Consider the following 461,373-nt stretch of genomic DNA (forward strand, 5'->3'; position numbering starts at 1 on the left):
GTCGTGACCCGCCCAGGCGGACGGGGAACCGACTCGCTGGAGTAACCGACTCGATGACAGACCACAACAGCCCTGCTGGCGCGGTCGGCGGAGGCCAGCCTTCCGGGCAGCCCGGGTCCTTCGGTCCTCCCCCACAAACCCAACAGCCGCAGCAGCCGCAGCAGCAGGCGTGGCAGGGGCAGGGGCAGAACGCCCCGGCGCCGCACCAGGCGCAGCCCGCGGCTCCCCAGGCCTCCCACCCCAGCCGCAGCAGCTCCTCCGACGCGGCCCGCGCGGGTCGCCGCCGCCTGGGTGCGCAACACGCCCCAGGCCGGTCAGGCCGCCGTACCGGCGCTGCCGCCGCGCGAGACGCGTCCCGCGAGCGAGTCGAAGAAGGAGAAGCGCGAGCGCGAGCGGGCGGCCCGCAAGGCCGCGTACGAGCAGAAGAAGGCGGCGAAGGAGCAGCGCAAGAAGGGTGGTTCGGCACCGGCCCCGCCGCTGCCTCGGCCGCCCGGCCCGCCTCGCCGACCGCCCCCACGCCGCCGGGGTTCGCCCGCGCACCAGGCGAACGTCCCGGCCAACGCCACGCTCACCCTCAGGGCCGGCGCCGCCTCGGCGACCGGGGCCGCCGCGGGGAGCACAGACGCCGGGCCCTTCGCCACAGGTCCGGCCGCCGGCGCTTCCGCCCAGCCCGCCGCCAAGGCCACCCCCGCCGGCGACTTCGTGGTTCCCAAGCCCGGTGGCCGTATCCCCGCAGGTGGCCGCCGTACGCATGTCGCCCTCCGGGCCACCCTGCTGATCACCACCTGTGTGTTCGCGCTGGGCTCGTGCGGGGTGATGGGGTTGGTGATCGGCAAGTCGTCGACGCCCGCGACCGCCGGGCTCGACCCCGCCGACGCGGCCAAGTACCGCCTCAGCGAGTTCCCGACCCGGCAGGCGGCGACCTTCGCCGAGCAGTACGCGCTGCTGTGCATGACGTACTCCCCCGAGACCGCGTCCACGCGCCGTGACGACCTCGCCCGCTACATCTCCTCCGGCGTCGACGGCGAGTGCGGCTGGGACGGCAAGGGAACGAGCAAGGCCGTCGCCGCCACCTGGGACGGCACCGCCGAGACGCTGCCCGAGTACGGCGACCACGGCCGCTACCTGGGCGTGCAGGTCCGTAGCGAGGGCGGCAAGCTGACCACGCTCACCGTGCCCGTCTATGTGAAGGACCTCGCGACCGGCGAGGGCATGCGCATCGCGGGCGACGTCGGCCAGATGCCGCTGCCGCCCCGCGCGGACGTGCCGCCGGTCGACCAGGACGCCGAGGTCGTGGACGACACCCTGTCCGACCAGCTGCGGGAGCAGGTGCTGCCCGGCTACTTCGAGGCATGGGGCGCGTCCGACACCACGGCCATGGCCCGTTTCACCACGTCCGACGCCACGCAGACCGCGACCACCGGGCTCTCCGGCGAACTGTCCGAGCCCACCGTCAGCGAAGTCGACGCACTGGTACCGAGGAATGTCCAAGGCACCGACCCGTACACCTACGCCGACGGCCAGGCCGTCCAGCTCCGGGTGGTCGTCGCCTGGACCGACCCGGCCGGCGGGGCCGTGAACCGCTCGTACCGGATGACCGTGGTGAACACGGCCCAGGGCTGGTTCATCAAGGACGTCCGTGGCGGTGTGCCGGACGCGGAGGGCGGCCGGGCCGACGTGGACGAGGAGACCGCCGCGCCCGACGACGAGACCGGGTCCGACGAGGACACGGCGCCCGATGAGGACGGCGCCGCCTCCCCGTCGGAGTCACCGTCCGCCTCCAAGTCCCCCCAGTCCTCGAAGGACAAGCAGTCCGACAAGTCCTGAGCGGGGCCACGTCCCCCTCTTCACCACGCTTTTCACCGTCTGATCGAGAGGAACCACCCGTGTACCTGGCAGCCACCCTGGATTCGATGTTCGGAGAGATCCAGGACATCCTCACCAACGCCGGCACGATGGTCGCCGTCATCGCCCTCCTCGTCCTCGGCATCCGCATGCTGCTGTCGATGAAGCGCGGTGACGGCATGCGCGAGGCATTCCAGGGCTTCGGCATGATCGCGCTCGCCGCCCTGATCATCGGCGGCGCCAGCGGCCTCGCCGGTGTGCTGATCGACCTCGGCAGCCAGATCGGCGGCGGCGAGGGCGGCCAGGGCAACAACTGACGTCCGTCCGACGGAACGTCAGCCACCCTAGGAACGAGGGGAGTCAGCCGCGATGGCCCAGGAGGCACCGGAGCCGCTGGTCGCGTACGACCACACCGATCTGGTCAACCGTCCCAAGCGGATCTGGAACTGGGGCAACATCCCGCTGCCCGGCCTGCTGCTGCCCGCGCTGGGCGCGGCCTTCGGCTTCGGCCTGGTCTGGCTCATCGCGCTGTTCACCCTGTCCGCGTTCCTGCCGTTCCTCGCCATGTCGATGTGGACGTCGATCCTCTACTTCGGACCGCCGTTCGCCGTCTACTTCGTCTGGGGGCGGCCCCTGCCTTCGGCGCTCACCCTGAGCCAGCAGCTGGTGGTGTGGACCGACTGGTGGTTCCAGCCCAAGCGTCTCCAGGGGCTCTCCGCCGACCAGGAACCGGAGGAACTGCACTGGCAGGTCATCCTCTGGACCCCCGGTTCACCACGCTGGCAGGCGCGTTACGACGACGCACGCCGGGCGGCCGCCGAACGCGGCACCGCGTTCGCGGCGCACCGCTGAGCCACTACCGCGCACCGATTGGTCTCGCACCGACCCCCGGTTCCGCACCGACCCACCGCCAACCGACCTCGATCCACCGCAGGTGACTCCTCCATGTTCATGATGATCCTTCTGGGCGGGGCGGCCGCCTTCTTCGTGGTCGCCATGATCATGGCCGCCTCGTCGGGCAAGAAGCAGGGCCAGGGCGGAGGCGGCAGAAGCTCGTCCTCCTCCCGCTCCAGGTCCTCCGGTTCCTCGGCCTCCGCGCGCCGCGAGGACCTCCGCCTCCCCTACCGCTACGCCGACGACATGATCTTCGTCCACGGCGACTCGGTGTGGACGGGTCTCGTCCTGCCCACCGCCATCGACGAGTACCTCAACGCCGGCGAACTGCAGGCGATGGCCGAGGGCCCGCCGCGCGGTCTGCTCAACCTCGCCCGCGGTGACCGCAACGTCGAGTGCCACTACCGCAAGGTGTACCAGCCGATCACCGCGCTGACCTGGGCGGAGGACCTCAACGCGGTCGCCTGGGACCCGACCGACAACTACAAGGCGTACAACCTGCGCAAGGCCGAGTACCAGGAGCGCATCGGCGCCAAGCGCGAGCGCAACATCCTGCTGGTGAAGCTGGGTTCGGTGAAGCGCACCGGCGGCGGGACGGGCGTGCTGTCGCAGGACGACGAGCCGCACGACGACCCCGGCCTGCTCAAGGGCGTGAGCGGGGCCGCCGACCAGGTCACCGCCGCCGCGACCGGTGTCGCGGACGAGTACCTGTCCCCGTCCGTGGTCGCGGAGTGGACCCAGGTCGCAGCCGAGGTCCACGAGAGCCTGGAGAACCTCCGCGGGACCCCCCTCACCCGCGAGGAGCTGGTCTGGCTCATCCGCAAGCCGCTCCACGGCGACCTGCCGGTCCCGCCCGAGCCGGTGCTCGGCTCGCGCGCCTGGGGCCCCAACGCCTTCGACCTCGTCGTCGACTTCTCCGGTGAGAACCGCAAGACGCACATCGTCCTGAACCAGTACGACGAGATCACCGGCGAGCAGCAGACCAGCTACACCACCACCCTGGTCGCCGCCAACTGGCCCGCGGAGACCCGCTTCCGCCAGTCGACGGCGTGGGCCCGGTACGCCGCGCAGCACGTGGACTTCCCGGTCGAGATCGACATGCGGTTCACGCTCATCCCGTACCTGAAGTTCAAGGACCGCGCCGACAAGATCCGCGGCAACCTCGTCGACGAGATGAACGACATGGCCAACTCCGGCCGCAGCCCCGACACCAAGCTGGCCACCCAGGTGACCCGCGCCCAGGAGCTCGTCGACGACATCGAGGAGCACAAGATGCCGGGGATGGAGGCGCAGATCCGCTTCACGATCTCGGCCCCGGACGTCAAGGAGCTGGAGCGCCGCCGCCGGGTGCTGGAGATGCAGTTCAAGCAGGACCTGAAGGTCACGCTGCTGCGCCCGACCCGCCAGCAGTGGCGCCTGCTGCAGTCCCAACTCCCGGGCGACGCGCCGAAGCTCCCCATCGCCCCCTACCTCCGCCTCCAGGAGGTGGAGCAGCTGGGCGCCGGACTGCCCACCGCCGGCACGGAGTTGGGCGACAACCCCGAGCAGCGCTCCGGCAAGCGGCTCGGCTGGGTCGGCAACCTGGTCGGCTGGGCGGGCAAGATGCCGGTCCACTACTCCCTGCACGTCGGCCCGGCCCGCAACGACGGCGGTGGTCTCGCCATCGTCGGGGCCTCCGGTGGTGGTAAGTCCTCCCTGGCCCTGCAGAAGTTCTACGAGGAGTCCGAGTCGGGCGTCCGCTGCCTGGTCATCGACCCCAAGACCGACTTCGCCCAGCTCTGCTACTACCTCGCCTTCGGTTCCCAGGTGAACGACCCGGACTTCGCCGGCGACGCGGAGACGGGCCTGCTGGGCACCCCGGCCAGCAAGTTCCAGCCGGTCAACCCGGAGTTCTGGGCGGAGACCGAGGTCGTCGACCTCCTCAAGGGCCAAGCGGGCGTACTGGACCCGTGGGTGATCGCCCGTGACGTCCCGGCCGGTCGTCTCCTCGCGGAGTCCATGCTGCGCGGCTTCCTCGGCGACGAGGACTACCAGCGCGTACGCCTCCCCGTCATCGAGGCGATGGCCACGGTCATCGGCCGCTACAACTCCGCGATCCGGCAGGCGGTGGACCAGGGCCTGACCGCCCGCGACGCCGACCAGCAGGTGCCCCGCCCGACGTTGTGGCAGGTCGTCGACGAGGTCGTGGCGGCGTACGACCACGCGATCGCGACGAACGACCGCGAGGCGGCGAAGGACCTGAAGCTCGCGCAGATGCTCCTCACCGAGCTGCGCACCCTCCCCTACGCCCGGCTCGCCTTCGCCGAGCGCCCGCAGCCGCTGTCCGCGATGCGCAAGCGCCGTACGGTCATCACCCTGCGAGGCTTCCAGTCACCCGCCGCCTCGGACCCGCGCAGCTGGAACCCGGCGGAACGGCTCGCGGCGACGGCCCTCATGGCGGTCGTGGAACTCGGCAGCCAGATGCTCGACGTCGGCTACGAGAAGAACCCGGTGACGGGCGAGATCGGCCTGCGCCCCAAGGCGCTGTTCGTGGACGAGGCGTACGTCGTCACGGCCACGGAGTCGGGCCGCGACCTGATGCGCCGCGCCCTGAAGCAGGGCCGCTCCTACCTTGCGGTCACCGTCCTGATCACCCAGCAGGCCATCGACCTGGTGCAGATCGAGGACTCCGAGGCCCGCAGCGGTGGCGCCAACCAGATCCACACGGTCTTCGCCTTCAAGCAGAAGTCCGCGCAGGAGGCGTCCCTGGTCGCCCCGCTGCTCGGCCGCCCCGAGGACGACCCGAAGGTCATCGCGGCCCTCCAGGAACTCCGCACCGGTGTCTGCCTGCAGCGCGACGCCGACAAGCGCGTCGGCACGGTCGCCGTCGACCTGGTCTTCAAGGAGATCCTCGCGGCCACGGACACCAACGGCACGACCCGCCCGGCCCGCCAGGGGGTCAACCCGCCGCTGAGCGTGTGGGACTGGACGTTCCTGCAGGAGATGGCGGAGGACCCGGCCCGACCCACGGCCCCGGAGACGACTGCCTCGGAGACGGCCACCGTGTGACCTCCCACCATCCGAGCCGCCGCTCCCCTCACCCGAAGCACCCAGCCGAAGAAGGACCATGCGAATCAAACGAGCACTCACCATCGGCGCCCTCCTGCTCATGTCGACGTCCCTGACGGCATGCGGCGGGGACGACAAGGACCAGCCCTCCGAGAAAACGAGCACCGAGGCGGGCAAGCCGGGCTCGGAGGCGGGCGGCGAAGAGAAGAGCGGCGGACTGCCCTCGGCCTCGGACATCGCGTCCATCGAGTACTTCCTGAACAAGTCCGTCGGCTGTTTGGACCTGATGACAGGAAGGGACTACGACAAGTCCTCCCTGGCGGAGAGGGAGCCCGCTTGGGGTGACTCGGACATGCTCGACAACCCCGCGTGGGGCATCAAGGAACGCGCTGTCTGCAAGGACAAGTACGACGACATCGTCACCCTGCTCCTGACACCGGACATGAAGCAGTTCCAGACCACCCTGAAGGAAAAGGGCTACAGCGGCATTCTGGTCGGCAAGGACTTCGCCTTGGACCCGGACGATTCCCAGACCACCCACGAGCTCAAGAGCTCCGGCCTGATGTACCTGTCGTGCGATCCGGAGGCCGAGATCCCCAGTGGTTACCAGCAGGAGCCCGCACTCGTCGACGGGTGTCTTCTGACCGACTACTTCCCCTCCTGATCGGCCCGAAGGATTCTCATGCTGACCCTCAGCCGGCCCCGCGCCGACCGCCCGGCACGGCGCCGGCCGAGGCGCTCCCTCCTCAAAACACTGGTCAGCGCCGGTGTCGCCGCACGCGCCGCGCTGTTCGTTGCGCTCGGGGTGGTTGCCCTCTCGCTCTCCACGCCACAGTCGGCGAAGGCCCTCTTCGACACCTGTGACTGGACGTCCGACAGCATCAACCAAATGGCCGACATGCCGGGCGCCGCGGAGAACATCTTCCCTTCGGTACAGCAGTGGAGCGGCAAGCGGGAACTCGTCTCCGGCGCCGTACGCCTGCCAGGTGATCCCGGCGACTACACCGTCTACGAACTCGGCGCCATGCGGGGTCTCAACTGGTCCTCGACCCAGCAAAGCCGGGATCAGGCGCAACAGGGCGACCGTGGAGAGAAAGCCGACGACGACGACTGCAGCATCCAGAACGAGATCTACAACTCCATCGCCCAGATGGTGTTCGACCTCAGCAAGTTCATCACCCGCGCCTCCATCAGCATCAAGGAGATCTCCTCCAACCCCAGCCCGCTCGCAGCGCTGTACGAGGGCACGGTCGAGGGCGACAACAGCGTCGTCGACCGTCTGAACGACAACGTGTTCAAACTGGCCGTCCCCACCATGATCCTGCTCACCGGGCTCTGGGTGTTCGGCAAGTGGCGCAAGGGCGACGTACGCGAGGTCTGGGCCGGAGTGGGCTGGGCGGCGTTCGTCGTGATCGCGGTGTCGGCGTTCCTCGTCGACAACAACTACACGCGAGTGGTCGAGACGGCCGACTCCGGAATCGCCCAGGGCAACGCCGCACTGACCGAGGCGGTACTGGGTGGCGCGGTGGACGACATCGAACCGCCCTGCGACCTGGCCACCAACGCGCCGCAGCGCGGTATGCGGATTTCCAGCTGCGCCATGTACGACACACTGGCGTTCCGCCCGTGGGCCATCGGCCAGTTCGGCGATCCGGGTAAGAAGCGCATGGAGTACAAGGGTTCCGAAACATGTGATTTCGGAAACAAGGCACGGTGCACCGATCTGCGAGCCAAGCAGGTCAACGTCCAGTCGGTGACCAACTTCGACTACTACAAGGACTGGTCGGAGGTGGACGGCGGTGTCATCAAGCACAAGGAGAACCAGTACGGGGAACTGCGCAACTACATCGCCAAGAACGAGAAGTCCCGCGTGTACGAGCAGTGGAGCGGCCACAAACCCGGCAACCGCATCACCATGGGGATCTACGCGCTCATCGCCTCACTGATCGTCGGCATCATGGTGGTCGTGCTCAGCGCGCTGACGCTGCTGTGGCACTCGGTCACCCTCATCATGATCATCCTGTTGCCGCTGGTCGCGATCATCTCGATCCACCCGACCCAGCAGAAGCTGCTCAGGGGTTGGTGGCAGACGTTCGTTCACAGCTTCGTCCTGCGCGCCGGCTTCGGCGTGATCCTGACCATCCTGCTGCTCTTCTACCAGCTGATCCTGCCGCTGTCGGTCCCGCTGGGCATGCAGCTGCTGATGCTGCTGCTGGTCACCATCTCCGTCATCATGCTGCTGAAGAACCTGCTGTCCGGGAAGTTCTCCCCGCAGGTCGCGGGTGCGGAGGACGCCCTGGGTGTCGGGGACGCCGCGAACGCCACGTTCAACAAGGCCGCCGCCGTGGCCCCGGGCCTCGCCGTCTCCACGGCGGGCACCACCGCCCGCCAGACGGGCCGGGTCGCGGGCACCGCGGCCAGGGGAATGGGCCGGGCGGCCGGCAGCACGGCACGCAACGGCGCCTGGGCGGTGGACAAGCTCGCCTTCAAGGGCAAGTACCGGGACAAGATGCAGCGTAGGGGCTGGCTGGGCCAGTCCAAGCATGAGCAGCGCAAGGACGCCTATCTGGCGAGGGAGGACGCGCGCGAACTCCGCGAGCAGCGGCACGGCGAGGGCGCACAGCCGGAGCCGGAGGGGCAGACGCCCACCGCGCCCAGGCGCAGCGGACGCGTCAGCGGATCGAGCGGCACGCAGACCCCGCAGCCGTCGCCCACGCCCTCGCCCACGCCGAGTCCCGCACCCACGGCCCCGCGCCGAGACCCCAGCCCACACCGGCGTCTCCTCGGACCACACCGGCCGATCCGACGCCGCCCGCGATCCCGGCCCCTGCCCCACGGGACCCCGTGGTCCGAGCGGCCGCGTCCAGCCGACCGCGGCCGTCCACCTGACCCCGCCCCGCACCGAGGAGCCGCCCCGTGCCCGCCCCGAACGACGAGCGTGACCCCGACCGGATGGTCGGGGACACGGAGCGGCTCTCCGGTGCGGCCCGGCCGATGGTGCGGGCGGGTGTCCGAAGCGGCGCGCCGCACAGCCACGGGAGAGTGACCGCCCCATGAGCCGCACCCCGCGCACGACGACCGACGCTTCGAACGGCACTGCCGCCACTGCCGCTGGTTCGGCCGGTGGCAGCCCCGCGCCGTCCCGCCTCGTCCGCCTCCTCCACCAGGACAAATCCGACCCCTGGGCCGTCCGCCTCCTCCCCCGCATCGTCTTCGGTCTGGCCGCCGCCTACACCCTCTTCGCCATCGCCTCCCAGAGCGGCTCATCCTTCGTGATGGTCTGCGCCACGCTGCTCCTCGGTGGAACCGTCTGGCTCCTCCGCCGCCGCACCCAACTCCTCCTCGCCCTCGCCTCGACCATCCTCACCACCGCCTTCACCGGCTACTTCTCCGCGGTGGGCGACTCGGCCCGGATGACCACCAGCGCGGCCGTCACCGGAACCGCCGCGTTCGGCTACTGGGCCCTCACCGGCATGGCCCTGCTCGGCGCCTGGATGGTGAAGGAGCACCCGGGCCGGCGCGGCGTCACGGTCGTGCTCGCCGATGTGATCCTGGTCATCGGCTCCGTCGTCGGCATGTTCGTGCCGGAGGCGGGCGTGCCGATCGGTTTCGTGGGTGTGCTCGGGGTGCTAGCCGTGCGCGGCGCATCCGCGAAGGCCATGACGGCCCGGGGCAGAAGGGTGGGCAGGGCGATACGTCGGCCGCGTCCTCGTGACACCCGGAAAACGGCGGACAGTTGAGGCTCCTGTGAATGGTTCGTCGCGGCACTGTTCGTTTCCAGCCAGCACTTTGCACATGCGTTGCATGAGTTTGACAATTTGTTCTAGAGTCCCCCGCGATCACAGATCACCACGGGGGCTCTTACTCATGCGTATGGCAAGCCATACGACGCTGGCCAGGCTGCCTGTCCGACCTGCCCGCCGGGCGGTCGACCGGGAGGCCCACATACCCGACGCGGCTCTGCCGTGCCGGCGTCGGCCGGACGTCTTCCAACACCCGCTGCTGGACAACTCGGAGAATCCGCAAGGCCCGCACTCCTCGCTCGCCGCGGCTCCGGCACATCCGGGCGTATCACCCGATCAGCGCCGCCAACACCTCGTCCTCCTTCGCACCGCGCGCGACCTGTGCGCCTCCTGCCCGCTCTGGGCGGAATGCCTGCAGGACGCCGTCGCGTACGCCGAGCCGTACGGCTACACCGCGGCCACCACACGGGAGGACCGGCGCGCGCTGCGCCGCATGCTCGGCCTCGGCGACGAGAACGGCGACCTGCCGGCCCACGCCGCCGTCCGCTTCGACTCCGGCTCGCAGCCCCGACGACTCACCCGCCTCAGGTCCCGCGCGGACGAGTCGTCGGCAACCCACTCCGCAAGCCGTCGGTCGACCGCCCCGGACCTTCCCGAACTGGAGCGGATCCTCGACGCGTTCGACCAGCTCCAGCAGCTTCAGGGTCAACTGACCCATGATCAACGCATGTTGAGGGAACGCCCACCGCGCGCCGCTCTGACATCGCTGTTGCAATCGCACACCACCACACAGCCAACGCACAGACAGACGCCCTCTCCGGACGGGTCGCCCCACACGTCCGGACCGTCGAACGGCAGGAGCGAGGAACCCATGGCAGCGGCCGAGGCCGGGCAACGGATCACCTTCTCGTACGAGGATCCCGCCCTGGCCGTACGGCAGGCCGTGCTCGGCCCTCTGGTGCGCTCCGCCCTCCCCGCGCTGACGAGCCTCGAACAGCTCGTCGCGATGCTGACGTGCATGCCCGGCGGCGCCGACCCGGCCACCGAAGCCCCGCGGGACCTGCCGACGGTACGGAAGGCCGTCGAGTCGCTGCTGCCCGACGGCGCCGACACCCCCGAGGGCACCGCCAGCACGCCCCTTCCTCCCGGGCGCCCCCTCACCGGCTCCGTCTCCATCGAACTCGCCACCACCGACCCGGTGGCCGCGCTCCGCCGCGACTTCCTGGAACCGCTGCTGCGCGAACTCGCCGCCACGCTCGCGAACATAGAGAAGGTCGCGACGATGCTGGCGGCCACCGGCGACGCGACCGGCGGCGCCTCCCTGGAGACGATCCGCACAGCCGTACGCGAGATCCACGACCGCCTCCCGCGATCGGTCCCTCCCGCACCGCACCCCACGCACACCGGGCACCCTGCCCCGGCTGCGGCAGGACCCGCCGCCCGCCGCGCCCCTCCACGCCCAGCATCCGCGCCGCCGTCGAGAAGGCCGTCGCCGGTTTCCCCGGCGCCTTCTCCGCCCGCGACGTGCTCCGCGCGCTCCCCGCCGGCGTCTACGGCGACCCGTCGAAGACCATCAGCAACGTCCTCTCCACACTGGTCAAGTCGGGCCGCCTGCAACGCCTCTCACGCGGCACGTACGCTCGCGTCCTGGAAGCCCTGAACGTCGAGGACCTCGACGAGACCCTCCTCCCCGAGCGGGGAGAGGCGAAGAGCGCCTGAGCCGAGCCGGAAGGAACCCCGACCCGAGATGACCGAACCCACCCCGTCTCCGATCCCACCCGCCGCGAACCCCGGCGCGGCGGACGCCCAGGTGCACGTCTTCTCCCCCAACGCAGGCCTCATCGACGGCGTCCCGGTCACCGCCCCGCCCTACGGCGACATCCAGGACGTCGTCCTGTCGATCCTCCAGCAACGCGCCCAGCAACTCGGCGCCCCGACCCCGGCCACGATCACGGACAACCGCTACGGCGGCGCGATCCGCCTCCTCATCCACCCGGACGGGACGACAGAACAGCTCGGCTAGGGTGCGTATCGAGTTGTGATCAAACTGCCTACTTCACCCCGCCTATGCGGCTCGCGTGAGAGCATCCGTCCATGAGTAGCGACCTGGAAGTGAGTGCTCTGGCGATCAACGTCATGATCCCGCAGGCGCTCCGCTGGACGGACACTCGACGTGGTGAAGAGTTCCAACTGACCACACTGAACATCCGGCTTCTTCCGGACGGTCACCTCGCCGCGAAAGCCTACGGCCGACCAGTCGGCGGTGGCCGGGGCGCATATGTCTCGTTCCCGGTCCCCGACGAACCAGAACTGGCGGCTCTGGTTGTCGACGCGGCCAGCCGCGCCGGGACGTTGTGGGCCGCTCACCGCGGTCTCGGCTGAGCCTAGTCCGGCTCGAGAGCAGACAGGGGCAGTTCCGGACTCCGCTCTCGCGGCAGGGTCTGGTCCGGTAGATCTTCTTGTGTGACGCGAGTGCAACTGACGGACGCAAAGTGGAAGTTCATCGGGCCGTACCTGCCGATCGGAGAGTACGGTCCGTACCCCGAGCGGCTGCGGCATCAGTTCGAGTGTGTGATCTGGCGGTTCAGGACCGGCGGGCAGTAGCAGTAGATGCAGGGGGAGTTCGGCGCCTGGTCGACCGTGCACAACCGCTTCCGGCAGTGGCGTGACGCCGGCGTCTTCGAGGCCCTTGTGGAGGGCCTGACCGCGGAAGCGGGGCGAGGTGGACCTGTCCCAGGTCGGTATCGACTCCACCACCGTGCGGGCGCACAATCATGGCCACGTCATCCACAACGATCGAGGCTGCTACCGGAGGGCACCCTGCCGACCCCTGAGCACCCACCACCACCCCACCCCACCACCGCTACGTCCCTATGGCTGGCGTCCGTCCCCCGTCACTACCCTTCCCGGTCACCGCCCCTCCGCCATGACGCCAACGCATTCCTCAAGCGCCGCGCACAACGCCGGTACGAAGGCCGCGAGCTCGGCGTCCGACGCCTTCCCCGTGTCCAGGACGGCACCCACGACCGTCACCAGCACCGCGGCGGTTCAGCGCGTGCACGTCGGCCAGTGCTTCGAGGAGGCCGCCGGGGCACGTGTCCGCGAGGGCCTCCTTGCCGCTCGCAGGGTCCACGCCGAGACTGCGCAGGCGCGACGGGCTCATACGGCGGCCTCCCACGGGCCGTGGCCCTGCCCCAGCGCCGGCCAGGACGGCAGCCCGACGCCGCGCCCGCTGAAGCCGCCGCCGATCGAGTTCGTCCCGCTCGCACTCCCACACGACGACGTAGGGCCGGACCAGGGGCAGCCCGTCGACCCTGATGACGTCGCCAAGGAACGGGGGTGCGGGCCGGAACGCGGGAGCTGGAGGACTGGCGGGGACTGAAGTCAGGGGCGGCGCGACAGCGCGGTGCGCCCCGCGAGCAGGCAGGAAGAGGTTCAGAATCGCGGCCAGTAGGCTGCGCATAGGTCGACTCCTGTCAGTCGGCTCAGCCCTGGCTGGAAGCTCTCACCCTCCCGGCCAGGGCGTTTCATTGCCTCATGATAGCGCCTCGCATCGACTTGTATCGCTTCGTCTCGACACATATCTCCTAGTGCGTCTATCAGTGCGCTTGCCTAGCGTCGACTCCATGAGCCCTGACGCTGAGATCGACCACGGCGCGCCACTGACCCCGTACCGGCAGCTGGCCGAGATCCTCCGCGCGCAGATCCTGCGCGGCGACTGGCAGCCCGGGCGGATGCTGCCGAGTGAGGCCCAGCTCGTGCAGCGGTACGGGATCGCTCGCACGACTGTGCGCCGAGGGCTCGGCCTGCTGGCCGATGAAGGCTGGGTATACGCCGTACCGCAGCGGGGCTGGTTCGTCAGCGACCCCGTGCCACCCGCTCCCGAGACATCGAACGGGAACGGGTGATCAGCCGCCGGAGGTGGTGTCTTCGCCCCTGGCGCTGACCTCGTCGATGTCGTCGAGGACCGCGCGCGCGTCACGGACGTTCATCTCCAGGATGCCGCGCTCGTAATTTCGGGGATCACGCTGATATCGAGCCCTCCCCACCTCAGACACGAACGCACTGGAGGGAATGGCGTCCTGGTCCGGCGGAAGGAACTTGAGCATCTCCTCGTACGCCGCGACGACGTAGGCCATGGCTCCCCGAAATCTGTGGTGCTCGGATTCGGGCATGTTGAGGAGCTGAATTCCCGTGGATTCGGCGAGCCGACCCGCGACCGCCTCGAACTCTCCTGGATCGATGATCTGAGATGGCTCGGCACCACCGAACGCTGGCGGGGGCGGCGGAGTCTCTTCCGTCATACGGAACTCGAAACGGCGGGTTCGTCCGCACTGCGCGCAAACACCCTCGTACACCGCGACCAGGACATCGCCGCGCAGCTCCAGCCGGTGTTGACGGTCGAAGTCGCCGGACCCGCACTCACATCGATGCAGGTCCATGTACAGATGTGCTTCGACGGATGAGCGCGCTGTCAACATGACATGATCCTAGGCGCTGTTCGGCTCATCCGTCGGCGCGTATACGGGGGAGGAACGTCACGTGGACACGACGACCACCGGGACGGGGACGCGTGCCCAACAGGCAACGCTGATCGCGACGGTGAGACGTGAGCTGCGTACGGTGACGACCGTCGTACTCGGGGAGCGATTCGCGTCGTTCGAGGAGAAGGTGTCCGCGGACGGCAGAGAGTACTTCTCCCTGGAGGACACCCAAGGCGGCTCGGCTGACCTCTGGGTGGACGCCATTCCCATGGTGTCGGGAATGATCGCCAACACGATGACGAACACGACGACGGATCAGTACGTCGTGCAGATTTCCGACCGTCTCCCCAGTGAATTCCTGACTCGCGTCCTCGCCCACGAAGTGGGTGAACTCATCGCCGTACGCGACCGGTCGAACGATGGCCTGGCCCCGGTGCGCGAGAGTCTCCTCACCCAGGAGGCCGAGATCGGCGAGCGGCACGAGTTGTCGAGCCGGGACCACGGACGCATCGCGGAACTGAACTGGCTGGCCGCCCGTGCCTCCGACGCGGAGATTCCAGGCCCGCAGCAGGCCCAGGCACGGGCTGACCTATCGGCCCTGATCGACCGGTGCGGTATGCGGCCGGTGGCCGCCATGGCGGACGTGGAGACGTTCGCGGCCGAGTCCCGTGCCGCACGTATTCGGCGCGTTGCGTCGAAGGACTTGCTCTCCTACGACGCGAGGCATCTGATCGCCACCCTCGCCCACCCCATAGAACACCTCAACCCCGCCGACGCCACCGCTCTCCAAGCCTCCCGTGACGCCGCCCTGCGCGCCGAGCGGCAGGTCGAGGCATTCATCGGTCGGCGTGATGTCACCATGCCCATGCCGGGCTACGACCAGAACGGACTGCCCCTCCCCCGGGGCCAGTTGAAATCGGCGTCCCTGCAATGGGCCGAGTACCGCGCCCAGATCAGCGCACGCACCGAGCAGGCGATCGAAGGGCAGTTGGCCAAGGGCGAGTTCCCGACCCGCCGTGTGGTGATCGGCGGCGGTGCGAGCCTCACCGGACGGGACACGGACGCGCTGCTGATCGACGGGGCGGGCCGGTGGCACCTGGACCCCGGCCGGGGCATCGTGCAGTCGGCGGACCAGGACCGGGACCTCGCCCAGTGGATGGGAGTCGATCCGCACTCCACGGTCGAGCACCCCGGGCAGCGCCTGCCCATCGAGGCCGTACGGATCTGGGAGGACCAACTCGCCACCCGGGGAGACGTGGTGAACGGCCACGCCCGCCTGCGGCTCGGCCGGAACGGCGAACTCCTCGCCGAGATCCAGCGACCGGCTGTGGAGGGCAAGGAGGCCCCACCCCCGCTGTGGGTGGCCTGCGACGGCGTCCCGAGCATCGCCACCGGTCTGACCCCCGAGGTCGTACCCGGCATGCCCCGCGGGGACGACGGCGTGGAGAGTCGCGGCGAGGCCGTACGGCTGATCGGTGACCGGCTGCGGGAGTTGGAGGACGAGGGCCTGCCCCACGCGGGCGACCTGCGGGCCTGGCTGACCCAGGCCGAGCGGGGCGGCGCGGACGCCCGTACGGTGCTCGACGTCCTGAAATCGTCACCGCTGATGGAGGCCCTCACCGCCGGTCTCGGACCCGGCAAGGCCCGCATCGACAACTGCTTCGGTGCCCTCGCCGCGACGGGGAGGTGGGAGACGGCACGGGAGGAGGCACCGGGCCGGGCGCTGCTCGGCGACGAGGTCGCAGAGAACCGCTTCGACGCGCGGAAGGCGAAGGGCTGGGTCGTCGCGGGTTCCGGCGGCACCGGAGTCGCCAACGCCGAGATCATCCTCACGCAGAACCCGGACGCCCACGTCACGATCATCGGCGCGCCTCCACCGCCCGCCCTGCGGCACCAGGTCCAGTTCCCGGCGATGGAGAAGGCGTACGGCGGGCCCGACGAGAAACGGCTGACCTTCATCAGGGCGCGGCTGGGCGCCGTCGAGACGTATTGGGACGAGGAGGCCGAGGAGACCCGCTTCCAGATCCCCTACGAGGAAGGGGAGGGGGAGAACAGACAGCGGAAGGTGGTGCAGGCCGGCGGCTACGTCACCAGCCTCGGCCGTACCAACCCGCTCCCACCCGCCCTCCAGGTTCTCGCGAACGAGGTCCGGGACCGGGGCGGGGAGATCTCCGGTGACCTGCAGTTCGACAAGGACGACCAGTACATCGGCTACGGCCTCACCTTCGCCGTCGGTGGCAAGAAGCACCGGGTCGACGTGGACGGTGCGGCTTCCTGGCAGTTGCCGCGCGAGATCTTCGCCCCGGAGTCGGGCCTCCAGCAGCAGCTGAACGAGATGGGCGCCCGAGGCCTCCCCGCCGAGACCGGCAACGCCGCCCCCGGCTTCGCCCCCGTCGCCCGCCAGAGCGCCCTGCGCGCACGGGTCGTGGCGGCACTGCAGGCGGGTGACGAGGGCGCCGTACAACGAAGGTCGACGATCCCTGAACGCTGGCGCCGCCCGGGCCTGACCCGGAAACGGCCGCCGAGACGGAGACTGGGGCGGGCATACCGGGCGGGGGCCCTCGAACACCGCCCCACCCCAGAAGGAGACCGAGCCGCACCAACAGGCCCCACCGCCGAGCGGAACCCGGACCTTCCCTCTCCGACCCGACCCGCCCGCGACACCCCTCTGGGAAGTCGGCATGCCCCAACGCCGCACCCCGGCACACCACGCCCAGCCACCCGACAGCCCCAGCAATCGCCGCCCGGCCACGAGCGCCCCGGTCCAGGACTCGGCATCGGCGACTGACCCGGCCGACCAAGGACGTCAGAGGGAGCGGGAGTGAGAATCAGCCCCGCCCCGCCCCCGTGATCGCCTCGTCGATAGCGAAACCCTTGGCAGGCCCTTCAGGGATGACGACCTCCCTGCCGTAGGCAAACCGCCGGATGTCCCCCCAATCGGCCGCCTCCGGGCGTGGTTCGGTGAAGAGCGTGACGGCGCCCTCCCCGTCGTAGTCGTCGATGACGACGTACACCAGAATGCCGGCCCGGGCGTACTCGCGCCGCTTCTTCACCCGGTCCCGGTCCTGGTTCCGCTTCCCCGGGGAGACGACCTCGACGATGAGCTGCACGGAGTCGGCACGCACACCCATGTCGTCCTCGTCGTGGCACAGCTCCGTGTCCTCCGGAGCGACGAACGCATCCGGGATCCACGCCCTACGGTTGTGGATCACATTCATGTCCTGGTAGCAGGCGTAGTCGCCACCGTCCAGGAACCGGTCCAGGGCCCGACGGACACGATTGGCGATCAGGCCGTGCGAACGGCGGGCGGTGGGCGACAACTCGATGGCTCCCTCAATGATCTCAGCGCGGTAGCCCTCGGGTGGGTCCATGGCCTTCCACACCTGCCACAAGGCCTCGTCCGGGCTGGGTCCGTTCGCGAATTCAGTCCCTGCCTCGGACATGGTCTCGGGCCTCTCATGTGCAAGAGCGGTCAAGGTGGCACCTCCTCCTCAAGTGTGGGCTTGGCGTGCACGGGGCACAAGCAACGCCGCCACGCTATGCGTCCACACACTCTCACCTGCGGAAACACCCTCGCTTCACTCGAACTGGTGACGCAGAAACTATTCACCCCGCGAGTGTCGGCCCACGCTTACAGCGCACCCCAGGCCACCTCACACACCCCAAGCCCCCACGCGCCCCACCCACCCCGTACAACCATCCCCCACCCCAAACGTCTGATCGTCACCGGAGGCGTAGCCGCCTCCGGTGACGATCGCCCTCACGCCCTGAAGGACCCCAGGACCCCATGACCTCAGCCAGACGCTCGACGGCGGCCGCCGCCACCGCCGTCGTGCTCGCCACCGCCGGCGGTCTGCTCGTCGCGACCGCCACCACGGCGAACGCGGCCGTCACCTGCTCCTCCCCCGTCTTCAAACGCCAGCTCTTCGCCAACACCACCTTCTCCGGCACCCCGAAGAAGACGGACTGCGACAGCGCGATCGACCAGAACTGGGGCACCGGCGCCCCCGCCACCGGGCTGCCGTCCAACAACTTCGGCGTCCGCTGGACCGTGACCCGCGACTTCGGCTCCGGCGGCCCCTTCACCCTCTCCGTCTCCGGCCTCGACGGCATCCGCGTCCATCTGGACCCGGGCACGACCGACGCCCGCAAGATCAGCCTCTGGAAGAACGGCTCGACGACCGTCTCCAAGACCCTCAACCTCACCATCCCCTCCGGCAAGCACACCCTGCGCGTCGACTACGTCAACTGGACCGGCGCCGCCAAGGTCAAGTTCACGTACACGCCCCGCACCTCCGCCGACGTCGACAAGGTCAGGCCGCTCGTCCCGACGGGGGCCGCGGTCGCGTACGACGAGGCCACCGGCAGGGCCAAGGTCACCTGGGCGAAGAACAAGGAGAGGGACCTCGCCGGGTACAAGGTCTACCGGCGGCTCAAGGGCACGTCGTTCGGCAGCACGCCGCTCGCGACGACCACCTCCACCTCGTACACCGACACCGGGCTGCCGAAGTCGGGCGCGGCGTACTACTACGAGGTCCGCGCCTACGACAAGGCGGGCAACAGGTCGGCGGGCACGGCCGATCAGCTGGTCACCACGGTGGACCGGATCCCGCCGACCGTCCGGGATCTGAAGGTCAGCGGTGAGTCCTCCCTCGACGGGGTGTCCCTCTGGTGGATGTCCGAGGGGGCCGAGACGAACCGGCTGCTGAGGGCCGCCTCGCCCGACGGGCCGTTCGAGGAGGTCAAGGGCCCCTGGGGCAACTCGGCGACCGATGCCACCGCCCCGTACGGGGAGACCTCGTACTACAAGGTCGCGGTGTCGGACGCGGCGGGCAACACCGCGTACTCGTCGGTGGTGTCGATCGCCAGGCCGCTCGCGGTGCCGTACCTCTGGAAGACGGAGAACCGGCCGGAGGACGGCGGCGGCGTCGATCTGCGCTGGGACGTGTCGCCGTACGCGCCGACCGAGTTCCGGGTTCACCGCGAGGAGCGCCGCTTCGACGAGGCGACCGGGACCTTCGACGTCGTCGACTCCCAGGTGGTGCCCTGCGAACCGAAGCTCACCGACACCGCCTACGGCACCAAGTACGGCTACACCTGCACCGACACCACGGTCGTGCCGAGCCCCGACGACGGGTTCTACGTGTACTGGGTGACGACCGTCGACGCGCTCGGCCGGGAGTCGACCCCCTCGCAGACCATCTCCCACGGCTACGGCGACGGCACCGCCCCGCCGCTCGTCACCGGGTTCACGGCCACCGCCACCGAGTACGGCACGGTCCTGGACTGGGACGACAGCCCGGTCGCCGACCTCGCCGAGTACAACGTGTTCCGGCTCAGCACGGTGGACGACGGGACCGGGTACACGCATGTGGGCACGGTCGAGGCGGGCACCAGCCGGCTCGTCGACTCGGCGAACCTCCAGGACGGCGAGCACCACACGTACTTCGTGGACGCGGTGGACACCTCGGGCAACTCCACCTACACGTCGGCCGACAAGATGGTGTCCACGACCGTCACCGAGCTCGACCTGCGGCCCACCGTGGAGACCCCCGCGGACTGGCTGGTCAGCGTGAACGCACGGGCCGCCGACGGCGTGGCCGCGGTCGATCTCACGTGGGAGCTGTCCAGCTCGTACAACGGGACGGACATCACCGGTTACCGGGTGTACCGGTGGAACCCGGCCACCGCCGCCCACGAGCCCCTGACCGCCGACCCGGTCACCGGCACGTCGTACACCGACACCACGGCCGCCGCCGGCACCACCCACTTCTACTGGGTGACCGCCCTCCACTCCGGCGGCACCGAATCGCCCCCCGGCGACGCCTGGGTGGCTCTGGCCCCCTGAGCACACCTACAAGGACACGGCAGGGGCCCGGGAGTTCAGCCGAACAGCTGAATCTCCTGGCCCCTGACCACACTTGACGTACCGTCAGTCTGCGGACGTCTGCCGCCCCTTCGGCCGCCACACCACCAACGCGCTGCTCTGCTGCACTTCCTGGTACGGCACCAGATCGCGACGGTACGACGCGTGGACCGCCGCCTCGCGCTGGCGCATGGCCGCGGCGGCGCCGTCGAGCGCGGCCTCCATCTCGGCCACCCGGGACTGGAGCGCGGCGACCTGGTTCTCCAGCTCGATGATGCGCTTGATGCCGGCCAGGTTGATGCCCTCGTCCTGCGACAACTGCTGGACGGTGCGCAGCAGTTCGATGTCACGGGCCGAGTAGCGACGGCCCCGCCCGGCGGTGCGGTCCGGGGAGACCAGGCCGAGACGGTCGTACTGGCGCAGGGTCTGCGGGTGCAGACCGGAGAGCTGGGCGGCCACCGAGATGACGTACACCGGTGTCTCTTCCGTCAGCTCATAAGCCCGGTTGCCAAATGAATTCTGCCTACGGCGGCCGTCCATCACATTCATGCTCCCTTCGCGGCCTGGAACAGCTCCGCTCGCGGGTCCTCGCCCGCGGTCGCCTCGCGATACGCCTCCAGCGCGTCACGAGCCTTCCCCGACAGGTCCTTCGGGACACTCACCTCGACCGTGATCAGCAGGTCCCCGCGGGTGCCGTCCTTGCGGAAGGCGCCCTTGCCCCGGGCCCGCATCGTACGTCCGTTCGGGGTGCCCGGAGGCAGTTTCAGGGTGACCGGCGGACCGCCCAGGGTCGGGACCCGGACCTCTCCGCCGAGCGCCGCCTCGGGGTACGTCACCGGGACGGTCACCGTGAGGTTGTCGTCCTTGCGGCCGAACACCGGGTGCGGGTCGACGTGCACGACGACGTACAAGTCGCCCGCCGGGCCGCCCCGTTCACCGGGGGCGCCCTTGCCGCGCAGCCGGATCCGCTGGCCGTCGGAGACGCCCGCCGGGATCCGGACCTGCATGGTGCGGGAGGACTTGGCGCGCCCCGAGCCGTGGCAGATGTCGCAGGGGTGCTCGGCGATCAGGCCGCGGCCCTTGCAGTCCGGGCAGGGGTCCGTCAGGGAGAAACCGCCGCCGGAGCCCCGCGCGACCTGGCCGGTGCCGACGCACGTCGGGCACACCCGGGGGGTGCCGTTGGCGTCGCCGGTGCCCGAACAGGCCTTGCAGGGCGACTGCGAGGACATGCGCAGCGGTACGGTCGCGCCCTCGATCGCCTCGGTGAAGCTCAGCGTGACCTCGGACTCGATGTCCTGGCCGCGCCGGGGCTGCACCCGCGTGGTGCCGGAGCTGCCCCGGTTGAACAGGCCGCCGAAGACATCGCCGATGCCCCCGCCGAAACCGCCCGCGCCCTGGCCGCCGCCCTGCGCGCCACCTCCGAAGAGGTCGCCCAGGTCGAAGTTGAACGAGCCGCCGCCGGCGCCGGGTCCGGGGCGGAAGCCGCCGTTGCCGAAGAGGGTGCGGGCCTCGTCGTACTCCTTGCGCTTCTTGGGGTCACCGAGGATGTCGTTGGCCTCGGAGATCTCCTTGAAGCGCTCCTCGGCCTTGATGTTCCCCTTGTTGGCGTCCGGGTGGTACTCGCGGGCGAGCTTGCGGTACGCCTTCTTGATCTCGGCCTCGGTGGCGTCCTTGGGGACGCCGAGGACCTTGTAGTAGTCCTTCTCGATGAAGTCCTTGGTACTCATCCTCGACGTCCCTCCTTCCACTCACCCTGCATGCCGCGTCGGCCTGTGGCGTCAGCCCTCGTCCGGGCCACCGCTCTCCTTGTCGTCGGCACCGGAGGCACCCTCGGCCTCCTCGGCCTTGGCGGTCTGCGCGCCGGGCTGCGGCTCGGCCACGGCCACCCGCGCGGGGCGGATGGTGCGCTCGCCGATGCGATACCCCGGCTGGAGAATCGCCACGCACGTCGTCTCGGTGACGTCGGGCGCGTAGCTGTGCATCAGGGCCTCGTGGATCGTCGGGTCGAAGGGCTCGCCCTCCTTGCCGAACTGCATGAGGCCCATCTTCGCGGCGACGGTCTCGAGCGACTCCGCGACGGACTTGAAGCCGCCGACGAGTTCGCCGTGCTCGCGCGCGCGGCCGATGTCGTCGAGTACGGGCAGGAGTTCGGTCAGGAGGTTCGCGATGGCGATCTCCTTGACCGTGATCCGGTCGCGCTCGACCCGGCGACGGTAGTTCTGGTACTCGGCCTGGAGGCGCTGGAGGTCCGCCGTGCGCTCACCGAGCGCCGTACGCACCTGGTCCAGCTGCGCCGTCAGACCGGCCACCTGGGCCGTCGCTGCCGCGGCCCCGGCCGGGGCCGCCCCCTCCTGGGGGGCGGCCTTCGGCTCGGCGTCCTCGGAGCCGGAGGGGACATCAGGCTGCTGCGGCTGAGCCGACTGCGGCTGCTGCTCGTCGAAGCCCGGGGTCTCCTCCGTCACGCGGCACCGTCCTTGCGGTCACGCGGCTCGTCGACGATCTCGGCGTCGACGACGTCATCGTCGGCCTTGGCGTCACCGGCGCCGGCGCCGGCCTCGCCGCCCGCGGCCTGCGTGGCCTGGGCGTCGGCGTAGAGGGCCTGGCCGAGCTTCTGCGAGACGGCCGCGACCTTCTCGGTGGCCGTGCGGATCTCGGCGGTGTCCTCGCCCTTGAGCACTTCCTTCAGCTCGGCGACGGACGCCTCGACCTCGGTCTTGATGTCACCGGGGACCTTGTCCTCGTTGTCCTTGAGGAACTTCTCGGTCTGGTAGACGAGCTGCTCGCCCTGGTTGCGGGACTCGGCGGCCTCGCGGCGGGCGTGGTCCTCCTCCGCGTACTTCTCGGCCTCCTGGCGCATCCGGTCGACCTCGTCCTTCGGCAGCGAGGAGCCGCCGGTGACGGTCATCTTCTGCTCCTTGCCCGTGCCGAGGTCCTTCGCGGTCACGTGCATGATGCCGTTGGCGTCGATGTCGAAGGACACCTCGATCTGCGGCACGCCACGGGGCGCCGGCGGCAGACCGGTCAGCTCGAACATCCCGAGCTTCTTGTTGTACGCCGCGATCTCGCGCTCGCCCTGGTAGACCTGGATCTGCACGGACGGCTGGTTGTCCTCGGCGGTGGTGAAGATCTCGGACCGCTTGGTCGGGATCGTCGTGTTCCGCTCGATGAGCTTGGTCATGATGCCGCCCTTGGTCTCGATACCGAGGGACAGCGGGGTGACGTCGAGGAGCAGGACGTCCTTGACCTCACCCTTGAGGACACCGGCCTGGAGCGAGGCGCCGATGGCGACGACCTCGTCCGGGTTCACACCCTTGTTGGCCTCCTTGCCGCCGGTCAGCTCCTTGACGAGCTCGGCGACGGCGGGCATACGGGTGGAGCCACCGACGAGAACGACGTGGTCGATCTCGGAGAGGGCGATCCCGGCGTCCTTGATGACGTTGTGGAACGGCGTCTTGCAGCGCTCCAGCAGGTCCGCGGTCAGCTGCTGGAACTGGGCGCGGGTGAGCTTCTCGTCGAGGTGCAGGGGGCCCTCGGCGGAGGCGGTGATGTAGGGCAGGTTGATCGAGGTCTCGGTGGACGAGGACAGCTCGATCTTGGCCTTCTCGGCGGCCTCGCGGAGGCGCTGGAGGGCCATCTTGTCCTTGGCGAGGTCCACGCCGTGGCCGGCGCGGAACTGCTGCACCAGGTAGTCGACGACGCGCTGGTCCCAGTCGTCACCACCGAGGTGGTTGTCACCGTTGGTGGCCTTCACCTCGACGACGCCGTCACCGATCTCCAGGAGCGACACGTCGAAGGTGCCGCCGCCGAGGTCGAAGACGAGGATCGTCTGGTCGTCCTTGTCGAGGCCGTAGGCGAGGGCGGCGGCGGTGGGCTCGTTGACGATACGGAGCACGTTCAGCCCCGCGATCTCACCGGCCTCCTTCGTCGCCTGGCGCTCGGAGTCGTTGAAGTACGCCGGGACGGTGATGACCGCGTCCGCGACCTTCTCGCCCAGGTAGGCCTCGGCGTCGCGCTTCAGCTTCTGCAGGATGAAGGCGCTCATCTGCTGCGGGTTGAAGTGCTTCCCGTCGAGCTCGATCTTCCAGTCCGTGCCCATGTGACGCTTGACGGACCGGATCGTCCGGTCCACGTTCGTGACCGCCTGACGCTTGGCGACCTCGCCGACGAGCACCTCACCGTTCTTGGCGAAGGCGACGACGGACGGCGTGGTCCTGGCGCCCTCGGCGTTGGTGATGACGGTGGGCTCGCCGCCCTCCAGAACGCTGACGACGGAGTTAGTCGTGCCCAGGTCGATGCCGACCGCACGTGCCATTTCAATTCCTCCAACAATGACTTGAGTGGAACGGACTCAAGTGTGCATGACGCCCACCGATGGGTCAACAGAGCTGAGTCGAGGAGGCTCAACTCTTATGTTTTCCTTATACGCAACTGGCGGCTGACCTGCGGGGATGCATCTCGCGGGGGCGGGCGGGAGGGGTGACGGCCGGCCGTGGCGCGGGGCGGTGAGCGCCGGGGAGGTGCTGAGGGCAGGACGCCCGATGGCCTGGGGCGTGGCAGAGGGTCAGCAGCAAGCGGCCGACGGCCGCCGCACCGCCGTCGGGGTGAGGATCGGGGCCGGTCCGACTTCGGGTGCGGGCGCGGTGGGGCTTCCCGCGCAGTTCCCCGCGCCCCTGAAAAGCAGGGGCTGCGCCCCGTGCTTTTCATCGCGGACCGGCGCCCGGTCCGCAGGGTGAGGACCGGGCGCCGGTCCTCACCCTGCGAGGGACACCGTGACCTCGCGCAGAGCCCGGCGTCGGCACACCCCTCCAACCGGCCGCCGGAGAGCCGCCGCAGCCCGGCCCTCTGCGGTCCCACGCCTCCCGACCTGCCCCCTACTCCCCTACCCCACCCACCCCTCCGCCCCAGCTCCGCCGCCTCCTGTTCCTGGAAGCGTGGGGAGCGGGGTCGGGGCCGGGGCACGGCCTCCCGGGATGGGGCGAGCCGGGGCGGGGCGCGGTGGCCCCCGTGGGAGCCGGACGAGGGCGGTGGATTCCCGTGGAGGCGGGTGCGCTGCCGTGGGGACGGTCGGGGCGGGCCGGGTGGGACGAAGAGCATGGCCAGCACCACCAGGGCGGTCGCCCCGCCACCCACCACGCCGAACGCGGCTGCGTCCACAGCATGTGGATGGCGAGCCCCACGCCCGTGGACCCCGCGGCCGCGACCCCATCACGACCACCACCCCCGGCGGCGTCAGCCTGACCCGCCGCAGCCGGTGCGCGAGATGGTCCGGCCCACCCGCCACAGCTCCGCCCCGCCCGCTTCCGCGAGACCAGGACGAGCACCACGTCGGCGGTCGCCACGGCCGTCAGGGCGAAGGGCGCACCCACACCCGCCCGTACCCGACGGCGTACACATGCAGCGCGCCCCCCGCGAGCAGGAAGCCCACGAACAGCGCCCCGCACGTGCCGATCGCGACGCGCGCGGGCGGCCAGTTGTGCATCAGGAACCCGGTGAGCGCGGCGGCCAGCACGCTGAACAGCGTGGTCAGACCGTCCATCACCTCCGCCGCCGCACACCCGCCCAACGCGAACGCGGTGACCGCGCCCACCACCCCGAGCACCCCGTCGGAACGCCCCATCCCCTTGAACCCGTGCACCACGAGGGCGATCCAGACAAGCCCCGCCATCCCGCCCAGCACCCCGAGTTCGCGGTACGGCACGACCAGCGCGGCACCGACGACCACCCCGCCGCCCGCACCACGGCCGGCAGCCGCCACACGTCCCCGACCAGCCCGAACACCCCGAGCCCCGCCCCGACCACGATCAGCCATCCGGCCTCCGCCCGAGTGGAGCGACCCCGCCCACTCCCCACCCAGGCCACGGCCCCCACCCCGCCCATCAGCGCGACGCCCCCGAGCACCGGCACCCGCCGCCCGCGCCGGCGCTCCACGATCCCCAGCCGCAGCGCGGGCACGCGGACGGCCGCCGAGAGCACGGCGGTCAGCAACAGGGCGGAGGCGGCGGCGAGGATTCCGTACAGCACGGATCCAAGTTAGGCGCGAATGTCACAATTTCTGATGAATAACACGATCGTTTTGAAATAGCACGCTCGCCCGATGCCGCCAAGGGGTCGTCGCACAGTCGCCACGGCGCCGCACTCAGGCAACCCTCAGCGACGCAGATCACCGCCCCCCTGGCTACAGTGCGGCAGAAGAACTGGGTAGTCTCAGACGGACTGCATAAGTTACCGCTTAGTAATGATCTCCAGTGATCTTCGAGCTGCCCGACGGGCACCCCGGAGAACTCCCCGGAGAAAACCCCCTCGCAGGCCCGAGGAGCCCCGAAATGCAACTCGCCGCGATCATCGTGTCGCTGGTCCTGACCGTGGTCGGCGTTGCGCTCATCGCCCGAGCCGTGGCGCAGATCTACCGGTTCGTGAAGCTCGGTCAGCCGGTGCCGGCGGGCAGCCGTACCGACGACCCGAAGGCGCGCACGATCACCCTGGCCCGGGAGTTCCTCGGCCACACCCGGATGAACCGGTGGGGGATCGTCGGCTTCGCCCACTGGTTCGTCGCGATCGGCTTCCTGACGCTGCCGCCGACCCTCGCCCAGGCGTACGGCCAGCTGTTCGAGGCCGACTGGACGCTGCCGGTCATCGGCGGCTTCCTGCCGTTCGAGATGTACATCGAGTTCATCGGTGTGATGACGATCCTCGGCATTCTCGTGCTGATCGCCATCCGGCTGCTCAGCCTGCCCTCCCGGGCCGGCCGCAAGTCGCGCTTCGCGGGCTCGAAGGCCTGGCAGGCGTACTTCGTCGAGTACGTCATCCTCACCATCGGCCTGGCGATCTACACCCTGCGCGGTCTTGAGGGCGCCATCCACCACGTGGACCACTACGAGGCCGGGTACTTCGCCTCGTACCCGCTGGTCGTGGCCTTCCGGGACCTGGACCCGAGCACCCTCCAGAACCTGATCTACCTCACCGCGATGATCAAGATCGGCACCTCGCTGATCTGGATGATCGTCGTCTCGCTGAACACCAACATGGGTGTCGCCTGGCACCGCTTCCTCGGCTTCCCGAACATCTGGTTCAAGCGCAACGCCGACGGCGCCACCGCGCTGGGCGGTCTGCAGCCGATGACCTCCGGCGGCAAGCCGATCGACTTCACCGACCCCGGTGACGACGACGTCTTCGGTGTCTCCCAGGTCGAGCAGTTCTCCTGGAAGGGCATCCTCGACTTCTCCACCTGCACCGAGTGCGGCCGCTGCCAGTCGCAGTGCCCGGCCTGGAACACCGGCAAGCCGCTCTCGCCGAAGCTGCTGATCATGTCGCTGCGCGACCACGCCCACGCCAAGGCGCCCTACCTGCTCGCGGGTGGCGGCAAGACCATGGAGGGCGAGGAGAAGGCGAGCGAGGAGCAGCTGAAGGACGTGCCCGCCGCGGCCCTGGCCGAGGCCGAGCGCCCGCTGATCGGGACCGTCGAGGAGAACGGCGTCATCGACCCGGACGTCCTGTGGTCCTGCACCACCTGCGGCGCCTGCGTCGAGCAGTGCCCGGTCGACATCGAGCACGTCGACCACATCGTCGACATGCGCCGCTACCAGGTGATGATCGAGTCCGCGTTCCCGTCCGAGGCGGGCACGATGCTCAAGAACCTGGAGAAGAAGGGCAACCCCTGGGGCCTGGCGAAGAAGCAGCGCCTGGAGTGGCTCAAGGAGGTCGAGTTCGAGGTCCCGGTCGTCGGCAAGGACATCGAGGACCTGTCCGAGGTCGAGTACCTGTACTGGGTCGGCTGCGCCGGCGCCCTGGAGGACCGCGCCAAGAAGACCACCAAGGCCTTCGCGGAGCTGCTCCACATGGCGGGCGTCACGTTCGCCATCATGGGCGGCGACGAGAAGTGCACCGGCGACTCCGCCCGCCGCCTCGGCAACGAGCCCCTGTTCCAGGAGCTCGGCATGGAGAACGTGGCCGCGCTCAACATGGCCTTCGGCGAGGAGACCGACGACGAGGGCAACGTCACGCCCGAGTCGAAGAAGCCGAAGTCGGCCAAGAAGATCGTCGCCACCTGCCCGCACTGCCTCAACACCCTCGGCAACGAGTACCCGCAGCTCGGCGGCGACTACGAGGTCATCCACCACACCCAGCTGCTCCAGCACCTCGTCGACGAGGGCAAGCTGATCCCGGTGACCCCGGTCGAGGGCATCATCACCTACCACGACCCCTGCTACCTGGGCCGCCACAACAAGATCTACACGCCGCCGCGCGAGATCATGACGGCCGTCCCGGGCCTGCGCCAGCAGGAGATGCACCGCCACAAGGAACGCGGCTTCTGCTGCGGCGCCGGTGGCGCGCGGATGTGGATGGAGGAGCGGATCGGCAAGCGCATCAACAACGAGCGCGTCGACGAGGCCCTCTCCCTCAACCCCGACATCGTCTCCACGGCCTGCCCGTTCTGCCTCGTCATGCTGACCGACTCGGTCAACGGCAAGAAGAACGAGGGCAAGGCCAAGGAGTCCGTCACGGTCGTCGACGTCGCCCAACTGCTGCTGGAGTCCGTCAAGACCCCGGTCCCGGACGACGAGCCCCCGGCGGGCACGGCGGAGACGGAGAGCGAGCCGGAGCCGCAGCCGGTGAAGTAGCCGCCACCACACGGCAGTCGGTACGACGACGCCCCCGGTCCCGCCCCCTCGGACCGGGGGCGTCGTCGTGTCACTCGCGCGGGCCTCCGCGTCGGCGGCCCGCGCGGCTCACAGCTCGTCGACCGGGTCCGTCGACGCGGGCGCGGTGACGGTCCTGCACTGCGCGCCCTCCGGCCTGGACACCGACTCCGGCTTCCAGCACTTCACCCGGTCCACGGCCGGGGTCCCCGGTGCGAGCGGGACGTACGACCACTTCGGCTCCGAGACCACTGTGCCCGGCCGCGCCCACCGGCCGGTACGCCCCACGCCCACCGACCGGAACGCCCCACGCCCACCCCTGCCGCGCAGCTCACAAAAATTGCTCGAACTTCCGTGCAACCCTCCCGCCACTCCACCGGTCTCCTGTTCGCCAACTTTCCCGTGAACCCCTGGAGAACTCCCGGCGAACGCGGACAGAAAGGGCACCCCATTGACTGCGGACGTCGGCCAGGCGTCCGCATGCAGCAGGAGATTCCCGCATGCACAAGCATCTGCGACTCGCCCTCGCGACGGCCTCCGCGGCCGCGCTGACCGGCGGTCTGCTCACGTTCTCGGCCGTGACGGCGACGGCGGCCGACTCCGTCCACCACCCCGTGGCGGACTTCAACAACGACGGCTTCGGCGATGTCGCGTACGCGGCCGGAACCGCCACCGTCGGCGGCAAGAAGGGCGCCGGACAGATCGTCGCCCTGTACGGCTCCGCGAGCGGTGTGACGTCCACGAAGCGCACCACGATCAGCCAGAACACGACCGGTGTACCCGGCAGCGCCGAGACGAACGACGCGTTCGGCTGGGTCAGCGCGTACGGCGACTTCAACGGCGACGGTTACGACGACCTCGCCGTCTCGGCGTTCCTGGAGGACGTGTCCGGCGACACGGACGGCGGCACGGTCGCGATCGTGTGGGGCTCCTCGAAGGGCCTGTCCGGCGCCACGACGATCAAGGACCCGACGCCCTCCTCCCACGACAAGTGGGGCAAGTCCCTGGCGGCCGGCGACTTCGACGGCGACGGGACGGAGGACCTCGCGGTCGGGGCCACGTCGAGCACGATCCACGTCTTCAAGGCCGGCATCAGCAAGTCCGGCACCGCGGGCGGCCGCTACACCGTCAAACCGCCCATCATGTCGGGCAACGGCACCGGCCCGCTCAACCTCACCGCGGGCGACGTCAACGGCGACAAGCGGACCGACCTGATCGTCGACGGCTTCGAGACGGACAGCGCGTACAACTGGAACGCGAACTACTACGTTCCCGGCACCGCCACCGGCCTGAAGGCGGCGTCCGCGCAGAAGCTGAAGCCCGGCATCATCACCGGCATCGGTGACGTCAACGGCGACGGGTACGGCGACATCGTGACCGGCTCCGAGTGGGACCCGTCGAAGGACGGCAGCGAGCCCTCCGTGCCCGAGTCCGCCACCGGTGGCAAGGTCCACATCGTCTACGGCTCGGCCGACGGGCCCGCCGGGGCCACCTCGATCACCCAGAACTCCGGCAACGTCCCCGGTTCCTCCGAGCGTGGCGACTTCTTCGGCAACGAGATCTCGCTCGGCGACATCAACGGCGACGGCTTCCAGGACCTGGTGGTGGGCGCGGCCGGCGAGAACCTGAACGGCGTCGTCAACACGGGCGCGGTGACGGTCCTCTACGGCTCGGCCTCCGGCGTCAACACCACTTCCGGGTACCAGTACTTCGCCCAGTCCACGGCGGGCGTCCCCGGCTCGGACGAGAAGGACGACTTCTTCGGCTCCGAGGTCAAGCTCACCGACGTCACGGGCGACGGCCGGGCGGACCTGACGGTCGGCGCGTACGGCGAGAACGGCGGCAACGGCTCGGTCGTCTACCTGCCCTCCAACGGCTCGAAGATCACCGCGACCGGCTCGCGCTCCCTGTCGACGTCCTCGGTCGGCGTCTCGACGGACGCGGCCCCGCTGTTCGGCGGCAACGCGGCCAACTGACGCGGACGACCGCACAGGCACCACCGGACTCGGGCCCGCATCCACCTCGGATGCGGGCCCTCCCTCCTCGCTCCTCCTGACGACCACTCTCACCACAGCCCTCGCCACCGCCGTCCTGACGACCCTCCCGATGGCCTCCGCGACGGCAGCCCCCGCCAAGTACGCCGACGACTTCGACGGTGACGGGTATCGCGACCACGCGGCCTTCTCGTACGGCACCGACACCCGCTTCAGCAAGGGCGGCGGCATCCTGGTCACCTTCGGCACGGCGGCCGACGGCCCCGGTACGAAGACGCAGTTCATCGACCAGGCGAGCGCGGGCGTCCCCGGCACCGACGAGAGCGACGACCTCTTCGGCGACGTCCGGGTGGCCGCCGACCTCAACAAGGACGGGTACGGCGACCTCGCGGTCTCCGCCAACGGTGAGGACGTCGGCAAGGCCAAGGACAACGGCACCGTCACCGTCCTCTGGGGCGGCAAGAACGGCCTGTCCGGCGGCACGACCGTCCCGTTCAAGGGCCCGAAGGGCGTCTCCGGCAGGGCGGCCGACTTCGCCACCGGCGACTTCGACGGCGACGGCCACCAGGACCTGGCCCTGGTGCGCGACAGCAAGACGTACGTCCACCGGGGCGCGATCACGAAGTCGGGGGTCAAGGGCTCGGTGACGGTCCTGGACAAGGACACGTCGAGCTTCTACGCCACGGCCCTCGTCTCCGGCAAGGTCGACAAGGACGGCAAGACCGACCTGGCCGTCATCGGCGACGTGGTGTACCCGGAGTACATCGCCTCCGACGCCTGGTTCGTCAAGGGCGGCAGGACGAAGCTGTACCCCGGCAAGACGCTGCGCCTGGAGCGCCGGAACGGCAACAGCGGCCAGGCGGAGCGCGGCGGCGACGGCGTCATCGCCGACTTCGACAAGGACGGCTACGGCGACATCGCCATCGGCACCCAGATCCACGACCGGGACACGGGCCGCGTGTCGGTCTGGTACGGCGCCTCGTCCGGCCCGTCGACGAGCGCCCGTTTCACCCAGAACACCGCCGGGATCGCGGGCGGCGCGGAGCGCGGCGACCGGTTCGGCGCCTCGGTCTCCGCCGGTGACGTGAACGGCGACGGTTACCGCGACCTGGCGATCGGCGTACCCGGCGAGACCAACGACGGCGCTGACGAGGCGGGCGGGGTGCACGTCCTGTACGGCGCCAAGTCGGGCCTGCGGGCACAGGGTTCGCAGTGGTTCGCCCGCAACTCACCGGGCGTCCCGGGCACCCTGGCCACCGGCGACTACGTCGGCCACACGCTCCGCCTCCGTGACACCGACCGCGACGGCAGGGCGGACCTGTACGTCATGGGCGACAACAGCTCGCTGCGCCTGCCGGGCACCTCGAAGGGTGTGACGACGACGGGTGTGCAGCGGGTGAACGGTGACGTCGTCGCGGGGATGCTTCAGTAACGCGGCGTACGTGGCGCACGTATCGCACTAGCACAGCAGCCCCCGGGCCCCTCGGGCACTGTCCGTGCTGGACGAGACGGTCGCGCTCCCCACTTCAATGCGCGACCGGCGGTCTTTCCCCACGCGCCGACCGTGCCCCCAACCAGCTCCTCCTCCTGGCCCGCACCCAGCCTTAGCCTGCGAAGCACCCCATCAGTGGCGATAATCATACAAAAGGAGCACAACAGGCAGGCATCCGGAAAGCAGGCGATCCCCATGGCCGAACACCCGAACGCAGCGCTCGTCCGCAAGGGCTACGACGCCTTCACCCGGGGCGACATGGACACCCTCCGCTCCCTGATGGCCGCGGACTGTACGCACCACGTCCCCGGCAGCCACCTGCTGTCGGGCGACCACAAGGGGCAGGACTCGATCATCGGCATGTACCAGCGCCTCTTCGAGGAGACCGGCGGGACGTTCGACGTCACCCTCAGCCATGTGTGCGTGGACGGCCGGGGCCACGCCGTCTCCGTGCACCGCTACACCGCCGAGCGCGGCGGCAAGCGGATCGAGCAGAACGGCTGCCTCGTCTTCCGGATCGTCGGAGAGAAGTTCACGGACATCGACGAGTGCCAGGAGGACATGGACAAGGAGGCGGACTTCTGGTCCTAGGGCGTGTTTCGGAAGTCCCTTCGTCGCCCGAAGGGCGGCTCTGCGGCGTCCGGTGCGTGCTCTCGGCGCGCCGGACGAAGGGCCTCGTACTGGGTGTACTTGGCCTTTCGTCCGGTGCGGCGGTGGGGGTACCTCCCGGTCGAGCGCCAGCCGAGACTGGGGGAGCGTGCCGGGCGTCGCAGAGCAGAAGGGACTTCCGAAACACGCCCTAGCCCCTCCCGGCTCCCGGCTCCCGGCTCCGGTACTACAACCCCGCACGGCCTCCAGGTGTCACACAGGTGAACCAGCCGAACCAGGCCAGCACCCCACCCCGATATCAGGCCATTCCGCCACCTGGAGCCCCCCGTGCACAGACGGACATACGCCCTGGCCGCCGCCACCGTGGCGACCGCCACCACGGCGGCCCTCGCCCTCACCCTGGCGCTGCCGCCACCGCCGCCCCCTCCGCCGCCGTGACCAGCGACTTCAACGGTGACGGCTACGCGGACCTCGCCGTCGGCGTCCCCGACGCGACCGTGAACGGCAAGGCCAGGGCCGGCTATGTGAACCTCGTCTGGGGCGGCGCCAAGGGCCTGGGCGGGCACGGCAGCATCCGGGTCAGCCAGGCCACCGCCGAGGTCCCCGGCACCCCCGAGGCCGGCGACCGCTTCGGCGCCTCCGTACTGCTCGCGGACCTGAGCGGCGACGGCCTCGCCGAGCTGATCGTCGGCGCGCCCGGCGAGGACGTCACCGGCCGGGGCGCGGACGCGGGCACGGTCACCGTCGTCGGCGGCGCGCGGACCGGAACGGGCCCGGCGTCCAACGCCCTCACCGGCACGTCGGGGAACGCGGCGTACGGCTGGTCGGTCGCGGCGGCGGACCTGACCGGCGACGGCGGCCGGGACCTCGTGGTCGGCGGCCGGGACAAGGTCGTCGTGCGGGCCGCCGTCGACAACGGCGAGGACCTGGTCGTCACCACCGTCCTCGCCACGCCCATGGGCGGCCGCGCCCCGGTCCTCGCCACCGGCGACTTCACCGCCGACGGCACGGACGACCTCGCCCTCGCCTACTACACGATCGACGCCCCCTTCACCCAGTCCCACGTACGGCTGTGGTCCTGGGACGAGACCGAGCGCCGCATGGCCAACGTCTGGAACTCCGACAACGGCGCCGCCTCCGCGCTCGCCGTCGGCGACTTCGACGGCGACGGACTGGACGACCTGGCCCTCGGCGAGTGCCGCGAGATCGCCGACGAGAACATCGACGACCCGTGCGGCCCCGAGTCGTACGCCAAGGGCGGCGGCATCCACCTCCTCTACGGCGACAAGAACTCCTTCGGCCTGCGCACCCAGACCCTCAACCAGGACACCGTCGGCGTCCACGGCGTCGCCGAGGACGGCGACCGCTTCGGCGCCTCCCTCGCCGTACTGGACTGGAACCACGACGGCCGAGACGACCTGGTCGTGGGCGCCCCGGGCGAGGCCATCGGCGCCCGCGCGGCGGCCGGCGCGATGACGTTCCTGCTGAGCCACGAGGGCGGCATCATCGACCGCTTCGGCGAGGCCACCTCCGTCCCGTACCACCAGGACCGGCCCAAGGTGCCCGGCGCGGCGGAGACGAACGACGCCTTCGGCACCGCCGTCGCCACCGGCGACTACGACAAGGACGGCACCCCGGACACGGCCGTCGGCGCCCCGGGCGAGAACGCGAGGTCCGGCGGCGTCTGGGTCTTCCCGAAGACCTCGGTCAACGGCTCCTACGCCCTCACTCCGAAGAGCCTGGGCCTGCCGTCCCCGGCGTCGGCCCTGTCGTACGGCAGGTACGTCAGCAGCCGTTGAGCGCGCGCCGACACGGCCGCCGACCTGCGCCGCCGACCTGCGCGGAGGCCGTGACCGGCCCACCACCCAACCGACCACCGGACCGTCCCCGCCCCACCCCTCACACATCCCTGACGATCCCTTAGGGGATGTCACAGCTCGGCCGCAAAGCCGGGCCGGTTGGCCCCGGCCCGGCACGCGGCCGTCCGGGACCAGGTACGTTCGATGACGTGGCTGGATTCAGGATCGGACGCGGCCGGGACAACGGCGCTCCTCAAGCGCGACCGCACAACCCTCCGTACGGACAGCAGGCCCCGCAGGCCGGCGGCCCGTCGTACGGCTACCCCCAGACGCCCCCGGGACCGCCGTACGGCGGCGGGCGCGGCGGTCAGGGCGGCTGGCCCCAGACGCACGGCGGTGGACGCCCCGGCGGTTACGGGCCCCAGGGCAACCACGGAGGCCATGGGGGCCATGGCGGGCACGGGAACCACGGCGAGCCGGAGTACTTCGGCGACGACGGCGGGCACCCCCAGGGCGGCGGCCCGGACCCGTACGCGGCCAACAACCCGGGCCACACCCAGATGTTCTCCGTCGGCGAGGACCCGTACCAGCAGGGCGACACCTACCGCGCGGGCAACGCCCCGGCGGCGCCGCTCGGCCCGCGGCTGCCCTGGAAGGCGCTCCTCAAGGGCATCATCACCAACCCGAACCAGACGTTCCTGGTGATGCGCGACCACGCGGTGTGGGGCCCCGCCCTCATCGTGACGTTCCTGTACGGCCTGCTGGCCGTCTTCGGCTTCGACGCCGCACGCGAAGAGGCGATCAAGGCGACGCTCTCGGCGGCCGTGCCGATCGTGCTCGTCACCGGCGTGACGATGGTGGTCAGCATCTTCGTCCTGGGCGTGGTCACCCACACCCTCGCCCGGCAGCTCGGCGGCGACGGCGCCTGGCAGCCGACCGTCGGCCTCTCCATGCTGATCATGACCCTCACGGACGCGCCGCGCCTGGTCGTCGCGATGTTCGCGGGCGGCGACGCCTCCTTCGTCCAGATCCTCGGCTGGATCACCTGGGTCGCCGCGGGCGCCCTGCTGACCATGATGGTCGCCAAGTCCCACGACCTCCCGTGGCCGAAGGCCCTGGGCGCCTCCGCGATCCAACTGGTGGCGATCCTGTCCCTGATCAAGCTGGGTACGTTTTAGGCGGGACACTTCCGTACGACGGGGCCCCGGCGCAGCGACTGCGCCGGGGCCCCGGCCGTATGCCCATGCGCGCGGGCAAGTACGCCCCATCCGCTAATGGCCGAACTCTTCATGCGTGACACGGTTCGTCACGATTAGGCTCCATATCATCACATGAAGTGATCCTGACCTGAACCTCGAAACCCTCCACAAGGAGTGCGCGTGAAAGCTCGCTTTGGCCTCAGCCGGGGATCGGTGCTCCTGGCCACACTGCTCGCCGCCATGTCCGCCGCGGTCCTCCCCACAGCCGCGTCCGCCGACGGAACCGAGAACGGGGACAAGGGCGGCCACAAGGCCCGCTCGGACCATTGGGGTGTGATCACCCGCAACACGATCGGCTCCCCCGTGGCCCAACTCCGCAACGGCCCGTTCGGCTCGTTCGGTGTAGTGGGCCCGGAAGGGAGACCGCCGTACGGCCGGGGCAGCCTCGGCATCGAGGTGGCGAACAGCTCCACCACCCTCAGCCCCCCCCAGCGAGAAGGTCGACTTCGGTAACGAGGTCGACTTCTTCGGCAATCCGGTGTCGGGCCTGACGCAGGCCGGCTTCCATGTGTTCCAGACCGGCGAGAACGTAACCTACGGCGGCACCTCGACGAACATGCCGAACATCAGATTCGAGATCGACCCGAACCTGGACGCGGCGCCGGGCTCCAACTACTCCACGCTGGTGTGGTTGCCGCCCAACTCCCCGGTGACGAACCGCTGGAGCCCGTATCTCGACGCCACCCAGACCGGCACCTGGTTCCTCACGGGCGCCGCGGGCACCGCGACCGGCTGCGCCCAGGCAACTCCGTGCACCTTCGCCGCCGTCAAGACCGCGCTCGACCAGGACGGCGGAGACCCGGCGACCATCTACACCGCCGCTGTCGGCAAGGGCCGCGACTTCATGTGGATCGGCGCCGTCGACGGCTTCCGCGTCAACGGGACCATCTACGACTTCGAGGCGGGAGGCGTCGTGCCCCGCCGGGCCACCTGACCACCCGCCCTCTGCCCCACCCCGTACACCACTGACGAGGAGTTGCCACTTCGCAGCACTCGGTCCCGCCGAGCCGAAGCTCAGCGGGACCGAGCAAAGCCAGCCCCCGAACCCACGGTGACGGTTTCACGTCACTACGGTTTTCAAGATCGGTGGCGGTATGAGTCCTGGTCGCAACGAACCACGTCAGAGCGCTTCCTTGGATGGAGTCACAGGCTCCCCCGACTTACGTACCACAGGCAAAACACTCCAGGGAAAGTTGATCCAGTCGTCCGTCCGCTTCCACACGTACTCGCACTTCACGAGGGAGTGGGACTTCTCATAGATCACGGCGGACCGGACCTCGGCGACGGCGTCGAGGCAGAAGTCGTGGACCAGCTTGAGCGTCTTGCCCGTGTCGGCGACGTCGTCCGTGATCAGGACCTTCTTGTCGGAGAAGTCGATCGCGTTCGGGACGGGGGCGAGCATGACGGGCATGTCGAGGGTCGTGCCGACGCCGGTGTAGAACTCGACGTTCACGAGGTGGATGTTCTTGCAGTCCAGGGCGTACGCCAGCCCGCCGGCCACGAAGACCCCGCCGCGGGCGATGCTGAGCACGATGTCGGGCTCGTACCCGTCGTCGGCGATCGTCTGCGCGAGTTCGCGTACGGCGGTGCCGAACGCCTCGTAGGCGAGGTTCTCCCGGGGCTGGGACACGCTCACACCTGCGTCCGGTGGAAGTTGAGGAAGGACCGGGAGGCGGTCGGACCGCGCTGCCCCTGGTAGCGGGAGCCGTAGCGCTCGCTGCCGTACGGGAACTCGGCCGGCGAGCTGAGCCGGAACATGCACAGCTGCCCGATCTTCATGCCCGGCCAGAGCTTGATGGGGAGCGTGGCGAGGTTCGACAGTTCGAGGGTGACGTGCCCGGAGAAGCCGGGGTCGATGAACCCGGCGGTGGAGTGGGTGACGAGCCCGAGCCGGCCCAGGGAGCTCTTCCCCTCCAGCCGTGAGGCGAGATCGTCCGGGAGCGAGATCACCTCGTAGGTGCTGGCGAGCACGAACTCGCCGGGGTGGAGGATGAACGGCTCGTCCCCCTCGGGCTCGACGAGCCGCGTGAGGTCCGACTGCTCGGTGGACGGGTCGATGTGCGGGTAGCGGTGGTTCTCGAACACCCGGAAGAAGCGGTCGAGACGCACGTCGATGCTCGACGGCTGCACCATGGTTTCGTCGTACGGATCGATCCGCACCCGACCGGCGTCGATCTCGGCCCGGATGTCCTTGTCTGAGAGAAGCACGCCCCGAGGATACGCAAGACGCGCGGGCCGCCCACCATCAGGACGGACTCCGCGCGCCTCGACGACTGCCGGCCGCAGGTAGCTCTACCAGCCCGACCTGTGGCGACCGTTGTGGCTACCGCTTCTGCAACGCCACCGGCACGACGCTGCGCAGGCGCGCGCAGCGTGGGCAGCGCATGAGCCGACCGGGGCCGAGGCGCTCGGCCTGCTGCATCGGGAACGAAGCGGTGCTGAACACGTGCCCATCGGCACAACGGACGACGGTGCGCTCCATCAAGTCCAAGAGTCCCTTCCCCAAGAGCCGCGTCTGGCTGTCGACCTACGTCGACCTGACGACGAAGCGCCACATTACGGGATGAACGGGACGCCCCTCCAGGCGGCACTCCGATCCGTTCCACGACCCTCTCGGACCCTCTTCCGCGCCTCCACCGTACGCCCCAACTCCCGCGCCCCGCAGCCCCATCCCCGCCCCTGAAACGCAACCGGGCCCCACGCCTTCAGCGCGCGGGGCCCGACATGAGGTAAAGTAACGATGCGTTCCGACACCGGCACCAACCGGCGTCTTACGCGGGTGTAGTTTAATGGTAGAACATCAGCTTCCCAAGCTGAGAGCGCGAGTTCGATTCTCGTCACCCGCTCCATGATGAAACCCCAGGTCAGCAGCCTGGGGTTTACTTGTTGCCTAGACCATTTTTGGGGCTCCGTGCCCTCCGCGTGCCCTTAAGTCGCGCGAATGTGCCCACCAGAGGGCCACTAGAGGGTAGTTTCTGACAACACGTCAGCCGATTGACTCGAATAACGAGACGCATCTTCAGTGACCTGCACCACTTGCAGGCGTCGGGGTGGTGAAGTCGCATACGCAAAGCGACAGTTCGTGCTGCCGTCGGCTGCGGTGTCGTGCTGCTGACTGCCGGCCATCGCTCACGATGCGGCGGGTGCGTCGTCCTCGCGCTTGTCGAGGGGGAGCAGGCTTGGGATGAGCCGGACGTAGGCGACCATCCCCAGAACCTCGACCAGCGTCTGGGTGACCACGGCGACCGCTGCGACCGCGAGGGCGTCGGGCAGTGCCAGGGCCAAGGGCAGGACGCCCAGGGAGTTGCGGGTCGCGCCGGTGAAGACGATGGCCCGTCCGGCGCCGGTGTCGAGCCGGAACAGCCGGGCTATCACCTTCCCGGCGAAGGCCATCACCAGCAGGAACAGGACATGGATGGCGACCGAGGCTGCGCCACCGGGACACCTTCCCCGTACTCAGGACGGAGGCCGGACGCGTCGCACAGCTCATCGTCATCACCGAGTTGCTCCAGTCCGCATCACGCGGGGAATACCCCGAACTCGTGCCCGCCCTCAGAAAGCTGGCCACGGATGTGCGTGGTGGGCGCACCTCCGGAGTCTGAGCCTCACGTGCTTCGGTTGGCGGATCCCGCAGCCAAGGCGCTCGCCAGCAGGGACACCGCGGCGAGCAGCGCGAAGAGCTGCGGGTAGCCGCCGACCTCGGTCGCCAGTGCAGCCCCGGCGAAGGGAGCCAGGGCACTGGCGATGGTGACGGGGGCCCCGAGGATCCCGGAGAGTCGGCCGTAGTGAGCGGTGCCCCAGCGGTCGGAGACCGCAGTGGCGTGGAGGAGAGTGAGGTTGCCTCGCACCATGCCGGCCGTGATCGCCAGGAAGAGCAGAAGCGGGTACGGCCCTGTGGTGATGGACAGGAGTGCGGTGGTCGCGCCGCCTGCGGCGATCAGGACGACCGTGCGGGTGGTGACGCCGGTACGGCGGGCGAGGCCGGCGTAGAGGGTGCGGCCCAGAGTCTGTCCCGCGCCGCCGAGGCCGAGGGCCCAGGCAGCGGCGGTGGGGCTCGCGCCGCGTTCGGTCAGCAGTGGTACGAGGGCGATGACGACCGCGTACATCGCGAAGCCGTTGAGGGTGAGGGCTGCGGCGAGCAGGAGGAACGGCCGACTGCGGGCAATCGGCCTGGACCCGTTGGGTTGTCGGGTGGGGTCCCGTGGGGCTGGCGGCCAGGGTGCCCGTAGGGCGAGCGCGTGGGCCGGGATGGTGATCACGGCGAGGATCACGGCGAGGACGGCGTACGTGGTACGCCAGCTGAAGTGTTCGGCGAGCGCGGCTGTCAGGGGTGCGAAGGCGGTGGACGCCAGGCCGCCCGCGAGGGTCACGATCGTGAGGGCGCGGACGCGGTCCTCGCCCCACCAGCGGGTGAGGGCGGCGAAGGCGGGCGGGTAGAAGGTGGCCGCCATGGACAGCCCCGCCAGAAGCCATGCTCCGGTGAAGACTGCGAGGTTGGGGGCGTACGCGAGGGCCAGCACAGCCGCGACGCCGAGCAGCGAGCCGAGGGTCATCACGGCGCGCGGGCCTCGTTCGTCGAGGATGCGGCCGACCGGGATGCCCACGAGGGCTGAGACCAGGAGGGCCCCGGAGAAGGCCGCCGTCGTGGCGGTCGTGGACCAGCCCGTGTCGGCGGTGATGCGGGTGTTCAGGACCGGGAAGGCGTAGTAGACGACGCCCCAGCTGGTGATCTGCGTCGCGCACAGGGCGGGCAGCGCGGCGCGGGGCCGTGACCGGTCCCCCGCCCCGGTCACGGCCTCGCTGGTGTCGAGGTCGGTCATCGGCGGATCAGCAGCAGCCGCCCGCGGCGACCGGTTCCTTCGCGCCCGTGCCGGCGTCGGCGTCGGAGTCGGCCGTGCCGGTGCAGCAGGTGCTGCCCTGCTGCTTGGCCAGGGAGTCTGCGTCGGCCTTGACCACGTACACCTCCCAGGGTTCCCGGCCGGGGCCGTGGACCCAGACCTTGTCCTGGAGGGCGTAGCAACAGGTGGTGTCGTTCTCCACGTCGGTGGCCAGGCCGGCTTCGCCCAAGCGGGCGGTGGCGGCATGGACGGCCTCGGTGCTGTCGACCTCGACGCCGAGGTGGTCCATGCGGGTCACCTCGCCCGCGGCGCCTTCGATGAGGACGAGCTTGAGCGGGGGCTCGGTGATGGCGAAGTTGGCGTAGCCGTCGCGGAGTTTGGCGGGCTCGGCGCCGAAGAGCTTCGTGTAGAAGGCCACGGACGCGTCGAGGTCGGGGACGCGGAGGGCGAGCTGTACGCGGGATGTCATGGCGAACCTCCTTGGGTGGGTGGGGAGTTCAGCAACCGCCGGAGCCGGAGGTGGCGGCCGGGGCGCCGATGCCGATCTGGAGCGTGGCGGGGGCGGCGCAGCAACCGCCGCCCTCGCCGGACTGTGCGGCGCCGGGGTCGTCGAAGAGGCCGGCTCCGCCGCAGACCCCCGTCTCCGGGAGGGTCAGCTCGACGCGCTCGGCCGCTTCCTGGTCGCCCGCGAGCGCGGCGGCGATGGAACGGACCTGCTCGTAGCCGGTCATGGCGAGGAACGTCGGAGCGCGGCCGTAGGACTTCATGCCGACCAGGTAGACGCCCTGTTCGGGGTGGGAGAGCTCGTTCACACCGTGCGGGTAGACCGTGCCGCAGGAGTGCACGTTCGGGTCGATCAGCGGGGCGAGGGCGGTCGGGGCCTGGAGCCGTTCGTCGAGGCCGAGGCGGAGTTCGGAGAGGAAGGACAGGTCGGGGCGGAGGCCGGTGAGGACGATGACCTCGTCGACCGGGTCGAGGCGGCGGCCGTCTTCCGCAACCAGGACGAGCCCGTCATCGCCGTCGCGCTCCACAGCCTGTGTGCGGAAGCCGGTGGCGGCGGACGCGTGGCCGGCCTCGACGGCTGCCTTGGCCCGCAGGCCCAGCGCGCCTCGGGCGGGCAGTTCGTCGGCCTCGCCGCCTCCGTAGGTGCCGGCGCCGATGCCACGGCGCAGGATCCATACCGCGTGCGTGCCGTCCTCCTCCTTCGCAAGGTCGGCGAGGAGAGCGAGGGCGGTGAAGGCGGAAGCGCCGGAACCGATGACGGCGGTGCGCTTGCCCGCGTACCGGGCGCGTACGGCCGGGTCGTCGAGGTCGGGGACGCGGTAGGAGATGCGGTCGGCGGCCGTCCTCTCGCCGAGGGCGGGCAGGCCGTCGGCGCCCATCGGGCTCGGGACGGACCAGGTGCCGGAGGCGTCGATGACGGCGCGGGCGGTGATCCGCTCCTCTCGGCCGTCCGTGGTCCGGAGGTGCACGGTGAAAGGCTGCTCGTCACGGCCGGAGTCGACGATGCGGTCCCGGCCGGCGCGGGCGACACCCGTCACCGTGGCGCCGTAGCGGACCTGGTCGCCCAGGACATCGGCGAGGGGCTGGAGGTACCGCTCGGCCCAGTCGCCGCCGGTGGGGTACGTGGCGCCGTCCGGGCGGACCCAGCCCGTGGGGGCCAGCAGCTTCTCGGCGGCCGGGTCGACCAGCTCCGCCCACGTGGAGAACAGCCGCACGTGCGACCAGTCGCGTACGGCGGCGCCCGCGGCCGGGCCCGCTTCCAGGACCAGCGGTTCGATGCCGCGCTCGACGAGGTGGGCGGCGGCTGCCAGGCCGACCGGGCCGGCGCCGATGACCACGACGGGCAGCTGGTCGGGGGCGGTGGTGGAGGCGCTCACGGGGACTCCCCTTTGTTTCGACATCTGTCAATCTCTTGCGATGCCAGCATGCCACCTGATTCGATGAACTTCAACATAGACATTCGTCGAATCCGGAACGGATCTGAAAGAGGTCGAGCGTGGAGCACATCGATGTCGCGGTGATCGGGGGCGGCCAGTCCGGGCCGGCCACGGCGTACGCCTTGCGCCGACAAGGACTTCGGCCGGTGACCCTGGAGGCGTCGCAGCAAGCGGCCGGATCATGGCCGCGCTACCACGACAGCCTCACCCTCTTCTCGCCCGCCAGGTACAGCTCCCTGCCCGGGATGCCCTTCGACGGCGCACCGGACCGCTATCCACACCGGGACGAGGTCGTCGCCTACCTGCCGCGCTACGCCAAGCACGTCGACGCCGACGTTCGCACCGGGATCCGCGTACGGGAGGTCCGGGCGGACAACGGCGGCTTCACTCTCACCCTGGAGGGCGGTGGACGCCTGTCCGCGCGGGGCGTGGTGGCGGCGTCCGGAACGTTCGGCCACCCCTACCGTCCGGCGTTGCCGGGACTGGCGAGTTTCACCGGCACTGTCCTGCACGCGGCCGACTACCGGACACCCGAGCCGTTCGCCGGGCAGCGGCTGGTGGTGGTCGGCGCCGGGAACTCCGCCGTACAGATAGCCGCCGAACTGGCCGCGCACGCGCGGGTCACCCTCGCGACACGGCAGCCGGTCCGCTTCGCCCGGCAGCGCACGCTGGGCCGCGACCTGCACTGGTGGCTCACCCGGACGGGGCTCGACACCCTCCCCGTCGGCCGGTTCCTGCGGACCCCGCCGACCCAGCTGGTCATCGACGACAGCCGCTACCGCGCCGCCGTCACCTCCGGCGCCCCTGACCGGCGCCCGGTCTTCAGCGGCGCCGACGGCACGAAGGTCACCTGGGCGGACGGCGGCACGGAGGAGGTCGACTCGATCGTCCTGGCCACCGGCTACCGGCCCGACCTGGGCTACCTCACCCCGCTGGGCGCCCTCGACGAACACGGCCACCCCCGCCACCGCGAGGGGCTGTCGCGGACCCACCCGGGACTGGCGTACGTCGGACTGGAATGGCAGCGCAGCCTGTCGTCGAACTCCCTGCGCGGGGTCGGCCGGGACGCGGCCCGGGTCGCCCGGCATCTCGCCGCCCGCCTCCGCCAAGTCTGAGGCCGACACCAACACCAGCACCCCTGAACCCTGGGCCGCTGGTTCGACATGTGTCAACATAGACGCATGTCGAATGTCAAGGTACTGCCGCTGCTGGAGCCCGAGGCCCCGGAGGCCGTGGTGCCCTGCTGCCCTCCGCTGACCGAGCGCCCCTTCACCGCCGAGGAGGCCGAGCGGACCGCCCGCATGTTCAAGGCCCTCGGCGACCCCGTCCGCCTGCGCCTCTTCTCGCTGGTCGCCTCGCACGAGGGCGGCGAGGCGTGCGTCTGCGACATCTCCGACGTGGGCGTCTCCCAGCCGACGGTCTCCCACCACCTCAAGAAGCTCAGGGAAGCCGGACTCCTGACCTCCCAGCGGCGCGGCACCTGGGTGTACTACAAGGTCGAGCCGTCCGTGGTGGCCGCACTCGGCGGGATCCTCGGCAGCAAGGGCTGAGAAGCCCGCACGCCCGCACCCTCCCACGCCGCAACAACAAGGACACCCTGCCCGCGCTCAAGTCCTTCCTGAGCTATACCGCCGGCGACGAGGGACAGAAGGTCCTGCCGGGCATCCACTACGCGCCCCTGCCGGAGTCCGTCGCCACCGAGGTGCGCAAGGTCGTAGGCGAGTTGTCGTGATGTGCGGCTCGTCGCCCGTCTTGATCACCGTACGGTGGCGAGCAGTTCGGTGATCTCGCGGGCGGCGTCGCGGGCCGGGCGGCCGACTCCGATGAGGGTGGCGGAGGCCGGGCCGGTCCAGTCGCCGTAGCCGAGGAGGTGCAGTCGCGGTTCGCCCACGGCGCGCGTCCCGGCGGTCGCGACGTGGCCACGCGGGCCGCGTAGACCCAGGGGCGCCAGGTGCGAGAGTGCCGGGCGGAAGCCGGTGCACCAGATGACCGCGTCCACGTCCGCCCGCGTGCCGTCGGCCCATACGACGCCGTCGCGATCGAGGCGTACGAACATCGGCGCGGCCTTCAGCCGCCCCGCGTCACGGGCCTCCCGCACCGGCGGTACGGCGACGATGTCTCCCAGTGACGCCACTCCCCCGCCGTCGGTGCGGCCCTCGTCCAGCGCACGGCGCCGCGCGGTGGCCACGTCGAACAGGACCTGGCCGTCGATGTCGTCGGCCAGGTAGCGCGGAGGACGCTTGGTCACCCAGGTCAGCTCGGTGTCGTACGCCAGGTCGGCGGCGATCTGCGCGCCGGAGTTGCCGCCGCCGACCACCACGACACGGCGGCCGGCGAAGTCCTGGGGGCGGCGGTACTCGACGGTGTGCAGTTGCTCGCCGCGGAAGTCCGCGCGGCCGGGTACCGCCGGAAGGAAGGGCCTCCACCAGGTACCGGTCGCACTGACCACCGCCCGTGTCCGCCAGTCACCCTTGTCGGTCTCCACTCTCAGGAACGCGCCGTCGTGGTGCACTCCCGCCACGCGCACCGGACGCCGTACCGGGAGTTCGTAACGCTGCTCGTAGTCACGCAGGTACGACACGACGTGCGCGGAATCCGGATACTCAGCGCCCTGCTGGACCGGCATGAGCCGTCCCGGAAGGGAGGAGTACGCGGCCGGGGAGAACAGGCGCAGCGAGTCCCAGGCGTGCTGCCAGGCGCCGCCCGGCGTGGACCCGGCGTCCAGGACGACGAAGTCCACGCCCAGGCGGCGCAGGTGGTAACCGGCGGCGAGCCCGGCCTGGCCGCCGCCGACCACCACGACATCCGTCTGCTCGCTCATCACGCCCGGTCGGCCGTGTCGGCCGCGTACGTGAAACAACGCACGGTACGGGCCGGGGGCTCGTACGGGGCACTCAGCATCGACCCGCCCCCGAGGCTCCGGACAGTGACGCGGGCGTGGTTCTCGCGGACGCCGGCACCACACTCACGGCACACGCCCGCGGCTTCGCTCGTCGCTTCGCGTGCACGGCAGTCCAAGCAGTGCATCAGCGAGTGGCTTCCTCGGTCACCTGCTCGGACGAGCCGAACTTCTTGCGCCAGGCCAGCGACACGTACACCAGCGCCACCAGGACCGGGACCTCGATCAGCGGGCCGACGACGCCCGACAGAGCCTGGCCGGAGGTCACCCCGAAGGTGGCGATGGCGACCGCGATGGCCAGTTCGAAGTTGTTGCCGGCGGCCGTGAAGGCGAGGGTCGCGGTGCGGTCGTAGGCGAGGCCGATGACCTTGCCGAGGGCGAAGGTGCCGAACCACATGACCGCGAAGTACACGAGCAGCGGGAGCGCGATGCGGGCCACGTCCAACGGCTGCGAGGTGATGGTCTTCCCCTGCAGGGCGAAGAGGATGACGATCGTGAAGAGCAGGCCGTACAGGGCCCAAGGGCCGATCCTGGGCAGGAAGTCGGACTCGTACTTCTCGCGGCCCAGCTTCTTCTCGCCGATGCGGCGGGTGAGGAAGCCGGCCAGCAGTGGGATGCCGAGGAAAATGACGACGTTGAGAGCGATCTTCCACATGGAGATGTCGAGCGTCTCGCCGTCGCCGAGGCCCAGCCAGCCGGGCAGCAGGTCGAGGTAGAACCAGCCGAGCAGGCCGAAGGCCAGGACCTGGAAGACGGAGTTGAGAGCCACCAGGACGGCTGCCGCCTCGCGGTCGCCGCAGGCCAGGTCGTTCCAGATGATGACCATGGCGATACAGCGGGCGAGACCGACGATGATCAGTCCGGTGCGGTACTCGGGCAGGTCCGACAGGAAGATCCAGGCCAGGGCGAACATGACCGCCGGGCCGACGATCCAGTTGATGACCAGCGAGGAAATCATGAGCGGCTTGTCGCCGGTGACGGCGTCGAGCTTGTCGTAGCGGACCTTGGCCAGGACCGGGTACATCATGATCAGCAGGCCGACGGCGATCGGCAGGGAGATGCCGCCGATCTCGACCTTGGCGAGGGCGTCGTTCAGGCCGGGGATGGCGCGGCCGAGGCCGAGGCCGAGGGCCATGGCGATCAGGATCCACACGGCGAGGAAGCGGTCCAGTGTGGAGAGCTTCGCGACGACCGAGGACTCCTCCACGGTCGCGGGTGTTTCGGCGCGGGTCACGGGCAGGCCCTCTTGTTCTCGTTTGCGGTACGGGCGGACTCGGCCAGGTCGGCGAACTGTCCGGCGAGCTTGGCGATGACGTCCGGGAGCAGCTTGTAGTACGTGTACCGGCCGCACGGCTCGGTCTCGACGACCCCGGCCTCGCGCAGCACTCTCAGGTGGTTGGAGAGGTTGGTCTGCCGGGCACCGGTCTCCTCCACCAAGTGGCTGGTGCACAGCGTTTCGCGAGCGAGCAGGGTCACGATTTGGAGCCTGAGCGGGTCGGCCAGAACCCGGATCAGGTCAGTGTCGACTGACGTCATCATGGGCTGATACTCTCACATCAGTGGTAGCTGACACCACCGGGTACTGAAGTCATTCACGCCTGATGCCGTCGCGAGACAAGAGAGACACACCTGATGCCCGACAAGCCCTCCGTGCTGTTCGTCTGTGTCCACAACGCCGGCCGTTCCCAGATGGCCGCCGCGTGGCTGACCCACCTGGCCGGGGACCGCGTCGAGGTCCGCTCCGCAGGCTCCAACCCGGGCGCGGGCGTCAACCCGGCCGCCGTCGAGGCGATGGCCGAGGTCGGCATCGACATCTCCGCCGAGGTGCCGAAGATGCTCACCGTGGACGCGGTGAAGGAGTCCGACGTCTGCATCACCATGGGCTGCGGCGACACCTGCCCGGTCTTCCCCGGCAAGCGGTACCTGGACTGGCAGCTGGAGGACCCGGCGGGCCAGGGCGTCGAGGCGGTCCGTCCGATCCGCGACGAGATCAAGGTGCTGGTCGAGGGCCTGATCAAGGAGATCGCGCCGGAGCCCCAGGCATGAGCACGTCCGCGAGCACGACCACGACCACGTCCACGGACATCCGCGACGTCATCGTCATCGGCTCCGGCCCCGCCGGATACACCGCCGCCCTCTACACCGCCCGTGCCTCGCTGAAGCCGCTGGTCTTCGAGGGCGCGGTCACGGCCGGCGGCGCGCTGGTGCAGACGACCGAGGTGGAGAACTTCCCCGGCTTCCGCGACGGCATCATGGGCCCGGAGCTGATGGACGACATGCGGGCCCAGGCCGAACGCTTCGGCGCCGAACTCGTCCCCGACGACATCGTCGAGGTCGACCTCACCGGCGCCATCAAGACCGTCACCGACACCGCCGGGACGGTCCACCGGGCGAAGGCCGTCATCGTGGCGACCGGCTCACAGCACCGCAAGCTCGGCCTGCCGGGCGAGGACGCGCTCTCCGGCCGCGGGGTGTCGTACTGCGCGACCTGCGACGGCTTCTTCTTCCGCGAGCACGACATCGTCGTGGTCGGCGGCGGCGACACCGCGATGGAGGAAGCCACCTTCCTCTCCCGCTTCGCCAAGTCCGTCACCATCGTCCACCGCCGCGACACCCTGCGCGCGTCCAAGACGATGCAGGACCGGGCCTTCGCGGACCCGAAGATCTCCTTCGCCTGGAACAGCGAGGTGGCCGAGATCCACGAGGACGGCGGCAAGCTCGCCGGGCTCACCCTGCGCGACACCGTCACCGGCGAGACCTCCCGCCTCCCGGCAACCGGACTCTTCGTCGCCATCGGCCACGACCCGCGCACCGACCTGGTCACCGGCCAACTCGACCTGGACGACGAGGGCTACCTCAAGGTCGCGTCCCCGTCGACGCGTACGAACATCGCGGGCGTCTTCGGCGCGGGTGACGTGGTCGACCACACCTACCGCCAGGCGATCACCGCCGCGGGCTCCGGCTGCGCGGCGGCCCTCGACGCCGAGCGGTACCTCGCCGCCCTGGCCGACACCGAGCAGACAGCCGAGCCGGACAAGATCACGGCCGGAGTCTGAGCGACACCCGCAAGCATTCGTAGGAGAAGGTCCCCATGGCCCTCAAGAACGTCACCGAAGACTCCTTCGAGCAGGACGTCCTCGCCGGCGACAAGCCCGTACTCGTCGACTTCTGGGCTGCCTGGTGCGGCCCGTGCCGCCGGCTCGCCCCCTCACTGGAGGCGATCGCCGCCGAGCACGGCGACAAGATCGAGATCGTCAAGCTCAACATCGACGAGAACCCGGCCATCGCCATGCGGTACGGCGTGATGTCGATCCCGACGATGAACCTCTACAAGGGCGGCGAGGTCGTACAGACCATCGTCGGTGCCAAGCCGAAGGCCGCCCTGGAACGCGAACTCGCCGAGCACCTGGGCTGACTCCTCGGCGCCCCTGCCCCCGGCGAACGTCAGCGGGGCAGGGGTTCGAGGATCTCGCGCACCCGGCGCAAGCCGTCCAGGTTCACGGAATACCAGGACCAGGTGCCGCGACGCTCGCGGTTCAGCAGGCCCGCCTCGGTCATGACCTTCAGGTGGTGACTGATCGTCGGCTGCCGGAAGCCCAGGCAGTCGGCGAGGTCGCATACGCACGCCTCACCCGAGGGCGCACGCTCGACGAGCCGGAGAATCTGCAGCCGGGTGGGGTCGGCGATGGCCTTGAGCATGGACGCGAGGCGCTCGGCCTCGTCGCGGTCGATGAGAAGACACGCCAGAGCCGGGGTGCACGTCTCCGCTTCCGCGTCGTCCGTCACCGCCTCCGCAGCGTCGAATGCAGTGATAGCCATCTATGCACCATAAGCGGCGCTCAGGGCCCCACCATGTGTTCGAAGGCCCCCTGGACGGCATGTTCACCTACCGTTCACTTTCGCCGCCGCCTACCCAATAGATAGACAAGCACCCATGCTGCACGGCAGGGAGGAGTCTCTGGACCTCCCGGCGAGGAGCCGCCCCATGGACGAGGCCAGGGCGCCGCTACCTCGACTGGAACCTGCCGGATCTGGGCGGCCTCGACATCGAGACCGCGCGGGCGGTACGGGACGCGCTGGCCGCGCGGGTCGACGTACTGGCACGCGAGTTGCTGCCTACTGCGGCACCGGTGAGTGAGTGACTCCTCGGCGCCTCTGAGCGCGAAGTGAACCGGTCGGCGGGGCACCGCCATGCAGCCCGCCGACCGGAGTTCTGTGAACGCGTGCCCTCGTGAGGGTTGGCGTTGTCCGGGTCCTACGCGGTCGGAGCCGGGGCCGACGAAGCCCCCTGTGGCCCCGAGGAGCACGACGCACCGCACTCCAGCCGGTACCCCATCACAGCCGCCGTCAGGGCCAGGGGAGCCTTGGCCCGGCGCAACGAAGTGGAAATGTTCACGACTCTCGACCCTCGTGTCTGCCGGGTCCCCCGGCCTCTGGATCCGGGGCGCGGTGCGCTCCGCTTCGGACACTTGGATCGAAGCCAGTCTATGTGAACAGCGGGTGCACGTGAGGCACATCACGCATGAATGATAGCTTGTCATCTATATAGATCGATCGTGTTCCAAGGTGGCGGGGAAGCACAGGGAAGGATCTGCACCTCATCAACCACGGACGCACCACCGCGAACGGGCACCCGTTCGAGCCGCCGAGAGTCAGCCATCGCGACCGAGTAGCCGCCGCGACCAAGTCACGCCATTTCGCGGGCAGTTGACGTGTCGCACGTCCCCGGAATGACGGCGGCGGAGGTGTGCGTCTTCACGCGCCTGGCCGCCGACAAGGTGGGCGCCACGAAGATGGACCGCCCCGAGGACGTCGAGCCCCACCCGCACACGGGCCGCGTCTACGTCGCCCTGACCAACAACAGCAACCGCGGCGCCGCGGGCCGGGCAGCCGCCGACGAGGCCAATCCCCGCAACGCCAACAAGCACGGCCACGTCCTGGAACTGGAGGAGAAGCGGGGCGACGCCGCCGCGAAGTCCTTCAGCTGGCGCCTGATGCTGGTCTGCGGCGACCCCGACGACCCGTCCACCTACTTCGCGGGCTTCGACAAGAACAAGGTCAGCCCCATCTCCTGCCCCGACAACGTCGCCTTCGACCCCCACGGCAACCTGTGGATCGCCACCGACGGCAACGCCCTCGGCACGAACGACGGCCTCTTCGCGGTACCGGTCAAGGGCGCCGAGCGCGGCCATGTGAAGCAGTTCCTCACCGTCCCGGTCGGCGGCGAGACCTGCGGGCCGATCATCACCGAGGAACGGATCCTGATCGCCGCGCAGCACCCGGGCGAGAGGGACGGCGCGACCGCCGAGAAGCCGGCGTCCGTATGGCCGGACGGGCCGGGAAGCATTCCCCGGCCGTCGGTCGTGACGGTGTGGAAGGAGCGGCGCCGGTAACCCGCACGTCCCCTTCCGCTCATCCACCTGCCCGGGCAGTCTTCGACCGCCCGGGCAGCGTTGTCTCTCCCCCGTGGGCCATACGGCCCAGGAAACCGGGGCCGGACAGCCTTGTGCCAGGCCCCTGGCGGCACTCCTCTCTCGCCTCGGGCCGAGGGAGCATCGAAGTGTCACTTCGACGGTCGTTGAAATGGCCCGGGGGTGTCCGGTGGACGGTGCCGTGCTCGCCGTGGTGGGCGGACTGCTCGTGCTGTCCATGGCCTCCGGGTTGTTCGGCCTGGGCGTCGCGTCCGGTCTTCGCCCGCGGCGGTCTGATCGACTGGCGCCGCGCGCTCGGCCCGGCCGCGGTCACCACCGCCTTCGTGCCCCCTCGGAGCGTTGCCGGCGCGCGTGATCGGCCCCGGCGCGATCTGGGCGGTGTACCCGGCACGTCGGCACCGGCTCAACTGCGAAGAAGGAAAGAAGGGTCAACCGTGAACTGCTACGACTGCGCCCAAGAAAGCCAGACCACCGTGGCGACAGCAGTGTGCCGACACTGCGGAGCCGCCGTGTGCACCGAGCACGCCCACGTCACCGCCGAACTCGTCCACCGCACGGTCGGCATGGGCCCCTCGGTCCGGCCGCTGGCCGCGCGCCACATCACCTGCACCATCTGCTACGACGCCGAGCACAGCGGGAACCCCACCGCTGCGGCCGCCGCCCCACCCCCACCGCCACCTGACCGACCTGCTCGAGGTAGGCGATGACCACCAGCAGCACCGATGCGCCGGGCCCCTCGACCTCGTGGTGGCCGCCGATGCCGAGCGTCAGGGCCTGACCCTCCTGCACCGCGACCGGGACTTCGAGCGCATCGCCGTCGTCACTGGACAGCATCGCCCGCTGGAGGCGGGGCCGGCGGGCGTCGGGACGGAGTCGGCTCGTCCCCGGAAAAGCCTGGCGGTGCGGCTCGGGGTTCCCCCCTCCCTGCCGCTTCCTCTCCCCGAGGAGCGGCATCGAGGCGACGCGGACCGGGATCCGGTCGTCAGGGCATTCTCCCGGGCCAGGCCCGCACGCGGAAAGACCGCCCTTCCCCGCTGTGTCCGTCGTCGGGGAAGAGCGGCGGTCCGGTCAGTGGCTGCCGGTCAGCTGGCCGGCGAGGCGCCCGTGCATGTCGGCGCTGGGCTTGTTCAGGCCGATGATCGTGACCTTCTTGCCGCGCTGGGCGTACTTGGTCTCGATGGCGTCCAGGGCGGCGACGGTGGAGGCGTCCCAGATGTGGGCCCCGGAGAGGTCTATGACGACGTCGTCCGGGTCGTCCTTGTAGTTGAACTGGTAGACGAGGTCGTTGGAGGAGGCGAAGAACAGCTCGCCGGTGACCGCGTAGACGACCTGGTTGCCGTCGGGGTCGACGACGCCGGAGACGTCGACCATGTGGGCGACGCGCTTGGCGAAGATCACCATGGCGGTGATGCAGCCCACGACGACGCCGATGGCGAGGTTGTGCGTGGCGACCACGCACGCGACCGTGATGACCATGACGGTCATCTCGCCGAGCGGCATCCGCTTGACGGTCTTCGGCGCGATGGAGTGCCAGTCGAAGGTGGCCACCGACACCATGATCATGACGGCCACCAGGGCGGCCATCGGGATGTCGGAGACGATCGGCCCGAAGGCGATGCACAGGAGCATAAGGAACACGCCGGACAGGAACGTCGACAGTCGCGTGCGCGCTCCGGAGACCCGCACGTTGATCATCGTCTGGCCGATCATGGCGCAACCGCCCATGCCGCCGAAGAAGCCGGTGACGATGTTGGCGACACCCTGGCCGATCGACTCGCGGGTCTTGCCCGAGTGGGTGTCGGTGATGTCGTCGACGAGCTTGGCGGTCATCAGCGACTCCATCAGGCCCACCAGCGCCATGGCGAACGCGTACGGGGCGATGGTGGTCAGGGTGTCCATCGTGAAGGGCACGTCGGGCAGGCCGGGCACGGGGAGGGAGGACGGCAGGTCGCCCTTGTCGCCGACGGTCGGCACGGCGATCGCGGCCGCCACGGTGATCACGGTCAGGATGACGATGGAGACCAGCGGGGCCGGGACCACCGTGCTGACCCTGGGGAAGAACACCATCAGCGCCAGGCCACCGATGACCAGCGGGTAGACCATCCACGGCACGTCGCGCAGTTCGGGCACCTGCGCCATGAAGATGAGGATGGCGAGGGCGTTGACGAAGCCGACCATGACGCTGCGCGGCACGAACCGCATGAGCTTGGCCACACCGACCGCGCCCAGGATCACCTGGAAGACGCCGGCGAGGATGACGGCCGCGACGAGGTAGCCGAGTCCGTGCTCCCGGTTGAGCGGGGCGATGACCAGGGCGATCGCGCCGGTCGCGGCGGAGATCATCGCCTTGCGGCCGCCCACTATCGAGATGACGACGGCCATGGTGAAGGAGGCGAACAGGCCGACCGCCGGGTCGACCCCGGCGATGATGGAGAAGGAGATCGCCTCGGGGATCAGGGCCAGGGCGACGACCAGGCCGGCCAGCACCTCGGTGCGCAGAACCTTGGGAGAGTCGAGCCAGTCGGGTTTGGACAGGCGGAACTTCGGGGCTGCGGGCAGCAGTGAGGACATGCGACCGTTTCTGTTCAGGCGCACGCGTCACCGGCGGGGACACGTCCGCGTCGTCTACGAAGTAATGCCGTAGGCACACACGACTCCGCGCTCAGGAGGAGCGGAGTCCCTCGGCGGCCCGGCCACGTCAGCGGGGCCCAGCCGATCTGTGTGACAGCCGTCCGGCTGCCGGTCGGGCATCATGGCCCGGAAGTCTTCGGATGCCATCGGGGCCCGGTCCGGGCCCGCGCCATGGCGGTTCAGGGTGCCGTCGCTCTCGACGGCAGCGGCGAACACGTGGAGACTCTACCCTGACGTGAGGGCAGAGTGCGACTTACGGCATGTGAAGCGCAGGTAAACGCCCACCGAGATCCTGTGATTCATCTCACGTAAGCTGTAGTGCTTTACGGATTCGAAAATCGAAAGAAACGACGAAGGGGATCCTGGGGCAATGACGGAGCAGCGGCAGATGCAGATCGGCGAAGTGGCCGAGCGGACTGGCTTGTCGCTGCGCACCATCCGCCACTACGAAGAAGTCGGCCTCGTCATCCCCTCGGCCCGCAGCAAGGGCGGCTTCCGGCTTTACACCGAGTCCGACGTCGAGCGGCTGATGGTGATCCGCAGGATGAAGCCGCTGGACTTCTCCCTGGAGGAGATGCGCGACCTGCTGGACATCACCGACCGGCTCGCCGCCGTCGACAACCCGCCGCTCGGCGAGGAGTTGGAGCGCCTGCGGGAGCGGTTGGACTCCTACCGGAAGGTGGCCGACGCCCGCTGCGAGACCCTGCGGGCCCGCCTGGAGATGGCCGAGGACTTCGCCACCACGCTCCGTTGCCGCTTGCAGGCGGATGTCCACTCGGGCACCTGAGCCGCTCCGGTCGCCGTACGAATCGCCGTACGAGAGGAGGGGCACGGTCCGTGGCGCGCCCGTACCCCTCTGTTCGACTCGGTCGCGTGACGGTCAGCCGCCGACGGCCCTTGGCACCTCTTCGGTGACACCGTTCAGCGGCGAGTCGGGATCACTGCCGTACGGGCGGGCGATGACCTCCAGGCCGTGGCCGGCCGGACCCGTGAAGTACGCCCCGGCAGAGCCCTCACCCGAACTTCGCCCGGGGCGTCGGCGCTCACCTCACGGGTGCAGCAGGTGCAGGCGGCTGGGCTCGGCCTCCAGCCGCAGTGGGGCGCGCACATCGCGGGCGGGTACGCCGTCCACGTCCAACCGGTAGGTGCCCCAGGCCCGTTCGAACCGCAGGCGCCGGATGCGGCGTATCCCGAAGGAGTCGCCTCGCGCTTCCAGCAGACCCTGGTCGGTCACGCCGACACGCAGAGGTTGACCGCCAGGAGCGGTGATCTTCTCGTTGTCGAGGATGAGGCGGGCGTTGCCCGGGTGCGGCTGCAACGACACCAGGGCGGCCTCGTGCACGGCGACGGTGAAGCCGCCTTCGGCGGGATGGATGCCGACCACAGCCCTGCGGTGCGCTCCGAAGGCGTTCAGTTCACCGCCCGCCTGTCCTTCCGGGCGCTCGACGAGCAGCGGCAGTCGCCACAGGGCCGCGGCACGCATGGCTTGTTGGGCCTGAGGACCTCCGGCGTGTACGAGCAGATCGACCGCCGGGCCGCGGACGCCGCGGTGCGCGCCCTCGCGCTCGCCCGCCTCCGGAATGGGACTCAACTCCGTACTGCGGACGCCCTGTTCGGCCAGGCGTGCGCACAGCAACCCCGCCCGCTCACGATCGCCTCGATTCCAGCCGCGCACGACACCCAGTACGGGGCGCGCCGCCGGAAGGCTTGCGGCGAGCCGTACGGCAGCGTCGAGGAGGCGCTCCACGTCCGGCGCGTCCCTGGCGGATCCGGCATCGGGGGACGAGGTCGAGGGCGGCATGCGGGCTCCTTGCTCGCTCAGGGCGGGCCAAGCGGGCGGCGGCGAGGTGCGGGCCTGAGGCCGCAGCCGGAGAAGTACGAGCCCGCGAGACCGGCACGTCGGGTCGGAACGTGGCGCGGGTCATGGCCGACGGCCGCCTGGGCGGCGCCGCACCAGGAGGAGACGCCTCCGAGGTCCCGCCTCTGTGGCCCGAGTCGGGACGCACGGCAGCCTTCCGGCCGTTCATCTCTAACGTAACGCGAGAGTATGACCGATGGGAAGTAGGACTCTTACTGGATGAACGGCCGCCAAGGTTGACGTACAGGTAGAGTCATGGACGCCGTTGGACTCACTGGACAAGTCCTCTCGGCACGGCGGCCCCGGGTAAGTCCTCCATGCACTCATGGCCCGGGGCCGCATCAGCGTGCCCGGTCTCAGCGTGCCGTTCAGCGCAGGCGCGCGGCCGGGTCGGAGGCCAGCCAGCCGCGGGCACCCCAGAAGTCGACGGCTCGGCAGATCGTGCCCAGCGCGCGCTGCGACCGGTCACCGCCGTCACCCCAGTGCCCGTGACACCAGTCGGCGAGCCGGTCGGCGGCACCGTCCTCCTCCAGCACGCCGAGCCGGTTGTGGGAGCCGAGGTGGGTACCCAGCAGCAGCATCGCGGTGGCATCGGCCTGGCCGGAGGCTTCACCCATGAAGGCGGCGATGGCCTGCCGGACGGTGGGCACCATGGGCGGCGACGGGGCGGCCTTCGATCGGCTCGGCCGGGGAGGCGGAGCAGCTCGACGCTCCGATGCGGTCTTCGCACCTTCGGCCGGCTTCTCCCCGCCCGCCGGAGCGGACTTCTCGACGGGCACGGACTCGGGCACAGGCACGGACTTCGGCACAGGTGCGGACTTCGGCGCGGACACGGGCGGCGACACCCGAGGTGAGACGGCCGGTGCGGCCACCGGGCCCTGGGCGACACCGAGGCAGGCGGCCACGTAGTCGCTGGGCACGGGGACGTTCTGGGAGATCGAGGTCTCCAGCGCGTCGACGTCGCAGATCCGGCACAGCGGCAGTTCGCGCCAGCCGATGATGGACAGTTGAGTGCCGCGCGAGTGCCGGGTCATCGCCTGCGGGCGGTGGACGATGTCCTGGCCGCCGCGACTCGCACAGCGCACTCCACCGCGCAGCCACCGCGTGCCACACGTCAGGCAGGTCACCTCGATGTCGCCCGCGGCCTGCTCGCCGCGCAGTTCCTCGCTCTCCCCGCACGACGGGCACACCATCGCCGCCGCCATGCTCCTCCGCCTTCCTGCCGCAGGGTCGGTCGCAGGGTCAAGTCTACTGTCACGTAAGGGTCGACTCCATGAGGTCTTGCGGCCCTGCGACACGGTTCAGTCGTGGGCGGCGATGAGGTGGCCGAGCCGGGCGTCGGGGAACTCCCGCTCGAAGGAGCCCGCCTGCCAGCGGTCGGGGAAGAGGGCGAGCTGCGCCTTGTCCCTGACCCGGGTGAGGGCCTCGCCCTTGACGATGCGGGAGCGGTTGAGTGCCTCCGCGCCGGACGTGTCGGTGGCGCGGGCCAGGTGATACGGCAGCGTCTCCAGTCTCACAGCGGCGGAGAACTCCCCGGCCATGCGGGCGCTGACGACGTCGAACCGCATCGGCCCCACGGCGGCGAGCACAGGCGCCTGATCTCCTCGCCGATCGGAGACGAGGACCTGGACCACGCCCTCCTCGTCGAGCTGCGCGATGCCGCGCCGGAACTGCTTGGAGCGGACAGGTCGACCGGGCGGACGACGGCGAAGTGCTCCGGTGCGAAGGTCGGCATCGGCGGGAAGACGGCCGCCTGGTCGGCGTAGAGGGTGTCACCCACCCGCAGTGCGGTGGCGTTGACCAGGCTGATCACCGCTGCCTTCGATGTAGACGGACCCGAACGGCAGCGCTCCTTCACCGACGCCGTGATCGCCGCCCAGCCGAAGGAGGGCGGCCACCCCGGCGCGATCTCGGCCCACTTCCTGCACAGCGCCGACGGCGGCCGCGTCCTGCTCTACACCGAGTGGACCAGCATCGAGGCACACCAGGAAGCCGCCGAGGCCGGTCATCACGACAAGGGACACGAGATCTTCGCCGCCACACCCGGGGTACGGCCCACCGGCGGCGGGCGCTACCACCTGCACCGCTCCCTGCCTCTCCCCCGGCCATGACAGTGGGCCGAGCGGCGCACCGCACCTCGTATCCACCCGGCGGGCAGTGGATCACCCTGGCGCACTCTCCGGTAACGTGAGGGTATGAGCCATCCGCACCCAGAACTCAAAGCCGCCCCGCCGCTGCCGGACGGAGGACTCAGGGTCACCGCCCTGGGCGGCCTGGGCGAAATCGGCCGGAACATGACCGTCTTCGAACATGCAGGCAAACTGCTGATCGTGGACTGCGGTGTGCTGTTCCCGGAGGAGAACCAGCCCGGCGTGGACGTGATCCTGCCCGACTTCACCTCCATCAGGGACCGCCTCGACGACATCGTGGCCGTCGTCCTCACCCACGGCCACGAGGACCACATCGGCGGCGTGCCCTATCTGCTGCGGGAGCGGGCGGACATCCCCCTCGTCGGCTCGAAGCTCACCCTCGCCTTCATCGAGGCCAAGCTCAAGGAGCACGGGATCAGGCCCCGCACGGTGCGTGTGCGCGAGGGCGACCGGCGCGGCTTCGGCCCCTTCGACTGCGAGTTCGTAGCGGTCAACCACTCCATCCCGGACAGCCTCGCGGTGGCCCTGCGCACCGGAGCCGGGATGGTGCTGCACACCGGTGACTTCAAGATGGACCAGTTCCCCCTGGACGACCGCATCACCGACCTGCGCGCCTTCGCCCGCCTCGGCGAGGAGGGCGTGGACCTGTTCCTCACCGACTCCACCAATGCCGAGGTCCCCGGCTTCACCACCTCCGAACGCGAACTGAACCCCGCGATCGAACAGGTGATGCGCACCGCACCGCGGCGGGTCATCGTCTCCAGCTTCGCCAGCCATGTGCACCGCATCCAGCAGGTCCTGGACGCCGCCCACCAGCACGGCCGCAAGGTGGCCTTCGTGGGCCGCTCCATGGTCCGCAACATGGGCATCGCCCGCGACCTGGGCTACCTCAAGGTTCCGCCCAACCTGATCGTGAACACCAAGGAGTTGGAGAAGCTCCCCGCCCACCAGGTCACCCTGGTGTGCACCGGGTCCCAGGGTGAACCGATGGCCGCCCTGTCCCGGATGGCCAACCGCGACCACCAGATCCGCATCGGCAAGGGCGACACCGTCCTGCTCGCCAGTTCCCTCATCCCCGGCAACGAGAACGCCATCTACCGGGTGATCAACGGCCTGACCCGGTGGGGCGCCAACGTCGTCCACAAGGGCAACGCGAAGGTGCACGTCTCCGGCCACGCCAGCGCCGGCGAACTCGTCTACTGCTACAACATCGTCCGCCCCCGCAACGTCATGCCCGTACACGGCGAGTTCCGTCACCTGCGGGCCAACGCCGACCTCGCCATCCGCACCGGCGTGGACCCCGACCGGGTCGTCATCGCCGAGGACGGGGTCGTCGTCGACCTCGTCGACGGCCGCGCCTCCATCACCGGCAAGGTGCCCGCGGGCAACGTCTACGTGGACGGCATGGAAGTCGGCGGCGCCACCGAGGCGTCCCTCAAGGACCGGGTCACCCTCGCCCAGGAGGGCGTCATCACGGTCGTGGCCATCGTCGACGCCGACACCGGCGCCCTGGCCGAGGCCCCCGACTTCCTGGCGCGCGGCTTCGTCCACGACGACACCACCTTCGAGCCGGTGATCCCCGTCATCGAGAAGACGCTGGCCACCGCCGCCGAGGAAGGCGTCGGCGACGCCCACCAGCTCGAACAGCTCATCGCCCGCGCCGTGGCCAACTGGGCCTTCCGCACCCACCGCCGCAGGCCGCTGATCATCCCCGTCATCATCGACGCCTGAGGGAAGCTGCTGGGTCGTAGAGGCCCGATGCCGATGCCGAACCGCCACCCAGCGCTCCGCTCCCCACGCCAGCAACAGCCCCCGTGCATCCACGAACGTCAGAAAGGTGAACGGATGAGCCTGCGCCTGGAGGAGATCGACTGGCAACCGACACCGATCGGCGAGATCAGTCTCCGCAGACGCCGCGACCCGGTCTCGGGAGACGACGTCTACGAGGTGAAACTCGGCGACGAGTACCTGATGTCCAGCCTCTTCACCACCGGCGAGATCGCGCTCGCCGAACTCGCCCTGGCGACACTGCCGGGCACCGGACTGGACGTGGCCGTCGGCGGACTCGGACTCGGCTACACCGCCCAGGCCGCCCTGGACGATCCCCGGGTGCGCTCGCTGACCGTGATCGACGCGCTCGCCGAAGTCATCGACTGGCACCGGCGGCACCTGGTGCCCCTCGGAGCCCGGCTCACATCCGACGACCGCTGCCGCCTGGTCCACGGCGACTTCTTCGCGCTGGCCGCCGCCCCCCAAGGTCTGGACCCCCAGGAGCCGGGCCGTCGCTTCCACGCCGTCCTGCTGGACGTCGACCATTCACCGCGCCATGTGCTCCACCCACGCCACGCGGCGCTCTACCAGCCCGCCGGGCTCCGCGCTCTCGCCGCTCACCTCCACCCAGGCGGAGTGTTCGCCCTGTGGTCCAACGACCCGCCCGACGAGCAGTTCACCTCCGCGCTCACCGAAGTCTTCGCACGAGCGGCGGCCCATGTCGTCGCCTTCGACAACCCCCTGCAAGGCGGCACCTTGAACCGCCCCGGGTTCGGTGGAGATCTCAGTTGGTGGCTGTGAGCTGGGTTTTCGTGGTTGCTCGGTAGTAGTTGGCTTCGTATTCGACGGGCGGAATGTGCCCTATCTCACCGTGGAGCCGGCGGTGGTTGTACCAGTCGACCCACTCGGCGGTGGCGAGCTCGACGTGCGAGAGCGTCTTCCACGGCCGCTGCGGTTTGATGACCTCGGTCTTGAACAGACCGATCGTCGACTCCATGAGCGCGTTGTCGTACGCGTCGCCGACCGAGCCGATTGAGGCCGCGATGCGGGCCGCGTCGAGGTGTTCGGCGAGGCGAAATGAGGTGTATTGCGACCCGGCGTCGGAGTGGTGGACCAACTCGCCAGGGGCCGGCGGACGGCCGTCGCGGTCGCGCTGCCACAGCCCCATGTCCAGGGCGTCCAGGACGAGTTGGGTCTCCTTCGACAACGACGCGGACCAGCCGACAATGCGACGCGAGAAGGTGTCCACGACGAACGCGACATAGACGACGCCCGCCCAGGCCGCGACGTGTGTGAAGTCGGCGACCCAGGTGCGGTTCGGAGCCGGGGCGACGAACTCGCGGTCGAGCAGGTCCGGGGCCCGGGCGGCGGCCGGATCCGGCATGGTGGTGATGACCTTCTTGCCGCGGACGGCGCCGGCGATGCCGAGCTCGCGCATGAGGCGCTCGATCGTGCAGCGGGCCACCTCGTGGCCCTGGCGGTTGAGCTGTCGCCAGACCTTCCTGGCGCCGTAGACCCGGTAGTTGGACTGGTAGACCTCCTGGATCAGCTCCTTGAGTTCCTCGTCTCGCACCGCTCGCGGAGAGGGGCTTTCGAGGCGTTTCTTGCAGGCGTAGTAGGTGGAGGGGGCGATCTTGCAGCTGTGCTGGGTCAGTACGCGGCAGATCGGCTCGACGCCGCCGAAGCGGTCCCGGTGCTCGTCGATGAACGTTACGAGCGAGGAAGTGGCCGGTCGAGCTCGGCCGCGAAGAAACTCGCCGCGGCCTTCAAGATCTCGTTCGCGCGCTTGAGTTCGGCGATCTCCTTCTTCATCGCCTTGATCTGCGCGGACTCCTCGCTCGTCGTCCCCGGCAGGGTCCCGGAATCGATCTGGTCCTGGCGGACCCACTTGCGCAACGTCTCGCGCGAGCCGATGCCGAGCTTCGCCATCACCGCGTTGATCGCGGCGGACTCGGTCGGGTAGTCACCGCGGACCTCGGCGACCATGCGCACCGCGCGCTTGCGCAGCTCAGGGGGATAGGAGGAGGGACGTGCCATGACTCTGATCCTTACACGGAATCGAGTCTCCATTCGAACCGGGGCGGTTCAGTCGAGGGTGACCGAGCCGTTGATGGCCAGAGCCTGTCCCTGGATGGTTACGCCGGCGTTCACGGTGATGGATGTCAGGGCCAGGATCCTTCCCGCGAAGGCGGTGTCGGTGCCGAGAGTGGCTGAGCTTCCGATTTGCCAGATCACGTTCCTGGCCGTGGCGCCGTTGATGAGGAGCACGCGGCTGGCCGTTGCCGTGGTCAACGTGGATCCGATTTGGAAGACCCATTCGGCGTTGCGGTCGCCCTGGGCGTCCAGGGTGAGCGTGCCGGTGAGAGCGAGGGACGTGGGGGCGTTGTAGACGCCGGGAGTCAGCGTCAGGCCGCCGAGGTCTCCGGAAAGGCCGGCGTCCGGGAGCTGGGCGACGGCAGTGTCGTAGGTGGCGATGACATCGACGTGAGCCTGAAGGGCGTCAGCGTCAGTGATGTGGATGGAACCGTGAACCTGACCGGGCGGGAATCCGGTGACGGACGTTCCCGGACTCACCCCGAGATCCCCGGTGACTTCGGAGGGACCGGTGTTGGTGACCGACTCGCCGCCCAGCACCGCGAAGCGTCCCAGATAGGTGTACGCGTCCGAAGCGGTCACGGTGCCGCCGAGAGTGATGACGGAGACGTCGACCGGGCCGAGTTCTCCCGCTGGGAGCAGGGCGTGGATCTCCGTGTCGGAGGCGATCCGCCAGGACAGGGCGGGCGTGCCACCGAAGGTGACGCCAGTGGTGTAGGAGAACGCGGTTCCGGTGATGACGACGAGATTGCCCCCGTCCACCGGCCCTTTGTCCGGGGTGACGGCAGTGATGGACGGCGAGTCGAGATAGGTGTAGACGACCCCACCGGCGGTTCCACCCCTGGTTCGTACCGTGATCGTGACCGGACCTGCGGAGGCAGCCGCAGGGACGGTGACGGTGAGTTGACCGTCGGAGTCGACGGTGAAGGCGGCGGCCTGCGCACCGAAGAGGACCTCGTACGTGGTGTAGAGGCCGAGTCCTGTGAGGGTCGCCGTGTTGCCGCCGGTCAAGGGGCCGGCGGGTGGCGGAAGGAGACGGAAGGAGGGTGGCGGCAGGTAGTAGAAGCTTCCGACGACGCCCGTTCCGCCGGGGGTGGTGACCGAGACCGGAACGGCGCCGTGGCCGGAGGGGGTGACGGTGGCGGTGGTGGAGTCGCTGAGGACCGTGAAACTCGCAGCCCGGCGGGAGTCGTAGAGCACGCTGGTGGTGCCGGTGAAGTGGCTGCCGGTGAGCGTCACCGCGTCGCCCCCACCCGTGGATCCCTGGTTCGGTATGACCGCCATGGGGCGCTCCCTGAGTCTGTCGGCCGGTCGGCGGGCTGCGTCGTCGGCCGGTCCCTGCACCGATGACCGCAGTGGTTCCCCTCCTCGGAGTAGCCCACTGGCCCACGCATCTGACAAGGGTTGAGGGCATATGTCACCCGAATGAGGTACGTGTTCGCAGGCGCGCATCCAACCGACACCGCGTACCGCGCGGCGACTGCTTCCGTGGCAGAGTGCGACGTTCCCCGGGCCCGCGGCCTCGCCACCGCAACGATCTCGGATGCCGCAACGAATTGGCATATAAGCAGATCGTCAGCAATACGCCGCCGATGTGCCCCGTTTTCACGCCGTGGCGCTCACCTGAACGGCTGATTCTGCGACGAAAGCCTTGTCGGCCTGTCACTCTGCTGGGTTGATTCTCGTGTCAGTATCAGCGGCATTCGACTCCGCAAACGGACACGGGCAAGCCCCCTGATCGGGCGGCAACTGACGCCTGCCGGGCTGTACTTCTCGACAGGCCCTGCGCACAGCGCCGACGGCTGCAGACCGTCGACCGGGCATCGGCGCAAGGCCATCGAGATGCCACTTGGCCAGTGGACACGAGAGCAGGCTCGCCCTCATCCGGGACGTAAGCGGACCGAACGCCCCATCACTGCTCGGCAATGTACCGCATTCCGAGCAAGGAGGAACACTCATGCCCATCAGCCCGAACCAGGGATCCAGCGGCGGCGGCACACTCGTCACGATCACCGGCAGCAACCTCACCGGCACCACAGCCGTACGCTTCGGTACGCGACTCGCCACCTCCGTCACCAACGTCTCGCCCACCCAGGTCACCGCCGTCTCCCCCTCCGGCACCGGAGCGGTCGGCGTCACCGTGACCACCCCGGGAGGAACGAGCAACCCCATCCCGTTCTACTACGTCGGGGCGCCGTTCAAGCAGTCCCTCAGCCCGTCCTTCGGGTCGACCGCGGGCGGCGACACCATCACCATCAACGGCACCGGATTCTCCAGTGCCACCAGCGTCTCCTTCGGTGCCAACACCGCGGTGCCGACGGTGGTGTCCGACAGCCAGCTCACGGTCGTCGCACCGGCCGGCGCGGCCGGCTCGGTCGGCGTCAGCGTCACCACGGCCGGCGGCACCAACAACGGGCTCTCGTACACCTATGTCGCCGCCCCGACGGTGACGTCGGTCGTCCCGACGGAGGGACCGGAGTCCGGCGGCACCGCGGTGACCCTGACCGGCACCGGCTTCACCAGCACCAACCAGGTCACCTTCGACGGTAACCCGGCACCCTTCACCGTGATCTCCGACACCTCGCTGTCGGCCGTCACGCCTCCCGGCACCGCCGGTCCCGTCGACGTCGTCGTGACCAACGACGCGGGCAGCGCGACCCTCCTGGCCGCGTTCACCTACATCGCCGGCCCCGGCATCTGACCGCCCCTCAGCGGCCGGCCCGTCCGGAGCGGACGCCATAGCCCATCAGGGCCCGTCCGCCCCAAGCCCCCGGCCCGAAACCCCACCCGGGCCGGGGGCCCCGCCCGCCCGCCAAGAGGCAGGGGCAGGCAGGCCCGTCAGCTCTCTTCTCTCCTCGGCCCTCCCGGGCCCGCCCGACACTGTACGGAGACACCGTGAAAGACAGCGCCCCCGCGGCGGAAGCGGTCCGGCCCACCGCCGTCATCGCCGCCGTACCCGTTCTCACCTCGGTCGTACCCAGCACGGGCCCTGCGGCAGGCAGCAACAACGTCGTCCTGAATGGCAGCGGCTTCGTCGGAATCACCGGCGTCATGTTCGGCACCAAAGCGGCCCTCGGCTACACGGTCAACTCCCCCACGCAGATCACCGCGGTAGCCCCGTCCGGAACCGGCACCGTCGCCGTGACCGTCAAAACGCCCGGCGGAAGCAGCAACTCGGTCCCCTACACCTACGCGGCACAACCCTCCCTGACCGCAGCCTCGCCGAGCCAGGGACCGTCCTCGGGCGGCACCACCGTCATCCTCACCGGGACCGGCCTCACCGGGGCCACGGCAGTCACCTTCGGCAGCACACCCGCCACCAGCTACACCGTCAACTCACCCACCCAGATCACCGTCATCGCCCCCGCAGGGACAAGCGCCGTACCCATCACCGTCACCACGCCCGGCGGTACGACCGGTCCCGTCTACTTCTTCTACCTCAACGCGCCCACCGTCACCACCGTGTCGCCGAGCCAGGGACCGTCCTCGGGCGGCACCACCGTCATCCTCACCGGGGCCGACCTCACCGGGGCCACGACAGTCACCTTCGGCAGCACACCCGCCACCAGCTACACCGTCAACTCACCCACCCAGATCACCGCCGTCGCCCCCGCAGGAGCGGGCTCCGTAGCCGTGACCGTCACCGGCCCGGGCGGCATCAGCAACTCCGTCATCTACACCTACGTGACTCCACCGGTCCTCGGCTCCCTCACCCCCACACAGGGGCCCACCGACGCCGGAGCCGGCGTCACTCTCACCGGCAGCGGTCTGACCACCACGACCGCCGTCCACTTCGGTGCCGCACCCGCGGCCTTCAACGTGCTGTCCGACACCACGGTTGCGGCGACCGCCCCAGCGGGGGCACCCGGCCCTGTTTCCGTCAACGTGACCACGATCGGCGGCACCAGCAACTCCCTCACCTACACACGTGTCGCCTCTCCCTCGATCTAGATCGGCACTCCAGACCGCTTGGACGACACGGGTGCCGACCCTTTTCCCGGAGGCTCTTTGCCGGTTTTGTTTCTGGTTCGGGCGCGAATGCTTCGACGCCGGGCGGAGTCTGCCGACAGACACAGGGACCGTTGCGCAGCACCGTCCGTGAATCTGTGAAACCGTGCTCCCCGCCCCGCCATGCCTCTGGCCCAAGCGGGTTGACTAGGCCCAAGCCTCCCAGGAATGCGAGAACCTGCGGCGTAGCGTGACGCTCCCCGACCAGTCATGGCGGACCTCCGCCCGAATCGATCAAGGAGCCGAAACCGTGAGACGTTGGCAAGGCCGAAGAATGTGGAAGACCGGCACCATCCTGGCGCTGGCCGCCGTAGTGGGCCTCGCTTCACCGGCAGCGGCAGCTGTCAACTCGACGACGACGGTCACAGCGTCGCCCCCAGCAGCAAACGTCGGGGTACCCGTGACACTGACCGCGACCGTCACCTGTGCGGCCGACCCCACTGGAGGTCTCGGCGTGACGTTCTTCGACGGCGGCGACATCCTGAACACCGTGCCCGTCGGCGCGGACGGACAAGCGGAGCACACGACCTCCTTCACGACCACCGGCACCCACACAATCACGGCCGCATACAACGGGAACGAAAACTGCTTCGCTTCGAGCAACACGACCGCCGTCGTGGTCTCAGCGGCGCCCGCACCCGTCCCCCCCACGCCACCTGCGAACGGGTTCTGCCTACTCGCCTGCGGCGGCCTGATCAATTTCACGGTCGGTGACATCAACAACAACATCGAAGTGCACTGACTTCCCTGACGACTCAGCGGCACTGGCCCGGCACGCTCACGCGTTCTCTCCTGCTGCGCAGGACGCTACGCCGGACACCTTCCCACCTGCAGCGAGCACAGCAACATGACGTCCACCTCACGGTCACCGCAGGCAAGGGCCAACCTCGCGCGTTCACGTGCGCCCATGCCTTGATCAAATAAACGGAGAGTGCTTCTGACCTGCAACGACGGGGCTTGTCTAGGGTCCCGTTGGCTGCACGGAAAGAAGCACTCTCCAGGTCAGCAAGCGTCTCGGGTTGTACCCGCGTGTCCGCGTCGAGGGCGGTGGCAGCAGGGCAGTCTCACAGGCCGGGGCGGTGCTGCTGGTCGAGACGCTCCGCAAGTCCGGGCTGGACACCGCGATGTCGGTGGCAATGACACCGTGGCGCAAGCCAGGACGGTGCACGACCCGGGCAAGGTCCTGCTGGATGTCGCGCTCGCGACTCCTCTGGGCGGGGACTGCCGGGAAGCGGCTGGGCTGCGTGAACGTGGCGTTCAAGTAGGGGTTCGCGTGGCTGAGCCGATCGGACACGGGCCAGAGCCCGGGGACGGCGCAGGCGGCACTGACCGTGGTGGCGCCGAGCCGAGACCCGCGGCTCGGCCGGGTGTCGGGCGAAGATCGAGGACCTGGGCGGAGCAGCCGTCATCCACGTCGCTCCCATCACGTCGGCGTCGGCGTCGGCGTCGGCGTCGGCGTCGGCGTCGGCGTCGGCGTCGGCCACGATGATCGCGGCCTGCGGTGTGGTCCGCGATCATCGTGAACCTGATGGTGGACGCGATGGCCGCGGGCCCGGAGTTCGGCCCGCTCGCTTCGGCCACGCCCCGGACCGGCTCCTTCGTCGTGGCTGTGCCGGCCCGAGCCGCCGAGAACGCTCTCCCTCCCGGCCGTGAAGTCGGGAGCCCTGGCCGGCACCTGCTCCTGCTGACCCGGCAATGGCTCCGGAAGCAACGACAGAATCGTTCGCGGACACACCGCGGTCACCCGGTGCGGGACCCGTACCGGTCCAGGACCCGGCAAGCCCGGTCGGTGCCGTTCTCGGCTTTCAGGTCCTGGCCGAGCCTGCGCGCGGCCACGGCGTAGGGACCGTGCCGGGTGAGAGCATGCAGGCGTTGGGCGAGGGCGGGAACGGTGAGATCACCGGCCGGCAGTGGTGCGGGCCCCGCGCCGAGCTCGCGCACTCGTTCGGCCCAGTACGGCTGGTCTCCGAAGAACGGGCAGACCAGTGAGGGTCTTCCTGCACGTAGGGCCGAGGCCGTCGTACCGGCCCCGCCGTGGTGGACGACAGCGGCCATCCTGGGAAACAGCCAGTCGTGGGGGGTGTCGCCGACCACGAGGATGTCCTTCTCGCTGGTGGCGGGATCTCCGGCCAGTACTCCGCGCAGCTTCGCGCGTCGCAGCGCCGCCCGTACGAGGGTGTCGGTCGCCTTGGGGTCGCCGGTTCTCATGCTGCCGAATCCGACGTAGACGGGCGGGGGCTCGTCGGCCAGGAAGGCGAGCAGGCGCCTGGGGGGTTTCCACAGCCTCTGGTCGTGGTGCCAGAAACCGGTCACGTGGACGTTCGGTCCCCAGTCGGACGGCCGCGGCACGACCGCGTGGCTGAACGCGCAGAGCACGGGGGCCTGGCGAACCTGCCGCAAAGGGGCCGACAGGGGCAGCTCGGGGAGACCGAGGCTCTCCCGGCGCCACGCGTTGATGAACTTCCGGCACACCATCCAGGACCCGAGGTCGACCGCGTCGAAACTCAGCCGGTTGCCCAAGGCCCCCAGCCTGCCGGCAGTCGGTGCGAGCGGGTGTGCGAAGGCCCTCGTGGGCTGGCTGGGCTGGAAGTGTATGACCGCGTGCGGGACGTGGAGGTACTGGCTCAGGTGAAGACCGAGGAAGCCGAAGGTGGGTGCCAGAACCAGGTCGGCTCCTTTCGCGCCGGCCTGTGTCTCTTCCAGCATCGGCATGATGTGGGGTCGCAGGACGCGGTCGAGACGGCGGACGAACGCCACGGGGTTGCTCCGTCCGGCGAGGAGATCCTGCCCCTCGGCGGACTCGATGATCTCCGCGGGGTCGGCCGGAAGAGGATGAAGATCCAGTCCCGCCTCGGCGACCAGATGCTGGTAGCGCATGCTGGCGAGGACCCTCACCACGTCGCCCCGACGGGCCAGTGACCGGCCCAGCGCCAGGCAGGGCTGGACGTCGCCTCGGGATCCCGCAGCGAAGATCGCCACTGTTCGGCCCATGCCGACGCCTCTCTCGAATCACGCGTTGCGTCCCGCGCACCTGCTACCGGATTGACCTCATGACCGTGGGCCAAATGGCGTGCAACTCGTTCTGCCAGTAAGGCCAGGAATGCGTCCCCGGCGTATACAGATGCGTCGTGGTCTTGACACCCACCGAGCGAAGCGCCGACGCGAATCTCTTGTTCTGCTCCGGAAGTCCTGCCTCACCCACCACGCTCGCCAGTACCACATCGAGTGAGCGACCCTGGTCCAGCGGTCCGGGCGCACCACTACCCACGGACAGATGGACCCGCGTTCCGCGAAAGGATCTCGGCATGGCGGCAGGGTTATGGGCTTGCCACACGTCGTAGTCCTTCACCGGGTCGCCCCAGACCTTTCCGATGTCGACGCCGTCCCTGTCGGAACCGAATCCGATGGCCAGGCGCACACCCGGGTCGTTGAGGTCCACGTAAGAACTCATTGCCGCCGCGTACCGGAACATCCCCCGGTGGCGTGCGGCGTAGTTGAGTGCGCCGAAGCCTCCCATGGACAGTCCCACGACGGCTCGTGAGGGTCGGGCGCGGTACTTCTTCTCCATGAGCCGCACGAGTTCGGTGGTGTGAAAGGTTTCCCAGCGGGGCCCGCCAGCGTGCCAATCACTGTAGTAGCCGGCCTTTCCGGCGTCGGGCATGACGATGAGCACGTCTGATTTCCTCGACAGCGCTTCCACATCTGTTTCGCGTGTCCAGGACGTGTAGTCGTCATCTCCTCCGTGGAGCATGTACAGAACCGGAAAGGTGGCTTTTGGCTTCTCCTTCCAGCTCTTGGGAAGAATGACGCGGACCGGAATGGGCATGCCCATGGCAGGCGAACCGACCGTGAGGTCGAGCATTCGGGCATCGATCTTTTTCACGGCGACGATACGGGCCTCTGCAGCACCAGACCCGGACATGCCGCCCGGACTCCGCTCAGCCGCATGCGCCTCGGTCGAAAGCATGGCGGCGACGAGCCAGAGGCACACCAGCAGGAACTTCATGGGCTGCGGCACTCCTCGAAAAGAACAAGCTCGAAACGAATGTGAATCATGTGAATGACGAGGAACCGAGCATGCCGAAATGCGCTTTTCATTACCAGCGGACACACCGTTCATGGCACTTTGATGTCACGGCGTCAGCTCCCCCGATCCGGCGGCAACCGCGGCGATCGCCCATACAGCAGAGCAGCAGTTGCGGGGCCCCAGGCCCGCGGTTCTCCTTGAACAGTCGTCAGACGTGAGCCAGATTGGATCCGAAAATGACATCACTCCTGTCCGAAGCAGTCATCGCGGGTGCGGACGCAGTGGATCTCGAGTCGCTTCCACTTCCCGATCACTTCCCGGCAGCCTCGGTGCGCGCCTGCGACATCGGCATGTTCGAAGGTGTCGAGGACAAGGACGTACGCAAGTCCCTGTTCGTCGGGGACGTGCCGATGCCCGAGCTCGCTCCGGACGAGGCTCTGATCGCCGTCATGGCGAGTGCGATCAACTACAACACGGTCTGGACGGCCATGTTCGAGCCGTTGCCCACCTTCCAGTTCCTCAAGGAGATGGGCAAGGCCGGGGGGTGGGAGGCGCGGCACGACCTGCCGTACCACACCGTCGGGTCCGACGCTGCGGGTGTGATCGTCCGTACGGGGTCGTCCGTGCGGAAGTGGAAGGTCGGTGACCACGTCTCGATCTCGCCGGCCTATGTCGACGAGCAGGACCCCGACACGCACCGCGACGGCATGCTCGGGCTCGGGCAGAAGGCGTGGGGGTTCGAGACGAACTTCGGCGGTCTGGCTCACTACGCTGTCGTTCGGGCGAGTCAGCTGATGCCGAAGCCTCCCGCTCTGACCTGGGAGGAAGCGGCGGTCAACCCCCTGTGTGCCAGTACGGCGTACCGCATGCTGGTCAGCGACCGCGGTGCCCAGATGAAGCAGGGCGACATCGTGCTGGTCTGGGGCGCGACCGGCGGGTTGGGCTCCTACGCCGTCCAACTGGTGCGCAACGGGGGCGGTATCCCGGTCGGCGTGGTGAATTCCGAGGAGAAGGCGCGACTGCTCAGGTCGCTGGGGTGCGACGCCGTCATCAACCGTCAGGAAGTTCTGGACGGCGACGACACGCTCCTGCAGCGTGCCGAGGGGTGGAAGAAGATGGGGAGGGCGATCCGCGAGGCGGTCGGCGAGGACCCGCACATCGTTTTCGAGCACGTCGGCGCGAGCACCTTCCCGGCGTCCGTGTTCCTGGTCAGGCGGGGCGGGACGGTAGTCACCTGCGGATCCAGTTCCGGCTTCCAGCACACGTACGACAACCGGTACCTGTGGATGCGGCTGAAGCGGATCATCGGCAGTCACGGAGCGAACCTGCACGAGCAGTGCGAGGTCAACCGGCTCATCACGATGGGCCGTGTGGTTCCCGCCCTGTCGACGACGTATCCCCTGGCGGAGGTCGGGGATGCGGCCCGCTCCGTCCAGACCAACCAGCACATCGGCAAGGTCGGTGTGCTGTGTCTGGCTCCGCGTCCCGGGCTCGGCGTCACCGACCCGCAGGCCCGGGCCCGGGTGGGTGAGGAGCGGCTGCGCCTGTTCCGCAGGTGAGCCCCACGGAACAGGCACGGCGCGGGCCGATCAGCGGGGTGGCCACCCCAGGGCACGGGTGACGTGCCGCGCGATGGTCTCGACGTGGGGCGGATCGATGACGGACAGGTGGTCGCCCTCGACCGGGACGATCTCGAGCGACGGGCACAGGGGCGCCCATCCCAGGTCGGCGTTCTGCCGGAGGTAGCGCGGGTCCAGCGCGGTGGTGAGCTGCTGCGGCTGCTGGGCACGGTAGAGCACCACGTGGCCGTCGTAGGGACGGGGCACGTATCGCTCGCCGACGCGGGCATCGACGTACGAGGTCCGTTGGTGCTCCATGATCCCCGGGCTCATGTCGAGGCCGGCGTCGGCGACCAGACGCATGATCACGTCGATCTGCTGGTCCTCCGGGGTGGCCGCCAGCTCCTCGTGGGGCAGGTCGAGGCGGTGGCCGTACATCTCCTCGATGTACTCGGCGAAACGGCCGAACCGTTCGAGCAGGAACTCCGGTGTCTCCCGGTGCGCCAGAGCGGCGGGCAGGATGGTGTCGACGAGCCCGACGAAGCCGACGCCCTGTCCTTCTTGCCTCAGTTGACGAGCCACTTCGTAGGCGAGACATCCTCCGAAGGACCAGCCGAGCAGGTGGTAGGGCCCTTCCGGCCGGATATCCCGGATGAGCGTGCGGTAGTGGGCCGCCTTGTCCTCCATGGTGCTCAGTGCGTCGACGCGCTCCAGCCCGTACACGGGCTGTTCGGCCGGCAGCAGTCCCGTCAGCGGCAGGTAGACCGAGGTCGGCCCGCCGGCGGGGTGGAAGGTGAAGAGCGGGGGCCGCGGCGACCCTGCGGGGGCAGGGCGCAGGGTGGTGACTGCGGACGGGCCGGTTCGGTTGACCACCGGCCGGATCAGTTCGGCGACGCCGACGACCGTGCGGTGTGCGAGGACGGCGTCGGCCGTCAGGACCGGCGGCTCGGTGTCGTCGCCAAGGCGCCGGCGGATGGCGTCCGCCAGGGCTGCGGCGGCGGGACGGTCCCCTCCGGCGGCGGTGAAGTCCTCACGGATGTCCTCGGGTCCGTGCCGCAGGACTTCGGCCCAGGCGCTCGCGACCAGTCTCTCCGAGGCGTCCCTGGGACCGAGGGAACTCGGCAGCGAGGGGGAGGGCTGTGCCTTCGACGTGCTGCCGGGCGCCGCCGCCTCGGAGCCGGCCTCCGGCCCTGCGGAGTCGAGGCCGAGTTGGTCCAGCACTGCGCTGCCGAGTTCGCGCAGGCAGGCACCCCGCAGCAGGAGGGGGGCGGACAGGTCGATGCCGAAGTCCTGGCGGATGGCGTTGCGGATCCGCACCGCCATCAGGGAGTCCAGTCCCAGTTCGGGCAGCGGCGTCGTCTCGCTGAGTTCGTGGGCGCCGAACCCCATGATGGCTGCCGTTCTGGCGACCAGACGCGCATACACGGTGTCCGGGGCGGAGCTGCCGAGTGATGCGATGCCGGCCGGACCGACCCAGTCGTCGGCGCCGAGTGCGCTGTCACCGAGAACCTCGGAGAAGAAGGGGATGGCGGACAGGCCGGGGAACGCGGCCAGCACGCGGTCCGCGTCGAGGGGGACGACACCGACGTGCGAGCGGTTGAAGGTCACGAGTTCCTGCAGGGCGTCCATACCCTCGCTCAGCCGGATGGGCTCCAGGGCCGACGCCGGGTTCCCGACCGCCGCACCGACGTTCTCCCAGGGGCCCCAGGCGATGGAGGTCGCCGGCAGGCCGGTGGCTCTGCGCTGGTGGGCGATGGCGTCGAGCCAGGCATTGGCAGCCGCGTAGGCGGACTGCCCCGGTGAGCCGACAAGTGCTGCGGCGGAGCTGTAGATCACCCACCAGTCCAGATCGTGGTCGGCGATGGCCGCCTCCAGGTTCCGGGCTCCGACGGTCTTCGGACGCAGCACCGTGTCGACGTCCGCCGGCTCCAGATCCGTGATCATGCGGTCGTGCAGGACACCGGCACAATGGGCGACACCACGCAGGGTGTGTCCCTCGGCGAGGGCGGCACGCACCAGACTCGGGGACACGTCCGGTTCCGCGATGTCTCCTTGGACGACGGCGACCGAGGTCCCCCGGGCCCGCAGGTCGGCCAGGACGGCCTGGGCCTCGTGTCCGGGAGCACGACGTCCGTTGAGGACGATGCGCCCGGCGCCCTGCTCGGCGAGTCGGCTCGCGGTCGCCAGGCCCAGCCCGGTCAGGCCACCGGTGATGATGTACGCGCCGTCGGGACGGGTGAAGGCCACCTCGGCGTTGCGCTGTGGGCTGAGGTCGGCGCGGGCGAGACGGGCGGTGAGGCGAGTGCCGGACCTCCAGGCGATCTCGTCGGCGTCGCCGCCCGCGAGGATTTCCTGGACGAGGCCGTCGACCGCGCCGGGCTGCTGGTCGATGTCCACCAGGGAGGCCCGCAGATGGGGGTGCTCGAGCGCCAGCACCCGGACGAGTCCACGCAGGCAGGCAAGATGCGGCGTACCGGGTTCCCCGGCCCCTGCCGCCTGTGCCAGCACGGTCGCCATCCACAGGCGCGGCGGGTGCCGGTGCGTGCCGCCGGCCAGACGGCGGGCCAGCCGTGCCGCCCCCCGCAGTGGCCGCATGTCGTCGTCGCGTTCGTGCTGCGGGAGGAACAGGACGACGGCGCTCGGGCCGTCCTGCGGACTCCCCAGCCAGGCGTCGAGTTCGGCGTCACAGGCGTCGTCCTGGGCATCGGTCGGCGTGACGTCGACACCCTCTGCTTCCAGGGCCGACTCGATCGAGGCCATGACGCTGCCCGCGGCGTCCGGTTCGTCGCTGATGAGCAGGACACGCTGCGGGCGGCCCGTCGGCAGGGGAGCGGTGGACTTCTCCCACTGGATGTCGTAGGTGAACGTGTCGAGGGACCGGGGCACGTCGCGCTGCTCGACGCGACGCGACCGGACGAACCGGGCGACGACCTCGCTCGTGGCGCCCAGGGCGCAGACATGCCACTGGCTGTCGTCCGTGTCCGCCGCCCCGGCGCCGTCGACGGCCGTGCAATGGATGTCGTAACCGGTGTCGAGGACACCCGGCCCTTTGATGCGCAGGGCCCGTACGCCGACTGGGACGATACGCGTGGTGACCCGGCCGGTTCGGTCGCCGCCCGGTGGCGTGTCCGCGGCCCCCAGCTCATCCAGCATGGCGGTCAGCAGGCGTGCGTAGGACGGACGGTGCGGGTGGAGCGGGTTCTCGGGAGCGAAACGTCGCACGAGGGCCGGGGCCCGTGCCGCGTCGTGAGGCTCGCCCCGGGGTTCGGGATCGCGGGTGATGCGGGCCGAGGCGTAGCAGCGCCAGGTGGTGCCTGCGCCGCGGGCGTGGAGGGTGACGGTTCCGTGGGTGCCCGAGACCGGTTCGTACACCGTGGTCAGGGGGGTACTGCTGGAGATGGCGAGCCAGTGGTGGATCTGCAGGTCCTCGATGCCGAGGTCGGTGATTCCTTCTCGGGCCCACAGGTCCAGGCCGGCTTCGATCACCAGCTCCGCGGCCTCGACGAGGGTCAGCACCGCTCTGCCGTGGACCGTGCTCCGGGTGCCGTGCCGACGCGTGCCGACGTCTCCCCGCCACAGCACGGCGCCGGTCCTCGGATCGTCGACGCGCACGCCCAGCAGGAGGTGGCCGTCGGCTCCGGTCGAGGGCGCGGGGCGGGGGAACCAGAACCGTTCGTGACGCCAGGCGGGGGTCGGCAGTGCGGTGCGCGCACCGGCGGGCCACAGCCCGGGGTCCACCGTGACGCCGGCAAGGTGCAGCCTGGCCAGCGCGGCACGTACCTGGACGGTGTCGTCGGCGTTCTTGTGCAGGGTCGGGACGACCAGGGCCCGGTCACCCGCCGCGGTCGCGTCGAGGGTCTCGGTGAGCGGGACGACGGCGATGGGGTGGGGGGAGATCTCCAGGAACAGGGTGTGGCCGTCCTCGGCCGCCGCGGTCACCGCCTGTTGCAGGCGCACCGGGCAGCGAACGTTGGCGCACCAGTAGTCGGCGTCGGCTGCCGTGACCGCGCGGGGATCGTCGAGGACCGTGCTGTACCAGGGCGTGGTGGGTGTGCGCGGGCGCAGGGCAGCAAGATCTTCGCGCAGTGGCGCCAGGACCGGGTCGACCGCAGCCGAGTGCCCGGCTCCGCCGACCTCCAGCAGCCGGGCGAGATGGCCCTGCTCGGTCAGCTCGTCCACCAGGTCGCGCACCACCTGCGTCGGTCCGGCCACCGTGCAGCGCTGGGGCGAGGAGTGGACGGCGACCTCGACCCCGGGAAAGCGGCCGAGTACGTCCGCCCGGGACTGTGCGGGCATCTCGATCGCGGCCATCGCACCTGCGTGTGCGGCGTCGATGGTCAAGAGGTGGGCCGATCGGCGGACGATGACGCGCAGTCCGTCGTCGGCATCGAGAGCGCCGGCGACCACGGCGGCCGTGACCTCGCCCATCGAGTGGCCGACGACGGCGGCGGGCTCCACGCCGTAAGCCTGCATGGTGCGTGCCAGGGCCAGCTGGATTCCGAAGAGCAGCGGCTGGATCCGGTCCACTGTCCAGCCGGAATCGGACGTGAGCATGTCGGTCAGCGACGAGCCGGCTTCCGCGAGGAAGACCGGATCGAGTGCGGACACCTGGGCGGCGAAATGGGGGTCGCCGGTCAGCAGGCGCCGCCCCATGCCCTCCCACTGCGAGCCGTAACCGGAGAAGACGAAGACCGGTCGGCTCGCGGTGAACGACTGTGCCGCCGTGGCGTCGGTGCACGCTGGGACCACGCCGGGAACTGTCTCCCCGCGGGCCAGCGCGGCGAGTCCGGCAGCCGCCTCGGGGCGGGTCCGCGCGACGACGGCGGCGCAGGACGGACCACGGCGGTACGAGGCGAGGGTGTGGGCGATGTCGGTGAGCGCGGGCGCGTCGTCGGCGCCCACCCACCGCGACAGACTCGCGGCCACGTCCGCGAGCCGGTCGGAGGAACGGGCGGACACCACCAGGATGTGCGGGTGGTCGCCCTCTTCGCCGTCGGTCGCCGGAGGCCGCCCGGGACCCGGGGCGGTCGGTGGCGCCTGTTCGAGGACGGCGTGGGCGTTCGTACCGCCGAACCCGAAGGCGGACACCCCGGCGCGTCCGGGACGGTGCCCGGAGGTGGGCCATGCCGTCGGTTCGGTGACCACGCGCAGGCCCAGCTCGGTGAAGTCGATGTGGGGGTTGGGGCTGTGGAAGTGCAGGCTGGCCGGGATACGGCCGTGGTGCAGGGCCAGTGCGGTCTTGATCAGGCCGATGATGCCGGCTGCGCCTTCGAGGTGGCCCAGGTTGCTCTTGACCGATCCGACGAGCAGCGGCCGGCCGAGCTCTCTGCCGCGGCCGACGACCGCTCCGAGGGCTGCTGCCTCGATGGGGTCTCCCAGCAGGGTGCCCGTCCCGTGCGCTTCGACATAGTCGACGTCGGCCGCGTCGATCCGTGCGTCGCGCAGGGCGTCGCGGAGCAGCGCTTCCTGCGCCGCCGGGTTGGGTGCCATGAGGCCCGCCGACCGGCCGTCCTGGTTCACGGCGGTGCCCTTGATGACGGCGAGCACCCTGTCGCCGTCACGCTGGGCGTCGGCGAGCCGCTTGAGCACGACGACGCCACAGCCCTCACCCCGGGTGATTCCGTCCGCCGCGGCGTCGAAGGGCTTGCACCTGCCGTCCACGGCCAGCGCGCCAGCCTGTTCGAACGAGGACGTGACCGCCGGGGACAGGAGCACGTTGACTCCCGCCGCCAGTGCCGTGTCGCACTCCCCGCTGCGCAGGCTGCGGCAGGCCAGGTGCACGGCCACGAGGGACGACGAGCAGGCCGAGTCGGTGGTGAAGCTGGGCCCGTGGAGGTCGAGCAGATAGGACACGCGGTTGGCGGCGATGCTGCCAGCGGCTCCGGTGCTGGTCCACGGTGTCAGGCGTGAAGGGTCCGAGGTGGTCAGATGCCCGTACTCGAGCGAGCTCAGGCCGACGAAGACGCCGGTGGGGGTGGACCGGAGGGCATGGGCGGGTACTCCCGCGTGGTCCAGCGCCTCGCAAGTGACTTCGAGCAGCAGCCGCTGCTGGGGGTCCATGCCTTCGGCCTCGTGGGGCGTGATGCCGAAGAACTTCGCGTCGAATCCCTCGATGTCGTCGAGGAAGGCGCCCCACCGTGTGGTGGACTCCATCAGGGCGGTGACGTCGGGCGCCGTGCCGACGAAGTTGGGCCAGCGCACTTCGGGCACCTGGCCGACCGCGTCCGTTCCTGCCAGGAGCTGCTCCCAGAACGCGTCCGGCCCGTGCACGTTTCCCGGCAGGCGGCAGCCGATGCCGACGACGGCGACGGCTGTCGCTTCGCCGGACGTACGAGGCTGCTCGTCCGACTCCGCGGTGTCGGCGTCGTCGGCACCCGCCAGGGCGCTGGCCAGTTGTCCGATGGTGGGATGCTCCCACAGCAACGTGGCGGACAGTGGCCGGTCGAGCATCTTCTCCAGCTCGCCGGTCAGTCCGACGGCGTCGCGGGAGGTGAGGCCATACTCCGCCAGCGGGCGGGCGTCGTCGAGGTCTTCCGGGGAGATGCCGCTGATGTTCGAGACCAGTTGCACCAGCGCGTTCCGCAGTTCGGCCGCGCTCGACCCGGAGCGGCTGTCCGTAGTGAAGGTGACCGTCCGGCTGTCCTCGACCGGCTCCTGGTGTCCGCCTGACTGCCTCATGCGTTGCCGGTCTCCCTCTGTGCTTGCGTGTCGGAGCTCCAGGCACCCTGGAGGTACTGCTCACGGCAGGCGCCGCGGGAGACCTTCCCGCTGGTGGTGTGGGGCACGGTGCCCGGCGGGGAAAGGACGAAGTCATGGAGGGCGACGGCGTGACCGGCGGACACCGCGGCGCGGACGGCGCGGGCCGCCTCGTCCCGGACACCGTGGGGTTCCGCGAGGTCACGGGCGTGCTCGGCGACGACGACCAGGCGTTCTCCGTCGTCGGTGAGGACGGAGAACGCCGCGGTGTGATGGCGGCGGATCGCCGGGTGGGCGTTCTCGACGGTGTGCTCGATGTCCTGCGGATAGTGATTGGTGCCGTCGATGATCACGAGATCCTTGATGCGGCCGCTGATGTAGAGGTGTTCGCCGTACCGCAGTCCCAGATCGCCTGTGCGCAGCCAGTGACACGCCCGGTCGCCCGATTCGTCGCCGTGGAGGGTGGCTCGGAAGGTGGCTTCGCTCTGTTCCGGGCGTCCCCAGTAACCGCGCCCGACATTGGGTCCGCGCAGCCAGATCTCACCGACGCACCCGTCCTCCAGACGAACGCGGGTGACCGGGTCGACGATGGCCGCCTCCTGGCCGGTGGGCTGTCCGCAGCCGACCAGGCGGGTCACGGCCTGTGCCCCGGTGCCCTCGGCCGCACGGGCGGTACCGGCCGCCAGCGCGTCCCGGTCGAAGCAGGTGACAGTCGGTGCCTCCCCGGCCGGAGAGGCAGAGACGAACACGGTCGCCTCGGCCAACCCGTAGGACGGGCGCATGGCTGTGCGGACCGCGCCGATCGGGGCGAAGGCCTGCTGGAACCGTCGGAGCGTCTGCTCGGCAATGGGTTCGCTGCCGTTGACCATGGCAGCGACCGATCCCAGCGACAGCTCGCCGCGCTCCTCGTCGGTGACGCGGCGCGCACAGTAGTCGTAGGCGAAGTTGGGGGCGGCGGTGAGCGCTCCCGGGTACTGAGTCAGCAGCCGCAGCCACCTGACGGGCTGCTGGACGAAGGCCAGCGGGTCCATGAGCACGGAGTGGACGTGGCCGACGACAGGCAGCACGATCGCCAGGACGAGCCCCATGTCGTGGTACAGCGGAAGCCAGCCGACAGTGCAGTTGCGCCCGGAGCGGATGCCGTACGCCTCCAGGGCCTGGCGTGCGTTGGCGCACACGTTGGCGTGGGTGATCTCCACGCCGGACGGCATGCGGGTTGAGCCCGAGGTGTACTGCAGGTAGGCGCAGTCCTCGGGGCGCGGATGAGCGGTCTCCCCGCCCGTCGGTACGCCCCCTGGCACCGGCCCCGCGAGCAGGTCCCGCTCGGTGACCACGCGTACGCGGAGGCCGTCCTGGTTGGCGCAGAACTTCTCCGCCGTCTGAAGCGCATCGGGGCTGGTGAGGGCGAGCACCGGGTCGGCGTCGGCGAGCGCGGCGGCGAGCTTCTCCGCATGGCCGGGCAGGGACGGGGGAAAGAGGGGCACGGCGATCGCGCCGGCGCACGTGGCTGCGAGAAAGCCGACGACGTAGTCCAGGTTCTGCGGCCCCACGACGGCCACGCGCTCGCCCGCCGCTCCGGCGTGGCGCAGGGCCGTGGCGAAAGTACGTACCCGCTTCTCCAGCTGGCGCCACGTCAGACGGGACGGAACTCCGGCGCGGTCGGTACTGAAGTCCACGAAAGTAAAAGCTGTTTCATCGGGGGTTTGTGCTACGGCCTGAGCGAGATGGTCGCTGATCGTTTCTCTCACGGTTTTCAGCACTGAGTCACCGAACCTTCGTACCGGGCAAGGAATGGACTCTGCGGCCGTCAGCCCGTCAGGCGGATATGGAGACAGCCGTCGCCGCCCATCAACGCATCCAATGAATAGTGGCAGTGGTGAGAAAACAGCCAAACACAACGGCTTGCCGGGCTTCCAGCGACACGCCGAAGTCGCTGCCCGACCGGAGGAAGAGGGCTGATCCAGCGCGTCCTGACAGCGCGCCGAATACCGTCATCAGGTCCTCCGCGAGTCGCGCTCGATACGCCTGGAGGACAGCGTATGCAGGAAGGGTTTGAAACGTTACTGCCCATCAATACGCTCCCCCTCTGTTCAAGGCAGGCACCGTGAGTCGACTACGCGTCCTCGCCATTCTCATGGCCGTTATCCTGCCGTCATTCATGACGGCCCTGGACAATACCGTCGTCACTGTGGCACTGCCTCAGATCCGCGCCGAACTTGCTTTGGGTGACGCGGACTTGAAATGGGTGGCGGCCATTTACCCCCTGGCTCTCGCAAGCCTTCTCTTGCTGGGCGGGCATCTGGCCGACACCATCGGGCGGCGTTCGACGCTGATGCTCGGTGTCGCCTTCTTCACCGTCTCCTCGATCGGGTGCAGCCTGGCGACCTCAGGGGTGGCGCTGATCGCCTTCCGAGGACTCCAGGGAGCGGGCGGGTCGCTGATCCTGCCGGCCTCGCTGGCGGTCCTGTCACACGATCTTCCGCCGCGCGCACGCAGTGCCGCCTTCAGCGCCACCACTGCCGCACTGGCTTCGGCGCTGGCCTGCGGACCAGTTGTCTCCGGCGTCATGACACAGCACCTGGGCTGGGAGTCGGTGTTCGCCATGAACGCGCCGCTGGGATGCGCGAGTCTCCTCATCGGTTTCGTCGTCCCCCGGCACGCCCCCGCGGCCCGTTCTGCGCCGAAGTCATCGGCCACCCTCTCCCTCCGCGTCGTGGCGTTGGCCTGTTGCTTGCTGGCGGGCCTCGCCTACTGCCTGATCGAAGGACCCGAAAGGGGCGTTCTCAGCGTTCCCGTGGCCATGTCGGGTGCCATTGCCGTGGTCTCCGCCGTCGGCCTGTGGTACGAGCTGACACTGCGCCGGAATGCCGCGCTGCGGCTCCTCTTTCGGCAACGTCCCTTCATCGGCGGCATCATCACTCAACTGCTGTGGGGTCTGAGCGTGAGCGGAGTCTATTTCTTCACGTCCCAGTTTCTTCAGGACGGCCTTGGCCTTACCCCGACGTCAGCCGGACTGACGTTCATCCCCGTGGCGCTTTCCCTGCTCGTCGCCGCCCCTTTCATTGCCCGGACGGCACGCCGATGGGGGGACGGTCGGGTCTCCGCCGCGGGCCTGCTCCTGGTCGGCCTGGGGTTGTTGATGGTCGCTCTGGGAAGCGTTGGAGGGAGCCTCGTTCATATTCTGCCCGGACTCTCGATCATCGGCTTCGGCTCCGCACTGGCCGTTCCGCTGACCTCCCGTGCCCTGGAGTCTTCGCCCGACCGTTCTTCCGGCATTGCCGCCGGGCTGTTCAGCGCCGTCCGCGAGGCATCCGGGGTCGTCGGGATCGCCTTCGTAGGCGTGATGGTGTCGTACACGGAGCACGCCGCGGCCGCTGCTGGAGCCAAGGAGTCGGATGCCTTCCTCTCCGGCTACCAGGCCGGCCTGTGTCTGGCCTCCGCGCTGGTCGGGGCCGGGGCACCCGTCGCGTTGTGGGCGCTGCGACGCCGCAGGGACACGCCGAACGGCAGCAGGGAGCCGGCACCCTTTCCCGTGGACGCCTCGAAGCCCGAACCGTGAGTGGTCCCTCTCCCCAGGCCCGGGTTCTGCCGATATACGGCTCCGCCAGATGGGGCGCGGCCGACCACGACCCACCCGCACCCAGCCCACCGACCGTGCCCACTGGCAGTTTGAGGTTCCACCGCTGTGCGGGGTGGCTGACTAGCCTCGATCATTCGCGCGCCCAGCAGACTCGGAGGTCTTCGTGATGTAGCTGGCCTTGAGTCGTAAGCTCGTTGTCGCCCGCCGGTGGAAGTCCGGTCCGGGTAGCTGCCAGGAGGCCCGGTAGCAGACTGGCGGTGTCGGGGGGGGAAACGCCCGGCGTCGACCCCAGTGCCGAAAGCCCTGCAAGGGGGAGGTAGGTTCCCGCTCCGATGAACGGGTTCCTGTGGCCCACGGGCTGATCCTCCGTGTGCCCCGAAGCGGGTGCCGGACTCGATGGCCTGGGCGAGGACGGTGTGCGAGAGCCAGAAGCCGAACAGGGCGATCACGGCGGCGACCCACAGGCGGATGCCGAGGAACTTGATCGCGGCCCAGGCGATGACGCCCAGGACGAAGACGAGCGGCAGCTGCCGCTGGCGGCGGGTGTGGCACTGCTGCTCGTGTTCTACGCCGTCGAGCGCAAGGTGTCCGCGCCGCTGGTCCCTCTCAACGTGCTCGACAAGCGCTCCGTGGCCTGGGGCAACGTCGCCGGTCTGATCGCGTTCGTCACCGAGGACCTCGCTGGTCCTACTGCTGCCCCTCTACCTCCAGGAAGTGCTCGGCTTCTCCCCGCTGGCCGCCGGCCTGTCCTTCGGCGTGCTGGGCATCGGCACCGTTGTAGCTCCACGGCCCCGCGGGTCATCGGGAAGATCGGCAGCAAGCAAACGCTGGTCGTGGGCGGCCTCCTGCAGACCGTGTTCACCGTGGCCCTGCTCGGCCTCGGCGACGACCGCTCGTGGATGTGGCTGCTGCTGGTCGCCACCTTCGCCGGTGGAGTCGGAAAGACGGCTGGCCCGTGCGGCGGGCCGCGGAACGCTTCCAGGTCAGCCACACCACCGCCGCCCGCTGGGCCGGCCGCTACCGCTACTACGGCGCCCAGGCCATGCCCGACCGCTCCAGCCGCCCCCACCACAGCCCGCGCAAGACCCGCATCGACATCGAAGCCCAGGTCGTGCGGCTACGGCAGAAGCACCGCGTCGGCCCTGTGCGGCTGGCGGCCCGCACCGGCATCGCCGCCTCCACCGCCCACCGCATCCTGACCCGCCATGGTCTGCCCGCGCCGGCCGCCTGCGACCGGGCCACCGGCGAGCCCGTGCGCCGCTACGAACACGCCCGGCCCGGCGAACTGATCCACATCGACGTCAAGAAGCTCGGCCGCATCCCCGACGGCGGCGGCCACAAGGCCCTGGGCCGCGCGGCCGGCCGCAAGAACCAGACCCGCACCGGCCGCGGCTACCTCTACCTGCACACCGCCCTGGACGATCACTCCCGGCTGGCCCACACCGAAGACCTGCCCGACGAGAGAGCGGCCACCTGCGCCGGCTTCCTGGCCCGCGCCACCGCATGGTTCGCCGCCCAAGGCGTCACCGTCGCACGAGTGCTGACCGACAACGCCTGGGCCTACACCAAGAGCATCTGGCGCGACACCTGTCGTGACCTGGGCATCAGTCCTCGCTGGACCCGTCCCTGGCGGCCCCAGACCAACGGTAAGGTCGAACGCTTCCACCTCACTCTGCTCGACGAATGGGCCTACCACCGGCCCTACACCTCAGAGGCCGAACGCCAGGCAGCGTTTCCCGACTGGCTGGACTGGTACAACCACCACCGACCCCACACCGGCATCCGTGGCCAAACACCAGCCAGTCGCGTCACCAACCTGTCCGGACAACACATCGCGCCGGGAGCGCTGGTGTTCCGGCCCTTCGTCCTGATCGCGACATCGCATTCACGGAGAACCGGTTGCCGGTGCGGCGCACGAGGGGGCGGCCCTTCTCGCCCCCTCGTGCGGCCGGTGACCTGATCGGAACGGATGCCGACCTGGTCGGCGAACAGCACCTCACCGTTCTCGGCCTTCGCCGTCGCCCGGATCGGCGGCCATGTCTCCTCCAGCCAGGTCCGCACCGCCTCCGGGTTCCGCTCGACCGCACGCTTGTCGGGCCACTGGAACGCCTGCTCGCCCCCTGACAGCACCTGGTGCTCACGCACGCGCCGCCCACGTGGACGCCCGGTCAGTGCCTCACGCCCACCGGCCCTCCACCAGTGCGGCCACTGCCCGCAGCCGCAACGCTTCCTGCGCCGACGGCGACAACTACCGCGCGTCTCCCACCAGTTCACTCACGCAGCGTTCAACGACTCAGAACGCTCACCATTTCGGATCAATAGCGAACCCCGGAAATCACCCGCGAAGCAGAAAAATCAATTCCCGAACCCGCACCCTGGCCGGGCCACAGGGCCATTCGGCTCATTAATCATTTGTACAGCCATCACAGAGGGTTCTTCCATTTCGGCGATATCGCCCGGAGGCGCAACAAACCGGACTGCTTTTCTGCGTAATATGCCAGCCGCGGAATCAGGCGATTTTGCGCGGCCGAGAATCGCCAAGATCATCCCCTCAAAGGAGTTGTCCCCTCGATGACGCTGAATATCCATGACGCTCCCACGCGGCGCACGATGTCGGTGTGGATCACGGCGGTGACGGCTGTGGTGGTCGCTGCCGTCGTCCTCGCCCTGACGCCCACACGCGCGCACGCCATTGCCACCCCCGTGCCGATCGGTACGACGCTGGCCACTTACGGAGTACTGGGTGGTGCGACGGTCACCAACACCGGCCCCACGGTGGTCAATGGTCTCAACGTCGGTGTGAGCCCCGGTACGGCCATCACCGGGTTCCCGCCCGGCATTGTGACCCCGCCCGGGACTCTGCACGCTGCCGATGCCCACGCCGGCCAGGCCAAGGTCGAGCTGACCACGGCGTACAACCAGGCCGCCGGACAGTCGCTGGACCCCGTGGTGTACAACGACGCTCCCCACGAGTTCGGCGGCCAGGTGCTGACGCCGGGCCTCTACAGGGCGAACAGCAGCGCACAGATCACCGGCACACTCACCCTGGACGCCCAGGGCGACCCCAATGCCGTCTGGGTGTTCCAGATCGGTTCGACCCTGACGACGGCAGCCGAGAACAGCACGGTGAGCCTCGTCAACGGCGCCTCGCCGTGCAATGTGTTCTGGCAGGTGGGCAGTTCGGCCACGCTCGGTACCAACACCTCGTTCGTGGGCACCATCCTGGCCAACACCTCGATCAGCGCCACCACGGGGGCGACCATCAACGGCCGACTGCTTGCCGATGCGGGCGGTACCGGTGACGGCGCCGTGACGCTGGACACGAACAGGATCTTCCTGGGGCCGTGCGCTACCGGCGGGACCACGGGCGGGCTGGTCAGCGGCGGTCTGATCGCCGGGGCCACGACCGGTGACACGACCACGGGCACCACCACGGGCACGACGGGCAGCACCACCGTCGGCGCCATCGCCGGCGTCCCGACGGGCGGCGGAACCGGCGGCACCCCGGGTGGCCTCCTCGGCGGCGTCCTGACGTCGGGCGGCACCACGGGCGGATTGCTCGGCGGCCTTGTCGCCGGCACCACGACAAGCGGGACCACGGGCGCCACCATCGGAGGCGTCAACGGGGGCGGGAACGGCGGGCCCGGACACGACCACGGCGGGCAGCCGGGCAGGCCCGGTGGCCATGGGCACGGCGGGAACCCCGAGGAGCACGGCGGACACGACGAACACGGCGGGAAGCCCGACGAGCACGGCGGACACGACGAACACGGCGGGAAACCCGACGAGCATGGCGGACACGACGAACACGGCGGGAAGCCCGACGAAGGCGACCGCCACGTCGGCGCTCGTCGCTGAGTCGTACAGGCGTCCCTGAGGGGACGGACGGCGCCCGGCGTGCGGCGGATCGTTGTCGATTCCGCCGCACGCCGCCGCCGAAAGCTCGGGAGAAGCAGTGAGAGAAGCCGGGATCGAAAGGCCGGGTGAGGCCGTGCCGGATGGCGCTGCGTCGACGGATGCGGGCGTATCCGCGGACGAATTCACGCGGGAATCCACGCGGCAACCGACGGAAGAATCCCAGGAGAGACCCACGGAACAACCGAAGCCTCCGCCGGTCCTCCTGAGAGCGGCGACAAGTGCTGGCGTGTTCCTCTGCCTGACGACAGTCCTGGTCCATGTGCTCCTGGTGTTTCTGCACGTGGCGCCCCCGAATCCGCTCTCCCAGCAGTACAGCCGGCAGGTCAACGCGTGGGTCTTCCCGCTGTTCGAGCAGAACTGGCGACTCTTCGCCCCGGACCCGGAGTCCGTCAACCGGCAGATCTCAGCGAGGACCATGCACACCGCGCCGGACGGCACCGTGCAGATGAGCGGTTGGTTCGATCTGACCGCCGTGGACAGTTCCGCGGTGAAGCACAACGTCTTCCCGAGTCATACGGCGCAGAACATGCTGCGACGGGCCTGGAGTTCCTACCTCGAATACCACGGCGGCGACGACCGGCCGCGCTCGCAGCGGGCGTTGATGATTCAGCGGTACCTGACCAACATCGCCTCGGAGCGCGTCGCCGGGCGCCGTGGCGGGAGCTTCGAAGCCATCCAGCTACGGGTGGTCACCGTGCCCATCGCCGCGCCCGCCCCCGTGGGCGGCACGGGCGTGGCTGCAGTCGCGCCAGGAACGGCCGACACGCGATATCTGCCCTGGTGGAAGGTGAAGGCGGGCGCCCATGGAAACTGAGCTGGTACCCGCACGGCCCCCTCGTACCTCCGAGGGGGCCGGGGCGGGCGCGCCGCACCGCGCACCCGACCGTGTTCATACGGCCCTCGGCGTCCTGACCGAGGTGCCGGTCTCCCTGTACGCCGCGGCGGTCCTGCGCATCGGATACGGGCTGCTCTACCTCACATTCCTGTTGCGCGAGTTTCCGCACCGCGACGAGATCTGGGGTCCTGGATCACCGTGGACGCCGGAGCTGGCAAGGCAGCTGTTCGACCAGACGGGATGGGTCAGCATCCTCACCCTGTCCGACAGCCGGGCCTACTTCGAGGCCTGTTACGCGCTGGCCCTCGCCGCGTCGGCACTGTTCGCCCTCGGCTGGCGGACCCGAGCGGTGTCCGTGCTGTTCGCGGTCGTGGTCGCGTCGTTCCACGGCAGGGCGATCTTCATGACCGACGGCGGAGACAACCTCATCCTCCTCATGGCCGTCTACCTCGTCCTCACCGCATGCGGCCGTCGGTGGTCCCTGGACGCACGCAGAACCCGGCTTCGGGCGTGCGCGCGTGCTGAGGCGCGCCTGCCTGTGGACCGGGTGGCGGGCGGGCTCGGGCATCACCTCCGCGCTTCCCGGCGGACCCTGACCGCCGTGCTGCACAACTGCGGGATGTTCGTCATCGCGGCCCAGGTGTGCTTCCTCTACGGATCCGCGGGTCTGTACAAGGTGCAGGGCGGATCCTGGGGCAACGGGACCGCCCTCCACTACGTCCTGAACCTCGACCTGTTCCGGCCCTGGCCCGAACTCTCCCTCATGGCGGACGAGCACGACCTGCTGATCGCCCTCGCCTGCTACCTGACAGTACTGTTGCAGGTCGCCTTCCCGTTCGTCCTGTTCGGGCGCCTCAAGTACCCGGTCCTGACCATGCTGTTGGGCATGCACCTGGGTATCGCGGTACTCATGGGACTGCCCCTCTTCTCCGGCGCGATGATCATCGCCGACGCCGTCTTCCTGCCGGACCGCTTCTACCGGGCTCTGGGGCGGCTGTGGCGACGCACCGCGCGAGGGCCAGGTTCCGGAAGAACGGCGGACGCGCCACGGACACCCCGCGCACGGGTACCCGCGCAGAGCGAACCGGTTGGCTGAGGGCCACGCCCTACCGCGTCCCGGCCAAGGGCGAGGAGGGCCTCCCGGACGGTGGCGACTCCCTGTCCGGGCCGGCTCTCCTCCGTGTGCTCCTGCAGTGGCGCCCTTCCGGCCCGCGCCTGCTTCCAGGGCTCGGCAGTTCCTGGCCACTGAGCATGGCTCCCGACGCCTCCGATCGGACGCGGTGCCCACAGCGTGCCCGTAAGACCGGTCAACCACGGTCGACAGCGGTGCGACCCTGCACCTCGGGGCACCACACCAGGAGATGTATGCCCAGGTCAGGAGCCATCCAGCCGTCCAAGCGCCGTCGCTTCCCAAGCTGAGAGCGCGACTTCGATTCTCGTCACCCGCTCCATGATGAAACACCAGGTCAGCGGCCTGGGGTTTGTTTGCCGTCTAGACCATTTCAGGCTTTCCGCGCCCTCCGCGTGCCCTAACTCGCGCGAATGCGCTCATCGAACGACCATTGGGGCCATTCACTGACAACCCATCAGCGATTTGTCTCGAATATCGAGACACCTTTTCCGTGACCTGCGCCGTCTATTTCGCCGGGGTCATGAAATCGCATGCGCAAAGCGGCAGTTCACGCGGAACAGCAACCGCAGTCGTTCTGCGCCGGCGATACGGCAGCGGCATCGCCGAAGCGGGGCGGGGCCACAGGGGCGCAACAGCCCCTTCCCTGCCAAGCGTCGCGGCCTTCCTTCGCGGCGATGGCAGCGATGACGAGCGCGGCGATGGGGTCGGCCCAGGACCAGCCGAGGGCGGCGTTGAGGAGCAGGCCGATCAGGAGCACGGCCGAGAGGTAGGTGCACAGCAGGGTCTGCTTGGAGTCGGCGACCGCGCTGGCGGAGCCGAGTTCGCGGCCCGAGCGGCGCTGGGCAGCGGACAGGAAGGGCATGACCGCGAGGGAGAGTGCGGCGAGCACGATGCCGGGGACGGAGCGCTCCGCCTCGCCGGTGCCGGTCAGCGCGCGGACGGCGTCGGCGGTGACGTAGGCGGCGAGCACGAAGAAGGACAGCGCGATGATCCGCAGGGTGGTCTTCTCCCGGGCCTCCCGTACGGCGTGCTCGCGGGCGGAGAACTGCCAGGCGACCGCGGCGGCCGAGGAGACCTCGATGATCGAGTCCAGGCCGAAGCCGATCAGGGCGGTGGAGGAGGCGAGCGTGCCGGCGGCGAGGGCCGCGACCGCCTCGACGACGTTGTAGGTGATGGTCACGGCGACCAGCAGGCGTATCCGGCGGGCGAGTGCCTCGCGGCGGGCCGGGGACGGGCCGAGGGATATCGCCGTCATCAGCAGCAGCCCTTCTCGTCGGCGTCCTCGCAGATACGGTCGGCGGCCACGGCCACCACGGCGGCACGCAGGTCGTCCAGGGCGTGCCCGAGGCGTTCATCGGCCAGCTCGTAGCGGGTGCGGCGGCCGTCGGGCACGGTGACGACCAGGCCGCAGTCGCGCAGGCAGGCGAGGTGGTTGGAGAGTCGGGTGCGGGAGACGCCGAGGGTGTCGGCAAGGTCGGCGGGGTAGGCCGGGGCCTCGCGCAGGGCGAGCAGGATGCGGCAGCGAATCGGATCGGCCAGCGCGCGGCCGAATCGGGCGAGTACGTCGATGTCCGTGGCAACAGTCAGCACGCGAATGACCATACATAGAATCCTGAATTCAAGGAATCGTGGATCGTGGTACGCGGGAGGGCTACAGCCGGGCCAGGGTCTGTCCAGCCAACGGCTCTGGCCGCCGGGGCGGGGCGGGTGATTGGACATGGCACCGCCACGTCCCGGGTCCGGGCCGAGACCACCACCGCGTCGCCGCCATCCGCCACGTCCTCGACGACCAGCGCCGAAAGTCCCGAAAACACCGCCCCTACAAGGGAGTTGATATCCACCACAAGATCATGATCAAGGGCGGCTACTCGGCGTCACCACCGACTACGGGCCAGAGCCGAAGACACGACCACCGTACAGACCCGCACCTGTATCGGCGGCTGACCCACCAGGGGCCGGGCGACATCCGACGCGCCCGGCCCGGCGTCCGGGTCGCGCCGGTGGTTGCGCTCGATGTCGGCCCCACTCGCGGATCGGCAAGCCGGTCGCCATCACGGTCGCCGCCGTCGCCAAGCTGTGCCCCGGTGAGGTCGAGCCAATCCTGGGCATCGGACTTGGTCACGAACGTCTCCGGGGCGGTGTACCGCTGTCCGTCCGCGCCGATACAGCATGCAGGATGGAAGCTTGCGCGTCGTGCCGAACTCTCAGGGCAGCCGAGTTTGGCGTGCCGGACGCGGCGCTCCGCGATCAGTCAGCGGACGAAACGCTCGCCCACTGGAGCGGCAGGAGGGGCTGCGCCTCCGCCCGCCCACGGGCACGGCCCCCCGGATCGAAGAAGCCGTCGCACACGTCACCAGAACCCTCGGCGGCGCTCTGTCGTGCGGCGTGGCCGTCCGGTGGCGGCCCTCCCCGTACGAGCCGGAAGCGATCGCCGCGAAACGCCGAATGCCCGAAATGCGCACCAGATGTAGCATGAAAGCGGGTCGGCACAACTCACGTGCGACCGGCCCGGAAGGGCGACCCCGGTGTGCATACGCCGGGGTCGTTGGCGCTTCATGGCCGAGCGGGACTTCGTGGTCGTCGCACCGTTCGAGGTCCGCCATGACGTGCCGAGCGGGTCGGGCCCGGACTGGTCCTGGGCGGCCGGGGACCGGAGCCGGTCAGCGCGCCGTATGCCGGGGGGAGCGCCGGATGGAGCGGGCCACCAGGTAGACCAGATCGGCGACGAGAAGCAGTACGCCGACGGACATCAGGTAGAGCGCACCGTCGATGGTCGCGCCGATGACGACCAGAGCGATTCCGGCGATGAGCAGGGTCGGGAAGAGGACCATGACGGGACGCCTCCTGGGCGGAATCACGGGATCTGCGCGGTCTCCCGGCTCCGGAGGGACCTGAGAACCCTGGGTTCGGTGGGGCACATCGGTGATGGTCACGACGAAAGATGGCCGGCGCCCCGCGAGCACGCCGATCGCGAGGCGGGTGCGCCAGGCAGCGTGCGATTCGTTCGGTCCGCCGCATGCCAGGGCGTTCGGCTCCGGGAGTCCTGGACGCCTCGCCGCCGACGGCCCCGTGCGACTTTAGGCCCAGGGGGCGGTACTCAGGCGGTACGTCGGGCGCGGTGGCGGACTTCCCGGAGTCGGACCTTCGAGGGGAGGCGGTCCAGGCCGGCCGAGTCCCGTGCGTCTGCGAGCGTTTCCCGGCTCAGTCGCCCCAGGGTCAGCGCTGGATCGGCGTGGGACTCCAGCATCAGCCGTACGCGTGCGGTGGGAGCGGTACGTCGGCCCGCCAGCCGTACATGGGCCCGTGAGACCCCGTCCAGGGCTTGCGCCTCCTCCTCGATGACGTCCTCCAGGGTGCGGCCGTTGAGCCGGGACGCCTCGCCGTCCTCGCTGTCGACGAGGACCTGGCCCAGGCGGTGTCCGCGTTGTGCGAGGAGCCACCACAGCAGCAGGACCAGCAGCACGGCGAGCGCCGCGATGACGGTCGGCCACCACCAGCCCTCCTCCCGCCACCGGGTGCGCCCCTCGACGCCCAGCACCACGTCGCCCGGCCCGCGGAAGGGCCACCAGCCCGGCGTTCCGAAGTCCCAGTGGCGCTGCAGGTCAAGCCCGCCCAGCAGTACGCCGCCGCCCAGGGCGAACAGTCCGAGGCCGAGAAGCCCCAGCAGCACCCGGTTCACCGTCTTGAGCATCAGGATCGCCTCAGTCCTTCTTCGGGCGCCGAACGCGCACGGTCAGCATGGGGCGCCGGGCGAGACGCAAGGACGTCATGGTTTCCCCGAGGGTGGCTTCCAGGTCTCTGCGGACCTCCCCGAGTTCACGGAAATGTGCCCGCGCCCGGGCCTTGACCTTGCGGCGGCCGACAGCGACCTGCACCGACCGGACACCGGGTACCCGCATGGCCCGGTCACGCAGAATCAGGGCGGCCGCGCGTCGGTCGAGTCCGGCGCGGACCTCCTCCGTCCGAGGGATACCGGTGGGCCTGCGCATGGGCAGCAGCCTGCGCAGCCCCGGCGTCACCGCCAGGAGGAAGAGCCACAGGCCGAGGGCCATCGCCACGGCGGCCCCGACGATCATCCAGGTGTCGTCCAGGGGCCGTGTGGCCAGTTCGTCGGCGAGGCGCCGTCGCCAGCTCATCGCGGTCCGGCCCGCCCGCACCGCGACCACGTCGTACAGGAGCAGCCCGACGGCCGCGGCGGACACCAGGGCCACCAGGGCGGCGGGCAGCCGCCGCGTCGACCAGAAGCGGCGCGGCGGCCGGCGGCCTGCTCCGTCCCCCGCAGCCGTCCCATCCGCGACTGCTCCGTCCCCCGCAGCCGTCACGTCCGCGCCCGTCTTCTCGTCCGGCCCCGGACTGCCGTCGGCGGACGGAGCCGTCGATCCGTCGGCAGGCGGAGCGGGCGGTCCGGAATCGGAGGGAGGGCCGCTGTCGCCGGTCGGCTGCCGCCAGGTGTTCGCGCTCATCTCACCCTCTCCAGGCCCGAGTGCCGCGCATGCACCGAGTGCAGCCTCTCGACCGACACCACCAGGTCGGACACCTCCATGCCGGCCCAGGTCCTGAGCCGCTCGGTGACCTCCCGGCGCACCGCGGCGCACTGTGCGCCGATGTCGGACGGATAGCCGAGTTCGACGGTGATGTGCACCTGTGCCCCGCCGAGCACCGCCTGCCGTCCGGCAGCGGGTTCCATGTCCCGCCCCTCGGTGTCCCGTCCCCGGGTGTCCCGTCCCCGGGTGTCCCGCTCCGGGGCCCGTCGCACGTATGCGGTCACGTGCGGTGTCCGGCGGTCGGATGGTACGTGGCCGGTCGACTCGGTGAACCGGCTCAGCGCCTCGCGCGCGACCCGGGCAGCGGTCTTCGCCACGACCCGGTCGGCGACGGTGATCGCGCCGCGCTCCCTGCGGGGGACGCCTGGACGCGGGCCTGCCTCACCGGTCACCGTCGCCAGTCTTCCCGAGCCCGTCGCCGGTCATCGCTGATCCGCTCCTGGCGGTCCCGGCGGCGGACGAAGTCGCCCGGTTCTAGATCACCTTCCATGAACCGCCCGACCACGAGACCGACGACGCCCAGCCCCAGGACCAGCAGGAAAGCCCAGAAATCGCCGAAATACGCGGCGAAACCAAGCGCCATACCGGCAATCAAGCCCACCACGGCCCTGCTCATCACGCGCTCCTTCATTCAAGCGGGCTACGCCGCCCCGGTGCGGGCTCCGCTCCGGCTACTGGACCCGCTGCCGCTCTGCTTCTTCGTCCTCCTCGTCCGGCAGCTTCACGTCGCTGACCGTGATGTTGACTTCCACGACTTCCCGACCCGCCATCCGCTCCACCGCGGAGATCACGTTCTCCCGCACGTCACCGGCGACATCCGTGATCGAGACGCCGTAGTCGACGACGATCTCCAGGTCGACGGCCGCCTGTTGCTCGCCGACCTCGACCTCGACCCCGCGGGTGACGGACTTGCCACTGCCGGCGCCAGGCATCCGCTCCCGCATGGACCCCATCGAGCGCGCGAAGCCGCTGCCCAGGGCATGGACACCGAGCACGTCCCGTGCCGCCATTCCGGCGATCTTCTCCACGACCACGTCGGCGATGGATGTCCGACCGCGAGAACCGGGCGCACCACCGTGTCCTACGCCGGTGTTCTCAGTCATCGGGATATTCCTCCCTCGTGAGGCTCACACAGCACTCATAGATACAAGTATATTCGCTTTAGTAGTACTTGCCATTGTTTGCGAATCATATGGCGAAATGACGGACGAGCGGACGAGCGGCCCGGGCAAGCCGGAAATGAGCAGTGGCCCCGGAAGAAGAAGGAGGGTGAGACAACGGTGAGAACCGACGCGTGGACGCAGGCAGTACGGAACCAGCTCGCCCTGGGCCGGCTCCTGCCGCTCGGCGGGCGCGAGGACGGGGCGTGGATCACCGAGCAGGCCGCCGTACGGGCCCTCGGGCGCGCGGCCGCTGAGATTCCCGGTGTCCGGCTGGGGACCCTGCGCATCGGGCCGGTACCGCTGGAGTCCGTGTCCGAACCGGCCGTCCCTGCGCCTGCCAGCGCGCTACCGCCTGGCCCGCTCAGGATCGAGGCCGCCTTCACGGCATCCCTCGGACAGCCACTGCCCGAGGCCGCCGACCAGTTGCGGAGCGCCCTGCTTCACGCGGCCGCCGAACGGCTCGGCCTGGCCACCGCGACAGCCGACCTGCGGATTTCGGATCTCCATGAGGGCCCGGACGAAGGCCCGGACGAAAGCCCGGACGAAAGCCCGAACACTGAAGTGACATCGCGGGCCGCGACGAGGGACATGAGGCCGGCGCCGGAAGGCACAGCCGCTCGCTCCTCGCACCCGGTGGCAGGAAAGGGGTCCGGGCAGGGGCCCGTCGGGGAGATCGCGGATGTCGCGGCGGGGGTTCCCGGCGTCGCCCGCCTCACCGCCGTGCTGGGAAGCCGTCCGGTCAGGCTGCATGACCAGGTCGATCCGCCCGGCCGGCACGTCGAGATCCACTTCGCGGTCGCCCCCGGACACCATCCCCTGCACGTCGCCCGCGCCGTCCGGAAGGCCGTGGCCGCCGCGGCCGCCGGTGACACGACGGGCCCGGTCACCGTCGCCGTCCTCATCACGGAGACATGAGTCCAGGTCGACCGGAGGACGTCCCGCACGGGCTCCATGGCGCGCGCCACCGGTCGCCGTCGTCCGCCGCGGAAGCGCGCGGATCGCTCCAGGTGCCCTGCCCTGGCACGGTGTGAGACCTGCCTGGCAGGGAACCCGCGTTCGGACAGGAGGTCTGCGCGGCTGCGGCCGGCGAAGCAGACGTCGTCCTCTCTCCGCGGTCGCGCGACGCGCGTCCCGCCGTGGAGAAGCGCCTTCCTCCCAGCGGCCCGGTCTCAGCGGCTCCCAAGGCGGCACCGAGCCATCTGCCTCCTTCGGAGAAGAGCTTCATCATCATGAGCAGCAATACGACGGCCGGCCTCCCGCCCCCGAGGACGTCCGGCAGTGACTTCGCCCGATTGTCGCGAAAGATCGCCGATGCCGGCCTGATGGAACGCCGCCCCGGCTACTACGCGCTGCGGATCACCGCGGTGGCCGCGCTCTACGTCATGGGGTGGGCCGCCGTCGCACTCGTCGGCGACAGTTGGTGGACCCTGGCGGTCGCCGCATTCCTGGCCGTGGTCTTCGGCCAGGTCGCCCTGCTCGCCCATGACGCGGCCCATCGCCAGGTGTTCCGCCGACGCAGGGCCAGCGAGGTGTCCGGACGGATCGCCGGTACCGGAATCGGCATGGGCTACGGATGGTGGCAGGACAAGCACACCCGCCACCACGCGAACCCCAACCACGAGGAACTCGACCCCGACCTCGACCCCGACCTGCTGGTCTGGTCCCAGGACCAGGCCAGGGCCGCCAAAGGACTCCCCCGTCTGATCGGCCGCTGGCAGGCGTTCCTGTTCTTCCCTCTGCTCACACTGGAGGGCTTCAACCTGCACGTGTCGAGCGTGCGGGCGCTGGCCAATCGCTCGCTCAGGCACCGAACCCTCGACGGCGCCCTGCTGTTCGTACACTTCGCGGTCTATGTGACCGTCCTGCTCTGGCTGCTGCCGCCCACCATGGCGATCGCCTTCATCGCCGTGCACCAGGCCCTGTTCGGCGTCTACCTGGGCTCCCTCTTCGCACCCAACCACAAGGGCATGCCGATACTGACCGGCCAGGACCGCCCGGACTTCCTCCGCCGCCAGGTCCTCACCTCACGCAACGTGCGCGGCGGCCTGTTCACCGACATCGCCCTGGGCGGGCTGAACCATCAGATCGAGCACCACCTGTTCCCCAGCATGCCCAGCCCCAACCTGCGCCAGGCCCGGGCCATCGTGCGCCGCCACTGCCGGGAACTGGACGTCGACTACGTGGAGACCGGGCTGCTCACCTCCTACCGACTGGCCCTCGCCAGTCTCCACCGGGCGGGAGCACCGCTCCGGCACGCACGCGTCCCTGCCTAGGGCTAGGGCGTGTTTCGGAAGTCCCTTCGTCGCCCGAAGGGCGGCTCTGCGGCGTCCGGTGCGTGCTCTCGGCGCGCCGGACGAAAGGCCTCGTACTGGGTGTACTTGGCCTTTCGTCCGGTGCGGCGGTGGGGGTACCTCCCGGTCGAGCGCCAGCCGAGGCCGGGGGAGCGTGCCGGGCGTCGCAGAGCAGAAGGGACTTCCGAAACACGCCCTAGTGCACGGAACCCACGTCCCTGATACGGGACGCGCATCCCGCACAAGCCACCGCTGCCGCTGTACGCGATCCCCAGGCCGATGGCCTGGGGACCGTGCTGTGTCCGTCCGGATCGTCCTGACGTCATCGCCCGCCGTGGCGCACCACCCACGGCCGCGGCCGGGCCGAGCGGCGGTCGTCAGTCGGGGCGTTGGGTGCGGTTCTCGTGGGTGAGGCCGTCCGGGTGGGTGGTTGAGCGGGGTCCGAGGGGAAGCACCAGGGCCCTCAGCAGCACAGGGGCCGAGGGTCGGTGGACGGTGGGATCCGATGGCCTACGTACCGCCCCGATGTCCTGCCATCCCCACGACAGGAAGGCGTCGCGGGCCGGAGCGTCGGCCGGGTCGACCAGTGTCGCCCCGAGCGAGGCGTGGTGGTCGCCGAGCAGGCGTCGCTGAAGACGGCGGGCGAGGTCCTCGTCGCCGCTGTGAGGGTGCACCACGATCTCGGTGATCGCGAAGACGTGTCCGGACGCGGTGAGTTGTTCGACGCCCTGGGGGAGCTTCCCGTGGAACCCCCTCCACCAGGTCCCTTCGCGCGGCACGGGAAATCCGTAGGCGCATCCGGCGAAGGCCGTGTCCTCCGCGATCAGCAGGGCGAATCCGGGCCGCCTGATGTCGCCGGTGAGACGCCGCAGAAAGGCCTCCCGGCCCCGGTACCGGCGGCCCGCCCCCGCGCGGAACGACTCCACGGACAGATCCGCCAGGTCCTCCCGCAGAGTCTCTGCCTGCCAGCGGTTCAGCCGGCGCAGACGTACCGCGTGCGCGGGAGCCGCCGTTCCCGCCGGACCCTGCTGCGGCTCCCGGCGGTCCGGGGCGGTCACAGCGCGCCGCCCGCGACGGTCGGCACCTGGGGTCGGGCCGACCGGTCCGTGTGGTGTTCGTCGAGGAGAAAGCCGGAGCCGGTCAACTCGATGACGCGGGCCATGGCCGGAGGCGGATAGTGCAGTTGGAGGATCGTTCCGGCACCGGCGCCGAGCCGGAATGTGGTGAGGAATGCGTTGAGTCCGCTGGCGTCGCAGAAGGTGACCGCCATGAGATCGACGTCGATGGTACGCATGCCGTCGCGCAGACATCCGGCCAGTTCGGCGTACACGAGCGGGGCGGTGGCCAGGTCGATCTCTCCCGAGAGGGTGACGAGCGCGCGGGTGGTGCGGTCGTGCCGGTGGACGGTCAACTGGGGCAGGGGCATGGTTCCCTCGGTTCTCGACATCTGTCGGTGGTTCCGCGCGGCAGGATCAGGGGCCCGGCCACTCGCGGTGTGCCGCCGATATGGGCGATGGGTACGGTGACGCGCGAATGACCGGTCCGTTCAGGCCGGTTGGCGGGCGCGCCGACGCATCGGACGGCGCGGGATGCCCGTGGAACGGCCGAACCGGGGGGTGTGCTCCCGGTGGGCATCGTGACCTGGAGGGGTTCCGTCCCTGGCACACGGACAGTGGTGACGAACCTTTCGTCGTCCCCCGCCCCCGGTCGGCTCTGCCCCGGCCGAAGCCGACCCCCGGCCATCGGGGCCGGGCACCTCGGGACACGGGAAGCCGTCGGCTTGTCAACCGCGGTGCCATGCCGGGGAGTCCGGGGGCACGCACCACGACGGCCACGTCGGCCGGTTCGGCCACATCGGCCACATCGGCCGGTTCGGCCGGTTCGGCCAGTTCGGCCAGTTCGGCCAGTTCGGCCAGTTCGGATGCGGCCCTGCGGCCTATGGGCGCACCCTGTCCGAGCGGGTGCTCACAGCGCCCTCACGGGTGCGGCGCCGGAGGCGGAGGCGTCCACCTCCGGCGTCACGCCGACGGCCCGTGCCGGTCGTCCCCGCCCGGACACGGGCCTTGCGCGGAGCAGACGGTCGCGGTCCCGCGTCAGGCGTCCTGGAGTGACCGTAGTGGAAGGCGGCGATACGGTCGCCGTGCTGCGAGTTGAGCCGATGGATGAGGAGCGCGCCGAAGACGATCACCGCGATGATCACGATCAGGGTCAGGAATGTCTCCACGGTTCTCACCTCCCCGTCAGGTGATGCGGCATCGCTGCGGTCATGGCGGTGGTGGTCGGGATGCCCGGCCGTACGGTCCGGGCGCCGGCCTCACGTCCCCCTTCGGAGGCCCAGACCGCCTCACCGGCCCGGTCGGTCTCCGCCACGGTCCGCAGGCGCGCCTCCTCCTCCATCAACCGGCTCGCGGTCGACGTGCCCAGGGGGTCGCTCGCGGCGGCCATCAGCCGGGCTGCCGATGCGGCGGGCGTCTGCGGTGGTATCACCAGGAGGTTCCACCGGCCCGCATGGTAGGAGAGCAACAACAGTTCGTGCGGGTCCTGCTCCCACCGGAACCAGCCCACTTTCACCACGTGTCCCGCGACGGGCACCTTGCGCGGAACGACCGGCCAGTGGACGGGATTCACCGTCACGCGGGTGATCCGGCCCCACAGCGGGTCCAGTACGGCCGTCAGGGAAAGTAGTTCCGCCGCGAGATCGCGGGAGCGGGGCCACCAGGCACCGTCCAGCAGAGCCGGCGCGGGGCCGACGGGAGCCAGCGACAGACGGAGTGAGGACGAGGAGAAACGGTCAGCCGCTTCGGCTGCCGACGGGTGGGGAATGGTCACGGTCATGACGCGAACCCTGCCCCGGGCCAACCACGACCGGCCCGGTGTATTCGTTCGCCGAAAACGACACGAGCCTGAAAGCCGGTGTGCGAGATATCCTCGGTGTCTTCGAGCGTACTCCTCGAACGGGCCCCGCGGACCACCGCTCGACTCAGGCCCGGTCCCGTACGGGAGACCCGGTCCCGTAGGCCACCCCCCGAATCCCCCGAACGACTGTCCCTGGGGCCACGAACACGACGAAGATCACCTCGCGAGCGGCTGGCGGCACCTGCCCGGCTATTCACCGCCGGGCTGTTCACCCGGAGACGGTTCACCGGGGCTCTTCATCACGCCCCCGTGGGCCTGTGCGGTGCTCGGGTCCGTTCGTCCGGTGCCCGTGTCGATGAGGATCTGCTCGGCCCGCCTCCCGCTGCCTGCGCGGACGGCCTCGGCCATGGCGGCGCGCGCGGCGTCGGGCGTCGCGTGCGGCGGGACCACGAGGAGGGAGAAGAGATCCTGCTCGCCCCGGGTGATGAGAACCGTGTCGTCGCCGACCGGAAAGGAGTCGATGCGGACGACACGGTCGTCGACGGTCATCCGCGTCGGCAGTTCGTCCCACGCCCCGGTGTCGAGACCGACGCGTGTGATGGGCCCGAGGTGCTCGGTCAGTGCGCCGATCAGGCTGGGGAGTTCGGCGGCGATGTCGCGGGAGCGAGGCCACCACACCCCGTCGAGCACGCCCTGCCGGTCATGCGTCGTCTCCAGCCGCACGAGAGCCGTCCCGGGCCGCACGGCCCGGTGCACGGCGTCCGGCAGGAGTCTCGTCATCCGGGGGGAGTCGGAGCCGGAGTCGACCATGGCACTCGCCTGCCTACCTGGACCGAGGAGACCGGGTGGCTTCCTCGTTCTCACGGTACTCCGCGTTCCGACAGCAGGCCGGGAGGGCGCAGGTCGCCCTCGGGAGCTGCGGCGACTGCCGGAGTAAGGTGGTGAACCCGGCCCGTCCCGTACGGGCACGTCGAACTCCGAGGTCGCCATGCGGTCCATGGAAACCCCCTCGGCCGGCCACGCCGAGGTCCGTGTCGTCGCCCCCTCGCCCGAAGTCGCCCGTCGGGTCGCGGAGGTTCTCCGCCGTTGCTTCGACGCCACCGAGCAGCGCAGCTACCCCGCGGGCCCCGACGGAGGAACCCGCCTCGACCTCACCGTGGACACCGCCCACGCGGCGGAACCCGCTCGGTCGTGGCTGGAGACCAGCCGGTCCACGGGAGACAGCCACCGGCGGTAGCGTTCAGCGACCTGCCGAGCGCACTCGCCCCCCCTGGCCGATCCGTCAGGAACCGTCGTCAACAGCGCGCTCAGCCGCACATGCGCTGCCGGATCCGCCCGTCGCGACCACGCGCACGGTCCGGCTGTGCGACGTACCGCACGCGGACGCATCGCCCGGCATGGCCTCGCCGCACCACCACCTCGCACCACCGCGCCACCCGTGCGCTGCCCTGCAAAACCGCTGGCCGTGGGCCGGTACCGGCGTACGGCCCGGAGTAGAGTGAACACGGAGAGCCGGTTCGGAGCCCAGACGAGTGGCGGCGACCATGGCAACACTGCACCAGCGGAAAACCCACCGCGAAGCGATCATGAAGACCCTCTACGAAGACATGGAAGGAAGTGGCCTTCCAGACGTCTCCGGGGCCAGGCTGCGTGACGAGTTGGAGATCCCGGAGCACGATCTGGCCGCGGCCTGCACCTATCTGGTGGGTGAGGGACTGGTCACGGTCCGCTGGGCCCACGGAGAGGTGCCCGCGACGGTCGTGCTGACGCATCAGGGGATACGGCTCATGGAGGCCGACGAGGAGAAGCGCGGCTGACCCCGCGAGGGTGCCTTGGGACACGGAGGCCGGGGTATTCGTACATACCCACCCGGCAGAGCGTGCAGACAGGGAGCAGGCCATGATCCGTCCAGCCGACATCCGCGAGTGGCGCAACCAGGACGTGGTCGACGAGAAGCAGCGCAGGATCGGCATGCTCGAAGCGGTCTATGTCGACACCGCCACCGACGAGCCTGCCATGGCCACCGTCCGGACCGGACTGCCCACCCGCCACCGGCTGGTCTTCGTCCCGCTCGACGGCGCGGTCCTCGGACCGGACTACGTCCGGGTCTCCTACACCAAGGGGCAAGTACGGAAGGCCCCGTCGATCGGGACGGACGACGTCCTGCCGGCCGAGCGGGAGGAGGAGGTCTTCCAGCACTACGGCATGACGTACCGGCCGGGGGCGGCCGGCGAACGTCAGCTCGCACGCCGGTGATCACGCACGCACGGCACGGCACGGCACGGCACAGAGGAGATGGTCCGCGGTGATGGCGCTCTTCCTTCTGCTGCTCCTGGTGGCCGTCGTACTGGGGATCATCGGTGTGGTGGCGGAGGGCCTCGGCTTTCTCCTGGCCATCGGCATCGTGGTCTTCGCCGCAGCCGTGATCTCCTTCACGGTGCTGGTGTCCCGGCGTGCCAGGCGACGTCCCGTCCGCTGACGCCGGGGCCGACACCGTGTACGGCGTCGTGCTGGAGCGGTTGGCGGGCGCTCGGGCAGGGCGGTGGGCGACGAAACGTCTTGTCGGGCGTGCGCGCGGGTGTCCGCCGGGGGACCATCGGTAGCGGGGCCATCGGTAGCCGGGGGACCATCGGTAGCGGGGGACCATCGGTAGCGGGGGACCCGGATCATCGGTGGCTCGGTCCCTGCCCGGAATGTGGTTCCCGACGCGCCCGCGGTCCTCGGTCGAGGCCCCCATGACAGGAGTGCGGCATGGTGGAGGGTGCGGCACCCGGCGCGGGAGAAGAGGGACGGTCGTGGCCGGCGGCCGAGCCGGACCTCTGGCGGCAGGTGGTCGAGCAGCTGGGCACCGCCCTGATGGTGGTCGATCCGGCCGCACGGATCCTCGCTGTCAACCCGGCCGCCGAGCGGCTGCTGGGCCGTACCGCCGACGCGATGCGCGGAAGGGACGCGCACGAACTGCTGCACCGGGACGCGGGCGGCGGCGCTCTGGTCCGCGAGCGTTGCCCGCTGCTCCGGGCGCTGTCCGAGAGGACCGCGGCAGGCGGGGACGGCGACAGTTACCTGCGCGGTGACGGCCGCCTGCTCACCATCGCCTGGTCCGCCTCTCCCCTGACGGACCCCGGCACCTTCAAGGGCATGGCCGTGCTGTTCACCGACGCCACGGGCGACCACGGCACGCGCCGGGAGCGGGCGGAACGGGCTGCCTACACGAGTGCTCTGGAAGACCTCACCGAGCGACTGACGCTGGTCGCGGACATCACCGACGTACTGGGCCAGACCCTGGACGCCGACGAGGCCCTCGCCCGGCTGGGCCGCCTGCTGGTACCCCGCCTCGCCGACTGGACCGCGGTGGACCTCCGGACAGGTTCCGGGCAGGTCCACCGAGTGGCTGTGACAGGTCCCGCGGGCCGCCACACGGCGCTGGAGGGCGGGCACGAGCGCCTCCCCGAGGCGGGAGAGGCGGACCCGTCGCCCCTCGTCCGGGTGCTGAACGGCGGTGATCCCGTGCTGTGGGACGGGGTGGGGGCGGCCGTACCACCCGGCTCCCCCCTGGCCGCCCGCCACAGCGACTTCCTGCGCACGGTGGGCGCGACATCCGTCGTCACGGTGCCGCTGGCCTCGGGACCGCAGATCACCGGCGCCCTGACGCTGGTCCGCACCGACCCCGCACACCCCTTCGACGCCGCCGACCTGGAGGTGGTGGGCGACATCGGCCGCCGGGTCGGTCTGGTCGTCGACAACGCGCGGCGGTACGGCCGCCAGCGTGCCGTCGCCGAGGCCATGCAGCGCAACCTGCTCGGCCCGCTGCCCCAGCCTGGCCGGCTTCGACTGGCCGCCCGCTACCAGCCCGCCCCCGTCGGGTCCCAGGTCGGCGGTGACTGGTACGACGCGTTCGAACTGAAGGACGGCACGCTCGCGCTGGTCATCGGCGACGTCGTGGGCCACGACCTGACCGCGGCGGCCGGCATGTCCCAACTGCACGGCATCCTCCGCTCCCTGGCCTGGGACCACGTCGGGATGCCGGGGGGCGTCGTCGACCGCCTCGACGACGCCATGCCCGCGATCACCACCGTCCCCATGGCCACCCTCGTCCTCGCCCGGATCGAAGGCCATCCGGACGACGGCCCATGGACCCTGCGGTGGACCAGCGCCGGACATCCGCCGCCGCTCCTCCTCACCCCCGGCGGGCACGCGCGGTACCTCGAAGCCGGGCAGGGACTGCTCCTCGGCGCCCACCTGAGCGACGGCGGCAGCCGGCCGAACGCCACGGAACCCCTGCCGCCGGGTTCCACGCTGCTGCTCTACACCGACGGCCTGATCGAGATCCCCGGCAGTGACCTCGGCACCGGCCTGACCCGCCTGCGCCGCCACGCCCTGGGGCTCGCGCACGCCTCCCTGGACACGCTGTGCGACCAGTTGCTCGCCCGTATGCCACCCGGCAGCACCGACGACGTGGCCCTCCTCGCCCTGCGGCTGCCGTCGGAGTGAGCGCGGACGGGCGACGTTCCAGACCCGACCCGGACGGTGCGCCGGATACGCGTCAGCGAACACGGGGGCGAAGGGTGCCCGGCACGCAGTGCCGATAAGCGGGCGGAGAGCCACCACCCTGCCCGCGCCGTTGATCCGGCACGGGTCGCGACTGATGAGGTCGTCATCGGGCCGTTTCCATGGTGCCTTTGAGCAGGCGGTATGCCTTGGCGACGGTTGTCTTGGCGCTCGTCGCCCGCAGCCGCTCCGCCCGCCGTTCACGGACGGGCGGTGCGGTATCTCGTCCAGGTCGAGCGTGCCGAAGGTCGGGAGGATGTAGAGGCAAGAAGGTGTTGGTACAGGTCCACCGTCCGTACGGCCAACTCCCGCTTCTCGACCCACTTCTGCGCGTACTCACGGAAGTTCACGGCGCCCGTGTCGGGAGCGTCGCCCCCGGCTGAGATCCGCCTCGACCTGGGAGAGCCAGATCTCAGCGTCCTTCTTCGTCTCAAAATTCTCGGGTGCACGCATCCGCTCGTTGTCGGAAGCAAGGTAGGACGCCGTCCACTGCCCGGACCGGTACTGGCCGCACGGCCCCGAAACGGCGACGTCTGCCGTTCTTGTCGGCCGGCCCTTCTTGGGCGACGACCGAACCCTTGAGGCTGTCGCGGAGTTCCAAGTGAGTGAGGCCCACGCGGGAGGCGAGTTGCTGCCGCAGGTGAGTGGTGAAGCGAGCCCACAGAGCTCCCGCGTGCACATTCCAGAGGGCAGCGGCGCGGTAGTCGTAGCGGTCGGGATACAGAGGTGTACCGAGCGCGGGGTCATCGTCGGGGTGGAGTCGGCCGCAGCGGCACCGGCCGCCGCCCGAGCGGTTGTGGCGGGGCCGAAGGTGAAGGTGGCGAAGGTGGTGGTGCGGCCAACGACGACTGATGACAACCGCTCAGGCGCCCGGGGAAGCTGCCCTGACCTGCCCTGACCAGCGAAGAACCCAGCTCGCCACAGCCCGGTCGCAGGAGCCGGGCGAACGGGTCAGTGGCCGGCCTGAGTGTCACCAATTACGGCTCGTGTCCTGCTGCGGAGGGTGATCGCCCGGCGGGCAGCGTGAATCGCCATGAGTGCGAGCCAGGTTCCCCCCAGGCACGGCCCGAGAAGGCCCCACCAGTCCACCACCGGCTTCGCAAGCACCTCCACGGCCCACCAGACGTCGTAGGCCACGATGCCGGTCAGCACCACAGCCAGGAGAGCCGTGGTCCACCAGCGCTCTGGCCACCCCTTGTCCACGTTGCCCCCTGCCGGAATCACGCGCCGCTGCCGACATCGCCCAGTGTGCCGTACCCGTTGCGTGCCCGTTCAGGCGGGAGGCCGGGGCCACGGTGCGTCACGACCAAAGCCGCGTTCCCTCAGCAGGCACGTGGCAGGTTGGCAGGACCCACGTTCACGATCTTCCGAACTGGCGGTCTGTCCACCGACCGCAACACCACGGGCTGGTCGACCGGGTCATTGAGACTCCATCGACGTCTGTGCAGGCGGGCGCCCTTGCCGAGGTCGACGCGGCCGGGACGGTACTGCAGAGGGGCCTCCAGCGTGCCCGCGGGGAAGAAACGTCACTGGCGTGTCAGCTCTCGCTGTCCGCGGAGGTGCCGCGGAAGTACCCGGTGACGCTGCCCTCGTCCTGCAGGCTCACGAGTTCCCTTTCGCACCCGGCCGTCACCGGGCGCGAAAGGGAGTCCCGATCAGCGGGAGGCGACGGCGGCGATGAGACGTTGTTCGGCGTCCTCGCCCGCCGCGACCTTGGGCAGCCGCCACATGAAGAACGCGCCGACCAGCCACCACACGCCGACGATCGCCCACTCCGAGGGCCAGATGAGGGCCGCGGGCATACCGGGCAGGTAGAGCACGCCGAGCCCCAGACTGAGCACCAGCGCGGCGACACCGACAGCCGGTCCGGCCGGAGTACGGAACGGGCGCTCCATGCCAGGCTCCCGGCGGCGCAGCACCAGGAAGGACAACACCACGACGACGTAGGCGATGACGATGTTGATGCCGCCCGCGTCGACCAGCCACACCAGCATCGGCCGTCCGAAGAACGGGGCCAGCACCGAGAGGGCACCGATGAAGACCACCGCGTTGGCAGGGGTGCGGTACTTCGGGTGCATCGTGCCGAACCAGGCGGGGATCATGCGGGACTCGGCCATGGCGTACAGCAGTCGGCTGCCGCCGATGAGGAAGGCGTTCCAGCTCGTCAGGATGCCCGCGATGCCACCGATGACCAGGACGTTGCCCATGGCCTGGCTGTTCCACAGGGCGGTCATGGCGTCGGCTGCGGCGAGGTTGGACTCGGCGAGGGCCGAGGCGCTGAGACCGGAGCCCACGGTCAGCATGATCATGACGTACCACGCGGTCGCGCAGAGCACGGAGATCACCAGGAGCTTGCCCACCTGGCGGTACGGGAGCTTGATCTCACCGGCCGACTGCGGAATCACGTCGAAACCCACGAAGAGGAACGGCACGGCGACCAGCACCGTGAAGATCCCGTCCATGCCCCCGCTGACCATCGGCTCCATGTTGTCGGCGGAACCACCCTTGAGGGCTCCGACGAGCAGCGCGGCGCCCGCGCAGAGCAGGAACAGCACCGCGATGGTCTGGAACACCGCCGCGGGACGTATACCGATGTAGTTCACAGCCGTGATCGCGATCGCGGCGATCACGCCGACGGCGACCCAGCTCGCGTAGACGTCGTAGTCCGCGATCGTCCACATGTGGCCCACGAGCATGTCGGGGAAGAGGTTGACCATGCTGTGCGGCAGCGCGACGGCCTCGAACGCGGCGACCGACACATAGCCGAGAACCATGGCCCAGGAGGCCAGGAAGGCACCCCGGCCACCGAGTGCCCGCAACGCGTAGTGGTGCTCGCCGCCCGCATGCGGCATCGCCGAGACCAGCTCCGCGTACGTCAGCCCGACGAGCGTGACGACCACGCCGCCGATGGTGATGGCGATCGCCGCGCCCACCGGCCCCGCGTCACTGATGAAACCTGAGGTGAGAACGATCCACCCGAAACCGATCATGGCCCCGAAGGCCAATGCCAGAACGTCTCCTCTGCCGAGCACTCTGAGGAATCCGCCGTTGTTGTCCGTCATCCGCCGATCCTGCCTATCCGGGGGGTTCGAGCGCCAAGGTGGAGAGAAGTGGACCGGACTTCAGGACATGAACACCAGGATCAGGATGTACAACTTGCACCGTATACCTATCCAGAACGATGAAATCCCTGGTCAACCACTTGATCCAGCAGCCGAGCCGCGCACCGGTAACCCAGTGGACCAAGTTCCGTAACACGCGCGGCACTCGGCGAATCGGGCTTCACGACGTACCCCGATCCGGCAGTGTCGCGGGCCGGAAAGCTGCCGCACAAGCGGGTGCGGCCCGGCCGATGGCACGATTCCGCGCATGACCAACGGCCGGGAAGTGACCTGCCGCGCTCCGCTCCAGAAGCGCGCCCTGTGGTGCCTCGTCGGACTTGGGGCGGCGGGGGCGACCCTGACCGCGGTACGCATGGTCTTCTGTGCGACGACCTCCGACGCCGTCCAAGTCCAGTTCGGCCCGGCGTTCCCAGGTCCGGACGAAGGCCTCCTGGACCACATCCTGCGCCTCGGCGAGGTCGCCTGTCATCGCATACAGCCGGCCGATGAGTCGGCCGACGCTCGCGGCGTGAAAGGCGTCGACCTCGTCCGAGGGCCTGACGCTAGGGCGTGTTTCGGAAGTCCCTTCGTCGCCCGAAGGGCGGCTCTGCGGCGTCCGGTGCGTGCTCTCGGCGCGCCGGACGAAAGGCCTCGTACTGGGTGTACTTGGCCTTTCGTCCGGTGCGGCGGTGGGGGTACCTCCCGGTCGAGCGCCAGCCGAGACCGGGGGAGCGTGCCGGGCGTCGCAGAGCAGAAGGGACTTCCGAAACACGCCTAGTCGCGAGAGCCTGACGCCACTGGACGTGAGGGCAGCGGGGTCGTGGTGGCTGCCCCGCCCAAGCGGGCCTCGAAGCACTCCCGTTCGCCGTCGGCCGACGCGGGCCGGAAGCAGGCCCGGACGGTGCTGCCGGGACGGACCTCGGTCATCTCCGTGTAGATGAAGGTTGCCGCGTCGTCCTTGTTCTCGATGCGCACGCCGTGGGTCGGGCCGCCTGCCGTGACTTCCAGCCGGTCTCCGATCTCGGTCCCCCAGGTCCGGGCCCAGCTTGCACCGCACTTCTTGCTGTAACGCAGCTCGACGTGGGCGCCGGTGGCCGTGCGGTGCGAGGCGAGGGTGTCGGGGCCGAGGCCGCAGATCAGGCGCATCGGGTCCCGGCCCTCGCAGGCGGCTCCGTGGCATTGGGGAGCGAGGGAGAACGGGATGGAGGCCGGTGGCGGTTCGTCCTCCTGTGCCTCCGAGTCCGGCAGCAGGAGGAACAGCAGGGCCGCGGCACCGCCGACGATCACGGTGTACGCCGACACCAGCGCCAGCAGGAGCCTGCCTCTGCCAAGTCGCCGCCGCTCGGTCCCGGCGGGCGTCGGCGACTGCTGAGGTTGTGGCTGCGGCGACTCGTCCGCGGGAGGGTCGGGTGCGGGGGCCACCGCGCGTCCGCTCCAGTGCGACTCGGCGATCTCCCACAGGGCCAGCAGCCGCCCGTCCGGTTCGTTCGCGAGCCGGCACAGTTCCTTGACGGCCTGGCGAGGAGGCAGGCTCTTGCCGTTGAGGTAACGCTCCCACGAGGACTTGCTGTACGCAGTCCGCTCCGCCAGCGCCGCCAGGCTCAGCCCCGCACCGGCCCGCAGCTCCCGCAGCGCCGCGGCCAACCGGGCGTGTTCCGCGGTCACTTCGGATCCGCCTCCCGCAGGGCCTGCCAGGTGGGCGGGTCGATGACTCCGTTCACGATCAGCCCGTTCTGCTTCTGCATGCGCTCGACCGCTCGCCGCGTCTTCGGTCCGAAGACGCCGTCGATGTCCCCTGGCCCGGTGCCCGCCCGGTGCAGCAGGCACTGCGCCTCGGCCACTTCGAGCCCGATGTGGGTGTTGGACAGAAGGATGTTGGTGGTCCGGCTCAGGCCCGCGTACCAACGGCCGTCACGCTGCTCCAGCTTGCAGGTGTAGATGACCGGCACCGTGGACTCCGACACGGTGGCCAGGGCCGTCGCGACAGCATCGCTGCGCTCGTGCGCGAGCTGGGCACGGGCCTCGGTGAGCCGCACGGCCAGCAGGAGCGCCGCGGTGACGGACAGCGCCGTGACCACGGCTGCCGCCGTGACCGCGGCGCGCAGGTGACGCCCGTATGGCTGCTGCTCGGTGGGGGTGTGTTCCGGCGTCGCGGAGGAGTCCTCGGGGGTGTTGGTGGTGAGCGCCCTACCCTCCGCCCACCGTTGGGCGGCGATCTCGTGCATCACCAGCAGCCGGTGCGGATCGTCACCGCCGACGCGGGCCATCGCCTCGACGGCCTCCCGGGGCGGCAGAGACCTGCCGTTCAGATATCGCTGCCACGACTTCGCGCTGTACCCGGTCCTCGCGGCGAGTTGACGGGTGCTCAGGTCGCTGTGGTCCTTCAGTCTGCGCAGTCGCACGATCAACTGGTGGACGTGTGGATGCAGTTCTGCGGGCAGCTCTTTCCAGCGCGACACGCTTCCCCCCCCAACTCGCGTTCGGGACCGCAGGCCCAGCCCTCCGTGTCCCGGGCTCATTCTGCATCAGCTGTCACGGGGATCACGCAGCGGCCACGCCGCCCTGGCGCGACTCAACCCTGGCGCGGAACCAGCCGTTCCCTCTCGCCGCAGTCTCGCCGCAGGGACACGGCGGGTGACATCTCTGCAGGTCAGTGGGCGGGACGTCCCGGGATGAGGTCACTTCTGTGTCAGCTGTGGCCGAGCACCGCGCCGAACCCGCAGTCTCGTTGCGGAGCCGGCCGGTGCGGTCGGCTCCGGCCAACGCACGTCAACGGAGGGAAACAGCATGCGAGCTCTCACCAAGGCACTCGTCAGTGTCACCACCGCGGTCGGGATCGCCGCCGGCGGCCTGGCGACCGCGGGAACGGCCATGGCGGCTCCCGCGCAGGTCAAGGAGCAGACGGTGAGTGCCGAGGCCGCCGCGCCGCTCGCGGTGGTCAATCTCGGCCTGAGCGAAGCGCAGGCCAAGGACGTCCAGCGTGCGCTGAAGGCTCGCTGGAGGTACACCGGCGCGATCGACGGGCAGCTCGGCACCAACAGTTGGAAGGCGATGCAGCGCTTCCTCGAGGAGCACTACAGCTACACGGACAGCATCGACGGAATCGTCGGACCCAACACGGTGAAGGCGTTGCAGCGCTACCTCAAGAGGTTCTACGGCTACGCCGGTCCGATCGACGGAATCGCCGGATCCGGGACCAAGGCCGCATTCAAGCGCGCGGCCGATGTCTGCCCCGGCGGCTGCTTGCTGACCTGACCGACAGCGCGGACGTGTCGCGGCCCGTCCTCCTTTGGGGGAGAGGACGGGCCGCGTGCGTCCCCTCCGGTCCACCCGGTGATCCGGACTAGACCCGCCTGGCTGGCCCCGTCCTTCACAACAACGCAGGGGCCCGGGCAGCAATCCTTGCCGTCGTGATGACCCGTCAAGGGCCGCAGGCGGCACTCGGTGAACGACAAGCATTCCAAGCCCTGGTCGGCCCGCCGGGCTCGGCATGCCACAACAAAGAAACGGGATACGGGGAATCATGTCTCTTCGCAGCCGACTCGCGCGCCGCGCGCAGGTCACGCTCATAGGCGTCGCCGCCGGAGGTGTCGCGGCCGCAATCGCCGTCACACCGTCGCTCGCCGACACCGACTCCTCGAAGCTGGCGACGGTCGCCGCCCAGAAGGAGACCGGCTACGGGCCCGAGCCCGAGGCCGGCAGCAAGCTCGTCACCCAGGTCGGCTCGCCGTCGACCATGGCCACAGCCACGCTCTCGCCCGACACGATGATCAACCGGGCCCGTACCTGGCTCACGGCCGACAACGGAGCCCCGGTCCCCTACAGCATGGAGCGCACTTGGAAGGACGGCTACCGCCAGGACTGCTCCGGCTATGTCTCCATGGCACTTGGACTGGGGAAGCCGGGTCTGAACACCGTCGGGCTGGCCGACTCGCGAAGCGGCGTCACCACGCGGCTCAGCAGCATGAGTCAGCTCAAGAAGGGAGACCTGCTGATCGACTACAGCACCACTGACGGCGATTTCCGTCACGTAGTGATCTTCGAGAAGTGGGCCAACGCGTCGCACAGCGCCTACTGGGCGTACGAACAGCGCGGTACGTACGGCACGACCCACCGGCAGCTCAGTTACGGGATCGGCAGTGACAACTACGACCCCTTCCGCCCGGTCAAACTGGGTGATGGCGGTGGCGGCGGGGAGCTCCCGTCCCCGGGTGTCTCCTGGCCGATCCTCCAGAGCGGTTCCAAGGGCGCGGACGTGCGGTCCGCCCAACAGCTGCTGACCGCGCGGGGCCACACGCTCGAGGCCGACGGCATCTTCGGCCCGAACACCCGCTCGGCGGTGATCCAGTTCCAGAAGTCCCAGTCCCTGGCCGCTGACGGCGTCATCGGCCCGGACACTTGGTCAAAGTTGATCAAGACACTGCAGTACGGCTCGTCCGGCCAGGCGGTGAAGGCAGCGCAGACGCAGCTGAACGTCTACGGCTACGGCCTCACGGCCGACGGCGAGTTCGGCTCGAAGACGAAGTCGGCGGCGGTCGCCTTCCAGCAGAACCACCACTTGCAGGTCGACGGCATCATCGGCCCGGAGACCTGGCGCGCCCTGCTCGGCACCCGCTGACGCGAGCGGCCCCGGCGGCCGACCGACGGCTCCTTCCCACTGCGCCCGCAGCGGGAAGGAGCCGTCGCTGTGCATCCTCCTCCCCTTCGAAGGAGAGCCTGCCGGACCGCTGAACTGCCAATGGCGACTGGAGTGTTACCTCGTCCTCGACAACGATCCGGGCAGGGCCGGCGACGCCTGGGCAGGGGCACTCGGCGACGGCCGGTGGACCAGCACGCAGACTTGGTTCCCCGCCCATGAGGACTCCGCCCCCGAACGCCACGAGTACCGCGACGCCAGGACGCACGACCGTCTCGTCGTCACGCTGATCCGGGACCTTGAGGCGTTGGACCTTCTGGATGCCGCGCCCCGTTTCGAGGGCGCCGAGACCTACGAGCGGGAGCGGCGGAGCTTCGCGGGCCACAAGGCCGCGGGACACGCAGTGGCAGAAGGCCGCACCGTCGCCCGAATCTCGTTGGTCCGCGCCTACTACAGCGAGCGCGGCAGCGCTCCGTACGAGCCTCAGTATTGGTGACGGGCCAGTGCCCCAGAAGGCACCCGCCCCGGTCCGGCTTCGGACCGCTCACGGGACAGCTCAGCCGGCATCGACTCGGAGAGGACGAGTTTCCCAGAAGTCCTGTGCACACGCTGAGACACTCTCCAACCAGCCGACCGAACAGAGCCCACACCAGCACCATGTCGTCCTCGCTTCCGCTCTGCGCACCGGTCCTCTCGCTCCGTGCCCAATCCGTGCCCGCAGGAACGGCAAACCACGGTCAACAGCGGTACGAACCAGCCCGCCACAGCCACCCCGTGAGAAAGCACCTTCCCAGGTCAGAGCCGTAGAGCCTGCCCAAGCGCCGTCGCTTCCCAAGCTGAGAGCGCGAGTTCGATTCTCGTCACCAGCTCTTCTAGCCCCGGGTCAGCGGCATGGGGCTTGTGCGTTGGCGGGGATCTTTCCGCAGGATCCGTCCTCCGGGCGCACGAAGATGGGGCACGTGGAGGGCACGAGTTCTCGACGGCCGTAGCAGGCTTCCCGACCCTGACCTCGAACGGTGCATGTGACCTGCGGTTTCGCTGCATCAAGCACGTGGGTCACACGTGTGAGCCCTCAGCCTGCCCGTCCCGTCGGAGAGACATTGGCGTTTGCGGGCGCCGCAGGACTATTGGTTGCCCAACTCCTGCCGAGGAGACATGACTTCAACGAGTGCGCCGCGGTGGGCACGGACGGACCCGCGGCACCGAGGTGATGCTCCGCCATCTCCAGCACGGTAGTCGGCATCGTCATGGAGGACAGTCAGGCCATGCATGCGTCACCCGCGCGCATCACCCGCTGGTGGTGCCCGTGCCCACGGCGTGCCCGTAAGAGCGGAAAGCCTTGGCCACCAGCGGTGCGACTGCCACAACCACCTCGGCAACGAGCGCCTGTGCACGGCAGAGACATACGGACCACCCAAGCGCCGTCGCTTCCCGAGCGGAGAGCGCGTCGGTGCCGCACCCCTACCGCCCCCGTTCCCCGACCGGTGGGAACACCTCCATCAAGTGCGTGAAGGCGGCAGCGCCCGAACACGCCGGACTGGGCTCAACCGCGAGAGGACTACCCCTTGACCGGTCGGTCAAGGGGGCTTACGGTTGACCGATCAGTCAAGTGGAGGGTCGATGACGGACGACACCCGCACCCGCCTCGTACGGACAGCGCGCGCGCTGATCCACGGCTCGTCGTTCGCCGAGGTCGGCATCGGGGACCTCTGCCGTGAGGCGGGAGTACACCGCGGCAGTCTGTACCACTTCTTTCCCTCCAAGGAGGCCGTCGGCCTCGCCGTGATCGACGCGAACTGGGAACTCCTCAAGGCGGTCCTGGACGAGTCGTTCGACAGCGAGGCGCCACCGCTGGAGCGCATCGACGCCTTCATCGGCGGATTCGCCGGCATGCTGACCGCGGCCCGGGACCGGATGGGCGCCGTGCCGGGCTGCCCCATCGGCAACCTCGCCCTCGAACTCGCCGGACGCCCCGGAGAGGCATCGGTCAGGATCACCGAGATCCTGACCGCATGGCAGCGGTACTTCCGCGACGCCGTCGCCGAGGCCGTGCTCAGAGGGCACGTCCCGGCGGGAGTCGAACCCGACACGGCAGCCCTGCGCGCTCTGGCCTACCTCCAGGGCATCACCCTCATGGCCAAGGCGTACGACAGGCCGACGCTCGTCACCGAGGCCAGGACGGCGATCCGGATGCTGATCCAGGCCCCCGCCTCCTGACCCCGCCCCCGGTCGGCCGGTTCGCGATCCGGCCGGACGGCGGCCGTCCCCGCGCGGGGCGCCGCGCCGGTTCCCCTGTCCGTTGACTTGACCGAACGGTCAAGTCAACGGACGTCCCTCCCAAGGAGCACACATGGACTCGCACCTTCCCGCACGCCCCTCCGGTTCGGACTACCGCTTCGAACGCTTCCGGACACGGCTCCTGATCGACGACATGACGTTCGGCCGCAACGCCCTCGGCCCAGGCAGCCGTCTGCCGGAGTTCGACCTGCCCACCCTCGACGGCGGCCGTTTCACCTCCCACACACTCGGCCGACGGCCGGTGCTCATGGTCTTCGGATCCCGGACCTGCCCCGTCACCGAGAGCGCCGTGCCCGTACTCAAGCGACTCCACACGCGATTCGGCGAGCGGATCCGCTTCGTGCTGGTCAACACCCGGGAGGCGCACCCGGGTCAGACGATCGGCCAGCCGACCACCGCCGCGGAAAAGTACCGGCACGCAGAGCGGTTGCGCCATCATCACGACATCCCGTTCGAGGTCGCGGTCGACGACATCGACGGCACCCTGCACCGCGCCTTCACCCCCAAACCGAACTCCGCCTACCTCATCGACACGACCGGCACCATCACCTTCCGCTCGCACTGGGCCAACGACGAAGCGGCCCTGCGTCGGGCCCTGGAGCAGGCGGCATCCGGGAACACCGTCCACGGACGCAGCCGGGCCATGGCAGGGCCGCTGCTCCGCGCCGTCGGACACCTCCCGGGCATCGTCACCGCCGCCGGTAGCAGGACCGGTCACGACGTCTGGCGCGCCGCACCCCCACTCGCGATCCTCGGCGCGCTCTCGCGGCTCTTCCCCCGCCTTCCCGCCGACCTACGAGGCCCAGCCGCCGCGGCCGCCGCCCTGATCATCGGCGCAGCGACTGCCGGTCTGCTCGTCGCACTGACCTGACGCAGGCTCCACGTCTCCGTCTTCCCGGGGTAGGGCCTGCTCCGCCTGTCCCGCGGCCGCATCACCGTCCTCGACCGCGAACGGCTCGGGAACGCCGCATACTGACGTCACCGATCCGTAGGGCTCCGCTCCGCTGCCTGCCTGAGCCGTCGCCACTACTCTGACAGGCGGTCGCTCCCCGTGCACCAGGCCTCCATGGCCGCTCAGCCGGCCGACGGCGTCCCTCGGCCGGGGTCGGCACGGCGGAAGAGCACATGGCCGCAGTGGCTCCCTGGATGCTCGGTTTCGAATCTCGTCGCCCTCTCGTGAGGATCGGCCGACACAGAACCGGCGACGGCGGAAATCGACACCGTCCCAGACTCGCCCCCACTCGGGCGTCTGCCTCGGAACCGGCGCGACCGGGTCCGGCACCCTCGCGACCTCAGGCACAGCTGTCGCACCCCGGCCGGCAGCGGCTCGCGGCCCGTTCCTCGCCCGACAGGCGCCCTTGGGCACCGTCACATCATCGGCCGGTCAGGCACACCTCGGAGAGATGGTCGCATCGCCGAACCATCTGGTTGTAGCGTCGAACCATGTCGGAGGATGGTGGAGCAGCGGACCCCGCTCTGTTGCAGGACGCACTGCGGAGTTTCGTCCGTGCTTTCGGGCTGCACCAGCCCGAAAGCACTCCGTGCGGTCAGGCGATCCCGGTCTCCGAGGCTCACGCCCTCGGCGAGCTTGCGCAGGAGGGCGAACTGCGGCAGGTGGAACTGGCCCGCCGGCTGCGCCTGCAGAAGAGCACCGTCAGCCGGCTCGTCGGGCAGTTGACCGCCCGCGGTTGGGTAGAACGCGCTCCCGCCCCCGAAGACGGTCGCGGCGTCACCCTGCGCCTCACGCCCTCCGGACAGACGGCCGCGCACCACCTCGCCGACGCGCGGCGGGAGAAGTTCGCCCGGCTGCTCGATGCGATCCCGCCCGACGAGCGAGCAGGCGTACTGCACGCCCTCGGAGTCCTGACGGAGGCACTGGATGAATAACGGCAGGCGCCGACTCTTGACGGCGGGCATCACTGCAGGGGGGTGTCGGCGCGGCGCTGGCCGCTCTCCTGCTGATCGGCGACCCACAGCATGAGAGCGGCGACCGGCGGACCGGTCGGCAGGAGGCGGTCGCCGAACGCGGCCGGACCGTGATGCCCTTCGACCTCGAAGCGACCACTCACCACTTCACCGTTCCCGAAAACTGAGCAGGAGTGAACCTGACTCAGCCGCACGCCCCGAACGGTCTTGAGCGCACTGGTCCCTGGCGTACTCAACCCCGAGGCAGCGACACGCATCCTGTGCGTGGTCCGATCCCGGGAGGCCGGTTCCCTGTGCGACCTGGCCAAGTGGATACGGCCAGTGGCGACGGGCAGGCCCCGAACCATCTCTCCGGTGAAGCAGGGGCCCCGCACGCTGGCGCCATATCCGGCGTCCCAGATCGCGCGATCACGTCAACCCGGACCGCCCAGGGCGCCGCAAGCCAGGAAACCGACCATCACACGATCGAGTCAAAGCGGCCTTATGCGCGCTCCTAGGCCAGCAGTTGCCAACCCCCAGCGAGACGGGCGGCGTCCAGGACGTCGTCGCCGACCAACCCGACGACGCCGAGCAGGTCAACCTCATCCGCACTCACCTCCAGCAGGAGGCCGAAGCGTTCGGCCAGGGAGACTTCGGCGACCCGTCCCAGATCCACGGCGACAGCATGCCGGGCCTGGCGGAACTGGAAGACGGCTACGAGCGCGTCGAGGTGCGCTACCGGGAACGGCCCGACGGCGCCACCCTCACCTACACCACCGACGAGCCCGCCCTGGTCGATGCCCTGCACGACTGGTTCGAAGCACAGCTCAGCGACCACGGCGACCACGCCGAAGCGGGACACTGACCGACGCGACGAGCACCTGAGCAGACCCACCGCCGCACACATCGCACGATCTGAAGTGGACCGTTTTGACGATCCGTACGAGTTGAGCGTGGGTGTGCCCTCCGTCGAGGTCTCGCGCCGTCTGCGGGAGAAGGGCCGTACGGTCACGGCGACCCTGCGGGGTGGCCGCGACTCCATGGCCGCCGAGTTGTTCGGTCATATGCCCGCCGCGCACCTGGAGGTGCTCCAGGGCGGGCTGGAGGTTGCGATCGAGCGATTGCGGGCGATGGGGTGAGTGTGCCGGACGTCGTCGCCGCGCTCAGCCTTTGGTCCCGTTCTGCCGACCGCCCGGGTGCCACGGCGCGTCGGGCCGGGTGGGCAGAGCATCGGCCGTCAGGCGGAGCGCGTACACATCCCGGTCTGGGTCGGGGACGGGTCCGAGGTAGGTGTGGCCGGTCATGTGGCACCAGGCGGGCAGGTCGAGCGGGGCGGCCGGGTCGGGGGCAATGACGTGGACGACCGAGCCGGGCTCGGCGTCGGCGATATAGGCACGCGGCTTCAGCAGGAGGGTGACGCGGAGCAGGCCGGTGCCGTCGACCGTGATGTCGGCCGCGGAGGCGGTGGGGATGGTCATCGGCGGCTCGCGGTGGCGGCGATGGCGGGCAGGACGGCGAGGGCGAGGATTCCGCCGGTGAGGGCGAGGACGGGGTAGCCGGAGGCGGCCACGACGAGACCGGAGGCCAGGCCGCCGGTGGCGCCTGCGATGGCGATGGAGACGTCGACCATGCCCTGGGTCTTGGCGCGGGTGGCCAGGGGCACGGTGTCGGTGATGATCGCGGTGCCGGCCACGAGGCCGAGGTTCCAGCCCAGGCCGAGCAGGGCGAGGGCCACGGCGAGCGGGGCGACGGAGTCGGTGGGTGCGGTGGCGGCGAGGATACCCGCGGCCAGAAGGGTGATGCCGGAGGCGACGGCGACCTTGATGCGGCCGTAGCGGTCGGCGAGCCGTCCGGTCAGGGGTGAGGGCAGGAACATCGCGGCCACGTGGACGGCGATGACGAAGCCCGAGGCAGTGGTGGTGTGGCCGTGGTCGTGCATGTGGACGGGCGTCATCGTCATGATCGCGACCATGACGAGCTGAGTGAGGACCATGATCAGCGCGCCCAGGACGACACCGGCGCTGCGGCCCCGGGCCGAAGCCGTCTCCTCCGCACTGGTGGTGCCGTTGCCGAGGGACTGCTCGGTGTCGAGGGTCCGGGCGAGGAGCAGGGGGTCGGGGCGCAGCCAGATCGCCAGGACGAGGGCGGCGGCCACGTAGGCGACGGTGGCCAGGAGGAACGGCCCGGCCAGGCGGGGGATGCCGAGGGCGTGGGCGAGGTCGCCGGTGAGTGAGGTGAGGTTGGGGCCGACGACGCCGCCCAGGGTCGTGGCGACCAGGACGGTGGAGACCGCGCGTCCTCGGCGGTCGGGGGCGGCGAGATCGGCGCCCGCATAGCGCGCTTGGAGGTTGGTGGCGCTGCCGGCGCCGTAGACGAACAGCGCGATGAAGAGCAGGACGGGGTTGTCAGCGACGGCTGCGGCGACGACACCAGCGCCGCCGACCGCTCCCACGAGGTACCCGGCGGCGAGGCCGGAGCGGCGGCCCCGGGCCTGGGACATGCGGCCGACGGTGACGGCGGCGAGGGCGGAACCCGCGGTGAACAAGGCACTGGGCAGGCCGGCCAGGCCGGTGGAGCCGAGCATGTCCTGGGCCAGCAGCGCGCCGACGGTGATGCCGGCGGCGAGGCCGGCGCCACTGAGGACCTGGGCGGTGACCAGGACGGTCAGGACGCGTCGCTGCGCCTGGGAGCGCGGGGATATCTCGGTCGCGGCGGAGTCGGTGCTCGTCAAGAGGGCTCTTTCGCTGGGGCGGCGGGGACGGGGAAGCAGGCCCGCCGCTGCGAGGAGCGTGCGGACGACCGGGGCGTGTTGGTCAGTGAGTGTCAAAGGCCGGGGCACGCGGATGGCCCGACTCGCTCCGCGGCCTCAGACGCGCGGGGATCACGCGGCTTCGCCGATGGCTACCGGCATCTCGGCGAGGCGCCACTCCAGCATGCCGTCGGACAGCCGCACGGCTCGCCGCCCGCGGGCGTTGAGCAGCCGTACGGCGTCGTGGGCCATGACGCAGTACTCGCCGCGGCAGTAGGCGACGACCTCGGTGTCGGCGGGCAACTCGGCGATGCGGTCGGCGAGTTCCTCGACCGGGATGGAGAGGGCGCCGGGGATGTGCCCGGCGGCGTATTCCTCGGCCGGACGCACGTCCAGGACGACGACCTCGCCCGCCTGCGCGCGGGCCAGCAGTTCCTCGCGCCCGACGCCCTCCGGCTGGTCGTCGCCGAGGTAGGCGGTGCGGGCGGCCTCGACGCCTGCCTGGTGGGTCTGGGCGACCCGGCGCAGCAGGGCGTACAGGGCGGAGACGTCGTCGCCGGCCAGCCGGTAGTGGATGCGTACGCCGTCGCGGCGGGTGGACACCAGCCCCGCCTGCTTGAGGGTCTGCAGATGCGCGGAGGCGGTGGTCAGGTTCAGCCCGGCCGCCTTGGCGAGGGCGTCGACGGTGCGCTCGCCCTGGGCCAGCAGGTCGAGCAGCTCCAGACGCTTCCCGCTGCTCAGCGCCTTGCCGGTATGGGCGAAGGCGTCGTACAGCGCCGACTTGCGCGCGGGGTCTCTCATGACGTCCTCCATAAATCCATGGAATATTATATCCGTGGCCGGGCGCCCTGACCACCCGCCGCCTACCGTGACGCCAGGAGGACGCGATGGGCTTCGCCGACGATCACCTGATACCGCTGGTCGACGAGGGGCTGGGCAACAGCGCCTACCTCGTCGACCTCGGCGACCGACGGGCCCTGGCGGTGGACGCGAGCCGTGATCTGCGCGCCCTGCGCACCGCCGCCGCACGGCGCGGACTGAGCGTCGCCTACGCCGCCGACACCCACCTGCACGCCGACTTCCTCACCAGCGCCCTCCAGCTCGCCGCCGACGACGGCGCGACCGTCCTGGCCTCCGCCGCCGGACACCGCGCCTTCCCCCACACCGCGCTCACCGACGGCGACGAGACAGACCTGGGCGGCCTGACACTGCGGGCCCTGGCCACCCCCGGCCACACCGACGAGCACCTGTCCTTCCTCCTCCTGGACGGCACCCATGAGCTGGGCGTCTTCACCGGCGGCTCCCTCATCGTCGGCTCCGCCGCCCGCACCGACCTGCTCGGCGCCGACCGCGCGGACGAACTCGCCCGAGCCCAGTACCACTCCCTGCGGCGCCTGACCCAGCTACCGGACACGACCGCTGTGTGGCCCACGCACGGCGCCGGCTCCTTCTGCTCCGCTCCGCCCGGCGCCGAACGCACCACCACCATCGGCGCCCAGAAGCAGGCCAACGCCCTGCTCGCCGCGCCGGACGAGGACAGGCCTTCGGCGCCACCAAGGCCATCACCAACTTCTTCGCCGGCACCCTCTCCGACCGCTACGGCCGCAAGCCGGTCCTGATCGCCGGCTGGCGGATCGCCCTGCCCGTGCCCGCCATGCTCGCCTGGGGCCCGACCTGGGGCTGGATCATCGCCGCCAACGTCCTGCTCGGCATGAACCAGGGCCTGACCTGGTCCACCACCGTCATCATGAAGATCGACCTGGTCGGCCCGGAACGCCGCGGCCTGGCCATGGGCTTCAACGAGGCAGCCGGATACGTCGCGGTCGCCGCCACCGCCATGGCCACCGGCGCCATCGCCGAACACGCCGGGCTGCGCCCCGAGCCCTTCCTCCTCGGCGCCGCCTATGTCGTCCTGGCCCTGGGCCTGTCCACCCTCGCCGTCCGCGAGACCCGCGACCACGCCCGCGCCGAGGCCGCCCACCACCCCCGACAAACAGGCTCCGATGCCGAGTTGACCACCAGCCAGATCGCCCGCCTCACCAGCCTGAGCGACAAGGCCCTGTCCGCCGCCAGCCAGGCCGGCATGGTCAACAACCTCAACGACGCCCTCGCCTGGGGCATCTTCCCCCTGCTCTTCGCCACGCACGGCCTGTCCATCGCCCAGATCGGCGTCCTCGCCGCCCTCTACCCCGCCGTGTGGGGCGCGGGCCAGATGCTCACCGGCTGGTGGTCCGACCACATCGGCCGCAAACACCTCATCACCGCGGGCATGCTGCTCCAGGCCGCCGCCATCGCCCTCGTCGCCGCCGGCACCACCTTCTCCGTCTGGGCCACCGCCCAGGTCCTGCTCGGCATGGGCACCGCGCTGGTCTACCCGACCCTCCTCGCCGTCATCGGCGACGTCGCCCACCCTGCCTGGCGCGCCCGCTCCGTCGGCGTCTACCGCCTGTGGCGCGACGGCGGCTTCGCCGTCGGCGCCCTCCTCGCCGGAATCCTCGCCGACGCCTACGGCCTCACCACCGCCATCTGGGCCGTCGCCGCCCTGACCGCCGTCTCCGGCCTCGTCGTCGCGATGCGCATGTACGAGACCCATCCGCGCACCTGACCACCCTCGGACGTCACCGTGCCAGAACCCCGTCCCGACCCAACGCCTGGGTGGAACGCCTCTTCGAGTTCCGGACGGCCCCCGCTCCCCCGTTCCGCATGTACCGCGCGGCAGGACCCGCGAGCGATCACCCCGTCGAGACGTGACACACATCACGCCACCTGATGCAATTTTTCCTCTGCGCAATGATTCACCCGGCGCGCTCGTCCGTACCTCCTGGCGACCGAGATTCACTCCCCGGCGGATCCCTCGCGCTCGCGCCCCGAACGGGGTCCCGCGTCCGCACGCCAGGAGGAACCATGCGCATCCCACGTACCGCAGGAGCCATCTTCATGAGCGGCGGCCTCCTGATGACGGTCGTCGCCCTCGCCTACCCCGCCATCCTGGGAGTCGAGAAAACGGCCACCTCGACCGAGCGCGTCATCGCCACCACGCCGTTCGGTCCGTTGACGGAGGCCGACCGGGACTTCGTCATCAAGGTGCGCTCGGCGGGGCTCTGGGAGTATCCGCTGGGCGAGATGGCCATGGAGCGCGGTACGACCCCGGAGATGAAGGAGGCGGGCGAGCATCTGGTCGTCGGGCACGCCGGTCTCGACGAGATGTGCCGCAGGATCGCCCCGGAGCTGGGCATCACGCTCAACAACCAGGCGAGCCCGCAACAGCAGCAGTTCGTGGCCACCGTGGACGCGGCCACCGGCAAGGAGTTCGACTCCACCGCCGTGCAGATCATGCGCGTCACGCACGGCCAGATCTTCCCGGCCATCGCCAAGATCCGCGCCAGTACCCGCAACACCCTGGTGCGCCAGCTCGCCGACCTCGCCAACGACACCGTGCTCGACCACATCACCGTGCTGGAGAAGACCGGCCTGGTCAATCACGAGAACGTCAACTACCAGCAGACCAACCCCCCGAAGGTGCCCGAGGAGCAGGCCACCCCGCCCGTGCCCCAGCCGGGCGCTCCCATGGTCGTCCTGACCCCGCGCCCGGACCTGGACGTCAACACCGCCGCACCGACCGCTCCCCCGAGCCCTTCGGCGTCGCCGTCCACCGGGGAGGAGTGACACCGGCGTCCACCGCACCGGGTCGCCTCGGCCTCACGCCTGGCGACCGAACAGGCGGCGAGGAGAGGGGCACTCCGGCCCGGCTCGTCACAGAGCACAGATACCGACCGCCCTCGGTGCCGGTCCCTGGCCCGCCTTCGACCAGGGTCACCACCACCGGCCGCACCTCACCCCGCTGGGTCAGCACCAGCCAGCCGATTCTGACTGGGGCTTTCCCGATCCGGCCGACTGCCGACGCGACCTGTGCGACCTGCGGGACCTGCGGGACCTGTGCAGCCACCGTGACGGACACACCCGAATATCGCTCATGTGTACGCCCACAGAAAGGAGTTGTACGCTGCAAAGGTGAAGGGGGACAAGTATCGCTTCGGAGAGTTCGAGCTGGACCTCTCTCGGCGGCAGCTCCGTCGGACCGGCGAGCCGGTCCACGTCGAGCCCCGGGCCCTGGACCTGCTGTGTCACCTGGTCCAGCACCGGGACCGGGTGGTTCCGAAGAGCGAGTTGCTCGACGAGGTGTGGGGTGACCGCTTCGTCAGCGAGGCGGCCCTCACCACGGCGCTGCGGACCGCGCGTCTGGCCGTGGGCGACACCGGCAGCCGCCAGCAGCTGATCCGTACCGTGCACCGGCGGGGCTGTCAGTTCGTGGCGCCGGTGACAGCCGTCGGTGACGCCACGTCCGCGAGCACCGACCAGGGAACCGAAGTCGTCGGGACGACAGCCGACGGGCCGAGCGGCGCCGACCGTCAGACCATCCGGTTCTGCAGGGCCGGTGACGGCACGCGCATCGCCTATGCCGCCGTCGGCTCGGGCCCGCCCCTGCTCAAGGCGGCCAACTGGATGTCCCACCTCGACCTGGAGTGGACGACCCCGGTGTGGTCGCACTGGCTGCGCGGGCTCGCCCGCAACCACCGGCTGATCCGCTACGACGAGCGCGGGTGCGGCCTCTCCGACTGGGTGGTGCCGCGCTTCACGTTCGAGGACTGGGTCGACGATCTGGAGACCGTGGTCGAGGCCGTGGGGCTCGACAGGTTCCCTCTGCTCGGGGTGTCGCAGGGCGGTGCGGTGGCGGTGGCCTATGCCGTGCGCCATCCGGAGCGGGTCAGCCGGCTGATCCTCGCCGGGGCCTACGCCCGGGGGCGGCAGGTCCGGGCCCGAAGCGAGACCGAGGGCGCCGAGGCGGCCCTCGACCTGGATGTGGCCCGGGTGGGATGGATCCATCAGGACCCCAGATTCCTGCGGGTCTTCGCCTCCCAGTTCCTGCCCGACGGCACACCGGAGGACTGGGACGAGTTCAGCGCTTTTCAGCGGCGCACGACCTCGCCGTCCAACGGGGTGCGATTCCTTGAGGAGTTCGCCCGGATCGACGTGTCCGACATCGCCCACAGGGTGGCCTGTCCGACGCTGATCCTCCATTCCCGCGACGACGAGCGGGTGCCGGTCTCCCAGGCCAATGAACTGGCCGCGCTCATTCCCGACAGCCGGCTGGTCCTGCTCAAGAGCCGCAGTCACCTGCTCACCGAGTACGAACCGGCCTGGGACGAGTTCCTGTCGCACGTCGACGCCTTCCTGACCGAGTGAGCCACCACTCCTCAGCAGCCGAGAGCTGAGGAGCCGCCAGGCCGGGGGGCGGCCCGGCCGGCTGCGGGCCGAGGGATCGGTGGGCAGCTGTCCGGACCCGGGACGGCCGTGGCCAGGTCGTCAGCGACTCGGGCCGGCGAAGTCGGTCCTGGCGGCCTCGGCGCGCTGGGCGGAGAAGCCGACGGCCGTGTTCCTCCCCGATGACGGCGTCTTCCGAGTCTGCCCGCCCCGTACGTGGGCCTCCCGAAGTTGCCCGGCTCGATTTCCCGGGCAGGCTGTCGGCAGCCTACGGACGGCTGCGGCACCAGGTGCCGACCAGCCCGTGGGCCTCATCTCGCCGGCCTCGCACGCCGCCGTCGGCGTCCGGTCCGCCGGTCCCGGTGCGCACCCGCTCCCCGTCAACCCGGCTCACCGACTGAGCGCCACACCCTCAGCCCCTCCTCAGCCCGCCCTCAGGCGAGCCTCAGACGTCCACCAAGTCTTGGCCGCCGACGAGCCCGATGCTTGAAGTGTGCCGGGCGGAGGGGCAGTCGTGAAGGCATCTCCCCCAGGCCGGCACTCACCTCAGACGCAGGACAACGCGAGAGAAGGACACGAAGATGCGACTCGACAACACCAGGACGTCCGGTCAGGCCCGGACTCGCCGGGGGCTGGCGCTGCTGATCGCGACCGGGGCCGGGCTGGGCTCCCTGCTGCTGGGAACGGTTCCCGCGCACGCCAACGCCACCACCAAGCACGTCGCGGCGGACGGCATGTCCGTCCAGTTCAAGACGAGCGACAGCAGTCGCAACGTGCGGGGCAACATCACGTTCACCGTGAACGCGGACGGCAACTGGAGGATCGACGCGAACGCGACCAACCCGCGGCCCGCGGGCCGCAACGTCCACTGGGTCTGTGACCTGTCGTGGGACGCGTCGGACGTCAGGCACTCGACGGGCACGAAGTGGGTGCCCCGCAAGTCGACCCGCACCCTCACCGCGGCGGCGTACGACCCCTTCGTCCAGGCGGACTTCGCCACCATCGCCGCCCGCGGGACGGCCGACTGCGACATCGTCATCGGCTAGTCGTACACCGTTTCCGCAGGCCGGCGGATAGGCGGGTTGGCGGGTCGGCCCGAGGAGACCATCGACGTGCGTGAAGTCGGCTGACGACTTCACGGACGTCCGGTCAGAACATCGCGGGGGAACGCGGACACACGAGGAGCATCTACTCCTGCCGGCCGTCACGGGCCCACCGGCCGAGGCTGTGCCGGTGGGCCCTCGCCCGTCGCTCACGTCCTCCATGTCCTCCCGGTGCCGCCACGGTCAAGCCGAACCGCCTGCGGCAGTGCCGGTGCGTTCGCCCGGCCGCCACGGCTGTGCACCGCGCCCCGCAGCGCCCTCCCGTCGTCGCAGTCGTTCCGTCTGCCGGGCGGGCTACTCGGAGAGGAAGTTGTGGAGGTGGGTGAGGAAGGTGGGCCAGGCCGGGTCGTCGGCCGTGAACAGGTGGTTGCGGCCTTCGAGCAGAACCAGCCGACTGTCGGGGACGAGCGTGGCCAGTTCCAGGGCCTGCGCGACGGGGACACGCGCGTCGTCGCGGGAGTGGATGATCAGCGTGGGGCAGGTCACCTCGTGTGCGACGCCCGAGACGTCGATGCGGGTGAACTCCTCCAGGAAGCGCAGGCCGTTGGCGGGCGAGGTCGTCTGCCGCTGGTACGCGGCGAACGCGTCCCACTCCGCGGGAGTGGCGTCGGCGAGGAACTGGGAGGCGAAGTAGCGCAGGAAGCTGCTGCTGTCCTGCGAACGCCATCCGGCGCGGGCGATGTCGAGGTCGACCTCGGCTGCATCACGCTCGGCCTGGCTGCCCGCACGGATCAACTGCCCACGGGCATAGGCGGAGGTGAGGACCAGATGGCTGACCCGCTCGGGGCGAAGCGCGGCGTAGGCGACCGCCACCGCGCCGCCCTGCGACACCCCGAGCAGAGGGAAGCGGTCGAGGCCGACGGCATCGGCCACGGCATCGAGGTCGGCGACCAGGTCGTCGAGCGTGAAGCTGCCCATGTCCCATGAGGAGAGGCCGCAGCCCCGCTCGTCGTAGCGGACGAGCTGCCGGCCGCGGGTGAGACCGTCGAACCAGTGGGCCCACATCGGGGAGGTCCGGTCGAGGTCGAGGTGGGTCAGCCAGTTGGCGGTCTTCACCAGGGGCGGACCCTCGCCGGTGAGCGCGTAGGCGATGCGGGTGCCGTCGGCGGACCGGCAGAAACGGATGACCTCGCGGTCCGCGTCCGCCCCTGCCGGCCCCCCGGAGGCCGGGGGCGGGGCGGCCGGAGCGGTGGAAGCCACCGTGGTGTGCGCCACGAACCGGTAGCCGTGCGGACGTATGGTGCGAATCAGCTGCTGTCGTGTGTCACTGTCACCGATCGCGAGACGGGCCGTGCGCAGCAAGGCGGCGAGTGCGGCCTCGCTGACCGCGTGGCCGCGCCCCATCCTGTCGCGCAGCTCGTCTTCGGACACGACGCGACCACGGTGCTCGACCAGGTGGCACAGGAGGTCCAGTGCCCGGGGCTCGACGTCGACCCACTGTCCGTCATGACTGAGTCGGCGGCGGTCCGCGTCCAACGCGTACTGCCCGAACCGGTACACCGAGCTGTCCACGCGAAAACTTTACAACGTCTTTTCATTCTGCGGGAGTTGGGGGCCTACCCCTGTCCCCCGAGCGCCGGACCCGCGAACTCGGACACCGCTCAGGAACGCGCCCGTTCCCGTTCCCGCAGTCGGCGCCGCAGGATCTTGCCGGAGGCCGCCTTCGGTACGGCCTCGATGAACTCGACCCGGCGGATCCGCTTGTACGGGGCGACCTGGCCCGCGACGTGGGCCTTCACCTCGGCGGCGGATATCGGCACCCCGGTCATGGGCACCACGAACGCCTTCGGTATCTCGTTGCCCTCCTCGTCGTCGACTCCGATCACGGCCGCGTCGGCGATGCCGGGATGCCGTACCAGGATGGCTTCGAGCTCGGCCGGCGCCACCTGGTAGCCCTTGTACTTGATGAGTTCCTTGACCCGGTCGACGATGAACCAGTTCCCGTCCTCGTCGACCCGGCCGATGTCACCGGTGTGCAGCCAGCCGTCGGCGTCGACGGTCGCGTCGGTGTCCTCCGGCCGTCCGAAGTAGCCCTTCATGACCTGCGGCCCTCGGATCCACACCTCGCCCGGCTCGCCCTCCGCCACGTCCTGACCGGTGTCGGGATCGACCAGACGTGCCTGCGTCGACGGGAGCAGATGACCCACGCACGCGACGGGCTCGTCCCGGTTGCCGTCGGCATGGATGTGCGAGGCGGGGGACAGCTCGGTCATGCCGTACGCCTGCCCGACCTCCACGCCCAGCCGGTCGGCCACCGCCGCCTGCAGTCCCGCGTCGAGCGGCGCCGCCGCGCAGATGACGCGCCGCAGGTGCGACAGGTCCAGTTTCCCGACCGCGGGGTGCTTGGCCAGCGCGAGCATCACCGGCGGGGCGACGTAGGCGTGGGTGATGCGGTCGCGCTCCAGGCTGGTCAGGAACGCGTCGAGATCGAACCGGGGGTGGACGTACACGGTCGCGCCACGGCGCAGCGCGTTGTTGACCAGCGCGGTCAGACCGAAGATGTGGAAGAAGGGCAGGATCGCGATGACACGGTCGTTCTCGTCGACCCGATGCAGCCCGTTCAGCTGTTCGAGATTGGTGCACAGGTTACGGTGGGTCAGCATCACGCCCTTGGGTACGCCCGTGGTTCCACTCGAATAGGGCAGCACGGCGACGTCCACGGCCGGATCGGTCGAGATCGCCGGCACGGGTCCGTCGTTCAGCAACGCGAGCACCGATCGATGACCGTCCGCACTGTCACAGAGCAGGATCTCCATGTCCCGGCCCGTCTGCCGCCGGACCAGCTCGACCGCGGCCCGCGCCGTCTCGACCAGCGGCGACACGCTCACCATCAGCCGCGCTTCGGCATCGATCAGCTGCTTGGCGATCTCGGCGGGCGTGGCCAGCGGCGACAGTGTGGTCACCGTCCCGCCCGCGGCGGTGACCGCGTAGAGGACCACGGGGAACAGAACGGTGTTCGGCGAGTGCAGCGCGACCACGTCCCCCTTGGCGATTCCCTCGGCGGCAAGGCCCGCCGCGAGCCCGCGGACCAGCGCGGCCAGCTCGCCGTACGTCACCGTTCGTCCACTGGACACGTCCACCATGGCCGGCCAGGTTCCGCGCCCCGAGGCTTCACCGAGCACCCACTCGTGGACGGGACGATCGACGACGGCGACATCCGGGTACTTGCTCCTGAAGATCATGACGACTCCGTATCTCGGTATCTCTGTCTGCTGCGCCGATCGGTACAGCCGGTGGCACCGAGCGGAGCGACAACGGTCTGATGTCGGCACCGGACCTGCCGACGCGTGTCGCTCCCACTCGGCCCCAGGGCCGGACGGACCGGGACCGCTTGATCGTCGCGCCCTCCTCCGCATCGTGGCTTGGTGGAACTCTGAGGCTTTTCTGAGGAGAGGCCGAGGGCGGACTCGACGGCGCCACGGTCACCGCGGCGAACATCGGCCGCCTCGCCTGGAGGCCCTCCAGGCGAGGCGGTCCGCAACCGGCTTGAGCGGTCCGTGGCAGTAGACCGATCTCGGGGTCCACCTGATGCAACGCCAGGCGCTGGGCCCCGGCAACCAGTGCGGCATGCCGCTTGATCAGCCGGAGCCTGAAGATCGCAGGGTCCAGCGGTGTCCCGGGGCCGTGGCTCAGGTCTACCCTGCCGACCGTGCCCTCCATCTACCGCGGCCCGGCGGACCGACGACGTGTACGGGACTGGTGTCTCGAACGGCTCGACAGCTGGGACGTGCCGCACCGACGCGGTGAGATCAGGACGGAGGCCGGCGTCACCAGCGTGCTCCTCGTCGGCGCGGAGCCGGTGGCATCCTCGTCGACGGTGGTGCTGGTGCCGGGAACCAACACCAACGGGGCCGTCTGCCGTCACCTGGCCGGGGCGCTCGCGGCCCGCTGGCCGACCGTCGTGCTCGACGTGCCCGGCCAGCCCGGTCTGAGCGCGGACGTCCGCCCGCGCCGGGGACGGTCCGCGTGGTACGGGCGTTGGCTCACCGAGGCATTGGAACAGGCGGTGCCGGGGCCGGCCCTGCTCGTCGGGCATTCGCTGGGCGGCGCCGTCGTGCTCGCCTCCGACTCCCCGCGCATCGCCGGGCGGTTGCTGCTCTCCAGTGCCGGGCTGGTGCGGCTGCGGGTCCCGTTGGGCGTGGTGGCGGCCACCGTGCCGTGGCTCGCCCGGCCGACTCTGCCGAGGACCGCCCGACTGCTGCGTCGGATGACGGCCTTCGACGAGCGGGTGCCGGACGAGCTCACGGAGTGGATGACGCTGGTCGCCCGCAGCTGCCGCAGCAGTCTCGCCCCTCCCCCGCTGCCGCCCGGGTTGCTGGCGCGACGCCGGTCGGTGCCGTGCGTCGTGGCCACGGGTCGCCATGACGTCTTCCTGCCGCCCCAGCACATCGGACCGGCCGCCCAGCGGCACCTCGGCGCCCGGTTGCACGTCATGGACGACTCGGGTCACCTGCTGCTGGACGAGTCTCCCGACGAGGTCGTCGCCCTGGTGGCACGGGCCCTGGCTTCCGCGTACGGGGACGGCGCGTGACAGGAGACGGACGGCACAGCTCGGCTCGGCTCGGCTCGGTTCAGCTCAGCTCGGCGAAGGTCTCCACCGCGTGGGTCTTGCCGGTGACCACGATGACGTCGCCCTGCTGGACGACCGTGTCGGCGGTGGCGTACGTGAAGTCCTCACCGGGGCGCTTGATGCCGACGACCGTGACGCCGTACCGGCTGCGGACGTGGCTCTGGCCGAGGGGGACGCCGGTGGCGATGTCCGGGGCGACGGTCTTCACCAGGGCGTAGTCGTCGTCGAACTCGATGAAGTCCAGCATCCGGCCGGTGACCAGGTGGGCCACCCGTTCGCCCATCTCGTGCTCGGGCAGGACGACATGGTGGACGCCGAGGCGTTCGAGGATCTGGCCGTGCTGGCGGCTGATGGCCTTGGCCCAGATGTTGGGCACCTCGGCATCCAGCAGGTTGGAGCTGACCAGGATGGACGCCTCGACGTCGGTGCCGATGCCGACGACGGCGCTGGTGAAGTCGTGTACGCCGAGCTGGCGGAGCACCTCGGGATCGGTGCAGTCGGCGACCGCCGAGTGCGTCAGTCCGTCGCTGTACTTCTGCACGAGCCGGGTGTCGGTGTCGATGCCGAGGACGTCCCAGCCGCGGTGCATCAGCTCGTTCGCCAGGGAGCTGCCGAAACGGCCGAGGCCGATGACCGCGACCCGCTGCTCCCCGGCCTGCTGGGCTTGCTGGTGGGCCAGGCGCTTGCGGCGGCGTCGGCGCAGGGAGTTCAGGTAGTTAACCAATGACGGGTCGCTCCTCGGGCAGTTCGTAGCGGCGGACGCGTTCGCGCAGGGCCAGCGCCGAGACCAGGGTGACCGGGCCGAGGCGGCCGATGAACATCAGCAGGACGAGGATCAGCTGTCCGGCGTCGGGGAAGTCGGCGGTGATGCCGGTGGACAGCCCGACCGTGGCGAAGGCGGAGACGACCTCGAACAGCACTCCGTCCAGCGGCAGCGAGGTCATGCTGAGCAGGGCCAGCGTGGCGGCCATGACCAGGCCGACGCCGAGCAGCACCACGGTCAGCGCCTGGCGCAGGCTGTGCGGGGCGAGTCTGCGGCCCAGGACCGTGGAGTTGGGTTCGCCGCGCACCTCGGCGATGATCGCGACGGCCAGGACCGCGAACGTGGTGACCTTGATGCCGCCCGCGGTACCCGCGCTGCCACCGCCGACGAACATCAGCATGCAGGTCATCAGGAGTGTGGAGGCGTGCATGGCCCCGATGTCGAGGGAGTTGAAGCCGGCGGTGCGGGTCATCGCGGAGTGGAAGAACCCGTTCAGCAGCTTCGCGGGCCAGTCGTGCGATCCGAGAGTGGCCGGGTTGGTCCACTCCAGCAGACAGGTGAGCAGGGTGCCGAGGGCGAGCAGCACGACGGTGGTGACGAGCGTCAGCCTGGTGTGCAGGGTCCAGTTGCGGCGTCCGGTGGTGCGGTGGCGGTTGCGGTGGCGGAGCAGTTCCAGGAGGACGGGGAAGCCGAGCCCGCCGAGGATCACGGCGACGGCGATCGGCAGGGTGACCCACGGGTCCTGGGCATAGCGGGTCAGGCTGTCGGCGTGCAGGCCGAAGCCGGCGTTGTTGAAGGCCGACACGGCGTGGAAGTAGCCCAGGTACACGGCCTCGCCGATGGAGTCGCCGTAGCCGAAGCGGAAGCGCAGGGAGAGGACCGCGCCGACCGCGAGTTCCACGATCAGCGTCGTGCCCGCGACGCCGAGCAGCACCCGCCGCACGTCACCGATGTCCAGGCTCTTGGTCTCCGCCTGCGCGGTGAGCTGCAGTCGCAGCCGCAGCTTCCCCGAGACCAGCAGCGCGAGCAGGGAGGCCATGGTCATGATGCCGAAGCCGCCGATCTGGATCAGCGCGAGGATCACGCCCTCGCCGAAGCCGCTCCAGTACGTGCCGGTGTCCACCACGGCCAGGCCCGTCACGCACACGGCCGAGGTGGACGTGAACAGCGCGGTCACCAGCCCCGTGGCCGTACCGTCCTCGGCGGCGAGCGGCAGCGCGAGCAGCCCGGTCCCGAGGGCGATCGCGGCGGCGAAGGCCAGCACGACCGTACGGGCCGGGTGCGCGGTCAACAGCGACCTGCGCGGATGCGCGGAACGTCTCGCCACGGCTCCCCCTCTGCGTATGCACGGTCCGTCAAGGATGGGTAGGGACTTCGTACGGGGTCCGTCCAACCCGCGCGGCCGTCACCCTATCCGGCGACGGCCGGCGAACACGCAGCACTCACGAACCGCTCCGGGGCGGTCCCGGCGGATCCGGTGCGGGCGAGGCCGTGGATTCCGTGCAGGCCGTGGAGGCCGAGTACGCCCCTTCCGCCTGCCACCGTCTCTCCGGCTCACGCCTCCGGCATCTCAGCCCGTGCCCTCGGCACCGTCGCGGCCGAGGGCGGCGCGCTGGTAGATGTCGGGGATGCCGTCGGCGTCCTCGTCCCGGTTCTCGGCCTCCCACAGGCGGCGGTAGACGCCGTTGCGGCGTTTGATCAGCAGGGCCGCGACGGCGGCGGCGATCAGGGAGCCGAGCAGCACGGCCACCTTGACGTGCTCGACGTCGGCCGGATCGGTGAAGGCCAGTTCGCCGATGAGCAGGGCCACGGTGAAGCCGATGCCCGCCAGTACCGCGAGGGCGAACACGTCCGCCCAGGCCAGGTCGGGGTTGAGGCGGGCCCGGGTGAAGCGGGCGGCGAGGTAGGTGCCGGCGAAGATGCCCACCGTCTTGCCCAGCACCAGTCCGAGGACGACGCCCAGGGGCTCCGGTTGCGTGAACACCGCGCCCAGGGCGGCGCCCGACACGCTCACCCCGGCGGCGAACAGTGCGAACAGCGGCACCGCCACGCCGGCCGAGACCGGCCGCAGCAGGTGTTCGGTCCGCTCCCCGGGGGAGGCGTCCTCGTCCTCGTCGCGGACCGTGCGCAGGATCAGGCCCATGGCCACACCGGCCACGGTGGCGTGCACGCCGCCGTTGTACATCAGCGCCCAGATCACCAGGCCCAGCGGCACGTACCACCACCAGCCGCGTACGCGGAACCGCTGCAGCAGGTAGAAGACCACCAGGCCCGCGGCGGCCCCGGCGAGCGCGGCCGGGTTCAGGTCACTGGTGAAGAAGACCGCGATGACCAGGATCGCGCCGAGGTCGTCGACCACGGCCAAGGTCAGCAGGAAGGCCCGCAGCGCGGACGGCAGGTGGGTGGAGAGCACCGCGAGGACGGCGAGTGCGAAGGCGATGTCGGTGGCCATGGGCACCGCCCAGCCCTGTGCGCTGCCGCCGCCGAGTCCGACGGTGGCCAGGTAGACGCCGGCGGGGATCACCATGCCGCACAGGGCGGCGACCACCGGGAGGGCGGCCGTGGCCGGGGTCCGCAGCTCGCCGACCACCAGCTCACGCTTCAGCTCGATCCCGGCGACCAGGAAGAACACGGTCAGCAGCCCGTCCGCCGTCCAGTGCCCCACGGACAGGTCAAGGCCGAGAGCCGCTATCCCGAAGTGTGCGTCGCGCAGGTCCTCGTACGACCCGCTCCACGGGGTGTTCGCCCAGACCAGTGCCACCACGGCCGCCGCCAGCAGCACGAGCCCGCCCACCGTCTCCGTACGCAGGGCGCGGGCCACCCGCGCCTGCTCCGGCCAGGGCAGCAGGCCGAGGAAGACGGAACGCTCACGACGGGGGGCACGCATCCGGGAAGACCTCCACAGGCATCGATTTCCGGGCATACGTGCCCCTTCGACGCCGACCAGACTTCCCGGCACACCCCGCGCCTTTGACGCGTTCTTTACACACTAACCGCCACGGCGCGGGGCATGCGGCCCGAGCGTGTCCGATGCGGGCGGACCGCTGCGATCATCATCACGTTTGGGTGCCCTGCCGGGGCGGGTCAGAGGGGTTTCGGCGGCCAGTCGAGCAGTCGGGCGCCGATCACCGCGGTCTGGAGGGTGTAGCGGTGGACCGGGTCGGACGGGTCGGCGCCGGTCAGTTTGTGGATGCGTTCGAGGCGGTAGGTGAAGGCGCGCACGCTCAGCGACAGTCGCCGGGCGGCCTCGGCGGAGACGCAGCCGGAGTCGAAGTAGGCGGTGAGGGTGTCGAGGAGTGGCTGGGCTCCGCCGCGGGCCTGGCGCAGGGGGCCGAGGGCGTTCTCCACCAAATCGGCCATGGCCTGTCGGTCGCGAGTGAGGACGGGATAGACGAGGAGGTCGGCAGCGCGCAGCACGGGATCGTCGAGTTCCAGGCGTTCGGCCAGGTCGAGGGCGTTGAGGGCCTCCTCGTAGGACTGGACGACGCCCGCCGGGCCGGTGTGCGGGCGGCCGAGCGCCACCTGTCCGCCCCCGGTCGCGGCGAACGCCTGCTTGGCGAAGTACGCGAGGACGTCGTCCTGGTCGCCCGGGGCGACGCAGACGAGTCGGCCGTCCTTGGTGGTGAGCAGGATGCTGCGGTCGCCGAACCGGCCTCTCAGCGCGCGCTCCACCTCCCGGAGCACCGGGTCGCCCTCCTCGTAGGCGGCCGGGCCGCGGGCCACGGCGACCGCGTGTTCGTACGAGAGCCGCAGCCCGTAGCGTTCCGCGCGCTGGGCCAGTCGGCCCAGGTCGCTGCGGCCGTACAGCAGGTCGTCGATGAACTCCCGGCGGGCGGCCTCCTCCTGGCGCACGGCGTGGCGCTGGGCCCGTTCGTAGCCCTCGGTGAACGCGTCGAGAGCCTGCGCGGCGACGGACAGCACGTCGTCCACGATCGGTTCGCTGCCGGTGGGCCAGTGCGCCCGGGTGGCTGTCATGTGGGCGCCGACCAGGGCACGCAGCCCGATCCCGGCCTCGGCCGCCTGTTCACCCAGGGCACGGCGCGAGGCCAGTTCGTCCCGGGAGAGCCTGCGGCCGGTGGCCGAGGCATCGGCGAGGATCTCGGCGTATCCCTCCAGGTACGCCTCGTGTCCCGCTGACCCGCGCCCCTCGGACACGTCCCGTCCCGCCATGTCGGCCCCCCGATCGAATCCGCCCTTGTCGTCGTCTTGACGCACGGTCGCAGGAGCGTACTCCCGCCCGTGCCTGGAGCGGTGCCTGCCCCCGGCAAGGAGATACCGGTTCGGGCGGTTTCCGCAGTGCCCCTGCCACGGGCCGACGCCTCCGCGGCCTGATCGGCGGGGGCCGGAGGTCGTGGAGGTGGACATGACGGAGGTGGGCCATCTCGGCCCTGAAGGGTGTGCGGCGCTCTTCGCGGCTCTGCGGGCCGCCCACAAGCACGGCACACGACTGATCATCACTCACCCCAACGATCAGGCACGGTCGGTCATGCGGAAGATCGGCCTGAACACGGGCGCTCACTCATCCTCTTCCCGACGGAGATCCCGCCGCGCTCTGAAGCTCGCCCCGGACAGCGCACGATGCCGGAACCCGGCAAGAAAGCGGGTCCGTGGCTGCGCGCCAGGAACCTGTCAGCGCCGCGTAAAGAACATGTATGGTGCCCCCGGTGTGCCGGGAAGTCTGGTCGGCGGTCTTGGGAGAGCTCTTTTCGCCGATTCGGGGGTCCTGTTCATGGTGCTCGTCGTGGTCTTCGGGGTGGCGCTGCTGATCGCGGTGCTGCTGTCAGGTCTCGCCGCCCGCACGGTGCTGTCGACATCGCTGCTCTTCCTGGTCGGCGGCGCGCTCGTCAGCGACGGTTTCCTGGGCTGGATCCACATCACGCCGGACAGCGAGATCGTGTCGGTGACCGCGGACCTGGCGCTGTTCGCGGTGCTGTTCACCGACGGCATGCACGTCTCCTTCCCCAAGCTGCGCCAGAACTGGCGCAACCCGGCCCGCGCCCTGGGGCTCGGCATGCCGCTGGCGTTCATCGGCATGGCGCTGATCACGCACTACCTGGTGGGCCTGGACTGGACGACGTCCTTCCTGGTCGGCGCCGTGCTCGCGCCGACCGACCCGGTGTTCGCCTCCGCGATCGTCGGCCGCAAGGAAGTCCCGTCGAAGCTGCGGCAGCTGCTGAACGTGGAGAGCGGCATCAACGACGGCCTCGCCCTGCCCGTCGTCCTCGTCCTGATCGCGGCGGCCGGGCCGACCTCCGGCCACGCCGAGTCGTCCCTGGGGAAGATCGCCCTGGAGCTGGTCCTCGGGCTGCTCTTCGGCATCGTCCTGCCCTACGTCGTCGTCGAACTCGTACGGTTCCGGCTGCTGGGCGCCGAGCCCAAGCTCCAGCCGCTGCTGCCGCTGGCGATCGGCGTGATCCTGTACGCGGTCTGCCACCTCACGCACGCCAACCCCTACCTCGCCGCGTTCTCCGCGGGGGCCGTGCTCACCGCACGCTCGTTGGAGGCGAAGGAGGCGTTCGAGCCGCTCGGTGAGGCGCTGGCGGAGCTGGCCAAGTTCGCGGCCCTGCTGGTCTTCGGCGCACTGCTGACACCGTCGCTCTTCGGTGACCTGTCCTTCGGCGGATACGCGGCGGTCGTCCTGGCGATCGTGCTGATCCGCCCGGCGTCGCTGCTGTTGTCGCTGCTCGGCACGCGGTTCACCCGGCAGGAGAAGCTGGTCGCGGCCTGGTTCGGGCCGAAGGGCTTCGCCTCGGTGGTGTACGGACTGCTGGTGCTCCAGGCCGGGATCCCGCAGGGCGAGGAGGCGTTCACCCTCATCGCCGTCTGCATCGCCTTCTCGATCATCGCGCACAGCTCCACCGACGTACCGATCGCCCGTCTCTTCCACGTCGACGACCTCGCGGGTACGTCCTCCGGTGCCGGCACGCCGTCCGCCACCGAGGAGGCCGACCGTGTGGGCGCGTGACCTCGCCGAGCCCTACCCGTACGTCACCACCGACGAGGACGCCGCCCACGCGGTCCGGCTGCTGGCCCTGCACCGGTTGCCCGCACTCCTGGTCGTCGACACCGATGCCGCGCCGTACGCCCTCGTGCCCTGCGCCCAGCTCGTCGGACGACTCGTGTCCGACGTCCGGGACCACGACGAACCGGCGGGGATCGCCGGTCGCAACGTCGCGGACTGGCTGCCTCCCGGCAGTCCCAGCCCGCCCACGGTCGAGGAGAACGACGACCTCACGCGGGTCGCGGACCTCATCGCGCGGACCCGCAGCCCGTTGGTCGCCGTCGTCGAACGCGACGGCGACCAAAGGTGGTTGGCGGGCGTGGTGACAGCCGCCCGGCTGCTGGAACGACTCGCCGGAGGAGGAGCGTGAAGGGCCGGAAGGCCAGAAGAAGCCGGATGGCCGTCGCCGACGACAGGACCGAGTGGGGTCCGGTCCGCGCCTCCGACGTCGCCGGTGTCCTGGACCGTCGGGGACGTGTACCGGTACGCATTCGTCCTGTCGGGCGGGGAGCGCCCGTATGACGGTGTTCTCGCAATCCGCACGGCGCGTGCCCCTGTCGGGCCACATGATCGTGTGCGGTGACGACGCGCTCGCCGAGCGGCTGGCCGGCGAACTCACCACGGTGTACCGGGAACGGGTCATCCTCGTCGTACCGCCGACGCCCCGGTCCGGCACCGTCGCGCGAGTGCACGCCTCCGCTCTGTTGGGCCGGATGCAGTCCGTGATCGGGCGGACGGACACCGGTCAGGACACGCCGCGCGTGATCGAGGCGCCCGATCCGGACGAAAGCGTGCTGGCCGAAGCCGGCGTGCGCGAGGCGGCGGCGCTGGCTCTGGTCCACGAGGACGACGAGACCAACATCCGCGCCGCGCTCGCCGCCCGTCGGCTCAACCCCCGGCTGCGCCTGGTCATCCGTCTCTACAACCGCAAGCTCGGGCAGCACCTGGAGGAACTCCTCGACCAGGCAGCCGTCCTGGCCGTCCCCGGCCTCGACCCGGCAGCGCTGGACACCTCCACCACCGTCCTGTCGGACGCGGACACCGTGGCTCCCGCGCTCGCGGCCACCGCCGTCGCCGGCACGAGCAAGGTCGTCCAGGCCGACGGGTTGTTGCTGCGCGCGGTGGAACGCACGCCACCGGCCGCGGGCGCAGTGGCCGACCCCGGCCTGTGCACGCTCGCCCTGCTGTCGTCGACCATCGCCGACCCTGCCGGCGCGGAGGGTTCGGACGCCAGCGGCCGGGAGGGGCCGACGCTGCTGCCCGACGACGAGACGGTGGCCGCCGCCACCGGACGCGGCACGGTCGTCCTGGAGACCGTCACCCACACCGGCACCGCTCCCCCACCGGGCCGCCTGGCCGGACGAGGTGTACCGCTCGCCACCCTGTTCCCGGCCCGGCTGCGCTGGTCACTTGCCGGACTGGTGACCTGTGTGCTGGCTCTCGCCGTCGCCACCGCCCTGACCAGCGGCGGTCACCCGCTGCACGCCGCCTACCTCACGCTGCTCGACCTCTTCGCCATCAACGACCCCGCCCTCGACGAGGCCACGAGCCGTCAGGTGCTCCAACTTCTCGCCGGCCTGGCCGGGCTGCTGTTCCTGCCCGTGCTGCTCGCCGCCGCCCTGGAGGCGTTCGGCACCTTCCGCACCGCCTCCGCGCTGCGCCGTCCGCCCCGCTCCCTGTCCGGCCACGTCGTCCTGCTCGGCCTCGGCAAGATCGGCACCCGTGTCCTGTCCCGGCTGCACGAACTCGGGATCCCCGTGGTGTGCGTCGAGGAGGACCCCGAGGCTCGCGGCATCCCGCTCGCCCGCCGCCTGCGCGTGCCCACCGTCCTCGGCGACGTCACCCAGGAAGGCGTCCTGGAAGCCGCCAGGGTCGACCGGGCCCACGCCCTGCTCGCCCTCACCAGCATCGACACCACCAACCTCGAAGCCGCCCTGTACGCCCGCTCGCTCGCGGCCCATCTGCGCGTGGCCCTGCGCCTGTACGACGACGACTTCGCCACCGCCGTCCACCGCACCCTGCGCGCCGCCCACCCCCACGCCCTCACCCGCAGCCGCAGCGTCTCCACCCTCGCCGCGCCCGCCTTCGCCGGAGCCATGATGGGCCGCCAGATCCTCGGCGCCATCCCCGTCGAACGCCGTGTCCTGCTCTTCGCGGCCCTGGACGTCGCCGGGCACCCCCAACTGCAAGGCCGCACCGTCGCCGAGTCCTTCCGCCCCGGCGCCTGGCGCGTCCTCGCCCTGGACACCGCCGCCCCCGACGACCGCCTCCCCGACCTCGCCACCACTCCGGCCCACGACGACACCGAACGACCCACCGGCCTCGTATGGGAGCCGCACCCCGGGTACGTCCTGCGCCCCCAGGACCGGGTGGTCCTCGCCACCACCCGCCAGGGCCTCGCGGAACTCCTCGGACGGCAGCCGCAGCTCCGATCACGTGCCCCCGGCCTCTGACGTGGACACCGACCAGCACCCGGCAACCGCCTGCCTCGGAGGCACCCCGTGAACATCCCCGGCCTCACCGCGTACACCCGGACGCGGCGCACCGCGCGCAGAGACAGCAGACGGCAGCGTCGGGAGGTCCGTGAACAGCGGCTCGGCCTGCTGGCCCGGGAGTCGGCCCCACCGGCCGCGCCGCCGAGCTGGCGGGCCGGCCGGGGAGGACGGGCCCTCGCCGTGCTGTGGTGTGCCCAGTTCCTGTGGTTCGTGGTCCGCCCCGGCGTGGAGGAAAGGACCGGCACCACTCCGGGGGACTGGATCTCCCTGGGCTGGGCCACCATGTTCGCCACGTGGATGGCGTGCCGCCTGGGAATGTGGCGAGTCTCCGCGGGCCACAGTGGTGTGTGGATACGACGGTTCTGGACCGTCAGGTTCCTTCCGTGGCAGCAGCTCAGCCGGGTGGACATGCGGCGGGACGGCCTGCTGGAGTTCTTCGACGGCCACAGGCAACCCATGGCCGGACTGTATGGCCCTGCCTGGCTGAACCGGATCCTCGGCCGTCCCGACACCGGGCAGGAGACGGCCGACGTCCTGACGGTCATGGCCCGTCACCCCCGTCTGCGGCCGGTCACGGATCCGGACCGGCGGCTCAGAGGGACCCCGTTCGTCGTGTGGTCACCCTTGGCCCTGGGTGTCGTCGCCTTGGCGGGTCTGCTCCCCTGACGACAGCCGGGGCCCCGGCCGGCAGGGTTCCGGGCCGTCGGTCAGGGTTCCGGGCCGTCGGTCAGACTTCCGGGCCGCTCAGCGCGAAGCCCGGTTGTCCTTGACCGCGGACAGGACGAAGAGAACGGCCGCGAGGCCGTAGAACCCGAGCCCCGCGAGCATGGCGGCCATGACCACGTCGTACGAGGCGTTCGCCAGGCGGGGCACCCCGTTGGCCAGCATGCCGCCGTACAAGCACAGAAGCGCGTAGGCACGGGGCCGCAGACCGCCGGTGTGCCGACGTCGCATCCACGGCGGGACCCAGCCCCGCAGGAGCGCGATCGCCGGGAGCAGCAACAGGACACTGGCGACGGCCAGAGCGATCCAGTGGTAGAGCGGATTGCCGTGCATGTCGCCCCCTTCATTCACCGGGGCCGGTCGATCAGCCGAACCGCTCCGGCGACCGCGAGACAGGTGATGCCGGCCAGCAGTACGGGAAGACCGGGGCCGGGCAGCACCCACATCACCGCGCCGCACAGTGCGAGCACCGCACCGGCGGCCGCGAGCGAACGCGTGACCGTGCGCCTGGTGAGAGGGCGGGCCATCAGGTGACTCCAGGGAAGAGGAAGAAGAGGAAGGGGACGCTTACCGCGCCGGAAACTATCGCATATGCCAAGGGAATATCAGACCCCCTCCGCGTCGGGGACAGGGTGGGCCGCGTGCCGGGCGTTCGGGTTCGCGAGCAGGCTGCGCGGGTCCGCGGCCCGTGAGATGGCCGACTCGACGGCGGCGATCCGGTCGGCGAGGAGGCCGAGTGCGGCCACCGCGCGCGTGAGCTGGTCGTCGTCCGGGCCGCCGAGGGCCTGGGTGCGGACGTACGCAGCCTTCACCTCCGTCCAGCGGGCGGCCTGTTCCGGGGTGAGCGTGCCCCGCAGTTCGGCCAGCTTGAGGAGGTTCGACTCGGCTCCGGTGGTGAGGGTCTGGGCCTCGGCCGTGTAGTGGTCGTCGATCAGGGCGGCCAGTTCGGACGCGTTCATGACCGGCTGGACGCGCTGGGCGATCTTGTTCATGTTGCGGTAGGAGCCCTGGAGCCGGAAGGGCGGCTCGGTGCGGGTGGTGTCCGACTGCGCGGCGGAGGCGATGTACGCGGCGTTCACCGCGAGGACCGTCTCCCGGATCGTGAGCAGGTGCCCCAGGACCGCGAGGATCCGCCCCAGCTCGGCAGAGGTGTACGGGTGGGTGAGCCGGTCGGCACGGGCCGTGGGGTCGTGCCCGGCGAGCCGGATCAGCAGGTCGAGGTCGGCGCGGTCGCGGCCCGCGAGCGGGGCGAGGACCGGGTGGGCGGTGAGCGCGTTCTCGATGAAGCTGAGCGCGAAGGCGTCCTCCTTGCCGGTGAGGACGTCACCGAGGTTCCACACGTCGGCCCGGTTGGCGAGCATGTCGGGGACGCGGAAGCGACTGCCGGACTCGGTGTAGGGGTTGCCGGCCATGCAGACGGCGAAGCGCTTGCCGCGCAGGTCGTACGTGCGCGGCTCGCCGTCCCGGACGCCCTCGACGCGGCGGGTGGCGTCGCACAGCGGGATGAACCTCTGCAGCAGTTCGGGCGAGGTGTGCTGGATGTCGTCCAGGTACAGGAGGGTGTTGTTGCCCGCCTCCAGCGCGAAGTTGATCTTCTCGATCTCCCGGCGTGCGGTGGCGTTGGGGGCCTCGGCGGGGTCGAGCGAGGTCACGGTGTGGCCGAGGGCGGGGCCGCTGATCTTCACCAGCATCAGGCCGAGCCGGTCGGCGACGTACTCCATGAGGGTCGTCTTGCCGTAGCCGGGCGGGGAGACGAGCAGCAGCAGGCCGCCGGTGTCGGTGCGCCTGGACTCGCCCGTGGTGCCGAGCTGCTTGGCGAGGCTGTCGCCGATGAGCGGGAGGTACACCTCGTCGACGAGCCGGTTGCGGACGAATCCGGACATGATCCTCGGGCGGTGCTCGTCCAGGCGCAGCCGGGCGCGTTCGGCGGCCGTCAGGGTGGTGCGGCGACGCTGGTAGGCGCGGTGGGCGGGCACCTCGTGGGTGCGGAACGCGTGGGTGCGGGCGAGGAGTTCGTCGACGCGGACCGTGAGGGTGCCGCCGGTGAGGCGGGGGTGGGTGCCGAGCAGGCCCTCGACCGTCTCGGTCAGGGGCGCGTCGCACGTGTAGCGGGTCAGATCCGGGCACAGCTCGGCGGCCACCGCCTCCGCCAGGTCACCGGGCGCGAGGTCCGCGCCGGTGGAGGCGGCGTAGGCGGACAGCCACGCCTCGACCAGCTGCCGGCGTGCCCCCAGGTCACCGAGGGCGGTGAGGTCCTCGTCGTACGCCGAAGTCCCCACCGTACGGCGGAACTTGTCGAGCAGGGTGCGGGTGCCCGCGTCGATGACGAAGCCGTCGGCGCCGCCGGTGAGTTCCTCGAAGAGGTAGGCCGCGGCGGCGTCCGCGGTGGGTCCGCCGATCGCTCGCGCCAGCTCGCCCCGCAGGTCGGCGATGGCGGGCGCGAGCCCGAACGTCTCCCGGGCGCGGGCGAGCGACACGGCCCGGCGGGTCCACGCCTCGCGCTCCTCGGCCGTCGTGGCGTGCGCCCAGAACAGCTGGGCGCCGGCGCGGGCCACCGGCTCGTGGCGGAGCGGACCCGCGTCCGCGTGCAGGCGGAGCAGCGCGGTCAGGATCAGGACCGTGTCGTGGTCGTGGACTCCGCGCTCGTATCCCTCGTCGTACGCCTCCTGCGCCGCCCGGCGTACGAGGGCGGGCAGGTTCTCGGCCTCGGCGAGAGCCGTCGCGCCGTGCTCGTCGAGCAGCCGGGCGGCGAGGTGTTCGGCGCGGTAGACGTCCGGGGACTCCGACGGCAGCGGGCGCTCCCAGTACGGGCGGGTCGCGGCGAAGTCGGGGTCGGTGACCGGGGAGCGGTAGTCGGTGGCGGTGATCGCGAAGGCCAGGCCGTCACCGTGCGGCACGAGGGCGAGGTCGAGCGGCTGGGTGTTCACCGCGAAACGGTGGGTGCCCAGGCGGATCGTGCGACCGTCGTCGGTGTAGAGGTCGGTGCGGTCGCGCAGGGCGCGCAGGGCCTCCTGGCGGGCGGCCTTCAGGTGGCCGTCCAGCTCGTCCGCACGTACCTGGTCGCCGAGTTGTCGCAGTTCGTCGGCGATGCGGCGGACCTTGGCGGGCATCGGGTCGGAGGTGAAGTACGTGGTGACGGCGTCCGCGTCGGGGAGGGAGGCGGCGCGGCGGACGACCGTGCGCAGGACGCGGGCCGCCGAGTCGGCGAGGCGCTCGGCGCGGCGGGCGCGCGCGTCGGCGAGGTTCTGCTTACGGGCGGAGAACGTCTCGTGGATCTCGTCGCGCTTGTCGGCCAGCTCCCCGAGGAAGTCGTCGAACTCGGCGGACTCCGCGAACCGCGCCTCCAGGCTCTCCAGCCGTGCCAGCAGGCGGGCGAGCTGCTCGTCGCATGCCTCGGGGGTGTCGGCGGAGGCGAGGGCACCGGTGACCGCCTGCCCGAGCAGGGTGAACTCGGCTGCGAACTCGGCACGTCCCTCGCGGTCGAGGAGATCGCGGCGGCGGCCGTCGAGCACGGCGCGGGCCCGGTTGACACCGGCGAGGACCTCGGCGATCCGCTCCAGGACGGACGTACGGACGGTGGCGTCGCCGATGTCGAGTCCCGCGACGACCTCGGTCACCGTGCCCAGTCCGTCCGCCAGTCGGTCGACGCGGGCGGCGACGGGCGCGGCCTCGGCGACCGTGGTGATGGCGGCGGCGTCCCCGAGGAGGTGCTCGACCTCCGCGTGGTGGTCGGCGAAGGCGTCCTCGCGGGCCAGGTGGGCGACCGCCCGCCGGCCGAACGAGGCGAGGTCGGACTCGACGTCCGCGGCCAGCTCGTCGATGCGGGCCGTGTCGGCGTACCGCATGTCCTTGAGCGTGAGCAGATGCCCCTGCGCCTGCCGGAGTTCGGTCAGGCCGGACACCCAGACGGCGGCGCCCCGCAAGGTCTCCCCGCGCAGTCGGCGCACCACCTGGGCGACCCGGTCCGCCGCCTCGTCGAGCGCGTCGGCGGCCTGCCGGGTGAGCGCCTGTACGGTCTCGAACTCGGCCAGTACCTGCTCGGCCGTCGTCCGCACGTCCGTGAGCGGCTCCCGCAGATCGCCGAGTTCGGCGTCCTCCAGCCAGTGGTAGGAGTCCGCGGCCCGGACGCAGGCCGCGACCAGTGCCTCGTACACCTCGCTCGTCGGGGTCGTCCCGGCGACCGCGCCGGCGATGGAGAGGCAGTCGGAGATGCCGCGCACGAGGTCGGCGTTGCCGACGCGGGCGAGCGGGCCGTCCCCGAGGGGCCGGGCGGCGGCGTGGGTGTCGGAGACGTAGGGGGACCTCCACAGCTGGACCGGGTGGACGCGCTGTGGCTCCTCGCCCTCGGCGCGCAGCAGGATGAGCGTGCCGTCGTCGAGGAGGGCCCAGCCCCGGCAGGTCAGCGGGGTCGCGGTCTCCTTGCGGATCACGTTGTACGGCAGCAGCAGGCTGCGGCCCGCCACGGGGGCGTGGAACGCGAAGAGGACGTCCTCACCGTTGGGTGAGCGGACCACCCGGTCGAACTCCAGGTCGTCGGCCCCGATGCCGTCGAAGATCTTGTGCGTGCCGTTCGCCAGGCAGTAGCCGCCGGGGAAGACGATGCCCTGGTCCTCCGGGAGGCGGCGGCAGGCCGGGCCGATGCCGTCGAGACGGACGACACTCCTGGTGAGCGTGTTGAACACCAGGTACCGGTGGGCGTCCTCCTTGTAGGGCCGGATGCGCAGCAGGACGAGGGTGCCCACCCGCGCGTACGCGATGTCGGCGTCGGCGAGTGACTGCAACGGCTCGTCGACGGGCTCGGAGTGGATTCCCTCGCCCGTCTCCGTGTCGTCCTCGACCTTGACGGTGAGGGCGCCTCCGACAGTCGTGACGAAGATCTCGCCCTCGACGGACACGTGCGGGTGGCGGCCGAGGACATGGGACTCGCGGGTCGCCTCGGTCCAGGTGAAGTCGTGGGCGGGCGGCGGCACATGGTCGCGGTCGCCGCGCGCGTCGAGGAAGGACACCTGTCCGTCGTCGGTGAGCGCCCAGCGCAGGACACGGATGTCGTCGGCCTTCTCGCCGGTACGGAAGACGGCCAGGAGCCTGCCGTCGACACGGCTCAGGCGCAGCAGGTGGGCCTGGCGGTAGTAACGGTGGAGGGCCGTGAACTCCGCCACGAAGTCGGGGTCGTCGAGCAGACCGGGCACGGCGTCGTCGGGCAGCCGGTTCAGATCGCGGTCGTGCAGCGTGAAGACGTCGCTCACGGCCGTCCCGTCCCGCCGGCCGGTGTGGGCGTTGCGGCCGAGGAGCAGCACGTCACCGAGGGAGACGAGGTCCCGGGGCACACAGGAGTGTTCGGTGCGCAGCCGCTCGGTGCCGGTGAGTTCGAGGCGCGTCGAGCCGAACTCCTGGGCGCGGCGGATGTTGAGGGCCTCGGCGCGGCGGGCGAGTTCGGCGGCCTGCGCGGTGAGCCGGTCACGCAGCACGTCGTACGTACCTGTGTCGAGCGCCTCGTACGTGCGGGTGTCCAGGCCCGTCGTCCCGGTGGTCATGCGATCGGTCCCTCTCGGATGTCACTCGGAAGTCTCGGAAAGTCGAAGGAAGTCTCAGAAAGTCGGGGACTTTCCGAAGTCGAGGCCTTCTTGGGCCGGTGTGACGCGGTCCGGAGCTGCTGTCCCCTGTGCGGCAGCTCCGGACCGCTGAGCGGCCCCGGGGCGATGGCCCCGCGCCGCTCGGCCTTTCAGCTCCTGGCGTTGCCGTTCAGCGCGGCGAGCGAGGTGTCCGCGACCCCCAGCTCACCCGCCGTGTCGAGCAGTTGCCGCAGAGCCTGGGAGTCGGCGCCGCCCGTCTTCATCAGCTTCATCAGCAGTGCGGAGACGGTCAGATCCCGTACGTCGGCCGTGGAGACCGAGCCCAGGGCACGGGAGAGGTCGTCGGTGAAGCTCGCCGTGCCGTCCAGCCAGGGCCCCGCCAGTGCCTGGGCGGTCTCGGAGTGCTGGACGAAGCCGTCGACGCCCTTGCCGAGCGAGATCGCCCCGACCAGCCGGTCGAAGAAGACCGACTCCCCGCCGACGATGTTGATGTCGGCGTTCTCCAGGCCGGTGGCGAGCACCGTGGCCTGTGCCTCGGCGACCTGCCGCTGCACGTCCAGCCCGGCCAGGCGGATGTCCTTCTCGGCCGCCAGCCGCAGCCGGTACTCCTCGTGCGTACGGGACGCCTCGTCGAGCGCGGCCATCGCGGCGGCCTTCTCGGTGAGGCCGGCCGCCTCGGCCTTCAGCTTCTCGCCGATGGCCTCGGCCTCGGCGAGCGCCTGTGCCCGCGCGCCCTCCGCCTCGGCCCGCATGCGTGCCTCGGTGGCCTCGGCCTCCGCGCGGCCGGCCTTCTCGATGACCTCGGCCTCCTTGTCACGGACCTGGACGGCGGCCAGGCCCTCGGCGGCGGCCTCCGCCTGGACACCCTCGGCGAGGCGCAGCTTGGCCCGCGCGTCGAGGTCGGCGGTCTTCAACCGGGCCTCGGCCAGGGTGAGTTCCTCGGCGGCCCGGTGGGTGGCGGCCTGCTCGGCGGCCTCCGCGGCCTTGATGTCCTTGACCAGCTTCTCCTGCGCCTCCGCCTCCGCGGCGATGATCACGGCCTGCCGCTGCCGCTCCGCCTCCTCGACGGCCCGCAGCTTCTTGATGGATTCCTCCTGCTCGGCGACCGTACGGTCCACGGCGACCCGCTCGCGGATGACCTCGGCGATCTCCCGCTTCTCCGCCTCGACCTCCTTCTCTGCGGCGATCCGCGTCAACTGGGTCTCCCGCTCCCGGGCGATGACCTCCAGCAGCCGGTCCTTCTCGATGCGCTCGCTCTCCACGGCGATGACCCGCTCGCGGTTCTTCGCGGCGACGGCGACCTCGCGGGCCTGGTTCTCGCGCTGGATGCCCAGCTGCTCCTCGGTCTTCAGGAACGCGCCCTGCGACCGCAGCCGCTCCTCCTCCACCACCCGGGCCGTCTCGGCCTCTTCCCTCGCCCGTACGGTGTCGATCTCCCGCCGCTGCTTGATCTCGGCATCGGCCTGACGGCGCTCCAGCTCCAGGATGGTCTCCCGGGCGTCGACGTTCTGCCGGGTGATCTCCTTCTCCTCGGTGCGCTGGGCCTCGTTGGTGCGGACGTGCTCCACGGCCGTCAGTTCGGTGATCTTCCGGATGCCCTGCGCGTCGAGGACGTTGGCCGGGTCGAGCTGGGTCAGCGGCGTCTGCTCCAGGTAGTCGATCGCCGCGTCCTCCAGGTGGTAGCCGTTGAGGTCGACGCCGATGACCTCGATGATCCGGTACCGCAGCTCCTCACGCTTGGTGTAGAGGTCGGTGAAGTCCATCTGCTTGCCGACGGTCTTCAGCGCCTCGGAGAACTTCGCGTGGAACAGCTCCTGCAGTGTGTTCCGGTCGCTCGCCCGTGCCGTACCGACCGCCTGGGCGACCTTGACGACGTCCTCCACGGTCTTGTTGACCTTCACGAAGAACGAGATCCGGATGTCGGCCCGGATGTTGTCCCGGCAGATCAGACCTTCCTTGCCGGCCCGGGTGATCTCGATGGTCTTCACCGAGATGTCCATCACCTCGGCCTTGTGCAGCACGGGCAGCACGACCTGCCCCGTGAAGGTCACGTCGACCTTCCGCGTCTTGGAGACGATCAGCGCCTTGCCCTGCTCCACCTTGCGGAACAGCTGGGAGAAGAGGAGGAGGACGAGGAGCGCTATGAGCAGGCAGACACCGGCGCCCACGATCATGGCAGTCATGAGAAACATCCTTGGCAGGTGAGGGACCCGAGACCGGGAGTGCCCGGACGTCATCGGGAATCGGAAAGATCAGGAGGGAGCGCATGCCGGGGGCCGGAAGGAGTACGCGCGCTTCCGTGCGCCTCCGGAGGGCAACCCGGGGGCAGGGGCGGGTCTGCGGCTCAGGCGGCCCGACGGCGCGCGTGGAGTTCCGGGGCCGCGTGGTCGCCCTGGAGGAGGCCGCCGTCCGCCCGCTCCGAACGGCCCGTGCGGGACGGCCCGGCGAGGCGCGGCGAGGACGGCCCGGGTTCATCGGGACGGAGGCGGCGCAGCAGCCGTACCACCGATCGCGTCGCACACCATGAGACCGAGGGAGCCGCGACGAGGACGACGAGCCCGGTCAGCGCATGCGCCGGCCCCGACGAAGCCGGCGGTTGCAGCAGGACGACGGCGCCGAGGCTGCCGGCCCAGGCGAAGCCCGTCCACAGCGAGAACGCGACCGCGACCGGGACACCGTCCAGCCCCAGCGCACCGAGGTCGGCGTCCCCGTCGAAGGTGCGTGAGCCGGCGGCACCCACCGCGACCAGCAGCCAGAAGCCCGCGGCCGCCACGAGCGGGACGGTGAACAGGAAAGTCGGAAAGCCTGTGGCGGCCTCCAAGAACGTCCGCATGCCCACCCCCCGGTCAACTCCGTCACACGACCTCGGCACAGCTCCGCAGCCCGGATGCCGGACACCTGCCGGTGCCCGGCATCGAGACCGCGGTCGCGTGCTCCCCTCTGCCCCTATGGTGCCCGCATCCGCTCCTCATCGCATTGCCGGATCCCGGCAGTCTTGGGCGGATCGTCTATGCCGGGGCCCTGCTAAGGAGGCGTCAAGAAACGCCAGGCTTCCTACCCGGAGTCCTGGGTTGCGCAGGGGCCGGCGGGGCGGTCGTACCGGCGCGTGACGTCGCCCCCGCGTCGGGGCACGGGAACGGTTCTCGGTCGGCCGGGGCGGCTCAATCGTCGGAGGTCCGCGCCCGGCGCGGCATCTGCGCCGACTTCGCGGCCTCGGCCTCCGCCTTGGCGTCGCTGACCGCCGCGGCGGCCTGTTTCCCGGCCTCGTCCGCCGCGGCCGCGGCGTCGAGGGACACCAGGGAGCCCGCCTCCAGCTGGGGAGTCCGGAGGTCGTCCGGGGCGGTGTGATCGTCGGCGGTGGCCGCTTCCCCGGACTGCCCCGGGGTCGGGGCGACCGTCGTCGACTCGTCGCCGAAGGCTCGGGTGACGGTGCGGACCGCCTCGGTCAGCTCCCCCGGGATCACCCAGAACGTGTTGTTGTCGCTGCTCGCCAGGTGCGGGAGCGTCTCCAGGTACTTGTAGGCCAGCACCTTGGGGTCGGCGTTGTTGCGGTGGACGGCCTGGAAGACGAGCTCCACCGCCTTGGCCTCGCCGTCCGCCCGCAGGATCATGGCCTGCTGCGCACCCTGGGCCTCCAGGATGTCCTTCTGCTTCGTGCCCTCCGCGGTGAGGATCTTGGCCTGTCGCTCACCCTCGGCGTGCAGGATGGCCGCCCGCTTGTCACGCTCGGCCCGCATCTGCTTCTCCATCGCCTCCTTGATGGTGGCCGGCGGATCGATGGCCTTGATCTCGACGCGGTTGACCCGGATCCCCCACTTGCCGGTGGCGTCGTCGAGGACGGCACGGAGCCGGGAGTTGATCTCCTCGCGCGAGGTGAGCGTCTCCTCCAGGTCCATGCTGCCGATGACGTTGCGCAACGTGGTCACGGTGAGCTGGTCGATCGCCTGGAGGTAGTCGGCGACCTCGTAGGCCGCCGCCCGCGGATCGGTGATCTGGTAGTAGAGCACGGTGTCGATGTTGACCACGAGGTTGTCCTCGGTGATCACCGGCCTGGGGTCGGACGAATAGACCTGCTCGCGCACGTCGAGCTTGGTGTTGATGCGGTCCGCCACCGGCACGACCAGGTTCAGGCCGGGCTGCAGCGTCCGCCGGTACCGGCCGAACCGCTCGATGTTGTAGCGGCGCGCCTGCGGGACGATCCGCACGGTGGAGGCCACGAGGAAGATCACGACAAGGGCCGCGACGAGGAGGGGGATGACGACGGGATCCACAGTGCCTCCGTTGCTGGGTGTTCAACCGCTCAGCCGTTCAGCCGTTCATGGGAGGAGTTCGCGGGGGTAGACGATGGCCGTGGCCCCTTCGATCTCCATGACGTCCACCAGCGCTCCCACCGGGATGACAAGGCTCTCGTCGAGGGCGCGGGCGGACCATTCCTCGCCGGAGAGTTTGATCAGGCCACGGGTAGCGGTGACCTCCTGCATCACCTCCGCCCGCTTGCCGATCAGCGCGTCCGTGCCCTCCCGCACGAGCGACTGCTGCGCCATGTGCCGCAGCGCGACAGGACGCACGATCAGGAGACCCGCCGCCGATGCCGCCGCGAGGGCCACGAGCTGGCCGAGCAGGCCGATGCCCACACCGGCGACCACGGCGGCGACCAACGCGGCGCCCGCCAGCAACCCGAAGACCAGGGTCAGGGTGAAGAACTCCGCCGCACCCAGCGCCGCGGCGGCGAGCAGCCAGAAGAACCACGGCATCGAATCGCCCTCCTTCAGGGGCCTTCTCTACCAAGCTACCTTCCCGGACGCCGGGCAGACAGACACGGCAGCCGTGGTTCTTGTTCGTGGAGGGGCGTGGCCTGATCGGCGTGGTACCCGCGGGCAGCTGAACGGCCGCCGTGATCATCAGCGTTCCCGCGCCACCGCATGAACTGCACAACGGTCCACACCAGCACAGCGGGCGGGCCCGGTCGTCGGAGACCAGGTGGACTCTTCCGGTCCGCCGTGAACGTCCCAACGCCCCGCGTCCAGCTGCCTCCTCACGCGTTGCCCCCTTTTGCGGGTGGCCGGCCGGAGACTTGCGGGGCGCACCGGCCGAGAGGCGATGCGCCCGGCTGGAGGTCGAATCGATGTTCACAGCCCACTCCCGGCGAGCGTCCCGTCCGGGTCACCGGCATCCGCCTCGATCTGCAGTTCCGCCGCGATATCCCGCCGCTCCACGATGTCGTGCCCATAGCGTGCCCGTAAGGGCGGGCAAGCACGGTCGGCAGCGGTGCGATCCGACCAGAACCGCCACTGTGGAAAAGGGCCATCTCAGCAGGTCGGGGCCATATGCGCCGCTCAAGCGCCGTCGCTTCCCAAGCTGAGGGCGCGAGTTCGATTCTCGTCACCCGCTCCATATGAAACCCCAGGTCAGCGGCCTGGAGTTTGTCGTGTCCGGGCACGCCGATACGCGTCGGGCGGGTTGTGCTCAGGCGGGCCGGACGGAGGCCCGTAGTTCGACCTCGTATCCGCCCTTCGGGGTGGGTTCGGCGGTGAGGGTGCCGTCGAGCAGTTCGGCGCGTTCTCTCAGGCCGATCAGGCCGTGCCGGGCGCTGGGCAGGGCGACGGACGGGCGGGTGGGGGCGGTGTTGGTGACGGTGAGGCCGAAGTGCTGCGCGTCATGCCACAGACGCACCTCGGCGCGGGCGCCCGGGGCGTGCTTGCGGACGTTCGTGAGGGCTTCTTGGACCGTGCGGTAGACGGTGCGTTGGGCGGTTGTGCTGATGCCGGGCGGGAGCTCGCCGGTCAGCGTGGTCTCGATGCCGCTGTTGGCGATCAGTTGCTGGAGGTCGGCGAGGGTGGGCTGCGGAGTGAGTTCGGTGTCCTTGCCGCCGGAGGCGCGCAGCAGGGTGACCATGTGGCGGAGTTCGTCGAGGGTGTTCACGCTCAGGGTGCGGATGGTGCGGGCGGCGTCGCGGGCGTCCGGCTCCTTGGCGGCGACCTGCAGGGCTCCGGCCTGCACGGCGATGAGGCTGACCTGGTGGGAGACGACGTCGTGCATCTCGCGGGCCAGTTGGGCGCGTTCGCGGGCGAGGACGGTCTGGGCGTACAGGGCGCGTTCGTGTTCGCGGGCCACTTTGACCTCGACGAGTTGGCGGGCCACGTCGCGTCTGGCCTGCACGAGCTGGCCGCACAGGATCGGAGCGAAGGCCATGGCCAGCGTGTAGACGAACTCGATGAGCGTCCAGGTCCGGTCGCCGGAAAACGTGTCGCCGGAAAACGTGTCGGACAGGGGCCGGGCGAGGGTGGTCGCCGCCGCGTTCAACAGGGCGCATCCGGCCAGCAGCGGGCGGTTACGGGTGCGCGTGGCCAGTGTGTACAGGGCGGCGATCGGCGCGACTGCCACGTCCATGAACAGGGTCATGGGCAGTGTCAGCAGGAAGACGGGCAGGGGAAGGCGCCTGCGCAGGAACAGTCCGGCGCAGCCGAGGGCGGCGCAGGCCCACCTGACCGCTGACGCCTCGCCGTAGAGGTTGATCCGGGCGTCGAGGGCCGCGAGCACGACGAGGCCCGCGTCGACGGCCCAGGACGGCACCCGCCGCCGCAGTGCCTCACCCGTGCCCATCACCGGTTGTCCCGTGCCGTGCCGGCGCCGACGTCGCCGTTGCCGCCGAGCAGTCCGGCCCGCTCGGCGAGCAGTGCCGCCTGGACGCGGCCGGTGACCCGGAGTTTGGTCAGGATCGAGCTGACGTGGTCCTTGACGGTGCCCGCGCTCAGGTGGATGCGGGTGCCGATGTCGGCGTTGGACAGTCCTTCCGCGATCAGGACGAGGACGTCACGTTCGCGGTCGGTGAGCAGGTTCACGCGCGCCACGTCCGCGTCCTGGGGCGTGTCCGCCCCAGGACGGCCGCGCAGCAGGGCCCGCGAGGCTTTCGGGGACATCACCACCCCGCCCGCGGCCAGGGTGCGTACGAGGTGGGCGAGCTGTTCGGGTTCGGTGTCCTTGAGCAGGAAGCCCGCGGCTCCCGAGCGCAGCGCGGTCACGATGTACTCGTCGGTGTCGAAGGTGGTCAGCATGGCCACCGTCGGCGGCTCGGGCAGCGTCTGGATCTCCCTCAGGACGGTCAGGCCGTCCACGTCCGGCATGCGGATGTCGAGGAGCACGACGTCCGGATGCTCACGCCGGATCACGTCGGCGGCGTGCGATCCTTCCGCGGTCGCCACGACCTGGATGCCGTCAGCGGCATTCAGGATCAGCTGGAACCCGGACCGCACCAGCGCCTCGTCGTCCACCACCACTACCCGGATCACCGGCGTTCCGCCTCACACTTGTCTGCCCTGTCCAGCTTCTCGGCGTCCCTGTACGCCATACGTCCCGCGTCGGGGCGCTCACGTTCCCGTACGGTGATCGCTCCCTGTGGACAGTACGTCCGGCCAGGTGCGGGACGGTGCGGCCGCTGCAGACTCCCGCCACCCGGCAGGATGGTTCCAGCCGTTCGGGGGGAGCGCTCCGGCCCGTCGGCGGGCGGGTGTGCGCGGTCCGGCGGATGGTGTCGGCTGTTCTCGTTCGGTGGGATCGGTCCGTGGGCCCGACCGGGTCTGCCGGCCGCAGTCGTTTTCCGAACCGTTCGAGGATCACCCAGCCATGCCCGATTTGCACCTTCGTCGGCCTGTCCGTGCTCTGCGCCGCTGTGCGGCGCAGCCCCATGTGCTGTTCGGAGGCGTGTACGGGGCGGTACTCGCCAGCTCCATGGTGGCCGCCCTGACGGAGCAGGGTGAGACGGCGCCCGCCGACCGGTTCATCAGCGCCCAGTGGCTCCTGATCACGGCCGCCGCATCGGCCTTGGCGCACGGTTACGCGCATCTCATCGCCCTGCGCGGCGACCGGACCCATCACGGTGTGCGCGCCGCGGTGCGGCTGTTGCTGTCCGAGTGGCCGTTGGTGGTGGCGACGGTGCCGACGGTGGTCCTGCTGCTCGGCGCGGGCTGGGGGTGGTGGCCCTCGGCGGGCATCGAGTACGTGGCCTTCGCCGTGAACGTGGTGCTGCTGTTCGTCTGGGGCCTGCTCGCGGCCCGAGCTGCCGGTCGCACGTGGAGTTCCGCCTTGATGATCGGCACCGTGGACTCGTTGCTCGGGCTGACGGTCGTGGTGGCCAACGCCGTCATCAAATAAGGCGGTTGGCTGTCCGGGCCCGCCGGCCGGCCGCCGCGGCGCTGTTCCGCCGGTCGGCGGGGTGGGCCCGGCCGGTCGGCGGGGGCGTCACCGAAGCCTGCCGGATGGTCCGTCTCCTGACGGCACCGAAGCATTCTGTGCATGACACAGATACAGCCGCCGCAGGAGACATCGGCTCCGCAGGAGAACTCGCCTCCAGGGCCCCGAACCTCACCCGAGTCCGCCGGGCAGGTCTCGCCCGGCCCCTCGATGGGACGCCTGGTCGGGTTGGACCTGGCCCGCGCGCTGGCGGTGTTCGGCATGTACATCGTGCACATCGCCCCGATGCCGTCAGCCGGGAACGACCTCGGCAGCTGGGTGTACTCCCTGGCGGAGGGACGCTCGTCGGCCCTGTTCGCCACCCTCGCCGGGTTCTCGCTGATGCTGATCGCCGGCCGCCTTGAGCCGAAGACCGGCCTGGCGGGCCGGCAGGCGAAGGCCCGCATCGCGATCCGCGCCGTGATCCTGCTGGCGCTGGGCACCGTGCTGGCGATGGAGTACGGGGACATCATCATCCTCGCCTACTACGGCGTCTACTTCCTCCTCGCGCTGCTCCTGGTGCGACTGAGCGCCAAGACGCTGGCGATCATCGCGGCGGGGATCGCGCTCGTCATGCCGCAGCTGGCGTTCGTTCTGAAGATGTGGCTGAGCGACTCCGTCCAGCAGAGCATCAACGCCTACGACCCGCTCGAGAAGCTCAGCACCGTGGGAGTACTCGATCTGCTGCTCACGGGCCTCTACCCGACGATCACGTGGATGGCGTTCGTGACCGCCGGCATGGCCCTGGCCCGCCTCGACCTGACCGCCGCCACCGTGCAGCGGCGCCTGGCGGCGCTCGGTGCAAGCCTCACCGTGGGCGCCTACGGCCTGGCCACGCTGCTGGGTGGCACGAGCGCGGTGTTGAGCTTCAAGGGAGGCGGAGGACCGTCCAGCGGCTCCGGAGCGGGGTCCATGGGCAGCGGCCCCGGGGCAGGGTCCATGGGCAGCGGGTCCATGGGCAGCGGGTCCGGCGGGCAGCTCGTGTCGTCGGCCTCGGACCTGCTGGGTGCCACAGCGCACACCGGCACCACCCTCGACACCATCGGCTGCGTGGGTGTCGCGATCCTCGTGATCGTGGCCGCGATGGTGGCGATCGACCGCCTGCCGCTACTGCGCCGCCTGGCGAAACCGGTCATCGCCGTGGGCACCATGTCCCTGACCGCCTACGTCGGCCATTTCCTCGCCCAGTCCGCCTGGCCCGCCTCCGGCGCCGGGACCACGACGTCCTGGGTGCCCGTGCTCACGTACATCCTGACAGCGATCGTGTTCGCCACGATCTGGTCCCGCTTCTTCCGCCGCGGCCCCCTGGAGTACCTGCTCAACGCCGCCACCAAACCCGCCAAGTACATCCGGTGAGGTCCGGTCGGGGTGGCTCGGCTTCCTGCCCCATCCCGGCCCGGTCAGCCGTCCGAGGCCCGCAAGGGGATTGCCCTTGCGGGCCTCGGCTGTGGTCCCTGGCCGACTGATCTCAGCTCCGCCTGGCGCCAACCGGTCGTCCATGGACGCGGTCCGGACAACTGCGGGACATCCGCGGGCCTGGTGTCGGCGCGGGCCGGGGGCAAGGACCGGTGCGGGTTCAGGACACGGCGGCCGCCACCACTCGGTCCTCAGGTTGACGCCCGGCCAGGTCGCCTGTAGCGCAACAGGGCGTCGCGGCGCAGGCGTGCGTACTCCCCGAAATCCTCGTGTGCTGCGAACCGTTGGCCGGTCTGCCGGGTGCCGGCGGCGCCGAGTGGTGCGGGGATCGGGCGCGCGTGCTTCGCCATGGCGCTCGATGGCCTGGAGAAGGTCCGCGAAGGTGGTGCAGGCGCCGGTTCGCCGATGACCGTCATGATCCACGCGTCGGCTCCGCGGTCACCGCCGCCATGATCAGCGCCGTGGGAGCCCGCGGCGGAAACGGTGTACCGGGGCGCGGAGTGGGCTGCCGGCCGGTGCCCGTGCGCGTCAGGTCGAGCGGGCGGCCGTCCGGCCTGCTCAGCGCGCCTGCTCGCCCTTGGCCATGAGCACGGGCATGGGGACTCCCGGGTGAGGGACTGACTGGGCGGGCAGCGAACCGCCGCAGCCGGCTGCCCCCGCCGCACGGCGGGGGCAGCCGGTGGACGTGGCCCGACGGCCGACGGCACCGGCGGGCCCCCGGGTCAGGCCCGTCTCACCCGCGTCCCGCCGAGGTCAGGAGCTGCGTCGCCGCGAGCCGCGCGTACAGCTCGTCCTCGGCCACCAGCTCCTCGTGGGTGCCGACCGCGCGGACCTTGCCCGCGTCCATGACGACGATGCGGTCGGCGTCCGTGACGGTCGACAGGCGGTGGGCCACCACCAGCACGGTGGTCTCGCGTGCGGTCTCGGCGATGACGTCCCGCAGTGCCAGCTCGTTGACGGCGTCGAGCTGCGAGGTCGCCTCGTCCAGGAGCAGCAGCCGGGGCCCGCGCAGCAGCGCGCGGGCGATCGCGATGCGCTGGCGCTCGCCGCCGGACAGTTTCGTGCCGCGGTGCCCGACCGGGGTGTCCAGGCCGTGCGGGAGACGCTCGACGAGGGCGTCGAGCCTGGTCCGGGTGAGGACCTCGCGTATCTCGTCGTCGGTCGCGCCGGGCGCGGCGAAGACCAGGTTCTCCCGCAGCGTGCCGGCCAGCACCGGCGCGTCCTGCTCGACGTATCCGATGACGGACCGCAGCTCGGGCAGCGGCCACTGTGTCACGTCCTTGCCGTCGACCAGGACACGGCCGCCGGTCGCTTCGTAGAACCGCTCGACGAGCGCGAAGACCGTCGACTTGCCCGCTCCCGAGGGGCCGACGAACGCCGTCATTCCGCCTCCCGGCACCTCGAAGTCCACCCGCTGGTGGATGTCCGGCAACCCGGTCCCGTAGCGGAAGGACACCTCTTCGAAGCGAACCGACGCCGGACGTGGCCGCACCGTCCTGGTCGCCGCGGGCCGCGCCGACCGGTACCGGTCCTGCTTCTCCGTCGCCAGGCGGTCGACCTGCGCGATCCGGGCGATCGCGGCCGCGCCCTCCTGGTACTGGGACGCTGCCTCGACCAGCTGGTACACCGGCTCCATCAGGAAGAAGAGGTACAGCAGGAACGCGATGAGCGTGGACACGGGCATGTCCCCGGACGCCACCCGCGCCCCGCCGACGGCGAGTACCGCGAGGAACGCCAGCTCGACGGCGAGGTTGTCGGCCGAACCCAGCACGGCCTCCCACTTCGCGCTGCGCACGCCGTGGCGCCACGCCCTGCGTGCCGCCGCCTCGACGCGAGCGGTCTCCCGCTCCTCGGCGCCGGACGCCTTCACCGTACGGAACGCGCCGAAGACCCGCTCCAGGCCCGTGGACATCTCCCCGACAGCCGCCTGCGCACGCTCGGCGGCCTCCCCGATCTTCGGCAGCACCAGCGCGGCAGCCACACCGACGACCGCGACGACTCCGAGCGTGACGCCCAGCAGGACGGCATCGAGGAACGCCATCACCACGACCGCCGCGACCAGCGTCACCGCCCCCGTCGCCGCGGAGACCACCGCCTGGGTGCTGACGGCCCGCAACAGAGTGGTGTCGGAGGTCACCCGGGACATCAGATCGCCCGGCTGCATCCGGTCCACCTCCGTGAGGCGCAGCCGCAGCAACCGTCCGATGAGGCTGCGGCGGGCGGCGAGCACCACCGACTCCGCCGTCCGTTCCAGCACAAAGGCACCGAACGCCTCGGCCACCATGCTCAGCAGGACCAGAACGGTCATGGCCAGCAGAATGGTGCCGATCGTGCCACCGGACGAGAGCCGGTCGACCAGCGCCTTCGTGGCCAGCGGCTGCAGCAGCCCTCCGGCAGCCCCTACCAGCGCCAACAGCAGACCGAGCGCGACGGCCCACCGGTGCGGACGGACGTACCCGTACAGCGCCTTGAGCGTCTCGCGGGCGGGCAGGGCCTCGGCACCCGTCGCCTCTGGGGCGGATGCGGTGTTCACAGGATTCCTTTCCTACGTGGTCGGCCGCGCACCGCGTCGGCGGTTGCCGCGGCCCTAGGGCGTGTGCACAACGGCATCACGGAGATCAGGGCGTACGACGGCCAGGCGCCTGCCCCGAGAGATCCGCGATCGCCGGCTCAGTGCAGTGGGGGAACGCCCAAGACCGTTCGGGGCGTGCGGCTGGGCGGACTCACTCATGCTCAGTCCCCAGGAACCGCCCCCGACGCGCCGGACCTTCCGGCCGGTCGGCACGGCAATGCGATGCCGGGCCGAGGCCATGGGAGCCGGTACTCCGGGCGGTGGGGATGACGGCCACGGCGACGGTCCTCGGAGTCGGAGTCGGGGCGGAACGGCGGGTGAGAGGCGGACGGCTGCGCGGGAGCCGCGGGGCCACGGCCTCCGGCGACCGCCCGCCGGAGGCCGACTCACGCTCGGACTTCCCGGGGTGCCCACCCGATGCTCATCGGACGCGACGTGCCAGTTTCGTGGCGTCGTTGAGCAGGTGCTCCAGGGGGCCGCGGCGGAAGAAGCGGGACCAGACCGCCGCGAACACGGTGGCCCCGACGATGAAGCAGAGCAGCAGCCCGAAAGAGGCGGCCTGCGGCGGGGTGGCCGCTTCGCCGGGCAGGGCGAGGATTGCCAGGATGTGGCCTACGTAGAGGGTCAGGGACATGGTGCCGACGGCGATGACCGGCGTTGCCGGCCGGCGCAGCCACGGCAGTCGGTCCAACGCCACCGTCGCGCACAGGATCACGGTGATCGCGACCCCCAGGCAACCGACGAGGTCGAACGTGGAACCGCTGTGCGGCTCGGCCGCCAGCAGCCCCCAGGCGTCGGGGCCCCCCAACCCACCACCGACCGGCAAGTCGAAAGATCCCTCTGCCATACCGGGATCCTTCATGGCACCGAACTCCTTCATGGCACCCGGGTCCTGCATGGCAGGCATGCCGGCCATGATCTTCTGAGCGCCGCCGGTCAGCCGGAGCGCCAGCCACGAGACGCCGTATCCGAAGGCGATCAGCGCGGGACCGACCACGGCCAGCCGCCGCCGCACCGCGCCTGAGGCGAGGTCCAGCCGGCCCAACGCCATGCCGGTGACCACGAACGTCATCCAGGTGATCGCCGGGTAGAGGCCGGTGAGCAGGATGTCGAGCACACCCACGCCGGAGAGGCGCGCGATCGGGTCGTACGAGTCGATGGTGTTCACGATCGACTCACTGAGCAGCGCCCTCAGGGCGTACGCCAGCTGCGGCGTGACAACCGCGAGCGCGACCGCGATGAGCGCGAGCGTCCTGGCCCGCAGCCGCAGCAGGGGCAGGGACAGCAGGAAGTACACCGCGTAGAAGTTGAGGATCGTGGCGCCGCCGAAGTTGGTCATCGTCAACGCGGTGCCCACCACCAGCAGGATCACGGCCCGGATCACGATCCTGGCCCTCGCCTGCCGGCCGGCCAGTCCGGTCTTCGGTTCCAGGCGGCCGGCGATCAGCACCAACGAGAACCCGGCGAGGGTGGCGAACAGCGCCGAGGCCCGGCCGCTCGCCAGCCAGACGACCCATTCGCCAACGCCTCTGCCGGACGTGGGGAAGGGGTTGAACGGGCCGGTGTGCACGGCGAACATTCCGAACACGGCCAGTGCGCGGGCGAGGTCCACCCCGACCAGCCGCGCCGTCGACGAAGGGCGTTCCGTCGCCGTGGCGGACTCGGACGCGGGTAAGGGCTGGGGAGGCGCCTCCTTGGCGCTTTGGATGTCGGTCACCGGGACAACCTTGCCGAGGCGGGGGCTGTCGACCATCCGCCGAGCTTCGGGAGATGTCCCGCCGGTCAGCCGACCGACCCCCTCCGATTGGCGGGGGCCGGTCTCGGCCGCGTGGCGGGCTCGTCGCTGCCGGCGCCGAAAGACGGGCATCTGACGCGTAAATGGGTGCAGGTCAGGGAGTGTTTGGGCAGGACTGGGTGCCCGGTGGCTGTGGGCCGCCCAACTCATGCCCAGGAGGCAGTACTTCAGCCCAAGAGGCAGTACTTCAACTGACGCGCCATGGTGGTCACGAAAGGCCCGGGCCGCACGCAGGCCCGGCGGATACGGCTCAGACGATGTCGTGGATGCTGTGCTCGGTCAGGTCGGATGCGTGCCGGGCGATGGCACGGCCGGTCGGCATACCGCCGGTTCCGGGCCGGGCTGGGAGTGCCCCGACCCCGACCCGAAGAGACGACCCCGAAGGCGCAACACCGACTCAGCGTCGTCCAGCAGCGGTCGCCGAACCGCGGGTCCTGCACCCGAAGGACGTCAGGCTCTCGGGTCGAGGCCTCGGACGCGCCTCAAGCGGGCCGGAGATCCCGAAGGTGATCCAGCCGACCTGGGTGGTACCGGCAGCTCGGCGACTTCTTCATGCGGTCGTCGTCACGCCGGGTCGATACGGGAGACGCTGCCACGCAGGTCGAGCACGTACAGCTCGCCGTTGCCTCCCTGCACGAACGAGACGACCCGGCCGCCGTCGACTCCGAGGCTGCTCACGCCGGTCACCTTGCCGTTCTCCATCTGCAGCGTGCGGATGGTGCCGTCGCAGTAGTCGCTGAACACGTACTGACCCTTGAGGTCCGGGATCGCCCCGCCTCGGTAGACGTATCCGCCGGTGACCGAGCAGCCAGGCCCGCTGCGGTCGTACTCGTGGATCGGCCGTACGTGGTTCGCGGGCTCCGTCCCGCCCCGGAAGGGATGGTTGCCCTCCATCTGGGACCAGCCGTAGTTCTCGCCGCCCTTGCTGGATGCCCGCGCCCAGTCGATCTCCTCCCAGGCGCTCTGGCCGACGTCCCCGATCAGCAGGTCGCCCGTGCCCGCGTCGAAGGAGAACCGCCACGGATTGCGCAGCCCGTACGCCCAGATCTCGTCCTTCGCGTTCGGGTCGTCCACGAACGGGTTGCCCGGCGGGATCGCGTAGGGCTTGCCGCCGCTCGGGTCGATCCGCAGCAGCTTGCCGAGCAGTGTGCCGAGGTTCTGCCCGTTGCCGTGCGGGTCGCCGGCCGAGCCGCCGTCGCCGAGCGCGATGTAGAGGTAGCCGTCGGGGCCGAACGCGATGTCACCGCCGTTGTGGTTCGCGTAGGGCTGTGTCTGGGTGAGGACGGTGCGCCGGGTGTCCGGCTGGATCTTGCCGTCCCGCACCGCGAACTCGTCCACGGTGGTGGTGCCTTGGAGGTTCGTGAACGAGATGTAGAAGTGCGCGAACTCCTTGTCGAACGTGATGCCCAGCAGGCCACGTTCGCCGCTGGTGGTGGTCTCGCCGGATATGTCGATGACGGGCGCGCCGAGCCCCTCATCGCCCAGGACCCTTACCTTGCCCGCGCGTTCGGCTATCCAGACCGTGCCGCCGGGACCGGCGGTGCCGACGGATGGATTCTGGGCCGTGGCCACCTTCGTGAGCACGACCTTCGCTGCCTGACGTGGGGCGCTGGGTTCGTCGGCAGACGCCGTGGTCAAAGCGAGGGAAGCGACGAGGCAGAGAGTGCCGATGATCGCCGAGCTTCTGGTGCGAACTTTCACCGTGGTCCTCCTAGAGGCGGCGCACGGGGGAGAGCACCCGGCTGCCAGGGGCAGAGATACCTGGGTGTCGTCCACACCGGCACGCACACCTGGGGGTGGGGGGATGGTGTTGCGCTACTGGCCACAGGTGAGGCTACCGGGGCAGGGGTTGTTGAAATAGACGAGACTCCGCCACCCATGTACCTCCGCTCCGCCCGGTGGGCTCCGTTGAGGAGGATCTTGACGCCGTTGACGTACACGCCGTCGCCGGGGCGCACCTCGACGGTGCGGAAGCCGAATCTCTCGTCGACGCGGAGCGAGTCGAAGCCGTCGGTGTTGCCGTTGTGGATCACCTCGGCACTCGTTCAGCGACCTGATCGTTCTGGCCGTCCGGTTGCCGCGCCGGGCGACACCGGCGTGTTGACCGGGACTACGGGAGGAGGGTGGTCAGCCCGGCGCCGGGCGTGTGCGGCGTGCGGCGCGTGCGGGCCGCCCGACTGCGGCGTACCAGACCAGGGCCGCACATAGGAAGCCCGCCGCCGCGGAGGTCAGTGACCTGGTGAGGGTGTCGTTCCGTGCGCCGGAGGCGAGGGCGACGGCCAAGGCCAGCGTCAGGGTGATGACGGGCAGCGCACGAGGGCTCCACGTGGCGCCTGGCGCGGCGGCCGGCGGCAGCAGCCAGGTGGCGAGGCCGTAACAGGCACAGGCCAACAGTGTGGCTCCCAGCACCTCGCTGGGCCGGTGACCGCCCATGGTCGCACTGGCGGCGGCGATGCAGGCGAGCCACAGCACACCGGTCGTGGCGACATAGGGGCGGACGCGAGGGGAAACCATGAGGACGGCGGCGAGGGTCAGCGCGGCGGGGATGGCCGTGTGCCCGCTGGGAAAACCCTGCTCAAGGAGATTCTCCGGCGCACCCACCAGATCAGGGCGGGGCAGGATGGTCGATTCGAGCACCTCCTTGCCTCCGGTCGTGAAAATGACGACCCCGAGCGCCGCGCAGCCCTGCCACCAGCACCGCCGCACCAGGGTGAGGACCACGATGACGGCCAGGCCCACCATCAGGGTCGGCTTGGCGCTCAATTCCATCGGCGGCAGGGGCGTCGAGCCGTAGACCGCTCCTGACAGGGGGTAGATCCATGCCTCTTCGCTGCCCCCTGCACCGAGAGCGAACAGGGCGTTCTCGGCTCGTTGCCCCCACGGGGTGCAGATGGCGAGCAGATAGACCGTCAGGAACCCCAGGGTGTACAGCAGAGCCGGCATCCACGGCCGTGTCGTACGCGACGGGCTGGGGTCGTCGGGGGCCTCGGGGGCCTGCCTTGAGGCCCCCGGACGGTGCGTGGGCAGGGACGGAGAATCGTGCTGAGTCATCGCTCTGTTTCTTCCGTTGAGGGGGACGTTCGGTCACGCACGTCGTGCGGCGCGACGTGGGCCGCACGGGCTCGGTCGGCCCACCTGGGGCGCTCCTATTCGGCGAGTGCCTGCGCCTGTCGGCGCTGGGCGGCGATCGCCAGGGCGGGGAGGGGTGCGATCAGCAGGAGGAGGACGACCAGGTCCGGAAAGGACTGCATGAACGCGTCCGGACGGACGACGATCGCCTGCGTGCGGACGAACGCGACCGCCGCGACGGGGATCAGCCACCGGTGGTCGCCGGTGGCGGCCGTCGCCGCCCACGCGGCGAGCAGCGCGGCGACTTCGAGGACGAACAAACCGCGCTGGAAAGCCGGACTGACGGAGATGATGTGCAGGCCCCCGGCCACGAACATGGCGAGCACGACGGGAGCCAGCCAGCGGTACGAGCGGCGTCGCAGACGGCTGGGACGGCAGAACGCCAGCACGGCGCACGCGGCGCACAGTGTCCCCGAGAGCACCAGGTCACGGGCCGTCAGCGGGGCGCCGAGACCGTAGTAGCTCAGGCCCGCCTTGCCCTCGTCGCCGAAGAGGGTGCGGCCCTGGGACGTGGTGCCGGCCCAGATCATGGCTGCCGCGGCCGGCAGCGCGATCCACGGCCTGCCACGCAGCAGAGCGATCAGACAGCCCAGCGGGAGCAGCCCGTAGGGCAGCAGCCGTATCCGCGTGGGACCTTCGGCCCACGGATACCAGCCGGAGAAGTGGAAGGCGATGGCGTGCTGTCCGGGGTCGATGCGCAGTGCCCAATGCCACACGTCCTGCAGGTACGGAACCAGCGCCAGCGCGGCGAGGGCCAGGGCGGCCAGATGGATGCCGTCCAGCCACCACGGCCGGGCCGTGTCGTCGACGACGGCACGGGCGCGGGCCCGCACCCCGGCGCGCACCAGGGCGGCGACTTCCCGCGGCGGGGGCCAGGAGCGGCCGGGATACGCCTCGGACAGGCAGGCCAGCACCTCCTCTCCCTGTCGGGAACGGTAGGGCTCGGGATAGACCGCAAGCAGCAGACGGTTCATGCCGGGGCCGCTCCGGCATCCCGCGAGCGTCCGATGACGACGGCCGCCGCCTGCTGCATCCGCAGCGCCTCCCGGCCGAGCGCCTCGGTGCCGTCCTCGGTGAGCCGGTAGTAGCGCCGCGCCCGCCCGTCCACGATCTCCTCATGACCGGCGGCCACCAGCCCGGCCCGCTCCATCCGCTCCAGCGCGCCGTAGAGAGTGCCGACAGCGATCCGGAGCCGCCCGTCGGTGGCCTGCTCGGCAGCCTTGATGATGCCGTAACCGTGCAACGGACCATCCATGAGCGCGGCAAGGATGAAGTACTGCGGTTCCGTCAGGGGCGGATTCCGTCTGGTCATGCATCGAGCATATATCGAGCTACGAAATATATCTGCCAGCCCTGAGTGATCACCGGCAGCACCTCCATGCCTGCGGCGAGCGTCATCGCCTCCCTGGCACGCGGGCCATGAGGTCTGCCATGGCGCTGTGGATCACGGCCTCGGATCGATCGGGCGAGTTCGCCGCGTAGCCCTTCGTGCAGCGGACAGCGCCGCTTCGTTCTCCGACGGCGCTGTCCGCTGCACCCAGCCGGGACCACCGCCGGCGGCTGCTCGGTGGTCGGGCCGTGCGTCAGAACGCGGGGACCTCGCCGGGCCGGGCCTTGTTGATGTTGCTGACCAGGTTGTTGGTCAGCGGGAAGTTGGCCCTGCCCCACTGGGAGTTCCACAGGGCGTCGCGCGGCGTCTTGCCCATCTGCTCCATGGTGACCAGGGCCGGGGTGTCCCAGCCGCCGTTGCCCCAGGCCTCGGGAACCTCGCCCCACTTGGCGAAGCGGAAGGCGTGCGTGCTCGCGCCGTCCTTGTGGTAGACGATCTTGACGCGGTTGCCGTCCATCGGCACCTCGTTGATCGGGTGGGTGCTGTAACCGCCGTGCCGGGAGGCGGCCAGGTACCGGGGGCGCTCCTCGCCCTGCTTCTGGAAGACCACGACGGACTCCCAGTCGTGGCGGTGCCCGAAGGCGTCGGCACCGTTGAGCGTCTGGTCCTTCTCGAAGTAGAGCGCGTAGACGTAGGCGCACCAACCGTTCCGGCACAGGGACTGCGCGTACGTGTTGGCTCTGCCGAGGTGGCCGTCGCGGCACTGGCCGGTGATCGAGCCGCTGGGGTTGAGGCCGCCGTTGAGGTTTCCGTTCGCGTCCACCGCCGCCGCGGGGAAGCAGCCGTCCCCGTCGTAGTCGAAGAGCGGCATGTACTTGTTCTGGAACGTGCTCGCGTTCCACGGCAGCGGGTTCAGGACGCCGGCGCTGGCACTGCCCGTCAGACCGACGGTCAGGGCGGCGGCGCTGCCCAGGACGAGGGCGGCCTTGGCGAGACGGGACCGTCGGCGGGGCTTGGCTGTCCGAGACATGTGGGGTGCTCCAGTGGTTCTCTTGGTTCGTTCTGCCGGGACTCCGGCGGGACGACACCGAGACTGGAGCGCGTGGAGTTGATCGGCGGCATGTTCTGATCAGGGCGAACAATCGTCCTCGGCGTTTCGGGCGGATGTTCCTCGTGGCGTCAACACCCGTTCCTCTCGCGCCGTTCGCCGTTCACCTCGCGTTGTCCCGCGGCCTTGGCGTCTCACTCGAACCAGACGGGCCGCCAGGCGGGTCGGTCAGCGGAACCCGCCCCCACCGATCCGTCACGGCCTCGACGATCCCCACTCCGCGCCCGTCCTCGGAGAGTTCGAAGAGTTCGAAGAGTCCGTCCACAGCTGTGGACGACCGCGGGCACGGCCTCGTGTCGGTGACCTCCACGCACAGCCCCGGCTCCTCCGGCAGCCGCGGCATCAGCACCGCGGCACGCCGGTCGGGACGACAGATACAGGCGGAGGATGCGGCGCAGGTGCCGGGCGGAGTGCTCACCGAGGGTGAAGACGGTGCCGTACCGGGCGCCAAGTCCTTCCTCGGGAGAGGCAGTTACGCAATTCATGCCACCGGAGTGGAGTCCAGTCCACACCGGATCTGGCCAATGTCCCCTGGCGTAAGTCCGGTTACAGCGGACACACGGGCGGCGACTGCGTCGAGGTCGCCCACCTCACCCCCCACACATCGCCGTCCGCGACTCCAAGGCCCCGAGTCGGCACCCTCGCCCTCTCGCCGGAGGCGTACGTCGCCTTCGTGGGCCACGTCGGGCGCTGACGACCACGCCGGAAGCCGCCGGCGGACGGGGAGTGTCCGCGCGGCTGTTTCTGCCCCTCGGGGGGGATGAGGGGCACGGGTTCAAGACTGGCAGTCGGAGAGTTGATCGTCAGCCCGTCCGATCAGGGCAATCAACGCCGGTCGGGTCACGGCCGGCGTTGACCCTGTTCAGGACGAGGGCGTAGTCGGCCAGGGCCGTGAGCGTGACGCCGATGAGCCGGTTCCACCGGTCGATCGTCCAGACCCGCGCCGGCTCACCGCCTTGCGGAGCGGCGACGCCCGCGTGGTGCGCCGTCGCATGCCCGTGTGGGGCATGTGCTGTCCTCCAGGTGTTCGGAGTGCCGGGATCGGCCTTGCCCCGCCGCCGCTCGCAACCGGAACGTTGCTGTGCACGTCCCATCTGCCAGGCCGATCAATCTCGTGGGCGGAAGGAGGCTTGATGGACGTCACATGCCGCCTCGCCCGTACGTCACCCGTTGGCAACCTTGTCGCTACCCGGCGGCTTGTACGTTCGTCGCGCTCGATGTCCCTTTCGCCGGCCGTACGGAGGTGTGCGCATGGCGCGCCCGGAAAGACCGCTGGACCCGACGGCCGGTCCCGTGCCGCGGCTCGCGCACGAGCTGCGGGAGCTGCGCAAGGCCGCGGGGAGCCCCTCGTACCGGAAGATGGCCGATCCGGCGGGCTTCTCCGCGACAACGCTGTCGCAGGCCGCGGCCGGTGAACGGCTGCCGTCCCTCGCCGTCGTCCAGGGCTATGTACGGGCCTGCGGCGGCGACCCGGACGAGTGGGAGCCGCGGTGGAAGGACGCCGAGGCGGAGGTGGCCGGGGAGGTCCGCGAGGACGACGAGGAGGCGGCGGCGCCGTACCGGGGCCTGTCCCGGTTCGAGCCGGCCGACCAGGAGCTCTTCTTCGGCCGGGACCGCCTGACGGAGGACCTGCTCCAGCTGGTGTGCGGGCACCGGTTCGCCGCGGTGTTCGGCGCCTCCGGCAGCGGGAAGTCCTCGCTGCTGCGGGCCGGACTGATACCCCGGCTCCAGGAGGAGATCGCGCAGCGGGGGCGTCCGGCGGTGCTGCGGGTGCTGACGCCCGGCGACCGGCCGGCCGTCAGATACGGCCATCTGTTGACCCCGGCGGCGGACGAGCCCGAGAGCTGGGTCGTGGTGGACCAGTTCGAGGAGGTCTTCACCCTGTGCCGGGACCGGGCCGAACGGGCCCGGTTCATCGACCTGCTGCTCGCCGCCCGGGACCCCGGCAGCCGGCTGCGCGTGCTCATCGCCGTACGGGCCGACTTCTACCCCCGCTGTGGCGAGCACCGCGGTCTGGCGGACACGCTGTGCGGCGCCGGACTGCTGGTCGGCCCGATGACCGCGGAAGAGCTGCGGGAGGCGGTCGTCAAGCCGGCGCAGGAAGTCGGGCACCTGGTGGAGCGGGAGCTGACCGCGCGGATCGTGGAGGAGGTCCTCGACGAGCCCGGCGGGCTGCCGATGCTCTCGCACGCCCTGCTGGAGACCTGGCGGCGACGCAAGGGCCGGGTGCTCACCCTCGCCGCGTACCAGGCGGCGGGCGGGGTGCGCGGCGCGATCGCGGCGAGCGCGGAGAAGGCGTACGGGCAACTGACCGCGGAGCAGGCGGATGCCGCCCGGTGGCTGCTGCTGCGGATGGTCGAGCCCGGCCAGGGCACCCCGGACACCCGGCGCCCGCTGACCCGGGCCGAGCGCGCGGAGGTGGCCTGCCCCCACGTGCCCGTGGTGGTGGAGCGGCTGGCCCGCGCCCGGCTGCTGACCGTCGACGAGGACGCCGTCCAGCTCGCCCACGAGGCGCTGATCACCAGCTGGCCCCGGCTGCGTGGCTGGATCGAGGAGGACCGCGAGCGGCTGCGCCCCCGCCGCGCGCTGACCGACGCCGCCCGCATCTGGCTGGAGCACGACCGCGACCCCGGCGCCCTGTACCGGGGCACCCGCCTGGACCGTGCGGCGGAGCTGTTCCCCGACCACGAGCACGACCACTCCCTGACCGTGCCGGAACGCGAGTTCCTCACCGCCGCGCTGGCGGCCCGGGAGGCGGAACGCCGGGCCGCCGCCCGATCCACGCGCCGGGCACGGGCGGGTATGGGCGTACTGGCGGCGGTCCTCGTGGTGGCGCTGGTCGCGGGTCTCGCCGCCTGGACGCAGGGCCGGGACAACGAGCGCCGCCGCATCGACGACGCGGCCCGCCGCGTCGCCGCCGTCGCGGACGGCCTGCGCACGACCGACCCGCGCACCGCACAGCTGCTGGGCGTCGCCGCCTGGCGGGTGGCCGAGCTGCCGGAGACCCGGCGGGCGCTGCTGGGCTCGCTCGGCCAGCAGGAACTGGACACCTTCAGTGACCAGGCGCCGGGCGACGGCCCCTTCCGCCGTCTGACGGACTCCGGTCGCACCCTGCTCAGCGTCGAGGGGCGCACCTGGCGGACCTGGGACGTGGCACGGCACCGGCGGATCGCCGAGGGGCGGCTGCCGGAGGGCGCCACCGCGGTCGGGGCGAGTCCGGACGGGCGGCTGCTGGCGATCCAGGGCCATGGCCAGGGCGACGGGATACGGCTGTGGGACACGGCCGCCGGACGACCGGTCGGTGACCGGCTGCCGGCGTCGTCCTTCGTGGAGTTCGGCGAGGGCACGTATGTCGTGGGCGCTTGGGACGACGGTCGGGAGGGCACGGGGGTGCACTCGGCCACGGACGGGAAACTGCTGTTCGAGGCGGAGTTGGACAGCACGGTGCCGAGCGCGGTCGGCCGGCTCGCCGCGCTCTGCACCGTCGGGGAAGGCGACGCGCCGCAGGTGCGGGACCTCACGGCCCGGCGCACGGTGCATGGGCGCTGGGAACGCGCGGGCGACGTCTGCGGCCAGGAGCGCTCGCAGCTGGTGCTCGGCGGGGAACGGCGGCTCGCCGCGGTGACCCCGAGCGGCGTGCGGGTCTGGGACGTCCGGTCGGGGGAGCAGCTGGCCGACCTCCCCGACACCGGAGTGAGGTCCGCCTCCTTCAGCAAGGACGGGAACTTCCTGGCGATCGTGGACAGGGAGGAGATCAGGGTGTGGCGGCTGGGCGTCCACGCACCGGTGTTCCGGCACTCCCTCAACAACCAGCACCCGTACGACGGTCCGGCCTGGGACCCCGGCCGCCCGGTACTGCGCTATCTGGAGGCCGGCACGGTCCACACCCTGGACGTCACGGCGGCCGTGACGTCAGCCTGGCAGGACGAGCCGGCGGGCAAGGTGCTGATCAGCCCCGACGGCCGCACCCTGGCCGCCGCGCGACGCACCGGCGACACCTACCGCTTCGAGCTGCGCGACACGCGCGACCGACGACTGCTCAGGACACTGCCGCCCGCGCCGTTCCCCGTGTCGCGCGATCCCTCCCGGCCGGTACTCCCGGAGTACACCCTCCCCCTTCTGGCCTTCACCCCCGACGGCAAGGCGCTCGCGTACGCCGTCTCGGCCCCCGGTTACGAGGCGTCCCCGCAGCGCCTCACGATCTGGGACGTCACCCGGGGCCGGGTCCGCACGACGCTTGACCTGGCGACGCGGACATCGGCCGGGGCGGTGATCACGATCGCCCTCGGCCCGGACGCCCGCACGCTCCACCTCACCCGCACACCGGCCGTCGGCGAACTGCTCAACGAGACCTGGGACACCGCCCGCCACCGCCGGACGGCGGTCCTCACGGGCCTGTCCAGCAGTCACCTGGGCGTCCGTCCCGACGACGGGCTGCTGGTCGGCGACAACCGCAAGGCGACCCTGCCGGGCGGCAGGGCCACCGGACGCGACCTGGTCCAGGGCGGCGAGCTCGGCGCCCTCGCCTTCGCTCCGGACGGTTCGCGGCTCGCGGCGGGGGACCAGACGGGCCGGGTGGCGCTGTGGGACGCAGAGGTCCGGCAGCGGGAGGGGACCCTGCCCAACGTCTTCCCCGCGCTCCCGGAGGGAACAGCCGGCGGACCGGACACCGGCCCCGACCCGATCAACGGCGACACCTCCGAGGCCGTCAGCGCCCTCGCCATCAGCCCCGACGGCCGCACGCTGGCGGTGGGCGGCGAGGCGGGAGGCCTCCAGCTGTGGGACATCGCCACCCAGCAGCCGCTCGGCGGCCTCCTGACCACACCCGGCGACACGATCGACACCGTGGCGTTCGGCGCGGACAGCGGCACGGTGTACGCGGGAAGCCCGCACGTGCCTCTCCAGCGCTACTCGATCGACCCGGCCCGGGCGGTCGAGTCGGTGTGCGCACGGGCGGGAGTGCGCGAGCTGACGCGGGCGCAGTGGCGGACGTACGTGCGTGACGTGCCGTACCGCAAGGTGTGCGGCGACTGATGAGTCCGGCGTTGCCGTGCTCGATACGGGCCGACTCATGCCAGTACCACGAGGTCAAGGGGAAAGCCTGCGACCGTGCTGATCTGCGGAATTGGCTACCGGGCAAGCGCACCGGAGTGCGGATTGCGCACGTGTACGGCATGCCGAAGACGGTGGTCCGTCCCGAGGTCGGAAGACTGAGGCCGAGGAGCATCCGCAGGGAGGTCGTCTTGCCCGCGCCGTTGCGGCCGAGAAGACCGACGATCCGTCCCGGCCGGACGTGAAGGAGAGGTTCTCCACGACCGCCGTCCCGCCGAAGACCTTCGTCACACCGTCGAAGCGGGCAACGGCCATGTCACTCACCACCGCTCCCGGCACGGGCGTTGAGCCCGATACGCAGGACGACGGCTATCAGAGCGACGGCGCAGAAGAACATGAGTCCGTCGGCCGCCCAGCCTTCGAGTGACACCTGGCTGATGGCGATGCCCGTCACAAGGACCGGGATGGTCAGGGCCAGCTTCATATTGACTGCGCGCCATGACTCATTTTCCGACATGAGATTTCCTATTGGGAATCCTTTCACTGTGGCGGACCAATTGTGGTCCGCCGAGGAACCGACTCCGGAAGGTCATGAGTCGACCGGAGTCGGCACCACCACGAACAAGGCAGCGGTCAGGGCTAATCAGAACGCAGCCTGCGGTTCGCGGAACCTACCGTGTGTCAGTCGGTCCTTCGATCGACGTGATCACGTGGCGGAGACCACGGCCGAGGCCACGCCGCCGTAGATCGCGCTGACGCCCACGGAGACGGAGACGCCCTCCTTGAAGTTGCTCCAGAAGCCGGGGGCCTCCAGGGCCTCCAGCTCCTGCATGCCGAGCTCCAGGGCAAGCTTTTGATGTCCGCGGTACTGAAACCGTCGAGCATCGGACGACCCGCACCCCGCGCCGGTTCCTCAGACAGCGCGCCCGAAATCTGCCGAGGCGATGCGATCCCGTTCACCTGCCGCCCGCCGGGCCACGCCCAGGTCGCGGCTGCCCGGTCCGACCGCCGCCGAGCAGGGGCGCAGTTCGCGGCCCATCCGCTGGTAGTCCAAGATCAGCGTCGCTTCGTGGAACTGTTCGTCGGTGATCCGGCGCTGCTGGTGCGTCGGCACCGGCACTCCCTGGCTCGTCCTCGCCGCCCCTTCCGCGACCCGGTCCTGTAAATGGAAGAGATTTTCCGTTGATGGGTCTGGTACGCGCCCGACACGCCGGTGCAACAACCTGGCCGTTGGCTGCCGCAATCAACCGTCCGGCGCGGCGCCGGCAGGGGACAGGGCACAGCGAGAAGGAGCAGGACATGACGGCCACGGACAGCGCGGACGCGGACAGAACCACCACCCCGCCCGGGTACTCCTCCCGTCTCTACAACGCGGACCTGGCCCCCGCCACCGAACGCAAGTGGGGCGCCTTCAGCATCTTCAACGTCTGGACCTCGGACGTGCACAGTCTGTACGGCTACTTCCTGGCCGCCAGCCTGTTCCTCGTCGCGGGCGACACCTTCAAGTTCCTCATCGGCATCGGTGTGGGCTCGCTGATCATCTACTGGCTGATGACCCTCATCGGCAAGGCGGGCGTCAAGACCGGTGTCCCCTACCCGGTCCTCGCCCGCGCCTCGTTCGGCACGTTCGGCGCGAACGTGCCAGCCCTCGTACGGGCCGTGGTCGCCACCTTCTGGTACGGCGCCCAGACCAGCGCCGCCGCCGGCGCCATCGTGGCCTTCCTCGTCCGCTACGACGGACCCAGGCATCTGCACGAGACCAGTCGGCTCTTCGACCACAGCGGCCTCGAAGTGCTCTGCTACCTCGGTGTGTGGGCCGCCCAACTGCTCATCATCAGCAAGGGCATGGAGACGGTCCGCCGTTTCCAGGACTTCGCCGGCCCGGCGGTCTGGGTGATGATGCTGATCCTCGCGATCGCGCTGTCCGTGAAGGCCGGGACGCTGTCCTTCTCCGTCGACATGCCGAGCGGCGACCTTGCCGCACTCGCCAAGAGCGCCACCGGGCTCGACGTCAGCCCCGGCTCATTCGCCGCGATCGCGGCGATAGCCGCCACCTGGGTCACCTACTTCGCCGCCCTGTTCCTCAACTTCGGTGACTTCGCACGCTTCACCCCGGACACGAAGGCCCTGAAGAAGGGCAACATCTGGGGCCTGCCCGTCAACCTGATCCTCTTCTCCCTCGTCGCCGCGATCACCACGGCCGCCGCCGGCAAGGTGTACGGCGAGGTCATACTCGAACCGGCCGAGATCTCCGCCAAGTTCGACAGCGCGTTCCTCGTCCTGCTCGCCGCCCTGACCTTCGCCGTGGCGACCCTCGGCATCAACGTCGTCGCCAACTTCGTCAGTCCCGCCTTCGACTTCGCCAACGTGGCCCCGAAGCACGTGACCTTCCGCAGGGGCGGCCTCATCGCCGCCGTCATCGCACTCCTGCTCTACCCGCTCCACCCCTGGGACAACGCCCCCAGCTTCGTCAACGCCATCGGCTCGACGATGGGCCCCATCTTCGGTGTGATCGTCGTCGACTACTACCTCATCCGGAAGACACAGCTGAACGTGCCCGCTCTGTACGAGGAGCACGGGGAGTTCCGCTTCCAGGGGGGCTGGAACGTACGGGCGTTCGCCGCCGGTGTGGTGGGCGCCGTCTTCTCCAGCATCCTCCCCGTCTACGGACCGTCCGGATACGGGGCCTCGCTGGGTCCGTACTCCTGGTTCATCGGAGTCGTCGTGGCCGGCGTGCTCTACTTCGCGTTCAGCAGGGGCAAGAGCCCCCACACCGCGAGGACGGCGGCAACGGAAGCACCGGAGGCGACAGAGGCATAGGAGTCCGCGGGCGGGGCGGCCCGTGGGCCGCCCCGCCCGGCCGGTTCAGGGCTTCTCGCCGTCCCGGTCGACGAGGGACTGGGTCATCTTCATCTCGCAGAAGGTGACGTCGCCCTTCTTGTACGAGCCCCCGACCGACGAACCGTCCTCGTACTTCTCGTCGTAGTCGCGCACCGCGACCGACTGGGTCCCCTGGTACTGGAAGGTGTCGGGGTCGAGGAGGTACTCCCGGCGCTGAACGACCTTGCTGCCCAGGTCCGGGTATATGGCGATGGCGTCCTGCCCCATGGGGTCCTTCACCAGGTGCGGGACCACTTTGATCCCGGGGTCCGCGGCCAGGGCCCGGAACAGCTTGGCCATTCCCTGCGGAGGCACCGGATAGGCCTCGTCGAGGGTCGCCAGGAGCGCGAAGGTCTCGATCTGCTCATCCGTCAAGCCGGTGTCCTCGCCCATGGGGAACATGTCGGCCGCCCGCTCACGGATCTCGGCGGGGTCGTCCGGCAGCGAGGCGAGCAGGCGATACAGCCGCCGCTGCGAGGGCTCGTCGTCGCCGTCCGTGTCGTCCTCCCTCACGGGGCTGTCGTACTGGACCCACTCCTCGCTCACCTCGGGCTCGGCATCGGGCGCCGCGTCCGACGCGCCGTATTGGCACCGCGCGGTCTTCAGGTAGACCCACTGGCCGTCGCGCGGACGCAGATCCGGCTGCTGCGACACCACTTCCGCCGCCTGTTCCAGCAGTGCCGTCGCGGACGTCAGGTCGGGGCCGGCGGGCTGCACGCCGCGCTCGGGTTCATCGCCCCCGACGAGCATGGTCACCAGCACCGCGATGGTGACCACCGTCGCGGCGACCCCCGCGGCCGTCACGCGCCAGTCCCACCGCGTCCTGCGGGCCGAGCCCTGCTGCGCCGCGCTCAGCAGCTGCCGGCGCCCGGGAACCAGCCGCGCCCGCTCCGGCGTCGGCGCGTCGGCGCGCAACTCGTGCAGCTTGGTCATGTCATCCATGGGTTACCGCCCCGCTGTGGTCGCTTACGAGGGTGGGGTCGGCGCCGAGCGCCTTGCGCATCCTGCGCCGCGCCCGGTTCAGCCGGGAGCGGACCGTGCCGACCGGCACCCCGAGGGCGTCGGCACACTCCTGGTAGGTGAAGTCCGCCCAGGCGACCAGCAGCAGCACATGCCGGTCTTTGCCGGGCAAGGCCGCGATCGCCCCCGCCAGCGCCTGCTGCGAGGCCGCGGCCGTCACCCGCTCGTCGGCCCGTTCCGACCAGGACTCGGCCACCGGGTCGACGCCGGTACGGGCCAGCGCCCGCAACGCCCGCACCTCGGAGCGGCGGTGGCTGCCGATGAGGTTGCCGGCGATCCCGTAGAGCCACGGCCGGGCACTGGCGCGCGTGACGTCGTAGCGGGCGCGGTTGCGGAAGGCGATGAGGAAGGTCTGCGCCGTGATGTCGTCGGCGTGACCGTCGCCCAGCCGGCGCATCACGTACCGGTGGATCTCGGCGGCGTGTCTGTCGTAGAGCCTGGCGAATATCTCCGGCTGCTCCAGTGATTCCTGGATGACCAGCGCGTCGTCGGTGGGTGGATCCCCCACGAGGCCCTCACTTCTTCGTGCAGTAGGAGTGGAGTGCATTCCACCCCCTGTTGTCCGAAGCGGCCAGGAGGGTTCACGCGCGGGTGTGGAACCGCTCGCGGCCTTTTCGGATTCGGCTGAGTCTCACGTGCGGTTCGCGTCGAGTGAGGTCGGGCACTGGTGTGTGTTCGGGTGTGCGTACGGCCGAGGCCGACGAGGTACTGGTCGACGGCCTCGGCCGCTACGTCAAGGCGGCCCTCTCGATCGTGCCCGCGCACCCCGGGCGCGGGCGTCGGCCCACGGCTGACAGCCGGCCTGAACCGGCAGCGGGACGGCGACGACCGCGCAGTACCCAGCATCCGGTGCGCGCCATTGCCGGAGTCCGTCTCCACCGAAGCACGCATGGTGATCACCGGGTTGTCGTGACGTACGGCTCGCCGTCCGCCTCGATCACCGTACGGCGACGTGACCGGGTGCCGTCGGCAGGAGTGCCGCGTGAGGGTGCCGGAACGCTATGCCCGGCGGACCGAGGTGGCGGCAGGGCCGGGAATGACCTGTTCCGCCCAGATGATCTTGCCGGTCGCGGTGTAGCGGGTACCCCATCGCTGGGCGAGCTGGGCCACGATCAGCAGGCCCCGCCCTCCTTCGTCGGTGGTCCGGGCATGGCGCAGACGCGGCGAGGTGCTGCTGGCGTCGGAGACCTCGCAGATCAGGCTGCGATCCCGGATCAGGCGGAGGCAGACCGGTCCGCTCGCATGGCGGATGGCGTTGGTGACCAGCTCGCTGACGATGAGCTCCGTGGTGAACGTCAGGTCGTCCATGCGCCACTCCGCGAGGTGCCGGCCGACGAGGGCGCGGGCGTGCGCCACGGCGGCCGGGTCGCTGGGCAGGTTCCAGGAGACGACCTGGTCCGGAGCCAGCACGCGGGTCCGGGCGAGGAGCAGGGCCGCGTCGTCCGACGGCGGACCGGTCAGCAGGGCGTCGACCACACTGCGGCCGATGCCCTCAAGGGGCCGGGACACCGTGAGGGCCTCGCCCAGCCGGGACAGACCGACGTCGATGTCCCGGTCGAAGGTCTCGATGAGGCCGTCGGTGTAGAACGCGATGAGGCTGCCCTCGGCCAGTTCCAGTTCGACGGACTCGAAGGGGAGGTACCCGAGGCCGAGCGGCGGTCCGGCGGGCAGTTCCAGGACGTCGGCGACGCCGTCCGGGCCGACGACCACGGGCGGGAGGTGACCGGCCCGGGCCAGCGTGCACCGTCTGCTGACGGGGTCGTACACGGCGTACAGGCAGGTGGCTCCCATGAACGCGGTGCCCGCCGTCCCGTCCCCGTACGCCGCCGACTCCCCGCTGCCGTCCTCCTCCGTGAGGCCGATGACCAGGTCGTCCAGATGAGCGAGCAACTCGTCCGGAGGGAGGTCCAGGTTGGCGAGCGTGCGGACGGCGGTGCGCAGGCGTCCCATGGTCGCCGCCGCGTTCATGCCGTGCCCGACCACGTCCCCCACGACCAGTGCGACCCGGGTTCCGGAGAGCGGGATCACGTCGAACCAGTCGCCGCCCACACCGCTGGGAGCGTCCGCCGGGAAGTACCACGACGCCACCTCCAGAGCGGACCCCGCCGTCAGTTCCTGCGGCAGCAGGTACCGCTGCATGGAACGGGCCGCGGCGCGCTCGCGGGTGAAGCGGCGCGCGTTGTCGACGCTCACCGCCGCCCGGGAGACGAGTTCCTCGGCGAGACGGACATCGTCCTCCTCGAAGGGGTGGCGGTGCCGGGACCGGGCGAACGTCGCCACGCCCAGGGTGACGCCGCGCGCCCGTACCGGAACCACCATCAGCGAGCGGAAGTCGAACTCTCGCAGGGTGGTGCCCAGTGACTGGTCCTCGGTCACCCAGGCGCTGGTGGAGGGGTCCATGATCCGTTCCACCAGGGTTCTGCTCTCCAGCAGACAGCGGGTCACGGGCGACAGGGCGGCACGCCGTACCGTTTCTCCGACGGCCAGGGACGCCTCCGGACAGCCCTCACGCACCGACTGCTGCGCCGCGCGGCGAATCACGGGCGTCATGTCGACCGGTCCGGGGGCCGGTTCCTCGCCGCGCATCACCGAGTCCAGCAGGTCGACGGCGACGAAGTCGGCGACGACCGGCACGACCTCGTCGGCCAGTTCCTGAGCGGTCCGCGTCACGTCCAGCGTGCTGCCGATACGGGCACCGGCATCGTTCAGCAGGGCCAGGCGCTCCTGGGCCCGCCAGCGCTCGGTGACGTCGATGATCATGTACCAGACACCCACGGCCCGGCCCCGGCGGTCCTTCATCGCGAAGAAGGAGGCGGAGTACGCGCGTCTGCGGTCGAGGTCCGTGGAGCCGGGGGCTCGGAACTCGTAGTCCATCACCGGGGCCCCGGTCTCCAGAACCGTCCGCATCTTCTCCTCGAACGCCTCCGCCTCCCCGCTCGGCAGCACTTCCGTCGCCTTCCGCCCCAGCCGCTGTTCCAGGGGGATCAGGCGGTCCAGCGGCCTGTTCACCCAGACGTAGCGCAGATCCGTGTCCAGGACGGCCATGCCGACCGGTGCGTGGGCGAGGAACGGCGAGAGCATCAACTGGCTCATCCCGCCGCCCGGCATCCGCCAGAAGGCCCGTTTCGGCGGACGGCCGACGAACCTGCCGAAGACCAGTGCGGCGACCGTGGCGACCAGCACGCCCGGGACCATTTCGTAGATGCCCGACTCCAGTGGCCCGAGCAGTGGATTGATCTTCTTCCACAGAAGCACCGTCGCCGCGCCCGAGACGATCCCGGCCATGGCCCCCGCCCAGGTCATACGGGGCCAGTGCAGTGAGAGGAGGACGACCGGCCCGAAGGCGGCTCCGAAGCCCGCCCAGGCATAGGCGACGATGCTCAGCACACCGCCGCCCTCCAGCGCGATCACGCAGGCCACCAGGATCACCACGACGACGGAGCCGCGACCGATCCACACCAGCGTCCTGTCGGAGGCACGCCGGTTGAGGAACGCGTGGTAGACGTCCTCCGTGAGGGCGACGGACGACACGAGAAGCTGGCTGTCCGCGGTCGAGATGATCGCGGCCAGTACGGCGATCAGCATCGGCCCGGCGACCCAGGGGTTGAGCAGGGTCCGGGTCAGGTCGATGTAGACCGTCTCCGGGTCGCTGAGCGGGACCCCGAGCTCCCCGATCCCCACGAGGCCGACGAGTGTGGCACCGGCGAGCACGACGACGACCCACACCGTTCCGATGCGACGGGCCGCGGGGACGGCACGGATGCTGCGGATGCCCATGAAACGGGCCAGGATGTGCGGCTGACCGAAGTAGCCGAGGCCCCAGGCGAGCAGCGAGATGATCGCGACGGCGCCGAGCGACCCGTCCGCCGACCACTGACCGCCCGCGTAGCCGACGTCGGCCCCCGCGTCCAGCAGCTTCGGCGTCCTGCTCTCCACGGCATCGCCCAGTGCCCCGAAGCCGCCGAGCGCCGCGATACCGACCAGAGGGAGCACGAGCAGGGCGAGGAACATCAGCGTGCCCTGCACCACGTGCGTCAGGCTCACGGCGAGGAAGCCGCCCAGACCTGAGTAGATGACGATCACCAGGGCGGTCAGCGTCACCCCGAGTCCGAAACGGAGGTCGAAGACCTGCTCGAACAGCAACCCGCCGGCCACCAGACCGCTGGCCACGTAGACGGTGAAGAACACGAGGGTGACCGCCGCCGAGACCATCCTGAGCAGCCGGGTGCGGTCCTCGAACCGCTCCTCCAGATAGGCCGAGAGACTTACGGCGTTGCCGGCGTGCTCGGTGTAGGTGCGCAGCCGCGGAGCGACGAACAGCCAGTTGAGGTAGGTGCCGACCGCCAGGCCGAGCGCGATCCAGCCGGCGCCGAGGCCGGCCGCGTAGACCGCTCCGGGAAGGGCGAGGAACAGCCAGCCGGACATGTCGCTGGCCCCTGCGGACAGGGCGGCGACGAACGCGCTGAGCCTGCGGCTCCCGAGGGCGAAGTCGGCGAAGGTGCGAGTGCGGGTGTACGCCCAGACGCCTATTCCGATCACGGCGACCACGTACACGACGAACGTGGTCACGACCGGCGCACTCAAGTCGAACATGTCTGTCCTCGCCTGCGAGGTCCATGAGACGGGCGCGACCGTCGGCACGCCCGACAGCCGTACGCCCCGGCGTACAAATCTACAGATTCAGGTCACAAGGGGGCGACTTACGCCTCCGGTGCATCGATCGACGGGCCGAGGCCCGGCGCCGGTGCCCGTGCTCTCGGTGCTGCGACGGTCCGCGCGCGTGAAGCCCTTGCTCCCGACGGGTGTGCGGGTGCGTCCAGCGGTGTGCGGGGCCCGCGGGCCCTTCGTCGACGTCGCGCCCGGTGCCGAGCGGCGGCCCGCGTCGCGGCGGGCGTGACGAGCAGCGGGTCGTCGCGCGTCTCGCCGCGGCGATGGCCGCGTCGGCGATCAAGCACAGGCGTCCTCCCCTTCCCGGCCGGGCACAGCGATCATCAGCAGCGTCACGTCGTCGTCGTGGGCGGCCGTGTCCGGGATGAGCGTCCTGATCAGCCGGGCCGCGGCACGGTCGAGCTTCTCCGGGTCCATGGGAACGCCCTTCGGCAGGGCTTCGAGGGCGTGGGTGAGTACGTCGATCTGGGCCTCGATGTCGGTGCCGGGCCGTTCGACCAGTCCGTCGGTGTAGAGCACGAGGGTGCTCCCCGGCAGCAGCGGCAGGGTCACCTCCGCGAACAGCACCTCGCCGTCGCTCGCGTCGTTGACGCCCAGCGGCACACCGACCGGTGCCGACAGCCGGTGGGCGGGCCCGTCGGGGGGCACGACGATGACGGGCAGGTGCCCGGCCGAGCACAGGGTGACCTCGTACGCGTCCTGGTCGATCACCAGGTAGGCGCAGGTGACGAGCTGGTCCGCCAGGTCGCCGACGAACATGTCCAGCCCGGTCATGAGCCGGCTGGGCGAGGTGCCGGTGCGGGCCAGCGCGTGGGAGGCGGCACGCAGCTGTCCCATGACGGCCGCCGCCTCCAGGCCACGGCCCATCACGTCGCCGATGACGACGCCGGTGCGGCGCCCGCCGAGGGGGATGACGTCGAACCAGTCACCGCCGACGCCGGGGTCCTGGACGGAGGCCAGGTAGCGGTGGGCGCTGGGCAGGTACGGGAGGCGGGGCGGCTCGCCCATGAGGCTGTGCTGCAGGGTGTAGGCGATGTGTCGTAGCTGCTCGTAGCGCTCGGCACGTTCGGCCTCGGCCCGTCTGCGTTCGGTGATGTCCCGTACGGTCAGGAACACGAGGGTCTCGTGCTCGGCCCGGAGGCTGCTGACGCTCACCTCGACGGGGAACTCACGGCCGTCGCCGTGCAGCCCGTACAGCTCCCTGTCCATGATCGTCGGCTTCGGGGCACGCAGGCGCAGGTAGGCGCCGAGGAGGGCGCCGTGCCGCCGGCGGAGAGGACGGGGCACCAGGTCGACGACCTCGGTCCCGACGAGGTCACCCGGCGCACGCCCGAACAGGCGTTCCACCTGCGTATTGGCCATGACGATGGTGCCGCGGCCGTCCGTGATCAGGGTGGCGTCGGGTGCGGATTCCAGCAGCGCGCGGAAGCGCCGGTGCGCCCGTTGGACCTCACGCTGAGCCGCGACCCGCTCGGTGATGTCGGTGACCACGCCGCACAGCGCGTAGGGCGTGCCGTTCGCGTCGTTCAGCGGGAATAGGGAGGTGAGGACGTCCTGCGGACCCCCCGGCAGGGTGATCGACTCCTCACGCTGCACGGGGGCGCGATCGATGAGCACGGCGAGGTCGGCGGCCCGCGCCTGACGCGCGAGGCCGGGTGGCAGGACGTCCTTGTCCAGACGGCCCAGTACTTGTTCCCGGGACAGGCCCGTGTTCTCCTCGAACGTCGTGTTGACCGCCAGGAAGCGGCCGTGCACGTCCTTGATGAAGACCAGGGCCGGCGTGTGGTCCATGAAGGCCTGCAACAGCGCGTTCTGCCGCACCTGCCACTCGGCGCGGGCATGAGCCACCTCGACGCGGCGGCCCACGCCCAGGGCCGCGAAGACGACCGCGGTGAACACGGTGACGTGGCCGGCCACCAGCAGCGCGGTGCCCAGCCGCGTCCCGAACAGCCCCGCGTCCTCACCTGCCAGCACGCTCCAGCCCAGCAGCGGCGGCACCACCACGACGGTGGCGAACAGCCAGCGGCCCAGCGCGCCCGTGGTGCCCGCGTTCGTCAACAGCCCCGCGAGACCTTCGTCCGGCCGGGCCAGGAAGGCGGCCGTGCCCAGCAGCACCAGAGCGAGCGCGGTGTGCAGGGCCATGCCCGTGTAGGCGCCGAACCGCTCCAGCTCGGGCACCGCGTAGGCGGCCCCGTACAGCCGGAGCATGCCGAGAGCCCCCACGGCCAGGCCCGGGATCTGGCTGCACCAGGCGGGGATGCGGGACGTACCGGCGCACAGCGACGCCATGGCCCCGAGGGTCAGCGCCGCGGCCGTGTTGGGGGCCATCCGGCCGGGCGTTCCCGTCGCCGCTTCCGCGGTGTCGTCGGTGACGAGGAGTTCGTCGATGCCGAGGCCCGCCCCGGTCGTGTACTCCACGATGGTGAGCACGCCGATCAGGGCGGCCAGAGCCGCCGCGGCACGCGCCGCGACCATCCGTCGGCGGCCGGGACCGGTGGCCGCCACGGCCAGGGAGAGCCCCAGCGCCAGAACGCCCACGGCGGTGTTCGCCTTGACGCTCACCGGGTCGCCGGGCAGCACGCTCTTCAGCGTATCGACGTCGACGATCCATCCGGCCAGGCTCAACGCGCCCAGCAGGGCTGCCGTCAGGGCGGCGGCCCGTGCCGTCGCGCGAGCAGCGGCCAGGACAGGCGCCCGGAACGGCAGACCATCGGCCTGTACCGCTCCCCGTGCGCCGGGCGGTCCGGGCGCCTGCCGCTCTCTCGTCACCGCGTCCCTTGTGAAGGAAGCATCAGTCAGCACTCTCCGGACCAAGGATAATAAAAGCCATATGGAACGATATTCCGTGCCGTGGGGGCGATGTGGCGTCGGCCGCAAGCCACCCTGAGGTGCAGGTGCAGGTGCGGACCGTGTGCCGGGCCCTGCAAGAGCGACCTGGCGGGCGGCGAAAGCGCGTCGGAGGACGTCGTGGATGGTGTGCGCGGCCGGGTCGACGGCATCCGCAAGGTCGTGGAAGGCTGCACGGCACGGTTGCGTCATGTGCCCGTCCTGGCCGCGTCGACGGCCGCCCGCACGGTGGGATGAACGTGTCTCAGCTCCGTCCTGGCTTCGGCGGTGCGCAGCACGTCCCGCACCTGACCCACGTCGCGGGCCAGCAGGAGCCGGACACCGCGGGCCTGCAGTTCCTCGGCCAGCTCGTCGAGCATGCGTACCGCGCCGACGTCGATGAAGGGGACCGTCTCGGCGTCGATCACGACCGCCGTCGCCCCTTCCCGGCCGGCGGCCCTGCGTACCGTGGACCGGATTCGCTCGGCGTTGGCGAAGTAGATGCCCGCCTCCACGCGCAGCACGATCACCCCCGGGATCCTGCGGCTGTCCGTGTGCCTGTCGAGCGCGGCGAAGTGTCCGTTGCCCGGCAGTTGCCCGAGTTCGCTGATGACCGACCGCGAGGAGCGGTAGAGGAGCAGGAGCAACGAGGCACCGATGCCGATGAAGAGGCCGGGCAGCGTGTCGAAGATCATCACCCCGAGCATCGCGGCGACCGCGGCGAGGAAGTCGGGCCGCGCGGCGACGCCGTAGGCCTGGCCGAGCCTGCGGGTGAAGACGCGGTACAGGGCGACCAGCGAGGGGATGTCGACCAGTTCGACCACCGCCGCGACCACCACCCCCGCGAGGACCGCCTCGGGAAGCTCCTCGAACAGGCCGGTCAGGAAGAGGAGCGTGATCACGGCAAGGGGGGCGACGAACACTCCGGACAGCTGGGTGCGTGCGCCCGCCGACCAGTTGACGGCGGTCTTCGAGAGGCTGCCGTTGACGATCATGCCGCTGGACAGGCCGGCGCCCAGGCCGGCCGCTCCGAGCCCGATCAGCTCGCGGTTGGCGTCGACCTCGTAGTGGTCGCGTGCGGCGTAGCTCTTCGCCGCCCCGAGTCCCTCGGCGAAGGCGACGAGCAGCACGCCGACGCTTCCGGCGGCGAGGTCGCCGAGGTCGCCGAGCGAGACATCGGGGAAGCCGAAGGAGGGCAGCCCGCTCTCGACGCTGCCGACGACATCGACACCGTGGTCCTGCAGATCGAAGGCCGCTGCCACCGCGATCCCCAGCGCCACCGCGATCAGCGAGCCGGGCACGGTCGGGGCGACGCGCTTGAGCACGAGGATCAGGAGGAGGCTGCCGACGCCGACCAGGGCGGTGAGGCCACTGGCTCCGCCGAGGTCGCCGATCAAGGCCCAGATCTTCTCGAAGAAGTCCCCCGACCCGCCCTCGACACCGAACAGCTTCGGCAGCTGGCCCGCGATGATCGTCAGTGCCAGCCCGACGACGAAGCCTTTGAGTACCGGCTCGGAGATGAAACTGGCGAGGAAGCCGAGGCGCAGCAGCCCGGCGAGGAGCGCCGCGATGCCCACAGTGACGGCCAGTGCCGCGGTCATCGCGGTGAAGTGTGCGCTCGAACCGTCGGCGGCCTCTCCGACGATCGCCGCCGAGAGCGCCGCCGTCGCCGCCATCGGCCCGACCACCAGGTGCTTCGAGCTGCCGAAGGCGGCGTAGAGGATAAGGGCCGCGGGCGCGGCGTAGAGGCCGACCACGGGCGAGACGCCGGCGATCGTCGCGTAGGCGAGCGCCTCGGGCACCAGCACCGCCCACACGGTCACCCCGGCCAGCGCGTCCCGGCCCAGCCACTGCCGCCGGTACCCCCGCAGCGAGGGGAACAGCCAGTGCATGTCCGCCCTCACGAGGAGAGATCACTGAGGGCGTCGCCCATCAACTTCGCGGCGAAGAGCAGGCAGATCACGGCCATGATCGCCGTGTTGTGCCGCTCCATCCAGAGCTTGAGACCGTCGAGGATGTGCTGCGAGCGCTCCTTGAGGGCGAAGTAGAGCACGACCGGCGTTCCGGGCCCGAGCGCCCCGAGCACCACGTAGACCGCCAGTGCCACGGCCTGTGCGCCGGCGGAGGCGTCCGTGCGTGCGATCGCCGACGCCGCGGCGATCGAGAGCAGCAGGTTCTTCGGGTTGAGGGCGGACAGCGCCATCCCGAGTGCCAACGCCTTGGCAGGGGCGAACGAGTCGACCGCCTTCATCCACTTCGGCAGCGTCACCTCCTCGTCGCCACGCGGCCGGCCGCGCCACTCCTTCACCGCCACCCACAGCAGCAGCACGCCGAGCGCCAGGTCGAGCGCGCTGACCCAGTCGGCCGGCTGCCCCTGGTCGCTCGCGCCGGCGCCGCCGGAGACCAGCAGCACGATCGTGCCGACCAGAGCCAGTCCCAGGACCCAGCCCAGGAGCAGCGCCGGTCCGTTGACGCGCGCCCTGGGGGTGGCGAGCATCAGCACCACACCGATGATCGGGAACGCGCTCAGCGCGACGGCGACGCCGTAGGACAGGATCTGCCCGATCGCCTCACTCACGGCCGCCTGCCTACGTCGGTTCGATCTCGCCCGGCCGCCAGCTCTTGTCGAACCAACTTTCGAGCGGACCGTAGAGCCGCAGCATCACGAAGAACCCCTTGCCGGGGACGGTCTGGACCCAGTTCGCCTCCTTGCCCTCCGGCGCGGTCGGGCCGAAGTGGATGACCGTCTCGCCGTTGGCCTCGGGCCGGACACCTTCCGACAGGCTGTTGACGCTCGGGTAGGGATGGTCCGTGCGCAGCAGCGAGCGGGTCTGGGGGTCGTAGACGGTGACGGCCCAGAAGTTCTTCACGGGGATACCGCTCGGCAGAGTGAGCGTGTACGCCCGTCCGCCGTCGAGCCACTGGCCCGTGGAGTCCTCCGCCGTGTAGGCGTACTGCGATCCGGTGCCGACGGCCGCCGTGACCATCGCCGGCGAGGAGGCGGCGGCGAAGTAGTAGAACACCGCCCGGGAGTCCAGCAACCGGGCACCGTCCGCCGACAGGAATTCGTAACTGTGCGTGGGGAACGGGGTCTTCCACGAACTGTCGGAGTAGTAGAAGAAGCCGGGGTCGCGTGGCTTGAGGGCCAGCGTCCGTACGACGCCCGAGGCGATCCTGGCGGCGGTGTCGAGGATCGAGCGCATACGGTCGTCCGGCCGGAAGGGCTTGCCGCGCTCGATGCCGAGCGCGGCGAGCTGACCGGCGCGCTCGGGATCGAGCGACTCGGGCGGCTCCGCCTGGACGATGGTGTCGATCTCCTCGAAGAAGGAGATGTCGTTCGCGTGGACGGTGTTGAAGTCGGACTCCGCCCAGTTGAGGAAGCGCTGCTCGGGCCGGTCCGCCGCGGCCGAGAGCGGGTAGATGCGTGCCGTGAGCAGGCTCTCCGTGCCACCCAGCGCGCGCAACAGCACCCAGGAGCCGTACGTCGCCGGCCGCACGACGAAGTAGCCGTCGGGAACGTCGCCCCCGTACCCCGGAGGAAGGAAGAGGTACTTGCCTCCTTCTCCGCGGTCGGGCCCGGCGATGCCCATGTCGGTGACGTAGCGCTGCCACATGTCGTTGACGATGCACAGCGAGTTCCCCGGCGCCTCGATGACGGTGGGCCCGTCCTCGTCGAGCGCCAGGAAGGTCATGCCGTAGGTGGTTTCCGTGTTGCCCGTGAGCACCACCGGTGCCGAGGTGCATCGCGGGGCGGTGTAGCCGATCGTGCGGGAGTCGACGCCGATGCTGCGCAGTCCGCGTCGCATCGCCACCATGGACGCGCCGGGGACGCAGTTGAGGAACGCCTCGATCCCACGCAGCAGATCCAACGTGTCGTAGCTGCGGCTGACCGCGTCGGGCGAGGGCATGCCGTCGAAGAAGTCCAACGTACCGAAGGGCGTGTCCAGCCGGTCCGGACAGATGATCGACGCGAGCGTCCCGGGCGATGTGCCCGGGCTGGGGGCATCACTGACGTGGGGCACTGGTTTCCTCCTGAGTGTGTCGTTTGTCGAGGACCACGTTCCAGTCGTCCTTCACGCTGACCGTCGTCCAGCCCTCCCGCCGCGCGGTCGCGCGTGCGCGTTCCGCCCCCTCGGTGTAGGCGTACTCCCGCACGTCGTCGTCGTGCACGACGAGAAGGGCGAACCGGGCGGACGCCAGCAGCTCGACGTCCACGTCGTCGTTGCCGACGGCGAAGGCGGGCAGCCGGCCGGTGCGGGCGAGGACGTACTCCGGCTTCCCGGGCCCGAGCGCGACGGGGCCGTGCAGGACCGCCCGGCGGACCAGCACACCGTCCCGGTAGGCGAACTCCGGGGCCGAGCCGATCACGTTCTCCCGCGGCAGGCCCCAGAGCTCCTCGGAGATCACCCGCATGAAGTCGCGTCCGCCACCCGAGCACACGAACAGCCGCCAGCCGTGCGCCCGGAGGTGGTCGAACAGCTCCAGCATGGGCTGGTAGACGAGGCCGGCGTACGGCAGGCCGAGGCTCTCGTGACGCCAGGACGCCAGGTACCGGGCGGCCTCGGCCTCGAACTCCCCGAAAGCGGTGCCCTCCCAGGCCGAGCCGATGGCCTCCACCATCGACCTCACGGCCTCGGGGTCCTGTACCTCCAGCGCGCGGAAGAACGACTCGTCCTTGTCGACGATCGCCCGGTACGGCTGCTGCCGGGCCAGCGACGCGTCCTCCCTCATCCGCGCGGCCAGTTTCCCGAGGATGAACGCGGACTGCACCGGCGCGGGCTTCTCGACCCACAGGGTTCCGTCGTTGTCGAACACGGCGACCCGGTCCATCGGCGGGACGAAACCCGGCGAGTCCTCCGCCGCCGCGGACGTCACGAACTCGACGATCGCCCGCTTCGCGGCGCCGTCGTTCCAACTCTCCAGCGGGCTCGTGCCCATGGCCACCTCACCGTCCGGACCCTCGTGCCTTCGGAGCGCCGCGGGGCGTGGTCAGCCCACCGCCTCGATCTCGCCCGGCCGCCAGGTCTTGTCGAAGAACGGCTGAAGCGGGCTGTAGAGGCGCAGAACCACGAACCAGCCCCGGTCCGGTGTGGTCTGGATCCAGTTGCCCTCCGGCACACCGTCGGGCCGGTCGGGCCCGAAGTGCACGGTGGTCGTGCCGTCGGCGTCGGCGACCGCTGCCGGGGTGGGATAGCCCTGGCTGCCGGCCCGGGGGAACCGTTGCGGGGTGTCGAGCATCGATCGTGTCTGGTTGTCGTAGACGGTGACCGACCAGAACCGGGCGGCGGGGATGTCCGGCGGGAGCACCAGGCGGTACCGCCTGCCGCCGTCGAGGGTCCGGCCCTCCTGGTCCCCGAACGAGAAGAGGTACTGGGAGCCGACCCCGGTCAGCCGTGTGGCGAACGTCGGACTGATGCCCACGGCCAGGTACCACCACCAGGACCGCAGGTTCAGCTTGCGGGCGCCACTGCTCGGCCGGGGCTCGACACCGCTGTCGCTGACGTCGGCGGGCGGGGTCATGAAGTCGTAGCCGGACGCGAGCAGGCCGTTGACCCACTGGGAGGACGTGCCGTAGAAGTGCGCCTCTTCGTCGGGGCGGGGACGGCAGGCGAGTGTGCGGGCGGTGGCGTTCCCTACCGCGGCCGCCTCGGTGAGGATCTTCCGCATCCGCGCGTCCGGCTGGAAGGGTTTGTCCTTGACGATCCCGACCGCGGCCAGCGGACCGGCGATCTCGGGATCGAGTGCCTCGGCCGGCTGGTCCTGGACCAGTTCGTTCGCGAAGTCGAAGTAGGTCGCGTCCGCGGGCGGAACCATGTTCACGGGCAGCCCGGTGGCTTCGACGAAGCGCGGCGGGTCGGGCCTGCGCAACGCGGCGGTCCAGGTCTCCGCGGTCCACGGCGGCGGCGGGGCCGTGCCCCCGGTGACGATCTCCCCGACGCTCGTTCCGTACAGTCCGGGCACGTAGCGGTGGATACGCAGCCGCTCCTTGATGCGCTCGACCGCCGGCTTCGGGTCGTCGCCCTCCAGGAACGCCCGCCCTGCCAGGATGAGCCGTGTGGTGCGGCCCCGGTGCGTGAAGAACCCGCCTTCGGGAAGCGGGCCGTCATACCCGGGTGGCACGAAGAGGTAGGCACCGCCGGTTCCGCGGTCCGGTCCGGGCATGCCGGGGTCGGCGACCCAGCGGAACCACATGTCGTTGACGAAGCTGAGGGTGAGGGGCGGCATCTCCACCACCACGGGCCCCTCGGTCAGGTCGAGGAAGGTCAGGAAGTAGACGGTGTCCGCGTTCCCGGTCAGCACCAGCGCGCTGGGGTCCATGAACTCCGAGAAGAGCAGGACGTCGTGGTCCTTGACCCCCGTCTCCAGGAAGCCCTTGCGGGCCGCCCACACATTGACGCCGGAGTAGGCGTCGAGGAACGCACGGACGCCGTCCAGGTGGTCCAGATGGTCGTAGATGCGGTCGGTGGTCTCGTCGGTGGGCACTCCCAAGGGGAACTCCAGAGTGCCCAGGTGTGTCTCGACCTGCTCGGGAGTCGAGATCGACTCCAGGACCTGGGGCGAGATCCGTTCGGTTTCCTGCAAGGCGCCGCTCCGTCCTCGGGGGAGGTTCTCCTCTCGACCATGAGCCGAACCGGCCACGGACCACCACTGCATCTGGGCCGTCGGAGCACAGCTTCATCCGAGCGGTGGCGGTGCCGGAGGGTTCCGCCTTGCGGTGTGGGCCACGGCGCGACGGCACGGGGTGAAACCGTCACGGGGTCGATCCACTCCCCGACAAGACCTGACGACTGCCCGACATCACCTGGCTCGCTACAGGCTCCTGACGGAATGCGGTTGGCCCGGGCAGCGTGGCCGTACGCCCCCGGTGCGGCGTCGGACGGACCGGGACCGGGAGCAGACAGCGGCTTCCGGTCACCCCTCGCCGGTGGGGATCCGGATGGTGAAGGTGGTCGACGCGGGGCCGCCTTCGAGTGTGACGCCTCCGCCGTGGGCCTCCGCCACCGCCGCCACGATCGACAGGCCCAGGCCGGTGCCGGCTCCGCCTCCCGCGCCCTCGGTGCGACGGCGGTCCGCGCGGGTGAAGCGCTGGAAGACCTTGGGCCGGACATCCCTCGACTACCCGGAGATGCTCAAGGCCACCACGGGTACCGTCCTCCTGTTCACGGTCGGCCTCGTCTCCGCCCGCGCGGTGCGCCGTCGGGTCAGCCACGAGTTCTACGGCCCCGTCCAGGTCCGCGTCACGCTCAAGAACGGGAAACTCACCGACGTCACCGCGGTCGCCTACCCCCGGAACAACCCGAGGGACCAGCAGATCAACAGCTACGCCATCCCGCGGCTGACCAGTGAGGCACTGACCGCCCAGAGCGCCGACATCGACACAGTCTCCGGAGCCACGTACACCAGCGAGGGCTACCGCCAGTCGCTCCAGTCGGCACTGGACTCCGTGAGCCGCTGACTACCGGCCGCCGACACGCTCGTCGCACCCGCGGGCTCGTCCGGGAACCTCCGGACGCCCGACAACGTTCGTGTCATGACGGCCGGACGAACCGCACCGGCGTCACCGAGGACCCGACTGCTGTATTCGTAAGGCGACTTGACCGGGGGGCGAGGCGTGCGGCAGCACCGTGCTCGTCCCGCGCGCCCCGCCGCCGTCGTGCTCTCCGCGCTGCTCGCGGTCCTGACCTACTTCCTGCCGGTGTCGGCCAAATCGGCGTCGGCTTCACGCCCGTTCTCGACGGGCACCGCCGCCGCGGCGACCGCACAGGCGTCCGTCACCACCGCCGACGCGCCGCGCCCCGTCACCGTGGCGCACCCCCCGCCCGGTCACGCCGACGCCGTACCGTACCCGTTCCACGGCTTCCTGGGCCCTGGCGCAGGGGAGGCGGCCCCGCACCGCGCCGTCGGCGGCCCCGCCCTGGCCGTGGCGGCGGCCGCCGCGGGAGCGGGCCGGAGCGCCCAGGCCCACCGCCCACGCGGCCCTCCCTCCCGATGGAGCACCCAAGTCCGTACCGACGCCTGACCGTTCGCCTCCGCGCCCGGCACAGACGTCGGTTCCGTCTGCCTGCCCCTCGTGGAGAACCCATGTCTCGCGCGCCCATGTGGCGGGCGATCGTCGCCCTAGGTGTGATCGCCGCCTCGCTCTTCTTCGCCCTCACCCAAACCGCCCGCCTCGGCCTCGACCTGCGCGGCGGCACCCAGATCGTCCTGGAGACCAAGGACTCACCCGTCGTCGAGGCCGACGCCGAATCGACCCAGCGGGCCCTGGAGGTGCTCCGCCAGCGGGTCGACGCGCTCGGCGTGTCCGAGCCCAGCCTGTACCGGTCCGGACAGCAGCGGATCTTCGTCGAGCTGCCCGGCGTGCAGGACCCGCGCGAGGCCGCCGAAGTCATCGGCCGTACCGCGCAGTTGACCATCCACCCGGTGAAGGGCACCACGGACGCGCGCGACGCGGGCAAGGGGGAACCGGCCAAGGACGGCTCACGCGTCATTGCCGACCCCGACCAGAAGGGGATGTACCTCAAGCTCGGGCCCACCGCTCTCACCGGGGACGGCGTCAAGGACGCCGAGGCGGTGCTCGACCAGCGGACGACCTCGGGCTGGATGGTCGACCTCACCTTCCGTGGGCAGGCGGGCAAGGACTGGGCGCGGGTCACCGGCGCGGCGGCCTGCGCACCCCAGGGCGCCCCCGAGCGGCGCGTCGCCATCGTCCTGGACGGCAGGATCCTCTCGGCGCCCGGCGTCGACGCGGAGGTGGCGTGCGGGGTCGGCATCTCCGGCGGCTCCACGCAGATCACCGGCGGCTTCGGACGGGAAGAGGCCCGCGAGCTGGCCGCGCTCGTCAAGGGCGGCGCGCTGCCGGTGCCCGTCGAGGTCGTGGAGCAGCGCACCGTCGGCCCCACGCTCGGTGCCGACGCCATCGCGGCCAGCACCCAGGCCGCGATCATCGGGGTCGCCCTGACGGGGCTGTTCATCCTCGTCGTCTACCGGCTGCTCGGCGCCCTGGCCACCCTCGCGCTCGCGCTGTACGGGCTGATCTCCTACGCCGCCCTGGTCGCCCTTGGCGCGACCCTGACGCTGCCCGGACTCGCCGGTTTCGTCCTGGCGATCGGCATGGCGGTGGACGCGAACGTGCTGGTCTTCGAACGTGCCCGGGAGGAGTATCTGGGCGCCCGCGCCCTGAAGTCGGCCTCGGCGCGGTTGGACAAGCCGCTGCGCACCGGCTTCGCCAAGACCTGGAGCGCGGTCGTCGACTCGAACGTGACCACGCTGCTCGCGGCCGGGCTGCTCTTCTTCTTCGCCACCGGGCCCGTCAAAGGCTTCGGCGTCACGCTCTCCATCGGTGTCCTCGTCTCGATGGTCTCGGCCCTGGTGATCACCCGGGTCCTGGCCGACTTCGCGATCCGGCGCCGCTTCGTGCGCGACCGGCCCGGCCTGACCGGGATCACCTCCACCGGCAGGGTGCGGGCCTGGCTCGCGCGCCGCGAACTCCGCCTGGTGCACCACCGGCGCCGCTGGCTCGGCGTCAGCGCGCTGCTGGTCGCGGTCGCCGTCGCCGGAATCGGCCTGCGCGGGCTGGACTTCGGGGTGGAGTTCACCGGCGGGCGTCTGGTCGAGTACAGCACCAGCAGGCCGGTGGACGTGGACGTGGCGCGCACGACCGTCGCCGACGCGGGGTTCCCGCGTGCGGTGGTGCAGGAGTCGGGGGACGGGGACATCTCGGTACGCACCGGTGAGCTGAGCAACGACGAGCAGCACACGATCAGGACGGCGCTGGCGAAGGAGGGCGGCGAGGTCACCGTCGAGCGGGACGAGCTGATCGGTCCGAGCCTCGGCGAGGAACTGCGCCGGCACGCGCTCATCGCGCTCGGCGTCGCCGTCGCGGCCCAGCTGATCTACCTCAGCGTGCGGTTCCGGTGGACGTTCGCCGCCGCGGCGGTGTCGGCCATGGTGCACGACGTGCTGCTGGTGGTGGGCCTGTTCGCCTGGCTCGGCAGGCCCGTCGACAGCGTCTTCCTGGCGGCCCTGCTCACGGTCATCGGGTACTCCGTCAACGACACCGTCGTCGTCTTCGACCGGGTGCGCGAGGCGCGCCGCCGCGATCCGGCGGCGGACCTGGAATCCACGGCGAACAGGGCCGTCGTCAAGACGCTCCCGCGCACGGTGAACACCGGTGTGGGCGCGCTGTTCATCCTGGTGGCCCTGGCCGTGCTGGGCGGTGACTCGCTCGCGGACTTCTCCGTGGCGCTGATCGCCGGCGTGGTGATCGGCATGGCGTCGAGCGTGTTCACCGCCGTGCCGATCGCCGTGCAGCTGGAGAGCAGCCACCCGGCGCCGCCGGCGCGCCGCGAGCGCGACGACAGCGATGAGCCCGATGAGAGCGATGAGGACAGCGGCGGCAGCGGGGCGCGCGGCCCGTTGGGGCGGCGCGGGCGGGCGCGGGGTTCTGGCGCCGTGGTGTGAGGAGAGGAGGGGAGGGTCGCGGGGATGACGCGGGGGATGGTGGGAGGCCGGGCGCAGCTGGGGCCTCCGGCAGGGGTGCCCGCCGCGGCCGCCATGAGCGGTTTCGCGGCTTCCTCGGTCGTCTCGGGGCGGCGGGCGGGGCGGCGTCGGGGCGGGGCGTCACACCTCGCGCTCCCCGCCGCGCTCCCCGTGCGGCATGACACCGGACGCCGCTGGTCACCGCCCTGGTCAGCGCCCTCCGGCAGGCGAGCGCGAACCGACGACGCGTTGACACCCACCGGCCCCGGACGTTGACTGGCAGCACGGCACAGGGCCGGGAAGGGCAGGGGCGACCGGGTCTCCGGAAGCCTGCGACAGGCCGCCCAGGAGGCGAACGGCGCCTTCGGGCGGTGACTCATTCCCATGGAAGCGGTACACACGACGATGTACGACCAGACACGCGCCCAGCAGCCCGCGGACCGGCCCTCGGGTCACGTCGGACGCCAGACCACGGGCCCGGAGCCGCTGCTCCCCTCGGACGGACGGGAGGAGATCGCGCACCGCCTCGGACATGCCGTCAACACCTTCGCGGACAGCCCGCGCGAGGCACTGGAGGAGGCGGAAGGGGCGTTCGACGAAGCCTCCGCCCAGTTGATGAACGCCCTCGCGGAGCGGCGGCGGGCCCTGCGTGCGGGCTGGGCGGACCTGGACCACGAGACTCAGTCCACCGAACTCCGGTTCGCGCTGCGGGAGTACCGGGAGATCACCGGACGGCTGCTGCGGGTGTAGGAGGCCGTACAGGGGCGGAGCGGGGCGGTGAATCCGAAATCCACGGGGCGGAACAAGAAATCGTGCGGGATTATTTCCGACCCCGTGGTCGAGCATGCCATGCTACTGTCGAATCAGGTTGCAGTTGTGGTTGCCAAAAGGGTTCATTTTCCGACGGGTTGATCATCGCGGCGACACGGAGCCCACACACGGTGAGGCTCCGAGCCCGTTTCCGAAGGAGAAATGACATGGCTACCGGTACTGTGAAGTGGTTCAACGCCGAAAAGGGCTTCGGCTTCATCGCGCAGGACGGCGGCGGCGCCGACGTCTTCGCCCACTACTCGAACATCGCCACCCAGGGCTTCCGCGAGCTCCAGGAAGGCCAGCAGGTGTCGTTCGACGTCGCGCAGGGCCAGAAGGGCCCGACCGCCGAGAACATCGTTCCGGCCTGACACGCTCTGACGCTTACTTCGCAGCTGGGGCCCGCACCTTGGGGTGCGGGCCCCAGCTCGCTGCTTTTTCCAGGGGGTTCTCCCCCGTTGTCTTCGGTTCGTTCTCGTGGTTCTCTGCGCCGTTCACCGTGCTGCGGGAATTCCTTGATACGCGCCCGCATCGAGGAAGGTTCCGTATGAACCGAGCACGTCCGTCACGCAGTTCACGCACGACCCGCACCACCCGCACCACGCCCACCACCCGCGCTTACGACCGTTTCGAGGGCACCGCCGCAGGCCGCTCCGGCACCCGGCGCCGTCCCATGGCCGGGCCCAAGGGCCACGGTGGCGGCCGGCCCGCCGCGCCCGGCGGCGAGTTCGCGCTGCCGAAGACGGTCACGCCCGCGCTGCCCGCCGTCGAGTCGTTCGCCGAGCTCGCCATGCCCGCACCGTTGTCGGCCGCACTGGGCCACGAGGGTGTGACCGTGCCGTTCCCGATCCAGGCGGCGACCCTGCCGAACTCCCTGGCCGGCCGTGACGTACTCGGTCGCGGCCGCACGGGTTCGGGCAAGACCCTCGCCTTCGGCCTGCCGGTGCTGGCCCGTACGGCGGGGCGCCGCGCCGAGCCTCGGCAGCCGCTGGCCCTGATCCTGGTACCCACCCGCGAGCTCGCCCAGCAGGTCACCGACGCGCTCACCCCGTACGCCCGCGCCGTACGGCTGCGCCTGGCCACCGTGGTCGGCGGGATGTCGATCGGCCGGCAGGCGAACGCGCTGCGGGCCGGAGCGGAAGTCGTCGTGGCGACACCGGGACGGCTCAAGGACCTCATCGACCGAGGCGCATGCCGACTGGACGACGTCGCCGTCACCGTCCTGGACGAGGCGGACCAGATGACCGACATGGGGTTCATGCCCCAGGTCACCGCACTGCTCGACCAGGTGCGACCCGGCGGCCAGCGGATGCTCTTCTCAGCCACCCTGGACCGCAACGTCGACCTGCTGGTCCGCCGCTACCTGACCGACCCGGTGGTCCACTCCGTCGACCCGTCGGCAGGCGCCGTCAGCACGATGGAGCACCACGTCCTCCATGTGCACGAGACGGACAAGGACCGCACGACGACCGAGATCGCGGCACGGGACGGCCAGGTGATCATGTTCCTGGACACCAAGCACGCGGTGGACCGGCTGACCAGGCACCTCCTGGACAGCGGCGTCCGCGCCGCCGCCCTGCACGGCGGCAGGTCCCAGCCCCAGCGCACCCGGACCCTGGCCCAGTTCAAGGACGGCCACGTCACGGTGCTGGTCGCCACCAACGTCGCGGCACGCGGCATCCACATCGACGACCTCGACCTCGTCGTCAACATCGACCCGCCCGGCGACCACAAGGACTACCTGCACCGGGGCGGCCGTACGGCCCGTGCCGGCGCGTCCGGCCGAGTCGTCACCCTGGTCACCCCCCGCCAACGCCGCGACATGAACCGGCTGATGGCCTCGGCCGGCATCACCCCGACGACCACCGCGGTGCGCTCGGGCGAGGAAGCGCTCAGCCGTATCACCGGCGCCCAGGCCCCTTCCGGTGTCCCGGTCGTCGTCACCGCGCCGACCGCGGAGCCGTCCCGCCGGGGCGGGGCCGGGGCCCCGGCCTCATCCCGGGGCCGACGAGGCCGTACCGCTCGGGGCCGGTCCGCGGCCAAGCGCCGCGCCGCGTGAGGTGTCGGCGGGCCGCGGGACATGTCGGCGGTCCGCCGTCGCCCCCGGAGCCCGTCCGGAGCCATCTCGACCCGAACGTCCACCCGTACCGCAGGAGGCAGCCGTGACACCGGTTCAGACACCTCGAAGCCCCTTCGCTCCCCAGTTCACGCACAGGGCCGGTCACCCGGACACGACCGAGCTGCGGGTCGGTGACGACATGACCGTCGAGGTCGCCCTGTCCGTCATGGCCGGTGCCGGTGTGGAGCACCTGCTCCTGTGCGACGGGGACGACGAGCGCACCGGCCGCGTCTCCCGGGCCGAACTCGTCGTGCACCGCGGCAGCTCCGTCTATACGGACCGCGTCCGCCTGCGGGACGTCCTCGGCGGACCCTTCACATGCCCGATCGTCAGCCCCTCCTCCTTCCCCCAGTGAGGCATCATGCGCTGTGTCATCGCCCAGTACCCGTTCGAACTGACCAGGGTCGGAGTGCTCGCCTCGATGGCGGGCGTCAGTCCCGAGATCGTCACCGGTGACTCGGTGACCATCGGCCGCCGCCGGTATCCCGTCAAGCAGGTCGGTGAGGTCATCACCCGGCAGGACCGCCGCGACTTCAGCGGCGGTGAGGTGGTCCGGGCCATGGTCCGCCTCGGCTTCACCTGCCATGCCGGCCCCCGGGCCGCGCGGCCCCGGCCCCGGCCGCCCTCAGCCCCTCCAGGCCGCCTCGGCACTGCTCGGGGGCCCTGATCCGCAGAACGCGTGACGCCTCGCGGCGGGAGCACTCGGCCGTCGCCCGGACGGTACGCGCCCGCGGTGACCTGAACGGCGGTACCCGCCCGGCCTCGACGCGTCCTGCCAGCCCGGGAGGCCCCGTGACGCAGACGCGATCCCGTGACCTCTTCCGCCTGCCGTTCACGCCTGCTGTTCCGCCTGCCGTTCGCCGTTCACGCCGGGCTGATCACCGGGGCTGTTCACCGGGCTCCTCCGAACAGCGCAGCTACCCCGCCGGCCCCGGCAAAGGAACCCGCCTCGACCTCACCGTGGACACCACCCACGCGGCGGAACCCGTCCGACCGTGGCTGGAGACCAGCCGGTCCACGGGAGACGGCCGGTCCACGGAAGACGGAGACAGCCACCTGCGCCAGTGAAGGGCGTGCACCGCCGGGCTCGACGGAGGTCATGGCGCTGCGACCGGAGTGCCCGGCAAGTACGCTGCCGGCCGCGCGGAGCAATATCTGTATCCGCGAAGTAAGAAATAGGCACGACACACAACGAGCATTCCTCGAGCGCCGACACCGTGGAATTTCTTGACCGAAGAGGGCCGCTCGGGCCGTGCTAACGTCGTTTTCAGTTGCAGGTGTGGTTGCCAGAAGGTTTATTTCCGACGGGCCAATCAGCACGGCGACACGGAATCCGCACAGGGCGGATTCTTGGCATCGTCCCGAAGGAGAAAAACATGGCTACTGGCACCGTGAAGTGGTTCAACGCGGAAAAGGGCTTCGGCTTCATCGAGCAGGACGGCGGCGGCGCCGACGTCTTCGCCCACTACTCGAACATCGCCACCCAGGGGTTCCGCGAGCTGCTGGAAGGCCAGAAGGTGTCGTTCGACATCGCGCAGGGCCAGAAGGGCCCGACGGCCGAGAACATCATTCCCGCCTGACACCGGCGACAACGCATACTTCGCAGCTGGGACTCTCACCTCTTGGGGTGCGGGTCCCAGCTCGCTGCGTTTCAGGAAGCGCCACGCCACCTCCTGTGCGACGGCGACGATCAACGCACCGGCCCGCCCCTCGGCCCCGTCGCCGACGGAGAGCACAGGGCCGGGCCCTGGGCGCCCTCGCCCTGCCACCCTGATCCGCCTCAGCGCGCCTCGGCCTCACGAGCCTCACCGGCTTCACCGACCACGCCTGCCCCCACGCACCGCCACGCGGCTCTCCCGCGACGATCTACCGGTCGACGTTTTCCCAGATCACAGGCTATCTGTCTCCCCGAACAGGTGAAATCTACCTTTGCCACAGTAGACATTGGGCACTGGCTCAGTTAGTGTTTTCTCGTCAACACGAGTCGAGCGAACCCGGCAGACACGAACTGGCGGGTGCAGTACATGCAGTACATGCAGTACGCAGGGCGTGGCGCCCTGCAGTCGAGTGGTTGGTTCAGCGGAAGGACGGAGGACGCAGACGCCATCAGGATCGCCCGGCCCTTGAAGTACCCGGCCGGGTACCGCAAGACCCCGGATTGGAAGGTGGTCCCCGGTCACGCAACCGCGATCCCCGCACCCCCCCTTCAGCAGGGCTGGGTAGCGGAAGCAGAAGGTCGGCAGAGCATCACGGCCGACGGATGGTGTTGAATTTCCTTCGGGGCCCTGGTGCCGTACGGCACCAGGGCCCCTCGACGCGTTGCACAAAGAGGTGACATGACAGCAGATAGCCCCCTCAGTGGTCGTCTGGACGACGACGACTACCCCGCATACACCATGGGGCGGGCCGCCGAGATGCTCGGCACCACCCCGGCCTTCCTCCGAGCCCTCGGTGAGGCTCGTCTGATCACTCCGCTGCGCTCGGAGGGCGGACACCGCCGGTACTCCCGCTACCAGCTGCGGATCGCCGCGCGCGCCCGCGAGCTCGTCGACCGGGGCACCCCGATCGAGGCTGCCTGCCGCATCGTCATCCTTGAGGACCAGCTCGAGGAAGCCCAGCGCATCAACGCCGAGTACCGTCGGCGCGCCGAACACGAGGCTTCCAGCTCTCGCCTGCCCCATTCCAGCTGATCACCTGTGCGTGCCGGTCGGCTCGGCCGTGCACGACACCCCGACCGGCCATGAGCGGCGGCCTGTCACAGCGGATCGTGCGCCGCGGCCGTCCTCCCGGCTGCGGCCGGTGGCGCTTCCTGCGGTCGACGGCGGTCCCGACGTCGACGCTCCCGACGTCGACGGCCCCACGTCGCCGGTGTCGCCGTGCGAGCGTGGTGGCGCGAGCTACCGCACGTCCGCGAAGTCGCCGGTCGCCTTGACGGCCGGGGTCGTGGTGGTGCCGTCGAGGGGGCGCGGCAGCAGCACGGCGCCGGACGCCCCGGCGGGGGACCGACGTCTCGGCGAACGCCGGTGACGCGCTGCACGCGATGCCCCTCTGATCCACCAGTTCGCGTTGACTTGGTTCAGGCACAGCCGCCACAGACTGGCCGCGCCTATCCAGCGCACCTGCGTGCTCAGACGTCACTCATCCCAGCGGTCGTCGACGGCTGGATCCGCGGGCTGGCTGAACACCGGTCCACGTACGGCTCGCCCGCCTCCGACGGGCACGGTGCCCCGTACGCGCACGGCCACGGTCACCACGGCCATGACGATCACCACCATGACGGCCACCGTTCCGGCCCCGGCATGGGCACGGTCGTCGCCGCGGGTGCGGCCGGACTCGCGGTCGGCGTCGTCGGCGGGATGGTGGCCGCCGAAGTGGTCGACGAGGTCGGGGACTTCTTCGAGGGCGAGGACGAGGACGAGGAGGGAGGGGAGGAAGAGGAGAGCTGACAGGCGGCTTCGGGGCGCCCAACTCGACGCCACCAACGAGGTGTTGCGGAACTTCGGCACCGCGTGGCGGCTCAGAGAGGCGTGGCTGCGTACAGGATGAGGAACATGGTCACCGCGGAGTTCGCGGACGACATCGCCGATACGGCCGTGCCCACGGCGGCTCCCCAGGCGGCCAGGCCCACCGTGGTGAACACCGAGGGCCAGCTGCGCACGAGGGGGGCCGGGCCGAGGAGGGCCGTCACCCGGCGTGGGATCGGGCCGGGTGAGGCGAACCCGGCCAGTGTCGGCACCGGGGTCCCACGGGAGACCAGGGCCGCCTTGCCGATCGCGTGCGCCACTGTCCGGCGGCTGCCCACCACCTGGGCCGCCTCCTCGTCCGCCCATCGTTCCGCCGTGTAGGACACGGCCGTGCGCAGCGGCCGCAGGAACGGATTGGCGCACGCGGCGAGTTGGGCGGCGAGCAGGAACCGGTGGTGCCGGGCGGCCAGATGGGCGCGCTCATGCGCGAACAGGGCCCGGCGCTCGGCCGGTTCCAGGCAGGACAGCAGCGCGGTGGTCACGACCACCCGGTCCCGGCGCCCGCCGGGCAACGCGTACGCGTACGGGGTGTCGTCGGGCAGGACGACCACCTCCGTGCCCGGCAGCCCGCCGAGCGCCCGGTGGGCCCTGCGGCGCACGCGGCCGTGCCGCCACACGGTCCGACCGCAGACCACCAGGACGGCGAACAGCGCGGGAATGGCGGCCTTGCCGGCCACCTCGTCGTAGGGCACGGCCTCGCGCACCTCGGGGTCGGACCAGCCGTCGGGCAGCGGGTTGCCGGGCAACTGGGCGGTGCCGACCACCATCACGAGCCCCAGGCACACCGTGCTGCACGTCGCCATCACCGCGGCCACCCAGGTCAGCAGCCGGGTCGCGGTGCGGGGATGCAGATGCTGCTCGGCCAGGCGGGCTATCGGCCATGCCGTGAGCGGCAGGACCAGCGGCAGAAAGACGAAGACCCCCATGAGGCGTCAGTCTTCCCCTTCGTTCCGACTCCGACCCAGCAGTTCGCGCAACAGTCGCTCGTCGTCCGGGCCCAGGCCGGTGACGAAGCTGGCGAGCACCGCCTCCCGGTCGCTCTCCTTGTCCAGTACCTTCCGCATCCTGTGCGCCGCGAGGCCCGCCTGGTCCGAGGCGGGCGTCCAGACGAAGGACCGGCCCACCCGCTCCCGGGTCACCGCACCCTTGGCCAACAGCCGCGTCAGGATCGTGATCACCGTCGTATAGGCGAGGTCACCGTCGAGACGGTCCAGCACCCGGCCGACCGTCGCCGGACCCTCCGCCTCCCGCAGCGCCGACAGGATCTGCGCCTCCAGCTCGCCTTGCCCCCGCCGCCGGGGACGCTCCCGGTGATCCGTCACGCCAGTCTCCCTTCCGCCGCCACCCGTTCTCCGACCGGACATCGTAGAGACGCCCGACGGCCGACCACCCCACTGTGAACCACCACCCAGGATCCACGAAAGCGCGGAGCGGAGGCGCAGCCGCCGGTAGGTACTCCCCAAGCGGCGACGGAAAGGGAGTCAAGGGAGTTGGGGCCCGGGCCGACCCGGCAGGCCGACCGGTAACGGTCGCCGCAGTGCTGTGACGGGGCGCGTGCGAGGATGTCGGCCGTGACCGGATCGCCGTCCTCACCCGGACCTGGCGCCGAGGGCAGTCCTCGCGACCAGGGGCTGGGTCCCCGCGCCGCCGCCGTGCTCGTGTTCGGGTCCTCGGCCGCGGTCCTGGTCGTCGAGATCGTCGCTCTGCGGCTGCTGGCGCCCTACCTCGGTCTCACCCTGGAGACCAGCACCCTGGTGATCGGCATCGCCCTCACGGCGATCGCCGTCGGCTCCTGGCTGGGTGGGCGCCTCGCCGACCAGGTGGATCCACGGCGGCTCATCGGCCCCTCGCTCGGGGTGTCGGGAGCGGTCGTGGCGCTCACCCCCGCCGTCCTGCGCACCGCCGCGGAGTGGGCTCCGGCGTTGCTGCTGCTGATCGCGTCGCTGGCGATCCTCGTGCCGGGCGCGCTGCTCTCCGCGGTGACGCCGATCGTGACGAAGCTGCGGCTGACCAGCCTCGCCGAGACCGGGACGGTCGTCGGCCGGCTGTCGGGCGTCGGCACCGTCGGCGCCATCGTCGGCACCGTCCTCACCGGCTTCGTCCTCGTCTCGCGGTTGCCGGTCAGCGGCATCCTGATCGGCCTCGGCACACTGCTGGTGGTCGGCTCGGCGGTGGTCGAGTGGCGAACCCGGCGGTGGAGGGGGACCGGCACCCCCGCCCTGACCCTCGCGGTCGTCGTCGGCGGCCTCGGCACGGCGGTCGCGCCCGGCGGCTGCGACGCGGAGACCAGGTACCACTGCGCCCGGGTCGTCGCGGACCCCGACCGGGACAGCGGCCGCACGCTCGTGCTGGACGGCCTGCGGCACTCCTACGTCGACGTCGACGATCCGACGTTCCTGGAGTTCGCGTACGTACGCGCCATCGCGTCGGCCGTCGACGCCGCCTTCCCCGAAGGTGAGCCAATGACCGCGCACCACCTGGGCGGCGGCGGACTCACCCTCCCCCGCTACCTCGCCGCCACGCGGCCCGGGACGCGCAGCCTCGTGTCCGAGATCGACAGCGGGGTCGTCCGCATCGACCGCGAACGGCTCGGGCTGCGATCGGGCGCCGGGATCGACGTACGCGTCGAGGACGGCAGGCTCGGCCTGCGGGAACTGGCCGCCGACAGCCGGGACCTCGTCGTCGGGGACGCCTTCGGGGGCGTCAGCGTGCCGTGGCACCTCACGACGGTGGAGGCGATGGCCGACGTACGGCGGGTGCTCGTCCCGGACGGCCTGTACGTCGCCAACCTCATCGACCACGGCGGGATGGACTTCGCGCGTGCCGAGGTGGCCACCCTGGACGAGACCTTCGAGCACGTCGCCGTCGTCGGCGAGCCCGCCGACATCGGCCTCGACACGGCCACCACCTCCGACGGCGGCAACCTGGTGGTGCTCGCCTCCGACCGGCCTCTCGACCTGCGCGCGACGCAGAAGGCGCTGGACGCCCGGCGCACCGGCTGGCGGACCACCACCGGCGACGACCTCACCTCCTGGATCGACGGCGCCCGTCCCCTCACCGACGACTACGCCCCCGTCGACCAGCTCCTCCAGCCGTCCACCACACGACGCGGCGACTGACTCCGCGCCGCCGGGGCGTACGCCGCCGGGCCGTCGCGCCCTTGGTCGTCGGCGCCGTCCGTCAGAGGCGCTCGTAGGTGGTGCCGGACTCGTTCCTGCGCAGCAGCCCCTCGTCCACCAAGGCGCGGCGCAGGCTCACCCAGTCGTCGAACCATTCGCCGCAGATCGCGTTGACCTTGGCCTCGGAGTACGTCACGTCGGGCGCGAACGAGTCCCGCACCACGGCCAGTACGCGGCCGCGCACCTCCGCGTTGCCCGGAACGGACGTGAGCCGGCCACGGCGGAAGTAGGAGCCCGCCCCGTCCCCGCCGCCCCGACCGGAGACCCTGACCTCGGCCTGGACCGCGAGCCGGAACGTGTCGTCGAGCAGCGTGTACGTGCGCGTCTCACTGTCGAAGGCGGCGATCCGGCCGTCCGTCAGCTTCCGCAGCGCGGCGGCGGCCGCCGGTGGGCGGAGCTTGGCCAGTTCGGCGACCTCGGCCACGGAGGCCGCGCCGAGGGCGAGGGCGGCGTAGGCGGCACGCCGGTCGTTCTGGGCGAGGAGACCGACCAGGTCTCGGCAGGAGGGCGAATGGTCCTCGGTGGGGGCCGTGTTCATGGTGTCCGTTCGGGGGGCGTGGTTCCGGTCGTGGTTCCGGTTGTCGTTCCGGGCGCCGATCGTCGTGGGAGCGTCGGGTGCGTCTACTCGTATCGCGATCCCATGCCGCCGTGGACAGCGATTTACGGTGAGTGGGCGCGTTTTCAGCCAGCGTGTCGGCCCTGCCACCCTCGCGCGGGTCGACCGCTGTGATCACCCCGAGCCGGTCCTCGACCGCCTGCGCCGCCTCCAGGCACATGTCCTCCCGGAACGCCCGCCCGACGAGCTGCACTCCCGCGCTCCGCGTCCGCGAGAGCTGAAGGGGCGGCCTCGTTCGCCGAGGCCGCCCCCTGGGTCGGTCGATCCAGGACCGGCCTGTCGGTGGGTCGGGTCAAGACCGGCCCGTGCCCACCGTTGTCACAGCCCGATCGGGTTGAGGTACGTCGCCGGGCGCGTGGCGCCGTCCTGCTTGAGGATCTGGCCGCCGAATGGCCACGTCAGGGTGAAGTGCTCCGTCTCGTTCGGCGGCGTGACCAGGAACTTCGACGGGACGAACTTCTCCGCCCGGGGCGTGGACGCGGCCACCGGGAGCAGGGTGATGCTGAAGTCCACCGTGTCCCCCTTCTCCAGGATCATCTTCGTGGGCTTCTGGGAGGAGCGCGCCAACGACCAGGTGCCGTCGGTCGTCTGGGCGCCGACCATGTCGACCCCCGCGAAGCCGGACAGCGTGCAGGTGCGCTCACTCCGGTTGGTGAACCAGATGTAGGCCTGGGTCTGCTTCTCGGTCTGGTTCATCTCCGGCCTCGCGTCGCCCCCCAGCGCGAAGCCGGCCTTCAGGTCGGCGGTGTGGCAGCGGGTCGGCGCGGCCTGGGCGGCGGAGGCCGGTGCGGCGGCAGCGGCGGTGCCGGCGACGACGATCGCCGCCAGGGCCAGGGCGGTCAGCTTGCTCTTCATGAAGTGTCGGGTTCCCCTCGCGTACGAATCGGCGCACATGGTCGGTGCGCGCCTGCGCCCCTGTAGATGCACGCCACACGGAAGAGGTTCGGTGGGTCAGGGAATCTGTGCGGCGACAACGTAGGTTGGCTCAATTCCAGCTGTCTTCAGGTGAGTTGTTGCCTCAAGGGGCACCTCTGCCCACACCGTCTTGCCCATCGGGCGACGAGGCTCCGATCCCCAGCGCACGGCCAGGACGTCCACCAGCAGCAGCCCTCGACCGGACTCGCCCTCGGGGTACGACGAGGGCGGAGCCGTGGGTGGCCGCTTCGCGGAGGCGGCGTCGGCGACCTCGACACGAACCAGCCCCGCCGCCAGGTCGAGGGCGAGCCGGAGACCGAAGTCCCGTCCGGGGACTCGGCCGTGCAGTACGGCGTTCGCGGCGAGTTCGCCGACGACGAGAGCGACGCTGCACGACACCTCGGACGCCGCCGGGTAGCCCCACTCCTCCATGTGCCTGACGGCGAGGCGCCGGGCAAGCCGCGCACCTCGCGGAGAGGAGACGAACCGCTGGGCGACCACGGGGAGTCCTGGTTCGTCCGACGGGGTGGTGGTTGCTGTCAGCACGGCTGGTCCGTCCTTGTCTGTCGAGCTGAGACATCTCGTGGCGTACGCGAATCGTCACGTTCCGTGTCCAAGAGTCGTCCGATCGCCCTACGCTCGACAGGTGACGCAGCCTTACTTTTCAGTCCGTAAGGAACGGAAGTGACGCTTTGGCCAACGGAATTGATCCCAGCTCGTCGATGGCGGCGCTGTTCGGCGCGCGAGTGCGCAGGCTCCGCACGGCGGCCGGACTGACACAGGCCGAGCTCGGTGACCGGACCCACGTGGTGAGCACGCGGATCACCCAGATCGAGCGGGCGTCCGGAGCGAAGCCGACGCTGGAGCTGGCGCGTGCGCTGGACACGGTCCTCGGCGCGGACGACTTGTTGGTGGACCTGTGGCCGTACGTGTACCGGGAGGCGTTCCCGGACTGGTCACGGAAGTTCATGGAGTACTCGGAGCGGGCGGTGGTCATCCGGCAGTACGCGGCGCATGTGGTGCCGGGTCTGTTGCAGACGGAGGACTATGCGCGGGCTGTTCTCAGCTTGGACGCTCTGTTGGACGGCGAGGAACAGTTGGAAGAGCGAGTCACAGCCCGTATGGGGCGGCAGGAGAGGCTGGGTTCGCCCGGTCGGCCGGAGCTGTGCGTGATCCTGGACGAGGCGGTACTGAGACGTCCCATCGGTGGCCACGCCGTGATGCGGAAGCAGTTGGCGCGGCTGCTCGACGCTGCCACGGAACGTCACATAGCTGTGCAGGCACTGCCGTTCGACCAAGGTGGGCATGAGGCCATGGGTGGCTCGCTGACGATCCTGACCCTGACGGACGGCTCAGAAGTGGCCTACACAGAGGGTTCGGACTATGGCCAATTGATCGAGGAGCCAGCCAACGTCAGTCGTTACAAGGTGATTTACGATCGGCTGCGGGCGGCAGCCCTGCCCCCTGTCATGTCAATCGACATGATCCGGTCCACGATGGAGGGCAACTACCGTGGCGCGAATCTCCCGTCTCGATCTGAACGGCGCCGCTTGGCGCAGGAGCAGCTACAGCAATCAGGCGGGGGGCGACTGCGTGGAGGTGGCCGGCGGGTTCCGAGAGTCCCTCGTCCCGGTCCGTGACAGCAAGGTCCCGCACGGTCCGGAACTGTGCTTCCACGCCGCCTCCTGGGCCGCGTTCATAGGCGAGTTGAAAGCCGGGCCGCACCACCGTCCCTGAGGCGGCCGGGTACTGGTCGCCGTCCGTCTTCCGGGGTCACCGGGCCCTTGGCCGCGAGGGTCCGGCGGGCCGCTGACCTCCCCAAAGAACCGGGGAAAGAACTACCCGCCCACCCACCCTCCCTGGCCGCGAGGGCCACGTCACCCGTCCGGGTGACCGGCTTGCAGGCGCGGGATGCGGACGGTTACGTTCGCCGCGACAACCACACAAAGACATCGGCCCCCGGCCGGGACTGCAATCCCGATCGAGGGCCTGACCGATCAGGAAGCTCGAACCTTCCCAATGGCTGATTCGCAGTCTAACGCGCCCCTGCGCGCCGACGCCGGAGTGCCCACCTCCGGTGTGATCCACGTACGCACCCGGCTGACGGCCGAATTCACGGTGATCTCCAACGCCCTCGCACAGCGGCGCGGCAGCGCGGTCACGGTCGGCGTCGCGACCTACATCTCCTCCCTGCCCACCGGCACCCCCGTGAGCATCACCGCCCTGTGCGCCCACTTCGACGAGGGCGAGATCCTCATCTCGCGAGCGCTCAGGGAACTGGAAGAGGCCGGATACCTGGAACGCCGCCGCGAGCGAACGCCCACCGGGCGGGTCCGCACCCGGACGTACTTCTACGACGTACCCGGCGGCGAACCAGACCCGGACCCGGACCCGAGCGGGCCTCCCACTCCCCCCAAGCCTCGTCGCCCCCGCAAGCAGCCCGCCGCGGCCACGCCCGCACCCGCGGCCGGGGCCGTGCGGGACACAGTGGAGACGCCCGTACAGGCGGAGGTGAAGACGGAGGAGGCACCGGCCCCACTCACCGACGCCGACCCCCGAGCCATCGCCGTACTCGCCGGCCTCCGCCAGGTCGACCCCCGCCTCGTCCTGTCCGAACAGGAAGCCGCCCGCCTCGCCCCGGCCGTCACCCGCTGGCTCACGACAGGCCTGCTGCCCACCCAGATCACCGACCACCTCACCGCACGACTCCCGGCAGACCTCCTCGTCCGCCCGGTCGGCATCCTCGCCTACCGGCTGAAGGAAACTCCGCTGACCGCACCGGCACCGGCGACCGGAAGTCCCGAAACCCCAGAACGCCCGGTGATCCTGGAAATGCGCAACTGCGACGGCTGCGACCGAGGCTTCCGCTCCGCGGGACACAGCCGCTGCCGGGACTGCCGGACCCGGAACCAACTCCCCGCGACCGGCTGAGCCGGTGGCCGGGTGTGCGGTCCACCCGCAGGTGGGAGGCTTGGTGTGGCACGATGCGAAATCTGATGCCAAGAGGAGGTGGGACATGGTCGACAGGTTCACGGACGGGCTTCTGACGCCCACGGAAACAGCTTCCTACCTTCAGATTCCTCAGTCGACCCTCGCCTCGTGGCTGAAGGCCAAAGTCGCCGGAGCACCACTGGTACACCAGGTGGAGCCCGTGCGGAAAGGGCAGCCCTCGGTGCCGTTCATCGCGGTGGCCGAGGCACACGCTCTGCGTTCCCTCCGTTCTCTGGGGCTCCGCATGAGCGAGATCAGGGAGGCGGCCGCCGCCGTACGGGACGCTCTCGACACTCCCTACGGCCTCGTCTCCAAGAGAATCGCCACGGACGGGGTGGACATCTTCATCGAGCACGGCTGGGGCGATCTCCGCAGAGCCCGCGACGGCCAGGTCCCCATCCACGAAGTCGTCTCCGACTATCTCCGCTACCTCACCTGGGAGCCGGGCGAGGACTTCCCCTCCAGCCTGCGGCTGCGGCAGTACCCGGCCTCCGTCCCCGTCGTGATCGACCCCAGGTTCGGCCACGGTCTCCCTGTCGTGGCCGCGAACCGCGTCACGGTCCAGGCGATCACCGACCTGTGGGAGGCCGGGGAAACCGTCGAGGACATCGCGTACGACTACGACATGACGCCTGAGCAGGTGGACGCGCTCTGCCAGGCAGTGGTGCACCTTGTCGCCTGAGTCCTCCCCGAGTTCTTCCTCGACCGGAATCTCGGTCGCCGTGTGGCGGAGGGCCTGCGGGCCTGCGGGCCTGCGGGTGGACGGTTCACCGCATCGGGGACGTCTTCCCGGACGACGGCCAGGACATCCCGGACGAGGAGTGGATCGCGCACGGTCTTGACCGCTCCTGGGTTCCGCTGTCGAAGGACGGACGGATCAAGACCCGCGACCTGGAGATCCGACCGGTCCTGGAACGCGAGGCGGTGCTGTTCTACCTGGACAACCAGCAGCTTCGCAGCGCCGAGATGATCGATCGCCTCGTCATGCACCGGAACGCGATCCACCGGGCGATCGAGAAGGGCGGGCCGACGGCCTACGCCGTACGGCACGACCGCATCGAACACACCTGGCCGTGAGCGGATGGGATGGCGCAGGAAGGTCGGCCACATGTGCGCCGTCGGTCACCGGCCGCCCCTTACCACCCGGCGAAGCCCGTGCCTGCCCTGTTATGCACCCCAATCGGTCACAACCTGACCAGCCGCACGCCCCCGGAACCTGCAGACGCCCTGCCTGAACCCGGGCCGGTAACAGCGGGCGTCTCGGACCCTGACGCCGCCACCATGAGTCGACCGACATCACGAGTTCAAGTTCATTAGCCATGAACAAAAGCGTGGCCGTTGCTGTCCTGACTCGGGACGGCAACGGCCACCTTTCTTTCTGATCACCCCACTCGGAGCTCCAGTTCGCAGCCCATCGTCTGAGTAAAGGTGTGTCCGTTCTGGCGGTAGGTGAACCGGCAGTCGCGCAGGTTCTCCTTCGGTGGAGCGGTGACTTCGAGCTCTGCGACGTAATACACGTCGCCTCCCGAGTCGGGAGCCAACTTCAGCGGGGCCTTTGCATAGTCCTTCAGTCTGGCGAAATCAGGGTTCTGCTGGTCGCCCTCTCTTGCCAGGAGCGGCATTCCGTCCGTGTCGTCCCGATGGTAGGCGCGGTACCGGACAATCTTGATTCCGTCCGGCACTTTCACCACGGACGCGTCGATGACTTCCAGGGGGTCGTCGCTGACGTTGTAGGGAGGTGGAAGGGTGAACCACCACGTCTCATCCACCTTCGCGCTGTGGTTGTCCGTGACGCCCTGCGCGATCATTCCCTCAGTGTAGAGAGCGTCACCAGTACGCGGCTGAACATCGGTCGTACGTTCACAGGCCGCAGTCGCCAACATCAGCACGATCAGAAGTGCCGAAATCCTAGTTGGAGTAGAAAACGCCGGGCTTCGCATCAACCGGACCATTCTTTCCCCAGATCTCATGGCGTGCAAGGGTCTTATTTCCCGCAATAATGCGCTGCTTGTGGTCCTTGTCGTACCGAGTTGATGCGCCGAGCGTGACGCCGAACGCGCTCACCGCTCCGGAAATTTTGGAGCTGCGGTTCGTGCTGATGGAGAATCCTGAACCCCTCGGCACCCAGGTTCGGTGACTCCTGGGCGACTTATGGAAGTTGATCCCACCATCCTTGTGCGCGACATTCTTTCCGAACTTTCCCACCGGACCATTGGTCGGAATCTTGTAACGCCCGGCAATGATCTTGTACTGGGTCCAGACTCGGCCGTCGCAGCGGAAGTTCTGCTTGTGCTTCTTGTACTCGATCGGCACTCGCCACTGCTTGGCGAAGTACGGCCCCCGGTTGTAGTAGCCGGTGCTGGAACTTGCTGCGGATGCGAGTGTCACCGTTCCCTGTATGGTCCATTTTCCGCCGGCCTTGACGGCCACTTCGACGTTCGACGAAAGCTTATTCTCGTACTCGAAGGTCGCCTTTGCGTCCCAGTAGGCGTGCGCCTCGCCGACGGTGGTGTAGTGGATCCTCCTATCCACGACCCTATCTCGCGTCATGCCGCACACGCCTATGTCCATTGGTCGCACGTCTGGCGCTGACGGCCTCCCTGACCGCCCTCACCGCGACGAACGCGTTCGCGATCAATGAGGTCAGCTGTGGCCGGAGCGACTTCGTGCAGGTCACCTACCACCAGCCCGGTCGCTCCGACACCAACGTCTGCTTCGCCAACGCCGGAACGGCTCCCCTGCCCGGCAACTCGTGGATCACCCGCATCTCGACCGGCAACAACCGCGTCCAGTGGTACGGCGACGGTAGGTGGCAGCCCGACACACCGATCGCGAAGAACACCGTCTACACCTTCCCGAGCCACCCGGGCGGCGTGCGGATGGACAAGTTCAGGATCCTCTGAACCACCGGCACCGACGGGACGGCGACCCTGCCCGTACTGCCGGTCGCCGTCCCGCTCGTCCCGCGGCCCTCGCCCCCGGCCCATGCGCCTCACTACGATCAGCGGCCATGGACTGGCTGGAGCGCGTGGCGAAGCTGAGGCAATGGACCAGGAACGGGACGCGCGCTCCGCACAAGCCGCTGCTGCTTCTGCACGCCCTCGGCCGGTTCCAGCAGGACCCCGACGGCGAACTGCGGTACAGCGCGGTCGAGGAGGACCTCCAGCGTCTGCTGACCGAGTACGGCCCGCCTCACAGGACGTCACCCGCCTACCCGTTCCACCACCTGGTCAGTGACGGCGTCTGGGAGGTCCGTACGGATCGCGGCCCCGGCAGTCCCGGCAGCGGGGTGCGGGACCTCCGGGAGACGGGCGCCACCGGCCGGCTCTCGGTGGAATTCGGCGCCGCGCTGCGCAGCGAGCCGGAACTGCTGCCGCGCGTCACGCGGTTGCTGCTGGACCGCCACTTCCCGCCCTCCGTCCACGGGGAGTTGTGCGAAGCCGTCGGCCTGGAACTGGATCCGGCGGAGGTCGTCCCCCTCTCGACCGTACGCAAGCAGCGGGACCGGCGCATGCGCGAACTGGTGCTGACGGCCTACGAGTACCGGTGCGCCTTCTGCGGCTACGACGGCCGGCTCGGCCCGGTCCCGGTGGGGCTGGAGGCCGCCCATGTGCGCTGGTGGGCACTGGGCGGACCGGACGACGTCGACAACGGGCTGTGCCTGTGCTCACTCCACCACAAGCTCTTCGACAAGGGCGTCCTCGGGGTCGACGGCGACCATCGCGTCCTCGTCTCCCAGCACTTCGTCGGCCACAGCCCCGCAGCCCGGGATCAGGTCATCGCCCTGGCGGGCCGCGCGCTGGTCGGTCCGCAGCCGGGCGTCCGCCCCGTGGCGGCCGACCACCTCGACTGGCACATCAGCCAGGTCTTCCGCGGCACACCGCGCCCCGCCACGGCCGCCTGAGGGCAGTCCTCCGCCAGCGCCGTGGCCGCCTCACGGCACGTCACGGTTTGTGGTCTTCTCGTTCAGGTGATCTTCGTCCGGTAGGGAACTTCCTGGCACCTACTATCCCTTCTCGTGACAGATAGGAAGATCCGGCGAGCAGCCGATGTGGTCGTTCTCGGTGCCGGTCCGGCCGGGCTCGTGCTCGGCAATCTCCTCCAGGACAGCGGGATCGACTGCGTCCTCCTGGAGCGTGCCGAGCGCGCGCACGTCCAGACGCGGGCGCGGGCCGGGTTCCTGGCCGCCCACACCGTGCGGATCCTGGAGCGGCACGGGCTGGCCGAGGGGCTGCGCCGGGACGGACAGGCCCACAGCACCTGCGAGTTCCGCACGGCGGACGGCCGGTTCCGGCTGGACTACAGCGGCCTCGGGCGCGGTGAGCGGCACACCGTCTATCCCCAACAGCGGCTGGTCACCGACCTGTTGACGCGGTTCCTGGCCGCCGGCGGACAGGTCGAGTTCACCACCGAGGCCATGGACGTCCTCGACGCCGACACGGACCGGCCCTCGGTGACCGTGCGCGACGCGGACGGGCGGCCCTGCCGCTGGCGGGCGCGGTACGTGGCCGGGTGCGACGGACGGCACGGCGTGGCCCGCCGGTCGCTGCCGACCGGCTTCGTACACCGTCACCACCTGGACCACGGCGTGACCTGGCTCGGACTGCTCGCCGAGGCGCCGCCCAGCCTGGACGCCGTCGGATACGCGGTGCACGAGCGGGGATTCGCCGGGCACATGGCGCGGACCCGGGAGATCACCCGCTACTACCTGCAGTGCGAGCGCGGGACCCCGGCCGACGCCTGGTCCGAGGAGCGCCTCTGGGACGAGCTGGAGCTGCGGATGCGGGCGACGGAGTACGGCCCGCTGCACCGTGGCCCCGTGGTGCAGCGCGCCGTCGTCGACCTGGAGTCCGATGTGCTCGAACCGCTGCGCCACGGTTCCCTGTTCCTGGTGGGCGACGCCGCCGGTCTCATCAGCCCGTCCGCCGCGAAGGGCGCCAACCTCGCCGTCCTGGAGGCGGAGTTCCTCGCCCGCGCCCTGATCGACGCGCTCCGGCACGGCGACACCGAGGGACTCGACACCTACTCCGCGCGCTGCCTGCCGTACATCTGGCGCGCTCAGGAGTTCTCGCACTGGATGATCGGACTGCTGCACGGCCCACCCGGCAAGGACGGCCACGGCAACGACGGCCACGGCGCGGACGGCACGCTCTCGTTCCACAACTCCCTGCGGCGCGCCCGCCTCGCGTCGCTGCGCAGCTCGCGCACCCGGCAGGACTGGTTCGCCGAGCACTACGTCGGCGTATGAGCCCTCTCCTTTCTTCTTCCCCCTCCGCACACCCGAGTTCCGCACCCCGAATGAGGATTCCCGCAATGATCACGACGTTGTCGGGCGACAGCGACACGTCCCGCCTGCGCGCGACGGTCGACTTCGTCAAGGAGCAGGACACCGCCGCACTGCTCCCGCTGCTGCTGCCCGGCCTCGACGGTCCCGAGCTACGGGCTCTCGCGGAGCGCTGCCGCTTCTCCCATGCCGCGCTGCTCGTCTTCCCCTCGGACGAGGCGGAGTTGCGCGCCATGCTCACCGACTGCGGCCTCGGCGCGGTCCCTCCGCCGAGGCCCAGTGTCGTCGTACGCGAGCGCCTCGCGCTGCGGCATCGGCGGCCCGTGGCCGAGCTGGACATCGGCATCGTGCGTCCCTCGGTGGTCGGCGTCGGCGGGGAGCACCGGACGGTCGAGGTGTTCGCGCTGACCGTGCCGCCGGGATCCGGCCTGGAGACGCTGGCCGCGCACGAGCGGGAGCGGCAGCACGAGACCCACCTCGCCTTCGACATCACGGCGCCCGACCCGCTGGTGCTGCGCGGCCTGTGCGCGACCTTCGCGCGCTACGGGGCCACCCCGGACGGCGGCGGCTACAACCCGCACGAGAACGGCACCGTCTTCTACTTCGACGCGCCCGCCGAGGCCAAGGCCGGGTACCGGCGCGTGGAGCTGTACGTCCCCGGCGACCACCGCGACGTGCTCGCCGACCACCTCGCCGGGCACCGCGCCCGACAGCCGGCCGAAACGCTCCTGCGCCTGCTGACCGGGGCGTGGACCACCCAGGCGCTGACCGTCTTCGCACAGCTCGGGGTGGCCGACGCGATGGACGGCGAGCGGGGAACCGGCGTGACGGAGCTGGCGCGGGAGGTCGGCGCGCGGCCGGAGAACCTGGCGACGCTGCTGCGCTACCTGGTGATGCTGGGCGTGGTGGCGGAGGGCCGCGACGGCTTCCGGCTCACCGGGCCGGGCGGGCTGCTGCGGGCGGACGCCCCGGGGTCGATGCGGGCGCTGGCGCTGATGTACGGCGGCCCGTTCTACCGGTCCTTCGCCGAGCTCGGGCACACCGTGCGCACCGGAGAGGTCGCCTTCGAGCACCTCTTCGGCGAGAACCACTTCGACCACTTCGCCCGCGACCCCGAACTGGCGGAACTCTTCGACCGGTCCATGGCCGCCGGCTCAGCCATGTTCCACCCGCTGCCCGCGCATCCGGTGCTCACCGCCGCGGCCGAGGCCCCGGGCGGGGGCACGGTGGTCGATGTGGCGGGCGGCAACGGGGAGTTGCTGGGCCGTGTGCTCGCCGCGCACCCCCGTCTGAAGGGGGTCCTGCTGGAGCGTCCGCACGCCGTCGAGGCCGCCCGCCGCCGACTGGCGGAGGCGGGCCACGGCACGCGGTGCGCCTTCGTGGCCGGCGACTTCACGGACGTGCCCGCGGGCGGTGGCGTCTACGTCCTGTCGCGCGTCCTGCACGACTGGGACGACGAGCGCTGCCGCGAGATCCTGCGCCACTGCGCCCGCGCGATGCCCGACCACGCCGATCTCCTCGTCGTCGAACGCGTCCTGCCCTCCGACGGCTCGGCCTCACTGGCCACGGCCTGGGATCTGCACATGATGTGCAACGTCGGCGGGCGCGAACGGCGCGCCGACCACTACGGCCGGCTGTTCGCCGACGCGGGCCTCGCCCTGGTGGACCGGAGCCCGCTGCCCCTGGACGGGAACGTGCTCCACGCCAGGAAAACCGGGGCCGCCCGGTCCGCCCGAGCCACCTCGGCGGGACGTCCGGCCCGCATGCACGTCTGAGGCCGCGCCCGCCGTGCGGCCGGAAGCCCGGCCCGCGTTGGACATCGGGCCGGCGGGCCGTCCGGTCCGGCTCAGGGCTCCCGGCGGAGTGCTCGGAAGCTCTCCAGGGTCTCCAACAGGGCGCGGACGTCGTCACGTGGTGTGCCGGGCGGGACGCGGGACAGGACGTCGGCCACCCGCACCGGGTCCGGGCCGGCCAGCGCCCGGGTCACCGCCGTCAGGGCGCCGGGGCCGAGGGGGGTGTGGGCCCGGAGGCCGTTCGCCGTGCAGAGCGTCCCGTCGTCGCCGTCCGGGGCCCACAGGACGTGCGCGCCGGGCACGGTCCGCAGGCGGTCTTCGTCGGCGAGGGGAAGCGGCGCGGCGGCGGCCGGTGCGGGCGCGAAGCCCCCGGACGTCCAGTGGCGCAGGGAGACGGTGGTGACGCGGGGGCCCGTCCGCTCGGGCCGGGCGAAGGCGGCGAGCGCCCGCACCGCACCGCCGAGCGCCTCGGGGAGCACGGGAGACAGCAGGCCGTCCGGGCCGGGGCCCGGTGCGCCGACCTCGGCCGCGGGGACGCGGAGCAGGGTGTCCAGGCTGCCGCGGCCGGTTTGCCGGGTCGGGTCGAGGTCGGCGATCAGGGCCTCCACCTCGTAGCCGGCGTGGTGCTCGTCCCGGGGCACACCGACGTTGACGCTGGTCGCGGGGGACGTCGTGGCGCTCTCGCCGACGTGGTAGTAGTCGGCGGGCCAGTACAGCAGGTCGCCGGGTCCCACGTCGGCGGAGAAGGACCCGGGCAGGTGCCCGGTGTAGTCGACCTTGGTGGAGACGGCCTCGTCCCACGGCCTGCGCGGCCAGAACCGCATGCGCTTGCGGCCGCGGAGTCCGAACATGAAGGTGGCGAAGCGGTCCTTGTGGACGCCGACGGGGCTGTGCTCGTAGGTGCCGTGGAACAGGGTCGTGATGGCGCCGGTCACGGGCAGGCCGACCGCTTCCCACAGCCCGGCGTAGAAGGCGCGCTCACGCGACCACACGGCGGCGTCGAACGCGTGGAAGCCGTTGAGGACGAGCGCGTACCGCAGGCCGCCGAGGCGGGCGGCCAGCCGGCTGTCGTAGCCGTCGAAGCCGCCGTCCTCGGCGGTCGGCAGCAGGCCGTCGGCCGTGTCGCGCTGGACCCGCTCGACCGTCAACTGCGCGTGCGACGGCACCCGTTCCTCCGGTCCCGCTCCCGCGCACGGGCCGGCGTGCACGGCCGCCCGGAACACCTCCGACACCTCGAAGGGGGCGGGCGACAGACCACGGAACAGCACGGGCGCCCGGTCCCAGTACCTCTCCGCGAAGGTGGTCCAGTCGAACTCCGTCTCCACCGCCACCGCCACTGCCACCGCCGCCGCCGAGGTGCTCACGTGCCGCTCTCCCGTCCGTCCACGTCCACGTCCACGTCCGTGTCCACGTCCATGTCCACGCCGCGCAGCGTGTACAGCTTCTCCAGCAGGGCCACGACGGCCTCGTCGTGGCCGGGGCCCGCCACGGCGCACAGGTCGCGGACCGTGGGGGTGTCGCCCTGCCGCAGGCGGTCCAGGACGCGTTCGCCGAGGGTGCCGCGGAGCGAGAAGGCGTGGCCGTCGACCGCCCACAGCCATGTCTGCCCGTCGTCCAGGGGCATCCGGACGACGGCGGACGCCGGCCGCAGGCGGTCGTCCGGGGAGAGGCGTACGGGCGGCCGCGCCTCCGGGGCGGGTTCCAGACCGGCGGCGCTGGCCCTGCGCGCCCACACGGCGCCCAGCAGCCGGCCGAGCCGTGGCGTCGCCGTCACCTCGCGCACCAGCTCCGCCGTACTCGCCAGTTCGGGCACGTCGGGCGGGGTCGGGCCGTCGGGCGGGTACGGCAGATAGGGGACGCGCTCCTGGCCGCGCCGCGCGTGCACCAGGCCGGCCACGACGCCCGTGACCTCCGCGGTCGCCAGTCGGGGGTCGCGGGGCACCAGGAGCCGCAGGGCCATGGTGCGGGGACCGAAGGTCAGGGTGTGCGGCCGGCCGGCCGGCCAGTGGAGCAGATCGCCCGCTTCGGCGTCGAGGGCGGACCCGGAGTCGCGGGGCGTGGCCGTCAGGCTGCCGCGCAGCACCCAGACCAGGGCGGAGTGCGGGGAGCCGTGGCGCTCCGCGATGCCCTCGCCGAGGACGAGTTCGGCCACGACGGGCAGGACGGGAAAGCCGACCCGCTCCCACAGGGGCGTGACCAGGGAGCGCACCCCCGCCCACAACGGCGGGTCGAGCATGAGTCCCTGCTCCACCACGAGCAGCCGGCCGCGTCCCGCCATCCGCTGGTCGAGGCGCTCGGCGTACCGCTCGGCGGTCGTGTCCCCCGGCCCGGGCAGCAGGTCACCCGGGGCTCGGATCCGGCCGTCCTCGACGTGGAAGCGGACATCGGGCAGGGCCTGGAAACGGGTCCCGGCCCGGAAGGGTCGCGCGGCCTCGACCATCGTCGTGTAGGCGCGGTCGGCGTCGACGGTGAGCGGGCCGCCCGGCGCGGGCACCACCACCGGTGTGCGCTCCCAGTGGCGGGCGGCGAAGAGGTCCCACGCGGTCCCGGTCACCCGGTGTGCGGCTGGTACCGGCGGTGCAGTCGGCCGGCGTACCGGGCGAGCGGTTCCATCCTCAGACGGCGACGACGTTCGTCCACCTGCTCGGGCTGTTCGATGGGGCACGGCTCCAGCTTCCCTTCCCGCATGCGGAACTTGGTCCCGTACAGCTGCGGCCGGCCTTCCCGGAGCCGCAGCGCGTCGGTCACGTACGCCACCTGACGCCAGGGCAGATCCCCGTCGCGGGCGGCCTGTTCGATGAGGCCGAGGCACTCGTACTGGAAGTCCGCCGGCCCCTCGGCGTGCTGGAGGAGCCGGCAGGCCGCGGCCGCCGCCGCCGGGCCGACGAGGGCCCGGCCCGGCCAGCCGTGCCGTCGCACGACGTCCTCCAGCCAGCGGACGGCGGCGGCGGTCAGGGCGCGCAGTCGCTCCCCGGTCTCCTCGTCGCCGAAGCGGGAGTCGGTCCAGCGGGCCCGCAGTTCCGCGTCCACCCGGTCGATCGCCAGCAGGCGCCGCCGCACGTCGAGTGCGGGGGCGGGCCGCGCCCGCGGTTCCGAGCGGATCCTCGTCGTGTCGCGGTCCCAGGTGTAGACGATCCGGCGCCCGGCCCGCGGCCGGTCGAAGGCGACCTCGCCGGTGTGCCGGTCGGTGAGCCGGACGTGGACGCCGTCCCCGTGGAGGTCACCGGGCCCGACGGTGTCGTACACGTACTCCACGGCGTCCCGCAGGGCCACGCCGAGGCCGGCCAGGTCGCGGCCGCGTTCGTCGCGGACGGTGGCCGACGGCGGCCAGTCCGGGTGCGGGGCGCCCGGTACGGGAGTGGGGGCCTCTCCGGTGCGCAGCAGCGGCCCGCCCTGCACGGAGCGGAAGAAATAGGGGGCGTCCAGCGCGTCGAGCTGAGCCGTCTCCTCGGGGCCGAACACGGTGTCGGCGGGACCCGGTGTCGTCGTGGTGAGGCGGTCGGCGAGCACCTCGGTGTAGGCGGCCGTCGGCTTCAGCAGGACACGGACGTGCCGCTCGCGTCCGGCGCGGACCAGGAAGGACCGGATGACGTCGTGGTGACGGGACATGAGGGTCCAGGCGTCGAACATCCCGCGCAGGAACTCCGGGAGGTAGGGCCCGTATCCGGTGCGCCCCAGGGTGTCCGCGACGACCGTGCGGGTCCGGCCGCGCGCGCAGGGCCGGCTTCTGCGCACCAACCGCAGGCCGCCGGCGGGAAGTTCACCGTCGGGGGGTTCGCCGTCGGGGAGTTCGGTGAAGTGGGCGACCGGTCCGTCCAGGGTGCACCAGCGCGGCTGGTCCTCCAGCCCCGGGTGGTGGTGGTCGCCGGCTTCGGTGTCGGCGACGAGTCCGGTGTCGTAGAGGCGTGGCAGCGGCGCGAGGAAGATCTCCAGGTCGACCGGGTAGAGGAGGGGTTCCGGCAGGTCGGGACGGGTCCCGGCGAGGATGTTGCCCTCGGCCAGGTCGGTGATGCCGAAGCGGAACGCGGCGGCGGCGAGGGATCCCGCCCGGTGCCACAGCAGTTCCGCGCGGCGCCGGCCGAGCCGGGTCCCGTCGAGCCGTCTTCCGGGCGCCGAGCGGATCGGGCCCCACTGCGAGGGCGGCTCGATCCACTCCTGCCAGGTGTAGTCCCGTCGGTCGGGGCCGCTGCCCGCCGTGCAGCGCAGGACGGGCAGCACGACCGGTCCCGTCACGGGCGGCAGGGAGTTGAGGAGGGCGAACACGGAGTCCTCGGGGGCGAGGAAGAGCAGTTCGCCGTCCGCCGGGCGGGGCTTGTACGCGACGACGCCACCGCCGCTCAGGCCCACGCGCAGGATCCTGCCGCGGCCGTTGTGCGTCTCTCCGCCCTGGGCCTCGATGCCCGTCAGGGGCGGACGCAGCGCGGGCCGGTCGAACCAGGGCCCGGTGACGTCCCGGCTCACCCGCTCCAGGAACCGGTCCAGGAACGTCGTCCAGTGGGTGTGCTGCTCGTCGGCCGCGTAGGGGACGCCGGCGGCGCAGGCGGTGAACGCCTCGGCCACGAGCGGCCCGAAGAGGGCGCCGTCGGTCACGTCGAGCAGACCGGGGGCGAGCAGGGTGCCGTGCCGGGACGTGGCGTGCCCGCACCAGGCGTCCAGGGCGTCCAACACCGCGACGACGGGGGCGAATCGAGGGGAGGCTAGGGCCGCCGCCAGGACGTCCGCGTCGCTGTCGCCGGCCAGGAAGCGGTCGTGTACGAGCAGACCGTCGTCGGCGAGCCGCAGCACCGGAGGGAACAACCGGCCCGCCGTGCCCGCCCTCACCGCCGCCACGACCTTCCGGGCGGCGGCCGAGCCGAGCGAGCGCGCGGGGCGCGGACCGGTGGCCGAGTGGTGCGGACCCGTAGGTCGCGAACCGGTGGCCGGTGGGATCGGGCGGGCCGACATGGCCGGTGCCGCGTCCCACAGCACGTCGATCACGGTTGGTGTGCCTCCCCCTGAACGGTGCCGCCCGCCGGTCGCCGAGCGGCACCTGTGCGATGGCCGGTGATGCGGTTCGGCCGTGGCTCCGTCAGAGGCAGTACCAGCCGGCACACGTGCTGGCAGCCGCCTTCGTGCGCTGCGGGATGTCCTGCTCCAGTTCGCCGATGACGAGGTCGAGCTCCTCCTCGGCGGACGTCCCGGCCTCGATGGTGGTCCGGACGTCGGCGGTCACGGTGTAGGTCATGGTGATCCTCCTGGATCGATCGACGGGTGGTGATCGGAAGAGGGTCGGGCGCCACGGCCGGGCTCGGGCCGGCAGGGCCGGCGTCGGCGTCGCCAGGCCGATGGCGCCCTTCACGAAAAGCGAGGGAGAAGCCCCGTCGCGACGGCGATGATCACGCCCGTACGGCGATGATCACCCCCGTCTCGTCCGGTTGCACGGCCTTGACAGCCGGTTCCCCCTCCGAACGCCGCGGCGGCCGGTCGAGCCGCTGCTTCAGCACATCGTGCGGGGGCGGCCATCTCCACCGCCATGTTTTCGATGCTCGTCGAAAACATGGGTCCCCTTCCGGCCAAGTGGCCGGGAAGCCTCCGGGACGGGCCCTGATCAGTCCTGGCCGGGGTGCGCCTGGCGAAGGACGTGGTGGGCCGCCTCGCGCAGGGCGGTCACGGTCGGTTCGTCGCGGTGGTCGGGGAGCCAGGCGAGTTCGGCCGTCGACACGCCCAGCTCGGGGCAGTGGACGTAGGTGACGCCGGTGCGCGGATAGAGGTGGCGGGCCGCGGAGGGCAGGAAGGCGATCGCCTGTTTCTGGGTGACGGCGAAGACCATGGCCTCGGTGTCCCTGATGACGGGGCCGTAGCGGACGGGCGTGCCGTCGGGGCGCGGGTTGACGGTGAGGTGGTCCCACCACGCGCGAGGCACTTCCGGGGGCATGTCGACCACCGTGCGGTCGGCGAGGTCGGCCAGGGTGACGGTCTCCCGGCCCGCGAGGGGGTCGTCGGTGGGCAGGCAGACCACCCGGGTCTCGGTGGCCAGACGCAGGGACTGGATCCCGCCGGGCAGGGGGCCGCGCAGGAACGCGGCGTCGACCTCCCCGGCGAGCAGGGCGCCGAACATGTCGACGAAGGTCAGGTTGCGGACCTCGATCTCCAGGTCGGGGTGGAGCTCGCGGAGGTGGGCGAGGACGGCGTGCGCGTGGGGCATGGCCGCTTCCGCGCCGAGGCTGCCGATCAGCAGACGTCCGCGCGCCGTTCCGGCATGGCAGTCCGCGGTCCGCCGTAATCGGGCCATGGCGTCGACCACGGCCTTCGCCTCCTCGGCGAGTGCCCGGCCGGCCGGCGTGAGCCGCGTGCCGCGGCCGCCGCGCGCGACGAGGGTGACCCCGAGCCGCTGTTCCAGCGACCTGATCTGCTGGCTGAACGCGGGCTGGGTGACGTAGACGCGTGCCGCGGCCCGTCCGAAGTGGAGTTCCTCGGCGAGAACGAGGAAGAGCCGGAGCTGGTGCAGGCTCGGTTCTCGCACCCCACCAGTGCCGCGACCAGGGCTCATGGAGAAAAGGCTATCGACGCGAATCCGATCCTCTTCGCATTCTCGACTTCTCCGTACGGATCATCTGCGTCACGATCACAGGAGTTGTTCCCGGGACACGAGCGGCGAGGAGCCATGTGCTTCGCATCCACTTCGGCTGGCGCGACCTGGAGAACGTACGTCTGGTTCAACAGCCTGATCCCCTCTGGGAGTTGATGTGTGCCGTCTGTCGTCTACAGACGGACGAGGGGCCGTTGGAGTTCGGACACTGGCGCCAGCGGTCCACCCACCTGCTGGCGCGGGACAGCCGCGCCGACACCGCCCTGCGCACGCTGCGCACCCTCATTCCGGCCACCGGGTACATCCCCGACTTCCTGACGCCTCCGGTCACCGGTGAGAACCTGGACGCGGCGCTCGACAAGGTCCGCGCCACTCCCCGGGAACGGCTGGTGGCCGAACTCGCCCGACTCGCCGCGTCGCGGCCGTTGCCGGGATGGGTGCGAGGCCCGCACGAACGGCACGCCTCCACCCTGCTGATGACCGCCGACGCCCTGCGGGACTCCTTCCGGGTGCTGCTGGAACCGTACTGGCGGCAGGTGCGCTCGGCGGTGGGCGACGACGTCGCCGTCCGCGCCCGGGCCGCGCTCGGCGGAGGCACGGGGGCTCTCCTCGCGGGGCTGCACCCGTTCGCCCGGTGGAACCCTCCGTATCTGGACGTCGACTATCCCGTCGAGCGGGAACTGCGCCTGGAGGGACGCGGACTGACGCTCGTGCCGTCGTACTTCTGCTGGCGAAGGCCCACGGCGCTCGCCGACCCCTGCCTCGATCCGGTCCTCGTCTACCCGGTCGCGAAGCAGCCGTTCGACCACGCGCTCACCGGCGAGGAAGGGCTGGAACGGCTCCTGGGCCGGACGAGGAGCGCGGTCCTCGCCGAGGTGGCCGGTCACCGCACGCGCACGACGGCCGACGTGGCCCGGGCGCTCCACCTCGCACCGGCCAGTGCGAGCTATCAGATCGGGGTCCTGCGCGGGGCGGGGCTGATCGTCAGCCGCCGGGCCGGCAAACGGGTCGAGCACTCGGCGACATCGCTGGCCCATGGACTGCTGTCCGGCAGCGGGTCGCCCCTGCGGAGGGAACCGATGTTCCGCTCCGGGTAGGCGTCCGCCCGGGACCACGGGGAGACCCGGCGGGGCCCGGCGGGCCATGGGACGGGGCCGCACGCGGGGCCCGGCGCGCGTCGGGCGGCCCGCGCGGACGTCGGCCGGCCGTCGCCCATGGCGGTGTGGGCGCGCTCCGGCGGTCGTCGGGGGGTTGCCAGCTGCTTGCCGGGGAGTGCGTACGAGGGTGGATGAGCTCGATCGTGTGATGATCGGCTTCCGGGTTTGCGACGGTGTGGGCTGTTCGGGCTACGGTGAGCGGGCGATCCGGGACACCGGGAACGGAGTCGGCGTGCGGAGCCCCCTTTCCTCCGGAGAGAAGGTCCGGGGCCTCTCCGTCGCCCTCTGTCCGTACCCACCTGGCCAGGTCGTGAGGGAACCGGCCTCCCGGGACCGGACCACGTACAGGATGCGTGTCGCCGCCCCGGGGTTGAGTACGCCGGGGACCTGGGGGTACCTCCCACGCCCTTGAGGCAGTGGGGGAACGCCCCAGACCGTTCGGGGCGTGCGGCTGGGCGGACTCACTCATGCTCAGTCCCCAGGAACGGTGTGGTGGAGTGGCGGCATGAGCGACATCGAGACGATCACGGTGCCCGACCTGCTGCGGGGCTATCCCGGGGTGGCGTTCGGCGGGTACGTGGCGGGGGTGCTGGCCCGGCGGGCGGAGGCCGGGGCCGTACGGGTGGACTTCCGGCGGCCGACGCCCGTCGAGGTGCCGGTGGGGCTCGCGCGGACCGCCGGCGGCGGGGCCGTGCTGACCGGTGCGGACGGGGACCTCGCGGTGGCCGTGCCCCACGACGAGGACCTCGCGGCGCCCGGCGTACCCGCACCGCCTTCCTGGGCGGAGGCGACCGCGGCGGCCGAGGCCTATCGCGCGGCGCCTCCGACGGGGTCCGTGGACTGCTTCGGATGCGGGCTCGACCGTATGCCCGACACCGGGCTCCGACTGCACTGCGGAGGCGTCGCCGGGCGGGAGTTGGTGGCCACCGCCTGGACACCCGGGGCCGCGCTCGCGGACGCCGACGGGATGCTGCCGGCGGAGTTGGTGTGGGGCGCGCTGGACTGCCCGGGGAACGCGGCGGGCCGGCTGCTCGGGACCATGCGCGAGGGCGCGGTGACCGCCTCGCTCGCCGCCCGGCTGCTGCGGCCGGTGCCGATCGCCTCGCGACTGGTGTCGTACGCGTGGGTCGTCGCGGAGGAAGGGCGCAAGCACCGGGTGGGCGCCGCACTGGCCACGGCCGAGGGCGACCTCTGCGGCATCTCCTCGGCCCTGTGGGTGGCCCCCCGGCCGGGCTAGCGCCGCGCCCGCCGGGCGGGTTTGCTCCTACGCCCGCCGCATCAGCCCCTACGCGGCGGCGCCGGGACTCCCGTCGGAGGGCGGAGGAGTCTCGCGGTCCGAGGCCGGCCAGACGTACGGCAGATCGTCCGGCCCTTCGGGGAAGGCCGGGGCGTAGAGGTCCGGTTCCTTGCGCAGCAGCGCCGAGCGGTGGCTGTGGTGGGAGGCGTCGTCGCCGAGCCAGGGCGGGAGTTCCCCGGCGGCGGCCAGTCGTCGCTGGTCGCGGGTCCGTGCGCCGGGGCGGAAGGCGGTGAGGTCGGCGACCAGGGTGGCCGCGCAGCTGTCCTGGTGACCCTGCTCGCTCCACGCCTCGCAGACCTCCAGGCCGTAGCGGACCAGCGCCTCCTCGGACCCCGCCCACATGCGGACGGCCGGATGCCGGCGCCACCCGTACCCCGGCACGATGAGGCCGCGCAGGACCTGCAGCGCCTCGACCCGCTGTTTGCCGAGCCGGCGCCGGTCCAGGACCAGCGCCGAGGCCCGGAAGTCGGGATAGGGGAGGAAGGTCTGCATGCCGTCGCCCCTCACTGCCGATCGGAGACGCTCACGGGGTTCGCTCGGGCGCGGTCTTCGCGCCCGGCACCGGGTACCCGCCCTCGGCGCCGTGAAGACCGTGAGCGGGGTGAGGGCCGTGGGCCGGGTGAGGACCGTGAGTGGGGCGGGGACCGTGACCGTTGGTGGAGTGCGGAGCGTGGGTCGTGATGTCTCGGCGGCGGGCCAGGTACAGGACGACGGCCGCGTAGAGGACGACCAGCGGGACGTCGACGGCCAGCATCAGCCCGCCCATGTCGGCGGCCGTCTCGTCCGTCGCGAGGCCCCCGGCGAGCGCGGCCATGAAACCCATGGCGAGGAGGTTGTTGAGGACGTGCAGGGCGATCGCCGCTTCGAGGCCGCCCGTGCGGACGGTCAGCAGGCCCGCGACGAGGCCGAACACCACCAGGTCGACGAAGCCCCAGGGTGTGCCCCAGCCGTGCGCGGCGGCGAAGAGCACCGCCTGGGGTGCGAGCGCGATCCACGGTGAGCGGAACCAGGTTCCGACCGCCTGGGTCAGCCAGCCACGGAACACGTACTCCTCGGCCGCCGCCTGGAACGGGACGAGCAGGCAGACGGTCGCGAGGCCGAGCAGGAACGGGGACAGCCCGGCCCAGGTCATCTCCTGACCACCGCCCTCGGGGGCGGGCAGGAGCAGGGATATGCCCAGGATGGCGGCGGACACGGGGAGCGCGACCGTGAGGCACAGCCCCAGCCAGCGCCACCGCAGGGCGCCCGTCACCGACGAGACCGTGCCGACCGGGCGGCGCTGGGTCCACCGGGCGGCCAGCAGCACCACGGGGATGCACAGGGCGAGGGAGAGCAGGGCCAGGGCGGTGTCGCCGGTCCCGCCCCAGAGGACGTTGCCGTCGCCGTCGCGGGGGCGGTCGAGGACCGCGCCGACGATCTCGGAACCGGCGAACACGGCGAAGGCGGCGAGGACCGCACCACAGAGCACGACAAGGGTCCCCAGCAAGGGCCGCCACCACCCACGCACACCGGCCGCCAGGGCCATCCGGTGGTAAGGGAGGGGCGGGCCGGGGGCGCGGGGACCGGGGGCGGATACCAGGGCAGGGTGTGACGGGGGTTGGGGTGGGAGCTGGGGTGAGGGTGGGGGTGAGAGTACGGGTGGGGGTACGGGTGCGGGTTGCCGTGCGGCAACGGGGTCCCGGCGCGGCCGGGTCGCCGGGCGCGGACAGGCTCCCGTACCCCGGCGGGCTCGCCTGCGCGGCCGACCCCCGCCCACGGCCGAACTCCCGCCCGCAGCCGGACCCGCCTCCCCGGCCGGACTGCCGTACACCGGCACAATCCCCTCCCCGGTGGGCAGTTGCCGCGGATCGCCGTTGTCGAAGGTGTGCCTCGTCGCCATACGCAGAAGCATTCCCGGCGGCGGTCGGCTCCGCGTCGGCCGTGGGCACGACCCCCGTCTCCAACCTGGGATAGGCACCGCCCCGCCACCGGGCCGAAAGTATGATCGACCGCATCATGGGGCACCTACGGAACTGGCTGCTGCCGGCACTGCTGGCGGTCGCGCAGCTGTCCGCCTGGCCGGGGCTCCCGCTCGCACACGGCGAGACGGTGGAGGCGGTGCCGCTCGCCGTCGGCCTGACCGTGACCGTCGCGGCCACCGCCGTCCTGGGGGCGCGCCGACGCTTCCCCGTCGCCACCGCGCTCACCATCGAAGCCGTGTCGACCGCCGGGTTCGTCCTACCGGACCGCGCGCTGATCGCCGCCGCCGTGGCAGGCGTGGTCGCGCTGTACTCGGTGGCCGTACGGCGCCCGGCCCGCGCCGCCGTCCTCGTCGCGTCCGCACTGGTCGTCTCGGGAACGGTCCGCGCCCTACTGCTGTACGACTCCCCCGTGGACGTGGGCGGCGAGGCGCTGGCCGGCGTCGTGGTCTACGCGGGAACGGTGGGCGCCGGCCGCAGCCGCCGCCGCTGGCTCGCCGGACGGCGGGCCGCCGAACGGGAACTGGCGCGGGCCGAGGCCGTACGCGTCACCGCGGCCACCACGGAACGCCACCGGCTCGCCCGTGAACTGCACGACGTCAGCGCGCACCACCTCACCTCCGTCGTGGTCACCGCGAACGCCGCCCGTCACGTCGGCGACCGCAACCCGCAACTGACCGCCGACGCCCTGCGGTTGGCGGCGGAGGCCGGGCGCGAGACCGTCGCCGCGCTGAACCGGCTCGTCACGGTGATGCGGAGTTCGGCGGCCGACGAGGAGAGCCCCCTCGCGGAGCGCGTCGCCGAACTCGTGGCGGGATGCGTGCGCCTGGGCCAACGCGTCGACGTGAGCATCGCTCCCGGCACGGCCGACCTGACGGGACCGCCCGCCGAGGCCGCCTTCGGCATCGCCCGCGAGGCCCTCACCAACACGCTGCGCTACGCCCCCGGGGCGACGGTACGCGTGGTGATCCGCGACGACGCCGGAACACTGGACATCCTGGTGGAGGACGACGGCACACCCCCACCAGCGGCAGACACACCAACGACCGGCACACCAACGGCAGACGCGCCCGCCGCGGACACACCAACGACCGGCGCCCCACCGCCCCTCACCACTCCGGCGGCTCCCGCCCCGGCGACACATCCCGGCACGACCGCGGCCCCCACCGTCACCGCCGCCCCCACCCCCATCGGCACCCCGGCGGGGCGCGCCAGCAGCGCGAGGGCTGGGAGCCGGGAGCGGCACCGCCGGGATGCGGGATCGGGCCGCCGGGCTCGGCGGGACCCTCGTGGCAGGGCCCCGCGCGGACGCTCCGGGGTGGTCGGTGCGGGCCCGGCTGCCGCGGCCCCCGACCGGCGCGGGCATCAACTCGGTCCTGCCGCGCTGGAGTTGGACCGACGCGACGACCGTACTGGCCCTCGCGGCGCTGCCCGTCGCCGCCGTCCTCATCGAGCGGCCCGCCGCCACCGCCACCGCCCTCCTGCCCGCCGTCCTCCACGCGCTGCCCCTGCTGTGGCGGCGCCGGGCCCCGTGGACCGTTCTTCTCCTCGTGCTGGCCACCGCCTGGATCCCGGCGGCCTGTCTCGCGCTCGGGCTGCTGCCGGCGAACGTGGCCTGGGCGCTGACCGTGGCGGGGGCCTGCGCGGACTGTGTCGCCCTGCACGCGGTCGCGGCCTTCGCGGGACCCCCCGGCCGCACCTGGCCGGCGATCGGACCGATGGCCGCCGGTCTCGCGTCGACGACGGTGACGCTGGACGCGCTGGACGGCTTCGACACGGCCGGGGCGGACGACCTCGGGCTCTGGTTCGGTGTCTTCCTCACCGTCGTCCTCATGCTGCCCCTGGCCCTGCTGATGGCCGGCGTGTGGGGCTCGGGCGTGTTCGTCCGCAGGCGGCGCGAGCGCGTCACCCGGCGCGAGGACGGCGCGTTGACGGCGGTGGTGTGGTCCGCCGTCGCCGAGGCGCACGAGGAACGGCAGCGGATCGCCGCCGAGTTGCGTCAGGCCGTGCTCCACCACGCGCACGAGGTGGTGGCCCACGCCGAACGCGACGACCTCGACGGCGCCGCGCGGCAGGCCAGAGCCGGCCTCGCCGCGATGCGCGAACTCCTGGCCGTCCTGAAGGGGACGACCGGTCCCGTCCTGGAAGGGACGCCCGGCCCCTGACGGCGACGCGGTGCCGGGGGCCCGGTTCAGCCCTCGGCCCGCTCGGCGAGCGTGTGGGCCACGAGCGCGTTGGCGTGGCCGTGCCCGAGACCGTGCTCGCTCTTCAGCCAGGCGACGAGTTCCATGTGCCTGGTCAGCGGCGAGGACCGGATCAGCTCCTTCCACTCCGCGACCGGACGGCCGTACTTCTTCTCGATCGAGGGAAAGTAGCTCGCGGGGCCCTTCACGGGTGCGGTCATGGCGGTCGTGTCCTCTCCTGTCCTGCGGGTCTTCGCAGGTGATGTGTCCTGCGGTCGTCGTAGGTCATGACCGGCGGGGACAGGAGAAGTCATCGACGCCCCGGTGTGACCCGGGCCACACCGGATCAGTCCCGGTCCGGACCGGTCCCGGTCCGGATCACTTGAGGTCTTCGGCCGTGTAGTAGTCGCTGCCGAGCAGGACGTACTCGTAGTTGGACTTGTCGACGCTGATCGGCTGGAGCAGATACGCGGGCACGGCCTTGACGCCGTTCTTGTACGAGCGCCGGTTGTTGAGCTCCGGTGTCTCGCCGTTGAGGATGTCGTCGGCCATCTTCGCGGCGACCTCGGCGAGTTGGCGGAGGTCCTTGTAGATGGTCTGCGACTGCTCGCCCGCGACGATCGACCTCACCGAGGCCAGTTCGGCGTCCTGGCCGGTGATGACGGGGACGGGGTTGCCGGCGGCGCCGTAGCCGTCCGCCTTCAGGGCGTTCAGGACGCCGATGGAGATGCCGTCGTACGGCGAGAGCACCGCGTCGACCTTCTCGGTCCCGTACGACGCGGTGAGCAGCTTGGTCATGCGCTTCTGCGCGGTCGGCCCGTCCCAGCGCAGCGTGGTGATCCGGTCCAGCTCGGTCTGACCGGACCGGACCACCAACTGCTTGTTGTCCAGGTACGGCTGGAGGAGGTGCATCGCGCCGTCGTAGAAGTACTTGGTGTTGTTGTCGTCGGGGGAACCGGCGAACAGCTCGATGTTGAACGGGCCCTTGCCCTCGTCGAGGCCGAGCTTGTCGATGATGTGCCGGGCCTGGAGCCGGCCGACCTGCTCGTTGTCGAAGGAGACGTAGTAGTCGACGTCCTTGGTGCCGAGGATGAGCCGGTCGTAGGAGATCACCGGGATCTCCGCGGCGGCGGCCTTCTTGAGCACACCGCCCAGGGACTTGTTGTCGATGGCCGCGACGATGAGGGCGTCGACACGCTGCTCGACCAGTTTCTCGATCTGCGACACCTGGGCCTTCGGGTCGTCGTCGCCGTAGACCAGTTTGGTCTTGTACCCCTTGGCCTCCAGGTCCTCCACGACGCTCTTGCCGTCGGTGAGCCAGCGCTCGGAGGCCCGGGTCGGCATGGCGATACCGATCGTGCCGCCCCCGGAAGCGGCCTCGCCGGCCTCGCCGCCGCAGGCGGACACGGTGAGAGCGAGGGAGGTCGCTCCGGCGAGGGCTGCGAGGACGGCTCTTCGGTTACGCATGGTGGTCATTTCCCGTTCTGGTCGTCGTGGGGGGCAGGGTGACGGCGCGACGGACGACCGCGGGAGGGCGGCGGAGCCGATCGGGTGGCCCCGGGGAACATCCGCTCCACGGCCGGGCGGACCATCCGCTCCACGGCCGGGCGGACCAGGGGAGGCCGGCCGGGTCGTCGGGGGTTCGCCACACGGCGGCTGTTCCGAACCCGCTGCCGGAGCGCGCCGCCGCACGGGTCGGGCCGCGTCTCGCCGCTCCGACCACGTGGGTGCTGCTTCTTCCGGTGATACGCGGGCACGTGCCTTTCAACCGTTCGAAATCTCGTCACATGGCCGGAATGCTGGCGAGACATTAGAAGGGGATGCACAGGGTGTCAACGGAACGAACACGAATGGTTGCAGAGGCCTGCGGGGTGGGTGGGACGGTTGGGGCGCACCCACCCAAACTGCCGTTCCGCGGCCGCGCCCGTGGATGCGCCGGTCAGGGGCGGTAGGCCGCGCGGTTGTGGTAAGTGACCTTGCCGGCGGGGAGCTTGGTGGGGGCGAAGAGCTGGTCGACCGTGACGAAGTGGAAGCCGCGGGCCTTGAGGGCCTTGATGATGCCGGGCACCGCGTCGACCGTCGTCCGGTGGATGTCGTGCATGAGGACGATGTCGCCGGGCCTGGTCTCGGCGTTGACGTACTTCACGAGCCGGGCCGTGTCCTTGTACTTCCAGTCGAGGGTGTCGACGCTCCAGTGCACCAGCGGTCGCCCGGCGGCCGAGCGCACGGTCGCGTTGTGGGCGCCGTAGGGGGCGCGGAAGGTGGTGGGTTTCGTGCCGGTCGCCTGCTTGATCGCCGTGTCCGTGCGGGAGAGCTGCGACTTGACCTTCGCGGCGCTGAGCTTGGTCAGGTTCGCGTGGTCCCAGCTGTGGTTGCCTATCTGGTGGCCGGCCTGCGCCGCGGCGCGCACCGTCGCCGGGTTCTTCTGGACGTTGGTGCCGACGGCGTAGAACGTCGCTCTGACGTCACGGTCGTTGAGGATGCCCAGCAGCCGCCGGGTGTCCTTGACCGGTCCGTCGTCGAAGGTCAGGGCGACGCACTTCACCTTGCGGCAGTCGACGGCCTGGGGCGCGGCGGAGGCGGACGTGGCGGTGCCGACGAGCGTGGTGGCACCGAGGGCGGTGGTGACGGCCGAGATGACGAGGCGACGGTGCATCGGGTCCTCCGGTGACGGTGAGCTTCCCTGGAATGTCCCTGAACTTCCCTTGCGGGCAACGGACTTCCTTGTAAGACGCATACGGCACGGCCTTGGATGTACGCGAAGGGCAGCACGATTCGGAGGGGTTCGCACCGGTTCGGGGCGCGCCTCGGACTTTCTCGGCGACCACCCCTCAGATCTCGTCAACTCCCTTTGTTTACAAGGTCATTGGGAGGGGATGACCCGTTTGGGGCAGGGCTGGGGAGGGTGTATGAAGTGGCGTCGTCGGCCGAAGTCCGGTGCCTCCGCGGGCGGCGCGAAGCCGGGGCCCGACCCCACGCGGGACGCCGGAGAGGCGGGCGAGGACGCCGACGCGGGACTCAGACGGCGCGTGGGCGAGCTGTTCACCGAGGCTCAGCTGCTGATGCTCGACGGGCGGCCCGGCGAGGGCGTGGCGTTGCAGCAGGAGGCCCGGCGGCTGATGTACGACCTGGTCGAGCGGAACCCGGCCGACCGCGCGGCCAAGGAGATGCTCGGCAGTGTGCTGTACGGCCTGGGCTCCACGCTGACCAGCGCGAACGAACCAGGACAGGCCCTCGACGCCCTCACGGAGTGCGCGGCCCTCTACGAGGAACTCGCCCAGCAGCCGGCCGGAGGTGGCGGGAACGCCGCGTCCGACGGGCGCGCCGCGTCCGACGGGCGCGCCGCGTCCGACATGGTTCCGCTCCTCGCCGACGTCCACGCGCGCAAGGCGCACGCGCTCAGCGTGCTGGGACACGGGGCGTCCGCCCTCGTCGAGTCGGACGAGGCGGTCATGACGTATCTGGGCCTCGGTGCCGACGCCACCGACAGCCCCCACCATCTCGACCTCGCCCGCGTGCTGAGCCTGAACGCGGGCGTGCTGTACAGCTTCGGCGACCGGGACCTCGCCGTCTGCTCGGCGGACTGGGCCGTCAGGTACTACCTGGCCAAGGGCGAGTCGATCAACCGCGGCTCCCTCGCCGAGGCCGTCATGCACGGGCACTATCTGCGGGACGCAGCCGGCATCGCGGCCCGGATCCACACCGAGCAGGGCAGGCTCTCGATCGCCGTCGGAGCCGGTGCGGCCCAGGTGCAGACCGCACGGGCCCTGGCCCAGTCGGACAGCCCGGACGACCGCACCCATCTGGCCTCCGCCCTCACCCGCCACGGCCTCGATCTGCGGGTCGCGGGCCGTACGGCCGAGGGCAACGAGCTCATCCGGGAGGCCCGGGGCATCGATCCCGCCGCAGAGGCCGACGCCACCCGGGAGTGGCAGTCGCTGACCGGCCGGAGTCCGGAGCGCGGCGGCAGGCGCACGATCGCGTCGTACTCGGCAGCGGTCGCCGCCGCGAGCCGGGTCCTCGGGGAGGACGCGGTGCCGGCGGTCCTGCACGACCTCGCGTTCGACCCGTCGGCCGGGGCCACGACCGTGACGCCGTCCCTGCGCTGCGAGCCGCAGACCGCCCCCGTCCTGGCGACCCTGTTCGCCGAGGCCGCCCTCGGTCTGCTGCGCGCCCCGGGCTCTGGCTCCGACAGCGCGGGCGCTGCCGGTGTCCTCGGGCTCCAGGCGCACTGCCTGTTCGCCTCGGCCTCCCGGGTCCAGGCCACGCTGATGCGCTCCCGGTTCCACGAGTTCGGCGGCACCTGGGCGCGGCTGCTGCTCGCCCTGATCGCCGCGTGCGAGGCCGACCCCGGGGATGCGGCGCTCGCGGAGGATCTGACGGGCTGGCTGGGCGGCGTCGCGCTGCGGCTCCAGCCGTTCACCCTCATCGACGGGGTGACCCGACGGCTGGTCGAGGAGTGCACCGCCCTCATCGACCGCCGGGGCGCCTGAGAGCCGTACGGCGTGCCGAGCCGACGGGACACGGGCCACGGCGCCCGGCACCGGCACCGGCACCGGCACCCGACAGATGCACGCAGGGCCGGACAGCCGACAGACACACGCGGGCCCGGCCCCGACGGATACACGCAGGCCCGGGGAGCAGGTGCACGGGGCGTGGGAGCGCCTGACGGCATCCCTGCCGGACGCGTAGGAGTCAGGCGGAGCCCAGCTGACCCTGCGGTGCGGGCCGTCCTTCCGCCCCCTCCGGCGGAAGGACGGCCCCGGCGCTTCCCTGTGCCCGCCCGGTCAGTACAGCTTGTTGACGGCCGTGGTCGTGGTCTTCTTGAAGGCGGCCACGGGCGCGTCGGTGAAGTCGCCCATCTGCCCCCACTGGACGACGGTGACGGTGTTGCCGTCCCGCCCGACCGACATCAGGGCGACGTCGGTGGCGCCCCAGGACGTCTCGGTGTTCACGCCGCGGACGCGCGCGCCCTCCTCGACCGGCAGTGTGCCGAAGTCCCGGCCCTCGGCGTCGATGTCGGGCGAGCCCGCTTCCAGGCGGTCGGCGCAGGTGCGGAACAGGTCGTCGTAGTGCTTCGCCAGGCCCTTGGCCAGAGCGGGTGTGCTCGCCACGACGGTCAGCTGCACGGCGCCGGTGTCCACGTCGGTCCGGAACTCCCGGTGCCGGTAGTTGTAGGCGGGCACGTTCTCCGTGTGGAAGCAGAGGTCGAGCGCCGCCGGGACCCCCTCGGCGACCGGCCCGGCGGTCCAGGACGACGACGGGTGCGGCGGCAGCTGGGACGCCGACAGGAACTTGGGCGCGGCGGCCTTCGTGGCGGCCCCGGCGGCCGGCGCCGTCAGCACCGAGCCCGCCGCGAGGGCGACGACGGCGAGGGCGGTGAGAGCGCTCGTACGGATGCGCAAGGACATGGGTGTTCCCCCGTGAATGAGTGAGTGATGCCTGGGCTGAACGCCCCGAAGAGACCGGCTGGTCGGCCCGGCCCTGCTCGGTGCGACACCAAGAGCATCGGCGCCCCCGGCAACCGAACGCAACAGCCACCGCCCCATCAAGCCCCCTGGAACCATCCCACCCCATTTGACCTGCGGATACGCGGATGCCTGGGATGGCTTCGCGGGCCCGTCGGGGCCATCGGAGGACGGGGGAACCCACGTCGCTGACGCCCTGCGCGTGGCCGAGTCACGCGGCACGCGGTTGCCCGAGCCGGAGGTGGACCCGCCCGCGGCGCGTCAGGGGCGCACGGTGCGAGCGGGTGCGGAGCCGGTGGTCTCGTCGGCCTCGGCCTCGGCCACCGCCGCTTCCGCGATGTTACGCGCCATCCTCCCGAACACCGCCGCGTGGAAGGGCGCCACGCTCCACCAGTACACATGCCCCGCCAGCCCGTGCGGATGGAACAGGGCGCGCTGCCGGTAGACCGTCCGCCCCTCCTCGTCCCGGTCGACGGTCATCTCCAGCCAGGCCAGCCCCGGCAGCCGCATCTCCGCGCGCAGTCGGAGCAGTCGGCCCGGCTCGATCTCCTCCACCCGCCAGAAGTCGAGGCTGTCGCCGATCCGCAGCCGGGCGGCGTCCCGGCGGCCCCGGCGCAGTCCGACCCCGCCGACCAGCCGGTCCGCCCAGCCGCGCAGCGACCAGGCCAGGGGCGAGGAGTACCAGCCGTTCTCGCCGCCGATCGCCTCCACCACCCGCCACAACGCCCGCTGCGGCGCCGAGACGGTGCGCTCGCGGTGGTCGCAGTAGAGGCTGCCGCCCGCCCAGTCGGGGTCGGTGGGCAGCGGATCGCTGGGGGCGCGGGGCGTGGCGGCGGAGGACCACCGGGTCGCCACGTCGGCGTCCTGTACGCGTCGCAGGGCCAGCGCGATCGCCCGGTCCAGGCCGACCGGCCCCTCCGGCGGGTCGGGCACGTACCGGACGATGTCCCGCTCGCCGCACACCACCTCGTGCTTCAGCGACTCGACGAGCGGGCGCGCGAGACCGCCGGGCACCGGGGTGACCAGCCCGACCCACAGGCTGGACAGCCGTGGGGTGAGCAGCGGCACGGGCACGATGACCCGTTTCGGCAGCTCCGCGACGGCCGCGTACCGCCGCATCATCTGCTCGTACGTGACGACGTCCGGCCCGCCGATGTCGAAGGTCCGGTTCACGTCCTCCGGCAGTTCCGCGCAGCCGACGAGGAGGCGGAGCACGTCCCTGACGGCGATCGGCTGGATACGGGTGCGGACCCAGCTGGGGGTCACCATCACGGGCAGCCGTTCGGTGAGATGGCGGAGCATCTCGAACGAGGCCGACCCGGACCCGATGATCACGGCGGCCCGGAGCACGGCGGTGGGGACGCCCGAGGCCAGCAGCACCCGGCCCACCTCGGCGCGGGACCGCAGATGCGGCGAGAGTTCTCGCTCGGGGACTCCGGCGGGGGTCAGCCCGCCGAGGTAGACGATCCGCCGCACCCCGGCGGCCCGCGCCCGCTCCCCGAAGATCTCCGCCGCGCGCCGGTCGGTCTCCTCGAACCCCCGCCCGGTGCCGAGCGCGTGCACGAGGTAGTACGCGACGTCCACGCCCTCCATGGCCGCCCCCACGGACTCCGGGTCCGTCACATCCCCACGCACCACCTCCACCCGCCCGGCCCACGGATGGTCCCGCAACTTCCCGGGCACCCGCGCCAGACACCGCACCGCATACCCGGCCTCCAGCAACTCGGGCACGAGCCGACCGCCGATGTACCCGGTGGCACCGGTGACAAGGCAGCTCAGCGGGCGGTCGTCATCGGCGCCATGGTCGGCCGCACGCGTCGTACGGGTGGTGTGGGTCGTACGGGAGGTGTTCATACCGACACCGGCCTCTGTCGCGGCTCGCGGCTCCCCCGGCCCATGCTCAGCGCCATGCAAGGGCCCCGCAACCTCGGCACGAAGCCTGCCGCACCAGGGGTCTCGCCTCACCCGCCCACCCTCTTGACTACGCTGGACGATATGCATCCATAACGGTGCAAGGCTGGGCAAGACTGGGCACACATCCCTAAGGAACCGACATGGGTCTCGGCGTCGGCCGTGCGGCCGTGAAACGTAGGTCCCTCAGCCGTGCGGGCGCGGCCCTCGTGGTCGGTGTCGGTCTGGTGCTGACCGGGGCCTGTGGTGGCGGGGACGGCGGGAGCGGAGGTGACGACCTCACCGTCGGCGTACTGCTCCCCGGCGGGGGAGCCTCCCGCTTCGGGCAGTTCGACAGACCCCTGATCGAGAAGCGGCTCAAGGAGCTGTGCCCCGGCTGCCCGGCGGCGGCCGTCGCCGCCACGGCCGAGCCGGCCGTCCAGCGGCAGCAGCTCGACGCCATGATCACCAGAGGCGTCGACGTCCTGATCGTCGCCGCCGTCGACCCCAAGGTGCTGCGCTCGTCGGTCGAGGCCGCCGAGCGGGCCGACATCCCGGTCGTCGCCTACGACCGGCTCGCCCAGGGTCCCATCTCCGGCTACGTCACCTTCGACGGCGACATCGTCGGCAAGCTCCAGGCCGAGGAACTGCTGAAGGCCATGGGCGACAAGGCGGACGGCGGACAGATCGTCATGATGAACGGCGCCACCAACGACCCCAACGCCGGCTGGTTCAAGCGCGGCGCGCTCTCCGTCCTGGAGGGCGAGGTGAAGATCGGCAAGTCGTACGACACCGTCGGCTGGCGGCCGGAGAACGGCTACGTCAACATGAGCGGCGCCATCTCCGCCCTCGGCGCCGAGAACATCGACGGCGTCCTGGCCGCCAACGACAGCCTCGCCGGCGCCGTGGTCTCCGCCCTCAACGCCAGTGCGGTACGGCCGCTGCCCCCGGTCACCGGCCAGGACGCCGACCTGGTGGCCATCCAGCGCATCGTCCAGGGCAGCCAGCACATGACCGTCTACAAGCCGTACGAGCCCGCCGCCGACGCCGCCGCCGAGATGGCCGTCGCCCTGGGGCGCGGCGAGGCGGTCGACGACATCGCCACCGGCACCGTCGACAGCCCCACCGACGAGAACATCCCAGCGGTCCTCCTCCCCTCGGTCGCGGTGACGGTCGACAACATCGAGGAGACTGTGGTCGAGGACGGTATGTACCGCATCGACCAGATATGCACCCCGAAGCTCCGCCCCGCGTGCGACAAGGCCGGACTCACCCCATGAGCCTCAGCGGCCGGCCCCTCAGTACCGTCCGCCCCGTCCAGGAGGTGACCCGGTGGTTCAGCCCCTGCTGGCGTTGCGCGGCGTCTCCAAACGCTTCGCCGCCGTCCACGCGCTCGTGGACGTCGAACTGGAGATCAGGGCCGGTGAGGTGGTCGCCCTGGTCGGCGACAACGCCGCCGGGAAGTCCACGCTGGTCAAGGTGATCTCGGGCGTCGGTCCCCCCGACAAGGGCGTCATCGAGTGGGAGGGCGAACCCGTCCAGATCAGACGCCCCCAGGACGCCCAGCTCCTCGGGATCGCGGCCGTCTACCAGGATCTCGCGATGTGCGGCCACCTCGACGTCGTCGGCAACCTCTTCCTCGGCCGGGAGATCCACCGCTTCGGCGTCCTCGACGAGGTGGAGATGGAGCGCCGCACCCGCGAGCTGCTGCGCACCCTCTCCATCCGCATCCCCGACGTACGCGTCCCGCTCTCCACGCTGTCCGGCGGGCAGCGGCAGGTCGTCGCGATCACCCGCTCGTTCGTGAACGCGCCCCGGCTGCTCCTTCTGGACGAGCCCACCGCCTCCCTCGGCCTCGAACAGACCAACCAGCTCCTCGACCTCATCGAGGAGCTGCGCGACCGGGGCACCGGAGTGCTCCTCATCAGCCACAACATGGGCGACATCAAGGCCGTCGCCGACCGCATCGCCGTCCTGCGCCTCGGCCGCAACAACGGCCTGTTCGACGTCAGCACGACCTCCCAGGAGCAGATCATCTCCTCCATCACCGGCGCGGTGGACAACACGGCGGGCCACCATCCGGCCGACCCGGAGGAGACATGGCCGTGAGGGGGAACGGGGAGGGAGCTCCCGGGACGGGGGCTCGCAGGACGACGCGCACCGGTCGCGGACCGGGCGGCGGTCGCACGCCGGGCGCCGGTGGTACGGCGAGCGCCCCCGCGCGTACGCCCACGCCGTGCGCCGCCGCGTGCACGAGAGGGAGCTCGGCCCGGCACCCGCGCTGCTCGCCCTCGCCGTGACCTGGATCGTCTTCCAGAGTCTCAACGAGAACTTCCTCTCCCCGCGCAACCTCTCCGTCCTCAGCGTCGAGATCGTGGGCACCGGCATGGTCGCCGTCGGCGTCGTCTTCGTGCTGCTGATCGGCGAGATCGACCTCTCGGTGGGATCCCTGGCCGGGCTCTCCGGCGCCCTGTTCGCCGCGCTGAACGTGAACCACGGCATGCCGGAGGGCCTCGCCGTGCTCGTCGCGGTGGCCTGCGGCGCGGCGGCCGGGGCGGTCCACGGGTTCGTGTTCACCAAGATCGGTGTGCCCGCGTTCGTCGTCACCCTCGCGGGCCTGCTGGCCTGGAACGGCCTGATGCTCTACCTCCTGGGCCCGGAGAGCTCCATCAGCTTCAGCGACGACGGCCTGGTCGCCGAGCTGACCAGCCACTCCTTCGGCTCCGCCGCCGTCACCTACGGCCTCGCGGCGCTCGGTCCGCTCGCGTACCTCCTCGTCTGTCTCCGCGACCGCGCACGCCGGGGCGCGGCCGGGATGCCGTACCGGGCGAGGGGCGGGATCTGGGTGCGGACGGCGCTGCTCGCACTGGTCTCCTTCGCCACCGTCTACGTCCTCGACCGCTTCGAGGGCCTGCCGCTGGCACTGCTGATCTTCCTCGGCGTCGTCATCGCCGCGGACCTCTTCCTGCGCCGCACGGTGTACGGCCGTCAGGTGATGGCGCTGGGCAGCGGGGTGGAGGCGGCGCGGCGGTCCGGCGTCGACGTGTCCCGTGTACGGATCGCGGTGTTCGTGGTGTCGGGGACCCTGGCCGCGGTGGGCGGTCTGTTCGTCGCGTCCCGGCTCACCTCGGCGACCCAGGTGCCGGGCTCCGGGATGCTGCTCATCAACGCGATCGCCGCCGCGGTCATCGGCGGCACCAGTCTCTTCGGCGGCCGGGGCTCGACGTGGTCCGCGCTGCTGGGCGTCCTCATCATCCAGTCGATCGCCTCGGGCATGGCCCTGCTGGGCGTCCAGTCGGCCGTCCAGTTCATGATCACCGGCGGGGTCCTGCTCATCGCCGTGATCTTCGACTCCCTGGCCCGCCGCGCGGCGGAAACCCGAGGACGGGTCTGACCCGACCGACGCGCCGGCCTGCGCCGACTCGCCTGACCCGACCGATGCACCGGCCGACGCCGACTCCCCTGGCTCGGCCGGCCTGGCTCCCCGCACCGGCTCGCCCGACCTGGCTCGGTCTACGCCGAGATACCTGACTCCGTCGGCTCGGCTCCCTGCGCCGGCTCGCCTGACCCAGCCCGCCTGGCTCGACCGCCCTGACGGCCTACGCCGAACTGCCCCACTCCCGCCGAGCCACCTGCCTACGCCGACCTGCCTGACCGTGCCGACTCGCCCGACTCCGCCAGCCTGACTCCCTCCGCCGCCCCACCCGACTCCGCCGACTCGCCTGACTCCACCGGCCCGGCTCACTCCACCCCCGGGTCCCCCATCCGCAGCACCAACCGCAGCGTCTCCGTCAGTACGGCCGTCGGGACGGTCGGGTCGGCCACGCGTTGGACGCCCAGGCCTATCCCCAGGCTGAGGAGGGTCATCGCGGCCCGGTCGGCGGGCATCGCCGGGGAGACGCCCAGCTCCAGCGCCAGCGCGTCGAGCAGGTGGGCGAGCGCCTCACGGACCGCCGCCACGCGCGTCGTGATCTCCCGCCGCAGTTCGTCGTCGTGCCGCGCGCTGGTGAGGAACTCGACCTCCAGCGTGGTCCAGGCCTCGTCGCCGATGTGCGCCTCGGCCCACGCGGCGAAGGCCGCCAGCCGGTCCTCGATCCCGGCCTCGCCCATCACGGCGTCCGTGAGCAGCGCCAGCTGTTCGGCCCGGATGTCGTCGAGGGCGGCGAGGCACAGATGGTCCTTGCTGCGGAAGTTGGAGTAGACGGCGCCCTTGGAGTAGCCGGCCGTCTCGGCGACGTCGCTGAGCGAGGTGGCGGCGTAGCCGTGGGAGAGGAACAGCCGCCGCGCGGTGGCGACCAGCCGCTCACGCGTCCGTTCCTGACTCTCGACGCGGCTGAGGCGGGCCATGTCTCGCTCCCTCTCCTTCTCCCCCTCCGGACGGCCTCCCTCTACAGGCGGCTCGAAGTCCCCGGATCTTATCCCCGCCGGAGGCTGTCCAAGGATTTCGGATACCACTAGTATCCCGATCTCATCGGTATCTGGAATTCGCACGTACTCGACAACCCGAGACTCCGACCGAATAGGTGGATGTGAACGCGGTGGACGCCACGAGCACACGCACGACCCCCTCCAGTCCCCTCCAGTCCCCCAATCCCTCCCGAGGTCTCGTCCTGGGCTGCGGCGGCACCCTCGGCGCGGCCTGGACCATCGCCGCCCTGCACGCGCTGCGGCGGGCCACCGACTGGGACCCGCGCGAGGCCGAGATCCTGGTGGGCACCTCCGCCGGGGCCGAGGTGGCGGCCCTGCTCGGCTCCGGCGTCGGCGTCGACGACCTCCTGGCCGCACAGCTGGGCCGCCGGGACGCCCGCCCCGAGCTCCTCCGGCACTTCGCCGGCCCACCCCGGGCGCTCCCGCCCCGACCTGCGGCCTTCCTCGGATCACCCGGGCTGGCCCGCCGCGCCCTGCGCGGCACGGTCCCCGCCGTGGCCGGGCTGTCCGGTCTGCTGCCCCAGGGGCGCGGTGACGCCCGATGGCTCGCGGCCCTCGCGGACTCCCTCACCCCCGCCGGACGGTGGGTCCCGCACCCGGCGACCTGGCTGGTCGCGACCGACTTCGACACGGGCCGCCGTACGGTCTTCGGGCACCCCGACGCCCGCCCGGCCACCCTGCGGGACGCGCTCAGGGCGTCCTGGGCGGTGCCGGGCTGGTTCCCGCCGGTGCGCATCGCGGGCCGACGGTACGCGGACGGCGGCATCCTCTCCACCGCCTCCGCCGACCTGCTGGTCCCGAGCGGACTCGACGAGGTGTACGTCGTCGCGCCGATGAGCTCCCGCGTCCCCGGACCCCGCCGGGGGCTCGGCCGGGCGGAGGCGCTGCTGCGCCGCGTGATGACCCGCACGCTCGACGCGGAGTGCGCCGCGCTGCGGGCCGCCGGCACCCAGGTCGTCCGGATCGAGCCCACCGCCGCCGACCTGGAGGTGATGGGCGGCAACTTCATGGACCCCCTACGACGCCTGACGGTCCTGGAGACCGCCCTGCGCACGACCCGCGCCGTCGTCCGCGAGGCCCTCCGCGAGGCCGACCGCCAGGCCGCCGGTGCCGCCGCACCCACTGCCGCCACCCGGACAGGAGCCTGAGATGCCGCACCCTGAGAACACCGGGAAGACCGAGAACACCGAGAACCCCGCGACCCGTGACCGCCCGGCCGCCGCGACCGTCACCCACGAGTCCCACCACGTCGAGGCCCTGATCATCGGCAGCGGCCTCTCCGGCATCGGCGCGGCGATCAAGCTGCGCGAGGCAGGGGTCAGCGATCCGGTGATCGTCGAGAAGGCGGACGACCTGGGCGGCACCTGGCGGGACAACACCTACCCGGGCTGCGCCTGCGACGTGCCCTCCGCCCTGTACTCGTACTCCTTCGCGCCGAACCCGGAGTGGACCCGGGCCTTCGCCGGCCAGCCCGAGATCCGCTCCTACCTCCGCGACACCGCCGCCGCGTACGGCATCACGCCCCTCATCCGCTACGGCACCGAGGTCACCCGGGCGCAGTGGAACCCCGGGGACGCCCGCTGGCGCGTCGAGACGAACCGCGGCACCTACACCACCCGCTTCCTGATCTCGGCGGCCGGCCCCTGGCACGAACCGCTGCTCCCCGACATACCGGGCCTGGCCGACTTCCCCGGCGAGGTCTTCCACTCCTCGCGCTGGCGCCACGACGTGGACCTCACCGGCGCCCGGGTGGCCGTCGTCGGCAGCGGCGCCTCGGCCGTGCAGTTCGTGCCCGCGATCCAGCCCCGCGTCGGCCGGCTGCACCTGTTCCAGCGCACCGCCCAGTGGGTGCTGCCCAAGCCCGACCACGCGGTGCCCCGCGCCGAACGCCGGGTGCTGCGGAGCGTCCCCGGGGCCCAACGGGCTCTGCGCAGGGCGGAGTACGCGGCGCTGGAGGCCCTCGGCGTCGGCTTCCGCCACCCGGCCCTGCTGCGGGCGGTGCAGAAGGTGGGCACGCTCCACCTCAGGGCCACCGTCAAGGACCGGGCCCTGCGCCGGGCACTGACCCCCGACTACACCCTGGGCTGCAAGCGCCTGCTCCTCTCCAACACCTACTATCCGGCCCTGACCAGGCCCAACGTCACCGTGCACGCCACGGCGGTGAAAGCCGTCGAGGGCCGCCGGGTCATCGGCGCCGACGGCAGCCGCGCGGACGTCGACACGATCGTCCTGGGCACCGGCTTCCACATCCTCGACATGCCCATCGGACAGCGCGTGTTCGACGCCGACGGCACCAGCCTCGACGACCACTGGAAGGGCAGCCCGGACGCCTATCTCGGCACCACCGTCAGCGGCTTCCCCAACGCCTTCGTCCTCCTCGGACCGCACCTCGGCACCGGACACTCCTCGGCGTACTCGGTCCTGGAGGCCCAACTGGCGTACGTCGCGGGCGCGATACGGCACTTCCGTGCGGCGGGCTGGACCAGCATGGACGTACGCCCCGAAGTACAGGCCGCGTTCCACGCGGAGGTCCAGCAAGCACTCCCCTCCACCGTGTACAACGCGGGCGGCTGCTCCAGCTACTACCTCGACACCAACGGCGTGAACAGCTTCAGCTGGCCCTGGTCCACGGGCCACATGCGCCGGCGCCTGGCCCGGTTCGACCCCGAGGCCTACGAGTCCACCAGGTCCTACGAGTCCACCGGGTCCTAGGAGGCCACGGGGGCCGTCGGCTGAGGCCGCGACCCGCCGGCCGTGACGGCCGCGATCAGGAACGAGACGGCGGTCGTCACGGCGACGGTCCCCAGCATCACCATCCCGACACCGATGACGTAAAGGCCGCTGGCGTCGTCCGGCCAGTCGTAGAAGGAGGCCACGGTCAGACCGGTCGTCGTGCCGGCCACCGCGCCCGCGATGTGCCGTCGGGACGCCGCCCAGTACACCGGCACCAGCAGGGTCAGCACCAGACCGATCACCTGCCACGCCTCGTACGGGCCGGTCGACGAACCGTCAGGCTGCAGATCACGCCGCTGGTCCCAGCCCAGCCACAGGGCCCAGAGGGTCAGCGAGGCCACGGCCGTCACCAGGGTCGGCAGCAGCGGGGACGAGGGCTTCAGGAGGTGCTGGAGTCGTTGGCTCATGGGCCCAGCCTCCCGGCGTGCCGCCGCGCCCGGCAGAGCGCAAGTACTCAGTCGCACCCGAGTACATGAGCGAATCATGCGTAGCTCAGCTCAGCGCACTTCCGCCGAGCGACCCCTAAGCGGGTGAAGCCCGGTCCCGTTCTCCCGGCGCGGGGCATGGATGAAGCCCCCGGCCCGATCCGGACGAGTCGGCGGACACGACGCGCTGGAGTTGAGCGATGAACGCGATGAAGCACAGCCACGAGACGGGGTCGAGCCCCGAGACACGGCAGAGGACCGAGACACGGCAGACGTCCGAGACACGGCAGACGTCCGAGACACAGCAGAGGACCGATCGGGACGCCCCCACCGGCAGCCGCACCCACCACGTCCCGGTCCTCGTCGTCGGGGGTTCCCTCGTCGGCCTGTCGACCTCGGTGTTCCTGGGGCGCCTCGGGGTGCCGCACACCCTGGTGGAGCGGCACGCCGGCACCTCCATCCACCCGCGCGGCCGCGGCAACAACGTCCGCACGATGGAGCTGTTCCGCACGGCCGGCGTCGAGGAGGGCATCCGCCGGGCCGCCGCCACCCTGGCCGGCAACCACGGCATCCTGCAGACGCCCACCCTCGTCGGCGACGCGGGCGAGTGGCTCTTCAAGGAGATCGACGCGGGTGGCGGACTCGCCCGGTTCAGCCCCGGTTCCTGGTGTCTGTGCAGCCAGAACGACCTGGAGCCGGTGCTGCGGGAGCACGCCGAACGGCTCGGTGGCGACCTGCGCTACAACACCGAACTGCTGTCGTTCGACTGTGACTCCTCCGGTGTCACCGCGATCGTCAAGAGCCGCGAGACCGGCGAGCACACCACCGTCCGAGCCGACTACCTCGTCGCCGCCGACGGCCCCCGCAGCCCGATCCGCGAGCAGCTCGGCATCGGCCACAGCGGCCCCGGCGACCTGTTCCACAACGTCAGCGTCACCTTCCGCTCCCGCGGCCTCGCCGAGGTCGTCGGCGACCGTCTCTTCATCGTCTGCTACCTGACGAACCCCGACGCCGACGGGGCGCTGCTGCCCGTGGACAACCGGGAGAACTGGGTCTTCCACCTGCCCTGGCACCCCGAACACGGCGAATCCCTGGAGGAGTTCACCGAAGAGCGCTGCGTCGAGCACATCCGCCGCGCGATCGGGGTGGCGGACCTCGACGTCGAGATCACCGGCAAGGCCCCCTGGCACGCCGCCCAGCGCGTCGCCCGCGGCTACCGGTCGGGCCGGGTCTTCCTGGCCGGCGACTCGGCCCACGAGATGTCCCCCACCGGGGCGTTCGGCTCCAACACCGGTATCCAGGACGCCCACAACCTCGCCTGGAAGCTGGCGGCGGTGCTCGGCGGCTGGGCCGGGGAGGGCCTGCTGGAGACGTACGACGCCGAGCGCCGCCCGGTGGCGGAAGCGACCAGCGCCCGCGCCGCCGCCCGGTCCGTGGAGCACAGCCACCCCGGCTTCGCCCCGGCCCCCGGCATCGGCGGTGGCGGCGGCCCGCAGCGCGGCATCCTCAACGTGGCCCTCGGCTATCGCTATCCGCAGGGCGCCGTGCTCGGCGCCGACCCCGCGTCCCCGGTCGTCCCGGAACGCCTCGACCTGTCCGGCGCCCCGGGCAGCAGGGCACCCCACATGGCGGTACGGCACCGGGGTGAACCCGTCTCGACGCTGGACCTCTACGAGCGCTCGCTCGTCCTCCTCAGCGACGCCGACGCCGCTGAGGACGCCGCTGCCGACGCCGCTGCCGGCGGTGCCGGTTCGGGTGGCTGGCACGAGGCCGCCCTCCGGCTGGCCGAGGAGATGTCCCTCCCCCTGACCTCGTACCGGATCGGCGACGGCCCCGCCGCCGACCTGACGCCCGAGGGCGACGCGGACTGGGCGGAGGTCCACGGCACGGCCCCCGGCGGCGCCGTGCTCGTCCGGCCCGACGGGTTCGTGGCCTGGCGGGCGCCGGGGCCGGTCCCCGACGCCGAGGCACACCTGCGGGAGGTCCTGACCACGCTGTTGGCGAGGTCCTGAGTCCGTCTCCTTCGTGAACTCGCCCGACGGCGCGGGCGCGTTCACCCGGATTCACCCGGGTGATCGCCTTGAGTGGTGAGAGGGAGACGGCTGTCTGACGGTGGATCACGTCGGGGGCGGGTCCCCCCAGCTGACGAGGTGTCGGCTGCCCGCCCCGTCGGCGGAAGGATCGTCAGATGCGCTCTGTACGCATGCTCATGGCCACCGCGGCGGCCTCGGCCCTCCTCGCGCTCGGCGCGCCCGTCGCGTACGCGTCCGGGGGCTGGGACGAGGCGGACTCCTCCTACAGCGGAAAGCAGGACGGCGGGTCCTCCAGCGAGAAGCAGGACGGCGGCTCCTGGAGCGGCAAGCAGGAGGACGGCGCCGCCGGTGCCAAGCAGGAGAACGGCTCCTGGAGCGGCAAGCAGGACGAGGAGTCCTGGGGCGGCAAGCACGAGAAGCCCAGCGGCGGCGTGCACACCGGCGGCGGCGGCCTCGCCGCGCCGGCCGTGACCGCGGGCGGGCTGGCCGTCCTGGCCGTCGCCGGGACGGGGCTGTACGCGGCGCGCCGCAAGAAGACCGCCGCAACCGCCGCAAGCGGGGCCTGACCGTGCCGGGCCCGATAGCCGCGTGACCGGCCGCGCCGCACGACGGCCCGGCCGGTCACCGTCCCCCCGGTCCCCACGCGGCGCCCGTCACCCACCCGGCGCCCCGTCACCCGCGCAGTGCATACGAGTCGCGCGCCTCGTGGGCCGGGCTCAGGATCGAGGCACGCCGACGTCACGCCGATCCGGGCGACGTCCGTCCTTGTCTGCCCCCCACCGAGGAGATGTGCGCAGGATGACCACCACGTCCGAACGTGTTTCCGAGTCACTGCGGCGACAGGTGTCGCAGCGTGTCTCCCAGTCCGTCTTCGACGGCTCCCGGCTCCGTGTCGTCCTCCTCGTGGACGTCTACGACGGCGCCCAGCAGCAGTTCCTGGAGGCGTACGAGCAGCTGTGCAACCAGGTCGCGTCCGTCCCCGGGCACGTCAGCGACCAGCTGTGCCAGTCCATCGAGAACCCCTCCCAGTGGCTGATCACCAGCGAGTGGGAGAGCGCCCCGCCCTTCCTCACCTGGGTGAACAGCGAGGAACACGTGCAGATGGTGCGGCCGCTGCACGACTGTGTCCGCGACACCCGTTCGCTGCGCTTCCACATCGTCCGCGAGACCGGCGGCCCGGCCGTGGCGGCCGAGGCCGGCGAGCGCAGGCTCCAGACCTCGCCCCGGATCGGCGACGGCCTGATCCGGCACGCGCTCACCTTCACGGTCAAGCCCGGCAGCGAGGAGAAGGTCGCCAAGATCCTCGCCGACTACGCCGCGCCGGAGCCGAGGGTCGACGACACCACCCGGCTGTGCCGTACCTCCCTGTTCATGCACGGCAACCGGGTGGTCCGGGCCGTCGAGGTACGGGGCGACCTGCTGGCCGCGCTGCGGCACGTCGCCCGGCAGCCCGAGGTACGGGCCGTCGAGGAGGCCATCAACCCCTATCTGGAGCAGGACCGGGACCTGGACGACCCCGACTCGGCCCGGGTCTTCTTCACCCGCGCGGCGCTGCCCGCCGTCCACCATGTGACGGCCGGCCAGGAGAGCCCGGACGCCGTACGGCACGCCCTGTACTACCCGGCCCGCGAGGGCCAGGGGCTGCGGCTGGCCGAGCTGCTCGCCCGGCAGGACGAGGCGGCGGCGGACGACCCGCAGGGCCCGGTGCTGCGCAGCACGATCTTCCAGCGCGACGACATCGTGGTGCGGCTGGTCGACGTGCGCGGCGGCCTCGACGCCGACCCGGGCCCCGTGCTCGGGCTCACCGACCGGGCCCGCGCGGCCGAGCTGACGGCGCTCCTCGACGGTGAGGCCCTCGGCATGGACGGCTCGCCGCGGGACGACGCCCCCGCCCGGCTGCTCACGGTCGCCCGCATGGACCTCGTCACCGACCGCCGGGCGCCCGACGCCTGACCACCCCTCACCAGTCCGATGCAGCTCATGTTCGGAGGAACGTCGTGATCAATCGCCATCCCAGAGTCGTGGATGTCAGCGAGGTCGAGCCCAACACCCGGCGCGGCGGCGATCTGCGCGCCATGCTGACCCCCAGCACCGTCGGCTCCACCAGCGGTTTCATGGGCGTGGCCATCGTGGCGCCCGGCGACCGCATCGCCGAGCACTACCACCCGTACTCCGAGGAGTTCATCTACGTCATCTGCGGGCAGCTGGAGGTGGACCTCGACGGCGAGGCCCATGAACTCCGGCCCGAGCAGGGGCTGCTGATCCCCGCCCACATGCGGCACCGCTTCCGCAACGTCGGCAACGTGGAGGCCCGTATGGTCTTCCACCTCGGCCCGCTGGCCCCGAGCCCGCCGCTCGGCCACGTCGACACCGAGGACGCGAACGGCGTACCGATCCCGGTGGAGGCGGCGCACGCCGCACGGCCGGCCGAGAACGCCCAGGTCCGCTCATGACCAGGCGCGTGGCGGTCACCGGCATAGGCATCGTCGCCCCCGGCGGCATCGGCGTCCCGGCGTTCTGGGACCTCCTGGCGGGCGGCCGTACGGCGACGCGCGGCATCACCTTCTTCGACCCGTCCGGGCTGCGTTCACGGATCGCCGCCGAGTGCGACTTCGACCCGGCGGCCCACGGACTGGACGCGGACCTGATCGCCCGCTGCGACCGGTACATCCAGTTCGCCCTGGTCGCCGGCGAGGAGGCGATCGCGGACTCCGGCCTCGACCTCGCCGCGGAGAACCCCTGGCGGGTCGGGGTGTCCCTGGGCACCGCCGTCGGCGGCACCACCCGGCTGGAGCACGACTACGTGCTGGTCAGCCACAGCGGCCGGCGCTGGGACGTGGACCACCGGGAGGCCGGTCCGCATCTGCACCGGGCGTTCGCGCCCAGCACCCTCGCCTCCACGGTCGCGGAACGCTTCGAGGCGCGCGGACCGGTGCAGACGGTCTCCACCGGCTGCACCTCGGGCCTCGACGCCGTCGGGTACGCCTTCCACACCATCGAGGAGGGCCGGGCCGACATCTGCATAGCCGGGGCGTCGGACTCGCCGATCTCCCCGATCACCATGGCCTGCTTCGACGCGATCAAGGCCACCTCCCCCAACAACGACGACCCGGCCCACGCCTCCCGCCCCTTCGACGCCGACCGCAACGGGTTCGTCATGGGCGAGGGGGGAGCCGTCCTCGTCCTGGAGGAGCTGGAACACGCCCGGGCCCGGGGCGCGCACGTGTACTGCGAGATCGGGGGCTACGCCACCTTCGGCAACGCCTACCACATGACCGGTCTGACCACGGAGGGCCTGGAGATGGCGCGGGCCATCGAGGACGCCCTCGACCACGCCCGCCTGGACCGTACGGCCGTCGACTACGTCAACGCGCACGGCTCGGGCACCAAGCAGAACGACCGGCACGAGACGGCGGCCGTCAAACGCACGCTCGGCGCGCACGCCTACGACACGCCCATGAGCTCCATCAAGTCCATGGTGGGCCACTCGCTCGGCGCGATCGGCGCCATCGAGGTCGTCGCCTGCGCGCTGGCCCTGGCCCACCAGGTCGTCCCGCCCACCGCGAACTACGAGACCCCGGACCCCGAGTGCGACCTGGACTACGTCCCGCGCGTCGCCCGCGAACGGAAGCTGACCAACGTGCTCTCCGTGGGCAGCGGGTTCGGCGGCTTCCAGTCCGCGGTGGTCATGAGTCTGCCGAGGGAGAAGACATGAGCAAGCGGCGTCCTCGGCGCGCGGCCGTCACCGGAATCGGCGTGGTCGCGCCCAACGGAACGAGCACCGAGACGTTCTGGAAGTCGACCCGGGAGGGCATCAGCGTCCTGGACCGGGTCACCCGCGAGGGCTGCGAGCACCTGCCGCTGAAGGTCGCGGGCGAGGTCCGGAACTTCGATCCGCCGTCGGCGGTCGAGGAGCGCTACCTCGTCCAGACCGACCGGTTCACGCACTTCGCGATGGCCGCCGCCGACCAGGCGCTCGACGACGCCCGCCTGGACCGGCCCGCGACCGACGCGGCCCCGTTCTCGGTGGGCGTGGTCACGGCGGCCGGGTCCGGCGGCGGCGAGTTCGGGCAGCGGGAGCTGCAGCAGCTGTGGTCCAAGGGCAGCCGGTTCGTCGGCCCGTACCAGTCCATCGCCTGGTTCTACGCCGCGAGCACCGGTCAGATCTCCATCCGCCGGGGCTTCAAAGGCCCCTGCGGGGTGATCGCCTCCGACGAGGCCGGCGGTCTCGACGCCGTGGCGCACGCGGCGCGGGCGGTGCGGCGCGGCACCGACGTGATGGTGACCGGCGCGACCGAGGCGCCGCTCGCCCCCTACTCGATGGTCTGCCAGCTCGGCTACCCGGAGCTGAGCACGGTGGCCGACCCGGACCGCGCCTACCGTCCTTTCACGGCGGCGGCCTGCGGCTTCGTGCCCGCCGAGGGCGGCGCGATGCTCGTCGTGGAAGCCGAGGACACCGCCCTGGAACGCGGCGCGCCGGTACGGGCCCACCTCGCGGGCCACGCGGCCACGTTCACCGGTGCCTCCCGCTGGGCGGAGTCCCGGGCGGGGCTCGCCGAGGCGATCCGGGGCGCCCTGGCGGAGGCCGGCTGCGCCCCCGAGGAGATCGACGTGGTCTTCGCCGACGCCCTCGGCACCCCCGAGGCGGACCGGGCCGAGGCCCTGGCGATCACGGACGCCCTCGGCCCGCACGGCACCCGGGTCCCGGTCACGGCGCCGAAGACCGCCGTGGGCCGGGGCAACTGCGCGGCGGCCGTCCTGGACGTGGCGGCGGCGGTGCTCGCGATGGAGCACGGCGTCATCCCGCCCACCCCCAACGTCTTCGACGTCTGCCACGACCTCGACCTCGTCACCTCCCGCGCCCGTGCCGCCGAGCCGCGCACGGCGCTGGTCCTCACCCGGGGACTCATGGGGTCGAACTCGGCGCTGGTGCTGCGACTCGGCCCCGGCGACACCTCCTGACCACTGACCACCCCTCCCCGACGCACCACCTCCGCACCACCCCTCTGCACCAAGGAGAACCGCATGAGTGACCGCATCACCGTGGAAGAACTGTCCGAGCTGATGAGGAAGGCCGCCGGGGTCACCGTCACCCCGGAGGAGCTACGGCAGCACCACGAGTCCGGCTTCGACACCCTCGGCATCGACTCGCTCGGCCTGCTCGGCATCGTCGGCGAGCTGGAGAACCGGTACGGCACGCCGATGCCGCCGGACGCGGAGAAGTGCAAGAGCCCCAAGCAGTTCCTCGACCAGGTCAACAGCGCGCTGATGGCGGGAGCCTGAGATGGCCGGACACACGCAGAACGAGATCACCATCGCCGCACCCGTCGACCTGGTCTGGGACATGACCAACGACGTCGCGAACTGGCCCCGCCTGTTCAGCGAGTACGCCAGCGCCGAGATCCTCTCCCAGGAGGGCGACCGGGTGACGTTCCGGCTGACCATGCACCCCGACGAGAACGGCAAGGTGTGGAGCTGGGTCTCGGAACGGGAGGCGGACCGCGAGACGCTCAGCGTGGAGGCCCGCCGCGTCGAGACGGGGCCCTTCGCCTACATGAACATCCTCTGGGAGTACGAGAAGGTCCCCGGCGGCACCCGCATGATGTGGACGCAGGACTTCTCCATGAAGCCGGACGCGCCGGTCGACGACGACTGGATGACCGACAACATCAACCGGAACTCCAAGGTCCAGATGGCCCTGATCCGGGACCGCATCGAGAAGGCCGCCGCCGAACAGGGCGCCGCGCCGGGCCTGACCGACTGAGCGCCGAGCCTTCGAGCGCCGACCGACCGAGCCGGACGGAGAACACCCCATGCACCAGTCCCTGATCGTCGCCCGGATGGCCCCGGGCGCCGCGCCGGACATCGCCAAGATCTTCGAGGAGTCCGACCGGGGGGAGCTGCCGCACCTCATCGGGGTCTCCCGGCGCAGCCTCTTCCAGTTCGACGACGTGTACATGCACCTCGTCGAGGCCGAGCGGGACCCCACGCCCGTCATCATGAAGATGGCCGGACACCCCGAGTTCCGGGCCATCAGCGAACGGCTGTCGGCGTATGTCTCCGCGTACGACCCGGCGACCTGGCGTTCGCCGAAGGACGCGATGGCGAACTGCTTCTACCGGTGGGACCGGGACAACCCCTCCTGACCGCACCGACAGAACGACAGGCGGACAGGCCGGCGGGTCAGCCGGGCACGTGACAGTCGAACGCGTGCAGATAGGCGTTGACCGGCCGTACGTCGTCGATGACCAGCCCCGCGGCCGTCAGCCGGGAGGTCATGCTGCCGGTGGTGTGCTTGGCCCCGCCGACGTTGAGGAGCAGCAGCAGGTCCATGGCGGTGCTGAACCGCATCGACGGCGAGTCGTCGACGAGGTTCTCGATGACGACGACCCGGGTGCCGGGGCCGCCCGCCCCGATGACGTTGCGCAGCAGCCGGGCGGTGCTGTCGTCGTCCCACTCCAGGATGTTCTTGATGACGTACACGTCGGCCCGGACCGGGACGGCCTCGCGGCAGTCGCCGGGGACGACGCGGGTGCGGTCCGCGAGCGCGCCGCCCGGGCGCAGCCGGGGGTCGGCGTTCTCCACCACGCGCGGCAGGTCGAGCAGGGTGCCGTGCAGGTCGGGGTGCTTCTCCAGCAGGCTGGCGACCACATGGCCCTGCCCGCCGCCGATGTCGGCGACCGACGAACTCCCCGACAGGTCGAGGAACTCGGCCACATCCCGCGCGGACTGGACGCTGGACGTCGTCATGGCCCGGTTGAAGACGTCGGCCGACTGAGGGGCGTCCTCGTTGAGGTAGACGAAGAACTCCTTGCCGTACAGGTCCTCGACGACGTTGTGGCCGGTGCGCACGGCCTCGTCGAGCTTCGGCCAGGCGTCCCAGGTCCACGGTTCGGTGCACCACAGGGCGATGGCGCGCAGGCTGTGCGGGTCGTCCTCGCGCAGCAGCCGGGACATGTCGGTGTGCGCGAACGTCCCGTCCGGCCGTTCGGTGAAGACGCCGTGGCAGGACAGGGCCCGCAACAGCCGTCGCAGCGGCTTCGGTTCGGCCTTCACCGCCGCCGCGAGGTCCTCCACCGGCAGCGGGGTGTCGCCGAGGGCGTCGGCGACGCCGAGCCGGGCGGCGGCGCGCAGGGAGGCGGCGACCGCCGCGCCGAAGACGAGTTCCCTGAACCGCATGGGTGGCGGCGGGGCGGCCGGGGCTCCCTGGGCGGAGGTGTGGGCGGCCTGGGTCCGTGCGGTGCGGGCGGTGGGTGAGGGCTCCCCCGCCGGTCTGGTCTGAGCGGTCGTCATGCGACAGCCTCCTTCTTCGCGTTCATGGACGGCCTCGGCCGGTCAGCACAGTCCCGCGGGCCTGGACGCCCCGCAGGTGTTGCCCGAGAAGGTGTTGCCCTTGCCGGCGGTGTCGGTGTTGACGATGTCCGCCGGGGAGTTGTTCTCCAGGACGTTCCCGGTGATCCGGTTCCGCTCGCTGGTGGTGCCCACGAAGCTCTTCCAGACGACGATGCCGCCGGACAGCGGGGAGGCGCCGGCGTTCCCGGTGATCCGGTTCCGTGTCACCAGGGTTTCCTCGGCGCCGGTCAGCACGATGCCGGTGCCCTGGAGGGCGTCCAGTCGCGCGGTCTTCGGGCAGGACTTGTTGTTGCGGTCGACGAGGTTGTCGCGCACGGTCAGGGCGCCGGCCCTCGGCATGTTCTCGTCGCCGACGACGAAGACGCCCGCGCAGTTGCCGGTGAGGTGGTTGTCCGCGACGGTGAGGTTGCGCAGGCGCCGGACGGTGAGGCCGATCCGGTTGCCCTCCAGGCGGTTGTGGGCGACGACGGTGCCGCCGCTGTCGGTGGCGCCCTGCTCGGCCTTGACGGTGTTCGCGAGGAACAGTCCGGCGTCGCCGTTGTCCCGGGCGGTGTTCTTGCGGAACACGCCGCGCACCGAGCGCTCCTGGGCGATGCCCCACACGCCGTTCTTCACGGCGGTGACGTGCCGCACGGTCAGCCGGTCGGTGTCCTGCGCGAACACCCCGGAGCCGGTGAAGCCGGTCACGGTGAGGTTGGCGACGGTGACGTCCTGGACCTTGTGGTCCTTCGTCCCCATCACACAGATGCCGTTGCCCGCGTCACCGCACGCGTCGGCGGCCTTCGTCACGGCCGGTTCGACGACGGTGCGGGGGCCCATGCCGCGCAGGGTGATGCCGTGGGTGCCGATCCGGACGCTCTCGCGATAGGTGCCGGAGGCCACGAGGACCGTGTCCCCGGGCGCCGCGGCGTCCACCGCCTGCTGGATGGACTCCCCCGGGAAGACCACGTGGGTCGGGTGGTGGGCGACGGCCTGCGGGGCGGCCCCGAGCCCCACCCCGATGACCGCCGCGACGCACGCCAGATAGCCAATATGCCATTTCTTCATATTCCGCAACATATGACCATGGGCCGCGCAAACCGGCCCGATGGTCCATCCGACGGCGTGTCACCGCGCCACGGGTCAGCGGCCGTCGGCGCCCATGCGCCGTCGGTCCTCCTCGTCCCAGGCGCGGGTGTCGCGCGGTTCGACGTACGGCTCCTCGTGGGGCGGATGGCCGCCCGCCAGGGCCCGCTGACGCGCCAGTTCGGCGTCGAACTCCAGGCCGAGGAGGATCGCCAGGTTGGTGATCCACAGCCACACCAGGAAGATGATCACACCGGCGATCGCGCCGTAGGTCCGGTTGTACGAGCCGAAGTTGGCCACGTAGAACGCGAATCCGGCCGAGGCCACCATCCAGATCAGCAGGGCGAGCAGGCTGCCCGGGGTGATCCACTTGAAGCCGCGGACCTTCGCGTTCGGGGCGGCCCAGTACAGGACCGCGATCATGATCGTGACCAGCAGGACCAGCACCGGCCACTTCGCGATCGACCACACGGTCAGCGCCGTGTCACCGACCCCGAGGGTGGTGCCCACCTCCTTGGCGAGGGCGCCGGTGAACACCACGATCAGGGCGCTGATCACGGCCATCACCATCAGCGCCACCGTGACCCCGACCCGGACCGGCAGCACCTTCCACACCGGACGGCCCTCGGGGACGTCGTACACCGCGTTCGCGCTCCTGATGAACGCCGCGACATAGCCGGAGGCCGACCACACCGCGAGCGCCAGGCCCACGATCGCCATGATCGAGCCCAGTCCGGCGTTGCCCTGCATCTGCCGGACGGCGTTGGTGAGGACGTCCCGCGCGGCACCGGGGGCGAGCTGCTGGATGTTGTCCAGCACCTGCTGCGTCGCCGAGCGCCCGACGATCCCCAGCAGGGAGACGAGCGCCAGCAGCGCCGGGAACAGGGCGAGGATCCCGTAGTAGGTCAGCGCCGCCGCCCGGTCGATCAGCTCGTCCCTCTTGAACTCCTTCAGGGTGCCCTTCAGCACCGCCCACCACGAGCGTTTGGGCAGCTCACCGGGGCTGTCCGGCGCCCGCCGCTCCACCTCCTCGTCCGGCCCGGCCGCCGGCGCCCGCGCGGCCTCGTCCTCCTGGCCGCGCCGGGCCTGCGTGTCGTACCGGGCATCCGTGTCGCGCCCGGTCTCCTCGTCGCGCTCGAACCGGTCGTCGCGCCCGACCTGGTCCTCGCGCCCGACCTGGTCGGCGTGGCCGCCGTAGCCCGGGTGCCCGCCGTGCCGTCCCTGCCCTCTGTGCCAATTCAGCGTTCGCATCATGCCCGTGCGGGTAACCGACCGGGCACGGCTCATACATGCGCATTCACGGCAAATCGTTCAGCGTGGGGGTGCCGGGCGGTCGTAGACGTTGTCCGGGGTGACGAGCTCCGTGATCGCTCGGGCGACCAGCGAGGACGGCTCCTGGCCCTGGTACGTCACGTCGGTGTTGAGCAGCAGCACCAGGGTGGCCCTGCGTTCCGGCAGGTGCACGGTGACGCTCTGGTAGCCCGGGATGGAGCCGTTGTGCCCGATCCAGCCGCCGCTCTCGAAGATGCCGAGGCCGTAGTCGGTGCCGGGGAAGCCGGTCGGCAGCATCCGGAGCCGTTCGGCCTGGGTCCGCGGGCTGAGCAGGGTCCCGGTGGCGACGACCTCGGCCCAGCGGCGCAGATCGCGCAGCTGCGAGATCATCGCGCCGGCCGCCCAGGCCCAGCTGGGGTTCCAGTCCGTGGCGTCCTCGATCGCACCGCTGAGCGTCTGGTTCGTGTAGCCGCGCGCGTGCGGCTCGGGGAACCCGGGACCCTCGGCGAACAGCGTGCGGCGCAGCCCGGCCGGGCCGATCACGTGCCGGCGCAGGTAGTCGGCGAAGCGCTTGCCGGTGACCTTCTCCACCACCAGGCCGAGCAGGACGAAGTTGGTGTTGGAGTACTGGAACCGTTCACCCGGCGCGAAGGTGTTCGGATTCCGGAAGGCGTACGCGAGCAGCTCCCGGGGCGTGAACGAGCGGCTCGGGTCGCTCAGCAGGGTGTGCGCGAAGCCCGGGTCGGCGCTGTACGGGAAGAGGCCGCTGCGCATCTGCGCGAGGTGGCGCAGGGTGATCCGGCGGCCGTTCGGGACGCCCCGGACGTAGCGGGAGACCGGGTCGTCCAGGCGCACCCGGTGGTCGTCGACGAGCCGGAGCAGTGCGGTGGCCGTGAAGGTCTTGGTCTCGCTGCCGATCCGCAGGAACAGGTCGGGGCTCATCGGCCGGCGGGTGACGGTGTCGGCGACCCCGGTCGACCGGACGTAGCAGCCCCGGCCCGGCATCCACAGGCCGACGGTGACCCCGGGGATGCCGACCTCGCGGCGGACACCCTCGACGGCTTGGTCCAGACGGGCGGTCAGTGCGGGGCCGAGACCGCCGCGCGGACAGTCGTTCTTGTCGTACCGGCCCTTGTCGTATCGGCCTTTGTCGTACCGGGCGGCCGCCGCGTGCACGGCGGTCGCGGGTGCCGTCACGATCGGGGCCAGCACGGACGCCACCAGCAGCGCGGCGGCAAGCGTCACCGTCCGAGCCGTGGGCACATGCCTCTGCCCCGTACAACATTGCGCGAGTTCACTCGTTCGGATGCAGCCGGTACTTCACTGTTTCAACAGCCATTCACCGTAGTTCGCCCCTCGCGGAAATCGGCGCCGATCGCTATTCTCCCGAATGCCCAAAATCACGCTCGGCGTTCCTCGTGCCGGTCGGAAAAACGGATCCCTCATGGAGCAGGATTCAAAATGAGAACCGATTATGATTCGGTGGATCACAACCCTGACGGGGTTCAGCAGATCGACACCCAGCCCATCTGGCTCCCGGGCCCGCGTGCCGCTTCGGACGTATGGGACCCGGACGCCGAGCTGATCCAGATGGCGTACGCGACGCACGGCCTGACTCCCGAGCCGACACTGTCGGCCGTCCGTGACCTGCCACGACGCCCGGTCAGTCGGCGACGGCCCCGCCCGGGGGCCCACTTCTTCGCCAGGAACCCCCGGATCGTCCCCGTCGCGTTCTTAATTACGACTATCGCCGTGTGCGCACTGACCATGCTTTTTTGGTCCGTCTCCTATTCATACATTCAGCTGCGCGACATCGCGCTGCTGGTGGTGTCGGAGCATCTCGCGCGCTGGTGGCCGCTGACCGTGTACGGGCCGTGGCTGCTGGCGGGTCTGTCGATTCTCCGGGCGTCCGTACAACAGCGCACCGCCCGGCGTTCCTGGGCGGTGATGCTGCTCGCCTCCGGCACGGCGGTCGCGTTGTGCATCGGCCAGTCGACGAGTTCCCTGCTGGCCATGGTGATCGTCGGAATTCCGCCCATCACCGCGCTGGTCTGTTTCCGTGAACTCGTCGGTCAGTTCTCGTCCGGGCCCGGCCCTCGGCACGCCGCGGACACCCTCGTCGGCCCCAAGCAGGGCAGGCGGTAGGCGGCCGCGCACGTCATCCGAGGGCCTGTTCCGTCCAGATCGTCTTGCCCGTCGGGGTGGGGCGGGTGCCCCAGCGCTGGGTGAGCTGGGCGACCAGGAGCAGGCCCCGGCCGCCCTCGTCGAAGCTGCGGGCGCGGCGCATGTGCGGTGCCGTGCTGCTGCCGTCCGAGACCTCGCAGATGAGGCTCTCGTCGTGGATGAGCCGCAGCCGGACGGGCGGCTCGGCGTGCCGGATGGCGTTGGTGACCAGCTCGCTGACGACCAGCTCGGTGACGAAGGCCGCGTCGTTCAGGCCCCAGGCGTCCAGTCGGCCGAGCGCGTTCTTGCGGGCCTCGGCGACGGCCGAGGGGTCGGCGGCCACGTCCCAGGTGGCGATCCGGCCGGGGTCGAGGGCGCGGGGGCGCACGAGGAGCAGGGCCACGTCGTCGGTGGGCCGCTCCGGCAGTACGGAGCCCAGGACCCGGTCGCACAGCGCGTCCAGGGAATCGGCGGTGGGGGTGTCGAGGGCCTGGCACAGACGGGTGATGCCGTCGTCGATGTCGGTGCGGGAACCCTCACCGTCGGCGTCGCGGGACCCGAGCAGGCCGTCGGTGTAGAGGGCGAGCAGGCTGCCCTCGGGCAGTTCGGTGTCCAGCGACTCGAAGGGCAGACCGCCCAGGCCCAGCGGGGGCCCCGCCGGGAGGTCCAGCAGGGCGGCGGTGCCGTCCGGCCCCACCACGACCGGCGGCGGATGCCCGGCCCGCGCGAGCGTGCACCGCCGTGACACGGGGTCGTACACGCCGTACAGGCAGGTCGCGCCGACGACCCCGGTCGTCACGTCCGCCGCGGCGCCCCCGGTGATCCGGCCCCGGCCGCGCTCGCCCGTCCCCGGGCCGTTCCGCGGCCTCCGCCTCGGTGGCCAGCCGGGCCACCAGGTCGTCGAGGTGGGTGAGGAGTTCGTCGGGGGGCAGGTCGATGTCGGCGAGGGTACGGACGGCGGTACGCAGCCGGCCCATGGTCGCCGAGGCGTGGATGCCGTGGCCGACGACGTCGCCGACGACCAGCGCCACCCTGGCCCCGGAGAGCGGGATGACGTCGAACCAGTCGCCGCCCACCCCGGCGCGGGCGCCGGCCGGGAGGTAGCGGGAGGCCACCTCCACCCCGGCCTGCTCGGGCAGGCTCTGCGGCAGCAGGCTGCGCTGGAGGGTGACGGCGGTGCCGCGTTCGCGCGTGTAGCGCAGGGCGTTGTCGATGCTGACCGCCGCGCGGGCCGCCAGCTCCTCGGCGAGGACGAGGTCGTCCTGTTCGAAGGGGTCGGGGTGCCGGTGGCGGATGAAGACGGCGACACCCAGGGTGGTGCCGCGCGCGGTGAGCGGCACGGTCATCGCCGAGTGGAACCCGTAGTCGCGGATGCGGGCGGTCCGCAGCGGGTCCTCGGCCACCCAGTCGGCGATCGCGGGCTCGGTCACCTGGAACAGCAGGGCACGCCCCGACCGCAGGCTGCGCACCGGCGGCGAGCCGTCCGGGTACTCGTCGACCTCGCCGGGCGCGAGGACCGCCTCGGGCGTCCCCTGGTTGACGGACCGGTGGGCGATCCGCCGCAGGGCGAGGGCGTGGCCCGCCGCGGGCAGCCGCGGGACCCGGCCGTACTCCTCCGCCGCGCCGAGGACGGGGGAGAAGCCCTCGTCGAGGGAGGCCAGCAGGTCGACGCTGATGAAGTCGGCGAGGTCCGGCACGGCGATGTCCGCCAGTTCCTGCGCCGTCCGCGTCACGTCGAGGGTGCTGCCGATGCGGCGGCCCGCCTCGGCGATCAGTTGCAGGCGTTTGCGGGCCCAGTACTGCTCGGTCACGTCGTGCCCGGTGGTGGCCACGCCGAGGACGCGGCCGTCCTCGCCGTGGAGCCGGTAGACGTCCACCGACCAGGCGTGCTCGCGGGTCTCCCCGGGGGCCCGCGTGTGGTTCTCCAGGTATCGCGGTTCGCCGGTCTCCAGGACCTGCCGCATCACCCGCTCCAGCTCCCCCACGGCGGGATCGTCCACGGCCTCCGAGATGCGCAGCCCGCGCAGGTCGTCGTCGCTCAGGCCCAGCGCCCGGCCCGAGCCCTGGTTCGCCGCGCGGTACCGCAGGTCCGTGTCGTGCACCGAGGTCGCGCAGGACGGGGAGTCGAGGAAGCCGTGCAGCGCGAGCGCGTCGTCGCCGGAGCGCGGCAGCGTCCCCGTCAGGGCGGAGACCAGGAACCAGTCGCGGACCCCGCCGTAGGACGTGCGGTGGTGCGCCAGCACCCTGACCTCCAGCCGGCGCCCGTCGCGGTGCCTGAGGACGAGGGTGCCGTGCCAGCGCGGCAGGTCGGAGAAGGCCGGGAGTGCGTCCGCCGGGGGCTGCTCGGCGAGCAGGGAGGTCGCCGGCAGGCCCAGGATCTGCGTCGGGGCGTACCCGAGGAGGCGTTCGGCGCCGGCGCTCCAGCCGGTGACGGTGCCCTGTTCGTCGACGGTGGCCCGCGCGGTCAATGCCTCACCGGCGGGGTCCGGGCCGGAGCCCGCACCCGGTGCGCCGACGACACGCCGCTCCATGTCCGCTCACCTCGCTCTCACCGGGCTCCGGTCCAGGCGAGGCCACATCCCACCTAGGCCGCACCTCTATCTTCGATATGTCCCTCTACATCCTTTTCACACTATTCCCGGCCCGCCGGGTGGACCTCAGCTCCACTGCGGGCGGTCAGCGGCGGCGCGTCCACCCGGTATCAGGCTCCGCCCCCGCCGGAGTCCTCCCCTCCCCGGCGGAACCCTCACTCCTCCACGACGCCCAGGCCGCGATCTCGACGCGGTTGCGGGCCGGGAGTCCGGTCTGGATGTTGCCGAGGCGGGTCTTCACCGTGCCGACCGAGATGGACAGCTCGGCGGCGATCTCGGCGTTGGTGCGGCCGGTGGCGACGAGCCGGACCACGTCCGTCTCACGGGCCGAGAGACCGGAGTCCCGGAGGGGGGCCGGGGCGACCGTGGCGGCCGACGCCACCACCCTGCCGAGCGGTACGGCCGACGGCGCGACCCTGGCCGCGTCCGGGCGCCGGACGCACACGGAACGTCGTAAGTACCCGAACAATCTGTGGCCCTACACGTGTCACTCCCTTGCCAGCCGGACGGGTTGGGGCAAACATGGGGCAGCTCGTTTGAGCCGAAACTAAACTCCTCTCTCCGCCCGACAGGTGAAGCATGTCTACAAGTGCGTCCAGGACGCGGCACGCGGCCGGCGACGGCTACGCCACCGGCTCCCTCAAACAGAACGCGCTCGGCGTCCTGGGCATCCTCTTCTTCGTCCTCTCCGCACAGGCACCACTGACCGGTGTCGCCGGAGCGGCCCCGGTGGCGACAGCCATCGGCAACGGCCCGGGCGTCCCCGCGATGTACCTGGTGGCCGGCGTCGTGGTCCTGCTCTTCTCCGTCGGCTACGTCGCGATGGGCCGCCATGTCGTCGACGCGGGCGCCTTCTACTCGTACGTCGGCAAGGGCCTCGGCGGTACGGCGGCGGCGGGCAGCGCGGGAGTGGCGCTCCTCGCCTACCACGCCATCCAGGCGGCGGTGTACGGGCTGTTCGGCGCCGTGATGAACGGACTGGCGCTGCAGTACCTGGACACGGACATCCCCTGGTGGCTGTTCGCGCTCGGCACGATGGTGATCGTGCAGGTGCTCGGCGCGACCGGTGTCGACGTGGGCGCCAAGGTGCTCGCCGTGTTCGTGCTCGCCGAGATCAGCCTGCTGCTGGTCTTCGCCGTGGTGACGCTCCTCAAGGGCGGCGGCCCCGAAGGGCTGGCCCCCGGCTCCTCCTTCTCCCTGTCGGCGGCGCTCGACGGCGCGCCCGGGGTGGCGCTGATGTTCGCCGTGGCGTCGATGTTCGGCTTCGAGGCGACCGCGATCTACGGCGAGGAGGCGCGCGAGCCGCACCGCACCGTCCCCCGGGCCACCTATCTGGCGGTCGTCCTCGTCACCGCGTTCTTCGCCTTCACGTCCTGGATGCTGATCTCCGCGCACGGCCCCTCCTCCAGCGCGGCCGCCGCGGGCAAGGCGCTGGAGGCCGGGGACGGGGCCGGTTTCGTCGCCGCGCCCGTCTCCGCCGAACTCGGCGCGTGGGCGGGCGACGCCCTGCCGATGCTGCTGGCCACCTCGCTCTTCGCCAGCATCCTGGCGTTCCACAACTCCGCCAACCGCTACCTGTTCTCGCTGGGCCGGGAGGGGCTGCTGCCGCGCTCGCTGAGTTCGCTCAACGGCCGCCAGTCGCCGTGGCTCGCGGGTGTCGTGCAGACCGGGGTCGCCGCGCTGCTGGTGTTCCCCTTCGCGCTGGCCGGGAAGGACCCCGTGCTCACGCTCTTCTCCTGGCTGAGCGGTCTCGCCGTCCTGGCGATCATGCTGCTGTACCTGCTGACCTCGGTGTCGGTCATCGTGTACTTCCGCAACGAGCGGTCCGGCGACACGCGACGGTGGAACACGCTGATCGCCCCCGCGCTGGGCGCGGGCGGCATCGCCGGGGCGATCTGGCTGATCATCGCCAACTTCACCACACTCATCGGCGGCGACACGACGACGGCGGTGTGGCTGGCGTTGGCGGTACCGGGGGCGCTGCTGGCGGGGATGGCCATGCCGATGCTTTCGCACCCACCGAGCCGGAGGTAGGGCCGACGGGGTGCGGGTGAGGGGCGAGAGGGGTGCGTGGTCGGGTGCGGGCCCGGTGGGGCTTCTCGCGCAGTTCCCCGCGCCCCTGAGAAGCAGGGGCTGCGCCCCCTGCTTCTCAGCCCCGCAGCCCACCGCTTTCAGCCCCGCAGGACCACGACCTTCCGGCCCGCAGGGCCGTGGTCTTCCAGGCCCGCAGGGCCTGGTCTTCAGGGGCGCGGGGAACTGCGCGAGAAGCCCCACCGGACCTGCGGTCGCCGACGAACCCACACCCCCACCTCGATGCGCGCCCGGTCACCACACCGCGCGCCCGGTCACCCCACCGCGCGCCGCTGCCACGCACCGAACGTCTCCAGCGGCTCCCCACTCTCCAGCGCCCACGGATACGCCGTGACCAGCCCTCCGATCGCCCGGAACACCTCCCCCGCCTCCCCGACCCGCTTCGCCTGCACCAACGCGTACGCCAGCAGGTTGAGGTCGGCGACGGCCGCCGCATGGGTCAGATACCCGGCACGCGGCCAGTCCGCCGTCGCCCGGTCCAGCGCCGCCACCGCGTTCGGCCGGCTCCACAGGTGGACCGCGGTGAGCGCCTCCACACCGCCCTGGTCCAGCGTGCCCTGGTAGAGGTCGATGAGCGCGGCGATCTCCAGCCCCGCCGTCGGTGCCGTGGGCGCCGCCCCCGCGCGCACCCGGTCCAGGAAGTCGACGGTCTGCGCGTGCGAGCCGCACTCCCACGGCGAGAGATAGCCGAGCATCTGGAAGTGCGCCTCGCGGTGCCACGGGTCACGCCGGACGATCTCGTCCCAGAGCGGAAAGACCTCCTGGCTCGGCCGGCGCCACAGCCGCAGCAGACCGAGCCGCACCACCCACGGCGTGGGATCCTCCGGCCGCAGTGCGGCGGCGTGCTCACAGGCGTCGAGCGCCTCCCGGGTCTCCCCCGGCACCGGCTGCTCCTCGTACCGCGCCCGCAGCAGGACACCCCACGCGAACAGCAGCTGCGCGTCCGGGTCCTGTCCCTGCTCCTCCGCCCAGGAACGCTGGAGGGCGGGGGAGGTCGACTCCGCGAGGACGCTCAGCCGGTGGGCCCTGCGGTCCCAGTCACGCCCGCTGTCGCGCAGCAGCTGCTCGACCATGGCCACCGCGAGACTGCGACCGCCCGAACTCCCCCTCTCCACAAGACGTTTGCGCACCTTCCCGAGATCCGCGTCGTCGAGTTCGGGGGCGAGTCTGGTCGTGCCGCGCCGGCGACCGAGGAGAGCCATGGCCGGAGAGTAACGAATTTTGGTCGCACAGTGATGATTCGAGATGGACGTATGCCGATCCGATATTCCGACCGGCAGACGAGGGCGAGGAGTGTAGTACCAACTCGCCTATTCCGATGGGAACTTCACCTTATGTGCGCGATCTTCCCTCCCTATCATCGGAAGATGACGGAACCGACACAGCCCGGCCCGTACACGGGTCAGCCCGTACCTCAGCCCCAGCCGATGGCTTCCGCGCCCGGCTGGGCCCCGCCCCCGCAGCAAGGGGCCCCCTCTCCGTACGCGACCACGCCGCCCGCCGGCTACGGCAGACCCGCCTCCCCGCCGGGAGACCCGGCGGCGACCGCCGACCGAGTGTCCGGCGGGCTGCTGATACCCGCAGCCCTGTTCGCCGTCGGCGCCTCGTTCGCCACGCTGACCAAGTCGGTCCAGTACCTCGACGACGCGTCGGAGGAGCCGTCCTTCACGACCATCGCGACGGCGTGGTCCTACACCAACGGAGCGACCGGGGAGCCGACGCAGTCGGTCACCCGGTTCGCCGGCGTCATGCTGCTCGTCGTCGGTCTCCTCGCCATCGCCACCGCCCTGCTGCTCCTCACCGGCCGCGCCCGCCGGCTTCCGGTGGGCCCCGCGCTCGGCGTCGGGAGCGCCGTGCTGCTCCTCGGCACGACCCTGTCGGTGCTGACGGAGGCGCTCGACGACACCCAGTGGGACACGGAGGGCCGGACGACCAGTTTCGGCCTGGGCTTCGCTCTGCTGATCGTCGCCTGCCTGCTGGCCCTCGGCGCGACCGTGACCACCGTCCTCGGCACCCGACGCCCCGCCACCGCCTTCCCCGGACCCGCGCAGCCGTCGCAGCCGCCGCAGCCGCCGCAGCTCTGGCAGGCCGCGCCCGGCGGTGTTCCGGGCGCCCCCGGTGCGCCCGGTGCGCCCGATACCCCCGGTGCACCCGGTGCGCAGGCCGCCGCTCAGCCGGCCCCACCGTTCCCGCCGGCCCAGCCCCCGGCTCCCCCGACGCAGGGCTGATCCCTTCCCGATCCCGGCTTCTCACCCAGCGGTGTCCGCAGGAGTGTGCCGTGTCACCCTGCGGGCACCCCTCGCCTGTGCTACCTTGACCTGAAGTGGCAGTTTTGGTTACCAGAGGCTTCTGAGTGCTCTTCGACCTTCCGTCGACGAGCACTCTTTGTTGTTTCCGGGGCTTTCCGGGACTTTCTCAACTTCCCGTCGGGTCGAACCGTTGCTGCGACACCGGGTCCGCACAGTGTGGGCTCCGGGCACTGCATCAAGGGAGTTTCAGCATGGCATCCGGCACCGTGAAGTGGTTCAACTCGGAAAAGGGCTTCGGCTTCATCGAGCAGGAGGGTGGCGGCCCCGACGTCTTCGCCCACTACTCGAACATCGCCACCTCCGGCTTCCGTGAGCTTCAGGAAGGCCAGAAGGTGACTTTCGACGTCACGCAGGGCCAGAAGGGCCCCCAGGCCGAGAACATCGTTCCCGCCTGACGCTGACGCGTAACGCATGAGCCGGGGTCCGCGCCCGAAAGGCGCGGGCCCCGGCTCGTGTGCGACAGGCGCCGCCGCATCGAGGAAGGTCCCCATGAACCGCACGGCTCGTACGAACAGCAGCAGCTCCTCCCGGTCCCGTACGGAGGGCTCCGCCCGCACCGGCACGGCCCGGGGCGACCGCGCACGCTCACGCGGCGCGGCGACGGGTGACCAAGGGGCTCCTTCCCGTACGGCCGGAGCCGGATCGGCGACGGGCGGCACCGCACCGGGCCGCGGCGACGCCGCGAAGAACACCGCCGGCCGTGGCGACACCTCCAAGAGCACCGCGGGTCGCGGGGGCGCCGCCAGGACCGCCAAGAACACCGGCGGCCGCGCGGACACCGCCAGGGGCGCCCAGGGCAAGGGCGGCGCCGTCAAGAACGGCTCGGCCCGCGGCGGTGCGGCCAAGGCCGGCCGTGGTCGCCGGGGCGGCGGGCGGACCGTGGCGGCCCCCACCGGTGGCGAGTTCGCCCTGCCGGTCACCATCACGCCCGCACTGCCGGCCGTCGAGACGTTCGCCGAACTGGAGCTGCCCGCACAGGTGCTGGAGACGCTGCGGACCGAAGGGGTGACCGAGCCGTTCCCCATCCAGGCCGCGACGCTACCGAACTCCCTGGCCGGACGTGACGTCCTCGGCCGTGGACGCACCGGCTCCGGCAAGACGCTCGCCTTCGGTCTCGCCCTGCTGGCCCGTACGGCCGGACAGCGCGCCGAGCCCCGGCAGCCGCTGGCCCTCGTCCTCGTCCCCACCCGCGAACTGGCCCAGCAGGTCACCGACGCACTCACCCCCTACGCCCGCGCGCTGCGGCTGCGGCTCGCCACCGTGGTCGGCGGCATGTCCCTCGGACGGCAGGCGAGCGTGCTGCGCGGCGGCGCCGAGGTGGTCGTGGCGACCCCCGGCCGGCTCAAGGACCTCATAGACCGCGGCGACTGCCGGCTCGACCAGGTCGCCATCAGCGTCCTCGACGAGGCCGACCAGATGGCCGACATGGGCTTCATGCCGCAGGTCACCGCGCTACTCGACCAGGTGCGCCCCGACGGCCAGCGGCTGCTGTTCTCCGCCACCCTCGACCGCAACGTCGACCGGCTGGTCCGCGACTACCTGCACGACCCCGTCGTCCACTCCGTCGACCCGTCCGCGGGCGCCGTCACGACGATGGACCACCACGTGCTGCACATCGAGGACGACGACAAGCACGCCACCACGACCGAGATCGCCGCCCGCGACGGGCGCGTGATCATGTTCCTGGACAGCAAGCACGCGACGGACCGGCTGGTGAAGAAGCTGCTGGCGGTGGGCGTACGGGCCGCCGCCCTGCACGGCGGCAAGTCGCAGTCGCAGCGCAACCGGGCCCTGAGCCAGTTCAAGGACGGGGACGTCACCGCCCTGGTCGCCACGAACGTCGCGGCGCGCGGCATCCACGTCGACGACCTCGACCTCGTCGTCAACGTCGACCCGCCGGGCGACCACAAGGACTACCTGCACCGGGGCGGCCGTACGGCCCGCGCGGGCGAGTCCGGCACGGTCGTCACGCTCGTCCTGCCGCACCAGCGCCGTGACGTGACCCGGCTGATGGCGGTCGCCGGCATCACCCCGACGACCACGCGGGTCCGCCCCGGCGGTGCCGAGCTGAACCGCATCACCGGCGCGCAGGCCCCCTCCGGCGTCCCGGTCGTCCTCGCCCCGCCGGTCACCCAGCAGCCGGCCGCCCGCCCTCCTCGGCGTCACGCGGCCGTCGCAGCCGCCCGTCCGCCCAGGGACGCCGGCGCGCCCCTGCGAAGGGCAACGGCCGCTGAGCCTGCCGGTACCACGCCGAGGAACTCCTACGGGGGTGGCGGGCGTTCACAGGGAGACGTGCGGAACGCACGCGGACGACCGGAACGACCGGCACGACACGGGCTGAAGCCGAGGTGGCACGCATGGCGATGTGGGATCGGATCAAGGACCAGGCCAAGGGTCTGCAGCAGCAGGCGCAGGGCGCGCGGGGCGGCAGCGGACACGGACACGGGCAGCCGGGGGCGGGACCGCTGGGTTCCATGGGAGCCGGCAGGTCCTCTGGGTCCGGGCGATCCTCGGGCGGCTCCAAGGCCCAGCTGGTGAGCGCGCTCAAGTCCCAGCTCACCTCCCTGAAGACGGAGCTGAAGAGCGGTGCCTACCGGGACGCCAGCATGGCGATGTGCGCACTGGTCGCCGCCGCCGACGGGAACGTGGACCCGGCCGAGCGGCAGCACGTGGAGTCGCTGATCCTCAACAACGACGTCCTGCAGAACTTCCCCGCCGACCAGCTGCGGCAGCGCTTCAACCGGCACGTCGACCAGCTCTCCCGCAATTTCCAGCAGGGCAAGGCCGAGGCCCTCACGGAGATCGCCAAGGCCGCGAAGAAGCCGACCGAGGCACGGGCGGTCGTCCAGACCGGCTTCGTGGTGGCGGGCGCGGACGGGTACATCGCGCAGACCGAGGAGCAGGTCCTGCGCGAGGCGTGCGCCACCCTCGGCCTGTCCCCGCAGGAGTTCGGCCTCTGACACCGGCCGCCGCTCTGTGCGGCTGACACACCGGCACGCCTTCGGGGCTGACACCGGCCGCCGGGCTGCGCGGCGCGGGGCGCCCTTCCGTGACTCAGGGCAACGGGTCCGGACGGGGTGCCCCTGCGCAAGGCGCGGCCGCACCGGACGATGACGGCCGCATCGGCCAGGCCGCCCAGCACCACGCCGACGACCCCCATCGCCATGGACCCGCCCGAGCCGTCGTCGGAGCTCATCGCCACCGCCCACACGGGCTCAGAGGTGGGTATCCGGGGGGTTCGGGCGGGCCAGGCCCAGGTCGTAGGCGAGGATCGTGGCCTGGACGCGGTCGCGCAGACCGAGCTTGCGGAGCAGCGCGTTGACGTGGGACTTCACGGTGCCGACGGTGATGCCGAGCTCCTCGGCGATCTCCGCGTTGGTGAGTCCGGTGGCGACCAGGGAGAGAACGGTGCGCTGGCTGCCGGTCAGCGCGTCGAGGGCGCGCAGGCCGCCGCCGTCCGCCGTACCCGGGGTCGTACCGGAGGCGTAGTGGCCGATGAGGCGGCGGGTCGCGGAGGGGGCGAGCACGCTCTCACCGGCGGCCACCACGCGGATGCCGGCCAGCAGTTCGGCGGCGTGCACGTCCTTGAGGAGGAAGCCGGAGGCGCCGGCGCGCAGGGCGTCGAAGACGTACGCGTCGAGGTCGAAGGTGGTCAGGACGAGGACGCGGGGCGCGTTGTCCCGGCCGGTGATGATGCGGGTCGCGGCGATGCCGTCCAGTTGGGGCATCCGTACGTCCATGACGACGACGTCCGGTGCCAACTCCTCGGTGAGCCGCACCGCTTCGGCGCCGTCGGCGGCCTCACCGACGACCGTCATGTCCTCCTCCGCATCGATCACGGCGGCGAACCCCGCCCGTACGATGCCCTGGTCGTCGACGACCAGCACCCTGAGGCTCATCCGTCACTTCCCTCTTCGTCCTCTGTCGCGTCGCCCTGCTGCGGAACCGGTGCCGCGGCGAGCGGCAGCCGGAGGTGGACCGTGTCCGGGCCGCCGATGGTCAGGGTGCCGCCGAGCGGCGCGACGCGGGCCGTCAGCCGCTCCCGTACGGCGGTGCGAGCGGCGTGCGGCACGCCGGTGGCGGTGAGCGTCAACGTACCGTCGTGCGCGTCGAATTCGAGCATCGTCGGCTGGTCGCCGCCGGCCGCGAGGATCGTCTCGGCGGCGTGGTAGGCGGCCAGATCGACGGCGGTGGGGAGGCGTTCGGGCACCCGGTCGGTCAGACGTATCCGCACGTCGCGGCCGGTGGCCCGGGACTGGTGGGCGAGCAGGTCGAGGGCCTGGAGGGTGGGTTGCGGACTGCGGCCGGGGCCCGCGTCGCGTTCGCCGTCGCGGACGGTGTCGAGCAGGGCGCGCATCGCGGCGAGGGCCTCGCGGGCGCGGTCGGCGACCGCGTCGAGGCGGCCCGCCTCGGCCTCCTCGACCATGTCGGCGGTCCGGGACAGCACGGTCGTCTCCAGCCCCGCCGCGATCCGCCGCCGCTCGGCCCAGGCGTCCCGCACGGCCTCCTCGGTCCACAGGGCGACCCGCTCGTCCCGCGCGCCGCGGTCCCCTGACCCGCCGCCCGCGCACCACCCGCCCGGCACCCCCACCACGACCACCACGCCACCGCACACCCCGACCCCCACCCGAAACCCCCGTTCCCCTGCCCGACCAGGGCGCCGACGGCGGCGAGGCTGTGCACGAGAACGGCGGCGAGGGGAACGCGAGGGGCGGGGCGATGTGGGAGGGGAGGGTGCGGTGGGGGCGGGCGGAACACGGCCCCGCCTCGTCCGCGCGACCTTCGGCGGAGGCGGAGGCGGAGGCCGAGACCGAGACCGGGCCGGTCGAGTCCACGGGCCCGCGCGGCGCGTCCGCGGGGCCGTGGCCCATGTCGCCCGCCTTGCTCGGCTGGGACGGCGCCGTTGCTGTCGTTGGCTCCCACGCCCCGTCCGTCGCATCCGTGGTCGTCCCGGGCGCGTTCGCGATGCCGCGTGCCGTTTGGAGGGTGATGGCCGCGCATGTGGTGAGGAGGCTCAGGGCCGGAGGGAGGAGGGGTGGGCCGGTGTAGTGGGTCGCGGTCATGGCCAGGGGCCAGAGGAGGGGGGGCGAGGAGCGTGGTGAGGGCGGTTCGGGGCGCGCGGGGAGCCAGAGCAGGGTGAGGGCCTGGGCCGCGGCGAGCAGGGCGAAGAGGGTGCCGGCGGAGGCCTGTTGGGTGGCCGTCGCGGTGTCCGGGCGGATGACCAGCGCCGGGAGCAGCGGTTGCAGGACGAGGCCGGCGGCGGCCACCAGCTGTGCCACCCGGTAGCTGCGCGGGAGCGCCGCCACCGGCGCGGCCGTCCGGCCGGGCAGCGCCGCCCGTATCTCCCAACCGCCCTCCCCGTGGGCCCGCTGGTCAGCGTGCCGCCGGCCTCCCGCGCCCGTGACCGCAGGAACCCTGACCCCGCCCGCCCCGAGACCCCCGCCTGCGCCGTCGTCCCGGCGAGCGGCGCCGCACTCGTGACCACGACGTCCGTGCGGGTCTCGCCGTACCGCACCCGCACCCGCGTGTGCGCGCCCGGCGCGTGCCGGGCCACGTTGGTCAGGCCCTCGCGCACGATGCCGTACGCCGCGTCCGCGACGGCCCCGTCCGGCAGCGGGTCGAGCTCGCAGTCGATCCGCTGGTCGAGGCGGCGGAACCCGGCGACCAGGTCCGACAGCCGCTCCTCCGGCGAGGGCTGGTCCTCCCGGGAAGGCGCCGGTGCCCGTACCGCGCCGAGCGCCCGGGTGACCTCGCGACCGGTCTCGACCGCGAACTCCAGTGCCTCTCCGGCCAGTTCGGGCCGCTGGTCGCGCAGTCCGAGCGCGGCGCCCGCCGTGACGACGACGGCCGTCAGTTGGTGGGCGCTGACATCATGCAACTCCCGCTCCATACGCCGCCGTTCGACCGCCGGCAGCCGATGCCGCTCCGACTCGGCCCGCTGCAGCCGCTGCTCGGCCGCCCACCGTGCGCGCCGGGCCCGCCGTACGAGGAGACCGGCGCCGCAGGCGGTGGCGTGGAGGAGAGCGGTGAGGACGAGGTCGAGGCCCGAGGGGTCGCCGAGGCCGCGCAGGCTGATCTGCATCAGGCCCTGCCAGGCGGCGAGCGCCATCACGCACAACACGGCGGTGAAGGTGTCGCGTTCGGTCGCCACGGTGTACAGGGCCAGCGCGACGCCCGCCGTGCCGAGCAGGGCCGTCGCTCCGACGGGCAGCGGCCCGGCGCCCAGCGCGCACGCGGCGGCGACCACGACGAGCGCGACCACGGGGCGGCTGCGGCGCAGCGCCAGCGCGGCCGTCCCGACTCCGGCGACCAGGGCGGCCACCAGCAGGGCCGGCCCCTCCGGGACGGTCCCGCGCACCAGTGCCGCCCCGGGCCACACCACGGCCTGGGCGACGATCAGCAGGACCGGTAACAGCCGGTCGTCCTCTGTCCGCATCATGGCGCCCCCAGGCTAGAGCGGAGACCACCCGCCCGGAGTCCGGCTGGAGACCGAGGTCCGCGTCGTACCTGGGTTAGAGGAGGTGGGGGTGGAGGTGGAGATGGGGGCGGGTGCGGCGGCGTCCGGCGTCCGGCGTCCGGTGTCCGGTGTCCGGCGTCCGGCGTCCGGTGTCCGGTGTCCACAGGCTGTGGACGGCGAAGAAGGCCGACGCGCGCTTCTCGAACCGGATGAGGCCGTAGGAGCGGGCGAGCATGGTGCTGGTCTTCTCGCACCAGTCCTTTCGCACCAGTCCTTGCGCCGGTTCGCCTCCCGCGCCCTGAGCCCGGCCACCTTCGCATGCTCGGCCACCTTGGCGGGGCTGCCTTTCGGGGCTCTGGCCGACCACACCCGAGGCTCCTTCGCGACCGCTCCCGGCATGCCGTTGTCTGTGCCGGGAGCTAGTCTCCGGACAACCGACCGTATGCCCTTTTGTCCGCTTCAGGGAGGTTCTCATGGTCTCGCGGCTCAATCCCTACCTCAGTTTCGACGGCGACGCCCGGCAGGCGATGGAGTTCTACAAGGAGGTCTTCGGCGGCGAGCTGACGCTGCACACCTTCGGCAACTTCGGTCAGCCGGGCGCCCCCGAGTCGGACAAGATCATGCACGGCATGCTGGAGGCGCCGAACGGCATCACCCTCATGGGCGCCGACACCCCGCCCGGCATGGAGTACCACCCCGTCGGCGGCTTCTCCGTCAGCCTCAGCGGAGACGACGACACCGAGCTGCGCGGTTACTGGGGGAAGCTGTCCGAGGGCGGTTCCGTCTCGGTCCCGCTCGACAAGCAGATGTGGGGCGATGTCTTCGGCATGTGTACGGACCGCTTCGGCGTCCCGTGGATGGTCAACATCAGCGAGCCGCAGGGCTGAGCCGGCGCGTGCACAACCGAGGGGTGCGACACCTCGTCGGGTTCTCGGCACCACCGCCCGGTGGGGCCGGCGGACCCGACGGACGAGGAGACCGAAGGTGCCCAGGGTCGAGGCGAACGGCGTCGAACTCTTCTACGAACTGGCCGGTTCCGGCGACCCGTTGGTCCTGGTGCACGGCTCCTGGGGCGACCACCACAACTGGCTCCCGGTCCTCCCCGCCCTCACCGACCGCTTCCGCGTCCTGATCTACGACCGCCGCGGCCACAGCCGCAGCGAACGTCCACCGGGGCAGGGCAGCCGACGTGAGGACGAGGAGGACCTGGCCGCCCTGATGGAGACCCTGGGCCTCGCCCCGGCGTACGTCGCGGGCAACTCCTTCGGGGCGTCGACCGCCCTGGGCCTGGCCGCCCGCCGCCCCGGCCTGTTCCGGGGCCTGATCGCCCACGACCCTCCCCTGACCGGCATCGTGTCCGCCGGTTCGTCCGCCGGTTCGTCCGCCGCTCGAACTCCGCTGACCGGCGTCGAGTCAGAGGGTCCGTCCACCGCACGAACGCCGCTGGAGGACGTCGCCGAGAGGTTCGTCTCGGTCCTCGCCCATCTCCGCGCCGACGAACGCCTCGCGGCGGCCCGCCAGTTCACGGACGAGATCGCCCTCGGCCCCGGCACCTGGGACCGGCTCCCTCCCCCGGTCCAGCAGACCTTCCTGGCCAACGCCCCCACGTTCCTCGACGAGCACGGCGACCCGCACTGGGCCGACCTGGATCTCTCCCGCCTCTCCGCCTACGCGGGCCCGGTCCTGCTCACCAGCGGCACGACCGGCCCGCGGTGGTTCGCCGCCGTCACCACCCGCCTCGTCGAGGCCCTGCCGCAGGCGGCCACCCACACCTTCGAGGGTGCGGGCCACATCCCCCACGTGACCCACCCGGAGGCGTACGCGCGTGCCGTGACGGCCTTCATCGAGACGGCCGGCACGGCACGCGCATCCGGCTGGCGCCCAGCGTCCAGCCGAAGCTGACGTTCACCTTGCCGTCGCCGCCGAAGGACGTCACGCAGCGCGTCCTGTCAGGGACGGCGGTGGGCGTTGAGCCGGGCGGCCTGGCGGGTGAGGTGGGCGCGTTCGGCGAGGTTGGGGGCCTTGCCGGCGGCCTCGGCGTACAGACGGGCCGCCGTGGTCAGGTCGCCGTCGCGCTCGTGGAGGTGGGCCGCGACCGCGGTGTGGCGGGGCAGGGAGGCGTCCAGTTCGGCGAGGGCCGCGAGACCGGCGCGCGGTCCGTCGGCCTCGCCCACGGCGACCGCGCGGTTGAGCCGGACGATGGGGTTGTCGGTCAGAGCCGCCAGCTCGTCGTACCACTCGACGATCTGCACCCAGTCGGTCTCGGCGGCCGTGGGCGCGTCGGCGTGCAGGGCGGCGATCGCGGCCTGGGCCTGGAACTCGCCGAGCCGGTCGCGGGCGAGGGCCGCCTGGAGGATCCCGATGCCCTCGGCGATCAGACGCGTGTCCCACCGCCCCCGGTCCTGCTCTGCGAGCGGCACCAGGCTGCCGTCGGGCGCGGTCCGGGCCGCGCGCCGGGCGTGATGGAGCAGCATGAGCGCGAGCAGCCCGGCCACCTCGGGGTGGTCGATCGCGGCCGCGAGCTGCCGGGTGAGCCGGATGGCCTCGGCCGCGAGGTCGACGTCGCCGGAGTAGCCCTCGTTGAAGACGAGGTAGAGCACGCGCAGCACGGTGGCGACGTCGGCCGGCCGGTCGAGGCGCACACCGGAGACCGTCCGCTTGGCCCGGCTGATGCGCTGCGCCATGGTCGCCTCGGGGACGAGGTAGGCCTCGGCGATCTGCCGGGTGGTGAGGCCGCCGACGGCCCGCAGGGTGAGCGCGACCGCCGAGGCCGGGGTCAGCGACGGGTGGGCGCACAGGAAGTAGAGCTGGAGCGTGTCGTCCACGGCGGGCGCGGGGCCGGGCGGGGGCTGCTCCTCGACGTGGTCCTCACGCCTGCGGCGGGCGGCGTCGGCGCGGGCCGCGTCGAGGAACCTGCGCCAGGCCACGGTGACCAGCCAGCCCTTGGGATCACGCGGCGGATCGGCCGGCCAGACGCGGAGCGCCTCGACCAGCGCGTCCTGCACGGCGTCCTCGGCCGCCGCGAAGTCTGCTCCGCGGCGGACGAGAACGGTGAGCACGCTCGGCGTGAGACTCCTGAGCAGGATCTCGTCCATCACTTCGTGCCGCACGTGTGCCGTCACTCCGTGATGGTGGGCTGCACGCCGTAGAACGGGCGCACCTCCAGCCACTCGTGGATGGGCTTGCCGCCCGCCCCGGGGGCGGCGGACAGCTCACCGGCCAGCTCGACGGCGCGCTCGTAGCTGTCGACGTCGATGACCATCCAGCCGGCGATCAGGTCCTTGGTCTCGGCGAACGGGCCGTCGGTGACCGGCGGGCGCCCCTCACCGTCGTAGCGGACCCACGCTCCCTCGGGCGCGAGCGCCTGGCCGTCGACGAACTCGCCGGTCTTCTCCAGCCGGGCCGCGAAGTCGTTCATGTACTGCATGTGCGCCGAGATCTCCTCGGGGCTCCACCGGTCCATCGGCACGTTGTTGACCGGGGCCGGGGCGCCTCGGTAGTGCTTCAGCAGCAGGTACTTGGCCATGGTCGTACTCCTCGGTCCTCTGGCGACCCATTGTGGTCGCGTTCATACCGGGGACGGAGCTGGACGCGGGGTCTCGACATCGCCGTGGGATTCTTCCCGAAGATTTTTTGCGGAGACGGGCCGGACACGACAAAGGCAAGGAGTCATGTACTCCTTGCCACTCTCAACGTATAGCGCACCGGGGGGCTTGCGGCAAGGCCCCCGTGGTGCCGCAGAATCTCCGGCCTGAGCCTGAATCGACGAACACCGGGGGCGCTTCGATGCGTGTGCTGTTGGCGAACTACGACTCGCGCGGGGGCGTCGAGCCGCTGGTCGGACTCGCGGTCCGGCTGCGCGAGCTCGGCGCGGAGGTGCGGGTGTGCGCGCCACCGGACGAGGAGTTCGCGCGGCGGCCGGCGAGTGTCGGCGTGCCGCTGGTGCCGTTCGGCCGGCCCGTACGCGCGCTGATGACCGCGGCGGCGCCGCCGACGCCGGGCGGTGTGCCACGGCGGGCGGCCGAGCTGCTGGCCGAGTTCGACCCGGTCGCCGAGGCGGCCGAGGTCGCCGGGACGGTCCTGCCGGACAGGGCGGTGCGGGCGGCGAGGCTGCTGCTGGACATGTACGGAGGGGAGCGGCGGTCTACGTCAGCATGAGCCGGGGTGCGGGGGCCGCCCACCGTCATTCCCCACGCCCGACACGCTCCACCCCTCCCGCCTCCCACCTCCCTCCCCGTGACGCGCCCTCACCCCGCCCCTCACTCCACACCCGGAGCACGCGGACATGACCTTCGGAGTAGACGAGATGCACCCCCGACCACCTCCACCCCCACCACCAACTCCACCCCGAGCGGCTTCCGCCCCCACCCACCCCAGCGTTCCGTCTCCCCGACCGGCTCTCCGCCAAGGCCCCGCCCTCCTCTCCACCGACGAGCGGCACTTCGCGGCCCTCGCCACCTCCCTCGCCCGTTCGATCGCCGAGGTCTCCGCCCAGCTCGACGCCGAACGGCGGGCCCCCGGCGGCCTGGGCCGCCACGCCATGGACCGCGACACGGAGATCCATCGCCTGACCGCCCGTCTGCGCACCCTGCGCCGCTTCGGCCTGGACCTGTGCCTCGGCCGTATGGTGACCGAGGACGACCCCGAGACCCCGGTCTACATCGGCCGCCTGGGCCTCACCGACAGCACCACGGGCCGCCGTCTGCTGGTCGACTGGCGCTCCCCCGCCGCCGAACCCTTCTTCGGCGCGACCCACGCCAACCCGATGGGCCTCACCAGCCGCCGCCGCTACCGCTGGACCGACGGCCGTATCAGCGACTACTGGGACGAGGTCTTCTCCTCGTCCGAGCTCGACAGCCTCACCGACCACCAGCACACCGCCTCCCTCGACGACCAGTCCGCGTTCATCGCCAGCCTGGGCACCAACAGGTCGGAACGCATGCGGGACGTCCTCGGCACCATCCAGGCCGACCAGGACGCCGTCATCCGCGCGAGCTCCCGGGGCGCGCTGGTCGTGGACGGCGGGCCCGGCACCGGCAAGACGGTCGTCGCCCTGCACCGTTCCGCGTACCTCCTCCACGCCGATCCCCGGCTGGGTCACCGCCGGGGCGGCGTCCTCTTCGTCGGCCCCCACCGGCCGTACCTCTCCTACGTCGCCGACGTCCTGCCCAGCCTCGGCGAGGAGGGCGTGCAGACGTGCATCCTGCGCGACCTGGTCGAGGAGGGGGCGGCGGCCGGCGGCGAGCCCGACCCGGAGGTGGCCCGTCTGAAGTCGTCCGCGGCGCTGGTCGACGGCATCGAGAAGGCCGTCCGCTTCTACGAGGAACCGCCCACCGAGGGCATGACGGTGACGACCCCCTGGTCCGACATCCGGCTGAGCCCCGCCGACTGGACGGCGGCCTTCGACGCGGCGGAACCGGGCACCCCGCACAACGAGGCCCGCCACCAGGTCTGGGAGGAACTGCTGACGATCCTGGCGGACAGGCACGAGGCCGCGACCGACCCCGACGGGAACCCCGACCGAGACCCCGAAGCCGAGACGGCCGTACCCCCGGCCCTCCTCCGCAGGTCCCTGCTCCGGAACAGGGACCTGGTCACGACCTTCAACCGGGCCTGGCCGCTGCTGGAGGCGGCGGACCTGGTGGGAGACCTGTGGTCGGTACCGGCGTATCTGCGGCTGTGCGCGCCCTGGTTGAGCCGTGACGAGGTCCGGCTCCTCCAGCGCGACGACCCCCAGGCGTGGACGACGTCCGACCTCCCCCTCCTCGACGCCGCCCGCCGGCGCCTCGGCGACCCGGAGACGGCCCGCCGCAAACGCCGCCACGAGGCCACGCTCGCCGCGCAGCGCGAGCGGATGACCCAGGTCGTGGACAACCTGATCGAGGCGGTCTCCAACTCGGGCGCCGACGGCGACGACGGCGAGGGCCTGGTGACGATGCTGCGCGGTGAGGACGCCCGGGTGAGCCTGGTCGACGACTCCGAACTCCACACCGCCGACCCGGACTTGCTGGCGGGACCCTTCGCCCACATCGTCGTGGACGAGGCGCAGGAGCTGACGGACGCGGAATGGCAGATGCTGCTGCAGCGCTGCCCGTCCCGCAGCTTCACGATCGTCGGCGACCGCGCCCAGGCCCGGCACGGCTTCACGGAGTCCTGGGAGGACCGGCTGAACCGGGTGGGCCTGGGCCGCATCACGCAGTCCTCCCTCACCATCAACTACCGCACCCCGGAGGAGATCATGACGGAGGCGGCACCGGTGATCCGCGCCGCACTCCCCGACGCGAACGTCCCGACGTCGATCCGCAGCAACGGCATCCCCGTCGACCGCACCCCGACGTCGGACCTGACGACGGCCCTGACCGCGACCCTCGACACCTGGCTGGCCGCCAACGCCGACGGCACGGCGTGCGTGATCACCGCACCGAACTCCGCACCGGCCTCCGGGACGTGGGTCGGTGCGACACCCCGGGTCCGCGTGCTGACCCCAGAACTCTCGAAGGGCCTCGAATTCGACTTCGTGGTCCTCGTCGACCCGGAATCCTTCGGCGAGGGCATCGAGGGGGCGGTGGACCACTACGTGGCGATGACCCGGGCGACCCAGCGCCTGGTGATCCTCACGAGCGTCTGAGCCTGAATTCACGCGGGACGTTCACCCCGAGGTTCAGCCGCCGCGGGCGGCTCCCTCCGGCCAGACGACGTCCACGGGGATCCCGGCCGCCCGCGCCGCGAGCACGGCGTCGGCGGTGCCGCCGCCCTTGCCGGTGGGTGGCGCACCGTCCCACACGGCCACGAGGCGGTCGGCCCGCTGGACGAGCACGGCGTTGGCGGCCTCGTACGCCTCCCGGTCGGCCGTCTCGTAGGGCAGCACGACGACCTCCTCGGCGGCCGCCGCCAGCCGGTCGTACGAGCCCCCGTGCTCGGGCTCGACGACGCCGCGCCGGTAGTCCCGGGAGGGCACGACGACGACCAGCCGACCCCCGGCGGCGAGCACGGCCTCGGCGAAGACCGTGTCGGCCCCCTTGGCGATGCAGGACACCCCGACGAGCGGGCCGCCGTCCCCGGCGTACGGCTTGAGCAGCTCGTCCAGCGCCGCGCGCACCAGGGGGACGGCCCGTTCAGTCAGATCCAGGTGCCCGGTCACCGCGATGGTGGTCTGCTGCTGACGCGGAACGGGGCCGCCCTCAGCGTCGGTCATGCGAAGACGCCTCTCTGTCGATCACTGATGGTCCCAGTGGATGTGGCAGTGGCTAGTCGCTGTCGAGGGGGACCCAGGCCCGCCCTCCCGTGTCGTCCGTGCCGTACCAGTAGTGCGGCATTCCCTTGATACTGGCCGTCTGGAAGGGGCGGCCGTGGTCGTCGATGCGGATCGTGCCGGTGCGGCCCTGGGAGGACCAGTCGAGTTCGAGGTACCAGCGGGCATCGTAGGTCTGTGTCGTCGCGTCGACCAGCAACACCTCGGGGTCGTCGGCGGAGACACGGTACGGGAAGCGGACGGCCGGGAGGACGCGTCCGCCGTCGGCGCCGTCCTCGCCGTCCTTCGGGTGGACGATGGGGCGGTCCGCGTCGAGGTTCACGGTGAAGCGGCGGGGCGTGAGCTCACTGCCGCAGCCCTGGCCCATGTGGTACGCGGTCCCGCCCTCCGGGGTGTCCCGGCCGACGACGCGGACGTGCAGCGCGTCCAGGACCACGGCCGCCGACGACTTCCCCTGCACCGAGATCCGCACCTTGGTCTGCCGCCCGTGCACCGCGTTCTGCGTCGCCGCCCAGACCTCGGCGTCCTGCTCCGACGGTGGGGGAGGCACCTGGGCGGGCGGCTTGTCGATGACGTAGTCGTGGTCACACCCCTTGTCCCAGACGAGGGAGTCGACGCTCCAGGTGAGGGGCGGAGCGGGGCCGGGTTCGTGGAGCGGCCGTCGGCGCCCGGGGTGGTGGGGCCGGTGCTCGCGGAACCGGTACCGGAGGGGTCCGGCTCGGCCTCGGAGGAGCGACCGTCCGAAAGCGCGGTGAAGCCGACGAGGGTGCCGGAGCAGGGCGCAGGCGGCGGCTGTGGAGGCCAGGACCGGTCGTCGGCGGTACCAGGGAAGGGGCGGGGAGCGGAGGAGGGGAGCGCACGTCCGGGTCGGGATGGTCCCCGGGGTGTTCTGCGGGGCCGCTCTGTCCGGCGAGGGTCTCGTCCGTGTCGGCGTGTGCGTGCGTGTGTGCGTCCTCGTTCTCCTCCTCGCTCGCAGTCGGTGCCGGAGACGGAATCTCCTCTTCCGGCGCTTCCGCCGTACGCACCCGCTGACGAGCCGCGACCGCCGACAGCCACAGCCGGTGCAGTTCGAGCCGCTCCTGTGGTGTCGCGCCGCAGAAGGCCGCGAGCCGCTCCACGGGCGCGTAGTCCTGGGGTACGGCATCGCCCGCGCAGTACCGGTGCAGCGTGGAGGTGTTCATGTTGAGACGGCGGGCGAGGGAGCCGTAACTCCGGTCGGTACGGTCCTTCAGACGCCGCAGCAGCGCCGCGAACTCGTCGGCATCGCCCTGAATCGACATCGTTTCCCCGCCGTCCCCGCCGTCCCCGCCGTCCGCGATCCGCATCCCGGGCCCTGTCGTCACCGCCCGTACGGGTACGCGCATCACTACGCGTATCCGTACGCGTATCAGTACACGTATCAGTACACGTATCACTGCACGTCAGATGCAGGGGGATGGTTCCACCGCTGCCCGGCCCCGGTGCCGCCCGCTGTCGTACCGGACGGCACGGGACGGGGCACCGCCGTCAGCGGGCGCTCGTGGTCCCGATGTCGGAGATGCGGTCGTACCGCTCCACCACCACGAAGAGCTTGACCTTCTGCGTCGTCGTTCCGCTGCCGAAGGTCAGGGTGACCACGACCTCGTGGCTGTGCCCCATGCTGCCGTTGTCGGACACCGTCCACCGCGCCGGAACGTTCTGGGCGCGCAGGACGCCGTCGGCCCCGTTCTTGTTCTCCCAGGCGGCCAGCCGCTTGGCGAAGTCGGGCGTCAGGTAGTGCTTGCGGAGCGCCTTGGCCAGCGTGGTGTCCGGGTCCGCGTAGTCGCCCTTCGCGTCGATGTACGCGCCGTAGAAGTCGGCGACGCGGGTCACCACGGTGCCGGGCGTACCGGTGACCGACTTCGGTTCGGCGACCGGCTTCGACTGGACGGCGACGGCGGCCGGCTTCGACGTGGCGGTGGGCGCCTGGGCCGAGGCGGGGACGGACGCCTGCGCCGGCATCTGCGCCGACACACCGAGCCCTACGGCGAGGACGAGACCGGCGGCGGCCGCGCGGAGACCGTAGCCGCGGCGGGCGGAGAACTTCGTGTTCATGTGCGTCATCCATCTCTGGTCGTCGACCCGGCGCTCGGCCACGGAGATGCCCGGTACGCAGGGTCGGGAGGGTGTCGTCGCCACACGGTGGCCGGGCCGGTCGTGGTGACCCGGTCGGGGCGACACCCAGAGCTTCGAGGACGCCGGGACCCACCACAACGGCTGCCGCCCCATCCCGGACGGCAGAACGGTCCCACCCCAGTTGACCTGGGAAGAAAGGGTTCCTGGGAATGCCCTGGGATACGTCCTTGACCGCACCCGGGGCTCGACAGGAGAGCGGACTCGCGGGCTCAGCCCGCCGTGGAGGAACTCTTTGAAGGAGCCCCGGAGGGAGTTCCTGAACGACCCCGGGTGATGGCGTACCCGAAAGCCGTCGCCAGGACGTACATCAGAACCGAGTAGACGGCGCTGGGAATGGCGACCTCGGTGCTGTCGAGGATGCTCAGGGCGATGGTGAGGGCCACGGTCGTGTTGTGGATCCCCACCTCCATGGCGCTGGCGACGGCCTGAGGCTGACCGAGGCGAAGCGCTCGGGCACCGCCGTAGCCGATGCTGAGGCTGGCGAGGCAGAAGATGCCGGTGACCAGGCCGACTTGGCGAAGGTAGTCGGCGAGGTTCTCCCGCTCTCCCAACAGCGCCGCGAGGGACACCGCGACCAGGACGGCGATGGAGAACACCCGCACCGGACGGTCGGCGCGGGCGGCGAAGTCGGCGGACCGCCGCCGGACGAGCATGCCGATCCCGACCGGGATCAGCACGATGGCGATCACCTGCAGCACCTTGCCGAATTGCAGTCCCAGGTCGCCCTCGGCGTCGAAGTGGTTGATGGGCAGGTTGGTGACGAGGGGAATGGTGACGGCCGCGAGCACGGAATTGATCGCGGTGAGGGTGATGTTGAACGCCACGTCCCCGCGGAACAGATGGCTGAAGAGATTGGCGGTGGTACCGCCCGGTGACGCGGCGAGCAGCATCACGCCCACGGCGAGCAGCGGGTCCACCTTGCTTGTCGGGCAGGGTGCCCGGTCCTTCAGGCCGGGGTGAATGCCCGTTCCCGTGTAGCGGGGCAGGGGAAGCCGGATCGCCGGCAGGGCGATTCGGCGTCTGGGGAGGAACAAGGCGGGCGGGGGACGGCCTCAACCGTTCGCGGTGTCGGCGGGTCGGGGCCGTGTGGTTGGAGGTTGCCCTGGGAGGGATGAGCGCGTCGGTCACTCTCATGGGTGATGTGGGTCGAAGTCGTGCGCGGGTGGGGAACGGGGTGTCTAGGTTCGTGGCATGTCTCGTTTCCGGATGTATCCGTCGCCTGCGCAGGCCGAGCAGATGCTCACGCACTGCGCGCACGCGCGGTACGTGTGGAATCTTGCTGTCGAGCAGCACGCCCACTGGCGGCGGTGGCGCAGGTCCGCGCCGGGTTTTGCGGAGCAGTGCCGTCAGCTGACCGAGGCCCGGCGGGAGAACGCGTGGCTGGGTGCGGGGAACGCGGACGTGCAGCAGCAGGCCCTGAAAGACTTCGCCCAGGCAAGGAACGCCCGGTTCACTTCGGGGTTCGGTGAGCCGACCTGGCGCAGGAAGCATGTGCACGAGGGTTTCCGGGTCATCGGCACCGACCGCGTGCCGGAATATCACGTGGACGGGTCGGCGAAGCTGAACGCGAGGACCGGCAGGCAGGTCATGGGCCGCTCGGTGGTCGTGCAGAGGCTGAACCGGCGGTGGGCGCAGGTGAAGGTGCCCGGCTGCGGCTGGGTCCGCTTCCGCCTCAGCGCCCGAGGTAAGGGTGCGAAACTGCCGGAGGCGAAGACGTTCCGGGTCACCTTCCGCAACGGGCAGTGGCACATCGCCTTCGCCGTCATCCCGGACCCCATTGAGGGGCCGGGCACGGACACGGTGATCGGCATCGACCGGGGCGTCACCGTCACCGCTGCCCTCTCCGACGGGCGGAAGCTGAACTGCCCCCAGCTCACCGTCAAGGAACGCGCCCGGATCCGCAAACACCAGCGGCGCGCGGCCAGAGCACCCAGAGGCAGCCCCGCCAAGGCGGCCGAGCATGCGATCGTGGCCGGGCTCAGGGCGCGGGAGGCGAACCGGCGCAAGGACTGGTGCGAGAAGACCAGCACCATGCTCGCCCGCTCCTACGGCCTCATCCGGTTCGAGAAGCTGAACATCAGAAACATGACCCGCTCCGCGAAGGGAACCGTGGAGCGGCCCGGCAGGAGTGTGGCGCAGAAGTCCGGCCTGAACCGGGCGATCCTCGCCCAGGGCTGGGGCCTGCTGCGCCAGCGCACCGGACACAAGGCCCCCGGCCGGGTCGAAGACGTACCCGCCCCCTACACGTCTCTGCGGTGCAGTGCCTGCGGTTGGATCGACAAGAACTCGCGCAAGAGCCAAGCCGGGTTCGTCTGTTCCTCCTGCGGCTTCACCTGCAACGCCGACACCAACGCCAGCATCAACATCGCGGCAGGACAGGGCGGGATCCCCCGCCCCCTGCGGACAGCCGGTGCCGGAGGGACGACACCGCCCAACCAGCGGTCGAGCGTCCGTGAACCTCAGCCCATATGGGTTGGAATCCCCCTCTTTTAAGAGGGGGAGGATGTCAAAGTGAAGCAGCACCGACCCTCTGGTACAAGGCTTTGGCCGACCGGCGTGATGGGCGGCGTGATGGGCGGCCCGACGCCGCTGGTCCTCCTACAGCGGGGCGCTTACGTGGGCAGTTCCGATGCGCCCTAGTAGTAACCCTTTTCCCCGTCGAGCAGCTCCCTCACGATGTCCGCGTGGCCCGCGTGGCGCCCGGCCTCCTCGACGAGATGGATGAGCATCCAGCGGAGGTTGGCGCTGCTGGAGCGGAAGTCGGGGTGGCGGCCGACGTCGTCCAGGGACGCCCCGGCCACGATCTCGTCGCTCCGGACACACTGGGCCTCGTACTCCGCGAGGAGCTGCTTCAGCGAGCTGCCGTCGGTCCGCCAGTCCGCGTCCTCGCCGATCTCGACCAGGGACGGATTCTGCGTCTTGTCGCCGCCCAGGAACAGCACCTCCAGCCAGGTGTGTTCGACCCACCGCATATGGCTGATGAGCCCGGCCATCGTCATCGCCGGCGAGGTCGGGATGACGGAGCGGTGCGCGTCGGCCTCGCTCAGGCCCTCGCATTTCCATCTCAGGATCCGCCGCTGCACATCCAACCAGCCGAGGAGCGCGGTGCGTTCGTCTGCCTGGAAGGGGGGTCGCTCAAGTGAGGGTGACATGCCCGCACGTTAAAACGCCCGGTCTCCGGATGCCGCCCGATTTTCGATCTCTCGGCGCGCCGGACGGCCCTGAGTTCGCGCCAAGTGCCGTGCCGGCAGCCGCGGCTGGACGCACGTCCAAGGCCCAGGACAGCTGCGAGGACGGCCGCCAGTTGTGGGGCACCTACCGCCTCGCGCGCATCGGAAAGGCGACGACCTCATGAGCTGGACCATCAGACGCGCACCCGGCCGCCCCGTACGCCGCACCGACGACGACCGCTTGGCCGTACCCCTTCGTCTCTCCCTGAAGGACGGACACGCGACGGACGCCGAGCTGACCCTCACCCTCGCCGAGGCCGAGCACCTGCACGCCGCGCTGTGCCGCGCGCTCGACGGCGAGCCGACACCGCCCGCCGCGCCGGACTGCCGTGAGTCGGTGCAGGCTTCGCCCGGGGTGGCGCACATCATCGGGCGGGCGTGGGGCACGTCAGCACGGCCGGCTTCATGAGACCCCCTCCCGGTCGGCCTCCTGCCGGGCCGGCCGGGAGGCGCGGTCCCGGATTGCCTGATGCCCCATTGTGATCTTCGGGTGTACAACCCCGTGCGGATGCCGGCCGTCTGCAAGGCGCGGGAGAAAATGAGCCTTCGGCGCCTTGCCGTAAGGAGATTGGGGATCAGGTGGGGAAGCAGGTCTGGAGAGTCGTCGTAGCGGGTGGTGCGGCGGCGGTGTTCACGGCCATGGCCGCGGCGCCGGCCGGGGCGGCCGAGGGTGGGGTCTCGTTCACCCGTGTCCAGGTGAACGACGGCAAGCCGATTGTGATCGGAGTGTCGAAGGAGGTGGCGGCGCCCGCCTCCTTCCGGATGACGACCACGCACAAGTGGAAGTGGCCGGCGGTGTTCCTGTACCGGGGTGGCGCGGGTGATCGGTTGTGGCACGCCGTCGAGACCAGCGACTGCGTCAAGGTGAGCTCGGGCGTCTGCGACTTCAACGAGACGATGTACTTCGACCCGAGCGTGTGGGACATGCGGAACAGCGAGGCCGGGGCCTGGAAGGTCGGGGCCGAGGTGTACTTCCAGGGCGGCGGCGGTGACACCGACGACAAGAATCTGACGGTCCACGTCAAGCGCAACTCCCGCCTGACCGTGAACGCCTCGCCCGAACCGGTGGCCAAGGACAGGACCATCACCGTGACCGGAAAGGTCACGCGGGCCAACTGGGAGACCAGGAAGTACGCCTCCTACGGAGGCCGCCAGGTGAGCCTGCAGTTCAAGCCCGCCGGCACCGCCTCCTACACCACGGTGAAGAAGGTGCGGGCGAACGGCTCGGGTGACCTCAGGACGACCGTGAAGGCCACCAGGACGGGCACGTGGCGATGGGTGTACTACGGCAACACCACCACCGGACCGTCGACGTCGTCCGGGGACACCATCGTGGTGAAGTGATGTCCGCGGTGCCGGTGGGCTGGTGGGGGCCGAGTCGGCGGTGACGGCGTCGGGCCCGTCGAGGCTGACGAGGAGCGATCCACCGGGTCAGGACGTGTGGCGCTGGCGAGCGCGTAGCCAGCGGACACCCTTCACGGCGTACACGGCGGTCATGAGCACGAAGCCGGCGCAGGTGAGCCAGAACCAGGGTTCCGCCACTGCGAGACTCAGCACCAGACCGCCGATGAGCAGCAGGGAGGCGACGACGTCCAGCAGGTCGAGGCGCGCCTCGAAACGCACCGCCGAGTCGGAGCCGCGCAGTCGGCGGATGACGGGAACGAGGCCGAGGGCCTGCAAGAGGGCCAGGCCGAGAGCGAGCCAGACGAACCAGCCGGGTATGTCCACGGCGCGCACTGTAGCGGGCCTCCGGAGCCCTTGAGTGTTCTGCGTGACAACGCCTGCTGAACAGCTACTGCACCTCAAAGACCACTGGGCCGAGAGTTCGGGACGAAGAGCTCGGCAACAGGTCAGCCGCAGAGTTGGCCCAAGATCACCTCAGCTTCCCGGTTGAGGGCTTCGACGCTGTAGTCCTCGGGCGGTGGGTCGCTCACCGGCAGTGGCCACACTGGTCATCATCCCGGCTGTTCGGGGGATACGCGGGCGGCCGCGGAGACGTATCCCATCCTGTGGGGGCATCCCTTGCTGGGACGAAAGGGAGACATGATGCCGCTCTATCTATCGAGGTTCAGCTACACGCCGGAGACCTGGGCGAGACTCATCGGTCACCCCGAGGACCGCGCGAAGGCCGCTCAGTCGTACATCGAGTCCGTCGGCGGCAAGCTCCACGGTTTCTGGTACGCGTTCGGCACCCGCGACGGATACAACCTGTGGGAGGCCCCCGACAACGTCTCCATGGCCGCGGTCGCCCTGGCGATCAGCGGAGGAGGCGCACTCAGCTCGTTCGAGACGACCGTTCTCCTGACCGTCGACGAAACCATGGACGCCCTGCGCAAGGCCGGGCAGATCCAGTACCGGGCCCCCGGCGCGTAGCGGTCCGGACGGCCGGCACCTGCCGTCCCCTATGGCAGCAGGGCCGCCGTCTCCGCTCCCGGCTGGGGGACGCGCCTCGTCACCCAGCCGAGCTGATCACGTCTCCCGACCGGTGGGCACCGGTTCCACCGGGCGGATCGCGGTGAAGTCGTGGAGTTCGTCGCGGGTGGCGGAGAGCAGCAGTAGCCATTCGTCGCAGCCCTGCCATGGGTAGAGGTCGCCGGCTCCTCCTCGGACCACTCGTGGTCCGTCGCCCGTGCGGGGGCGTGCGTCCAGCGGCGCGGCCGTGAAGTCCGGGATCCACACGTCTGCGCACAGCTCGTTGGTCGACCCCATCGCCGCCAGGCCGAAGGCGTTCTCGGCCGCGGCGGTGCGTTCCTCGTCGGCGAAGTCGTCCAGTACCTGGTCCTTGTCCGGCTTCGCGTCCCCGCGGAAGGTCAGGGTGGTCGTGCCCGCCCGGGCCGCGTACTCCCACTCCGCCTCGCTCGGCAGCCGGAACGGCAACTTGCCCAGCAGGTCGTCCAGGTCGTCCTCCAACCGGGCTGTGGTCGAGGTCGAATTCGTGAAGCTGTCCTCGTACTCGGGCAGCCAGTGCCGTACTTGCGCCACCGTGAGCGGATGCCGGGCGATCAGGAACGGCTCGACCCGTACTTCTCGCACCGGTCGGGCTCGGCCGGCACTGGCGAAGAACACTTCGAGGTCGTCTTCGGCGCCCCCGGCCCGCTCGATGGCACGCACCGTGTCCAGTTCCGCGTCGGACAGGCCCATCCGGAACGTTCCGCCGGGAACCTCCCGGAAGACCACTCCGGACGGAGTGTGCCGCCAGGCTGGTCGGTCGGCCACGATCTCTTGCTCCCACATGGATCCGGACGCTAGCAGCCGGGCTTCCCGATGACGGAGGGGAGTCAGGAGGGTGCCCTCCCGCGTGCTGGGGAATCGGGGAAGGTCCTGCCAGAAGGGGGCCGTTGCCTTCGGTCGAGCCGAAGCTCCGTCGTTGTCACCGGCAGAGCGACTGCTCGTTCAGCGGCCCAGGAGCCCGGCCGCGCCGAGGCGGAGATCGAGCCCGACGTCCGGGGCTGGCTCGCGGGCTTCTACGCGGTCCTGTCCGCCGACACCATGCCTGCCCCGGGCGAGCCCGACCCGCACTTCGTCACCCGCGGCGGCGGCCGGCTGCGTGACCGTTTCCCCACAGGGGTCCTCCCGGCCTGGCTGAGCGAGAGCGACCTTGACGTCTACGCCGGGGAGTTCGAACGCACGGGGATGACCGGCGCGCTCAACCGCTACCGCGCCATGGACCGCGACTGGGAAGACCTCGCCCCGCACCGTGGAGCCCCGATCAAGCAGCCGTCCCTGTTCGTCGGCGGCGCACTGGACGCCTCCACCACCTGGATGTCCGACGCCATCGACGCCTACCCCACCACCCTCCCCGGGCTGTCGGCCTCCCACCTCCTGGAGGGCTGCGGCCACTGGATCCAGCAGGAGCGCCCCGACGAGGTCGACCGCCTGCTGAGCGACTGGCTCGCCACCCTCCACGGCTGAACCGGGCGGTCCGGGAACAGCAGCCCGCGCGCCGACGCGGTGCGTACACCCGCGAGGCGCCGCCCCGCCCTGCCGAGGCGCCCCTTGGTGTCCCCGGGCCGCGGCGGCGTCCGTGGGGAGGCGGGGCTGGTCGGCGGTCGCCTGATTGCGGGGCCCGTCCGGCGCGGCAACGCGAGGGCTCGCCCGGACGCCTCCCGCGGCCCGGGTGGAGCTCAGCGGAGCAACAGGTCGCGGATCGCCTTCGTGATCTCGTCGGGCGCCTCCTCGGCCATGAAGTGCCCCGCGCCGGTCAGCCGGTGGTCCAGGTCCGGCGCCCACGCGTGCCAGACCGCGGCGGCGTCGTAGCCCAGTCGCGCACCCCAGTCCTGCTGGACGACCGTCACGGGCATGGCCAGCTGGGAACCTGCGTCCTGGTCCGCCTGGTCGTGTGTGACGTCGATGCCCGCCGAGGCCCGGTAGTCCGCGACGATCGACGCCACGGCCGCGGCGCTCGCCCGCAGGTAGGCGTCTCGGACCGGTTCCGGCATGGCGGCCGGGCCACTGGACCAGGCGTCGAGGAAGGAGCCGAAGAAGGCGTCGGCGCTGTTGGCGATCATCGTCTCCGGCAGGCCCGGCGGCTGTGCCATGAGGAACAGGTGGTAGCCGACCGCCGCCGGGACACCGTGCAGGACGTTCCACATGTCCAGGGTCGGCACGACGTCGAGGACGCCCAGGTGCGTGAGAGTCTCGGGATGGTCCAGCCCCGCCCGGAAGGCGACCAGGGCGCCCCGGTCGTGGCCGACCAGGGCGAAGCGCTCATGGCCCAGCGCCGCCGCCAGGGCGACGACATCGGCGGCCATGGTGCGCTTGGAGTACACCTCAGGGCTGGTGGCCGCCGGCTTGTCACTGGCGCCGTAGCCGCGCAGGTCGGGACAGATCACCGTGTGCTCGCCGGCGAGCCGCTCGGCGACGTGCCGCCACATCAGGTGGGTCTGGGGGAAGCCGTGCAGCAGCACGACCGGGCTGCCGTGGCCGCCGACGGCCGCGGCCAGCTCCACTCCGTCGGCGCCGGGCAGACGGACGTGGTCGAAACCGGGGACGGTGAGCGTCATGAAAGGCCCCTTCCTGGGGTCGGGGGACCGGCAGAAGCCGTGGTCCGAGGACTGACGGGGTCAGCGTGGGCGACGGCGATCAGCAGCCGATCAGTACGCTTCGGCGGCGCAGACCCGCGGCAGGGAAGATGGAGGCCATGCGACTCGACGTCCTCGGTGCGGTACGGGCTCTCCGCGACGACGGCACCCCGGTCGACCTGGGCGGACCCCGCCACCGCGAGGTGCTCGCCCGGCTTGTCGCCGCCGGGGGACGAATGGTCCCCACCGACACCCTCGTGGACGACCTGTGGGCCGAGCCCCCGGTGCGGGCCGTGGGTGCGTTGCGTACGTTCGTCGCCGCGCTGCGCCGCGCCATCGAACCCGACCGGCCGCCCCGTACCCCGCCGCGCGTCCTGGTCACGGAAGGACCCGGCTACGCGCTGCGCCTGCCACGCGACACCGTGGACGTCCACCGGTTCGAGGACGCCCTGGCCCGCGCCCGGCACACACCCGATGCGCTGACCGACCTCGACGCGGCCCTTGAGGCCTGGCGCGGCCCCGCCTACGCCGACGTGACCGGCTCACTGTGGGCCCAGCGCGAACGGACCCTGCTGGAGGAGCTGAGGCTGGAAGGGACGGAACTGCGCGCCCGCCTTCTCCTCGACTCCGGTTCAGGAGCCGAGCTGGTCGCCGAACTGGGCGCCCACGTCGCCGAACACCCCTGGCGTGAGCCGGCCTGGGGGCTGCTGGCCCGCGCACTGCACCGGGCGGGTCGTACGGCGGACGCACTGGCCACCCTTCGCCGCGCCCGCACGATGCTCGCGGACCAGCTCGGGCTCGACCCCGGCGCCGACCTGCGACGCCTGGAGACGGACATTCTCCAGAGGGCTACGACACTCCAGCCGCCGCATACCGTGTGGTCCGCCGGCGTGCCACTCGGCCCGCGCACCACCGTCGAACTGGCCCGCACCCTGGCCCTGGCGGGTGGTGACGCCCTCATCAACTCGCGGCGCGACCGCCTCACCGCCGTCCAGGCGGCAGAGCGCACCGGAGACATCGCCCTGACCGCCCGCGTCATCGGCGCCTACGACGTGCCCGCCCTGTGGAGCCGGGCCGACGACCCCGAGCAGTCCCGCGCCGTCGTCGCGGCGGCCGAGCGTACGCTCACGGCGCTCGGCACCGACGGCCCCGCCGAACTGCGCGCCCGCCTGCTGGCCACCGTCGCGGTCGAGAGCCGCAGCGCCGAGTTGTCCGCCATCGCACTGAGGCGTGCCGGGCAGGCGGCGCGCGAGGCCGAGGCAGTGGCCCGGGAGCTGGGCGATCCCGCTCTGCTGGTGTTCGCCCTCAACGGCGTCTTCCTCCAGTCCTTCACCCGGCCCGGGCTCGCGGCGGCGCGGGACGTGATCGGCGCCGAGATCCTTGACCTGGCCACCCGGCACAAGCTGGCGAACTTCGCCGTGCTCGGCCGGCTCATCCGTCTGCAATCCGCCTCCGCCCTTGGCGACCTCGACGCCGCGACCGCACACGCCGAGGCCGCCGAGCAGCTCGCCCTCAGCACCGAGGCCTCTGCCGTCCCCGTACTCACCAGCTGGTTCCGCGCCCGGGTCACAGCCGCACGCAGCACCGCAGCGGGCGGGCCGAGCGCCGCCACAGCCGCAGCGCACTACCGCGCCGTCGAAGACGCCCTCGCCGAAACAGCGGGCATGCCGGGGCTGCACCGGGGCCTGTTCGCCCTCGCCCTCCTGGGCCTACGTCTCCTGCACGGCCGTCCCGCGCCCACCGATGCCGCTCTCGACTGGGGCCCGTACCACCCCTGGACGCGCCCCTTGGTGCTGCTCGCCCACAACCGGACAGAAGAGGCCCGCACCGCGCTGACCACGGCGCCCGAACCACCCCTTGATCACATGCAGGAAGCACTCTGGTGCCTGACCGCCCACGCCGCCGCCCGCCTCCACGAGCGCCCGCTCGCCGCCCGTGCGGCGACCGCCCTGCGCGCCGCCCGCCTCGAACACGCGGGCGGGGCGAGCGGGATGCTGACTCTGGGGCCGGTGGCGCTCTACCTGGCGGAAGCCGAGGCTTGCGCCGACAAGGGATGACCGACACCGCGTGGCGCCCGGGGGCCCGTCGAGGGCGAAGCCCGCGACGGGCAACTGACGGCTCAATCAGTCGCCTTCACCAGGCGCCCTCATCAGTCGTCCCCATCAGTCGTCCCCATCAGTCGTCTTTGCGCTGCAGCGCCTCGTCGACCGCCCGTGCCACCTGCTTGGGGAGATCCGCGCGGACTTTGGCCCGCTCCTCCCGACGTCCTTCCTCACGGATTTCCTCTTCGATGTCCGGAGAGATGTTTCCCCGCGATTTCGCTCGCTCCTCCTCGGCGGACTCGCGCACCAGCCTCCTGCCAGTCCAGGGCACGACGAAGCAGAGCAGCAGCAGGAAGAGGAGCGCACCCTGAATGAGCCAGAAGTGGCGCTCCTCCACGATCTCGTCCTCCATGCGGGCGAGCAGGAGAATCACCGCGATACCGATCACGGGTCCCCTGCTCCTGCGCATGACCCGTGACGTAGCGCGAACACCGTCGAGAATCTGCACGAAGACACCACCTCCCGAAAGGGCCTATCTGCTGATTTCTCCCATACGACGGCAATGGAACAATTCGGGTTGCGCCATCGTTCCGACATAAGCCCTTCGTGTGGCGCGAGTTCGCCGGTTGACGCGGTGAATGCCGAAAGGCGCGAGGCATGAGAAAGCCCCAGGTCGATTTCGCGACCTGGGGATTTCTCAGCGGGAGCCAAGGCTATGAAGCCGGGGCCGGCGTCACATCCGTCAGCTTCCAGCGCTGGTTCAGGCCCGAGTTCGGGGTCCAGACTCCGACGCCCGCGCCGTCGTTCGTCGACTGGCCGTGAACGTCCGGGAGTTGGCCCGTGGCCACGTTCACCAGGGTCCATGTGCCGTTGCCCGTCGAGGACAGGATCCACTGGGCGGCCTCGTCGCGCGTGGCCGTGTCGCGTTCCACCACCAGGGAGTCGAAGCGGATGGCCAGGCGCTTCTTCGAGGTCGGCTGCGTCAGGGCGTAGCGCGTGCGGTTGTCGGTCGCGCCCTTGCCGATACGGTCCAGGGTCCACTGCTGGGCGTTGCCGGCCGCCGTGCTCGGCGTCTTGATGACCAGGCTCTTGCCGTCGGGGCCCACGGCCAGGTTCTTGCCGCTCTGGACGCCCGTCAGGGTGTAGCTGTGGTTGTCCTGGAGTTCGGCCTTGGCGGTCGCCACCCCCGAGACGCCGTTGACCAGGAAGGAGGTCACGGACTGGGCCGGGACCGTGATCGTCGCCTTCTTGCCGGTGACCTTGACCGCCTTCTTGCGGATCAGCTTGCCGGCCGCGTCCGTGACCACCGGGGTGATCGTCGCCTTCTTGGAGACCTTGCCGAACTTCGACAGGTCGACCGTCACCGCGCGGGACTCCGTGGTGCTGTTGACGTGGACGACCGTCGCCTTGTCACCCTTCTTCGCCACCGCGGCCGTGCTCGACTCGTCATTGGTCTTGATCAGACGGTCGCCCGGCTTGATGTAGTGCGTGAAGTTGCGGGCCGTGTCGAACTTGGTGTTCGTGTAGATGGGGCAGGTCTTCAGGGTGTCCGACTTGCCGCAGGCGAAGGAGAGCTGGATCGAGCCCCAGTTGCCGCCCTTCTCCGACTCACCGCCCGGCTTCATGTTGTCGTAGTCCTCGACCGGCTGCCAGAAGACCCAGGCCTGGGGCTCCAGCTCGCGCAGGTCGTCGACGATGCGCTGGGCGAGGCCCAGTCCGGGGCGCATGTCGGTGAAGCTCTGGCCGTCGCCCCAGTCACCCTCGACCTCGCTCATCCACAGCGGCTTGTCGGCGGCCTTGGCGAGGTCGCGGACCGTGGTGCGCTGGCTGGTGCCGTAGGTGTGGACGTTCATCTGGTCGACCAGATCACGGACCTCCTCGGGGTAGGAGTTCCAGTTCGTGGCGAACGTGCCGGGGTTCGTCTCGTCCATCGCGGAGATCTTCGCGCGGCTGCGGGAGTCGTCCAGGACCGGGCCGAGCGCCCTGAGGACCTTCTGCTGGAGCTCGGGGCCCATGTGGGCGCCCTCCTGGCGGCCGCCGGTCGGCTGGCCGTCGGCGCCGAGCTTGGTGCCCCAGTAGTTGGTGTTGGGCTCGTTGAACGGGTCGAGGGTGTCGACCTTGATGCCGTGCGCCTTCTCCAGGCGCTCGGTGGCGCCGACCAGGTACTTGGCGAAGTCCTCGACCGACTCCTCCTTCAGCTGGTCCTTCGAGGCGTCGAAGCCGCCGGAGACGTAGCCACTCTCCGTCATGAACCACGGCGGGGAGTTGCTGAAGGTCTCCCAGTGCGTGATGTCCTTCTTGATGCGGTCGACCCACCAGCGCTGGGTGGCGTCGGCCTTCTTGTTCCAGTCCTTCTTGTCGTCGGCGCTCCACCAGTCGACGTCCTCGCGGGTGGTGCCCGCCGGGGCCTTCCACCAGCCCTCGACCGCGCCGCCGGCCCGCAGGTAGTCCTTGACGTCGGGGGCGTTGCCGCCGCCGATGTTGTAGCGGGCGATGTTGAGGTTGAGGCCGTCCTCGCCGAAGAGGAGCTTGGCGAGCTTCTCGCGTATCGCGGGCGGGTAGTCGCCGGTCGCGTTGGCGAACCAGACCAGGCTGGTGCCCCAGCCCTCGAAGCTCTGGCCCTTGTAGGAGGGGTCGGGGCTGACCGTCACGGACGCGGCGGCGGGGGCCGACGTGTCGGCGTGCGCCATCGGCAGGGAGGTCGTGGCCATGGCCGTGCCGGTGGCCAGGGCCGTGATGCCGATGGCTCCGAGGAGCCGTCTCGTACGGGTGCGGTGTGCCATTCGAGTACTCCAACTCTTCCGTGTGCCGCGTCCCGGCGGTGCATACACGGAGATCGGGGCCGACGTTCAGCGCGGTGCGGGGGGTTACCTGGCGAGAGGGTTTCTTGCGGTGCGGTGGTGCTGTTTACTGCGGTTCGTCGTGCTTTTACAGCGATTCGCGGTGCTCTCGTATGGTCTGTCTGGTCTGTCACAGTGGATGTTTACGTAAACATCCACTGAGGCGGATGTCTACACTGTCCGAATCTCGGTGGTCAAGGAGTCGTCAAGAGTCGATTGAGGAGTCGGGGGAACAAGGTGGACACAACCGACGGACGCACGAGGAGACGTGGCGCCCGGCCCCGCCAGGGGCCTTCCATGGGAGACGTCGCGCGGGTCGCCGGGGTCTCCGCCCAGACCGTCTCCCGGGTCTCCAACGGGTTCGCCGGCGTCAACGAGGACACCCGCCGGCAGGTCCTCGACGCCATGCGGGAACTGGGGTACCGGCCCAACAGCGCGGCGCGGGCCCTGCGGCGCGGGGAGTTCCGGACCCTCGGAGTGATCACCTTCTCCCTCTCCACCCTCGGGAACATCCGCACGCTCGACGCCATCGCCACGTCCGCCGCGCGGGAGGGGTACGCCGTCACGCTGCTGCCCGTCGCCGTGCCGACGCAGGACGAGGTGAACGGGGCGTTCTCCCGGCTCGGGGAGCTGGCCGTGGACGCCGTGATCGTGATCATGGAGGTGCATCTGCTGGACGCGGCGACCGTGTCCGTGCCGCCCGGGGTGCAGGTCGTGGTCGCCGACTCCGACGCCGGGGACCGGTACACCGTCGTCGACACCGACCAGGCGGGGGGCGCGCGGGACGCCGTACGGCATCTGCTGGAGCTGGGGCACGGGACCGTGTGGCATCTGGCGGGGCCCGAGGACTCGTTCGCGGCGCAGCGGCGGGCGAACGCGTGGCGCGCCACGCTCGCCGAGGCGGGCGTGGCGGACGCGCCGCCGCTGGTGCGCGGCGACTGGTCGGCCGAGTCCGGCTACCGGGCCGGGTTGCGGATCGCCGAGGAGGCGGACTGCACGGCCGTGTTCGTCGCGAACGATCAGATGGCGCTGGGGTTGTTGCGGGCGCTGAACGAGCGGGGGCGGCGGGTGCCCGAGGACGTGAGCGTCGTCGGGTTCGACGACATTCCCGAGGCCGCGTCGTTCCTGCCGCCCCTGACCACGGTCCACCAGGACTTCGCGGAGGTGGGGCGACTGTGTGTGGAGGGTGCTCCGCAAGATGCGGGAGGGTGGGCGAGAGGGGACGAGACGGAGGGGCACGGGACGACACTCGTACCGACGCGGCTCGTACGGCGGCGGAGTACGGCGCCACCGCCGGGGTCCGCCCGCTGAGCGCTCAGGTGGCGGTCGTCGTCGGCCCGTCGCACCCTTCGCGCCCCGCGCGCCGCTGCTCGTCCCCGTGGCCGGTGACCCTGCCGTACGCCCGGTGAAGGCGGCCGAGTTCCCAGAGCAGGTATCCACTGGCTCCGGCGAACGGGAACCATGTTCCCAGGTGGAAGACGAGGACCGGCATGTACAACAGGCCGACCAGGACGACGAACTTGAACAGGATGGCTGTGTACGGCTGACCGTGTTCGACCATGATGTGCCCTCCCCTGCCGTGGATCCACGCTGCGCGCGATCGCGTGCATGGGCCCCCTCGGCCTCTCGGCCTCTCTGCTTCGCCATGATGCCGCCGGGTCGGCGGCTCCGCGAGGGTCGGCGATTGCTGCGCCACGTATCTTCACAACGCTCCGCTATACGGTGTGGACTCGTGAACGGCATACGGGGGCTCGGGGTTGGTGGGGGCGGGGCGAGGACTCGCGGAGAGGTACCCGTGGGTGGTGGATGTCGGGGTCGCCCTGTTGGTGCAGGGGGCCATGACCATGCCGTTCGTGGTGCCTCGGGCGGTCGGGCTGGCGCCGGCGACTTGGGCCGCGTACGGGATGATGACGCTCACCGTGGTGCCGCTGGTGTGGCGGCGGCGGGCTCCGCTCGCCGTGCTGCTGGCGATTCTGGTGACCAGCATGGTCTACAAGCTGGCCATCGACGGGCCCGGGCAGCCGCTGCCGTACAACGGGCTCGTGATCGTCTACACGGTCGCCGTCCTGTCGTCGCCCCGGAAGCGGCTCGTCAGCGGGGTGCTGGTGCTGATCGCCGTGCCCGTGGGGGTGTGGCTCAACTCCCGGTCGGCGCGTGAACTGACCTTCTCCGCCTTCGTGTTCGCGGCCGCCTACGTCTTCGGGCGGCTCACCGACGCCCGTCAGCGCGCCCACCGGGTGGAGGCCGAGCGGGCCGCCGCGCGGGAACGGGCCCGCATCGCACGGGAGATGCACGACATCCTCTCCCACGCCGTCAGTCTGATGATCGTGCAGGCGGAGGCCGGGCCCGTTGCGGTGCGTACGGCGCCGGAGCGGGCCGAGGCCGCCTTCGACGCGATCTCCGAGACCGGGCGGGACGCCATGGTCCAGCTGCGGCGGATGCTCGGCCTCCTCCGGGACAGCGAGGAGGGCGGCGAGGACGGCAGCGTGGGGGTCGGTGCGGGGTACGCGCCCGGGCTCGCGCCCCGTGCGCCTCAGCCCGGGGTCGGGGAGCTGCCCGCGCTGTTCGAGCGGGTGCGGGGCAGCGGGCTTCAGGTCCGGTACGAGGTCGCGGGGTCGGAGCACGTGCTCCCGGAGGCCGTCGGGGCGGCCGTCTTCCGGATCGTGCAGGAGACACTGACGAACACGATCAGGCATGCGGCGGCCCGTACCGTCACCGTTCAACTGACCTATGGTGACGGCGAATTGGGGGTAGGCGTGGTCGATGACGGGCGAGGGGCTCGGGCGGGGTTCGGCAGCGGTGGGCACGGGCTCGTGGGGGTGCGGGAGCGGGCCGCCGCGCTCGGGGGTACGGCGGAGGTCGGAGCCGGACCCGGTGGGCGCGGGTTCGAGGTACGGGTGCGGATACCCGTGCCGGCCGTGGTCGCGACCGCGGAGGCGGACCGGTGACCGGTCAGGTGATCCGGGTGGTCGTCGCCGATGACCAGGAGCTGGTGCGGAGCGGGTTCGCGTTGATCCTCGACGTGCAGCCCGACATCGAGGTCGTCGCGGAGGTCGGTGACGGGGTGGAGGCGGTCGAGGCGGTGCGGCGGCACCGCGCCGACGTGGCGCTGCTCGACATCCGGATGCCCCGGATGGACGGCATCGAGGCGTGCCGGGCGATCAGTGCGACATGTACGAGCGGTACGAGCAGTGCGAGCACTGCCGGCGGTGCGGGCCCTACCGGCGGTGCGGGCGGCGGCTGTCGGGTGGTCATGCTGACGACCTTCGACTCCGACGAGTACGTGTACGAGGCGCTGCACGCGGGGGCCAGCGGGTTCCTGCTCAAGGACGTCCGGCGGGACGATCTCGTGCACGCGGTGCGGGTGGTGGCGCGGGGCGACTCGCTGCTCGCGCCGTCCGTGGCCCGGCGGCTCGTGGAGCAGTACACACGGCCCACCGTGAACGCCGCCCCGGACCGGCGGCCCGACCCCCGGCTCGACGTGCTGACCGGCAGGGAGCGGGAGACCCTGTTGCTGCTGGCGCGAGGGCTGTCGAACGCCGAGATCGCCGCCGAACTGGTCGTCAGCGATCACACGGTCAAGACCCATGTCGGCAACGTGCTCGCCAAGCTCGGCCTGCGCGACCGTATCCAGGCGGTGATCTGCGCGTACGAGACGGGGCTGATCGCGGCGGGTGACGACTCGCTCTGGGCGGGTGGCACGTTGCCCGGGCGGGCGGGGATCCCTCGGGAGGCCGCCGGTTCCCCGCCTGCCCGGGCCCGGTACGCCGGGCGGGGGTGGAGGTCGCCCGCCCGGGGGAGCCGAGCGCGCCTTGTCCTCCCCCATGTCGGCGAGGAGGCAGCGCCCCTAGCACGCCCTGGAACCGCTCGCTCGGGCGATCCGCTGGTAGCCGCTGGTCAGAAGGATGGGGCCACGACCTGAACACCGGCCCACGTCCCAGGAGTTGACCATGAGGAGCACCACCCGTACGTTGCTCGCCGCCGCCCTCGTGCTGGGGGCTGCCGCCGGGCCGACGGTACTGCCGGCCACCGCGGCACCCGGCCCGGCCCTCGCCCTCGCCTCCGCCTCCGCCTCCGCCACCGCACGGTCGGAAGCACCGTCGTCGGCGGACACCCGGCTCACCACCGCCATGGAGGCCGCCATCGCCGGGCTGCCCTCCGCCGACGCGACCGCCGCACTCGTGCGGGTCGGAGGGAGCGAGGGGGTGTGGCGCGGCAGTTCGGGCGTGCACGACCTCACCACCGGCCGGGCCGCCGATCCGAACGCCCGCTTCCGGGCCGGTTCGGTGACCAAGGTGTTCACGGCCGCCGTCGTGCTGCGGCTGGTCGCCGCGGGGAAGGTCGACCTCGACCGGAGCGCCCGCTCGTACCTGCCCGAGCTGATCCCGGCGTCGTACAGCGGCGTCACCGTCCGACAGTTGCTCAACCACACGCACGGCATCCCCGCGCCCGACTTCCCGTGGACGACCATCGAGGGGGCGTACGCGAACCGCTTCCGGATCCACGACCCCGAGGAGATGGTGCGGTCGGCGACGGCGAAGGAGCGGGAGTTCACGCCGGGAGAGCGGCAGCACTACCTCAACATCGGCTACACGATCGCCGGACTCATCGTCGAGCGGGTGACGGGGGACTCGTACGAGGAGCAGGTCGCGCGGCAGGTGCTGAGGCCGCTCGGACTGCGGGACACGTACGTCCCGGGGGCCGATCCGCGCATCGCCGGCCCGCACAACCACGGGTACCAGCGGATGACCTTCGACGACGGGACGACCGGGCTGCGGGACGTGACCGTGTGGGGCGTGACGGACGGCTGGGCGGCCGGGGACATCGTCTCGACCACGGCCGATCTGGAGCGGTTCACGAAGGCGCTGTTCCAGGGACGGGTCGTGCCGCGCGGGCCGGTGCTGGAGGAGATGTTCACGGTGCCGCAGGTGACGGACCACAAGACGGGCAAGCCCGCCGAGTACGCCGTCGGGCTGGCGCGCAAGGTGCTCGGCGGGCGTGCGGTGTGGGGCAAGACGGGTGGCCGTTGGGGCTACAACAGCGTCGTCGCCTCCACGCGGGACGGTTCGCGCACCCTCGTCTACAGCGTCAACTCCACGGACGCCAAGGGCGGCACCATGAACAAGGTGGCCATGAACGTGATGGTGGCGGCCTACGGGATGCCGTCGTAGCGGGCACGATCAGGACAACTGACCTAGAGATTCGGCTAGTTGGGGTCGCCGGGTGACATCGGCCCCTAGCATCGGCGGCATGCCAATACGTCGGGGCCATGACAATCGGGGCCGGGGTTCGGACCGTGATCCGCGTGCCGACGCGTATCCGATGCCGAGCGTGCCGTACGGGTGGTACGCGGTGCTGCGCAGCAAGGAGTTACCCGCGGGCAAAGTCGTCAGCCTGCACTACTTCGGGCGGGCGCTGATCGCGTTCCGTGGGGCGGACGGGCGGGCCACCGTGCGGGACGCGCACTGTCCGCACTACGGCGCCCATCTCGGCGTCGGCGGGAAGGTCGTGGACGGGACGGTGCAGTGCCCCTTCCACGGGTGGCGGTTCGGGGCGAACGGGCGGTGCGTGGAGGCGCCGTTCGCCGTGCGGACGCCCAAGGTGTCGATCGGCGGGTTCCCGGTGCGCGAGCACAGTGGGCTCGTCCTGGTGTACGTCGGGCCGGACGCGCCGGACGTGCCGGGTGAATCGGGTGCGGCGCCGGGTGCGACGCCGGGTGGAGTGGGCGAACCCTCCTGGGAGGTGCCGGAGATCGAGGAGGCGGGGTCACGGCGGTTCGCCTCGCCCATCGACGACACGTGCCGGGCGCGGATCCACGTCCAGGAGATGCGCGAGAACATCGTCGACGAGTCCCACTTCCACTTCATCCACGGGCAGAGCGAGCCGCCGGTCCAGGAGTGGCGGGAGGACGGGCCGTTCGCCGAGGCGCTCGGGACGATCAGCCGGCGCGTGTTCGGGTGGGACATCCACAACACGTTCGACGCGTTCATGTACGGGCCGGGTGTGATGGTCGTCCGGGTCCACGGGCCCGTGCTGTCGGTGACCGCCGTCGCGCTCAGCACACCCGTCGACGACCGCACGAGCGAGCTGCGGATGCTGTACTACCTGCGCAAACCACGCCGACTTCCCTTCCTCACACCCCTGTTCAAGCTCGTCTTCCGGGCCGAGGCGCTGGGCGAGGTGCGCGAGGAGATACGAATCTGGGACCACAAGATCCATCAGGCCCGGCCGGTGCTGCTGCCCCACGAGAAGGGGATCAGGGCGCTGCGGCGGTGGTACGCGCAGTTCTATCCGGGGCCTGCGGACGGGGCCGCGGCGGGTCCGGACAGGGCCACGGCCGGCTCGGCGGACGAGCGGCTGTTGTTCCGCTCCGGAGAGGAGGGCCTCCCCACGGACGTCATGCCGGTCGAGGAGTCCCTGCCTCAGTCGGCCGCCCGGCGCGAGGGGCACCCGGCCTCCGCGGTGGCGGCCCAGAAGGAGAGCAGGCGCAGTCCCTCCTCGGAGGCCGAACCGGGTTCCGCGGTGTAGATGGTGAGGGCCAAGCCCGGTGCGGCGGTCATCTCCCGGCTCTCCCGGCCCTCGTGGGCGAGGGCGAGGTCGCCGACGGCCTTTGGTGGTGCGAGCGGCGGCTCGGGCTGAAGCCCTGGGCCCGGCCTGCGGGCCCTAAGCTCCCCCCATGGAGCGATCCGAGATCATGCAGCGCGTCGTCGGGATTCTCACCGAGGCGGTCGAGGTACGGCGGCAGGCTCGCGAGAACCCCGGTGTCGAGGTGGCGTTGACGGGTGCCGTCTCCGCGCTGCTCGTGGAGACCCTGCCCAAGATCGAGCTGCCCGCCGACGCCTCCGCGCAGGAGACCGCGCACATCATCACGGACGCCCTGGCACCGGCGATCGTGACCCTCGCCAACTGCTTCGCCTACGCCTTCGTCCACCTGGCCGAGGTACACGACGAGGGCCGGACCGACACGACGGCCGCGGACGTCCTGCGATCCATCTCCTTGCAGTTCGCCCAGCGGGAGGGGAAGCCGGAGGAGTAGGACCGGGCGGGGTGGGAGCCGGCCGGGGACCGGAAGCGGGGACCCGGAACGCGCACCGGAAGCAGGGACGGGTACCGGGCCAGTGACGGGGCCGAGGCTGGAAGCCGAGCCCGGGACCGTAAGCCAGGGCCGCAATCGGGGCCGAAGGCAGAGGCGCCCCCCGATTACCCGTCACGGCCCCGGCGCCGAATCGCCCTGCCGGCGATCCGGCATTCCCCCGCCCCGGCAGGCAGGGTGGAGAAATTGCGTGGGAAGTCGGCCACAGCGGCACCTCTCTGGCGTTTTTGGCCTCTCCTCAGTTAGACATGCTCCGGCCCCACCTTGACCAGTGGGTTGCCGTGGACACGTATTCCCAGGGGGGAACACACTCATGACCACGTATCGGTACGCACCCAGACGTACCTCTCGGCTCAGACTCGTCGGTGCCGCCGTGACCGCCCTCGTCCTCGCCGCGACGGGGACGGCGACCCAGGCGATGGCCGCGCAGGACACCACGCGGCAGCCGCAGTCGGCGAAGACCCCGCCGCCGCCCGTGCCGACGCTCACCTGGACCGACTGCCAGGGCGGGTACGAGTGCGCCGACGCGGACGTCCCGCTGGACTACCGGGAGCCGGAGGGCCGCAAGATCACGCTCGCGGTGGTCCGCAAGAAGGCCGCCGACCCGGCCGAGCGCAAGGGCACGCTCTTCATGCAGCCCGGCGGACCGGGCAACTCCGGCGTGGACTTCGTCCGCAACAACTACGACGACCTCCCGGCCGCCCTGCGCGACTCGTTCGACGTCTTCGGCTACGACATCCGCGGTGTCGGCCGCAGTTCGGCGCTCACCTGCTTCGACGACGCCCGCTACACCAAGGCCGTCACCGACGCCAAGGGCGTCCCCGGCCCGGACGCCTTCGGCCCGGCGGTGCGCGAGGCCGCCGAGTTCAACCAGGCCTGCCTCGACAACTCGGGCGGGCTGCTGCCGTACGTCGGCACGGAGTACGTCGCCCGTGACATCGACCTGCTGCGCCAGGCCCTCGGCGAGGAGCAACTGACGTACTACGGACGGTCGTTCGGCTCGTACATCGGCACCGTCTACGCGTCGATGTTCCCCAAGCGGGTGCGGGCGGCGACGCTCGACGGGGCGTACGACCCGTACAAGTACGCCTACCGCCCCTACGCCTACGACCGGGCCCAGTACCTGGCGCTGGACGGTTCGATGAGCCGCTTCCTCGACTGGTGTGCCGCCGACCAGGCGGTCTGCGGCTTCGGCGACGGCGACCCGCGCGGGGCGTTCGAGCAGCTGAAGAAGGACCTCGACGCCAACCCGGTGACGACCGCGAACGGCGGGAAGGCCAACGGCTACACCCTGGTCTACCGGCTGATGTTCAACATCAACGAGGGCAAGGTCATCTGGCCCTCCCTCGGCGCGGCGCTGAAGAAGGCGCAGGCGCGGGACAACACCTCGTTCCTGCTGCGGCCGCCGTCCCCGGCGAGCTACGACTTCCTCGGCCCGAACGTGGTCGTCGAGTGCGTCGACAAGGCGTACCCGAAGAGCCTGCGCAAGCTGGAGCGGAACGTCATGGCCAACGCGAAGGACGCGCCGCTGCTGGGCCCGGCCATGGCGTTCGGTCCGCCGACCTACGACCACCAGCACGCCACCGCGTGCGTCCAGTGGCCCGCCGAGACGCCCAGCCGCTACGACGGCTCCTTCCGGGCCAAGGGTTCGGCGCCGATCCTGGTGCTCGGCACCACCGGTGACCCGGACACCCCGTACCAGGACGCGGTCGCGCTGTCCCGGCAGCTGGACAACGCCTCGCTGCTGACGTTCGACGCCGAGGGCCACACGGCGTTCGGCCGCAGCGCCTGTGCGACGGACGCGGTCGTGAACTACCTCGTCGACCAGGTGGTCCCGGCCTCCGGCACCACCTGCGCGGACGAGACCGAGCCGCCGTCCTCGGCGCCGAAGACGGCGCCGCCCGGCACGACCCTGAGCGAGCTGCGCAACGGCGTCAACGAGCGCGTCGAGCGCATCGGCGACGCGAGCTGACCGACTCCGTCGACGGACCGGCCACCTCGGCTGACCGGCCCCGTCGACGGACCGGCCACCTCGGCTGACCGGCCCCGTCGGCCGACCAGCCACCTCGGCCGACCGGCTGCCTCGGCCGGTCCGGTCACGTCACGTCACGTCACGTCAATCGACCGGTCATGTCGACCGACCAGGCCCTCGGGTCGACGGCCAGGAGCCGGCGGTCCGGGTCGGCCGGTCGAGCGCGAACCCCGGGCGCCCGCCCCTCCATTTCACGGCGAGCGCCCCGGGGTTCCGTATGTCTGAGCACGTCCGCGGCACGTCGCGCCGCACGGATCTGGGGGGAGCGGGCCCATGGGGCTGCGGATCCACTTCACGTACGACGACCTGGCCAGGGTGGTGTTGGCCGAGGAACCCGACCCGCTGTGGGAGGGGCTGCTCAGCCTGCACCTGCTGCAGAACCGGGACGGCGCCCTGGTCTTCGGCCGCTGGCGCCGGGCGTCGCGCGGCCTCTTCGACCCGGAGCTGCCCAGACTGCGCCATCTCGCGCCGCCGCGCGGCTACTCGGCGGACTTCCTGACCCCGGCCGGGGCGGTCGGCGGCTTCGAGGCGGGCCTCGACGCGATGCTCGCCACCCCCCGCGCCCGGCTGCGGACCGACCTGACGGAGCTGTCCCTCGCCCGCCCCCTGCCGGGCTGGGCCAGGCCGCTCGCCGACGGCGACCCCCAGGCCCTGCGGGGACTCGCCGGCCTGGTCCGCAGACATCACGAGCGGTTCGTCGCCCCGTACTGGACCCATGTCCGGGCCCGCTTCGACGATGCCAGGTCGGTCGCGGCCAGGGCCCTGCTGCGGTCCGGCTTCGCCGGTCTGGCGGCCGGGCTGCACCCCAGCCTGCGCTGGTCGGCGCCGGTGCTGCACGTCGCGGGCGCGCACCTCCAGGGCGACCTGTACCTGGAGGGCAGGGGCCTGCGGATCATCCCGTCCTTCTTCTGCTGGCCCGGCCCGATCGTGCTCAAGGACGGCTCCCTGCCGCCGGTGCTCGTGTACCCGGTGACCCACGACCCCCGCTGGCTGGCCCCGCCGCCCGACGCGCCCGGCACGCACCAGGCGCTCGCCGCGCTGCTCGGCCGGGCTCGGGCCGCAGTGCTGGAGGAGGTGGCCGACGGCCGCACCACGAGCGAGGTGGCGGCCCGGGTGGAGCTCAGCCCGGCGACCGTCAGCCACCATGTGGCCGTGCTCCGGGAGTCGGGGCTGCTGACCAGCCGGCGGATCGGCGGTGCCGTGCTGCACACCGTCACGGCGCTGGGCATCGACCTCCTCGAAGGCGGCACGACCTGCGGCATTCGACCACGCTCGAAAGCCATGGCACCGGCCGAGCGGTGCCGGTGACGATGAGGCGCGGCCCCGGGCCCCACGACCCGGCGTGCCCGCATCCGGCCGACGAACGGCGGCCGCACACCCCACACCCACCGCTCGACACCCCCAGGGGGATCCCGAACCCATGCGTACGAAGCGCTCGTTCCTCGGCACCGTCGGCACCGTGACCCTGGTGCTGGCCTCCGCCCTCACCTCCGGCACGGCCCAGGCCGCCTCCTCCGCCACGTCCGCCGCGTCGCCGACGACCTCACCGGCCGTCCACTCCGAGCTCCTTCCCGCGGGCTCCGGCATCGTGTGCAGTTCGGGCAACTTCTGTGCCTCCGTCTGGGACCCGAACGCAGGCCGGTTCCGCGTCTTCTACTTCTACAACTGCGCCCGCTACTCCCTGTCGAACTGGAACGAGTGGGGCGAGGCCAAGAACAGCCAGACCGGCGGCGCGGTCGCCCGCATCTACGGTTCGAGCGGCAACGAACTGGCCTCCTACCCGGCCGACGGCGGCGTCTACGCCGTCAACTGGGGTCCCGTCTACTCCATCCGCAACTGCTGAACGTGTCCCTGCGGTACGGGGCGGCGGCCACCGGTGGTGACAGTCACCGGCGGCCGCCGCCCCGCCGCTTTTCCCCGTCGGTGTCGGTGTTGGTGCCCACGTCGATGCCGATGCCGATGCCGGTGTCGTCGAAAGGCAGCGCGTCCAGGTCGCCGTCGAAGTCGGCCGGGACCAGGAGGGTGTGCTCCTGCGGGCCGGACAGCGCTGTGGACCGGGGGCCGGGGTCGGTGAGGGACTGTTCGGTCCAGATGCACTTGCCGGTGGCGGTGTAGCGGGTGCCCCAGCGCTGGGAGAGCGCGGTGATCAGCTGCAGGCCCCGGCCGCCCTCGTCGGTGTCGCCGGCCCTGCGTATGCGGGGCATGGTGAGGCTGCCGTCGAAGACCTCGCAGACCAGCGCGGAGCCGTGCAGGAGCCGCAGCCGGACGGGGGCCTTGGCGTGGCGTACGACGTTGCCGACGAGTTCGCTGGCGAGCAGTTCGGTGGTGGGGGCCAGGGCGTCCAGGCCCCAGGTGGCGAGTTGTTCGCGGACGTGGCGGCGGGCCTGCCCGGCGGCCCTCGGGTCGTCCAGGAGGGACCAGGAGGCCATCCGGTCGCCGGTGAGCGCGTGCAGCCGGGCGACGAGGAAGGCCGCGTCGTCGGCCGCCGCGTGCTCGGCGGGCAGCAGGCCGTCGGTGAGGGTGTCGCAGAGGCGTTCCAGGTCGGCGGCGGTGCCGTCCTCGTGGGCCGTGCGCAGCAGCCGGGCCAGGTCGGCCATGCCCTCGTCGATGCCGCGTTTCGCCGACTCGACCAGCCCGTCGGTGTAGAGCACCAGCAGACTGCCCTCGGGCACGCTCAGCTCGACCGTCTCGAACGGCGGCTCGGCCGCGCCGAGCGGCGGGTCGGCGGTCCACTCGGGAAAGCGCACGGTGCCGTCGGGGAGGACCACGGCCGGTGGCGGATGCCCGGCCCGGACGAGGGAGCAGATCTGGGTGGTGGAGTCGTACAGGGCGTACAGGCAGGTGGCGTAGGAGTCCTCGCCCATGGAGCCGACGATGTCGTTGAGGTGGCCCATGATCTCGTCGGGGGGCAGTTCGAGGGCGGCGAGGGTGTGCACGGCCGTGCGCAGCCTGCCCATGGTGGCGGCCTCCGACAGGCCGTGGCCCATGACGTCGCCGACGACGAGGGCGACCTGCCCGCTGGAGAGCGGGATGACGTCGTACCAGTCGCCGCCGACGTCCATGCCCTGGCCGGCCGGGAGGTAGCGGGCGGCCGACTCGCAGGCGGTGAGGGCGGGCAGGTCCTGGGGGAGCAGGGCGCGCTGGAGTTCCCGGGACCGGGTGTGTTCGAGGTCGTAGAGCCGGGCGCGTTCCAGGGACTGCGCGAGGAGGGCGCTGATCGCGGTCAGCAGGGTGCGCTCCTCGTCGGTGAGGCGGCGCGGCCGGTCGAAGGAGACGACGCACACGCCGAAGGTGTGGTCGGACACGGTCAGCGGCAGGAACGCCCAGGACGCCTTGCCCCCGCGGGCGGGCAGGTCGGCGTGCTGGGGGGCGTAGGCGGCGTACTCCTGCGGCGAGGAGATGAACACCGGGACACCGGTGTTGATGGCGTCCCAGGCCGGGCCGTACGGCGTGCGGGGGCGGTGGTTGACGAGGTCGATGAACTCGGGCGAGTAGCCGACGGCGCCGACGTTGTGGAGCCGGCCGTTCTCGACGGCCTGGACGAGGAGACCGCTGGCGGCGAACGGCGGCAGCACCCGCAGCGCGACCGCGTCGACGACGTCCTGCGAGGTGGTCGCCTTGGCGAGCGCGGTGGTCAACGCGGCGATGCGGTGGGCCCGTTCGGAGGCGGCGCGCTCGGCCTCGCGGCGTTCTTCCTCGTGCCGCCGCCGTTCGGTGACGTCGGTGAAGTAGATGGTGCGGCCGTCGGGTCCGGGGACCAGCCGCAGGTGGTAGACGCGGTCGTGGCCCGGCACCTGGACGTCGAACCCGGCGGGCTTCTCCTCGGCGGCGGCCTCCCGGCAGCGGGTCTCCAGGCAGGGCGACTCGCGCACGGTCGGCAGCTCCCACAGCTGCCGCCCGAACAGTTCCTCCTCGCTGAGGCCGAGGGTGCGTTCCGCCACCAGGTTGGAGAAGGTGATCCGCCAGTCGTCGTCGACGGCGAGGAACCCGTCGCTCATGTGCCGCAGGGCCCGGCCGACCGCGTCCCGGGCGGAGCGCGCCTCGTCGCTCTCCCAGCCGACGCCGATCATCCGGTCGGGTGCGCCGTGCTCGTCGTAGGTGGCCCGGCCGCGGGCCCGGGTCCACCCCCAGGTGCCGTCGAGGCGCCGTACGCGGTACTCCGCCTCGTACACGGTGTGGTCGCGGATCGCCCGCTCGGCGGCGGCCAGGGTGTGCGGGAGGTCGTCGGGGTGGACGATCCGCATCCAGCTCTCGATCCTGCCGGAGAACTCGGCCGGCCTGGTGCCGTAGAGCTGGAGGGCGGCCTCGTCCCAGATCAGGTCGCCGCTCTGGATGTCCCAGTCCCAGGAGCCGACGCTGGCCTCCTTCAGCACCTGCCGCAGCCGTTCGGCGTTGGGTTCGGCCGGTGCGGGGCCGGGCGGTGGGGAGGCCCGTGTCATGCGGTCCTGGGTCCAGTCGACGACGGACCGCAGGAAGTCCCACTGCAGGCCGGTGGGTTCGCCCCGGTCGCCGGTGAGGACGGTGAGCGCGCCGACCGTGCGGTCACGGCCGGAGACGGGTAACGCGGCGAGCCCGGTGCCGGGCCAGGCGAGGGCCATGGAGCCGAGCGGGAACCACACCCCGCTGCCCTTATGCAGGGCGCGGGCCGGGGGCAGCGGGCCCTCCTGGTCGATGATCTCCCAGGGGCGGGTCAGTGCGGGCGGGAGGCCGCTGGTCGACACCAGACGCAGGGCCGACATGGGGCCTCTGAGATGCATCATCGCCCCGAGCGCGCCGAGTTCGCCGACCGCGTGCTGGAGCGCCAGCCGGAAGACCTCGCTCTCCGCGACACCGGGCTCCACCGTGCCGAGCAGGGCCAGCCGTGCGTTCATACGGCAGACCCTAACGTTCTACTCACACGTAAGGCAGTCCGCCACAGGAATTCCACAGTCACTCCTGATGCCGTCCCACGCGCCGGTCAGCGGGATCAACAGCATTGAGTGGCAACATATTTGACGCTCACTCAGCATCCGTACGAGGTACGGGCGCCGCCGAGGGCGCCGTGACCAAGATCTGATGAACGTCGTTGGGCCGCTGCAACCCCAGGATCCCGGCCCGACCCCAGCAGGCGCCATGTTCGAGATGTTCCAGGCAGTCAAGACGTTCAGGACGTTGTTCAAGACGTTCGTCGAGCAGTACGCGCGCAACCAGCAGCTCAAACGGGATCTGCTGGCGCAGCGCGGTGAGCAGGAGCGGCGCTGGCGGGAGGAGGACCGGGTGGTGCTGCGGGCCGCCCTCGCCGCGAACCGGGTGGCCCTCCAAGAGCACAACGACACCCTCCGGCGGGCGGCCGGCGTCTCGTACCTCACCCTGCGCTGCCACGAGGACACCTGGACGTTCCTGGCCCGCACGGCGTTCGGTGTCTGGGAGCCCGCCTGGACGCAGAGCACCCGCGACCCGTACGACCGCGTCGGCCCGACCGCGACCAGGGCGGCCCACTTCACCGCCGACCCCAACCTGCCGCCGGGCCGGATCACCAAGGCGGACGGCGGCATGCAGGACGTCCAGTTGTCCGGGCACAACCTGGTCCACGTCCTCGACGCGCTGCACGACGCCACCACCTCGGAGCTGACCGCGACCGGAGCGCGCGCCCGGACCCTCTACGACCGGCTGGCCTCCTTCACCGCCAAACTCGACCCGGCGGCCCCCACCGGCCGCACCACCGGCATCCTCTGGCGGATCGACGACAGTCTGCACAGCCAGTACGTCAGCCGCCCGTCCGGCCCGGGCCCCGGCCGCCCGACCACCGCGCCCCTCCTCCACAAGGTCCCTCCCCACCCCGACGGCCCGCCGCCGCCACCCGGAACGCAACGGTTCGCCCGTGGCGCAGAAGTAGGGCTCGGAGGCCCGGAAGCCCGGAAGCCCGGAGGCTTGGAGGGGGTCCCGCTGTTGTAGCGGTCCCGGGACACTTCCGTGGGGCCGGAGTACAACCTTCCGCCATATCCGGTCGTCTTATCTGATAACAGCGCTACCGCAGCGTTGTGCGAACAAGGGGGGACGACATGCGACGAATCGGAGCCGCGGTTCTGGCGCTCGCGCTCGCGGGGACGGCGATCGGGACGGCGGCGGCCACCGCGAGTGCCGCGCCCGGGGGTGCCGCGCGAGCCGCCGCGGCCTGCCCGACGGGCTGGGGCAGTGGCGTCAAGGGCAGCCCCGACAGCGGTGCCGTGCCGCTGACGGACATCAGGACCGGCCGGCACGACTGCTTCGACCGCATCGTGTTCGACGTACCCGACGGTGGTGACCGCGTCGGCTACTGGGTCCACTACGTCGACCGGCTCCACCAGGTCGGCTCCGGCGACCCGATCCCGGTGACCGGCGGAGCCATCCTGGAGATACGGGTCGCGGCGCCGAGCTACGACCCCGAGACGGGCGGGGTCGTCTATCCGGGCAAGGTCGCCAAGCCCCTTCCCGGGGTGGACCTGACCGGCTACCGCACCTTCCGTGACACCCGCTTCGCCGGCAGCTTCGAGGGCGAGACCCAGATCGGTGTCGGCGTCCGCGCCCGGCTGCCGTTCCGGGTGCTCCAACTCTCCGACCGCCTCGTGGTGGACGTGGCCCACAGCTGGACGTAGGGGCAGAGCAAAGGACGGCCTCGGGTCGGCGGTCCCGGCCTGCCGGGACCGCCGACCCGACCGGCCGCCGTTGCCCGCCACCGGCCCGGACGGCTTGTAGTGTCCGCACGGTGGAGAGATCGAATGAACGTGTGAAGGACGGCGCGGACCCGACACTGCTGGACGTGTTGCTCCAGGCGGCGCGGGAGACCCCCGGGCAGACCGTCGTGCACGTCCGGGGGGACGGCGGCGAGCACACGGTCACCTTCGCCGAACTCCGCGACGACGCACTGCGCGTGGCCGGCGGCCTGCTCGCGGCGGGCGTGACCCCCGGCACACCCCTGCCGCTGGTCGCCGACCGGGGCGACACCTTCCAGCCCCTGTTCTGGGGCGCGCTGGCGGCGGGGGCCGTCCCCGTCCCCCTCGCGCCGGAGCCCCGCCGGATCGGCCCGGTGTGGGAACTCCTCGACAGACCTCCCGTGCTGGCGGACGACACATCGACCACCACGGTCCGCCAACTCGACCCGTCCATACGGGTGTTGAGGCTGGACGAGCTGCGGCAGGGCCACCCGCCCCGGCGCCTCCCGCGCCCCGCGCCCGACGACATCGCCTTACTCCAGTTCTCCTCCGGCAGCACGGGCACCCCCAAGGGCGTGGAGCTGACCCACGCCGGGGTCCTCGCCAACCTCCGCCAGATCCGCGCCGCGATGGCGATCACCTCGGACGACGTGATCGCGACCTGGATGCCGTACTTCCACGACATGGGGCTCATCGGCACGCACCTGGTCCCCATGGCCGCGCGGGTGAAGCAGATCCGGATCGAGCCGCTGTCCTTCGCGAAGCGACCCGCCCTGTGGTTCGAGGCCGTAGACCGCCACCGCGCGACCCTTCTGTCGGCCGCGAACTTCGCCCTCGCCCTCGCCGTCCGCCGGGTCCCGGCCGCCGCGCTCGCCCGGTTCGACCTCAGCTGCGTACGCCTGCTGCTCGTCGGCGCCGAACCCATCGCCCCGCGCGTCTGGCGGGAGTTCACGGCCCTCACGGTCCCGGCCGGGCTCGACCCGCGCGCCCCGCTCCCGGTGTACGGCCTGGCCGAGGCGACCCTCGCGGTGACCGTACCGCCGCTGGGCGAGACCGCGACGCCGCTGGTGCTGGACCGGGCCGCGCTGAGTGCCGGTCGAGTGGTGGACGCCCAACCCGGCGCGCATGCGGTGGAGTTGATGGACCTCGGTCGGCCCGTGGCGGCGTGCGAGGTCCGGATCACCGACGACAGCGGGGCCCCGGCGGGCGAGAAGCGGGTCGGACATGTGGAGGTGCGGGGCCCGCAGGTGGGCCGCGGATACCACCGGGCACCCGAGGCGAGCGCGGCGGCGTTCGGGGACGACGGCTGGCTGCGCACGGGCGACCTCGGGTTCCTGCGGGACGGGCGGCTGTGCGTCACCGGGCGCCACAAGGACGTCGTGTTCGCCAACGGCCGGACGTTCCACGCGGCCGACCTGGAGGAGACGGTCGCCGCGACGCCGGGACTGCCGCCCGGGGCCGTGGCCGTCGTGGGGTCCACCGAACCGGACGGCGGGGGTGAGCGGGTCGTCGCGTTCGTGCAGTGGGCCCGGCCCGAGCGGTCCACTGCCGCCCGGGTGCTCCGCGCCGCGGCCGGTCGGCTGCGGGAGGCCCTCGGGCACGACGACGTACGGGTGCTGCCGCTGCCGCCGGGGGCGTTCGCGCGGACGACCAGCGGGAAGTTGCGGCGGGGGGTACTGCGGAGAGGTTCGAGGCCGGGGAGTACGCGGCGGTCGAGGGGCAGTGGGTCGGCACGGCGGTGGGCGTGGCTCGGGGGCACGGCACCGCGGGGAAGGGGCGCCGGCGTGTCCCGTTCACTGCGGGAGGTTCAGGAGGCCGTACGGGCGGTGTGGGCACGGGTGTTGGACGTGCCCGTGTCCGAAGTCGGCCTGTGGGAACGGTTCTTCGACCTCGGGGGTTCCTCGCTCAAGGCGATGGCCGTGCTCGCCGGGTTGGAGGACGAGTTCGCGGTGACGGTGGAGCCGGGTGCTCTGCGGGACCACGACACGGTGGGGGCGTTGGCCGGGCATGTGCTGGGATTGTTGAGGGAGGGGGGCGCGGGACGAGGGCGCCCAGGAGTTCGGGGAGGGGTCCGTCGGCGAGTGCGGGCACGTGGTGGCTGGTCGCGCCCACGCGGCGGAGCCGCATGTGTCACAGCCCCGCGCCCCTGACGGGCCTGCGGCCCGTTCGGGGCGAGGCGGTGGCGATGGCCGCGCCCTCGCCGTTCTCTCCGTCGCCTGTCGGTTCCCCGGGGGTGGGACGCCCGAGGAATTCTGGGAGTTGCTCGCGACCGGTGGGGACACCGTCGGCGGGGACGCGGGCGGCCGGCTGAGCGAACCCGGGGCCTTCGACGCCCGTTTCTTCGGGATGGACGACGCGGAGGCCCGGGCGACCGACCCGCAGGCGCGGATCTTCCTGGAGCTGGCGCACGAGGCGCTGGAGCGTGCCGGGTACGCCGGGCCCCGGCGGGCCGGCCGCAGGGTCGGGGTCTTCGCGGCGACCGGCGACAGCGGGTACCGCGAGATCCTCGCCGAGGCCGCCGACGGGGACCTCGCCCGCCACCCGTCCGCCCTCACCGGCAACCTGCCCAACCTGATCGCCGCCCGTGTCTCCCAGGTGCTGGACCTCGACGGCCCCGCGCTGGCCGTCGACACGGCCTGCTCCTCCGCCCTCGTCGCGCTGCACCTGGCCCGGCGCAGCCTGCTGTCCGGCGAGTGCGACCTCGCCGTGGTCGGCGGCGTCAACCTGGGCCTGACCCCGACCGGCCACCGCCTCCTCGTGGCGACGGGCGCGGTGTCGCCGACGGGCCGGTGCCGGGCGTTCGGCGCCGACGCGGACGGGTTCGTCCCGGGGGAGGGCGGCGCGGCGCTGGTCCTCGCCCGCCTCGACGACGCCCGCACCGCCGACGACCCGGTCCTCGCGCTCGTACGCGGCACGGCCGTGAACAACGACGGCCGCTCGCTCGGCCTGCTCGCGCCGACCCCGCGCGGGCAGCGCGAGGTGATCGGCCGGGCGTACGAGGAGTGCGGTGTCGATCCGGCCGACGTGTCGTACGTGGAGGCGCACGGCACGGGAACGCCGATCGGTGACCCGGTCGAGGCGCGGTCGCTCGGGCAGGCGTTCCCGCCCCGCGCCGACGGGGTTCCGCGACGGCTCGGCTCGGTGAAGACGAACGTCGGGCACCTGCTCAACGCGGCCGGGATGCCCGCGCTGGTCAAGGTCGCCCTCGCGCTCGCGCACCGCACTCCGCCGTCCCTCCATGTCACCGCCCCGCCCCGTTCCTCGCCGACACCGCCCCGGGTTCCGCCTCGTCACCGAGCAGGAGGAGTGGACCGGCGCGGACGGCCGTCCCCTGATCGCCGGCGTCAACAGCTTCGGCTTCGGCGGCACCAACGCCCACGCGATCCTGGAGGAGGCGCCCCGGGACCGGCGCGGGGGCGGGGCGGCCCCGGCCGCCGGGGGCCCGCACCTGCTGGCCCTGTCCGCCCGGACCGAGGGCGCCCTGCGGGCCGCCGCGGTTGAGCTGGCCGCGCATCTGCGGGCCCACCCCGAACTGGACGAGGGCGACGTGTGCGCCACCGTCAACACCGCCCGCGACGAGGGACCGCACCGACTGGCCCTGGTGGCGGAGGGCAACCTCGCGGAGCGGCTCGAAGAGGCAGGGCGGTCGTGGGGGCTGGACCCGGAAGGCGCCAGTGGCGGGCAAGGTGTCGGTGACGGGCAAGGCGTCGGTGGCGCGGGTGAGGCGGGTGACACAGGTGGAGCGGGAGATCCTGGTCGTCCCGCCGGTCCGGGAGGCCTCGGTCGGGAGGGCGTCGCGGGCCGTCCGCGCCGCGCAGTGACGGGGCTCGTTCGGGGTCGGCCCCGGACCGTCTTCGTCCTGCCCGGACAGGGGGCCCAACATCTCGGTCTCGGGCGGGAGTTGTGGCGCTCGGCACCCGTGTTCCGGGATCTTCTGGAGGAGGCCTCCTCACTCACCGGGCCGGTGTCGGGGCGCAGCCTGGCCGCCTGGTGTCTGGACGAGGACGCCGACCCCGAGACCCTGGCCCGGACGGAGGTGGCGCAGCCCCTGCTCGTCGCGTTCGGGGTGGCGCTGGCCGGGCAGTTGGCCGCGTGGGGCGTGTCGCCGGACGCGGTCGTGGGGCACAGCGTAGGCGAGATCACCGCCGCGTGCGTCGCCGGCGCCCTGCCGCCGGCCGAGGCGATCGGTTTCGCCGCCGAACGCGGCCGCCTGATGGGCGAACTCACCACGCCGGGCGCCATGGCCGCCGTCAGGGGGGACGAGGAGACCGTCGCCGCCCTGGTCGCCGACTCCGACGGCACCCTCACCGTGGCCGCCGTCAACTCACCCACGCAGATCGTGCTGTCGGGTGCGTCCGAGGCCGTCGACCGGGCGGTGGCGACGCTCACCGCGCGGGGCGTGGCCGCCCGGCGGCTCCGCGTGTCCCACGCCTTCCACTCCCCGTTGCTCGGCCCCGTGCTCGACCCCCTCCACAGCGCGGCGAAGGCCCTGACCGTGCACCCGGCCACCGTTCCCATGCTGAGCACGGTCACCGGTCACTGGGCCCCCGACCTGACCCCCGACTCCGGCTATTGGCGCGACCACGCGATCCGCCCCGTCCGCTTCGGCCCCGCCGTCGCCCGGCTCCTCGACGAGGGCTACGAGACGTTCGTCGAACTCGGCCCCGGCGCCACGCTCTCCGCCCCGATCCACGCGGTCGACGCCGCCCGCCCGGCCGCCGCACGAGCCGAGGTGACGGTCCTGCCCGCCCTGGCGACCGGCGAAGGGCCGACGAGGACGAGGGGGTCAAGGGGGACAAGGGGAGCGGGCGCCCTGCTCGAAACGGTCGGTCGGCTCTGGGCCCTGGGAACCCCGCTCTCCTCGACGTCCCCGGCCCGGGACACGACACGACGCCGGGTCCCCGTGCCCCCGTACCCCTTCCGACGCGAACACCATTGGGCGCGACGAGTCGACAGCGCGCCCGGATCCGCGCCGGCGTCCGCGCCGACGTCCACATCCGAAGCGGCGTCCGCTTCCGGAGCCGCATCCACATCAGGAGCCGCGCCCGCATCCGAAGCCACGCCCGCGTCCGGAGCGGCGTCCGCATCAGGAGCCGCGAGCGCATGCAGGCCGACGCCAGCGCCCGCGCTGGCACCCGCGAAGTCAGGCGGCGCGTCGGGCGGCGAGGCTGCCGCCGAGTCGGGCGCGGCGTCCTCAGGCGTGCGCGGTGCCTCCGCACCCCGCACGCACATCCCCGCCCCTTCCCGCCCACCCCACAGCCCCTCCTCTGGCGCGACGCCCCGCTGACCGCCGCCCCGGCCCCGAGTCGTACGCCTCGTCGGCGCCGACACCCCGCTACGCCGTTCCCTCACCGACCGGCTCACCGGGCGCGGGGTGACGGTAGTGACCCCGACGCCGACACCAGACCCGTACGAAGGCCAGGCGGAAGACCGGGCGGAAGGCCCGGAGGCCGTGCTGTGGTTCGCCGGTGACTCCCCGAGCCCGGGGGCGGAGACCGGCACGGCCGTCTCGGCCCTGCGCGAGGTGCTGGCGACGCTCGACACCCCCTCACCCGGCCCACCCGTCTGCTGCTCGTCACCGAGAACGCGTACCGCACGGAGACCGACACGAGCACGGGCTCGGGCTCGGGCCCCGACGCCTCCCCACTCCCGCCCTCGCCCCGAGCAAGCCCTCCTGCACGGCTTCGCCCTGGTCCTCGCGCAGGAACATCCGAACCTCACCTCGCTGAGCGTCGACGTGTCGGCACAGGATGAGCTGGACGTCCAACTCACCGCGCTGGAAGCGGGTTGCACGCCACCGCGGTCACGGCCGGCACCGTCGCCTGGCGAACAGGCCGCCGCCTCACCCGCACGACAGCGACCCCGCCCCCGCCCACTCTTCCCTCCCCACCGCCACGCCTCTCCCCGCGAACGGCACCTACCTGATCACCGGTGGCGCGGGCGGCCTGGGCTCCGCGCTCGCCCGCGACCTCGCGGAACGCGGCACGCCCACGCTCGTGCTGACCGGCCGTACCGTCACCCCGCCCCGCACCCTGCTGGGCGAACTCCGCGCGCTCGGCGCCCTCGCCCGCTACCAGGCGGCCGACGTCACCGACGCCGACGCGGTCGACGACCTCGTGGCCGGTCTGCCGCCCCTGGACGCCGTGTTCCACGCGGCGGGCACGGCTCGTCCCGGCAGCCTGCGGGGCAAGCCGGACGACGAGATCGAGGCCGTACTCGCCGCGAAGGTGAGCGGGACGAGGCTGCTGGCCGAGGCGCTGCGGCGGCACGGCCAGGAGGGCGCCGTGTGCGTCGCCTTCTCGTCCGTCTCGGCCGTACTGCCCGGCCTGGCCGGCGCCCTCGGTGACTACGCCGCCGCGAACTCCTTCCTGGACGCCTTCGCCACCGCCGAACGCGCCGCCGGGCGCCCCTGGCAGAGCATCGCGTTCGGCCCGGTCGCCGACGCGGGAATGGCGAGCGGAACGCGCTCGGCGCTCACACCACTCACCGCCCCGGCAGCCCTGACGGCCCTCCACAAGGCCCTCACCCTCGACACGGCCCACGTCCTGATCACAGCAACGGACACCTCGATCCCGGCGATTGCCGCGAGCGGGACGGAGGCCGCAGGCCCCATAGGGACGCGGGGCTGTGACACATGCGGCTCCGCCGCGTGGGCGCGACCAGCCACCATCCACCCGCAGCCGCCGACAACCAGCTCCCCCCGGCTCTCAGGCGCCCACCCACCCCGACCCCAGCCCCCACACCCACACCCACACCCACCCAGATAACCACCGTCATACGCCGCCTCCTCGCCGACGCCCTGCACCGCCCCCACAGGACATCGGCGACGACGAACCGTTCCTCACCTCGGCCTCGATTCCCTCAGCGCCGTGATCTCGCCCGCCGCCTCGAACGCGAACTGGACCGCCCTCCCCGCCACCCCCCTTCCCTCCCCACCCCCCCCCCCACTCCGCCCACCACCCCACTGCACGGCCATCCCTCCCACCCTCTCGACCCACCCCCCCCTCCTCCCTGGCCCACCTCTCCGCCCGCCACCCCATGCTGCTGCGCCTGCGGATCACCGACGACGGAGCCGCACGCCCGAGCCAGTACCCGCCCCCGCGGGATCCACCGACACGGCCCCGCGCTGGTACGAGATCCAGGCCGCCCACCCGCACGGCCACCCCCACGACCTACGACAGCTCGAACACGCCCTCTGCAACCGCCCGTTCGACCTGCGGACGGAGGACCCGGTACGAGCCGTCCTCGTCCACGACCGGGACGACGCACACCTCGCCCACCTGCTGCTGGTCGTCCACCACGCCGCGGCCGACGGCTTCAGCCTCAAGCTCATGGCCGAGGAACTCTGGTCGCTCTACACGGCGTTGACGCGCGGAGAACAGACACCCCACCTACCCTCACCCCGGGCCGAGTTCACCGACTACGCCGCCACCCTGACCGCCGAACGCCAGTCCCCGGCACACACGGAGGACCTCGCCCACTGGCGCGCGCGCCTGGCGGAACACACGGCCTCCCTCACCTCCCCTCCCTCCCCTACGACGGAGACCCCGAGGCACCCCCGACCCCGCCCTCACCCACCACCGCACCGACATCGACGAGGAGTTGACCGCCGCGCTCCGGGAGACGGCCGCGCGGCACGATGTGTCGCTGTTCCACCTGATGCTGGCGGTGTACGGCCGTTGTCTGGCCCGGTGGAGCGGACGCCGAACCGTCGCCGTCAACGTGGCACGGGCGCGACGGGAGGCGCCGATCGCCGGCATCGACCGTCTGGTGGGGCCGCTGGCCGACACCCTCCCGGTGTTCGCGGACATCGACCCCGCCGAACCGGTCATCGCGCTCGCCGACCGGTTGCGCCGGAGCTGGCGGGAGGCCGAGGCCCACGCGACCCTGAGCAGCACGGACTTCGCCCGACTGCTGTCCGAGGTGCGCCCCACCACGGGTCCGGCCCCGCGCACCGCGGCCGAGGCGGGCTTCAGCTTCGCCCGCTTCCCGGTGGTCCACGGCCCCGACTGGCCCGTCACCGTCACCCCCACGGCCGCGGCCACCGCCTCCGCCGCCACCCGCCTCGGCCTCCTGTGCTGGGAGGCCGACGCAGCGCTGCGCCTGTCGTGGAACCACCCGGCCCACCTGTTCCGCCCCGAGACCGTACGACGCCTCGCCGACGACTACGTCACAGAACTACGGGCCGCCACCACACTGCTCCCCACCCCAGCGCCCTCCACCACGGCACTTCCCACCCCGGCACTCCCGGACGCGGCCGGCACAGGTCACGGTGGCGGCATCGTGGACCGTCTCCGCGCCCAGTTCCGCGCCACCCCTCGGTCCGTGGCCGTGCGGGCCGCAGACGGCGGGACCACCCTCACCTACGCCGCCCTCGACGCCGCCTCCGCAACCCTCGCCACCCGCCTGCGCGCGCAGGGCGTACGCCCCGGCGACCTGGTCGGACTCCTCACGGAACCGGGTGGCACGTCCACGGTCACCGGAGTCGTCGGCATCCTGCGGGCGGGCGCCGGCTGGGTACCACTGGACCCCACCCACCCCGCCGCACGGCACCGGGACCAGCTCTCCCGTACGGGAGTCCGCGTACTGGTCTGCGACCCGGCGACCCACGGCACGGCCACCGCCCTGGACGAAGTCACCCTCGTACCCGTACCCGTACCCACCCCGCCACCGACCCCGAACCCGACCCCGCTTCCGACGCCCCCTCCTTCCCTCCTCCTCCCCTCTCCCGACGCCATCGCCTACGTCATCTTCACCTCGGGCTCGACGGGCCGCCCCAAGGCCGTGCCCATCACCCACCGGTCGATGACGAACTACCTCGACTGGTCGCTGACGACCTTCGGCTACGGCCCCGGCGACCGGCTCGCCCAGACCGCGTCGGCCTGTTTCGACGCCTCCGTACGGCAGTTGCTGGCACCCCTGCTGGTCGGCGCCACCGTGCACACCCTCTCCCGCGACCTGCTGCGCGACCCCGAGGCACTGCTCGACCGTGTCGTGGCGGACCGGATCACGGTGTGGAGCTCGGTCCCCACCCTGTGGGAACGCCTGCTCACCGCCGCCGAGGAACACGCCCGCCGGAACGGCGGCACAGCCCCGGACCTCTCCGCCCTGCGCTGGGTCCACGTGGGAGGCGAGGCCCTGCCCACCGCCCACGTACGCCGCTGGTTCGACCTCCTGGACACCGCTGACGTCACCCGTGCCGGCACTCGCCCCCGCGCCCACCGGATCGCCAACCTCTACGGCCCCACCGAAACCACCATCAACGCCACCTGCCACATCATCGACACCCGCCCGGCGGACGACGTCCGCCACCTCCCCATCGGCCGCCCCATCGCCGGTACGGAACTGACCGTCGTCGGTGAGGACGGCCACGCGTGCGTCACCGGCGAACCCGGTGAACTCCTCATCGCCGGAACCGGCCTCACCCCCGGTTACCTGGGCGACCCCCACCTCACCGCCGCCGCCTTCACCGAACGGGACGGCCGCCGCTGGTACCGCAGCGGCGACCGCGTCCGCCGTACGGCCGACGGGGTGCTGGAGTTCCTGGGCCGACTCGACGACCAGGTCAAGGTCCGGGGCCACCGCGTGGAACTCGGCGAGATCGAGGCCGCCCTGCTCACCCACCCGGGTGTCTCCCGCACGGCCGTCCTGCTGCGCGACGGCCGCCTGGAGGCGTATGTGGAGCCGAGGACCACCGCCACCCTCGCCCCCCGCGAGGTGCGCGGTTTCCTCTCCCGCACCCTCCCCGTACATGCTCCCCGCCCGCGTCCACTCCCTCCCGACGCTCCCGCTGACCGGCACGGGCAAGATCGACCGCAACCGTCTGGCTCCCCGTGGCGAGAGCACGCTCCCCGACGCCCGGCGCACACCGCACGCGACGCCCACCGAGCGGCTGCTGGCGCGCATCTGGTCCGAGCTGCTGGAGACACCGGCGTCCGAGATCAGCCGCGAGGACGACTTCTTCACCCTCGGCGGCGACTCCATCACCGTGCTAGAACTGTTCTCGCGCCTCCGCCGCGAACGCCACGCGCTGCCACGCCCGACCGCCCTCTACACCCACCGCACGCTTTCGGCCCTGGCCACAGCCATCGATGCCCTCGACACCACGGACACCACCACCGCACCCATTCCACCTCCTCCCCCCCTCTACCCCCCTCCCAGCTTCCTCGCCGACGCCTCGCGTCCGGCTCCGGAGCGGCACCGGCCGCCGCCCCCCAACCCCGCCTGGCTGGCCCGCTTCCGTATCCACGGCGCCCTGGACCCGGACCTGTTCCAACGGGCCGTCGACGTCCTCATGGCCCGGCACCCCATGCTCCGCACGGTGTTCCCGGCCGGTGCGCGCCCACCCGTGCAGCAGGAACTCCCCTCCTCGCTACGGCTTCCCGTCGAGGCGGAGACCCTGGCCCACCCCGACCTGTTGGAGGAACGGACGGCGGAGGAGGCGACCCGCCGCTTCGAACCCTGGGCCTGGCCCCTGTTGCGGCTGCGTCTCTTCACGGTCGCGCCGGAGGAACACGTCCTCCTCGTCCACGCCCACCACCTCATCGGCGACGGCTACAGCGCGGCCCTCCTCACCCGCGAACTCCTCACCGTGTACGGCCGTTTCGAGCGCGGCCTCCCCCACGGCCTGGAGCCCCTCGCCTCCACCTTCCGCGACCACGTCCTCCGCCGAACCGCACCGGAACCGGCGCCCACCCCGGTACCGGCACCAGGACCGGCACCGGCACCGGTACCGGCACCTGCGGAGGACCCGGCGTCCGACGACTACCGCGCCCGCCACCACGCCCCGTACACCCCACCCGTACTGCGCGCCCGCCCCGACGGAGCACCCCCGCCTTCCACACCACCACCGTCGCCCTCGACGCCGACCGCACCGGGCCCTGCGCCACCTCGCCCGGACGGCGGGCACCACGCTCCACGCCCCCGTCCTCACCGCGTACTACCGCGCCCTCACCACCCTCACCGGCCGCCGCGACCTGGTCCTCGGCCTGGCCGTCACCGGCAGGGACGGGGCCACGGACGACGCCCACCGCGTCTTCGGCCCGTACGCCGAGGCGGTGGCGCTGCGCCCGGTGGCACCGTCCGACGACGCCCTCCCCGTCCCGGGCTTCGACGAGGACCTCCGCCGGATCACCGCCGAGACGCTCGCGGCCCGCGCCACCGGCCCCCTGGACCTCCGTACGCCCCAAGGGCTGCCCCGCACCGCCCAGTTCTTCTTCACGTTTCTGGACTTCAGCTCCCTCGGCGCACCGCCCGACACCACGCTGTCGCTCCGGGCCGACGACAGCGACACCGAACTCACGCCGCCGCCGGTGGGCACCGATGTCTTCCTGGCCGTACGCCCCTCCCCGGACGGCGAGGGTCTGAGCATCACGGCACGCGCGTCGTCGAAGGCCCTGACCTCCGCCGAACTCGCCTGCTTCACAAGGGAGTTGAGAGGCGAACTGGAAGGATCCGGCCAGCACGGCGACGCCCTGGACGCCGCCCTCATCGGCTACCTCCCGACCCCGCACCAACTGGCCGCCTTCGCCGGGCTCCCGGCGCACGCGGTCCCCAGCCGTGAACAGCTCCGCGCCCTCCTCTTCCCGGACGGCCGCCCCCGGGTCCTGGAGAGCGTCACCACCCCTCGGCAGATCCGGATTCGTCTCCCTCCCCTGTTCGCGGACGAACTGACCACCCCGACCGCCCCGAGCACCCTGTCCGCCTGACCGCCCGCGCCGTGGACCACGCCGCGTCCCTCGGCGCCCGCTGCGTCTCCCTGGTAGGCATGATCCGTCCCTCACCGGCTACGGCTACGACGTCCTCCGCGAGCTCTCGGCCACCCCACGCCCCCGACCACCCTCACCACCGGCCACGCGGCCACCACCGTCGCCGTGGTGAAGACCGTCCACGCCGCCCTGCGGGCGACCGACCGCGACCTGGCCGACCTGACCCTCGCCGTCGTCGGCCTCGGTTCCATCGGCACGTCGTCCCTGCGTCTGCTGCTCTCCCTCAGCCCCCACCCACCGGCCCGCATCCTGCTCTGCGACGTCCCCGGCAGCGCCCCGCCTCCACCACCTGGCGGCGGAGCTGTCGGCGGACCACCCCACGACGGCCGTACGGGTCGTCGAGTCCACCGATCCCCGGGCCCTGCCCGCCGAGGTCCACGAGACGTCCGACCTGATCGTCACGGCGGTCAGCGGCGGCCCGACGGCCCTGCTGGACGTGGACCGGCTGCGCCCCGGCACGATCGTCGTGGACGACTCCTTCCCGCACTGTTTCGACACCACGCGGGCCCTGGAGCGGATGAGACGCGACCAGGACGTACTGATCGTGGGAGGCGGCCTGCTGGCCCTGGACTCCACCGAGACCCACCTGTCACCGGACCTCCCTGCCGCCGCCCTCACCGGCCACGCCACCGCCCGCACCCAGCACCACCTGACGGTCCACCTCCCCGGCACCCTCGCCTCCTGCCGACTGGAGTCCCTCCTGCACGCCCACCTCACCCGCCCCGGACCCGGCGCCGCCCGGACCCCCGTCCGCTCCCCTTGATCCACGGCCTCGTCGACCTCCCCCGCGCCCTCGCCCACTGGCACGCCGCCGAGGCCGCCGGAGTCCGTGCGGCGCCCCTCCACCTCCTCGACCACACGATCCCGCCGGAGACCCTGAACGCCCTGCGCGCCCTGAACACCCTGAGCGCCCCGAGCCGATCAGCCGAGGACGTGCCGTAGATAGGCCGTCGGGTCGGCGAGGTAGCGGCGCCAGTGGTCGATCAGGGCCAGTTCGTCCCAAGGGACGCGGCGCATGCCGTGGTCGCCGACCTCGATGATGTCCGCGCCGGGGAGCGCGGTCAGCAGCGGGGAGTGGGTGGCGCAGATGACCTGCCCGCCGTTCTTCACCAACTGGTCGATGTGGCCGAGGAGTTCGAGGCAGGAGGTGAACGACAGCGCCGCCTCGGGCTCGTCCATCACATACAGGCCGGGCTGGAGGAACTTCCCGCGGAACGCGGCGAGGAAGCCCTCGCCGTGGCTGACCGAGTCAGGGGCGAAGCCTTCTCGGTCCAGCGCGTCGAGCGCCGTCTCCGCGCGCAGGAAGAAGCCCTTGCGGGCGCTCCAGCTGCCGAGCATGCGGCGGCCGCGCGGGGTGGCGTCGAAGCGGACCCGTTCGCCGAGCAGGGACTTGGGGCGATGGGAGGCGTAACGCCAGTCGTGCGAGCCGCCCCAGGAGTCCAGGCCGAAGCCCTCGGCGAGGGCCTCGACGAGGGTCGACTTCCCGGAGCCGTTCTCCCCGACCAGGAAGGTCACCGGCGCGGTGAAGCGCAGACCGTCCGCCAGGAGTCCGCGCACACAGGGCACCGACCAGGGCCATTCCCCGTGGTCCGCCCCTGCCCCACCCCGCTCGTCGCTCGCCTCCAGATGTGCGTACGCGCGTTCGATAATCACCGTCCGAGTCTCCCACGGGGGGCGCGGAACATCCCGGAAGACGGCCGCCGCACACGACGAAACCCCCGGGCCCGGGTGGGCCTGGGGGTTCGTGCCGTCGTGGACCGAGCAACCGCCGTTACTCGGCGTCGACAGCCGCTGTCACTTGGTGTCGATCAGGCCGTGCGGCGGGACCTGGACCGTGCGGGCGCCCTCGGTGCCGCCGAGGATCACCTTGCGCAGGGCGATGTTGTTCTTGTGGTTGGCCTCCTGGAGGCGGTTCTCCGGGTTGGCGATGACCTGGATGTAGTACGTGCCGTTCGGCAGGCCCGTGATGTCGAAGGACTGGCCGGGACGGTACTGGGTGTACGTGTCGCCGGAGCCGACGTCGAGGACCTCACGGACGTTGATGGCGTCCTCGGAACCGCACGCGGTGGACAGGTCGGTGTTCTCCGGGTGCCAGTTGGCGTTCTTCACCGTGTAGTCGATGGCGTCGGTGTTGGCCAGGCAGAACGCCTCCTTGCCGGAGCGCACCTCCTTGGTCTGGTCCGCGCTGAGCAGGCGGTAGCTGGCGAAGTCCGTGAAGTGCCAGTGCTCGTGTCCCTCGCGCGCGTCCCACTCCATGGTGCCGGCGGGCGCGTAGCCGACCTGCTTGCCCTTGGCGTCGTAGAAGTACTGGTACGAGTCCATCAGGTCCGCGCCCGGCTTGCGGAAGCCGTCGACGACGAGGGGCGCGGGGCCGGCGTTCCAGACGTTGGCGCTGAAGGCCAGGTAGTCCTTGCCGGGTGCGTCGCCGTCCTCGCCGTCGGTGATGGCGATGTCCCAGGCGGGCAGCGACCGCAGGTCGGGCTTGGGGATGTTCGCCGGGGCACCCGCCTTGCCGGTGGGACGCTTGGGCGCGGCCTGCAGCGCGGGCGCGATGCGGGAGCCGTCGGTGTGGCCCTTGCCGTCGCCCAGGTGCTTCGCCAGGCCCCGGTCGACCAGGGCATAGGGGAGCTCGGGCGGCGCCGGCACGTCGGCGCCGCGCGGGCCGTAGTGGTGGTTGTCCGGGGCGGGCTGTCCGGCCGGGGCGGACCGCGTGTCGTGGCCGGAGCCGTGACCCGATCCGTGACCGCCGCCGTGACCGCCGTGCGAGGACTTCGACGGGGCCATGCCGACACCGCCGCCCTCGCCGCCCTCCTCGGAGCGCTCCTCGCGCACCGTCACCTTGATGGTCGGCCGGTCGTTGGGGATGCCGAACGCGTCGCGGTACTTCTTCGCGACCCCGACCTGGGCGGTGTACTCACCGGCCGGCAGGTCCACTGTTCTGTCGTAGTTCCAGCTGGTGGTGTTGGTGGCCCAGCCCTTCTCGACGCCCCACACCGAGCCCAGTGTCCACGGGTTGGTGGAACAGCTCTGCGGATAGTGGTTGGTGGAGGGGGCGTCCGGACGGATCCGGCCCGAGGCGTTGTTCGGGCAGAAGGTGCCCTCGGTCTTCACGACCTCCTCCCCGGCCGCGTTCTTGACCGACATCTCCAGGAAGCCCGTCAGCCCGGAGAAGTCGTCGACGAGCCCCTTCGGGAGCGTCTTCGTCGTGGTCTTCTTGCCGTCGCGCAGGATCTGCTTGGCGACGATCGGGTCCTTGTAGGACTTCCGCGTCACCTTGAATTCCAGGGGCGCGTTGTCGACCGAGATGTACGTCCCGAGCTGCAGTTGGACGCCGTTGTCCCACTCGTAGCGGGTCAGCGTCACGGATTTCGACGCGGCGATCAGCTTGAGCTGCGGCTTCCCGGGTTTCGCGGCGGGCGCGGCACCGGCGCCGGGGGCCGCCCCGGCCACGGCGGCGACGACGGTGAGCGACGCCAGGGCGGCGAGGCCCGGGCGCTTCAGGCGACGGCGGCGGCCCTGACCGCCGGCCGGGACGGTCGAGTCCGCGGCAGCGGTCGCACCGGCCGGGTCGGTCGGGTCGGTCGGGCTGGAGGGGCTGGTCATCTGGCTGGTCATCGATTCCTCGTCTGCGAGTGCCCTGGTCAGGGGCATCGGACTGGACAGCCCACGGTCGACGGCCGATCCGCGGCCGGCCGTGCGGATGCACCCCCACGCACCCCCCGGCCGGCCACGCTCGATCCGCTCTTCCTGTGAGCAACCTGAGAGATTGATAAATGCGGTGCCAGGGTTGCCTGTTGGGAGGGAATTTCGCGGAAGGTGTGGTGAGCACGGCTCAAACACACGCCCGCGCATCCCTGCGGAACCGGCCCCAAGTCCCCCGGGAATCCACGCGGGAGCATCACACAGCCTGCACACAGCTCTGAGAATGCCTCGTTAGCGTTGCTGACCGCTCGATCCGCTCGATCCCGCGTGCGAACGTGCTGTGACCGGGCCGCGGCCCGGCGGGTCGACGGCATGCCCACACAGGAAGACCCTCGATGGACTACTGCTCCTCATGTCGCCGACATCTCAACGGCGCCCTCGTGTGCCCGGGTTGCGGCGCCTACGCGCCCGACATAGCCCCGGCCACGATCGACAGCCGTGTCGACCCGTCCCGCCCCACCGGGACGACGACCGCGCCGCTGATGATCCCGATGCCGCCGACGACACCGGCGGCACAGGTGCTTCCGGCGCCGACGTGGGAGTACGGCGCGGGGGACGAGGGGTGGCACGGCGGACCGCCGGAGGACGGGTTCACGACGGACGCCCTCCCGCGGGAGGGGTACGCGGACGACGGATACGCGAAGGACGGATACGCGAAGGACGGGTTCGCCGACGACGGCGACGCCGGTGACCTGAGTGGTGTGGACAGCGCGCACCGGGTCGACGGTGTCGACGATGTGGACGTCGAGGGTGTTCCCGTGGCGCCGCGAGGGCGGGCCGCGCGGCGGCGTCAGTTGGCGCGGTGGAAGAAGAACCAGCGCCGGGCCGTCGTCGCGACCGCCGTCGCGCTGGTCGGCGGCGGTCTGACCGTCATGAGCATGGACCGACAGTCCACCGACCGCACCCAGGCGGCCACCGCCCCGGACGCCGAGAGCCTCGGCTCCATCGAGGAACAGGGCTCGCAGCGCGGCCGTACGTCGACGCCGGAGACCGACGACGCCCGGCGCACCCCGGACGCCTCCACCCCGTGGACCCCGTCCGGCGACCCCGCACGGGACCGCTCCACCGCCAGCCGGTCGAACTCCCGTGCCGAGCAGCCCAGTTCCCCCCGAACGGACTCGGGCACGCCGTCGGCCCAGGAGGCGCGGACCGGCACCTCCGGCGCAGACAGGTCGGCCGCCGGCACCACCCCGTCGGACGGGGCGACCACACCGCCGGCCACCGACGACTCCGGCTCCTCGGAGGCGGGCGCGGGGTCGGGATCGGGTTCCGGCTCGGACACCGGCAACGGCAACGGCGGCGGCACCGGCACCGGTTCGGAAGCCGGAAGCGGCTCGGACACGGGCTCGGGCTCGGACTCCGGTTCGGGCACGGGCGGGTCGGACGGTTCGAACTCCGACACGGGGACGACGTCCCCTTCGGGCCTCTGCCTGCTCGGCATCGTCTGCGTGAACTGAAGCCCGCGCGCACCCACCCACACCCTTACACGCACGTCCGAGGGCCGGGGGCCGGGGGCCGACCGCTGCCGAGCGGTCAGCCCTCGGCCATCGGGCGTGGCCAGGAACGTCCGCTGACACGTTCGATGTCGGTGTTGAACTGCTCCAGGTCGGCGACGAAGCGCCGGAGGCGTTCGGCGGGCCAGTCGGCGATGACGCCGGTGAGACCGGTGAGACCGGTGACGAACTCCTCCCGTTGCGCGGCGAGGTGCTCCGCCCCCTTGTCGGTGATCCGGAACTTGCGGGCCACTCCCCCGTCGGCGTCGAGGGTCCGCTCCACCAGTCCCTAGGAGCAGGCCCGGAGTCCAGGCCCCCTGCCCCTCTACCCTCTGGGCGTCCGGTGGGGCCCCAACTCGGCGAGCACGTCAGCGAGTTGAGCGGCATCCAAGGCGGGCTCGGGCAAGGTCGGCGATGACCGGGTGTCCGTGGGCCCCGGCGGGCGCAGGCCGTCGAGGAGGAGGGCGAGAGGGCGGCGCCAGGCGTCGGGGGTCGTGACGGCGGTGAGGGCGGGGACGGCGCGGCCGAGGGCGGCGAGGGCGAAGAGGACGTCCTCGGTGGTGACATCGGCCCGGACCGTGCCCTCCTCACGGCCGCGCCGCAGCAGGGACTCGATGGTCCGCCGATTGTGCTCGTGGACGTCCTCCAGGGTGTCCACGCCCGGTACGCGCGTGGTCATGAGATCGTTCGTGCCCCGGTCGGCGGCGAGCGTGTCGAAGACCGCGCCGAGGTACTCGGTCAGCCCGGTCCAGGCGTCGGGCGCGTCGCGGACCCGGTCCCCGACGGCCATCGTGCCCGCGAGCTGGTCGTGGAAGACGGCGTCGATGAGGGCGGCGCGGCTGGGGAAGTGCCGGTACAGCGTCGCGTTCCCGACGCCGGCCCTGCGGGCGATCACATCGAGCGGCGCTTCGAGCCCCTGCTCGGTGAACACCTCGTGAGCCGCAGCCACCAACAACTCCCGGTTCCGCCGCGCATCCCGCCGCCGCACCGGCGCCGCCCCACCGCCCATCCCGCTCCCGCTCCTCCACACCACCCGACCACGCCCCCGCCAGACGGGGTTCTCGATGCTATCGCCGAGCCGTCCCCCTCCCCCGACGCACTCCTCTGAGCGCCTGCGCATCCGGTCGGAAGATCTCACGAGTAGACGATCGGGCAGCCCCGGCGGATCGAGTGCTGGGCGGCGCGCAGGTAGACGGCCACGTAGAAGGCCATGTCGAGGTCCTCGGCCCATGGCCCCGGCCGGGTCGCGGCCAGCGTCTTCGCCTGTCCGTCCAGGAACCACCTGGTCAGGTCCAGGTTGTCGCACATCTCCGGTGTCTCGGGCGGCAGCTCGACGGCCGTCGCGAGCCGCTCCGCGAGCGCCAGGACCTGCGGGGCGCCGGCGACCATGGTCGACTCCGCGAAGCTGGACTCGACACCCTCCAGCCAGACGTCCTCCTCCAGCGAGATCGGCACGAGCACCGTCCAGCCGCACAGGGTCTCCACCTCCTCGCGCGTGAGGTGGGCCTCGCAGAGCCGCATGAACCCGTCCATCGGCGGGACGAGCTTCTCCTCGAAGTCGAGCCCCGCGCCACGCACGAAGGGCGCGCGCACGGGCCTCGCCGCAGGCACCGAGTCGTAGGCCGGCAGCCCCCGCCGCCCCAGTTCCTCGTTCAACGCCGCGGCGACCCGCCCCGCCCCTCCTCCTCGTGCTCACCCTCGCCCTCCCCCTCACCGAACCATTCCTCCGCGTCGACGCTCACCAGATAGATGCCCATGGCCGGAACGTAGTGCCCACCACTGACACCGCGGGGGGTGCGGCGCACGTGGTCCCGCGCGACGCAACCAATGCCCGCGCACACGCGTCCCCTTCGTCGCGTTCGCGTTCGCGTTCATCACGTGCGCGTTCGTCGCACGGAAACCGCCGTCCTCGGCCACCAGCACAGAGAGCGAGCAACGACCATGCTCATCCTCATCCTGTCCGTCGTCCTCCTGCTCGCCCTCGGTGGCATCGTCTGCGTCTACTGGACGGCACGAGGCGACGCCCCACGCTGGGCACGCGGTGTGGCCAGAACGACCGACGTCGCGAGCGACATGCTGCTCCGCGCGGACAAGTCCAACTCCCAGAACGACAACAACACGGACAACGGCTGAGGCGCCGCGAGTCGGCCGCGGCGGCGGAGCGACCGATGCGGCGCATCAGGCGGCCCATCTCATGCGGGAGTTGACGGCGGAGGAGCGCGCGCCGAGGGCCGCCGCCTGAAGGGCTCGGGCGGGTGGGCCGGTGGGCCGCCGCGTACGGGCGACGACGCCGACGCCGACGTGGCCCTCCTCCTCGCCCACCTCCACGATCCGTCCGAGCCCGCCCGCTACGCAGCCCACCGGCCCGACCCGCTCGCCATGATCACCGCGCTCGCGCAGCCGCCCTCTTCCCGGTGCCTCCAGTACACGGCGAACCGCATCCTCGACCGACTGACGTGAGGCCGGCTCGACATCCCTCGTCGAGCCGGCCTCCACCGCACGTCGTCGCCGCCCGCCGGCGGTCAGTCCGTGCCGGACTCCATCGCGGCGCGGTCCAGCAGCGCGTCCTCCTCCGAGACCTCACCGCGCGAGGCGATGGCCTCGGCTCCGCCCTGCGGCAGCTCCGGCATGGTGCCGATCAGCCCGGTCGCGGCGGCCTGGGAGGCGCCGACGGTGGGGCTGCCGGTGCCGATCAGGCCGAGACCCGCGTACTGCTCCAGCTTGGCGCGCGAGTCGGCGATGTCGAGGTTGCGCATGGTGAGCTGGCCGATCCGGTCGACCGGGCCGAAGGCCGAGTCCTCGGTGCGCTCCATGGACAGCTTGTCCGGGTGGTACGAGAACGCCGGGCCCGTGGTGTCGAGGATCGAGTAGTCCTCGCCGCGCCGCAGGCGGAGGGTGACCTCGCCGGTGACCGCCGCGCCGACCCAGCGCTGCAGCGACTCCCGGATCATCAGTGCCTGCGGGTCCAGCCAGCGGCCCTCGTACATGAGGCGGCCGAGGCGACGGCCCTCGGAGTGGTACTGGGCGAGGGTGTCCTCGTTGTGGATGGCGTTGACGAGGCGCTCGTACGCGGCGTGCAGGAGGGCCATGCCGGGGGCCTCGTAGATGCCGCGGCTCTTGGCCTCGATGATGCGGTTCTCGATCTGGTCGGACATACCGAGGCCGTGGCGGCCGCCGATGGCGTTGGCCTCCATCACCAGGTCGACGGCGGAGGCGAACTCCTTGCCGTTGATGGTGACCGGGCGGCCCTGGTCGAAGCCGATCGTCACGTCCTCGGTGGCGATCTCGACCTCGGGGTCCCAGAACCGGACGCCCATGATCGGCTGCACGGTCTCGACGCCGGTGTCCAGGTGCTCCAGGGTCTTGGCCTCGTGGGTGGCGCCCCAGATGTTGGCGTCGGTGGAGTACGCCTTCTCCGTCGAGTCCCGGTACGGCAGCTGGTGCGCGACCAGCCACTCGGACATCTCCTTGCGGCCACCGAGCTCGGTGACGAAGTGGGCGTCCAGCCAGGGCTTGTAGATCCTGAGGTGCGGGTTGGCGAGCAGGCCGTAGCGGTAGAACCGCTCGATGTCGTTGCCCTTGAAGGTCGAGCCGTCGCCCCAGATCTGGACGTCGTCCTCCAGCATCGCCCGGACCAGCAGGGTGCCGGTGACGGCACGGCCGAGGGGGGTCGTGTTGAAGTACGCCCGCCCGCCGGAGCGGATGTGGAACGCGCCGCAGGTCAGCGCGGCCAGGCCCTCCTCGACCAGCGCGGCACGGCAGTCGACCAGGCGCGCGATCTCGGCACCGTAGGTCTTCGCGCGGCCGGGCACCGAGGCGATGTCGGGCTCGTCGTACTGGCCGATGTCAGCCGTGTAGGTGCAGGGGACGGCACCCTTGTCACGCATCCACGCGACGGCGACCGAGGTGTCGAGCCCGCCCGAGAAGGCGATGCCGACGCGCTCGCCGGCCGGAAGAGAGGTGAGGACCTTGGACATAGAAATTATTATGCATGGCAATGCATGATCATGCAAAGCGCCGTCCGGTGACGGCCCTCACGTCCGACGACTGCCGCGCCCCACGGCGTTCACGTCCCGAGTTCGGTGAAGAGGGTCAGCTGGAGGGCGCCGGGGGCTTCGAGGCGGGAGTTCAGCGAGTTCCAGGGGGTGTGGGTCGGCTCGGCGATCACCTCGGCGCCGGCCGCCGCCAGCCTCGCCGTGGTCGCGGTCGAGTCGTCCACCTCGAAGGCGACCCGGATGTGGCCGGCCACAGCTCCTGGCGGGGTTCGGGTCGTTTCGGGTCGGCGGGGGAAGGGCCCGTCGGCAGGCCGACGGGCCCCGGCCTCAGTTCAGTGCAGGTCAGATCAAGTCAGGTCAGGTGAGCCAGGTGCCCGCCCCGCACGCGGAGGCGGTGACCCACTGGTGGGACCTGATGTTGTCGTTCACGACGGCACCGGACTGGTAGTAGTTGTCCGTGAGATTGTCGGCCCACAGCTCTCCCGGGGCGAGACAGACGTAGCCGAACTGGTACTGGTAGTCCTTCTCGGCGTAGAACGCGACGACGTCCTTGCCCCCGAGGAACCCGCTGTTCATCACGGAGGACGGCGCGAGGTGGTCCGGTGAGTTGAACACCCCCTCGTTCCCGCTGTCGCCCCAGAAGCGGTCGTTCCCCGGCGTCGTGCCGAGGAGGATGCCCTGGCAGCCCCAGTCCTGCCAGACCCTCAGATTGCCGTCCCGGCTGTTGGGCCACTCCTCCCCGCAGACGCTCTCGTCCGCCGACGTGGCGGACGCGGTCGGTGCTCCGAGCCCGAGGGAGGCGAGGGCGATGACGACGGCGGCGGCTATGGCTGGTCTGCGCATGTGTACTCCTTGGTGTGGTCAGGCCCGTGGGCCGACGATCTTCCGGGCGAGGTCCAGCGCCCGGTGCTGGAGCCGGGTGTAGGTGTCGAGCTCTTCGCCGTAGCGGTCGCGCAGCTGGTCGAGGTAGTGGCTCTCGCGCTCCTCGCCGATGGAGCGGAGGTCGGCGTCCCGGGCGCAGGTCGCGTCGGCCACGGCGAGCTTCCTCTCCGCCTCGAAGACCCCGGGCTCGGCCACCCGGTCGGACCGCGCGATGGCTGCCCGACGGGAGGCACCCGGGTCCTCGTAGTCGTGTCCCGCCCGCTTCATACAGCGCGACCAGACGTCTATTGCCGCCGAGAAACGCCGGTCGGCCAGCATCTTGGGGACGTAGAGCGACCGGAGGTGGCCGGAGACCTTCTCCGCGCGGAACCATTCCCGGGGGTCCCCGTACAGCTTCTTCTCGGACTCGGCCACGCAGCCGCCCAGGCGCTTGCGCACCGTGCCGCCGCCGCCGGGAATCTCGGCGCTGATCACCGGCCCGTCGATCCCGCCGTCGAGCGCCAGGTCGTAGGCCGTGCGGCGCTGCTCGGGGAGACGCTTGCGGTAGGCAAGGTTGGGGTTGGCGGCGCGGGCGACGGCCTCCTCGGCCTGGAGGCGACTGCCGTAGCCGTACGTGCGGGCCCAGTCGACGTCGTCCAGCACATAGCCGAGGGTGCGGCTCTTCGCCAGACTGAGCCGCTCGGCCTCCCAGAACTCGAAGCCCTGCCGACGCATGCAACCGCCGATCAGGCGCTGCTGCGCGTCCGAGATCCGCAGTTGCTCGGACTCGGTCAACTGCCGTGCGGTGCCCGCCTCCTGACGCTCCGCACTCGCCGGGGAGCGCTGGGCGCCGGCGCAGCCGGTGATGACGGCGGACACGAGGAGCAAGCTGATCGCGGCCTTGCGCATGACGTCCTCTCGCGTGGGGCGTGAAGGAGGGTGCGAGCGGTAGGCGGGTCGGCTCCGGTGCGACCGGGCTCACGCCGTCAGCGTGATTGATCGATGAACGAACGCGCCAGGACTTTCAGTGCTCTCCGAAAGTGGCACGTCACGACCAGAGGCCGGCACACCGGCCACGCAAAGAATGCAGTAACGCTCATAAGCACTCATACCGACGCCGCGAGCACCGGCCGGACGTCGGCCGGACGTCGGCCCAGCAGATGCCTGGCCGGACATCGGCCGGACCTGCCGACGCGGGCGTCATCCAGACAACAGGGGGACACCGTGCTGAGCATCCACTTCACGACCGAGGACATGGCCAACACCCGCCTGGCCGCCGAACCTGACGTGCTCTGGGAGGCGCTGCTGAGCCTGCACGCCCTGCAGAAGCGACCCGGCAGCAAGGAGTTCGGCCTGTGGCGCGACCGGACCCGCGGCCGGCTGCTCGGCGGCACGGCGGATCTGACCCGCATGCTGTGCGAACTTGCGCCGCCCGTGGGCTACTCGGCGGACTTCCTCACTCCGACCGCGGGCGTCTCCTGCCTGGACGAGGCCCTCGACGTCCTGCTCGCCACCGCGCGAACCCGGCTGCGCGCGGACCTCGGCGACCTGGTCCCCCGGCGTGCCCCGGCCCCCTGGCTGGGTGCGCTGGCCGCCGGTGACGCGGCGGTCGTCAGGACCCTCGGAGAGGCCGTCCGGAGTTACCACCGGACAGCCCTGGCCCCCTACTGGCGTGCCGTCCACGCCCAGTTGGAGGCCGACCGGGCCACCCGGCTGCACGCCCTGGCCACCGGAGGCGTCGCACGGCTGCTCACCCAGCTGCACCCGCAGGCGCGCTGGCGACCGCCTGTACTCGAACTCCCCTACCCCGTGGACCAGGGCCTCTTCCTCAACGGCCGAGGGCTGGTGCTCCTGCCGTCGTTCTTCTGCTTCGGCGTCCCCATCACGCTCAAGAACCCCGACACGGCTCCCGTGCTGGTCTATCCCGTCGTCCGCAGCCGGGGCTGGGCGGGGGGAGCCACCGCGCAGGACGGGGCGGTCCCCCGCCCGCTGGCGGCGCTGCTGGGCCGCACCCGGGCGACGGTCATGCAGTTGCTCGTGCACGCCAGCACCACCGGGGAACTGGCCCGTCGCGCGGACATCTCCGCGGCGTCGGCGAGCCAGCACGCCACTGTGCTGCGCCAGGCCGGGCTGGTCTCCACGCACAGACAGGGCAACACCGTGCGGCACACGCTCTCGCCACTCGGTGCCGAACTCCTCAACTCCCCCCGCGGACCCCACTGACCCCATGGACCCGGAGAAGACCGTCCGGCAGCGCCACCCCCGTGCCCGACAAGTGGCGCAGGGCCGTCGCGATGGAGTGGCAGTCGAACAGGGCCGAGTGTTCGTCGCCCGGGGCGGCGGGCCGGGGGAGGCCCAGGGTCTGCCACAGACGGCCCGAGTTGACGCCCGCCGTCGCCGGGGCGACCGCGTTCAGCCACGGACGGACGTTGAGGAAGCCCGGGACGAGCGCACTGTGCTCGATCTTCTCGCCCCGGGCCCGGGCCCAGCCGATGTTCTCGCCGAGGACGAGCATGTCGTTGCCGTAGGAGAGGACGGCCCCGCCCCGGCAGAAGGCGAGGAAGTCGCTCAGGGCCCGGGCCGGCGGGAGGCCGTCCCGGTCCACGCTCCGCTGGTCGATGCCGGTGAGGGTGGTGAAGAAGGGCGAGAGTCGAGGGTTCACCACCGGGCGGAGAAGCGTCTCGTACTCCTCGACGACGGAGTACTCCTCGTCCACGCGCACCGCGCCGATCTGCACGATCTCCCGCAGTTGGCCGGGCGCCGACCAGTCCTGCTCCATGGCTCCCGGCCAGGTCGTGTACTCCAGGTCGAAGATGACGAAGGTGGGCAAGACGTGCGCTCCCTGGGGTGCGAGGACGGTTGAGGACGACTACGGAAGCGTCCTACCCAGCAGACCGTCCGGCAGGATCCCGTCCGGCAAAATCCCGTCCGGCAGGATCCTGCCCGCGTCCCCCGCCGCGAGCCGCGACTTCAGCCCCGCACCCGACCCCGAACCGTCCCTCGCTCCGGCCCCTGCTCCCTCGTCCTCCAGCATCGGGCAGAGCGCCTTGTTGACGTGGGCGCCGATCGCCTCGTCGATCGGGCTCGGCTCCAGCGCCGTACCGTCCGCGTTGAGGCGCTGGTACTTCATCAGGTTCCAGCCCATGGACAGCTGACGCTTACCGTCCGCGCTGGTCAGGCTGATGGTGCCCGCGCCGAAGACCCCGCCGTCATGCCCCCAGAACCGGGCGCAGCCGGGCACGTCGAAGGTGTAGATGCCGAGGCCGTAGTCGATCGCGGCGCCCGGGGCGATCTCCACCGGGACCGTGCGCCGCATCTCGGCGAGGGACGACCGGCGGAGCAGATCACCGGTGAGCAGCTCGCGGTAGAAGCGGTTGAGGTCGTCGGTCGTGGAGACGATCGCGCCGGCCGTGTACGCCCAGGACATGTCGTAGACGCTGTAGTCGCGGGGCGGGTCGATGAGACCGTAGAACGACTCGTACATCCTGGGGTGCGGGCCCTTGATGTACGCGGTGCGCGGGTACGAGGTGTGGCGCAGGCCGGCGCGCTCGATGACGTTGCGGGTGATGTACGTCGAGGCCTTCTGGCCGGTGACCTTCTCCAGGATCAGGCCGGCCACGACGTAGTTGGTGTTGGAGTAGCTGCCCGGCTGCGCGCCGGGGGTGCCGGTGGCGGGGGCCGCGAGGCCCAGCCGTACGAGTTCGCGGGGACCGATCTCGCGGAAGCGGTGCTCGTCGAGGCTGGCGGTGGAGTTCTGGGCGAGGGAGGGGAAGGCGCCGAGGACGTAGTCGCCTATGTGGCTGGTGTGGTTGAGGAGCATCCGCACGGTGATGGCGTCCCCGCGCTCCCGCCCGTCCCCGTCGCTTCCGCCGCCCTCGAACAGCTCGGGCACATAGCGGGTGACCGGCGCGTCGAGACGGATCCGGCCCCGCTCCACCTGCTGCAGGAGCGCCACGGCCGTGAACGTCTTGCTGATGCTGCCGACACGGTGCCGCATGGTCGGGGTGACCTTCCGCCCCGTGTCCACGTCGGCCAGCCCGGCCGCGCCGGCCCAGCGCTCCCGGCCGTCCCGCACCGCCGCGTACGTGCCGTACATCCCGGCCTCGTGGACCGCGTCGAGCGTCTCGCGCAGCTCGGCCCGGTCCAGTTTGCCCGACGACGCCGACGACGCCGGGGCTGCGGCCTCGGCCCCGGGCACCGCCGCGGCCAGCAGAAGCGTGGTGCCCAGCGCGGTCCCGGCGAGCTGTTTGATACGCACGAGTTCTCCCCCTCGTTCCTGACGTTCCTGACGTTCGGACGACCCGGGACGGTCAACTCCCGGGCCCTGTCAGGCGATTGTCACGAACAACCCGTGCGCTCTACATCCGTCCCGCGGACGATCAGTCTCACAGCGGGGCCATGACATCTGTCATGGCTCGCCGGACCGGGTGCTCGCTCAACTCCCTTGCCAAGGGAGGGATTTCACGTGCCTTCACTTCCCCTCTGGGTCGCCACCGACCGCCCGCGAGGTTGCCTCCCCGGCACTCCCCGCCTGTCCAGTCTCCCCGGTCTGTCCGGTCTGTCCGGCGCCCCGCCCTCCCCGCCTCCCCGAACCGTGCCAACGCCACCCCGCCCGCCACACAGCACACGAAGCCGAGCACGGCCGACCACGCGTACCCGTCGCGGGTCGAGTCGCCGAGCCACGCCACCCCGAAGCCCCCCGGCCACACGGTCTCGCAGATGACCATCGCCGCCGTGGCCGCCGTCACCGAGCCGGACTGGAGAGCCTGGACGAGCAGGAGGTACCCGCCGAGGCCGGAGACGACGACGGCGTACGCCGACGGCTGGGCCAGGACCCCGAGGACCGTGGTGTCCGGCAGCAGGCGTACGGCGATCGCGGTGAGGCCGAACTCAGGCCGGCCGCCGCGCCGAGGACGACGGCCCGGCCCCTCCGCAGCCGGCCGCCCACGACCCAGCCGCCCGCCACCACCAGCACCGACGCGACGAGCACCGCCACCCGCAGCGCGGTGTCACCGTCCCCGTCGCCCGCGCGCCCGGCGGACACCGCCAGTGTCGCCAGCCCCAGGACCACGACGGCCACGGCGGCCCACTCCGCCCGTCGTGGCCGCAGCCCCAGGACGACCGTGCCGGCCACCGCCGTGACCGCCAACGACGCGGCCACCGCCGCCTCCACCAGGAACACCGGTGCCAGCCGCAGCGCCACCACCTGGGCCGCGAAGCCGAGCGTGTCCAGTCCCGCACCCGCGAGGAAGGGCCAGCCGCGCAGCACCTCCACCACGGTCCGCCCCCGCTCGCGCGCACCCCCGTCGCCGCGCGCGGCCGCCACCCTTCGCGCGCCCAGCGCCTGCAGGTGCGACACCAGGGCGGGGCGCCCACGACCGCACAAAGTCCGACAGAGTCATTGATTCGGTTCTGTTCGAAGTCCTAGGGTGGGCGCGGTTTTTCAACAACATCAGACAGCAACCGACGCTCCTCGTCCCACACGTCTCTCCGTACGTGCACCCCCTGTCATCGCGAGGAAGGCCCCGGCAATGCACCACCCGCACCCGCAAGCGCCCACCGGCACCCCCGCAGCCCGCCCCGTCGTCAGCCGCCGCCGACTGCTGGAGGGCGGCGCCGCCCTCCTCGGCGCGCTGGCCCTCTCCGGCGGCGCCGCGTACGCCGCGCCCCGCTCCGGGCCGGAGGCCCCCGGCAGCCCCGAGTGGTCCGGCAACATGGCGCTCTTCCAGGTCGGCGCGGAGCCGCCGCACACCACCCTCATGCCGTACGCGGACGTCAGACAGGCCCTCGTCGCCGACCGCACCCGTTCCCCGTACCGGCTGAGCCTCGACGGCCGGTGGAAGTTCGCGTACGTGGACCGGCCGGACGACCGGGACGAGGACTTCTACAAGACGGACGTCGACGACAGCGGCTGGGACACCATCCCGGTCCCCTCCAACTGGCAGCTGCACGGCTACGACTTCCCCATCTACGTCAACATCACCTACCCGTGGTGGGGCCCCAACGGCCTCGGCGAGGAGGCCCAGCCGCCGACCGCGCCGACCCGCTACAACCCCGTCGGCCAGTACCGGCGCACCTTCCGTCTCCCCAAGGACTGGACGGCCGGCGACCGCCGCACCTTCCTCCACTTCGAGGGCGTGAAGTCGGCCCACTACGTGTGGATCAACGGCGAACTCGTCGGCTACCACGAGGACTCGTTCGACCCGGCCGAGTACGACATCACCCGGCACCTGAAGCCGGGCACCAACCAGATAGCCGTCGAGGTCTACCGCTACTCGGACGGCGACTGGCTGGAGGACCAGGACATGATCCGGCTGAGCGGCATCTTCCGCTCGGTCTACCTGTACTCCACACCCGCCGTGCACCTGCGTGACTTCAAGCTGGACACCCCGCTCGGCGACGGCTACAAGACCGCCGAACTGTCCGTCACCGCGAGCGTGCGCGCGTACGCGGCCGGGCACGAGGGGACGTACTCCGTCGAGACGCAGCTCTACGACGACCGGGGCCACGCCGTCTGGGCGCGGCCCCTCGTGCAGTCCGTCGCCGTCGGCGTGAAAGGCGGCAGGGAAGGCGGCGGCAAGGGCGGTGGTGTCGGCGAGGACGTGACCGTCCAGGCGAAGAAGTCCGTCCCCTCGCCCGAGCTGTGGTCCGCCGAACACCCCACCCTCTACACGGCCGTGCTCAGGCTGCGCGACCCGCGCGGCAAGGTCGTCGAGACCCTCTCCCACCGCGTCGGCCTGCGCGAGTTCGCGCTCAAGGACGGGCTGATGCGGATCAACGGGCAGCCGGTCTCCCTCCGGGGCACCAACCGCCACGAGATCCACCCCGACCGGGGTATGGCGCTCACCCGCGCCGACCTGGTCGAGGACATGCGGATCATCAAGCGGCTCAACATGAACACCGTCCGCACCTCGCACTACCCCAACAACCCGCTCTGGTACGAGCTGGCGGACGAGTACGGCCTCTACCTCGTCGACGAGACGAACCTGGAGACGCACGGCATCCGGGACCGCTACCCCGGGAACGACGCCGAGTGGACGACCGCCTGTGTGGCCCGTGCGCGGGCGATGGTCCACCGCGACAAGAACCACGCCTCCGTCGTCATCTGGTCCCTCGGCAACGAGACGGGCGGCGGCTCCACCTTCGTCGCGATGCGCGACTGGATCGAGTCGTACGACAAGACCCGTGTCATCCAGTACGAGGGCGACGACCGGCCGACGATCAGCCAGATCCGCTCGGAGATGTACGACAGCCCGCAGCGGGTCGAGCAGCGGGCGAAGGACACCTCGGACACCCGGCCGTACGTGATGATCGAGTACTCGCACGCGATGGGGAACTCGAACGGCAACTTCAAGAAGTACTGGGACCTCATCCGGCGCTACCCGGTCCTCCAGGGCGGCTGGATCTGGGACTTCGTCGACCAGTCACTGACCTGGCCGGTGCCGAAGCTGAGGGTCTTCACGGACGCGGGCCCGAGTGCCCTGAAGGGCCAACTCCTCACCGCCGCAGGGACGTTCAGCCGGAGCAAGGGCCTCTCCGGCGCCACGGGCTTCACCCGCGACCCCGCCCTCGACCTCACCGGCTCGCTGACCCTGGAGGCGTGGGTCACCCCGCACGTCACCGGCGGCCACCAGCCGCTCGTCGCCAAGGGCGACACGCAGTACGCGCTGAAGCAGAGCGACAAGAGCGTGGAGTTCTTCATCTACGGCGGCGGCCAGTGGGTCAGCGTCAGCTGGGGCCTCCCGGCGGACGGCTGGACCGGCCGCGAACACCATGTGGCCGGGGTCTTCGACGCCGAGGCCGGGTCCCTCACCCTCTACGTCGACGGCGAGGTGAAGGCCACCCGCACCACGACCCGGCGGCCCAGCGTCAACACCGCGCCGCTCGCGCTCGGCACCGACACGGACAACCCGACGCGCGAGTTCAGCGGAACGATCCGGCGGGCCGGTGTGTACGCGCGTGCCCTGAGCGGGGCCGAGCTGGCGGCCGGGGGGCGTGGGCCCGGGGACGAGGGAGTGCGGTTCTGGTTCGACGCGGCGACGGTGAAGGTGAGCGAGCGGAAGCGGGAGGGCTTCGCGAAGGAACGTTCGTTTTTCGCGTACGGCGGTGACTGGGGCGACAACCCCAACGACGGGGCCTTCGTCGCGGACGGCATCGTCACGGCCGACCGGGGCCACACCGGCAAGGCGGCCGAGATCAAGCGCATCTACCAGGCGATCCACGCGACCCCGGCCACCGGCGCCGCGACCGACGCCCTGACCTCGAAGAAGATCACCCTCACCAACGAGTACCTCTTCACCAACCTCCGCGAGTTCGACGGCAGTTGGAGCCTGATGGCGGACGGCAGGAAGATCCAGCAGGGCCGCCTCACCCGGACCCAGCTGGACGTGGCCCCTCTCTCCACCAAGGACATCACCGTCCCCTTCCGCCTCCCCTCCTCCCCCGCACCCGGCACCGAGTACTTCCTCGAACTCTCCTTCACCACCAGGGAACGCACCCCCTGGGCGAGGTCCGGCTTCGAGGTGGCCCGGCAGCAACTGCCGGTGGACGCGGGCAGCCCGGCGGTGACACCGGTCCCCCTGGCGGCCGTCCCGAAGCTGACGTACAAGGACGGACCGGACGAGATCACGGTCACCGGCAGGGGTGTGAAGGGCGGTCCCGGCTTCTCCGTCACCATCGACCGCCGGAGCGGCACCCTCACCTCCTACAGGGCGGCCGGCACCCGCCTGCTCACCTCCGGTCCGACCCCCAACTTCTGGCGGGCGCCCACCGACAACGACCACGGCAACGGGCAGCACACCCGCAACCAGACCTGGCGGGACGCGGGCACCAACCGCAAGGTGACGGACATGACGGTCCGCGCACTGGGCGCCGGCCGGGCGGTGGAGATCAAGGTGACCGGCACCCTGCCCACCACAGTGGAATCCAGGTACTCCACCACCTACACGGTCTTCGGCAACGGCGAGATCAAGGTCGACAACACCCTGCGCCCGGGCGCGGCCTCCCTCCCGTACATCCCGGAGGTGGGCACGATCCTCCACCTCCCCCGCCGCCTCGACCGCCTGCACTACTACGGCCGGGGCCCGGAGGAGAACCACTGGGACCGCAACAACGGCACCGACGTCGGCCTCTACTCCGGCACGGTCGCCGAGCAGTGGTCCGGCTACATCCGCCCCCAGGAGAACGGCAACAAGACCGACGTCCGCTGGGCCGCCCTGACCGACCGCGACGGCGAGGGCCTCCTCATCGCGGGTGACTCGCTACTCGAAGTCAACGCCTCCCACTTCACCCCGGAGGACCTCTCCACCGGCCTCCGCCACGACTACCACCTCACCCCCCGCGACACCGTCGTCCTGCGCGTCAACCACCGCCAGATGGGCGTCGGCGGCGACAACAGCTGGGGCGCCCACACCCACGACGAGTACAAGCTCTTCGCCAACCGCGACTACGCGTACACGTACCGCCTGCGCCCGCTGACGGACGTGCACCTCGCGACCAAGCTGTCGAGGAGGCCGACGGCGACGGAGTAGCCGCCGCAGGGCGACAACCCACCAGAGGCCGGACGCATTTCTAGGTGGGTAGGGGGAAGCGGGGCGCCCCCTACCCACCCGTCCCCTGCCCAGTAACACAGCGGCACTGTGCTGTCCCGGGACGTCGGTGGCAGGCGACACGCCTTGAGCGGTCCTTGAAAGGGGTGAGGGACCCTGGGTTCGGTGTGGATTGCGACATCTATAACCGGCAGCCAGGAGGCCCTCGTTGTCCCACCGTAGTGCTCCGCTGACCCCGACAGGCAGGCTGCGCAAGTGGGCACGGTTGCCGCGGGACGAGTAGGCCTTGTTCCCGGCGACCGCCTCCGGCCGGTGCGGGGCGGCCTGCAGGCCCTCCAGCAGGGCCTCGAAGACACCGCCGTCACGCCACTACCGGAAGCGATCGGGGACCGTCGACCAGGCGCCGAACTCCTGCGGCATCTCCCGCCACTGTCCGCAGGTCTTGAACCGCCAGATCACGCCCTCGAATTGCTGCCGCAGCCGCTCGGGGCACGGGCCGTACGCGCCGATCGGCAGGTACGGCTCGATGAACTCCCGTTCCCCGTCAGTCAGTTGCACTCGCGACACGCAAGAAGATCTACCGGCGCCGCTTCACTGCGAGGGCGAACACCCCGCAGATTGATCACGCCCTGAGATCAGCCGAGACCACGATGGGCGGCCCACAACGCCCCGGCACGGCTGGCCGCGTCGGAGACCAGGGCCGACAGCTCGGGTTTGTCGGGGACAGGGAACGAGACGTATGCGCCCCGACCGCCACCGACTGGCCTGCCATAGGCCTTCACGGCGAGGTGACCGTCCGGGAGAAGCCGAACGTTGAGTGTGGTCAGCGTGAATGCTTCACCGCGTCGAGTGTCCGTCCAGCGGAGCGCCGGGGGGATCGTGACATTGATCGCCAGAGCACTCACTTCCAGGTCGCTGCTCATGGACGGATGATCTCACGCGAGTTGCCGCAGGCGGCCGCCATCGGCTCACGCAGCAGGCAGTTTGATCACACCTCGATACGCGACCTGGTTGGGCGATACGAGCGGTCAACCGCAACTGCCGGAACGTGGAGAAGCCTTCGGCCGGCCACACGCCGTTTGGCGCCCTCCCCAGCGTGATCATGTCCCCCCACCACCGAGACCGAACTGACCCTCACCCTCACCGGGCCCGAGCACCTGCACGCCGCCCTCTGCCGAGCCCTCGACGGTCAGCCCCGCCCCCGCCCCCGTGCCATGGCCACGCGATACGAGAATCTCGCGGTTCGTCACGAGACAACCGTTCTCGTCGCGGCCATCAACGGGTGGCTGTGACCGGCATGTTCGAGATACGTCCTAGACCGCTGCCTTCCGCATCCCAGTCAGAAAGCCCCTGATCGCGGCCAGTTCCCGCTCGTCGTATCCCCGCAGCAGGTCCACCGCTCGATCGATGAGCGGTCCGAAGTGGGACCAGCCGAGGGCGACCGCCCGCTCGTCCACTTCGATGGTGACCTTGCGGCGGTCCCGGGCATCGCGCACCCGCCGCACATGCCCGGCCCGTTCCAGGCGGTCGACCAGTGCTGTGGTTCCTGCCGAGTTGAGCCCGAGAGCGGTGCCTAGGTGCCCTGCTGTGGTCTCCTCGCCGGCGCGGGCGGCGTCCATCAGGGCGATCAGCGCACGCACGTCGGTGGGGTGCATGCCGTTGCGCTGTGCGAACCGGGTGCTGTGCCTGCCCAGGTCGACGGCCACCGCGCGCAGCAGGTGGACGATCTCCATCTCGGGCCCCGGCTCGGCTCGTTCGACGAGTTCCTCACCCTCCTGATCGGGCACGGACCACCTCCACGTATCATCTCGCCCAACAAGTATCTTGCTGAGCGAGATAATAGAGGAGTCGCCGTTCATGAACGCTCGCGATACGTACGACGCCGACAACTTCCTCATGGCCTACGACAAGGTCATGACCAAGTGGCCTACCGCTCGCGAGACGGCGACCGTTCCCACGCCCTTCGGCACGACACACGTCAACGTATGCGGCCCGGCCGACAGGCCCTCGCTCGTCCTCCTGCCCGGCGGAGGGGGCGCGACCTCCGCGTCCTGGTACGCGCAGGCCGCCGAACTGTCCCGCACCCACCGGGTGTTCGCCGTCGACTTGATCGGCGCCCCCGGACGCAGCACTCCCGACGGCGACCGCCGCCCCCGTACGGTCGCCGACCTGTCGACCTGGCTGGACGCGCTCCTCGACGGCCTCGGAGTGGCCGAGACCGACCTGGTCGGACACTCGTACGGCGCCTGGATCGCGCTGCATCACGCCATGCGCGCGCCCGACCGGATACGCCGCCTGGCCCTTCTGGACCCGACCCAGTGCTTCGCCGGGTTCAGCCCGGCCTACCTGCTGCACGCAACTCCCATGCTGCTGCGGAACACACCCCGCCGGGTCCGCGCCTTCCTGGAGTGGGAGACCAAAGGCTCCGCGCTCGATCCCGACTGGCTCGCCCTCCAGGAGGCGGCCGCCGGTTTCCCCTCTCTCCGACCCGTAACCGGGCCGCGCCCGGCACCGGACGCCCTGCGCGGCCTGGACCTGCCGGTTCTGCTGCTCCTCGCCGGAAGCAGCAGGCCCCATGACCCCTCCAAGGTGGCCGCCCGCGCCGAGGCGCTGCTGCCACGCGTCGCAACGACCGTGCTGCCGAATGTGTCCCATCACGCGCTTCCGCACGCCATCCCGCCCGCGGCGAACCGTAGCCTCGCCGCCTTCCTGGAACCGTCCGGTGACTGAGCCTCAGCCCGCCACGGGCACCGCACCCTGAAAATCAACCCTCGTTCAGCTCCGCTGATTGCACTTCCGATACACGGCCCAGGCGTATCGACTCGGAGAGCAAAAACCACCTCGGCCACACCCGTTGACGTCCGACCCCACCGGCTCTACCTTCGGCCAGCCGATTCGTTCGGCGAGCCGATCCTTGTTCGAGATATCGACCCCCGCGCCCCCAGGTATCCATCGAAGGAGCCGCATGCACCCCCCTCCCCGCACCGATTCCCCTGGTTTCGGACGCCGTTGCAGAAATGCCGCCGTACGCGCCCTCGCCCTCGCGACGACCGCGACGGCCGCCCTGCTCCTGGCGCAGCCGTCCGCCGACACCCCGGCGACCGCCACCTCGCCCGTCACCCGACTCGACGCAGCCCCGGTCGCGGTGACGGACTCCGTCGCCAACGGCACCGACGCCCGGCTGTGGTCCTGCGGCGGCGGCCTGAACCAGCAGTGGGCGTACAACTCCACCCGCAAGGAGCTGGTGATGTACGGCAACAAGTGCCTCGACGCCTGGGACCGCGGCACAGCCAACGGCACCCGCGTCGTCATCTGGGACTGCCACGGCGGCACCAACCAGAAGTGGAACATCAACAGCGACAGCACGATCACCAACGTCAACGCCGGACTGTGCCTCGACGCCTACGGAGCGGCCACCGCCAACGGCACGAAGCTCGTGCTGTGGGCCCGCAACGGCCAGAACAACCAGAAGTGGAGCCTGACATGAGCGGCCGGAGCGATGAGAACGACAGAAGGGACATGAGCGGCATGACCAGCGGACCCGGCCTGTCCCGCCGCATGTTCCTGGGCACCGCGGCGGCCGTACCGCTCGCCGCGACGGGCGTGCTCACCCTCGGCGCCGGCACCGCCCACGCCGCCGACTCCGCGTACGCGATGGTCTACTTCACCGAGTCCACCACCATGCTGGAGGCCGACTACGGTCTCCACCTGGCCGTCAGCCAGGACGGCCTGAACTGGACCCCGCTGAACCAGAACGCCCCCCTGGTCACCCCGACCCAGGGCGCGGGCGGCCTGCGCGACCCGTTCCTGATGCGCAAGCGGGACGGTACGTTCGTCGTCCTCGCGACCGACCTCAAGGGCACGGACTGGAACTACAACAGCACGTACATCCACGTCTGGGACTCCACCGACCTGCGGACCTTCACCGGCTACCGGCGGCTGAAGCTCCACGACATGACCAACACCCACAGCTGGGCGCCGGAGGCCTACTGGGACGCCTCGCGCGGCCAGTACGGCATCCTCTACTCCTCGGTGAACAGCAGCGGCCACAACGTGATCATGGTCAGCTACACCACCGACTTCGTCACGTCGACGAACCCCCAGGTCTTCTTCGACCCCGGCTACGACATCATCGACGGCAACCTCACCATCGGCGTCAACGGCGTCAACTACCTCTACTACAAGCGCAACCAGCAACTGGTCGGCGCACGGTCGACGTCCCTCGCCCCGGGCAGCTTCACACCGTTCAGCACGCCTGTCGCGCACGGCGGCACCGAGGCCCCCACGGTCGTGAAATCCCTGACGTCCTCCGCCTGGTACCTGTGGGGCGACACCTACACCCCCAACGGCGTCTTCTACGTCTGGCAGTCGAGCGACCTCGCCTCCGGCACCTGGACCGCCCTCGACCAGAAGCTCCACACCCAGCCGCTCAACTCCAAGCACTGCGGCATCCACCCGATCACGTCGACGGAATACAGCAACCTGCTGGCCAGGTGGGGCGCCCCGACGTGGAACCGCCTCAAGTCGTACAACTACCCTGCCCGCTACGTCCGCCACAGCGATTACGTGGGCCGGATCGACGAGTACCCCTTCGACCCCTTCCCCGACTCCCAGTGGAGGCTGGTCCCCGGCCTGGCGGACTCCTCGGCGGTCTCCTTCCAGTCGGTGAACCACCCGACCCGCTACCTGCGCCACTACAACTACGCGCTCCGCCTGGACGCGAACGACGGCACGTCGACATTCGCCGCGGACGCCACGTTCACCCGCGTCGCCGGCCTCGCCGACTCGACGTGGTCCTCGTTCCGCTCGTACAACAACCCGACCCGCTACCTCCGCCACAGCGGCTACCTGCTCCGCATCGACCCGGTCTCGACGGCGACGGAGCGGGCGGACGCGACGTTCCGGGTGGGCTACTGACACCCGGCGCTCGTGGCCTCCAGCCGGTCCGGAGCCTCACCCGCTCCGGACCGGCTCGGCCGCCCCGAACGACACGTCGAAGCGGTCGCACCAGATGCTGACGCTGGTGAAGTCCCCCGGGTCGACGTCCCCGGGCACGGGGTGGTTCTGGTCCCCCTTGTCGCCTTTCAGCCCGCCGAGGCGCACGTGCTCGTACGCGTCGTCGGCCTGGACGGCACCGGGGCGTCCACATCGGCGTGGACGACCCCGGCACCGCCGAACCGATCCTCCGCGAGGCCTTCGGCGGACGGAACGCCGAGTACCTTCGCGTGGAGTACGCCGCCCAGGCGCACTGGGCCTGCCCCGCCGGGACGCGAGATGCAACGCCCCCGAAGATCCGCTATAGTTGATCTCGAGCCGCTCACCGGAAAGACGAACTCCCGGTAGCACTCGATGCGTTGGTGGTCCAAGGAAAGACGCCCCGCTTCCTGCGGGGAAATGCAGGTGCAAGGCCTGCCCGGCGCTCCAGAGAATGAGCCCCGCTTCACTCCAGTGAAGCGGGGCTCATCGCGTTGTACGGAGATCCGCCCACGGCACCTGCACAGGGCGGAACGGTATCGGCGGCGTTGGTATCGCCGCCGATACCAACGCTGGCGATACCATCCGAGCCAGGACCCCTCGTGGCGGTCTCCCGCTAGGCCTTGTGCCGTTGCCGGCCCAGCAACAGAGCTCCTCCGGCCGCCAACCCCACCACCCCTGCGCCCACCGCTCCCGCAGTCATGAAGCCCCCGCTGGACCGCCACGACAGCACCGACCACCGGGACTGTGCGGAGAACAGGGACCCCGTACTCAGCCAGGACCCGGTCGAGATCAGCGACAGGGACGACCCGATCGAGCCGACGGACAGGGCGCTCCCGATGGAACCGATCGACAGAGCCGAACCGACGGACCCGACCGAGAGCACGGACCCGACGGACCCGATCGACAGCACGGAGTCCTTCGACCACAACGACAGCACCGAACCGGAGGAGCAGCAGCAGCAGGAACTTCGGGCGGACGGTACGGACGACTTCGTCATGGGGCCATCCTGCCTGTCGGGCGCTCCCGGACGGAGCCTCCTGGCAACGACGGCCGGAAACGCGTCGGCTCGGCCCGGCTCACTCGACTCGGCATCGGCGCCCTGTCGTCTCCCTGCCCCCGAACGTTGTCACCCTGTCCGGCGTCCCAGTGGTGACCGTCTTCAGCCGCGCTCCGGGGGACCCCCACCATGCCGACGACCACCGCCGTGCGACTACGCATCCGCGCCCGGTCCACCTTGGCGGTGGCGGGGGCGTTGATGTGGGCGATCTCCGGGTGCCAGCAGGAGCCCACCGTCCTGAAGGCTTCGCCACCCACCTGGAAGGAACCGCCCTCCTACACCTACACGCTGAGGTCGACGCAGGGCGAGCGGCCGCTGATCGGGACGTTCAAGGTGACGGTCGGGACGGGAAGGTCGTGAAGGCCGTCGGTCTCGACGACAGCGGCCGACACGTGGTGGACCGGTCACCGCACCACATCCCCACCATCGGGGCCCTGTTGCGGGAGGCGGAGGCGGCACGCGAGGACGGCGCCGACACCGTCGACGTCTCGTACGCGGCGGACGGCCGTCCCCTCCCCATCACCATCGACTGGGAGAAGAACGCGATCGACGACGAGGCGGCGTACGACCTCAGCGGCTACGACGCACTCGGCTGACTCAGGTCCCGGATCGTGCCGCCCACCTTGACCTTCAGCTTCTTGAGCACGTCCGGCTTCGCGGAGACGGCCCAGCGCGGCCCGACCAGGTACTTCCCGCCGTACATCGAGGCGGACTCCAGCCAGACTTCCTTCAACTCGTCCTTGGGAAAGGTGGTGATGAGGTAGTCCCCGTCCCCGGTCTGGCACACCCCCTCGCGCAACTCCTCCGCCTCGGTCCGGATCTTCACCTCGCACCCGGTGAGCTCGGCGATCACCTCGACCTTGGCGGGCGCGACGACCGCGGCGACCGGACTGGACTTCTCACTCCCCTTGCCGGACGCCTTGTCACCTCCACCCCCACTGCACGCCGCCACCAGAGGCAGGACAGCCAGGCCCAGAGCCAACACACCACCCCGCGACAGCTTCCTCACCATGCCAGGATCTCCGTCCGCGTTCTCCGTACCGAGTGCACTCGTCAGGGGATACGTAGAGACGCAGCCGGATGCTCATTCGCCGGCACGGCGAAGCCGTTCCCGGGCGCTTGCAACGCTCCATGGCCGGGATCAAGAATCCATGGCCGGCAACACATTGGGGAAAGAATGGTTCCGGACAGAACAAGCGCGGCGTATTCCGCTGCCAGGAGAGTCGCCCTCACAGCGGCGACCGTACTCCTCATCTCGGTATGTTCCGCGCCGGAGCAACGGCTGCATCAAGGGAACGCGTTGGAGGGTGGCGCCCAGGCGAACGGGATCGTGGGAAGCGAGAACGTCAAGGTCGGGGAAACATGGTGGTTCGCGCTCCCCGTACCCACCAACAGATCCGCCGAGCCGATCGACATCACCGGGGCATCCATCGTGCAGGTGCCCGAAGGGATGGAAGTCCTGCAATACGGCGCCTACAGCCTTGAGGAAACCGAAGGGCTGGCCCTGCTGGTGAAGGAGGGCGAGAAATGGACTCCACGGTTCGCTGCGCTGCACGACCACTCCGGCAAGCCCGTGAAGGTAGCTCCCCACACGTCGAGCGACATCTACTACCTGGCAAGACTGAAGATCACCGCCCTTCCCGACCAGGGCGCCCGCCACTGCAGGTTCGTCTATCGGCAGGGCGGTCGCGAGTTCGCACAGACACTGGACTGTGAAGTGAGACTGACAGGGCAGTAGGACGGGGCTTCAGGTGATCGCCGACGTCGGCTCGGGCGGCACAGACGCTCAAATGGACCAGGTCGCGAACGCCCATGTCTCCGGCCTGTTCTTCGGTCCGGGGCAGCGGGAACAGACCACGGTCGAGTCCGACGGCGGAAACCTGATCCGCAAGACGATCGCGTATCACAACTCGGGTGGTACACCCCTCAAGTAGGCGGCCTCGGCGAAGGGGGCGATCGCGCTGACAGGTGAGCGGGGGAAGCCGAGTCGCATCCTCGTACCGACAGGACGTCACCCTCTTCGAGCGTCCAGGAAGCCCGCAAGCCCGCAAGGCACTCGGGCAACGCCTCGCCGGCCGGCGCGGTCCTCCTCCGTCAGCAACTGACGCTCCGCGTCCGCGGATTCGCGGGGGCACGGTTACCGGGGTGGCTGGGGAGCTGCACCCCGGCCGTCCGTAGCCAAGCAGAGCAGGCCGCCCGTGGCACTGCGGGCGGCCTGCTCTGCTTGAGGGGGTCTACTGGCTGAGCGTCAGCCCTCCTCGCTCGCACGGCGCCTGCGCGCGAAGTAGACCGCGGCGGCACCGACGGCCGCGACCGCGAGACCGGCACCCGCGAGCACGGGAGCGCTGCTCGACGCGCCGGTCTCGGCGAGATCACCGTTCGGGGCCGGGGTGTTCGCCCCCGTGTCCGTGCCCGCACCGGGCGTGGGCGACTCGCTGGGGGCCGGGGCCCTACTGGACCGTTTTCGCGGGGCCGCCGCCCCGGCAGCCGACAGCGGCGCCCGGGAGGCCGAGGCCACCGGGGACTACGGCGACAAGCGCTGACACCTCACCCGGGCACACCTCTGCGGCGCCCGGCCTGAGGAGAGGCCGGACGCCGCAGAGATTCAAGCGTCTTCGCGCCGCGTCACGCGCCCGTGCCGCCCGCGCCCCTGCGGCGGGTCACGACGAAGATCGCGCCGCCCGCGGCCACCAGAGCCGCCGCGCCGACGGCGATCGGGATGGCGTTGCCGCCGCCCGTCTCGGCGAGGTCGCCGGGCTCACCGCCGTTCGGGGTGGGGGCGGCCGGGGTGGAGTCGGAGGGGAAGGGGACGACTCGGTCTTCGGGGTGTCGTCGGCGGGCGGCTTCTCGTCCGCGGGCGGGGTGGAGGCCGGGGCTGCTCCTCGGCCGGGGGTTCTCCTCGGCGGGCGGCTGCTCCTCGGCCGGGGCTGCTCCTCCGCCGGGGGGTTCTCCTCGGCCGGCGGCTGCTCCTCCGTCGTGCAGTCCTTCGTGCCGCCGTTCCAGGCCGCGATCAGCTTGTCCTTGATGACGGGGCGGTCGGGGCCCTTGGGCACGTCGCCGTGCTCGAAACCGTCCTTCGCGTCGAGCTTGCCGTCGAACTTCACGGCCCCCCGGTAGAGGTCGATCTGGGCGTAGCAGCCCGCGTCGGGGACGGCGATGTCGAGGGAGTCCGTGGTGCCGCGCTTGACCGTGACCGTGTCGAAGTCGACGAAGACCTGCTCGCCGGAGGTGGCGAAGGTCGGGCCGTGGGCGAGGTAGGACGCGAGGGAGACCGTGCAGGTCGTGGCGTCGGAGGCGGTGCGGACCTTGAGGTGGACCTTGCCGTCCTCGCTGGGCTTGAGGTTCTGGTCGTCGAGCTTGACCCAGTCGGTGAACGTCACGCCGTCCAGCGAGAACTCGCAGCGGTCGGTCTCGGTGGCCGTGCCCGCGCCCTGGCCGGGGGCGTAGCTCTTCTTGCCCCAGCCTTCTCCGCCGGGTGTGCCGGTGGCGAAGGCCGGAGCCGAGACCGCCGCGCTCAGCGCAAGAGCGGCGATGCCCGTCCCCACCAGGCGGCTCACGATGACACGTCTCACTATGGACATGCGGATCCCATTCTCGAACTCTGAACGTCGTTGCGTACGAGACCCCTGGGCGCGGCGGCAGCATGGCGGCACGAGGGCAGCCGAAGGCCGCGCCGGGGGGTGAGTGGTCGAAGAAAACACCGGGCTCAGGGGTCGCTTGAGCCACAGGGTGGGGACATCGTTTACCAAGGGGTAGGGGCTGTCAACCTCGGCAAACGCCGCCCGGGCAGGGACTTCGACGGTTCGTCAGGCACGCCCGCACCGCGCGTGGGCGCATATGGGACACAAAGGGAATCGATTCCTTCGGGAAACCATCGGGACATCACCGGGAATCCATCGAGACACCATGAGGTCCCCACACGGGACCCAAGGACCGGGGCCCACCGCAAGAGGTTCACCAACTCGCTTACGTGCACAAGCGAGTTGATCGAGGGCGGATTTGACAAGCCGACCGTCGCTCCCGAATCTACGTTCATGACATCCATTTTCATTATCGGCGTCAAGGGTGCCGCCGAGAGCGAGCGGGGTGACGGTCCATGCGTGTGGCCTTCGTAGGCAAGGGCGGCAGCGGCAAGACGACGCTCTCCGCGCTCTTCGCCCGGCACCTCGCCCGGACGGGCGCCCCGCTGGTGGCGATCGACGGTGACATCAACCAGCACCTCGCGCACGCCCTCGGCCTCGACGAGGACGCGGAGTTCGGCGCCCCGCCGCTCAGTTCGCGCACCGGCGAGATCAAGGACCTGCTGCGCGGCAGCAACCCGCGGATCGTCTCCCGGGAGGCGATGGTCAAGACGACACCGCCGGGTCGCGGCTCACGCCTGCTGCGACTCCTCGGCGACGACGACCTGCACCACCGGCATGTCGAGCGCGTGGGCGACGTGCCGCTCATGGTCACCGGCGCCTTCGACGAGAGCGACCTCGGGGTGGCCTGCTACCACTCCAAGCTCGGCGCGGTGGAGCTGTATCTCAACCACCTCGTCGACGGGCCCGGCGAGTACGTCGTCGTCGACATGACCGCCGGCGCCGACGCGTTCGCCTCCGGGCTCTTCACCCGGTTCGACATGACCTTCCTGGTCGCGGAGCCGACCCGGAAGAGCGTCTCCGTGTACCGGCAGTACCGGGAGCACGCCGCCGAGTTCGGCATCCCGATCGCGGTCGTCGGCAACAAGGTCACCGGCGAGGACGACCTGCTCTTCCTCAAGGAGCACGTGGGCGAGGACCTGTTGGCGTACTGCGTGCAGTCGTCGTACGTCCGCGCTCAGGAACAGGGGCGGGAGCAGGGCGAGTTGGAGGCGCACAACCTGCACGCGCTGACCCTGCTGAAGGACGCTGTCGACGCCCGCACGAAGGACTGGGTCACCTTCCAGCGCCACGCCGTCGAGTTCCACCTCCGCAACGCCGCCGCCTGGGCCAACGACGCCACCGGGCACGACCTGGCCGCCCAGGTGGACCCCGGGTTCCACCACGGACCGCAGGCGCAGGCCGCCGCCGGGGCCGCCACCCCCTCCGTAGTCACTTTCTAGTCTCCGTCTGATCAGAACAGGAACACCCATGTCGCTCGACGTCTCCCCGCAGCTGCTCGCCGATGCCGAGAAGGGCGAGGTGCGGGAGGAGGAGTTCGTGGAAACGGTGCGTACGTCGCTGCCGTACGCCTACGAGCTCATCGCCTCGCTCGTCGGTGAGCTGCGGGCGGGAGCCGCGCCGTTCGCCGACAACCGGACTCCGCCGCCGTCGGAGAAGGAGCGGGGCCAGCTGCTGCGGGCGCTGTCCAGCGACGCGATCCGGGGGAGCCTGGAGCGGCACTTCGGGGTGGCGCTCGCCTTCCAGAACTGCCACCGGGTGGCGGTCTTCCCGACGGAGGCACGCGGCGGCGAGACGTACACCCGCTTCACGTCGCTGCGGTCGCAGATCCTCAACCAGTCTCCGGAGTTCCGCGACTGCTGAGGCCCGAGGTGGCCCGAATCGGCCGTCGACCGCCCCCCTTCGCACGCCCCCTTCGCACGCCTCTCGCGGAGGGGGCGGTCGTTTCTGTACGGGGGAGCTCAGAGGGCGTACGGGAGCGCGATACCGGCGTACGGCTGCACCGGGGGTCGGGGGCGGGGCGGTCGTGCGGGCGACTCCGGGACGGTCGGGTGCGCGACTTCGTCCCCGTAGCGCCCGATAGTGACCGATCCCGTACGGCCGTGAACGTGCCCGGGGACTGGGAGGGTCTTGGGCGGGGTGGTCGGCTGTCCGCTCGGGGGCTCGACGGGGTCCCGTGCGGGCTTGTGTGTGCCGGTCCGTGCGCCGTGGCGTGCGGTCGTGCGATATGCGCCGTCACAAGTTGGCCTGCCTGCGATCACACAAGGTGAATAATGGGGCCTGAGGGCGTCTCAGCGACAGAGAGGGTCGCCGTGGGGACCGACAGGGGCAGTGCCGTTTCCCGTCAGCGCTTCGACGTGGCCGACGCCGCGCCGTTGCTGATCGACGCGGACGGGTTCGTGACGAGCTGGACCCGGGACGCCGAGCGCCTCTTCGGGTATACCGCGGCCGAGATCCTGGGCCGCAGCGTCCGTACGCTCCTGGCCGACGAGGACGGCGAACGCATCGGCCCGCTGGCCGAAACCCATCGCGCGCTCGGCGGCTGGTCCGGCATCCTCACGGCCCGCCACCGCGACGGCCACACCGTCAAGGTGATGGTCCGCGTCGTCCCCACCCGTGAGGCAGCACAGCCACCTGTGCCGGGTGAGGCGGAGCGCGGCGGTCCCGCGGTGAGCGGGGGTCCCGCGGTGAGCGGGGGTCCCGCGGTGAGCGGGGTCCCGCGGTGAGCGGGGCCCGCCCGGCGGAACCCGCACCCGCCCAAGCCCGCTCCGCCCCGGACCGCGGCGCCGACGGCGGCGCAGGGCGCGCCCGGACCGACGCGGCCCCACCGGGCGGGCGCCGGCTCAAGGCGCGGGCGGCGTGGTCGCCGGCGCGCGGTCCGCCGCGCGGCGGACCGTGCCGTCCTGGCCCCGATTCCCCTCCGCAGCCGCCGTCGCCGTCGTCCTCGCCCTCGCCCTCGTCCTCGCCGTCGCCGTCGTCCTCGCCGTCGCGTCGTCCTCACTCTCGCCCTCGCCGTCCGGACGTCTGCCCTTCTCACCGTCGCGGCCTCGCCGCCGCACCCGCCCCTGCCCCTGCCCCCGCACCAGCACCAGCACCAGCACCAGCACCAGCACCAGCACCAGCACCGTCCGCCCCACGCCGTCACCCCTTCCCTCCCTCCACCGACCCCTCAAGCCCGCCCACTGGGTCGCTCTCGTGTCCGATGCCACGCAGGCGCCCGGCTGGGACATGAGCCGGACCGTGCTGGAGCGGATGACCGCGTGGTCGCCGGTCGGGATAGCGATCGTCGACACGGAGCTGCGGTTCGTGTGGTCGAACGCGGCGCTGGAGCGGTTCGGCGGCGGCCGGGCGCACGAGAGGGTGGGGCTGCGGCTCGCCGAGGTGCAGCCGGGGCTCGACGCCGAGCGCATCGAGGCGCAGATGCGGAAGGTGCTGGAGTCGGGCGTCCCGGTGCTGGACTACGAGCACGTGGGCCGGGTGCGGTCCGCTCCGTACCGCGAGACCGCGCACGCGATGTCGTTCACTCGTCTGGAGGACGACCACGGCCGGCCCATCGGCGTGTACTACACGGTGGTCGACGTGTCGGAGCGGCACCGCGCCCGCACCCGGCTCGCCCTGCTGGACCGTGCCGGTGAGCACATCGGCCGCACCCTCGACGTACGGCGGACCGCGCAGGAGCTGGCGGACGTGGTCGTGCCGGCGCTCGCCGACTTCGTGACCGTCGACCTGCTGGACTCGGTGCTGCGCGGCGCCGAGCCGGGCCCCCTCGGCGACGGTTCCGTGCTGCTGCGGCGGATCGCCCAGCAGTCCGTGCACGACGGGGTGCCGGAGGCCGTCCTGGAGATCGGCGCGGTCGCCTCCTACGCCGCCGGATCGCCCCCGGTGCGGGCCCTGGTCGACGGCCGTTCGTGGTCCGAGCCGCGGTTGGACCCCTTGTCGGCGGAGTGGGCGAGGGCGGATCCGGAGGGCCGGGCGGTGCCCGTAAAGGCGCTCGGCCTGCACAGTGCGATGATCGTCCCGGTGCGGGCGCGTGGCATCACGCTCGGCATCACCACGTTCTTCCGGCGCGACCGGCTGGACCCCTTCGACGCCGTCGACCTGGGCCTCGCCGAGGAACTGGTCGGCCGGGCCGCCGTCTGCGTCGACAACGCACGCCGGTACACGCGCGAGCGCGACGCCGCCCTCGTGCTCCAGCGCAGTCTGCTGCCGCGCCGACTGCCCGAGCAGGACGCGGCCGAGGTCGCCGTCCGCTACCGGCCCGCCGACGAGCTGACCGGCCTCGGCGGCGACTGGTACGACGTCATCCCGCTCTCCGGCGCGCGGGTCGCCCTGGTCGTCGGTGAGGTCGCGGGCCACGGCATCGACGGCGCCGCCGCCATGGGCCGCCTCCGTACGGCCGTACGCACCCTCGCCGACCTCGACCTGCCGCCGGACGAGGTGCTCGCCCATCTCGACGACATGGTGGCGAAGTCGGCGCGGCAGGAAGGGGCCGAGCCGGGCGGGGGCAGCGGTCAGACGGTCGGCGCGCGCTGTCTGTACGTCGTCCACGACCCGGTGTCCGGCAGGTGCGCCATGGCCGCCGCCGGGCCGTTCGCCCCGGCCCTGGTCGACCCCGACGGCACGGTCACCTTCCCCGAGCTTCCCGACGGGCCCGCGCTCGGCGTCGACCAGCAGCCCTTCGAGGCGCTGGAGCTGGACCTTCCCGAGGGCACGGTCATCGCCCTGCACACCGACGGGTTGCTCGCCGGGGCCTCCCGGGAGGCGCTGTGCCGCGCCCTGGCCCGGCCGGAATCCTCCCTCGAGCGACACGCCCAGCGCGTTCTGGACACTCTGGCCCCGGCCCGCCCGACCGACGACGTCGCCCTCCTCTTGGCCCGCACCCGGCGGCTGCCCGCGCACCGGGTGGCGTCGTGGGAGCTGCCTGCCGACCCGGCGCTGGTCGCGGAGGCCCGCAAGACCACCTCGCGGCAGCTCGGGACGTGGGGGCTGGACGAGCTGGCGTTCACCACCGAGCTGATCGTCAGCGAGCTGGTCACCAACGCGATCCGGCACGCCGCCGGGCCCATCCGGTTGCGGCTCGTCCTCGAACGCACGCTGACCTGCGAGGTGTTCGACGGCGGCGCCACCGCGCCCCACCTACGCCACCCGCGCACCACCGACGAGGGCGGCCGCGGCCTGTTCCTCATCTCCCAGTTCACCCAACGCTGGGGTACCCGCTTCCTCCCCGAGGGCAAGGTCATCTGGGCGGAACAGCCCCTGCCGAACCTGCCACCCGACGCCCTGACGGCAGGGGACCCGACAGCCACAGAGCCAACGGTCACGGAGCCGACGACGGTCACGGAACCGGCCGGGTAATAGCCGGCGGAGAAACGATCGGAGGCGCATCCGTCCCTGTCCCCCTGGCGGGAGAGAGCCGACCGGGTCGCTGCCGACCGCAGACCGACCGGCGGTGGAGCCATCGAGGGCCCACCCCTCGGCCGTCCACCGGTGGGGCGCCCGTATCTCCGCAGCGGACCCGGACCCACACACAGCAGGAGAGTCGACAGCGACCGGCGCGCGGGCGGGCCGGCCGTCGCCACGCAGGCAGGGCGGTGCGCGGCGGCTGCGCCGCGGCGGGAGAGCCGACGACCGGGGCGGCAGGCAGGACGGCGGCAGGCAGCAGCGGGCCGCAGCAGCCGAGCGGTCGGCCACCGGAACATCAGCGACGGTCCCCCCACAGACAGAGCGGCACCAGTCGTCCAGCGGCAGCGGCAGCGTCTAGCGGTAATTCGGTGAGTACGCCATGTGAGGCCCCCTCGGGTGTGCTGTTCGGGTGAAAGCCTTGGGCGGCGGCGGTCGCACGGGCTGTCCGGGGACACCTCCCTCGCCCCTCCCTCTCCCCGAATCTCCACATGTCCGGCATCGCGACCGACGACCCCACCCCCTCCATGCCCCGTTCAGCCTGATTAGTGGCGGTTGGCACTTCATATGAATGCAGGCGTCGGCTTCGGGCACCGGGCTCCGTCGACTCGGCAGGACTTCAGGGAGAAGAGGGACGTCGTGAAGCGAAGAACACCGGGGGGTGTGGGTCTGGCCCTGGCCGTCACGGCGGCGCTGGTGGTCGGACTGGCCGGTGAGGCGGTCCCCGCCGCCCCCGGCACCAGTGGCACCGCGGACGGCAGGGCGCCCGGCGACGGCAACGTGACCGTACGGGTCGTCGACGAGTTGGACGCCGACGGGAAGTACGACCACGGTCCGGAGAAGGGCCGGGCCGGTGTGCGGGTCACGCTCACCGACGACCACGGCACCGTGGAGACCCGCACCACCAACGCGTACGGCATCGCCTGGTTCCAGCCGTCGGCCACCCCGCTGCGCGGCGGCAAGTATCGCGTCCAGGCCTACAACCCCGACTCCCGCACCCTCCAGCCGGCGATCGCGGGCCTCGGCGACGGACCGGGCGTCATGCGCAGCAACGTCGGTTTCGTGGATGTCTCCGGGGGCCGGCACACGACGTACACGACCGGCTTCTGGGAGCCGGGGGTCTACTGCCAGGAGAACCCGGACCTGGTGACCTGCAACCTGACGAAGGGCGACGCCCCCGACACCCACACAGGCCTGGTGCGGTTCGCGGGGAACTTCTCCGACACCCACCCCGGTGGCACGGTCACCCGGCTCACCAACAACCAGCAGCAGGGCGCCGTGTTCGGCATCGGCAACGACCGGACCGGCAACACGTACATGGGCACGCTGGTCAAGCGGCACGCCGCGTACGGACCGGCGGGCGCGACCAACACGATCTACCGCCGCAACAGCGCCTCCGGGGTGAGCACCTTCGTCACCCTGCCGGGCCTGCTGACCGAGCACGACGAGGCCGACGACTGGCTGCGCGACAACCCGGTCTACAGCAGGGTCGGCCGCGAGGGCATCGGCGACGTCGACGTCTCCGGTGACGGCCGGACCCTCTACGCGGTCAGCCTCAACGACTCCCGGCTGTACGCGGTGCCGATCCGCGGCACCGGCGACGGGGTCTACCCGGGCACCTACCGCTCGCACGTCATCCCCCGGCCCAAGGAGTGTGCCGGCCACTGGCACCCGTACGGCATCGGCGTGCGCGGCGGCCGGGTGCTCGTCGGCGGGGTCTGCGGCGCGGAGAACACGGTCACCAGGACCGCCCCGTGGGGCGACCCCTCCCAGGTCACCTCGCACGTCTACGAGTTCACCCGGGGTTCGTTCCGCGAGCTGTTCCGAACGGCGATGAACTACCCGCGCGGCTGCGCGTACCGCTTCACCGGTACGCCCGCGACCGCCCCCCGCTGCTCGAAGCCCTCCGGCGTCGGCACCCCGCTGAGCGCCATGTGGGAGGCGTGGAACCAGCGCGTCCCCACCCCCGGCCGCCTCTCCTTCGTCTCCGCGCCGCAGCCGATCCTGTCCGACATCGAGATCGCGGACGACGGCGACCTGATCCTCGGCTTCCGCGACCGGTTCGCCGACATGCAGGGCACGGCGACGTACCCCTTCAACGCCCCCCGGGTCAGCGCCAAGGTCAGGGCCGTCGCCGCCGGTGACGTGCTGCGGGTGTGCGCGACCGGTACGACGTACACGCTGGAGAACAACGCCCGCTGCGACGCGCTCCACGGCGCGCTCCCCAACAACGACGAGGGGCCGGGCCACGGCGAGTTCTACGCCGACTCGACCATGCTCGCGGACACCCACGAGGACCAGGTCACCCAGGGCGGCACGGCCCTCCTGCCGTACCGGAACAAGCTGTGGAGCACGGTCCACTCCCCGTTCGACGAGCACCCCTGGGAGCAGGGCGTACGCCGCTGGAACGCCACCAGGGGCAAGACCGAGGGCAACCTGCTGGTGCAGCGGACCTGGAGCGCCGACGCCGCGCAGCGCGCCATGCTGTTCGGCGAGGGCAACGGCCTCGCCGACCTGGAGCTGATCTGCGACCGGGCACCCGTCCAGGTCGGCAACCGCGTCTGGTTCGACACCGACGGCGACGGCGTCCAGGACCCGTCCGAGCCGCCGGTGAAGGGCGTGAAGGTGACGCTCCGCCCGACGTCGTCACCCGGCCCCGACCTCGTCACGCGCACCGACGCGAACGGCGAGTACTACGTCGGCAGCCTGGACCGGGGCGGGCTGCGGCCGAACACCACCTACCGGGTCTCCTTCGACCACAGCGGCGTCGACACCAGCACGCTGCCGGGGCGGCCGAGCCGCGCCTTGCTCAAGTGGACGGTCAAGGGCGCCGGTTCGAACCGTGCGATCGACTCCGACGTCGACCCCTTCGGCCGGACCACGGTGCGCGTCGGCGACCCCGGCCATGTGAACCACACGGTCGACGCCGGGATCACACAGTCGGTGCGGCTGACGCTCCTGAAGCTCGACAAGAAGAGCGGCAAGCCGCTGCCCGGTGCGGTGTTCGAGCTGTGGCAGGACACCAACGGGGTCCGCGGCCTGCAGCGCAGCGGCCCGAAGAAGGACCGGTTCGTCAACGACTGCGCCACCGCCCGCACCGGCCGCTGCTCCTTCGGCTCGCTGCTGCCCGGCACGTACCACCTGGTGGAGACGGACGTCCCCGAGGGCTACCTCAAGCCGAGGCGACCGGTCACCGGGCCGTACGTCCTCACCCCGCGGAACGCCTCCCAGGGGCAGGGGCTGTTGGTGAAGCTGTCCAACGCGCGGGGCGAGGCCTGCAAGGGCAAGAAGTGCTGACGCCGGTGCCCGTTCGGCCCAGCAGGACGTCTCCGGGGCGCACCGGATGCCGTATCTCTGGGAGGGGGTTCGGCGAGTGAGCGAGTGAGCGAGTACCGGAGGCCGCGTTGACCAGACGAAGGACACGGAAGGCCCGCAGGACGCAGAAGAGCCGGATACGCCGGACACGTGTGGTCGCGGTGCTGTCGTCCGCCCTGGTGGGCTGGACGGCGGCACCCGCCGCCCCGTCGGCACCCGCCGCCCCGTCGGCGCCCGCGGCCGCGTCGACACCCGCCGCCGAGGCGGTGCCCGCGCCGGAGTGCACGGCGCGGACCGGGCCCTACCAGTGGGACCTGGAACGTCACCTCAGGCTCCCGGCGGACGGCCGGCAGTCCACCGCCGACTGCGTGGCGATCCGTGCCTTCCAGCAGCGCACGGGCGTGAAGCCGGCCGACGGCTACGCCGGCCTCGCCACCTACCGCACGATGCTGGTGGTGCAGGCCCGCGCCAACCCCAACGCGGCCGGGAAGTGTCCGGTGCGCACGTACCAGGTGACGTGCGTGGACCTCGACCGGCAGCTGGTGTGGGTGCAGCAGGGGAAGCAGGTGATCTACGCGCCGGTGCCCGCGCGCACCGGCAAGGACGGCGAGGAGACCCGCACCGGCTGGCACACGGTCTACTGGAAGCACCGCGACCACTTCTCCGACCTGTACGACAACGCCCCGATGCCGTTCGCCCAGTTCTTCAACGACGGGCAGGCCTTCCACGGCGTCCTCGACGACCTCTTCCGGGGCGGCTCCCACGGCTGCGTGAACCTCCGCTACGCCGACGCCGAACGCCTGTGGCGCATCATGCACGAGGACGACGCCGTCTACATCTGGGGCGCCAAGCCGGGCACCTGGCGCTCACTGGGCCCGCCGTCCGAGGCGTCCGCACCCGAACCCGCACAGGGCTGAGCCCGCGCGGCACCCCCGGCCGGGATCAGCCGTGGACGACCGAGGCGTGGCCTTCCAGGTGACGTCGGCGCGTGCGATGCCCTCGGCCCGGTCGCGGTCGCCCTCAAGCTGCCGGAACAGGGACGCGTACGTGCCTACGGGGAGGCGGCGAGGGCTTCGGTGCGGGCGGTGGACCGGCCCCGGGCCTCGTCCGAGGAGCCCTGTTCGGCGTCCGTGGACTGCTCGTCGGACGCGCCCTCCTCGGCGGAGTTCTCGTCGGACGGTGACGGCGCCTTCGTGTTCTTCTCCCGCTGCTCGGTGTCCTTCTCCGGCTTCGGGTCCTTCTTGCCCTTCTTCTCTGCCTTCTTCTCGTCCTTCTTCGCCGCCTGTTCCTTCAGGAGGCTCTGGAGGCGTTTGATGCCGGCCTGCGCCGCCTCGGTGGTGGCGGTGTCGTCGATGCCGTAGAGGCCGCCGTGGGTGAGCAGGGCTGCGGTGTCGCCGACGCGTACGGTCGCGAGGTCGAGGGTGAGCGCGGTCTCCTCGCCCTCCAGGTCACCGCTGACGATCAGCCGCATGCCCTGGCGGGCGTCACCGAGGTCGCCCGGCAGGTCGACGGGGGTGACCTCGGCGCCGTACTCCCGGTCCTGGACACCGGTGATGGTGAACTCCTGGCAGCTGCCGACGAGTTGGCCCAGGCGGCGGAGGCGGGCGTCGACGTCGGCTTTGTCGTACGCGCCGACCTGGTAGCGCAGTTGGGCGCCGTACTCGTAGTCGTCGAAGCCGGTGACGGCCGTGCCGCCCTTGGGCTCGCCGAGGACGTCCTCGGCGTAGACCGCGTCGAGGAGTGCCTGGCACTCGGGGCGGTCGGTGCGGCCCTTGAGGAGGCCGTCCCGCCAGGTCGCCGCGCCCTGGGTGCCGGACCAGGTGCCACCGAGATCGTCCTGGCGCAGCAGGGCGCTGCGGGCCCGTGCGTCGGTGAGAGCGGGGCCGCCGGGGCGGTGGGCGAGGCGGAGGTGCTGGTCTCCTCTACGGAGGCGGCCTCGGGGAAGCCGCGGGGGTACCCGGGGTCGTCCACGACACAGGCCGTCGTCCCAGCGAGCATCCCGAGGGCCATGACCCGGGCGAGAACACGGAACGGACGACGCATGGCGGAGCCTCCCGAGAGCACGACGTTGCCGTTCCACGCCAACACCGCTCGAGCCCGCCCACCAGCGCTCGCGGCCGTACGGGTGAGGTGGTCCCCCGGACAGCGGCAGGGGCCCCTCAGGTACGGGGCCGCCCGGTCACCCGAGAGACGTGAACGTGGGAGAGGCGGAGGGAGTGAGAGCCGTCGAGGGCGGGGGCGAGGTCGTGCCCCGGATCTCCACGATCGCGCCCTCGGTGAGGCGGCCGTACAGCCAGCGGGCGTCCGTAATGCGCAGGCCGATCCAGCCGGAGGTGGTGTCCTGGTTGCCGGGGGCCTTCTCGTCGGCGGGGAGGGCGGCGATCCAGAGCGCGCCGGTGGCCGGGCCCTGTGTGGGAGCGTCGCTCGTCCGCTTCTCGGCGCCGGTTCCGCCGACGGGTTCGCTCGGGTCGCTCGGGTCGGTCGGTTCGGTCGGGTCTGCCGTGGCGGCCTCGTCGGTCGCGTCGGTCCCAGCGGCTCTGTCTGTCCCGTCAGTCCCGTCCGTCCCGTCCGTCCCGGGGGTCACTTCGGTCCCGGGGGTCACGTCGGTCACGTCGGGTGTGACTTCGGCGGCGGGCCCATCGGTCGTCTCACCGCCGTTCGACTCGCCCGTGGCACCCGTCGCCACCGGGGACAGTTCCAGGACCCACGCCAGCTTCTCGCCGGACTCGTCGCCGGGGCCGGGCGTGGAGTAGCTCACGGCCTTGATGTCGGCCTTGGCGGTGACGGTCATCAGGCCGGTCGGGGTCGGTGTCGCCGGCCTGCCCGCCGAGATGGGCAGTTCGCGGCCGTCGACGGTGATGACGCGGCGGGAGAGGTCCACCGTGGCGTCGGCCACCTCGGCCACCTCGGCCGTCGCGCTCGGCGGGATGCTCGCGGTGGTCGACGGGCGCTGCTCGGTGCCGTGCGAGACGGCGTTCAGGGTGAGGACTGCGGCCAGGCCCGCCGCCGCACAGCCGCCCGCGACCGCTGCGGTCGTACGGCGCCGTCGACGACGGCGTCCGGCGGTGGCGCGTACCTCTACGCCGGACCCCGGCGGCAGGCGCTCGGCGGACTCGGCCAACTCGCGCAGTCGGACGGTGAGTTCATCGGACACGGCCGTCCTCCTTCGCACCCTCGCCGGGGGCCAGTTCGCGTGCCAGCGCCGCCCGGCCACGGGACAGCCGGGCCTTGACCGTGCCCACGGGGGCGCCGGTCTCGGAGGCTACCTCCTCGACACTCAAGTCGCACAGATGGTGCAGAACCACTGCCATCCGCTGGGCCTCCGGAATCCTGCGCAACGCCTCGACCAGCACCGCCCGCTCGGGATCGGGGCCCGGCGCGTGCTCCGGGGGCGGCTCGCGGCGCACCAGTTCCAGCCAGCGGCGCGCCCGGCGCCACCGGCTCACCGCGAGCCGCATCGCCACGGTCCTGATCCACGCCTCGGGCGCCCCCTCGGCGAGGAAGTCCCGCCGTCGGTCCCAGGCCCGTACGAAGGCCTCCTGGACCACGTCCTGCGCCTCGCCGTGGTCCCCGGTGAAGGCGTAGAGCTGGCCGGTCAGTCGGGGGAACGCGGTGGCGTAGAACGCGTCGAACTCTTCCTCGGTCATGCCCCCGCCGTTGTCCGAAGTCCCGTGCATCGCCATGCAACCCGGTCGCCCCCGTCGTGCGTACAAGTCTCGAACGTACGCCGCAGCCCATCGAAGCACATCGCCGTCAGCGACTGGGGGAGACCATGACCACGGGGAGCAGGGCCAGGGGGAGCCGGGCCAGGGGGAGCCGGGACGTCGGGACGGGACCGCGCCGGCGTCCGGTGCGCGTGATCGTCACGACGGCCGCGTGCGCGGTCGCGTGCGTGGTCACGCTCACGGGTTGTGCGGGGAGCGGGGAGGGAGTGCGGGTCGAGGGGCCGAGCGAGATACCCAGAGCCCTTGCCCGGGCGGACGCGGAGGTTCGCGCCACCCCGCCGGCCTTCGACGGTGTGCGGGTGAACATCGCGGAGGGGCAGACCCTGGGCGTCGGCATACCGATAGCGGTCACCTTCGCCCGCTCGGTCCCGTCGTCCGAACGCGCCTCCGTGGAGCGCCAGTTGAAGGTCACCGCCTTGGGCGACGGCGCCGAGGGCTCCTGGGACTGGGTCGAGGACCCGGCTCTCGCCGACGGGCAGCGCGTCGACTTCCGTCCGCGCGCCTCCTGGCGGCCCGGCACCAAGGTCACCGTCGAGGTCGGCGCGGCCCTCACCCGGCACTTCACCGTCGGCCGCTCGCAGATCGCCGCGAGCGCGCCCGGCCGCTGAGCGAGGCCGGAGAAAAGTGTTCCGCCGGTGTCATCGCCACCCGCCGCACCGACCCGGCGTCCATGACCGGGGCCAGGCCCCTTGTACGTGCCGTCGCCAGCGCCGTCGCTGTCGCTGTCGCTGTCGCTGTCTGGACCGGAATCGTCAAAGAGGCGGCTGTGCGGGCGCGGGGCCGAGTGTCGTGGTACCGGGGGCCGTGCGGTGGCCGAGGCCCGTGCGGTAGGCGTCGAGGGCGGCCTCCACGCGGCCGGTGCGGCGGTACAGGTCTCCCAGCAGTCGGCACAGGTCGGCCAGGTCACCGGCGGCACCGGCCCGCTCCAGCAGGCTCAGCGCCCGTACGTAGTGCTCCTCGGCGGCGTCCGCCTCCCGCCCGTCCTCGGCGATGATGCCGAGGAGACGGTGCGCGGCGGCGGAGTGCAGGGCGCCGCGCTCGGAGCTGAGGTCGCTGAGAACCTCATGGAGCAGTTCCGACGCCTCCTCGGACTTGCCCCGGCGGTGCAGGACGTCGGCGAGTTCGACGGCGACCTGGCTGGTGTAGAGCGCGGCGCGCTTGGCGGAGAGCATCCGGCGGGCCTCGCGCAGTTCCTCCTCGGCTCGGACGTAGTCGCCGTTCTGCGCGTGGAGGTATCCGCGCATCCAGTGGCAGTTGGCCAGCTCGGTGCGGATCTGGAGCTGCCGGTAGAGCTCGGAGGCCTTGGCGAGGGAGGCGTCGGCCTCGGCGATCCGCCCTTCGGCGATCATCGTCCGGGCGACCGAGCGGTGCATACGGGCGACGAGTGCCGGGTCGCCGGACCGCGGGGCGAGCGCGAGGGCCAGCTCGGCGGCCTGGGCCGCGCGGGCGTGGGCGCCCATGTCCATGTAGGGGGCGATGACGCCGGTGTAGAGGAGGAGCAGGGCGTCGGGGTCGTGCATGCCGTTGCGGTTCAGCTCGTCGAGCGTGGACTCGTACAGGTAGCAGGCGTAGCGCAGTTCACCGGCGAGGTAGTGGGCGGTCGCGCGGCCGCGCAGGGCGGGGACCCGGGCCGGCAGCGGGGCGTCGCCGAGCCGCTGCTCGACCTGCTCGAACCGCAGCTGGGCGGTCTCCAGGTCACCGGTCTCCAGGGCGCATTCACCGAGGCCGAGCAGCGCGTCGGCCTGCTCGGTGACCAGGCCGTACTCCTCCGCCTCGGCGAGGACGGCCGTGAAACCCTCGGCGGCGGCCTCCCCGGCACCGCTGGCGAGCGTGCGCTGGGCGCCGGTCAGCCGGAGCCGCAGCTCGGTGGCGAAGCCCGCGGGACGGCCGGTGGCCAGTTCGTCGTAGCCGACGCCGAGCCGTTCGGCGATATGCCGCAGCGCGGGTTCCGAGGCGCGTACCCGGCCGGCCTCCAGGGTCGAGATGTATGCCGGGGTGTATGCCGGTTCCGCCAACTGCCGCTGTGTGAGGCCGCGTTCCGTCCGCAGTTGTTGCACTCTGCGCCCGATGACCTCGGGGTCGTCACGCTCGGCCATACCTGCCATGACGTAAGCATGCCAGTAACTCCGCTTACATCGGCCGCTTCACCCAACTCCCCAACAGCCTCTTGCCGTCGGTAGGCCAAAGCCTTACGTTAAGCGACGCGTTAAGCGTGCTTAACCCACCCGGTCAGCCGCAGGGAGGTCGCCGTGATCCGAGACCTGCTCACCCGCCATGCCCGCCCCGCCGCGGCCGCGCTGCTCGCGATCACCGCCCTGATGACAGCGGCCAACGCGCTCCCCCGCTGACAGGGCGCGCATCACTTTTCCGTCGGCTCAGAACTCGGCGGTGTCCAGGTCGAAGCCGAGGGGACCGGGCAGGGGGACGACCAGGCCCAGCTTGCACTTCACCGCCTTCGCGTACCTGTCCGCAGAGGGCTCCGAGAACACCGTGACCTCGGCTTCCTCACGGTCGATGAGGAGGTAGACGGGGATACCGGCGCGGGCGTGACCAAGGATCTTCGTCTCGCGATCACGGTCCTGCGGCGGGCTCGTCAGTCGGTCAGGGCCGTTGCCGTCGCCCGGACGAACGCCTCCGGGTTGTCGAGCATCACGTTGTGGCCGCAGTCCGGGACCGGGACGACGGTCACGCCCGACTCGGTGAGCGCGTCGGCGCCGGGGAGGGGGCCGTCCGCCTCGGGGTGGAGGTAGGTGCGGGGGATCTTCAGGTCGAGCAGGAGCTCGCGCATCGTGGGGCGGGTGCCCCGGGCCAGCCGCGCGGCGCTGCGGTAGAGGGCCTCGGGGCCGACCAACCGCATGGTCGCCCACCACTGGGCCCCGGCCAGTTCGGCGAACTCCTCGCGTCCGCCCGCGAGGAACTCCTCCTCGGAGTACGCCGCGATGCCGTTGCTCCCGACCACGCCGTACGTGGGGGTCAGCGGATCGAGGTTGGAGTCGATCATCACCAACTTCCGCACCAGCGCCGGGTGTCGGGACGCCAGCACGATCCCCACCGAGCCGCCCATGCTGTGCGCGACCAGCTCGGCGCCGGTGACGCCCGCCGCCGTCAGCGCGCGAGCGAGCGCGTCCGCGTGGTCCTCCAGGCCGTAGTCGAAGTCCGTCGGGCGGTCGCTGACGCCGTGCCCGAGCAGGTCGACCAGCAGCGAGCGCCGACCCGCGAGGAGAGGGTGGACCGCGACCTCCGTGAAGTACGCGGACGACGTGGCCCCGAGCCCGTGCACATACACGCGAGCGGGTCCCTCCCCCGGCAGCTCGACCCACCGGATCCGGTCCCCGGCGTCCGTGACCACGGCCTCACGCATGTCTCTCCCCCGTCGCTCCGGCCGCCGCCATGGACGGACCGGTTCGGTTCGGTCCTCGTCGTACTCGACATGGACGTCGGTCAACGCGAACACGTCGTCCTCCTCGTCCTCGTCGTCATCATCGCCGGTGCCGTCGGCTGCCGGGTCACCCGGGCGGCGCACCTTCGGCGCCCGGTACGCGTAGCCGTCCTGATCGGCCTCCTCCCAGGTGAACACGACGGACTCACCGGGCTCCAGCGACGCGAACGCCCCCGGTTCCGGGGTGGACACGGCCGAGAAGTGCGCCCAGACCTCACCCGGCACGCACAGGTGCCCGCGCCCCTTGAGGGGCGCGGGCACCTGTGCGTACGGCGGCGCACCGGCGGTCACATGCCGCTCACCTGCCGGCGGCCACAGGCACCGCTCACCTGTCGGCGGTGGCCGGCTCGCCCTCGCGGCTCGCCGGGACGCTCTCGCGGGCCGCCCGGTACGCCGCCACACTGCCCCGCGCCTGCACGGTCTCCCGCTCCACCGTCGTCAGCATCCGCTCCCAGCGCTGCCGCATCGGCCCGATCAGGCCGCCGCCGACACCGACGACGAGGATGCCGGCGACCGTGCCGAGCGCGGCGTAGAGGACCGGCCGGGTGACGTCCTGGGCGATGCCGGCCTGGCCGAGCGCCGCGATGACGCCGAGGCCGACGACGCAGGCCCAGACGGCGGTCGCGAGGGCGCGGCCGTAGGAGAGGGAGGCGAGCGCGCCCCCGACGATCCCGCGCACCGCGCCGGCGACGGCCATCGCGACGACCACGAGGACCACGGCGACGACCGCACGCGGCAGCCAGCCCACGATGTCGTCGATCAGCGCGCTCACCGGGTTGGGGCCGAAGACACCCAGCGCGAACTGCAGGGTCATCAGCATCAGCGCGTAGTACACGATCCGGCGGAGGATGCCGGTCAGGTCGTAGGAGGAGTCCCGCAGCAGCCGTGACGTTCCGGCACGTTCGGAGAGGCGCTCGGAGCCGACCTTGCGCAGGAGGCGGTCGACGGCGCGGGAGACCAGTTTCGCGACGAACCAGCCGACGACCAGGATGACGAGGAAGGCGACGAGTTGCGGTACGAACTGCGCGACCTTGGACCAGGCGTCGTTCAAGCCCCGGGCGAAGTCGACGGACAGGTCGACGGACAGGCTGACCATGGGTGGTTCTTCCCTTCGCGGGTACGTCGGATACGTCCCCTCCCCTTGTGGATAGCAGTGGGCCGACCGGGTGACGGCGCACCTCAGGGCCGTTCGGGTGACCGCGCGCGGGGTGCGCGGAGGGCGCGTGCGCCGGAGTGGACGTCCGCCCCGTAAATCCGTTGAGTTCCCGGCCACCCCCTGTGACGCTCTTGTCAGTGGCATGACTTACTCTTCGCTCACGCGTCACAGGATTCACACGCGCGGCACAGGTCGAACACACCGGCCCCGCGCGACGGCCTCCGGCGACGCGCCCATTTCTTTCGTTCCGGGGGGTTCGAAACCTGTGCGTATGCGCACTCTTCCGGCTGCCACCGCGTTGGCAGTCCTCTTCAGCTCGGCCGCGCTCACGGTCGGTACGGGCGCGCCCGCCGCGGCCGACAGCAGCAGAATCGTGCCGGTCAGGTCGGCGGGCGACTTCCTCGTGGACGGCGCCCACCAGCGGGTCTTCGTCAGCGACCCGTACAGCGGCAAGGTAGTCGCCACAACCTACTCGGGCACCGTCCTCGGCACCGTCGCCTCCCTGCCCGGGGTGACGGGCCTCGCCCTGTCCGCCGACTCGGGCACCCTCTACGCGGCCGTGCCCGGCGCCGACGCGATCGTGGCCATCGACGCCGTCGGCATGACCGAGGCCGGGCGGTACGCGACCGGCGACGGTACCAAGCCGACCCACCTCGCCCTCGCGGGCGGCAAGGTCTGGTTCGGGTACGGCGACAAGGAGCACGGGGACATCGGTTCGCTGGACGTCTCCGGTGAGCAGCCGGTGGTGGCGCTCGGCCAGGACGCCGACACCGACTGGACGGGCGCGCCCCGGCTCGCCGTGTCCCCGGCCGACCCGGACGTGGTGGCCGCTGCCTCCCCGGAGGTCTACTGGTTCAACCTCGCCGTGTTCGACGTCTCCGGCACCACGGCCGTGCGTACCGCGCGCGTCGGCGGTCCGGGTGAGTCCGGCAAGACCAACGACCTCGCCTTCACGCCCGACGGCAGCCGACTGATCACCGCCGAGGCCGGCAACCAGCACAAGGTGTGGCAGACGTCCGACCTCGCGCAGGTCGGCTCGTACACGACGGAGCACCACCCGAACTCGGTGGCGATCGCCCCGGACGGGACCCTCGCCGCCGGGACCAGCTCCCCGTACGACCCGGACATCTACGTGTTCACGCCGGGTACGACGACGCCCGTGCGGGAGTACGAGCTGCCGGACACCGACACGATCAGCGGCTCCGACGACCTCGCCGACGGCGGGCTCGCCTGGGAGCCGGGCGGCAGCAGGCTGTTCGCGCTGACGGGGAACTACGACGGCGAGTACAGCCTCCGCGTCTACGACGACCCCACCAAGTCCAAGCCGACCCTGACGGTCAGCGCCCCGGCGACGGCCACCCGTGCCAAGCCGCTCACGGTATCCGGCACCCTGACGGCCACGCTGCCGCTGCCCGCCGGCACCCCGCTCACGGTCACCCGCGCCGACATCGAGTCCCCGAAGGGCAAGTCGCTCGGCACCAAGACGCTGGGCACGGGCGGCAAGTTCTCCTTCACGGACACCCCGCCGGCCGGCGGCAAGGTCACCTACAAGGTGTCGTACGCGGGCGACGCGCAGCACACCGCCGCGTCCGCCTCCCGCTCCGTCGAGGTCTCCCGGGCGACACCCGCGCTGACGCTGGACAAGAACCGCAAGACCTACGCGTACGGCGCGGACGTGAAGTTCACCGCGCGCCTCGGCACGACCTACAAGAACCGCAAGGTCGAGATCTGGGCCGACCCGTACGGCTCGGACAAGCCGAACAAGCTGGTGAAGTCGGGGACGGTGAACTCCAGCGGCAACCTGTCGGTCACCGTCGACCTCAAGCGTGACACCAAGCTCTCGGTGAAGTTCGCGGGCGACGCGCGCTACAAGGCGAGGACGGTCACCAACACCGTCTACACCAAGGTCGCCATCTCGTCGTCGATCTCGGGCCATTACAAGACCCGGACGGCCTGGGGCCAGAAGTACCACTACATCCGCAAGTCCAAGGACCCGGTCCTGAAGACCACGATGTCGTACTACCCGGACCGCAAGCAGCGCCTCCAGCTGCAGTTCCACTACGACGGCGCCTGGCGGGACTGGGGCAGCGAGTACTTCCCCCTCGGCACCGCGGGCAAGTCCGACGTGACCCTCACCGGCACACCGACCACGAACGTCCGCCTGCGCTTCCGCTCGGAGTACCACGACACGACGTCCGGCGACAACGTCAACACCACGACGTACGGGGCCTGGAAGTACTTCATCTACACCAGCTAGCCCGCGGGGGCGCCCCCGCCCGGACGCCCTTCGCACCTGTGGCCCGTGACGTCGGACGTCGCGGGCCACAGGTGTGTCACGCCTCGACGGCCTCGCGACGGCGGACCGTCCGCCAGGAACGAGCCGTTCCGAATGATGGCCGAAGCGGTCTCCCTTACCTGCCGGTACGTGTGACGATACGGCCCTGTTCGAATCTTGAGACCTCGATCGAGGCCACGGTCACAAAGGAACAGGACATGACCACGCCTGTGCCCTCCGCTCCCTCCACACCCTCACCAGCGGCTTCGGCCGCCCCGACCGCGCGGCTCCTCATCGTCGACGACGAGGAGGGGATCCGCTCCATGCTGACGATGGCGCTGGAGTTCCTCGGCTACCGGGTGACCTCCGCGGCCACCGGCCGCCAGGCCCTGCAGGCCGTCACCCGATACGACCCCGATCTGATCCTCCTCGACGTCAACCTGCCCGACCTGAGTGGTTTCGACGTGTGCCGGAACCTGCGCGACCGGGGCAACGCTGTCCCCGTGCTGTTCCTCACCGGGCTCGGCGGGGTCGACGACCGGGTGCGCGGGCTGGACATGGGCGGCGACGACTTCGTCACCAAGCCGTTCGAACTGAAGGAGATCGCCGCCCGGGTCCGCGCCCTGCTGCGCCGGGCCGGCGGCGGCCACTCCGCGCCCGACGGCAACCGCAACCGCCTTCGTGCCGGCGCGGTCCAACTGGACGCCGAAGCCCACCAGGTCTGGGCCGACGGCCGCCCCGTCGACCTCACCACCACCGAGTTCGCCCTGCTGCGCTACCTCATGGAGAACCCCGGGCGCGTCCTGTCCCGGCGCCAGATCCAGGAACGGGTCTGGAACCACCGTGACGAGGGGTCCGGCGTCGTCGACACGTACATCTACTACCTGCGCCGCAAACTGGGCGAGCCGGGTCAGTCCCTCATACGAACGGTCAGAGGAGTGGGCTACCAACTGTGCGCCAACTGAACGAGACCACCGTTTCCGGGCCGGCCGCGGGCGGGTTGTGGCCATGAGCGGGTTCACCGGGCTGGGGGAGAGCATCCGGGCGGTCGGGCTGCTCGCGCCGGGTGACACATGCTCCCGGCCCCTCCCCGGCCGCCCGCTCCCGCCCGTCGAGCAGCCGATCCGCCCCCACCGCACCGGCCGACGCACCGTCGGCTTCTGGCTGATCGCCACGATCACGACCCTGGGCGCCGTCGCCGCCCTCTCCGCCCACACCCTCGCCCAGCACCTCACGGCCCGCACCGACCAGGAAATAGCAAGAGCCAGCGCCTTCGGCGGCGCGATCGCCCGAGTCCGACCCGCCCCTCGACCCGCCCCTCGACAAGAACGGGCTCGTGCTCGTGCTCGATATGCGCGGGCGGGTCGTCGCGCGTCACCCCGGGGGCGACGATCTGCCCGCGTTTCCGGTGCTCACCGCCGACCGGCTGAAGGCGTACGCCACCCGGTCGGCGCCCTCCGCGTTCGGGGAGAGTTATCGGGCGAAGGTGGTACGCAGGGCGGAGGTGGGCCGGGACCACCAGGGCGGGTACGTCGTCACCGCGAGATCCACCGCCGACGACCGCCGGGCCGTCGAGCGCCTGCTCCAGGTCGAGACGGCCGCCGCCCTCCCCCTCCTGGCCACCGTCCTGATCGGCGCCCGCCGCCTCGGTCGCCGCGAGGTCAGGGAACGGCAGGACACCGAGCGGCGGCTGCGCGAGTTCATGGCGGCCGCCGGGCACGAACTGCGCAACCCCCTGACCACGATCTCCGGTTACGCCGAACTCGCCCGGCTCGGCGACGCCGGGCACGAACCGATGCGGCAGGAGGCGCTCGGCCGGATCACCACCGAGGTCGGCCGTATGAGCACGCTCATCGACGAGCTGGTGCTGCTGACCCGCCTGGACTTCGGCCAGCCGCTCCGGCTGACCTGCGTGGATCTGGCCCAGCTGTGCCGCGACGCGGTCTCCGCCGCCCGCGACTGCCACCCCGACCGTCCCGTACGGCTGCTGCTGGCCCCTGGCGACCACACGGTCACCGGCGACCCCTTGCGACTGCACCAACTGGTCGCCAACCTCCTGGCCAACGCCCGCGTGCACACGCCACCGGGGACGACGACCACTCTGGGGCTCGGGACGGAGGACGGCCACCGGGTCATCGAGGTGCTGGACGACGGCCCGGGCATCCCCGACGAACTCCGCGCCCGGCTCTTCGACCCCTTCGTACGCGGCGAGGAGACCCGGGCCGCGGGCAGCGGACTCGGCCTCAGCATCGTGGCGGCGATCGCGACGGCCCACGGGGGCGTGGTCACCCTGGAACCGTCCGAACCCTCGCACCGGGGCGCCTGGTTCAGGGTCCGCATCCCGGCGCCGTCGTGAGCCGCCCGGCCCGGGGCCCCTCCGACGGGCTCTCACCCAAGGGTGGTGACCGGCGGTGGACCTTGCCAACGGCTGGGGAGTTTCTGATCGATCTCTGATGCGGCTCCGATCCGTTTCGGAGCGACGAGCGCTTAAGTGATCGACGTGCGGTGCCGCACCGTGTACGCACGGTGCGACCTCGTACAACTCCCCCTCCGAGGTCGGCCCGGTAAGCGCCCTGATCGACGGCTCATCGATCTACGACGAACGGAACGACGGCTCATCGACCGGCTCGGCTCAACCGGGTACGTGCTGGGCCGACCTCACTTGAGCCCCCCCTCGCGCCCCCACCTACGCGGGCTGCCGCCGCAGTTCCGCCAGGTGCTGCCGGGCGTGCTCCACGGCCCCGGTCCGGCGCCCGGGGACCCTGCCGCGCAACTCCACGAACTCGACGCCGAGTTGGTGGGCACGCGCGGTGTCCGTGATCAGGCTCCACTGATGGTGCGCGCGGTCGACCGCGGCCTCCACCACCGGGTCCTGGGCCGCCCGCCCCGCAGCGAGCCGCGCCCGGGCGACCCCCATCCAGGCGGCGCAGCTGCCCGCCGGGTCCCCCGCGAACATGGCGAGATCGGCCCGCACCTCCCGCCAGTGCAGCACCTCCTCCGACCCGTCCCCGAACTCCCGCAGGGCCCCCTGCTCCCACCGAGCGGCGAGGCGTCGGCCTCACCGTGCCGTCCCGCCCCGACGGCCGCGCTGATGGCATCGTGCGGATCGACGCCGGCCTCCCCGACGTCCGCAGCCTCCCCGGCCGCCGGGGTCACGGGCGCGGGCGGGAGCTCGGGGCGGCCGACCGGGACCGGGGCACAGCCCCTGGGGACGGGGACGGGCAGGGGCAGCGGGTGCGGGGGCAGCGGGTGCGGCAGCGCCGAACGCGGCACCAGCCCGGGCGCCCGTCGCGTCGTAGGAGAGCACCAGGTCGCCGTAACCCCCGTCCTGGCGAGCACCTGCTCGTGCAGGACGGCCTCCGGCCGCTGCCCGCTCCGCAGTATCGTCGCCAACGCCTTCATGTACGCCGGCACGGCCACCCCCGCCGCACCCCACCGACCGGCGGCGCGACCCGCCCGTACACACTCACCCCCGGCCCGAGCGCCAACGGTCGCCCGGCCAGCTGCTGCCACACCTCCGCGTCGGCGTGCAGATCGACGAACAGCGTGGTGGACCCGGGCGTCCGCAGCCGCAGCTCCTCCACGATCCAGTGCCAGGGGAACGCGGTGTAGCGCACGGTCGCCGGAGTCGTTCGCGCCAGCGCCAGATGCACGAGCCGCTGCTTGCGGTCGAGTTGCAACTGCCCGGCGAGATACACGGTGAGCGGGCCGGGCGCGGTGGCCGCCGCGCGCAACCGTGTCAGGACGGCCTGGGGCTCCAGCGGATCGGCCAGCTCCACGACGTTCGCCGTGGCCGTGCCGGACAGCACCTCGGGTGTGACGGCCGCCAGTACGGGGAGCACGGAGGCCGCGTCCACCAGGCACCCCATGCCCATGGGCGAGGCCGCGAGCAGCAGCACCGTTCCCGGCATCGTTCCCTCCCCGTCGATCACGTGCACCAGCCAGCACGGTAACCGCTGCGCGTGCAAAGGGGGAAAGGAGCGGGACGAAAGCGGAGGCGGGCGCCCCGCGTGAACCGGCGGAGCATCGCTCACTTCGGCGCGCTCGGCGCCCGCCGCACCGGCGCCGACGCCCGCCGCACCGCGAAGATCGTCGTGTCGTCGTCGAGGAAGCCGCCGGTGTGGGCGAGGACGCCGTCCCGGACGAGCCGGACCAGGGACTCCGGGGCGAGCGCGGGCGCCCCGGCGGCGAGAGCGCGGGTGAGGTACTCGCGGAGCGGGAAGAAGACGCCGCGCCCGTCGCGCGCCTCCGTCACCCCGTCCGTGACCAGGAGCAACGTCTCGTCGGCGGCGAGCCGCACCGTGGCCGTCCGGGTCTCCGGCGGGGCCAACTCGCCCAGCCCCAGCGGCAGTCCGTCCGGCAGCGGGAGGAAGCGCACGCCGTGGGGGGAGAGCAGCAGCGGGGGTTCGTGGCCGAAGTTGACGACGTCCACGGTGAGCGCGTCGAGCCCCGTGAGGTCCGGGCCCCAGTCGGTGCGCTCGCTACGCAGTTCGGGGAAGTCCAGCAGGACGGCGGTGGCGAAGCGTTCGGCGTCGTCGCGGCCGACGTGCGCGCAGTAGCGCACGTGGCGGACCATCCGGGTCTCCAGCCGCTCGGCCACGGTGACCGGTTCGGCCTCGTGGTACGCGGCCTCGCGGAACGTGCCGAGCAGCACGGAGGCCGCCTCGACCGCCGCGAGCCCCTTGCCCTGGACGTCGCCGATGACGACGCGCGTGCCGTAGGGGCTGGGCTGTATGTCGTAGAAGTCGCCGCCGACCCGGGCCTCGCTGTCGGCGGCGAGGTAGATCTCGGCGTGGTCGAGGCCGCCGACGTCCGGCGGGAGCTGGCGCAGCAGGATACGGCGGGTGGTGTCGACGACGGCCCGCATGTGCAGCATCCGCTCCTGCCCGCGCAGCCGCACCGCGCAGACCAGCACGGACAGGATGCCGCCCAGGGTGACGAGGACGAAGTCCGGCAGGCCGGTGGGCTCCTGGTGGGACCAGGAGCTGTCGCCCACGATGTACATGAGCATCGCGAGCGCCGCGAACAGCGCGGTCGTCCACACCCGGCAGACCGCGGCGGCCGTGCCCGGGACGAGCACCAGCCAGGAGATGACCCGGAAGTCGCCGCTGGTGAACCAGTCGACCACCGGTACGGCCAGCAGCACGACCAGCGGCGGCAGCCAGGCGACGTTCCGCCCGTGGATCCGCAGCGGCTGCTGCCGCGCGACGGGGTCCGGCTCCCGGCGCCCGAGCGGCACCGGCATCCGCATCCGCATGCCCCACAGCGAAACACGCCCCACGCCCCCGCATCCCGGCCCACCACGGCCGTGCCCCATGACGGCCGCAGGCCGTCCAGGGCGCGGGGAACTGCGCGATCAGCCCCGACGAAGCCGCAGCCGCCCGCCCACGAGCTCCCCGAGCTGTCAGGCGTCCCCGCAGCGACCCTGCCCAGGTCTCCCCACCCCCGTAAGAAACCCCCACCCCCGACTTGCCAGCGCCCCTCCCCAGGTGTGCTCTGGAAGACGGGGCGGAGACTGACGGGGGAGGCAAGAGAGGAGTGCTCCCATGGCTCAGACGGCACCCACTCCGGGACACCCGGGGATCCCGGGCGGACCCTCGGCCCAGGGCGGCCCCCCGGCCCCGGCCAGGTCGGCGGCGCCGGCCTCGCCCGATGTCTTCAGTGAGCGCACGCACCGGCTCACGAACCTGATCCTGCCCGTGGTCCTCGGCCTCGTCTACGGCTACTGGGCCGCGGCGATGAACCGTGACGCCGGCCCCATCACCGGCTGGAACGTCCTCTTCGGCTTCGTGACAGCGTTCGTGTTCGCGGCGCTCTACATCGCCGTACAGACCGTGGCACCCCGGCTGCGCCGCGAACCGCACGCCCTCCTCTGGGCCGCCTTCGCGGGCTGCGCCTTCGGCTTCCTCTACAGCCAGGCCACCCAGCACACCGTGGTGCGCTCGACGCTCATGTCCCTCGGTATCGCGGCGGCGGTCTTCGCGGTGACCTTCTACCGCTACTACACCCACGAGGACGCGACCGGTCACCGCCGGCGCTGACCGGTCCGGTCAGCGCGAGCGACGCGTCGGCCCGCTCACTCCTCCTCCCACTCCCAGGTGCCGGAGGCAGTGAACGTCCACGTGAACGAGACGGACCCGGAACCGTGCCCGTCCTGGCAGGGATCACAGTCCTTCCAGCTCGGGCACGGATCCGTGCAGTTCGGCACCGAGCGGCCGTGCGTGTCGACGTACACCGCGCTCGCCCAGCCGCGGACGTCCCCGAGCCAGTACCAGTGCGGGTCGCCGAACACCTTCTGGCCCCGGACCTCGCAGTCGACGACGGCCCGGCTGCCCGGCGCGAGGGAGCCGACGACCCGGGAGTCCGTGGTCGGCTGTGCGCGGAGGTTGAGGTCACCGCCCGAGACGACCGTGCCGCGGACGGAGCCGTCGGAGGCGGCCGCCGCCGTGGTCCCGAGCGCCGTCACCGCGAGCACACCACCGGTGACACCGGCCGCGACGAGCGCCCGCAGGGCCGAAGTGCCCAGGGGACTCGGGGAACTCGGGGAACAGGGGGAACAAGGGGAAGCGGACGACTTCGGAGTACGCGGATCACTACGCATGCTTGGCCTCCTCGACACCCCCTTCGCCACCCCCTGTCACTCTTCCTCCAGGTAACACCCGTTCGAGTGAGCGCTCCACCGGAGAGACACCCGCCACCGCCCTTGCCACCATGGGAGCCGCTCCTCCCCGGTCCCCTCCCCGTTCGGCTTGTCCTGGGGGGCCATTCGCAGTCACGTCCGTCGGGAGCGCTCGCGAGGTCGTGGGCGGAGGTCTTGCCTGGAGGGGTGTCCCACCGAGTCCGTGGCGCCCTGTCGGCCGTACTGACCGCGCTCGCCTGCCTGCTCACGCCGGTGGGCGCGCTGTCCGCGTGGGCGACGTACGAGCTCGCGGACCGGACGCGCTACGAGGCGGTCATGGCGCCGCTGGCGACCGACCCGGCCGTACGGGAGGCGCTGGCGGACGCGGTCGCCGCCGGCATCCTGCGCGAGGTCCGGGTCGGGCCGCCACTGCGGCAGCCGGTACGGGAGTTCACCCACGACGCGGCGCACTCCTTCACCCAGACCGAGGCGTTCCGCATGGCCTGGCACATGGTGAACCGGGCGGCGCACGACGCGGTCCTGAGGGCGGTGCGCGCCGAGGACGCGGACGGCGCGGGCGCGGGCGGGCCCGGCGTCGGCGGGCCGCGGGGGGTGACGCTCGACCTCGCGCCGGTCGGCGAGCGGGTCAAACGTCAACTCGTGCGCGACCACGTGCCGTTCGCCCATCGCATCCCGGTCGCGCGCACCGAGGTCGAGGTCCTGTCGGCCACGGAACTGGTCCAGCTTCGAAAGGGGTATCGCGTGCTGGAAATCGCCGCGTTCTGGCTTCCGGTCGGTGCGCTCGCACTGGCCGCCGGTGGTGTGCTCGTCGCCACGCAGCGCCGTCGGGCCGTCTGTGCGACGGGTCTCGGCGCGGCGCTCGGCGGCGCGCTGCTCGGCGTCGCCGTGGCCCTCGGCCGCCACCTCACGCTCGCCGACCTGCCGCCGGACGTCTCCCCGGCTGCCGCGGGTGCCGTCTACGACGCGCTCACGGCCACCCTGCGCACGGTGACCTGGGGGCTGGTGCTGCTCGGCACGACCGTGGCCGCCGGCGCCTGGCTCACGGGCCACCTCGTGCGACATCGCCGAGCGTCCGCAGCGCCCCCGCCAGCACCGGCGGAGGAACCGACGCGAGCCCGAGCCTGACGCAGTCGGCGGCGGCCGCGGCCTGGCCCGCGAACACCCCCGACCCGCGCCGCACCCCCGCGACACGGAACGCCGGCCCCGGGGTGACCGCCACGCCCCGTGCGACCGCCGCCGCGCGGAACGTGTCCGCCCGCCAGGGCTCGGGCAGCTCCCACCACGCGTAGTAGGCCCGCGCGTCCCCCCGTACGGCGAACCCCGCGAGGTGCTCGGCGACCAGGCGCTGCCGTGCCGCCGCGTCGGCCCGCTTCGCCGCGACCAGCCGCGCGACCGTGCCGTCCCCGATCCAGCGCACCGCCGCCTCCAACGCGAACCGCCCCGCCGTCCAGCCGCCCGACCGCAGCGCGTCCGCCGCGCCCGCGACCCGGCCCTCCGGCACCACCAGGAACCCGACCGTCAGCCCCGGCGCCACCCGCTTGGACAGCCCGTCCACGACGAACACCCGCTCCGGCGCGTACGCGGCCAACGGCGGCAGCGCGCCCACATCGCCGACGGCCACCTCACCCGGTTCCCCACCCGGCGCCCCGCTCGCCAGGAACGACCAGATCCGGTCCTCGATCACCGGCAGGTCCAACTCCCGCACCACACCCGCGAGTTCGGCCCGGCGCCCCGCCCTCATCGTCACGGATGTCGGGTTGTGCAGCGTCGGTTGGACGTACACCGCCGACAGCGGCGCCGCCCGGTGCGCGGCGGCCACGGCCTCCGGCCGGAGCCCCTCCCCGTCCGTCGCGAGCGGCACCAGGGTGATCCCCAGCCGCCCGGCGATCTCCTTGACCAGCGGATACGTGAGGGACTCGACGCCGACGCGCCTCCCGGGCCGTACGAGGTGGGCGAGGGCCGCGGCGATGGCCTGGCGGGCGTTCCCCGCGAAGAGGAACCGGCCCGGGTCCGGGCGCCAGCCCGCCGTGGCGAGCAACCCGGCCGCCGCCTCGCGCGCGGCGGCCGTACCGGTCGCGGGGGCGGTACTCAGCGCGTCCGTCAGCACGTCCGGCCGCAGCAACGGCGCCAGCCCGGTGGCCAGCAGCTCCGACTGGCCGGGCGCGGAAGGATAGTTGAGCTCCAGGTTCACCGGTGCCGAGCCCGCCGACTCCGCCAGCGCCCGCCCGGCCGGCGCCGTCGGAGCCGCCCGTACGAACGTCCCGCGCCCGACCTCCCCACCACCAGCCCGCGCCGCACCAGTTCCGCGTACACCCGCCCGGCGGTCGACCCGGCGATGCCCCGCCGCCGCGCGAACACCCGCTGCGGCGGCAGCCAGTCACCGGGTTGCAGCCGCCCGGTGGCGATGTCGTCCGCGATGCGATCGGCGATACGCCGGTAGTCGGCCACGGTCCACCCCTCCCCTCGCCCTCGCCCTCGCCTGCCTCTACGTCCCACCCCGGCCCCCGGCCATCACATTGCACCGAGGGCAAAGATCTTATTGCACCGAGGGTTGGGGCGTCCTAGGGTCGATGCCATGACCACCTTCCTCGCATACGAGGACAAGGGGAACCCGCTCTCGCGGTGGCCTGCCCGCCTCCCCCCTCCCCCTCGTCCTCATCCACGGCCACCCCTTCGACCGCACGATGTGGCACCCGCAGATCAGCGAGTTCTCCGCCGCGCGCCGCGTCATCGCCCCCGATCTGCGCGGCTACGGCCGGTCCCCCGTCGTCCCGGGCGTCACCCCGCTCTCCACCTTCGCCGAGGACATCGCGGCGCTCCTGGACGAACTCGGGGTCCCGGAGTTCGTCCTCGGGGGCCTCTCCATGGGCGGCCAGATCGCGATGGAGTGCTACCGCCTGTTCCCGCACCGGGTCCGCGGCCTGCTCCTCGCCGACACCTTCCCGGCCGCCGAGACCGAGGAGGGCAGACGGACCCGGAACGCCATGGCCGACCGGCTGCTGCGCGAGGGCATGGCGGGGTACGCCGACGAGGTGCTGTTCAGGATGGTCGCGCCGTACGCCGACGCGGAGGTCGCGGCCCAGGTGCGCCGCATGATGACGGCCACCGATCCCGAGGGCGCCGCGGCGGCCCTGCGCGGGCGGGCCGAGCGCCCCGACTACCGCGAGCTGCTGACCCGCGTCACCGTCCCGGCGCTGGTCGTCGTGGGCGCCGACGACGACTACACCCCGGTCTCCGACGCCGAGGCCATGCACGCCGCCCTCCCCGACTCCACCCTCCACGTCGTCGACGGCGCCGCCCACCTGCCGAACCTGGAACGCCCCGACGAGTTCAACAAGGCACTGGGGGCTTTCCTGGCCCGCCTGGACTGACCCTCCCGGGCTGTCCCTCCCGGGCTGACCCGCCTGGACCGAGCCGCACCGGGTTCCCCGTCCCGGCCCTCCCACACCCCCATCACCCCTTTCACCCATTCGGCCTACACCACGTGCGGCCCCCTCCCTGCCGCGTGAGCATGCGGGTGAGCTGTCCATCCGTCGGAGGAGGCCCTCATGGCCCAGCACAGCACCGCACCTCGCTCGAACGCCACGACGCAGGAAACGACCATGTCCCACCGGGGCGCCCGCTCGGAGTGGGCCCACGGCGGGACGGTCTTCGCCGGTGTCCTGATGATGGTCATCGGCGTCATGGGCATCCTCAACGGCATCGCCGGGATCGCCACGGACGACGTCTACGCGAACATCGGCAACTACGTCTTCGAGTTCAGCCTCACCACCTGGGGCTGGATCCATCTGGTGATCGGACTCTGCGTCCTGGGCACCGGATGGGGCGTCGTCCAGGGCCAGGACTGGGCCCGCGCGGTGGGGATCGCCCTGACCTCGCTGTTCGCCATCGAGTACTTCATGTTCCTGCCGTACGCGCCCGTCTGGTCGGTCGTCTGCATCGGCATCGCGGTCTTCGTGATCTGGTCCCTGGCGACGTCCCCGGACTTCAGTCACTCCGGCTGAACGCCGAGCGCCCGAGAGCTCGCGAGGACAACGGACCCACGGCACCTACGGCTGAGGGGCGAAGCCGGGCGCAGCCCCGGCTTCGCCCCTCAGGGGCGCGGGGAACTGCGCGAGCCCCACCCACCCGCACCCGCCCACGCACCGCACCCCGATCCCGCCCCCGGCGCAACCTTCCCCACCCCACCCGTCCTTAAAAGGACCCGCCAAGAACAGCGAAGGCACCGGCCGTGGAGAGCGCGACCATCGAACGGCCGGACCCCGCCCCGGAACCCGCACCGCAGACCGGGCCGCGCCCGCGCAAGCGGCACGGCGGCAAGGCCTTCCTCGCCACCCTGCTGCTCCTGGGCGTCACCCTCGTCGTCGGCTCCCGTGCCGCCGACATCGACGCCTTCACCCCGGTCCCCCAACTCCTCGCGTTCCTGCCCTGGCTGCTCGCCCCCACCGGCCTCGCCCTCCTCCTCGCCCTCCTCGCCCGCCGCTGGATCGGCCTGACCTGGGGCGTGGTGCTCCTCGGCGCGCTGGCCTGGTACATCGAGCCGTACGGCAAGGCGAGCGAGCCGACCGGGCCGGTGCTCGCCGAGGTGCGGGTGATGGCGTCGAACGTACAGTTCGGCCGTGGCACCGACGCCCTCGTCAAGGCCGTACGCCGCGAGCGCCCCGACATCGTCTTCGTCTCGGAGTGCGAGCTCACCTGCTCGGCCGAGCTGCGCGACAAGCTCGGCGACCTGAGCGGCCGGACCCCCGACTACCCGCACCGGCAGTCCGTCGAGGGCTACGGCTCCACCGGCTCCGTCATCCTCAGCCGGTACCCCCTGAAGTCCGCCGACCCGATCCCCGGCTCGATGGGCATGCCGGGCGCCGTCGCCGACGTCGAGGGCCACCGCGTCCGGCTTCAGCTGGCGCACCCGATGCCGCCGCTGCCGGGGCAGCTGGACACCTGGCGGCGGGAGCTCGGCGCGCTGCGCGCGTACGCGGCGAAGGACCCCCGGACGCCCACCATCGTGGCCGGGGACTTCAACGCCTCCCAGGACCACGCGGCCTTCCGCGCGATCCTCGACACGGGGATGCACGACGCCGCCCGGCTGACCGGACAGGACCGCCGGGCGACGTGGCCCTCCCGGACGACACCGAGGTTCGGCGCCCAGATCGACCACGTCCTCGTCTCCGAGGAGGACTTCTCCGCCCGTGAGGTCCGCTTCCGGGAGCTGTCCGGCACCGACCACAACGCCGTCGTCGTGGACCTCTCGCTGCACCGGCGCGGGTGAGCCGAAGGGGCAGGAACACCCCCGGAAACCTCCGATCACCCCGGCCATAATGGGCGCATGCCCCGCACGCTCCCCATCGGCCTCACCCCGCCCGACTGGCTGGTGCGGAACCTCCGGCCGCAGCCCGCGCCGGTCGACCGGCCGGCCGTCGCGCGCGCGGCGATCGCGCTGACGCTCCCGCTGGCGCTCGGCCTCGCCGCGGGCCGGCCCGAGTACGGCGCGCTCGCCTCGATGGGCGCCCTCTCGGGCGTCATCAGCGACACGGCGGCCGCGTACCGGATGCGGCTGCTGAACATCGCGGTCCCGCAGCTGTTCGCCGCCGTGGGCATCACGCTCGGGTCGCTGGTGTTCGGGCAGGGCTGGGTGACCGTCGGGGTCCTCACCGGGGTCGCGCTCGTCTCCGGGATGATCTCGTCGATCGGCGCCGTGGCCTCCGTGTCGGGGCTCCTCCTGCTGCTCAACTCGGTGATCGGGGCGGGGCTGCCGATGCCGGGCCAGTGGTGGCTGGCCCCGCTGCTGATGACCGGCGGCGGCTTCCTCGTCCTCGCGCTGGCCCTGCTCGCCTGGCCCCTCCGGGCGGGCGTACCGGAACGGGCCGCGGTCGCCGACACCTACCGCAAGGTCGCGGACCTCCTCGCCACCATGACACCGGACGCCGCCGACGCCACCCCGGGTTCGGCGGGCCCGCCGGGCGCCGACGAGAACTCCTACGACGACGCGCGGGTCCTGGTCACCCAGTCCCTCAACCAGTCCTATGACCTGGTCCTCGCCCGCCGCGCCCGGCACCACGGCCGCAGTCCCGAACTCGTGCGTCTGCTGGCCCAGTTGAACGCGATCACCCCGCTGGTGGAGGCCGCCCCGGCGGTACGGCTGTCCGGTCGACCGCTGCCCGCCGAGATCCCGGTGGCCGTACGGCACCTCGCGGAGGCCGTCGAGACGGGGTACTCGGGGCCGCTCGGGCTGCGGCTGCCGGAGCCCGGCGGCGCGACGGGACGGGCGGTCGACCAGGCCCTGCGGCACGCCGCCGACGTCGCCGCCGAGAAGTCGCCGGACGCGCTGCGGAAGGCCGGCGACCGGGCGGGCCGCCCCGCGCCGCTGGGTGTGCGCGCCGTCCGGGTCGCCCGGAACGTCGCCCTGTCCGGCACTTCCTGGCGCTACGGGCTGCGTCTCGCGCTGTGCATCGGCATCGCCCAGGCACTGGTCTCGCTGGTGCCCGTGCCACGCTCGTACTGGGTGGCGCTGACCATCACGTTCGTCCTGAAGCCGGACTTCGGGTCGGTGTTCTCCCGGGCGCTGCTGCGGGCGCTCGGCACGGTCGTCGGGCTGGTGGTCGCGGCCGGGGTCCTCACCCAGGTGCCGCGGGGCTGGTGGGACGTGCCGGTGATGCTGCTCCTCGCACCGCTCATCCCGGTCTTCACGCCCCGGGGCTACGGCTACCAGACGGCGGCCATCACCCCGGTGATCCTGCTGCTCTCCGACACCCTCAACCACCAGGGCACCGATCTGCTCGTCCCGCGTCTCGTCGACTCTCTCATGGGCTGCGCGATCGCCCTCGTCGCCGGCTATCTGCTCTGGCCGGAGAGCTGGCACGCCCGGGTGGGCGACCGGCTCGCGGACGCCGTCGCCGACACGGCCGCGTACGTCGAACGCGCCTTCGGTCAGTCCCCGGCGGACCCCACCGACCGGGCCCGGACCCGCCGCCGCCTCTACCGCGACCTCTCCACGATCCGTACGGAGTTCCAGCGGGCCCTGACCGAACCGCCGCCCGTCGGCCGGCGGGCCGCCGCCTGGTGGCCGCTGGTCGTGGCGGTGGAGCGGATCGTGGACGCGACGACGGCCGCCCGGGTCCGGACCAAGCAGGGCGCCGCATCGCCGTCCGCCGCCGAGGTCGACCAAGTCGCGCTTCAGCTAAGGGAGTTGGCGGACGGTCTACGGAGGACCGACACCCTCTACGCGGTGCGCTCCGACCTCGGCGGACCGCCGGACAGCGTGCTGGAGCCGCTCCGCCAGGAGGTGGCGGCGGCCCGGACGATCGCCTCGCCCCGCTGAGCCACGGTCTTTCCAGGTCAACCCGGCGCAGGGCGCCGGATCGTTACGTCATCCCCGCACGGGTGACGGGGGGCGAATGCGCAGCCGGAAAGCAGTCATGATCAATCCTGTTCAAACGCCCTACCTATAAGGGGATTTTTCATGCGTCGCACCGCGACCGTCCTGCTCGGAACCCTCGCCCTCGCCGGCGCCATGGCCCCGGCCGCACACGCGATCCCGGACCCGGTTGCCACCGTCACCTGCGTCACCGAGACCCCGGCCGCCGTGGCGGAGCTGGCCGACCCGGCCGCGCTCCTCGACACCGCCGCCCTGCTGGACCCGGCCGCCGCCCCCGGCGTCAGCTGCCTGGCTCCCTGAGCCCCGCTCCGCGCGAGGACGTGCGGGCCGCCCTCCCCGACAGGAGGGCGGCCCGCATCCGTATGTGTGCTGTGACTGTGTCGCTCAGACGCCGATGTCGCAGCCGTCCGCGCGCCACACGGCGACGACCGCAGGGCGGACGTGCTTGCCGGGTCCGTCGGGCCAGGTGCTCTTCGGGTTCTCGACGGTGGCTCCGTCCAGCTCGCCCGGGTGCTGCACGGCGACCAGGACGCGGCGGTCCTGGATGATCGGTCCGCAGGTCTCGGCACCGCTCGGCACCGTGAGGAACTGCTTCAGCTCACCGCGCCGCTCCCCTCGGGTCGCGACGCCGAAGAGACCGTCGTGCGAGCCGAGCTGAGCGCCGTCGGTGGAGATCCACAGGTTGCCGTACCGGTCGAAGGCGACGTTGTCCGGGCAGGAGATCGGGGAGACGTCGTCCTTCGGGAAACCGGCGAAGTAGGTCGCCGGGTCGTCCGGGTCGCCCGCGACGAGGAAGAGCAGCCAGGCGAACCTGGTGCTCTCGGGCCGGTTCCAGCGCTCGGTGAGCTCCAGCACGTGGCCGTGCTTGTTGGCGTTGCGCGGGTTGGCCTCGTCGGCGGCGGCGAAGCCGGTCTTGCCGCGGTTGGAGTTGTTGGTGAGGGCGACGTAGACCTTGCCGGTGACCGGGTTGGGCTCGATGTCCTCGGGGCGGTCCATCTTGGTGGCGCCGACCTTGTCACCGGCGAGCCGGGTGAAGACGAAGACCTCGTCGGCGGTCATGCCCTCCACGTGCGAGACGGCGCCCTTCGCGGTGGCGGTGGCCAGCGGGATCCACTCGCCGCTGCCGTCGAACTCACCGTCGGCCGGCAGCTTGCCCGTGCCGTCGATCTCGATCGCCGGGGAGTCACCGGTCAGCTTGGCGACGTAGAGCGTGCCCTCGTCCAGCAGCGAGAGGTTGTGCTCGCGGACGGCGCGGCTCGACCCCTTCTTCATCCGCTTGCTGCTGACGAACTTGTAGAAGTAGTCGAAGCGCTCGTCGTCGCCGGAGTAGACGACCGGACGCCCGTCCGAGGTCAGCCGGACCGTCCCGCCCTCGTGCTTGAACCGGCCGAGCGCGGTGTGCTTGCGGGGCGTGGAGGTCGGGTCGTACGGGTCGAACTCGACGACGTACCCGAAGCGGTGCACCTCGTTCGGCTCCTGGGCGACGTCGAACCGCTTGTCGAACCGCTCCCACTTGCGCTCGCTGGCGCCGGTGCCGATGCCGTACCGCTTGTCGGTCGCACGGCTGCTGTTGGCGAAGTACTGGTTGAAGTTCTCCTCGCCGTGCAGCGTGGTGCCCCAGGGGGTGGTGCCGCCGGCGCAGTCGTTGAGGGTGCCCAGCACCTTCGTGCCGGTCGGGTCGGCGGAGGTCTTCAGCAGGTCGGAGCCGGCGGCGGGGCCGGTGAGCCGGAACTCGGTCGTCGCGGTGACCCGGCGGTTGAGGTGGTGGCGGGGCACGGCGGTGAGCCTGCCGGTGCGCCGGTCCTCCTCGACCACGACGGCGGACAGCCCGTGGGCGGCCCAGGCGACCTCGACCTGGTTACGGGTCGGGTTGGCGGCGTCGTAGCCGCGGAACATCAGGACCTCGTCGGTGTACTCGTGGTTCGCGACGAGCAGCTGGCGGCCGCGCTCACCGGGGAGCGGGAGCAGGGCCAGGAAGTCGCAGTTGTACCCGAACTGACCGGCCTGGGCCTTGCCCGTCTGGTTCTCCGGGTCGAAGGCGGGGGCGCCGCGCAGGATCGGCTCGCCCCAGCGGATGACCACGTTCTGCTTGTACCCGTCCGGGACGGTCACGGCGTCGGCGGTGTTGGGCGCGACGGAGGTGTAGCGCAGACCGCGGGCGGCCTTGGGCCGGGTCTTGGACCCGGCGGCTCCGGCCGTCTCCGCCGACGTGGCCGCGGCGGCGGGGCGGGCGGTGCCGAGCGAGACGGCCGTACCGGCCGCGCCGGCCACGGAGACGACGGCGGCGGCTCTCATCACCGAGCGACGGCTGAGCGCGCTCGCGATCACGTCGCCCACGTACTCGTTGGTGCTGGTGTTCGGCACCTCGTGGAAGCAGGCGTCGCCACAGCGGAAACGACAGGTCAGGGCGGAACGGCCGCCGGGATGCGAGCCGATCATGGGCAGCAGCTTGCGCACAGCGCGCTCCTCGATGCTCTTTGTGCCTTTTGGGTGTGAGCGCGACGCTAGGGGGGCGTGTGTTCGAGAACGGGGACGCGAGGTGAACAGAGGGTGAACCTGCGGCAGTTGGGGCGGTGTTGACAGCGCGGGGTGGCGGGGATAGTGAAGGCCCCTGCCCCACCCCAAGATCGCCCCGCCCGGCCGCTAACCTTACGTGTCCGTCCTGGCCAGGGATTGACGGGCTTCAACTCACCCGAAGGGTTGCGCACATGGGCATTCTCTCTCTCCTGCGGAATGCGTTCAGCCGCTCACGCAAGGGGCGCGACACGGTTCCTTCGCAGGAGGCGGAGCGGGATTCCGCCCCGGAGGACACCTCCGCGGCGGCGGCCGAGGGGGCCGCGACGCGGCAGGCCGCCGAGCCGAGGGTCCCGGCCCCGGCGACGGAGCCCGCGACCCCGACATCATCCTCATCCTCCTCAGTCGTGGACGAACTCGTCTCCGCGGCCTTCGACAACGTGACGGTCCCGAAGCCGCGAACCACCGAGCCGACGGAGAGAAAGCCGGACGCGGGAACGGACGCCACGGCTTCCGGCACGGCCGCCGAGGCTGCGGGCGCGGGTGCCGAGGCAGCGGTTCAGGAGACGGGGGCTGCGGCTGCGGCGTCCGCCGAGGTCACGCCGGAGGTTGAGGCGTCGGCTGCGGCGTCCGCCGAGGTCACGCCGGAGACTGCGGCGTCGGCCGAGGTCACGCCGGAGACCGAGGCTGAGGTGCGGGCCGAGGTCGCGACGGAGACCCCGACTGAGGTGCGGGCCGAGGCGAAGGCGGAGCCCTCGGAGGCCGAGCCTGAGCCGGTCGCCGAGGAGAAGGCCGAGGCCGGTGTGCCCGCCGAGGCTGCGACCGAGGCGCCTGCCGAGGCTGCGGTGGAGGCCGAGACGGAGACGTCGTCGGTGGTCGAGGCGGAGCCTGTCGCTGAGGCGAGCACCGCCGAAAAGGATGAGCCGAAGCCGGTCGCCGAGACCGCCGATGAGGCGGAGGCTGCCGCGCCGGTCCTTGACGCGGAGCCCGCCGCTGCCGCCGAGACCGAGGCGGGGGCGGCCGACGAGGTCGAGCGCGAGGCGTCGGCCGCCGCTGACGCGAAGGCCGCCGACGAGGAGCCTGCCGCGCCGGTCGCCGAGGCCGCGTCTGAGCCGGTGGTCGATCCCGAGCCCGTGGCGGCGGACACCGCCCCGGAGCCGAAGGCGGAGGCCGAGACCGTGGCCGCGTCCGCCGAGGCGAAGGCCGCCGCTGAAGCCGAGCCCGAGGCCGCCACTGCGACGACGCCCGACGCCACCGAGGTGGCTGCGGACACGCCCGTGGCGGAGGCGGAGCCCGCGTCCGCCCCGGAGCCGGAGGCCACGGAGGAGTCCGAGCCCGCAGCGGAGCCGAAGGCTGCCGCCGAGGCCGCGCCGGAGCCCGAGGCTTCTCCTGAACCCGAGGCCACCCCGGCCCCGGCGGCCACCGCCGAGCCGGAAACCGCTCCGGAGCCGACCACAACCCCGAGCCCGAAGCCGCAGCCGAGCTGGCCGTGACCCCTGAGCCGGAAGTCACCCCGGAGCCCGAAGCCACCCCCGACCCGATCGCCGACGAACCGGCCGTGGCCCCGGAACCGGAAGTCACCCCGAACCGGTCGCCGCCGAGTCCCCGAGGCCGCTGACCTCGTCGTCGCGGCCGATGAAGCCACCCCCGAAGCCGCGGACGCCGACGGCGCGGATGCCCCACAGGTGGTACCCGCGGCCGACGACGGAAGCGGCACGGGTGGTGCGGGTGGGAAGACGGGCACGGCCGACGGCGAAGCCGAGGCCGTGCCGACCGACACCGTCCCGGCAGGGCTCCGCACCGCCTACACCGCCGCCCACGAAGCCCTCGCCAAGCAGAACCTCACCACCACCCGCGCCAAGGTCTACCTCGTCCTCGACAGGTCCGCCTCCATGCGCGGCTACTACAAGGACGGCTCCGCCCAGGCTCTCGGCGAGCAGACCCTCGCCCTCGCCGCCCACCTCGACCCCGAGCAGCCCCCACCGTCCCCGTCGTCTTCTTCTCCACGGAACTGGACGGCACCGGCGAGCTCACCCTCGACGCGTTCGACAACAAGGTCGACGACCTGCACGCCGGCCTCGGCCGCATGGGCCGTACCAGCTACCACGTGGCCGTCGAGGAGGTCCTCGCCCAGCACCAGAAGGCGGCCCCCGGCACCCCCGCCCTCGTCGTCTTCCAGACCGACGGCGCCCCGGACGCCAAGACCCCGGCGAACCAGGCGCTCGCGGACGCCGCGAAGAACCACCCGGCCGTCCACTTCGCGTTCGTCGCGTTCGGCGACCCGGAGAACAAGGCCTTCGACTACCTCCGGAAGCTGAAGACGCCCAACACGTCCCACTTCCTGGCCGGCGAGACCCCCCGCGAGCTGACGGACGCCGAGGTCTACGAGGGCATCCTGTCCACCTGGCGCCCGTAGTCACCGGCAAGCGGACGGGTCCCGGGCGATCCGGGGCCCGTCCGCCACCCGAAACGCGTGTGAGTCGATCTTCACCGGGCCAGTAGGATTTCGGCATGGCGGCCACTGGAACCGAGAAGCAGGGTGGCAAGGCGTTCTACGTCTCCACCCCCATCTATTACGTCAACGACGCTCCTCACCTGGGCCACGCCTATACGACCGTCGCAGGCGACGTGCTCACCCGCTGGCACCGTCAGCGTGGCGAGAAGGTGTGGTACCTCACCGGCACGGACGAGCACGGTCAGAAGATCATGCGTACCGCCGATGCCAACGGAGTGACTCCGCAGGAGTGGTGCGACAAGCTCGTCGAGGAGGCGTGGAAGCCCCTCTGGGAGCACCTGGAGATCGCGAACGACGACTTCATCCGCACCACGCAGCAGCGGCACACCGACCGCGTCCAGGAGTTCGTGCAGGACCTGTACGACAAGGGCGAGATCTACAAGGGCGGCTACGAGGGCCCGTACTGCGTCGGCTGCGAGGAGTACAAGCTCCCCGGCGAGCTGCTCGACGGCGAGGGCGACTTCGCCGGCCAGAAGCTCTGCCCGATCCACAAGAAGCCCGTGGAGATCCTCAGCGAGGAGAACTACTTCTTCAAGCTGAGCGAGTACGGCGACAAACTCCTCGCCCACTACGAGGCGAACCCCGGCTTCATCCAGCCCGAGTCCGCGCGCAACGAGGTCGTGAACTTCGTCCGCCAGGGCCTGCAGGACCTGTCGGTCTCCCGCTCGACCTTCGACTGGGGCATCCCGATCCCGTGGGACGAGAAGCACGTGATCTACGTGTGGGTCGACGCGCTGCTCAACTACGCGACGGCGGTCGGCTACAACGAGAACCCGGAGAAGTTCGAGGCCACCTTCCCGGCGGACGTCCATCTCGTCGGCAAGGACATCCTCCGCTTCCACGCGGTGATCTGGCCGGCGATGCTGATGGCGCAGGGCCTGCCCCTCCCCGGCAAGATCGCGGCGAACGGCTGGCTGATGGTCGGCGGCGAGAAGATGTCGAAGTCGAACCTGACCGGCATCAAGCCGCAGGACCTCACCTCGCACTTCGGTGTCGACGCCTACCGCTGGTACTTCCTGCGCGCGATCGCTTTCGGCCAGGACGGCTCGTTCTCCTGGGAGGACTTCTCCGCCCGCTACACGAGCGAGCTGGCGAACGACTACGGCAACCTCGCCTCCCGGGTCGCGGCCATGGTCGGCAAGTACTTCGGCGGCACCCTGCCGGAGGCCACGGCCGACGGCGAGGCCGAGAGGGCGCTGCACGAGGGCCTGGCCAAGGCCGTCACCGAGGCCGACCGGAAGATCGGAGACGAGCTGGACTTCCAGGGCGGCATCCTCGCCGTCTTCGACTTCGTCAAGCAGGTCAACGGCTACATCACGGAGCAGGAGCCGTGGAAGGTCGCCAAGGACACGAGCGACGAGGGCAAGGCCCGTCTGGCGACCATCCTCTACACGGCCGCCGAGTCGCTCCGCGCCGTCGCCGTCCTGCTCAACCCGATCATGCCGGACACCTCCGCCCAGCTCTGGGACTCCCTGGGCGCGGAACCCACCCTCGGCGCCCTCGCGGACCAGAAGGTCCAGGACGCGGGCGAGTGGGGCATCCTCCCGGCAGGCTCCACGATCACGAAGGGCGCGATCCTCTTCCCGCGCCTGGAGGAGAAGCCGACCGCGTAGCGCACAGCCACCACACAGCGGGGGCCCGGGAACGACAGCCGTTCCTGGGCCCCCGCTCTGCCATGAGGGGTCAGGTCCCCGACGTGTACGTCACGAAGTCCGTCCAAGCTTCCGGGGCGAAGCCCAGGCGGGGGCCCTCGGTGTTCTTGGAGTCGCGGATGTGGATCGTGCCGGGGGTCGTGGCGATCTCGACGCAAGAGTCGCCCTCAGGGCCATCGCTGTAACTGCTCTTGAACCACGCCAGTTCGGAGGCGTCCCCGGAAGAGGCCTTGCGGATCATGTGTCTCCCAGCAGTTGCTCGATGAAGGCCAGCGACTCCCGTGGAGTGAGTGCCTGTGCCCGAATGGTGCTGTACCGCAGCTCAAGGATGCGGAGCTGTTTCGGGTCAGAGGTCGGACGGCCGTTGTACGCACCGTCGGAGCGTCCGGTCGCCGTACCGTCCTCGAACGGGTGCGGCGGAGATAGCCGTGAGCTTCGAGTTCGCGCAGGCCGGCGGCGATGCGGGCCGGGCTCTCGGGGAAGCGATCGGCGAGGGACTTGATGTCGATCCGCGCGCCCGTGGGAAGCGACTGGATGCGCGTGGCGAGCCCGATTGCCAGCAGCGACAGTGCCGGGTGCTGGGCGAGGTGGTTGCCGATCACCGTGAAGCGGGTGGTGTGGCGGGCGTTGTCGTGGATGACACCGCCGGGGCGGGGCTTCCCGTCGGCGGCCGGGTTCCGGTCCCGCCGCGGGTGGTTTTTGCCCGCTGTACGGGACTGGGCGCGCGGGGGCGCGCTAGGGTTCTCCGTGTCCATCAGGAAGGGCCTAACTTCCTCGGTGGTCAGGCCCTCGCCATTTGGGATTGCAGTCCCGGCGGGGGCCGTCGCATGTCTGCGGTTCTTGTGTCGGATGTCCGCTGCGGATGTCCGTGGCTCGTGGTGTGCCGCGCTGAGCCTAGGCCAGACAACCCGTCCCGAATCCAGCTGAGTTGGCGATGTTCACTCGCGGGAGTGAGTTTGCGCTGCGGCGGGAGGGAGGGGTGGGGCTTGGTGGGGTTCTTTCTCTCCCATGGTCCTTGGGAAAGAGCGCCGGCGGCACCGAAGCATGGAGCCCTGGGTCACGGTGCCACCTGCGGTGGGGCGGGCAGGGCGGTCGTCGTGCGTGTCCGTGTGTGCTTACCGTGAAGCGTGACCATGCCGATCCACGCGGCCCGGCGGCCTTCCTGGCCCATCGCCTGGCCGCCCAGCTCCCACCCCTGCCACCGTTCCGCGCCCCGCAGTCACCACCAGCGGTCCTGTACCCGGTCCGGAACTGCCGCGCCTGCGACCGCGCCTACCGCGGTCCTGATCCCCTCCGCTGCGACGAATGCGCGGCCAGCGGCAGGGCGGACCCGGTAGCGGGCCGACTTCCCGAAGTCGCCGACAGCCCCGAAGCCGATCCGGCAGGATGAATCCCCTTTCACTGCCTGACCAGGACAACCGCTCACCGTCCGAAGAGAGTGCCACCCCGGCACGCGGCTATCTGGAGGTGCGACTGTGACCGGCGACAGCTGGCGTGAACGCAGGCGCGCGCTCCTGGGAGACGACCCGGCCGAGGCCGAGCGCGCCGCACGACTCCTCGACGCACTGGGCACCGACGACCGGGAACGTATCTCGGCCAGGCCGCCGAACGGACATCGCTGTCCTTCGAGCCATAGGCAGCGGCTACACACATCGGGAGGAAGCAACCCGTATGTCCGGGTGTGCGTCTCTGTGTGCATGGCACTGTTCGGAAACGCGCACACCGTCAATCCCGGCAAGGCCCAGCAGGACTACGGACGTCTGCTGGGTCACGGGGAGCAGGTTCACGCCGCGTTCCTGCTGATCCGCGACACCATCCTGTTCACCGACCGTCGGCTGATCCTGATCGACAAACAGGGGATCACCGGCAAGAAGGTGGAGTACCACTCGATCCCGTACCGCAGCATCACGCACTTCGCGGTCGAGACGGCCGGCCACTTCGACCTGGACGCCGAGCTGAAGATCTGGCTCTCCGGCACCCACGAACCGATCGAGAAGACGTTCACCAAGGGCGTGGACATCTACGAGGTACAGGCGATCCTCACGCAGTTCGTGGCCCGCTAGGACCACCGGAAGGAGTGGGCGGAACAAGTGGAGCAGCTTGCGCGGGGTACCCGAACCTCTCTGGTGCACGCGGAGTATCACCTCTTCCAGATCTCGGATCCGGCGGGGCCCATGGCCGATGACCTCGACGTGTCTCACAACGGTCTCGTGTCGGCCGTCGGCGGAGCGATCGAGGTGTCGACCGGGATCCACACCGGCAACGTCCGGGTGAGCGTCGAGCTGCATGCCGTGCAGCCCGAGCCCGCCGCGGACTGGGAGGAGATCGCCGAGATCTCCTGGCGATCCCTGTCCGGAAAAGCGCTGGTGGCTCCCCTCATGGACGACCCCGTGGACCTGCCCTCACTGGCCTCGCGAGGGCCGGGCCGCTACCGGTTGCGCGTCCATGCCCGGGGCAGGGACACAGCTGTCGACCGGACAGTGGTGGACGAGGTCGTGGAGTCCTATCTCCTCCAGAGCTGGCCCGCGGCCCACCAGGAGGCTCTTCCGGTGCGGGCGACCGACGCCTATGGGGCCCACCTCCGGGCCCAGGACGCCGACGAGACGATCGTCATCGACCACGAGGACTTGCTCAACACGCAGACCGGCCGGGAACGCGACATCCTGCGCCGGGCCGATCGCGGCGATTAGTCCTGCGCAACAGCCTGCGTCTTCGGTCGAGGCAGCTTCACCACACGGGCTGCCTCGACCGAAGCACAGCAAGGTCCTTTCAGGTGCGCCGATCCGCGTATCACCGCGTCGGACACCTCAGCGTCCTGCTGTCGCCAGGCCGCTCGGCGCCCGCCTCGCGCTCGGCTTGTCTGGCACCGACCGGCGTGCAGCCCGGAGCGCGACCTCACCCCCACCGCCCTACGCGACGCCCTGACCAGCGATCTGCCCCGAGCCCCTGTACCGCCCGGCCGCCCTCCTGGCCCACTGCCTCACGGGCCGGCTCCCGCCCCTGCAACCGTGGCGCGCCCCTGCCGAGCCCGCGCCCGTCCCGTACAAGGTCCGGAACTGCGACGGCTGTGACCGCGGCTTCCATTCGCCCGCCCCCGGCGCACGGTGCCGCGACTACCGGGAGCGTCAGCCACTCGCCGTCACGACCGTCTGACGGAACACCGCGGGTTCACCCCTGCAGGTGAATATCACCAACTGAACTCATTCCAGGTCGTGTTGCCGCCCTACGCTCCCACAAGCATCTGCCTCAGACATATGCCAAAGGTGGCATCACCCACCCCTTTCCCGTACCTCCTCCCCACAGGACACCCTCATGGTCAGCTCGCCCCACGAGGCGATGCACCGCATCTTCCAGGAGTACCCGGACCTCTTCTCCCGGCTCTCCGAGGTGCTCGGCGTCGAGTTCGCCCCACCCACGTCGGTCACCATCCTGCCGACCGACGTCACCGAGACCCGCCCGCTCGAACGCCGGCTCGACACGCTGTTGCGGCTGGAGACGGAGGGCGACGAGCCACTTCTCCTCGCCGTCGAGGCCCAGGGCAAGAAGGACCCGGCCAAGCCCGCGAGCTGGGCGTACTACGCCTCGTACCTGCTCACGAAGTACCAACTGCAGCCGATGCTGCTGATCGTCTGCCAGGACCACGCGACCGCCGAATGGGCGGCACGAGAGGTCCGCTTCGGCCCTCGCCAGTGGCCTCTGCTCACCCTGCGCCCGCTCGTCGCGGGCCCACACAACATGCCGGTGATCACCGACCCCGCCGAGGTTCGCAAGGACCTCGCCGTCGCCACGCTGTCCACGATCACCCACGGCAAGAGCCCGGACATCGGGGCCATACTCAAAGCAATGACGACCGTTCTGCAGGACACCCCGGACTCGGTCAAGAACCCCGTCATCGAATTCATCTCACAAGGCCTGGGCAAGCTGCCCGCCGCAGCACTATGGAGGAAACTGGTGGCCGTGGACCTCTCTTTCTACAAGTCGCCCCTCTTCGAAGAAGTCCGCGACGAAGCACAGGCCAAGGGCCGCGCCAAGGGCCTGGCCGAAGGCCGCGCCCAGGACATCCTGTTCATCTTGGAGCGGCGCGGCCTCGACATCCCCGACGGGGCACGGGAACGCATCGCCGCCTGCGACGACCTCGACGTTCTGCGCCAATGGCTCGACCGGTCCCTCACCGCCTCCTCCACCGACGCGGTCTTCGTGGATGAGTAGTCCCAGCACCCCGAGGCACAGCCCCGAAGCTCGTCCTTGAGCAGCGCGGCATCGACGTGACCGACCAGGTCCGCGAGCGGATCGCCGACCGCGGCGACACTGAGATCCTGCGCGACTGGCTCCGGCGTGCCGTGACCGCCCCGACGGCTGAAGAGGTCTTCACCGAGAAGTAGCCAAGGGCATCGGGAGGCTGCGACCCCGTACTCGGATGCCTTGAGACGGGGCGGTATGAGGCGACACCTGGCGGGAGCACAGGCGCACGCGCCTGGCTCTGTCGAGTTCCCGGCCGGAGACCCTGGCCGGGGCGCCCTCTGGAGGGACACCATGAGCACCCAGGCCGCACGGACATGAGCTGATCCCCCGTCCCGAGCAGACTCCTGATGCCTTGCGCGCCGCCCTCGCCGTCGTCGACCCGGGCCGGCTGGAAGAGATGCAGAGGGCGAAGGACGAGGCCTTCGCCAAGGCCGTCGCGTGGCAGTCCCTGAGTCCCTTACGGAGCTGGGTTCTTGCCTGGGCTCGAGAACCCGCTACTTGATGTGCTCCATCACCTCCATGAACTCCTTCGTCGGGGAGAACTCGACGACCTCGACGTCCTCCAGGGCTTCCGGCGCGTGGCCGGGGGACCAGTAGTAGGCCTCTCCCGCCTCGTAGAAGTCCTCGCCGTCCTTGGTGCGCATCCTCAGCCGTCCGCTGACGATGTGGCCCCAGTGGGGGCACTGGCACAGGTCGTCGGGGAGTCCTTTGAGCGCCGGGGCCATGTCGGTGCCCTTGGGGAGCTTGATGAAGGCGACGGTCATGCCGCCGCCGATCTCCTGGACGCGTACCTCAAGACCGTCGCCCTCGATCAGTACGGGGGTTCCCGTCCGCGTGGCTGCCGTCATGATCCCTCCACGACCGGATCACTGCGGGGTCTGTGCGATCTCCGCTTCTCCATCCAGTCTGCGCCGGTCCCGCACACACCTCGAATCGGGGTGACATGCGTCACGGCCGAATTGCCCATGATGAAACCGATCGATCCGTTTCAGCAAAGCGACAAATGCCGACCCTCGAAGCCCCATCCGGCATTTGCCGCACAGACGGCGAATCTCCGTGGTCATCCGGCCCGGAGGCGCCCGCGCCGACGCTGTCGGGAGAAACGGCTTTCCGCCTGATCCCAGGGCGCGTTCGGGCGCGGGGAGCACCATGGCGGCCCACCGGACACATGCGCTCTCACCCCCTCCGAGGGTCTCGTCGACGCGCCCCGAGGGCAGCACACGTGTTCGTTGCCCGGTGCGGTGAGGGGTCCCCATAATGACCGGGCTCACCAGAGGCCACGGCCTGCCAAGGGGTCGATTGCGTCGAAGTCGGACCATTCAGTGAGGCCACGCATGTCACGCACGAGGCGAACGAACAGTCACCGCCGCAGGACGAAACGGTCGGCGGCGCGGCAGCCCAGGTCGACGCGCCGGAAGATAGCCGTCGCCACCGCTCTCGTGGTGGCCGCGGGCGCCGTGGGCATCCCGGCCGTCGCCTGGGTCGGCGGTGTCGGGCCTGGCGACTGGAGCAGTGTGGCCTCCTCGTGGTGGGGAGGGCAGAAGGCGGACGCTGATCTTCCCGAGCCCTCGCGCACCCCCTCCGCGTCCGCGACGCCCTCCGCCGAGAGCACCCCGGACACCCCGGAGAGCTCCCCTAGTCCGTCCCGTTCCAAGGCCAAGGCGAGCGCGTCGCCCTCCAAGTCCGCGAGCCCGAAGCCCAAGTCCACCCCCGAGGCCGCCAAGACCCCGGCCAGGACCACGCCGCCGCCGGCCCCGAAGGCCACCCAGGCCGACCGCACTCCCGCCACCTCCTCCGGCAACACGGCCTCCGGCCCCACGGCCCAGGTGCTGAACCTGGTCAACGCCGAACGCCAGAAGGCGGGTTGCTCGCCGGTGACCGTGGACGCCAAGCTCACCAAGGCGGCCCAGGACCACAGCCAGGACATGGCCGCCCACCAGAACATGTCCCACACCGGCTCGGACGGCTCGGACATGAGTGAGCGGCTCTCCCGTGTCGGGTACTCCTTCCGTTCGGCGGGCGAGAACGTCGCCGCCGGGTACGGCACCGCCGCGAGCGTCATGGACGGCTGGATGAACAGCCCCGGCCACAGGGCGAACATCCTCAACTGCGGGTTCAAGGAGATCGGCATCGGCCTGGCCCAGCCGGGCAACTACTGGACCCAGAACTTCGGCACACCCGCGTAGTCACCGGGGGCACCGCCACCGTCCCCCGACGAGTACGGCCACGAGCACGGGCCCAGCGGGCGAGAAGCTCCGCTGGGCCCACCCGCACCACGGGTCACCGCAAGGCCGACACCGAGCGCCGCCCCGGCGGCCGGTGCGGCTACTGCCCCGGTCGCCGCCCCCGCCCCCGCCGAAGCCGCCCTCCGGGGCCTCGCCCGCCGTGACCGTGGCGATCTTCTCCGCCGAGCCCAGCTTCCCCGAGCCCGCGAGGCCACCGGTGTCGGACCCGGAGGTGGAGCCGCCGGAGTACACGCCGTACTCCTCGCCGCTCTTGATCCCCGCGCCCGAGTACACGACGTTCTGGATGGTCTTCGAGGTGACGTACGACGCCACGACGCCACCGTCCGCGTCGACGATGTGCAGGGTGGTGCCCGCCTCCACCGACGCGTCCAGGGTCGCCGACAGCCAGCCCTGCTCCGACTCCTCGTCCGGGGCGACGACCATGCCCGCGCTGCCGGAGGCCAGCAGCGTGCCGCCGCTGACGGTGAAGCTGCCGTTGACGTCGAGCGCTCCGTTGCCGCCGGCCTCGGGGCCGTTGACGACGATCGTGCCGCCCGTGATCTCGGCGGTGCCGTTGGAGTCGAAGCCGTCGCCCTGGGAGTTGAGGACGAGCGTGCCACCGGTGACCTTGGCGGAGTAGTCGCCGACCTCCATGCCGCCGCCCCCGCCACCGGGACCGCCGCCCGGGCCACCCTGCGCGTCCTGCTCGGAAGTCGCCTCGCTGCCGGAGGCGTTGACGCCGTCGTCGTCGGAGGTGACCGTCGCCGTACCGCCCCTGACCAGGATGTCCTTACCCTCCAGGCCCTCGTTGGAGCCGGTGATGTCCAGGGTGCCCGCGCTGATGACCAGGTCGCCCTCGGCGTGGATGCCGTCGTCACCGGCCGCGAGGGTGACGTCGGCGCCGTTGAGGTGGACCGCCGCGTCGCCGTGCAGCGCGTCGGCGGAGGCGTCCACGTCGACCGTGCCGCCCTCCAGCACCGTGATCACCCCCGACTTCAGACCATGCGCCGAGGTGTCGTCGGACGCCTCGGCCTCCACGGTCAGCTCGCCGCCGGTGACGACCAGGTCGGTGGCGGCGTCCACGGCGTCCCCGCCCGCGGTGACGGAGACCGTGCCGCCCGCGACGGCGATGTACCCCGCGTCCTCCTCGTCCGCGTTGTCGGACTTCAGCCCGTCGCCCTTCGCCGTCACGGTGACCGTGCCGCCGTCGACCACCAGGTAGTCCTTGCCCCGGATGCCGTCGTCGGCGGCCTCGACGGTGATGTTCCCGCCCTCGACGACCAGACCGTCCTTGCCGGCGATGGCGTCGTTGCCGTTCCCCTTCACCGTGAGCGAGCCACTGCCGCCGATCGTGAGGTCGCCCGCGCTGTACAGGGCGGCGTTCGCCTCGGCGTCCTCGGCGTAGGAGTCGGTGTCGCTCAGCTTGTTCTCGCTGCCGTCCGCGAGGACGACGACCAGCCGTTCGGCCTCGGTCGCGGCGATCGCCGCCCCGGAGGAGCTGGAGATGTCGACGCCGTCCAGGACCAGCTTCACGGTCGCCTCGGGGGCGGTGATCACGATCTGTCCGTCGTCGAGGGACCCGCTGAGCACATAGGTCCCGCCGGCGGTGATGGTGACGGTGGACCCGTCGACGTCCACCCCCTTGCCCTCGGCGGAGGCCGAGTCACCCGTCAGCTCGACGGCGACGGCCTTTGACGCCTGCGACTCGTCGTACTCCGTGTCGCCGTCCTCGGCGTGCGTCTCCTCGTTGTCGGCGAGGACGGCCGCCGCGTCCCGCGTCCCGTCCACGGCCGCCGCCGCGCTCGCGCTCGACGAGGAGTCGGACGACGCCGATCCGGAGTCGCTCCCGGCGGAGGAGCACCCTGCCAGCGCGGCGGTCGCGAGGACGACGGAGGCGAGGACACCGGCGGTCTTCGCACGGAGCCCGCGTGCCCTTGTCTTCCACGTGGTCCACGAGTTCCTACGGATGTTCATGCGGGGCTCCCGTTCAGTGCCGGTGCGGTGGGGAAGTGGCGCCGCAGGACGGGCAGCCAGCGGTTGGCGGGCAGGTCGGGCCGCAGCGCGGCGAGCCCGGTGCCGTACTTGGAGACAGGGCAGGGCCGGTGCCCGAGCGACCACAGCAACCGGTCGGCGCCCGAGCCGGCGCGGCCCGCCTTCGTCTCGACGATGGTCCGTGCGGGGGTGCGCAGCTCGGTGCCGTCGGGCAACGCCCAGGTCAGGTCGGTGTCGACGGTGACCCGGCTGCCGCTGCCCGGCAGGAAGAGGGTGGTGCGCAGGTAGCGGGTGGTGAGCGCCGGCACCAGACGGAAGCCGTCCGGGTCGATGCCCGCCGCACGGAGCACGTCGTCGGCGTACGCCCGCGCCTCGGGACCCAGCCGCCCCGGCTCCCCGCCGTACGGGACGCGCTGTTTGACGGTGGTGCCGCGCGGGCCGCGCGTCTTGACCTCCAGGAAGTGCTGCCCGGACGCCAGGTAGGTCCGTATCCGCAGCTTGAAGCGGCGGCGACGGCGGCGGGCGGCGGCCAGATAGCCGTCAAGGTCCGGTGTGTCGAAGTACACGGACCGGTACGCGAACTGCCGCTCGCCGTCGACCTCCAGGACCCGCACTCCCCCGGGCTCGACTTCGCCCGACCGGGAGGGGCCCCCACCCTCCAGCCCGCCGACCACGAAGGGCAGGTCGGTCAGCGGCAGCATGTACTTGCGGTCCAGCCGGGTCAGCAACTCGGCGCGGTCGACGAGTTCGGCGAGGCCGATGGGGCGCAGCGCCCCGACCACGGGGGCCACGGAGTCCAGGGCCGTCATGCCCGGACCCCCTGCTCCCGCTCGACCCGGCCGTCGGCCTCGCGCGGTGCGCGTGGTGCACGCGGTGCATGTGGTGCGCGCGGGCCCTCGCCGGTGACGAGGTACCGGACGTCGACCAGGGTCATGTCGTTGACCAGGTCGACGCTCCGCACGGAGAGGTTCACCACACGCCCGCCCAGCAGCACTTCGAGGTGGGCGCGCAGGGCGTCCTCGTCGGTGTGGGCGGCGTCGAGGCGCAGGCTGCGCTGCCGGTAGCGGCCGAACAGCCGGGGGTGGTCGCCGACGTACATCGTGGCGACGATCAGTGCCATGAGCAGCGTCGACAGAAGGTTGACCCGCTCCGGCAGCCCGGCCAGCAGACCGAGCGCGAGTGCGGAGAAGTAGTACGCGATCTCGTGCTGGGCGATCTCGTCGGACCGCAGCCGGATGATCGACAGGACGCCGAAGAGCCCCATGCCGAGGCCGATGCCGACGGACGAGGAGCTGAGCGTCATCGCCACCGCGAGAACGCCGACGTTGACGCCGAGGAAGGCGGCGATGAGGTCCCGGCGGTGGTGGCGCGGGAAGTAGACCGCGAAGGTCAGCACGGAGATGGCGGCCAGATCGGCGACCACGAGAAGGGTCTGGTCCATGTCAAAAGACGATCGTGGGTCAACCTTTGAGCGCGCTGTGCCTCGCCTTAACCGAACTTGAGAAGTTCCACGGGCCAACGGCGGGTGAACCCCGGTGCCGCCCTGCGAGGCCCGCTCGGTCACGCCTCGCCGCCCGCGCCGTCCGATCGGACCGTCTCGGCGAGCGTCCGTCCGGAGGTCACGGTGCCCAATGGCCTGGGCCCGATGAGTCCCATGGGCGCCGAAACCCACCCCTGCTCCGATTCCCCCGATGGGATGGCAGGTGATCCGGTCCGCACCCGCCCGGCGCCCGTCCTGCCCTACAAGTAGCTCCGCCGGTACGGCAGTTGAAGAGCTTGAGAGTCGGAGCAGAGGGAGGCACGAGTGGTGCGACGGGACAGGGCGCGGACGATGGCCGCGGCGACCGCGGCGGCGACGCTGGCGCTCACCCCGGGGGCGGCCCAGGCCGTCGGCCCCCGGCCCCCGGTCGTGGAGACGATCACCCCGCTCACCTCGACGGGGGCCGGGGTGACCGGTGCCGGAATGACCGGGGTGACCGGGGTCGAGGTGACCGGAGCCGGGTCGGTGGCGGCGGCGACCCCGACCGCGCCGAAACCGGAGATCAGAGGCTTCCTGACGGTCGTCAACCATGCTCGGGCGGACGTCGGCGTCCCCCCGCTGGTCTGGGACGAGTCGGTCGCCGCGCAGGCCCGCTCCTGGGCGAGGGTGCGGGTCGCCGACTGCGCGCTCGTCCACTCGAACAGCCGCTACGGCGAGAACCTGGCCAAGGGGTCGAACCCCCGCTACTCGCTGGCGGACGCGGCCCGCCTCTGGCTCGACGAGAAGTCCGCCTACGACCGCCCCTCCAACTCCTGCGTCAACGACCGGGAGTGCCTGCACTACACCCAGCTGGTCTGGCGTGGCTCGACCCGGGTCGGCGCGGCCAAGGCGAGGTGCGGCAACGGCTGGACGTATGTGGTGGCCAACTTCGACCCGCCGGGGAACTGGGTGGGCCGACGGCCGTACTGACCGGGGAAAGACCGCGGGGCCGTGATAATCCCTCCATGGCCCCGCCCCCACCCTTCCCCACCCCTCCCCGAACAGCTCCAGCAGTTCCTCGACGACGTGCTGGCCGTCGGCGCCCCCCACGGGCTCGCTCTCACCGGCGATCACGCGGCGCAGGCGCACGGGCTGGTCGAGGCGCGGCCGCCCGGCCGGGACCTGGAGGCGGCGACGGAACACGCGGCGCCGATGGAGGAGATCGCGGCCGCGGTCCACGCGGGTCTCGCGGAACGCGGCTGGCTGGTGCGCACGGTGGAGACGGCCCCGCTCAGCTCCCGCCTCCTCGTCACCGACCCCACCACGCAGGAGGAACGCGTCCTGGACCTCCTGAAGGAGACCCTCTGGCACCCGCCGGTGGAGACTCCGCTCGGCCTCGCCCTCTCCCTGGAGGACGTGGTCGGCGCGAAGGTCCGGGCCGTGGCCGACCGGGGCACGGCCCGCGACCTGATCGCCGTGCACGCGGCCACCGCCCACTGGACCGTCGTCGAACTGGAGGAACTGGCCCGCCGCCACACCTCCGCCACGTCCACCGCGTTCGACCTCGCCGACCTCCAGGCCCGGCTGGAGGGCACCGAGTGGCTCGACGACCGGGAACTCGCTCGCCACGGCCTCGACTCCGACGCCGTCCTGGAACTCCGCCGCTGGGCCCAGAGCTGGGCCGGCGACATCGCCGAACGCCTCCTGGAAGAAGAGGCCCTGACCTCCCCGCCGGAGGAGGAACCCGAATGACGGGCACCCTCCTGAGCCGGAGCCCCTCCAGGGGCGCGGGGAAGCGCGCGGAGAACCACGACGGACGCGCGGCCGCCCCCGCGCACGCGCCCACCCCACGTGCACGCACCCACACCCCGCGCACGTGATCCTCAGGTCACCAGCGTGATCACCACCACCGTCGTCACCATCGTCGCCGCCGTGAGCGCCGCCGCCGTCGCCGCCGCGGTCTCGGCCATCCGGCGCAGGGCGGGGTCGGCCCAGTGCCGCTCCGCGATCTCGGCCATACGCCGCCGCACCGGTGAGTCCTCGGTGTCGGCGTCCGGGAAGGCGAGGGTGTGCAGGTCACCGTGGTGAAGCAAGCTGATCAGGGCCGCGGTCCGGGGATCAGGGTCGGCGCCCTCCAGCACCACCTCCGCCAGCCGCCCGCGCAGGGCCGACTCCACCGTGCCGTCGGCCTCCGGATACCGCGTCGTACGGAAGACGAGCAGGACCCTGCGCTTCTCCTCCCGGATCAGTCCCTTGTCCAGGACACCCCGCAGCGCTGCCTCGTACTCCGCCGTGCTGTGCTCGTGGATCCACTTCCCGACGTCGTCCGGCAGGCCCACCCCGCCCTGCCCACCGGCCCCTCGGCGCCTTCGGCTCCCTCGACCGCGTCGCCCGCGCCCGACAGGGTCCGCTCCAGCAGGCTCGCCGCCGCGATCGCGTAGGGCGTCCGCAGGGGAAGCCGGGCCTCACCCGTGGTGTCGTCGAGCGAGAGGAGGAGGATCTCCTCCCCGAGGGTCGTGGGGGCGGGCGCCGGCGCGGGAGTGGAGTCGATCGACATGGTCATGATCGGTACGACGCGTGCGGCCGACCGGGAGTTCCGACCAAACGAGTTGAGGACCGTCGTGCGAACCCCGCATGGACGAGACGGCGACGCTGGTCACCGTCGAGCTGGTCGTCTCCGTACAGGCCGTCGCCCGCGAGCAGTTCGGCGCGGACGGCCGGGTCGGCTTCGTCATCGAGGACGGCGGTCGCCGACTGGAGCGGTACGACGGCGCCCCCTTCGACCTGGACGGTCACGAGGCGGCGGTGACCGACCTGTTCGCGGCGCTGGAGGGCCCGGACTTCCGCCCGCCAGACCCCGCGCCCCGACCTGACCCCGCCCCGCGTCCATCCCCAACGCCGCACGGGCCTCCCGCACATGGCGCAGCCCCTCGACCGCCGTCCGCGTGACCCGCGCGTACTCGTCGGACGTGCGGGCCGTGCTCAGCTGGGCACGGGCGGTGCGGAGGCGTTCGGTCGCGTCGGTCAGGGACTCGGCCGCGCTGCCGCCCGCCCGTGCCTGGGCCCGTACGTCGATACCGGCCAGGCTGCCGCCCAGCCGGACGACCCAGCGGTTGGCCTCGGCCTCCGCGTCCAGGCCGGACGACGGACGCTGATCCTCCACGGACCGCCGCCGGGCGACGATCGCGACCACCGCCCCGACGATCAGCAACACCGCTACCAGCACGGCCGGCTTCATGGCCTCCTCCAGCATCCCGACGATTCGTCCCGTAGAGCCGCAGACGGCCTGCGTCCCGTACAGGGTCTACGTCCCGTACGGGTACCTCACCCTGTACGTCCCATCACACGCCTTCCCGCTGTGATCGCCCGTCGAGAAACCTGTGCGTCCCCTGATGACTTCCCCAGCGGGTGCCCCGTCGCGAGGACGCGCGCAGGGCGAAGGCCCGGAACCCAGGGGGAGGGGGTTCCGGGCCTTCGCCGTGCGCCGGGCCGTACGCCCGTCGGCCGCTCGGCGACGGTGTACGCGGGTCGGGGTCAGCTCGCCGAGGCGGACTCCGACGCGGTCTCCGACGCTCCCGGCTGGACGGAGGCGTCCGTGCCGGTGTTCGTGGCCTCCGGGTCGACGCCGACCGTGAGGGAGCCGACGACACCCTTGGCGATGTCGTTCTTCCGGTACTTCAGCTTCAGCAGTCCGCCCTGGGTGCCGCTGCCGTCGTAGATGGTGTCGTCGTCGAGGGTGGTGCGCTCGGTCGTGGAGGTCGCGTACGGCTCGACCTCGGCGGAGGCGAGGACGGACTCCTCGTCGAAGAAGAACTGGCCGGTGTGGCAGGTGGTGCCGCCCTCGTAACCGGCGTCCGTCCACTCGCCGTCGACGTGCACCTTGGTGTGGATGTGCACGCACCGGCCCCGGTACCAGCCGGGGAAGATCGTCGTGAAGGTGACGCGGCCCTGCTTGTCGGTCCTCCAGGTGCCGCGCAGATAGCGGGTGTCACTGGTCGGCTCCTCGTGCCCGCCGCCCCGCCCCCACCACCGGCCGGGGGCTCCCCGGTCGGGGTGCCGGACGGTACGTCCGTCGGAGTTCCCGAGGGCGCGTCGGTGGGGGCGGTGCCGCCGCCCTCGGAGAAGCTCTCGTAGCCCGAGTAGAGCCCCAGCGCGTCGCAGTGCCAGATGTCGACGGCCGAGTCGCGGATCGGCTCGCAGGTCTCGGAGTCGATCACCTTGAGGCGCAGGGTGAGGGGGATGCCCTCCTTGTCCTCGGTGATGTCCTGACGGAGCTTGTCCGCGTCGATGTAGTACGGGCCCTCGGTGGTCTCCGACGTGAGCTTGTAGCACTCCTCCCCGGCGCTCGCGCCGGAGGAGGCGAGGGGCTTCCCGCTCGCCTCGGCGGTGCCCGTGGTGGTGCCCGCGCTCGCGGTCGCGACGACCGCTCCGCCCACACCCACGGCGGCCACGGCGCCCGCGCCCGCCACGACGACCTTGCGGCGCGTCAGATCCCGCTTGTGCCTCGGCCCCTGGGCCTTCTCGTTTCCCGTCTGGTTTCCCGTCATGGCCAGGAAACTAGGGAGCCGGGCTGTCAAAGCCATAAGAAGGGGCTGTGGTTTGTCCCGCATTTCTCCGGCTGGGGAAAAGCGGCTGGAATCCACTGCCCCTTCACCCTGCCGGTCAGTCCGCCAGGTCCCGCGTGGACAGCGCCGTCTCGCCGGTCGACTCCCGGTGACCTCGGGCTGTCGCCCGCCTTCGCTCTCCATGCGGAAAACCCGTGCGCAAAGTCCCCTTTCCCCGCACACGCGAAAGGGACCTGAAATCGACGGACGATTTCAGGTCCCTCTCCCGGGCTCCTCCGGAAAAGCGCTTCTAAAGGCTTGCCCTACTTCGCTAGCCCTACTTCGGCTGCGGCTTGCGCACCGACAGGTGCAGCTCGCGCAGCCGCGCCTCCTCCAGCTCCGTCGGCGCGCCCATCATCAGGTCCTGGGCGTTGCCGTTGAGCGGGAAGGCGATGGTCTCGCGGATGTTGGGCTCGTCGGCGAGGAGCATGACGATACGGTCGACGCCCGGCGCGATGCCGCCGTGCGGCGGGGCGCCGAAGCGGAACGCGCGCAGCATGCCGGCGAACTGCTCCTCGACGGTGTCACGGTCGTAGCCCGCGATCTCGAAGGCCTTGAGCATGATGTCGGGCTCGTGGTTCCGGATCGCGCCGGAGGACAGCTCGACGCCGTTGCAGACGATGTCGTACTGCCAGCCGAGGATGTCCAGCGGGTCCTGGGTCTCCAGGGCCTCCAGACCGCCCTGCGGCATCGAGAACGGGTTGTGCGAGAAGTCGATCTTCCCGGTGTCCTCGTCCTTCTCGTACATCGGGAAGTCGACGATCCAGCAGAACCGGAAGACGCCCTCCTCGAAGTGCCCGGCGCGCTTGGCGGCCTCGACCCGCACCGCGCCCATGATCTTCGAGACCTCTTCGAACTCGCCCGCGCCGAAGAAGACCGCGTGGCCGGCGGCCAGCGACAGCCGCTTGGTCAGCTCGGCGACGTTCTCCTCGGTGAGGAACTTGGCGATCGGGCCGGACAGCGAACCGTCCTCGGCGACCCGCACCCAGGCCAGACCCTTGGCGCCCTGCTCGATCGCGTACTCGCCGAGCTGGTCGAAGAACTTGCGCGGCTGGGCCGAGACGTCCGGCACCGCGAGGGCACGCACATGCTTGCCGGCGAACGCCTTGAACTCGGAGCCCTCGAAGACATCGGTGATGTCCACCAGCTCCAGCTGGGCCCGCAGGTCCGGCTTGTCGGAGCCGTACTTGAGCATCGCCTCACGGAACGGGATGCGCGGGAAGGGCGAGGTGACGTGCCGGCCGCCGCCGAACTCCTCGAAGAGCTCGGTCATGAGCTTCTCGATGGGCTGGAAGACGTCCTCCTGCTCGACGAAGGACATCTCCACGTCGAGCTGGTAGAACTCGCCCGGCGAACGGTCCGCGCGCGCGTCCTCGTCGCGGAAGCAGGGCGCGATCTGGAAGTACCGGTCGAAGCCCGAGATCATCAGCAGCTGCTTGAACTGCTGCGGGGCCTGGGGGAGGGCGTAGAACTTGCCCGGGTTGAGGCGCGACGGCACGACGAAGTCGCGGGCGCCCTCGGGGGAGGTGGCGGACAGGATCGGCGTCGCCATCTCGTTGAAGCCGAGGGCCGTCATCTTGTGACGGATGGCGCTGATCACGGCCGTGCGCAGCATGATGTTGCGGTGCATGCGCTCGCGGCGCAGGTCGAGGAAGCGGTACTCCAGGCGCCGCTCCTCGTTGACCCCGTCCTCGGTGTTGATGGTGAAGGGGAGCGGGGCGGCCGCGCCGAGCAGCTCGACCTCGCCGACCTCGACCTCGATCTCGCCGGAGGGCAGGTCCGGGTTGATGTTCTCGGTGCCGCGCGAGACGACCTTGCCGTCGACCCGGACGGTCGACTCCTTGGAGATCTTGTCCAGCGCCTCGTAGGCCGGGGTGCCCGGGCGGGCCACCAGCTGCGTGATGCCGTAGTGATCGCGGAGATCGATGAAGAGGATGCCGCCCAGGTCGCGCCGATTGTGCAGCCAGCCGCTCAGCCGGACGTCGGTGCCGACGTCAGAGGCGCGGAGCTCGCCGCAGGTGTGGGACCTGTACCGATGCATCGTCGTTCATCCAGCCTTCGCTGATCGGGGATCTGGCGGGTGTTTCACGGCCGGTGTTCCCTCGGCCGTTGTTTCACGTGAAACAACGCCAAGGGTACCGGCCACCCCGAGATCGCCTCCCCACCATTTCCCCGAGTGCCAGGACCTCCAGCTCCCCAGGGGCCAGGACCTCCAGTTCCCCAAGGAGCCGGGACCTCCAGCGCTTACCGTCGGACAGGGCCGTCGGGAGGGGCCCACGACGACGCGGCGGCCATTCCCTGACCGGATACGCACCGTCATAGCCATGGGCAGGACCGCAAGCGGTTACTGTCGCTAGCGTCGATTGCCGTCACCTCCGTCGCCGCCGGTCGTGGTTTCTCGTCATGGCTCCGTCATGGTCCTCATCGGCTCATAGGTCGTCATGGCTTCCGGCACCGCTCGGTGCCCGGTACAGCTTCGGTGGCACGGTCCGATCAGCTGTTCTTAGAGTGGGTCAATGCGCACTGGTGAGCCCCCTCCCGCAGTGGGGGACGTCCTGTCCGCCCTCGCGACAGGACTGTGGACCTGGGACAGCGCTGCCGGAACCGTCACGCTGGACGCCGAGGCCGCCCGGCTCATGGGGCTGCCCGCCGAGCCGACGACTCTCACCCAGGCCGGGGCGCGCTCGCGGCTGCACCCCGTCGACTGGAACGAGATCGTCTCCGTGGTGCAGCTGGCCGTCGCCGAGGACACCCTCGCCGAGGTGCGGATCCGGGTCATGGACGAACGGGGCCGGGTGATCCGTACGATCCGCAGCCGTTCGAAGCCGACCTTCGACCCGGTGCGCAAGTCCTTCGAGCTGATCGGCACCATCCAGGAGGTCACCGAGCCGTCCCCGGCGAGCGCCGTCCGGGGGCCGTCCGTCACCGGCGACTGGCGGCGCTCGCGCGAGGCGTTCCTGCTGGACGCGGGCCGGGCGCTGGCCGAGGCGCGGTCCACGGCCGAGGTGCTGCGGGTCGCGGCGGGCCTGGCGATGCCCGGCTTCTCACCGGACGGACTCGCGGTCTTCGGCGTCGAGGCCGACCGCCTCACCGTCATCGGCCACCACGGGCACCAAAAGGGTGACGAAGGCCCCTTCACCCATATGCCGCTGGAGACGGACTACCCGGCCGCCGAGGTGGTCCGCACCGGTCGCGCCGTCTATCTCTCCTCCCCCGAGGAGTACAAGGGGCGCTACCCCACGGCCTGGCCGCTCGCCGAGCCGTTCGGCCGCCAGTCCTGGGCGTTCCTGCCGCTGACGGTCGCCGGCCGCACGATGGGCGCGTGGATGGCGGGCTTCACCCACCCCGTCACCTTCACCCCCGACGAGCGCTCGGTCCTGACCACCGTCGCGCGCATGCTCGCCCAGGCCCTCTCCCGCGCCGGCGCGGCCGAGACCGAGCGTGAACTGACCGACGGCCTGCAGCGCACGATGCTGCCGACCCTGGGCCCCGAGATACCGGGCATGAGCGTCGCCGCGCGGTACGTCCCCACCGGCGGTGGACTCCAGGTCGGCGGCGACTGGTACGACATGATCGCCCTGCCGAGCGGCCGGTTCGCGCTGGTCATCGGTGACGTCCAGGGCCATGACGTGCGCGCCGCCGGTCTGATGGGCCAGCTCCGCATAGCCCTGCGCGCCTACGCCTCCGAGGGCCACCGCCCCGACGCCGTCCTCTCCCGCGCCTCGCGCTTCCTGCACGGCATCACCGACTCCGCCGCCGTCGCCCACCCCGACCTCCGCTTCGCGACCTGCCTCTACGTCGAGGTCGACCCGGCCTCCGGCGTCCTCGACATCGCCCGTGCCGGGCACCCCGACCCGGTGGTCCGCATGGCCGACGGAACGGTCCTCGTCCGGCCCACCCCGGGCGGCCTCCCCTCGGCATCGACCCCGACGCCGACTACCCCACCACCCGGCTGGTGCTGGAGCCGGGCGAGACCATCCTCCTGTGCACCGACGGCCTCATCGAGACCGGCGGCCACGACCTCGACACGGGCTGGCGCCGCATCCGCACGATCCTGGAAACCTTCGACGCGGGCCCGACCGAGACGGAGGGGCCTTGAGGGTGGGGGCGCCCTGGAGGTCGGGGGCGTGCCGGGGGTCGGGGGCGTGCCGGGGTCGGGGTGCCCTGGAAGCCGGGGAGCCGGACGGGCGGCGGAGGAGGAGCCGGACGCCCCGCCCGGCGGCCCTCGCCGCGGCCGCCGCGCTCGTCTCCGTTCGGCCGGAGGCCCCCGGGCTCGGGCCGGGCCGGCTGGAGGCGCTGGCCGACGCGCTCGTGCAAGGGGTGCACGGCCCCTCCTCGCACCACACGCCCGGCCCGCTCGCCGACCGGCGCGAGGACGACATAGCGATGCTGCTGCTGTGCCGGGAGAGCGAGGGACGCGGCGGCGCCACCGCCGTACCGGCGCCCACCCGCCGCACCGCCCTGACCGTCGCCCAGGCGGAGCCCGAGCGCATCGCCGGCGCCCGTCAGCAGGTGCGCGAGCTCCTGCACGACTGGACCTGCGGCGACCAGGTCGACTCCGCCGTGCTCCTCGTCTCCGAGATGCTCACCAACGTCCTCGTCCACACCGACGCCGACGCCCTCCTCGTCGCCGAGATGACCGTCGACGGCGGCAAGCGCCGGATGCGGATCGAGGTCACCGACGCCAGCGACGACCTCCCCCACAAGCGCCACCCCGGTGAGCTCGCCTCCTCCGGCCGCGGGCTCGTCCTCATGGACGTGCTCGCCGACGCCTGGGGCGTGGACCCCCGCGGCGACGGCAAGAGCATCTGGTTCGAGCTGTACGAGACACCCCCGCCGGAGGGTGTGCACGCCGAGTCCCTGACCTAGGGCCTGAGGGGGAGACGGAGCCGACCGAGGGCAGCCGCAGCGTCGTCGTACCGGGTCCGAAGCAGGTGAAGAGGCCGTGCATCAGCAGGTAGTAGGCCCCGTGCACGACGTCGACCTGCGCCAGCATGTGGAGGATGTCGGTGGTCGACCGCCGTGCCACCTGTCAGGTCGCGGCCTCGTCCCGCCAGACGCTGTGCTGCCGGGAGAGCCCCCACGGTCCGAGCGCGACCGTCCACAGCACCGGTGCCGACCAGACCGGCAGCCGCCGCACGGTCGCCGCGGCCGCCGAACGGACCGCCGTGACGGTCGCGCCCCCTCTGAGGAACGCCGGCGCGGGCGCGCTCAAGTGAGCGGAGAAGGGTGGGCCGGACGTCGGGATCCCTCGTCATGGAACGGCCTGCGCATGGTGTCTCTCCCCGTTTCCCTGCTTGTGCGGCGGGGGAACGGGCAGGACTGATCCCGCCCCGGCCGATGGCCGGGGCGGGATCCGAGTGGTGCGCTCTCCCCCGTGAGCGCCACCCGCTCCGGAGGTCAGCCGAAGGGGTGGGCACGCACGAACCTACGCGGCGGGGTGGCGCTCAGCCAGGCGTGGGCCGGGTGGGCATGATCACCCGGTGCGGAGTGAACCCGGACGACACCCGGTGGCCCGATTGACGAGAACGAGCCGTATTTGCCCGGCGATGGGTCCTCGCCTACAGCCCCTCGGAGGTCATCCCGTGGACCGCCGGGATCGTCCCCAGCCGCCCCTTCTGGAAGTCCTCGAACGCCTGCTGGAGCTCCTCGCGGGTGTTCATGACGAACGGGCCGTAGTGGGCCATCGGCTCACGGATCGGCTGTCCGCCCAGCAGCACGACCTCCATGTCCGGCGTGTTCGCGTCCTGCTTCTCGTCCGCGCGGACCGTCAGCGAGGAGCCCGCGCCGAAGACCGCGGTCTGCCCCAGATGGATCGGGCGGCGCTCCGCGCCGACCGCGCCCTTGCCCGCGAGGACGTACGCCAGGCCGTTGAAGTCCTCCCGCCACGGAAGAGTGAGCTCCGCGCCGGGCGCGAGGGTCGCGTGGACCATGGTGATCGGGGTGTGGGTGATGCCGGGCCCCGCGTGCCCGTCCAGCTCTCCGGCGATGACCCGCAGCAGCGCGCCGCCGTCGGGGGTGGTGAGGAGCTGGACGTTGCCGCCGCGGATGTCCTGGTAGCGCGGCGCCATCATCTTGTCCTTGGCCGGCAGGTTCACCCACAGCTGGAGGCCGTGGAAGAGACCGCCGGACATGACCAGCGACTCCGGCGGCGCCTCGATGTGGAGCAGGCCCGAGCCGGCCGTCATCCACTGCGTGTCGCCGTTGGTGATGGTGCCGCCGCCGCCCTGGCTGTCCTGGTGGTCGAAGATCCCGTCGATGATGTAGGTGACGGTCTCGAAGCCGCGGTGGGGGTGCCACGGGGTGCCTTTCGGCTCCCCAGGCTGATACTCAACCTCACCCATCTGGTCCATCATGATGAACGGGTCGAGGTGCTGGTAGTTGATCCCCGCGAACGCCCGGCGAACCGGGAAGCCCTCGCCCTCGAACCCACTGGGCGCGGTCGTCACGGCGAGCACCGGACGGGCCACCGCGTCGGTCGGTGCGGCGACACGGGGCAGGGTCAGCGGGTTCTCGACGGTCACTGCGGGCATGTCGGTACCTCCTTGTGGGCTCAGTTTAGTTGACTATTGAACTTCTTGCCACCCTCAACAGCACACAAGCCGCCCCGCATTCCCACCAGGCCCGTACCCCGGGGCTCGCCCTGAAGAGGCGCGGGGAACTGCGCGAACAACCCCCACGGCCCCGCACTCCGCAACGAACCGCACCCCACCACCCCGACCCGGAACCCGGCCCAACCAGCGGAGCTATCCGTACATCCGCCGCATCGCGAACTCCACCATCTGCTCCACGGCCTTCGCGTCGAAGACCATCCGGTGCTCCCCCTCCATGTCGAGGACGAAGCCGTACCCGGTCGGCAGCAGATCGATCACCTCCGCACCGGTGATCACGAAGTACTTGGACTCCTTGCCGGCGTACCGACGCAGCTCCTTCAGCGAGGTGAACATCGGGATCACCGGCTGCTGAGTGTTGTGCAGCGCCAGGAACCCGGGGTTGTCCCCGCGCGGGCAGTACACCTTGGACGAGGCGAAGACCTGCTGGAAGTCCTCCGCCGCCATCTGCCCGGTGGTGAAGGCCCGCACCGCGTCCGCGAGGGAGGGCGGGGACGGCTCCGGGTACAGGGGAGGCTGCTGCCCGTAACCGCCCCCCATCTGGCCGCCGGGCATCTGCCCGGGCATCTGCTGCTGCGGCGGCGGGGCGTACTGCTGCTGAGGGCCGGCGCTCTGGTCGTAGCCGTACATGCGGCAAAGCGTAACGAGTCACAGATGGACGGCTCGGGGTTGCATCTTATTACCGGTGGGTAGCATCATCGACAGACAAGCTACTCGTTGGTATGTGAACTAGCGCGAGGATCCAGTGCCTCGCCGATCTCTCTTACGGAGCCGTCGCCATGGGGCACTACAAGTCGAATCTCCGCGACATCGAGTTCAACCTCTTCGAGGTGCTCGGGCGCGACAAGCTGTACGGCACCGGTCCGTTCGCGGAGATGGACACGGACACCGCGAAGAGCATCCTGGAGGAGCTGGCCCGGCTCTCGGAGAACGAGCTGGCGGAGTCCTTCACGGACGCCGACCGCAACCCGCCGGTCTTCGACCCGGAGACGAACACCGCGCCGGTACCGGCATCCTTCAAGAAGAGCTACAAGGCCTTCATGGACTCCGAGTACTGGCGGCTCGGCCTGCCCGAGGAGATCGGCGGCACCACCTCGCCCCGCTCCCTGATCTGGGCCTTCGCCGAGCTGATCCTGGGCGCCAACCCGGCCGTCTGGATGTACTCCTCGGGCCCCGCGTTCGCCGGCATCCTCTTCGAGGAGGGCAACGAGGTCCAGAAGCACATCGCCAAGGTCGCCGTGGAGAAGCAGTGGGGCTCCACGATGGTCCTCACCGAGCCCGACGCGGGCTCCGACGTCGGCGCCGGCCGCACCAAGGCGGTCCAGCAGGAGGACGGCTCCTGGCACATCGAGGGCGTCAAGCGCTTCATCACCTCCGGTGAGCACGACATGGAGGAGAACATCCTCCACTACGTCCTCGCCCGCCCCGAGGGCCACGGCCCCGGCACCAAGGGCCTGTCCCTCTTCCTCGTCCCGAAGTACCTCTTCGACTTCGAGACCGGCGAGCTGGGCGAGCGCAACGGCGTGTACGCGACGAACGTCGAGCACAAGATGGGCCTCAAGGCCTCCAACACCTGCGAGATGACCTTCGGCGACCGCCACCCGGCCAAGGGCTGGCTGATCGGCGACAAGCACGACGGCATCCGCCAGATGTTCCGCATCATCGAGTTCGCCCGCATGATGGTCGGCACGAAGGCGATCTCCACGCTCTCCACGGGCTACCTGAACGCGCTGGAGTACGCCAAGGAGCGCGTCCAGGGCCCCGACCTGGCGAACTTCATGGACAAGACCGCGCCCAAGGTCACCATCACCCACCACCCCGACGTCCGCCGCTCGCTGATGACGCAGAAGGCGTACGCGGAGGGCATGCGCGCCCTCGTCCTCTACACCGCCTCCATCCAGGACGAGATCCAGGTCAAGGAGGCGGCGGGCGAGGACGTCTCCGCCCCGGAGGCCCTGAACGACCTGCTCCTGCCCATCGTCAAGGGCTACGGCTCCGAGAAGGGCTACGAGCAGCTCGCCCAGTCCCTGCAGATCTTCGGCGGCTCCGGGTTCCTCCAGGAGTACCCGATCGAGCAGTACATCCGCGACGCCAAGATCGACACCCTCTACGAGGGCACCACCGCGATCCAGGGCCAGGACTTCTTCTTCCGGAAGATCGTCCGCAACCAGGGCGCCGCGCTGAACAGCCTCGCCGAGGAGATCAAGAAGTTCCTGGCCCTCGGGGAGGGCGGCGAGCAGTTGGAGGGCGCCCGCGAGCACCTCGCCAAGGCCGCCGTCGAGCTGGAGGCCATCGTCGGCCTCCTCCTCACCGACCTCGCCGCCACCGAGCAGGACGTCAAGAACATCTACAAGGTGGGCCTCAACACCACCCGCCTGCTGATGGCCTCCGGTGACGTCGTCGTCGGCTACCTGCTCCTCAAGGGCGCCGCCGTCGCCGCCGAGAAGCTGCAGAACGCCTCCGCCAAGGACAAGGCGTTCTACACCGGCAAGATCGCGGCGGCGAAGTTCTTCGCGGCCAACGTCCTCCCGGGCGTCACCCTCGCCCGCAAGATCTCCGAGGGCGTCGACCTGGACCTGATGGAGCTGGACGAGGCGGCGTTCTAGACAGTCCTGGACCGCGTCACCCCTGGCCGCACCCCGGCCACACCCGGTCGTGGCGCCGGACGGACCCTGCCCGTCCGTCCGGCGCCCCTCCTCCACACGCTCACCACGAGGGCCCGCTCCCATCCCCAGGGAGTGGGCCCTCGTACGTCGTTAAGGTGAACCCCATGCGCACACCCCCACGCTTCGATCGCGGCCACACCGACGACCTCATGACCTTCCTGGCGAGCAGCCCCACCCCGTACCACGCGGTGGCGAGCGCCGCGGAACGGCTGGAGAAGGCAGGCTTCCGGCAGGTCTCGGAGACCGACGCGTGGGACGGCTCGCTGGGCGGCCGGTACGTACTGCGCGGGGGCGCGATCATCGCCTGGTACGTCCCGAAGGGCGCCCACCCCACACCCCTTCCGCATCATCGGTGCCCATACCGACTCCCCCAATCTGCGGGTCAAACCCCGCCCCGACAGCGGCGCCCACGGCTGGCGCCAGGTCGCCGTCGAGATCTACGGCGGCCCGCTGATGAACTCCTGGCTCGACCGCGACCTCGGCATCGCCGGCCGGCTCTCCCTGCGCGACGGCACCAGCCGCCTCGTCAATGTCGACAGACCCCTCCTGCGCGTGCCCCAACTCGCCATCCACCTCGACCGGACGGTCTCCTCCGAGGGCCTCAAGCTCGACAAGCAGCGCCACCTCCAGCCCGTCTGGGGCCTCGGCGACGACGTCCGCGACGGCGACCTGATCGCCTTCCTGGAGGAGGAGGCGGGTCTCCCCACGGGCGAGGTCACCGGCTGGGACCTGATGACCCACTCCGTCGAACCGCCCGCCTACCTGGGCCGCGACAACGAACTGCTCGCCGGCCCCCGCATGGACAACCTCCTCTCCGTGCACGCCGGTACGGCCGCACTCGCCTCCGTCGCCGGCTCGGGCGACGAACTCCCCCACATCCCCGTCCTCGCCGCCTTCGACCACGAGGAGAACGGCTCCCAGTCCGACACCGGCGCCGACGGCCCGCTGCTCGGCGGGGTGCTGGAGCGCTCGGTCTTCTCCCGCGGCGGCTCCTACGAGGACCGGGCACGGGCCTTCGCCGGCACCGTCTGTCTCTCCTCCGACACCGGCCACGCCGTCCACCCCAACTACGCCGAGCGCCACGACCCGACGCACCACCCCCGCGCGGACGCCGGCCCGATCCTGAAGGTCAACGTCAACAACCGCTACGCCACCGACGGTTCGGGCCGGGCCGTCTTCGCCGCCGCCTGCGAGAGGGCCGGGGTGCCCTTCCAGACGTTCGTCTCCAACAACTCCATGCCCTGCGGCACCACCATCGGCCCCATCACCGCCGCCCGGCACGGCATCCGTACCGTCGACATCGGCGTGGCCATCCTCTCGATGCACAGCGTCCGCGAGCTGTGCGGCGCGAAGGACCCCTACCTCCTGGCGAACGCCCTGGCGGCCTTCCTGGAGGACTGACCCGCGGCCGTGCACCCCGTCCCGCCCTCAACGCCTGTTACTGACCGGCCTGTCCGGGTACCCGATGTCAACCGGTAGGACCGAACGACCGGAACGACCGGCCGACCCAACCGGACACAGGGAGGAACACTCATGGGCCTGGGCGGGTGCATCATTCTGATCGCCGTGGGGGCCATCCTCACGTTCGCCACCGACTGGGACATGCAAGGGGTCAACCTCGACCTGGTCGGCATCATCTTCATGATCGTGGGACTCATCGGAGTCGCGACGTTCAGCAGTATCGCCAGGCGGAGGCGGGTGGTGGTGCCCCCCACCACCCCGGTCGTGGACGAGACGGGCCAGCAGCGGGGCGGCTACCAGGGCTACTGACCGCGCGGGTGCCCGGGGTGTCGGCCAACGGCACCCCGGGAGGCGCCAGGTCACCCTCTTTCGGCCTACGGCCGACGTTTCGGAGCCGGTCGCGGGGAACGCCTGGAGGCATGAGATTCCTCGTACGCGACCGGATCCTCGGGATCGGTGACGACTACTGGATCGAGGACGAGCACGGCCGGAAGGCCTTCCTCGTCGACGGCAAGGCCATGCGGCTGCGGGACACCTTCGAGCTGAAGGACACCCAGGGGCAGGTGCTGATCGACATCCGCCGCAAGATGTTCGCGCTGCGCGACACGATGGTCGTCGAGCGCGGCGGTGAGCCCCTCGCCACCGTCCGCCGCAAACGTCTCTCCCTCCTGCGCAACCACTACCGGGTCACCCTGGCGGACGGCACCGAACTCGACGTCAGCGGCAAGATCCTCGACCGTGAGTTCGCCATCGAGTACGAGGGCGAACTCCTGGCGCACATCTCCCGCAGGTGGCTGCACGTCCGCGAGACCTACGGCCTCGACGTCGTACGCGACGACGCGGACCCGGCCCTGCTGATCGCCGTGACGGTGTGCGTGATCAACCTGGCGGAGCGGGAGCGGGACGACTGAGGCCACTCTCAGGTCGCCAGGTGATCCACGAAGATCCCGATGAGGATCCGGTTGTCGTGTCCGGGTATCGGGAGGGAGAAGTGCACCCGGTCACGGTCCCACAGGCGCTTGCCGTGCCACTCGCAGCGGTGGGTGCCACCCGCGTGGTCGACGTTGCGCTGCTCCCAGGCCTTCGCGTTCTTCCTCGTGTTCGGGCTCTCGGGAGAGATGTCCAGCCCCAGGGCCGAGAACCGGGCCATGACCTGGCTCTGGTCACCACCGCAGTCGGCCAGCAGCCGGGTGAAGTGGTCGTTGAGCGCGCCGAGCAGCTTCACCAGCCAGGGCAGGACCTCGGCGTAGGAGCCCTTGAAGTGGTGCAGCCGCAGGGTCTCGGCGAAGAGCAGCCGAGGGAAGGCGTCCGCGGTGAGGGTGAAGAAGTGCTCGGCCGGAAGGGGTTCGGGTGCGTGGGTGTACAGGCCTCGCCAGAAGTCCGGCGCGTCCTGCGGCCGGCGCAGCACATGCGCCGTCACCTCGTCCTCACCGGTCTCCGTGGTCCGGGTGATGGTGACCCATCCGGACGGCCAGTCGGGCTCTTCGACGTACGGCGCGAGGAGACAGGACATGGCCCGGCCCTCCGCCGCTCGGGCGAGCGCGTGTGCGGTGCCCCAGGAGGGCTCGCGCCAGGGGCCGTCGGCCACCCGCACGGGCTGCGGCAGGTCCGCCTCCTCGGGATCCAGGCGCTTGCACTTGCCCAGCAACGTCTGCAGACGGGCCCGCACGTCACGGGGCAACCCGCCGTCCGCCGAGTACAGGGCGTCGATGAGCGTGACCGAGGGCCGACACTCCACGTCGTACGCCGCGTTCATGAACGCGGCCTTGCGGCCGTCGGCCAGTGGCTCCAATAACGTGGCGAGCGTGTCGAGGGCGTCGGGCAGGGCTGCGTCCGTCAACTCCCGCCAGTCGAAGGACTCCTCGCCGACGACGACCCGGTAGTCGTCGGCGTCGCGGTGGTCATCGGCGTCACCTGCTGCGTCCGGCACGGGCCAGCCTCCCCAGGTCGGTCTCGATCTGGTCGAAGAAGCCGCTCGGCCAGTGGCTGAGTTCGCCCTTGTCGTTGGTGGCGATGGGCAGGATCCGGTCGTGGTCGAAGTAGTGCGTGACCATGTTCTTCGCCGGGAGGGAGCGATCCTGGGCGACTGCGAGCCGGGCTCCGTTGAGGACGTGGTCGCTGTGTGTCTCGACCAGGACCTGCACCCCGCTGCCCGCCACGCGCGCGAGGAAGCGGCCGAGCCGGGACTGTCCGGCCGGGTGCAGATGGGCCTCGGGGTTCTCGACGATCAGCAGGTCGCCCGGTTCGGTGAGGAGACCGGCGACGATGACGGGCAGTGCGTAGGAGACACCGAACCCGGTGTTGACGGGGCGGATCTCCTCGCCGCTCAGGCCCGGCTCGCCGAAGCGGATCGTTCCGGCCATGATGCCCACGGCCACGCGGGCGGTGATCCGCAGCGGGCGGATGATCTCCGATGCCCAGGCCTCGGCCTGGAGTCTGAGCTGCGGACCGGCGGCGTCCGGGTGGTGCAGCGGGCGTCGCACCTCACCGCGGGGGCTGCGGTGGCTCACCTCCCGGGATTCGCGCAGCGCCAGCACCTGTGCGGTGAACTCGCCCCGCACCCCCACCCCGATCCGGTCGGGTTCCTCGGCGGACACCGACAGCGTGTCGCGGGGTCCGAGACGCTCGGCGCACAGATACGTGAACGCGGGGTCGATGACGTCCCGCCCGATGCCGGGAACGGACTGGACCGGCAGCCGCAACGCCTTCAGGTGCAGCGCCTGTTCGGAGTCGGGCAGGCCGAGGACGTACACCCATGACTCACCGCCCGGACCACCCAGCCGTACGGTGATCTCGCGTGCGTCGGTCGTCCAGTTCAGCACGTCCCTGGCCTCGCCGAGGGCCAGCCCCAGCGGGCCGTTCAGCCGCACGGCGTCGCCCGCCACGCCACGGGCCTGCTCCGCGAGCCGCGCCAGCAGCAGGGACTGGATCACGGTGCTCTTGCCACCGCCGTTGACCCCGGTCAGAACGGTCAGGGGGCGCAGCTCGAACGACTCCGACTGGAAACGCTTGAAGCCCCGGATCTCCAGGGAGGTGATCATTGGCCCGCCCGTGAGTCCACCATGGCGGTCGTGAACCGGTAAGCCACCCGGGTACGGTCCGCGGTGGACGAGGTGATGGCGTTGAGGTAGGCGACATCGTCGGTCATCCGCTCGCGGGCCGCCTTCACGATGTCCGCACGGCGCCTGCGTAGGTCGTCCGCCGTGTGCACGGGATGGGCCAGGGCCAGCGACCAGCTCTCGAACATGGCACGGTTGATCGGTCGCCGCCAGTCCTCACCCTTGGGCCACTTACGGAAGGCGTGCTCGCCGAAGACGAGGTATGCGTGGGACATCGCCCGTTCGAACGCGGCCTCCAGTTCCGCCACCCGCTCGTCAGGCACCTGCTTGGCGTCGTCCAGCAGTTCGGTGGCGTCCATCAGGAACGTCTCCATCACGGGCCGCTCCATGTACGCCTCGGTCGTCTTCAGCCAGAACGCGGCGAACCGAAGCGCCATCTCCCGGTCGTTCATCCGGATGTGATCCGTCAGGCCTCCCCCGGTGGCTCTGGCGAACGCCTCTGTGTGGGTCATCCGACGCAGGATGTCCCGGCTGCGCTTTCCGCTCATGCAGTGCCTGATCTCCTGCCCGTTGAGCGGAGTACCACCCGTGTTGATCCGCTTGAAGATCTCGTACGTCACTCCGCGCGGTGTCGTCGGGTCGATCACGTTGACGATCAGCTGGGTGTTGTTGATCCGCCGCTGGAACGGCACGGGAAGATCACTGAACCGCAGGTCCTTCAGGTCGGTGAGATGCTCCAGCTTGCCCAGGGCGAAGCCCGCCTCGCCACCACGCACGAAGGCATGCAGGGTGGACAGCCGCTGCAGTCCGTCGACAACCCGGAACGACCCGTCGGCGTCCTCCGCGAAGTAGAACGCGGGCAGCGGGATCTGCAGCAGCAGGGACTCGACCAGCAGGGACTTCTGGTCGGATCGCCAGACCCTCAATCGCTGGAAGTCCGGGGCCAGTTCGATGGACTCTTCGTCGATCTGGTCGAGGATGTTGCGCAGCGAGAACTGGCTGGTGTTCACCCGGATCTGGTCGGGGTTCCACGGTCGTTGGATCCGCTCGGTCTCCTCACCGGGGTCCTCGACCTCAATGTCCGTGGCGTGTCCCTCGAATACGTCCTCCACCACGTCAGGGGTTCTCTGCGCCGCACCGTCCGTCACCATGTCGGCCATCCTAGGGGCGAGTGATCGAGGGAGTGGGGGCGTCGTGTTCATCTCCTCCGCCCCACTCGGCCGTAGGGCCGCGACGGCCGACGGCGATCCTGAGGACCTCCGCCAAGGACTCGACCAGGCGGCCGGCGATCCAGCGCAGTTGGTCGGCTGTGAGGCCCGCGTCGGCGTCGACCATCGGCCGGGCCAGGCCCAGGACGACAGCGGCGGTTTCGAGCCCTCGCCGGCTGTCGGGTGTGCGCGGCTCGTCGGTCACCGCACGGCCGTTCGCCGTGCGGGCAGGTCGAACCACACCGCCTTGCCCTCCGGGTGCGGCGGGCCACCGTACGGGATGTCCGGGCCGTGCCCCCAGCAACCCCCGGTGAGGGCGTGGACCAGGTACGGCCCCCGGCCGCCGCCGTGCTCCCAGGCCTGCGGCGACAACTCCCTTATCACCGGCGGTTTCTCGTCCCCGTCGTACACCACGACCCGCAGCCGCCCCTCCGCCACGTCCAGCCACAGCACGGTGCCGTCACCGCCCTTCGCGTGGACGCAGGCGTTGGTGACGAGTTCGGAGGCGCAGAGGACCGCGTCGTCGACCAGGGTGCGGTCCAGGCGCAGCGCGCGCAGGACGGTGGCGACGAAGTCGCGGGCGATGTGGGGGGAGGTGTCGAGGGGCGGACAGACGAGGGTGTACGAGGGCATGGGGCATCAACTCCGGGGGAGGTGAGGGGTTTGCACGCACCTGTCCGCGTTGCTCTCCGGCGCCCCGGTGTCGATGGTCGGGGTGGCGCTTCCAACGGGGTAGGGGCATGCGAGAGTTGCAGATGGGTGACCATGAACCGGAAGGCCGCCGCTCAACTGGGAGTCAGCCCGACCCAGATCAGCCACATCGAGTCCGGGCGGTTCGGCCTCAGCATTGAACGACTCCGCAGGATGGCGGAGTTCTACGACTGCGACGACACCGCCCTCGTTGACGCGCTGGTCGAGATGTCAGTACCCCGCCTCGGCAACTGGTGGGAGGAGTACAGGGGCGCGATGCCACCGCAGGCGCTCGACCTGGCCGAACTTGAGCATGACGCGTCATACGTCCGCGCATTCGAGGTGGTGCACATCCCGGGAGTCCTCCAGATCGAGGAGCACGTGCGCGCGGCCTCCGTCTTCTTCGAACCGAACCTTGCGGAGGAGGCCCGCGAAACGCGCGTCTCGTTCCGGATGCGGCGACAGCAAGTGCTGGAAGCGGGCACACCGTACGACGTCATCATCCACGAGGCCGCGCTGCGCATGCGCGTCGGCGGTTCTCAGGTCACCCGCGCACAGCTCGAACACCTTCTTCAGGCAGCCGACAGGAAAACGCTCACCCTCCGCGTAGTCCCGTTCGCCGCCGAGGGCTTCGCAGGAGCCGGGTACGCCATGCAGTACGTCGGCGGGCCGGTCCCCCAACTCGACACCGTGCAGATCGACACCACACACGGCGCCGAATTCATCAACGCCACAGCGCGGCTGAACCGGTACCGGGCCCTCTTCGAAAGTATCGACAACGCGGCACTCGCGCAGAATGCTTCCCTTGACCTCATCCGCCGTATCGCCCAGGAACTGTGAAGGATCTCCCTGTGCCCGAAGGACTCCACTGGCAGAAGTCGTCGTTCTCCGGGGGAGGCGGAGACACCTCCTGCGTAGAGATATCCACCACCCCCGCCACCCTCCACCTCCGCGAGAGCGACAGCCCCGCCATCATCCTGTCGCCCACCCCCACCGCCCTGCACGCCCTCCTCACCACCCTGCGGGACGGCCGCCGAACCTCGCTGGAGGGATGAGCGGCCGGTTCAGCGGCGCGGTGGCTCCAGCCCCAGGAGTCTGTCCTTCAGCGCGGGGAACTGCTCACGCGTCGTCGCGACCCTCGTCGGGTCGAGGTCGACCGTGAGGACCTCCTCGTCGGGGCCCGCCTCCGCCAGGACCTCGCCCCAGGGGTCGACCACGATTGAGTGACCTGCCTGGGGAACTCCCGCGTGTGTACCGGCCGTTCCGCAGGCGAGGACGTAGACCTGGTTCTCCACCGCCCGGGCCTGCGCCAGCAGCGTCCAGTGGGAGCGACGGCGCTCCGGCCAGCCCGCCGACAGCACGAACATCTCGGCGCCCGCGTCGACGAGCCCCCGGAACAGCTCGGGGAACCGCAGGTCGTAGCAGGTGGCGATGCCGATGGTCGTGTCCGGGACGCGGAGTGTCACCAGCTTCGCGCCGGCACCCATCAGCACGGCCTCGCCCTTGTCGAAGCCGAAGCGGTGGATCTTGCGGTAGGAGGCGGCGAGGTCGCCGGACGGTGAGAAGACGAGGGAGGTGTTGTAGAGGGTGCCGTCAGGGGCCCGCTCCGGGATCGAGCCGGCGTGCAGCCAGACGCCCGTGTCGCTCGCCGCCTCGGCCATCGCCTCGTACGTCGGCCCTTCCAGCGGTTCGGCCGCCGAGGCGAAGGATTCGAACGCGAATGCCCCGGTGGTCCAGAGCTCCGGGAGGACGACGAGATCGGCGCCTGCCTGGTCCCGTACCAGCGAGGCCACCCGCCGCCTGCGTGATTCGACCGATTCGTCCTCGTCTACGCCGATCTGGATGAGCGAGGCGCGCACAGTACCACCGTCCTGGCATTCGAGCCGTCCACACCGGCCTACGATCGTCACACGAAAGCACTGCCGGGGTGCCTCAGAGCAGCGTAACTTAACGTTTCACAGCACCCACTGACAGCCGCCGACGACCTACTCCACGCCGTCAACGCCGACGCCCCCACTGAAGACCACCACCCACGTAGCCGACACGTACCGACCGTACTGACACGTACCGACCGCCCGAGGGGTCCCGTTCCGTGAGTCTGCATCCCACTCTTCAGCCCTACGCCGACGCCTGGACCCACTCCGTGGACGCGATATCCGAGCTGGTGTCGCCGCTCGTGGAGGGCGAGTGGAACCGCCGGACGCCGTGCCCGGGGTGGTCGGTGCGCGATGTGGTCTCCCATGTCATCGGCCTGGACTGCGAGATGCTCGGCGACCCCCGGCCGATCCACACCCTGCCGCGCGACCTGTACCACGTACGGACCGAGCACCAGCGGTACATGGAGATGCAGGTCGACGCCCGCCGTCACCACACCGCGCCGGAGATGACCTCCGAGCTGGAGTACACGATCATCCGGCGCAACCGCCAGCTGCGGAACGAGTCCCGGGACCCGGGTCACAAGGTGCGGGGCCCGCTCGGCACCGAGCTGACCCTCGAACAGGCCATGCGCAACCGCGCCTTCGACGTCTGGGTCCACGAGCAGGACCTGCGCGCCGCGCTGGGGCAGCCGGGGAACCTGGACTCGCCGGGCGCGCACGTCGTCCGTGACGAACTGCTGTCCGTGCTGCCGAAGGTGGTCGCGGAGGACGCGCAGGCGCCGCGCAGTTCGGCCGTCGTCTTCGACGTGCACGGCCCGGTGGAGTTCATCCGTACCGTCCGCGTGGACATCCAGGGCCGCGGCACGCTGGAGACGGCTCCCGCTCTCGGCCCCGCCGCCACCCTCACGCTCGACTGGGAGACCTACGTCCGTCTCGCCTGCGGCCGCGTCACCGCCGATCTCGTCGCCGACCGCATCAAGGCCGAGGGCGACCCCCACCTGATCGCGGCGATCCTGCACGCGTTCGCGGTGACCGTGTAGCGGCCGGGTGACCTGTAACGGCTGGGTGACCTGTAACGGCTGGGTGACCTGGTAGCGGCCGACTCTGCGGGACCGTCGGCTCTCGGGGCGCCGAAGCGCCGCCCCTCACACCGGCGCCCCGGCCCTACGCCGGTACGTGCACCGTCTCCACCCGGCTCGCCACCAGGCGTTCCCGCTCACGGCGGGCCGCGCGGCCGCGCAGGCGGAGGATCTGGCTCAGGCCCAGCGCCTGGAGGACGAACACGGCGGAGAAGGCGATGCCGTAGTCGTCGTCGGTCAGGTCCAGGAGGACGCCGACCGCGAACAGGGTCGTCATGGAGGCGACGAAACCACCCATGTTGGTGATCCCGGAGGCGGTGCCCTGACGCTCCGGCGGGTTCGCCGGGCGGGCGAAGTCGAAGCCGAGCATCGAGGCCGGACCGCAGGCGCCCAGGACCGCGCAGAGCACGATCAGGAGCCACATCGGGGCGTGCTCGCCGGGGTGGACGAGCGTGGTCGCCCACACCGCCGCCGTCGCGAGGACGGTGCCGAGCGCCAGCGGCAGCCGCGCGGCGTGGTGCCGGGCGACGATCTGGCCGTACACCAGTCCGACCACCATGTTGGACAGGACGACGAGAGTGAGCAGTTCACCGGCGGTGCCCCGGCTGAGCCCCTGCGCCTGGACCAGGAACGGCATCCCCCACAGCAGCAGGAACACCATCGCCGGGAACTGGGTGGTGAAGTGCACCCACATCCCGAGCCGGGTGCCGGGCTCCCGCCAGGACGCCACGATCTGCCGCCGCACGTACGCGGCACCGTGGTGCGGGAACGGCTCCGGCTCGTGCCCGTCCGGGTGGTCCTTCAGGAACAGCAGCGTGAGGGCCAGCACGACCAGACCGGCGACCGAGCTGCCCGCGAACGCCGCCGTCCAGCCCACCCCGTGCAGCAGCCGGGCCAGCAGCAGCGTCGAGACCAGGTTGCCCGCCATGCCGACCAGGCCCGCCATCTGCGCGACCAGCGGCCCGCGTCGGGCCGGGAACCACCGGCTGCCCAGCCGCAGCACACTGATGAACGTCATCGCGTCGCCGCAGCCCAGCAGCGCCCGCGACGCCAGCGCCATGCCGTACGACGGAGACAGCGCGAAGCCGATCTGGCCGGCCGTGAACAGCAGGATGCCCAGGGTCAGCACCTTCCTGGTGCCGAGCCGGTCGACCAGCAGGCCGACGGGTATCTGCATGCCGGCGTAGACCAGCAGCTGGAGGATCGAGAACGTGGACAGGGCGGAGGCGCCCACATGGAAGCGCTCGGCGGCGTCGAGGCCGGCCACGCCCAACGACGTACGGAAGATGACGGCGACGAAGTAGACGGAGACGCCCACACCCCAGACGGCGAGGGCGCGGCGGCCGCCGGGCGGGTCCCCGGGCAGGGACCCGGCGGACGACGATATGACGGGGCGGCTCAACGGACCTCCCCCCGCGCCAGCATGGAGAACCAGCTGACGTGCCGGTGCACGAGCGCCACGGCCGCCTCCGCGTCTCCCGCGCGCAGCGCCCGGAGGATCTCCTCGTGCTCGGTGAGCGTCTTGGTGATGCGGTCCGGGTGGGCGTGCATCACGGCGACGCCCATCCGCAGCTGCCGGTCGCGGAGTTGGTCGTAGAGGCGGGAGAGGATCTCGTTCCCGCCGCTGCGGACGATCTCGGCGTGGAAACAGCGGTCGGTCACCGCGGCGCCCGCCAGGTCCCCGGCGGCGGCCTGCGCCTTCTGCTGTTCCAGCAGGCTCTCCAGCCGCTCGATCAGCTGCGGCGAGGCCGGGGCCGTCTTGCGGACCGCGTGCTCCTCGACCAGCTGCCGGGTCTCCACGACGTCCGCGATCTCCTGCGCGGAGACGGGCAGCACGAGGGCGCCCTTCTTCGGATAGAGCTTGATCAGCCCTTCGACCTGCAGCCGCAGCAGCGCCTCGCGCACCGGCGTCCGTGACACGCCGACCTCCTCGGCGAGCTCACCCTCGGTGAGCAGCGTGCCGCCCTCGTAGCGGCGCTCCAGAACACCCTGCTTGACATGGGCGTAGACACGGTCGGCGGCGGGGGGCTGCTTCACGGAGGGGATCGCGGGGACAGAGGCGGGAGCCGGGGCGGAGGGCATGTCCACAGCATAGATACAACACGTACGCATCGCTGCCCTCGTCCACGATCCGGGACGGCACGCCCACTGCGGAACCAGCCCAGAGACCGCCTCGCACCCACCCTGAACCCGTCGAAGAACTGTGAGATGGACGCGAATTGATCCCCGGCACACCCAGAGCACAACCTTTTGTGCTACTCACTTGTCACATGAGAAGCGGCACTGCTTGCCCGAAACCGGAGCACAAGTGGCCGCGCTCCACAGACATTTGACGCAATCGGGGTACTTGACTTGATTACCGCCATAAAGGGCGCACGTGTCCGCAGAGCCGCTGCAGTCGTCGTGACCACCGGTGCGATGATCGCGACCGGAGTCGTCACCTCCGCTCCCGCGCAGGCGGCTCCCGCGAAGCCGACGATCACCGCCAAGGGCGGGTTCGTATGGAACAACGCCAACAGCAAGGCCCTGTACACGAAGGCCGCGGACACCAAGCGGTCCACGGGCTCCACCACCAAGATCATGACCGCCAAGGTCGTGCTGTCGCAGAAGAACCTGAACCTGAACGCCAAGGTCACGGTCTCGAAGGCGTACAGCGACTACATCGTCAAGAACCAGGCCTCCCACGCCGGCCTGATCGTCGGCGACAAGGTCACCGTCCGCCAGCTCCTCTATGGGCTGATGCTGCCGTCGGGCTGCGACGCCGCGTACGCGCTCGCCGACAAGTTCGGCACGGGCTCGACGCGTGCGGCGCGGGTGAAGTCGTTCATCGGCAAGATGAACTCCACCGCCAAGAGCCTCGGCATGACGAACACGAAGTTCGACTCCTTCGACGGCATCAGCAACGGTTCGAACTACTCGACGCCTCGCGACCTCACCAAGCTCGCCAGCAACGCGCTGAAGAACTCCACGTTCAAGTCCATCGTGGGCACGAAGACCACCAAGCAGAAGGTGACCACCAAGAGTGGCGGCTACCGCTACTACACCTGGAACAACACCAACACCCTGCTCGGCTGGAAGGGCACCTTCGGCGTGAAGACCGGCTCCGGCGCCCAGGCCAAGTACTGCCTCGTCTTCGCCGCGACCCGCAACGGCAAGACGGTCGTGGGCACCGTCCTGACGTCCACCAACGCGACCACCCGCACGGCCGACGTGAAGAAGCTGATGGACTACGGCTTCGCCACGCTCTAGACGACCGGCCTCTCGGAGGCATGCGAAGGGGGCCACCGCTCACCGCGGTGGCCCCCTTCGCGTTTCCCGCGCAAGCCGATCAGGCTTCTTCACCTCGCAATGGTGAACATGGCTAACCCAGCTGGCATATTCGATTTCCACCTCCGTACGTTCCACAGCGGAGGTGGTTCAGATGATCGAACCCAGCAAGCACCAGCCCGACCCCCGCATGCGGAAGGAGGACGCCCTCGACGTCGGCGACTTCGTCTACGCGGCTACCGGAGCCCGGGTCCGCCGACTCACGATGCCGGACGGGACGCATTGGTTCCCGGCGGTGGATGTCTGCAAAGAACTAGGCCATACCAGCCCCAGCAAAGCGGTCTCCGACCATGTCCCGCAAGAACACCGAGCAGCCCTGGAGACTGTCAGCAATACTTACGGTCTCAGCATTCCTGCAGGTAGAGAGTGGCGTCGAGACCTGATTCTCATCGACATCCAAGGTCTCCTCCTTCTCGTCACCGCCTGCACGAAGCCCACTGCGGCTCCCTTCAAACAGTGGGCCGTGGGAGTGATCGAGACCGTTCAGCGCGAAGGCTCCTACACCTTGGAGGAGGCCGAGGTGCAGCCCGCAGATCCGGCGGCCCCGTCGCGTACGCCATGCCCGAGCAGGTCGCGGAAGCCATCGTCCGGCTGGAGGAGCGCAACCTCCTCGCCGACGAGAAACTCGCGCAGGCACAGCACAGGTCGATCGCCCTGCAGGAGCACATGGTGGAGTTGCGGAGCGCAACCCTCGCCGCCCAGCAGGCCATCGCCCAGGCCATGGAACGCATCGCCGACCGGCTCGACGCCCTCGCCCTCACCCTCGCCCGACCGACGCCGGACACCACCGCGTTCGCGACGCGCGCCACCACGGAGACGGTACTGGCCGACTGGCGCGAGCGTTTGTCCGTGACGGCGGACGTGTGGACGGTGGCCGTCGTGATCGCCCCGGTCCTCGTCGAGGAGGGCGAGTCGCGGCAGCCGCTGGAAGCCATCGCGGCCCGTACGGGCCTGTCGGTGCACCGCCTCAACGAATGCCTGCGGCTGCTGCGCAAGCACGCCTGCATCCAACCCATGGGCGCGGCGGAGGACGGGGCGCCGGTGTATGTGCTCAGCCGGCACTGACGGCAACGTCTGACCAGGGCTGACAAAGAATGAAAAGGAAAGACTGAAAAAGAAGGGGCCGGTCGCAAGACGAAGTTGCGGCCGACCCCTTCTGCATGACCCTACCCAGTCACCGGACTCACGCCCAAGTGATCAGCCTCTTCGGCTGTTCCAGGATCGCCGCCACGTCCGCCAGCACCTTCGAGCCCAGCTCCCCGTCCACCAGGCGGTGGTCGAAGCTCAGGGCCAGGGTTGTCACCTGGCGGGGCTTCACCTTCCCCTTGTGCACCCAGGGCTGGAGGCGGATCGAGCCGACCGCGAGGATCGCGGACTCGCCCGGGTTCAGGATGGGCGTGCCGGTGTCGATGCCGAAGACGCCGACGTTGGTGATGGTGACCGTGCCGCCCTGCATGGCGCCAGGGGAGGTCCGGCCCTCCTTGGCCGTCGAGACCAGCTCGCTCAGCGACTGCGCCAGCTCCGGCAGCGTCTTGGCGTGCGCGTCCTTGATGTTCGGGACGATCAGACCGCGCGGGGTGGCCGCGGCGATGCCGAGGTTCACGTAGTGCTTGACCACGATCTCCTGGGCGGCCTCGTCCCAGGTGGCGTTGATGTCCGGGTTGCGCCGGATCGCGACCAGCAGGGCCCTGGCGATCAGCAGCAGCGGGTTGACCCGCAGGCCCGCCAGCTCCTTGTCCTGCTTCAGCTCCTCGACCAGCTTCATCGTCCGCGTCACGTCGACGGTCACGAACTCCGTGACGTGCGGGGCGGTGAAGGCCGAGCCGACCATCGCCGCGGCCGTCGCCTTCCGGACACCCTTGACCGGAACACGGGTCTCCCGCGCGCTGTCGTACGAGGCCACCGGGGCCGGGGTCTGGACGGGCGCGGCGGACGGGGCTGGTGCGACGGGGGCCGGCGCCGTCACGGGCTCGGGAGCCTTCGGCGGGGCCACGGCCGCGTGGACGTCCTCGCGGGTGATGATGCCGTCCGGGCCCGACGGGGTGATCGTCGCCAGGTCCACCCCGAGGTCCTTGGCGAGCTTGCGGACCGGCGGCTTGGCCAGCGGACGCGCGACGGTGACCCCGTGCTGTCCGTGTCCGTTGAGGTCGCCCTGGATGCCCTGGAGAGCCGAGGCGCCGTACAGCGTGTCCTCGGCGGGCGCGGCGGCGGCCGGGACGCCCTTGCGGGGGCGGCGCTTCGTGGAGGACTCGGCGACGCCGTAACCGACGAGGACCGGCTTGCGGCCCTCGGGCTTCTTGGTCGCCGGCGCCGCCACGGGCTTGGCCGCGGGCTTCGGCTCGGCCGCGGGCGCGGCGGGCTCGGCGGGCGCGGCTTCGTCCGCGCCGGCCGGGGCCGCACCGCCCGCCACGTCCACCGCGATGATCGACGTGCCGACGTCGACCGTGGTGCCCTCGGGGAAGTGCAGGGCGCGTACGACACCGTCGTACGGGATGGGCAGCTCGACGGCGGCCTTGGCCGTCTCGACCTCACAGACGATCTGGCCGTCGGTGACGGTGTCGCCGGGCTGGACGTACCACTTGAGGATCTCGGCCTCGGTGAGTCCCTCACCCACGTCGGGCATCTTGAACTCGCGCGGAGACGCGTCTGTCATCGTCGTCACGGACCTCTCCCTCAGTACGCCAGCGAGCGGTCGACGGCGTCGAGCACCCGGTCCAGGTTCGGCAGGTACTCCTCCTCCAGCCGGGCCGGCGGATACGGGGAGTGGTATCCACCGACGCGCAGGACCGGAGCCTCCAGGTGGTAGAAGCACCGCTCGGTGATGCGGGCGGCGATCTCCGCGCCCGAACCGAAGAAGACCGGGGCCTCGTGGACCACGATCAGACGGCGCGTCCGCTCCACGGAGGCCTGGATGGAGTCGAAGTCCAGCGGGGAGACCGACCGCAGGTCCAGGACCTCCAGGGCCCTGCCCTCCTCGGCCGCGGCGTCGGCGACCTCCTGGCAGAGCTTCACCATCGGGCCGTACGCGGCGAGCGTGAGGTCGGTGCCCTCCCGGACCACCCGGGCCTTGTGCAGCGGGCCGGGGATCGCCTCCGGGTTGACCTCGGCCTTGTCCCAGTAGCGCCGCTTGGGCTCGAAGAAGATCACCGGGTCGTCGCTCTGGATGGCCTGCTGCATCATCCAGTAGGCGTCCGAAGCGTTCGACGGCGAGACCACCTTCAGGCCCGCCACGTGCGCGAACAGCGCCTCCGGGGACTCGGAGTGGTGCTCGACGGCGCCGATGCCGCCGCCGTAGGGGATACGGACGACGACGGGGAGCTTGACCTTGCCCAGCGAGCGCGCGTGCATCTTGGCCAGCTGGGTGACGATCTGGTCGTACGCGGGGAAGACGAAGCCGTCGAACTGGATCTCCACCACCGGGCGGTAGCCCCGCAGGGCCAGGCCGATGGCGGTGCCGACGATGCCGGACTCGGCGAGCGGGGTGTCGATCACCCGGTCCTCGCCGAAGTCCTTCTGAAGGCCGTCGGTCACCCGGAACACACCGCCGAGCTTGCCGACGTCCTCGCCCATGACGAGAACCTTGGGGTCGGCTTCGAGGGCCCTGCGCAGCGATTCGTTGATCGCCTTGGCGATCGCCATGTTCTTCACGGCGGATTGCCCGGCGGTCTGCCCTGCCGCCTGCGCGGCTGTCTGCGTGGTCATCGCTACTTGCCCTCCTCTTCGTCCACATCGGCGAACGACGCCTGGTACGCCGCGAACTGGGCGCGCTCCTCGTCCACGAGCGCGTGGCCGTCCGCGTACGCGTTCTCGAAGATGGCGAAGTGGTCCGGGTCGGGCATGGCACGCACCACTTCGCGCACTCGCCTTCCCAACGCCTCGCTCTCCGCTTCGAGTTCCGCGAAGAATCCCTCGTTCGTGTCCGTTTCGGACTCGAGGTAGCTGCGCAGACGCGCGATCGGGTCCTTGGCCTCCCAGGCCACCCGCTCGTCGTCGTGGCGGTAGCGGGTGGGGTCGTCGGAGGTGGTGTGGGCGCCCATGCGGTAGGTGTACGCCTCGACCAGGGTGGGGCCCTCGCCCCGGCGGGCGCGCTCCAGCGCCCACTTGGTGACGGCGAGGCAGCCGAGGACGTCGTTGCCGTCGACGCGGACGCCCGGGAAGCCGAAGCCCTGGGCGCGCTGGTAGAGCGGGACGCGGGTCTGCTTCTCCGTGGGCTCCGAGATGGCCCACTGGTTGTTCTGGCAGAAGAACACGACCGGCGCGTTGTAGACCGCGGAGAAGGTGAACGCCTCGGCGACGTCGCCCTGGCTGGAGGCGCCGTCACCGAAGTAGGCGACGACCGCCGAGTCGGCGCCGTCCTTGGCGACGCCCATGGCGTAGCCGGTGGCGTGCAGCGTCTGGGAGCCGATGACGATCGTGTAGAGGTGGAAGTTGTTGCTGTTCGGGTCCCAGCCGCCGTTGTTCACACCGCGGAACATGCCGAGCAGATTGGTCGGGTCGACGCCGCGGCACCAGGCGACGCCGTGCTCGCGGTAGGTCGGGAAGACGTAGTCGTCCTCGCGGGTGGCCCGCCCGGATCCGATCTGGGCGGCCTCCTGGCCGAGCAGCGAGGCCCACAGGCCCAGCTCGCCCTGGCGCTGCAGGGAGGTGGCCTCGGCGTCGAAGCGACGGGTCAGCACCATGTCCCGGTACAGGCCGCGCAGCTCGTCGGCGGTGATGTCCGCGACGAACGGGTCGTACGCCGCGGTTTCTGCGTTCCTGACGCGCTTGCCCTCGGGCGTCAGCAGCTGGACGAGTTCGGGCTGGGCGTCGGTCGGCTTCTTCGCAGTGGCGCGCCTGGTGCCGGCCGCCTTGCTGCCGGTGGTGCCGGTCTTGCCTGCGGCGCTGCGTCGCGGCTTGCGCGCGGCAGTGCTCTCCACGGTCACGTGTGCTCCTCCGTCGGTCCGGCCCCCGGGGTTGCCGGGTGACCAGTGCGGCTCGCCTGATCCCGGTGCCCGTGCACGGGGTGGGTGCCCTTGGCCGGGAACAGACGTGACAGGTGCCCCGGCGAGCGCCCTGCACGAGGCACGTTACCCAGTGCGCCACATTCCTGTGAAACCCCTACTGACCTGCGATTTTCCTTGGATTTCCAAGTAATTCGGTACTAGGGGGTCCAAGTAGTTCGCGTCTGTCGGGAACAGCTGCTGGTCACAGCACTGGCTACAGCCTGGCAGGGGGCCGGAACACCGGCACGTTATCCCGGCCACCCCGGCCACGGGAAGAGTTCGCCGGATACGGGCCGCGAGATCGGTGGCGCAAGTTGCTCCATCCGTGAAGCGGGCGGGAGTGCCCTGCTCCGCCCCGGGCGCGGCGTCCGCCCGGCCCGTATGTCTGCGCGTCGATTCGGAGTTCGGATCCATGCACTCGGTGATCGGTAACGACTGTGTGTGACAAGCGTGAGGTCAGCAGCGTGGCGCGTGCCCTAACATCTGGCGCGTGCCGCGCTCATCTGTACCACCCCCTGTGCTCCACACGCCCCCTCTGGGCCCCCTGCTGGAGCAGTACGCCGCCGGTTCCGTGCTGGCCTGTGAACCCGTGGACGAGGGACTTCTCAATCGCGGCTACCGACTCCGCACCACCCGCGGCCGGTACTTCCTCAAGCACCACTTCGACCCCGAGACCGCCCACCCGGCCGCGATCCTGCGCCAGCACCGGGCCACCCAGTGCCTCGCCGACCTGGGCGTTCCCGTCGCCCCGCCGCTGATGGGCCGGGACGGGGGCACGGTGACGGTCGTCGCCGGCCACGCCTACGCCCTGCACCCGTGGATCGAGGGGCGCCACCGGCACGGCGGCCAGCTCACCCCCGGGCAGTGCGCCCGCCTGGGGGCGCTGCTGGGGGTCGTGCACGCCTCGTTGGAACGGGTGATGCCGACGCCGGAGGAGCCGGGCGCGTCCGTGAAGGAGACGGTCTCACCCGCGCGGAAGCGGCTGATCCCGGCGCAGCGGCGGGCCCGGGAGGCACGGCGGCCTCCAGGAAGTACCGGTGCTGCCGGTGATGCCGGGGCCGTCGGGACCGAGAGCGCCGATCCCGCGCAGACCTTCGCCCTCATCGACGATCTGCTCGACCGGGTACGCCACCACCACCCGGCCGCCCCCTTCGACGCGCTCGCCCGGCACCGGCTGCTGGAGCGCCGCCGCCTGCTGGAACGGCACGCGGACCGGCGGCCGCCCAGGGGTGGCCCGGTGGGCTGGGTGCACGGCGACTTCCACCCCTACAACGTGCTCTACCGCGACGACGTCCCCGAGGTGCCGGCCGCGATCCTCGACTGGGACCGGCTCGGTGTGCGGCCGCGCGCGGAGGAGGCGGTCCGGGCGGCGGTGATCTTCTTCGTCCGTCCCGTCGGCGCCCTCGACCTGGCGAAGGTGCGCGCCTACGCGCGCGCGTACCGGCGCTCCGCGGGCGCCGCCCCGGCCGAACTCGCGGCGGCCGTGCACCGTGTGTGGTGGGAGCGGCTCAACGACTTCTGGATGCTGCGCTGGCACTACGAGCGCGGTGACACGCGCGCCGACCCGCAGTTCCCTGCGGCCTCGGCGCTGGTGGTGTGGTGGACACGGGAGTACGCCGCGGTGCGCGAGGCGTTCGTGGAGTGAGCCGACGCGGCGCGCGCTGCACGACGAAGGGGTGCGCCGGGCGAGTTCCACCCCGGCGCACCCCTCTCCATCGTGGTCAGCCCGCTTCGCCGCCGATGCCGCCCGGCAGGCCGCCCGCGTCACCGCCGCCGCTGCTGTCGTCGGTCGGTTCGTCGGTCGGTTCGTCGGTCGGTTCCTCGGTGGTCGGCTCCTCCGACGTGGGCTCGTCGGTCGTCGGCTCCTCCGACGGCTGGCTCTGCGTCGGCGACGGGCTGGAGCTCGGCTGCTGCGTGTACGACGGGGTGTAGCCGCCGCCGTTGTTCGAGTCGGTGGAGTCGTCCGTGGGCTCCTCGGTCGCCTCGTCGGTGGGCGACTCGCTGGTGTCCTTGTCCTTGCTGGACGTCGTGGCCGTCGGGGACTTCGTGGTCCCGTTGCCGCCGCCGGAGTCGCCCTTGTTGTTCAGCGCCAGGGCGACGCCCGCCGCGATGGCGATCACCGCGAGGACGGCGAGGATCCACAGCTTGCCGCGGCCGCTGCCCCGGTTGCCGTTGCCCTCGAAACCGCCGTCGTCCCGGCCTCCGCCGCCGTACCCCGGCAGGATCGGCTGCGGGATCTGCGAGGTTCCCGATTCCCCCGGGTGCGGCATGACCGCCGTACCGGACATACCGCCCGGCGGGGTGTGCCGGCCCTCGTGCATGGCGACGGGCCCGGTGTTCCAGGTGCCGGTGTGGCCGCCCTGGTCGTAGAGCATCTGCAGGCCGTACTGGACGAGGCCGCGCATCTCCTCGGCCGTCTGGAACCGGTCGTCCGGCTCCTTGGCGAGGGAGCGCATGACCAGCCCGTCGAGCTCCGGGGGCGCCACCCCCTCCGAGGTCTCGGAGGGCGGCACCGGGATGTCCTGGACGTGCTGGTAGACCACCGAAAGGGGGGTCTCGCCGATGAAGGGCGGCCGGAGCGCCAGGAGTTCGTAGAGCAGACAGCCGGTGGCGTACAGGTCGGAGCGGTGGTCGACGGCCTTGCCGAGCGCCTGCTCCGGGGAGAGGTACTGCGGCGTGCCCATGACCATGCCGGTCTGCGTCATCGTCGTGGACGCGCCGTGCAGGGCGCGGGCGATGCCGAAGTCCATCACCTTCACCGCGCCGTTCGTGGTGATGATGACGTTCGCCGGCTTGATGTCACGGTGCACGATGCCGTGCTGGTGCGAGTACGCGAGCGCCTCCAGCACACCGGAGACGATGATCAGCGCCTGCTCGGGGCCGGGGGCCTCGGCGTTGAGCAGCAGGTCCCGGATGGTGCGGCCCTCGACCAGCTCCATGACGATGTACGGCACCGGGGTGCCGTTCACGACATCCTCACCGGAGTCGTAGACCGCCACGATCGAGTGGTGGTTGAGGCCGGCCACGGCCTGTGCCTCGCGCGTGAAGCGGGCCTTGGACACGGGGTCCTCGGCGAGGTCGGAGCGGAGCAGTTTGACCGCGACCGTCCGGCCGAGACGTACGTCCTCGGCCGCGAACACCTCGGCCATACCGCCCCGGCCGAGTCTGTGGGTCATCCGGTACCGGCCGTCACCTACCAGCCCGCCGTTGCCCCACAACTCCGGCGCGTCCGACATGCCGCCGCCAGTCGCCTCGGGGTCGGACGGGCCCTGAGAGCGCTGCTGCTGTGCCATCAGTCCTCGCCGTCGTTTCTGCCCGCGGTCCGCGCGGTACTTGTTACGGTCTCCGTCGGCCACGCTACAGCCTTCACGCAAGAGGCCGGTCCGGGTTGGATGCGCGACGGGTTCACGACGGATTCAAGGTGGATTCAAAGGTTGATCGGCCATGAAACCCGCAGCGCGCGCACTCGTGCAAGTTCTGTGTACCGGGCGTACGCCCCCTGTAACGCTTCCGCGACGCTTCTTTCGCGTACGGTCACGGATCGGGCACCGCGCTTGACGTGTCAGTGCCCTGGGGCAGACTTGGCCGGGAATAGCACAAAGGATCACCGGAATCATCAGGGATCACCGATCGCGGGAGCCACACCAGCTGCTTTCGCGCGCGCCGATGGGGGACGCAGGAAGATGAGCCAGGACGCCGCACAGGGCCGGTACGCGGGGCGGTCGCTAGCCGGTGGCCGGTACCAACTGCGTGACCTGCTCGGCGAGGGCGGCATGGCCTCCGTCCACCTCGCGTACGACTCGGTGCTCGACCGACAGGTCGCGATCAAGACACTGCACACCGACCTCGGCCGCGAACAGGCCTTCCGTGAGCGCTTCCGCCGTGAGGCGCAGGCCGTGGCGAAGCTCACCCACACCAACATCGTGTCGGTGTTCGACACCGGCGAGGACGATCTGGACGGCATGACGACGCCGTACATCGTCATGGAGTACATCGAGGGCAAGCCGCTCGGTTCGGTGCTCGACGCGGATGTCGCCCAGCTCGGCGCCATGCCGTCCGACAAGGCACTGAAGATCACCGCGGATGTGCTGGCGGCGCTGGAGATCAGCCACGAGATGGGCCTGGTCCACCGGGACATCAAGCCGGGCAACGTGATGATGACCAAGCGCAACGTCGTGAAGGTCATGGACTTCGGCATCGCCCGCGCCATGCAGTCCGGTGTCACGTCGATGACGCAGACCGGCATGGTCGTCGGCACCCCGCAGTACCTCTCGCCCGAGCAGGCCCTCGGCCGCGGCGTGGACGCCCGCTCCGACCTGTACTCGGTCGGCATCATGCTCTTCCAGCTGACCACCGGGCGACTGCCGTTCGAGGCGGACTCGCCGCTGGCCATAGCGTATGCGCACGTCCAGGAGGAGCCGGTCGTTCCCTCCTCGATCAACCGTTCCCTGCCGCCCGCCGTGGACGCCATCATCGCCCGCGCGCTGAAGAAGAACCCGAACGAGCGGTTCCCGAGCGCGGAGGCGATGCGGGACGAGTGCCTGCGGGTCGCCGCGTCCCTCCAGCCCGTCGCGCCGAGCATCGTGCCGGGTGTGCAGACGGCCAGCGGCGCGGGGGTCTCCTCCGCGGTCTTCCCGCCGATCGACCACACGGGCGCGCCGCAGTCGGGCAGCGTGCAGACGCCGTACCAGCCGCCGGCGACGGGCGGTTACGGCCCGCCCACGCCCGCCCCCACTCCGACGCCCGCCCCATCCTACGGCTACCCGCAGCAGGGCGGCTACCCGACGCCGCCGCAGACCGCCGCGTACTCGCCGCAGCAGGGCGGGGCCACCCCGCCTCCGTACAACATCACGCCCCAGCAGTCCTCGCTGTCGGCCGGGCACTCCGGGGGCGGGAAGAACAACAAGGGCGTCATCGTGGGCGCGATCGCGGTGTCGGTCCTGGCAGTCGGCGGTCTGATCGTGGCGCTCAGCCTGAGCTCGGGCACCGAAGCGGAGGGCGGTGACGACGGCGCGAACGCGTCCTCCTCGCCGACCGTGGTCGAGGGGCACAAGGGTCCGGACACGTCGAAGGTCATCGACTCGACCGAGTGCACGGAGCCCAGGGAGTCGTACAACGACTCCGACAAGATCGAACTGCCGGACTTCACCTTCAAGAACATCGACTCGGTGAAGAAGTGCTTCCAGGCGGCGGGCTGGCAGTACGACGTCCAGAAGGTCGACGAGAACACGTACGGCGAGGGCACGGTCATGGAGCAGTACCCGGCCGCCTCCGAGGACGTCGACCCCAAGGACATGCCCTCGATCATCCTCAAGGTCTCGACGGGCAACCCGGCCTGACGCCCCTGTCGCAGCCATGGCGGGAACAGTCGTAGGAAGGGCCCGGCACTCGGTGTGCCGGGCCCTTTGCGTACGTGGTGGGGGGTTTCGCCGAACGGCTCTCACAGGCTCTCACCGAGAGCCTGCCGGAAGGAGTGGCTAGAGGTACGGTCCGCCGGAGCGGCCGACCGTGCGCGGGTCGTCGTCGCCCTCGTGGCCGCCGACGCCGGGCGGCAGCGCGCGGCGCATCTGCTCCAGCTGGGCCCGGGCGGCCATCTGCTGGGCGAACAGCGTCGTCTGGATCCCGTGGAAAAGGCCTTCGAGCCAGCCGACCAACTGGGCCTGGGCGATCCGCAGTTCCGCGTCGCTCGGGATCACCTCGTCGGTGAAGGGCAGGGAGAGCCGCTCCAACTCCTCCACCAGCTCGGGCGCCAGGCCGTCCTCCAGTTCCTTGACGGAGCTGGCGTGGATCTCCTTCAGCCGGGCCCGGCTGGCCTCGTCGAGAGGGGCGACCCGTACCTCTTCGAGCAGTTGCTTGATCATGCTGCCGATGCGCATGACCTTGGCCGGCTGTTCCACCATCTCCGTCACCGGGACCTCGCGGGAGTCCTCATCGCCTCCACCGCCGCCCACGGCCATGCCGTCCTGGCCCACGACCAGGATCTGGGGCTGTTCGGGCGACCGTTCGTTCCTCGGCATCTCCATGCCGCCATTCTCTCGCACGCGTACACCTCACCACCCTGGTGCCCCCCACACAGGGTGATCCACCGTTTACGTGGCCACGGCCCGCGCCCCCGACCCACCGATGCCGCCGCGCGGTGTCGAGGTCGGTCTGCTCGGAGGAGGGGTGCGATGCGTCCGGATGCCGGGAGGTCGGTGCCGTGTGACGCTGAGGGCGTGGCTACCTGGCTTCGTTCGGTGCGCGTGACGGGACCGGTTCTCGTCGCGGGGCTGCTCGTCGTTCTGGTGACGGGGGTCGCGCCGACGGCGTACGCGGCCGATCCCGACCCCGCGACCTCCTGGGCCGGCAGCCGCGCGGGCGAAGGCCGCGAACGGCCGGGGCGGCCGGACGCAGTCCCCGCGGAACCGGAGGACGAGACCTCCACGCCCCGGAAGAGCCCGCCGCCGAACCGGACGGCCCGGGCTCCCCCTCGCCCCCGACCCTCCCAGAACGCCGCCCTGCCCGTGCCCGGCGTGCCACCCGGTACCGGCACCGCGACCGTCGAGGAGCCCGTCCTACAGGCCCTCGCCCTCGGTGGCGGCCTGATTCTCATAGGCATGGGCCTCGGACTGGCCTTCGTGGGGCTGCGCATACGGCGGTACTGAACCGGAGCCGGGCCACAGAGTCAGGCCCGGGTCCGGCTGAGCCCTCCTACGGCACCACCAGCAACACCTTGCCCACGTGGCCGCTCTCCTCCAGCACCCGGTGCGCCGTGGCCGCGTCGTCCATGGGGATCTCCCGGTCGACGACCGGCCGCACATGGCCACCGCCGATCAGGGGCCAGACATGTTCGCGTACGGCGGCCACGATCGCCGTCTTCTCCTCCTGCGGCCGGGCCCGCAGCGAGGTCGCGCTGATCGCCGCCCGCTTGGCGAGGAGGGCGCCGATGTTCAGCTCGCCCTTGATACCGCCCTGCAAGCCGATGATCGCGAGCCGTCCGTTGACGGCGAGGACCCGGACGTTGCGGTCCAGGTACTTTGCGCCCATGTTGTCGAGGATGACGTCCGCGCCCCTGCCGTTCGTGGCCGCCCGGACCTCCTCGACGAAGTCCTGCTCGCGGTAGTTGATCAGGATGTCCGCGCCCAGGGCGGCGCACTGCTCCAGCTTCTCCTTGGTACCCGCCGTGACGGCGACCTTCGCACCGACGGCCTTGGCGAGCTGGACGGCCATCGTGCCGATGCCGCTGGAGCCGCCGTGTACGAGGAGCGTCTCACCGGGACGCAGGTGGGCGATCATGAAGACGTTCGACCAGACCGTACAGGTCACCTCGGGCAACGCGGCGGCCTGCCGGAGGTCGAGGCCGGAGGGGACCGGCAGCAGCTGACCGGCCGGAACAGCGACCTTCTCCGCGTAGCCGCCGCCCGAGAGCAGCGCGCACACCTCGTCGCCGACGCTCCACCCGGCCACCCCGGGCCCGATCTCCGCGACTCGGCCGGAACACTCCAGGCCGGGGTAGGGGGAGGCGCCGGGCGGTGGGTCGTAGAAGCCCTGCCGCTGCAGCAGGTCGGCGCGGTTCACGGCGCTCGCCGCCACCTCGATGAGCACTTCGCCCTCGCCGGGCACCGGGTCGGGGACCTCGTCCCAGACCAGGGCCTCGGGTCCACCGGGTTCGGGAATCGTGATCGCATGCATGAGAGGGACGCTACCGATCCTGTGGGCTGAGCGTGAGTGAGCCCGCTCAGCCGCACGCCCCGAACGGTCTTGGGCGCTCCCCCACTGCCTCAAGGGCGTGGGAGGTACCCTCAGGTCCCCGGCATTCTCGACCCCGGGTCGGCGACACGCATCCCGTGCGTGGTCCGGGCCCGGGAGGCCGGCTCCCTGCGCGACCTGGCCATATAGGTACGGCCAAAGGCGACGGGGAGGCCGAACAGTTGGCCCGACCAGCCCAGGGCGCCGCAAGCTCACAAGTGGACGATCACACGATCGAGCTAATGGGGTGCGATCGACCCCCATCGGAGAGACTGTGGAGACCCCACGGCAGCACGGGTTCTCGCCGACGCGCTTCGCTCCGATACCGAAGCAGCCGACGCGATCGTGTTTCCCGCGTTTTTCCCGCGCGGCGACCGATGAGTTCCGGCAGTCCCGGCGGTCTCCCCTTGCGTAGCCCCGGACACGGGCCCCGTACGCGGAAGGATCTCAACATGAGCGCACAGACATCCGGCCTCGCGATCGAGACCGCGGGTCTGGTGAAGACGTTCGGCGAGACCCGGGCCGTCGACGGCGTCGACCTGGCCGTGCCCGCCGGCACGGTCTACGGCGTCCTCGGCCCGAACGGCGCCGGCAAGACCACCACCGTGAAGATGCTCGCCACACTGCTGCGCCCCGACGGCGGCCAGGCGCACGTCTTCGGACACGACGTCGTCCGGGAGGCCGACGAGGTACGCGGCCGGGTCAGCCTCACCGGGCAGTACGCCTCCGTGGACGAAGACCTCACCGGCAGCGAGAACCTGGTGCTGCTCGCCCGGCTCCTCGGCCACGACAAGCGAACGGCCCGGCAGCGCGCCGGTCAGCTGTTGGAGGCCTTCGGACTGAGCGACGCGGCCGGAAAGCAGGTCAAACACTACTCGGGCGGCATGCGGCGCCGCATCGACATCGCCGCGTCCATCCTCAACACGCCCGACCTGCTGTTCCTGGACGAGCCGACGACCGGCCTCGACCCGCGCAGCCGCAACCATGTGTGGGACATCGTGCGCGCGGTGGTCGCCCAGGGCACGACCGTGCTGCTGACCACGCAGTATCTGGACGAGGCGGATCAGCTGGCGTCCCGGATAGCGGTCATCGACCAGGGCAAGGTGATCGCGGAGGGCACGAAGGGTGAGCTGAAGGCGTCCGTGGGCGCCGGTTCCGTCCATCTGCGGCTGCGCGACGCGGCCCAGCGACCGCAGGCCGAGGAGGTGCTGCGCCTCGCCCTCGACGCCGACGTGCAGCGCGAGCCGGACCCGGTGGCGCTGACGGCGCGCGTCGGCGCGGGATCCGCGGGCGGACAGGGGGCCGCCGAGGCCGCCGCCCGGGCGCTCGCCGAGCTGGCCCGCACCGGCATCACCGTCGACAACTTCTCGCTGGGCCAGCCCAGTCTGGACGAGGTGTTCCTCGCCCTCACCGGTCACGACACCAAGGCGGCCACGAAGGCCGAGGACGCCCCTGAGACGAAGGACGAGGCAGCGGCATGAGCACCGCCACCACCACCGACAACAAGGAACTCGCCCCCGTCAGCGCCGAGTCGCTCGCCGCGCTGCTCATCGCGAAGGAACGCCCGCCGCGGCCCAGCGCCGTGTCGGCCTCGCTGACGTTCGGCTGGCGGGCCATGCTCAAGATCAAACACGTACCGGAGCAGCTCTTCGACGTCACCGCCTTCCCGATCATGATGGTGCTGATGTACACGTACCTCTTCGGTGGGGCGCTGGCCGGCTCACCGGAGCAGTACATCCAGTTCCTGCTGCCCGGCATCCTGGTGATGTCGGTCGTGATGATCACGATGTACACCGGCGTCTCGGTCAACACGGACATCGAGAAGGGTGTCTTCGACCGGTTCCGCTCGCTGCCCATCTGGCGGCCGTCGACGATGGTCGGCTATCTGCTGGGCGACGCCCTGCGCTACGCGATCGCGTCGGTGGTGATGCTCACCGTCGGCATGATCCTCGGCTACCGCCCGGACGGTGGTGTGGTCGGTGTGGTCGCCGGGGTCGCGCTGCTCATCGTCTTCTCGTTCTCGTTCTCGTGGATCTGGACGATGTTGGGCCTCATGCTGCGCACCGAGAAGTCCGTGATGGGCGTCAGCATGATGGTGATCTTCCCGCTGACCTTCCTGTCCAACGTCTTCGTCGATCCGAGCACCATGCCGGGCTGGCTCCAGGCATTCGTCAACAACAGCCCGGTCACGCATCTGGCCTCGGCGGTCCGCGAGTTGATGGCGGGCGAGTGGCCTACTGCGGAGCTCGCCTGGACGCTGGGCTGGTCCGCCCTGTTCGTGCTGGTCTTCGGACCGATCACGATGCGGCTGTACAACCGCAAGTAGGCGATCGCTGCAAGAGGGTGGCCCCAGGGTACGGGATCCCGGGGCCACCCTTTTCGTTCCCGCTACGGCTTTCGCTCCCGCTACGGCAGGTGCTTGGTCTCGGGGGTGATCTTCGTGCTCGGGGTGGCCCGGACGATGGTGATCAGCCGGTCCGTCAACTGCAGCTCACCGATGGACGGATCGTCGTAGCCCAGCACCCGGTGCCCGCGCAGCACGCTGACCACCAGGTCCTCCGTCTCCCGAACACCTCGCCCCACCTCGGCCTTTATGACCGGCCGTTCGGCGATGTCGAGCCCGCTGCCCTGTTGGATGAGGTCCTCCATCACCATGCCGGCGGCGGGGCTGAGCACGGAGAGCCCGAGGAGCCGCCCGGCCGCGCTGGCGCTGGTGATGACGACATCGGCCCCGGACTGCTTCAGCAGCGGCGCGTTCTCCTCTTCCCGGACGGCGGCCACGATCTTCGCGCCCCGGTTGAGCTGGCGGGCGGTCAGCGCGACCAGGACGGCGGTGTCGTCCCGCGCGGTCGAGATGATGATCTGGCGCGCCTTCTGCAGCTCGGCCCGCAGCAGCACATCACTGCGGGTCGCGTCCCCGATGACCCCCGTGTACCCCTCGGAGGTCGCCGCCTCGACGGCCTTCGAGCTCGGGTCCACGACGACGATCTGCTCCTTCTTCAGACCCGTCGCGCAGACGGTCTGGACCGCCGACCGCCCCTTCGTCCCCCAGCCGACGACAACGGTGTGCTCCCTCAAAGCCGCCCTCCAGCGGTTCAGTCGCCATTCCTCGCGCGTGCGCTCCGTGAGAACCTCCAGCGTGGTGCCGACCAGAATGATCAGGAACAGCACACGCAACGGCGTGATCACGAAGATGTTGGTGAACCGGGCAGCATCGCTGACCGGGGTGATGTCGCCGTATCCGGTGGTGGAGAGGGTGACGGTCGCGTAGTAGAACACGTCGAGCATATCCACTGAACCGTCGGAGCTGTCGTTGTACCCCTCGCGGTCGGCATAGACGATGAAGGCGGTGGCGACCAGCAGGAACAAGGCCATCGCCAGCCGCTTGCCGACCTGACGGATCGGCCGCTCGACCTCTCGCTTCGGCAGTCTCACCTGGTGGGTCACGTGACGCTCGTCCGCGTTGCGGGCGATCGCGTCCTGGCCCGGAAGTTTCACGTGAAACACTCCCCGTTTCGGCGTACATCCCCTGGCTGCACTCCGCCCCCGACTGCCTTTTGTTTCACGTGAAACACCGTGGGTCGCAAGGCCGGTGGGCCGTATCGACGTTTCACGTGAAACACACCTGGATGCCTGCCGTCACCCAGGGCAGATCGAGCAGTTCCAGCTCCTGGCCGGAACGAGCGCCGCCCGGCGGTACGACGGCGAGGGCATCGGCGGTGGCGATTCCGCGGAGCATAGCGGGACCGTTGTAGTGCAACGGAAGGGCGTCATCACCCCGCAGACTGACCGGCACGAGCCGTGTGTCGTACGGGTGCCCGTGCACCGCCTCCCGAAGCGGCATCGTGTACGGCTCCGGGGCGGCGCGCCCGGCGAGGGTGCGCAGCAGCGGCTCGGCGAGCGTGAACAGTCCGGACACGGCGGCCAGGGGGTTACCGGGCAGCCCGACGAGGTGCTGATCCGGCTTGGTCCGGGCCAGCAGCATGGGGTGGCCCGGGCGCACTTTCACCCCGTCGACGAGGAGTTCGGCCCCGACACGGCGCAGGGTGGGGTGGACATGGTCGACGGGTCCGGACGCCGTGCCGCCCGTGGTGACGATGAGGTCAGCGGAGGACTTCTTCATCGCCCGGTACAGGGCGTCGGCGTCGTCGCCGAGGCGGCGTACGGCGGTGACCTCGGCGCCCAGTGCCCGGAGCCAGGAGGGCAGCATCGGTCCGAGGGCGTCCCGGATCGAGCCCTCGCGAGGGAGCCCCTCGGTGAGCAGTTCGTCGCCCAGGACGAGCAGTTCGACGCGTGGGCGGGGGAGCACGCTCAACGTGTCGTACCCGGCGGCCGACGCGAGCCCGAGCGCGGCCGGGGTGATCTGCGTGCCGAGCGGCAGCAGTTGGTCGCCGTTGCGGCACTCCTGGCCTCGTGGCCGGATGTCCTGCCCGTGGGCGAGGTCCCGGGTCGGGTGCAGTCGCCCCTTGTCGTCGGTGCGGCCGTGCTCGCTGCGCAGGACGGCGGTCGTGTCCGGCGGGATACGGGCGCCGGTGGCGATCCGGACCGCCTCTCCGTCCGTGAGCCGGACGGACTCACCGTGACCCGCCAGCACACCGTCCTCGCGTACCGCCCAGGGGCCGGGGCCCGCGACCGCCCAGCCGTCCATCGCCGAGGTGTCGAAGGAGGGAAGGTCGGTGAGGGCGGTGAGCGGGGCGGCGAGCACGAGACCGAGCGCCTTGTCGACGGTGACCGACACGGGGTCCCTGCGCCCGGCCGAGCGGGCGGCGCGTTCGGCGACGGCCCGGGCCTCGGGCCAGGAAGTGGCCCGGTGGTGAGAATCGTCCTTGGTCCGGTGCGCGCCGTTCTGACCGGTCGTGGGGGTCTCGCGGGAGGAGCGCGGCTCGGCCGGTCCCCGGACGGGCCTGTCGTTGGCCACGGCCAGCGCCTCCTCCACGTCGAGCTCCTCGGCGTCCTGGGCGGTCATCCGGCGGCCGGGCCGGTGTCCTGGCCGGCGCCGGGCCCGGGGTGGGGCTGGGCGGCCGGGGCGGCTTCGGGCAGGGCACCCGGCCCGGCCTCGGGAGTGGCCTCGTCGGCCCAGCGTAGAGCCAGGGCCGAGGCCTTGCGCGCGGCCTCGGTGACGGCCTCGGGGCCTCCCCCGGCCCTGGCGGCGGCGTAGCCGATGAGGAAGGTGGTCAGCGGGGCGGCGGGCCGGGCCACGCTGTGGGCGGCGTCACGGGCGAGGTCGAGCAGCTCGGTGATGTCGACGTCGAGGTCGATCCCCAGCTCGTCCTTGACTGCGGAAATCCATTCATCCAACACGTGGCCATGCTCCCTGATCCTTGCGCGGGCGGCGGCGATGTCGTCCCAGGTGTCGCAGTCGAAGGACGCGAGGGGGTCGGTGATTCGGGTGAGGCGCAGTGCGGCGGTCAGCCGCCGCAGGGGGAGCCCCGTCAGCCCGTCGTGCTCGTCGGCGAGCCGCACGAGCTCGCGGCGGAGGGCCTCGGCCCGGTGGGCGGCCACGAGCGGCTGGTCACGGCCGTCGGGGTCGGTGACCAGGACACCGTCGGCGGTCCCCTCGTCGGCCCTGAGGGCGTCGAGCAGTCGCCGTACCGTCTTCTCATCCAGGAAAGGCAGGTCGGCGGAGAGAACGACGACGTACGGCGCGGTGGTGTGCCGGAGTCCGGCGTCCAGCGCGGCGAGCGGGCCGCCGCCGGGGGGTTCCTCGCGGGCCCACAGGACGGGCCGCGCGGTGGGCCGGGGGTCGGAGACGACCACGGTCGTCCCGGCCCCGGCGCAGGCGCTCAGCACGCGGTCGAGCAGGGCCCGTCCGCCGACGCGCACGGCGGGCTTGTCCGTGCCGCCGAGCCGCCGGGCGGCACCACCGGCGAGCACGACGGTGTCGAACACGTCGGTATCGGGGTCCCCAGGGGGCTCGTACGCGGTCACCCTCCGAGTATGCGGGCCTCCACGATCACTGGGAACGGGGGAGGCCGCGCGTTCCCGGCCCGGTCGGGTCCGGCGCCGCCCCGGCGGCCGGACCCGACGGACGAAGGCGGTGATCAGAGCGTGCGCAGCAGCACCGCCGGCTGCTCGACGCAGTCCGCCACGTACCGCAGGAAGCCGCCCGCCGTGCCGCCGTCGCACACCCGGTGGTCGAAGGTGAGCGAGAGCTGCACGACCTGCCGTACCGCCAGCTCGCCCCGGTGCACCCAGGGCTTGGGGACGATGCGGCCGACGCCGAGCATGGCGGCCTCGGGGTGGTTGATGATCGGCGTGGAGCCGTCGACACCGAACACGCCGTAGTTGTTGAGCGTGAAGGTGCCGCCGGTCAGCTGGCCGGGCGTCAGGGTGCCGGTGCGTGCAGCCTCGGTCAGCCGGGCGAACTCCGCGCCGAGCGACTCCGCGTTCCTGGTGTGCGCGTCCCGCACGACGGGGACGACGAGCCCTCGTTCCGTCTGCGCGGCGAACCCGAGGTGCACCTGCTCCAGCCGTACGACCTCGCGGGCCTCCATGTCGACCGTGGAGTTGAGCTCGGGGAAACGGGCCAGCGCGGAGGTGCAGATACGGGCGAGCAACGCCAGGAGGGAGATCTTCGGGCCTCCGGCGGCGTTCATGGCCGTGCGGGCGTTCATCAGCTCCGTCGCGTCGGCGTCCACCCAGCAGGTCGCGTCCGGGATCTCACGCCGACTGCGGGAGAGCTTGTCGGCGACGGCGCCACGGATGCCACGGAGGGGGACACGGGTACCGGACGCGGTGCCCGCGGGCACGGACCGCGAGTCCGGAGTCGCGGTCGGTGTGACGGTCACGGCCAGGGGGTCCTGGGCCGGAGCCGTGGCGGCCCGCAGCGCGTGCTCCACGTCCGCCCGCAGGATCAGGCCCTCGGGCCCCGATCCCCGCAACTCCCGCAGGTCGAGCCCGTTCTCCCGGGCGAGACGGCGGACGAGCGGGGAGATGACGGGCACGGGCCCGTCCGGGCGCGCGGGGGAGGTGTCCGCCGTGAGGTTCTCCGGGCGCGCGGAGGAGGCGGCCGAAACGGCCCCGTCCGGCCGACCGGGCGAGGTGGCCGGCGCTGCCGTCGTCTCGACGGAGTCGAGCGCCGCCATCGGCGCTGGCGAGCCCGCGGGCCGGATCGTCTCGCCCGGCCGTACCCGCCTGCGGCGTGCCGGGGCCGCCCCGGTGCCGTAGCCGACCAGCACGTTGCCGGAGCCCTCGTGCGCGTCGGCGGGGGCCGCGCCCGGCGTCCCGGCGGAGCCTTCGGTGACCGGCGCTCCCACCGCCACGGTCAACAGCGGTGAGCCGACGGGCAGTTCCGTGCCCTCCTCGCCGAAGCGGGCGGTGACGACACCGCCGTAGGGGCAGGGGACCTCGACCATGGCCTTGGCCGTCTCGACCTCGACGACGGGCTGGTCGATCGCGACGACGTCGCCGACCTGGACGAGCCAGCGGACGATCTCGGCCTCGGTCAGTCCCTCGCCGAGGTCGGGCAGCTTGAACTCCAGCACCTGGGCCATCAGTTCTCCGCCTCCCACTGCAGGCGCCCCACGGCGTCCAGGATCCGGTCGACGCCGGGCAGATGGTGCCGTTCCAGCATCGGCGGCGGATACGGGATGTCGAACCCGGCGACGCGCAGCACGGGCGCCTCCAGGTGGTGGAAGCAGCGCTCGGTCACCCGGGCCGCGATCTCGCCGCCCGGGCCGCCGTAGGAGCCGGACTCGTGCACGACCACCGCGCGTCCGGTCCGCCGTACCGACGCGGCGACCGTCTCGTCGTCGAAGGGCACCAGGGAGCGCAGGTCGACGACTTCGAGGTCCCAGCCCTCGGCCGTGGCCGCCTCGGCGGCCTCCAGGCAGACGGGCACGGACGGGCCGTAGGTGATGAGCGTGACGCTGCGGCCCGTGCGGCGCACGACCGCGCGGCCGATCGGCTCGACGCTCTGCGGTTCCTCGGGGTTCCAGGTGTCCTTCGACCAGTACAGACGCTTGGGCTCCAGGAAGACCACCGGGTCGTCGGACGCGATCGCGGCGCGCAGCAGCCCGTAGGCGTCGGCGACGGTGGCGGGCGTGACGACATGGAGGCCGGGGGTCGCCATGTAGTACGCCTCGGAGGAGTCGCTGTGGTGCTCGACGCCGCCGATGCCGCCGCCGTACGGGACGCGGATCGTGATCGGCAACGGCATGGCGCCGCGCGTGCGGTTGCGCATCCGGGCGACATGGCTGATGAGCTGCTCGAACGCCGGGTAGGCGAACGCGTCGAACTGCATCTCCACGACCGGCCGCAGCCCGTACATGGCCATGCCGACGGCCGTGCCGAGGATGCCCGCCTCGGCGAGCGGGGTGTCGGTGACGCGGTCCTCGCCGAACTCCTTGGCGAGGCCGTCGGTGACCCGGAAGACACCGCCGAGGGTGCCGACGTCCTCTCCCATGACGTGCACGGTGGGGTCGGCGGTCATGGCGTCGCGCAGGGCGCGGGTGAGCGCCTGCGCCATGGTGGCGGGCCTGAGCGCGACGGTGGTCATCGGTGCGCCCCTTCTTCCTCCGCCGCCAGCTCGGCCCGCAGCAGGGCTTCCTGTTCGCGCAGTTGGGGGGTGGGTTCGGCGTACACATGGGCGAAGAGGTCCATGGGGTCGAGCACCGGGTCCTGGTTCATGCGCTCGCGCAGGTCGGCTGCCATCGCCTCGGCGGCGTCCCGGGCGGCCCGGATGCCGTCCTCGTCGAGGAGTCCGCGTTCGGTCAGCTCGTGCTCCAGGAGCGCGATCGGGTCGTGCGCGCGCCAGGTCTCGACCTCGGCGGCGCCCCGGTAGCGGGTGGCGTCGTCGGCGTTGGTGTGGGCGTCGATGCGGTACGTCACCGCCTCGACCAGCGTGGGTCCCCCGCCCGCGCGCGCGTGGGCCACGGCTTCGGCGAGCACCTGGTGCACGGCCGCCGCGTCGTTGCCGTCGACCAGGCGGCCCGGCATCCCGTAGCCGACGGCCTTGTGGGCGAGCGACGGGGCGGCGGTCTGCTTGGCCAGCGGGACGGAGATCGCGAAGCCGTTGTTCTGGACGAGGAAGACCACAGGGGCCTGCCAGACGGCGGCGAAGTTGAGGGCCTCGTGGAAGTCTCCCTCGCTGGTGCCGCCGTCGCCGACCAGGGCGAGCGCCACCACGTCGTCGCCCTTGAGGCGGGCGGCGTGCGCGAGGCCCACGGCGTGCGGGAGCTGGGTGGCAAGGGGCGTGCACAGGGGGGCGACACGGTGCTCGTGCGGGTCGTAGCCGGTGTGCCAGTCGCCGCGCAGCAGGGTGAGCGCCTGGACGGGGTCGAGGCCGCGGGCGACGGCGGCGAGCGTGTCGCGGTAGCTCGGGAAGAGCCAGTCCCGCTCCTCGAGAACGAGCGCTGCGGCGACCTCGCAGGCCTCCTGGCCGGTGCTGGAGGGGTAGACGGCGAGCCTGCCCTGCTTGGTCAGGGCCGTGGCCTGGGTGTTGTAGCGACGGCCGCGCACCAGCTCGGCGTAGAGCCGGCGCAGCAGCGCGGGATCGGCGTCGGCGGCCGCGTCCGTGCCGAGCACGCGGTAGGGCAGGGCGTCGGGCAGCAGCGGCGCGGGGTCCGTGCGGGGCTGCCAGGCGGGCGGCGGTGTCGGGCGGTACGCGCCCCGCTGCTCCATGACCGTCATACGGCACCTCCTCGTGGGAGTGGCTCAGGGACGCGGCACGGTTGTGACGCGTCTCACCTACCGATTGTTCGGTCGTTGGCGCATTTTGGCTACAGGCACCCTGAGGCTGTGGACAAACGGTTCTGCACAGCCTCAAATGAACGCAGTACGTCCATGGTAGGGAGGCGGGGGCACATGGCACCTGAACAAATGGCCGAGCCTCCGGAGCACGGCCCGGCCCTGTCGCCCCCTCGACCGCTGGACGCCATAGACCAGGACATCCTGCGCATGCTGCAGGCCGACGGCCGCGCCTCGATACGGTCGGTCGCCGAACGGGTCCACGTCTCCCGCGCCAACGCCTACGCACGCATCAACCGTCTCATCGAGGACGGCGTGATCCGGGGCTTCGGGGCGCGCGTGAACCACGAGCGCGCCGGGAAGGGCACCTCGGCCTACATCACCCTCAAGATCGTGCAGAACTCCTGGCGCACGGTCCGCGACCAGCTGCGCCAGCTCTCCGGCGCCGCCCACATCGCGCTGGTGGGCGGCGACTACGACGTTCTGCTGCTGGTGCACACCTCGGACAACAGAGCCCTGCGCGAGGTCGTCCTCACCAAGCTCCAGGCCATCCCGGAGGTGCTCAGCACCCGGACGCTGCTGGTGTTCGAGGAGGAGGACGTGGAACCGGAGGGCTGAGCCACCCGAGGGCCGGGCTGTCCCGCCGGACGGCACGCGGGCGCACGCAGGCGCCGAGGGGCGCTCACCGACCGGGCCCACCGAGGGGCGCCCACCGAGGACGGCTCACCCCTGGGCGCGCAACCCCGAGAACACCAGGTGCGCCACGGCGTCGGACACTTCCCGCTCGCCCATGCCCCGCCCGTCCGGCCGGTACCACTCCACGATCGAGTTGATCATCCCGAAGACCAGCCGGGTAGCGAGCCGCACCTCCACGTCACCCCGGACATCCCCGTCGGCCGCCGCCGCCTTCAGCAGCTCGGCGACCCGGTGGTCGAAGTCGCGGCGCCGCTCCAGCGCCCAGCGCTCGGTGTCGGTGTTGCCGCGCACCCGCAGCAACAGGGTCACGTAGGGGAGCTCGTTCATGAGCACCTCGACCATGCGCCGGACGACGTGCTCCAGGCGCTCCACCGCCCGCCCCTCGCGCGCCGGTTCCTCGTCGAGGATCCCGAAGAGGCCGTCCAGTGCCCGGCTGACGGCCCGGCGCAGCAACTCCTCCTTGCCGGTGACGTGGTGGTATATCGACGACTTGGAGATACCGGCCGCCCTGGACAGGTGCTCCATGGACGTGCCGTCGTAGCCGCGCTCGTTGAAGACCCGGACGGCGACGGACAACAGCGTCTCCGGGGTGTACGTGTCGCGCTTGGCGGTGGTCATGAGGAGGTGCCCTCCCGCTTGTCGGAGGCGTATGCGTGGCGGTAGAGCGCCAGGGACGGCGCGTAGCGCCCGGACGGGTCGCGCAGGTGCAGATCGTCCAGGAGGGCGTACGCCCAGTTCCGGCCCAGCCTGCGGCTCCATTCGAAGGGCCCCAGCGGGTAGTTGACGCCCAGCCGCATCGCCGTGTCGATGTCCTCCTTGGTGGCCACGCCCTTGGCGACGGCGTCGTGCGCGAGGTCGATGATCCGTGCCACCGTGCGGGCCACGATCATGCCGGGGGCGTCCCCGATGACGCTGACGTCCTTGCCGAGCGCCTGGAAGAGGCCGGTGGCCTCGGTGAGGGTCTGCGGTGAGGTGTCCTGGGAGGCGGAGAGCGCGATCCGGGTGGCTCTGCGGTAGTCGAGCGCCAGGTCGAAGTAGACGACGTCCCGGAACTCCACCGAGGTCTGCCCGTCGGCGAGGGCCAGCTGGCCGCCGCTCGGCAGGACGAGCCGGGTGCCGTGGTCCTCCTCGTCCTCACGGACGGGGATGCCCGCCTCCCGGATCAGGGTGAGCAGGTCGGAGGCGGGGCCGAGGTCGCCCTCGACGACGACGTACGCCGGCGCGGGCACCGGCTCGGCGGTGTGCGGCTCGGGGCGCTCGGCGCCGTCGGTGTGGTCGTACCAACCCTGTCCCGTCTTGCGGCCGAGCCGGCCGGACTCGACGAGCCGTCGCTGGGCGAGCGAGGGCGTGAAGCGCACGTCCTGGAAGAACGCCTGCCAGACGGAGTGGGTGACGGACTCGTTGACGTCCTGCCCGATGAGGTCGGTCAGTTCGAAGGCGCCCATCCTGAAGCCGCCGCACTCCCGCAGGATCGCGTCGATGGTGACGGGCTCGGCGGCCTGCGCCTCGTAGACCGCGAAGGCCTCCGCATAGAACGGCCGTGCGATGCGGTTCACGATGAAGCCGGGGGTGTCCGCGCAGGCGACCGGCGTCTTGCCCCAGACGCGCGCCAGCTCGTACGCGCGCGTGGCCGAGGTGACGTCGGTGGCGAACCCGGAGACGACCTCGACGAGCGGCAGCAGCGGCGCGGGGTTGAAGAAGTGCAGGCCCACGAAGCGGCCCGGGTTGCGCAGGGCACCGCCGATGGCCGTGACGGACAGGGAGGAGGTGTTGGTGGCGAGCAGGCAGTCCTCGCCGACGATGTCCTCCAGGGCGCGCAACAGCTCCTGTTTGACGTCCAGCCGCTCCAGGACGGCCTCGACGACCAGGCCGCAGTCCGCGAGGTCGGCGAGGCTCTCGGCGGCGTGCAGCCGGGCGCGCGCGGAGTCCCGGTCCGCGCCCGTCATGCGGTCCTTCGCGACGAGCCGGTCGAGCCGGTCGCCGATAGCCTCGGCAGCCTCCCGGGCACGACCGGGGGCGGCGTCGAACAGACGTACGGGATGGCCGGCGACCAACGCGACCTGGGCGATGCCCTGGCCCATGGTGCCGGTGCCGACGACGGCCACGGGGCTGCTGAGGTCGAGTGCTGTCATGTGCGCGATCCTCCCGCACGGGGTTGTCCACAGATGCGGCGGACCCCCTTGTCCCGACCGATCGTTCGGTTACTCTAGCCGTGTCCGCCCGCCCGTCGCCCACCACCACCCTGCACGAGGCGCTTCGCGCCACCCCCCAAATTCATTCCTGCCCAGGTCAGAGCTCGATGAAGAGCCCCTGACGTGAGGAGTTGGTCAAGCATGGCCGCCGAACCGTCCGCGCACGCCCTGATCGCCCAGCACCGGCCCACCCTCGACCAGGCCCTGGAAGCGATCCGCACCCGCGCGTACTGGTCGCCCCACCCCGAGCACCCCAAGGCGTACGGCGAGAACGGCAGCCTGGGCATGGCCGACGGCAAGGCCGCCTTCGACGCCCTCCTCGGCACCCGTCTCGACCTCGGCCAGCCCGGCACCGACGACTGGGTGGGCGGCGAGACCTCCCCGTACGGCATCGAGCTGGGCGTCACCTACCCGCACGCGGACGTGGACACGCTGCTGCCCGCCATGAAGGCCGGGCAGCGCGCGTGGCGCGACGCGGGCGCGGAGGCGCGCGCGGCGGTGTGCCTGGAGATCCTCAAGCGCATCAGCGACCGCACCCACGAGTTCGCCCACGCCGTCATGCACACCAGCGGCCAGGCGTTCATGATGGCGTTCCAGGCCGGCGGCCCGCACGCCCAGGACCGTGGCCTGGAGGCGGTGGCCTACGCGTACGCGGAGCAGGTCCGCACCCCCGACGAGGCGGCGTGGAGCAAGCCCCAGGGCAAGCGCGACCCGCTCGCGCTCACCAAGAGCTTCAAGCCCGTCCCGCGCGGAATCGCCCTGGTCATCGGCTGCAACACCTTCCCCACGTGGAACGGCTACCCGGGCCTGTTCGCCTCCCTCGCCACCGGCAACGCGGTGCTCGTGAAGCCCCACCCGCGCGCGGTGCTGCCGCTCGCCCTCACGGTCCAGGTCGCCCGCGAGGTTCTCGCGGAGACCGGCTTCGACCCCAACCTGGTGGCGCTGGCCGCCGAACGCCCCGGCGAGGGCATCGCCAAGGACCTGGCGACCCGCCCCGAGATCCGCATCATCGACTACACCGGCTCGACGTCCTTCGGCGACTGGCTGGAGGCCAACGCCCGCCAGGCGGAGGTCTACACGGAGAAGGCCGGCGTCAACACGGTGCTCGTCGAGTCCACCGCCGACTACAAGGGCATGCTCTCCAACCTGGCCTTCTCCCTCTCCCTGTACAGCGGCCAGATGTGCACCACCCCGCAGAACCTGCTCATCCCCCGCGACGGCATCAGCACCGACGAGGGCGCCAAGTCCTACGACGAGGTCGTCACCGATCTCGCCAAGTCCGTCGGCGGCCTGCTGGGCGACGACGCGCGCGCGAACGCGCTGCTCGGCGCGATCGTGAACCCCGACGTCAAGGCCCGCCTCGAAGCGGCCGCCTCCCTCGGCGAAGTCGCGCTCCCCTCCCGGGAGATCACCCACCCTGAGTTCCCGGACGCGGTCGTCAGGACGCCGGTGATCGTGAAGCTCGACGGCGCGCGGAAGTACTGGGAGCGCACCGACGACGAGGCCGCGTACCTGAGCGAGTGCTTCGGGCCGGTGTCGTTCGCCGTCGCGGTGGACTCGGCGGCGGACGGGATGGACCTGCTGCGCCGGACCATCGCCGAGAAGGGCGCGATGACCGTCGGCGCGTACACGACCTCCGACGAGGTGGCCGAGGCCGTCGAGGAGGTCTGCCTGGAGGAGTGCGCGCAGCTGTCGCTGAACCTCACGGGAGGGGTCTACGTCAACCAGACCGCGGCGTTCTCCGACTTCCACGGATCCGGTGGCAATCCGGCGGCGAACGCGGCCCTGTGCGACGGGGCGTTCGTCGCCAACCGGTTCCGGGTGGTCGAAGTGCGCCGTGAGGCGTAGCGGATCACGCCACTGAGCGCCCCTCAGGGAGCGCCCGACCCCGCGCTCCAGTGGTACAGCGTCATCGCCACGCTCGTCGCCAGGTTGTAGCTGGAGACCTGGGGACGCATCGGGAGCGACAGCAAGTGGTCTGCTCGGGAGCGCAGTTCGGTGGAGAGACCGCTGCGCTCGGAGCCGAAGGCGAGAACGGCGTCGTCCGGGAGCTTCAGCCCCCGGATGTCGTCGCCCTCGGGGTCGAGCGCGAAGAGGGGGCCCGGGGGCAGTTCGGCCACGCTCAGGCGCTCGACGGCGGTCGCGAAGTGCAGGCCCGCCCCGCCGCGCACCACTGTGGGGTGCCAGGGGTCCATGGTGCCCGTGGTGACCACACCGGTCGCGCCGAAGCCGGCCGCCAGGCGGATCACGGCCCCCGCGTTGCCCAGGTTGCGCGGGTTGTCGAGGACGACGACCGGGGCGGTGCGCGGCATGTGGGCCAGCGCCGCCAGATGGGCCTCGCGCGCCGGGCGCGCGGCCAGGGCGGCGACGGCGGTGGGGTGCGGGCGCGCCACGAGGGTCCGATACGTCTCCTCCGGGACCTCCTGGAGGAGACCCGCGAGCCGGTCCCGTACGTCCGGGGCCAGGTCGTCGGCGAGGGCGAGCGCCCCCGCACGGTCGACGGTGACGGCCACCGGCACGTCGGCGCCGAAGCGCACGGCGTGCTTGAGGGCGTGAAAACCGTCGAGCAGGACGGCGGTGTCGACGAGACGACGCCAGGCCCGCACGGGGTCGCCGGCCGGAGAGGCGGGCGATGCGCCCGCCGAGGCGTCGGCGGGACGCGCGGATGAGCCGCTCGCCGGGTCCACAACGGATCCCACCACCGGTCCGGCCGTCGCTCCGCCCCCAGGCTCGCTCGCCGCTATGCCCTCGGGTTTGCCCGCCACTACGCCCTCAGGTTTGCCCGCCGCTTCGCTCGCAGGTCCGCCGGCCTCTTCGCCCCCTGGCGCGCTCACCGGATCGTTCATGCGGTGAAGCCTACGGGGGGCTGCTCGGCCGTCTCCTTCTCCTGCTTCTCCTGGGGGAGCGGAGATTGCTCAGGGGCGCGCGGGCCCGGGATCGTCGGGTCGCCGCCCGGCGGCACACGGCGCAGGACGCGGTCACGCGCGCGGGCCACCAGGCCACCCAGGCGTTTAAGGAAGGGCGTCGGCAGGAAGACGGCGTCGGCGGCGATCATCGCGAGCGAGAAGAACGGCAGCCCCAGCACGACGGCGATCACGGCGTGCTCAGTCATCATGACCGCCAGCAGGACGTTCTTGACCCGCCTGTTGAAGAGCGTGAACGGGAAGGCGACCTGCACGATCACCGTCCCGTACGTCACCAGCATCACCATCGTGCCGCTGGACGACATCAGGTCGGAGAGCGCGGCCCAGGGCGAGAAGTAGTCCAGGTGGAACGGGTAGTAGGCGGCCGTGCCGTCCTGCCAGCGCGAGCCCTGGATCTTGTACCAGCCGGCCGCCGCGTAGATCAGGCATGCCTCGGCCATGATCACGACCAGGGCGGCGTTGTGCGAGAGATTGCCGACGATGTCGAGCAGCGCACGCGGCTTGGTGTCCGATTCGACGCGCCCGGCGACCCACCACAGCCCGTGCACCGCCCACAGACCCCAGAAGAAGGTGAGCCAGCCGCCCAGCAGGCCCCCGGGGATCAGGCCGCCGAACGTCGCCACCAGCAGCGCGAAACCGAGGACACACCAGAGAACGGGCCCGACCAGATCCTCCTGCGCCCTGCCGTCGCGCTCCAGACGCTCGCGCGTGCGCCGTGCGCGCCGTGCGTCCAGCGACCAGACCTGGGCGCAGCGGACGAAGACGAGGTAGATCGCCATGAGGTGGATGACGTTGTCGCCGCCGTCCCCCATGAAGACGCTGCGGTTCTGCAGCGAGAGCACGCCCACCATGAACAGGACGCTCACGGCGCGGGTGCGCCAGCCGAGCAGCAGCAGGAAGGTCGACAGGACGGCGAGGGCGTAGACGATCTCGAACCACACCATGCTGTCGGACCACATCAGCGCCGTGAAGGCGTTGTTGTCCGCGATCAGCCGCTGGGCCAGCTCGAAGCTCCAGGGCCCGTCGGGGCCGTACAGCTCGCGCCGGTGCGGGAACTCGCGCAGCAGGAACAGCAGCCAGGTCGCCGAGAAGCCGATCCGGATGATCGCGCTCTGGTACGGGCCCAGCGCGCGATCGGTGACACGGGTGATGCCGTTGCCGATCGCGGCGACGAGGCGTCCCACGGGGCTCACCGGCGGAACCGGGTGGGGCGGGCTCATGGAGCTCATCCGGCGCTCGCCTCCGTCCGACCGGTGACGGCACGGTCGGCACCGGCCGCGTCGGCGGCGGCGTCCGTCCGGTCGTCGCCGGTCACCGACCACCAGGGCAGCTCGCGGACGACGGGCTTGTCGGACACCTTTTCCTCGCTCCACTCGGGCGGCTGCACATTGGTGGTACGGGACCGGAGCTGGATGCGCTCGATCTCTCCGCCGGGACCGCCGGCCTGCTCACGGTCGAGGCGCATCACGACGATGCGACGCACATAGCGCTCGGACAGATCACCGCGCGACGAGGTGGCGCGGTGCTCGCCGTCATGCGTGGCGGTGTAGAAGTCCCAGGCACGGCGCAGTTCGTTCTGCTGGGTGTGGCTGGGCACCGGATTGTGGTCGATCGCGGCGCCGTCCAGCGCCGACAGGTCGTACCAGCCGGTGGTCCGCACCTCACCGTCGGCCGTGCGGACCTCGGCGCGCGCCTGCACCGCGATGTTCTGTTGCAGCGGGTTCGGCGCGAACAGCTTCCAGTTCTGCTCGAACTCCGGGTAGACCCATTCGTCGACTGCCCGGCCATGCTGCTTCGTCAGTGTGTTCGAGGGGGCTATGTGCAGGAACACCAGCCCGAGATGCGCGCAGGTCGCCACCGCCACGATCGCGAGCACCAGCGCCACGGCGATCTGGTACGGCAGGGTCAGCGCGGCGATACCGGAGGCCGGCTGCGCCGGCTCTGCTATCCGCTCCGGCCGCGAGGGGGAGGACGCCTCCGACGGCGACCCCACGAGCGGCTCCGAGGACTCGGACGGGTGCGGCGCCCGCGTCGCTGCCTCACGGGGCGGCTGGCTCTTCGGACCCTTCGGCGGCGTATCGCGCACGGAGGCCGCGTCGTCCTCGGGCTCGTCCGGCACTCGCCGGGCGTTCGAGTCCTCGTCGTTCGCGTCCATTGCGCCCAGCTCCCCGATTTCCACTACCCGGTCGACTTCCCCACCGGAACTTACTCAGCCGCGTTCCTCCGGCACAGCCCCGATGGCCACAGCAGTCACATCGTCACACCGCTCACACGGCACCCCTGAGGTTATCCACAGCGGGGGACACCTTACGGCGCGGCGTGGTCCGCTTCTCTCCCGAAAACCGCTGCGCCCGCGCTGCCGACCGTCGGACCAGGCGTTCGTCACCCGGCCGTCGCCCGGGCGCCGCCACACCATTCCCTTCTTCTAGAACCTGTTCTATCTTGACGCCCCGTCATCGGCGACACGGAAGGGGCGGGACCGTGGACTTCACGTTCACCGAGGAGCAGCAGGCGGCGGCCGAGGCGGCGAGGGCGGTGTTCGCCGGGGTCGCGCCGGACGGAGTGCCCAGCCCGTCGCTCGTGCCGGGGGCGGTCGCCGACGACTTCGACCGGGCCCTGTGGACGAAGCTCGCCGACGCGGACCTGCTCAGCCTGTTGCTCGATCCCGCGTACGGAGGGTCGGGGCTCGATCCGATCGCCCTCTGCCTGGTGCTGCGCGAGTCGTCGAAGGTGCTGGCCAGGGTCCCTCTGCTGGAGAGCAGCGCGGCCGCCGTGGCCGTGCATGCCCACGGCGACGAGGAGCTGAAGGCGGAATTGCTCGCGCGCGTCGGCCGGGGGGAGGTCGTCCTGACCGTCGCCGCGCACGGCCGCACCGGACACGATCCGGCCGAGCTCGCCGTGACCGCCCGCCGGGACGAAGGCGGCGCCTGGGTCCTGGACGGCACACAGACGGCGGTGCCCTGGGCCCACAACGCGGACTTCATCGTCGTCCCCGCGACGGTCGCACCGACGTCGGTGGCCCCCGGCGCCTCCGCCGAGCGAGCCGACGGGGCAGCCGAGGCCGGGGCCGCCGAGCAGGACCCGGTCGCCGCCGAAGACGGCCGGGCAGTGCTCGCCCTCGTCCCCAGCCTCCACGCAGGGGTGACGCTCGCCGAGCAGATCTCCACCACCGGCGAACGGCTCGCGGAACTGCGACTGGATTCGACGCGGATCGCCGACCGCAACGTCCTCGATGCGGAAGGCGCGTGGGAACGGCTACGGGAGCTGCTGGCCACCGGCACCTGCGCACTGGCGCTCGGCCTGGGTGAGGGTGTCCTCGGCATGACCAGCGACTACGCCGGCAAACGCGAACAGTTCGGCTTCCCGATCGCCTCGTTCCAGGCCGTCGCCGTCCAGGCCGCCGACCGCTTCATCGACCTGCGCGCGATGGAGGCGACGCTGTGGCAGGCCGCCTGGCGCATCACCTCCGGCGCGGCAGGTGCGCTGCCCGCCTCCGGAGATGTGGCCGTGGCCAAGATCTGGGCCTCGGAAGGAGTACGGCGGGTCGTGCAGACCGCGCAGCATCTGCACGGGGGCTTCGGCGCCGACGTCGACTATCCCCTGCACCGCTACCACGCCTGGGCCAAGCATCTCGAACTGTCGCTCGGTCCTGCGGCGGCCCACGAGGAGGCCCTCGGGGACCTGCTGGCGGCACACCCCCTCGGCTGAGCACCACGCACGCCTCGACGCGGGGCGCGCCCGTCCGATCCGTTCGTCCTCCGCGCGCCCCGAACCGCCACGTCCCCTAGAGAACGAAGCCCGCCCCGCCCTTGTCATCCACCACGGGACGACCGGCGGCAGCCCAGACCTGCATGCCGCCGTCGACGTTCACGGCGTCGATGCCCTGCTGGACGAGATAGTTGGTGACCTGCGCCGAACGTCCGCCCGAGCGGCAGATCACATGGACCCTGCCGTCCTGCGGCGCCGCCTCGGTGAGCTCGCCGTAGCGCGCCACGAACTCACTGATGGGAATGTGCAGCGCCCCTTCGGCATGACCCGCCTGCCACTCGTCGTCCTCCCGGACGTCCAGCAGGAAGTCGTCGTCCTTGAGGTCTGTGACCTCGACCGTGGGCACACCCGCTCCGAAATGCATGCGTCCGACGCTACCCGACCGAACGGCCGCCGTCCGAAGCCGTCGGCAACCGCGCGGACCAGCGGACCGACTCAGCAGCCCAAGCCGCCTCAGCCGCTTCAGCCACCCTGCCGGTCCTGGCCTCCCTGGCCGTCTTGCTCCCCCTGACCGTCCCGGCCACCGTCGACGTCCTGGCCGACCAGCCCCGCCAGCTCCGCCTCCCGCTGCTCGACCTCCGCCAGCAGCTGGTCGGCGATCTCGTCGAGGAGGCGGTCCGGGTCGTCCGCCGCGAGGCGGAGCATCGAGCCGATGGCACCCTCCTCCAGCTCACGGGCGAGGAGCGCGAGAAGCTCCTTGCGCTGGGCGAGCCATTCCAGCCGTGCGTACAGCTCCTCGGCGCGACTCGGCCTCTGCTCCTGAGGCACCGGCCCGGCCGCCCACTCCTCCGACAGCTCCCGCAGCAGCACCTCGTCACCACGGCCGTAGGCGGCGTTCACCCGGGCGATGAACTCGTCCCGCCGCTCCCGCTCCTTGTCGTCCCGCGCCAGGTCGGGGTGCGCCTTGCGCACCAGCTCGCGGTAGAGCCTGCGGGCCTCGTCGCTCGGGCGGACCCGCTCCGGGGGCCGCACGGGCTGGTCGGTGAGCATGGCCGCCGCCTCGGGGAACAACCCCTCCGAGTCCATCCAGCCGTGGAACAACTCCTCCACGCCCGGCATGGGCATGACCCGAGCGCGCGCTTCCTGCGCCTTGCGCACGTCCTCGGGGTCACCGGTGCGCGCCGCCTTCGCCTCGGCGATCTGGGCGTCCAGCTCGTCCAGCCGCGCGTACATGGGGCCGAGCTTCTGATGATGCAACCGGGAGAAGTTCTCGACCTCCACCCGGAAGGTCTCCACGGCGATCTCGTACTCGATCAACGCCTGCTCGGCCGCCCGAACGGCCCGTTCCAACCGCTCCTCGGGCCGCCCGGCGCCCACCTCCCCGGCGTCCCCCTGACCATCGGCGGATGCCGGTCCCGCGTCGGACACCGACGTCTCGGCAGGCCCCGACGTCCGGGCAGACGCGTCGCCCTCGGCGGACGGCGTCGCTCCGCCGGGCTCCGTGGTCTGCACGGGCTCGGTGGAGCGCTCGGACGGTGTCTGGTCGGCTTCCGGGGTCGTCACCCGACCCAGCCTAGGCCACAGCCCCAGGCCGAACCGCAAACCACCGGACACCTGGCCATCGCGCATCCCTACGAACGCCCGACCACCCCAGGTCGCTCTGTTCGTCCACCCTCATCAGCCCAGGCCGCTCTTCCCGTCCGCCTCCATCACCCAAGCCAGCCCCGACCCTCCCGCCGCCATCACACCTGACCGCCCAGTCCCCTCGCCCCGCACCTCGGGGTCCGTCGTGATCCGTCCTGCCCTCAGACCCCCGACTCCGCCGCGATCCGCCCGGCCCGCACCGCCGCCACCAGGTCCGAGTGATCCGCCTCCGTGCGGTCCGCGTAGGTGACGGCGAACGTGGCCGTCGCCTCGTCGAATTCGTCGTTCTTGCCGCAGTAGCCGGCCAGCAGGCGGGGGTTGGCGCTGTGGGCGTGGGCGCGGGCGAGGAGGGCGCCGGTCATGCGGCCGTAGTCGTCGATCTGGTCGGCGGCCAGGGCTGCGGGGTCGACACTGCCCTTGCGGTTACGGAACTGGCGCACCTGGAAGGGGAGTCCGTCGACCGTCGTCCAGCCCAGCAGTATGTCGCTGACGACCTGCATCCGCTTCTGCCCGAGGACCACCCGGCGCCCCTCGTGATCCACCTCCGGCACCTCGAAGCCGGCCGTCACGAGGTGCGGCTCCAGAGCCGACGGGCGGGCCTCCTTCACCTGGAGAACAAGGGCTTCACCGCGGTGGTCCAGGAGCAGGACGACGTACGAACGGGTGCCCACACTGCCGGTGCCCACCACGCGGAACGCCACATCCTGCACGGCGTACCGGGCGAGCAGCGGATGGCGGTCCTCCGAGAGCGTGGCCAGGTACTGCGTCAGGGAGGTGGCCACGACAGCGGCCTCCTTGTCGTCCACACGGCGCAGCACCGGCGGGGCGTCGACGAAGTGGCGGCCACCGCCCTCCACCTGCCGGGTCGACTTGGCCGCGAAACGGCCGCTGGTGTTGGCGCGCGCCTTCTCCGCCACCCGCTCCAGTGTGCCCAGCAGGTCGTGGGCGTCGGTGTAGGAGACCAGTTCCTCGTCGGCGATGGCGTTCCACGCGTCGAGCGCCGGAAGCTTGGCGAGGAGCCTCATGGTGCGCCGGTAGGCGCCCGTCGCGTCGTACGCCGCCTTGCGGCAGACGTCCTCGTCGGCGCCCGCCTCCCGGCCGGCGAGCACCAGCGAGGCGGCGAGGCGCTTGAGGTCCCACTCCCACGGGCCGTGCACGGTCTCGTCGAAGTCGTTGAGGTCGATGACGAGCTCCCCGCGGGCATCGCCGTACAGGCCGAAATTGGCCGCGTGGGCGTCCCCGCAGATCTGCGTGCCGATGCCGGTGATGGGCGTATGGGCCAGGTCATGGGCCATGAGGCCCGCCGAGCCTCGCAGGAACGCGAAGGGGGTGGCCGCCATCCTGCCGACACGTATCGGGGTGAGCTCAGGGATCCGGCCGCGGTTGGACTCCTCGACCGCCGACACCGCGTCCGGCCGGTCGGTGGTGAGCGTCAGGTCGGCGTGTGCGCTGCGGGGCACCCGGGTGCGCAGCGCCTTGCCCTCGTCCTTCGGCGACCCCACCGCGGGCCACCGGGCGAACCCCGTCACCGCCGGCACCCGCGCACCGGCGGAACGCGCCACCGTCGCCGCCCCGATCCGCCCGGACTCCGCCGACCCCGGCTCGGCTCCCGCAACCGCACCCGCCGCCATCGCACCGACCTCGGTCACAGCGACCGCCTCCCCCGCACACGTCCACGCACGAACATCAACTCGTGACGACGGTACAGCCGGTGGCCGAAACGCGTCAGGCCCTGTGGACAACTCCGCGTCCCGCCCGTCCACACCTGTGGATAACCGGCTGCAAGGATGGAACCGACCTCCGCGCCACCACGGGCGAGGACCGGGAGCCTGCCCGACCGCCTCGCCGCCCAGGTCCGCCAGGGAACGCGAGCGGCGGCCGCTCCGCCGAGGGAGCGACCGCCCTTGTCATCGAACCTAAGCCCTTCGACGGCGTCAGACGGCTCAGACGGCCTCAGGCCGCATACGTGGCGTTCTGCGCGGTGGTCACCACCTTCTGGCCGTCGGCCTGGCTCAGCAGTCCCGCCGACACCCAGGCACCGACGGTCGACCGCACCCGCGCCACCAGCGCGGCCTTGTCGGCGAACGGCGCCCCGGCCCAGATCTCGTCCAACAGCGTCGTCCCGTCGGACTTCGCCGGGTTGGCCACGCCCGAATCGGTGCCGCCGAGGACGACCTTCGGCTCGGAACGCCTGACGTAGGCGTGGGTCGGATCCTCGCTCCCTTCGTGGAAGGGAGCGAACTCGGTGCCGTCCAGCGTGTAGTGCAGCGGCTTACCGCTGACCGGCGCGAGAGAGGGCAGCAGGTCACCGGAGAGTCCCGCGTTGCGGTACAGGCCGACCGACAGATAGCTGGTGGCACTGCTCCTGCCGACCAGGTTGACCGGCCCGTAGAACAGCGTCTGGAGCGAGGGGTCGTCGAGCGCCTTCTCCACCCGCAGCCGGAACGGGATCGTCACCCGGACGACGTCCCCGGCGCGCCAGGTGCGGGAGGGGATCGTGAAGTAGCTCCCCGCGGTCGGCGTACCGCTCACCGCGCTGCCGTTGACGGTCACCCGGAAACCGGCGGTGGCCCAGGACGGCACCCGGAGCCGCAGTTCGAAGGCCGCGCCGGCGCCGCCGACGGTGATCGTGGAGCCCTGCTCGCGGGGATAGTCGGTGCTCTGCGTGATCGTCACGCCCTTGGCCGACCAGTTCAGCGTGGCCGCGCTGTACAGGTTGACGAAGAGCGCGGTGCCGTCGGCCTTGGTGAAGTACACCGAGTCCTGGTATTTGGTGGCGCTCTCCATGCCGGTGCCCTCGCAGCAGGTGGTGCCCTGCTTGGGGGTGTAGTCGCGCACCTGCCCCGGCTTCAGCCCGATGAAGTAGGTGACCAGCGGTTTCTCGGCGTCGGCCTTGTCCTGCTTGGAGCCGAGGACCTGGTTGAGCAGAGCCCGCTCGTAGTAGTCCATGTACTTCGGGTCCTGTTCGTGGAAGAACAGGACCCGGCTCAGCTTGAGCAGGTTGTACGCGCAGCAGGTCTCGGCGTTGGTGTCGCTGATCGTTCCCGAGATGACCCCACGAGCCTTCCAGAACTCGGCCGTGCTGGTGCCGCCGATCCCGTACATGCGCTGCGGGATCACCATGCCCCAGAAGTTCTTGGCAGCGGTCAGATAGCGTGTCTCGCCCGTCGCGTCGTGCAGCCGGACGTAGCCGGTCATGATCGGAATGTGCTGGTTGGCGTGGAGGCCGTCCAGGATGTCGGTGCCGGCGGCGCAGGCGTCGATGAGCCGGTCGAGGTCGAACAGCTTGGCCAGTGCGAGGTGGTCGGCCTTGCCGGTGATCGTGTACAGGTCGACGATCGCCTCGACGATGCCGCCGAACTCACCGCTGGAGAAGATGCCCCACATCCGCTGCAGCGTGGCGTCGGGCAGCTTGGACAGCCGCGAGTACATCCAGTCGCACATGCCGGAGGCGAGATCGAGCGCGCGGGCGTCGTCCGTGGCGAGGTAGGCGTCGAGCAGGCCCTGGAGGATCTTGTGCGCCGTGTAGTACGGCGCCCACACCTTGGTGTAGTCGGCGGTGGTCCGCGTCTCCAGATCGATGAACTGCGCCTCCGGGTACGCGGCGAGGAAGCCGGGATGGCTCGGTCCGCCCCAGGTGCGCCGCAGCGTGGCGGTCAGGCCGCGTCCGGAGGCATCGTCGAAAGTGCCGCCGGAGGTCGCGAAGAAGTAGTACGACGCGAGGTTGCCGAGCCCCGCGGAGGACCTCTTGGCCTCGTTGGTCTGCAGCGAGGTGATCTCCGCCGCGGTCAGAGCCCTCGACCAGATGTTGAACTCGTCGAAGGCGCCCGCGAAGACCGGGTCGTCAGGGTAGTTCGAGCGGCCCAGCCAGTTGTTCGTCAAGGCGCCGAGGACGGAGGGGTTGAGCGTCATCGAGGTGTCCTGGGCGACGGCGGCGCCGTTGACATAGAGGGTGCCCGTGGTGCCGCTGATCGTGACAGCCAGGTGGCTCCACTGATCGAGCGGCAGGGCGGCGGTGCCGTTGAGTCCCTGTTCCCCGCCCGCACCGCTGTCGGTGATCGCGAAACGCGGCACCCCGCTGCCGTTGCGGGATGCCAGGTACATGTACCGGGTCGTGTTGTCGCCGAAGTCGAAGACACGCTGCCAGTTGGCGTCGTGGGTGGGCTTCACCCAGACCGACAGGGTGATCGCCGAGGCACCTCCGAGCACAGCGGTCGGCAGGTCGACGTACTGGTACGAGCCGCGGACGTTCTCGTGCGCGCCGCCCCATCTGCCGGCGACGGCCAGCATGCGTGGATCTTTGCGCAGCGCCTCACGCACCTCGGTGAGCGCACCGACCATGGTGCGGATCTTGTCGGCGTACACCTGCTCCCCGGTGCTCGCGTACGCCTGTGCCAGCATCGTCAGGAAGTGCCCGGTGTAGTGGCCACGGAGATTGCCGTTGGCCTCGCCGTCCAGGCCCTCCCAGCCGCCGGGGGCGACGGCGCCCTTCGTGGAGAGCCCCGCGTTGGCACGGAAGACCTGCAGTAGCCGGTCGACGTCGTAGCCGCGGCCGTGGTCGAGCATCAGCTGACGCTTGTCCGCGAAAAGCCCCTGGCCGAGCGTCACGTCCTTGAGCTCGAAGGGCCGCACCGACCAGGTGGACGGCGTCGGAACCGTGGCGGCGACCGCACGGCCGCCGCCCGCCCCCAAGGAGACCCCGGGTGCGGCCGCGGCGAGTATCGCCGACTGGAGGAGGAAACGTCTGGAGAGGGGCGGTGCCATGTGCGCCTCGTCTCTGGCGGGGTGGGGTGTGGGGGGCGAACCAAGTAAGCATCACGTTCGAAATTGCGAACGTTGTGCGAATTCTCGACCAGAAGATAGGTATGCGACAGTCGGGCGTCAACAGTACTGACGGCCTTCCCGAGGCCAACGACCCACGTCACGGGGCCACTTGCATGCCCTCGACACCGTTTCACGTGAAACATCGTTCGTGCCCACATCTACGACGGTTCATGTGGCGCTGACGCCCCTGACGCACGCGACCGCGCACACGCAGCACGGCACGCCCCCACGCCGTCCCGCACCACCGGAAGCCGAAAGCCCTTACCGAATCTCCTGAGAGACTCCTCACACTCCAGGGTCCCGCGCAGTGCG

Annotated in this window: 388 protein-coding genes, 1 tRNA gene and 38 pseudogenes; 214 read left to right on the top strand and 213 right to left on the bottom strand. The window is 71.2% G+C overall.

All coding sequences use genetic code 11. The features are described from left to right. The first annotated feature begins 291 nt into the window (after window positions 1–291). The 12 genes and pseudogenes from E4N62_RS47980 (at window position 292) to E4N62_RS15530 (ending at window position 13,438) form a co-directional block, all read left to right on the top strand. Window positions 292–1,827, top strand: a complete 1,536-nt coding sequence (locus E4N62_RS47980) for a conjugal transfer protein (RefSeq protein WP_308185068.1) — start codon at window positions 292–294, stop codon at window positions 1,825–1,827. 59 nt (window positions 1,828–1,886) lie between these two features. Continuing rightward, window positions 1,887–2,162, top strand: coding sequence for a TrbC/VirB2 family protein (locus E4N62_RS15475; RefSeq protein WP_184905623.1), 276 nt, complete (start codon window positions 1,887–1,889; stop codon window positions 2,160–2,162). Between the two features lie 52 nt (window positions 2,163–2,214). Continuing rightward, window positions 2,215–2,697 carry a hypothetical protein gene (locus E4N62_RS15480; protein WP_230214978.1) on the top strand — a complete coding sequence of 161 codons (483 nt, stop codon included), beginning with the start codon at window positions 2,215–2,217 and terminating at the stop codon, window positions 2,695–2,697. A 93-nt stretch (window positions 2,698–2,790) separates the two neighbouring features. Further along, on the top strand, window positions 2,791–5,787 hold the full coding sequence (locus tag E4N62_RS15485; protein WP_230214979.1) for an ATP-binding protein: 2,997 nt from the start codon (window positions 2,791–2,793) through the stop codon (window positions 5,785–5,787). Window positions 5,788–5,845: 58 nt separating this feature from the next. Next, window positions 5,846–6,451, top strand: coding sequence for a hypothetical protein (locus tag E4N62_RS15490; RefSeq protein ID WP_230214980.1), 606 nt, complete (start codon window positions 5,846–5,848; stop codon window positions 6,449–6,451). Window positions 6,452–6,469: 18 nt separating this feature from the next. Next, window positions 6,470–8,833 (top strand): hypothetical protein, encoded by a 2,364-nt coding sequence (locus tag E4N62_RS47985; RefSeq protein ID WP_268269450.1) that lies wholly within the window; start codon window positions 6,470–6,472, stop codon window positions 8,831–8,833. A 7-nt stretch (window positions 8,834–8,840) separates the two neighbouring features. Beyond that, window positions 8,841–9,527 carry a hypothetical protein gene (locus E4N62_RS15505; RefSeq protein ID WP_230214985.1) on the top strand — a complete coding sequence of 229 codons (687 nt, stop codon included), beginning with the start codon at window positions 8,841–8,843 and terminating at the stop codon, window positions 9,525–9,527. Between the two features lie 133 nt (window positions 9,528–9,660). Continuing rightward, window positions 9,661–11,190: a WhiB family transcriptional regulator gene (locus E4N62_RS15510; protein WP_230214987.1), complete on the top strand. Its 1,530-nt coding sequence runs from the start codon at window positions 9,661–9,663 to the stop codon at window positions 11,188–11,190. 87 nt (window positions 11,191–11,277) lie between these two features. Further along, complete coding sequence (locus tag E4N62_RS15515) at window positions 11,278–11,553, top strand: hypothetical protein (protein WP_230214989.1); 276 nt, start codon at window positions 11,278–11,280, stop codon at window positions 11,551–11,553. Window positions 11,554–11,624: 71 nt separating this feature from the next. After that, complete coding sequence (locus E4N62_RS15520; RefSeq protein ID WP_230214991.1) at window positions 11,625–11,912, top strand: hypothetical protein; 288 nt, start codon at window positions 11,625–11,627, stop codon at window positions 11,910–11,912. 81 nt (window positions 11,913–11,993) lie between these two features. Beyond that, a pseudogene (locus E4N62_RS15525) lies at window positions 11,994–12,303 on the top strand (transposase); the annotation flags it as partial. An 853-nt stretch (window positions 12,304–13,156) separates the two neighbouring features. Next, window positions 13,157–13,438, top strand: a complete 282-nt coding sequence (locus E4N62_RS15530) for a GntR family transcriptional regulator (RefSeq protein WP_230214992.1) — start codon at window positions 13,157–13,159, stop codon at window positions 13,436–13,438. Here E4N62_RS15530 and E4N62_RS15535 read toward each other — a convergent pair whose 3' ends face one another. After that, on the bottom strand, window positions 13,439–13,834 hold the full coding sequence (locus E4N62_RS15535) for a hypothetical protein (RefSeq protein ID WP_230214994.1): 396 nt from the start codon (window positions 13,832–13,834) through the stop codon (window positions 13,439–13,441). Between the two features lie 238 nt (window positions 13,835–14,072). On the opposite strand from E4N62_RS15535, the gene E4N62_RS15540 reads away from it, so the two are divergent. Beyond that, a complete protein-coding gene (locus tag E4N62_RS15540) occupies window positions 14,073–16,802 on the top strand; it encodes a hypothetical protein (RefSeq protein WP_230214995.1) in 2,730 nt (909 codons plus the stop codon). Window positions 16,803–16,842: 40 nt separating this feature from the next. Here E4N62_RS15540 and E4N62_RS15545 read toward each other — a convergent pair whose 3' ends face one another. Further along, entirely contained in the window at window positions 16,843–17,385 is a 543-nt protein-coding gene (locus E4N62_RS15545; protein ID WP_230214996.1) for a Uma2 family endonuclease, read from the bottom strand. A 416-nt stretch (window positions 17,386–17,801) separates the two neighbouring features. On the opposite strand from E4N62_RS15545, the gene E4N62_RS15550 reads away from it, so the two are divergent. Continuing rightward, window positions 17,802–19,862, top strand: a complete 2,061-nt coding sequence (locus tag E4N62_RS15550; protein WP_230215004.1) for a PA14 domain-containing protein — start codon at window positions 17,802–17,804, stop codon at window positions 19,860–19,862. An 84-nt stretch (window positions 19,863–19,946) separates the two neighbouring features. On the opposite strand, the gene E4N62_RS15555 is transcribed toward E4N62_RS15550, so the two are convergent. The 5 genes from E4N62_RS15555 to E4N62_RS15575 form a co-directional block, all read right to left on the bottom strand. Beyond that, window positions 19,947–20,420, bottom strand: coding sequence for a heat shock protein transcriptional repressor HspR (locus E4N62_RS15555; RefSeq protein ID WP_230215547.1), 474 nt, complete (start codon window positions 20,418–20,420; stop codon window positions 19,947–19,949). A gap of 5 nt (window positions 20,421–20,425) precedes the next feature. Then, the gene (gene dnaJ, locus E4N62_RS15560; RefSeq protein ID WP_230215005.1) at window positions 20,426–21,607 is read right to left on the bottom strand and encodes a molecular chaperone DnaJ; all 1,182 of its coding nucleotides are present in this window, start codon (window positions 21,605–21,607) and stop codon (window positions 20,426–20,428) included. Between the two features lie 51 nt (window positions 21,608–21,658). Then, a complete protein-coding gene (gene grpE / locus E4N62_RS15565; RefSeq protein ID WP_230215006.1) occupies window positions 21,659–22,342 on the bottom strand; it encodes a nucleotide exchange factor GrpE in 684 nt (227 codons plus the stop codon). Next, window positions 22,339–24,192 carry a molecular chaperone DnaK gene (gene dnaK, locus E4N62_RS15570; protein ID WP_230215007.1) on the bottom strand — a complete coding sequence of 618 codons (1,854 nt, stop codon included), beginning with the start codon at window positions 24,190–24,192 and terminating at the stop codon, window positions 22,339–22,341. The genes grpE and dnaK overlap by 4 nt, the downstream gene beginning before the upstream one ends. Window positions 24,193–25,224: 1,032 nt before the next feature. After that, window positions 25,225–25,635, bottom strand: a complete 411-nt coding sequence (locus E4N62_RS15575; protein WP_230215008.1) for a hypothetical protein — start codon at window positions 25,633–25,635, stop codon at window positions 25,225–25,227. Window positions 25,636–26,203: 568 nt separating this feature from the next. On the opposite strand from E4N62_RS15575, the gene E4N62_RS15580 reads away from it, so the two are divergent. After that, on the top strand, window positions 26,204–28,498 hold the full coding sequence (locus E4N62_RS15580; protein ID WP_230215009.1) for a (Fe-S)-binding protein: 2,295 nt from the start codon (window positions 26,204–26,206) through the stop codon (window positions 28,496–28,498). Between the two features lie 108 nt (window positions 28,499–28,606). On the opposite strand, the gene E4N62_RS15585 is transcribed toward E4N62_RS15580, so the two are convergent. Then, complete coding sequence (locus tag E4N62_RS15585) at window positions 28,607–28,804, bottom strand: hypothetical protein (RefSeq protein ID WP_230215010.1); 198 nt, start codon at window positions 28,802–28,804, stop codon at window positions 28,607–28,609. A 212-nt stretch (window positions 28,805–29,016) separates the two neighbouring features. Between E4N62_RS15585 and E4N62_RS15590 the strand changes: the two genes are divergently transcribed. The 7 genes from E4N62_RS15590 (at window position 29,017) to E4N62_RS15620 (ending at window position 36,603) form a co-directional block, all read left to right on the top strand. Next, window positions 29,017–30,492 (top strand): FG-GAP-like repeat-containing protein, encoded by a 1,476-nt coding sequence (locus tag E4N62_RS15590; protein WP_230215011.1) that lies wholly within the window; start codon window positions 29,017–29,019, stop codon window positions 30,490–30,492. Between the two features lie 130 nt (window positions 30,493–30,622). Continuing rightward, window positions 30,623–31,942: an FG-GAP and VCBS repeat-containing protein gene (locus E4N62_RS15595; RefSeq protein ID WP_230215012.1), complete on the top strand. Its 1,320-nt coding sequence runs from the start codon at window positions 30,623–30,625 to the stop codon at window positions 31,940–31,942. A 255-nt stretch (window positions 31,943–32,197) separates the two neighbouring features. Further along, entirely contained in the window at window positions 32,198–32,593 is a 396-nt protein-coding gene (locus tag E4N62_RS15600) for a nuclear transport factor 2 family protein (RefSeq protein ID WP_230215013.1), read from the top strand. Window positions 32,594–33,045: 452 nt separating this feature from the next. Continuing rightward, a complete protein-coding gene (locus E4N62_RS15605; RefSeq protein WP_230215015.1) occupies window positions 33,046–34,410 on the top strand; it encodes an FG-GAP repeat protein in 1,365 nt (454 codons plus the stop codon). A gap of 128 nt (window positions 34,411–34,538) precedes the next feature. Continuing rightward, window positions 34,539–35,588: a Yip1 family protein gene (locus E4N62_RS15610; RefSeq protein ID WP_230215017.1), complete on the top strand. Its 1,050-nt coding sequence runs from the start codon at window positions 34,539–34,541 to the stop codon at window positions 35,586–35,588. Window positions 35,589–35,789: 201 nt separating this feature from the next. Next, window positions 35,790–36,122, top strand: a complete 333-nt coding sequence (locus E4N62_RS15615) for a hypothetical protein (protein WP_230215019.1) — start codon at window positions 35,790–35,792, stop codon at window positions 36,120–36,122. Window positions 36,123–36,147: 25 nt separating this feature from the next. Beyond that, window positions 36,148–36,603 carry a hypothetical protein gene (locus tag E4N62_RS15620; protein WP_230215021.1) on the top strand — a complete coding sequence of 152 codons (456 nt, stop codon included), beginning with the start codon at window positions 36,148–36,150 and terminating at the stop codon, window positions 36,601–36,603. 186 nt (window positions 36,604–36,789) lie between these two features. On the opposite strand, the gene E4N62_RS15625 is transcribed toward E4N62_RS15620, so the two are convergent. Both E4N62_RS15625 and dcd read right to left on the bottom strand, forming a co-directional pair. Continuing rightward, window positions 36,790–37,305 carry a phosphoribosyltransferase gene (locus E4N62_RS15625; protein ID WP_230215023.1) on the bottom strand — a complete coding sequence of 172 codons (516 nt, stop codon included), beginning with the start codon at window positions 37,303–37,305 and terminating at the stop codon, window positions 36,790–36,792. Then, window positions 37,302–37,877: a dCTP deaminase gene (dcd, locus tag E4N62_RS15630; RefSeq protein ID WP_230215025.1), complete on the bottom strand. Its 576-nt coding sequence runs from the start codon at window positions 37,875–37,877 to the stop codon at window positions 37,302–37,304. The genes E4N62_RS15625 and dcd overlap by 4 nt, the downstream gene beginning before the upstream one ends. A 567-nt stretch (window positions 37,878–38,444) precedes the next feature. Between dcd and E4N62_RS15635 the strand changes: the two genes are divergently transcribed. After that, a tRNA-Gly gene (locus E4N62_RS15635) sits at window positions 38,445–38,518 on the top strand. Between the two features lie 280 nt (window positions 38,519–38,798). On the opposite strand, the pseudogene E4N62_RS15640 reads toward E4N62_RS15635, so the two are convergent. The 4 genes and pseudogenes from E4N62_RS15640 to E4N62_RS15655 form a co-directional block, all read right to left on the bottom strand. Further along, window positions 38,799–39,086: pseudogene (locus tag E4N62_RS15640) on the bottom strand (arsenic resistance protein); the annotation flags it as partial. Between the two features lie 188 nt (window positions 39,087–39,274). Then, complete coding sequence (locus E4N62_RS15645; protein WP_230215028.1) at window positions 39,275–40,489, bottom strand: MFS transporter; 1,215 nt, start codon at window positions 40,487–40,489, stop codon at window positions 39,275–39,277. Between the two features lie 7 nt (window positions 40,490–40,496). Then, complete coding sequence (locus E4N62_RS15650; RefSeq protein ID WP_230215030.1) at window positions 40,497–40,976, bottom strand: ArsI/CadI family heavy metal resistance metalloenzyme; 480 nt, start codon at window positions 40,974–40,976, stop codon at window positions 40,497–40,499. Between the two features lie 28 nt (window positions 40,977–41,004). After that, window positions 41,005–42,387, bottom strand: coding sequence for an FAD-dependent oxidoreductase (locus E4N62_RS15655; RefSeq protein WP_308185081.1), 1,383 nt, complete (start codon window positions 42,385–42,387; stop codon window positions 41,005–41,007). A 119-nt stretch (window positions 42,388–42,506) separates the two neighbouring features. Between E4N62_RS15655 and E4N62_RS15665 the strand changes: the two genes are divergently transcribed. Next, window positions 42,507–43,562 (top strand): NAD(P)/FAD-dependent oxidoreductase, encoded by a 1,056-nt coding sequence (locus E4N62_RS15665; protein WP_230215032.1) that lies wholly within the window; start codon window positions 42,507–42,509, stop codon window positions 43,560–43,562. Between the two features lie 66 nt (window positions 43,563–43,628). Continuing rightward, window positions 43,629–43,997, top strand: a complete 369-nt coding sequence (locus E4N62_RS15670) for a helix-turn-helix transcriptional regulator (RefSeq protein WP_230215034.1) — start codon at window positions 43,629–43,631, stop codon at window positions 43,995–43,997. Between the two features lie 206 nt (window positions 43,998–44,203). Here E4N62_RS15670 and E4N62_RS15675 read toward each other — a convergent pair whose 3' ends face one another. The 3 genes from E4N62_RS15675 to E4N62_RS15685 all read right to left on the bottom strand — a co-directional run bounded on the left by E4N62_RS15675 (window position 44,204) and on the right by E4N62_RS15685 (window position 46,885). Beyond that, entirely contained in the window at window positions 44,204–45,268 is a 1,065-nt protein-coding gene (locus tag E4N62_RS15675; RefSeq protein WP_230215036.1) for an ArsO family NAD(P)H-dependent flavin-containing monooxygenase, read from the bottom strand. A gap of 205 nt (window positions 45,269–45,473) precedes the next feature. Continuing rightward, on the bottom strand, window positions 45,474–46,580 hold the full coding sequence (gene arsB, locus E4N62_RS15680) for an ACR3 family arsenite efflux transporter (protein ID WP_230215038.1): 1,107 nt from the start codon (window positions 46,578–46,580) through the stop codon (window positions 45,474–45,476). Further along, a complete protein-coding gene (locus tag E4N62_RS15685; protein ID WP_230215039.1) occupies window positions 46,577–46,885 on the bottom strand; it encodes a helix-turn-helix transcriptional regulator in 309 nt (102 codons plus the stop codon). The genes arsB and E4N62_RS15685 overlap by 4 nt, the downstream gene beginning before the upstream one ends. A gap of 93 nt (window positions 46,886–46,978) precedes the next feature. Between E4N62_RS15685 and E4N62_RS15690 the strand changes: the two genes are divergently transcribed. Genes E4N62_RS15690 through trxA form a run of 3 tightly spaced genes read left to right on the top strand, consistent with a single transcriptional unit; the run spans window position 46,979 to window position 48,761 of the window. Next, window positions 46,979–47,392 (top strand): arsenate reductase ArsC, encoded by a 414-nt coding sequence (locus tag E4N62_RS15690; protein ID WP_086802243.1) that lies wholly within the window; start codon window positions 46,979–46,981, stop codon window positions 47,390–47,392. Then, on the top strand, window positions 47,389–48,402 hold the full coding sequence (gene trxB / locus E4N62_RS15695; RefSeq protein WP_230215040.1) for a thioredoxin-disulfide reductase: 1,014 nt from the start codon (window positions 47,389–47,391) through the stop codon (window positions 48,400–48,402). Before E4N62_RS15690 ends, trxB begins: the two co-directional genes overlap by 4 nt. Before the next feature lie 35 nt (window positions 48,403–48,437). Then, entirely contained in the window at window positions 48,438–48,761 is a 324-nt protein-coding gene (gene trxA / locus E4N62_RS15700) for a thioredoxin (RefSeq protein WP_230215041.1), read from the top strand. Between the two features lie 29 nt (window positions 48,762–48,790). Here trxA and E4N62_RS15705 read toward each other — a convergent pair whose 3' ends face one another. Continuing rightward, window positions 48,791–49,165 carry a helix-turn-helix transcriptional regulator gene (locus tag E4N62_RS15705; RefSeq protein WP_230215042.1) on the bottom strand — a complete coding sequence of 125 codons (375 nt, stop codon included), beginning with the start codon at window positions 49,163–49,165 and terminating at the stop codon, window positions 48,791–48,793. Window positions 49,166–50,055: 890 nt separating this feature from the next. Between E4N62_RS15705 and E4N62_RS15710 the strand changes: the two are divergent. The 3 genes and pseudogenes from E4N62_RS15710 to E4N62_RS15720 all read left to right on the top strand — a co-directional run. Then, window positions 50,056–50,739 (top strand): annotated as a pseudogene (locus E4N62_RS15710) (PhoX family phosphatase); the annotation flags it as partial. Then, a complete protein-coding gene (locus E4N62_RS15715) occupies window positions 50,670–51,485 on the top strand; it encodes a DUF2180 family protein (RefSeq protein WP_230215043.1) in 816 nt (271 codons plus the stop codon). The pseudogene E4N62_RS15710 and the gene E4N62_RS15715, both read left to right, overlap by 70 nt. Window positions 51,486–51,492: 7 nt before the next feature. After that, window positions 51,493–51,609: pseudogene (locus E4N62_RS15720) on the top strand (VapC toxin family PIN domain ribonuclease); the annotation flags it as partial. Between the two features lie 237 nt (window positions 51,610–51,846). Here the strand turns inward: E4N62_RS15720 and E4N62_RS15725 are convergent. Continuing rightward, window positions 51,847–53,349 carry a SulP family inorganic anion transporter gene (locus E4N62_RS15725; RefSeq protein WP_230215045.1) on the bottom strand — a complete coding sequence of 501 codons (1,503 nt, stop codon included), beginning with the start codon at window positions 53,347–53,349 and terminating at the stop codon, window positions 51,847–51,849. 430 nt (window positions 53,350–53,779) lie between these two features. Here E4N62_RS15725 and E4N62_RS15730 point away from each other — a divergent pair, with 430 nt between their 5' ends. Beyond that, complete coding sequence (locus tag E4N62_RS15730) at window positions 53,780–54,196, top strand: MerR family transcriptional regulator (protein WP_230215046.1); 417 nt, start codon at window positions 53,780–53,782, stop codon at window positions 54,194–54,196. Window positions 54,197–54,289: 93 nt separating this feature from the next. On the opposite strand, the pseudogene E4N62_RS15735 reads toward E4N62_RS15730, so the two are convergent. The 4 genes and pseudogenes from E4N62_RS15735 to E4N62_RS15750 form a co-directional block, all read right to left on the bottom strand. Beyond that, window positions 54,290–54,424: pseudogene (locus E4N62_RS15735) on the bottom strand (VOC family protein); the annotation flags it as partial. Between the two features lie 33 nt (window positions 54,425–54,457). Continuing rightward, entirely contained in the window at window positions 54,458–55,210 is a 753-nt protein-coding gene (locus E4N62_RS15740) for a hypothetical protein (protein WP_230215047.1), read from the bottom strand. 425 nt (window positions 55,211–55,635) lie between these two features. Next, window positions 55,636–56,472: a hypothetical protein gene (locus E4N62_RS15745; protein WP_230215048.1), complete on the bottom strand. Its 837-nt coding sequence runs from the start codon at window positions 56,470–56,472 to the stop codon at window positions 55,636–55,638. 96 nt (window positions 56,473–56,568) lie between these two features. Then, window positions 56,569–56,901 (bottom strand): hypothetical protein, encoded by a 333-nt coding sequence (locus E4N62_RS15750; RefSeq protein WP_230215049.1) that lies wholly within the window; start codon window positions 56,899–56,901, stop codon window positions 56,569–56,571. Between the two features lie 156 nt (window positions 56,902–57,057). On the opposite strand from E4N62_RS15750, the gene E4N62_RS15755 reads away from it, so the two are divergent. From E4N62_RS15755 to E4N62_RS15765, 3 genes are all read left to right on the top strand, one after another. Then, entirely contained in the window at window positions 57,058–57,378 is a 321-nt protein-coding gene (locus tag E4N62_RS15755) for an antibiotic biosynthesis monooxygenase (protein WP_230215050.1), read from the top strand. Between the two features lie 84 nt (window positions 57,379–57,462). Continuing rightward, a complete protein-coding gene (locus E4N62_RS15760; protein WP_230215051.1) occupies window positions 57,463–59,148 on the top strand; it encodes a ribonuclease J in 1,686 nt (561 codons plus the stop codon). A 114-nt stretch (window positions 59,149–59,262) separates the two neighbouring features. Next, window positions 59,263–59,988, top strand: a complete 726-nt coding sequence (locus E4N62_RS15765; RefSeq protein ID WP_230215052.1) for a spermidine synthase — start codon at window positions 59,263–59,265, stop codon at window positions 59,986–59,988. Here E4N62_RS15765 and E4N62_RS15770 read toward each other — a convergent pair. Together E4N62_RS15770 and E4N62_RS15775 are read right to left on the bottom strand one after the other, a co-directional pair. Further along, a protein-coding gene (locus tag E4N62_RS15770; RefSeq protein ID WP_230213881.1) for an IS3 family transposase occupies window positions 59,972–61,224 on the bottom strand; the annotation gives its coding sequence in 2 pieces (ribosomal slippage) (window positions 59,972–60,942 and window positions 60,942–61,224; 1,254 coding nt in all). The genes E4N62_RS15765 and E4N62_RS15770 overlap by 17 nt on opposite strands. Before the next feature lie 48 nt (window positions 61,225–61,272). Next, complete coding sequence (locus E4N62_RS15775) at window positions 61,273–62,565, bottom strand: ice-binding family protein (protein ID WP_230215054.1); 1,293 nt, start codon at window positions 62,563–62,565, stop codon at window positions 61,273–61,275. A gap of 673 nt (window positions 62,566–63,238) precedes the next feature. On the opposite strand from E4N62_RS15775, the gene E4N62_RS15780 reads away from it, so the two are divergent. From E4N62_RS15780 to E4N62_RS15795, 4 genes and pseudogenes are all read left to right on the top strand, one after another. Beyond that, complete coding sequence (locus E4N62_RS15780) at window positions 63,239–63,982, top strand: IPT/TIG domain-containing protein (RefSeq protein ID WP_230215056.1); 744 nt, start codon at window positions 63,239–63,241, stop codon at window positions 63,980–63,982. A gap of 194 nt (window positions 63,983–64,176) precedes the next feature. Further along, window positions 64,177–65,232, top strand: coding sequence for an IPT/TIG domain-containing protein (locus E4N62_RS15785; protein ID WP_230215058.1), 1,056 nt, complete (start codon window positions 64,177–64,179; stop codon window positions 65,230–65,232). A 331-nt stretch (window positions 65,233–65,563) separates the two neighbouring features. Next, window positions 65,564–66,031: an Ig-like domain repeat protein gene (locus tag E4N62_RS15790; RefSeq protein WP_230215060.1), complete on the top strand. Its 468-nt coding sequence runs from the start codon at window positions 65,564–65,566 to the stop codon at window positions 66,029–66,031. A gap of 277 nt (window positions 66,032–66,308) precedes the next feature. After that, a pseudogene (locus tag E4N62_RS15795) lies at window positions 66,309–66,601 on the top strand (transposase); the annotation flags it as partial. 428 nt (window positions 66,602–67,029) lie between these two features. Here the strand turns inward: E4N62_RS15795 and E4N62_RS15800 are convergent. Together E4N62_RS15800 and E4N62_RS15805 are read right to left on the bottom strand one after the other, a co-directional pair. Further along, complete coding sequence (locus E4N62_RS15800) at window positions 67,030–68,280, bottom strand: glycosyltransferase (protein ID WP_230215063.1); 1,251 nt, start codon at window positions 68,278–68,280, stop codon at window positions 67,030–67,032. A gap of 43 nt (window positions 68,281–68,323) precedes the next feature. Then, window positions 68,324–69,295 (bottom strand): alpha/beta hydrolase family protein, encoded by a 972-nt coding sequence (locus E4N62_RS15805; RefSeq protein WP_230215065.1) that lies wholly within the window; start codon window positions 69,293–69,295, stop codon window positions 68,324–68,326. A gap of 257 nt (window positions 69,296–69,552) precedes the next feature. Here E4N62_RS15805 and ccrA point away from each other — a divergent pair, with 257 nt between their 5' ends. Next, entirely contained in the window at window positions 69,553–70,875 is a 1,323-nt protein-coding gene (ccrA, locus tag E4N62_RS15810; protein ID WP_230215067.1) for a crotonyl-CoA carboxylase/reductase, read from the top strand. A 30-nt stretch (window positions 70,876–70,905) separates the two neighbouring features. Here ccrA and E4N62_RS15815 read toward each other — a convergent pair whose 3' ends face one another. After that, on the bottom strand, window positions 70,906–77,553 hold the full coding sequence (locus tag E4N62_RS15815) for a type I polyketide synthase (RefSeq protein ID WP_230215069.1): 6,648 nt from the start codon (window positions 77,551–77,553) through the stop codon (window positions 70,906–70,908). Further along, window positions 77,550–79,331, bottom strand: a complete 1,782-nt coding sequence (locus E4N62_RS15820; RefSeq protein ID WP_308185090.1) for a fatty acyl-AMP ligase — start codon at window positions 79,329–79,331, stop codon at window positions 77,550–77,552. The genes E4N62_RS15815 and E4N62_RS15820 overlap by 4 nt, the downstream gene beginning before the upstream one ends. 398 nt (window positions 79,332–79,729) lie before the next feature. Between E4N62_RS15820 and E4N62_RS15825 the strand changes: the two genes are divergently transcribed. The 5 genes and pseudogenes from E4N62_RS15825 to E4N62_RS15850 all read left to right on the top strand — a co-directional run bounded on the left by E4N62_RS15825 (window position 79,730) and on the right by E4N62_RS15850 (window position 87,000). Then, window positions 79,730–81,130, top strand: a complete 1,401-nt coding sequence (locus E4N62_RS15825) for an MFS transporter (RefSeq protein ID WP_230215072.1) — start codon at window positions 79,730–79,732, stop codon at window positions 81,128–81,130. A gap of 916 nt (window positions 81,131–82,046) precedes the next feature. Continuing rightward, a pseudogene (locus tag E4N62_RS15835) lies at window positions 82,047–82,982 on the top strand (IS481 family transposase); the annotation flags it as partial. 740 nt (window positions 82,983–83,722) lie between these two features. Continuing rightward, window positions 83,723–85,009 (top strand): ice-binding family protein, encoded by a 1,287-nt coding sequence (locus E4N62_RS15840; protein WP_230215073.1) that lies wholly within the window; start codon window positions 83,723–83,725, stop codon window positions 85,007–85,009. A gap of 286 nt (window positions 85,010–85,295) precedes the next feature. Next, window positions 85,296–85,883 (top strand): DUF5819 family protein, encoded by a 588-nt coding sequence (locus E4N62_RS15845; RefSeq protein WP_308185092.1) that lies wholly within the window; start codon window positions 85,296–85,298, stop codon window positions 85,881–85,883. Then, on the top strand, window positions 85,873–87,000 hold the full coding sequence (locus E4N62_RS15850) for an HTTM domain-containing protein (protein ID WP_230215074.1): 1,128 nt from the start codon (window positions 85,873–85,875) through the stop codon (window positions 86,998–87,000). Before E4N62_RS15845 ends, E4N62_RS15850 begins: the two co-directional genes overlap by 11 nt. 583 nt (window positions 87,001–87,583) lie before the next feature. Here the strand turns inward: E4N62_RS15850 and E4N62_RS15855 are convergent. From E4N62_RS15855 to E4N62_RS15890, 8 genes are all read right to left on the bottom strand, one after another. Continuing rightward, entirely contained in the window at window positions 87,584–88,291 is a 708-nt protein-coding gene (locus E4N62_RS15855) for a cation transporter (protein ID WP_230215075.1), read from the bottom strand. Further along, window positions 88,291–88,626: a helix-turn-helix transcriptional regulator gene (locus tag E4N62_RS15860; RefSeq protein ID WP_230215076.1), complete on the bottom strand. Its 336-nt coding sequence runs from the start codon at window positions 88,624–88,626 to the stop codon at window positions 88,291–88,293. Before E4N62_RS15860 ends, E4N62_RS15855 begins: the two co-directional genes overlap by 1 nt. Before the next feature lie 1,070 nt (window positions 88,627–89,696). Continuing rightward, window positions 89,697–89,867, bottom strand: a complete 171-nt coding sequence (locus E4N62_RS15865) for a hypothetical protein (protein WP_230215077.1) — start codon at window positions 89,865–89,867, stop codon at window positions 89,697–89,699. A gap of 266 nt (window positions 89,868–90,133) precedes the next feature. Next, a complete protein-coding gene (amaP, locus tag E4N62_RS15870) occupies window positions 90,134–90,727 on the bottom strand; it encodes an alkaline shock response membrane anchor protein AmaP (protein ID WP_230215078.1) in 594 nt (197 codons plus the stop codon). A 10-nt stretch (window positions 90,728–90,737) separates the two neighbouring features. Continuing rightward, entirely contained in the window at window positions 90,738–91,499 is a 762-nt protein-coding gene (locus tag E4N62_RS15875) for a DUF6286 domain-containing protein (protein ID WP_230215080.1), read from the bottom strand. Beyond that, complete coding sequence (locus tag E4N62_RS48680) at window positions 91,496–91,804, bottom strand: hypothetical protein (RefSeq protein WP_308185094.1); 309 nt, start codon at window positions 91,802–91,804, stop codon at window positions 91,496–91,498. The genes E4N62_RS15875 and E4N62_RS48680 overlap by 4 nt, the downstream gene beginning before the upstream one ends. 164 nt (window positions 91,805–91,968) lie before the next feature. Beyond that, a complete protein-coding gene (locus tag E4N62_RS15885; protein ID WP_230215084.1) occupies window positions 91,969–92,196 on the bottom strand; it encodes a hypothetical protein in 228 nt (75 codons plus the stop codon). Between the two features lie 55 nt (window positions 92,197–92,251). Beyond that, the gene (locus tag E4N62_RS15890; RefSeq protein ID WP_230215086.1) at window positions 92,252–92,683 is read right to left on the bottom strand and encodes an Asp23/Gls24 family envelope stress response protein; all 432 of its coding nucleotides are present in this window, start codon (window positions 92,681–92,683) and stop codon (window positions 92,252–92,254) included. A gap of 177 nt (window positions 92,684–92,860) precedes the next feature. Between E4N62_RS15890 and E4N62_RS15895 the strand changes: the two genes are divergently transcribed. Further along, window positions 92,861–93,658: a hypothetical protein gene (locus E4N62_RS15895; protein ID WP_230215087.1), complete on the top strand. Its 798-nt coding sequence runs from the start codon at window positions 92,861–92,863 to the stop codon at window positions 93,656–93,658. Window positions 93,659–93,972: 314 nt separating this feature from the next. After that, complete coding sequence (locus E4N62_RS15900) at window positions 93,973–95,016, top strand: acyl-CoA desaturase (RefSeq protein ID WP_230215088.1); 1,044 nt, start codon at window positions 93,973–93,975, stop codon at window positions 95,014–95,016. Window positions 95,017–95,411: 395 nt separating this feature from the next. Here the strand turns inward: E4N62_RS15900 and E4N62_RS15905 are convergent, their stop codons facing one another. The 5 genes from E4N62_RS15905 to E4N62_RS15925 form a co-directional block, all read right to left on the bottom strand. Continuing rightward, window positions 95,412–96,092 carry a hypothetical protein gene (locus E4N62_RS15905; RefSeq protein ID WP_230215089.1) on the bottom strand — a complete coding sequence of 227 codons (681 nt, stop codon included), beginning with the start codon at window positions 96,090–96,092 and terminating at the stop codon, window positions 95,412–95,414. Beyond that, window positions 96,089–96,481, bottom strand: a complete 393-nt coding sequence (locus tag E4N62_RS15910) for an STAS domain-containing protein (protein ID WP_308185096.1) — start codon at window positions 96,479–96,481, stop codon at window positions 96,089–96,091. Before E4N62_RS15910 ends, E4N62_RS15905 begins: the two co-directional genes overlap by 4 nt. A 489-nt stretch (window positions 96,482–96,970) precedes the next feature. Beyond that, window positions 96,971–97,258 (bottom strand): hypothetical protein, encoded by a 288-nt coding sequence (locus E4N62_RS15915; protein ID WP_230215090.1) that lies wholly within the window; start codon window positions 97,256–97,258, stop codon window positions 96,971–96,973. A gap of 5 nt (window positions 97,259–97,263) precedes the next feature. Then, window positions 97,264–97,869 (bottom strand): DUF5994 family protein, encoded by a 606-nt coding sequence (locus E4N62_RS15920; RefSeq protein ID WP_230215091.1) that lies wholly within the window; start codon window positions 97,867–97,869, stop codon window positions 97,264–97,266. Window positions 97,870–98,139: 270 nt separating this feature from the next. After that, complete coding sequence (locus tag E4N62_RS15925; RefSeq protein WP_374116992.1) at window positions 98,140–98,670, bottom strand: DUF5994 family protein; 531 nt, start codon at window positions 98,668–98,670, stop codon at window positions 98,140–98,142. 208 nt (window positions 98,671–98,878) lie between these two features. Between E4N62_RS15925 and E4N62_RS15930 the strand changes: the two genes are divergently transcribed. The 5 genes from E4N62_RS15930 to E4N62_RS15950 all read left to right on the top strand — a co-directional run bounded on the left by E4N62_RS15930 (window position 98,879) and on the right by E4N62_RS15950 (window position 102,381). Then, window positions 98,879–99,127, top strand: coding sequence for a hypothetical protein (locus E4N62_RS15930; protein WP_230215094.1), 249 nt, complete (start codon window positions 98,879–98,881; stop codon window positions 99,125–99,127). A 307-nt stretch (window positions 99,128–99,434) separates the two neighbouring features. Then, entirely contained in the window at window positions 99,435–99,707 is a 273-nt protein-coding gene (locus E4N62_RS15935) for a hypothetical protein (RefSeq protein ID WP_230215096.1), read from the top strand. A gap of 82 nt (window positions 99,708–99,789) precedes the next feature. Next, window positions 99,790–100,146 (top strand): PRC-barrel domain-containing protein, encoded by a 357-nt coding sequence (locus E4N62_RS15940; RefSeq protein WP_230215098.1) that lies wholly within the window; start codon window positions 99,790–99,792, stop codon window positions 100,144–100,146. Window positions 100,147–100,198: 52 nt separating this feature from the next. Further along, a complete protein-coding gene (locus E4N62_RS15945) occupies window positions 100,199–100,369 on the top strand; it encodes a hypothetical protein (protein ID WP_230215100.1) in 171 nt (56 codons plus the stop codon). Between the two features lie 272 nt (window positions 100,370–100,641). Next, window positions 100,642–102,381, top strand: a complete 1,740-nt coding sequence (locus tag E4N62_RS15950; RefSeq protein WP_230215102.1) for a SpoIIE family protein phosphatase — start codon at window positions 100,642–100,644, stop codon at window positions 102,379–102,381. A 487-nt stretch (window positions 102,382–102,868) separates the two neighbouring features. Here the strand turns inward: E4N62_RS15950 and E4N62_RS15960 are convergent, their stop codons facing one another. The 6 genes and pseudogenes from E4N62_RS15960 to E4N62_RS15985 all read right to left on the bottom strand — a co-directional run bounded on the left by E4N62_RS15960 (window position 102,869) and on the right by E4N62_RS15985 (window position 107,998). Further along, window positions 102,869–103,291, bottom strand: a complete 423-nt coding sequence (locus E4N62_RS15960; RefSeq protein WP_374117008.1) for a replication initiator — start codon at window positions 103,289–103,291, stop codon at window positions 102,869–102,871. Window positions 103,292–103,389: 98 nt separating this feature from the next. Beyond that, window positions 103,390–103,590, bottom strand: a complete 201-nt coding sequence (locus E4N62_RS15965) for a hypothetical protein (RefSeq protein ID WP_230215104.1) — start codon at window positions 103,588–103,590, stop codon at window positions 103,390–103,392. A gap of 503 nt (window positions 103,591–104,093) precedes the next feature. Further along, window positions 104,094–105,500 (bottom strand): APC family permease, encoded by a 1,407-nt coding sequence (locus E4N62_RS15970; protein WP_230215106.1) that lies wholly within the window; start codon window positions 105,498–105,500, stop codon window positions 104,094–104,096. 439 nt (window positions 105,501–105,939) lie between these two features. Further along, window positions 105,940–106,047 (bottom strand): annotated as a pseudogene (locus E4N62_RS15975) (sigma factor); the annotation flags it as partial. 266 nt (window positions 106,048–106,313) lie between these two features. After that, complete coding sequence (locus E4N62_RS15980) at window positions 106,314–107,204, bottom strand: XRE family transcriptional regulator (protein WP_230215108.1); 891 nt, start codon at window positions 107,202–107,204, stop codon at window positions 106,314–106,316. Beyond that, window positions 107,201–107,998 (bottom strand): peptidoglycan-binding protein, encoded by a 798-nt coding sequence (locus tag E4N62_RS15985; RefSeq protein ID WP_230215110.1) that lies wholly within the window; start codon window positions 107,996–107,998, stop codon window positions 107,201–107,203. Before E4N62_RS15985 ends, E4N62_RS15980 begins: the two co-directional genes overlap by 4 nt. 328 nt (window positions 107,999–108,326) lie before the next feature. On the opposite strand from E4N62_RS15985, the gene E4N62_RS15990 reads away from it, so the two are divergent. The 6 genes from E4N62_RS15990 (at window position 108,327) to E4N62_RS16015 (ending at window position 114,360) form a co-directional block, all read left to right on the top strand. Continuing rightward, the gene (locus E4N62_RS15990; RefSeq protein WP_230215111.1) at window positions 108,327–108,794 is read left to right on the top strand and encodes a peptidoglycan-binding domain-containing protein; all 468 of its coding nucleotides are present in this window, start codon (window positions 108,327–108,329) and stop codon (window positions 108,792–108,794) included. A gap of 268 nt (window positions 108,795–109,062) precedes the next feature. After that, window positions 109,063–110,157 (top strand): peptidoglycan-binding protein, encoded by a 1,095-nt coding sequence (locus tag E4N62_RS15995; protein WP_230215113.1) that lies wholly within the window; start codon window positions 109,063–109,065, stop codon window positions 110,155–110,157. A gap of 325 nt (window positions 110,158–110,482) precedes the next feature. After that, window positions 110,483–110,671: a hypothetical protein gene (locus E4N62_RS16000; RefSeq protein ID WP_230215115.1), complete on the top strand. Its 189-nt coding sequence runs from the start codon at window positions 110,483–110,485 to the stop codon at window positions 110,669–110,671. 1,124 nt (window positions 110,672–111,795) lie between these two features. Continuing rightward, complete coding sequence (locus tag E4N62_RS16005) at window positions 111,796–112,392, top strand: TetR/AcrR family transcriptional regulator (protein WP_230215117.1); 597 nt, start codon at window positions 111,796–111,798, stop codon at window positions 112,390–112,392. A gap of 133 nt (window positions 112,393–112,525) precedes the next feature. Beyond that, window positions 112,526–113,344, top strand: coding sequence for a deiodinase-like protein (locus E4N62_RS16010; RefSeq protein ID WP_230215119.1), 819 nt, complete (start codon window positions 112,526–112,528; stop codon window positions 113,342–113,344). A 572-nt stretch (window positions 113,345–113,916) separates the two neighbouring features. After that, complete coding sequence (locus E4N62_RS16015) at window positions 113,917–114,360, top strand: MarR family winged helix-turn-helix transcriptional regulator (RefSeq protein WP_230215121.1); 444 nt, start codon at window positions 113,917–113,919, stop codon at window positions 114,358–114,360. Window positions 114,361–114,389: 29 nt separating this feature from the next. On the opposite strand, the gene E4N62_RS16020 is transcribed toward E4N62_RS16015, so the two are convergent. Continuing rightward, window positions 114,390–114,542, bottom strand: coding sequence for a hypothetical protein (locus E4N62_RS16020; RefSeq protein ID WP_230215123.1), 153 nt, complete (start codon window positions 114,540–114,542; stop codon window positions 114,390–114,392). 362 nt (window positions 114,543–114,904) lie between these two features. Here E4N62_RS16020 and E4N62_RS16025 point away from each other — a divergent pair, with 362 nt between their 5' ends. Continuing rightward, entirely contained in the window at window positions 114,905–115,243 is a 339-nt protein-coding gene (locus tag E4N62_RS16025; protein WP_230215125.1) for a hypothetical protein, read from the top strand. An 88-nt stretch (window positions 115,244–115,331) separates the two neighbouring features. Next, window positions 115,332–115,517: a hypothetical protein gene (locus E4N62_RS16030; RefSeq protein WP_230215127.1), complete on the top strand. Its 186-nt coding sequence runs from the start codon at window positions 115,332–115,334 to the stop codon at window positions 115,515–115,517. 24 nt (window positions 115,518–115,541) lie between these two features. Here the strand turns inward: E4N62_RS16030 and E4N62_RS16035 are convergent, their stop codons facing one another. The 3 genes from E4N62_RS16035 to E4N62_RS16045 all read right to left on the bottom strand — a co-directional run bounded on the left by E4N62_RS16035 (window position 115,542) and on the right by E4N62_RS16045 (window position 117,928). After that, a complete protein-coding gene (locus tag E4N62_RS16035; RefSeq protein ID WP_230215129.1) occupies window positions 115,542–115,856 on the bottom strand; it encodes a sulfurtransferase TusA family protein in 315 nt (104 codons plus the stop codon). Further along, window positions 115,853–117,109, bottom strand: coding sequence for an MFS transporter (locus tag E4N62_RS16040; protein ID WP_230215130.1), 1,257 nt, complete (start codon window positions 117,107–117,109; stop codon window positions 115,853–115,855). Before E4N62_RS16040 ends, E4N62_RS16035 begins: the two co-directional genes overlap by 4 nt. A 150-nt stretch (window positions 117,110–117,259) precedes the next feature. Continuing rightward, window positions 117,260–117,928, bottom strand: a complete 669-nt coding sequence (locus E4N62_RS16045; RefSeq protein ID WP_230215131.1) for a metalloregulator ArsR/SmtB family transcription factor — start codon at window positions 117,926–117,928, stop codon at window positions 117,260–117,262. An 86-nt stretch (window positions 117,929–118,014) separates the two neighbouring features. On the opposite strand from E4N62_RS16045, the gene E4N62_RS48685 reads away from it, so the two are divergent. The 5 genes from E4N62_RS48685 (at window position 118,015) to E4N62_RS16075 (ending at window position 123,435) form a co-directional block, all read left to right on the top strand. Further along, window positions 118,015–118,746 (top strand): MBL fold metallo-hydrolase, encoded by a 732-nt coding sequence (locus E4N62_RS48685; RefSeq protein WP_230215132.1) that lies wholly within the window; start codon window positions 118,015–118,017, stop codon window positions 118,744–118,746. After that, complete coding sequence (locus E4N62_RS47995; RefSeq protein ID WP_308185175.1) at window positions 118,689–119,732, top strand: MFS transporter; 1,044 nt, start codon at window positions 118,689–118,691, stop codon at window positions 119,730–119,732. Before E4N62_RS48685 ends, E4N62_RS47995 begins: the two co-directional genes overlap by 58 nt. Window positions 119,733–120,031: 299 nt before the next feature. Beyond that, a complete protein-coding gene (locus tag E4N62_RS16065; RefSeq protein WP_230215133.1) occupies window positions 120,032–120,793 on the top strand; it encodes a DUF4142 domain-containing protein in 762 nt (253 codons plus the stop codon). A 345-nt stretch (window positions 120,794–121,138) separates the two neighbouring features. After that, on the top strand, window positions 121,139–122,371 hold the full coding sequence (locus E4N62_RS16070) for an alpha/beta fold hydrolase (protein ID WP_230215134.1): 1,233 nt from the start codon (window positions 121,139–121,141) through the stop codon (window positions 122,369–122,371). 599 nt (window positions 122,372–122,970) lie between these two features. Further along, window positions 122,971–123,435: a hypothetical protein gene (locus E4N62_RS16075; protein ID WP_230215135.1), complete on the top strand. Its 465-nt coding sequence runs from the start codon at window positions 122,971–122,973 to the stop codon at window positions 123,433–123,435. Between the two features lie 351 nt (window positions 123,436–123,786). On the opposite strand, the gene E4N62_RS16080 is transcribed toward E4N62_RS16075, so the two are convergent. Next, on the bottom strand, window positions 123,787–125,004 hold the full coding sequence (locus E4N62_RS16080) for an alpha/beta fold hydrolase (protein ID WP_230215137.1): 1,218 nt from the start codon (window positions 125,002–125,004) through the stop codon (window positions 123,787–123,789). 89 nt (window positions 125,005–125,093) lie between these two features. Continuing rightward, the gene (locus E4N62_RS16085) at window positions 125,094–126,674 is read right to left on the bottom strand and encodes an AMP-binding protein (RefSeq protein ID WP_230215139.1); all 1,581 of its coding nucleotides are present in this window, start codon (window positions 126,672–126,674) and stop codon (window positions 125,094–125,096) included. Between the two features lie 467 nt (window positions 126,675–127,141). On the opposite strand from E4N62_RS16085, the gene E4N62_RS16090 reads away from it, so the two are divergent. Next, entirely contained in the window at window positions 127,142–128,023 is an 882-nt protein-coding gene (locus E4N62_RS16090) for an alpha/beta fold hydrolase (protein ID WP_230215141.1), read from the top strand. 40 nt (window positions 128,024–128,063) lie between these two features. Here E4N62_RS16090 and E4N62_RS16095 read toward each other — a convergent pair whose 3' ends face one another. From E4N62_RS16095 to E4N62_RS16110, 4 genes are all read right to left on the bottom strand, one after another. Further along, window positions 128,064–128,786, bottom strand: coding sequence for a TrkA family potassium uptake protein (locus E4N62_RS16095; RefSeq protein ID WP_230215143.1), 723 nt, complete (start codon window positions 128,784–128,786; stop codon window positions 128,064–128,066). Beyond that, entirely contained in the window at window positions 128,779–130,152 is a 1,374-nt protein-coding gene (locus E4N62_RS16100) for a TrkH family potassium uptake protein (RefSeq protein WP_230215145.1), read from the bottom strand. The genes E4N62_RS16095 and E4N62_RS16100 overlap by 8 nt, the downstream gene beginning before the upstream one ends. A 243-nt stretch (window positions 130,153–130,395) precedes the next feature. Next, window positions 130,396–131,712 (bottom strand): Na+/H+ antiporter NhaA, encoded by a 1,317-nt coding sequence (gene nhaA / locus E4N62_RS16105; protein ID WP_230215147.1) that lies wholly within the window; start codon window positions 131,710–131,712, stop codon window positions 130,396–130,398. A gap of 197 nt (window positions 131,713–131,909) precedes the next feature. Further along, window positions 131,910–132,995, bottom strand: coding sequence for a CdaR family transcriptional regulator (locus E4N62_RS16110; protein WP_230215553.1), 1,086 nt, complete (start codon window positions 132,993–132,995; stop codon window positions 131,910–131,912). Between the two features lie 559 nt (window positions 132,996–133,554). On the opposite strand from E4N62_RS16110, the gene E4N62_RS16115 reads away from it, so the two are divergent. From E4N62_RS16115 to E4N62_RS16130, 4 genes are all read left to right on the top strand, one after another. Next, window positions 133,555–134,790 (top strand): sodium:proton antiporter, encoded by a 1,236-nt coding sequence (locus E4N62_RS16115; protein ID WP_230215149.1) that lies wholly within the window; start codon window positions 133,555–133,557, stop codon window positions 134,788–134,790. Next, the gene (locus E4N62_RS16120) at window positions 134,777–135,196 is read left to right on the top strand and encodes a CBS domain-containing protein (RefSeq protein ID WP_230215151.1); all 420 of its coding nucleotides are present in this window, start codon (window positions 134,777–134,779) and stop codon (window positions 135,194–135,196) included. Before E4N62_RS16115 ends, E4N62_RS16120 begins: the two co-directional genes overlap by 14 nt. Window positions 135,197–135,344: 148 nt before the next feature. Further along, on the top strand, window positions 135,345–137,279 hold the full coding sequence (locus tag E4N62_RS16125) for an NAD-binding protein (RefSeq protein WP_230215153.1): 1,935 nt from the start codon (window positions 135,345–135,347) through the stop codon (window positions 137,277–137,279). Between the two features lie 48 nt (window positions 137,280–137,327). Further along, window positions 137,328–137,987: a hypothetical protein gene (locus E4N62_RS16130; protein WP_230215155.1), complete on the top strand. Its 660-nt coding sequence runs from the start codon at window positions 137,328–137,330 to the stop codon at window positions 137,985–137,987. A gap of 78 nt (window positions 137,988–138,065) precedes the next feature. Here E4N62_RS16130 and E4N62_RS16135 read toward each other — a convergent pair whose 3' ends face one another. The 9 genes from E4N62_RS16135 to E4N62_RS16175 all read right to left on the bottom strand — a co-directional run bounded on the left by E4N62_RS16135 (window position 138,066) and on the right by E4N62_RS16175 (window position 150,894). After that, entirely contained in the window at window positions 138,066–138,377 is a 312-nt protein-coding gene (locus tag E4N62_RS16135; RefSeq protein WP_230215157.1) for a hypothetical protein, read from the bottom strand. 14 nt (window positions 138,378–138,391) lie between these two features. Then, window positions 138,392–138,571, bottom strand: a complete 180-nt coding sequence (locus E4N62_RS16140) for a hypothetical protein (RefSeq protein WP_230215159.1) — start codon at window positions 138,569–138,571, stop codon at window positions 138,392–138,394. A gap of 78 nt (window positions 138,572–138,649) precedes the next feature. Beyond that, complete coding sequence (locus tag E4N62_RS16145) at window positions 138,650–143,578, bottom strand: DNA repair ATPase (RefSeq protein ID WP_230215161.1); 4,929 nt, start codon at window positions 143,576–143,578, stop codon at window positions 138,650–138,652. 188 nt (window positions 143,579–143,766) lie between these two features. Then, the gene (locus tag E4N62_RS16150) at window positions 143,767–145,800 is read right to left on the bottom strand and encodes an SPFH domain-containing protein (RefSeq protein ID WP_230215163.1); all 2,034 of its coding nucleotides are present in this window, start codon (window positions 145,798–145,800) and stop codon (window positions 143,767–143,769) included. Window positions 145,801–145,961: 161 nt separating this feature from the next. Next, window positions 145,962–146,450 (bottom strand): hypothetical protein, encoded by a 489-nt coding sequence (locus tag E4N62_RS16155; protein ID WP_230215165.1) that lies wholly within the window; start codon window positions 146,448–146,450, stop codon window positions 145,962–145,964. A gap of 328 nt (window positions 146,451–146,778) precedes the next feature. After that, a complete protein-coding gene (locus tag E4N62_RS16160) occupies window positions 146,779–147,888 on the bottom strand; it encodes an SPFH domain-containing protein (protein ID WP_230215167.1) in 1,110 nt (369 codons plus the stop codon). Window positions 147,889–147,933: 45 nt separating this feature from the next. Beyond that, a complete protein-coding gene (locus tag E4N62_RS16165; protein WP_230215168.1) occupies window positions 147,934–148,371 on the bottom strand; it encodes an NfeD family protein in 438 nt (145 codons plus the stop codon). A 712-nt stretch (window positions 148,372–149,083) separates the two neighbouring features. Continuing rightward, window positions 149,084–150,220 carry a sensor histidine kinase gene (locus E4N62_RS16170; RefSeq protein WP_230215554.1) on the bottom strand — a complete coding sequence of 379 codons (1,137 nt, stop codon included), beginning with the start codon at window positions 150,218–150,220 and terminating at the stop codon, window positions 149,084–149,086. Further along, window positions 150,220–150,894 (bottom strand): response regulator transcription factor, encoded by a 675-nt coding sequence (locus E4N62_RS16175; RefSeq protein ID WP_230215555.1) that lies wholly within the window; start codon window positions 150,892–150,894, stop codon window positions 150,220–150,222. Before E4N62_RS16175 ends, E4N62_RS16170 begins: the two co-directional genes overlap by 1 nt. 346 nt (window positions 150,895–151,240) lie before the next feature. On the opposite strand from E4N62_RS16175, the gene E4N62_RS16180 reads away from it, so the two are divergent. After that, on the top strand, window positions 151,241–151,768 hold the full coding sequence (locus E4N62_RS16180; protein WP_230215169.1) for a hypothetical protein: 528 nt from the start codon (window positions 151,241–151,243) through the stop codon (window positions 151,766–151,768). Window positions 151,769–151,909: 141 nt separating this feature from the next. Further along, window positions 151,910–153,202, top strand: coding sequence for a DUF418 domain-containing protein (locus tag E4N62_RS16185; protein WP_230215170.1), 1,293 nt, complete (start codon window positions 151,910–151,912; stop codon window positions 153,200–153,202). Between the two features lie 793 nt (window positions 153,203–153,995). On the opposite strand, the gene E4N62_RS16190 is transcribed toward E4N62_RS16185, so the two are convergent. The 3 genes from E4N62_RS16190 to E4N62_RS16200 form a co-directional block, all read right to left on the bottom strand. After that, window positions 153,996–155,795 (bottom strand): ABC transporter ATP-binding protein, encoded by a 1,800-nt coding sequence (locus E4N62_RS16190; protein ID WP_230215171.1) that lies wholly within the window; start codon window positions 155,793–155,795, stop codon window positions 153,996–153,998. Window positions 155,796–156,255: 460 nt separating this feature from the next. After that, window positions 156,256–157,551, bottom strand: coding sequence for a DUF418 domain-containing protein (locus tag E4N62_RS16195; RefSeq protein ID WP_230215172.1), 1,296 nt, complete (start codon window positions 157,549–157,551; stop codon window positions 156,256–156,258). Window positions 157,552–158,193: 642 nt separating this feature from the next. Beyond that, the gene (locus E4N62_RS16200; protein ID WP_230215173.1) at window positions 158,194–159,330 is read right to left on the bottom strand and encodes a sorbosone dehydrogenase family protein; all 1,137 of its coding nucleotides are present in this window, start codon (window positions 159,328–159,330) and stop codon (window positions 158,194–158,196) included. A 197-nt stretch (window positions 159,331–159,527) separates the two neighbouring features. On the opposite strand from E4N62_RS16200, the gene E4N62_RS16205 reads away from it, so the two are divergent. Then, the gene (locus tag E4N62_RS16205) at window positions 159,528–159,686 is read left to right on the top strand and encodes a hypothetical protein (protein ID WP_230215175.1); all 159 of its coding nucleotides are present in this window, start codon (window positions 159,528–159,530) and stop codon (window positions 159,684–159,686) included. 70 nt (window positions 159,687–159,756) lie between these two features. Here E4N62_RS16205 and E4N62_RS16210 read toward each other — a convergent pair whose 3' ends face one another. From E4N62_RS16210 to E4N62_RS16225, 4 genes are all read right to left on the bottom strand, one after another. Next, entirely contained in the window at window positions 159,757–160,572 is an 816-nt protein-coding gene (locus E4N62_RS16210; protein ID WP_230215177.1) for a phosphatase PAP2 family protein, read from the bottom strand. 203 nt (window positions 160,573–160,775) lie between these two features. After that, window positions 160,776–161,732 carry a hypothetical protein gene (locus E4N62_RS16215; RefSeq protein WP_230215179.1) on the bottom strand — a complete coding sequence of 319 codons (957 nt, stop codon included), beginning with the start codon at window positions 161,730–161,732 and terminating at the stop codon, window positions 160,776–160,778. After that, window positions 161,729–162,070: a PadR family transcriptional regulator gene (locus E4N62_RS16220; protein WP_230215181.1), complete on the bottom strand. Its 342-nt coding sequence runs from the start codon at window positions 162,068–162,070 to the stop codon at window positions 161,729–161,731. Before E4N62_RS16220 ends, E4N62_RS16215 begins: the two co-directional genes overlap by 4 nt. Before the next feature lie 271 nt (window positions 162,071–162,341). Further along, a complete protein-coding gene (locus E4N62_RS16225) occupies window positions 162,342–163,118 on the bottom strand; it encodes an NPP1 family protein (RefSeq protein ID WP_230215183.1) in 777 nt (258 codons plus the stop codon). A 595-nt stretch (window positions 163,119–163,713) separates the two neighbouring features. Between E4N62_RS16225 and E4N62_RS16230 the strand changes: the two genes are divergently transcribed. Next, on the top strand, window positions 163,714–163,890 hold the full coding sequence (locus E4N62_RS16230) for a DUF397 domain-containing protein (protein WP_230215556.1): 177 nt from the start codon (window positions 163,714–163,716) through the stop codon (window positions 163,888–163,890). Between the two features lie 557 nt (window positions 163,891–164,447). Beyond that, window positions 164,448–168,230: a hypothetical protein gene (locus tag E4N62_RS16235; protein WP_230215185.1), complete on the top strand. Its 3,783-nt coding sequence runs from the start codon at window positions 164,448–164,450 to the stop codon at window positions 168,228–168,230. A 190-nt stretch (window positions 168,231–168,420) separates the two neighbouring features. Here the strand turns inward: E4N62_RS16235 and E4N62_RS48690 are convergent. The 4 genes and pseudogenes from E4N62_RS48690 to E4N62_RS16250 all read right to left on the bottom strand — a co-directional run. Next, window positions 168,421–168,474, bottom strand: a pseudogene (locus E4N62_RS48690) (hypothetical protein); the annotation flags it as partial. 90 nt (window positions 168,475–168,564) lie between these two features. Further along, a complete protein-coding gene (locus tag E4N62_RS16245; RefSeq protein WP_230215187.1) occupies window positions 168,565–168,765 on the bottom strand; it encodes a hypothetical protein in 201 nt (66 codons plus the stop codon). 189 nt (window positions 168,766–168,954) lie between these two features. Further along, window positions 168,955–169,080: a daptide-type RiPP gene (locus tag E4N62_RS48000; protein ID WP_268269456.1), complete on the bottom strand. Its 126-nt coding sequence runs from the start codon at window positions 169,078–169,080 to the stop codon at window positions 168,955–168,957. 81 nt (window positions 169,081–169,161) lie between these two features. Then, a complete protein-coding gene (locus E4N62_RS16250; RefSeq protein ID WP_308185111.1) occupies window positions 169,162–169,362 on the bottom strand; it encodes a hypothetical protein in 201 nt (66 codons plus the stop codon). A 185-nt stretch (window positions 169,363–169,547) separates the two neighbouring features. On the opposite strand from E4N62_RS16250, the gene E4N62_RS16255 reads away from it, so the two are divergent. Next, entirely contained in the window at window positions 169,548–171,068 is a 1,521-nt protein-coding gene (locus tag E4N62_RS16255; RefSeq protein WP_230215189.1) for an NCS1 family nucleobase:cation symporter-1, read from the top strand. A 45-nt stretch (window positions 171,069–171,113) separates the two neighbouring features. Here E4N62_RS16255 and E4N62_RS16260 read toward each other — a convergent pair whose 3' ends face one another. From E4N62_RS16260 to E4N62_RS16310, 10 genes and pseudogenes are all read right to left on the bottom strand, one after another. After that, on the bottom strand, window positions 171,114–172,061 hold the full coding sequence (locus tag E4N62_RS16260; protein WP_230215191.1) for a CU044_5270 family protein: 948 nt from the start codon (window positions 172,059–172,061) through the stop codon (window positions 171,114–171,116). Window position 172,062: 1 nt separating this feature from the next. Further along, complete coding sequence (locus E4N62_RS16265; RefSeq protein ID WP_230215193.1) at window positions 172,063–172,695, bottom strand: RNA polymerase sigma factor; 633 nt, start codon at window positions 172,693–172,695, stop codon at window positions 172,063–172,065. A gap of 452 nt (window positions 172,696–173,147) precedes the next feature. Then, a complete protein-coding gene (putP, locus tag E4N62_RS48695; protein ID WP_308185114.1) occupies window positions 173,148–176,741 on the bottom strand; it encodes a sodium/proline symporter PutP in 3,594 nt (1,197 codons plus the stop codon). 354 nt (window positions 176,742–177,095) lie between these two features. Then, on the bottom strand, window positions 177,096–179,585 hold the full coding sequence (locus E4N62_RS16280; protein ID WP_230215195.1) for a PAS domain S-box protein: 2,490 nt from the start codon (window positions 179,583–179,585) through the stop codon (window positions 177,096–177,098). Window positions 179,586–179,851: 266 nt separating this feature from the next. Next, a complete protein-coding gene (locus E4N62_RS16285; protein WP_230215197.1) occupies window positions 179,852–181,534 on the bottom strand; it encodes a SulP family inorganic anion transporter in 1,683 nt (560 codons plus the stop codon). A gap of 8 nt (window positions 181,535–181,542) precedes the next feature. Beyond that, entirely contained in the window at window positions 181,543–182,220 is a 678-nt protein-coding gene (locus tag E4N62_RS16290) for a GAP family protein (protein ID WP_230215198.1), read from the bottom strand. A gap of 10 nt (window positions 182,221–182,230) precedes the next feature. After that, window positions 182,231–183,664 carry a DUF1254 domain-containing protein gene (locus E4N62_RS16295; RefSeq protein ID WP_230215200.1) on the bottom strand — a complete coding sequence of 478 codons (1,434 nt, stop codon included), beginning with the start codon at window positions 183,662–183,664 and terminating at the stop codon, window positions 182,231–182,233. After that, a complete protein-coding gene (locus tag E4N62_RS16300) occupies window positions 183,648–184,580 on the bottom strand; it encodes an HAD family phosphatase (protein ID WP_230215202.1) in 933 nt (310 codons plus the stop codon). Before E4N62_RS16300 ends, E4N62_RS16295 begins: the two co-directional genes overlap by 17 nt. A 51-nt stretch (window positions 184,581–184,631) precedes the next feature. Then, a complete protein-coding gene (locus tag E4N62_RS16305; protein WP_230215204.1) occupies window positions 184,632–186,224 on the bottom strand; it encodes a DUF1254 domain-containing protein in 1,593 nt (530 codons plus the stop codon). Between the two features lie 330 nt (window positions 186,225–186,554). Continuing rightward, window positions 186,555–186,692, bottom strand: a pseudogene (locus tag E4N62_RS16310) (ATP-binding protein); the annotation flags it as partial. A 28-nt stretch (window positions 186,693–186,720) separates the two neighbouring features. On the opposite strand from E4N62_RS16310, the gene E4N62_RS48700 reads away from it, so the two are divergent. From E4N62_RS48700 to E4N62_RS16370, 12 genes and pseudogenes are all read left to right on the top strand, one after another. Next, on the top strand, window positions 186,721–187,098 hold the full coding sequence (locus E4N62_RS48700) for an FMN-binding protein (protein WP_230215557.1): 378 nt from the start codon (window positions 186,721–186,723) through the stop codon (window positions 187,096–187,098). Between the two features lie 156 nt (window positions 187,099–187,254). Further along, on the top strand, window positions 187,255–187,662 hold the full coding sequence (locus E4N62_RS16320) for a hypothetical protein (protein ID WP_230215206.1): 408 nt from the start codon (window positions 187,255–187,257) through the stop codon (window positions 187,660–187,662). A gap of 62 nt (window positions 187,663–187,724) precedes the next feature. After that, complete coding sequence (gene secD / locus E4N62_RS16325) at window positions 187,725–190,103, top strand: protein translocase subunit SecD (protein ID WP_230215208.1); 2,379 nt, start codon at window positions 187,725–187,727, stop codon at window positions 190,101–190,103. A 423-nt stretch (window positions 190,104–190,526) separates the two neighbouring features. Continuing rightward, window positions 190,527–190,871, top strand: coding sequence for a hypothetical protein (locus E4N62_RS16330; RefSeq protein WP_230215559.1), 345 nt, complete (start codon window positions 190,527–190,529; stop codon window positions 190,869–190,871). A gap of 227 nt (window positions 190,872–191,098) precedes the next feature. Then, window positions 191,099–191,302: a cold-shock protein gene (locus E4N62_RS16335; RefSeq protein WP_215447838.1), complete on the top strand. Its 204-nt coding sequence runs from the start codon at window positions 191,099–191,101 to the stop codon at window positions 191,300–191,302. A 176-nt stretch (window positions 191,303–191,478) separates the two neighbouring features. After that, window positions 191,479–192,990 (top strand): DEAD/DEAH box helicase, encoded by a 1,512-nt coding sequence (locus E4N62_RS16340; RefSeq protein WP_230215210.1) that lies wholly within the window; start codon window positions 191,479–191,481, stop codon window positions 192,988–192,990. 103 nt (window positions 192,991–193,093) lie between these two features. Continuing rightward, window positions 193,094–193,405 carry a CBS domain-containing protein gene (locus E4N62_RS16345; protein ID WP_374116995.1) on the top strand — a complete coding sequence of 104 codons (312 nt, stop codon included), beginning with the start codon at window positions 193,094–193,096 and terminating at the stop codon, window positions 193,403–193,405. 6 nt (window positions 193,406–193,411) lie between these two features. Next, window positions 193,412–193,717, top strand: coding sequence for an SCO5918 family protein (locus E4N62_RS16350; RefSeq protein ID WP_230215212.1), 306 nt, complete (start codon window positions 193,412–193,414; stop codon window positions 193,715–193,717). A gap of 709 nt (window positions 193,718–194,426) precedes the next feature. Next, a complete protein-coding gene (locus E4N62_RS16355) occupies window positions 194,427–194,630 on the top strand; it encodes a cold-shock protein (RefSeq protein ID WP_184905941.1) in 204 nt (67 codons plus the stop codon). A 756-nt stretch (window positions 194,631–195,386) separates the two neighbouring features. Beyond that, window positions 195,387–195,740 carry a helix-turn-helix domain-containing protein gene (locus E4N62_RS16360; RefSeq protein ID WP_184905943.1) on the top strand — a complete coding sequence of 118 codons (354 nt, stop codon included), beginning with the start codon at window positions 195,387–195,389 and terminating at the stop codon, window positions 195,738–195,740. A gap of 10 nt (window positions 195,741–195,750) precedes the next feature. Beyond that, entirely contained in the window at window positions 195,751–196,077 is a 327-nt protein-coding gene (locus tag E4N62_RS16365; protein WP_230215213.1) for a hypothetical protein, read from the top strand. Window positions 196,078–196,196: 119 nt separating this feature from the next. Then, window positions 196,197–196,496 (top strand): annotated as a pseudogene (locus tag E4N62_RS16370) (sporulation protein); the annotation flags it as partial. Between the two features lie 71 nt (window positions 196,497–196,567). Here the strand turns inward: E4N62_RS16370 and E4N62_RS16375 are convergent. Both E4N62_RS16375 and E4N62_RS16380 read right to left on the bottom strand, forming a co-directional pair. Then, window positions 196,568–197,500 carry a M56 family metallopeptidase gene (locus tag E4N62_RS16375; protein WP_230215214.1) on the bottom strand — a complete coding sequence of 311 codons (933 nt, stop codon included), beginning with the start codon at window positions 197,498–197,500 and terminating at the stop codon, window positions 196,568–196,570. 6 nt (window positions 197,501–197,506) lie between these two features. Next, window positions 197,507–197,938, bottom strand: a complete 432-nt coding sequence (locus E4N62_RS16380) for a BlaI/MecI/CopY family transcriptional regulator (protein WP_268269458.1) — start codon at window positions 197,936–197,938, stop codon at window positions 197,507–197,509. A gap of 207 nt (window positions 197,939–198,145) precedes the next feature. On the opposite strand from E4N62_RS16380, the gene E4N62_RS16385 reads away from it, so the two are divergent. Then, window positions 198,146–199,693 carry a fused MFS/spermidine synthase gene (locus E4N62_RS16385; RefSeq protein WP_230215216.1) on the top strand — a complete coding sequence of 516 codons (1,548 nt, stop codon included), beginning with the start codon at window positions 198,146–198,148 and terminating at the stop codon, window positions 199,691–199,693. Window positions 199,694–199,754: 61 nt separating this feature from the next. Here E4N62_RS16385 and E4N62_RS16390 read toward each other — a convergent pair whose 3' ends face one another. The 3 genes from E4N62_RS16390 to E4N62_RS16400 form a co-directional block, all read right to left on the bottom strand. After that, window positions 199,755–200,291, bottom strand: coding sequence for a DUF2087 domain-containing protein (locus tag E4N62_RS16390; RefSeq protein ID WP_230215217.1), 537 nt, complete (start codon window positions 200,289–200,291; stop codon window positions 199,755–199,757). 396 nt (window positions 200,292–200,687) lie between these two features. Then, window positions 200,688–201,224 carry a DUF4232 domain-containing protein gene (locus E4N62_RS16395; RefSeq protein WP_230215219.1) on the bottom strand — a complete coding sequence of 179 codons (537 nt, stop codon included), beginning with the start codon at window positions 201,222–201,224 and terminating at the stop codon, window positions 200,688–200,690. 96 nt (window positions 201,225–201,320) lie between these two features. Then, entirely contained in the window at window positions 201,321–201,830 is a 510-nt protein-coding gene (locus E4N62_RS16400) for an ATP-binding protein (RefSeq protein ID WP_230215221.1), read from the bottom strand. A 176-nt stretch (window positions 201,831–202,006) separates the two neighbouring features. On the opposite strand from E4N62_RS16400, the gene E4N62_RS16405 reads away from it, so the two are divergent. The 6 genes and pseudogenes from E4N62_RS16405 (at window position 202,007) to E4N62_RS16430 (ending at window position 205,352) form a co-directional block, all read left to right on the top strand. Beyond that, window positions 202,007–202,924, top strand: a complete 918-nt coding sequence (locus E4N62_RS16405) for a helix-turn-helix transcriptional regulator (RefSeq protein ID WP_230215561.1) — start codon at window positions 202,007–202,009, stop codon at window positions 202,922–202,924. Further along, window positions 202,884–203,021, top strand: coding sequence for a DUF397 domain-containing protein (locus E4N62_RS16410; protein WP_230215223.1), 138 nt, complete (start codon window positions 202,884–202,886; stop codon window positions 203,019–203,021). The genes E4N62_RS16405 and E4N62_RS16410 overlap by 41 nt, the downstream gene beginning before the upstream one ends. Before the next feature lie 282 nt (window positions 203,022–203,303). After that, complete coding sequence (locus tag E4N62_RS16415; RefSeq protein ID WP_230215225.1) at window positions 203,304–204,215, top strand: hypothetical protein; 912 nt, start codon at window positions 203,304–203,306, stop codon at window positions 204,213–204,215. 85 nt (window positions 204,216–204,300) lie between these two features. Further along, a complete protein-coding gene (locus tag E4N62_RS16420; RefSeq protein WP_374116996.1) occupies window positions 204,301–204,957 on the top strand; it encodes a DUF433 domain-containing protein in 657 nt (218 codons plus the stop codon). A 92-nt stretch (window positions 204,958–205,049) separates the two neighbouring features. Further along, window positions 205,050–205,157: pseudogene (locus E4N62_RS16425) on the top strand (toxin-antitoxin system, toxin component, PIN family protein); the annotation flags it as partial. A gap of 42 nt (window positions 205,158–205,199) precedes the next feature. Further along, window positions 205,200–205,352, top strand: coding sequence for a hypothetical protein (locus tag E4N62_RS16430; RefSeq protein ID WP_230215229.1), 153 nt, complete (start codon window positions 205,200–205,202; stop codon window positions 205,350–205,352). A gap of 305 nt (window positions 205,353–205,657) precedes the next feature. Here the strand turns inward: E4N62_RS16430 and E4N62_RS16435 are convergent, their stop codons facing one another. Beyond that, window positions 205,658–206,083, bottom strand: coding sequence for a hypothetical protein (locus tag E4N62_RS16435; protein ID WP_230215232.1), 426 nt, complete (start codon window positions 206,081–206,083; stop codon window positions 205,658–205,660). Between the two features lie 100 nt (window positions 206,084–206,183). Beyond that, window positions 206,184–206,834, bottom strand: a complete 651-nt coding sequence (locus E4N62_RS16440) for a hypothetical protein (protein WP_230215234.1) — start codon at window positions 206,832–206,834, stop codon at window positions 206,184–206,186. 11 nt (window positions 206,835–206,845) lie between these two features. Here E4N62_RS16440 and E4N62_RS16445 point away from each other — a divergent pair, with 11 nt between their 5' ends. The 4 genes from E4N62_RS16445 (at window position 206,846) to E4N62_RS16460 (ending at window position 211,334) form a co-directional block, all read left to right on the top strand. Beyond that, window positions 206,846–207,178 carry a beta/gamma crystallin domain-containing protein gene (locus E4N62_RS16445; RefSeq protein WP_230215235.1) on the top strand — a complete coding sequence of 111 codons (333 nt, stop codon included), beginning with the start codon at window positions 206,846–206,848 and terminating at the stop codon, window positions 207,176–207,178. 107 nt (window positions 207,179–207,285) lie between these two features. Beyond that, the gene (locus tag E4N62_RS16450) at window positions 207,286–208,179 is read left to right on the top strand and encodes a phosphorothioated DNA-binding restriction endonuclease (RefSeq protein WP_230215236.1); all 894 of its coding nucleotides are present in this window, start codon (window positions 207,286–207,288) and stop codon (window positions 208,177–208,179) included. 114 nt (window positions 208,180–208,293) lie between these two features. Next, window positions 208,294–209,523, top strand: coding sequence for a 4-hydroxybenzoate 3-monooxygenase (locus E4N62_RS16455; protein WP_230215237.1), 1,230 nt, complete (start codon window positions 208,294–208,296; stop codon window positions 209,521–209,523). 65 nt (window positions 209,524–209,588) lie between these two features. Continuing rightward, entirely contained in the window at window positions 209,589–211,334 is a 1,746-nt protein-coding gene (locus E4N62_RS16460; RefSeq protein WP_230215238.1) for an acetylserotonin O-methyltransferase, read from the top strand. A gap of 71 nt (window positions 211,335–211,405) precedes the next feature. Here E4N62_RS16460 and E4N62_RS16465 read toward each other — a convergent pair whose 3' ends face one another. From E4N62_RS16465 to E4N62_RS16485, 5 genes are all read right to left on the bottom strand, one after another. After that, window positions 211,406–212,716 carry a JmjC domain-containing protein gene (locus tag E4N62_RS16465; protein WP_230215239.1) on the bottom strand — a complete coding sequence of 437 codons (1,311 nt, stop codon included), beginning with the start codon at window positions 212,714–212,716 and terminating at the stop codon, window positions 211,406–211,408. Further along, complete coding sequence (locus tag E4N62_RS16470; RefSeq protein WP_230215240.1) at window positions 212,713–213,906, bottom strand: hypothetical protein; 1,194 nt, start codon at window positions 213,904–213,906, stop codon at window positions 212,713–212,715. Before E4N62_RS16470 ends, E4N62_RS16465 begins: the two co-directional genes overlap by 4 nt. After that, on the bottom strand, window positions 213,903–216,329 hold the full coding sequence (locus E4N62_RS16475; protein ID WP_230215241.1) for a type 2 lantipeptide synthetase LanM: 2,427 nt from the start codon (window positions 216,327–216,329) through the stop codon (window positions 213,903–213,905). Before E4N62_RS16475 ends, E4N62_RS16470 begins: the two co-directional genes overlap by 4 nt. Before the next feature lie 91 nt (window positions 216,330–216,420). After that, entirely contained in the window at window positions 216,421–216,576 is a 156-nt protein-coding gene (locus tag E4N62_RS16480; protein ID WP_230215243.1) for a hypothetical protein, read from the bottom strand. 363 nt (window positions 216,577–216,939) lie between these two features. Next, window positions 216,940–217,881 carry a LysR family transcriptional regulator gene (locus tag E4N62_RS16485; protein ID WP_230215245.1) on the bottom strand — a complete coding sequence of 314 codons (942 nt, stop codon included), beginning with the start codon at window positions 217,879–217,881 and terminating at the stop codon, window positions 216,940–216,942. A 116-nt stretch (window positions 217,882–217,997) separates the two neighbouring features. Between E4N62_RS16485 and E4N62_RS16490 the strand changes: the two genes are divergently transcribed. Together E4N62_RS16490 and E4N62_RS16495 are read left to right on the top strand one after the other, a co-directional pair. Further along, window positions 217,998–219,017: a winged helix-turn-helix domain-containing protein gene (locus E4N62_RS16490; protein ID WP_230215247.1), complete on the top strand. Its 1,020-nt coding sequence runs from the start codon at window positions 217,998–218,000 to the stop codon at window positions 219,015–219,017. Between the two features lie 565 nt (window positions 219,018–219,582). Continuing rightward, complete coding sequence (locus E4N62_RS16495) at window positions 219,583–220,314, top strand: hypothetical protein (protein ID WP_230215249.1); 732 nt, start codon at window positions 219,583–219,585, stop codon at window positions 220,312–220,314. A gap of 48 nt (window positions 220,315–220,362) precedes the next feature. Here the strand turns inward: E4N62_RS16495 and E4N62_RS16500 are convergent, their stop codons facing one another. Beyond that, the gene (locus tag E4N62_RS16500) at window positions 220,363–220,866 is read right to left on the bottom strand and encodes an MSMEG_6728 family protein (protein ID WP_230215251.1); all 504 of its coding nucleotides are present in this window, start codon (window positions 220,864–220,866) and stop codon (window positions 220,363–220,365) included. A gap of 31 nt (window positions 220,867–220,897) precedes the next feature. Beyond that, window positions 220,898–221,860, bottom strand: coding sequence for a CPBP family intramembrane glutamic endopeptidase (locus E4N62_RS16505; RefSeq protein WP_230215252.1), 963 nt, complete (start codon window positions 221,858–221,860; stop codon window positions 220,898–220,900). A gap of 509 nt (window positions 221,861–222,369) precedes the next feature. On the opposite strand from E4N62_RS16505, the pseudogene E4N62_RS49395 reads away from it, so the two are divergent. Further along, window positions 222,370–223,035: pseudogene (locus E4N62_RS49395) on the top strand (histidine kinase); the annotation flags it as partial. Window positions 223,036–223,585: 550 nt separating this feature from the next. Then, complete coding sequence (locus E4N62_RS16515) at window positions 223,586–224,497, top strand: hypothetical protein (RefSeq protein ID WP_230215255.1); 912 nt, start codon at window positions 223,586–223,588, stop codon at window positions 224,495–224,497. Window positions 224,498–224,523: 26 nt separating this feature from the next. Here the strand turns inward: E4N62_RS16515 and E4N62_RS16520 are convergent, their stop codons facing one another. The 3 genes from E4N62_RS16520 to E4N62_RS16530 form a co-directional block, all read right to left on the bottom strand. After that, a complete protein-coding gene (locus tag E4N62_RS16520; RefSeq protein ID WP_230215256.1) occupies window positions 224,524–224,736 on the bottom strand; it encodes a DUF4287 domain-containing protein in 213 nt (70 codons plus the stop codon). Window positions 224,737–224,893: 157 nt separating this feature from the next. Then, window positions 224,894–225,982 (bottom strand): multiple monosaccharide ABC transporter substrate-binding protein, encoded by a 1,089-nt coding sequence (chvE, locus tag E4N62_RS16525; protein ID WP_230215257.1) that lies wholly within the window; start codon window positions 225,980–225,982, stop codon window positions 224,894–224,896. A gap of 472 nt (window positions 225,983–226,454) precedes the next feature. Further along, entirely contained in the window at window positions 226,455–227,171 is a 717-nt protein-coding gene (locus E4N62_RS16530; protein WP_230215258.1) for a polysaccharide deacetylase family protein, read from the bottom strand. A gap of 253 nt (window positions 227,172–227,424) precedes the next feature. On the opposite strand from E4N62_RS16530, the gene E4N62_RS16535 reads away from it, so the two are divergent. Then, entirely contained in the window at window positions 227,425–229,008 is a 1,584-nt protein-coding gene (locus E4N62_RS16535) for a hypothetical protein (RefSeq protein ID WP_230215259.1), read from the top strand. Window positions 229,009–229,302: 294 nt separating this feature from the next. Here E4N62_RS16535 and E4N62_RS16540 read toward each other — a convergent pair whose 3' ends face one another. Next, window positions 229,303–229,926, bottom strand: coding sequence for a hypothetical protein (locus E4N62_RS16540; protein ID WP_230215260.1), 624 nt, complete (start codon window positions 229,924–229,926; stop codon window positions 229,303–229,305). A 318-nt stretch (window positions 229,927–230,244) separates the two neighbouring features. Continuing rightward, window positions 230,245–231,837, bottom strand: coding sequence for an SDR family oxidoreductase (locus E4N62_RS16545; protein ID WP_230215261.1), 1,593 nt, complete (start codon window positions 231,835–231,837; stop codon window positions 230,245–230,247). A 200-nt stretch (window positions 231,838–232,037) separates the two neighbouring features. Here E4N62_RS16545 and E4N62_RS16550 point away from each other — a divergent pair, with 200 nt between their 5' ends. The 3 genes from E4N62_RS16550 to E4N62_RS16560 all read left to right on the top strand — a co-directional run bounded on the left by E4N62_RS16550 (window position 232,038) and on the right by E4N62_RS16560 (window position 235,267). Then, complete coding sequence (locus E4N62_RS16550) at window positions 232,038–233,153, top strand: sugar ABC transporter substrate-binding protein (RefSeq protein WP_230215263.1); 1,116 nt, start codon at window positions 232,038–232,040, stop codon at window positions 233,151–233,153. Between the two features lie 52 nt (window positions 233,154–233,205). Further along, a complete protein-coding gene (locus tag E4N62_RS16555; protein ID WP_230215265.1) occupies window positions 233,206–233,982 on the top strand; it encodes an ATP-binding cassette domain-containing protein in 777 nt (258 codons plus the stop codon). Window positions 233,983–234,109: 127 nt separating this feature from the next. Next, entirely contained in the window at window positions 234,110–235,267 is a 1,158-nt protein-coding gene (locus E4N62_RS16560; protein WP_230215267.1) for a sugar ABC transporter permease, read from the top strand. 347 nt (window positions 235,268–235,614) lie between these two features. On the opposite strand, the gene E4N62_RS16565 is transcribed toward E4N62_RS16560, so the two are convergent. After that, window positions 235,615–236,220, bottom strand: a complete 606-nt coding sequence (locus E4N62_RS16565) for a TetR/AcrR family transcriptional regulator (protein ID WP_230215269.1) — start codon at window positions 236,218–236,220, stop codon at window positions 235,615–235,617. Window positions 236,221–236,396: 176 nt separating this feature from the next. On the opposite strand from E4N62_RS16565, the gene E4N62_RS16570 reads away from it, so the two are divergent. After that, on the top strand, window positions 236,397–237,449 hold the full coding sequence (locus tag E4N62_RS16570; RefSeq protein ID WP_230215272.1) for a patatin-like phospholipase family protein: 1,053 nt from the start codon (window positions 236,397–236,399) through the stop codon (window positions 237,447–237,449). Between the two features lies 1 nt (window position 237,450). Continuing rightward, entirely contained in the window at window positions 237,451–239,013 is a 1,563-nt protein-coding gene (locus E4N62_RS16575) for an NAD(P)/FAD-dependent oxidoreductase (protein ID WP_230215274.1), read from the top strand. Here E4N62_RS16575 and E4N62_RS16580 read toward each other — a convergent pair. After that, on the bottom strand, window positions 239,010–239,441 hold the full coding sequence (locus tag E4N62_RS16580) for a hypothetical protein (RefSeq protein WP_230215275.1): 432 nt from the start codon (window positions 239,439–239,441) through the stop codon (window positions 239,010–239,012). The two genes, E4N62_RS16575 and E4N62_RS16580, sit on opposite strands and share 4 nt — an antisense overlap. Before the next feature lie 218 nt (window positions 239,442–239,659). On the opposite strand from E4N62_RS16580, the gene E4N62_RS16585 reads away from it, so the two are divergent. The 9 genes from E4N62_RS16585 (at window position 239,660) to E4N62_RS16625 (ending at window position 247,638) form a co-directional block, all read left to right on the top strand. Further along, window positions 239,660–241,471, top strand: coding sequence for an FAD-dependent monooxygenase (locus E4N62_RS16585; RefSeq protein WP_230215276.1), 1,812 nt, complete (start codon window positions 239,660–239,662; stop codon window positions 241,469–241,471). 176 nt (window positions 241,472–241,647) lie between these two features. After that, window positions 241,648–242,058, top strand: coding sequence for a hypothetical protein (locus E4N62_RS16590; protein ID WP_230215277.1), 411 nt, complete (start codon window positions 241,648–241,650; stop codon window positions 242,056–242,058). Window positions 242,059–242,290: 232 nt separating this feature from the next. Then, window positions 242,291–243,445 carry a SchA/CurD-like domain-containing protein gene (locus tag E4N62_RS16595; protein ID WP_184906007.1) on the top strand — a complete coding sequence of 385 codons (1,155 nt, stop codon included), beginning with the start codon at window positions 242,291–242,293 and terminating at the stop codon, window positions 243,443–243,445. A gap of 44 nt (window positions 243,446–243,489) precedes the next feature. Continuing rightward, the gene (locus E4N62_RS16600) at window positions 243,490–243,945 is read left to right on the top strand and encodes a cupin domain-containing protein (RefSeq protein ID WP_230215278.1); all 456 of its coding nucleotides are present in this window, start codon (window positions 243,490–243,492) and stop codon (window positions 243,943–243,945) included. Continuing rightward, window positions 243,942–245,207: a beta-ketoacyl synthase gene (locus E4N62_RS16605; RefSeq protein WP_230215279.1), complete on the top strand. Its 1,266-nt coding sequence runs from the start codon at window positions 243,942–243,944 to the stop codon at window positions 245,205–245,207. Before E4N62_RS16600 ends, E4N62_RS16605 begins: the two co-directional genes overlap by 4 nt. Beyond that, entirely contained in the window at window positions 245,204–246,454 is a 1,251-nt protein-coding gene (locus E4N62_RS16610) for a beta-ketoacyl synthase N-terminal-like domain-containing protein (RefSeq protein WP_230215280.1), read from the top strand. Before E4N62_RS16605 ends, E4N62_RS16610 begins: the two co-directional genes overlap by 4 nt. A gap of 63 nt (window positions 246,455–246,517) precedes the next feature. After that, on the top strand, window positions 246,518–246,775 hold the full coding sequence (locus E4N62_RS16615; RefSeq protein ID WP_230215282.1) for an acyl carrier protein: 258 nt from the start codon (window positions 246,518–246,520) through the stop codon (window positions 246,773–246,775). A gap of 1 nt (window position 246,776) precedes the next feature. Then, the gene (locus E4N62_RS16620) at window positions 246,777–247,256 is read left to right on the top strand and encodes an SRPBCC family protein (RefSeq protein WP_152170389.1); all 480 of its coding nucleotides are present in this window, start codon (window positions 246,777–246,779) and stop codon (window positions 247,254–247,256) included. A gap of 49 nt (window positions 247,257–247,305) precedes the next feature. Continuing rightward, window positions 247,306–247,638 (top strand): TcmI family type II polyketide cyclase, encoded by a 333-nt coding sequence (locus E4N62_RS16625; RefSeq protein WP_230215285.1) that lies wholly within the window; start codon window positions 247,306–247,308, stop codon window positions 247,636–247,638. 37 nt (window positions 247,639–247,675) lie between these two features. On the opposite strand, the gene E4N62_RS16630 is transcribed toward E4N62_RS16625, so the two are convergent. The 4 genes from E4N62_RS16630 to E4N62_RS16645 form a co-directional block, all read right to left on the bottom strand. Further along, window positions 247,676–248,785, bottom strand: a complete 1,110-nt coding sequence (locus E4N62_RS16630; RefSeq protein WP_374116998.1) for a methyltransferase — start codon at window positions 248,783–248,785, stop codon at window positions 247,676–247,678. Window positions 248,786–248,827: 42 nt separating this feature from the next. Beyond that, the gene (locus E4N62_RS16635; RefSeq protein ID WP_230215287.1) at window positions 248,828–249,892 is read right to left on the bottom strand and encodes a nitrous oxide reductase family maturation protein NosD; all 1,065 of its coding nucleotides are present in this window, start codon (window positions 249,890–249,892) and stop codon (window positions 248,828–248,830) included. Window positions 249,893–249,967: 75 nt separating this feature from the next. Continuing rightward, window positions 249,968–251,164, bottom strand: a complete 1,197-nt coding sequence (locus E4N62_RS16640; RefSeq protein ID WP_230215289.1) for a YihY/virulence factor BrkB family protein — start codon at window positions 251,162–251,164, stop codon at window positions 249,968–249,970. A 57-nt stretch (window positions 251,165–251,221) separates the two neighbouring features. After that, on the bottom strand, window positions 251,222–252,427 hold the full coding sequence (locus tag E4N62_RS16645) for a serine hydrolase (RefSeq protein WP_230215291.1): 1,206 nt from the start codon (window positions 252,425–252,427) through the stop codon (window positions 251,222–251,224). A gap of 237 nt (window positions 252,428–252,664) precedes the next feature. Here E4N62_RS16645 and E4N62_RS16650 point away from each other — a divergent pair, with 237 nt between their 5' ends. Next, a complete protein-coding gene (locus tag E4N62_RS16650) occupies window positions 252,665–253,327 on the top strand; it encodes a DUF2637 domain-containing protein (protein WP_230215293.1) in 663 nt (220 codons plus the stop codon). A gap of 13 nt (window positions 253,328–253,340) precedes the next feature. Here E4N62_RS16650 and E4N62_RS49400 read toward each other — a convergent pair whose 3' ends face one another. The 3 genes and pseudogenes from E4N62_RS49400 to E4N62_RS16660 form a co-directional block, all read right to left on the bottom strand. Then, entirely contained in the window at window positions 253,341–254,144 is an 804-nt protein-coding gene (locus E4N62_RS49400; RefSeq protein ID WP_374116999.1) for a SpoIIE family protein phosphatase, read from the bottom strand. Between the two features lie 136 nt (window positions 254,145–254,280). Beyond that, window positions 254,281–255,876 (bottom strand): annotated as a pseudogene (locus tag E4N62_RS49405) (PAS domain-containing protein); the annotation flags it as partial. 145 nt (window positions 255,877–256,021) lie between these two features. After that, complete coding sequence (locus E4N62_RS16660; RefSeq protein WP_374117000.1) at window positions 256,022–256,381, bottom strand: response regulator transcription factor; 360 nt, start codon at window positions 256,379–256,381, stop codon at window positions 256,022–256,024. 134 nt (window positions 256,382–256,515) lie between these two features. Here E4N62_RS16660 and E4N62_RS16665 point away from each other — a divergent pair, with 134 nt between their 5' ends. Next, window positions 256,516–257,970, top strand: a complete 1,455-nt coding sequence (locus E4N62_RS16665) for an APC family permease (RefSeq protein WP_230215295.1) — start codon at window positions 256,516–256,518, stop codon at window positions 257,968–257,970. Between the two features lie 311 nt (window positions 257,971–258,281). Here E4N62_RS16665 and E4N62_RS16670 read toward each other — a convergent pair whose 3' ends face one another. Beyond that, the gene (locus tag E4N62_RS16670; RefSeq protein ID WP_230215297.1) at window positions 258,282–259,229 is read right to left on the bottom strand and encodes a hypothetical protein; all 948 of its coding nucleotides are present in this window, start codon (window positions 259,227–259,229) and stop codon (window positions 258,282–258,284) included. Between the two features lie 165 nt (window positions 259,230–259,394). Between E4N62_RS16670 and E4N62_RS16675 the strand changes: the two genes are divergently transcribed. The 4 genes and pseudogenes from E4N62_RS16675 (at window position 259,395) to E4N62_RS16690 (ending at window position 263,296) form a co-directional block, all read left to right on the top strand. Next, window positions 259,395–260,255 (top strand): hypothetical protein, encoded by an 861-nt coding sequence (locus tag E4N62_RS16675; RefSeq protein ID WP_230215299.1) that lies wholly within the window; start codon window positions 259,395–259,397, stop codon window positions 260,253–260,255. A gap of 272 nt (window positions 260,256–260,527) precedes the next feature. Further along, complete coding sequence (locus tag E4N62_RS16680) at window positions 260,528–260,731, top strand: cold-shock protein (RefSeq protein ID WP_005483357.1); 204 nt, start codon at window positions 260,528–260,530, stop codon at window positions 260,729–260,731. Between the two features lie 94 nt (window positions 260,732–260,825). Further along, window positions 260,826–262,570 (top strand): annotated as a pseudogene (locus E4N62_RS16685) (DEAD/DEAH box helicase). 123 nt (window positions 262,571–262,693) lie between these two features. Next, on the top strand, window positions 262,694–263,296 hold the full coding sequence (locus E4N62_RS16690; protein ID WP_184906030.1) for a tellurite resistance TerB family protein: 603 nt from the start codon (window positions 262,694–262,696) through the stop codon (window positions 263,294–263,296). A 255-nt stretch (window positions 263,297–263,551) separates the two neighbouring features. Here the strand turns inward: E4N62_RS16690 and E4N62_RS16695 are convergent, their stop codons facing one another. The 4 genes from E4N62_RS16695 to E4N62_RS16710 all read right to left on the bottom strand — a co-directional run bounded on the left by E4N62_RS16695 (window position 263,552) and on the right by E4N62_RS16710 (window position 267,061). Next, entirely contained in the window at window positions 263,552–264,235 is a 684-nt protein-coding gene (locus E4N62_RS16695) for a response regulator transcription factor (RefSeq protein WP_230215305.1), read from the bottom strand. Next, window positions 264,232–264,939 carry a hypothetical protein gene (locus E4N62_RS16700; RefSeq protein ID WP_230215307.1) on the bottom strand — a complete coding sequence of 236 codons (708 nt, stop codon included), beginning with the start codon at window positions 264,937–264,939 and terminating at the stop codon, window positions 264,232–264,234. The genes E4N62_RS16695 and E4N62_RS16700 overlap by 4 nt, the downstream gene beginning before the upstream one ends. A gap of 456 nt (window positions 264,940–265,395) precedes the next feature. Beyond that, on the bottom strand, window positions 265,396–266,775 hold the full coding sequence (locus E4N62_RS16705; RefSeq protein ID WP_230215309.1) for a sensor histidine kinase: 1,380 nt from the start codon (window positions 266,773–266,775) through the stop codon (window positions 265,396–265,398). A 73-nt stretch (window positions 266,776–266,848) separates the two neighbouring features. Then, window positions 266,849–267,061: a hypothetical protein gene (locus tag E4N62_RS16710; RefSeq protein WP_230215310.1), complete on the bottom strand. Its 213-nt coding sequence runs from the start codon at window positions 267,059–267,061 to the stop codon at window positions 266,849–266,851. 205 nt (window positions 267,062–267,266) lie between these two features. On the opposite strand from E4N62_RS16710, the gene E4N62_RS16715 reads away from it, so the two are divergent. Together E4N62_RS16715 and E4N62_RS16720 are read left to right on the top strand one after the other, a co-directional pair. Then, on the top strand, window positions 267,267–267,680 hold the full coding sequence (locus E4N62_RS16715; RefSeq protein WP_230215311.1) for a VOC family protein: 414 nt from the start codon (window positions 267,267–267,269) through the stop codon (window positions 267,678–267,680). Between the two features lie 97 nt (window positions 267,681–267,777). Beyond that, window positions 267,778–268,695 (top strand): alpha/beta fold hydrolase, encoded by a 918-nt coding sequence (locus E4N62_RS16720; RefSeq protein ID WP_230215312.1) that lies wholly within the window; start codon window positions 267,778–267,780, stop codon window positions 268,693–268,695. Window positions 268,696–268,742: 47 nt separating this feature from the next. On the opposite strand, the gene E4N62_RS16725 is transcribed toward E4N62_RS16720, so the two are convergent. Together E4N62_RS16725 and E4N62_RS16730 are read right to left on the bottom strand one after the other, a co-directional pair. Then, window positions 268,743–269,888, bottom strand: coding sequence for an RNA polymerase sigma factor (locus E4N62_RS16725; protein WP_230215563.1), 1,146 nt, complete (start codon window positions 269,886–269,888; stop codon window positions 268,743–268,745). Between the two features lie 23 nt (window positions 269,889–269,911). Next, entirely contained in the window at window positions 269,912–270,319 is a 408-nt protein-coding gene (locus tag E4N62_RS16730) for a YciI family protein (RefSeq protein ID WP_184906038.1), read from the bottom strand. A 260-nt stretch (window positions 270,320–270,579) separates the two neighbouring features. Here E4N62_RS16730 and E4N62_RS16735 point away from each other — a divergent pair, with 260 nt between their 5' ends. Continuing rightward, a complete protein-coding gene (locus E4N62_RS16735; protein ID WP_374117001.1) occupies window positions 270,580–270,951 on the top strand; it encodes a hypothetical protein in 372 nt (123 codons plus the stop codon). Window positions 270,952–271,154: 203 nt separating this feature from the next. Continuing rightward, window positions 271,155–273,421: pseudogene (gene helR / locus E4N62_RS16740) on the top strand (RNA polymerase recycling motor ATPase HelR); the annotation flags it as partial. A gap of 33 nt (window positions 273,422–273,454) precedes the next feature. Here helR and E4N62_RS16745 read toward each other — a convergent pair. The 5 genes from E4N62_RS16745 to E4N62_RS16760 all read right to left on the bottom strand — a co-directional run bounded on the left by E4N62_RS16745 (window position 273,455) and on the right by E4N62_RS16760 (window position 277,233). Beyond that, on the bottom strand, window positions 273,455–273,988 hold the full coding sequence (locus E4N62_RS16745; protein WP_230215313.1) for a hypothetical protein: 534 nt from the start codon (window positions 273,986–273,988) through the stop codon (window positions 273,455–273,457). Between the two features lie 52 nt (window positions 273,989–274,040). Then, entirely contained in the window at window positions 274,041–274,595 is a 555-nt protein-coding gene (locus E4N62_RS49410; protein ID WP_374117002.1) for a hypothetical protein, read from the bottom strand. Window positions 274,596–274,629: 34 nt separating this feature from the next. Continuing rightward, entirely contained in the window at window positions 274,630–275,409 is a 780-nt protein-coding gene (locus E4N62_RS49415) for a helix-turn-helix domain-containing protein (protein ID WP_374117003.1), read from the bottom strand. 142 nt (window positions 275,410–275,551) lie between these two features. Then, window positions 275,552–276,118, bottom strand: coding sequence for a hypothetical protein (locus tag E4N62_RS16755; protein WP_230215314.1), 567 nt, complete (start codon window positions 276,116–276,118; stop codon window positions 275,552–275,554). A 290-nt stretch (window positions 276,119–276,408) separates the two neighbouring features. Then, window positions 276,409–277,233, bottom strand: a complete 825-nt coding sequence (locus tag E4N62_RS16760; RefSeq protein ID WP_230215315.1) for a bile acid:sodium symporter family protein — start codon at window positions 277,231–277,233, stop codon at window positions 276,409–276,411. Between the two features lie 157 nt (window positions 277,234–277,390). Between E4N62_RS16760 and E4N62_RS16765 the strand changes: the two genes are divergently transcribed. Beyond that, window positions 277,391–278,692, top strand: coding sequence for a transposase (locus E4N62_RS16765; protein WP_230215316.1), 1,302 nt, complete (start codon window positions 277,391–277,393; stop codon window positions 278,690–278,692). 143 nt (window positions 278,693–278,835) lie between these two features. Here E4N62_RS16765 and E4N62_RS16770 read toward each other — a convergent pair whose 3' ends face one another. Next, on the bottom strand, window positions 278,836–279,351 hold the full coding sequence (locus tag E4N62_RS16770) for a DinB family protein (RefSeq protein ID WP_230215318.1): 516 nt from the start codon (window positions 279,349–279,351) through the stop codon (window positions 278,836–278,838). A 199-nt stretch (window positions 279,352–279,550) separates the two neighbouring features. Here E4N62_RS16770 and E4N62_RS16775 point away from each other — a divergent pair, with 199 nt between their 5' ends. Both E4N62_RS16775 and E4N62_RS16780 read left to right on the top strand, forming a co-directional pair. After that, entirely contained in the window at window positions 279,551–279,838 is a 288-nt protein-coding gene (locus tag E4N62_RS16775; protein ID WP_230215319.1) for a hypothetical protein, read from the top strand. A gap of 170 nt (window positions 279,839–280,008) precedes the next feature. Next, window positions 280,009–280,773, top strand: coding sequence for a hypothetical protein (locus E4N62_RS16780; RefSeq protein WP_230215320.1), 765 nt, complete (start codon window positions 280,009–280,011; stop codon window positions 280,771–280,773). A gap of 87 nt (window positions 280,774–280,860) precedes the next feature. On the opposite strand, the gene E4N62_RS16785 is transcribed toward E4N62_RS16780, so the two are convergent. Beyond that, window positions 280,861–281,157 (bottom strand): hypothetical protein, encoded by a 297-nt coding sequence (locus E4N62_RS16785; protein WP_230215321.1) that lies wholly within the window; start codon window positions 281,155–281,157, stop codon window positions 280,861–280,863. 318 nt (window positions 281,158–281,475) lie between these two features. Here E4N62_RS16785 and E4N62_RS16790 point away from each other — a divergent pair, with 318 nt between their 5' ends. Beyond that, the gene (locus E4N62_RS16790) at window positions 281,476–281,802 is read left to right on the top strand and encodes a GYD domain-containing protein (protein ID WP_308185181.1); all 327 of its coding nucleotides are present in this window, start codon (window positions 281,476–281,478) and stop codon (window positions 281,800–281,802) included. 96 nt (window positions 281,803–281,898) lie between these two features. Here E4N62_RS16790 and E4N62_RS16795 read toward each other — a convergent pair whose 3' ends face one another. Then, complete coding sequence (locus E4N62_RS16795; RefSeq protein ID WP_230215323.1) at window positions 281,899–282,663, bottom strand: SUMF1/EgtB/PvdO family nonheme iron enzyme; 765 nt, start codon at window positions 282,661–282,663, stop codon at window positions 281,899–281,901. A 168-nt stretch (window positions 282,664–282,831) separates the two neighbouring features. On the opposite strand from E4N62_RS16795, the pseudogene E4N62_RS16800 reads away from it, so the two are divergent. Next, a pseudogene (locus E4N62_RS16800) lies at window positions 282,832–283,341 on the top strand (alpha/beta fold hydrolase); the annotation flags it as partial. Between the two features lie 212 nt (window positions 283,342–283,553). Here the strand turns inward: E4N62_RS16800 and E4N62_RS16805 are convergent. Further along, entirely contained in the window at window positions 283,554–284,432 is an 879-nt protein-coding gene (locus E4N62_RS16805; protein ID WP_230215324.1) for an alpha/beta fold hydrolase, read from the bottom strand. Window positions 284,433–284,569: 137 nt separating this feature from the next. Between E4N62_RS16805 and E4N62_RS16810 the strand changes: the two genes are divergently transcribed. After that, window positions 284,570–286,507 carry an AfsR/SARP family transcriptional regulator gene (locus tag E4N62_RS16810; RefSeq protein ID WP_230215326.1) on the top strand — a complete coding sequence of 646 codons (1,938 nt, stop codon included), beginning with the start codon at window positions 284,570–284,572 and terminating at the stop codon, window positions 286,505–286,507. Between the two features lie 118 nt (window positions 286,508–286,625). Here E4N62_RS16810 and E4N62_RS16815 read toward each other — a convergent pair whose 3' ends face one another. Both E4N62_RS16815 and E4N62_RS16820 read right to left on the bottom strand, forming a co-directional pair. After that, complete coding sequence (locus E4N62_RS16815; protein ID WP_230215327.1) at window positions 286,626–286,940, bottom strand: hypothetical protein; 315 nt, start codon at window positions 286,938–286,940, stop codon at window positions 286,626–286,628. Between the two features lie 265 nt (window positions 286,941–287,205). Next, window positions 287,206–289,275: a glycoside hydrolase gene (locus E4N62_RS16820; protein ID WP_230215328.1), complete on the bottom strand. Its 2,070-nt coding sequence runs from the start codon at window positions 289,273–289,275 to the stop codon at window positions 287,206–287,208. Between the two features lie 354 nt (window positions 289,276–289,629). Between E4N62_RS16820 and E4N62_RS16825 the strand changes: the two genes are divergently transcribed. After that, window positions 289,630–290,643, top strand: coding sequence for a LacI family DNA-binding transcriptional regulator (locus tag E4N62_RS16825; protein ID WP_230215329.1), 1,014 nt, complete (start codon window positions 289,630–289,632; stop codon window positions 290,641–290,643). Window positions 290,644–290,647: 4 nt separating this feature from the next. On the opposite strand, the gene E4N62_RS16830 is transcribed toward E4N62_RS16825, so the two are convergent. Further along, on the bottom strand, window positions 290,648–290,893 hold the full coding sequence (locus E4N62_RS16830; protein ID WP_230215330.1) for a hypothetical protein: 246 nt from the start codon (window positions 290,891–290,893) through the stop codon (window positions 290,648–290,650). A gap of 277 nt (window positions 290,894–291,170) precedes the next feature. Between E4N62_RS16830 and E4N62_RS16835 the strand changes: the two genes are divergently transcribed. From E4N62_RS16835 to E4N62_RS16870, 8 genes and pseudogenes are all read left to right on the top strand, one after another. Next, window positions 291,171–292,280, top strand: a complete 1,110-nt coding sequence (locus tag E4N62_RS16835; RefSeq protein ID WP_374117009.1) for a sensor histidine kinase — start codon at window positions 291,171–291,173, stop codon at window positions 292,278–292,280. 8 nt (window positions 292,281–292,288) lie between these two features. Beyond that, window positions 292,289–293,095 (top strand): annotated as a pseudogene (locus E4N62_RS16840) (response regulator); the annotation flags it as partial. Window positions 293,096–293,282: 187 nt separating this feature from the next. Continuing rightward, the gene (locus E4N62_RS16845) at window positions 293,283–294,503 is read left to right on the top strand and encodes a serine hydrolase (RefSeq protein ID WP_230215332.1); all 1,221 of its coding nucleotides are present in this window, start codon (window positions 293,283–293,285) and stop codon (window positions 294,501–294,503) included. Window positions 294,504–294,582: 79 nt separating this feature from the next. Further along, window positions 294,583–295,860, top strand: coding sequence for a Rieske 2Fe-2S domain-containing protein (locus E4N62_RS16850; RefSeq protein ID WP_230215334.1), 1,278 nt, complete (start codon window positions 294,583–294,585; stop codon window positions 295,858–295,860). Window positions 295,861–296,008: 148 nt separating this feature from the next. After that, on the top strand, window positions 296,009–296,368 hold the full coding sequence (locus E4N62_RS16855) for a hypothetical protein (RefSeq protein WP_230215336.1): 360 nt from the start codon (window positions 296,009–296,011) through the stop codon (window positions 296,366–296,368). A 370-nt stretch (window positions 296,369–296,738) separates the two neighbouring features. Then, window positions 296,739–298,397: an alpha/beta hydrolase gene (locus E4N62_RS16860; protein WP_230215338.1), complete on the top strand. Its 1,659-nt coding sequence runs from the start codon at window positions 296,739–296,741 to the stop codon at window positions 298,395–298,397. Between the two features lie 333 nt (window positions 298,398–298,730). Next, the gene (locus tag E4N62_RS16865) at window positions 298,731–299,765 is read left to right on the top strand and encodes a DUF5937 family protein (protein WP_230215340.1); all 1,035 of its coding nucleotides are present in this window, start codon (window positions 298,731–298,733) and stop codon (window positions 299,763–299,765) included. A gap of 112 nt (window positions 299,766–299,877) precedes the next feature. Beyond that, the gene (locus E4N62_RS16870) at window positions 299,878–300,300 is read left to right on the top strand and encodes a hypothetical protein (RefSeq protein WP_230215342.1); all 423 of its coding nucleotides are present in this window, start codon (window positions 299,878–299,880) and stop codon (window positions 300,298–300,300) included. 43 nt (window positions 300,301–300,343) lie between these two features. Here E4N62_RS16870 and E4N62_RS16875 read toward each other — a convergent pair whose 3' ends face one another. Further along, complete coding sequence (locus E4N62_RS16875) at window positions 300,344–303,328, bottom strand: SpoIIE family protein phosphatase (protein WP_230215344.1); 2,985 nt, start codon at window positions 303,326–303,328, stop codon at window positions 300,344–300,346. Window positions 303,329–303,569: 241 nt separating this feature from the next. Between E4N62_RS16875 and E4N62_RS16880 the strand changes: the two genes are divergently transcribed. The 10 genes and pseudogenes from E4N62_RS16880 (at window position 303,570) to E4N62_RS49455 (ending at window position 317,838) form a co-directional block, all read left to right on the top strand. Next, entirely contained in the window at window positions 303,570–304,391 is an 822-nt protein-coding gene (locus E4N62_RS16880) for a hypothetical protein (protein WP_230215346.1), read from the top strand. Window positions 304,392–304,498: 107 nt separating this feature from the next. Continuing rightward, a complete protein-coding gene (locus E4N62_RS16885; RefSeq protein WP_184906104.1) occupies window positions 304,499–305,071 on the top strand; it encodes a hypothetical protein in 573 nt (190 codons plus the stop codon). Window positions 305,072–305,181: 110 nt separating this feature from the next. Continuing rightward, window positions 305,182–310,070 (top strand): annotated as a pseudogene (locus E4N62_RS49420) (beta-ketoacyl synthase N-terminal-like domain-containing protein); the annotation flags it as partial. A gap of 808 nt (window positions 310,071–310,878) precedes the next feature. Further along, on the top strand, window positions 310,879–311,895 hold the full coding sequence (locus E4N62_RS49425; protein WP_230215347.1) for a ketoreductase domain-containing protein: 1,017 nt from the start codon (window positions 310,879–310,881) through the stop codon (window positions 311,893–311,895). 102 nt (window positions 311,896–311,997) lie between these two features. Continuing rightward, window positions 311,998–312,600 (top strand): annotated as a pseudogene (locus tag E4N62_RS49430) (condensation domain-containing protein); the annotation flags it as partial. 130 nt (window positions 312,601–312,730) lie between these two features. Further along, window positions 312,731–314,716: pseudogene (locus tag E4N62_RS49435) on the top strand (amino acid adenylation domain-containing protein); the annotation flags it as partial. A gap of 163 nt (window positions 314,717–314,879) precedes the next feature. Continuing rightward, window positions 314,880–315,737: pseudogene (locus E4N62_RS49440) on the top strand (condensation domain-containing protein); the annotation flags it as partial. Between the two features lie 448 nt (window positions 315,738–316,185). Further along, window positions 316,186–316,836 (top strand): hypothetical protein, encoded by a 651-nt coding sequence (locus tag E4N62_RS49445; RefSeq protein WP_230215583.1) that lies wholly within the window; start codon window positions 316,186–316,188, stop codon window positions 316,834–316,836. A 496-nt stretch (window positions 316,837–317,332) separates the two neighbouring features. Next, complete coding sequence (locus E4N62_RS49450; protein WP_230215348.1) at window positions 317,333–317,659, top strand: hypothetical protein; 327 nt, start codon at window positions 317,333–317,335, stop codon at window positions 317,657–317,659. Next, entirely contained in the window at window positions 317,656–317,838 is a 183-nt protein-coding gene (locus E4N62_RS49455; protein ID WP_230215349.1) for a hypothetical protein, read from the top strand. Before E4N62_RS49450 ends, E4N62_RS49455 begins: the two co-directional genes overlap by 4 nt. Here E4N62_RS49455 and E4N62_RS16925 read toward each other — a convergent pair. Continuing rightward, on the bottom strand, window positions 317,818–318,549 hold the full coding sequence (locus E4N62_RS16925; RefSeq protein ID WP_230215350.1) for an AAA family ATPase: 732 nt from the start codon (window positions 318,547–318,549) through the stop codon (window positions 317,818–317,820). The two genes, E4N62_RS49455 and E4N62_RS16925, sit on opposite strands and share 21 nt — an antisense overlap. Window positions 318,550–318,690: 141 nt before the next feature. Continuing rightward, window positions 318,691–320,511, bottom strand: a complete 1,821-nt coding sequence (locus tag E4N62_RS16930; protein ID WP_230215351.1) for a lysyl oxidase family protein — start codon at window positions 320,509–320,511, stop codon at window positions 318,691–318,693. Window positions 320,512–320,933: 422 nt separating this feature from the next. Between E4N62_RS16930 and E4N62_RS16935 the strand changes: the two genes are divergently transcribed. Further along, window positions 320,934–322,055 (top strand): hypothetical protein, encoded by a 1,122-nt coding sequence (locus E4N62_RS16935; RefSeq protein ID WP_230215352.1) that lies wholly within the window; start codon window positions 320,934–320,936, stop codon window positions 322,053–322,055. Between the two features lie 76 nt (window positions 322,056–322,131). On the opposite strand, the gene E4N62_RS16940 is transcribed toward E4N62_RS16935, so the two are convergent. From E4N62_RS16940 to E4N62_RS16950, 3 genes are all read right to left on the bottom strand, one after another. Beyond that, window positions 322,132–322,374, bottom strand: coding sequence for a hypothetical protein (locus E4N62_RS16940; protein WP_230215353.1), 243 nt, complete (start codon window positions 322,372–322,374; stop codon window positions 322,132–322,134). A 42-nt stretch (window positions 322,375–322,416) separates the two neighbouring features. Further along, a complete protein-coding gene (locus E4N62_RS16945) occupies window positions 322,417–323,100 on the bottom strand; it encodes a TetR/AcrR family transcriptional regulator (RefSeq protein ID WP_230215355.1) in 684 nt (227 codons plus the stop codon). A gap of 125 nt (window positions 323,101–323,225) precedes the next feature. Continuing rightward, entirely contained in the window at window positions 323,226–323,747 is a 522-nt protein-coding gene (locus E4N62_RS16950; protein WP_230215357.1) for a hypothetical protein, read from the bottom strand. Window positions 323,748–324,032: 285 nt separating this feature from the next. Here E4N62_RS16950 and E4N62_RS16955 point away from each other — a divergent pair, with 285 nt between their 5' ends. Continuing rightward, entirely contained in the window at window positions 324,033–324,224 is a 192-nt protein-coding gene (locus E4N62_RS16955; RefSeq protein ID WP_230215359.1) for a hypothetical protein, read from the top strand. 168 nt (window positions 324,225–324,392) lie between these two features. Further along, window positions 324,393–324,551, top strand: coding sequence for a hypothetical protein (locus E4N62_RS16960; protein ID WP_230215361.1), 159 nt, complete (start codon window positions 324,393–324,395; stop codon window positions 324,549–324,551). A 62-nt stretch (window positions 324,552–324,613) separates the two neighbouring features. Here E4N62_RS16960 and argG read toward each other — a convergent pair whose 3' ends face one another. The 4 genes and pseudogenes from argG to E4N62_RS16980 all read right to left on the bottom strand — a co-directional run bounded on the left by argG (window position 324,614) and on the right by E4N62_RS16980 (window position 327,856). Next, window positions 324,614–326,068, bottom strand: a complete 1,455-nt coding sequence (gene argG / locus E4N62_RS16965) for an argininosuccinate synthase (RefSeq protein WP_184906118.1) — start codon at window positions 326,066–326,068, stop codon at window positions 324,614–324,616. 89 nt (window positions 326,069–326,157) lie between these two features. After that, window positions 326,158–326,346, bottom strand: a pseudogene (locus E4N62_RS16970) (VOC family protein); the annotation flags it as partial. A 97-nt stretch (window positions 326,347–326,443) separates the two neighbouring features. Further along, window positions 326,444–326,929 carry a hypothetical protein gene (locus E4N62_RS16975; protein WP_230215363.1) on the bottom strand — a complete coding sequence of 162 codons (486 nt, stop codon included), beginning with the start codon at window positions 326,927–326,929 and terminating at the stop codon, window positions 326,444–326,446. Between the two features lie 18 nt (window positions 326,930–326,947). Then, window positions 326,948–327,856: a hypothetical protein gene (locus E4N62_RS16980; RefSeq protein ID WP_230215365.1), complete on the bottom strand. Its 909-nt coding sequence runs from the start codon at window positions 327,854–327,856 to the stop codon at window positions 326,948–326,950. A gap of 315 nt (window positions 327,857–328,171) precedes the next feature. Between E4N62_RS16980 and E4N62_RS16985 the strand changes: the two genes are divergently transcribed. Continuing rightward, window positions 328,172–329,170: a helix-turn-helix transcriptional regulator gene (locus E4N62_RS16985; RefSeq protein WP_230215367.1), complete on the top strand. Its 999-nt coding sequence runs from the start codon at window positions 328,172–328,174 to the stop codon at window positions 329,168–329,170. Here the strand turns inward: E4N62_RS16985 and E4N62_RS16990 are convergent. From E4N62_RS16990 to E4N62_RS17000, 3 genes are all read right to left on the bottom strand, one after another. After that, entirely contained in the window at window positions 329,145–329,777 is a 633-nt protein-coding gene (locus E4N62_RS16990; protein WP_230215369.1) for an exonuclease domain-containing protein, read from the bottom strand. The two genes, E4N62_RS16985 and E4N62_RS16990, sit on opposite strands and share 26 nt — an antisense overlap. Window positions 329,778–329,816: 39 nt before the next feature. Continuing rightward, complete coding sequence (locus E4N62_RS16995) at window positions 329,817–331,205, bottom strand: serine hydrolase (RefSeq protein WP_230215371.1); 1,389 nt, start codon at window positions 331,203–331,205, stop codon at window positions 329,817–329,819. Window positions 331,206–331,691: 486 nt separating this feature from the next. After that, the gene (locus tag E4N62_RS17000; RefSeq protein WP_230215373.1) at window positions 331,692–332,306 is read right to left on the bottom strand and encodes a hypothetical protein; all 615 of its coding nucleotides are present in this window, start codon (window positions 332,304–332,306) and stop codon (window positions 331,692–331,694) included. A 172-nt stretch (window positions 332,307–332,478) separates the two neighbouring features. Between E4N62_RS17000 and E4N62_RS17005 the strand changes: the two genes are divergently transcribed. After that, window positions 332,479–336,477 carry a glycoside hydrolase family 2 TIM barrel-domain containing protein gene (locus tag E4N62_RS17005; RefSeq protein WP_230215375.1) on the top strand — a complete coding sequence of 1,333 codons (3,999 nt, stop codon included), beginning with the start codon at window positions 332,479–332,481 and terminating at the stop codon, window positions 336,475–336,477. A 390-nt stretch (window positions 336,478–336,867) separates the two neighbouring features. Here the strand turns inward: E4N62_RS17005 and E4N62_RS17010 are convergent. The 3 genes and pseudogenes from E4N62_RS17010 to E4N62_RS17020 form a co-directional block, all read right to left on the bottom strand. Beyond that, window positions 336,868–337,062: pseudogene (locus E4N62_RS17010) on the bottom strand (transposase); the annotation flags it as partial. Window positions 337,063–337,130: 68 nt separating this feature from the next. After that, a complete protein-coding gene (locus E4N62_RS17015) occupies window positions 337,131–337,418 on the bottom strand; it encodes a hypothetical protein (RefSeq protein ID WP_230215377.1) in 288 nt (95 codons plus the stop codon). Between the two features lie 390 nt (window positions 337,419–337,808). After that, window positions 337,809–338,228, bottom strand: coding sequence for a MarR family transcriptional regulator (locus E4N62_RS17020; protein ID WP_052146576.1), 420 nt, complete (start codon window positions 338,226–338,228; stop codon window positions 337,809–337,811). Window positions 338,229–338,352: 124 nt separating this feature from the next. On the opposite strand from E4N62_RS17020, the gene E4N62_RS17025 reads away from it, so the two are divergent. The 3 genes and pseudogenes from E4N62_RS17025 to E4N62_RS17035 all read left to right on the top strand — a co-directional run bounded on the left by E4N62_RS17025 (window position 338,353) and on the right by E4N62_RS17035 (window position 341,412). Beyond that, a complete protein-coding gene (locus E4N62_RS17025) occupies window positions 338,353–339,225 on the top strand; it encodes an alpha/beta fold hydrolase (protein WP_230215378.1) in 873 nt (290 codons plus the stop codon). A gap of 427 nt (window positions 339,226–339,652) precedes the next feature. Next, window positions 339,653–339,982, top strand: a pseudogene (locus tag E4N62_RS17030) (RICIN domain-containing protein); the annotation flags it as partial. Window positions 339,983–340,023: 41 nt separating this feature from the next. Further along, window positions 340,024–341,412 carry a glycoside hydrolase family 43 protein gene (locus tag E4N62_RS17035; protein ID WP_230215379.1) on the top strand — a complete coding sequence of 463 codons (1,389 nt, stop codon included), beginning with the start codon at window positions 340,024–340,026 and terminating at the stop codon, window positions 341,410–341,412. A 36-nt stretch (window positions 341,413–341,448) separates the two neighbouring features. Here the strand turns inward: E4N62_RS17035 and E4N62_RS17040 are convergent. Together E4N62_RS17040 and E4N62_RS17045 are read right to left on the bottom strand one after the other, a co-directional pair. After that, window positions 341,449–341,652: pseudogene (locus E4N62_RS17040) on the bottom strand (DM13 domain-containing protein); the annotation flags it as partial. A 433-nt stretch (window positions 341,653–342,085) separates the two neighbouring features. After that, window positions 342,086–342,469: a hypothetical protein gene (locus E4N62_RS17045; RefSeq protein ID WP_230215380.1), complete on the bottom strand. Its 384-nt coding sequence runs from the start codon at window positions 342,467–342,469 to the stop codon at window positions 342,086–342,088. A 189-nt stretch (window positions 342,470–342,658) separates the two neighbouring features. Between E4N62_RS17045 and E4N62_RS17050 the strand changes: the two genes are divergently transcribed. Both E4N62_RS17050 and E4N62_RS17055 read left to right on the top strand, forming a co-directional pair. Next, window positions 342,659–342,889 (top strand): hypothetical protein, encoded by a 231-nt coding sequence (locus E4N62_RS17050; RefSeq protein ID WP_230215381.1) that lies wholly within the window; start codon window positions 342,659–342,661, stop codon window positions 342,887–342,889. Next, entirely contained in the window at window positions 342,886–343,125 is a 240-nt protein-coding gene (locus tag E4N62_RS17055) for a DUF6174 domain-containing protein (RefSeq protein ID WP_230215382.1), read from the top strand. Before E4N62_RS17050 ends, E4N62_RS17055 begins: the two co-directional genes overlap by 4 nt. Here E4N62_RS17055 and E4N62_RS17060 read toward each other — a convergent pair. Beyond that, window positions 343,107–343,541 (bottom strand): hypothetical protein, encoded by a 435-nt coding sequence (locus E4N62_RS17060; RefSeq protein ID WP_230215384.1) that lies wholly within the window; start codon window positions 343,539–343,541, stop codon window positions 343,107–343,109. The two genes, E4N62_RS17055 and E4N62_RS17060, sit on opposite strands and share 19 nt — an antisense overlap. Window positions 343,542–343,859: 318 nt before the next feature. On the opposite strand from E4N62_RS17060, the gene E4N62_RS17065 reads away from it, so the two are divergent. Further along, window positions 343,860–344,267, top strand: coding sequence for a hypothetical protein (locus E4N62_RS17065; protein ID WP_230215386.1), 408 nt, complete (start codon window positions 343,860–343,862; stop codon window positions 344,265–344,267). Window positions 344,268–344,280: 13 nt separating this feature from the next. Then, entirely contained in the window at window positions 344,281–344,463 is a 183-nt protein-coding gene (locus E4N62_RS17070) for a hypothetical protein (RefSeq protein WP_230215388.1), read from the top strand. Between the two features lie 314 nt (window positions 344,464–344,777). Here E4N62_RS17070 and E4N62_RS48710 read toward each other — a convergent pair. Beyond that, window positions 344,778–344,891 (bottom strand): annotated as a pseudogene (locus E4N62_RS48710) (LAETG motif-containing sortase-dependent surface protein); the annotation flags it as partial. A 40-nt stretch (window positions 344,892–344,931) separates the two neighbouring features. Between E4N62_RS48710 and E4N62_RS48715 the strand changes: the two are divergent. After that, window positions 344,932–345,072, top strand: a complete 141-nt coding sequence (locus tag E4N62_RS48715; protein ID WP_230215392.1) for a hypothetical protein — start codon at window positions 344,932–344,934, stop codon at window positions 345,070–345,072. Window positions 345,073–345,154: 82 nt separating this feature from the next. Here E4N62_RS48715 and E4N62_RS17085 read toward each other — a convergent pair. Next, a pseudogene (locus tag E4N62_RS17085) lies at window positions 345,155–346,110 on the bottom strand (LAETG motif-containing sortase-dependent surface protein). Window positions 346,111–346,625: 515 nt separating this feature from the next. On the opposite strand from E4N62_RS17085, the gene E4N62_RS17090 reads away from it, so the two are divergent. The 6 genes from E4N62_RS17090 to E4N62_RS17120 all read left to right on the top strand — a co-directional run bounded on the left by E4N62_RS17090 (window position 346,626) and on the right by E4N62_RS17120 (window position 355,802). After that, a complete protein-coding gene (locus tag E4N62_RS17090) occupies window positions 346,626–347,612 on the top strand; it encodes an ATP-binding protein (RefSeq protein WP_230215393.1) in 987 nt (328 codons plus the stop codon). A gap of 28 nt (window positions 347,613–347,640) precedes the next feature. After that, complete coding sequence (locus E4N62_RS17095) at window positions 347,641–348,033, top strand: SCO5389 family protein (RefSeq protein WP_230215394.1); 393 nt, start codon at window positions 347,641–347,643, stop codon at window positions 348,031–348,033. 449 nt (window positions 348,034–348,482) lie between these two features. Continuing rightward, window positions 348,483–348,896 carry a PAS domain S-box protein gene (locus E4N62_RS17100; RefSeq protein ID WP_230215395.1) on the top strand — a complete coding sequence of 138 codons (414 nt, stop codon included), beginning with the start codon at window positions 348,483–348,485 and terminating at the stop codon, window positions 348,894–348,896. Between the two features lie 133 nt (window positions 348,897–349,029). Continuing rightward, window positions 349,030–351,525, top strand: coding sequence for a SpoIIE family protein phosphatase (locus E4N62_RS17110; protein ID WP_374117004.1), 2,496 nt, complete (start codon window positions 349,030–349,032; stop codon window positions 351,523–351,525). Between the two features lie 684 nt (window positions 351,526–352,209). Continuing rightward, on the top strand, window positions 352,210–354,867 hold the full coding sequence (locus tag E4N62_RS17115) for an SdrD B-like domain-containing protein (protein ID WP_230215397.1): 2,658 nt from the start codon (window positions 352,210–352,212) through the stop codon (window positions 354,865–354,867). Between the two features lie 170 nt (window positions 354,868–355,037). Beyond that, complete coding sequence (locus E4N62_RS17120; RefSeq protein ID WP_230215565.1) at window positions 355,038–355,802, top strand: L,D-transpeptidase family protein; 765 nt, start codon at window positions 355,038–355,040, stop codon at window positions 355,800–355,802. A gap of 134 nt (window positions 355,803–355,936) precedes the next feature. Here E4N62_RS17120 and E4N62_RS17125 read toward each other — a convergent pair whose 3' ends face one another. From E4N62_RS17125 to E4N62_RS48720, 4 genes are all read right to left on the bottom strand, one after another. Continuing rightward, complete coding sequence (locus tag E4N62_RS17125) at window positions 355,937–356,965, bottom strand: hypothetical protein (protein ID WP_230215399.1); 1,029 nt, start codon at window positions 356,963–356,965, stop codon at window positions 355,937–355,939. A 99-nt stretch (window positions 356,966–357,064) separates the two neighbouring features. After that, entirely contained in the window at window positions 357,065–358,039 is a 975-nt protein-coding gene (locus tag E4N62_RS17130) for a L,D-transpeptidase family protein (protein WP_230215401.1), read from the bottom strand. After that, window positions 358,029–358,532, bottom strand: a complete 504-nt coding sequence (locus E4N62_RS17135; protein ID WP_215457059.1) for a SigE family RNA polymerase sigma factor — start codon at window positions 358,530–358,532, stop codon at window positions 358,029–358,031. Before E4N62_RS17135 ends, E4N62_RS17130 begins: the two co-directional genes overlap by 11 nt. 106 nt (window positions 358,533–358,638) lie before the next feature. After that, window positions 358,639–358,785: a hypothetical protein gene (locus tag E4N62_RS48720; RefSeq protein ID WP_230215403.1), complete on the bottom strand. Its 147-nt coding sequence runs from the start codon at window positions 358,783–358,785 to the stop codon at window positions 358,639–358,641. Between the two features lie 124 nt (window positions 358,786–358,909). Here E4N62_RS48720 and E4N62_RS48725 point away from each other — a divergent pair, with 124 nt between their 5' ends. Further along, window positions 358,910–359,218, top strand: a complete 309-nt coding sequence (locus E4N62_RS48725) for an Ig-like domain-containing protein (protein WP_230215405.1) — start codon at window positions 358,910–358,912, stop codon at window positions 359,216–359,218. A gap of 144 nt (window positions 359,219–359,362) precedes the next feature. On the opposite strand, the gene E4N62_RS17150 is transcribed toward E4N62_RS48725, so the two are convergent. From E4N62_RS17150 to E4N62_RS17165, 4 genes are all read right to left on the bottom strand, one after another. After that, the gene (locus E4N62_RS17150) at window positions 359,363–360,706 is read right to left on the bottom strand and encodes a helix-turn-helix transcriptional regulator (RefSeq protein WP_230215566.1); all 1,344 of its coding nucleotides are present in this window, start codon (window positions 360,704–360,706) and stop codon (window positions 359,363–359,365) included. A 279-nt stretch (window positions 360,707–360,985) separates the two neighbouring features. Beyond that, window positions 360,986–361,276, bottom strand: a complete 291-nt coding sequence (locus E4N62_RS17155) for a Uma2 family endonuclease (protein ID WP_230215568.1) — start codon at window positions 361,274–361,276, stop codon at window positions 360,986–360,988. Next, window positions 361,204–361,971, bottom strand: a complete 768-nt coding sequence (locus tag E4N62_RS17160) for an alpha/beta fold hydrolase (protein WP_230215570.1) — start codon at window positions 361,969–361,971, stop codon at window positions 361,204–361,206. Before E4N62_RS17160 ends, E4N62_RS17155 begins: the two co-directional genes overlap by 73 nt. Before the next feature lie 403 nt (window positions 361,972–362,374). Further along, window positions 362,375–363,145, bottom strand: a complete 771-nt coding sequence (locus E4N62_RS17165) for a hypothetical protein (RefSeq protein WP_230215406.1) — start codon at window positions 363,143–363,145, stop codon at window positions 362,375–362,377. A 331-nt stretch (window positions 363,146–363,476) separates the two neighbouring features. Here E4N62_RS17165 and E4N62_RS17170 point away from each other — a divergent pair, with 331 nt between their 5' ends. From E4N62_RS17170 to E4N62_RS48730, 3 genes are all read left to right on the top strand, one after another. Continuing rightward, a complete protein-coding gene (locus E4N62_RS17170; protein ID WP_230215408.1) occupies window positions 363,477–365,462 on the top strand; it encodes an Ig-like domain repeat protein in 1,986 nt (661 codons plus the stop codon). A gap of 236 nt (window positions 365,463–365,698) precedes the next feature. Further along, window positions 365,699–366,445: a response regulator transcription factor gene (locus E4N62_RS17175; protein ID WP_230215410.1), complete on the top strand. Its 747-nt coding sequence runs from the start codon at window positions 365,699–365,701 to the stop codon at window positions 366,443–366,445. Between the two features lie 371 nt (window positions 366,446–366,816). After that, on the top strand, window positions 366,817–367,836 hold the full coding sequence (locus tag E4N62_RS48730) for a sensor histidine kinase KdpD (protein ID WP_230215412.1): 1,020 nt from the start codon (window positions 366,817–366,819) through the stop codon (window positions 367,834–367,836). 330 nt (window positions 367,837–368,166) lie between these two features. Here the strand turns inward: E4N62_RS48730 and E4N62_RS17185 are convergent. Beyond that, window positions 368,167–369,391 (bottom strand): annotated as a pseudogene (locus E4N62_RS17185) (hypothetical protein). Window positions 369,392–369,510: 119 nt separating this feature from the next. Beyond that, the gene (locus tag E4N62_RS17190) at window positions 369,511–370,737 is read right to left on the bottom strand and encodes a PP2C family protein-serine/threonine phosphatase (RefSeq protein ID WP_230215571.1); all 1,227 of its coding nucleotides are present in this window, start codon (window positions 370,735–370,737) and stop codon (window positions 369,511–369,513) included. Between the two features lie 289 nt (window positions 370,738–371,026). Between E4N62_RS17190 and E4N62_RS17195 the strand changes: the two genes are divergently transcribed. After that, the gene (locus E4N62_RS17195; protein ID WP_230215414.1) at window positions 371,027–371,521 is read left to right on the top strand and encodes a hypothetical protein; all 495 of its coding nucleotides are present in this window, start codon (window positions 371,027–371,029) and stop codon (window positions 371,519–371,521) included. 35 nt (window positions 371,522–371,556) lie between these two features. Here the strand turns inward: E4N62_RS17195 and E4N62_RS17200 are convergent, their stop codons facing one another. Next, window positions 371,557–372,081, bottom strand: a complete 525-nt coding sequence (locus E4N62_RS17200) for an SH3 domain-containing protein (protein WP_230215416.1) — start codon at window positions 372,079–372,081, stop codon at window positions 371,557–371,559. A 225-nt stretch (window positions 372,082–372,306) separates the two neighbouring features. On the opposite strand from E4N62_RS17200, the gene E4N62_RS17205 reads away from it, so the two are divergent. After that, entirely contained in the window at window positions 372,307–373,245 is a 939-nt protein-coding gene (locus tag E4N62_RS17205) for a hypothetical protein (protein ID WP_230215418.1), read from the top strand. On the opposite strand, the pseudogene E4N62_RS17210 reads toward E4N62_RS17205, so the two are convergent. Then, window positions 373,160–374,568 (bottom strand): annotated as a pseudogene (locus tag E4N62_RS17210) (PLP-dependent aminotransferase family protein). The gene E4N62_RS17205 and the pseudogene E4N62_RS17210 overlap by 86 nt on opposite strands. 236 nt (window positions 374,569–374,804) lie before the next feature. On the opposite strand from E4N62_RS17210, the gene E4N62_RS17215 reads away from it, so the two are divergent. The 5 genes from E4N62_RS17215 (at window position 374,805) to E4N62_RS17235 (ending at window position 379,795) form a co-directional block, all read left to right on the top strand. Beyond that, complete coding sequence (locus E4N62_RS17215; RefSeq protein ID WP_230215420.1) at window positions 374,805–375,491, top strand: alpha/beta fold hydrolase; 687 nt, start codon at window positions 374,805–374,807, stop codon at window positions 375,489–375,491. 177 nt (window positions 375,492–375,668) lie between these two features. Continuing rightward, complete coding sequence (locus E4N62_RS17220; protein WP_230215421.1) at window positions 375,669–376,124, top strand: hypothetical protein; 456 nt, start codon at window positions 375,669–375,671, stop codon at window positions 376,122–376,124. 227 nt (window positions 376,125–376,351) lie between these two features. Further along, window positions 376,352–377,389 (top strand): endonuclease/exonuclease/phosphatase family protein, encoded by a 1,038-nt coding sequence (locus E4N62_RS17225; protein ID WP_230215422.1) that lies wholly within the window; start codon window positions 376,352–376,354, stop codon window positions 377,387–377,389. A 57-nt stretch (window positions 377,390–377,446) separates the two neighbouring features. Beyond that, window positions 377,447–379,438, top strand: coding sequence for an FUSC family protein (locus E4N62_RS17230; protein ID WP_230215423.1), 1,992 nt, complete (start codon window positions 377,447–377,449; stop codon window positions 379,436–379,438). Window positions 379,439–379,579: 141 nt separating this feature from the next. Further along, window positions 379,580–379,795 carry a hypothetical protein gene (locus E4N62_RS17235; protein WP_230215424.1) on the top strand — a complete coding sequence of 72 codons (216 nt, stop codon included), beginning with the start codon at window positions 379,580–379,582 and terminating at the stop codon, window positions 379,793–379,795. A gap of 84 nt (window positions 379,796–379,879) precedes the next feature. Here E4N62_RS17235 and E4N62_RS17240 read toward each other — a convergent pair whose 3' ends face one another. Further along, window positions 379,880–381,952, bottom strand: a complete 2,073-nt coding sequence (locus E4N62_RS17240; protein WP_230215425.1) for a PhoX family phosphatase — start codon at window positions 381,950–381,952, stop codon at window positions 379,880–379,882. Window positions 381,953–382,203: 251 nt separating this feature from the next. Here E4N62_RS17240 and E4N62_RS17245 point away from each other — a divergent pair, with 251 nt between their 5' ends. From E4N62_RS17245 to metG, 3 genes are all read left to right on the top strand, one after another. After that, complete coding sequence (locus E4N62_RS17245) at window positions 382,204–383,502, top strand: hypothetical protein (protein WP_230215426.1); 1,299 nt, start codon at window positions 382,204–382,206, stop codon at window positions 383,500–383,502. Between the two features lie 518 nt (window positions 383,503–384,020). Beyond that, window positions 384,021–384,425 carry a VWA domain-containing protein gene (locus E4N62_RS17255; protein WP_268269524.1) on the top strand — a complete coding sequence of 135 codons (405 nt, stop codon included), beginning with the start codon at window positions 384,021–384,023 and terminating at the stop codon, window positions 384,423–384,425. A 95-nt stretch (window positions 384,426–384,520) separates the two neighbouring features. Further along, window positions 384,521–386,137 carry a methionine--tRNA ligase gene (gene metG / locus E4N62_RS17260; protein WP_230215428.1) on the top strand — a complete coding sequence of 539 codons (1,617 nt, stop codon included), beginning with the start codon at window positions 384,521–384,523 and terminating at the stop codon, window positions 386,135–386,137. A 70-nt stretch (window positions 386,138–386,207) separates the two neighbouring features. Here metG and E4N62_RS17265 read toward each other — a convergent pair whose 3' ends face one another. The 3 genes and pseudogenes from E4N62_RS17265 to E4N62_RS17275 form a co-directional block, all read right to left on the bottom strand. Then, on the bottom strand, window positions 386,208–386,417 hold the full coding sequence (locus tag E4N62_RS17265; RefSeq protein WP_230215430.1) for a DUF397 domain-containing protein: 210 nt from the start codon (window positions 386,415–386,417) through the stop codon (window positions 386,208–386,210). Further along, window positions 386,414–386,584 (bottom strand): annotated as a pseudogene (locus E4N62_RS17270) (transcriptional regulator); the annotation flags it as partial. The gene E4N62_RS17265 and the pseudogene E4N62_RS17270, both read right to left, overlap by 4 nt. Beyond that, window positions 386,575–386,931 (bottom strand): annotated as a pseudogene (locus E4N62_RS17275) (helix-turn-helix domain-containing protein); the annotation flags it as partial. The pseudogenes E4N62_RS17275 and E4N62_RS17270, both read right to left, overlap by 10 nt. Before the next feature lie 942 nt (window positions 386,932–387,873). Between E4N62_RS17275 and E4N62_RS17285 the strand changes: the two are divergent. The 3 genes from E4N62_RS17285 to E4N62_RS17300 all read left to right on the top strand — a co-directional run bounded on the left by E4N62_RS17285 (window position 387,874) and on the right by E4N62_RS17300 (window position 390,385). Further along, entirely contained in the window at window positions 387,874–388,239 is a 366-nt protein-coding gene (locus tag E4N62_RS17285; protein WP_184906220.1) for a PH domain-containing protein, read from the top strand. 129 nt (window positions 388,240–388,368) lie between these two features. Further along, window positions 388,369–388,866: a hypothetical protein gene (locus E4N62_RS17290; RefSeq protein WP_230215431.1), complete on the top strand. Its 498-nt coding sequence runs from the start codon at window positions 388,369–388,371 to the stop codon at window positions 388,864–388,866. 622 nt (window positions 388,867–389,488) lie between these two features. Beyond that, the gene (locus tag E4N62_RS17300) at window positions 389,489–390,385 is read left to right on the top strand and encodes a hypothetical protein (RefSeq protein ID WP_230215432.1); all 897 of its coding nucleotides are present in this window, start codon (window positions 389,489–389,491) and stop codon (window positions 390,383–390,385) included. A gap of 527 nt (window positions 390,386–390,912) precedes the next feature. Here E4N62_RS17300 and E4N62_RS17305 read toward each other — a convergent pair. Then, the gene (locus tag E4N62_RS17305; RefSeq protein ID WP_230215433.1) at window positions 390,913–391,266 is read right to left on the bottom strand and encodes a hypothetical protein; all 354 of its coding nucleotides are present in this window, start codon (window positions 391,264–391,266) and stop codon (window positions 390,913–390,915) included. 486 nt (window positions 391,267–391,752) lie between these two features. Between E4N62_RS17305 and E4N62_RS17310 the strand changes: the two genes are divergently transcribed. Next, window positions 391,753–392,604, top strand: coding sequence for a CAP domain-containing protein (locus E4N62_RS17310; protein ID WP_230215434.1), 852 nt, complete (start codon window positions 391,753–391,755; stop codon window positions 392,602–392,604). On the opposite strand, the gene E4N62_RS17315 is transcribed toward E4N62_RS17310, so the two are convergent. The 3 genes from E4N62_RS17315 to E4N62_RS17325 are packed head-to-tail and all read right to left on the bottom strand — an operon-like array spanning window position 392,605 to window position 396,076. Beyond that, on the bottom strand, window positions 392,605–394,617 hold the full coding sequence (locus tag E4N62_RS17315) for a carbohydrate-binding domain-containing protein (RefSeq protein ID WP_230215435.1): 2,013 nt from the start codon (window positions 394,615–394,617) through the stop codon (window positions 392,605–392,607). Next, complete coding sequence (locus tag E4N62_RS17320; RefSeq protein WP_230215436.1) at window positions 394,614–395,444, bottom strand: polyphosphate polymerase domain-containing protein; 831 nt, start codon at window positions 395,442–395,444, stop codon at window positions 394,614–394,616. The genes E4N62_RS17315 and E4N62_RS17320 overlap by 4 nt, the downstream gene beginning before the upstream one ends. Beyond that, on the bottom strand, window positions 395,441–396,076 hold the full coding sequence (locus E4N62_RS17325) for a DUF4956 domain-containing protein (RefSeq protein ID WP_230215438.1): 636 nt from the start codon (window positions 396,074–396,076) through the stop codon (window positions 395,441–395,443). Before E4N62_RS17325 ends, E4N62_RS17320 begins: the two co-directional genes overlap by 4 nt. Window positions 396,077–396,439: 363 nt before the next feature. Here E4N62_RS17325 and E4N62_RS17330 point away from each other — a divergent pair, with 363 nt between their 5' ends. Together E4N62_RS17330 and E4N62_RS17335 are read left to right on the top strand one after the other, a co-directional pair. Beyond that, on the top strand, window positions 396,440–397,084 hold the full coding sequence (locus E4N62_RS17330; RefSeq protein ID WP_230215440.1) for a pathogenesis-related family 1 protein: 645 nt from the start codon (window positions 396,440–396,442) through the stop codon (window positions 397,082–397,084). A gap of 27 nt (window positions 397,085–397,111) precedes the next feature. Then, complete coding sequence (locus tag E4N62_RS17335; RefSeq protein ID WP_308185184.1) at window positions 397,112–397,846, top strand: hypothetical protein; 735 nt, start codon at window positions 397,112–397,114, stop codon at window positions 397,844–397,846. A gap of 131 nt (window positions 397,847–397,977) precedes the next feature. On the opposite strand, the gene E4N62_RS17340 is transcribed toward E4N62_RS17335, so the two are convergent. Together E4N62_RS17340 and E4N62_RS17345 are read right to left on the bottom strand one after the other, a co-directional pair. Next, window positions 397,978–398,433: a GPP34 family phosphoprotein gene (locus E4N62_RS17340; protein WP_230215441.1), complete on the bottom strand. Its 456-nt coding sequence runs from the start codon at window positions 398,431–398,433 to the stop codon at window positions 397,978–397,980. After that, on the bottom strand, window positions 398,340–398,657 hold the full coding sequence (locus E4N62_RS17345) for a hypothetical protein (RefSeq protein ID WP_230215442.1): 318 nt from the start codon (window positions 398,655–398,657) through the stop codon (window positions 398,340–398,342). The genes E4N62_RS17340 and E4N62_RS17345 overlap by 94 nt, the downstream gene beginning before the upstream one ends. 71 nt (window positions 398,658–398,728) lie before the next feature. Here E4N62_RS17345 and E4N62_RS17350 point away from each other — a divergent pair, with 71 nt between their 5' ends. Together E4N62_RS17350 and E4N62_RS17355 are read left to right on the top strand one after the other, a co-directional pair. Beyond that, complete coding sequence (locus tag E4N62_RS17350) at window positions 398,729–399,043, top strand: hypothetical protein (protein WP_230215443.1); 315 nt, start codon at window positions 398,729–398,731, stop codon at window positions 399,041–399,043. Next, a complete protein-coding gene (locus tag E4N62_RS17355; RefSeq protein ID WP_230215444.1) occupies window positions 399,040–399,249 on the top strand; it encodes a hypothetical protein in 210 nt (69 codons plus the stop codon). Before E4N62_RS17350 ends, E4N62_RS17355 begins: the two co-directional genes overlap by 4 nt. A gap of 379 nt (window positions 399,250–399,628) precedes the next feature. Here E4N62_RS17355 and E4N62_RS17360 read toward each other — a convergent pair. The 3 genes and pseudogenes from E4N62_RS17360 to E4N62_RS17370 form a co-directional block, all read right to left on the bottom strand. Further along, window positions 399,629–400,641, bottom strand: a pseudogene (locus tag E4N62_RS17360) (intradiol ring-cleavage dioxygenase). 334 nt (window positions 400,642–400,975) lie between these two features. After that, window positions 400,976–402,739, bottom strand: a complete 1,764-nt coding sequence (aspS, locus tag E4N62_RS17365; protein WP_230215445.1) for an aspartate--tRNA ligase — start codon at window positions 402,737–402,739, stop codon at window positions 400,976–400,978. 462 nt (window positions 402,740–403,201) lie between these two features. Further along, window positions 403,202–403,795 carry a hypothetical protein gene (locus E4N62_RS17370; RefSeq protein ID WP_230215587.1) on the bottom strand — a complete coding sequence of 198 codons (594 nt, stop codon included), beginning with the start codon at window positions 403,793–403,795 and terminating at the stop codon, window positions 403,202–403,204. On the opposite strand from E4N62_RS17370, the pseudogene E4N62_RS17375 reads away from it, so the two are divergent. Together E4N62_RS17375 and E4N62_RS17380 are read left to right on the top strand one after the other, a co-directional pair. Further along, window positions 403,731–404,797: pseudogene (locus tag E4N62_RS17375) on the top strand (PP2C family protein-serine/threonine phosphatase). The gene E4N62_RS17370 and the pseudogene E4N62_RS17375 overlap by 65 nt on opposite strands. Before the next feature lie 188 nt (window positions 404,798–404,985). Then, a pseudogene (locus E4N62_RS17380) lies at window positions 404,986–405,567 on the top strand (ATP-binding protein); the annotation flags it as partial. Between the two features lie 22 nt (window positions 405,568–405,589). Here E4N62_RS17380 and E4N62_RS17385 read toward each other — a convergent pair. Beyond that, window positions 405,590–405,808: pseudogene (locus E4N62_RS17385) on the bottom strand (hypothetical protein); the annotation flags it as partial. Between E4N62_RS17385 and E4N62_RS49460 the strand changes: the two are divergent. Further along, window positions 405,702–405,917: a hypothetical protein gene (locus E4N62_RS49460; RefSeq protein ID WP_374117011.1), complete on the top strand. Its 216-nt coding sequence runs from the start codon at window positions 405,702–405,704 to the stop codon at window positions 405,915–405,917. The pseudogene E4N62_RS17385 and the gene E4N62_RS49460 overlap by 107 nt on opposite strands. 342 nt (window positions 405,918–406,259) lie before the next feature. Here the strand turns inward: E4N62_RS49460 and E4N62_RS17390 are convergent, their stop codons facing one another. Together E4N62_RS17390 and E4N62_RS17395 are read right to left on the bottom strand one after the other, a co-directional pair. Next, window positions 406,260–407,231: a pirin family protein gene (locus E4N62_RS17390; RefSeq protein WP_230215446.1), complete on the bottom strand. Its 972-nt coding sequence runs from the start codon at window positions 407,229–407,231 to the stop codon at window positions 406,260–406,262. Window positions 407,232–407,444: 213 nt separating this feature from the next. Continuing rightward, the gene (locus tag E4N62_RS17395) at window positions 407,445–407,939 is read right to left on the bottom strand and encodes an SseB family protein (protein ID WP_184906245.1); all 495 of its coding nucleotides are present in this window, start codon (window positions 407,937–407,939) and stop codon (window positions 407,445–407,447) included. Window positions 407,940–408,088: 149 nt separating this feature from the next. On the opposite strand from E4N62_RS17395, the gene E4N62_RS17400 reads away from it, so the two are divergent. The 4 genes and pseudogenes from E4N62_RS17400 to E4N62_RS17415 all read left to right on the top strand — a co-directional run bounded on the left by E4N62_RS17400 (window position 408,089) and on the right by E4N62_RS17415 (window position 412,347). Next, window positions 408,089–409,915, top strand: coding sequence for an acyl-CoA dehydrogenase (locus E4N62_RS17400; protein WP_230215448.1), 1,827 nt, complete (start codon window positions 408,089–408,091; stop codon window positions 409,913–409,915). Window positions 409,916–410,079: 164 nt separating this feature from the next. After that, window positions 410,080–411,376 (top strand): annotated as a pseudogene (locus E4N62_RS17405) (M18 family aminopeptidase). 132 nt (window positions 411,377–411,508) lie between these two features. Continuing rightward, complete coding sequence (locus E4N62_RS17410) at window positions 411,509–411,745, top strand: DUF6458 family protein (protein ID WP_215457022.1); 237 nt, start codon at window positions 411,509–411,511, stop codon at window positions 411,743–411,745. 110 nt (window positions 411,746–411,855) lie between these two features. Then, complete coding sequence (locus tag E4N62_RS17415) at window positions 411,856–412,347, top strand: LURP-one-related/scramblase family protein (protein ID WP_230215450.1); 492 nt, start codon at window positions 411,856–411,858, stop codon at window positions 412,345–412,347. A gap of 8 nt (window positions 412,348–412,355) precedes the next feature. Here the strand turns inward: E4N62_RS17415 and E4N62_RS17420 are convergent, their stop codons facing one another. From E4N62_RS17420 to E4N62_RS17440, 5 genes are read right to left on the bottom strand one after another with little or no spacing between them, the layout of a single operon-like run. Next, complete coding sequence (locus tag E4N62_RS17420) at window positions 412,356–413,366, bottom strand: hypothetical protein (RefSeq protein WP_230215452.1); 1,011 nt, start codon at window positions 413,364–413,366, stop codon at window positions 412,356–412,358. Further along, window positions 413,347–414,477: a DUF3696 domain-containing protein gene (locus E4N62_RS17425; protein WP_230215454.1), complete on the bottom strand. Its 1,131-nt coding sequence runs from the start codon at window positions 414,475–414,477 to the stop codon at window positions 413,347–413,349. Before E4N62_RS17425 ends, E4N62_RS17420 begins: the two co-directional genes overlap by 20 nt. Next, window positions 414,474–415,646, bottom strand: coding sequence for a DUF262 domain-containing protein (locus tag E4N62_RS17430; protein ID WP_230215455.1), 1,173 nt, complete (start codon window positions 415,644–415,646; stop codon window positions 414,474–414,476). The genes E4N62_RS17425 and E4N62_RS17430 overlap by 4 nt, the downstream gene beginning before the upstream one ends. 10 nt (window positions 415,647–415,656) lie before the next feature. Beyond that, window positions 415,657–415,908, bottom strand: a complete 252-nt coding sequence (locus tag E4N62_RS17435) for a hypothetical protein (RefSeq protein WP_230215456.1) — start codon at window positions 415,906–415,908, stop codon at window positions 415,657–415,659. After that, window positions 415,905–416,336 (bottom strand): ATP-binding protein, encoded by a 432-nt coding sequence (locus E4N62_RS17440; RefSeq protein WP_230215457.1) that lies wholly within the window; start codon window positions 416,334–416,336, stop codon window positions 415,905–415,907. Before E4N62_RS17440 ends, E4N62_RS17435 begins: the two co-directional genes overlap by 4 nt. A gap of 132 nt (window positions 416,337–416,468) precedes the next feature. On the opposite strand from E4N62_RS17440, the gene E4N62_RS17445 reads away from it, so the two are divergent. Together E4N62_RS17445 and E4N62_RS17450 are read left to right on the top strand one after the other, a co-directional pair. Further along, complete coding sequence (locus E4N62_RS17445) at window positions 416,469–417,233, top strand: helix-turn-helix transcriptional regulator (protein WP_230215458.1); 765 nt, start codon at window positions 416,469–416,471, stop codon at window positions 417,231–417,233. Then, window positions 417,230–417,448: a DUF397 domain-containing protein gene (locus E4N62_RS17450; protein ID WP_374117005.1), complete on the top strand. Its 219-nt coding sequence runs from the start codon at window positions 417,230–417,232 to the stop codon at window positions 417,446–417,448. The genes E4N62_RS17445 and E4N62_RS17450 overlap by 4 nt, the downstream gene beginning before the upstream one ends. Before the next feature lie 9 nt (window positions 417,449–417,457). Here E4N62_RS17450 and E4N62_RS17455 read toward each other — a convergent pair whose 3' ends face one another. Further along, window positions 417,458–418,252, bottom strand: a complete 795-nt coding sequence (locus E4N62_RS17455; RefSeq protein ID WP_230215460.1) for a carbon-nitrogen family hydrolase — start codon at window positions 418,250–418,252, stop codon at window positions 417,458–417,460. 233 nt (window positions 418,253–418,485) lie between these two features. Here E4N62_RS17455 and E4N62_RS17460 point away from each other — a divergent pair, with 233 nt between their 5' ends. Then, complete coding sequence (locus tag E4N62_RS17460; RefSeq protein WP_184906257.1) at window positions 418,486–419,310, top strand: maleylpyruvate isomerase family mycothiol-dependent enzyme; 825 nt, start codon at window positions 418,486–418,488, stop codon at window positions 419,308–419,310. Window positions 419,311–419,434: 124 nt separating this feature from the next. Here E4N62_RS17460 and E4N62_RS17465 read toward each other — a convergent pair whose 3' ends face one another. Together E4N62_RS17465 and E4N62_RS17470 are read right to left on the bottom strand one after the other, a co-directional pair. After that, the gene (locus E4N62_RS17465) at window positions 419,435–420,751 is read right to left on the bottom strand and encodes a nitrate/nitrite transporter (protein WP_230215462.1); all 1,317 of its coding nucleotides are present in this window, start codon (window positions 420,749–420,751) and stop codon (window positions 419,435–419,437) included. Further along, window positions 420,748–421,431 (bottom strand): GntR family transcriptional regulator, encoded by a 684-nt coding sequence (locus tag E4N62_RS17470; RefSeq protein ID WP_230215463.1) that lies wholly within the window; start codon window positions 421,429–421,431, stop codon window positions 420,748–420,750. Before E4N62_RS17470 ends, E4N62_RS17465 begins: the two co-directional genes overlap by 4 nt. Before the next feature lie 336 nt (window positions 421,432–421,767). On the opposite strand from E4N62_RS17470, the gene E4N62_RS17475 reads away from it, so the two are divergent. Both E4N62_RS17475 and E4N62_RS17480 read left to right on the top strand, forming a co-directional pair. Continuing rightward, a complete protein-coding gene (locus E4N62_RS17475) occupies window positions 421,768–422,598 on the top strand; it encodes a D-alanyl-D-alanine carboxypeptidase family protein (protein ID WP_230215464.1) in 831 nt (276 codons plus the stop codon). A 172-nt stretch (window positions 422,599–422,770) separates the two neighbouring features. Next, window positions 422,771–423,741, top strand: a pseudogene (locus E4N62_RS17480) (Bro-N domain-containing protein). Window positions 423,742–423,859: 118 nt separating this feature from the next. Here E4N62_RS17480 and E4N62_RS17485 read toward each other — a convergent pair. The 3 genes from E4N62_RS17485 to pdhA (E4N62_RS17495) are packed head-to-tail and all read right to left on the bottom strand — an operon-like array spanning window position 423,860 to window position 427,598. Then, window positions 423,860–425,338 carry a dihydrolipoamide acetyltransferase family protein gene (locus E4N62_RS17485; protein WP_230215465.1) on the bottom strand — a complete coding sequence of 493 codons (1,479 nt, stop codon included), beginning with the start codon at window positions 425,336–425,338 and terminating at the stop codon, window positions 423,860–423,862. Between the two features lie 11 nt (window positions 425,339–425,349). Then, entirely contained in the window at window positions 425,350–426,378 is a 1,029-nt protein-coding gene (locus E4N62_RS17490; RefSeq protein WP_374117006.1) for an alpha-ketoacid dehydrogenase subunit beta, read from the bottom strand. Between the two features lie 2 nt (window positions 426,379–426,380). Beyond that, a complete protein-coding gene (gene pdhA, locus E4N62_RS17495; RefSeq protein WP_230215466.1) occupies window positions 426,381–427,598 on the bottom strand; it encodes a pyruvate dehydrogenase (acetyl-transferring) E1 component subunit alpha in 1,218 nt (405 codons plus the stop codon). A 550-nt stretch (window positions 427,599–428,148) separates the two neighbouring features. Between pdhA (E4N62_RS17495) and E4N62_RS17500 the strand changes: the two genes are divergently transcribed. Further along, the gene (locus tag E4N62_RS17500) at window positions 428,149–429,303 is read left to right on the top strand and encodes a phosphotransferase (protein ID WP_230215467.1); all 1,155 of its coding nucleotides are present in this window, start codon (window positions 428,149–428,151) and stop codon (window positions 429,301–429,303) included. A gap of 76 nt (window positions 429,304–429,379) precedes the next feature. Here the strand turns inward: E4N62_RS17500 and E4N62_RS17505 are convergent, their stop codons facing one another. Continuing rightward, the gene (locus E4N62_RS17505; RefSeq protein WP_230215468.1) at window positions 429,380–430,951 is read right to left on the bottom strand and encodes a protein kinase; all 1,572 of its coding nucleotides are present in this window, start codon (window positions 430,949–430,951) and stop codon (window positions 429,380–429,382) included. A 390-nt stretch (window positions 430,952–431,341) separates the two neighbouring features. Here E4N62_RS17505 and E4N62_RS17510 point away from each other — a divergent pair, with 390 nt between their 5' ends. Next, window positions 431,342–432,997, top strand: a complete 1,656-nt coding sequence (locus E4N62_RS17510; RefSeq protein ID WP_230215470.1) for a protein kinase — start codon at window positions 431,342–431,344, stop codon at window positions 432,995–432,997. Between the two features lie 138 nt (window positions 432,998–433,135). Here E4N62_RS17510 and E4N62_RS17515 read toward each other — a convergent pair whose 3' ends face one another. Next, complete coding sequence (locus E4N62_RS17515) at window positions 433,136–433,681, bottom strand: bacterial proteasome activator family protein (protein ID WP_184906276.1); 546 nt, start codon at window positions 433,679–433,681, stop codon at window positions 433,136–433,138. A gap of 192 nt (window positions 433,682–433,873) precedes the next feature. On the opposite strand from E4N62_RS17515, the gene E4N62_RS17520 reads away from it, so the two are divergent. Beyond that, window positions 433,874–434,302 (top strand): hypothetical protein, encoded by a 429-nt coding sequence (locus E4N62_RS17520; RefSeq protein ID WP_230215471.1) that lies wholly within the window; start codon window positions 433,874–433,876, stop codon window positions 434,300–434,302. Between the two features lie 46 nt (window positions 434,303–434,348). Here the strand turns inward: E4N62_RS17520 and E4N62_RS17525 are convergent, their stop codons facing one another. After that, window positions 434,349–435,329, bottom strand: coding sequence for an NAD(P)H-quinone oxidoreductase (locus E4N62_RS17525; RefSeq protein ID WP_230215472.1), 981 nt, complete (start codon window positions 435,327–435,329; stop codon window positions 434,349–434,351). 509 nt (window positions 435,330–435,838) lie between these two features. On the opposite strand from E4N62_RS17525, the gene E4N62_RS17530 reads away from it, so the two are divergent. Both E4N62_RS17530 and E4N62_RS17535 read left to right on the top strand, forming a co-directional pair. Then, entirely contained in the window at window positions 435,839–436,867 is a 1,029-nt protein-coding gene (locus E4N62_RS17530) for an ATP-binding cassette domain-containing protein (RefSeq protein WP_230215473.1), read from the top strand. Further along, window positions 436,864–437,712, top strand: a complete 849-nt coding sequence (locus tag E4N62_RS17535; protein ID WP_184906284.1) for an ABC transporter permease — start codon at window positions 436,864–436,866, stop codon at window positions 437,710–437,712. Before E4N62_RS17530 ends, E4N62_RS17535 begins: the two co-directional genes overlap by 4 nt. An 80-nt stretch (window positions 437,713–437,792) precedes the next feature. On the opposite strand, the gene E4N62_RS17540 is transcribed toward E4N62_RS17535, so the two are convergent. From E4N62_RS17540 to pdhA (E4N62_RS17565), 6 genes are all read right to left on the bottom strand, one after another. Further along, window positions 437,793–438,884: a TrkA family potassium uptake protein gene (locus tag E4N62_RS17540; RefSeq protein WP_230215474.1), complete on the bottom strand. Its 1,092-nt coding sequence runs from the start codon at window positions 438,882–438,884 to the stop codon at window positions 437,793–437,795. Between the two features lie 112 nt (window positions 438,885–438,996). After that, window positions 438,997–440,352 (bottom strand): molybdopterin molybdotransferase MoeA, encoded by a 1,356-nt coding sequence (locus E4N62_RS17545; RefSeq protein ID WP_230215475.1) that lies wholly within the window; start codon window positions 440,350–440,352, stop codon window positions 438,997–438,999. Further along, window positions 440,349–441,314, bottom strand: coding sequence for an NTP transferase domain-containing protein (locus E4N62_RS17550; protein ID WP_230215476.1), 966 nt, complete (start codon window positions 441,312–441,314; stop codon window positions 440,349–440,351). The genes E4N62_RS17545 and E4N62_RS17550 overlap by 4 nt, the downstream gene beginning before the upstream one ends. Window positions 441,315–441,427: 113 nt before the next feature. Continuing rightward, window positions 441,428–442,879 carry a dihydrolipoamide acetyltransferase family protein gene (locus E4N62_RS17555; protein ID WP_230215477.1) on the bottom strand — a complete coding sequence of 484 codons (1,452 nt, stop codon included), beginning with the start codon at window positions 442,877–442,879 and terminating at the stop codon, window positions 441,428–441,430. Next, a complete protein-coding gene (locus E4N62_RS17560) occupies window positions 442,879–443,883 on the bottom strand; it encodes an alpha-ketoacid dehydrogenase subunit beta (RefSeq protein ID WP_230215478.1) in 1,005 nt (334 codons plus the stop codon). The genes E4N62_RS17555 and E4N62_RS17560 overlap by 1 nt, the downstream gene beginning before the upstream one ends. Continuing rightward, window positions 443,880–445,016, bottom strand: a complete 1,137-nt coding sequence (gene pdhA, locus E4N62_RS17565) for a pyruvate dehydrogenase (acetyl-transferring) E1 component subunit alpha (protein ID WP_230215479.1) — start codon at window positions 445,014–445,016, stop codon at window positions 443,880–443,882. The genes E4N62_RS17560 and pdhA (E4N62_RS17565) overlap by 4 nt, the downstream gene beginning before the upstream one ends. A gap of 189 nt (window positions 445,017–445,205) precedes the next feature. On the opposite strand from pdhA (E4N62_RS17565), the gene E4N62_RS17570 reads away from it, so the two are divergent. Continuing rightward, window positions 445,206–445,691, top strand: a complete 486-nt coding sequence (locus E4N62_RS17570) for an Lrp/AsnC family transcriptional regulator (RefSeq protein WP_230215573.1) — start codon at window positions 445,206–445,208, stop codon at window positions 445,689–445,691. A gap of 105 nt (window positions 445,692–445,796) precedes the next feature. Here E4N62_RS17570 and E4N62_RS17575 read toward each other — a convergent pair whose 3' ends face one another. Beyond that, on the bottom strand, window positions 445,797–446,387 hold the full coding sequence (locus E4N62_RS17575) for a TetR/AcrR family transcriptional regulator (RefSeq protein ID WP_230215480.1): 591 nt from the start codon (window positions 446,385–446,387) through the stop codon (window positions 445,797–445,799). Continuing rightward, window positions 446,384–447,901 carry a 3-hydroxyacyl-CoA dehydrogenase gene (locus tag E4N62_RS17580; RefSeq protein WP_230215481.1) on the bottom strand — a complete coding sequence of 506 codons (1,518 nt, stop codon included), beginning with the start codon at window positions 447,899–447,901 and terminating at the stop codon, window positions 446,384–446,386. Before E4N62_RS17580 ends, E4N62_RS17575 begins: the two co-directional genes overlap by 4 nt. A 201-nt stretch (window positions 447,902–448,102) precedes the next feature. Here E4N62_RS17580 and paaN point away from each other — a divergent pair, with 201 nt between their 5' ends. Continuing rightward, complete coding sequence (gene paaN, locus E4N62_RS17585; protein ID WP_230215482.1) at window positions 448,103–449,809, top strand: phenylacetic acid degradation protein PaaN; 1,707 nt, start codon at window positions 448,103–448,105, stop codon at window positions 449,807–449,809. 23 nt (window positions 449,810–449,832) lie between these two features. On the opposite strand, the gene E4N62_RS17590 is transcribed toward paaN, so the two are convergent. From E4N62_RS17590 to E4N62_RS17600, 3 genes are all read right to left on the bottom strand, one after another. Continuing rightward, window positions 449,833–450,567: an RNA methyltransferase gene (locus tag E4N62_RS17590; protein ID WP_230215574.1), complete on the bottom strand. Its 735-nt coding sequence runs from the start codon at window positions 450,565–450,567 to the stop codon at window positions 449,833–449,835. 236 nt (window positions 450,568–450,803) lie between these two features. Next, window positions 450,804–452,114 (bottom strand): HTTM domain-containing protein, encoded by a 1,311-nt coding sequence (locus E4N62_RS17595; RefSeq protein ID WP_374117007.1) that lies wholly within the window; start codon window positions 452,112–452,114, stop codon window positions 450,804–450,806. Then, on the bottom strand, window positions 452,111–453,040 hold the full coding sequence (locus tag E4N62_RS17600) for a DUF5819 family protein (RefSeq protein ID WP_230215483.1): 930 nt from the start codon (window positions 453,038–453,040) through the stop codon (window positions 452,111–452,113). Before E4N62_RS17600 ends, E4N62_RS17595 begins: the two co-directional genes overlap by 4 nt. 326 nt (window positions 453,041–453,366) lie before the next feature. On the opposite strand from E4N62_RS17600, the gene E4N62_RS17605 reads away from it, so the two are divergent. Then, a complete protein-coding gene (locus tag E4N62_RS17605; RefSeq protein WP_230215485.1) occupies window positions 453,367–454,593 on the top strand; it encodes an acyl-CoA dehydrogenase family protein in 1,227 nt (408 codons plus the stop codon). Window positions 454,594–454,669: 76 nt separating this feature from the next. Here the strand turns inward: E4N62_RS17605 and E4N62_RS17610 are convergent, their stop codons facing one another. The 4 genes from E4N62_RS17610 to E4N62_RS17625 form a co-directional block, all read right to left on the bottom strand. Continuing rightward, entirely contained in the window at window positions 454,670–454,999 is a 330-nt protein-coding gene (locus E4N62_RS17610; protein WP_230215576.1) for a rhodanese-like domain-containing protein, read from the bottom strand. 116 nt (window positions 455,000–455,115) lie between these two features. Continuing rightward, window positions 455,116–456,156 carry a J domain-containing protein gene (locus E4N62_RS17615; RefSeq protein ID WP_230215486.1) on the bottom strand — a complete coding sequence of 347 codons (1,041 nt, stop codon included), beginning with the start codon at window positions 456,154–456,156 and terminating at the stop codon, window positions 455,116–455,118. A gap of 242 nt (window positions 456,157–456,398) precedes the next feature. Next, the gene (locus E4N62_RS17620) at window positions 456,399–457,868 is read right to left on the bottom strand and encodes a DUF2252 domain-containing protein (RefSeq protein WP_230215577.1); all 1,470 of its coding nucleotides are present in this window, start codon (window positions 457,866–457,868) and stop codon (window positions 456,399–456,401) included. A gap of 322 nt (window positions 457,869–458,190) precedes the next feature. Next, on the bottom strand, window positions 458,191–461,001 hold the full coding sequence (locus tag E4N62_RS17625; protein ID WP_230215487.1) for a beta-L-arabinofuranosidase domain-containing protein: 2,811 nt from the start codon (window positions 460,999–461,001) through the stop codon (window positions 458,191–458,193). Window positions 461,002–461,373: the final 372 nt, after the last annotated feature.

The sequence above is a fragment of the Streptomyces sp. MNU76 genome (assembly GCF_020982545.1).
In the GTDB taxonomy this organism is placed as follows: Bacteria; Actinomycetota; Actinomycetes; order Streptomycetales; family Streptomycetaceae; genus Streptomyces.

What these genes read in the sequence shown, in the direction of transcription:
- E4N62_RS17285 (WP_184906220.1), top strand. Translation starts at nt 387,874, where the DNA reads ATGGCACTGTTCGGAAACGCGCACACCGTCAATCCCGGCAAGGCCCAG.
- E4N62_RS16810 (WP_230215326.1), top strand. Translation starts at nt 284,570, where the DNA reads ATGCGACTCGACGTCCTCGGTGCGGTACGGGCTCTCCGCGACGACGGC.
- E4N62_RS16835 (WP_374117009.1), top strand. Translation starts at nt 291,171, where the DNA reads ATGACCATGCCGTTCGTGGTGCCTCGGGCGGTCGGGCTGGCGCCGGCG.
- E4N62_RS16260 (WP_230215191.1), bottom strand. Translation starts at nt 172,061, where the DNA reads ATGACCAAGCTGCACGAGTTGCGCGCCGACGCGCCGACGCCGGAGCGG.
- E4N62_RS16420 (WP_374116996.1), top strand. Translation starts at nt 204,301, where the DNA reads ATGGTCGACAGGTTCACGGACGGGCTTCTGACGCCCACGGAAACAGCT.
- E4N62_RS15990 (WP_230215111.1), top strand. Translation starts at nt 108,327, where the DNA reads ATGCGAGCTCTCACCAAGGCACTCGTCAGTGTCACCACCGCGGTCGGG.
- E4N62_RS17325 (WP_230215438.1), bottom strand. Translation starts at nt 396,076, where the DNA reads ATGGACCAGACCCTTCTCGTGGTCGCCGATCTGGCCGCCATCTCCGTG.
- E4N62_RS15550 (WP_230215004.1), top strand. Translation starts at nt 17,802, where the DNA reads ATGACCTCAGCCAGACGCTCGACGGCGGCCGCCGCCACCGCCGTCGTG.
- E4N62_RS17515 (WP_184906276.1), bottom strand. Translation starts at nt 433,681, where the DNA reads ATGGAGATGCCGAGGAACGAACGGTCGCCCGAACAGCCCCAGATCCTG.
- E4N62_RS16790 (WP_308185181.1), top strand. Translation starts at nt 281,476, where the DNA reads ATGCCGCTCTATCTATCGAGGTTCAGCTACACGCCGGAGACCTGGGCG.
- E4N62_RS16005 (WP_230215117.1), top strand. Translation starts at nt 111,796, where the DNA reads ATGACGGACGACACCCGCACCCGCCTCGTACGGACAGCGCGCGCGCTG.
- E4N62_RS15590 (WP_230215011.1), top strand. Translation starts at nt 29,017, where the DNA reads ATGCACAAGCATCTGCGACTCGCCCTCGCGACGGCCTCCGCGGCCGCG.
- aspS (WP_230215445.1), bottom strand. Translation starts at nt 402,739, where the DNA reads ATGCATCGGTACAGGTCCCACACCTGCGGCGAGCTCCGCGCCTCTGAC.
- E4N62_RS16715 (WP_230215311.1), top strand. Translation starts at nt 267,267, where the DNA reads ATGGTCTCGCGGCTCAATCCCTACCTCAGTTTCGACGGCGACGCCCGG.
- E4N62_RS16330 (WP_230215559.1), top strand. Translation starts at nt 190,527, where the DNA reads ATGTACGACCAGACACGCGCCCAGCAGCCCGCGGACCGGCCCTCGGGT.
- E4N62_RS16625 (WP_230215285.1), top strand. Translation starts at nt 247,306, where the DNA reads ATGCACCAGTCCCTGATCGTCGCCCGGATGGCCCCGGGCGCCGCGCCG.
- E4N62_RS15600 (WP_230215013.1), top strand. Translation starts at nt 32,198, where the DNA reads ATGGCCGAACACCCGAACGCAGCGCTCGTCCGCAAGGGCTACGACGCC.
- E4N62_RS16880 (WP_230215346.1), top strand. Translation starts at nt 303,570, where the DNA reads ATGTTCGAGATGTTCCAGGCAGTCAAGACGTTCAGGACGTTGTTCAAG.
- E4N62_RS16155 (WP_230215165.1), bottom strand. Translation starts at nt 146,450, where the DNA reads ATGCGGACGTTCTTGGAGGCCGCCACAGGCTTTCCGACTTTCCTGTTC.
- E4N62_RS17150 (WP_230215566.1), bottom strand. Translation starts at nt 360,706, where the DNA reads ATGGCCGAGCGTGACGACCCCGAGGTCATCGGGCGCAGAGTGCAACAA.
- E4N62_RS15970 (WP_230215106.1), bottom strand. Translation starts at nt 105,500, where the DNA reads ATGACGGACAACAACGGCGGATTCCTCAGAGTGCTCGGCAGAGGAGAC.
- E4N62_RS16010 (WP_230215119.1), top strand. Translation starts at nt 112,526, where the DNA reads ATGGACTCGCACCTTCCCGCACGCCCCTCCGGTTCGGACTACCGCTTC.
- E4N62_RS15725 (WP_230215045.1), bottom strand. Translation starts at nt 53,349, where the DNA reads ATGTCCTCACTGCTGCCCGCAGCCCCGAAGTTCCGCCTGTCCAAACCC.
- E4N62_RS16045 (WP_230215131.1), bottom strand. Translation starts at nt 117,928, where the DNA reads ATGAGAGACCCCGCGCGCAAGTCGGCGCTGTACGACGCCTTCGCCCAT.
- E4N62_RS16530 (WP_230215258.1), bottom strand. Translation starts at nt 227,171, where the DNA reads ATGCACCGTCGCCTCGTCATCTCGGCCGTCACCACCGCCCTCGGTGCC.
- E4N62_RS15885 (WP_230215084.1), bottom strand. Translation starts at nt 92,196, where the DNA reads ATGAGCAGGGCCGTGGTGGGCTTGATTGCCGGTATGGCGCTTGGTTTC.
- E4N62_RS15890 (WP_230215086.1), bottom strand. Translation starts at nt 92,683, where the DNA reads ATGACTGAGAACACCGGCGTAGGACACGGTGGTGCGCCCGGTTCTCGC.
- E4N62_RS16580 (WP_230215275.1), bottom strand. Translation starts at nt 239,441, where the DNA reads ATGAGCCAACGACTCCAGCACCTCCTGAAGCCCTCGTCCCCGCTGCTG.
- E4N62_RS17005 (WP_230215375.1), top strand. Translation starts at nt 332,479, where the DNA reads ATGCACCACCCGCACCCGCAAGCGCCCACCGGCACCCCCGCAGCCCGC.
- E4N62_RS15840 (WP_230215073.1), top strand. Translation starts at nt 83,723, where the DNA reads ATGACGCTGAATATCCATGACGCTCCCACGCGGCGCACGATGTCGGTG.
- E4N62_RS16680 (WP_005483357.1), top strand. Translation starts at nt 260,528, where the DNA reads ATGGCATCCGGCACCGTGAAGTGGTTCAACTCGGAAAAGGGCTTCGGC.
- E4N62_RS15515 (WP_230214989.1), top strand. Translation starts at nt 11,278, where the DNA reads ATGACCGAACCCACCCCGTCTCCGATCCCACCCGCCGCGAACCCCGGC.
- E4N62_RS16980 (WP_230215365.1), bottom strand. Translation starts at nt 327,856, where the DNA reads ATGCGCAAGGCCGCGATCAGCTTGCTCCTCGTGTCCGCCGTCATCACC.
- E4N62_RS17345 (WP_230215442.1), bottom strand. Translation starts at nt 398,657, where the DNA reads ATGACCATGTCGATCGACTCCACTCCCGCGCCGGCGCCCGCCCCCACG.
- E4N62_RS16500 (WP_230215251.1), bottom strand. Translation starts at nt 220,866, where the DNA reads ATGCAGACCTTCCTCCCCTATCCCGACTTCCGGGCCTCGGCGCTGGTC.
- E4N62_RS15930 (WP_230215094.1), top strand. Translation starts at nt 98,879, where the DNA reads ATGCGGTCCATGGAAACCCCCTCGGCCGGCCACGCCGAGGTCCGTGTC.
- E4N62_RS15595 (WP_230215012.1), top strand. Translation starts at nt 30,623, where the DNA reads ATGGCCTCCGCGACGGCAGCCCCCGCCAAGTACGCCGACGACTTCGAC.
- E4N62_RS15535 (WP_230214994.1), bottom strand. Translation starts at nt 13,834, where the DNA reads ATGACGGAAGAGACTCCGCCGCCCCCGCCAGCGTTCGGTGGTGCCGAG.
- E4N62_RS16165 (WP_230215168.1), bottom strand. Translation starts at nt 148,371, where the DNA reads ATGCCGTGGTTCTTCTGGCTGCTCGCCGCCGCGGCGCTGGGTGCGGCG.
- argG (WP_184906118.1), bottom strand. Translation starts at nt 326,068, where the DNA reads ATGTCCAAGGTCCTCACCTCTCTTCCGGCCGGCGAGCGCGTCGGCATC.
- E4N62_RS17045 (WP_230215380.1), bottom strand. Translation starts at nt 342,469, where the DNA reads ATGACGAAGTCGTCCGTACCGTCCGCCCGAAGTTCCTGCTGCTGCTGC.
- E4N62_RS17490 (WP_374117006.1), bottom strand. Translation starts at nt 426,378, where the DNA reads ATGACCACGCAGACAGCCGCGCAGGCGGCAGGGCAGACCGCCGGGCAA.
- E4N62_RS16595 (WP_184906007.1), top strand. Translation starts at nt 242,291, where the DNA reads ATGACCACCACGTCCGAACGTGTTTCCGAGTCACTGCGGCGACAGGTG.
- E4N62_RS16380 (WP_268269458.1), bottom strand. Translation starts at nt 197,938, where the DNA reads ATGTCCGGTCGGAGAACGGGTGGCGGCGGAAGGGAGACTGGCGTGACG.
- putP (WP_308185114.1), bottom strand. Translation starts at nt 176,741, where the DNA reads ATGTTCGACTTGAGTGCGCCGGTCGTGACCACGTTCGTCGTGTACGTG.
- E4N62_RS17410 (WP_215457022.1), top strand. Translation starts at nt 411,509, where the DNA reads ATGGGCCTGGGCGGGTGCATCATTCTGATCGCCGTGGGGGCCATCCTC.
- E4N62_RS15485 (WP_230214979.1), top strand. Translation starts at nt 2,791, where the DNA reads ATGTTCATGATGATCCTTCTGGGCGGGGCGGCCGCCTTCTTCGTGGTC.
- E4N62_RS15760 (WP_230215051.1), top strand. Translation starts at nt 57,463, where the DNA reads ATGAGCCATCCGCACCCAGAACTCAAAGCCGCCCCGCCGCTGCCGGAC.
- E4N62_RS17300 (WP_230215432.1), top strand. Translation starts at nt 389,489, where the DNA reads ATGGTCAGCTCGCCCCACGAGGCGATGCACCGCATCTTCCAGGAGTAC.
- E4N62_RS17235 (WP_230215424.1), top strand. Translation starts at nt 379,580, where the DNA reads ATGCGTCGCACCGCGACCGTCCTGCTCGGAACCCTCGCCCTCGCCGGC.
- E4N62_RS15705 (WP_230215042.1), bottom strand. Translation starts at nt 49,165, where the DNA reads ATGGCTATCACTGCATTCGACGCTGCGGAGGCGGTGACGGACGACGCG.
- pdhA (WP_230215479.1), bottom strand. Translation starts at nt 445,016, where the DNA reads ATGACGGTCATGGAGCAGCGGGGCGCGTACCGCCCGACACCGCCGCCC.
- E4N62_RS16955 (WP_230215359.1), top strand. Translation starts at nt 324,033, where the DNA reads ATGCTCATCCTCATCCTGTCCGTCGTCCTCCTGCTCGCCCTCGGTGGC.
- E4N62_RS16615 (WP_230215282.1), top strand. Translation starts at nt 246,518, where the DNA reads ATGAGTGACCGCATCACCGTGGAAGAACTGTCCGAGCTGATGAGGAAG.
- E4N62_RS16185 (WP_230215170.1), top strand. Translation starts at nt 151,910, where the DNA reads ATGACACAGATACAGCCGCCGCAGGAGACATCGGCTCCGCAGGAGAAC.
- E4N62_RS17090 (WP_230215393.1), top strand. Translation starts at nt 346,626, where the DNA reads ATGCGTGTGGCCTTCGTAGGCAAGGGCGGCAGCGGCAAGACGACGCTC.
- E4N62_RS16215 (WP_230215179.1), bottom strand. Translation starts at nt 161,732, where the DNA reads ATGAACCGTCTGCTGCTTGCGGTCTATCCCGAGCCCTACCGTTCCCGA.
- E4N62_RS16640 (WP_230215289.1), bottom strand. Translation starts at nt 251,164, where the DNA reads ATGATGCGAACGCTGAATTGGCACAGAGGGCAGGGACGGCACGGCGGG.
- E4N62_RS16135 (WP_230215157.1), bottom strand. Translation starts at nt 138,377, where the DNA reads ATGCACGGCAATCCGCTCTACCACTGGATCGCTCTGGCCGTCGCCAGT.
- E4N62_RS15935 (WP_230215096.1), top strand. Translation starts at nt 99,435, where the DNA reads ATGGCAACACTGCACCAGCGGAAAACCCACCGCGAAGCGATCATGAAG.
- E4N62_RS16495 (WP_230215249.1), top strand. Translation starts at nt 219,583, where the DNA reads ATGAGCGACATCGAGACGATCACGGTGCCCGACCTGCTGCGGGGCTAT.
- E4N62_RS17315 (WP_230215435.1), bottom strand. Translation starts at nt 394,617, where the DNA reads ATGAACATCCGTAGGAACTCGTGGACCACGTGGAAGACAAGGGCACGC.
- E4N62_RS16115 (WP_230215149.1), top strand. Translation starts at nt 133,555, where the DNA reads ATGGTGCTCGTCGTGGTCTTCGGGGTGGCGCTGCTGATCGCGGTGCTG.
- E4N62_RS17310 (WP_230215434.1), top strand. Translation starts at nt 391,753, where the DNA reads ATGTCACGCACGAGGCGAACGAACAGTCACCGCCGCAGGACGAAACGG.
- E4N62_RS15995 (WP_230215113.1), top strand. Translation starts at nt 109,063, where the DNA reads ATGTCTCTTCGCAGCCGACTCGCGCGCCGCGCGCAGGTCACGCTCATA.
- E4N62_RS15805 (WP_230215065.1), bottom strand. Translation starts at nt 69,295, where the DNA reads ATGAAGTTCCTGCTGGTGTGCCTCTGGCTCGTCGCCGCCATGCTTTCG.
- E4N62_RS16180 (WP_230215169.1), top strand. Translation starts at nt 151,241, where the DNA reads ATGCCCGATTTGCACCTTCGTCGGCCTGTCCGTGCTCTGCGCCGCTGT.
- E4N62_RS16830 (WP_230215330.1), bottom strand. Translation starts at nt 290,893, where the DNA reads ATGGTCGAACACGGTCAGCCGTACACAGCCATCCTGTTCAAGTTCGTC.
- E4N62_RS17415 (WP_230215450.1), top strand. Translation starts at nt 411,856, where the DNA reads ATGAGATTCCTCGTACGCGACCGGATCCTCGGGATCGGTGACGACTAC.
- E4N62_RS15650 (WP_230215030.1), bottom strand. Translation starts at nt 40,976, where the DNA reads ATGACATCCCGCGTACAGCTCGCCCTCCGCGTCCCCGACCTCGACGCG.
- E4N62_RS16350 (WP_230215212.1), top strand. Translation starts at nt 193,412, where the DNA reads ATGCGCTGTGTCATCGCCCAGTACCCGTTCGAACTGACCAGGGTCGGA.
- E4N62_RS16825 (WP_230215329.1), top strand. Translation starts at nt 289,630, where the DNA reads ATGGGAGACGTCGCGCGGGTCGCCGGGGTCTCCGCCCAGACCGTCTCC.
- E4N62_RS15745 (WP_230215048.1), bottom strand. Translation starts at nt 56,472, where the DNA reads ATGGCGGCGGCGATGGTGTGCCCGTCGTGCGGGGAGAGCGAGGAACTG.
- E4N62_RS15670 (WP_230215034.1), top strand. Translation starts at nt 43,629, where the DNA reads ATGTCGAATGTCAAGGTACTGCCGCTGCTGGAGCCCGAGGCCCCGGAG.
- E4N62_RS16265 (WP_230215193.1), bottom strand. Translation starts at nt 172,695, where the DNA reads ATGCACTCCACTCCTACTGCACGAAGAAGTGAGGGCCTCGTGGGGGAT.
- E4N62_RS15490 (WP_230214980.1), top strand. Translation starts at nt 5,846, where the DNA reads ATGCGAATCAAACGAGCACTCACCATCGGCGCCCTCCTGCTCATGTCG.
- E4N62_RS16610 (WP_230215280.1), top strand. Translation starts at nt 245,204, where the DNA reads ATGAGCAAGCGGCGTCCTCGGCGCGCGGCCGTCACCGGAATCGGCGTG.
- E4N62_RS16605 (WP_230215279.1), top strand. Translation starts at nt 243,942, where the DNA reads ATGACCAGGCGCGTGGCGGTCACCGGCATAGGCATCGTCGCCCCCGGC.
- E4N62_RS15480 (WP_230214978.1), top strand. Translation starts at nt 2,215, where the DNA reads ATGGCCCAGGAGGCACCGGAGCCGCTGGTCGCGTACGACCACACCGAT.
- E4N62_RS49415 (WP_374117003.1), bottom strand. Translation starts at nt 275,409, where the DNA reads ATGCGCGTACCCGTACGGGCGGTGACGACAGGGCCCGGGATGCGGATC.
- E4N62_RS16850 (WP_230215334.1), top strand. Translation starts at nt 294,583, where the DNA reads ATGCCAATACGTCGGGGCCATGACAATCGGGGCCGGGGTTCGGACCGT.
- secD (WP_230215208.1), top strand. Translation starts at nt 187,725, where the DNA reads ATGTCTCGCGCGCCCATGTGGCGGGCGATCGTCGCCCTAGGTGTGATC.
- E4N62_RS17535 (WP_184906284.1), top strand. Translation starts at nt 436,864, where the DNA reads ATGAGCACCGCCACCACCACCGACAACAAGGAACTCGCCCCCGTCAGC.
- E4N62_RS16415 (WP_230215225.1), top strand. Translation starts at nt 203,304, where the DNA reads ATGGCTGATTCGCAGTCTAACGCGCCCCTGCGCGCCGACGCCGGAGTG.
- E4N62_RS15775 (WP_230215054.1), bottom strand. Translation starts at nt 62,565, where the DNA reads ATGGCGGTCATACCGAACCAGGGATCCACGGGTGGGGGCGACGCGGTG.
- E4N62_RS15940 (WP_230215098.1), top strand. Translation starts at nt 99,790, where the DNA reads ATGATCCGTCCAGCCGACATCCGCGAGTGGCGCAACCAGGACGTGGTC.
- E4N62_RS15520 (WP_230214991.1), top strand. Translation starts at nt 11,625, where the DNA reads ATGAGTAGCGACCTGGAAGTGAGTGCTCTGGCGATCAACGTCATGATC.
- E4N62_RS17220 (WP_230215421.1), top strand. Translation starts at nt 375,669, where the DNA reads ATGGCCCAGCACAGCACCGCACCTCGCTCGAACGCCACGACGCAGGAA.
- E4N62_RS16300 (WP_230215202.1), bottom strand. Translation starts at nt 184,580, where the DNA reads ATGGGCACGAGCCCGCTGGAGAGTTGGAACGACGGCGCCGCGAAGCGG.
- E4N62_RS16885 (WP_184906104.1), top strand. Translation starts at nt 304,499, where the DNA reads ATGCGACGAATCGGAGCCGCGGTTCTGGCGCTCGCGCTCGCGGGGACG.
- E4N62_RS48685 (WP_230215132.1), top strand. Translation starts at nt 118,015, where the DNA reads ATGGGCTTCGCCGACGATCACCTGATACCGCTGGTCGACGAGGGGCTG.
- nhaA (WP_230215147.1), bottom strand. Translation starts at nt 131,712, where the DNA reads ATGCGTGCCCCCCGTCGTGAGCGTTCCGTCTTCCTCGGCCTGCTGCCC.
- E4N62_RS16125 (WP_230215153.1), top strand. Translation starts at nt 135,345, where the DNA reads ATGACGGTGTTCTCGCAATCCGCACGGCGCGTGCCCCTGTCGGGCCAC.
- E4N62_RS17555 (WP_230215477.1), bottom strand. Translation starts at nt 442,879, where the DNA reads ATGGCCCAGGTGCTGGAGTTCAAGCTGCCCGACCTCGGCGAGGGACTG.
- E4N62_RS16695 (WP_230215305.1), bottom strand. Translation starts at nt 264,235, where the DNA reads ATGAGCCTCAGGGTGCTGGTCGTCGACGACCAGGGCATCGTACGGGCG.
- E4N62_RS15545 (WP_230214996.1), bottom strand. Translation starts at nt 17,385, where the DNA reads ATGGACCCACCCGAGGGCTACCGCGCTGAGATCATTGAGGGAGCCATC.
- E4N62_RS16540 (WP_230215260.1), bottom strand. Translation starts at nt 229,926, where the DNA reads ATGTCCTTGCGCATCCGTACGAGCGCTCTCACCGCCCTCGCCGTCGTC.
- E4N62_RS16015 (WP_230215121.1), top strand. Translation starts at nt 113,917, where the DNA reads ATGTCGGAGGATGGTGGAGCAGCGGACCCCGCTCTGTTGCAGGACGCA.
- E4N62_RS16870 (WP_230215342.1), top strand. Translation starts at nt 299,878, where the DNA reads ATGCGTACGAAGCGCTCGTTCCTCGGCACCGTCGGCACCGTGACCCTG.
- metG (WP_230215428.1), top strand. Translation starts at nt 384,521, where the DNA reads ATGGCGGCCACTGGAACCGAGAAGCAGGGTGGCAAGGCGTTCTACGTC.
- E4N62_RS17395 (WP_184906245.1), bottom strand. Translation starts at nt 407,939, where the DNA reads ATGTACGGCTACGACCAGAGCGCCGGCCCTCAGCAGCAGTACGCCCCG.
- E4N62_RS16775 (WP_230215319.1), top strand. Translation starts at nt 279,551, where the DNA reads ATGAGCTGGACCATCAGACGCGCACCCGGCCGCCCCGTACGCCGCACC.
- E4N62_RS16930 (WP_230215351.1), bottom strand. Translation starts at nt 320,511, where the DNA reads ATGACCAGCCAGATGACCAGCCCCTCCAGCCCGACCGACCCGACCGAC.
- E4N62_RS16035 (WP_230215129.1), bottom strand. Translation starts at nt 115,856, where the DNA reads ATGACCATCCCCACCGCCTCCGCGGCCGACATCACGGTCGACGGCACC.
- E4N62_RS48000 (WP_268269456.1), bottom strand. Translation starts at nt 169,080, where the DNA reads ATGCAGGAGCTGGAGGCCCTGGAGGCCCCCGGCTTCTGGAGCAACTTC.
- E4N62_RS16520 (WP_230215256.1), bottom strand. Translation starts at nt 224,736, where the DNA reads ATGACCGCACCCGTGAAGGGCCCCGCGAGCTACTTTCCCTCGATCGAG.
- E4N62_RS17570 (WP_230215573.1), top strand. Translation starts at nt 445,206, where the DNA reads ATGGCCGAGCCTCCGGAGCACGGCCCGGCCCTGTCGCCCCCTCGACCG.
- E4N62_RS16635 (WP_230215287.1), bottom strand. Translation starts at nt 249,892, where the DNA reads ATGAAGAAATGGCATATTGGCTATCTGGCGTGCGTCGCGGCGGTCATC.
- E4N62_RS16690 (WP_184906030.1), top strand. Translation starts at nt 262,694, where the DNA reads ATGGCGATGTGGGATCGGATCAAGGACCAGGCCAAGGGTCTGCAGCAG.
- E4N62_RS15790 (WP_230215060.1), top strand. Translation starts at nt 65,564, where the DNA reads ATGTGGAAGACCGGCACCATCCTGGCGCTGGCCGCCGTAGTGGGCCTC.
- E4N62_RS16405 (WP_230215561.1), top strand. Translation starts at nt 202,007, where the DNA reads ATGGCGGCGCTGTTCGGCGCGCGAGTGCGCAGGCTCCGCACGGCGGCC.
- E4N62_RS17560 (WP_230215478.1), bottom strand. Translation starts at nt 443,883, where the DNA reads ATGACCACCGTCGCGCTCAGGCCCGCCACCATGGCGCAGGCGCTCACC.
- E4N62_RS16585 (WP_230215276.1), top strand. Translation starts at nt 239,660, where the DNA reads ATGAACGCGATGAAGCACAGCCACGAGACGGGGTCGAGCCCCGAGACA.
- E4N62_RS16450 (WP_230215236.1), top strand. Translation starts at nt 207,286, where the DNA reads ATGGACTGGCTGGAGCGCGTGGCGAAGCTGAGGCAATGGACCAGGAAC.
- E4N62_RS16575 (WP_230215274.1), top strand. Translation starts at nt 237,451, where the DNA reads ATGCCGCACCCTGAGAACACCGGGAAGACCGAGAACACCGAGAACCCC.
- E4N62_RS16085 (WP_230215139.1), bottom strand. Translation starts at nt 126,674, where the DNA reads ATGATCTTCAGGAGCAAGTACCCGGATGTCGCCGTCGTCGATCGTCCC.
- E4N62_RS17060 (WP_230215384.1), bottom strand. Translation starts at nt 343,541, where the DNA reads ATGGTGAGGAAGCTGTCGCGGGGTGGTGTGTTGGCTCTGGGCCTGGCT.
- E4N62_RS17020 (WP_052146576.1), bottom strand. Translation starts at nt 338,228, where the DNA reads ATGGAGATCGTCCACCTGCTGCGCGCGGTGGCCGTCGACCTGGGCAGG.
- E4N62_RS17245 (WP_230215426.1), top strand. Translation starts at nt 382,204, where the DNA reads ATGGGCATTCTCTCTCTCCTGCGGAATGCGTTCAGCCGCTCACGCAAG.
- E4N62_RS16590 (WP_230215277.1), top strand. Translation starts at nt 241,648, where the DNA reads ATGCGCTCTGTACGCATGCTCATGGCCACCGCGGCGGCCTCGGCCCTC.
- E4N62_RS17175 (WP_230215410.1), top strand. Translation starts at nt 365,699, where the DNA reads ATGACCACGCCTGTGCCCTCCGCTCCCTCCACACCCTCACCAGCGGCT.
- E4N62_RS16075 (WP_230215135.1), top strand. Translation starts at nt 122,971, where the DNA reads ATGCGACTCGACAACACCAGGACGTCCGGTCAGGCCCGGACTCGCCGG.
- E4N62_RS16765 (WP_230215316.1), top strand. Translation starts at nt 277,391, where the DNA reads ATGTCTCGTTTCCGGATGTATCCGTCGCCTGCGCAGGCCGAGCAGATG.
- E4N62_RS16145 (WP_230215161.1), bottom strand. Translation starts at nt 143,578, where the DNA reads ATGACCACCGGGACGACGGGCCTGGACACCCGCACGTACGAGGCGCTC.
- E4N62_RS15865 (WP_230215077.1), bottom strand. Translation starts at nt 89,867, where the DNA reads ATGGTCCTCTTCCCGACCCTGCTCATCGCCGGAATCGCTCTGGTCGTC.
- E4N62_RS16975 (WP_230215363.1), bottom strand. Translation starts at nt 326,929, where the DNA reads ATGCGCAGACCAGCCATAGCCGCCGCCGTCGTCATCGCCCTCGCCTCC.
- E4N62_RS16220 (WP_230215181.1), bottom strand. Translation starts at nt 162,070, where the DNA reads ATGACCAGACGGAATCCGCCCCTGACGGAACCGCAGTACTTCATCCTT.
- chvE (WP_230215257.1), bottom strand. Translation starts at nt 225,982, where the DNA reads ATGCGTAACCGAAGAGCCGTCCTCGCAGCCCTCGCCGGAGCGACCTCC.
- E4N62_RS16170 (WP_230215554.1), bottom strand. Translation starts at nt 150,220, where the DNA reads ATGGGCACGGGTGAGGCACTGCGGCGGCGGGTGCCGTCCTGGGCCGTC.
- E4N62_RS16865 (WP_230215340.1), top strand. Translation starts at nt 298,731, where the DNA reads ATGGGGCTGCGGATCCACTTCACGTACGACGACCTGGCCAGGGTGGTG.
- E4N62_RS16390 (WP_230215217.1), bottom strand. Translation starts at nt 200,291, where the DNA reads ATGAACACGGCCCCCACCGAGGACCATTCGCCCTCCTGCCGAGACCTG.
- E4N62_RS15610 (WP_230215017.1), top strand. Translation starts at nt 34,539, where the DNA reads ATGTCACAGCTCGGCCGCAAAGCCGGGCCGGTTGGCCCCGGCCCGGCA.
- E4N62_RS16755 (WP_230215314.1), bottom strand. Translation starts at nt 276,118, where the DNA reads ATGAACACGAAGTTCTCCGCCCGCCGCGGCTACGGTCTCCGCGCGGCC.
- E4N62_RS16375 (WP_230215214.1), bottom strand. Translation starts at nt 197,500, where the DNA reads ATGGGGGTCTTCGTCTTTCTGCCGCTGGTCCTGCCGCTCACGGCATGG.
- amaP (WP_230215078.1), bottom strand. Translation starts at nt 90,727, where the DNA reads ATGCTCAAGACGGTGAACCGGGTGCTGCTGGGGCTTCTCGGCCTCGGA.
- E4N62_RS16945 (WP_230215355.1), bottom strand. Translation starts at nt 323,100, where the DNA reads ATGGGCGGTGGGGCGGCGCCGGTGCGGCGGCGGGATGCGCGGCGGAAC.
- E4N62_RS16435 (WP_230215232.1), bottom strand. Translation starts at nt 206,083, where the DNA reads ATGATCGCGCAGGGCGTCACGGACAACCACAGCGCGAAGGTGGATGAG.
- E4N62_RS15925 (WP_374116992.1), bottom strand. Translation starts at nt 98,670, where the DNA reads ATGACGAGACTCCTGCCGGACGCCGTGCACCGGGCCGTGCGGCCCGGG.
- E4N62_RS17015 (WP_230215377.1), bottom strand. Translation starts at nt 337,418, where the DNA reads ATGAGCAGCGACCTGGAAGTGAGTGCTCTGGCGATCAATGTCACGATC.
- E4N62_RS15780 (WP_230215056.1), top strand. Translation starts at nt 63,239, where the DNA reads ATGCCCATCAGCCCGAACCAGGGATCCAGCGGCGGCGGCACACTCGTC.
- E4N62_RS17525 (WP_230215472.1), bottom strand. Translation starts at nt 435,329, where the DNA reads ATGCATGCGATCACGATTCCCGAACCCGGTGGACCCGAGGCCCTGGTC.
- E4N62_RS16460 (WP_230215238.1), top strand. Translation starts at nt 209,589, where the DNA reads ATGATCACGACGTTGTCGGGCGACAGCGACACGTCCCGCCTGCGCGCG.
- E4N62_RS15875 (WP_230215080.1), bottom strand. Translation starts at nt 91,499, where the DNA reads ATGAGCGCGAACACCTGGCGGCAGCCGACCGGCGACAGCGGCCCTCCC.
- E4N62_RS15765 (WP_230215052.1), top strand. Translation starts at nt 59,263, where the DNA reads ATGAGCCTGCGCCTGGAGGAGATCGACTGGCAACCGACACCGATCGGC.
- E4N62_RS17190 (WP_230215571.1), bottom strand. Translation starts at nt 370,737, where the DNA reads ATGCGGATGCGGATGCCGGTGCCGCTCGGGCGCCGGGAGCCGGACCCC.
- E4N62_RS15815 (WP_230215069.1), bottom strand. Translation starts at nt 77,553, where the DNA reads ATGAGGCAGTCAGGCGGACACCAGGAGCCGGTCGAGGACAGCCGGACG.
- E4N62_RS17135 (WP_215457059.1), bottom strand. Translation starts at nt 358,532, where the DNA reads ATGACCGAGGAAGAGTTCGACGCGTTCTACGCCACCGCGTTCCCCCGA.
- E4N62_RS17505 (WP_230215468.1), bottom strand. Translation starts at nt 430,951, where the DNA reads ATGGCACAGCAGCAGCGCTCTCAGGGCCCGTCCGACCCCGAGGCGACT.
- E4N62_RS16820 (WP_230215328.1), bottom strand. Translation starts at nt 289,275, where the DNA reads ATGGCACACCGCACCCGTACGAGACGGCTCCTCGGAGCCATCGGCATC.
- E4N62_RS15505 (WP_230214985.1), top strand. Translation starts at nt 8,841, where the DNA reads ATGAGCCGCACCCCGCGCACGACGACCGACGCTTCGAACGGCACTGCC.
- E4N62_RS15530 (WP_230214992.1), top strand. Translation starts at nt 13,157, where the DNA reads ATGAGCCCTGACGCTGAGATCGACCACGGCGCGCCACTGACCCCGTAC.
- E4N62_RS17230 (WP_230215423.1), top strand. Translation starts at nt 377,447, where the DNA reads ATGCCCCGCACGCTCCCCATCGGCCTCACCCCGCCCGACTGGCTGGTG.
- E4N62_RS15555 (WP_230215547.1), bottom strand. Translation starts at nt 20,420, where the DNA reads ATGGACGGCCGCCGTAGGCAGAATTCATTTGGCAACCGGGCTTATGAG.
- E4N62_RS16665 (WP_230215295.1), top strand. Translation starts at nt 256,516, where the DNA reads ATGTCTACAAGTGCGTCCAGGACGCGGCACGCGGCCGGCGACGGCTAC.
- E4N62_RS16630 (WP_374116998.1), bottom strand. Translation starts at nt 248,785, where the DNA reads ATGACGACCGCTCAGACCAGACCGGCGGGGGAGCCCTCACCCACCGCC.
- E4N62_RS16110 (WP_230215553.1), bottom strand. Translation starts at nt 132,995, where the DNA reads ATGGCGGGACGGGACGTGTCCGAGGGGCGCGGGTCAGCGGGACACGAG.
- E4N62_RS15645 (WP_230215028.1), bottom strand. Translation starts at nt 40,489, where the DNA reads ATGACCGACCTCGACACCAGCGAGGCCGTGACCGGGGCGGGGGACCGG.
- E4N62_RS15825 (WP_230215072.1), top strand. Translation starts at nt 79,730, where the DNA reads ATGACGGCCCTGGACAATACCGTCGTCACTGTGGCACTGCCTCAGATC.
- dnaJ (WP_230215005.1), bottom strand. Translation starts at nt 21,607, where the DNA reads ATGAGTACCAAGGACTTCATCGAGAAGGACTACTACAAGGTCCTCGGC.
- E4N62_RS17475 (WP_230215464.1), top strand. Translation starts at nt 421,768, where the DNA reads ATGATCGCGACCGGAGTCGTCACCTCCGCTCCCGCGCAGGCGGCTCCC.
- E4N62_RS17320 (WP_230215436.1), bottom strand. Translation starts at nt 395,444, where the DNA reads ATGACGGCCCTGGACTCCGTGGCCCCCGTGGTCGGGGCGCTGCGCCCC.
- E4N62_RS15855 (WP_230215075.1), bottom strand. Translation starts at nt 88,291, where the DNA reads ATGACGGCGATATCCCTCGGCCCGTCCCCGGCCCGCCGCGAGGCACTC.
- E4N62_RS16805 (WP_230215324.1), bottom strand. Translation starts at nt 284,432, where the DNA reads ATGACGCTCACCGTCCCCGGTTTCGACCACGTCCGTCTGCCCGGCGCC.
- E4N62_RS17620 (WP_230215577.1), bottom strand. Translation starts at nt 457,868, where the DNA reads ATGGCGGCGGGTGCGGTTGCGGGAGCCGAGCCGGGGTCGGCGGAGTCC.
- ccrA (WP_230215067.1), top strand. Translation starts at nt 69,553, where the DNA reads ATGACATCACTCCTGTCCGAAGCAGTCATCGCGGGTGCGGACGCAGTG.
- E4N62_RS16550 (WP_230215263.1), top strand. Translation starts at nt 232,038, where the DNA reads ATGGGTCTCGGCGTCGGCCGTGCGGCCGTGAAACGTAGGTCCCTCAGC.
- E4N62_RS16935 (WP_230215352.1), top strand. Translation starts at nt 320,934, where the DNA reads ATGGACTACTGCTCCTCATGTCGCCGACATCTCAACGGCGCCCTCGTG.
- E4N62_RS17215 (WP_230215420.1), top strand. Translation starts at nt 374,805, where the DNA reads ATGTGGCACCCGCAGATCAGCGAGTTCTCCGCCGCGCGCCGCGTCATC.
- E4N62_RS16675 (WP_230215299.1), top strand. Translation starts at nt 259,395, where the DNA reads ATGACGGAACCGACACAGCCCGGCCCGTACACGGGTCAGCCCGTACCT.
- E4N62_RS17445 (WP_230215458.1), top strand. Translation starts at nt 416,469, where the DNA reads ATGAACCGGAAGGCCGCCGCTCAACTGGGAGTCAGCCCGACCCAGATC.
- E4N62_RS16705 (WP_230215309.1), bottom strand. Translation starts at nt 266,775, where the DNA reads ATGATGCGGACAGAGGACGACCGGCTGTTACCGGTCCTGCTGATCGTC.
- E4N62_RS17470 (WP_230215463.1), bottom strand. Translation starts at nt 421,431, where the DNA reads ATGCCCTCCGCCCCGGCTCCCGCCTCTGTCCCCGCGATCCCCTCCGTG.
- E4N62_RS17545 (WP_230215475.1), bottom strand. Translation starts at nt 440,352, where the DNA reads ATGACCGCCCAGGACGCCGAGGAGCTCGACGTGGAGGAGGCGCTGGCC.
- E4N62_RS16730 (WP_184906038.1), bottom strand. Translation starts at nt 270,319, where the DNA reads ATGGCCAAGTACCTGCTGCTGAAGCACTACCGAGGCGCCCCGGCCCCG.
- E4N62_RS16485 (WP_230215245.1), bottom strand. Translation starts at nt 217,881, where the DNA reads ATGAGCCCTGGTCGCGGCACTGGTGGGGTGCGAGAACCGAGCCTGCAC.
- E4N62_RS16285 (WP_230215197.1), bottom strand. Translation starts at nt 181,534, where the DNA reads ATGCACTGGCTGTTCCCCTCGCTGCGGGGGTACCGGCGGCAGTGGCTG.
- E4N62_RS17035 (WP_230215379.1), top strand. Translation starts at nt 340,024, where the DNA reads ATGACCAGCGGACCCGGCCTGTCCCGCCGCATGTTCCTGGGCACCGCG.
- E4N62_RS16335 (WP_215447838.1), top strand. Translation starts at nt 191,099, where the DNA reads ATGGCTACCGGTACTGTGAAGTGGTTCAACGCCGAAAAGGGCTTCGGC.
- E4N62_RS16210 (WP_230215177.1), bottom strand. Translation starts at nt 160,572, where the DNA reads ATGCCGGCTCTGCTGTACACCCTGGGGTTCCTGACGGTCTATCTGCTC.
- E4N62_RS17580 (WP_230215481.1), bottom strand. Translation starts at nt 447,901, where the DNA reads ATGACAGCACTCGACCTCAGCAGCCCCGTGGCCGTCGTCGGCACCGGC.
- E4N62_RS16725 (WP_230215563.1), bottom strand. Translation starts at nt 269,888, where the DNA reads ATGGACGAGATCCTGCTCAGGAGTCTCACGCCGAGCGTGCTCACCGTT.
- E4N62_RS16225 (WP_230215183.1), bottom strand. Translation starts at nt 163,118, where the DNA reads ATGTCTCGGACAGCCAAGCCCCGCCGACGGTCCCGTCTCGCCAAGGCC.
- E4N62_RS15580 (WP_230215009.1), top strand. Translation starts at nt 26,204, where the DNA reads ATGCAACTCGCCGCGATCATCGTGTCGCTGGTCCTGACCGTGGTCGGC.
- E4N62_RS17170 (WP_230215408.1), top strand. Translation starts at nt 363,477, where the DNA reads ATGCGCACTCTTCCGGCTGCCACCGCGTTGGCAGTCCTCTTCAGCTCG.
- dnaK (WP_230215007.1), bottom strand. Translation starts at nt 24,192, where the DNA reads ATGGCACGTGCGGTCGGCATCGACCTGGGCACGACTAACTCCGTCGTC.
- E4N62_RS17600 (WP_230215483.1), bottom strand. Translation starts at nt 453,040, where the DNA reads ATGGACGCGAACGACGAGGACTCGAACGCCCGGCGAGTGCCGGACGAG.
- E4N62_RS15950 (WP_230215102.1), top strand. Translation starts at nt 100,642, where the DNA reads ATGGTGGAGGGTGCGGCACCCGGCGCGGGAGAAGAGGGACGGTCGTGG.
- E4N62_RS16515 (WP_230215255.1), top strand. Translation starts at nt 223,586, where the DNA reads ATGCGGGATCGGGCCGCCGGGCTCGGCGGGACCCTCGTGGCAGGGCCC.
- E4N62_RS17510 (WP_230215470.1), top strand. Translation starts at nt 431,342, where the DNA reads ATGAGCCAGGACGCCGCACAGGGCCGGTACGCGGGGCGGTCGCTAGCC.
- E4N62_RS17595 (WP_374117007.1), bottom strand. Translation starts at nt 452,114, where the DNA reads ATGAGCTCCATGAGCCCGCCCCACCCGGTTCCGCCGGTGAGCCCCGTG.
- E4N62_RS15900 (WP_230215088.1), top strand. Translation starts at nt 93,973, where the DNA reads ATGAGCAGCAATACGACGGCCGGCCTCCCGCCCCCGAGGACGTCCGGC.
- E4N62_RS15730 (WP_230215046.1), top strand. Translation starts at nt 53,780, where the DNA reads ATGACGGAGCAGCGGCAGATGCAGATCGGCGAAGTGGCCGAGCGGACT.
- E4N62_RS17625 (WP_230215487.1), bottom strand. Translation starts at nt 461,001, where the DNA reads ATGGCACCGCCCCTCTCCAGACGTTTCCTCCTCCAGTCGGCGATACTC.
- E4N62_RS16395 (WP_230215219.1), bottom strand. Translation starts at nt 201,224, where the DNA reads ATGAAGAGCAAGCTGACCGCCCTGGCCCTGGCGGCGATCGTCGTCGCC.
- E4N62_RS17200 (WP_230215416.1), bottom strand. Translation starts at nt 372,081, where the DNA reads ATGCGTAGTGATCCGCGTACTCCGAAGTCGTCCGCTTCCCCTTGTTCC.
- E4N62_RS15945 (WP_230215100.1), top strand. Translation starts at nt 100,199, where the DNA reads ATGGCGCTCTTCCTTCTGCTGCTCCTGGTGGCCGTCGTACTGGGGATC.
- E4N62_RS15850 (WP_230215074.1), top strand. Translation starts at nt 85,873, where the DNA reads ATGGAAACTGAGCTGGTACCCGCACGGCCCCCTCGTACCTCCGAGGGG.
- paaN (WP_230215482.1), top strand. Translation starts at nt 448,103, where the DNA reads ATGGCCGCCGAACCGTCCGCGCACGCCCTGATCGCCCAGCACCGGCCC.
- trxB (WP_230215040.1), top strand. Translation starts at nt 47,389, where the DNA reads ATGAGCACGTCCGCGAGCACGACCACGACCACGTCCACGGACATCCGC.
- E4N62_RS16535 (WP_230215259.1), top strand. Translation starts at nt 227,425, where the DNA reads ATGAAGTGGCGTCGTCGGCCGAAGTCCGGTGCCTCCGCGGGCGGCGCG.
- E4N62_RS16360 (WP_184905943.1), top strand. Translation starts at nt 195,387, where the DNA reads ATGACAGCAGATAGCCCCCTCAGTGGTCGTCTGGACGACGACGACTAC.
- E4N62_RS17050 (WP_230215381.1), top strand. Translation starts at nt 342,659, where the DNA reads ATGCCGACGACCACCGCCGTGCGACTACGCATCCGCGCCCGGTCCACC.
- E4N62_RS16735 (WP_374117001.1), top strand. Translation starts at nt 270,580, where the DNA reads ATGCGTGTGCTGTTGGCGAACTACGACTCGCGCGGGGGCGTCGAGCCG.
- E4N62_RS49425 (WP_230215347.1), top strand. Translation starts at nt 310,879, where the DNA reads ATGAGCTGGACGTCCAACTCACCGCGCTGGAAGCGGGTTGCACGCCAC.
- E4N62_RS17530 (WP_230215473.1), top strand. Translation starts at nt 435,839, where the DNA reads ATGAGCGCACAGACATCCGGCCTCGCGATCGAGACCGCGGGTCTGGTG.
- E4N62_RS17390 (WP_230215446.1), bottom strand. Translation starts at nt 407,231, where the DNA reads ATGCCCGCAGTGACCGTCGAGAACCCGCTGACCCTGCCCCGTGTCGCC.
- E4N62_RS15910 (WP_308185096.1), bottom strand. Translation starts at nt 96,481, where the DNA reads ATGTCGAGAACCGAGGGAACCATGCCCCTGCCCCAGTTGACCGTCCAC.
- E4N62_RS16245 (WP_230215187.1), bottom strand. Translation starts at nt 168,765, where the DNA reads ATGTCGGAAAATGAGTCATGGCGCGCAGTCAATATGAAGCTGGCCCTG.
- E4N62_RS16860 (WP_230215338.1), top strand. Translation starts at nt 296,739, where the DNA reads ATGACCACGTATCGGTACGCACCCAGACGTACCTCTCGGCTCAGACTC.
- E4N62_RS16670 (WP_230215297.1), bottom strand. Translation starts at nt 259,229, where the DNA reads ATGGCTCTCCTCGGTCGCCGGCGCGGCACGACCAGACTCGCCCCCGAA.
- E4N62_RS16845 (WP_230215332.1), top strand. Translation starts at nt 293,283, where the DNA reads ATGAGGAGCACCACCCGTACGTTGCTCGCCGCCGCCCTCGTGCTGGGG.
- E4N62_RS15740 (WP_230215047.1), bottom strand. Translation starts at nt 55,210, where the DNA reads ATGCCGCCCTCGACCTCGTCCCCCGATGCCGGATCCGCCAGGGACGCG.
- E4N62_RS16745 (WP_230215313.1), bottom strand. Translation starts at nt 273,988, where the DNA reads ATGACCGACGCTGAGGGCGGCCCCGTTCCGCGTCAGCAGCAGACCACC.
- E4N62_RS17370 (WP_230215587.1), bottom strand. Translation starts at nt 403,795, where the DNA reads ATGACGGTGAGGCGGTCGGCCTCGACGCCGAAGACCGCGAGTCCGTCC.
- E4N62_RS16565 (WP_230215269.1), bottom strand. Translation starts at nt 236,220, where the DNA reads ATGGCCCGCCTCAGCCGCGTCGAGAGTCAGGAACGGACGCGTGAGCGG.
- E4N62_RS15685 (WP_230215039.1), bottom strand. Translation starts at nt 46,885, where the DNA reads ATGATGACGTCAGTCGACACTGACCTGATCCGGGTTCTGGCCGACCCG.
- E4N62_RS17265 (WP_230215430.1), bottom strand. Translation starts at nt 386,417, where the DNA reads ATGATCCGCAAGGCCTCTTCCGGGGACGCCTCCGAACTGGCGTGGTTC.
- E4N62_RS16140 (WP_230215159.1), bottom strand. Translation starts at nt 138,571, where the DNA reads ATGGCCCGCCCTCTCACCAGGCGCACGGTCACGCGTTCGCTCGCGGCC.
- E4N62_RS15920 (WP_230215091.1), bottom strand. Translation starts at nt 97,869, where the DNA reads ATGACCGTGACCATTCCCCACCCGTCGGCAGCCGAAGCGGCTGACCGT.
- E4N62_RS17165 (WP_230215406.1), bottom strand. Translation starts at nt 363,145, where the DNA reads ATGGTCAGCCTGTCCGTCGACCTGTCCGTCGACTTCGCCCGGGGCTTG.
- E4N62_RS17440 (WP_230215457.1), bottom strand. Translation starts at nt 416,336, where the DNA reads ATGCCCTCGTACACCCTCGTCTGTCCGCCCCTCGACACCTCCCCCCAC.
- E4N62_RS49460 (WP_374117011.1), top strand. Translation starts at nt 405,702, where the DNA reads ATGTCGGTGGTCGACCGCCGTGCCACCTGTCAGGTCGCGGCCTCGTCC.
- E4N62_RS16795 (WP_230215323.1), bottom strand. Translation starts at nt 282,663, where the DNA reads ATGTGGGAGCAAGAGATCGTGGCCGACCGACCAGCCTGGCGGCACACT.
- E4N62_RS16340 (WP_230215210.1), top strand. Translation starts at nt 191,479, where the DNA reads ATGAACCGAGCACGTCCGTCACGCAGTTCACGCACGACCCGCACCACC.
- E4N62_RS16875 (WP_230215344.1), bottom strand. Translation starts at nt 303,328, where the DNA reads ATGAACGCACGGCTGGCCCTGCTCGGCACGGTGGAGCCCGGTGTCGCG.
- E4N62_RS16255 (WP_230215189.1), top strand. Translation starts at nt 169,548, where the DNA reads ATGACGGCCACGGACAGCGCGGACGCGGACAGAACCACCACCCCGCCC.
- E4N62_RS15800 (WP_230215063.1), bottom strand. Translation starts at nt 68,280, where the DNA reads ATGGGCCGAACAGTGGCGATCTTCGCTGCGGGATCCCGAGGCGACGTC.
- E4N62_RS15510 (WP_230214987.1), top strand. Translation starts at nt 9,661, where the DNA reads ATGGCAAGCCATACGACGCTGGCCAGGCTGCCTGTCCGACCTGCCCGC.
- E4N62_RS17195 (WP_230215414.1), top strand. Translation starts at nt 371,027, where the DNA reads ATGGCTCAGACGGCACCCACTCCGGGACACCCGGGGATCCCGGGCGGA.
- E4N62_RS16065 (WP_230215133.1), top strand. Translation starts at nt 120,032, where the DNA reads ATGCGCATCCCACGTACCGCAGGAGCCATCTTCATGAGCGGCGGCCTC.
- trxA (WP_230215041.1), top strand. Translation starts at nt 48,438, where the DNA reads ATGGCCCTCAAGAACGTCACCGAAGACTCCTTCGAGCAGGACGTCCTC.
- E4N62_RS17400 (WP_230215448.1), top strand. Translation starts at nt 408,089, where the DNA reads ATGGGGCACTACAAGTCGAATCTCCGCGACATCGAGTTCAACCTCTTC.
- E4N62_RS47985 (WP_268269450.1), top strand. Translation starts at nt 6,470, where the DNA reads ATGCTGACCCTCAGCCGGCCCCGCGCCGACCGCCCGGCACGGCGCCGG.
- E4N62_RS15715 (WP_230215043.1), top strand. Translation starts at nt 50,670, where the DNA reads ATGGCCGGACGGGCCGGGAAGCATTCCCCGGCCGTCGGTCGTGACGGT.
- E4N62_RS16355 (WP_184905941.1), top strand. Translation starts at nt 194,427, where the DNA reads ATGGCTACTGGCACCGTGAAGTGGTTCAACGCGGAAAAGGGCTTCGGC.
- E4N62_RS17095 (WP_230215394.1), top strand. Translation starts at nt 347,641, where the DNA reads ATGTCGCTCGACGTCTCCCCGCAGCTGCTCGCCGATGCCGAGAAGGGC.
- E4N62_RS16620 (WP_152170389.1), top strand. Translation starts at nt 246,777, where the DNA reads ATGGCCGGACACACGCAGAACGAGATCACCATCGCCGCACCCGTCGAC.
- E4N62_RS16770 (WP_230215318.1), bottom strand. Translation starts at nt 279,351, where the DNA reads ATGTCACCCTCACTTGAGCGACCCCCCTTCCAGGCAGACGAACGCACC.
- E4N62_RS16855 (WP_230215336.1), top strand. Translation starts at nt 296,009, where the DNA reads ATGGAGCGATCCGAGATCATGCAGCGCGTCGTCGGGATTCTCACCGAG.
- E4N62_RS17350 (WP_230215443.1), top strand. Translation starts at nt 398,729, where the DNA reads ATGGACGAGACGGCGACGCTGGTCACCGTCGAGCTGGTCGTCTCCGTA.
- E4N62_RS16235 (WP_230215185.1), top strand. Translation starts at nt 164,448, where the DNA reads ATGGCGCGCCCGGAAAGACCGCTGGACCCGACGGCCGGTCCCGTGCCG.
- E4N62_RS15690 (WP_086802243.1), top strand. Translation starts at nt 46,979, where the DNA reads ATGCCCGACAAGCCCTCCGTGCTGTTCGTCTGTGTCCACAACGCCGGC.
- E4N62_RS17425 (WP_230215454.1), bottom strand. Translation starts at nt 414,477, where the DNA reads ATGATCACCTCCCTGGAGATCCGGGGCTTCAAGCGTTTCCAGTCGGAG.
- E4N62_RS17575 (WP_230215480.1), bottom strand. Translation starts at nt 446,387, where the DNA reads ATGACCACCGCCAAGCGCGACACGTACACCCCGGAGACGCTGTTGTCC.
- E4N62_RS16545 (WP_230215261.1), bottom strand. Translation starts at nt 231,837, where the DNA reads ATGAACACCTCCCGTACGACCCACACCACCCGTACGACGCGTGCGGCC.
- E4N62_RS17430 (WP_230215455.1), bottom strand. Translation starts at nt 415,646, where the DNA reads ATGGTGACGGACGGTGCGGCGCAGAGAACCCCTGACGTGGTGGAGGAC.
- E4N62_RS17305 (WP_230215433.1), bottom strand. Translation starts at nt 391,266, where the DNA reads ATGACGGCAGCCACGCGGACGGGAACCCCCGTACTGATCGAGGGCGAC.
- E4N62_RS15675 (WP_230215036.1), bottom strand. Translation starts at nt 45,268, where the DNA reads ATGAGCGAGCAGACGGATGTCGTGGTGGTCGGCGGCGGCCAGGCCGGG.
- E4N62_RS17025 (WP_230215378.1), top strand. Translation starts at nt 338,353, where the DNA reads ATGAACGCTCGCGATACGTACGACGCCGACAACTTCCTCATGGCCTAC.
- E4N62_RS16480 (WP_230215243.1), bottom strand. Translation starts at nt 216,576, where the DNA reads ATGACCTACACCGTGACCGCCGACGTCCGGACCACCATCGAGGCCGGG.
- E4N62_RS16150 (WP_230215163.1), bottom strand. Translation starts at nt 145,800, where the DNA reads ATGACTGCCATGATCGTGGGCGCCGGTGTCTGCCTGCTCATAGCGCTC.
- E4N62_RS17160 (WP_230215570.1), bottom strand. Translation starts at nt 361,971, where the DNA reads ATGCGTGAGGCCGTGGTCACGGACGCCGGGGACCGGATCCGGTGGGTC.